This window comes from Verruconatronum alginivorum, from assembly GCF_056590205.1.
The window spans coordinates 346,029-807,401 of record NZ_JBWPVQ010000001.1; the positions used below are offsets into that span (position 1 = coordinate 346,029).

The following is a 461,373-nucleotide window of genomic DNA, read 5'->3' on the forward strand; positions in this document are numbered from 1 at the left end:
GGCAAATGTTTCCCGCGGGGGTGCTCCGTGATAAAACTCCCCAGGTCGTCCTGATGCTCTTTCAACAAGTCGACCACTTTGCTCAAACTCGCCGCCTTGGAATTTTTCACGCGGTCCCCGACCAAGCTCGCGGAGATATTGACGCTGTTCAAGACGTTGCCGACATTGTGCAGCACGTTGGTGGCGATCTCCGCCATCCCGCTCAACCGCGAGGCGTCGACCAACTGCCGGTGGATCGACTCCAACTCCCGCGTCCGGTCGGCGACCCGTTTTTCCAGATTATTCCGCGCCTCCTTCAGCGCGTTGTCCCGAAGCTGGATCTGATCCAACATCTCGTTGAAGCCGTCCATCAATTGCCCGAGTTCGTCCTCGCCGGTTTTCACCGCCCGCACCGAATAATCCTTCTCCTGGCCGACCCTCCGCACCACGCCGGCCAAATGTAAAATGGGCCGGGAAATCAATTGTTGCAAGTAACGCGACAACACAAACGCCAACCCGGCCGAGGCGAGAAAAACCAGCCCCCCGATCCCCAGGTAACGGGCCACCCGGGTCGCCAACAGATTCAAGTCCGACGCCACATAAATCATCCCGATCACTTCCCCGTGGTGGATGATCGGACCGAACAGTTCGAGCCGATTCTCGACGAACTCGTAACCGATCGCCCGCGACACCGGCGGCGGGGCATGGACGGCGTCTTCCCGGCGGTAGCGCGCGAAGAGTTGCCCGTCTCCGGTATAAACCGCCGCCGCCAGAATGTGCTCGTTGGCCCGCAAGGCCGACAACGTCTCCGCCGCTGACCGGGGATCATCGAAATCGATCGCCGCGGCGCAATTGCTGCCGACGATCTCGGCCAGGACGTCGATCTCCTTCACCAACGCCCCCCGGAACGAAATCATCTCATAGGCCACGAACGCGGCGCATGCCATCAACAGCGCGGCGCTGCTGGTCAACATCATGATCCAGGTCTGCTTGCTGCGGATTGAAATGTGTCTCAAGAAATGCATGACAAACCTCCTCCTATTCCTCGAAGTTCCCCGCCACCACTTCCGCCACCCGCAGGAGATGGGAACTCAATTGCAAGCTCGCCTCCCGGGCGGCGGGCAAGTTCACCTGCAAACGGACGTTTCCGTCGCGCAAAACGAAATTCACCATTCCCCCGGCACCCAGAAAACTTGACTGCTCCCCGACCGTCAGAATCGGCGATTGGCGGATACGCTCCAGCGTCTCCCCGATTCGGACCTGCGCCCCTTCTCTCATGAAGAGAATATGCACCCCTTCGAGGTCCGCCGCTCCCGAAATTTGCCGAACCATAACTGGTCGCCCCTGCACCCGTCTCCCCTGGGTCACTTTCCGCAACTCGTTCTCAATCCCCCCGCGCCCCGCGACCCCGATCACTAGAGGGGCTTCCGCTCCGGCGAACGCCCCTTCCGGCCACTCGACGTAACGGGTGAAATTGAACAGAAAGAGCGCTTTCACCTGGTCCTCCGTCAAGGCCGGATTCGCCTCGGCCCGCGGTCCTCCCGCGAACAGCAGCACGACGCCCAGACAAACGCCCATCCACCTCGGCCACGCCCTCCAGCCCGCCGGGCGGAAGACCGCGCCTTTCATCTTTGTTTGACTGATCCTTCCTCCAAATTTCATCCCGTCCGATCAAAATCTCCAAGTCAATTTGCCGTAGACGCTACGCGGAACTTCCGGCGTCAGGCGAGCTGCGAATTGCTGCGGTTGCTCCCGATGTTGGCTCTGCAAAAGGTTGTGCCCCGCGACCGCGATCTCCATCCCCGCGGTGGGCCGATACGCCACCCGGAGGTCGGCCGCCACATAGGATGGCACCATCACGATCTGGTCGATGTAGCGCAATTGGCCATCAATGCTCGTCCGACTCGATAGATCGTAGGAGGCGCGCAATCCGATCTGGTGGCGGGGCGCGCTCTTTTGACTCGGGATATCCCAGGAATGACGGACTTTTTCGACCAGATAGGCGAACGAAGGGGAAAGCCGGAACTGATCGGTGACCGCCCAGATCGCGAAGATTTCGCCGCCGTAGCTCCATCCGCTCATAGTGTTGGCCCACTCGAAATAAGCGGTGCCGAAAGGATTGCCCGGGGCATAGGTCCCGTCATCGACCCATATAAGGTCGCTGTAATGATTGTAAAAGGTGGCGACGTCGACGCTCAATCGCTCGGTCGGGCGGATCCGGTAACCGAGTTCGTAAGCCCACAACTTTTCCGCCGAAAGACTGCCGCTTCCGGTGAATGGAATGAACCAATTACCATCGGGATCCGGGAACGGCCACTCCGAGGTGAAGGTGATCAATTCTCCCGCTTCGATTTCGCTCGGCGTCCGGACCGCCCGGGCGACCGAAGCCCAGACCGTCTGGTTCTCCGTCGGCTTGAAGGCAGTCCTCAGGTTCGGCTGGAACTCGATCCCGGTGAACTCATTGTGCTCCACCTTCATCCCGGCCGCCACGGTCCATCGGTCGGGAATTGCCTGGAACTCGTTCTCGGCGAAGAGGCTGACAAGATTGCGCGTCGCCCGGTCGTTTTCCACCAAAATGCTCGGAGTCGGGTCCCCGATTTTCGTCTGAATGAAGCGGTAACCGCCGCCCCAGACCACCTCGTTTCGCTCACCGATCGGCAACCGGTGCTGGAACGAAAGGTCAATCACGTCAATGGTGTGGGCGATCCGATCGATGTCGACTTCGTCACGGTGCGCCCGGTCGTAATACGCTTGGAATTCGAGCTGCGATTCGTTGAGGAACTCCCGCGTCCAATTCCATAGCGTATACACGTTGTAGGCGTCCGAGAGTCCTTCGTCCAGATCGAGAAAAGTGCCGGCCACCTGCCAACTGGCATGGATGTCCTCGACCGGATGATGGTCGACTCGCATCCCTCCGTGCCACGCTTGCCAACCGTCTTCCGCCGAACGACGTTCCGCAAACGGATGATCCCTCTCGAATACGTAATGATCCTTCGAATAATAGGTTCCAAACACCCGGTACCAGGTGTTCTCATTGATCTCCCCTCCATGCCGCACCCCAGCCATCCCTTGGTGGACCACCCCGCCGCCGCCGTAAACCAGCGTCCCCTGGGTTTCCCGGGCGCTCCGGGTGATCACGTTGACCACGCCGTTGACCGCATCGGCCCCCCATAGGGTCGCCCCGGGACCGCGAATCACTTCGATCCGGTCGATATCTGCGAGCATAAATTGCTGAGCGTCCCAATAAACGCCCCCGAAGAGCGGACTATAAACCGACCGTCCATCGACCAAGACCAATAATTTGTTTGCCCAAATGTGATTGTGCCCCCGGGCCGTCACCGCCCAACGATTGGAATGGGCCGACGTGATGTTCATCCCCGGCACCATTCGAAGCGCGTCGGCCACCGTGGTCACGCCCGAGCGACGGATATCCTCATGGGTCAACACAAAGACCGCCGAAGCCGCGTCAAACAGGTCCTCCTCCTTCTTTGAGACCGAGGTGACCCGGATGTTCATCAACTCTTCCAAAGAAAGGTGCAAAAAGGAGTCGAGCGAATCACGGTCGGTCCGCGCCCACGCCGGTTGGGACCCCGATACGACCACCGCCCCGAGCATGATCGCGCTCGAAATGACGCCGACGGCATTCATCCCGCCCGGTTGTCCCATGTATCCATTCATGACCTTGATTGCCTTGCCTCGCCAAATGTTCCCCCCGATTATCCCCCGTCGGCCGATTTTTCCGGAGCCTCCCGCTCCACCGACATCAGGGGAAGGGATAACTCCGAGTCGCACGGCCCCAATAATTGCAAGCCTGAATAGTATCGGGGAAACCCTGATCCCGCCATAAGGAATTAGCCTCAATTTCCCAAACCAACCGCCCCCACCCCGAGCCCCGCAACACCGAAATCCTAACTAGAGCGTGTCCGAAAAGGTGATTGGCTATCGAAAATCGGCCAGGAAAACGGGAATATTAACCGTATTTAAGCTTGAAATACAAGCGGCCTCAAGCTGTTGTGGTTAAATGACTAAACCTAACCATAGTTCAACAACTGAGGCCAACGGCAATCCTGCACATTTCACGCCCTGTTTCAATAACTTTTATTACGCCGCGAGCACGGATTTCAGCGAGTTCTTGGCCGAAAGTGCCGATTTATTCGATTCGAGGCCCGATTTGGTGGTGAAAATCGAGGCCGATCTCGACCGGCACGGCTTGGAGAAAAAGAAGCTTCGGCGGGCCGACCGTCTTTTTCTCCAGAGCCAAAACGGTGCGTTGGCCGGGCTCGAAAACCTTCCCGAAAGTTTTCCGCCGCCACGCTTCGATGCCAAGGGCCGGAAACTGCCGGGTAAACTGGAGGTGCTCGAACAAGGGCGGCCACGAATGCCTGGCGCGGTAGCGGGGGTTTTGCTGTTGACGCGCGGCTATCACGGCTCCTGCACCAACAAGGAAGCGCTGGATTTCATGGGCGAGTCCAAAAGCCTGGAAGCTTTTCTGGTCGGACGCGGGCTGAGCCTGCCGGGGCGTTCGACCATGAGCGAGTTGCTCAATGCGATCAGCCTTGAAACGCGTGAGGCGATCCTTTCCGCCCAGTTAAACCGGGCCAGCCGGGAAGAGCTCGACAGCTTCGATCAGGTCCTGATCGATAGTACCGCGACCAAGGCCAATTCGTGCTGGCCGACCGATGCCAAGACCATCTTCGTCCTGGCCCGGCGCCTTTATGAGATCGGCCGCAAGTTCGAGCTTTTCGGTTTGGCAAATATCCGCCCGGGACGCATGGAGAGCTACCTCGAAGAGCTCTCGAAAAAGCCTTTTCAAATCAATCTTAACGCTAAGAAAAAGAAGAAGTTCCAGAAGTTTTGCCGGGAGTTCATTGAGTTGGCGGCCAAACTTCTTTGCCATGCGGATAACGAGTTCAAGCGCGTGGAGGCAAGCTGGAACGAACGACTCGACAACGGGCGGATCCTGCCCAGCTTGCGCCAACAGGCCAAAGCGCGTGTCGATCTGTTTGTCGAGAGTCTGCACCTCGCCACGAAGTCGCTCGAACAAATGCGCCAACGCATTTTCGAAGAAAAACCTTTCCTTCGACCGAGCGCGTCTTGAGCGTTCACGACCGCTCGGCGGCTTACATCCAAAAGGGAGGTCGCCAGCCGGTCATCGGCTACAAGCCGCAATTGGCCCGAAGCGCCAATGGATATGTCGTCGCGCTGAAGGTCGATTCAGGCAACACCTCCGATTCCTCCAACCTGGTGCCGATGGTGGAAAGAGCGATCGCCAACACTGGAGTCATACCGCACCTGACCAGCGTGGACGACGGCTATTCTTCGCGGGAGGGCCATGATCGGGTCAGGGAGTTGGGAGTGGAGATCGTCAGCATCAGTGGATCGAAGGGAAAGAAGCTCCTTGGCGAGGACTGGGACGGGGAGGAGTATCGCCTGGCCCGGGCCGGCCGTTCGGCCGTGGAGTCTTTAATGTTTTGCCTGAAGTATGGCTTCGACTTCGGCCAACTCAGCCGGACAGGCATTGCGGCAGCCCGCGAGGAATTTTTGGAGAAGTGCCTGGCCTACAATGCGTGTCGGACGATCCTGCTGCGAAAGCGAAAACGACGGTGCCAAGTCGCTTGAGCGAGGTCCCCCGTCATTCCAAACAAAGAACGTCGAAGACGGAGGATCGGTCCTACCGATCCTGCTCAATTTGGTTCCAAAACGACGATTCGGACCGTATTCACTGTTTGGTTACTGCCTTTGGGGGTGCCGGATTCCACCCATCCACCAAACATCCATCTTCAATCAAACAATCGCCGCTCGTAAAAACCCTTTTCGGATGGAATCTAACTATAGCCACGGGCGACACACCCCGGGTTTGGACAATCCCTGACCCGATCGGGTCAGGGATTGTCCGCAAGATGTCGCCCATTGCCCGCCCCCCCGGCGGGGAAAAGAAAAAGCGACCTCGCTCCCCGCGCCCGCCCCGACGCCTCTCCGAAACTCAATCGCTACCAAATCCCAACTCCGCATCCTCTCCGAGAACATCCAACAGCTCAGGGCGACGCCCCGGCCAGCCACGAGGGACGACATCCAACAACCTTGGGCAGCGCCCTGAGTGACACAGGGCAGCACTCTGGGTTTGGACAATCCCTGACCCGATCGGGTCAGGGATTGTCCGCAAGATGTCGCCCATTGCCCGCCCCCCCCCGGCGGGGAAAAGAAAAAGCGACCTCGCTCCCCGCGCCCGCCCCGACACCCCTCCGAAACTCGATCGCTACCAAATCCCAACTCCGCTGCCTCTCCTAGAACATCCAATAGCTCAGGGCGACGCCGCGGTCAGCCACGAGGGGCGACATCCAACAACCTCGGGCAGCGCCCTGAGTGACACAGGGCAGCACTCTGGGTTTGGACAATCCCTGACCCGATCGGGTCAAGGATTGTCCGCAAGATGTCGCCCATTGCCCGCCCCCCGGCGGGGAAAAGAAAAAGCGACCTCGCTCCCCGCGCCCGCCCCGACGCCTCTCCGAAACTCAATCGCTACCAAATCCCAACTCCGCTTCCTCTCCGAGAACATCCAACAGCTCAGGGCGACGCCCCGGCCAGCCACGAGGGACGACATCCAACAACCTTGGGCAGCGCCCTGAGTGACACAGGGCAGCACTCTGGGTTTGGACAATCCCTGACCCGATCGGGTCAGGGATTGTCCGCAAGATGTCGCCCATTGCCCGCCCCCCCGGCGGGGAAAAGAAAAAGCGACCTCGCTCCCCGCGCCCGCCCCGACGCCCCTCCGAAACTCGATCGCTACCAAATCCCAACTCCGCTGCCTCTCCTAGAACATCCAACAGCTCAGGGCGACGCCGCGGTCAGCCCCGAAGGGGCGAAATCCTACAGCCCAGGGCAACGCCCTGGGTTTAACCAGCACGAACAAACCAGAGCCCTGAAAGGGCGACATCCTATCCGCCCCCCACTCCGACTCCCCTCCAAAACGCTTCACTGCAAAATCTCAACTCCGAAACCCCGAAGGGGCGAAATCCTACAGCCCAGGGCAACGCCCTGGGTTTAACCAGCACGACAAACCAGAGCCCTGAAAGGGCGAAATCCTCTTCCCCGCGATGTCCCCACCCCTTTCCTCCCACCCCGTCCTCGACCTTCACCGGTCGATTCCTCCGATTTCTTTCTCGATTCCCCGAATCGATTCCGGAATTCTCCCTTCCATGGCCAACGAAGTGAAATTGACTCCGATGATGGAACAGTACGTGGAGGTGAAGCAAAAGCTCCCGCCCAACACCCTGCTGCTCTTCCGGCTAGGCGATTTCTACGAAATGTTCTACGAAGACGCCGAACTCGGCGCCTCCATCCTCGGCATCACCTTGACCAAACGAAACGACTACCCGATGGCCGGCATCCCCTACCACGCCGCCGAGGGTTACATCAACAAGGTCCTCGCCGCCGGCAAAAAGGTCGCCATCTGCGAACAGGTCGAAACCCCTCAGCCAGGCAAACTGGTCAAACGTTCCCTCACCCGGATCATCACCCCGGGGACCGCCATCGAACCCAACCAAATCGAGGCCCGCGAAAACCGCTACATCCTCGCCGTCGATCTCGCCGGCCCCGCCATCCGGGGCGCCTGGCTCGACCTCTCCACCGGCGAATTCACCGTCAGCGCTGAAGAGGCAATCGAAGACCTCCTCCCGGTCCTCGCCGCCATCGATCCGCAGGAGGTGGTAATCCCCGAGGAACAACTCGAACGGTGGCGCGCCGGACAGGACAAAATTCCCGCCATGGAGGAATTGCTCGCCTTCTTCCAAGGCCGCCTGGTGTCGGAACTCCCGTCCTTCCAATTCGAGCAACGGGCCGGCGCCAAAAGCGTCCTCGAAACCCTCGGCGTCCTCAACCTCGACGGCTTCGGCCTCGATTTGTCACATCCCGCCCTCGGCGTCGCCGGCGCCCTCGTCGCCTACGTCTCCGAAAACCTTTGCGCCCCGCCCGAAAACCTCCGGACCATCCGCCCCTACCAAAGCAAACGCAGCCTCCTGCTCGACCCGGCCACCCTCCGCAACCTCGAGATCCTCCAATCCGCCGCCAACGTCCGGACCGGCTCCCTCCTCGAAGCGATGGACGCCACAGTGACCGCCGCCGGCGCCCGCCTCCTCGAAAACTTCCTCGCCGCCCCGACCCTCGACCTTCCGGAAATCATCCGTCGCCGCGATTGCGTCGGCGCCTTCGTCGACAACCCCGTCGCCATCTCCCGCATCCAGGAAAAACTGAAATCGGTTCGCGACCTGGTCCGGATCCTCGGACGCCTCCAAAACCGCCTCCGCAACCCCCGGGAACTCGGAGCGATCCGTGAAACTCTCGCCCAACTGCCCGACATCCGCGCCTGCCTCACCGAGCTCGGCTCCTCCGCCGTCGAAACCGTCACCGCCCGCATCGGCGAATTCCCCGACCTCCACCGGCTCCTCACAAACGCTCTCCGTGACGAACTTCCCGCCCAACTCCTCGATGGCGGCTACATCCGTCCCGGTTACGACGAGGAACTCGACCGGATCCTTTCCCTCACCTCCGACAACAAGGTCTGGCTCGCCGAACTCGAACGGACCGAACAGGAGCGGACCGGCATCCGCACCCTCAAGGTTAAATTCAACAACGCTTTCGGTTATTTCATCGAAATCACCAAATCGAACCTCCACCTCGTCCCCGACAACTACATCCGCCGCCAGACCACCGTCAACGCCGAGCGTTACTACACCGAGGAACTCAAGGAAAAGGAGAAGGAGATCTTCCACGCCGAGGAAAACGCCAACGCCCGCGAACAACAACTGTTCGCCAAGCTCGTCGCCCAGGTCCTCGAACAAAGCGCCCCTCTCCGCGAGACCGCCGAAGCCCTCGCCGAACTCGACGTCTTCCTCGGCTGGGCCGCCTTGGCCCGCGAATGGGATTACTGCCGTCCGGTCCTCGACGACGGCCTCTGCCTCGAAATCATCGAAGGCCGCCATCCCGTAGTGGAAAAAACCATACGCCAGCAACACCTCGGTCTCGCCGGCAGTTTCTCCTTCGTCCCCAACAGCACCAACCTCGACTCCGAGTCCGCCCAGATCATGCTGATCACCGGCCCCAACATGGCCGGCAAATCGACTTACATCCGCCAGGTCGCCTTGATCACGTTGATGGCGCAGGTCGGTTCCTGGGCTCCCGCCAAATCATGCCGGATAGGCTTGGTCGACCGGATTTTCTCCCGGGTCGGCGCCAGCGACGAACTCGCCCGCGGCAACTCGACCTTCATGGTCGAAATGAACGAAACCGCCAACATCCTCAACAACGCCACCGAACGGAGCCTGATCATCCTCGACGAAATCGGCCGCGGCACCAGTACTACGACGGTCTCAGCATCGCCTGGGCCGTGGTGGAACACCTGCACGCCGACCCGGCCCAAGGTCCCCGCACCTTGTTTGCCACCCATTACCACGAGCTGACCCAACTCTCGAAATCCCTCCCCCGCCTGCAAAACCACTCAGTGGCGGTCAAGGAATGGAACGACGAAATCATCTTCGTCCGCCAAGTCGTCCCCGGCGCCGCCGACCGCAGTTACGGGATCCAGGTCGCCCGCCTCGCCGGGCTCCCCCAGCCGGTCATCGACCGCGCCAAGGAGATCCTCGAAAAACTCGAATCCGACGACACCAACGTCACTCTCACCTCTCCCGCCCCCCCGGCCCGTCCGCGCAAGAAAATCAAAGTCACCACCTCCGACGCCCAACTCGACCTCTTCGCCTAATGCCCCACCACAATGTGCCCACCCTTCCCCCTCCCCCATTAGTGTTTATTAGTGATTATCAGTGGTTCAACCCCCTCCGGACTCCACCCCCAACCACCGCCTAATCACCTCAAAATCTTCCGCGATTAGGCCATGTCCGGCTTCCAACCGGTGCAACTCAACCGTCGCGCCGCAGCTCTCCAGGTGGTCCCTCAACCGATCGCCATCCTCCGGAGAGATCAACGGATCCCGCCTCCCGGCCAACAAACAAACCACCTTCCCCGTCAAATCGACCGGACGGACGTCTCCGCTGACGAACATCGGGCGCAACAAAATCGCCCGTCCCAACGCGTCCGGCCGCAACAGCAAAAGACCCAGCGCGATGTTCGCCCCGTTCGAATACCCGAGTGCGGTGACTTCCCCGGGATCGAAGCCATGCTCCTTTCCCTTCGCCACCACGAAATCCGCCAACTCTTCCGTCCTCCGCTTCCAGTCTTCGACATCGAGGTTCCCTTCCCCAAAACGACGGAAAAACCGGGCATGTCCGTTCTCCGAAACCCGCCCCCGCGGACTCAACAACGCCCTTCCCGGAGCCAGTTCCGATCCCAATCCCAAGAGATCGTGCTCACTTCCCCCGGTCCCGTGCAACAACAACAGACACTCCGCTCCCGGCCCCGCCCCGGGACGGAAGACATACGAAAAACCATCTTTACCCGATTCCGCCATACTCCCTCCCAATCGCGCGTCTCGCCGCCGCCCCGCATTTCACTTCCACGGCACTGGCACCCCTTTTTCCTTGGCCACGGTTTCCAAACTCCGCTTATGCCAATCCCCGAGCGGAATTCCATCGCGGCGATACGCCTTCTCATGCTCCGCTTCGACATTACCCGGGAGATAAGCCCCTTCGGTGCCCGGGATCGGCACCAGTTTTCCCCGCACCTGCCGGCTGTACTCGTCAATCTCCCGCTTGAATTTCTCCGGCTCGATGAAGAGCGAAATCTTGCAGAGGAACATCATCGACCCCTGGTTGGCCGCCGCGTATTTTCGGTCCGACCGGGACGCGTCGACCGCCAATCCGCTCAGCAAACCGGCCCAGACCTGGCAAACCGTGCCAAATCCGACCGCTCGCAACGCCACCCCCGGCGCGAGTCCCGCGATCTGGTCCCGATATAACGGCGCCTTCCCCTGGAAATCGTGGGTCACCCCGCAATCAAATACCAATGGCGGCTCCTCCTTCCCCGGCGCACTGAACGACATCGGCGATGCCCCCGCCGCTTCATACGCCAGGTCGCCCGATTTCAAATTGAGCTGCACCCCGGACGTCATGAACGCCAGCAAATCGTGGCCGAGTGGCAACCGGGTGTAGATCCCGGCCGCCCCGATGTGACCGTGATTCCGCGTCACCATCGCCGCCATCCCATGCTCCCGCGCTTTATCAATCAGCGCCAAAGTTCCCTCGTGGGCCGGGAAGTAACCGAGTCCCCCATCCCCATCGATCAACAAACTGGTCGGAGTCTCGTTGACCCGCGTCACCCCAGCCCCCGGATTCAGTCCGCCCCGGTCGATCTCCCGGGTATAGCGCAACATCGAAACGCTGCCGTGGCTAAAAACCCCGCGCAGATCATTCTCGACCAGCAACCGGGCCAACAGCGCCGAACGCTCCCCCGGCAACCCGGCGCTGCGGGCGACTTTTTCGACCCAGTCTTGCAACCGGTCGGGAGAAACACGAAGAGCATCGGGCGGCGGCTGTTTCATACCTGAATTTGAACCATTTCCGTCCCCAATCGCAACCTCGCATCCAAGCTTTTCACTACAAACCGACCTCCTCCACCACCCGCCTGAACTCCCGGTCCGGCTCCGCCTCAATCCGAATCCGTTCCCAGGTGAAACCTTTCCCGAAATCGAGCCCCGTCGCGACCAAAAGCAAGCGGTGACACCGGAACCACTCCCGGAAAAACCGATTGTGCGCCCCGTCTCCATGCCGGGTGTCCCCGACGATCGGATGCCGCAAATGGGCCAGGTGACGCCGTAGCTGGTGCTTCCTCCCCGTCTCCGGCCGCAACCGAACCAACGAATACCGTCCCGTCGCATACCGGCCAACCGGCCCCTCGACCTCCGCCTTAGCCAACCGCCGAAAACGCGTCACCGCCTCCTGTTCCCCGGCCGGAGCCCGCCCGTCATAATGATCCTTCTCATAACGCAGCGGATAATCGATCACCCCCTCCTCCGGCGTCCATCCGCGGACAACCGCCAGATACTCCTTCGTCACGCTGCCGGCGGCGAACTCCGCTCCCGCCCGCCGAAGGGCTTCTTTGTTCAACGCGAAAAGCAAAATTCCCGCCGTCGGCTTGTCGAGCCGGTGGCAAGGAAAGACCTCGACCCCGAGTTGATCCCTTAATACTTGGACGCAAAAACGACTTTCCCCCGCATCCAACCGCGTCCGATGCACCAGCAACCCCGCCGGTTTGCACACCGCCACAAACTCATCATCCCGATAAAGGATCTCCAGTTCCATTCCCCCCGACGATCCCGAAAAGCCCCAACCGAAGCAACGCCGAAGAAACCTTTCCCCGTGAAACAGACATTCCTGTCTGTCCTCTCCCCCAGTTATTTCACTCGACGCCTCGGGCTGACAAACAGGCGATCCCCCTCATTCACTCATCCCTACCGGTCTTTCAGTGGTTCCTACCGCTCGTTCAGTCGTTCCTACCGGGCGCTCAGTCGTTCCTACCCCCCGAAGCCGCCCGTCGCCGAAAAGAGGCCCATCGCAACCGCCTGGCCCGGCACATCGAATCTTCCGGGAAGACTCGCTGCGTAGCGATGAAGCCACGCTTTCATCGGTTCTCCCGGGTGCGGAAGGTCGAACGAAAGCCATCCTCCAGCAACCGCCCGTTCACATCCGCGATGCCGGGAGCAACCTCCACGTAGTATTCAGAAAATGGTGACAAACTTTCTTCGGGCAAAAAGGTGAACCGGGTCTCCCGCAGCGACGCTTCCCAACGGCCGGGCACCGGATTTCCGGTCGCCGTCTCCCGCAGGACCAACGCCTCCGCCCCCACCGACTCAAGATCGATCGACCGGGCGAATCGAACCGTCACGGGCACGTTTACGGAGAGCCCGTGCAAGTCTTCCGGAAGATTCTCCTGATCGACATAAAAGCGGGGAGTCGTCCCGTCGAGCCCGACCTCTTCGGCTCCGTCCGCCGGCGTCACGGCCAACACTTTCAAACGATCGTCTCCTAACGGATCGAGGTGTTGATCGAAAAAACGTCTGACCAGCAGATTACGGTCTTGTCCTGTCGCCCGGTCGTGTCCGAAAGCGTAGGTATGGCCGAGTTCCTCCATCCAAATCGTCAGTTGATTCAAGTCGTATCCGTAGGCCCGGGCGACCTGGGCGGGGGTCGCGTTCCAGTAACCGAAATGGTCATATCTACCCGCCACAATGATCAATGGAACCAAATCCCGCGTGGTGTATTGAGTTCTCCGCACGCCCATACCCATGGAGGAGTAGGCCACTTGGATATCACTGGTGAAACCTTGCCATGGCTGCGGCTCCGGCGAACCGGGGGGAATCTTTCGAACTCACGGAATTCCGGCAGTTCCACGTGATTCGGATCGGCGAGGCGGATCACGGAATAAGCCGATTTTGAATGGCCGAGCGCTCCGATTTTCCCGTCGAGGTTAAACTCCCCCGCATGAGCCCGGAGAAACCGGATGGCGGCGGTTCCCGCCGAGAGACCGTTCCAGAAATCGAGGGTGAAATTGGTCACGTGACCGTAGTATCGGGTCCGAGCCGCCGGGTGGTAAATGTGATCGACCAGCGCCAGCGCGTAGCCGGAGGTCAGCCACCCGATCGGATACAACCACCGGTCCCCTGACCGGAAGGTTCCCGGCATCGGGCAGATCGTCGCAAAATGGGCGATCGTCGGCACGGGAGAATCCGGCATTCCCGACGGATAGACCAAATCGATGTAGAGATTGTAATCGAATGAATTGCCGGAGCGCCCCCGCATATCCTCCACCGATTCGACCGGTTCGGCCCCGAATCGCTCCACGATATCGTTGTTATAAACCTCCAGGATCCGGTCCATCGTCCCGTGAACCGCATGCTTTTCAATGTTCCAAAACGGGAGATTTCGTTTGAGTCGGTAGCCCGACGGCACCGCGTAAACCCGGCGGTCGTCGATTTGAATCTCTCCGTTGCTCGCCGCCGAAATAACCATCGGCAGGTTTCTTTGAAACGCGAGCAAGGACCGCTCCATATCCGGCGATCCGTTCGGCAGGTTGGCCCCGTCGAAATCGATCACCACGAGGCCGTCGCCGAGCAGATCTTCGAGGATCGCCTCGTCCGGATCGGTCCCGATTCGGGGAATCTTCAAATTCCGCCAATACACCGCGGCGGCCAGCGGTTCGAACCGATGGAATTCGCCCCTGACGCTTACCGTGAAGGGATACTTCCTTCCATCATGGGTCCAGGTTCCGCGGTGCCGGACCAAATCGGCCGTGATCTTCGGTGGCTCGGTGGCTTCGGGCACAAATCGAAACGTTTTGAAATCGAGAATCGGCTGACGGGCGCCCGGATAGGCGCGGATCCGCCCGCCGAATCCGAACCAGGCCCCATCCCGCGGGTGGGCGATCCGGGAGGCGCGGCTGAACCAGACCTGATCGCTCCCTTCCAACGCGGCTTCGATACTGAAAGTCAAGCCTCCCGCATCGTCGTAGGTCCCACTCAACAGGATCCGGGAATTGCCATCCGGCAGAGAGGGGGGCAGTGGAAGGGAAACCATCGGACGCTCCCCGCCGAATCCATCGGCGACCCGCAGGGTGAACACGCGGTTCGACTGGACCCGCAACTGGCCGTGGTAAAAACCGCCTTCGCCGTATTCGTGCTCCCCCATGTCCGGTGCGAGAGCAACGATCCCCAGGCGGTTCCAGTCCGAAACCCCGCTCATCGAGAACTCGAGACTGAGGGTAAAGTCTTTGCCCGGTTCCCAACCATATTCCCGCAAATCGACGACCGCGGCGGCTTCGGTGAAGTTCCCTTGATCTCCTTGCGGATGGTGGCGGTTCTCGAACCGAAGGGACTCTGCCTCAACGCGCCATTCGCCGTTGGTATTCGAGGTATTGCTCAGAAGGAAGCCTCCGTCGCCGTCACGACCGGGATCGGACCCGAACCGCCATTCCACCTCGGCAGCGGAGACCGCCGCAGCCGGGGGAATTAAAAGTGCGGACACCAGCAGGCAGGTGAGGATCGCTCGGTTCATGGCAGCATATCCCAAGGAAACCCGCGGCTCCATTCGCCGGAAAAAACGAGACTCGCCTACGTGCATCTCCTGCCCCGCGGCCTATGGGAATCGTCCCTTTTCAATGGCGAAGTCGTTGCGGGTGAGTTCATTCAATCCGCGGGCGTCCACGTGGCCATCGAGCCAGAGGAAATGAGTCTTACCGTTGGACCAGCGAAACCACCGGGGATTGTCGCCATAGGGATTTGGTGCCGATGAAGGAAAATTCCATTGGTAACCGTTCGCCATGAAAACCGTTCGGGAAGGTTCGTCCACCTGATCAAGGGCCAGCCCCGCCTCCGCCGAGGAATCCCCGGTGCCAAGGCCGAGGGCGACGTGATTCCAAAACGGCTGCCAGGAATTGGGGCCGTTGATCCAATACCACCAACGGATCGGTTCGCCGGAGGGATCGACGGTCGCCGCGCTCTGGAAATAGCCATCCCGACGAGCGTCGCTCCACGGAAGATCGGGATCGGCTCCGGGCCGGCGAAAAATGTCGTGCGATTCCACATACGGAAAAAGCACCTTGGGCCACCATCCTTGACCATAGGGCTGGGAAGGGAGCCGGTTGTCGTGTTCACTGGCAAAGACCAGCGCGGCCTGGCCGAGAGTCCGCAAGTTACTTTGGTCGGCCGCCCGATAGGCAGACTCCCTGACTTTGCCGACGACCGGAATCAGGATCGCGGCTAAGATGCCGATGATCGCGATCACAGTCAGGAGTTCGATCAGGGTGAAACCCTTTGCCGTTCCGCCCCATTTCACGAGCCCGTGTTTTCTTCCAAACCCATTAATAAACTTTGTTTTCATCGGTGGCGAGTTGTCTTAGGGTGAAACCGGATTGACGGCCAATCGAACGAAAATCCGATCTTCATCGGAGGCATGCACCTCGACGATCACTATTTCAGTTTCTCCATTCTGAATCACATCGATTTCCTCCAGGATCTGCGCGTCGGTGTCCCAGGTCTGAAGGTCCAACGAATATTGTGGAACGTAGGAAAGATCGGCGGCGCCAACCACCCGATAGAAGGTGAATTGTAATCCCCCGTTTTCCTTTTCCAGGGCGGGAAGCCGGTGGAGGCCGGAATCCCGCGGGCCGAGGCCGAACGCGTAGCGCAGGAAATTGGTCAGGCCGTCGCCGACCAGATCGACGTCGGCACCGCTGATTGTCTCATCCGCCAATTCCGCCTCGGTGAAGTGAAAATCCCTCCAGGCCGCGAAGGTGATGGCGGCCTCCGCTTCGACCAGGTTCAACGCCAGGATTCCGTTGTTGGTGGAGAGCGCGAAGACTTGGTCCTGATCAAAAACCACCTTTCCCCACCCGCCCGCGCTGGCAATGGTAAGAGTGAAGTCCACCACCGCGAGAGGCTGGTTTACGGTATCGGTGGAGAGGGTGTTGTAGTCATAGAGCATCACGCTCTTGGTCGCACCGCCTCCGCCTCGAAGGACCCCGGCCAGGAGTCCTCGCTCCAAATCGACGGCGATCGGGCCGATATCCTGCGGGAAAAACTCGGTCCCGATGGCCCGAACGATGGTCCCGCTCTCCTCGGTCAGATCATATTCGATCTCCAGCAGGCGGCCTTGCGAGCCGGTCGCGGTCTTGGCCAGGAAACGGTTCCCTTCGACAAACGCGACTTCGCGGGACAATTCTCCGGCGTCGGCGTCGGTGTAAACCCGGTTCGCCGTGAAGTTGGCTCCTCCGTCATTGGTGGTGAAGACCGCCGCCAGGGTTCCGCGGGAACTGAAGATCAACTCCGTGCTGTTGCCCGCACCCCGGATTCCCATCGTCTCGCCCCAATTCTGCCGGTTGCTCGAAACGGAATCGTTTCCACTCGGATCCCCCGAATACACGAGTTGCGGGTCCGCGTTTTCGTCCTGCCAGCGGTAGATCCGGAAATCGGTGTTGGCCGAGTTCGTCACGTAGTTGGCCGCATAAATGACCCCGTCGTCCGCCACGGCGATCTCGCTGAGAGCGAAACTTCCTCCTTCGACGTTCTCCACCGAAAGGGTGTTGATTCGCGCCCCGGTATGGCGGTTGAGGACCGGAATATCGATGATCGAATCAGTCACCCGGTGGACCACGAGGACGTTGCCGGTCACGGGATTGACCGCCAAACCGCGCTGGCGATTGCCGCTGTCGGTAAGGAAATCGACTGCGGCTTCGGACTCCAGCGAGTCGTAATAATAGAGGTGGAAATAATGGGGCTGATCATTGCCGGCCCGGAGCAACATGCCGAGGAATCCGCTCGCCGGATCATAGCCGATCGGTCCCCCGTCTTCTGGAATGAGTCCGGCGTCCGAGGAAAAGCTTCGGATCAACTGGCCGGTTCCGGTCGTCAGATCGCTCGATCTTCAACAGTGGCCGGTCCCCCGAGCCGGAACCATTCGACTTCGCGAGGAAACGGTTTCCTTCGTGGAAGGTAACGCCGCGCTCCATCAATCGGCCTTCCGCCAACAATGGCTCGTCAATCGATACCCGGTTGGCCGAGAAGTCCGTGCCGTTCCCTGTGGTAAACACCGCCGCCAATGTGCCGCCGGTGGTGGAAACAAGCTCGGTGTTCGCTCCGGCGCCGCGCGCGGCGAAGGTGAACCCCCACCGCCGGTGGTCCCCCACTGGATCCCCCTGACTCGGATCGCCCATGTAAGCGACGGTCGGATTCGCCTCCTCGTTCTCCCAGCGGTAAATTTTGAACGCATTGGCCGCACTGTTGGTCGTCCAGTTCGCCGCGTATATGACCCCGTCGTCCGCCGCCGCGATCAGGTTCAAATACCAGGTGCCGTCCATGATCCCGGCTACCGACAACTCCCCGGTCTTCTCGCCGGTATCGCCATCGAGAATGACGATCTCGATCTCGTTGTTGGCGATCCGGTTCACCAGGAGCACATTTCCCGTGACCGGGTTCACCGTCATACCACGCTGGTCGTTTCCTGAATCCGTCAGGAAATCGACCGTTACTTCGTCGTTGAGGGCGTCGTATTGATAGAGATGGAAATAGCGGGGCTGGTTGTTACCGGCCTCCAGGATCATACCCAGCAAACCGCTCGCGGGATCGTAGCCGATCGGCGCTCCCTCCCCCGGGATGAGTCCGAAATCGTCCGAAAACGAACGGACGAGCACTCCGGTTCCGGTCGCCAAATTGTATTCGATTTCCAATAACGGCCCTCCAGTGGTCTTCGCCAGAAAGCGGTTTCCTTCGTAAAAGGTCACTCCCTTCTCCATCGGATGACCGGACGCCAACAGCGGATCGTTGACCACGATCCGAGTACTGGAGAAATCGCTACCGTTCGATGTGGTGAAAACAGCAGCAAGGTTGCCGCGCGTCGTCGAAATCAATTCCGTGTTCGTCCCGGAACCGCGCGCCGCGAAAGTGATCCCCCAGCGCCGAAGATTGCTGTCCGAATTCCCCTGACTCGGGTCGCCCATGTAGGCGACGGTCGGATTCGCCTGCTCGTTCGCCCAGCGGTAGATTTTGAAGGCGGTTGAGGCGCTGTTCGAGGTCCAGTTGCAGGCGTAGATGGCGCCATCTTCCGCCGCGGCGATCAGGTTCAGATGAAAACTGCCATCCTGGATTCCCGAGACCGACAAATTGCCGATCATGGCCCCGGTGTCGCCGTCCAGGATCGGAATCTGGATGTTGTTGTTGGCGATTCGGTTGACCAGCAAAAGGTTGCCCGTGACCGGATTGACCGTCAGCCCGCGCTGCCGGTTGCCGGAGTCATTCAGAAAGGCGATCGACTCGTCATCGGCCGAGAGTTCCCAGAGCAAATCAAGCTGGCGATCCAATCCCTCGCCAATGATCTCAAACGCCAGGACACCATTGTTCGCCCCAGCCACGTAGACCCGGTTCCCATGGAAGGCCACCGCTCCCCACTCGCCCGCATTTTGGGCCGAAAACTCCCCCACGTCCAACGGTTCATTTCCATTCTGGCCGGGATTGAGTTCCCAAACCTTCTCCATGGTGGCGTTCTCCCCTTCTCCGACGATATCGAGCGCCATGATGCCGTTGTTGGTCCCCAGCACATAAGCCCGTCCGCCATGGAAAGCGACAGCTCCCCATGAGGCCAGATTACTGTTTTGAGTGGTAAATTCCGCGACGTCCACGGGATCGTTGACGACTTCATCGCTCGGCACCAGCTCCCAGGCGCGCTCCAGATCCCAGGAGGCCGACGCCGTAAAAGCGGCAACAAGGGTAAGGCTGGTCAAAAGGTAGTGTTGTTTCATGTTATTTCACGGGTTACTTACATTCAGCACACGCAGCGTTCCAGGTTCGAATTTTCTCTAAGATTAATCATGGCGTCTCTCCTCTCCTCGGCAATTGAACCCTTACTGACATTGTTCAGGAACGATCAGACCCTTGCAACGCACTCCGGTTCCCGCGGGCGGAAAACAGTCAGCCGTCCTTTTAATTCAAACCGAACGCCCCTGGCAGCCAGAGACTTATCCCAGGAAAGAAAGTTACCAGAGCCAGGACCACTACCATGGCCAGGAAATAGGGCAAAAGGGCCGGAATCATCCGGGCCATCCGCACCTCCGCGACCGAGGCACCGATAAAGAGGGTCGAGCCTACCGGAGGGCTACAAAGCCCGATCGCCAGATTCAAAACGATGATGATCCCGAAATGAACCGGATCGACGCCCGCCTCCATTGCCGCGGGCAAAAAGATCGGAGTGAAGATCAACAACGCCGGAGTCATGTCCATGAAGGTCCCCACCGCGATCAGGACCAGGTTGATCACGATCAACAGGACCAGCGGGTTCTCCGAAAGTTGCAGCAGCGCCCCGGCGACGGTCTGGGGCAATTCCTCATAGGCCATGACCCAAGCCATCGACAGGGAGGCCCCGACGATGAGCATCACGATCGACGAGGTCCGCGCCGCCGCCAACAAAATCCCCGGCAGTTCCCGGAAGGAAACCTCCCGATACACCAGAACGGTCAGGACAAAACTGTAAAACACCGCGATTCCCGCCGCCTCGGTCGCCGTGAAAAAACCGGCGATGATTCCACCGATCACCACGACCAGCAAAAACAGGCTCGGCAAGGCATGCAAAAAAGTGGTTCCGATCTCCCCCCACCGAACCGGCGGACCGGCGGCAAGACCCCGCCGCCGGGCACCCGCATAGGCCACGGCCATCAAGGCCGATCCGAGCAGCAAACCCGGCAGGTATCCGGCCACGAACAGCGCCCCGATCGATACCCCTCCCGCCGCCAGCGAATAAATGATCAATGGCGTGCTGGGCGGAATCAGCAGGCCGGTGGTCGCCGCGGTCACATTGGTCGCCGCGCAGAATCCTCGGTCGTATCCGTCCCGCGTCATCGGTCCCGTCATCACCCCGCCGATAGCCGCCGCCGAGGCGGCCGCACTCCCCGAGATCGATCCGAAGAGCATCGCGGACAAGATGTTCACGAAGGCCAAGCCACCCCGGACCGGCCCCAAAACCGCCTTCGCAAACGCGATCAGTCGCCGGGCCACCCCTCCCTGGCTCATGATTTGCCCCGCCAACACAAACAGCGGGATCGCCAACAACGCGAAGCTGTCCATCGCCGTCGCCATTTGCTGAGCCATCGTCGTGACCGAGGGGAAAAACGGTATGCTGAAGAGGAGGGTCAGCAACGAACTGAGGGCGATCGCGAACGCGATCGGCACCCCCGCCACCAACAACAAGCCGAAGGACAAGACCAGGACGATCGCCGGCAGCCATTCCATCATCTGGTTTCTCCTTCAAATAAGTCCATCACACCGCGGCATCCGCTCCGCCTTCTCCCCCTTTTTCTCCGGGCAAAGCCGAGCGCGGGTGGAGGAAATGGTAGAGAGTGTAAAAACATAAACAGCCTCCGCTCACCGGAATACAGAGATACACAAAGCCGAGCGCGATCCCGAGGTCGGGACTCCGCTGCCCCAACTGAAAACTGAGCCAGACCAGCGACCCGCCCCCGACAACCAGGATGAGCAACCCCGCCGCGAAGACCACCACATGAGTAAACCGGTCGGCGACCCGAAAGGCCGCCGGCTTCAATTGGCCGAGGCAATAATCCATCGCCAGGTGGTAGCGTTGTCCGATCCCGTAGGCCGCACCCAACGTCCCCAACCAGAGCAACTGATACCGGGCCAACTCGTCCGTGTAATCACTGGCGTCCCTCAGTATCAATCGTGTGAATACCTGCCACAGGATCGCCAGCGTCATCCCCCCAGCAAAACGACCAGCGCGAATTCGAGACAACGGTCGCAAATTCGTTTCACCCCGTTCACGGCTCCATCCTCCTCACCCGTTCGACGATTTTATACAGACCGGGATCCGTCTCGCGGGTCCGTTCATAAATCGATTCGACCCGATCCATGAACGGCCTCCGGTCAGGGGTGATGATCTCCACACCCGCCGCTTCCAATTCCGCGAACGCCTCCCTCACCGCATCCGCCCAGACTTCCCATTGATAGCGCTCCGCCACCGCCACCGCTTTCTCCAGCCACTCCCGTTCCCGGGGGCCGAGTCTCTGCCAGACCGGTTCGCTGATGATCAACATGTCGGGAATCGCGGTGTGTTCGTTGAGGAAAAATAACCGGTGATCTCATAATGGCGGGAGAGGAAATACGAGGGAGGATTGTTTTCCGCCGCATCGACCACGCCTTGCTGGAGAGCCGAATAAAGTTCCCCCCAGTTGACCGAGGCCGGCGACCCGCCGAGCGCCCGCACCATCGCCCGCGCCATCGGACTCGGGATCACCCGCACCCGCAGGCCGGCCAGATCGTCCGGATGCCGGATCGGCCGGTTCCGGGTGTAAAAACTTCGGCTGCCGGCGTCGAAATAAGCCAGCCCCCGCAACCGCTGATCCAACCCCGCCTCGAAAAGCCCCCGCCCGACCTCTCCGGACAATACCGCGATTCGATGGTCGTCATCGCGAAATATGTATGGAAAACCGAATACGCGCAGATCGCCGATGAAACTTTCCAGCACCGCGGCCGAGGCGACGGTCATGTCGAGACTCCCGATCTGGAGCAGCTCGATCGTCTCGCGAAGTCCGCCAAGTTGACCGTTGGGATAGATTTTCAACTGCATCTTCCCCCCGATTCCTCTTCCAATACCTGCCCCATCCGCTCGGCGGCCAGATGCACCGGATGGTTCCGGTCCAGCGGATGCGCCACCCGGAGAACCACGCGATCGCCGGGGCCGCGGCCGCAACCGGCAGACATTCCGAAAATCAGGAGACCCAGCCCCAGCAAAAGGGCCGTCGCCACGAACGAAACCTTCCCCTCCAGGCATCGGGATACCGGTCCGTTGCGGCTCGTCGACATCCCACGATTACAATCCGATGCTGGCGCCTCCGTCAACCGGCAAGACCACGCCGGTGACAAACCGGGCCGCCGGGGAACATAGATAGACCGCCGCGTGGCCAATGTCTTCCGGTCGACCGAAACCGCCGATCGGGGTCCGCTCGAGGATCCGTTTCTTCCGTTGCGGATCGCTTTCCAACGCACCTCGCAACATCTTCGACTCGATCCAGCCGGGGGCGATGGCGTTGACCCGGATGCCGCGACCGGAGTATTCCGCCGCCATCGCACGGACGAGCCCGACATATGCGCTCTTGGCCGCCGCATAAGCCGCCACCCGGGGCAAGCCGATCAGCGAGGCCATCGACGCGATCATGACAATATTGCCCGAGCCGCGTTCGAGCATGCCCGGAATCACCGCCCGGTTGAGGGCGTGCGCGGCGAACACATGGGTGTTCATCACCGCGAGAAACTCCTCGTCGGAGACTTCATCGGTCGGCTTTTTCAAATGGATCCCGGCGTTGTTGACCAAAATCGTCACCGGGACCTCTCCATCCCGCCCCGCTTGCTCCACCAACGAAGCGGCTTTCCCTGTCGCGGTAATGTCGTGGACGAGATATTGCGCCGCGTCGCCGATTTCCCGGACCGCATCCGCCAGCAATTCCTCGCGACGACCGACCAAGGTCACCCGCGCCCCGGCCGCCGCCATGCAACGGGCTATCCCGAGGCCGAGCCCACTCCCGCCCCCGGTGATCAACGCATGTTCATGGCGAAGCAAAAACGCGGGATTCGCCGCTTCCTCGACCGCCCCGGCGGGGAATCCGATCATTGAAACCGGTTTCATCCTTGCACCTCCTCCAGGGCCGATCGCATGTAGCCGAGGGCATAAGCCATTCCGGCATGCCACGGGGCGCCACATTTCATCGACGGGGTGTGATCCGGGATCAACACTCCGTCATACTCCGCCGAATGCAGGATGCGAAGAATCCGCTTCATGTCGATATCCCCTTCGTCGATAAAGACCTCCTCATAATCAGGTACTTTACCCCGGACGTTGCGGAAATGCACGTAGCCGATCGCCCCTTGGCGGGCATATTTCTCCGTCGCCTCATACACATCTCCCGTGGTCATTTCGGAAATACTTCCCAGGCAAAACTCCAGAGCGTTGGCCCGGCTCGGATAAAGATCGAGCAGACGCTGATACATCTCCGGCTGATACACCAGCCGGGGAGTCCCCCGCAGGGTCGGCATCGGCGGATCATCCGGGTGGGCGGCCAACCGAACCCCGCTCTCCTCCGCCACCGGGACCAACTCCCGCAGAAATCGTCCCACCCGCTCCCAAAGCTCCTCATGGGTCGGAATATCACTCTGCAACGTCCCGACAGGAGCGGAACTGTCATAGACCATGTTCCAAATCTGACCCGCCGGGATCGGAGTCTCCTCAGGACCGGCCGGCCCGCGGAACGCGACCGACTCCGCTCCCCCGCGCCCCCATGGCCCCACCACATGGCCCCACACCCCCGCCAACGAAAAATTATAGCCGATGATCGGAATCCCGGCTTCGCCCACCCGGCGGACCATCGTCTTCAGATTCTCCATCTGCTCGTCCCGGGCCGGTCCATCCAAAAGAATGTCGTGCCAATGGGCCGGATCAAAATTCTCGATCGCCTCCAGTTCCAACCCTTCCGCGTTGATCTCCTTCTTCAGGCCCCGCAATTCTTCCACACTCCAAAGATCGTCCGGACTCCGGTCGCTCGCCCCCCAACTGGTGACTTCATCCGTGCCCGTGAGTTGCCCTCCGGACATGTAGTCGACCAAGTGGGCCACGATGTGCGTGCATCCGCATTGGCGGGCAAACTGATAGTTCTCACGCCGCAACATCCGACGGTATAAACCGAGTCCAATTTTCATAAGCAACAATCGGAAACCAGCCTCTTCTCCTTTTAATTCTGATCCCGGGAAAAGCGTTGTGGACATTTCCCCATCCAGCAAACACGCTACTTCTGACATTGTTGAGTAAACGGTTTGAACCGTGCTCGCCAAATCACCGATCGCCCATGTCCGATTCCGTATCCATGACAGATATCGCCCGGAAGGCCGGGGTCTCGCGTTCCACCGTTTCGCTCGCCCTCCAGGGAAGTCCGGAACTTCCTCCCGCCACCCGCGAGCGCATCCAAAAGGTCGCCCACGATCTGGGATACCGGCGCAACCCTTACGTCACCGCCCTGATGCGGAGTCGCCGCCGCGGCAAACTGCCGGCCTCCCCACCCACCCTGGCTTTCGTGACGTTCTTTCCATCAAAACAAGGCTGGGCGGAGGCATTCCCCGGGATTCAAGGTTGTTTCGAAAGCGCCCGCGCCCAAGCGGAGTCGCGCGGGTTTCACCTGGAGGAAATCTGGGCGCCCTTGGAGAAGTTCACGCCGGTCCGCCTGGGGGAGATCTTACACCCGCGGCATCAACGGCGCCATTTTCTCCCCTTTCCCCGAACCGAGGCAAACCTACGACTGGCAATGGGAACGTTTCGTCGCGGTGGCGATCGGGCCGACCCTGGTCGACTCCCGCGTCCACCGGGTCCGCAGCAACCATTACGAAGCCTCGATCTCGATTATTCAGGAATGCCGGCGACTCGGCTACCAGCGGATCGGCCTCGCCATCAGCGAGAAATTGAATTCCCGCCTCGGTTATCGCTGGCTCGCCGCCTACCTCGCCGAGCACCACACGTCCAAACACACTTTTCCGCAACCGCTCCTCACCCATAATTGGGGCCAAAAAACGTTCCTCCGCTGGATCGAACAGGAGGCCCCCGACGTCGTCATGGTGAACCGCTTCGAGGAGCCGCTCGCCTGGCTCGAGGCCGGCGGATATCGGGTCCCGCGCGACATCGGTCTCGCCACCTTCGCCTGTCCCGCCATGGGGAGTCCGCTCGGGAATCTACGCCACCTGGGAGCAACAGGGCATTCGCGCCGCCAACCTTTTGATCGACAAGGTCACCTACAACGAACTTGGCCGCGTCGACTACCCCGATGTCTCGCTGGTCAATGGTCTTTGGAATCCGGGCAAAACGGTTCGCAAACAAGCGTGAATCATTCCATCCGCCGCAGTTCCATCGCATCGACATCCAGACCGGTGGCGTCGCCTACCGCGATGAGTCGAACCCGGTAGGTGCCCGGAAGCAGTCGGACCGTCGCCCCCGCTTCAGCCCACTCGCCTTCCGCCGTCGCCGCCGGCCGCAGCGGTCGATCGAGGATAATGCCCCCGATCGCCAACAAGAGCTCCAGTTCGCGCCCGCCGTTCAATCCGTAGCGGAAGACGAATTCGTGCTTCCCCTTCTCTTCGACTTCGACTTCCAGTTCAAGAAAACCACCCGGTTCCCCGTTGAAAGTCACATGCCCGGTGCCGGTATGCCCCGATCTCTCGTTCGACCATTCCGCCCCTTCGAACCGACCGTATTCCGCCTCATGAAACTCGGTCGGTTCCCACATGAAGCGTTTGACCGCCACGATCTGGTTGCCGACCCGCGGACGGGAATACTGGTTCTCTCGAATGTCATAGACCCAATTGGCGTATGCCACCATCGGCGCGTGCTCCATGAAGACATCGAAGAAGGGCCGGCTGAAGAACGACTGGTAAATCAAATGCATCCGATGGGCGAAAAAGAGTCTCCGCAACTGGGCCATCATTTCGGGACCGTCGTTCTCCTCGTCGATCAACTTGAACACTTCGTCCATCGCCAGTTGCAGTTCAGACCGGTATTTCCACTCGATCGGCAAAAGCTCCCGCACCGCTCCTTCGAGCGCCTCCCCCGCCTCCGATCCGGGCTCGTATTGAAACCGTCTCGAAACCCGCTCGATCTTGGCCGCGATCTCTTTCTCCAAATCCTCCTCGGTGTATTCGCGCTGCCAGCGACCATCATTGAAGCGGGAATAAATCCCGACCACCCCGCTGATCTCGACTTCCTCGGGCGGCCGTACGAAAAACCGGGCGATTTGCAGCGGTGAGATGTGCTCGACCACCGGACCGGCGTTATACCAGTTTTGGGCCCGCGAATAATCGAGGACCTTCATGTATCCAAAAAAGTCCGTCATCGCCTCTCTGGCGCGCTCCTCATCATTATTCCTCACGATTTCCGGAATCTCCTCGAACAGATCGCGCAACTGAAGCATCGCGTTTGGCAGAGTGATCCGCGCCCGCACCATGATATCCCACAGATACGGGAACTTCCGCTGCATTTCATCCATCCCGATCATTGGATCCTGCGCCCAATTCGTGTAACGGGTGCCCCGCTCCCGCAGCCAGCGCTCATAGAGCGGAAGCGGCGGCGGAAAAGCCAGGGTCGGATTCGGCGTCACCAGAGTATGAATACTTTCCGGCACCTTCTCCTCCAGGAATTTACCCGTCACCACCAGACGGGGCCCTTTACCAGTCCAATGCTCGCTCGCCGCAATGTGGGTGTGCTGGCCGAGTTCCAGGTCGTCATCGCCCCGGATCAAAAGTCCGCCGTTCGAATCAGGATCGTCCATCCATTGACGCACCAGGTCACCGGGCAATTCGAATTCCAACCAGGTCCCTTCATCGCCGTCGGCGATCCGGCTCGCCAGCGGTTTCGTGGAAAAATCGACCCCCGGAACCGCCAAACCCGGACCACCCGCCCAGGAAACTCCTTCCGCCAATTCGCTCCAAGTGGCGGCCTCCGGTTCGCGACTCGCCTCCGAGCTCCCTTCCTTCCACCCGGCGTTGGCGTCGCTGATCCGGTGCAAATGCAACGCGAGGGGCTGCATCTGGGTCAGATTCTTCGGAACGTAGAGCAAGACCTTGGCCGACTCGACATCCATCTTGGGAAGGCCGGCCAAATCAAAGCGCAGGAGGCTTTTCGTCCTGACAAAATCATACACGATCGCCGGTTTATGCCCCTACTTGCAAATACTGTCCGTCCCCATAATTCCACTTCCCCCAATAATCGCCGCGCCGCAGTTGGGTATCGTGGACCCTGGCCGGACCCGATACGATCAAGGTCTCCTCCTGGGGCGCGGCCCAGACGTTGAACTGGTGAATGCTCGCCCAGCTCGAACGTCCTCCCTCGATCCCTTCGATCGAAAGGCGGACGTAACGGGCCGGAACCCGGTCTACCTGGTCCACGATTATTTCCCGTTCCTCCCGGTTCCCCCGGCGATCAACGATCCGCTGGAAATCGACGCCGTCCCTGGATGCTTCGACGATGTATTGATACGGGCGCTTCCCTTCCGGCATTACCTCGATTTTCTCCAGGGTATGGACATCGCCGAGATCAACCTTCAGCCAGGCCGGTTTTCCCCAGGCGGATCCATCCTCGGAGATCTCTCGGGTCGGCACCCGCCAACGGGTTTGCGCATCACCGTCTACCGCGTGCTCCGGCACTCCTCCCCGGGCATGCCCGACCGCCGTGACCGGCTTTCCAAGGCTCACATGGATGTTGTCGCGAATGATTTCCTGGGCCTCTCCGGTATTCGAAAAGCAGAACAATCCCGCCAGGAGAGTCGATGTCAGAAGTCTTTTCATACGAGTTTTCAGCATTTAGAATAATGGTTCAAGGATCAGCCCGCCGAGCCGCAGGTCGCCGTTTCCAGTCGTCACCTTCAGCGTCGGGAGGCCCGCATCTTCCAGTTTCAGATCGAGCGCCAGCCGACGAACGTCGTCGGCTCCCTGGACGGCGGCAAACTCTTTCGAAGCGATCGGCCCGGTCCCGCCGTTGACCACCTCCAACGAGATCGCGGAGTCCATATCGCCAGGTACCAGAAGCGTGAGACGGTATTCGCCAGGTTGGAGGCTTCGCGTTCCGGCATGGGTCTCCCGGCTCATGATCGGCCCGAGTTGGATCGTCATTTCACCAGCCCCGATCAACCCGGTGCGAACGATCTCCGCCTCGACCGATCCGGCGTCGCCGTCTTGGTCGTCCGTTTGGTAAATTCCGTATCCGGTTTCCGTCTCCCCAAGCACTTCCCAAAGGTTCCGTTCCGTGTCGAAGTGAAAGGTGTAACGCCCGGGGTCTTGAGCGAGTTCCTCGTGAATGGTCGGACCAAAATTGTATCGAATCGGTTTCAATCCGACCATCTGCCCGAGCATCTCATAATGACTCAGCCACCGGGTGTTCATCGAAACGATCAATCCTTGCTCGCCCCGGGTCAGGGTTCCGTTTTGGGAAAATTCCGCGAACCGGGCGATCGCCTGCTCCGGACTGGTTTCCCGCAACGCCTCGCGGGCGGCGACGACGTCGCCCGCGTTGCGCAAGGCCTTGGCTTCACGGAAGCGATGCTCGTTCTCGAAAACCGCCAGAATATAATGCTCCATTCCCCGGAAATATTCGATCCATTCCTTTCCAGCAGGTGAAAGCGAATCGGTGTCAATCGCGTCGAGGAGTCTCAGCCGCCTTTCCTTCCCCCGCCGGACTTCGTCCAACTCCGCCAGCGTGTCGTCACCCGAGGCGGTGTGCATGAAACGGGAACTGGTTTCCCGGCCGATCCGGGGCATGCCAGACAGCCACGCCTCCAAATACCGCGTCAGCGCCTCCCCTTGGGCTTCTCCCGCCAGGTCCGTCCCCATTCGGGCGACCGCTTCGCCGAGCGGCTGGTTCCTCGATCCCTCCCAAAGCTGGTTGACGGTCGACTTGAAATAGAGGTCGAGCGGTTTGGTCATCCAATGGATCACCGCCAAGGTCCCGCCTTCGACACCCATGACCGTCAGCCGATCGTGCAGATTCGAAAACGGTTTATACGGAGGCCCGAAGTAATCGCCGTCATCGTGATGCGCCCAGGCGATCGGATACATGGGCCGGCCTCCCAGGATGGTCACTTCGGCGAAGGCCGACTGCAGGTCGGGCCATTCGAAGAAGGAATCGTCCCGGATCACGTCCCAATCGAGAGGCATCAAGGCGACACCTTCAGGCATGAACGCATGCATCAGCCGGGGGTTAATGAAATGGCCGCCCCGCCGCGGCAACACGTCCCGGCGTAACCAGGTCCCGAATACGATTTCGACATCCTCCCGTCCGAGCTCCTTAACCGCCCGCTGGTAGGCTTCGACGATCTTCGCCAATCCGAAAAGCCGCGGCGACCATGGGTGCATCGAGAGGTGCGGAAGTCCCGCCATCGTCCTCTCGTATTCCTCCCGCCAGACTTCCGGCAAGGTCTCCGGCGTCAAACGGGTCCAAGGTCCGTTCCTCTGCCCGGGGCGACACCAGGGTGCCAGGACGTTGATTTCCGGATACACCTCCAACAGGTTACGGATCTGCTCTTTGTAGAGCGAATATCCTTCCTCGCTGTCCGGAATCGGCAACCAATGGCCTTCCACCTGGAACCGGGCCTCTTCCGGGAGGAGGGTAACCAACTCCTGGGGATTGGCCGACTCCGTGTCCACGTCGATGGAGAAAAACACGCTCATTCCCCGCTCTCCCGCATAACGGAACGCTTTTGCCATCAACTCTTGGGCCGCCTCGGTTCGTTCCCGGTCCGTGCCGTTCACCGCCGCTTCGCTCCCGAACACCGGGTTTTCAAAAACTTCACCCCCACATGCGGCGCACGTCGTTGACGTGGTTCGTCGCCCAATCTCGACCGACCCGGGTGGAGGTGAGGTTGCCGACGGGGCGCTGGGTCCCCTGAAACTCGAATCCGATCATCGGGTTGTTGCCATACGCATGGACCATGATCCCGTTGTATCCCATTTTCTGAGACTGCCGAACCCACTCCTTCCATTGCTCGGCGTCCCACGAGGAACAACCGGAGAGAAAATTGTGCCAATTGAAGACTAGGCGCCGCTCCATCAGAGGGCGGTCACTAAAGTCCCAGCCTTCCCATCCAAATTCGGGACGCGGTTCCGCCGGAACCGCCGAGAAGTTGAGATAAGCCCCGTAACCGAGCCGATCCAACAGCCGGTGGACACCCTGCACCAAACCTCCCGCATCGGATCCGAGAATCACCCCGACTTGCCGGCCTTCGCTTTCGGCGGTTCCCACCACAAAGCTCTCCGGCCCTTCCGGCAAGCGCCCGCCATCGAAGGCGTTCCCCAATGCGGGCAACTCCCCCACCCCGAGGTGGATCACCGGGCCGTCCTCTTCGCCCGGACCCCCGGAGCCGACTTCGAAACGAAGGCCGGCGAAGAGTTTTTCCAGTCCTTCGGCCAATTCCTGCCCGGCGATCTCGACCGAGCGGGCGGCATCCGAAGGAAGCACGATCGTTCCGGACGAACCCGCAGGACGGTCGGCACTTTGAAGATCCGTTGAAAACATCATAATCGAGAGCGCAATGAGTGCGAATGAATGGAGACGGAAACGCATCGAATGCATGGTCGAATTCTTTAAGGATCGATTCAAATCAGCCCTAACTGGCATTGTTCAGAAAAAACACGGGAAAGAGTCCGTAATGTTGGGTCACGGATCGATTAATTCAACGTGCAGACGCACAAAAATCCGGCCGAAATCCGCCAGTTTGACTTCGATCAGGACCCGTTCCACCAAGCCTGCCTCCCGGACATCGATTTCCTCGAAGAATTCGTCCCCGTCGAACCAGGTTTGAAGATCGTAAGAATATTGGAGGCGATAAGACAGATCGGTCGCTGCGGGCGAGCGGGTGAAGGAATAGTGAAAACCGCCGTCGACGGATTCCAGAGAAGGGAGGCGGTCCCGTCCAGGCGTCCGTGCGCCAAGTCCGCTGGCATAACGCAAGAGGTTCGACATTCCATCCCCGACCAGGTCGACCCCGGGACCGCTGGTGGCGAGATCGTCGCGCTCGGCGGGGAAAAATTCGCCTGCCGCCAGGCGTCGAAATTTTGCGGCGAGGGGGTTCCCACCAAGTCCAAGGCCAGGATTCCGTTGTTGGTTGAGAGCGCGAAAAGGCGGTTCCGGTCGAAAACCACCTTTCCCCACGCCCCGGAACTGCTTGTTCTCAGGGAAAAGTCTTCGGTGTCGAGAGGGAGATTCACCCGGTTGCCGGAAAGACTGTCGTAACCGAAGAGTTGGACGGTTTTAACAATCCCTTCCCCTCCCCGGGTCACCCCCGCCAACAATCGTCGTTCCAGATCGACCGCGATCGGCCCGACCTCCTGCGGGAAAATCGACGGGTCGAAAGCCCGGACGATGGTCCCCGTTTCGGTCGCGAAATCATACTCGATCTCCAAGAGTCTGCCGAGGGCGCTGGTCGCGGTTTTCGCCAGGAACCGATTCCCCTCCCCAAAGGCAACTTCCCGGGAAAGCTCCCCGGCTTCCGCGTCGGTGAAGATCCGCCGAGCCTGCCAGGGCCCGCCAGGCTCCCCTGCGACAAAGATCGCGGCCAGGGTCCCCCGGGAACTGAAGATCAGCTCCGTTTGGCCGCCGCCCCCCGGATCCCCATGGTTTCCCCCCAGTTTTGCCGGTTGCTGGCGAAAAGATTCCCGCCGCTCGGATCTCCGGTATAGACCAGGACCGGATCGGCCTGCTCGTTTTCCCACCGGTAAAGGCGGAACGGCACGGTCGCCGAATTGCCGACGAAATTCGCCGCGAAGATTACGCCGTCCTCCGCGACCGCGATTTCACTCAACGCGAAATCCCCTCCCGCGATTCCCGCCACCGACAGAAAACCTCGCGCGGCGCCGGTGTCGCGGTTCAGGACCGGGATCACGATCTCGCTATTCGTCACCCGGTGGACCACCAGGAGGTTCCCGGTCACCGGATTGATCGCCAATCCGCGCTGCCGGTTTCCGTCGGTCAGAAATTCGGTGGTCGCTGCCTCCAATGATTGATAACGGTAAAGATGGAAATAGTGAGGCTCCCCGGCTCCCGCCCGCAAAACCATCCCCAACAAGCCCGTGCCCGGATCGTAGGCGATCGGGGATCCATCCTCGGGGACCAGCCCGAGATCGGAGGAAAAGATCCGTCGCACGTATCCCGATCCGGCCGGCGAATTGTATTCAATTTCCAACAACGGCCGGTCGCCGCTTCCGAATCCGCTCGATTTAGCCAAAAACCGATTTCCTTTCAGAAAAGTGACTCCCCGCTCCATCAACCGGTTTTGGCCCACCACCGGATCGTCGACGAGAATCCGCGAACTGGTGAATCCGGTCCCGTTCGCCGTGGTGAACAAGGCCGCGAGGTTCTCCCGGGTGGTCGCGATGAATTCGGTCCCGGTTCCCGAACCACGAACGGCAAAGGTCAGTCCAAACCGGCGATGGGCCGCATTCGAATCTCCTTCGCTCGGATCCCCGGCATAGGCCAGCGTCGGATTTGCCGCCTCATTCTCCCAGCGATACACCTTGAACGGTCGGACGGCGCTGTCGTCGGTCCAATTGCAGGCGTAAATCGCCCCATCGTCGGAGGCGGCGATCAGATTCAGATCCCAATTGCCGCCGCTTATTCCATCGACGGAGAGTTTGCCGATTTTCGCGCCAGTGCCGCCGCTGAGGATGACGATCTCGATCTCCTGATTGCCAATCCGGTTCACCATCAGAAGGTTTCCTGTCATCGGGTTGACCGTCATCCCGCGCTGCCGGTTGTCGGCTCCGGAAAGGAAATCGACCGATTCCGGATCGATCTCCCACCGGGGCCGCAGGATTGTGGCGCTCCCACTCCCGACCAAATCGAAGGCCATGATCCCGTTGTTGGTCCCCAACGCGAACACCCGATCCCCGTCAAACGCGACCGATCCCCAGGCGGCCAGATTGCTGTTCCGCCCCGGAAACTCCGCCGCCCCCAGGACTTCGGCGGCCACCGGACCGCCGACGACCAACTCCCACCGTTTTTCCAATCGCCAGGTCTCATCGACCGCGACGAGGTCCATCCCATCAATCAGGGTATCTCCCCCGCCATGCGCGCTAAGCCGAATCGTCGAGGTTCCAGCCCGCAAATCCACCGGCACGGTGGTCCAGGTCCAGGCGCCCGCGCTGGCCGGGGTCAAGGCGAGGGGATCATGCACAATCTCGCCGTCCACCGAGAGGCGCAGGGGATTCTGCGACCCGCCGGCAGCAACCGCGTGCCGAAGGGAGAGCCAATGATCGCCTCCCGTCTCGACCTCGACCGTCCATTCGATGTGGCGCGTTCCCGCCGTTCCGAAGCTCACGTATCCACTTCCTGAATATCCTGCGAGATCGTTCCCCCACTCCGCGCCCTGAAAACGCGCGAACTCCGCTTCATGATACGGACTCGGCCCCCAGAAATACCTCGCTGCGGCGTCGATCTGACTCCCCACCCGCTGGGGCGAATATTCGTTGGCCCGCAGATCATAGGCCCACTCCAGGAAATCGACCATCGGAGCGTGCTCCATGATCACGTCGAAAAAGGGCCGGCCAAAGAAGGACTGGTGCAGAAGGAACATCCGGTGATGGAAAAACATTCGCCGAATCGCGAACAACATCTCCAATCCATCCTCCTCCACCTCGATCAGCGCCGCGACTTCGTCCAACGCTTTCTTGAGTTCGGACCGGTGGAAATACTCCGTCGGCAACAGTTCCTCCACTGCGGCACGCACCGCCAGATAGGGCGGCGTCCCCGGTTGCAGGGAGAGCCGGTTCGCCATCCGATTCACTTTTCCTTCGATCGCCGCATCGATTTCAGCCTGGGTGTATTCCGTCTGCCACCGGCCGTCATCGACCTGGGAATAAATCCCCACAATCCCGGTTGCCGCGGTCTCCTCCGGGCTGCGGACGAAGAAGCGGGCGATCTGCAACGGATTCAAATGCTCCACCACCGGCCCCGCATTGTACCAGTTTTGCCCCCGCGCATAGTCAAGCACCTGCACGCGGGTGTGAAAATCGATCATCATGCTCCGAGCCGTCTCTTCATCCCCGGAGGCGACCACCGTCGGGATCGCCAGGAAGAGATCCCGGAGGGGAATCATCGCTTTCGGAACCGTCAACCGACCCCGGACCAAAATATCCCAGAGATACGGAAAAATCCGTTGGGTCTCGTCCAAACCGATTGTCGGTTCCTGCGCCCAAGCCACATAGCGGGTCCCCCTGCCGGCCAGCCAACGTTCATAAACCGGGCCGGCCGGCGGAAAAACGAATCTCGGGTTCCCCTCCGCGAGGGTATGGATGCCCTCCGGAACGATCCCCGGGACGAAGGTTCCGCGAATCACCAGACGGGGCCCGTTGCCGGTCCAATGTTCGCTCGCCGCGATGTGGGTGTGTTGACCGACCTCCAGATCGTCGTCGCTGCGGATCAGCAGTCCGGCGTTGGAGTCGGGGTCGTCCATCCATTGCTGCACCAACTCGGCGGGCAAGTCGAACTCCAACCACTCCCCTTGGTTTCCATCGCTGATCCGGATGGAAAACGGCTCCTCCCCAGAATCGATCCCGGACATCCCCAGGCCCGGAGCCCCGGCCCAGGGAATACCTTCGGCCCGCTCGTTCCAACTGGCCGCCGACGCCTCCACCTCCGCCTCCGAGGATCCCTCCCGCCACCCGGCGTTCGCCTCACTCACCGCATGCACCCGCAAGGGCAAGGACTGCATCTGATGGAGGTTGCGGGGCACATACAGCCTCAATTGCGCCGATTCCACCTCCATTCTCCGGAGACCGGACAGGTCGAACCGCACCAGGCTGACCGCCTCAACAAAATCATGCGCGATCGCCGGTTTGTGACCGACCTGCAGGTATTGGCCATTTCCGAAATTCCACCCGCCCCACCCATTGCCTTTCCGCAACTGAGTGTCCTGAACCCGTTCCGAATCCAAAACCGTGACCACCGCCACCCCACCGGCGGCGACCCGCGCCCATCCGAATATCAACGCGATCCCCGCCGCCAGCCAAACCGCCCGGCGGGAAAACCTATAACAGGAAAAAAAGTTCATGCCGCCCCCGGAACCGGTTCGCCATCCTCAAAATAAGTCTCCCCGGTCGTGGACCGACTGGCGACCCCGGTTTTGCTGACATTGTTGAACTCCCCGGGAATTTCCTTTCCAGACCGATCCGGTTGGTCCACTGGTAATGATCATGACCGAAGAACAAATGTTTTCCACGTTCCGGACGCTTCTTTACACGCCTGTCGTTGGCGATGTGCTGGATGAGCTGGGACGATACCACCAGTTCCTGCCGCGGGCGGTGCAACCGATACGCGAAAACATGAAACTGATCGGCCGGGCGATGCCGGTCCGCTTGTCCGACGTTTACGGTCCCCAAAAGCGACCGTTCGGCAAATTGACCGAGGCGCTCGACCAACTCGAACCCGACGAGGTCTACGTCGGCAGCCTTCCCTCCCATTCCTCGGCTTGCTGGGGAGAAATCCTCACGGCCACGGCCCGCGCCCGCCGCGCGGCGGGCGCGGTGGTGAACGCCCCCCACCGGGACACTCCCCAAGTGTTGGAACAAGACTGGCCGGTCTTCAGCACCGGCCGTTTCGCGCAGGATTCCAGGGTTCGCATGATCGTGGCCGACTATCGCACTCCGATCGAGATCGAGGGCACGGTCGTGCGCCCGGGCGACCTGATTTTCGGGGACCTCGACGGCGTCGTGGTGATTCCGAGGGAGATCGAACAAGAGGTGTTCGAGAAGGCCGTCAAAAAGGCCTCCGCCGAAAATCTGGTCCGCAAGGAGATTGAAAACGGCATGTCCTCCACCGCGGCCTTTGAAAAATACGGCGTTCTCTGACTGAAGAAACCCGCAAAGCGGGCTAACCCAAATCGAAGGCGGCGTCGAATCTTCGGGGAAGATTCGCTACGTAACGATGAAGCCACGCCTTCATCGACCTATCCGGCCGGGTCAAGTCACCTTCCGCAAGGTCTCCTGGAGGGAGCGGGCGGAGGTTTGGAGGCCGAGCTGTTCTTTGGGCCAGAGTTTGATCTCGACTTGGTCGATCACCCCGCGGCGGCCGATCACGGTCGGGACGCTCAAGCAAATGTTGCGGATGCCGTAGGCGCCTTGTTGCAACGAGGAAACCGGTTGAAGGCGGCGCTGGTCGAGGACGATCGCGTCGACGGTGTCGCGGATCGCCAGGGCGACCGCCCAGCCGGCGCCCCCTTTTTCTTGATCACTTCCGCCCCGCTGCCGCGGGTCCGGGCGAACACCTGGTTCTGAAAATTCGGGGTGAATTGCGGAAGGCCGTCGATCGGCAGGCCGTTGACCGAAGCATGCGACCAGATCGGCACCATCGAATCGCCGTGTTCGCCGAGGATCAAAGACTTCACTTGCGTCGCCGCCAGGTTGAGTTCTTCCGCGATGAATGAGGAGAAACGGGCGGTGTCGAGCTGCGTGCCGAGGCCGATCACTTGCTGCCACGGCAAACCGAGGCGTTGCACGGCGAGCTGGGTCAGGATGTCGACCGGGTTCGAAACCACGAACACGATCGCGTCGCGGCGCAGGCCGGCGGAGTGAATACTGTCGAGGATCTGATTGAACAACGCGACGTTGCGGTTGATCAAATCGAGGCGGGACTCGTCCGGTTTCCGGCGGAGGCCGGCGGTGATGATGAAAATGTCGCTGTCGGCCGCCCGGGCGTAGTCCCCGGCGTAAATCCGCTGGTCGGCGGAGAAGGAACTGCCGTGCAAGAGGTCGAGCGCTTCGCCTTCGGCCATGTCGACATTGGCGTCGAGCAATTGGATTTCGGATACAAGTCCTCCGCACTGGAGGGCGAACGCCGCGCACGAACCGACTCGTCCGCCGCCGCCTATGATGGTTGCCTTCATGCTGTTGCTGCTCCTTTCAATTCTTTCATGATCATATCGGTCACCGATTGGATGATCGCCTCGGCTTCGGGATCGGCGTTCGGCTGGGGTTGAGGACGCACATCCTCGGCCGGCAATTGGCAGCTCACTCCCGGACGCCATTCGTCGTTGTCACAGAGTTCGCACTCCTTCAAGCCGTGGCGGCGGTCGGGAATGTCGAGGGTCTTCTTGATCGACAACAGATCCTGCAACTGACCGCTGGAGAAGGTCTTCAACGGTTGGCCGAGCTGGGCCGCCACCAGGATGGTGCGGCAATAGGCCTCGACGATCTCCATTTTGAAATAGGCATCCTCAACGGTGTTGCTCCAAGCGACCACCCCGTGATTGGCCATCAAAATGGTGTTGTGATGGTTGGTCATGCTGGCGATCTTCGCCCCCAACTCCGGCGTGCCGGGAGTCATGTAGGGGGCGATCGGAACTTCGCCGATGAAGACCTCGATTTCCGGGATCATGCAGGTCGGCGGTTTCACCCCGGCGACCGCGAAGCCGGTGGAGGAAGGCGGATGGCAATGCACCACCGCCTTCGCCTTCGGCTGCGCCTTCATGATCTGCAAATGCATCAGGATCTCGCTGGTCCGTTTCTTGACCCCCGCTTTCTGGTTGCCTTCCAGGTCGACCAGGCAGATGTCCTCCGGTTTCATGAACCCTTTGGATACGAGGGTCGGCGTGCAAAGGACCAGGTTCTCACCGATCCGGTAGGAAATGTTGCCGCCGTTTCCGTCGACATATTCGCGCTGCCAAAGGCGTCGGCCGATGTCGCAAATCTCCTCCTTAATCTTCTGGCTCTCCGGCGAATTGAAAATACGCTCGATCTCGCTCCCGCCCGAGGCCGACGGAGCCGGAGCGGAAGAAACCGGACGGGCTGCCGGAGCGTGGTTCCGACCATCGGGGGAGACGTTCAACGTGGAAAGCAAGTCGCGGGCGGAGGGCGTGTAGAGGGCGTTGGCGGGAAGCGAACGGAGATCTTCTCCCCGGGCCCGCATCTCCTGGATTTCCTTTTCCGTGATAACTTTTCTCATGTGACAGGTGTGTAATGGATGTGATCGAGGATCGCGCCGTTGATCGCGTCGATCGGAATGGGTGGATTGAACGGCGACGCCGCTTCCCGGCCTTCGACAAAGCCGATCAGGTCGCCGGGCCCGGCGCCGAGGTCGTCGTAAACGACCGGGCTCGCTTCCGGACTCAAACCGGGATCGCCGGGTAGTTTTTGCAAAGTCTCACGGGTCATCGGGCTGACGATCAACCATCGCGCCCCCTTGATGCCGGGGATGGTCTGACTCAACGTCACCCGGCCGATCACGTGGCCGACCTTCATCGGGAACCTCCGTTCGACTTGGCGGCCAACTCGTCGATGTTGTCGACGATGGCGACGATCATGTGACGAGCCGGACTCATTGGATCTTTGACCGCGGTGCGGGCGGCTTGGCCGTCGGTCGAGACGATGACATGATCACCCCTCCCCGCCCCTTTCGGATCGATGGCGATCACCGGTCCGCCATTGCGCCCGCCGTCGGAATTGATCGGCTGGCACAACAGCAGTTTCCACCCGTCGTAGCTCTTGTGCTTGCGGGTGGAGGTGACACTGCCTTCGACGCGGGCAAGGATCATCGGTATCGAATCAGTATATACGAAGGTTTTCCACCATCACGCACCGGCGGGTGCGGGTGAAGGTCTTCGGATTGGTCACCCCTTCGCCGGTCGGCGTGGCGATCGAGTAACTCAGATAACCCTCGCCCCCCAAGCCGAGACCGGCCATCGAAGGGCCGTTCTTGACGAACAAGGTGGTGTCCATTTCCCGGGCCATCGCCGTCATGTGGTCGACGTTGCGGGTGTGGATGATCGAGGTGTGGCGGTAGTTGTGCTCCGCCTGCTTGGCGAGTCGGATCGCTTCGTCGATGTCGCGCACCCGCACGATCGGCAGGAACGGCATCATCTGCTCCTCCTGGACGAAAGCGTGGCGGGCGTCGGTTTCGGCGAACAAGAGCTCGGTCCCTTGTGGCACGTCGACACCGGCGCGCCGGGCCAACACCGCGGCGTCCTTACCGATCAGATCGCGATTTAAAGCCGGATGTCCGCAACCCGCCCCCTGCCCTTGCGGGAAGGAAAAGACCTCGCTGGTCAAGCGGTCGAGCTGCGATGAAGACAACCGGACCGCGCTGCGGCGTTCCATGGCGGCCATCAATTCATCGGCGACCCGATCGATCACGAAGACCTCTTTTTCGCCGATGCAGAGCAAATTGTTGTCGTAAGCGGCCCCCTTGATGATGCTTTCGGCGGCCTTCTCGATGTTGGCCGATTCGTCGACCACCACCGGCGGATTGCCGGGACCGGCGCAAATGGCCCGTTTGCCGGTGACCATGGCCGCTTTCACCACTCCCGGTCCGCCGGTGATGAGAAGCAGCCGGACGTGGTCGTTGGCGCAAAGGGCGGCGAACGATTCGAGGGTCGGCTTGCGAACGATGCAGACGAGGTTTTCGATGCCGGTCTGGCGGTAGATTTCCTCGTTGTAGGCGCGCACCGCCATGCCGGCGCATTGGTTGGCGCTCGGATGGGCGTTGAACACGACGGCATTGCCCGCGGCGACGACATTGATAATGTTGCCGCTGAGCGTCGGGATCGAATGGGTCGACGGGGTGACCGCGACGACCACGCCGAACGGCGTGTATTCTTCCAATGTGATCCCGGCATCGCCGCTCATCCCATAGGGATGGATGAACTCCACTCCGGGGACGAGTTTGATGATCTGCAATTTCTCGATTTTATGGTCGAGGCGGCCGATCTTCGTTTCCTCCAACTCCTGGCGTCCCCAGGATTCGGCGTTGGCAACGGCCATTTTCTTGACGATGTCGATCACCGTGCGACGGGCCGCCACTCCTTTTTGCTGGAGTTGGCGAAACGCGTCGTGGGCGGCGGCGCACGCCTCGTTCGGATCCTCGAAGACACCGAAACGCCGTCCGGAGGAGTATCCGCCCCCATGGCCGTTGCCACCATGGCAACGGCAGGAACCGCTCCCGTTGGCCGGATGCGGAGCCGCCGGAGTGGCCGAAGCGACCGATTGGCTTTGCGGCGCGGCCGGGGGACCCCCAAGGCGACCCATCACTTCCGCTACGATATTCCTGACTAAATCTTCATTCACTGCTCAAGCTCTCCTATTATTCTCCCGGACGACCGGTCACTCCTCCCGGGCGGAAAAGATCTGTTTTCCGAATACGTCGACCGTATCCACAATCCCGATAATCACCGCGTCGACCGGACAATCCTTCAGGTTCGCGGCGAGGCGGGCGGAACTGCCCTGGGAAAACATCACCATCTCCCCTTCGCCCGCGCCGACCACATCCACCGCCACGATCGTGTTCTGTCCCGGGCGAAGTTTGCCCGGGTCCTTGTCGTCCACCAACTGGGGACGAACCAGGAGAAGGCGGCGCCCGTTCATCGAGGCGTCCTTCTTGGTCGAAACGACCGAACCTTCAACTTTGGCGAGGAACATGAGGGATTATTTCGAACCCGCTTTGTTCGGGAGAACGGCGTTGACGTCGGTATGCGGGCGGGCGATCACGTGCACGCTCACCACTTCGCCGCCGACCGCCTTCGCGGCTTGCACGCCGGCATCGGTAGCCGCTTTGACGGCGGCCACATCGCCGACGACAACGGCGGTAACGAGGGCGTTGCCGACCTGTTTCATCGGACCGGCCAACTCGACGTTGGCGGCCTTGAGCATGGCGTCGGTCCCCTCAACGAGGGCGACCAGGCCGCGTGTTTCCAACATTCCAATTGCTTGCTGTGCCATAGATGGACTTTCTTGTTTGGTGGTTTTGATAGATTTGTTTGCTGTTTTAGCCATGGGAAATAATCAGCTCCGAGGTTGATTTCGCAAAAGCCGGTGCGCTTCACGCGCCACGACCAGTTCTTCGTTGGTGGGTATCACCAGGATTTTCACCGGCGAATCGGCCGCCCCGAGCGAGCCCTCGGCCGAACCGAGCGATTCGTTCGCCGAAGCGTCGACGCGAATCCCGAGTTGATCGAGTCCGCGGCAAACCGCCTCGCGCAACCAGGGATTGTTCTCGCCGATCCCGGCGGTGAAAACCAGCGCGTCGATCCCGTTCAATTCAAGGTGGAACGCGCCGATCCAGTGACGGATCTGGTGGACGTAAACGTCGATGGCGGCCTTGGCGTCCGCGTCCCCGGCATCGGCCTTCGCCTTGATGTCCCGGAGATCGGTGCAACCGCCCGACAACGCCTTCAAACCCGACTCCCGGCTGAGAAGACTTTCGGTCTCCTCAATGGAGAGTTTTTTCTCCCGCATCATGTGCAGGAGGGCAAACGGATCCAAGTCTCCGCTGCGATTGTTTTGCGGCAAGCCCGATTGCGGGCTCGTCCCGAAGCTGTTGCCGATCGCCACGCCGTCGAGCAAACCGGTGATGGAGGAACTGCCGCCGAGGTGACACGAAATCACCCGCAACGGTTTGGCGCCCGCATCCCGCGGCTGCAATCCAGTGTAGAGTTCGGTGGCCCGTTTCGCGATGTCCGGCCGTCCGAGCAACTCCGCCGAACGCTCCGCGATGAACTTGTGGCTGGCGCCGTGGAATCCGTGACGGACCACCCCGGCCTCCTTCCAGTCGCGCGGCACCGCGTATTGCCGGGCCCCTTCCGGGAGCCACTGATAAAACGCGGTTTCGAACAAGGCGATCATCGGAACCCCCGGCATCTGCCGGGAAAAGGCCCGAATCCCCTGGACGTAAGGCGGATTGTGGGCGGGAGCGATCCGGCTCCACGCCTCCATCGCTTCAAGAAGTTCGTCGTCGGCCACCACGCAACCGCTCCGGCCCTTCGCCATGATCGTCTTGAACGCCACGGCCGAAAGATCGCCCGGCTTTTCAACGAATCCGCCTTCCCGCAACGCGGCCAGGCATTCGTCGATCGCCGCCGAATAATCGGTGACCCGCTCGTAGCCGCCCCGCGTCACCATCTCCGCCTTGTCTCCGTCGAAACGGAACAAGCGGTATTTGAGCGAGGTCGAGCCGAGATTTGCGACCAGAATATTCATCGGGCTGTCGAAAGGGTGAACCGTCGAACTCTTAGCGAAACCGGCGGAATCAGGCGATGAAGGAACCGAGACCGGCCAAATCCTCGTGCGGACGCGGAATGACCTGGACGCTGATCACCTCTCCGATTTGCGACGCGGCGGCGGCGGCCGAATCAGTGGCCGCCTTGACCGCGGCGACGTCGCCCCGGAAAAAGGCGGTCACATAACCGCTGCCGACCTTTTCCCAACCGACCAACGTCACGTTGGCCGACTTGAGAGCGGCGTCGCTCGCTTCAACGAGGGTGGCGAACCCCTTCACCTCGATCATTCCCAGTGCTTGCTGTGCCATAACTGTAAATTCTTTCGTTTTTATATTCGTTTTCCCGATACCGGACTACTTCATGAAGGTATCGAGCAAGTCTTCGTGCGGGCGGGCGATCACGTGGGAACTGACCAGTTCCCCCACCCGCGCGGCGGCAGCAGCCCCCGCGTCCACGGCCGCTTTAATGCTGCCAACATCCCCGCGAGCGAGGACGGTGATCAGCCCGCCGCCGATTTGGACAGTGCGGACGATCGTCACGTTCGCGGCCTTCACCATGGCATCGCTGGCTTCAACGCTGCCAACGTATCCTTTGGTTTCCACCATTCCTAGTGCTTCACTCATTGTATCAAGCGGCCGTGCCGCATTTGTTGGTTATTCGTGCTTTTGCTAAGCTGTTGAGTTGTTGCTCGGGTCTTTTGAACGCCGCCAGTCTGACGGCGTCCGAAAAATTCGCATCGGTTCGTCGGTCTCTCGTTCAGGCTCGGACCAGTTCGCAGGGCGTATCCGGACGGATGTTACAGGCGTTTCCTTCGTCCGTGTCGATATGGACCTCGAGTTTCACTTTCGGATCCTCCCGGACGAGGACGTGGTCGAGGGTCAGGCCGCACGGTCCGCCGATCTTCAACTTCATGGAGCCGCCCCCTTCACCCCGTAAAAAGCGGCGTCGTCGGGGTGCATGTGAACATGGCGCATCGCCCGGATCACCCCGTGGGACATTTCCCAAAATCCCTTCGGCCCCATCAGCATGCAGCCTGGGGTGTCCTTGATGTCGCCGGAGATGCGGACCGGAATATCGAAACCGAGCGCGATGGCATCGGTGTAAGCGAGTTCGACCTGGTTGGCGTCGCGGCACGGCCCGAGGATCCGCAGATTCGAAATCACCCGACTGCGCGGCCCGATCAACGTAACGGTTTCCTTCGCCGCGTAATGCCCTTCCTGGTACAGATATTTGTGGACCTGCAATTGATACCCTTTGCCGAAAAGGGCGTCGACCGCCTCCTGGGTCAAATGGCAATGGCGGGCGCTCACGTTGACGATCAACGGATTCGGCGCCGTGGCCAACGACGGCAGCGGCTTCCCCAAGCGCCGATAAACCGCTTGGCGAACGTGGTGCTCGATGACGGCGCGGTGCGGCAATGGTTTGGATGATTGCATCATGGGCTGAATATCTACTGTCCGATTGAGGCGATTCTGGAAACGAACGTCAAGCGTTTTGAACAAAAAGATTGAAAATCTTCCAATATCTTCCATTCTTCGGTCGATTTCATTCACCCATGAGCTTTGAAGAATCCCACAACCGGCCACCGATGCGAACCTCCGCATGCATGATCCCTTCGTTCGAGAAAGCGCCGGTCGGTCTTCGGTGGCGACGGTTTCCAGGCCCCCGAAGGGGGACATCCAACCGCCCAGGGCAAGGCCCTGGGTTTCCGCCATCCGCGGAACGCGAGCCCTGAAGGGGCGACGTTCCGGGGGACCCGCCTGTTTCACCCTACCGTCATCGTTCGTGGATTGTGCGACGATGGCCGACGCCCATTTCACCCTTTCAGGGCTCTTCCTTTTTTCCATTTTTAACCCAGGGCGTTGCCCTGGGCTATAGAATTCCGCCCCTTCGGGGCTGGCGCGACGGCTGTGGCCTCCGACCGTTTCCAGACCCCCGAAGGGGGACATCCAACAGCCCAGGGCAACGCCCTGGGTTTCCGCCATCCACGGAACCCGAGCCCTGAAGGGGCGGCATTCCGGTGACCTCCAACCGTTTCCAGACCCCCGAAGGGGGGACATCCAACAACCCAGGGCAACGCCCTGGGATTCCGCCGTCCACGGACCGCGAGCCCTGAAGGGGCGGCATTCCGGTGGCCTCCAACCGTTTCCAGACCCCCGAAGGGGGACATCCAACAACCCAGGGCAACGCCCTGGGTTTCCGCCATCCACGGAACCCGAGCCCTGAAGGGACGGCATTCCGACGACCTCCGACCGTTTCCAGCCCCCCGAAGGGGGACATCCAACAGCCCAGGGCAACGCCCTGGGTTTCCGCCATTTACGGATCGCGAGCCCTGAAGGGGCGGCATTCCAGGGGCCCCGGCCTGGTTTGTTCGACCGCCATCAGCCGCAGATCACGCGACGATGGCCGCCGCCCATTTCACCCTTTCAGGGCTTTTCCTTTTCTTCCATTTTTAACCCAGGGCGTTGCCCTGGGCTATAGGATTCCGCCCCTTCGGGGCTGGCACGACCGGGTTGCCGTCATTGTTGCGAACCAACCGGACTTGAACCACGATAAACCGCCCCTTCGGGGCTGGCGCGACGGCTGTGGCCTCCGACCGTTTCCAGACCCCCGAAGGGGGACATTCAACAGCCCAGGGCAACGCCCTGGGTTTCCGCCATTTACGGATCGCGAGCCCTGAAGGGGCGGCATTCCGACGACCTCCAACCGTTTCCAAATCCCCGAAGGGGGATATCCAACAGCCTAGGGCAACGCCTTGGGTTTCCGCCTTCCACGGAACCCCGAGCCCTGAAGGGGCGGCATTCCGTTCTCACGGACGCCAAACTCACCAACCCATCGATTTATGCAAGCTGAAGAACGCCGCGCCCGAATCGTCGATTACCTTCGACAATCAGAATTCGCTTCCCTCGAAGAACTGGTCCGACAGGTCGGCGGTTCCATCTCCACCGTCCGCCGGGATCTCATCCGACTGGAGGCGGAAGGGGGAATCCGCCGAACCCATGGAGGAGCCCGGCTGAACGCGCCAAAGACGGAAGAGTTCGTCTTCACCATCCGCACGACCCAGGAAGTGGCGGAGAAAGAGCGGATGGGGCTCCTTTGCGCCGACCTGGTCGGTCCGCGGCAAAGCTTGGTGCTCGACGCCGGATCGACGGTCTTTCAGGTCGCCCGGCATCTGGAAACGAAAGAGCCGCAGATTTTCACCAACTCCCTGCCGGTCGCCAACCTCTTCGCCTCAAGCAGTCGGGTGGAAGTGATCCTTTCCGGCGGGGTCGTCTATCCGCGACTCGGGGTGCTGGTCGGTCCGCTGGCGGAGCGAGCCTTTCGAGAGGCGCACGTCGACCTGGCGATCATGAGCAGCAACGGAGTCACTGCCGACGGGATCTACAACTCACACGCCTTGTTGATCGATATCCAACGCGCGATGATCGCGGCCGCCCGGAAGGTCGTTTTTTGCCTCGACCACACCAAGTTCGGCCGCCGCTCCCTTTCGCGGCTTTGCGGCTTCGACGAAATCGACTGCATCATCACCGACGGAAAAGCCCCCCGGGATCTGCTGGACGAAATCCGGAGCCGTGGTGTCGAGGTGTTGATCGCTGGCGGATCCGACTGACACCGGAAAGTGGATTTTGAACCGCAGGTTTCGCAGGTATTCGCGAATGAAGAGTATTTAGAGGGTAACCGAAAAGGGTTGCGACCGTTCGCTTGGCGGAAACAGCGGGGACACACCCCACCATGCTCGCGCATGGTCCCCCCTCTCAAGAGGGGAATGGCTTACAAAAAGATCCCCTCTTGAGAGGGGGGACCGCTCGCTAGAGCGGTGGGGTGTGTTTCCAGGCCGGTCCGGTCGCTGCGAACCCTTTTCGGACGGGACCTATTTAGGAGGCCGAACGTATTCATGGAAAAAGCCGCCCGCGCTCCCGCGGGCGGCTTCACCCATTACACCCTCCGATTCATGGGAATCGGCCCTTCAGGGATCAGACTGATCCCCAAAATCTTTCCCAAGGTCGCTCAGACCAAAGCGGCCGGTTCCGGTTCGGACTGGAACTCGGGGAATCGGACCAGCTCGGAAACCTCGACCGGTTTTTTGGTTTTAAAACAGCGATTGGCCGCGATCCCGACCAAGATGCTGCGTGCACCGTCGAGGAAATTGGCGGCCCGGCCGAGTGGATCCGCTTCGCCGCCACGGAAAATATCGTTCAACAAACGGATGTCGCCGCCGCCATGGCCGCCTCCGGTTTGCACTTCAAAAGGAATCTCCCGAGCCTTTTCCCAATGCCGTTGCAACAGGATCATCGGACGCTTCATCCGATTCTCCAAGTCCTCCGCCTCACCCTCGAGGCTCGGATCGGTCGCCAACGCGTGCTGGCCGGCCATGTTGTGATCCGTTTTCGCACCGGCGACATAGGAACGCTCGACTACCTCGACTTCCAACCGCCCCTTGGTGCCGTTAAACATCACCCGGTAGCCTTCCCATGGACAATGGGCGTTCAAGGAATAGGTGAGAAATGCCGCATTGTCGTAGCGGACCATCACGCTCATGGTGTCCTCGATCGTGATGTTTTCACCGAACACATTATGGTCGCGGATGTAGCCATCGTGCTTTTCGGCGTCGAGGAACAGGGCCTTATGGATCGGATTCTCCGCCATATGGATCGCAAACGGATCTGATTTCGCTCCCGGCCAACCGTGGTAACGGGAAGGGAATTCGGTCAGCCCCCGCTTCTCGCCGTTGGCCCGCCCGTAAAAACCGAGTTTGCCCATCGCGAATACCGTTTCAGGCATGGCGCCAAGCCACCAATTGACGAGGTCGAAGTGATGGGTCGATTTATGCACCATCAGGCCGCCGGAGTTCTTCTTGTCCCGATGCCAACGGCGGAAATAGTCGGCCCCGTGACGAGTATCGAGCAACCACTCGAAATGGACCGAAAGAACGTCGCCGATTTCCCCCGATTGGAGAATTTCCTTCACCTTAGAGTTGCGCGGACTGTAGCGGTAGTTGAATGTCACTCGGAGATCGCGGCCGGTCCGTTCCACCGCGTCGACGATCGCCTGGCACTTCTCCGCATCGGTCGTCATCGGTTTTTCCGTGATGACGTCGCAACCGAGTTCCATCGCCCGGATGATGTAATGATGGTGAGTGCAATCGGTAGTGGTCACGATGACCGAATCAGGAGCGGTCTCCTCGATCATCCGCTCAAATTCATCGGCTCCGTAGGCCGGAAGCGGAGCGGCCAATCCGAAATCCTTTTGAGCAAGATTGTTGTAATAGGCGACCCGGGTCGGGTTGATGTCGCATAACGCCACCAATTCCCCCACATCGGCGTGGGTATCCAACAAGGCGTTAAAATACATTTTCGACCGGGTGCCCGTGCCCACGATGGCGTATTTCTTTTTCATGATTCTCAGTGATTCGTCTTTCATTTTACGGGGCGTAAACTCCCACCCCCCGTCTCCTCGTATTTCGCGTCAGGCCACCAACCAACAGGAAGGGAGCGAGACCGTCAAAATGCCATTGTTAAACCGTTGAACAGTTTCCTTCGCGCATCAGGCCAACGATCAGAGGTCGTTCGCGCCGATCGGTTGCGGAGCAATCACCAACACCCGAGGCCTTTTGCCCAGGACACTGAGCCCGAAAGAACCGCCACTGAACTGAAAGGTGTCACCTGTCACCACATCGCGCGCGTGCAACGTGCTCGGCAGCCCCAACTGCTGGTTCTGTAGGGTGAAAAAGGCCCACTCCTCCTGTTCACCGCTGTTGAAGGCGGTGAAAGCGATCTGCCCGTCGTCGTTGACATGGAACGAGGCGACGACGTTTTCCGCGGAAACCTGCAACACGTTGCCGTTTTCATAATACGGATGCCACGACCAGGGACTCTCCCAATTGAACCACCGGCTCGAAGCCCACATCCGCCAATCGATCCCCGCTTCCGGAGCGTAACTCGTCCCCCGGCTCCCAGGTGTCAGACGATGCGGATACATCTTGATCCGATTGCCATGGATCAACGAGACGCCCCAGGCGTGATTGCGTTCCACCGGATGATCCGGCCGCCACGCGTGTTCCACCGGAACCCCGAGTTGAGTCGGGTTGTATTTCGCCCGGTAGAAGTCAAGATTGTCGAAATATTCGAAAAGCGCTTCCTCGGCGGTATGATTGATGTGGGTGAACGACATGATTCCCAGAATCGGAGCCCAGCCGTCGTGACTGTAAATCAATCCCTCCGGCAGGATTTCGCCATTGAAGATCTTGTAGACCCGTTTAAACGCCTCCCGCCGCCCGAAGAAGTCGCGGGAGACCACCCGTTTCCCGGTGTCCGGATCGACGAATCCACAGCCATGCAACTCCTCGAAACACGGCTCCGCCCCCGACACGTGGTCGAGATAGATCCCCTCCATCCCGAGGTTCTCAATCATCCAAGCCGCTCCCCCGGCGAGATACTCGATGAATCCGCCGTAGGCGCATTCGGTGTCGCCGTCGAAGTCGAACCGAAACGGAACCCGGCGCATGGCTTCCCCATAATATGGATACATTTCCATATTGCGGTGCATTCCGTTGAAGCTGCCGTACCAGACCGGTCGGGTCCCTTTCGATTGCAACCAATCGTTGAAGTCGCGCCGCATATCCATCCCGCCGATTTCCCGGAACGGTTGGCCGAACGCGAAATCGGCGTTCCAATTGGCAAAGACATGATACCAGAGTTCGTCGCCCGCGATATCCAGGTAATAATCGACGAAGTGGTTCTCCTGCGCGATCCGGTCGGCCAGGGTCTCGGCGGTGAGGAAGCTCCCCGCGTTTTGACCGAAATAAAAGTCCTGTCCTTGCCGCCCGTAAGGACGCACCGGCCCGGCCATCAACCCCCATTGGTATTCGAGACGGGAGGGTTGGACAGGTTTATCAATCACCCGGAGGCGAAACATCGTGACTCCGGGCTCGTCGTCCGGCAATACCTCGATGCTGCGCGACCGGTCGACGATCGCCCAATGCTTCGCCGTCTCCGCAACCCATTGGAAACCGCGGCGCGGGGTGCCGAGCCAGACGGCGTGGTTGAATCCGATGGTGAATCCGTTGTCGATGAGACCGGCCCGGGGGATTCCTCCGGTCAGGACCGGGTCAACCGGTAAGTCGTTTCGATGATTCCGCTCGTCGTAATAAGCGTGCAGCGTGTAAAGCTCGGCGTGCTGATTCAACACCGGAAACTCCACCATCAGGGAATCGATTGTCCGTCCCGCGGCCTCCAGCGCGAAATCGATCAGGATAAAGCCGTCGAACTCGATCCGGGTCGTGGCTTCGACCGCGACCGGTCCGAGGAAACCGGAGAACTCATAGACCGCGTGCTCCGGATCGTTCGCTGCCAACGCCAAGGTTCCGGTCAACTCCGCTGGTTGTCCGTCGACCGCCGCCTTCAGACGCGGGGCACTGGCGAACAGCGGTTGTTGAGCGGCAGTCATCTGAGCCGGGAGAAACGCGTCGGGAGCGAAGGCGTAAGTTCGATCCCAGACGTGGACCTCCAAGGTATTTACCTCCACCGGTTCGAACGGCGCAGGCACAAACGAGGTAATCCCAGGGGGCTCGCTCACCCACGTCGGAATCGGTCGTCGCTGGTGGGAAACGATCCGCTCGATCGGGTTACCCGCCGTATCGAGAAAATGAACCACGACCTCGTAATCCCCTTCGCCGACCTGATCGCTCGGCACAACAATCCGTTCGCTGAGGACGCTGGCGGCGGTCTCCTTCGATTCCAACAGGCTTCCGTTTTGACGGACTTCGATCAGGAACCGGTCGGCTTGATCGCGGATGTCGCGATCATACGGATACACCCGGACGTCAAGCACGTCGCTGCTGAGAAAATACGGGGTGACGGTCACCGAGGCCCGCACCGGGCGCATCCGATAAAACCTGCGGTCAAGTCCGGCGGCGGCGGCATCATAGAAGACCGCCAAACCGAGCGCGTCGGAATCCGTCCGCAATTGATTGCCCAAACGCCACGAAGCCAAATCCTCCGACACCTCCAACTGGTAAGGGCGGTTCGGCATCCCGCGGAATCCCAGCGTCACCCCCCCCGATTCCGTGTCGACTCCGAGAGCTTCCAAAACCAACGGCGGCATTGGCGGTTGGGAAACCAGCAGGTCCGCTTCCGCCAGGATTCCGTTGGAATACCGGACATCGCCGATCACATGAAAGGCGTTATCCCGCCCAATTCGAAGAGAATGTCCACCCACCCGGTGATTGGTTCCGGTGAACCGGCTATCCAGGGAGACCCGCTGGTACTGCAATGGACCGTTGTCGGTGAGGTTTTTCAGATAGAAGTCGACGAATCGGTCGGCGGCATTCGGTCCGGTGCTCACCCCGATCGCCGCATAATAATCTTTGCCGGCTACGACCGAAAGGTTCGACTGAAGAACCGAATTGGCGGCGCCGCCATCCGGCGTGTAGATTCGGGCGGCTAAAACGCCGTTGCGCACCAATCCCCGCCCCATTTGAACCGAATGGGACATATCGAAAAAACGCCGCTCGCTGGTTCCGGCGACGGTCACCGGATTGAAAAAGACTTCGACGGTGAAACGGTCCCGATTGAAGGCGGGGGTCGGACCGGTCCGGATGTAACCGCCATCGATCCGGGTGTCGACCCCGAAGATGTTGTGCCCGCCGGTTTGCGGCATCGGGTCCGGGAACGCCGATCCAGGACCGGTCGCCGGTAGCGCGACCCGCTCGACCGTCCCATCGGAAACGAAGGACATCGGCACATTGCCAAGCTTATCCTCCCACCAATCCCCATCCGGCCGAGGATGCCCCTCGGTTCCCGTCCTTCCTTCCCAAGTCCAATGGTGAAGCGGTTGGGCGTGGCCGAAGATCGAGAAAAGCAGGAGCGCCGCCAGCGCCATCCCGAGCCGTGATGCGGATTCCCGCCGGATTTGATTTAAGAGCGTCATCTTGATGATTCGAAATCGGATATTGGACGGTTCTCCGGTCGAGGCCGCCCCAGCGAAGTTAACGTTTTGGGGCAGGGAGACGGTCCTATGTTGTCATCGATGAGTCAAACCGGTGACGAAGCGACCGCCAATTCCGAATTGGTCGAACGTTGACCACGGCTATTTCATCCGGGCATTTGTTGGGGTGCCGCCTTTCGGCGGTTCCCACTTGACTCAAAAACCGGCTAAAGCCGGGATTTGCTGCAACGGCCGCCGCCCGCCCCTACCGGGCGCCGCGCGGGCCTACGTTCAAGGGCCACCTGGTTTGGTCAATCTCCTCCGGGGCCATGATTAACACCCGGGGACGCTTGCCGAGAATGTCCAATTCGAACCGACCGTTCTCTACCACAATGGTTTCCCCGGTGACCACGTCGAGCGCGTGCATCGTCCGCGGCAAACCGAGTTGCCGGTTGTTCAGCGTGAAGCGAGCGGTCAACTCCCGCTCCTCGTTGTTGAATCCGACGAACGAAACTTGCCCGTCGTCGTTCACCCAGAACGACCCGACCACTTCGCCGTCCGCGGCCACCCGCAGAACCCCTTCGTTTTCATAATATGGATTCCACGACCACTCGGAGTCCCAGTTGAACCATTGGCTCGGCACCCACATCCGCCAATCGATCCCGCGGTCGGAAGCATAATTGGTGTGGCGTTGCGACGGGGTCGGCAACACCCGGTGGGGATACATCTTGATCCGATTGCCATGCACCATCGAGACGCCCCAAGCATGGTTGCGGTCGACCACATGGTCCTCCCGCCACGCCTTTTCCACCGGCACCCCATATTGACTGGCGTTATACTGCGCCCGATAAAAATCGAGGTTGTGGAAATTCTCCAACTGGGCGTCCTCCGCCGTGTGATTGATGTCGATGAAGGATATGATCCCGAGAATCGGAGCCCATCCGTCGTGACTGTAAACAATGCCGTTTTCCAACACTTCCCCATGGAAAATCTTATACAAGCGCTTGAAAAGCTCCCGCCGCCCAAAGATATCGCGGGTCACGATCCGCCGTCCGGTTTCCGGATCGACGAATCCACACCCGTGCAACTCCTCCTCGCAAAACTCGGCCCCATGGGTGCTGTCGAGATAAATGCCGTCCATACCGAGATTCTCAATCATCCAGACCGCTCCGCCCGACAGGTATTCGACATACCCGGCGTTGGTGCATTCCTTGTAACCTCCCCAGCTGAAGCGGGTCGGGATCCGCCGCATCGCTTCCCCATAAAACGGATACAAATCCATCGCCGGGTGAATCGCGTTCCAACCTGTATACCAAGTGGTCTTGAAACCTTGTTCGTGCATCCAATCATTGAATCCCCGCCGTTGCTCCATGCCGCCCAGGTCGCGATAAGGCTGACCGAAAATCTCCGAGTTCCAATTCGAGAAGACGTTATACCATTGGAGCCCGATTTCCTTGTAGGCGGCACCGAACCGTTCTTCCAACTCGATACGATGCTTCGGCTCGTTCCCGGCCACGTCCCGGAAGTTTCCGCCGGTTTGGCCGTAGTAAAATTGCTGCCCCCGACTTCCCAACTCCCGAAACGGTCCGGCCATCAAACCCCACTTGTATTCCAGACTTCCGGAGTCGACCGGCCTGTCGATCACCCGCAGGCGGAAAAGAGTCACCCCTTCCTCCGCGCCGGGCAAAACTTCAATGCTTTGCGAGCGGTCGCCGAACGCCCAATGCTCCGCGGTGTCGGCTACCCACTGAAAACCCCGGCGAGGGGTTCCGAGCCAGACCGCATGATTGAAACCAATCGTGAAGCCGTCGCCGATCAAACCGGCCTTCGAGATTCCACCACTCAGCGCCAGCATTTCGTCCATGTCCGGTCGGTGGTTCCGCTCGTCGTAATAGGCATGGAGCGTGTAAAGCTCGGTATGTTCCCGGTCGAATGGGAACTCCACGTGCAACTCATCGATCCGCCGTCCGTTCGGCTCGACCTTCAATTCGACGATGACGAAACCGTCGAACTCGATCCGGGTCTCCGCCTCCACCGGCACCCCTCCGAGGTCGCCGGCGAATCGATAACGGGCGTATTCCGGATCAGTCTCCACCAGCTCCAGTTCCCCGCGCAGCTCCGCCCGACGGCCGTCGACTTCGCCTACCAAACGCGGAGCCCCCGCGAACAGTCCTTCACCCGACGCCACCACTTGGGCCGGCAGGAAAGAATCACTCCGGAAGGTGTATTCCCGCAACAACACCCGCACTTCGTCCCCGTCGACTTCGACCGGCGTATACGGCGGCGGCACAAACCGGCTGACCCCACGCGGCTGCGTGATCCAGTCCGGGATCGGACGGCTCAACTCCCGCGAGAAATTCCCCAGCGATTCGCCGGCTCCGTCGAACACCGTCACCGCCAACTCGTAAGCTCCCTCCTCGATCCGGTTGCTCGGCACCACGATCCGCTGCCCGCGGCGGTCCGCCGGAACTTCTTTTGTTTCCAACGATTCCCCGCCCTGGGTGAGTTCCAAACGAAACCGGCGAGCCCCCTGCACCAACTCCTGCGAATGCAAATCGACCCGCACGTCGAGGACATCGCTACTCAAAAAGTATGGTGTCACCGACAACTGAATACGTGGATGGCGCTCCGCCAAAAAGATTCCCGACCCGAGCCGTTCGCCATCCTCCGCCGCGACATTCCACGCAACTACCAAAGCTCCGACCGGAACATCCTCGCTCAACAGCATCACTCCGGTCCGGCTGTCGGAGGCGACGGTCTTTTCCACCCGCTCCACTGCCAACGGCCGGAACATCCCGAGCACACTGCGGATTTGACGGTCGACGGTGGTGAAGGCGCCGACATCCCCGACCATCCCTTCTTCCCCCAATCCGGAATCGATGATCGAGTAGATGTTCTCCGCTTCAAGTCCTTCCCGCAGAGCGTAAATGCCGTACTCGATGGAAACCCGCTTTTCCCGGTCGGTGAGATTGATCAACTCTCCCTTCAACCCGGCCGAGCGTTCGCCGACTTCGCCGAGTTGATCGATCCGGAAAGCCGGCGCCTCCCCGGCGAAAATCAAACGCCCCATCCGGGAAAGGTCGGCCAAGTCATCACGGTCGCGCCACGACAAAAAGGCGTAGCGGTCGACCGGGAGTTTGTTGGCCCGGGCGAACCCGATTCCCCACTGCGCCCCATCCTCCGGGGGACCGTCCAACCCGAGGCTTTCAAACGAAACCCGTAACTCACCTTCCCAGCCGCCGGGAACTTCCCGAGTCGCATAACGCCAATCCCACTCCCGCGAGAAATCCCGGTGGACCCGCCCGCTCGCATCACGGTTCAACAAGAGGTCTCCGAAAGCCCCCGCCGCGTTCCCGCCAAACTGCACCGCTTCGCGACTCTCGCCCGTGATGTCCAAAAATATCTCCACCCCATCGTCGCGCCACGGCCCGCCGTTGACGATCCGCCCAGGCTCCCGATGGGTTATCCGCATCGGCCCCGGAGCCCGGTGAATCCGCCAACCGATATAAAGCGCCTCTTCAGTGTAACCGACAAATACATCGGTCGGGTCGGGGTAGCGTCGTCCGTTCTCCGAATTGATCAACGGGGGCAATTTCGCCGCGCCGATCCATTCGCGCGCGTCGAGTCGTCCATCCACCTCCGGCGACGCCACCAACCGCGGAGCTCCCACATGGGGGTAACGCTCCCAATCCGGCTCCCCGCCGGACAAACTTGAAATGGCAGAAAGAAGCGAAACCGGCAGAATCGCGGACAACAATCGGAAAGTCTTCCTGGAAAGGGTGATGTTCATCCCTCTAGAAACATCATCCCCCCTACCCCACGACAACCGGATTCTGCTCAACCGTTGAGCCCGGCGGCCTTCCAAGCTGAAATCCACACGGAACACAGAATAAAACTTCTTCGCCACTGGGAGGGATGGCAGGTCCGCCGTCGGCGTAGTCCTCAGTAAGGTCGGCTGGAAGCCAACCCTCCGATTTTGCCCTCCAGCCCGCATGAACGTTCCACAGTAGGAAGCAAAGGGAGGCAAAACATTAGCGATCACTCCTTTACCGCCATGATTTTGCCTCCAATGATTCTGTCAAAAAAATCCGTGCTTTCTTCACTTCCCTCTCCTTTGCTTCCTTCTGTAAAATCCTCCAGTTCCCCAGCCCGTTCCCCTTCAAAACTCCTCGACCGGCTCCGGCGCGAAGACCAGCACCCGGGGGCGCTTCCCGAGGATATCGAGGTCGAAACGTCCGCCCCGGATTTCAAACCGTTCGCGGGTCACCACGTCGAAGGCATACATCCGTTGCGGCAACCCGAGGGTCGCCAGATTCAACTCGAATCCGGCCGTCGCTTCTTCTTCCGTGTTATTGAATGCCACGAAGATGATCTGGTCGTTGGCGTTCGCATGGAACGAGGCCACGATTTCCCCGTCTGCGGCGACGCGCAACACGTCTCCATTTTCATAATACGGATACCAGGCCCAGTCGACCTCCCAATCGAACCATTGACTCGGAGCCCACATCCGCCAGGCGATCCCCCGTTCCGGAGCGTAGCTGTCGTCGTGCTCGAGCGCCCGGTGGGGGTAGAGCTTGATCCGGTTGCCGTGCAACATCGCCACCCCCCAGGCGTGATTCCGGTCGACGACATGATCCGACCGCCAGGCGTGCTCGACCGGGATACCGTATTGCGTCGCGTTATACTGAGCCCGGTAGAAATCAAGGTCGTGGTAATCCTCCAACTGCGCTCCTTCCGCCGTGTGGTTGAGGTCCGCGAAGGAGAGAATCCCCAGCACCGGAGCCCAGCCGTCGTGACTGTAAATGAAACCGTCCTCGACCACTTCTCCATGGAACATCTTGTGCAGGCGTTTGAACAACTCCCGGCGTCCGAAGAGATCCCGGGTCACCACCCGTTCCCCGGTCTTCGGGTCGACGAAACCGCACCCGTGCAACTCCTCCAAACAGAATTCCGCGCCCGAGGTGCTGTCGAGATAGACTCCGTCGACGCCGATGTTCTCCACCATCCACGCCGCCCCGCCGGTCAGATATTCGATGTAACCTCCCCGGGTGCATTCCTTGTAGCCGCCCCAACTGAACCGGGTCGGAATCCGCCGCATCGCTTCGCCGTAAAACGGGTGCATTTCCATCACCGTGTCCAACGCGTTCCATCCGGTGTACCAGACGCTCCGCAACCCTTTCTCGTGCAACCAATCGTTGAAACCGCGCCGCTGCTCGATCCGCTCGATCTCCCGGAACGGCTGCCCGAAGGCGAAGTCCCGGTTCCAATCGGCGTGCATGATGTACCACTCCGCCCCCAGAGCGAGATAGTTGTCCACGAACCGTTCCTCCGGCTTGATCCAGTCGATCGCGCGATCCCCTTCGACCCGACGCCAGACCGTCCCCGATTGACCGAAGTAAATGTCCTGGCCACCACGTCCGTAGGGTCTGACCGGGCTCGCGGCCAACCCCCATTTGTACCAGAGTCGGTCCGTCTCCACCGATTCGTCGATCACCCGCAACCGCAGGATCGTCACCCCTTCCTCCGCGTCGGGCAACACTTCGATGCTGCGCGACCGATCGGCGATCGCCCAATGCTCAGCGGTCTCCGTCAACCACTGGAATCCGCGGTGCGGCGTCCCGAGCCAGACCGCATGGTTGAACCCGATCGTAAATCCGTCGCCAATCAAACCGGCCCGGGAAATGCCGCCGCTGAGCAACAACATCTCGTCCGAATCCGGCCGGTGCGCCCGTTCGTCGTAATAGGCGTTCAAGGTGTAAAGTTCCGCCTGGCTCTTCTTCAACGGAAACTCCACCGCCAGGGAATCGACCACCCGGCCCGAAGCGTCGATGTCCAACTCGACCGTCATGAACCCGTCGTATTCGACCCGCGTCCGGGCCTCGACCGCAGCCCCGCCCAAATGTCCGGTGAATTTGAATACCGCGAATTCCTGGTCCGTCTCTTCCAACTCCAACTCCCCGCGCAACTCCACCGGTCTCCCGTCGATCTCGGCGACCAACCGCGGTGCGGCGGCGAAGATCGATTCTCCGGCGGAGACGATTTGGGACGGCAGAAATCCGGTCGGCTGGAATTGATAACTCCGGCCCCAGACCCGGACTTCCTTCTCCTTCACTTCCACCGGCTCGAACGGCTTCGGAACAAACGCGCTCCCCCCCCGGGGGTTGGCCACCCAATCCGGAATCGGACGGTTCAAGGCGACCGGCAGACGGCCGACCGATTCCCCCGCCGCGTCCAGAATTTCCACCCGCAACTGATACGCCCCTTCGCCGATCCCATCGCTCGGCACGACGACCCGCCGTCCCAACCGCCGGGCCGAAATTTCCTTCTCCTCAATCCGACTCCCGTCCTGATACAATTCCAAACGAATCCGATCGGCCCGACCCGCTAGTTCCTGGTTGTGGATTTCCACCCGCACATCGAGGACGTCGCTGCTCAAGAAATACGGAGTCACCACCACCCGGATCGGCGGATGGCGTTCGGCGGGCATCAACCCCGCTCCCAAAACTTCGCCTCCCTCGCCGGTCACTTTCCAGGCAATCAACAACGACCCGACCGGCGCGTCACCGGCAAGCAAATTCAGACCGGTCCGGCTCCCCGCCCCGACCGTCTTCGTCACCCGTTCGACCGCCAACGGCTCGAACCAGCCGAGGATGCTCCGGATCTGCGTCTCCGCCGTGGCGAACGACGCCACCTCTCCGGTCATCCCCTCTTCGCCGAGACCGGAATCGATCGTCGAAAAGATGTTCTCCACATCCATGCCCTCGCGCAACGCGTAGATGCCGTATTCGACCCGCACCGTCTTCTCCGTATCCGAAACTTGGATCAACTCTCCCATCAACCCGGCCGATCTCTCCGCCACCTCGCCGATTTCCAGAATCCGGAACGCCGGCGCATCCCCCGCGAAAACCAAGCGCGAGATCCGACTCAGATCAGCCATATCCCCCCGGTCGCGCCACGAGAGAAAGCCATAACGTTCGTGGGGAGTCCGGTCGGACCGCGCGAATCCGAACCCCCATTCTGCGCCCGTTTCCGGCGGACCTTCCAAGCCGAGACTGGCGAAGGGAATGCTCAATTCCCCTTCCCACCCCCCGGAAATTTCCCGCGCCGCGTAAGTCCAATCCCAACTCCGGCTCTGGTCGCGATGCACTCGCCCCCCTTCCCGGGTCATCAACAAATCGCCGTAAGCCCCCGCCGGATTTCCGCCAAACTGGACCGCCTCCCGCCCGCGTCCTTCGACGTCGATCAACAACTGCACCCCATCGTCCCCCCACGGACCTCCGTTCTCAATGTATCCCGCTTCGCGCCGCGCCATCCGCATCGCCACCGGCTGCCGGTGAACCCGCCAACCGACGAAAAGGGCCTCGTCGGTGTAACCGATGAAGACCTCCGTCTCGTCCGGATACCGTCGCCCGGTCTCGGTGTTAATAATCGGCGGCAGTTTCGCCGCCCCGAACCACTCCCTTGTATCCAACCGACCGTCAACATTCGGCGCCTCGACCAACCGCGGAGCCCCCGCCATCGGCAACCGCTCCCACGACGGTGCAAATTCTCCCAGCACAAACGAAGGCAAAACCAACACCCCGCAAACCAGGGCCCCTCGGGCGATTTTCCGTAACAAAAAAGAATACATACCTATGTCCTCGCAGGTCTGCGGGGATTTTCCAAACGAAAAAGCGTCAACGGTTGAGCATGGCGGCGTCTCCTATGCCACCCCATTTTTCTGGCGCCCTCAGCGGCCCGGGATCATCGAACCCGCTCTCGACGCGGGAAGCTTGACTCGGCGTCTTGGGCTCCCTGGCCGCTACGGTCGGGCGGCGGAGCCAACCCGACTACTGGGCCTTCAAAGTAGTGGGGTTGGCTTTGCCGCCCCATTTCCGGGCGTGCTCGAAAGCCCGGGATCATCCAACCCGCTCTCGACGCGGGAAGCTTGACTCGGCGTCTTGGGCTCCCTGGCCGCTACGGTCGGGCGGCGGAGCCAACCCGACTACGGGGCCTTCAAAGCAGTGGGGTTGGCTTTGCCGCCCCATTTCCGGGCGTGCTCGAAAGCCCGGGATCATCGAACCCGCTCTCGACGCGGGGAGCTGGACTCGGCGTCTTGGGCTCCCTGGCCGATGCGGTCGGGCGGCGGAGCCAACCCGACTACGGGGCCATTCAGGTTGTAGGACCAAATCGGAGGGTTGGCTTCCAGCCGACCTTCTTCTCAGACCGACGCCGACGGCGGACGGCAGGATGCCATCCCTCCCAGTGACAAGGAAGCTGACCGGGGTCTGCCCCCCTCTCGCGGGGCCCCGGCTACTCTCGCTCCTCCAAAAACAGCGTCAGCACGTCGCGGCGCATCCCGTCGGGCTCATGGAAACCGAGTTCATTGGGACGGCGGGGCAAGGACGAAATCCGAAGGTCGTCGACGGTGAGGCTCAAATCTCGATTGCTCCCCACCACCATCTCGAGGTCTTCGCTCGGCCGCAGGCCGAGGCGCCCGCCGCTCATCGGTTGGCGACTGCCGAACAATCTGCCGTTCACATACACCCAGATTTCCTGACCATCCCAACAGTAGGCGAGGTGGAAACGCTCCCCTTCCCGGAGCGAGGACAACACATCGTCAGTGCTCGGCCAAAGGTGCATCGAAACGAAACTCCGCTCCCCTTCGATATTGCCCCGCACCCATGGGCCGGCCCGATGGTCCCATTGGGGACGGTGGGCGTAACGCCAGACGACCTGGAAATAATTCTCCCCGTCCTGCTCGAAATTCACCAGATTCCGGGTCCACGTCTCTTGGTCGGTGGTCCGGTGGGGATCGAAATTCGCCACGACCCACATCTCGATCGTTCCCTGCCGAAAATCAATACTCCCCAAGGTCGGATAACTCCGCACTTCGGCTCCCGCCAATCCGGCGGCAAAGGATAACGATAGGCCCGCGAGGACCGCGACGGAAACGCAGATTCTTTTAACCATAACGCCAATAAGCCGATAGCACGACCTCTTCCGCCGCAACGCCGTTCTAGTCGATAGTTGACCGAAGAATCTTCCTCGTGACCCGGCCTCTACCAGTCAATGCGGGGACTGATCAGCAGATTCGAACGCGGAACAATCCCATCCGAGTAACGGACCTCGCCGATCGCGGAAAACGTGCCGACCGATCCGACCCGAAAGGCAACGTTTCCCCCGGCCCACAATCCGGTGAACATGTCGTCGATCGACACCCGGGTGTATCGCAGCGATCCTCCGTCGGTAAGATTTTTGAGATAAAAATCGACGAAACGATCCGTCGCATTTGCTCCCGTACTGACCGCGACCGCCACATAGTAATCCTTGCCGCTTTCCACCACCAACCCGGAATCCACCGGGGAAAACCCGGTCACGAAATCACCATTCGGATTGTATACGCGAACTCGCAATGTGCCGCCCGCGACGTAGCCGTTGGCTTGTTGTTTGCTGCCTTGCAGGGCGAAAAACCGGCTTTCAGTCGTGGGGTCCGGTATATTAAAAAACGTCTCCACCGTGAAACTGTTTCGGAAAAAGAGCGGTGTCAGAACCGTTCGCAGCCACCCTCCCGAAACGTCGAGTCCGTGAGTGTTGGAGTCGCCGGTTCTCGGGATCGGATTGGGAAACGTCGATCCGGGCCCGGCTTCAGGCAACAGATGCCGCCCGGGCGATCCGCTACCGACGACACCCATATGCAACCCGTTTCCGCTCTTGTCATGCCACCAAGTCCCGGAGCTGCCGGGAGTTCCGTCGCTCCCCTCCCAGGTCCAATGAAAAAGCGTCCGGGCGGCGTGCGCGGACTCCGCCCGCAAACGAAGGAAACCGCGTTCACCCTCGACCGGGGTCCGGGCGATTCGGGATTCGATTCCGTCGGTCACCCCGACCAACAAATCCTCAACATCGGTTTCGGTCCACGGCCCGGCGAGATCCGAGGCTCGTTCCGCGACTATGTCGACCATCTCCGCCGCGACGAGGGCCCGGGTGTAGGGAAGCACGAGCCAACTATCGATGACCTCCGGAGTCGGCCGGGGGGTCGCCACCCGCGGGTCGGTTCCGAAGGCGAATTCAAGGATGTTGGGAACACCGTCACCGTCCGGATCGGCCCGCGGCGCACCGTCGCTTTCCGGATCGAGTTGCCGGGCGTAAGCCCAATGGTGATACACCGTCCCCTCCGGCGCTGCCGCGATCTCGAAGATTCCACCGCCGCGCTCGATGACATGGTACCCGTGATCATATCCATCAAAGACCAACCGATTCCCAAGCTGCGTGACGAATTCGGTCGGATTGAATCCAAACAAAAGTTGATGGTCGCCCCCACCGGAAAACGAGCCGCTCCAATTGGAGATAACGATCACTCCTCCGTCGTCGACGAAGGCATCGCGGACCAACAGGGTCGCCGGACCGCCAGCGAAATCGATCGCTCCACCTCCTCCGAGCGACAACGATCCTATCTCGTCGGAGTGTCCGTTGAGTTGAAAAGTGCCTCCTGCCAATTCGACATCTACGCCGTCGGCGAACTGACCGGAATTTTCGAGAACCACCCTGCCGCCCGTTTCGATCCGGAGATCTCCCGCGACGGCGATCGCCCCGCCGGTTTTTCCCAACCGGAGCGCGCCCGATCCTCCCACCCGCATCCAACCGACGTGGGCGTTGGAGCGGTGGCCTCCGAGGATCAGATCGTTGGTTCCGCTTACCCGGACCGGTTGGTCGCCGACCAACGCCGCGTGTATCCAAATGTCGGTGCCGTTCTGCGGTTCGATCCGCGTCAACGGAGCGTCCAGGCGGAGCGTTCCCATTCCATCGGGATCGATCCAGGATGGCTCGGTCGAACCGGATCCGGCGATGGTCGTTTCGTTGTCCGGGTTGGCCCCGGTCAATCGCAACTCGCCGTCGGCCTCCATTCGGATCGTCCCCCCTCCCAACCGCAAGGTTTTGGCTCCGGTCGTTTGGAGGGTCGCTCCGATGTCGAGCACGCCCCCGAAGGAAATCCCCAACGCGGCAAGTCCACCGGCGCCACCGTCCAACAAGCCGTCGACCATGGTCCGGACCAGCGCATCGCTCCCGACGCCCCCAAGGCTCCACGAATCCGGTCCCACTTCGGTGACCGGTTCATACAGCAGGACGGTTCCTCGTTCGACCCGGAAAACGTTCGCGGTCTCCCCGACGGCATCGGGAGAGGTTCCACCGCCAAGGAATATTCCGGCGGCGGCCACCCACCAAACCGCCCCCGAGAGACCGGTGACATTACGCAACCAAATTCGAGTGTTCATGGTATCAATCGGCTGAGGATTCGCCGTTCTGTCCGACCACCACCGTTCCGGTGGCGTCGATTTTCACCGCATCGCGGTCCACGGCGGGCAGCGAGTTGCCTCGAACCACGATGCCGTCGCTTTCACCTTGAACGATTATTCCGTCGAGGAACTCACCGGTCAGGGTGTTGTTGACGACCAACCCGTCTTGGGAATCGCGCACCATGATTCCGGTCGGTTTCGTGCCGGAAGTCCCGCCGCCCACGCGAGTGAGCTGGACGACGTTACCGCTGACCACGAACTCCCGGGTGGTCTCGAGGTCGATGATCCGGTTTCCGCGCAATCCGTTGTGCTCCACGACCATGTGATTGTCTTGAATGACGACGCCGCGACTGGGGGCATTCGTCATCCGGGCCAACAATGCGTGATTGTTGTGGGGACTCGCCTGCAAACGGAACAGGATTTGGTTTCCCTTGCAAACCAAGTTCAAATTGTCGTCATGGGCCGGCTGACCGGTGCTCATGATATGAAAGGCGGACGGCAACGGAACCTCGCAGTGGACCCGGTTGTTCAAGAACTCGCAATCGTGCGAACCGTCGAACGGACGGAAGAGGGAGTTGAAGCTCATCACCCCGCCGGTGATATAGACGTCGCAATTCTCCACCCGACCGGAGCCGGTGTGATACGCGAACGCATCCTGCCCGCTCCCGCCTTCCAGCCGGAAGACCGAATCGCGGACGTATAGCTGGGACCGCAGGTAGTTCGCGTCCCGGGGCATTCCGTCGCCATGGACTTCCCAGAAAACATGCCGCCAAACCGGATTTTCGGCAACGATCTCCCCCTCGACGAACTCAATGTTCAAGCTATTGTAAGCGACCGAAAGAGGGCGATACCCGGAATCGGTCAGCCGGCAATTCCGCATCATTCCGTCGTTGGAATTCGAGAACATGATGCATTCCCCGCGAAACGCGGTGATTTGAATCTGCTCGCGCTCTTCCTTCGTCGGGGGATGATCCGACGGCATGCAGTTGATGAAACTGACGTCCTCCAACAAGGCGTCGTCGGCGCAATCCGCCAATACAACACAATGCCCGAATTCGAGCGTCGGACAGTTATTCCAATCCAAGGTGAAATGCTTCAGCCCCATGTTCACCGTCACTTCCTGACGAACGGTTGCCACCGCCTCCGTGGTGATCATGGTCCGCCGTTGCCTGATATTCGACGTCCGGGGATCCGGCTTGAACATGTCGAACAAAGTGTCGGCCTTCGCCTTCAAAATGGTTGCGTCCCGTCCCTGGCCGCGGAGGGTGAGGTTCGACGGCATCTTGATCGTTTGGGAGACAATGAAAACCCCGGCCGAGAAAACCACCTCCTCCAACTGGTTGGCTTTGGCATGGGCGATCGCGTCCAGGATCGCTTGGGTGTCGTCGGTGACGCCATCGCCGGTCGCCCCGAATTGGGCGACGTTGACACTGCTGGATGAAGGACCCGGGGCGGCCCGGACGGACCGAGGCGCGGTGACTCCGCAGGCGATCGCCGCGGCCGCCAAAGGGCCCTGCCGGAGAAAATTCCTCCGAGAGAGGCGCTCTCCCCCGGACGAAGAAGGTGGGTGAACAAAACCGGATTTCCGAAGAAACGACTGAATTTTCATAAATGGCAGGCGAGTCGTCCCGCGCTCGCAAAAAGAGGATCAAGGAAAACGAGATCCAGCATCAAGGACGCCTGTTCCGACGACAACCACAATGCCGTCAAACGTTGACCGCCTTAATCGACCGCTCAAAATCACCGTAGTCGGGTTGGCTTCGCCGCCCGACAGCAGCGGCGAAAACGACCGAACGACCAGGATATCCCGCGTCACGACCAGCTCGCATAGGTCCCCCCCGACTTTTCGGGCCGACCGGACAACGGGGCAGCGGAGCCAACCCCGCTACATGAAACCCCACGCCGGAACCCCGATTCCGCCAACCACGCTCCATTGGACGGCAAATATTCAAATATTTCTTGGCGCATCGATTCCGGAAAAACATAGAGCCGTCCGCGCGATCGCGGACGGCTCTTGAAAACAACAGATTGACCGTCGCTTGTCCCTATTCGTTCGAAACGACGCTCACCCGCAGGAAGCGCCGCGAGGATCCGGAGATGCTTTCCGAATCGAAATAGGTGACGGTTTCAATCCCGTCGGCGGTAGTGACCGCGTAATCGCCTTCGCCGGTCACCCAATCCACCAGGTCGGTCGAGACCTCGACTACGTAGTCGAGATCGTCGATTCCTTCCCGACGCTCGAAGGTGATTGTCAGGAATTCCTCGCCGCCGACCGTTTGGATCGACTCTTGGAGGTTAAGGACGTTCGGCTGCAGCGGATGAGTGTTGAAGGCGTATTCCAACAGATTCACCAACCCGTCACCATCCGGATCAGCCATTCGCCCGCTGATCGATTCATCGCCGTAATCTTCGCCGAACTTGGCCTGCGCCCAGGCGGCATACCCCGACAACGGTGGCTCGCCGGTGGCCGGTCCCCATGCGGCAACTCCGGTATCCGGACGTTCAAACCCGGAAGTCGCCACCACTTCGGAACGCACCCCGGTCGCGGTATTGTAGGAGAAGATTCTCCCGGCCCCGCTCTCGACATAGAAGAGCTGTCCGGCCTCGGTGAGGGAAATTCCCCGCCCCTGTCCGGAATCCGTGACAAGGAAGGTAATCTCGCCGGTCGCGATATCCCCACCGTTCGAACTATAGTCATACGCTCCCAACTGCGCTTCGAAACCTGTGAAATAAACGATTTGGTTCGCCGCATCCAGCGCCAGGCCGTAATGACGGAGATCGTGCACCTCCCCGTCGTGGACCCGCAAGTCGACCACGGTTTGGTGGGTTTGCGTGGCGATATCGGTCACCCATAGATAGGTGTCGATCGCGTTGACCGAAAGGATGCGATCATCTCCCAGTAGCACGAGGGCGGTGGTCCTGTCGCTCGGCGAGCCGAGCGAGGTGACGTTCCCTCCAGTCTCCAAGTCGGCCGAATACAACCCGTTGTCCCATTCGGAGAAATAGAGTTTTCCGTTCGCTTCATCGACGACGACGGATTGAGGGCGGAAGAGGCCGGTCACGCTCGCCGGACGCTCGACGAAAAGCCGCGCATCCTCTCCGCTACGGGTGGCGCGCCAGATCCCTCCCGGCCGGTCGGGATCGTCGGTGACGCCCAGATCGACCCAGTAAATGTAATCGGCGGTGATGGTGATGCCCATCGGCTTTCCGTTCATCACTTGATCGTCAACTCCCGTGCCGTCGAAGATGGCGCGGACATCCGAACCATCGAGGTTGGCGCCCACGATCCGGGCACTGGCCCCGGCGCCCCAGCTTCCCCAATAAAGATCGGCGCTAGCCGGCGGAAGAGGCTCAACATGCACGAACATCAACGACTCCGGACCGACGATCTCCTTGAAATAACGGACCGCCCCCATCACCGCGAACATGTCGCCCATTCCAATCGTCAGATGGGTTCCTTCCGCAGGCTGGTTCAAGCTGGTGAAACCGTCCCAGATGCCAACCCGTTGCTGTTGAACAGGGGTCATGTTGGTGAGATCCTGCAAATAAAAGTCAACGAACCGGTCTTCCGGATTAGGACCGGTGCTTATGCCGATCGCCGCGTAATAATCGATCCCGGCGGAAAGAGAGAAACCTGACTGGATGTTTGTTTCAGCGTTATCGAAGTCTCCGGCCGGCGTGTAAACGCGGGCCGCCAAATTTCCGTTTCGAATCACACCTTGGGCCACGTTTCCGGGACTGGGATGTCCCAGCAGCCGGAAGATTTGATAAGTGTCCGATGCCGGAACCTCGGAAAGGTGGAAGAAGGTCTCGATCATGAAACTGTCCCGATTGAACTCGTTCGAGCGATGGGTGCCGATCTGGCCGTTCGACAGATCGACGCCATGGGTGATCGGCTCCTCCGTCCCCGGGATCACGCTCGGAAACGCCGAACCCGGCCCGCTGGCGGGCAACTCGATGCGGCTCACCGTATCTCCGACACTCCGCATATCCATCAATCCGGTGTGCCTCCCGGACTTCTCGCGCCACCAGGTTCCATCGGTTCCCGGCGTGCCGTCCTCTCCACTCCAGGTCCAGTAGGCGTGGGGAGCTGGCGGCGGCGGAACATACGGATAGATAAGATCGAGCGGATCCAGGACGCCCGCCGAATAACGGACGTCGCCGATCGCGGGAAAGTTGTAGTTACGGCCGATTCTGAGCGACAATCCCGCACTGCCCGGTTCGGTTCGGGCGTGCAGACTGGTGCGGGAGTCATCCAGGCCCACCCGCTCATGTTGCAAAGGCCCGTCATTGGTGAGGTCCTTGAGATAGAAATCGACGAAACGGTCGGCCGAGTCCGGCCCGGTGCTGATGGCAAATGCGGCGTAATAATCGACGTTCGGGTCCACCGAAAGTGTCGAATCCACATTGGTGTTCGCATCGAAGCTGCCGTTCGGGGGGTAAACCCGGGCCGAGAGGATATTATTCCTGACCAACCCTTGCGCCTGGACGCTCGACTGGGACATATCAAACAACCGGGAAAGCTCCTCCGTCTGCACCGCATTGAAAAAGATCTCAAAGGTAAAACTGTTGCGGTGGAATTCTTCCGAGGCGCTGGTCCGGATGTGGCCCTCCAACGTATTCAACACGTGGGTATTCTCGGCCCCGGTCACCGGAGTCGGATTCGGGAAGGCCGATCCCGGACCACCCGGGACGATTTCGACTTGGACGGGAGTGTTGGGATTCGTTTCATCTCCGTCCCTACCCACAAGACTCATGTCCCGGTCACCCAACTTGTCGTGCCACCAGGTCCCCGATACATTCGGCACGCCCGGTTCGCCTTGCCACGTCCAATAATGAATGGGTTCAACGTAATCGACATCCTCCGTGATACGCACATGCGAGATCGCAACATGTTCGGTCCCCCCTGCAAAGGTTCCACTCTGCCCCAAACCGGCCCGGTCCGCGGTCCGCCCTCCACCGGAATCTCCGACGCCAATCGAGATCCATGGTGACTCGCTGTCGAGGCGATAGAAAATTTCGTATTCGTTGCGCGGTTGATTGAACTCCAACGCCAGCCAGAACGGTTCCGCGCGCGAATTGCTCGTGAACAACGTGTAAGCGGGAATATTCACCTGGGTTGAGCTGTTAATAAATGCTTCCCCTTGAATTTGAATCAGCGGATCGGCACTGGTTCCGTGGCGGGCTAAAACCATTTCCACCACATTTCCACCAGTGGATGTCAAAAAGCCGAAACGGACGCGCTCATTCGTGGTCTGCCCGGAAAAACTGAAACTGCGAACTTCGACCTCATAGCGCATTGGTTTGACCAAGGTGCCCACGACAAACGCCGAGCGATGCGTTCCGCTCGATTCCTGAATCCGATAGGCGCCGTCGCCGGTCGTCGCCGAAAGATGGCTCCCAGCCGTCCCCCAGGTCGCGGGAGCGAGGGACCCGGTGTTCAAGGTTTGCGCCAGGGGTGTCCCCTGGGCTTCGTCAAAATGCCATTCACCGAGAGGCGCGGCGGCGAGCGGGAGCGCCCAACTCAACGCCGCGGCCGCCATCGAGAGAGGGGCCAGAGTTAATAATTTGCGGATCTTCATAGTTTTCTGTGGAGGTTCGGGAAATTTATTCTCGTGAGGTCGGCCCATGGAGCCATTCCGGATAATCGGACTCCGCGATCATCTATAGCGCCGCACAATGGGTGATACGACGGAGCAAGAGCATTGGAAAATCGGGTGTCCAGCGCAAAGGATATTCAGTCAATTGTTGACCTGCGCCCCCGTCAGACACTTCCCCGAGTCGCTCCCGCATTCACAAGTCCTCGACTTGGATCGGGTTGGGAGACATCACCAGAATGCGCGGACGCTTGGCGTGAAAATCGAGGAAAAACATGCCGTTCTGAAACTGAAATGTCTCCTCGGTGACGACGTCGAGGGCATACAGCACCGACGGCAGGTCGAGTTGTTGGACATCGAGGTTGAACAGGGCTCCGGCGGCCTCCTCTCCGTTGTTAAAAGCAACAAACGATACTTGTTGCTGATCGTTGACATGGAACGAGGCCACAACTTCCGTCGCCGCATCGACCTGGAGCAAATGCCCGTTCTCGTAATACGGATGCCAGGCCCACGGACTGTCCCAGTTGAACCATTGCGCCGGAGCCCACATCCGGTAATCGATGCCGGCCTCTTCCGCGTAGGTCTTTCGCCGGGCGCTCTCCTGGATGCGCCAGGGATACATTTTGATCCGGTTTCCATGGACCATCGAGAGCCCCCAGAGATGATTCCGATCGACCACATGGGGGTTTCTCCACGAATGCTCCACCGGTAGACCGTATTGGACGCCATTGTATTGGGCCCGGTAACGGTCGAGATTGTTCAAATCTTCCTCCATCGCCCCTTCCGCGGTGTAATTGATGTCGGTGAACGACATGATTCCGAGATTCGGAGCCCACCCGTCGTGAGCGTAAACCAATCCTCCCGTCATCACTTCCCCATGAAAGATCTTATACAACCGTTTGAACAATTCGCGACGCGCGAAAATATCCCGGGTCACCACCCGCTGCCCGGTCTTGGGATCGACGAATCCGCAGCCATGCATTTCTTCGTAACATGGCTCCGGACCCGAGGTGCTGTCGGCGTAGATTCCGTCGGCGCCGATGTTCTGAATCATCCAGACGGTTCCGCCGGTCAAGTATTCGATATACCCGCCCCGGGCGCACTCCTTGTAGCCGTCGAAATCGAACCGGGTCGGGATCCGGCGCATGGCGACACCGTAATACGGAAACATCTCCAGGGCGGGATGAAGAGCGTTCCATCCGGAGTACCACGTGGTACGGAATCCTTCGGCCTGAAGCCAGTCGTTGAACTCGCTCCGGACATCCAGGCCCGGCGCCTCCCGGAACGGTTGGCCGAAGGCGTGGTCGGCGTTCCAGTTCGAATGAATGTTATACCATTGGGCTCCGATCTCCTGGTAGGCCTCCACGAACCGGCGTTCCATGTCGATCCGTTCCTGCGGATCGGTGGTTTGAAGATTGCGGAAATCCTCGCCGGTCTGCCCGTAATAAAAATCCTGGCCCCCGGTTCCATACGGCTTAACCGGGCTCGCCCCCAATCCCCATTGGTAAGTGAGCCGATCGGAGGCGATCGGTTTGTCGATCACCCGCAAACGGAAGAGCGTGACCCCCGGTTCTTCTCCCGGCAATACCTCGATGCTTTCCGCCCGGTCGTCGAACGACCAATGCTCGGCGGTCTCCGCGCACCACTGGAACCCCCGGCGACCGGTGCCGATCCAGACGGCGTGATTAAATCCGATGGTGAACCCATCCCCGATGCTTCCGGCCCGGGGAAGACCCCCGCTCAACGCCAAAACCGACGGAGGCAAAGGATCGACCGCGCGAGGCCGTTGAGCCCGTTCGTCGTAATAGGCGTTAACCGTGTAAAGCTCGGCATGGTTCTGATCGACCGGAAACTCGACCCGCAATGAATCGACCGTATGACCCGCCGAATCGAGGTCGAGATCGATCATGATGAATCCGTCGAACTCGATCCGGGTCGTCGCCGACACCGGGATCGGTCCCAAATGCCCGGCGAACTCGTAGATCACGTGCTCCGGATCGGTGTCGGCGAGCGCGAGCGTTCCGGTCAAGGCCACGGCCTGCCCGTTCACTGACGCCACCAACCGGGGCGGACTGGCGAAGAGAGCCTCCCCTTCCGCCACCATTTGCCTCGGGAGAAAATGATCCGATTCAAAGGTATAAACGCGGCCGATGATCGTCACTTCCCCGTCGTCTTCCTGGATCGGATCGAACGGGGGCGGCACGAAGGCGCTGACTCCCGGGGGATTGCTCACCCACCAGGGAATGGGACGGTTCAGGTCGAGCGAAATCCGGGAGAGTTCGCTGCCGTTCCCATCGAGGACCCGCGCCACCAATTCATAAGCCCCTTCCCCGATCTTGTGGCTCGGCAACACGATTCGCTGGCCGAACCGACTCGCGGAGACGTCCTTGGTCTCCACCATCGAGCCACCTTGATGGAGCTCCAAACGGAAAATATCGGCCGCCTCACGCAACGAGCCGGCGAAAAGATCGACCCGCACGTCGAGGGCGTCGGCGCTCAAATAATACGGAATCATCGTTACCGAGAGTTGCCCGCTGCTCATCCGGTAAAACCGCCGATTCAAGCCGCTGGCCTGCGAATCCGAGAAGTGGATCTTTCCTTCGGAGTCCGCGCTCCCCATCAAGTTCCCCTCGAAGCTCCAGGACACGAGATCATCCGAAACTGCCAATTGATAGAGCCGGTCGGGCATCGCGGTGTAGCTCAGAGTGAAATCCCCCGTCTCCGGGTCGAAACCTAGCGCGGTCAGACGAGGCGGAACCATCTCCGGCTCCGTCATCAGCAACTCCGCCTCCGTCAACACCCCGGCGGAATAACGCACGTCCCCGATGGCGTTGAATGCCTGGTCCCGCCCGATCCGCAACGAATGCCCTCCCGGCCGGTGGTTCAAGGAAGTGAATTCCAGACCGAGCGACGTGACCCGTTGATGTTGCAATGGACCTCCGGCGGTCAGATCCTGCAAATAGAAGTCGACGAACCCGTCCTCCGGATTCGGCCCAACGCTGACCGCGATCGCGGTGTAATAATCGCGATTCGCCACCAGCGTCAAATTCGACTCGATATTACTGAAGTCGTTTTGGAGATCCGACCGGTAGAGCCGCACGCCCAACCTACCGTTCCGAATCAGCCCCCGCGCCATTTGATTTCCGGTCGAGATATCGAAAAAACGTCGATTCGACGTCCCGGACACCGCGTTCGGATTGAAGAAGACCTCGACGGTGAAACTGTCCCGGTTGAACGACTCCGCGCTGTTGTCGGTGCGGATGAAACCGGAGTCGACCGAGGTGTCGATGCCGAAAATATTCGGATTTCCGGTCAGCGGGATCGGATCGGGAAACGCGGATCCGGGACCGCTCTGCGGAAGGAGGAGCCGATTGACTGTCCCATCCGAGGGGATGTTGCTCATGTCGAGGTTGCCGATCCGGTCCTTCTGCCAGTCCGCCCCTTCCCAGGTCCAATAGTGCATCGGCTGCGCCATCGCCGCCGCCGCCCAAAAACTCGCCACACCCGCCCAGGTCCACATTCGCATCGACGTCATATTCTGCTTCTTTCCAAGTAATTAAAGTTCAAATACAGAGCCACGCACGGAAATCATTGAAAGGGAATGCTGACTCGCTGATTCATCGTGGATCTTTCGTTGGGGCTCTAAAATGAAGGAAAAACGAACCTTGGCTCGACGCCATGTTTTGTTTTCCTCCGCAAATGGGAACGCAAAACAGGTCCCGAATAAATCTCCCTTTGCTCAATCGTTGACCCTTCTTTTTCGCCATACCTGGCCGCGTCGGTGACTGCCAAGGGTTTTCCATGAACCGTCCGACGTCCCTCATAAACGATTCTATCCCTCAAGGGTTCTCTGCCCGGAAAAAAAGTGGGCGGAACGACCGAAGTCGCTCCGCCTCAAACTCAACGCGCGGCCGAAACTATCGCGATTTGAGGGAAATGAACACTTTCCCCGCGATCTCGTTAATTCGCCTGCTGCCAAAAGGGACCGTGCCGATCCTTCGCCTCGATCTCCTCTCGGGAAAGACGTTCGACGTGGCCATCCAGGAACGCCGCGTTCACGCTTCCTCCATGCGCCCAAGTAAAATCCCTGCCAGGGTGAGTCAACGGCAGGTCGGGAGTCACGTAAAACTCATAAGCCCAACCATCCGAATTCGGATTCCCGGTATTGTAAGCGCCATCGATGAAGATAAGCAGCAAACTCGGAGAATGAGCCATGTCGACGTTCGACAAATTCGGGCGATTTTCGATTGGTTCCCAATCCCTCGTCGCACAAGCATTGATGTTGATCGAATAGGACCGGCGCCAAGCCTGTCTTCCGGGATGGGTCATGTGGGAATTCGGACAGGACAATATCGTTGGTTCCCTCGTCGGATCGGTTTCCGGAAGGCCCAGATATGGCGCAAGACCCCGATCCGGGTCATTGGAAGAGGGGCGGGAGGGCCACCGCAAATAATCGGGCGTCCTGCCATTGTGCTCCTCCGTGAACAAATGGTACGCGGTGCCGAGTTGGCGGAGATTCGCCACGCATCGCGCCGTGCGACTCGATTCCCGCACTCTTCCGACGACCGGGATAAGGATCGCGGCTAAAATGCCGATGATGGCGATCACCGTCAAAAGCTCGATCAAAGTGAATCCATGCCGGGCGACACGATCGTTGCCCGGGAAAGTGCCCGTCGATGAATGCTGGATTGCTGTTTTCATTGTAATTCTCCTAATGGGATTTGAAAGAGGGTGCTCGCTTCGATTACGTCTCTGGTTTCTGCTGCAAATGAACCAAGAAACTCCCTTAGTATAAACTCTTCTTTGCTCAATCGTTGACTTTATGCCCCCCTCCCGAATACTGCGCTTATGACCAATAGACCTCTGTCAGATGGCTGATTCCATGAAGGACGAAAACGGAAAAGTCACCATGAAAACCCTGGCGAAAGCGGCCGGCGTCTCTGTCTCCACCGTCTCCCTCGCTTTGCGCAACCACAACCGGATTCCCGAGGAAACCAAAAGGAAAATCCGCGAACTGGCCCACCAACTCAATTACAAACCCAACCCCAAGCTGTCCCGCTTCATGGCCTCATTGCGCGGGAGCGACAGCCAATTCATGGTCAACATCGGCCTGGTGACGCCGGAGGTGAACCTCGACCGCCCCGAACTCTCCCGGATTTTCCGCGGCGTCCACGACCGCTCCAAAGAATTGGGCTACGGCTTCGACGAGTTTCCGATCGTCGGCGGCGTCGGCACCGAGAAACGTTTGGAGCAGGTTCTTGCCACCCGGAATATGGATGGCGTGGTATTCTTTCCGATGCGGGCCGGGAGATCGTCACTCAACATCCGCCTCGCCGGCCTCTCCGCCGTCGCGATCGGATATTCCCTCGCCTCCCCCAATCTCCACCGGATCGCCTTCGACCACTACGGGGGCGTCACCCTCGCTTTCCAAAAACTGCAGGAGGCCGGCTATTCCCGGATAGGGCTCTGTACCCGCGGACGGACGAACCAAAGCTCACGAGACGCCTGGCTTCGCGGATGGTATGCCCACGCCTTCGAGAAAGAAATCGTCGACCCGCCCCGCCCCTTGATCAGTTCCACCCTCGACTTCCGCGAATTCGAAAACTGGATACTCGACCAACGCCCCGATGCCATCCTGGTCGACGGCGCCAACAACGCCCTCGAATGGCTCGAACGGATGAAAGTGAACGTCCCCGGGGAAATCGGCTACGCCTCCCTCCACCTCGCCCATCACTGGAGCGGAATCAGCGGCCTGAAACAAAACGATTATCTCCAAGGACGCATCGCGGTCGACGCTCTCGCCCAATCCATCTACCTCAACGAACAAGGCATCCCCGAACACCCCCGCACCATCATCATCAACGGCCGCTGGATCGACGGCGCCACGACGAGACCACCAGTCACGGAGGAGACGTGACCGCAAGGGGAGCCCGGACATTGCTACGCCATCTCCGCTTCGCTTCGTCCTGTCCGGTTGCGGTTCTTGAGTAGATAGAGGGTATCCGAAAGGTTTTCGGCCGTTCCCTGACTGTAACAGCGGGAAACATACACACCCCACCATGCTTGCGCATGCCCCCCCCTCTCAAGAGCAAAATTCCGGGCTGCGCCCGGGGAACAATATGGAATAAAACTTCCTCGCCACTGGGAGGGATGGCATCCTGCCGTCCGCCGTCGGCGTCGTTCCAGGGGAAGGTCGGCTGGAAGCCAACCCTCCGATTTGACCCTGCGACCCGCATGAACAGCAACGTTTCATAAGAGGGGAATGGCGTGAAAAAGTTCCCCTCTTGAGAGCGGTGGGGTGTGTAGCGGAGCCGATCCGTCGAACGCCAACCCTTTTCGGACGGGGTCTATATAAACAGGCAGGACGGAGCGAAGCGGATATGGCGTGGCAATCCCTGTTTCTCCTTAAGTCACCACTTTCGCCGATTCGAGTGCGTCAGAGGAAGGCGACGGGTGATCGGTCAAATCCGGGATCACCACTTCGCGGCCGGTCGCGCTCGATTCATACATGGCGTCGAGCATTTCCATCAGGTAGAGGGCTTGGGTGACGTTGTTGGTCGGCTCGCGGCCAGTCAGGACCGCCTGCGCGAAATCCTCCATTTGCTCGGCGAAGCCGTTCCCATCCGTGGCCTCCATCGGAATGTCCACCAAGGTCCCCGCCTGGTCTTCGAAAAGGGTCAATGGATTAACCCGCAAGGTCGCCTTCCGACCGAAAAGAACGGTCTTTAAGGAATCCCGCCGATTGGGGCCTATCTCTGGCACGTCGTCCGGCAGGTTCGCCGCCCAACAGACTTCCAAATGCATCACCGCGCCGTTGGCGAAACGAATGAAGGCGAAACCGGTGTCGTCGACGTCGAAGTGGACATCGGGCGGGACGAAATCCCGGAAGTTGGTGGAAACTTGCGCCGAAACGGTTGTCGGGCGCGGGCACCCCATCAGAAACCAGGCCGCATCCAACGCATGGATACCGATGTCGATCACAGCGCCGCCTCCGGCCTTGGCGCGATCAACGAACCATCCGCCGATCCCGATCGGAATGCCGCGGGAACGCAGCCAGTGGGTCCGGGCAAAATAGATCTGCCCCAGCCGCCCGCTCGAAATGGTCTCCCGGGCGACGGTCGTCCGTCCGTCGAAGCGCCTTTGACGGCCGAACGCATAAACCAATTGGCGCGCGTCCGCTTCGGTCCGGACCTCCCGCATCTGCTCCCGGTTCAACGTCGGCGGCTTTTCGCACAACACATGTTTTCCGTGCCGCAGGGCGGCCATGGTGGCGGGAAAATGAAGAAAGTTCGGCAGGCAGACGACGACCGCGTCGAGCTCGGGGTCGGCCAACATCTCCTCGTAATCGCCGAAGACCTTCACCCCCGGGTGCTTTTCGGCGTAGGCCGTCGTCCGTTCGGCGTTCGTGTCGGCGGCGGCATAAAGCCTTGCGTGGGCCGAAGCCAAAACCGCTTCCGTATGCCGTTGGCCGGGCCAGCCGAGTCCGATGATACCAATGTTTACCTGCTTCTTGCTGTTCATTATGTTTAATCGAGGATAGAAATCCGACAATTTGGCCGGGGTTGGTTGAATCGAGGGACGAGACTCATATACCCCCCCTCCACCTGCAAACGGTATTTGGTCAATCGTCGACTCCGAACGGCCGTTGCAGTAACCGCTGTCGGGCGGCAACTCCAACGCGACGACGGCGGCCTCGCGGAATCCACCCGACGACACACCCCACCGATCTCACACCGATCCCCTCTTGAGAGGGGGGGACCATGCGCCAGCATGGTGGGGTGTGTTCTTCCTCTTGAAAGGAAAAACCATACCGCCCCCGACAGTCGCGTGGGCAGTAGTGGGGTTGGCTCCGCCGCCCCATTTCCCACGATGCACGAAAACCCGGATCAACAACCCCGCCCTCGACGCAGGAAATCGCCGACATTCGGGTCGCCCATGGCCGCTGCGGTCGGGCGGCGAAGCCAACCCGACTACGGCGGGCCCCACAAGCCCCTCTCCTATCTGCGGCCATTCGCGCCCATCTGCGGTTCCCTATTCTTGTCGGGACCGTTTCCGCCGAATGACCACCAGAGTCAAAGCCACCCCTCCGAAAAGAAAGGCGACCGTGGCCGGTTCCGGGATGATCAGGAGGTCGTTCTGGGAGAGGATGCCATTGGAATAGCGGATGTCGCCGTAGGTTACGGGGTCGTTGGGGCCTGGCCGAAGGTAGAAGCCCAAATCGCCCTTATGCAGCGATGTGTATTGGCTGGCCAAACTCTTTCGAGTGTAAAGCAAATCTCCGCCGTTGGTCAGATCCTGAAGGTAAAAGTCCAGGAACCGGTCTTCTTCGTTTGCGCCGACGCTGACCGCTATGGCGGCGAAATAATCGATGCCTCCGGATACCGAAAATCCGGAGCTCTCGTGGGTGAAAGAAGTGCCATTGGATTCATACATCCGGGTGGATAACTCACCCTCACGAACGGTTAGGTGAAATTGATTCGCGACGCCTCGAATGCCGAACAATTCAATGAAATTGTCCGGGTTTTCAACATTGAAAAAGATTTCTACGGTAAAACTGTCACGGTTGAACGCGGTACTGCGGGGCGTGCTGGTAGCGCTGACAGGGTTATCGTTCTTCCGGATGCCATAGTCATTCACCCCACCCACAGCCGGGTCTGGATTGGGAATAGGATTGGGGAAAGCCGAGCCGAAACCGCTGGAAGGAAGTAACACCCGCGTCGGGGTGATGCCTGCCGTCATGTGTTGATTCCCGATCTTATCTTCAAGCCAGGTTTCGGTGCTTCCCTCCCAAGACCAATACGACAGTGGTTGGGCGAAAGCAGTTGTTCCGTATAAGAAACCGGTCACCACCACAAGTGGGACGGCCTTGGCAAAAGCACGAATCATGCGACGACAAGTTATCGTGGGGAATTTCATATTATCCTGTCTCCTTGGAGTTAGATTTCAGACCCGACAATTCGGCGGGGTCGTTGAATAGCGGCGGAAAGACTCAAAAACTCCACCTCAATCAGCAAAAGGAATTTGATCAATCGTTGACTGACAAGGAAAGCGGCTCCTATCTGCGGCCATCCGCGGCCATCTGCGGTTCCCTTTTTTGTCGGATGGGCGGGGCATAAAAAAAGACGCCGGAATGCGGGCCAATGGCCAGCGCCTCCGGCGTCTTTCACACACCCAGTTCGGTTCAAAGGCTCAGGCGGCAACCCGACCGGACCGTTTCCGCCGAATCACCACCAGCCCCAAAGCTATACTCCCGAATAGAAACGCCACCGTGGCCGGTTCCGGAATGATCATCAAATCACCCTGGGAGAGAACGCCGTCGGAGTAGCGGGTCGTGCCGAACACGGAGAAACCGCTATCCATCCCCAGCGTCAGATGCGGGGTGGATTTATTTAGTGAAGTAAACTCACTGCCGAGCATCACCCTCGCATATTGCAGTTCCCCCAAGTCATGCCCGTGGGTCGTTAAATCGAGAAAATAGAAATCAACGAACCGATCCGCAGCATTCTGGCCAGTACTGACGCCGACCGAGAGGTAATAATCACGACCAGCCACAACTTGAAATGGCGAAGCAACAACGTTTCTGTGGGCACCAGTTGGGCTAAAGACCCTCGCACCGACAAATCCATTATCTACTACACCATGCACCTGATTTCCTGGTTCACTTCCCAAGATTCGGAAGAATCGATCGGTGCCACCGGAAACCGTAGTAACATGGAGAAACGTTTCGACCGTAAAGCTGTCCCGATTCAATACAGTATGCGAATGATGACGGATATTTCCTGCTGAAAGGTCGATTCCATAAGTATGATTGGGAAAGGCTGATCCTGGCCCTGTCTGGGGAAGCGTTACCCGCGTCACAGTGCCTGAAACCTGTCGCATGTCCAAAGCTTGGGTAGATGGGCTATACGGTTCCTTTTGATGCCACCAGGTTGATCCGTCCTCGTAATTGTTGATCTCTCCATCCGTTCCCTCCCAATCCCAAGAAAGTAACGGTCCGGCAGACACTGGAGCAGTCCAGAGGGTTCCGGCCATTAACGCCAACAGGCCACCTTTCAGCATTTTTCCAATCGTAGGGGGTTTCATCATAAGGTCTTGTCTCCTTGGAGTTAGAGTTTTGAGACCCGTCCAACCGAAAGCCGGGTCGTTGAATAACGGCGACAAGCCTCAAAAACTCCAGCTCGATCAGCAAAGGGAATTTAGTCAATCGTTGACGAGCATCCCCCTTCCGGCCCGATTTTGACCTTCCCGGCCGCGTCCACCGTCGTCCGATCAGAACAAATCGTAGGCCTGATAGAGATGGATTGACGGGACGCCCTTCCGGCTTCTATTTTGAGGTTGGAGTTAAAACTGTCGGCCGAAAGGGTTCGGACGAGTGCTTGAGACAGCATGACCGGCTCCGGCGAATTCAACGAGGATCTCCTATTCATCCGTTGAATAAAACATCCCGGCATTGGGCCTGTCTTGGGTGATCCTTTCTTTTCCGTCTGTTCCGCGTATTTTATGGTCGAATCAACCTCCGCCGCTTCCCGGAATCCGCGCCGTTTTCCCCCACGACATCAACCGCTATCCGCCGGGGCCACTTCGCGGGTGGTTTTCGCCTGCACCCACCTTCCCTGGATGGTGATCGTCCGCGGCCATTTGGGGATCCCTCGCATATTCAGGTAAATTTCATTTGCCAACATATCGACGGCGGTCGATCCCATCACGTATTCGTTTTGATCGATTCCACTGATCTCCGGACGCTGCTCCTTCTGGTTCAGGTCGACGTATCCGACTTCGTCTGGCACGCCGATCCCCATCTTGGACAACCATTCGAGAATCTGCGTGCCATACCCGTCGGCCAGGATCGCATCGGGCCGTCTCGGCATGAACCACTTCTCGAATGCGGGAAAATCCAAGCTGGCGGAAATCAAGGGCGCGAAGCTTCGTCCCTTGTTCCGTCCAGTGGCCTGGAGCAGATGGCCGAGTTCCCAGGCGCGCCGCACCGAGTCGTTGGCCCGGGTCGACAGGCAAGTAGCGATCCGGCGGTAACCCCGTTTCCGGAGTTCCCGAAAGGCCAGGGAGATTCCGCTGAAGTGGTCGAAGGCGATCCGGTGGAGAGAGGGGCTGGTCAGGGTGTAACCCATCGCCACCGCCGCCAAGGAATCCCAATCGAGATCGAGCCTGGCGTGGGAATTGTGAAAGGAATAAACGATCACCCCGTCGACGTTCCTCGCCCGGAGAATTTCGTTCAACCGCGCTTCGCTGCCGATTCCTCCGGCCAACGGAAATTCTTCGAACGTGTATCCGAGTTGCGCGGCCCGTTCTTTGGCTCCGAGCAGAATCGGGGAAGCTTCACGCCGACGCGGATCGACGTGCGGGGTCACCAAACCGAGGCTGATCAAAATTTGACTCTGACTCCCCCGGACCGTCGTCATCAACTGGGCCAGTTTTGGGTTCGGCCGATAGCCCAATTCCTGCGCCGCCCGCTGGACCTTTTTCCGTGTCGAGGGGGGCAAACGGGAATCGTTTCGCAAAGCCAATGAAACGGTCGATAGCGAAACACCGGCCGCCCTCGCGACATCCCTCAACACCACGCGATCGCTCGTTTCCCGTCCCATAGAAATTCTCCGATTGAACGACAGCTTCAGAGTGCTATTTTTTTGAATCCCCCTAAAACAAATCGTCGGCTTGGTAGAGGTGGACGTTCCCCCAAATGCCGGATTCACCCGCCGAGGCGTGGGTCCGCACGACGAGCAGATTCTGACGGCCCCAGCGGATCTGAGCCGGATCGATTTCCACCGTGAACGACCGGTGCCACAACTCGCTGACCGGACGTTCTTCCGACTCCACCGTGTGCTCCCCGACCAGCTTGCCGTTGACGTAAACCCAAGCTTGCTCGTCGACTCCTTCGAAATGAACCTGCACGGTCTGGCCACGCCAGGAATCGGGAACCGTGAACACCGTCGCATACCAGCCGTGGCCGTGATAATTACCGATCTCCGTTTCGCTCAACCGGGCCGGAACCGGGACTGGCCTCCAAATCGAATCGTCGATCCGCAACTCGGGATCTTCTCCCATTCTGATTTGCAATCCTTTCTCGGTCGCGGAATCATCCGGAAAGTACCATTGTTCCTCCATTCCGACATCATCGGGGTCCTGGCGGAAATACCATTGGTCCCACGGATCCTCTTTCCGGCGTCCCCGGTCGACCGCCTTCTCCGTCAAATCGCCGAGGTCGGCGTCGAGGAGCGTGCCGATGTCGATCCGTCGGTTTTCAATCCGGGATGCGGCGATATAATCAGCAATGAACAGATGCTCATGGTCCCGCCGAAATCGGATCAACTCCTCCAACGCCGCCCGTGCCTTTTTCATCCGTTCCCCATCACCGGTCGGCAATGCCCCCTGCCGGTCCAAGGTTCCGATAAACCGTGCCGACAACCGGGCATGTTCCAGTCCCGCTTGGAGAAAGCGAATCCGCTCGGCGTATTCAGAGCGCGGATATTCCACCACCGTCGCCAAGGCTTCTTCCAAAAACTTCGCGGCCGGCTCAAACGATCTCGGAGGATACCGGTCGTTGGCGGTGGTGGGGTTGTTGTAACCGACTCCGCCCCGGGAGGCTTCATTGGCGGAATAGTTTTCCCAGTAGTCGAAGTAGCGCTCGACGAGGTCCGCCGCCGGACCAAAGGCCGAAAAATACTCCCGGCGCAACTCGCTGATATCCGCCGCCGGGTCGACCGCCAACCGCATGTGAATATAATACATCGGACCGCTCACCGCCCAGTGAGCCCAGAGGCTGTCGAAGTCGAACCCGACCATCCCGTTCTCGGCCGCGAATTGAAACATCTCTGCCGCCTGCCAGGTGCTCAGATGGGGCATGACGTATCCACCGAGCAGATAATTCGGCCGATAAGCCATCGTCACCCCGAGCCCGCTCCATTTCCGCCACTGCGCTTTATTCCAGGCATGGGCTTCGTCGCTCATCGGGTAATAGGTGATCGCCGGATTCCCCCACGGCACATATTCGCCATAAACATTGCTCAGATTCACCCGCTTCGCCGGAGCCGGTTTGTAGTTCCAATAGAGGAAGGTCGTCACCTGCACGTTCGGATTCCGCTTCACCGCCAAATCCCGGACCTCCTTCCAAAACCGGGCATACCGGTCGGAAACCAACGGCTGGTAACGGGCGAAGTCAGGCTGCTTCTGGGGGACATCCCACGACTCGCAGACGGGACATTGGCAAAACACCCGGTCGTCGACTTCGCCGAGACTGAGAACATCGCCGCCATCCCAAATCTCGTTCACCAAAAAGCGATGGAGATCCCGGTTCGAAACACACATCGCGACGTGACGCCGCTGCCGTGCGGAAGCGCCCGGAGGCGGACCGCGCTCGCCATCTTCCCGCATCATGAACCATTCCGGATGTTGGGCGCCGTAACGCTCCCACCAACCGGAAAAGAAATGCCCGACCTCTGGTTTTTGTTCGGTGAAACCAATCCGGTGCCGCGCCAGAAACGGATACAACGCATCCCCGTAGGCGCTCAACCCTTCGGGAGAAAACGCCAACCGGGCGGTTTCATCGTCGTAACCCCGGTTGATCGCATTGCTGATATGCCACGCCCGGTAACGACGGAACTGATACACGGGTTCGACCACTTCATTCAGCGGTCCGGCCACCACCAACCGCTCGGTCTTCGGCACCTCCATCCCGAGCTCTCCCGGCCAAAACCATTTCACCCCGACAAACCGCTCCAACACTTCATAAACACCGTAAAGCGCCCCCGCTTCAATCCGATCATACAACGTGTTCCTGCCTCCCCGACCAGACAGATCGAAACGCTGCCGCGGTTTCTCCTGGCCCGCAATGAACAGGTCACCGTCCAACGTGAGCAAATGAAAGGAATCGGCGGGCAACCCCTCCAAGTCGATCCCCGCCGTCCCGGCGGCCCGGGTCGCCCCGAGAAAAATGCGACCTCCGTCCCAGTCACCCGGCAAATTTGATTCAGTGACCACCTCGAGATCGACTCCCGTCGCCTTGGCGACATGGAGCGTCAACTCCTTCGCCGCGTAAGCCACCATCGCGCTCGGCACGTCGGCAGTCACCACCAACACCCCCGGAGCCCCCTCCTCCACCAGGACAACCTCTCCCGCGGTCGCCCGAATCTGCGCCGGTCCCTCCGAACACCCCGCCGCCAAAGCGAGCAAAACCGCCCCAAACAACCCAGCTATCGCCGTATTCAAAAAATCCTTTGCCGAATGAATCATCACACCATTACCCATAAAGACTGTTCCGGCTTGCACGGCGACCGATCACTCACGCACCCCGCCATTCTTGTCCATGGTCCCGCCCCTCGCGGAAACAGATCCCCTCTTGAGAGGGGGGGACCGCTCGCCAGAGCGGTGGGGTGTGTTCCGATTTATTGGATACAACCCCACTATCCAAACCGCTCCGACTATGAAATTCAAATAAAGCAAACGAAGGAAGCGAAGGAGACCGAACCTCCAAGGCGACGACGCCCCCTTCGCTTCCTCGTTTTTGCTATTCAACTCCTCTTCCGACGACGAAGAGCCAAAATACCCAGGACTCCCAATCCGGCGATCAAAGCATAAGTCGACGGCTCGGGGATAATTTCCAGCGTGGTGGCATTAGTCCCATAATGCAAAATGAATAAATAACCCTCGTAACCATCGAGAGTGCGAGCCGTTCCGTTTTCCCAGCCAGCAAAACCGATGTTCGTCTCTCCATCGATCGCACTAATGGCACTGTAACCCGAAAGAATCGTGTATTCTCCTAAGACCGGGGCACCCCCGAGGAAGTTAAGCTCCAAGTTGACCGTGCCAGTAAGTATGACTGCCGGAACCTTGTTTCTGTCCGTTGTATCTACTTGGGCAAACAGCAATTGGTCATGCTCATTCGGATTGAGAAGGTCCAAGTGAAGCGCTGATCCATTTTGGAAACTCAAATCGAAATTGGCAAACGTCAAGGCCCCGACCTCACCCACCCGGCCGGGATTAACAATGCCTCGATCACGGATGCTCTGAGTGAATAGGAGGTTGGATGTGTCCGTTTGCTGCACGCCAATCCGGCCGTTCCCAGTCAAGGTAGCGGTCGCTCCGTGGTCGCCTACGATCAGGACACTGGCACTCGTGTTACCTCTGGCAATCAAATCCCCATCCATTACGAGTGTACCGCCTTGCACCCTGGTAGCACTGTTGGTCCGTACCTGTAAGCCCGCGTCAACCGTCGTCGTACCGCCATAGTTCGTGCTGAGGCGTAAATTAGTCACCTCGTTATTCACTGCGATTCCGGCAACTCCGCCGGTGAACAACACATCGCCTGAACCGCCGATCTCGACCGTCATAGTGTGCGACCCCGAACGATGAAGTCGACCGTTGATGGTCAACAGATTAGCGGAATGGTTGGTGATGTAATTCGTTAGTCCGGATGAAGTAGCATTAAACCGCAACTCAGAGTGCGGGTTAATGGTGACCGCCCCGGCTCCAGCCTCAACTACGATGCTGGAAACGTTCTGAAACTCACCTCCCGCCGCAATGCTATAATCGACAGGCGTTCCACTCCCGCCAAACAGCATACTACTAACACTAAAATTCCCTGGTGCACTCAGATTGGCGGTTCCCACCCCGGACGCCGGAAAGACCGCTCCGAGCGATGCGCTCGGCACGCCATTTGACCAGTTGGCTGCATTCGCCAAATTGTCGGGATCGCCTTCTGCTCCACCGATCCAAGTCGTGCTGGCGGAAACATGCAAGGCGGAGGCGAGAAAGAGAGCGAACGCGGTCCCGGCGGCGCCGGAACGGCTCCCCGGAAGTCGGGAAGCGAGAGAGGAGCTGGATACGTTGGTTTTATGTTTCATGTTTTCGAGATAAAGTGCTTCTTGGTTTGCTAAAGGAGCCCGGACATTCCTGCCCGGGTGTGGACGGACAGGAATGTCCGTCCTCCTTTATGTCGATCACTCCTTCGGCTCGACCCGGAGCCGGAAGAAGCGACGCTCTTGTCCGGAGACCGGTTCGTCGTCGAAATAAGTGACCGTGTCGATTCCATTGTCCGTAGTGGTGACGAAATCTCCCGTTCCCGGAGTCCAATCGATCAGGTCGGTGGAGACGTCCACGTTGTATTCCATGTCGTCGATGTCCGACGGACGGCTGAACGTCACCGTCAGGTAATCGTTGCCGCCGACGGTTTGGATCGACTCGTTCAAATTGATCACCCCGGGGGTCAACGGATCGAGCCCCAAGGCGTATTCCAACAAGTTCGGAATGCCGTCGCCGTCCGGATCAGCGGTCGGACCACTGATCGCCGGATTCCCATAAGCGTCGGTGAACCGATCTTCCGCCCACGCGTCATACCCGGGAGAAACCGACGGAGGCCCGATCGGATCCCACGCGGCGACGCCGACATGGGGGCGTTCCCCTGATCCGGCGGTGAAGTTGACCGATTCCCGGACGTCGCTGACCGGATCGTAGGAGTAAATCGCGGTGTCATCCACGACATAAATGAGTTTCCCGGACCCGGTCCTGCTCAATCCGTAGGCTCGTGCGACCCCCGCTTCCTGGTCGACCAACATCGTCACAGTACCGGTCGTGATATCACCGTCATCAGTGCTGAAATCATAAACGGCCAACTGAAATTGCTCATACCCGGTGAAATAAAGTTTCTGTCCGGCGGCATCCAGGGCGAGTCCGTAATGATTGCTCGGTGCGACACTTCCATTTTCAACCGAAAGATCGGCGACAACGACGTGCGTCTTTTCCGCGATATTCGTCAGACGGAGGTTATCGTCGTTCTCATTGACAGATAGAAGGAAATTGTCACCGAAGGGAACCAGCCCGGTTGTTCCCGAAATCGGATTCCCTAGAGACTCGACCTCCCGGGTCGTCAGATCGACAGCGTAAAGACCGCTTATGTATTCCGAGAAGTAGAGCATGCCGTTCGATTCGTCGACCACGACGAACTGGGGGCGGAAGTTCTGGGTGCTCATCTCGGCAGGACGTCCGGCGAAAATCTCCGCGCCCGACCCATCGCGATTCGCCCGCCAAACCGCACCGGGCTGTGAAACATTCCCCTGCCCGAGATCGATCCAGTAAATGTGATCAGCGGTGACGGTGAGCCCGAGCACCTTGCCCTGCATGACCTCATCATTGGCTACCGTGCCGTCGAAAATCACCCGGGTGTCCGAACCGTCCAAGGCGGAACCCATGACGCGCGCCCCTGTCCCGTGATTTCTCCCCCCCCAATACAATACGGGATCCGGAGTCGGATCGGGATCCGGCAACGGCTCGTCGCCGGAAACCAGCACCGTCAACGTCGTCTCGTTCGTGCCGTAATGAATTTGGAAGACATAGTCCCCGATCGAAATTTCCGCGCCATTCGGCAATCCGGCGAAGACCCCATCGATCGCGTCATATCCGGACAAAATTGTGAACACCGAATCAACCGGGGCGAAGAAATCGGGCAGCAGATTCAACTCCAACTCCACGTCGCCCGACAAAACCAGTGTCGGCACCACGTTGTTGCTGGTGGTATCAATCTGAGCGAACAAAAGTTGGTCATGATCCTCGGCATTGAGTAGATCGAGAAGAAGTTTCGATCCGTTATTGAAGGCGACGTCGAAATTTACGAATTCCAACACGCCGGTTTCCCCGACCCGACCGGGTGCCACGACGCCTTGATTGTTGATGTTCACTGTCAAGGTGCTGTTCGTGGTCTCTGTCGGTTGTTGGCCGATTCGACCGTGGCCCGTCAAAACTGCTAAGGAGCCCTGCCCTCCAACAGTGAGAAAATTGTTATCCGTGCGAAACACTCCGTCCAAGGCGAACACTCCTCCGTAGATCCGCGCGATCAGACCTGGTCTCACATCCAAACCGGCATCCACCGTAAATTGACCGGACATGGTTGACGCGACCCTCAGCGTATGAATATCGGTGCTGACACCAATTCCGCTGTATCCTCCTGTGAGTAAAACATTTCCCGACCCGTCGAAAACCAAGGTGGTGGTGGCGTCCCCGGATCGCCGCAACTGGGCGTTTAGAGTCAACAAGTTATCGGAGTGATTGGTGACATAATTCGTTTGCCCCGATTTAAATCTCAACAATGCCCCAGGGCTGATGGTGTGAGCACCGGAACCCGCTTCGACGAGGATGCTCTGCACATTGTGAAACTGGGTCTGCCCTCCCGCCGTGATCGAATAACTCAGCGGTTCACCTTCGGACGTTCCGGGGAAAAGAAACGACTCGATATGGATGCTCGACCCACTGATCGCCGGATTCTGGACACCGGTCGCAGGGAAAATCGCTCCGACAGTTTCAGTCGGCAGACCGTCCGTCCAGTTGCCGGGTTCGGAGAGAACATTATTGACCGCTCCGGTCCAAGTGGTGGTGCTGGCGGCCATGGTGAGCGCCGAGGCGAGCCACGCGGCCGACAATGCGGCGAAGACGCGGGCACGTCGCCCCTCGCGGGCAGGGTGAGATGTAGCGAGAGTAATCATGATTTCCTTCGAATTGCTGGGTTTTAGTTCAGGGCTTTCCCTCTCAATAGGATTGATGACGAGTGAACCAAGACCCCGGACTCTCCACAAGAGATCCATCGCGTTAGCGTAACGAAACGGAAAAAGTCAATGACCCGGCTCGCGCACTCCGCACGTCCACCGCCGGCGGCTGAAGCGCGCCGCTCCGTCATCCGGCGAAAGCCGGGATGCTACCGGAACTTCGTGCTTTAGCCGAAGCACGTCGGCAAAAGCGATCCTCCCAACACTTCGCTCGGGCAACGTGACGGCGCCTGAAGCGCACCGCTCCGTCATCCGGCGAAAGCCGGGATGCTACCGGAGCTTCGTGCTTTAGCCGAAGACCGTCGGCAAAAGCGATCCTCCCAACACTTCGCTCGGGCAACGTGGCGGCGGCTGAAGCGCGCCGCTCCGTCATCCGGCGAAAGCCGGAATGCTACCGGAGCTTCGTCTCACTCAACCGGACGCAACAACGCCTCGGGCGATGGAGCCAATAGCGGCGGAATCCCGCGCAGGTCGATGTAAACGTCGCCGAAATGCATCCCGAGAGTCGAAGGACGGGAGATCCGGAGGATCCAAACTTCCCCGACACTCGGGGCCGGCCCGGGATACTCGATCGCCAATTGCTGCACCCCGGTCACGTTGTCACGGTGATAAACCACTTCGCCGGCCGGATTGATCAACTCGACTTGCACCCCTTCGTTCGATCCGTCGCCGGCGATCTCCACCGCGAATTCTTCCGTGTGGCGCGGCACCCAAAAATAATGATCGCCCGCCGGGGTTTTCAGGTTCACCCGCTCGTCGGCTATACCGATATTGACCCGGTGGGTGCTCTCAATCACCGACAACAGGTTTTGGTTCGGATTCGCCGTCACGAAATAAAGGCCCCCGGCGACCGCCGCGAACGTCACATCCGTGTCCGCTTGGAACGGGATTGAGGTCTGGTGCACCGTCGTCCCCGATTGATCAGTCACCCGAACGTTCAACGGTCCCGATTCGAAACTCGCGAGCTGGGCGAACCGCAACCGCATCGTCACACTCTCCCCCGCCGGGGCATAGACCGCGAACAACGCCTCCCGGTCCGCCCCGCGCGAGCGCACCCGCCCCCGGGTATAACCGTAGTCTGCCGGATTGCCCGCCATCACCGGTTCGAACTCAATCTCCGCCAAATTCAACCGCGGGAGATCGATCCACTCCGGGGTCGAAATCCATTCGGCCAGTTGCTGCGGCGTGAGATCTACATTAACGACCTCCCCGGGCGCCGGATTCAGAATCAGATTTCCCGTAACACCGGTCAGCGGCAATCCCCCCGCATGGTCGACGTATCCGAACGGTATCCGGTCGAGCGGATCCTGGATCAACAGGTTTTCGAAATGAACACCCCCGACAGGATCGGTGGCGCCGGGCGAGCTGTAAAACATCACCGGTCGCCGGTCGCCGAATGTCATCGCCGGTTCGATCACTTCGCAATCGATGAGCCGCAATTCCGGACTTTCCGCCGGTTTCTCAATCGCGATCCCACGTCCGGTGCTTCCTTCAAAACTGCACCCGATGATATCAATCCACCCTTCCAGCAAGCGGTCCGCCGCCGAATTCACCCGCACCCGCAGACCGTCGCGGTCTCCTTCCGACCGACAATTTTCCAACAAAATCGAAATCGGTTCGTCCAGGTCCGACACCCAGATCACGTATCCGGCCCCGGCGTTGTTCCGGGTCAGGCAGTTTCTCATCACAATGTCCTGAAGAAGATGATACGGCCGGAACGGCTCGAAATCAATCCCGGCCTGAGGCGGCGCTCCGCTGGTTTGCTCCAGAATCGTGTTCTCGATCAACAAGCCGCGCACACTGATCACGCTGATACCTTGACGATGATTGTCGCGGCAGATCACGTCCCGGATCACAATGTTTTCACAATAGCGGGGCATCGTCGTCCGGGTCGTCCCCTGGCTTCCGGCCACCCCGATGTAAATGCCGTCGCCCCCGCTCGCTTCCAGAATCAACCCGGAGATTTCGACATTCTTCGCACTGAAGAGCCCGATCAAATGCCGCCATTCGCTCGGGGCGTAAGGCGCGTTCTGGTAGTCGCTCTTGCGCATCCGCAGCGTCGAGCCCCCCCCTTCCAGCCGAAGGTTCTCCACCTCGACCGCCGCGAAAAGAAAATCGTGGATTCCGAGAAACCGTCCTTCGATCGCCTCGACCACCGTCCCTTCTTTAAACCGGATCGTCTGGTTGCCCGCCAAGCGGATCGTTTCCCGCATCATCCACGGGGTCCCCATGTCCGGCACGGTCAACTCCCGAGCCCCCGACTGGATCGCTGCCTGCAACGCATCCGTCGCATCGGCCGGGTCGAAGCCCCACCAAGCCGCATTGGCCCAATCGATTTCTCCCGACTCGACCCGCTGGACCATCGCCGGATTCGCCTCGTTGCCGTAACGTTCCCACTCCGACACGCGGTAAAACCGCCGCGCCCGTTCGGTTGCCCCGACATCGACCACAATCACGTCTTCGTCCATGTCGGTCGTCCGCTCGGTCAACAGGTTCCAATGTATCAAATCATCGGATACCTCAACCCGATAAGTCCGGTCCGCCAAACCGGCGAAACGCAGCTCAAAATCTTCCGTCTGTTCGGCGAACCCGAATTCGTCGATGCCGAACCTCCGCTCCGGCCCGGGGATCACCGTCAACGTCGTCGCCGACGGCCCGTAATCGACCCGGAAACGATACCCTTCGGCGAATCCGTCCAACGTCCGCTCCACCCCGTTTTCCCAACCGGCGAACCGCCCGGTCAGGTTACCGTAGCCCGAAAGGATGACATATTCTCCACCCGCCGGGCGACTGCCGAAAAAGCGGAGGTCGAGCTCCACCCCCGCCCCGCCGGTGGCGAGGGTCACCGAAGGGGTCGAGTTCACTTGCAGAAACTCGATGCGGTCATGATACCCGGGATTAAGCAGATCGAGTCGCACTGTCGAGCCGGCTTGAAAATCGACCAATTGATCGGCGAACCGCAGTGTTCCGACCGCACCCGACCGACCCGGATCGACGACTCCCCCGGAGTAGATGCGCACCGGCATCGCCGTCGCTCCCCGGCCGATCTCTCCCCGGCCGGTCAAAACCGCTTCCGCTCCTTCGCCCCCGACGTGGAAATAAAAGCCGGCCCCGGGATGCGAACCGTCCAACACCAACGTCCCTCCATGAACTTCGGTCCGGTTGTTTCGATTCACGCTCATCCCTTCCGCGACGATCACCCGCCCCCCCATCCCCGGAGCCAAGCGGAAGGTCGACACCTCGGCATGGACCACCGATCCATTGAACCCTCCCGTCAGGATGGTGTCTCCCGAGCCGTCGAACTCCAAGGTGAGACTGAACCCTCCGGTCCGATGCAACCGCCCGTCGAGGGTAAGCGGCCGATCCGAATCATTGACAATTCGTCCAGTCGCGCCGTCGCCCAAAAACCGAAAGTTGCTACCAACGTCGATCGTCACCTGCCCGGCCCCCGCCCCGACGTGAATGCCGGTCAAGGCCTGCAACTGGCGCTCGCCTCCCAAAACGATCGCGTAATCGAGCGGGATTCCCCCGTCCGTCCGGGCCGGGAACACCAACGAATGCACCGTCTGCGACGCGGTGACGCTGATCGCCGTTCGGCTCACCCCTTGGGCCGGGAAAACCGCGCCGGTGGCGGCGTCCGGCAATCCGTCCGACCAATTGCCCGGCACGGCGGAGTTCCAGACGTTGTCCACGGATCCGGTCCAGGTGGTGGCGGGGACATTTCCGTTAATGACATTTGCGGCGGCCAGGGAAACCGTCAGCACCGCTCCCGCGGAAAGGCCGACACCTCTTAAAAGATTGAAAAGGCTCATAAACTTAAAAAATGAAAATGGGGCTTTCCGCCGCAAAATACCATGGACCTCGGACGCGGGCAGTTGTTGCGGCGATTTCGACCCATTCAACGACGGAATAGCCACCCTCACAATTTCCAAAAATACGTTACCCTAACTAAAGAACCCTTGACGCTCCCCGGTCCCCCTCCGGATGATCATGCGAGTCCATTCGTGGTTAACCGTTTTTTCTTCCCGCCATGCCCGACCGCATCACCTTAAAAGACGTCGCCGATAAAGCCGGGGTTTCGATCATGACCGTTTCCCGGGCCTTGCGGAGGCACAAGGGGATCTCCGACGCCACCCGCGACCGGATCCGGCAACTGGCGGAAGAGATGGGCTACCGACCCGACCCGAAGGTTTCGGAATTGATGTCACGTCTGCGTTACCGTCGTCCCTCGGACCGGACCGAAACCCTCGCGATGATCTGGCCGCATTGGCAGACCCAAATTTCAACCGCCGTCGGCATCCAGACCCGCGCCGCCGAACTCGGTTTCCAAGTGGAAGACTTCCGAATCACCAGCAGCAATCCGGCCCGGCGGATCGACCGCGTCCTCTGGAACCGCGGCATCCGGGGAATCATCGTCGGCGTGGTTCCCCATCCGCACAGCGAACTCGATTTCCGCTGGGACCGTTACGCGGCGGTCGCCCTCGATTACACGCTGGAAAACCCTTACATCCACCGGGTCGCCACCAATCAATACCAGACCATGACCACCGTTCTGGACAAGCTCCGCGCCCTCGGTTACCGCCGGATCGGCTTGGCGATGGAGCGGCAGATGGACGATCGGGTCAACTACCTTTGGCGGGGAGGTTACCTCGCCTACCACTCCGTGCACCCGGAACTCGAACAACTGCCTTTCCACCTTCCGGACGAGTTCGCGAGTGCCCCGTTGCTCGAATGGATCAAGAAGCACCGCCCCGACTGCGTCTTGAGCGCGGGACGGGAAAACCGGGTCTTTGAACTCATGCACACAGCCGGGGTCAAGATCCCCGAAGAAATTGGCTACGCAAGTTTCGACATCAGCCCCGACAATCCGTTTTTCTCCGGCATGAACCAACGCCGCGTCGCTAAAGGGATCGCGGCCGTCGACATGCTGGTTGGGTTTCTCCACGGCGACGGGGTCGGTCTCAGCCAATTTCCTCGAATCCTCCAGATCCCATCCGTCTGGCAAACCGGCGAAACCACCTGCCCTCCGAAACAAACCACAGACAGGACGTAGCGAAGCAATGTCCGTGAAACAGGCATTCCTGCCTGTTCGGTGAAGCGTCCCGCCTCAGCCACATCCTCAGATCTCAGTTCACCCAGCGGCAGTAGTCTTCCCACAAATCTTCCCTTTGGGCGTAGTGGAACGACTGCACACTGCCGTTGCCGAACACGAAGTTGCCAGTCCCTTGGTTTCCATTGCCGCCGTGGCGGAAACGGGCGTCGTCCCGCAAACGAACCCGCGTGAAAAACGCGATCGAACGAACTTCCCCGACAATGGCATGGCTGCTCACATCTGACATGCTCAAGTTGCGCTGGGCGCCGCCGCCGGAGCGGTAACCAATGTCCTCGTTCATCGAGAAATCCGTCGCGAAAGTCCCTTCATTGACCGGATCGGCGGAGGGGCAGAAAAAGACGTGATTGAAATCCAAAACGCCATCGATTCTCGTCGGCGGCACATACCCCTCGTCGGGCAGCACTTGAGTCCAGTAATGCCGGTTGGTCCCAGGCGCCGAAGCCGGTTCCCGTTGGATCGGAATCAACCGGTCATCATGGTCATTCGCCCACAAGACCATCGCCGTGTGAATCTGCCGCAGGTTGCTCCGGCAAACGGAATCCCGGGCCGATTCCCGGACCCTTCCGATCACCGGAATGAGGATCGCCGCCAAAATACCGATGATGGCGATGACCGTGAGAAGTTCGATGAGGGTGAACCCTCGGACGTTTGAATGCAGGAAAGATTTCTTGGACATGACGGCTGGAATGCGGGGATTGGATTGTGCTTCGCGACCGAAATAAACTTTTGAAGCGTTTCAACCAGTAAGCACCACTCCCCCGGCATTCTCAACCTACAAGAAACGTTACCCTAACGCACCCCGGGGCCTCACTCGGTTTCCTCTTCGATCACCGGATTGGTTAATTTTCCGATCTTGTCGATCTCGACGGTAACCTCGTCCCCCGGCCGCAGCCACCTGGGTGGATTGGCCGCCATGCCGACCCCATGAGGGGTCCCGGTCATGATCACCGTGCCGGGCAAAAGCGTGGTGCTCCCGCTCAAGAACTCGATCAACGCCGGAACATCGAAAATCATGTCTCCGGTGTGCCAGTCCTGCACCACTTCGCCGTTCAACACGGTCCGGATTTTTAACGACCCCGGATCGGGGATCTCGTCCGGCGTTATCAAGCGCGGCCCGAGCGGACAAAACGTGTCGAAAGTTTTCCCCCGGCACCATTGCCCTCCGCCCATCTTCCGCTGCCAGTCGCGGGCGCTCACGTCGTTGCCGCAGGTGTAACCGAGGACGTATTCCAACGCCTCCTCCCGTCGGACGTTTTTGCAGGTCCGCCCGATGACCACCGCCAATTCACACTCGTAGTCGACTTCGCCGCTCCGCAACGACCGCGGCAACTCAATCGGTCCGCCCGGATCCTGCAACGTGTTCGCCCCTTTCATGAATACGACCGGAAAGTCCGGAACCGGGGCACCGCTTTCCTCGGCGTGACGCCGGTAATTCAACCCAATGCAAAAAATCGCCCGCGGAATGATCGGCGCCAACACCTTCGCCACCCTCGCGGGACGGTTGCTCACCGCGAAATCGCCGAAAATATCTCCGGCGATTCCCCGCGGCCCCCCTTCCACCTCGGCGGCATAGCCGATTTCCCCCTCATGGTTTCGATAACGGATAATCTTCATTTCCTCCGGTCTATTCGCCGCCACCCCGGGAGTCGATGCCAAACCGACTTCGCCCCGTCATGTTTTCGCAATTGCCGTCAGCTTCAGGCTTCGTAAGCTGGATTCAAAACATCGAATGCTCGCAATCGTCTACCTCGCCACCGTTTCGTTAATCATGGGGGTCATGGGCTTGGTGATTCTGTGGCGTCGAGTCACCCTCTTCACCCGGGGCGCGCGCGCCACCGGCACTTTCGTGCGCTGGGAAATTCGCGGCATCCGCCGCCAATTCTATTTTCCCGTCGTCGCATTCCAAGCCGACGACGGGAACCATTACGAATTCACCGGAGGGCCCGGCTACGGACGCCCCGTCAAGAAGACCACCTTTGAAGTGATTTACCCCTCGAACGCTCCGGAAAAAGCGATGATTCTCTCCTTACTGGCCTTCTGGGCCGCCCCGCCCGCCTTCTTCATCCTCGCCGCCGGCGCAGCGTTCGCCGCCCTCCAACAATCCCCTTGAACCGCCCTCCGGCGAGGCCCCGGGACGGGCCCCGCACCGCCTCATCCCAGGCGAATCGCCCCCAGCGACTCCGCGGCGGCTGCATATCCCGCCTTGCCGACCGTGTCGCGATGGCCTCGCAAACCCGGACCACCGGCCGCGACAAATCCCTGGCTCGCCCCCGAACGGTCCTTGGAGACCCAAAACGAGTAAAGTTCCCCGTTGTTCAGCAGAAAACGAAACCGGACCGCTTGCCCCGCCAACTCCCCCAAACTCCCGCCACCATTCCACCGGACTTCCTCCAAAGTGGAATCGGTGGAAACCGGCACGCAATTTCCCCGGTCGAAAGGCGCGATCACGTTTCCATCACGGTCGAGCACTTCAACCCGAAGGTCCCCCCGGCTTACGGCCGCGTTCACGAAGAGGTGTTCCCCCTCAAAGACCAGGGGACGGGTAATCAGCTCGCCGCCTTGACTCCCCGCGTCCATCGAGGCGAATCCATCCCGGCGGAGGACCGCGATGCCCGTGGAACCGTTGGCATACATCCCGTTCCAACCATGCTCGGGATGGAGGTTATTCTCATCGCCCCGGAAACCGCTGTAATAGAAATACAATTTGTCACCCACGACGAAACAGCCTCCGCCGACCGAGTGGATGTATGCGCGATCCCAGTCTTCCTTCTCCAGAGTCCCACCGATGAAGGCCTCGCGATGGGGCCGGTCCCAATGGAAACCATCCCGGCTGAAACCGAGCTGCAAGTCGGTCAACTTCGGGAACCCTCCTTCGGCGCAAGCGGCGTTCGACGGTCCGTAGTGGATCTGGAAAAGTCCAAGCATCAGACTTTCGTAACCGACGGCATCGACCTTATACAATTGGGTTCTTTCCCCGATCGGATAATCCGGACGATCCAGATCCTTTTCATCAGCACTCGTCCAGAAAACGGGCGCTTGTCCGGCCCAGGTGTCGTCCCGCGAAACCGCGTCGAGAAAGTTCGAGCTTTCCCAATAACCCCGGGTGCGCTCCCGGATTCCGTCCCGCCGATCGAACGTCCGCAAACTGAATACCCATTTCTTGCGAAACGGATTGTAAAAGAAGAGAGTGTTGTCGTTCGTGAACGACGTCCGTCCCCGGCAATCCCAATGGATGCCGTCTCCGGAGGTGAAAATCCAACCGCCGACATTCTGCAGCGCCCGCCCCATCTTCCCGGCCCGGGTAAAAAGGAACATTTTGAACCGTTCCCGCGGATTCTCCGCGTCATCATCCAGCCAAACCGTTGCCCCATCGCGCCGTTGGTCAAAGGCATCGGGGAGAAGACGGTTGGTCCCGGGCACGATTGGCAGGTTCGGACGCGTCCAATGGACCCCGTCCCGGCTCTCCGCATAGGCCGTGCCGTCGAACCAACCGGCCATGTACCACATTTTAAATTTTCCGTCGCGGGAATCGTAAAACGCCCCGTCGGTGAATGGACATGCCACCGGACAGAGATTGTTATTCATTTCCAACGGTGTTTGCGGGCGCAGCACGGGATTGCCCGCGTGAGGCACCGGCTGATGGAAGGTCCGGCGCAGATTCGTCCGTTCGATCAAAAAGTCGTCGACGAACAACTGCCGACCCACCTTCACCGGAATAACGTCGGGAACATTCTTCAAATAAGGCACGGAAACCACCCGACGACTGCGTGGATTCAAATTCCGCGGCGGCCACTCCGACGGCAAACGGATCCCATTGTAAAGCAGTTCCCCGGATCCATTCCCGGAAGCGGCTCCCACCGGATCACGCGGATTCGCCCGCAAGACCGAGCCCATCCGGCTCCCGACGGCCAACCCGGCCGCTCCGATCACGCCCGCTTTCAGAAATTCCCTCCGGTTCACATTCTCTTCTCTTTTCATACAACTCTTCGATTCGTATTTCCGCTTTGATTACACTTTAGAATTCCTTCCATGAGGACTGCCGGCGAACATGCCAACCATCACAAAAGGAGAAGCGCGCCGCCTCCCGACGCGCTCATCCCGCCAATACCGATCATCTTTCACGATTGACCCGGCATATCCCGGATCATCATCGGCGCTCCCGTTCCCCGGGGACCGGTGCCCCCCAGAACGGATCATATCGCGAAGTCGGGATCTCATCGAGACTGCTGATCGTGCCAATGTGACCATCGAGATAAGCCACATTGATCCGGCCATTGTGCTGAAACATCAATCCCAACGATCCTGGTCCGGAATACTGCAGGCGCAAACGCGGGTGCTCCGAGCGGAAGGATGGTTTGGATATGCCGTCCCCATTACTGATTCCGTCCATGAAAAACGCCGTTTGGGTCGGATTCATGTGCTGGATAATGTTGGTTGGGGCATGGCTGTGGACGTGGGCGGTTCCATCCATATACTCACGCGAGGTGTTCGCGAACGAGGGCGCGGTGTAGGTATTGATGGAATAGGTCCTCCCGTAATCACTCCCCGGATACGAAGCATCGTGATCCGCGCTCACCCCGGGATGCATTCCTTCGATGGCAATGTGGCTCGGGCAGGTATAGACCGTCATGCTCGGAGGCTGGGCCATCGCCAAGGTATAACCGAGATAAGGAGCCAACGAATCGCGCCGCTCGATTCCGTCCACCACGGGCGGAAGCCGCCATCCCCGGGAATCGAGCAGACGTCCGTTTTGCTCATCGATCATCATCAGCCCCGCCTGGGCGAGTTGCCTGAGATTGCTCGCGCACGTCGCAGTGCGAGCGGACTCCCGGACCTGCCCCACGACAGGAATCAATATCGCCGCCAAGATCGCAATGATCGCGATCACCGTTAAGAGTTCAATCAAGGTGAACCCGCATGCACCGCCCGCCCTGGGGCGCTCCGAACGATTTCTGCCAAACTGTTGTGTATTCATTGTTTTATTCTCCTCTCCCGTTATTCGTTACCAGCGGACAACTCGACTGACAGCCGAATAAAACGCTTATCCAGCTGAGAAATCGGCGTCCGATCCCGGACCCATAAAAGCGACTCTGTCTCTTCGATCACCGCGATAAATTCGGCTCCCGCCTCCCATTGTACCAAGTCTACGGATACTTGCACAATAAACGTGGCTTCCACCGCCTCTGGATTCTTTGGTATCTCCAGCGAAAGGTAGCGTTCCGAATCCTGCTCGTAAAGACGGGCCTCGGGCATCGCCGACACGGTTGCCACAGTCGGATCCAATCCCAAGGCGTACTTGATGGCATTTGAAATCCCATCACCGCTCGGGTTGGCCTCCGGTCCTTCCTGGCCCGGCGGCAGGTCAAAACCGGCCGCCCAGGCGGAATAGGTCAAACCAGTGGATTCCCCGACCGCCTCCAGGGTCACCGCGCCGGCGGTTTCTCCGTAAGCGATTTGGAAATCCACCCCGCCGACTTCGACAATGGCCCCGTCCGGAAGTCCGGCGAATTGCCCGCTCAGGGTTCCGCCGTAAGCGATCAGCGTGACCGTTTGCCCAGCGACCGGCGTCCATCCGTCGGCCAGGCTCAGCTCCAGGGAGACTTCATTGCCCAGGGAAACATTCCCCGCGATGTCGAGGCTGGGCGAAACACCGGCTCCAAGAACCAGATTCACCACGGCGCCGCTCGCCTCCGAAAAACCGAGCTCAGCGGCTTTCACTTGTCCGCCATCGATCGACAGGACGCCCATTTCCCAGACGAAAAGCTCGCCTCCCAGATCGACCAGCGCTCCCGAGTTTACCTCCAAAAGGCCTTGGCCACCCGGACCGCCGATGGTTTCCTCATCGACCTCTTCCAGTGGAGCACCGCCCACGTGAACACCGAGTTCCGTTCCGGCGAAGCGCGAGCCTTCACCAGTGACGATGATGATCCCTTCGCTTCCGGGTGCCTCGCCAATCCGGTAACGGCTCGAACCCGTAATGGTGAGTTCACTACCTTCTTCGATCAGGATCGATCCAAAGGCGTCCTGGTTTCCGCCGAGGTCGGTGTCACGTCCTTCCCCGCCCGCACGGCCGATGATTGAATTCCAAGTCGATCCGCCACGCATGATGATCCGACCGGTCGTCGAGGCCGCCGGTCCGAGATGCAAGATCTCACCACTGGTCATCTGGCCGCCGTTTTCCAGGACCAGAGTGGAGTTCCCCGGTTGGGTAACCCCAAGCCGCACCCATCCGCCAACATCGGCAGTCGCATTATTGATGGTCAAAGTCGAAATCCCATCCCGGCCGGCCCGAAGGTCCTTTCCGATCCCCAAGAAAGCGCCATCTTTCACCATGGTGTAAACACCCGGAGCGTCCAGGACCCAACCCGCGAAGAAATCTCCGGCGGCTTCAAGGCTGCTCCCTTCACCTTCGATCAACAGGGTCGAGTTCGCCATTTGCCGCAAATCGCCTCCCACGGTCACCGTGCTGCCATTGATCACCTCCATGCTGCCTTCGGTGGTCTTGACTTCACTGACCACCAGATTTTGCCCAACCGAGAAGGTGGATCCGTCAACTACCAGGCTGGAACCGCCAGTGGTGGTGATTCCAAGTCGGACATGTCGCGCCACCTCCACGGCGGCGTTCTCCACCCGCCATGCGGAAAGCCCGTCCCGTCCGGCCCGCACGTCGTTTCCGACTCGCATAAAGGCTCCGTCCTTGATCACGGTCGTTGCCGCGGGCTCAGCGGCACTCTCCCATCCGGCGAAGAAATCGTTGTCCGTTTCAATGATCGTCCCCGCCCCCGAGGCGACCAGTTCTGAATTCACCCGTTGTTGAAGGGCGCCTGTCGAACTGATTCTCGACCCGCCATCCATCGACAACGTCGCCTGACTTCCGACAATCCGGCTCAGGGTGAATTGACCGGTCTCAATGACCGCCCCATTCGTCAACGTGATATCCATTGATCCCGCACCCGCCGCCAACCATAAACGATCCGGCGCTTGCAGCGTTCCGCCGTCGACCAACAGGGTGGAGTGTCCCGCCCAACCGGCATGCAACCGGTGACGGCCGTTGATCTTTCCACCCTCGGTCACCGAAAAGTCTCCCCCATCGGCAAGAGCCAGATCGAGTTGCCAGGCGTCAAGGAGAGAGTCGGTCCCGGTCACCACCAATTCGGTCTGGGACCCGGCGCGGCGGTTAAAGGCCAACAGGTCAAAATCCGCCAATGCTCCGTCTTCGATCCGCAACGAGGCAAAACCGTCGCGGCCAAATACGTTTCCATCGGTTTGATTAAACGCGTCGTTCATCCAACTGGTGCTGCTTCCCCGCACGATGACTCGTCCAACGGATCCCGCGGCTCCACCGACATGAACCGCTCCGGTTCGCAAGTGCCCGCCTCCTTCCACAATCAGTTCGGCATCGTCTCCTTCAAAGGGAGCCACGGTCAACCCCGTGAGATATTGCGCGGGATTGTTTCCCGTCGAACCTTCGTCTTGAAGTGTGTAGCGGTTTCCCGCCAGGTTCAGCCTCACTTTATCCGAATTCAAAATCATCCGGTAATTGGTCACCCATTGGGAAAAATCGACCGTGTAAGGCTCGGCGGCGCCAAGGTTGAACACCGCCTCGTCCAACGAAGTCGGCACGCCGGAGGGATTCCAATTCCCCCCAAGGTGAAAACTTCCGCCACTGGAGTTGATCCATTCTTTGGTCACACCGTTCAAGGGAGCCGAGCCGATGCCGGCCAGGCCTACCGTCATCCCGAGGCACATAATGGGCCTCCACAGCCCCACGGACGAAATCCGGCGAAGCATCGGGAGAGATTGTTTACGTCTGATGGTTTTTTGCGTCATGTTTGGTCAGGTTGAGTGTTTTTTGGGTTCGTAAATCGATGGATCATTCGAAACGACGGCAATAATCGGAAAGCAGGTCCCCTTTTCCTTTCCTCCGAATCTTCACGGACGAAGGACCATCGGCAACCTCTGTCGCCTGGTATGATACCAGCCATATTCCGCCGTCGTTCATTTCCGCTCCACCCCAATCCGATAAAATCGTTTCGCGCCACCGATCGATGAGTCCGTGAATGTGGCCAATTGGTCCGCAGCATACCAAACCGGACCATGGATCCGCTCCCAGCCACCCGCGGTTAAACGATCCCTGCTGAAGACCGAATACCACCGGCCCGAAACCGCATCCCACCGAAGCGTGATTCCCTCCACGCCCAGATCGATCTCCCGCACCTTCAGCCGCGAAGACGGATCCCTCGGATCCGTTCCGGCGATATATTCCTCCCGGGCGGTAAATCCTTTCCCGAGAAGGTCCATCATCTCCGCTTGGTCAAACGCTTCCGGGGACGCCCCGGCTTCCACCAGCCCATTTTCAACGAGCCACCAATGTGGCGTTCCGCCGGCCGCCCGCTCGATTCGGCCAACGTCATCCACCGCGCCCCGGAATCCGGGACCGCCTCCGGCCAGATAGCCCTGACTCGAACCCGCCTCATCCGGACTGACCCAGAACGCGTAAAGACTTCCGTTCGTCAGGTAAAAGCGAAACTTGACCGGTCTGTTCGCCAAGGGTGCCAAATCCTCTTGATCGTTCCATTCAACTCGAATCCGGGTACTATCGGCCGAGACCGCCTTCGATTCTTCCACCCCGAACCCATCGATCGGAACGCCGTTTTCATCCAAGACTTCCACCCGCAACTCTCCCTCGGGATTGTCAATGTTCACGAACAGATACCGGCCCTCAAAGATCACCGGCCGGGTGGTCAACGTTCCAGTCGTTTCCCCGGCGTCCATTGAGGCGAAACCATCCCGCCGCAAAATGGCCAGACCTGTCGCCCCGTTCGCGTAAGCCCCTCCGGTATAGCGCGGTGTTCGATTCACCAGGGTGGTGTCTCCAGCAAAACCGGTGTAATAAAACCACAGCTCGTCTTCCATCACCAGGCAGAGCGCCGCATTCGAATGCAGATATCCCCGGTCCCACGACCCTTCCGTCCGGGAGGCCGCGATGAAGGGAGTCCGATCGTCCGGCCGCGACCAATGAAATCCATCACGACTGAAACCTATATGAATCTCCGTGATCTTCGGAATGCCGGTCTCATTGATCACCGTATTGGAAGGCCCGAGATGAACGGTAAAGGCGCCGAGCATCAACGATTCGTAGGCAACCGCGTCAAAGTTATAGAGTTGAGGACGGTCCCCGATTTCCGGATCCGCCTGATCGAGGTTGTCCACCCGTAACCAATGAACCCGGTTCTGCGGCGCGATCGCTCCCAGGATTAAATCGTCGGTTTCCACGTAATCGCGACTTCTGCGATCCCAGCTAGATCGAATGCTATACACCCACTTCCGCCGAAATGGATTGTAAAAGATCGTCGACCGGTCTCCCATCTCGAAGGTCTCTATCGGCTCTCCCCAATGAATTCCGTCCGCCGAGGTATAGACTTCTCCGCGCTGCGCCGGCCGGGTGTAGAGCAACATATTGAACCGCTCGGTCGGATCGATCGCATCATGATTCAAAATCACCGCCGACGAATCCCGGGTCACTCCGTCCCGGTTCGGAAGGACCCGATTGGTCCCCGGCACCACGTCAAGATCGGGGCGTTCCCAGTTCAACCCATCCGGACTCACGGCGTAAGCGGTTCCATCGAAATAGGCCGCCTGATACCACATTTTGAATACGTTGCTTTTGGGGTCATACCATACCCCATCACTGAAGGGGGCCGCCATCGGCACGAAATCACCGATCCCTAGTTCCCCTTCGGTCTCCGGATAAAAGATCGGATTGTCGGGGTGTTTCACGGCCTGATGAAAAGTCCGCGTGAGGTTGGTCGCTTCAACCAGAAAGTTGTCGACAAACAATTGACGCCCGACGTTGATCGGGATAACCGCAGGCGGGACGTCCAAGTACGGCACCGGCAATGGATTCAGGCTCGCATCATCCGCCATATAGGTCGGCGGCCATTCCCCGGGGAGAACGATTCCGTTGTATAATTCTTCCTCGGTCGCCGGCCCCAGATCCACCATCAACACCGTGTATCCAGCCCAGGAACCGCTTCCCGCCCCCACCGTCCAATCGTTCAACCTCAACCGCCCGTCGATCACCATAGCGATATTTTCGAACGACAAGCCGCCTTGAGCCGCGACCACGACATGAGTCCCTTGTATTCCGCTGAGTTCGTCAACATCTCCTTCCAGCTCCGGCACAAGCCCGACTCGAATGGTGATATCTTTTAACACCGCGCTTCCGGCCGTCACCACCGGTTCGATACCGCCGGCTTCCTCAAACAAAAACTCCAAACTCGCTTCGGATCCCGTCCACTCCAGCCCGCCAGGCCCCAGCGCGATCCCTCCCCCGTTCGCCCATCTGCCGATCACCGTCAGCTCCGCCGATCCCACGTTCCGGACCACGCCGCTCGCCGTGGTTAAGGATCCGCCCGAAAGAATCGTTTTCCCGCGAAGATCAATGCGACCGGTGTGGTTCCAAGTCCCTCCTTCCAGACGGATCTCGCCAGCCGAATAGCTGGCGCCACTTGTCAAGAGCTGACCGGACCGGATTATCAGGCTCGAATCGTCCATCACCTGGAGTGGGTTTCTTGCTACGGCATTGGCCTGATTTCTTCCCACGATCCCGCCTTCGAGTAACAATAGTCCCCCATCGACGGTCACCGGAGACGCGAGGCGTCCCCCCAATGCCAACCGCACCGTGCCACCGTCCCGCACCGACAACCCATCCAGCCCAGGAACGACTCCGGTGATATGGGCCACGCTTTCCGCTCCCATCACTCCGGCCCGGACCTCCGACGGCACGCCCGCCGGAAACCAGTTGGATTCAACACTCCAGTCTCCGACGCCGCCCACCCAAGTCGTATCCACTTCTTCCGGTATCGCCCGAATTCGGATTTCCAAAACCTCGTATCCACTCCAAGCACCGCTTCCATCGATTACCGCGAAGTCAGCCGTCAACCCCCGGGCCTCCATCGCGGGGCCGAGTTCCAAGGCCACGCCGTCGAGTTCAATTTCGTCGAGTGCGGCTATCAACGGATGGTTCCCCATGAAGGTCGCCGACTCGATTGCCGGGGAAACACCTTCCGACAGATCGATTCGGATTGCGACATTCGAAAACGTCACACCGCCCGATGTCCTGATGGGTTCGATACGTCCTTCTTCATTCAGGAGTACCTCAAACATCGACCCAGGGTGCGTCAGAGCCAACCCTCCGGCACCGAGATGGATGCTTTGCCCTTCCCCCCATTGGCCCTTCACCGTAAGCGTCGCGGGCGCGACGTCCCGCATCACCCCGGAACCTGTCACCAGGGTGCCTCCATCCATCGCAAAATTTCCACTCAAATCGATCCGATTCGTATGATTCCAAGTGCCGCCACGAATCGACATCCGGCCAGCGATCGCCGCGACTCCATTCGTCAAGAGATTCCCGTTAATCAACCTCAACGCGGAGTCGGCTCCAACCCGCAAAACATTTCGCTCGACTTCATTGGCCTGGTTGCGGCCCAATACGCCGCCAACGATCCAGACCGCCCCCCCCTCGATCTCCACCGGAGCGGCCATCCGCCCCCCTCCATGGAGGCTGACAACCGCCCCATCTTCCACGTGCAATCGCCCCAAAGTCGCCGCAGGCCCGGTGATTCTCGCCCGGCGACCCTCGCCCCGGACTAGTGCGGAATCCGCCGCCGGAATTTCCCCCCCCGACCAATTCGCGGCATCGGCCCAATTGCCATCCCCTCCCGTCCAGTAAACGGGCAGTTTCGCGATCTCAACTTGCCACAGATTATAACCACTCCACTCACCGGTTCCGCTGGCCAGGCCGACGTTGCCCAGCTCGATACCACTTTCCCCCACCAGGTTGACACCGGCCACTTCGAGGCTTCCCTTCGACGCAAAAAGAGTCTGAAAGCCCAACAAAGCTCCGGGGTCGAATTCCGGTCCAAGCCCTTTCGCCAATCCGATCCGGATCGTCCCGCTTTCCACCGAAACCGGTCCCGTGGCGGCAACCGGATCGACCGACGAAAATGTATCAAACCTAAACTCCATGATCGTCTCCGCATGACTGATCCGGAAACCACCCGCCCCCAGCGCGATGGATTTCCCATCCTCCCGACTTCCCTCGATGCGGATCCGGGACGGACCCACGTCCCGCAACTGGGAATTGCCAGTCTGAAGCACCCCGCCACGCACCGCCAACGTTCCCCCCAGATCGATCCGACCGGAATGATTCCATGTCCCTCCCGCGACATTCACTTCGCCCTCCACCAGACTGATCCCGCTGGTCAAAAGGAATCCCGAGTATAAATCCACGCTGGACCGCGGCATAACCTGAAGTGGATTTCGCGCCACCGAATCCGCTTGATTTCGACCAAGCGATCCTCCGTCGATCAGAAGCCGACCACCGTCGACCGTAACCATCGAAGCAATACGCCCGCCTTCTTCGACAGCCACGACCGCATCCGCCTCTACCGAAAGACCGAGAAGCCCGGGAGCCGGATGTTGGATCCGGGCCACCTGTCCTTCGCCGGTCACGATCGCCGATTGACCGGACGGCACGCCGCCGGAATCCCAGTTGTCCCCAATCATCCAATCGCCATCGTCGCCGATCCAGGTCACCGAGGTTCCCCACGAGACAGCCGCGCCCGCGACCAACAGGCCGGGGGCGATGGATATGAGTCGACGGAGGAGATGGGTCATAACTGTTCGTTTCCCTTCAGTTTATTTCCGATTCCATCTGCGCCATCCCACGCAACCGGCCATCGCCAGCGAGAGGAATAACGCAACCGTCGCCGGTTCCGGAATCACCGTGACCTGCAGAAGTTCGTAACCTTCCCAGGCTCCTTGCCCGGCCACCACGCCCCAGTCGCTGACCGCGAGCCCTTCAGCCAAAAACGATCCGCCGAGAGTCAGGCCATAATCGGCAAGATCGATTCCCCCCAACGCCGCAACCAGGATATGGGTTCCGTGCAGATTGGTGAGGTCATAACCCGGATCGATCGTCGCAGACAAGTCGAGTCGGGCAAATCCATTGCGCAACAAAGCCTCGCCGCTCGTGACGATCGTCTCGATACCGCCACTCTCGTTGAAGAGCGCCTCCAGCACCGAATTGGAGTTGGTCAACTGAAAGCCGCCCCCGCCAAACGTAAGGTTGCCACCGCCCCACGTCCCCTCAACAGTGACGGTCGCGGCCCCCACATCGCGAAAGGGCGAGTTGGACGTGACGAGACTTCCCCCGCTGAAATGAAAGGTGCCGCTGAGATCGAACCGGCTGGTATGGTTCCAGGAACCGCCGCTCATGAAGACGCTTCCGGCCAAGCTGTTGATCCCGCTGGTCAGCACCGATCCCGAGACGATCGTCATGGTTGAATCACCATCGATGTTGATCAAATTTCTGGAGACACTATTGGCCTGATTTCGCCCGAGCGTTCCACCGTCGATGACCAGATGCCCTCCTTCGACCGTCACGGGCACGGCGATCCGGCCTCCGGTTTCGATGGAAACCGATCCTTCGTTCTGAATCAGGAGGCCGGTTATATTCGGCACCGCGTCGAGGATCCGGGCAACACTTCCTTCATTGCCGACGGTTACGGCCACTCCACTGGGAACAGCATTCCCCGCCCAGTTTTGACCGACATTCCAATTGCCGTCTCCCCCGCCCCAAGTGCCGGCATGGGCAGCTCCGGCACCGCTTCCGATCAAGGCAAGAGCCATCACCAGGGAACGGACCTCCATCCGCTCCCGCTTCATTTCGGGTATCTCTCTATTTGTTGGTTTCATGATATTATTCGGGTTTCAACTGATTCGTTCATTTCGCAGGTGAAGTCATTGAGGGCTCGCCGCAAGCACAGTTAGAGCGATTTCCTGGTTTCGGGTTCCATAATCGATCCGGAAGGCATAATCGCCCGCGTGAATCGTTTCGCCGTCTGCCAGGCCATTGATCTTTCCCCTCAAAGCGCCACCGTAGGCGATCAGGGGGATCACTTCTCCCGGCCGGGCGTGGAAACCGTCGGCCAATTCCACGCCGAGGGTCGCCGCGTTCCCGAATGTCACGTTCCCATCGACCCGGAGGGGAGGCTCCCGGTCCGGCCCTAAAACCACTTCCAATCGCGGACTTCCAGCGCCGCCAAACTTCAATTCACCGGCGCGGGCGGTACCTCCTGCCATTTGCAGCAGCCCGTCGCCGGATACGGTCAAGGCGCTGCCAACGGTCGCCGCGGAATTTCCCGCCAAACGCATCTTCGCAGGCCCACGTTGCCCGATCAAAAGATCACGGGCAACCGTCAGTTGCGTCTCCCGGCCATCAAGCTCCAGTTCCCCGAAGCCACGATGCCCGAGAACAACCCGACCGGCATTTACCACCGCTCCGTTCAGGAGTCGTATCTCCGCGCGGGTGGAGTCGCCGTCCGATCCGCCAAGCATTCCCCCGACATTCAAGTGACCTCCGTCCACCGTCAGGATCGAAACGTCCCCGTTTTGTCCATCCCACGAAATCCGCAGATCCTGGATCACCTCCAAAGTCGCGCCGTCGGTGATCAGCAGGCTGCCCGGGGCGTTGCGTCCGACCCGGGGCCGGGTTCCGTCGACCGTGACGATTGTATCCGGACCGTGGATTTCCAAACTTGCCGGACCATCCCGGCCGACGTCGAACCGGTTGCCAACATCGACTCTCGCACCGTCGCGGACCGCCAGCTTCGCGGGGTTCTCTCCGTTTCCGGAAAGCTGCAACGTCAAGCCGATGGTCAATTCAGTCGAACGAAGCGCGAGCTCGCCGGCGACATCCACTCCCCGGTCGACGCTGATCCGCCCCCCTTCGAACAGAAGACGACCCATCCCCTCCGCTCCGGGAGCGACCTGAAGGCCTTCGGTCAATGTATAGTGTCGTTGTCCCAAGTCGAGAATGACGTCGCTTCCCCGCACAACGGTCCGGTAGTTTTCGGCATCATCCGCGAAAGAAATCCGATAGGGCTGGTCGACCCCGAGGCTGAATATCGCGTCGTCTCCCGGTCCCGGCACGCCGCCTTGCCAGTTTTCCGATTGGGCAAACAGGCCGCCATCCGTGTTGCTCCATTCTTTCTGAAAAGCGAACAAATGGTCCTGGGAATCTTGAAAAATCTCGATGGGAATGATGGCAACTTCGGCATCCTCCTTGTTCGAGGAATAGATGACATAAAGGTTGCCTTCATGCTCGATCGCTTTCGGATACGACCATTGGGGCGATTTGGCCGCTCCGGCGAAGCGCAGCGGATGGGGCTCGCCGCGACTGATCCTCCAGATCCGGCTGAAATAGTCTTCACCGGGCGCACTCACGGCAATCGTCAGAGCCAGTCGCCGATTGTCGCCCGGGGCGGGCGGAGTGCCGGTGATCAGATAACGCTGCCCAGTGCTCAACTTCCCGGCAAAGGGTTTTACCGCGATCATCGGGAGGTTCGAGCGTTCCGCGAACGACCAGGTTTGCCCGTAATCCTCGCTCACCGAAACGAGCGCCATGGTATCTTCCGAATTCCGCATCACCGCCGTTATCCGGTTCTCCTCCACGATCAGCGAAACCAACGGCCAGCGCAGCCCCTCCTGATGGGGAATCTGAGTGAGGGTCCAGGAAGTCAGGTCGTCCCCGTCACTGATCGCGATCCGGTTTTCGCCATGCGCCATTCCAGCCAGGATCCAGTTCCCATTGCCCAACCGACGCACCTTGTCCGTTGCCACAAAGTCCTCGAGGATGACTCCGTGACGGACCCACCGGTCTTGCTCTTCGTCCAAATAAAAAGCTTCAAGAAACGGATCGCGGAATTCCCATGCGTCCCACGTCCGGGTCGTGAACGCCCAAAGGCGCCCTTCATGGGACAGAAAGCTGCAATACTCCCACCGTTCGTCCCCCACGATCTTCGGGGCGATCGTTTCCAGGGCCGACCACGTTCTGCCCCCATCTTCGGAACGTCTGCTATTGATTCGTCCGTCCGGGGCCGCTTCGTCCCGCACCCCGTGAACCCAGCCAGTGAACAGGACTCCATTATGGAAAGCGATTCCCGCTTCGTGGAGAAACTGCAGTCCGCCGCGCTCGGCCCGGTGCACCCGACTGTATTCACCATATGGAACAGGGGGGATCGATTCCAAGCTCGGAGGAAAGGGGACTGCCGGATCCCACAGGTTCACCGGTCCATCGCCGTGCGCAACCGCAAATCCTGCTTGCAGGCATCCCGCTGCCAAAAGGGTGGAAAGAAATTGTTTCGATGTTAGTCGTCCAATGCTCATAGTAATTCTTCTGTTCTTCGCTTCGATCAGGCGGGCTCAACCCCCGGCAACCTGAATCAGTCGAGCTCGATTTTCAGGCGCATAAACTGTTGTTCCAAATCCGCGATCCGATGATTGCTCTTTACCCGGAGGCGTGTATCCGTTTCCTCGATAATCGTCACCGACGCCGATCCGCTCCTCCATCCGCTCAAGTCATCCGAAACTTCGACCTGAAATTCGGCTTCGCTCGCCACCGGATTGCGCGGAATATCCAAGACGAGGTAAGCATCCTCGCCGAGCGTTTCAATGACCGCCCCGGGAAAACGCTCAACCTCCACCTTTCCTGGATCCAGGCCCAAGGCGTACTTGACCGCGTTCGAAATCCCATCGCCCGCCGGATTCGCTTCCGGGCTCCACTGGTCCTCCGGCAACCCGAAGCGCGAAACCCAGTCCGTGAAAGCGACATCGGCCCGGAGAACGATCAGCGCGACTTCCTCGCCCTCGTAATGGATCTCGAATTCATAACCACCGGCCTCGAGGACATGCCCGTCCGGCAACCCGGAAAAGAATCCATCGACCCCGGCGCCGGACTGGATCAAGGGAAGCCGGGTTCCCGGCAAGGCGATAAAGTTGCCGCTCCAGTCCACGTGAAGATCGACTCCTGCCGCGATGGTGACTCCGGCGTCCGACTTGATCACCGAGCCGGGACTTTCTCCCAGGATCGTGACGAGCGATGCGCCCGGGCTGAAAAAAATGTCCCCAGCCTCGATCGTTCCTCCCGCGAGCCGGATTTCTGCCGGGGCGTTGTTTCCCACCTGCAGCGTCCCCGCCAAAGTCAAGGTCGTCCCCTCGCCAAGCAATTCCAGTCGGGCATCTCCCTGATGTCCCAGGATGGCCCCGGCGACCGCGGCGGACGAGCCGTTCCGCATGCTGATCTCCGCACGGGTCGCGGAATGATCTCCCGCGATCAAATTCCCCTCCACTGTCAAAACAGCGGCATCCATCGTCAAAGTTGAGAGATCGCCTGCCGAACCATTCCAGGCAATCCGCAGATCACCCCCAACATTAACCGCGGCGCCGTCGGAAATCGATGCCATCCCCGGCGCGTTTCGGCCGATCCGGGAATTCACTCCGCCCACAGTCAATGTGGTTCCGGGACCCGTCACCTCCAGCTCACCCGGCCCTTCGCGGCCGATGTCAAACCGGTTACTGATCGTCGCCGACGCACCCGAGGAAAAACGCGCCTTCCCAATCGTCGTCGGCCCGTCCCCTACGTGAAATCCGCCTCCCACTGTCAGTTGAGCGTCATCCACCCAAAGCGACGACACCTCTCCATTCGCCCCTCCCCAGGAAATCCGCAGATCGTCGGTGACGGTCAAGCTAGCCCCTTCCCTGACAATCAGGACTCCCGGTGCGTTCCGCCCAACCCGGGGCCGGGTCCCTTCCACGGTGACTTCCGTTCCTTGTCCCGTAAGCTCCAGGAAACCAGGTCCATCCCGGCCGACGTCGAACCGGTTTTGAATCATCGCGGACGCATCGCCCCGAAATTGTCCGGTCGCCTGCCTTCCTTCTTCTCCGGACAACTGCAGGGTTCCGTCCAACAGCAAGGTGCCATCCTCGAAACGAATGTCGCCCGACACAGCCAGGTTTCCTTCAACCCGAGTCGATCCTCCGTGAACCTCCAGGCTACCAGAGGAATTCAACCCGGAAGTCACCGACAGATCCTCACGAACAGTCAGTTCATTTTCGCCAAGCTGAAAGACGACATGATCGTTCCCGATGAGAGTTCCTCGATTTTCGGCACTGGATTGAAAAAGGACGGTATACCGTTCCAGCTGTCCCAAATCAAACCACGCCTCCTGGTCAACAGCCGGGACGCCTCCTTGCCAATTGGAATTCTCCTGATAAATCCCCCCGGCGGGATTGCTCCAGTGACGGCGGGTTCCGTCCATCTCGATCTCTTCGAATGCCTCCAGCGGAATGACCGCCATCTCGGCATCTTCCTTGTTGACTGAATAAATCACATACAAATTCCCGTCATGCTCCACTGCCTGCGGGTAGGACCATTGCCGTCCTTTCGCGTGTCCTGGATGCCGCAAATGATGGGGAGTTCCGCGGGAGATCCTCCAGATTCGGCTGAGTTGCTTCTCCCCTGGCCGACTCAACGCGATGGTCAGGGCTTGCCGAGATTCACTCCGCATGTCTCGCGGCGTGCTGGAAATCACATACCGCTCGCCAGTGCTAAGCATGCCCGCAAACGGTCTCGCGGGCGACATCGGGAAGTTGCTCATTCGCGCTTCCTCCCACGTTTCCCCGTAGTCGTAACTTCGAGAGACCAGGGCAAAAGAAGCTTGGGAGTTCCGCATGATCGCCCAGATTTCATTGTCCTCGATGATCAAGGAGATCAGTGGAAACCTGAGTTCCGGATCATGGGGGATGTTCCTGATCCGCCACTGGGTGAGATCGTCGCCATCGCTGATCGCGATCTGGTTGCTTGCGACTCCCCCCGCGAGAATGTGGTTGCCGTTTTCCATCCGGCGTATCCGGTCGGTCGCCGTCCAACCGGGCTCGGCGAGCACCACCCCTTCCTCAATCCAAACGTGGTCGCGTGGGTGAAAATAATAAGCGACCATTTGATGGCTGTTCCGCTTGGATCCGAAGGCCCACATCCTTCCCTGATGTGAGAAGAACGTGCAGAAACCCAAGCGGTCGATTCCTTCGATCTCCGGACCGATCACCTCCGTCGGCGTCCACGTCCGACCTCCATCCGTAGACCGCCTGCCCGTTATCATTTGTTCCGGCGACCCCTCATCTTCGAGAGCGTGCGCCCATCCGGCGAACAACATGTTTTCGTGAAAGCCAAGCCCGGCCTGATGGAGATATTGCCATTCGCCCGCGACCGCCCAATGAACCGAACTATACCGCACATATGGCAAGACCGGAATTTCCTCATACCCGTATGGAAACGGGATCGCGGGATCCCACAGCTCCACCAACTCGTCGGCGGATGCCGCGCATACGGAGCAGAGAATCATCGACAACAAACAGGTCGGGCGACGAAAACACATTCAAAGCACCAGGTCCTTCCAGTTCAACGGAACCGGCTCATGTTGCCCCAGAACACATCGTGATCGTTGGTCGGCAACTCGGCCCTCCCCCGCGATTCCACGTGCCCATCAAGAAACGCCACGTTGATCTTTCCGTTGTGCTGAAAGATCAATCCGGTGCTGCCAGGACCCGTGTACTCGCTTCTCCAATACGAATCGGTCGGGGCGGACGAAGGATACGACCCGCCCTGCCCATCGCTCACTCCATCCATGAAGAACGCCATCCGACTGGGCGCGGAAATCTCGCTAAACAGCTGAGCATGCCCCGAATAGACTTGAGGGGTCGCCCCGGCCGAGGTCGTCAAAGTGGCACATGCGAACCGGTTGACGGCATACTGCTGTCCGTAATCTTTCCAAACCCCTTCCAGCCCGACATGAGTCGGACAACTCATCACCGTTTCGGAGGGAGGCTGCGCCATTTCCGAAGTAAGCCCGAGATACGGGGCTAGAGAGTCGTTCCGGAGCGCGCTGCCACTGGGATCGGTATCCGGACGGGTGCCTGAAAAGGCTTGATCCGGCGGAAGCCTCCAGCCCCACTGATCCAACATCCGCTCCTCATTATCCATAATCCAAGCAAGTCCGGCCTGACTAAGGGTCCTCAAGTTGCTCACGCATTGCGCCGAGCGTGCCGACTCCCTCACACTGCCAACGACTGGAATCAAGATCGCCGCCAGGATCCCAATGATCGCAATGACCGTCAACAACTCGATCAGTGTGAAGCCGCGACACTCAATGTTTTCCGCGGTTGATTTGATAGGTTTGTTTATTCTCATCAGTTATATCTCCCTTTGTTACCTCCAATTTGTCGGCTCAGTCCTGGATTCCGATTTCCACCCGGAAACGCATGAAACGCTTCGACAGATCCGACAGCGCTGTGCGGTCACGGGCATGCAAAAGCGTATCCGTTTCTTCGATCACCAGCACTGATTCATCGCCGTCCTCCCAATTGATCAGGTCAGACGACACTTCCATAGTGAAGACGGCTTCGACGGCATCCTGATTTTTGGCAATTTGAATCTCCAGGTATTGTTCCCCCCCATCGACTTCCAATTTCGCCACAGGCACTTCCCCGACCGAGGAAACGGTCGGATCCAATCCGAGTGCATACTTGATCGCATTCGGAATTCCGTCACCACTGGGGTTCGCGTCGAAAGCCTGGTCGGCCGCGGGCAGTTCAAATCCCGCGATCCAGGCGCCGTAGGTAAGCCCGGTGGTCTCTCCCTGCACGGTTAACGCGACCTCTGATCCTTGGTAGCTGATGCTGAAATCGACGTCATCCACCGTAAGAACGGCTCCCTCAGCGAGGCCCGCGAATGTCCCTGTCACTTCACCTCCGGCACTCGCCACGACGAACTTTTGGCCCGCAGTGAAAGTCGCCGTTTCATTGACCGCCAACTCCAACCGTGCGTTCGAACCGAGAGTGAAGTCGCCGGACATGTCCAAGAATGGGCCACTTGCGGCATCAAGGACCAGGCTCAGGAGAGCCGAGTCTTCCCCGACGCCGTCCGCGAAGCGGATCGAACTCGCCCGAATCGTTCCGTCTTCGACATGAAGGGTGCCGGTCCGCCACACGACGACTTCACCGCCGATATCGACCTCGCCTCCAGCCAGGACATCCAACCGGCCGGTTCCTCCGACCCCTCCGGTGAATTCTCCTCCGCCTTCGCCATCATCGACCCAGACTTCACGGGATCCCCCGATGAACAGGCCGAGGGCGGAACCTTCGAGCCGGCTCCCGCTTCCAGTCAACACCAGCGTTCCTTCCGAACCGGAATTGGTGGCGATATTCAAATCGTTCTCGTCTTGCCCGGCCAGCACCGCACCGTCACTCACGGTCATGACCGCCTCGCCGTTCGTGCCGATTCGCATGGAGCCCGCCGATAAGGTCGTGCCCGCTCCGGTGAGGTCGAACGTGGTCGCTCCATGATTACCGATGTTGAGACCCCCGGCGGTGACCGTCGCACCGTTCTCCACATAAATCTCGGCCACCACCGATCCGCTGTCAGCCGCCGCGAGATATCCCTCCACATCCAGCACCGCATTGTCGACCGTCAGAATGGAGGTCTCTCCCGCATCCCCGAGCCAGGCCACCCGCAAGTCGCCCGCGACGTTGACCGTCGCACCATCCGAAAACAATGCTGTTCCGGCCTTGTTTCGTCCGATTCGTGAGTTCACGCCACCCACCGTCAAGAGTGTGTTGGCGCCACTCACTTCCAAACTTCCGACTCCCTCACGTCCGATATCGAACCGGTTGCCGACATCGATTTGGGCGCCATTCGTAAAGGTTGCTTCCCCGATCGTCGTGGGGCCGTCGGAAACATGCAATCCGCCGTCGATGTTCAAATTACCGCCATCGACCAGCAGCGTGGATCTGTCTCCCGGCGCACCCTCCCACGAGATGCGAAGGTCGCTCCCCAGGACGTTCATCGTAGCTCCGTCGGCGATCACCGCATCGCCGGGCGCACTGCGGCCAATCCGAGGGCGAGTGCCCGAGACATTCAAAACCGTTCCCGGATCCCGAAGCTCGAGGTAACCTGAACCGGTTCGTCCGATATCGAAGCGGTTACTGATCGTCGCCATGGCCCCGTTCCGAAAGATCGCCTCTCCGTGCGCGTTGGCACCATCCGAAAGATGAAGTCCGCCCTGGACCACCAGATGCCCGCCATCGACCGTCAGCCTGGAATCCTCTTCCAAAGCGATCCGCAAATCACTGACCACGCTCAAAGTCGCCCCATCAGAAATCAACGCGGTTCCCGGTCCCATATTACCAATCCGGGGGCGAACCCCCGCCGCCGAGAGCGTCGTCCCCTCTCCCTTCACCTCAAGATGGCCGGCACCGATCCGCCCCACGTCGAAACGGTTCTCCAGGATCATGGAACCGCCTTCAACCACCAGGCTCGCAACGTCGTCTTCCTGATGGGCCAAGAACAAATCCTGCCGAAGGGTGTAGGTATTTCCATTCAACTGAAAAAGGACGTTGTCGGTGCCCAGCAGAAGCATATACGTCTCGGCCGCACCGGCGAAGGTGACCGGATAAGCTTCCTCGGCCCCGATGTCGAATACCGCGTCTTCGTAAAACTCCGGCGCGCCGTTCAACCAATTCGATCCGTCATGGAAACTTCCTCCAGCCGGATTGTTCCAAAACTTCCAAAAGGCATCGTCGGCGGTGCCCGCACTCGCCGCCGCCAAAAAGCCCGCCGCCAACAGGGGACGGCTCCAGCGTTGAATGATCTTAGACATAGATGAGGTACATGGTTTCATAATTGCATCCTTTGGATTAGAGTAGGCGTCCGTCTCCGAACGTCGTGGTGGCAATATATTCAGTGTGTTCAATGGAATTTCCCTCTCAACAGAAACATCTTGGTATGATACCAGTTGCTCTTCATGCCTCACGGTGACTGCAGGAGATCGACCGGTATGATTGTCACCTTGGCATCCTCCTTGTTCAGGCTGTAAGCCACATAAAGATTTCCCTCGTGCTCCACAACGGCCGGATAAGATCGTGAATGCCACGGGCCTTTGCGCATTCCTTCCGGATATCGCGCGGCGGGCGGAAATCCCGGCGCAACCGTGTAGACCCGGCTCATCACCCGCTCGCCCGGTTCGCTGACCGCGATGGCCAGCATCTGCCGGGGATATGGATAAAAGTCGGGGTTATGTACGTTGAACACGAGATAGGTCTGACCCGTAGACAGCTTTCCGACATGCGGCTTTGAAATGCTCATCGGGAAGTTGCTTTCCACCGCGTTCGACCAGCTCTCTCCATAATCGCGACTCACCGTCACAACCGCCCGGTAATCCCGCCAGGGATAATTGCCGACCGCCGATGCCCAAAAGTGTTGATTCCGGTACACGGCCACAATCTTCTTCCCTCCGTCGTATACGACCGGTCCTCCCTCGGTTCCTTGCAGGGCTTCATGGAAAACCATCGGCCCGGAGGGAAGATCCCAGGTCGAAAAATCGCTGCCCCGGCTAATCGCACAGCCGGTCGTAAACCAACCGCCCATGATCCAGTTGCCGTTGTCCATCGGAATCGCTCCGCTCAACGGAAAAAACTTCCGGTCCGTGACCGGTCCCCGCTGTTCCCATTCGTCGGTCCGTTCGTTCAATACCAACCCCCGCATGCGCAGGATCGGAGGATCGTCGGGATAGAGCGTGCTAAAGGCCCAAAGTTGCCCCCCGTTCGAAGCGAGGCCCGAAAATTCCAGAAATTGCCCCCCAAGGTCCAACGTCTCCTGCTGGTTCTTGTTCCGGATCAGAGGCACTTCCTCCCCCGCTTCCCATTCGGTCGTGGTGATGGTCGCGGTCGGCGTCCAGGTGAGCCCGCCGTCGGTCGACTTCGAAAACCGGATGAGGGCATCCGTATCGAGTTCGCCAAGTGTAGTATTTTTCCAGGCCGCATAAAGCTCGCCCTTATGCACGGCCAGGGACATTTGGTGCAGAAACTGATCGACCCCCTGGCTCGCCCGATGAATCTCAACCTGGTGCACCCCGGGTCCTTTGTCTCCGATATAAGGGATGTCGCCCGAAGCCGGAAACGGTATCCGGGAATCCCAGAGTTCATACGGCTTGATCGGAAACACGAGAACCCCGTAGTCGCCCAGCAAAAGCCGCTCATTCGTTCGCATAACCCGGGTGTAGGCATCGAATTCCACTCCCGGCTTCTCCGCAATCAAGTTAAACGAATCCATCTCGATGCGCTTGAATCCGGCCGCCGTCAATTCACCCACCAAACTTCCGGGATGTCCCGCGACGGGCGTGAGAACATAGAAAAGGCCGGCACTGTGCGCCACCACATCGATCTCGCCAATCTCAGACCGGTAGAAGTCGTGTCCTTCGAACGCCCTTACGCGGGTCGCCGTATAATCGCGGTCGGTGAACAACTTGACGCCTTCCCGCAGGATATCCCTTTCGCCTCCCCGCAGCTCGACCCGCGCCACTGGATATTCCGGAGGCGGCGAATCAATGCCATACGACATCGGGAGCGGGGATACAAAATCTCCGTCATCGTCCCCTCCCGCCCGGGCAACACGCAAATTCATGAAACGAGCCGGAGCGTCACTCATCGGCACAACATCGCGGTAAACAAACCGCTCCCGGCCATCCTCCTCGTAGTCAACCCGCACCGGAATTCCCCGTTCCGTCCAGTCAAACAGATCCGGAGAGGCCAGGACATCGTATTGAATATCCGGAAGGGTCGAGGGACGCGCGTAACTGAACGTGAGATAGGTTTCTTCGTGAAAATCCTCCCGGCCAACAATACCCAATTCCTCTCCCGCCGCGCTTTGCCACGGATCCATTCCCAATGCATACTTGACCAAATTGGATACACCGTCGCCGGCGGGATTCCCATGGGTCCCGCTCATCTCCGGTTCTCCCAGTTCCCGCTGATCGAAGTGATAGGCCCGCCACTGATCGAATCCACCCAGAGGATTCAAGTGACGGGTAACACTTTGCCAATTCGTCCCGATCCGGAATTCGTCGAATTGAACATCATTGTTCGATCCGAACAAGCGGACCCTCAACCGGTCAAGCCCGCCGGTCGCCACTCGGGAATTCGTGGTGACCGCCGTCCATTCCGTCGGCTCTTCCGGACCGACCTGATCCACACCCACCACGTAGGCTTTCAGATAATACTCCCGGTCATTGTCCGGATGCGTCACCATTTTCGAGACCAGAAAGATGGTTTCGCCCACTGGCGACAGACCGGTTTGCGTGGTGTGCAAACTTCCCCCAAGTCCGCTGGCGGCCCCGATTTGATATTGTCCGCTGGTTCCCGTAACAACCCGCCATCCCTGGTTCGCCGCCGTTCCCCCTGCTTCGGCGGTTGTCGATTCCAGATCGATCGAAAGACCCGATGTCGAGTTTCCCCGGCGCAGGAGGAAACTCATGTAATAGGTCGACTCCCGGCCATCTTCCAGAGTGAATCCCAACGGACGATACGCGTTTCGGGCTCCCCCCCCGGCCACGTGCAATCGATCTCCCGCCGCGGAAAACCCGGTCCCCGCAGGAAAAACCAGGCTTTCGCCGTCGGCGCCAAGCGTCCACTCGGCGCTCCACGGTTCAGTCCATCCCTGCCCTCCCGCCAATCCGCCGAGATCGGTCCGGCCGTCGTAATCAAATCCTTCATACGCGATCGGATCGCTTCCTCCGTTCCCCGAGGCCGGGGCGGTCACGCTCTCCCAGGTCGTCCCGAACCGGAGTTCGTCGATTTCGGCGTCAATATCGGTTCCAAACACCCTCAAACGGAACGTATCCATCCCTCCGGTGGTAAAGGTTCCGCTCTCTCCCCCCACGGTCCAGGTCACCGGCCCTTCCGAACCGACGGCGTCCACTCCAGCCACATAAACCTGCAAATCATAACGCCGGGCATTGTCCACCGTGCTTTTCATCCGGCCAACCAGGAAGATCGTCTCCCCGACCGGCGCCAACCCGTCAGGACTCCGGAAGCTGGCGCCGAATCCAGCGGTGGGACCAATCTGGAGATAGCCCGGCGATCCGACAATCATCCGCCAAGCCATACCCTGGGCGGACTGAAGATCGAACGACACACCGCCAGAGCTGGTGTGCCTCCGGAACAATACACTAAAATAAATCGACGACGCCTGGTCATCCTGAATCACAAACGGCAATGGCCTGAAAATATCCTGGGCTGCCTCGACGACTACATGCAAACGCCCCCCAACTCCGGTCAGATCGCTTCCAGCCGGGTAATTCAGACTGGATCCGTCTTGGGTGACGAACCAGCGTTCCCGCCAGGCCCCTCCCCAGCCTGTCCCGCCACCCGCGCCCAGCAGACCAACCCGGTCTTCGTAATCAAATCCTTCATACGATTTAATTCTCCCGTCGGCGGAGCCGCATCCCGCGACCATCCAGGTTAATAGACCGATGAAAACTGGCGTCGTTCGATTCATGTCTTAAAAGGAATTCTTCCGGATCAGGGTCGAGCGCCGGAACGCCACCAACCCGAGGATCATCAACCCCGCGACCAGGGCAGACGTTTTTGGCTCTGGAATGACCCCGATTATTCCATCCGAATATAAGAAATCGGTCGTCCATTCGAGACCGTCCGCCAACGCGGGGAGTTGAGTGGAGCCAAACTCACCGAGGATAGTGCCCCCGGCGTTGAACAATTGAAACTGATCCCCAAATCCGGGCGTGTATCCATTTGAAAAATACACTTCCAGCGCCGCGCCTCCGAGGTCGATGTCCCCGGCGATTTCCAACAGGGAATCCAGTCCACCGTCCAATCCCGCAAGGAAAACCGCTCCCGGCTCCGCGGCGAAATGCAACGCTCCCGCGAATACCGTCGCCCCGCTCACCCGCAGTTCTCCGGTTTCCCACACTTGCAGCATTCCCCCGATGTTCACCGTGCCGCCAGTCGAAACTTCCAGGATTCCCTCCGCCCCGGCACCACCATTCTCCGGCGAATTTCCCCCCACATAGACATTGCTTCCGGCTCCGCTCAACGACGCTCCATCCGAAATGCTGACACTTCCAGCCGCATTGTTGCCAATGACTACATCTTCGCTGAGGCTAAACACCGTATTGAGGCCAGTCATTTCAAGTGAACCGGCTCCCGCCTGCCCCATGATCAGACTTCCCGCTGTCACCTGGGCCCCATTCGAAAACCCGATCTCAGCAATCGTATTCGCACCGTCACCCCCGACAATCGCCCCAGTGACGGTCAGCGTCGCGTCATCCACGGTCAACGTGGAGGTTTCTCCCACGGATCCATTCCATGCCACTCTCAAGTCGCCAGCCACATCGACGAGAGCGCCTTCCGCGAATATCGCTGTTCCAGCGGCACTCCGTCCAATCCTGGAATTGACGCCTCCGACCGTCAGAGTCGTGCCTTCTCCCCGCACCTCCAGGGAACCGACTCCCTCCCGGCCGACGTCAAAGCGATTGTCCACCACCACTTGGGCTCCGTTGACGAAACTCGCTTCGCCGACCGTCGCCGCTCCGTCCGAAATGTGCAATCCGCCGGAAATGTTGAGCTGACCTCCATCGACAGTGAGAGTTGAGACATCGGCAGGTTCGCTGTCCCATCCGATCCTCAGGTCGCTGGTCACGTTCATGGTGGCCCCATCGGAAATCAGCGCGGCCCCGGCCGCATCCCGGCCGATGCGGGGACGAACTCCCGCGACATTCATTATCGTATCCTCCCCTCGCAAATGTAGAAAGCCCTCACCTTGCCGCCCGATGTCGAACCGGTTTTGGATGTCAAAGATGCCTCCCTCCACGATCAGGTATCCAACGTCGCCGTTACTTCGACCGACGTGAAGATCGTTGGTCAACGTATAGGTCCGCCCCCCCAGTTGAAACAACACGCTGTCATTGCCGATCCATGCGTTCTGGGTAATCACATCGCTGGTGAACTGCACCGCGTAGGGAACAACCTCTCCCATGTTGAAATACGCGGCATCCCCGGCTCCCGGAGGTCCGGCGGGCGACCAGTTCCCGGAATCGTGAAAACTGCCGCCATCCTGGTTTATCCAGGTCTCGGTGGCTGCCGAAACCGGCAGAGCCCAGATCCCTCCGGCTACCAAGGCCACACCCCAGCAAGCCGTATTCATGCGTTTCGGAGTCGATTTGTGAAGAGCTGCCGCGAGTCGAGTCATGTTATTCATGGGTTGTCATTCTTTCGTTTTGGTTGGGTTAAATACATGCGTGGATGAGCCTGAGTCGCTCTTTCGCTTTCGCATCGACGCGCCGGGAGACGTCGTCCGCCGAATCACTCCGGGCAAGGCCTTTGGTCATCACCAGTCCACCGAACACCAGAAGCCCTAAAACTCCGAGCAGCAGCGGAAACGCCATCGGCCCGATGATTTCATCGCCCATGTTCACAAAGGCGTCACTCGTCAAAACCTCTCCGAAGGCGGCGTCGAGTTGGGCCAGCGTCGCTGAAAACTCGTCCGGCCCTTCGAATGCCCAGTTGAATCCGGCCTGGTCCATGAACTTGCGGAATTCGCTCCCGTTTACCACCCGGTCCAATGCGGCAATCAATGCCTCCGCCCGCTCTTCCGGCACACCGGCCGGCATCGCCACTCCCCGCCAGGTGCCGAGAGAAATGTCCACCCCTTGCTCCTTCATCGTGGGAACATCCGGGAACTGGCTCAATCGCTCGTCCGCCATCACTCCCAAACAACGGATTTCGCCAGCTTGCAACAACGAGCGGGCTTCCGGGAGACTGCAACTGACTAGCGCCAGGCCACCGGCCATCAGCTCCTGCAACGACGGGGTTGACCCTTCGATCGAAATCCAGCGGACCGCGTCGACTCCCGCCCCGATTTCATTGAGCCATCCCGCCATCGCCACATGCCAGATCCCTCCGAGCGCCGTCCCGGATCCCCGCAACTCCCCCGGGTTGCGCCGGATGTACTCGCTCAAATCCTCCAACGTCTTCCACGGAGAGTCCTTCCGGACAAATATCGCGCCGGGATCGCGGTTGATCAGACCGGCGAGTTGATAGTTCTGATAGGTGATCGGTGTCAGATCCCGCCAATGCAGCATGTTCAACTCCGCGGTGATCAAAGTGATGGTGTATCCATCCGGGCGGGCCAGGGCTCCCCGGGTATGCCCGGTCACGCCCGAGGCACCGGTCGCGTTGACGACGTTCACGGGAACCCCGAGTTCCGCTTCCAAACCGACCGCCACCTGCCTGGCAACCCTGTCGGTTCCGCCGCCCGCCGCCCAGGGGCAGATCAAAACAATCGGCTGATCCGGGTATCCGGAATCACCGCCGCACCCGGAAAACAAAAGCGCCACCACCCCCGCCAGGAGCACCATCCCATACCGCAATCTCTTTCGCCAGTATTCCATATTCATCACGTACCAGTTCGCCTGACTTCGTTGGTCGCCTGGCCGTATTTCCGGATGCTATCGCCATCGACGAATCGGGGGGGTATCAAAATATGCAGAGGAGCCTCCGGTATCCCCCGCTCGTTTCGCATCAATTGGTTGGCCACGAGATCCACCGCCGCCGCCGCCAACCATTCACGGTGATGATTGATTCCGGCGAATCCACTCATGCCAGTCGCCCAATCATGGATCACATAACCGATGTCATCCGGAATTCGCATTCCCAACCGCTGTTCGATCCAATCCGGAACATAGCGGTCGAAGGAAATAATCACATCCGGACAATGCTCCTTCACCCAACGGCAAAAGACGTCCGCCGACTGCGCGACCTCGCTGGTCGGCAGGACAAGCGGGGGCGGAAGCCGGTTGCCCGACGCCTTAAGGCGCATCTCATTGTAATGGAGGACCGCGCCGGAATAGGTGAAATCCGACCGGCAATCGATCCAGTTGGAGATCGCCAATCCAATCCGCCGGTAACCCCGCGCGGTCAACTCGCTCATCGTATCCATAATGCCTTGCATCATGTTTGCCGTCACCCGATGAAGTCGGGGAGAAGCGAGCGCGAAACCGAATATCGCGGAGCTGAATGAAGAAAAATCAAATTGGCCGATCGCGCTGTTCACCGACTGGGGCGACGCGATGATTCCTTCAATGCCGCGCGCCTTCAACACCGAGCGAAGCCGCTGCGGAGACAGGCCGCCGGGGCCGATGAAAAAGTCTTCAGCCACGTACCCATGGTCGATCGCCCGTTTCTTGATTAAATCGGAAGATACGAACCGATAGACCGGATCCCGCAAGGCCGCGTCCTGTTGGGCGTCCCGCAGTATTCCCAAGGTGGCCCGGACCCCCTGCTTCTTCTTCGACCGAACGATCGACATCAACCGCGAAAGATTCGGATCGGGCCGATAACCGAGCTCTTCCACCGCCGTCAGTACCCGCCTCCGCATCGTGTCGGAAACGTCCGGCGAATTCCGCAAAACCCGCGAAACCGACATCGGCGAAACGCCGGCCTTTTGAGCGACGGTCGCGAGACAGGGTTCCGTGGGTGAAGTCCGTTTCATAGTAGCAATGATTCGGGGCGGGCCTTGCAAACAATATCAAATAAACCTTCCCCACTGGGAGGGATGGCATCCTGCCGTCCGCCACCGGCATCAGCCCCAGAAGAGGTTCGGCTGGAAGACTCTCTGATTTCGCCCCGTAACGCGGATAGACAGTGAAGGTTCATAAGAAGCGTAGCGGTCACCTCTCACTCATCGGCCAACGCTGGATCGGTCCCGGCCACGTTGGCCGAGGTGGTCCTGGTCGTCGCGACTTCCGCGAGGGGGTCTTCCTCTTGAACCGGACGACGCTTCCACCAGTTCGCCAGCATCGATCCGGAAATGTTCATCCAAGTTCCGAATACGTTCGGAGGCAGGGCCGCTACATGGCTCTTGAGGACGTCGATCGCCAAGCCGGTCGCCATTCCTCCGTTTTGCATTCCAACCTCGAAAGCGACGGTGCGGCAGGTCCGCTCATCCATCTTGTTGGCGACGACGGGATAAATGTTGAGTTTAAAACCGACATATCCGACCACGTATCCCAAGCCCCGGGCGCCCCAATACCCGAAGAGATACCCGGCCGCGTTGTGGATCACGGCCGCCAAAACGAGCAACATCCCCACCGCCAGGAGAACTTCCCGCGTCTGCGCCGTAATGACTGCCAGGATACAACAGATGGCAGTCATGGACACCAGGGGCAACGCCCGGTCCATCCAATTCTCAGACCGGTTCAACCGAACGTTGACAATCCATTTCAGCAGAGCAACTAGACCGATCAAACTCGCCCCGAGGGCGACTCCCGTCTTCAAAGGAACGAATGCACCGAGTCCGTCTCCAGGCATCGAAAGACCGATGAAAGCCACCCCCGCGGACGCTCCGATGATGGTCCACAGGACCCCGGTATTTCGGGCCCACGTCTTCTTGCTGTAAAGAATCGCGTTGGCGACGAGTCCCGCCACGACCGGAACGATGATAATGTTGAAGATCGAAATCATCATCAGAAATGCATTGATTTCCAAAAATTGTCCGGCAAACCGGGCCATAATAAAGGGGGTCATTACCGGGGCAAGAAAGGTGGAAACACAGGTCATGGTGACCGACAACGCCACCCGGCCGCCGGCCAGATAGGCCATCAGATTGGAGGCGACTCCTCCCGAACAGGCACCGATTAAAATGATCCCCGCAGCAATCTCGCCATCGAATCCGAATGACAGCACCACCACCAAACCGACCAACGGCATCACGGCGAACTGCAGAAAGGCCCCGATCAAAACCGGCCAGGGAAAAAGCGCGACCCGGGCGAAGTCCCGGAGATTCAACGTCGTCCCCATTCCGAACATGATGATTTGCGTCAGCGGAACGATCAATAACGTCAAACTCAGCCCACCCCAGCTTTGAAACAGTCCCGGATAAAAGAGGGCCGTCGCCACGAAGACCAAAACCGAGGCGGTAAAGGTGAAACTGCGAAGAGTCGGATGACCGAAGAACGCCAGAGCCATCGACAAAAGAGCGAGCACGGCGGACGGAGCGGCGAAGGAGGGAAGTCCGAAAAGCGCGAACGAAATCGCCAGCAGGGCGAAAATCGGACCGGTGAAACGGGCGCCGCGGGTAAGGGCAGTCAAAAATTGATTGAAATGAACCATGTTTGTTTAGCGGTTTTTTAGAAAATCCCGTCGGTTCCCTCGTGGACGCTTTATCCCGGCGTCCCGTCCCATTCGAGTCTGCCGCGGCTCGAATTGTCGATTCGGACAGCCTATTGACCAGGAGTGAAGCGGAGCCGCCTTATCGTTTGGATGGGATTTGCGAAAAAGGGCCGTCGACAAGGAAAACAAGGAAATTTCGTGAGTGTTATAACAGTTATAACGCCACAAATTCTGGAAGGGCAAGAAGATTTTTCAGGGTTTTTCCGAGGCGGTTCTCCGGCTCACCCATTCGGACGCACGGGGGCAACATCCGGCCCGGGGCTCTACTCCCCGCTTCCGGAATCGCTTATCGCTTCCCGCCGCCGGGCCGCCGACGTCATGAAGGAAGAGGGTTGCGGGATCGGCTTGCGCTTCCACCAATTCGCCAAAATCGAGCCCGAGACATTCATCCAGGTTCCGAAAACATTTGGAGGAAGGGCGGCCACATGGCTCTGCAACACGTCAATGGCAAGACCGGTCGCCATCCCTCCATTCTGCATCCCGACCTCAAACGCGACCGTCCGGCAGGCTTTTTCATCCATCCGGTTCCGCACGCTCGGATAGACTTTCAGCATATATCCGCCGTATCCGAGGATATATCCAAGTCCTTTCGCTCCCCAATACCCGAGCAGATACCCGACAGCGTTATGGATCATCAACGCTACCACCAGCAACAATCCGACCGCCAGGAGTACTTCCCGGGTCTGGGCTGTGATGATCGCCAGGATACAACAAATCGCCGTCATCGAAACAAGCGGCAGCGCCCGTCCCATCCAGTTGTCCGGCCCGGAGAACCGGACGTTCACCACCCACTTCAACAACGCGACCATCCCGATCAAAAACGCCCCCAGCGCCGCACCGGTCTTCAAGGGCAGGAAAGCCCCCCACCCGGTTTCCGGGATCCAGAGAGTGACGGCGGCCACCGCGAAGCTCGCCCCCAGGATCGACAGCAATGCCCGGGTGTTCCTCGCCCACCGCTCCGGACTGTATAGAATGGCGTTGGCAACCAGGCCGGCGACCACCGGAACCAGGATAACATTCAGAATCGAGACCATCATCTGCAAGACGTCGATCTCGATAAACCGCCCCGCAAACCGCGCCATAAGAAATGGGGTCATCACCGGGGCCAGAAAAGTCGACACACAGGTCGTCGTCACCGACAACGCCACCCGGCCCCCGGCCAGATATGTCATCAGGTTGGAGGCCACCCCCCCGGAACATACCCCGATCAAAATGATGCCCGCCGCCAACTCACCCTCAAATCCAAACGCGAGAACCAGGGAAAGGCCGACGATCGGCATCACCCCGAACTGCAGAAAAACCCCGATCAGAACCGGCCACGGGAAAAGCGCCACCCGGGCGAAATCACGGAGATTCAGGGTCGAGCCCATCCCAAACATGATGATCTGGGTGAGCGGCACGATCAGCAATGTCAGGTCAAAACCACCCCAGGTGCCAAAGAGCCCCGGGTAAAACAAGGCAGTGCCGGCGACCACCAGCACCCAGGCGGTAAACGAAAAACTGCGGAGTTTCGGATGGCGGAAAAACGCGAGGGCCATCGCGATCAACGCCAAGACCACCCACGGTCCGCCTTGGGATTCACGCCCCGCCAGCAGCAATACGCCACCGGTCAATCCGGCGAGAGGTGCCACATAACAGGCGGCACGGGTCAGGTAACCAAAAGCTTCGCGAAGAATAGGCATCAAGATAAGGGTGTTAAATCACTATTCCAGTTGGCTCGCAATCAATACTTCCCTCCTCCACGCCCGGTCTTCGGATATCGGCCGGCACCATCATGCTGGTGAAGTGGCGTCTGGTATGGCGCGAGGCATTGTCCGGGTCAAGGCCGAATGCCCGTCGCGCCGGTCCCCCAATAATCCCCATAAGGCGGCCCCGGGAGAGACGCGGTCCCGGAATTTCTTCCTGAAATCCGTAAAAATCAGGGTTCGAGGAGGCTCGGCGGAACCCTTCTCATTTCGCATTGAGTGATAACCACTTCAGGGAAAACCGCTTGTCCGGAAAAAAACCTGTGCCCGCAATTCAATGAATCGCTTGTCCACCGAAACGCTTGCCCAAGAGTCGGTTTTCCCTTTCGTTAGGTCGATCCGATTTCCAGGCGTCCATTTTAAAGAGTCCCCTATGCACAAATACGATCCGTTCACTTTGGCGCCGAATTCCAATCAGCCAAAGACTGCGCCCGACCAGGCCTATTGGACGATTTACCAGAAAATTCTCGCCGGGGAACTGGCCGCGGGAGAAAAACTCAGCCTCCGGAAAATGGCTTCGATGTCCAAGGTCAGTGTGATTCCGGTGATCGAAGCACTCCGGCGCCTGGAAAAGGATGGCCTGGTCGAGTCCCGGCCCCAATGGGGACATTTCGTCGCCATCCCTTCCCTCGACGCCATCCGCAGTCACTTCGCGTTGCGCGAAGCCGTCGAGTGTCAAGTCGCCCGGCTCCTCAGTGAGGGAATCGATGAAACCCAGGCCGATCACCTGCGGGACCTTGCCAAGGAACTCGACTGGGCGAAACAGGAAGCGAGACCCGAATCCGAGGTCGACCAGCTTCATTTCAACCTGCACATGACCATGGCCGAATTCACCGGCATGCAATCACTGGTCGATGCCTTGCGCCAGGTGAACTTGTTTTTTCTTCTCCTCAAAGTGACCTCCTACAAGCGCCCCCCCGATCTGCCGCCGGTTTTCCACGAATCCCTGATCGATAAAGTCCTTTCCCGAAATCCGGACAAAGCCGAAGCCGCCATGCGAGCCCACGTCCAAAACGGATACCGCCGGATCGTCGCTTCCTGCCAGCCCGCCCTCGAAGGCGGCAACCCCGGTTGAAAAGGACCGCCTCCCAACCCCCCCCGTCGCCCCGCTCTCCCCCCTCTTCATTCACCGCGACAAAAAAACTAACACCTGTTATTTTTTCTGTCGCGGCAGCGGATGGGGGTCTGATCACCAGGGCTATTTCATCTGGCCGATAAACCTCCCACGGTGGAGCATCTGCCCTGTTGGAGTTCCGCCTTCAGCCGGTCCCCGCCTCGATCTAAAAACCGGCTGAAGCCGGAACTCCAACAAGGCGGCCAGATGAATAGTCCTGGCCTGATTACTTTTGCACCAGTTCCTGGAACCGGATCGCCCCTTCATCGCCGTCGGGCAAGGCGTCCGGCTCCATCATCCAACCGGGCAAATGACCGCTGAACGGGATGTGCGGAGCACGGGCCGAAGTCATGATCCCGAGTTGCGAATAATATTTGCGGCCGGTCCTCATCGGTCCTTCAACCGCGCCGAAGATCATATACCAATGCCCTGCGTGCTGGACAAACGTGCCGTCGAAATGGACCGGAAGATATGCCAGGATTGACCAATCGGGCCAGTCGCCCGGATTGCGCCAGATCCGTTCGGCATCCGCCGTCCTGGTCGCCAGGCCCTGGAAACTGCTGCCGTTCACCCGGATCTCATCCGACGGTCCCCGCGGGCGCCGGTAATGGTTCGGACGGGATGCCCCGATCCAGGTAATGGCGCCGGCGTGATAAAGGATTGTGCTTGGATTGTCCAAATGCGGGTGGACACCATACGGTCCATCCCAATTGAACAGATCGGTCGACTTGAACACCGGTTGCCCCATCGCCTCGGAGCGGGATCTCCCGACCATGATCCAACGGTCGGATTCTCCCAGCCGCACGACCGACATTTCGTGGGTGCCGAGCGGCAGCCCGGTGATCACCGTCTTCCGCGACCAAGTCTTGCCGTTGTCCACGGTGTAAACCGCATCCAACTTCGCCTCTTCGCTCCAGGGGGCGTGTCCGCCCGAATAACAAAACAGGATGTAACCGTCGGTGTCATGTCCGCCGACCGACGCGGGAAATTCGCTGAACGTAAAACTCGGATGGGTGGCCTCCCCTACGTCGAGAATCTGCTTTTCCCAGCTTTCGCCTCCATCATCTGAATACATGAAAACAGGGGCGATCCATTTTCGCCCCGGAAAACTGTTTCGAACCGCGAAGAGTCCGATGCGCCCATTGCCCATCAAGCGGACCCGCAGGTCGCTGGCGTTAGCCGGTGCGTCGGGGCCTTCATCATAGAGGGTGCGGACATTTTGGATGGTCTGCCCGGCGGTCCGGGATTCGCCCATCTTAATCACCGCCCCCTGATCGCTGGTGCCATGAATGTTTCCTTCGCGCCAGAAAAAGAGCCATTTGTCTTTCAAAATAACCATGCCACTTCCCCGGCTGCGATGCTTCCGGTGATCGGTGATCAGCGCCAAACGCGGTTCCGGCCAAAACGGATGCGCCTCCGGAAGGGACTCTCCCAAAGGAGAGAGCTTCGATTCGCCGGCCTGGGAAGCGGCGCCATTGACGACGCTCCCTCCCGCCACATAACCGGCCATGCCGGCAAGAGCCGTCTTCTGAAGAAAACCTCTTCGAGTCATCCAATTCGTCCTTTCCTGTTCCATCGTGAGTCGAAATTCCGCCGGGGTCCGGCGCAGACGGAAATCATTCTATTCCAGACTGAACGAGCCGAATATAGGAAAAAAATGCTTTAGGTAGCACTTCTGTGCGGCAATAAAGGCACCCGGTAACTTTACTCGGAAAGAGTGACTGCCAACCGCATGAATCTCCGGTCAAATTCCGCCGCCGACCTGGCATCACGCACCCGCAAACGACCGGGGCTATCCTCCAGGATCACCACGTTTTCCGGGCCGCTCATCCATTCCACAAGATCGCTCGAAACCTCGACCGCCAGGAACACATCCACTGCCGCGGGGTTCCGGGTGATGTCAAACGACAAGCGTCCGTGCTCGTCAAGTGTCCGAACCCATACGCGCGAAAGCGCCTCCTGTTGCGGAATCGATGGATCCAGCCCGAGGGCGTATTTCATCGCATTTGCCAGGCCATCTCCCCCCGGAGCGGCCCCCGGATGCCGCTCCAGTTCCCCGAGATCGTATCCAGCAATCCATTCGGCGTAGGTGACACCGGAGATCACGGACACGACTGTCGCCGAGACGCTTCCCGACAGATACGACATCTCAAACCAATAGCGCCCAATCCGGATTTTCTCCCCTTCATGAAGCCCGGCGAAATGTCCCAACAGGGTCCCACCATAATCCAGGAGCAAAAATCGATCACCGGCCGCGGCGGAAAAGTCTTCCGGCAACGACACCGTCAATTTCGCGCCTTGGCCGAGCGCCACATCTCCATTCACCCGGATCGGTGCGGAGCCATCCGGTTCCAGCCCCACGCGGATTTCCGCTCCTTCCACGGCCGAGATGCCGAGGAAACCTGCCTCCAATCTGCCACCGGCGATCCAAAGACGCCCCGTCTCCCAGAGAAAGAGTTCCCTCCCGGTCACCACGCTCCCCCCGTTTCGCACCGCCAGGTGTCCCTCGCCTCCGCTCGATCCGGGAACGACCTCCACGGCGCCCGGACCAGCGTAGCGGTAGCTCGGCGGATTCCCTCCGACAGCGATGCTTAACTCATCTCCGCGCAAAATAGAACCGGGACCGTCAACCAGAACCGTGCCTTGGGAATGACCGGCCCATCCCATTCTCAGTGTCGCGGCTCCGTCCACCACGACCCGGCTCCCCTCCTCAATCCGCAACCATCCGGTGGCGCCGGGACCACCGCCCGCTTCCGGTTTTGGAGTTTCGGGTTGGAACAACAGCAATTCACTTCCGCCCCTCAACCGCATTTCCCCGGCCGACGTATCCACATGAGCGATACGAATCGACGAGACCGCCAATCGGCTGTCGCTCAGTTCCAGAATCCCTTCTTCTCCTTCGACGGATCCGGCCGTTACCGACTCGGCTTCCGCCTTCGCACCGGTCAGGCGCAGGCTTCCTCGCGATACGTCGAGTCGTCCGGAGATTTCCAGCGACGAGCCGGCCAGGTTGAGGGTCAACCGGTCGTGCAAGACGTGAAGTCCGCGGACCCGGATGTCGCCTTCACTTTCGACAAGGTATGGCGAGATCGACTCCAGACGGAACACCGCCACATCCTTCAGGTCCGGCACTATCAACGGTCTCCAATTGGCCGGCTGTTGAACAATGCCACCATCCCGATTCGCCCAACGGATTTCCGTTCCGATTCCGAAGAGGCCGCCGGTTAACACCGCAAGCGACGACAGGACCGCGGCCGGGATCGTCTTCACCGCCCGCTACGCGTTTTCATTGAAGATGATTCCCTGCCCGAACACCTGGTTGAAGTTCGCCAGGTTGGTGTCCTGGACCGCCGGAGTCCCGTGAGTGGTGCGAGTTCCGGTGGCGGCGATGATTCCGCCGTCCCGGACCTCCAACCCGCGTCCTCCGGCCCCGGATACATCTGCATCGCGCGCCCGCACCGAAGCGCCGCGATGAGAGCGGATGCCATGCCCGCCGCAATCTCTGGCGTCGACGCTCGCCGCATCGATTTGACTGGCGCCGTTGGCCCAGACCCCATCTTCCGCCGCCCCCGAGCAATCGGCGGAATCACAGGTGATCGAGCCCGTGTGGGAACAATAGACGTTGATGTGTTTGGAACCGGAGAGGATCGCCGACCGGGCGCCGATCATCGCCGAAACCGCGCAGTGGAGGTTAAAGCGTCCCGCCCCGGTGGCCTCGGCTTCCCTCATTTCCAGCATTCCGGCGTGATCGCATAGAACGCAATCGCGCCCGGCGTTTCTCACCCCGCACTTCGGTTCGATGTAGCCGATCGAGTTGCGGACAAAATAACCGTTGCGCCCTCGGTCGCGCATGTCGATCAAACAGGCCAGGGTCGGCATGTGGCATCGTCGGCCATTAATCAGATCGCCCTCGAAATCGTCGCTCACCTCGACCACCGTATCCTCGGATTCGATACGGAAATGGGCAAAATGGCCGTCCTGGATCAACAACCCGGCGGTGAGCCGGTGCCCGGATTGGATCCGCAGGAGGATTCGTTTTCCCTGAACCGGAAACCAGCGTGACTCGCGGTCGATGGCCTCCTGCAATGTCGGGTAATCTTCGGGGATTCTCACTACCCGGTCATCCACCAGCAAACGGGGCACCTGAATCGCGTCCGGCGAAACCGAGACTCCTCCCGCCTTCGCGACGGCCGCGCCGCCGGCGAAGAATACACCACCCATGACGCCCTTCTTCACGAAGTCGCGTCGGTTGAATCCAGTTTCGTTATCCATCCTTCTTGCCTCCGAAACGAAACGACCGGCAAACAAACTTGCGCCGGCCTTCGTTGCCGTCGCTCAGCGCTCCCTAGTCACCTGCTGTCCCCAAAAAACGTCGGTCGAGCGGCTGTTCTGCAATTGCTCCCGCGACCGCCGGTCGACGTGGCCATCCAAAAACACGACGTTGATCGATCCGTTGTGCTGCCAGATCATCCCGGTCGATCCGGGTCCGGTGTAAACCGAATTCCAATGGGAATGCTCCGGATGATGCGCCGGCCACGAACCGCCGTTGCCGTCGCTGATTCCATCCATGAAAAACGCCATCTGACTCGGTGCCGAAATCTCCGTGAACCGCTGCGGATGCCCGGCAAGGACCGAAGCGCCTCTGAGGAAATCCTCCGCCGTGTGGGCAACCGTGGCACAGGCGAAGGAGTTGACGGCGTATTGCTGGCCGAAATCTTTGCGAACCCCTTCCATGGAGGTGTGTGTCGGGCAACTGTAGACCGTCTCGGTCGCCGGTTGAGCATCTTCATTGGTCAACCCGACGTAGGGAGCGAGGGAATCGGGACGCGGCGTTCCGCCTTGCACCGGGCGAGCCCGCCATCCTCCCACGTCGAGCATCCGTTCGTCGTGGTCCATGATCCAGGCCAAGCCGGCCTGGCCAAGCGTCCGGAGGTTCGCGGCGCATTTCGCGGTGCGAGCCGACTCGCGAACCGTGCCGACCACCGGGATCAGGATAGCCGCGAGAATCCCGATGATGGCGATCACCGTCAACAACTCGATGAGAGTAAAACCAGCCGGACGGCTCGCTTTCATGCTGTCACATTTACCCCGAATCATTATGCAATCCCTGCCTTTCTTTGGCGTTCAATCAACTAATTTCAATTAACCGATCCGACGCCTCTACTATCTCTGATTGCCCCATCTCCTGCAATAGCACCTATTTGCGATCAGCAGGACTTTTGTGCTTTCATGACGGTTTCGAGGCGCCGTTTCGGCAGATAACTTATTTATTCGAGCTCGATCCGAACTCGAATGAAGCGGGAGCCGGCGTCTTCCAAGGCGGTTTTGTCCCGCGCGATCAAAATCGAATCATCTTCCTCCACGACGGCGACGGCCTCTTCTCCATCCTCCCAGACGGCCAGGTCGCCGGAGACTTCCACGGTATACGAGACATTGACCGCATCCGGATTCTTGATCACTTCAAGCGTCAGGTATTGTTTCCCGTCGAACTCCTCCACCGACATTTCGGGCAGCTCAGCCCGGCTCGATTGGGTCGGATCCATGCCGAGAGCGTATTTGATGGCGTTCGCGATTCCGTCTCCGCTCGGGTTCGCTTCAGGCCCCTCCTGTCCTTCCGGCAGATCGAAGCCGGCGATCCAATCGGAGAAGCTGACGCCGGCCGGACCACTCGTTTCGGTAAGGGTGACGGCGCCGCCGGCATAACTGATTTGAAAAAGGCGCCCACCGAGTTCGATGGTGGCGCCTTCCGGCAAACCGGCGAAATGTCCGCTCCGGGAACCTCCGTAAGTCGCCAGGGTGAAGGTCTCCCCCTGGCCCGGCTCATAGCCGGAGGCGAGCGCCAGGTTGAGCCGCGTCGTCTCTCCCAGGACCAGGTTTCCGGCAACTTCAACCGTGGAGTTCGCCGATCCGCCGACCACCGTGGCCAAAGTCGGAGCGAGATCGAGCGTCTCCGTCTCGTAGCCCCAAACCGGCAGACTGTATTTTCCGGCCAGATAATGCTCGACGGCTTCGATCTCCTCGTCGCTCAACTGGCGATTGAACATGATGAACTCGGCGATGTTTCCGTCGAAGGGGTCCGATGACTGGTTATTGTGGATCCCCAGCTGCAAGGCGCCCATCCGGCGGTCTCCCGCGGCTCCCTGTCCCATCGGAGCAAGGCCGAGGGTTCTGGCGTACCAGTGGCTGTTGGTATCATTGAAAAGGATTTCGTGAATATTCCAGCCGGAATCGGAGAAGCCGCCACCAATCCCGGATCCGGCATGGAGCTCGCCGCCACTGGCGGTCAACCGCAGGGTTTGGCGATCGCCACCAGCCGGACCACGATCGAACACGCGGTCTCCTCCGGACGGACGGTTGGCCTGGAACACGATGAAGATATGGTTCGGTTGCTCGATTTCCGGGCTGAAGCGCGAGGGCATATACAGGTGATCATTGACACCGTCGAATCGGATCGCCGGCTTACCATTGAGGCCGTCCGCCACATAAAGCGGCCGGTTCGCTTCGTTGGGCTGGGAGATGTGGTGTCCCAATCCGCTCAGGTCGGTCCATTCAGCGACCGGGTCTCCGTCGGTCAACTCCAGGGCGTCGGCGGCCAACCAGACGGTCAGTCCATCGGTCACCGGCAATTCTTCCGCCGGATCCTCCGGGTGGACCGCACCCTCGGTCGGCCCGGTGACTTCGACCTGCCGGGAGACATTCGAGAAACCGAGTTCCCCGACCTGAAGCTGACCTCCGTTCAGAGTCAGCGTGCCGGTTTCCCAGATGAACAATTCGTTGCTGAGGCCGAGGAAACCGCCATCGGTGACCACCAGATCGCCGAGTCCGCCCGCGCCGGTGTAGTCGACTTCTCCGGTGCCCGGCACAGCCAGCGGCAGCGCATATTTTCCCGCCAGGTAATTCTCGACAGCTTCGACTTCCTCGTCGCTGAGGGCGCGGTCGAAAATAATCATCTCGGCCACGTCGCCCCGGAAAAATTCGCTCGTTCCGTTCGCGTGCGAACCGAGGATCAAGCTCCCCATGCTGTTGCTCCCAATATTCCCGGCGTCGAGCGCAAAGGAGGCGACCGTCTTACCCCCCACCCGGCTCTCACCCTGGTTGAACAGGACCTCGAACAAGTGCCACTTCTCCCAGTCGGTCACCGTTCCGTTGAGATTCAACCCGGCGAAGGCGTTGAGCCGATCTCCAAAAGTCCGGACCGTCTGACGGCCGCCACCCACGCTGGACGGGCGATCGAACACCCGGCCGCCGCTCGGGTCGTCGGCAAAGAGCACGAGAAAAACGTGGTTCGCTTGCGCAAGCTGCGGACTGAACGCGCCGGTCAACAGGTGGTGGCCGTCACCGTCGAACCGGACCACCGGCTTTCCATTGACGCCGTCGGCCACAAAGGTCGGCCGGGCGTCCGCATTGGGCTGGGAAAGATGATACCCGTTGTTGCTGAGATCGCTCCATTGACTCACCGGATCGCCATCCTGGAGACCGTCAATCTCATCCGCGGCAAACCAAAGCGCCAAACCGGACGTCACCGGCAGTTCGGCCGGAGTTTCCTGCGGCACCTCGAAATCGCCGGTGCCGGGAATCGGATGAGCCACCTTCCGCGACCCGCCGACGAACATATCGGTCGCTCCTTCCAACCGGGAATTCGCACCGGTCACGGTCAGGCTGCCCACAGCTGTTTCCACGGCCCCAATTTGAAAGGATCCAGTCTCAGAGAGGGTCAAATGGCTTCCGCTTTCGATAGACATCGATCCGGTCGACCCGGTGCTGCTCCCCAGATTGGACGCCGCCAGCTGGGAAGTCCAAACCGATCCGTTGCGCAGAATCACACTGCCGCTGGAATAATTGGCATGGCCGATGTTTTCAAGAAAGTGACTGGTCATCGTCGAGTTGTTCAACGTCAGCACCGCCGATCCTCCGCTCAACGGCTCCAGGGAACGGTGGCCCAAACGAACCAGGCCGCCGACTTCCACGCTCGCATCGGTGACCAGCACCTCTTCATGGCCGGCGCCGCCCGGACGGAAGGTATTGGCAACTTTCAGCGCCGCCCCGCCTTCGACGATCACCACCGCGTCGCCGAGCCAGGAGCCGTTCCAGTCGCCTCCTTCGGTTTCTCCGGTCAATTCGAAAATCGTCCCGTCGCCGGTCACCGTCAGCTCCGTCAGGTTGTTCGCGTTGTTGGAGGTCGCCAGATTCCGGTGGGTGATCACATGGCTCCCGTCCCCGACGAGCACTCGGGTCACGTGCTGGAGGTTGGCATCGCCGGCCCCGGCGAAACGAATGTCATCCGTCGCGGTCAGCTTTGTACCCAAAATCTTGACATCGGCGTCGCGGAGCACCTCAAAGCGAAACACGTCGACAACACTGTCGCGAAGCTCGATGTTCGCGTAGGAGGTGTTGTTCATCGGCCCCCGGAACAGACCGGTCACATCCATGGTCGCGTTCTCCAGGATAAAGGTCCCCTCACTTCCGCTCCCGTGGCCGACCTGGAAATTCTGGTCGACCATCAAGGTTCCGTTTTTCACTTCCAAATGGCCTTTCGCGCCGCCGATGGCGCCGACCAGGCCATTGAAGACCTGAAATTCGTTCCCGTCGAGATTAATGCTCACCTTGTCCGTTTCGACAATTAAATCCCAGATGATGGCAAACTGATTGAGCGTCACCTGGTAGGGCGCTTCCTGGCCGAGGCCGAAGATCGCGTCTTCATCGTGACTGGGTGCCCCGAACGGACTCCAGTTGCCGTTATCGAAAAAGGATCCGCCTGCCGGATTGATCCATTCCCGGTAAAACGCATGGCCAGGAGCCGCCAGCGCGACGAGGACGAACAGGGTGAGTAATCCTGCCGTAAAACGGGAAATCAGTGTGCGGGAGTTGGGTGGTGAGAGAGGTCTCTTCATATCTGTCTCCTTATGTTGGTTTGGGCGAAACGAGGCTGTCCTCCAAGAGAGTGATCCCGGATTGCGGCCGCTGAGAGGTCTTCTCGGCCGGTCTCGGAACGGGCCGATTATACGTCACCCGAATTTCACCGCCAATAGGAGAAAATTGCTATAGCTAGCACTTTCGTGCTAACCAGACTTCAGTTCCCATGAGAATCGGGAATGGCCGGAAAGTTCAGACTTCAGCGGCCGGATTGCAATGTTTTTTCACCGTTCCCCTGAAAACCGATTTGCGGCACTAATTCCTTTTCCCCGGCGACCGCCCGAAAGGAAAAGTTCCACGCCCCGCGGTCCCAACTGGGTTCTTGCGGACCGTTCCGCAACCAGATCGTCAATTGATTCTCCCCTTCGTCCAAATCGACCTCAATCGTCCGGCCACGAAAATAGAGCTGCTCGCCCAGATCGACCGGCTTCCGGTCGTTGACTTGGATCCGGAGATGATCGCTCCACCCGAGGGTCAGACGAGCCGGTCCGGCCTCCGGCACGAACAGGCTGCTGCGCGCCACCGCCACGCCTTCCAAAGTGGGGGAGTTGCGGTTGCTCGCCTCCGGCCGGTAAACGTGGTTGAAATCCACGAACCCGCGCACCGCCCCGAATGGTTGCCAACGCGCCCCGTGGAACTCGTCTCCTTCCCGGATAGGTGCCCCATTCACCCGCAAGTCATCAAAGTTCTGGTCGAAGGGCCCGGCTGTCAGCCACCGTCCGGTGTCGGGCAACGGCAGATCATATTCTCCTCGAAGGATCTCCGCTCCGGCCTGCCGTTTCTCATACGGAGGCATTTCAAAATAGGGACGCACCGGTTTCGCCGAATACCAATACACCATGGTCGAAACATCATGAGCCCGCGCCCCGAATCGCATATGGATCGAACGCTGGAAATTCGTTCGCTCGTTCACCAGAAAACGATAAGCGACAAGTTTTTGCTTCGATCCGTCCTCCGCCTTTTGCACGTAAAACGGCATATCCGAAAAGATTGAACTTTGAGGAACATAATCTCCCCCGGAAAAAGAGGTGCCAAAGGTATCCTCCCCGCCGATACCACGCAGAAAGGCGGGATGCTCCCCGTCACCATCGATGTAAATATTGTCCGCACCGGCGTGACTCCAACGCATGCCGTCCCTCCCGTGCCGGCTTTGCAACATATCGACCGCGTAGACGAACCCGATCAATCGCCCGGGTCCGTCCGCGTCCAGCATGAAAAAGTCATCCTCGTAATCCCGCACCGGCGATTCCCTCCTCCAGCGGGCCGCGAATCGCATCGGTTCATCCAACTTACGGCCGGGATACTCCTCCCAGTCGATCGTGTAATACAAATTGTGCCGGTGCTCCCCGCTGCCGGTCACCTCGAAACGCGCCGACTTCGCGAACGGCATCGGAAAATAGACGCTCATACCGTTCTTGGGTTTGATCGAAATAAACGGGGTGTTGATCCGCATCGCCCGGTCAATCGGGAACTCGGTCCGCTCGTGATCATGGGGATAGGTGGTGCTGGTCAGATTGTGCATTCCCCCGAAAAACTCTCCCAACGGTGCTTCGACGTAAGGCGTCTCTTCCCCGTCGAAATAAATCCGAAGAACCACTTCCCGTCCGACTTCCCGCCCGGTTATCCAAAACCGCCGGACGCTTCCCGGTCCTTCCAGTTCCGCCAATAACTCGGGTTGGTCGCCCTCGAAATAAAAATGACGGCTCACCCGGCGCGGCACCGGATTGTCCGGGAGATTCAGCCCCCAGTCGAACGGATCAAATCCGGCGACCGACCTCGCCGGACGCGCTTCCCCAGACCCTCCGCCCAAAAAGAACGTGCCCGCTACCGCGATGGATAACGTCACACACGAAATCAAACTTTTCTTCAGTAGCATTCGTTCTTCCATAAACCTGATTTTTTGGAATTGCCCTATCCCGATGCGCCGCGTCAGACAGCGAATGCGTCGGCCCGCGGCATTTCGCCCCCCGAGACACTCGCCAACGGCCACGCCGATCACCGAACGATGGTGTCACGCCGGGCTTTCCGAACGGCTCCGCCCCGGCTCCGTTCGGCGGCGGTGATCGCGTCCGCGTAGTGGGGAAGCCATTCGCGGTGGGCCAGGAGCATCTCGTCGGTCATGGCGGCGATCTCGTTTGGATCACAAACGGCGCCGGTCAACGGATCCATCATCATCGCCTGCCGCAGCAACTGGGCATCGCCCTGGATCGCAGCCTCCACCGCGAGACGTTGGACATGGATGCTCGCGGAGCATACGGCGGCACACCCGAGGGGCAACTCCCCCACGCGTGAGATGTTGATGCCGTTGCGGTCCACATACCCCGGAACTTCCACCACCGCGTCTCCGGGGAGATTCGCGATCGCCCCGTCGTTGACCACATTAAAATGGCCCCGGTAGCAACGTCCGGTTTCGAGGCCTTCGAGAATATAGGACCCGTGCTCGACGCTTCGCTCTCCTGGAACGAAACGGGCCACCGCCTGCTTCTCTCCGTTCCGGCCTCCCGAATCGAAGGACCCCCGGCTCTCCCGGCAAATCCGCAAGTAACCTCCCGTCTCTCCGTAACTCCACTTGCGCGGGTCGATCCATCGGCAAATCTCATCCGGACGTTTCCGGTACCATGGCACATACTCACTCAAATGCCCGTTCGACTCCGTACTGAAATAGCCGAACCGGCGCAACATATCGATCCGCACCTTTTCGGTTTCGCGATAAAGCGGATGGCGCTCCAGCAACTCGAGAAGCTTCTCCCGCATCTCCTCTCCTTCCCGCTTCACCGACAAAAACCACGTCTGGTGGTTGATCCCCGCCGCCGTCACATCCAGGGACGAAACCGGAACCCCCAGCAGGTCGGCCAGGAGTCGCTGGGTCGCCTGGACTCCATGACACAACCCGACGGTGAACACCTTCCCATATTGGTTGGCGGCCCAGGTCAACATCGCCATCGGGTTCGCGTAATTGAGGAAGAGACATCCCGGTTCGGCCACTTCGCGAATATCCCGGCAAAACTCAAGGATGGCGGGAATTCCCCGTTGCGCATAAAAGATCCCGCCCGGCCCCAGTGTGTCGCCGACACATTGATGCACTCCGTATTTCCGCGGAATTTCGATGTCCTGTTCGAAGAGTTCCAACCCCCCGATCCGCACCATGGAGAAAACATACCGGGCTCCGGCCAACGCTCTCCTTCGGTCCGTCGTGGCGACGATCCGGGTGGAAAGTCCGTTGGCCACGATGTCACGCCGGCAGAGTTCGGTGACCCGCTCGAGGTTTTCACGGTGGATGTCGGTGAAGGCCAATTCGATTCCGGCAAACTCCGGCACGCAGAGTAGATCCCGCACCAGTTTGCGCGTGAAACCGATACTCCCCGCTCCGATGAAAGCTACCTTGAACCGCCGCTTTTCCGTCATTTCATTTTTCCCATTCGCCTCTCTTCAGCAGCCCCGACCAGACTAAGAAAACAACCTGGATTTAATTTTATCCGGCACGTTTCAAAAAGAAAAGCCGATTCCCCCGGTCGATGCCGCTCCCGAATATTAAGCCTAGCTGTGGCAACTTCGAGCGTCCATAGGATTAATATGCTATGCATAGGATTATCGTGCTCGCCCCCTGCAAATCACCAGATCGATCGCAATCGCCAAAGCTCGGCGACCTCCACCGTCACCGCCCCTCCCTCGCAGTAAATGTCCAGCATCGCCTCTCCACCGGAACGGTAGACACAGGCGGTCAACGCGACACCGTTCAGAAAACCTTCCGCCACCGATCCGTCGAAGAATAAGCGAAAATGAAGCCGCTCCCCCTCCGGACGGTAAAGGGGCGCCGTCGCCCCGTTCACCGCCAGGCGATTTTCGATCACATCGTAAGCGATGTTCAAAACAATCTCACTCCCCGCCATCAACCGGATCCCCGTCTGTTGGACCTCCGGCCCGGGTGACGCGATCTCAACCGCAAGCTCCCAGGCCCGGCCTTCGCCTCCAGAAAGCTTCGCCGGCTTTTCCGGTTCCACCCGGACTTTTTCCACCCTTCGCGACTCCTCCCGCAATCCCGCCAATTCCGGCGCCGGTCGTTGGTACAAACGGCCCCGGACCAGGCTGATTTCCCGCGGGATCGAAATAGCGCGCTCCCACCGGAGCGCTCCCCGGGCCGGCGATACCGGCCTCTTGTGATGAACATGTCCCCACATCAGGCGCCGCTGAGTTCCTCCCGCCCCCCGGTCGTCCACCAACCGGGGATTGAATGCGAACGCGCTTCCGCGGTCGACGTATTCCGGCTCGGCATGGTCGGGAATGAAGAGCATCTTCTCCCGGTCGTAATGCCCCACCCAATACGGTCCGCCCGGACGGCTCACCATCAACAGATGCTTTCCACCGATCTCGATCAGGGATACCACCAGCCACCAGTCCGAATAATGAATCGACGGGGCGATGTTCCGGCGAAACGTCCAGTGGCGGAGGTCGCCCGAGGTCCATAAAGACGCGACTCCCCGTTCCCCGTCAGTACCGCCGCTCAGGAGTTTCCAGCCGTCGTTTTCCTTCCAGACTTGGGTGTCCCACAAAACCGGTCCATTCGGATTCGGCCGGTCGAAGTCTCTCAACACCCGCGTTTTTTCGCCCCAATGAATCCAATCATCGCTGCGGGCGAGCATTCCGTTGGTCACCGTCTCCGACCGGGGCCTCTTGTCGACTTCGACACCGGGATAAAGGGCATACGGTTTGCCGTCGTCTCCCATGAATACACTTCCCGAGAAAGTCCCACCGGCATCATGCGCCGTGTCCGGCCAGAGAGCCACCGGCCAATCCTCCCAATGGATTAGATCTTCGCTCACCAGATGGCCCCAGCAGTGGCGATGAATTCCCTGCTCCCACGATTCGACCCGTTCCTCGGCCGACCGCCGATCCTTCCGGAAGTCGGCCAGGGTCTGGATGAAAAACAGATGATACCTTCCATCGTGATAAATCGGGTTTGGATCGTTGATCATCCCCATCGGAGGAGCGATGTGATACACCGGATAGTAAGGATCCTTCGCCGCCATCCACTTCCGTTGCTCCCTCGCCGCTTCAGCGTACTCCGCCGGATCTCTCGTCCGGAAAACGCTGAAGAATCGGAGCGCTGTAAGTGGAAGATCATTTCCCCACGCCGTTCTCCACTTGGTATCACCCGAAGATTTCTCCCAGTTCATTCGCCGGATACGGGAGCCGCGGGGAGGAGAACCTCTCCTGTTTCAGTGGTGACGCGTAGCGAGAAAATCCACGACCCGCGGGTAAAACTCGGCTGCCTCCGGCTTCGGTCCCGGGCATTGCGCAACAACAATACCACGTCGTTCTCCCCTGCCCGCAACGGCACTTCCAGCCGTCGGCCTTCCAGAAACAGATTATACCCGAGATCGACCGGTTCCTGGCCGTTGACCTGCAAGATCATCTCGTCGTCCCACGCCACCAGGAATTCCGCCGTCGTTTCTTCAGGTGCCGTGATGGTGGCCCGCGCTACCGCGCTGCCTTCCAGGGTCCAGAGGCTGACGTGGGCCGGTTTCCCCCGATAGACGTGGTTGAAATCGACGAAGTTCCGGATCGCCGAATATCGCTGCCACGGCCGTCCATTGAATTCCTCCTCGAAATCAATCGCTCCCTCCGGCAACTCCGAGAAGTCACGGTCGAATGGACCGGCGATCCACCATTCTCCAGTGTCGGGCAACGGCCGGTCATATTCGCCCCGCCGCACTTCCGTTCCCAGCCCCCTCTGCTCCGGCGGTGGCATGTCGAAAAATGGTCTCACCGGGCTTGCCGCATACCAGTAGACCATCGCCTGGTAATCGTGCTCCCGGGCGCCAAACCGAAGGTGCAGCGATCGTTCGAAGGTGATCGAATCGTTGACAAAAAACCGGTAGCCGACCAGCCGCTGACGCTCGGATCCTCCCCGGGTATCCCGCGTCTCCTCATGCGCCTGGATGTAATACGGTTTGTCGGCCCACATCGAGGTCTGGGTCTCGAATAGCAATCCGTATTCCCCTCCTGAATACGAGGTTCCAAAGGTGTCTTCTCCCCCGACCCCCCTCAGGTAGGAGGGATAATCTCCTTCGCCGTCGATGTAAACACTGTCGCCCCCGGCGTGGCTCCACCGGTGAGTGAACCGGCTCTCCAGCATGTCGACTCCGAGAAAGTAGCCGATCAAGCGGCCGGGGCCTTCGGCGTCGAGCATCAAGAATTCATCGGACCAATCCTTCACCGGGGCTTCCCGGCGCCACCGGGCGCTGAAGCGCATCGGCTCTTCCAACTCCTGGCCGACATATTGATGCCAGTCGATCATGTAATGCAGGTTCACTTCTTCACGGTCTCCCTTCATTCCGCCCTGCCGGATCACTTCGATCCGGGCCGATTCGGCAAACGGCATCGGCAGATAACAGGTCATGCCGTTTTTCTCCTTGATCGAGAAAAACGGAGTGTCGACCCGATACACGTCCCGCGGCCCGCCAGTCAGGTGCATCACCCCGAAAAAGGTCGTCAGCGGCGCTTCCACATAGGGAATCTCCTCGCCGTCGAAGTAGATCCGAAGAATCACTTCTTCCGGATTCTGGACCGTGATCCAAAACCGTCGAATGCAGCCGGGCCCTTTTAACTCCGCCAGCACTTCCGGCTCCGGTCCGCCGAAGAAGAAGTGCCGGCTGATCCGCCGCGACACCGCCCGCTCCGGGAGATTCAAGCCCCAGTCAAACGGATCGAACCGCGCCGGCGACGCACCCGGAGCCGCCTGCGCTTCACCCGGACCAGGGCCGTCCGGCACCAAACAGACCAATCCCACCGCCAACGCCGCGAGGATGCCGCGCTTCTTACTGCTTCCTTTTCGTCTTTCCATGTTCGCTCGCAAAAATTCAGCCTCACCGATCCGTCACAACCAGCCGGTCTCCCGGAGAGCCTCGCCGATTTCCGAGGTCCACCATCCGCCCCCCCGCCGGTCGACCCGGCCAAAGAGCAGTCCGTCCGCCCCGCCGGCCCGGGCGCCGACCAGGTCTTCCTTCAGTTGTTGGTAGGTTTGCTCCCAGTCGGTGGCTTGCTGATAATTCGAGGCCGACACTCCCGCGTAAACCGCCACCTTCCCTCCGCCCCCTTCGCGCGCCCGCCGGACTTCCGCCTCGATCCAGTCGCCGCCGAGGCGGTTGTTCAACAGTTCCTCCCAACTGTCGCCGGAAAACGGAATTCCATAAGCCGCCGACAACAGCTTCACCACCTGGTCGATGTTCAAATCCCCGAACATTGTCGCCCCGGCCACCACGGCGCTGTATAAAAACCGGTTGCCGCCCGGACTGCTGAACACCGCTGGCCGAACGAAGTCATTGAACTCCGAATACACCGAATAATCTTCTTCTCCCCAGACAAAATGGTCGAAGAGGGTCGACGGGGTGTGGGTTCCCACGTTCGCTTCGGGACGAATCGACTTGATGATCCGGTACATTTCCCGCTGAAGATGCGTCCGCTGGTCGATCCACATCTGATTCCATCCCAGCATGTCGGGATAATGCATCGCCAGCCGCATGAAACTGACGAAGAAGCCGTCCACCGGACGGTCAGCCCGCATCGCTTCCAGCGAATCCGGCAATCCGCGCACATGGTTCAACCCGCCTTTCCGCTCCGGCCCGAACAGTTCCAGCATTTTCCGGTAGCCGGTCCGCGCCTTTTCCGGGTCGAGCCCCCGCCGCGCGCCGTCTTTCCGGCAGTATTCACAGAAACAATACGGTGTCCATCCGCGCAATTGCCACTGGGCGATCGGACCGCCGGTGTCGAGCCCGAAGAAGGAGCCTTGCAACGGGTAATTCTCAAACACATCCCGGACCGCCGCGAAGAAGTGCGCCTGGTAATCGGGATTTCCATAGCACATCATCGGCCCCGGCTTTCCGTTCATATCCACCGAGCGGGCGCTCGGCCAGTTTTCAATGACCGTCTCGCCGCGGTCCGAAAGGTGGGTCAGGACGTTGAAGGGCCAGAAGAATCCGTAAACCTGCACCCCCCGCTTTTCCGCTTCCTGACAAATCAGGCCGAGAAAATCCTCCGATCCGAGGCCGTCCCAATAGTTCATCTTGAGCGTGGTCCCGGTGTAATACTCCGGATTCGGGGGCCAGGCCACGATGTAGGGTCGCTTGTAGGCGTAGACGGGCGGCGTGATGTACTGCGCGCCCATCGCTTCGACATGGTCGAAGACTTCCGTCAGATTCCCATCCTTCCGGGTCGGATTCCACGCCGGAAGATATTCACTGCCGATAAAAGGTTTCAGGCCCATCCAATCCTCCGCAATCCTTCGCCGATCCCACGCATCCGGGGCCGGTCGTCCATCGCCACCGACCCGAACAGGAATCCGTCCGTTCCGGCTTCGGCCGCCGCTTCAATCTCCTCGGCGATCCGCTCCGGACCGGTCAAGGTGGCGCTCCAGGCTTCGGGTCCGCCGTAGTAGGAAGCGGAAATCCCGGCGAACACCTTGGCCGTTCCTTCCAAACGGGCTTTCACCATTTCCACTTCCCGGCGAACGTAGGCAGTGCTGAACGGCTGCCCGAAGATTTCATCGACCGATCCTTCATTTTTGTACCCGCACATATCATACAAAATGTCCGTCATTTCCTCGAGGCCTAGGTCGCCGAAAAAGGTCTGGCAGAGGGTCATCGATTCTTCGATGAACCGGCTGCCGGAGGGTTGGGTGAAGACCGTCGGCCGGACGTAATCGGAAAACTCCGCCAACTCCCGGACGTCTTCCGCCGCCCGCATCAACGGCGAGAAGGATCGTCCCCGATGCCAGAGGTGCGCCCCGGTGAGCGCGTCCGGCCGGATCGATTTAGCGATCCGGTTCATCCCGCGCTGCAACTCCATCTGGTGCTCGAACCACATCCGGTCCCAGGCCAGGATCTCCGGGTAACGGAACATCAGCCGCATGAAACCGACAAGGAATCCGTCCACCGGTCGCTCCGCCCGGGGGAAACTTCCTTCCGCCATCGAAGCGTTGATCCGGCGCGACCCGCCGCGACCGCCAGGAATTTCCCATTGCTCCCAGAGTTTCCGGTAGCCTTCCCGGGCCCGCTCCGGATCGATTCCGCGCTCGCGGCCGGAGCGCAGGCAATGGTCGCAAAAGCAGTGCGGCCGCCAATATTGCTTTTGCATCATGAACAACGGTCCGCCCCGCTCGGACCCGAACTTGGCCCCCGCGATCGGATATCTCTCAAACAGGTTGCGGACCATTCCAAAGAAATGGGCTTTGTAGTCCGGGTGATTGAAGCAAACCGTCCGGCCCACCGCCCCGCGGTCGTCCCGCAGAAGCACCTGCTCCGCATTCACAATCGTCCGGGGTCGCTCTTTGCTCGGAAACAGAATCACATGCGTCCTCATGTCGCGCCGCCCGGCCTCTTCGCAAACCCGGTCGAGCACATCGAACGGCAATGCCTGGGAGGGAGCTTCGGATTGCGCGCCCGGATCCATCTTCAAGGCGGTGTCGCGGTAATAAGCGGGATCAGGACGAAAATAAAAATTTTCCGGACGGTTGTAGGCATACACCCGGAGGAAGACCTGATCGCAACGCATCTCCTCCCGAATAAAATCGAGCACCCCGCCGATGTCCCAGTTCTGGGGACTCCGGCGGAGAAAGGGAGCTTCCAGGTAGACGCCTCGAAATTGAGTCGCGCTTCCCGCGGACACCGCCGCTCGCCCGTCTCCGGCGAGCGCCGCCCACGCCGGACCCGTCGCCAGGGCCGCGGCCGCAAGAGTGCTCTTTTTGACAAAATCCCGCCGGCTCCAGCGGGGATCCAGGGGTTGTTTATCACTCATGTTATCGGTTCGTTGGAATTCATCCGTTCGGCGCCGAATCCATGGGCCCGGCCCTGCGGCAGGCATCGAAGACGGTCGTTCCAAAGCGGTTGCGAATCGTCCGCTCGATCCTCCCACTTTTTCCCCGGCTGAAAAATAGAAAGATCGTGCTATCGATAGCACTTTCGTGCGGCTGGTCTTTGCCCCCGACTCAGGCACCGGATGACCGCCGCACGATTGTGCTATTGATAGCACGTAATTCCTCTTTCTCTTCCTTACGGAGCCGATTAAAAAGGGCGCTGTGATTTACAACCAAGGACTAAATCTCGATCTTCCTTCTCGCGCCGTCCCCGATCGCGTGAGCATCGCCGGGAAGAATGGCCGGCTCGATCCGTTCGAAAAGCGGACTTTCGCCCTCCTCGACGGCCCCGGCTGCATCCAGCATATCTGGGTGACGATGACCCGCCAGGACACTTCGAACCGGAAATGCCTGTTCCGGATTTATTTCGACGACAGCGAAGTGCCGCAGGTGGAAGCGCCGGTGGGTGACTTTTTCGGGGTGATGCATGGCAAGGCCTGGTATCCGGTCAACACCCCGTTTCTCTCCGTGATGGCCGAAAGCGGTTACAACTGCTATTTCCCCATGCCGTTCGCCCGTTCGGCCCGGGTCGAATTCGAAGGCGGCGACGAGCCGCACAAAATTTACCTGATCGTCGACTGGCACCGCTACCCGGGGCAACAACTGCGCGAGGAGGCCCGCTTCTGCGCCCGCTGGAGGCGGGAAATGCCGGCTCCCAAATACGGCAAGGATTTCCTGATGGCCGACATCAAGGGATCCGGTCACCTGGCCGGCTTCACCTACGGGGTCCGGTTGATGGACGACACCGACCGCTGGAGTCACGGAGGCGCCGACAATCTTTACATCGACGGCGAGACCTCGGAACCGGTTTACCTGCGGGGAATCGGCGGCGAAGATACCTTTGGCACTTCCTACGGCGGAGCGCTCCACCCCGCCCGGACCCATCTTTACTCGGCCATGCCCTACTACGTCCATGAGGATGTCGGCCAGGCCCGCCCGGCCCAGCGGGTAGTCGGCTACCGATTCTTCGATCAGGATTTCATTCCGTTCGAAAAGTCCCTCCACCTCCGCTTCGGTTGCATGGCCAACGATATTTGCAGCACGACCTACTGGTATCAAAAGGAGCCTATCCGGCCGTTCTGGAAAATGCCGTCCTGCGACCTTCGACTCCCGGGAGCGGAATTGAACGCGAAGGATTGCGACCTGCCTTTGAGCGATTCCGGCGACTGGTGGCTCTGCGGCCCGTTTCCCGCCCAGGAAGGAGCGGTGGCGGCCGAAGAGGAAAACTTCGATCCGGAACAAACCTTCCAGGTCGAACACGAGGAAGGCTCCCCGTGGCTTTCGCCCCGTTCCCGGGAAGCCGGACGCGACCAGGCTCGCTGGCATCGCGCCCCGGCCGTCCATGGTTTCGTCGATTTCAACCATTACATCCGGCCTATCTCCAAGGGGGTGGCGCTCACCCATCCCGGGATCGCCGTCGCCCGTTGCGTCATCGAATCCCCCGCAGAAACCGATGCCCGGTTGCAAATCTCCTGGGATGACCGACTCTATCTTCGCGTGAACGAGGAGGAACCGCTTTTCCTCGGCGATCAACCGGCGTTCCGCACCAACACCGTTCCGGTGAAACTGAAGAAAGGGGAAAACCGGATTCTCTTGAAACTGACCAACGAAGCGGGTTCCAATCACGGCGGCTGGGCTTTCTGTTTCCAATGCGTCACCGCTGACGGAACGAAGCTTCTGCCCAAAGCATGAATCGCGGCCCGTCAGCCTCTCTTCGACCATTGACCGCCCGGGATCCGCTCTTCCATCCATGACCAGGAGCAACCTCCAGTGAAATTGGTGTTCGGCATCAGCTTCGGCGCGCTTTTGATCGCGAGCGTCCTGATCTACGCCTTTCTGCCCGACACGGCTTCGCCGGTCCCGGTCCTCTACTGGAACACCGATTCCAACCCCGCCCGCCAGGAGCAAGTCGATCTCTTCCACCAATGGCTGGAGGACGAAGGACATCCACCGTTCCAACTGCGGATGGATACCGCCAACCGGAACATTTCCAAAATGATCATCCAGGGGGTCTCCGGAGTGGCGAGCGATATCATGGATATCAACCGGATGCGCTACTTCCACAGCATCGGGCTGCTGCATGACGTTACCGGCGCCGCCTTGCACCTCGGCTTCGATCCGTCGCAAACCTCCGCCACGATCGAATCCGACATCGTTCTCGACGGCCGCCAATACATGTACCCGTGCATCATCAATTCGCTCTTGTATTGGGTAAATAAGGACGCTTTTGAGAAACACGGTTTGCCGGTTCCGCCCCGCGACTGGGATTTCGAAACCTTCGAGGAAATGGGAAAACGCTTCGTCGAGGCGGCCAACACCCCCGGCCAGCGCCAAACCCACTTTTTCGCCAACCGGATCGATTCGACCACGATGCGCCGCAGCCTCGGTCTCGACGTGTTCAACGAAACCTTGACCGCCTCGATCCTCGATGATCCGCGAAACGTCGAGGTGCTCGAACGTCTCCATCGCTGGACCCATGTCTACCGGATCCTTCCGACTTCGGCCGACCTCGCCTCCTTCGCCACCGAGGCCGGCTGGGGCGGCATGAGTTTCCAGTTGTTCTTCGAAGGCAACTTCGCCCTGGTCTGGTCGGGACGTCACGCGGTGATGCGGTTCCGTCAGCTCGGCAGCCTCAACCTTTCCGCCAGCAATCCTCCGCACGGCGGTTTCCCCAACAATCCGACCAGCGTCCGGGGGGCCGGGGTTTACGCCGGGTCGCCCGACAAGGACCTCGCCGCCTACTTCCTGGCCTACCTGACCAGCGAGCCGTACAACATGCAAATCGTCCGGTCGGGGGACGGCCTGCCGCCCAACATGAAATATACCCGCACCGAGGAGTTCCTTCGCCCTCCCGATTTCCCCAACGAATGGGGAGCCCACGAAGTCTTCGCCGAGGCGGTCGAACAGATCGCGATACCCGAAAGCTACAGTCCCTACGTGGTCGACATGGTCGCCCGCCGCGCGGTCGAATCGGCGGAGGAGGGTTTTCGCTCCGGGATTTTCACCGCCGAAGCCGCCGCCGCCGAAATGGCGGCTCGCATCAATCGCGAGATCGAACGGACCTTACGCGAAATGCCCGCCCTCCGCGCCGGATTCGAGGAACGCCTCGAACGCCAGGCCCGCATCGATGATCTCCGCGCCCGGGGCGAACCGGTGCCGTTGGAGTGGATCGAAAATCCATTTTACCAGCGCTACTACGTCGCCATGGGATGGGCCGCGCAACCCGAGTCTTGATCGATGGAAACCGCCGCCAAACCAGTCACCTCGTCCCAAAGCCGGAAGGTCCGCAAGATCGCCACCGGCCTCGCGTTTCTGACTCCCAGCCTGGCCGGTTTTCTGATTTTCACCCTGGTTCCGCTGATCCTGAGCCTGGTGCTGGCGTTCAGCAACTGGGACTTGCGGCTCCACAACATGTTCAAGGATGAACCGATCCGCTTCATCGGCCTGGAGGGGTTCCGCGATCTTCTCACTTCCCGCGATTTCTGGCGCTATTTCGGCAACACCTTGTTTTTCATGATGGGAATCCCGGTCGCCATCGCCGGCAACCTGTTCCTCGCCCTCCTCCTTTCGCGTGACCTGTCCGGCGGGAACCGGCGGGTCTACCTCGCCTTGCTTTCCACCGCCATCCTGGTCACTTGCATCGTCCTCCTCACCTTGCTCGGCTCGAAAACGACCGGCATCGTCGCGCTGATGTCGGTCCTCGCCTGCGCCATGCTCCTGCTCGGCATCGTCGGCGGCACCACGGTCTACCGGACTTTGCTGTTTCTTCCCGCCTTCACCTCGGGAGTCGCCACCTACATCCTTTGGACCAAGCTTTACAGTCCCCACACCGGCCCGATCAACAACCTGCTGGCCCCGTTCACCGATGCCACCACCAACCTGGTCAACGGCATTCCGGCCTCCCTCACCCAGTCCGGCATGTGGGTCTGCTTTCTCCTGCTCCTGATGGTCTCCGCCCTCGCCCTGCGCAAGCTTCGTTCCCTCTGGAACGATGGCTATATCGGATTCGCCCCGGTGGCCCTCGGAGCGGCGATCCTCGCCGGTCCGATCATCGCACTGCAATTCTGGTCCCCGGAACCGTTTGCCGCCCGCCTGGCCCTCCTCCTCTTCGCCGGACTGATCGTCCGGGAAGCCCTCCTCTGGCGGAAGGGTCCCGATTTCACCGCTCCCTCCGACGCCGGCATCGGAACCGCACTCCTCTTCAGTTTGGCCACCATGGCGGCCGCGTTCATCCTCCTCGGCATCGGCATCGTCTTCTTCAATCTTCCCGCCATGGCCGCCGACGGGATCACCCCCCCGAACTGGCTGACCGATTACCACTGGGCCAAGCCGGCAATCCTCATCATGGCCCTCTGGGCGGCGATCGGCTCCCAGACCATGCTTCTCTACATCGCGGGTCTTTCCAATATCCCACCCGACCTGTACGAAGCGGCGAAAATCGACGGGGCCGGCTCGATGCAAACCTTCTGGCACATCACCTGGCCCCAACTGGCCCCGGTCACCTTCTTCGTCGGAATCATGGCGATCATCTCCGGACTGCAAGGCGGTTTCGAAATGGCGTTTGCCATGACCCAGGGCGGACCCGCCGGATCCACCACCACCTTGAGTTACTTCATCTACCAGGAAGGCTTCGATACCGGACGGCTCGGCTACGCCGCCGCCACCGCCTGGATCCTCTTCGCCTTCGTCTTCATCGTCACCCTTTTCAACTGGAGGTTCGGAAATCGCTATGTCAACGACTGAACCCGCGATCCGCCAACGCCCCCGCGGCCCCCGCCCGGTCGACAATGGCGGGACGGCCCGACGAGAAAACGGTCTCCATCGCTCCGACGGCGGCAGGGTGGTCAAACTCTTCTTCTCCACCGGCGCCCTGCACGCCGGACTGGTCGCCCTCAGTTTCACCATGGTGCTGCCGTTCGTCTGGATGGTGCTGACCAGTCTCAAAACGCTGGCGGAAGTCGACGCCCAGGGCTGGATGCCCCGCGAGGCCCAATGGTCGAACTACCTGCTGGTCTTCCAACAAATCCCGTTCGCCCGCTTCTACATCAACAGTCTTTTCGTCACCTCCTGGATCACATTCCTCACCGTTTTCAGCAGCGCTTTGGCCGCGTTCAGCTTCTCCCGTTTGCAATGGCCGGGACGTGACAAAGTGTTCTTCCTTTACCTCGCCACCATGATGCTGCCGTTCCTGATCACCATGGTCCCGACCTACCAGATCATGATCGGTCTCCGGTTGGTGGATACGTTTCCCGGACTGATCCTTCCGGCCGCCTTCAGCGCGTTCGGGACCTTTCTGCTCCGGCAATTCATGCTCACCATCCCCGCCAGTCTCGACGAAGCCGCCGAAATCGATGGCGCCAGCAAATGGTATGTCTTCTGGGAAATCATCCTTCCACTGGCGCGCCCGGGACTGATCACCCTCACCATCTTCACCTTCATCAGTAATTACCAAACCCTTTTCTGGCCGCTGGTGATGCTGCGCAGCGTGGAAAAATACACCTTGCCGCTCGGCCTGCTCTACTTCGAGTCGACCCAGGGACAGGAAACCCATCTCCTGATGGCGGCCGTGACGATGTCGGTGGCGCCGATGATCATCCTGTTCATCCTCCTCCAGAAACAACTGGTCCGGGGCATCCAGCTCGGAGGAGTGAAAGGATGAACCGCCGAGAACCGGAACAATCCCGGCGGCAGGACGTCGAACCGAAGCCGGCCCTCGCCTTCGTTTTCCATCTCTCCCTCTCTTCTCCTCCGTCATGCTCGACCTGATCAGCAACTTGAACGAATTCCGGAAGATCGTCGCCGTTCCCACCCGCGACGTTCCCCTGAATTCGCTGCTCATCAGCTGCGGTTACAAAACCGAAACCCGTTCCAGCTACGATTGGGACGGATCCAAACGCGGCAAAGGGAGCTTCTGCCTCTTCCAATACACCCTCGCCGGCGAAGGGCGGCTTACCTTCCGGGGCAAGACCCGCAAAATCCTCCCGGGGCAGGCAATGGTCCTCTATTTCCCCCACAAACACCGCTACTGGCTTCCGCCGGAAGCGAAGGAATGGAAGTTCATCTATGTCTGCCTTTACGGCTCCGAAATCATGCGAATCTGGCGGTATGTCCAAAAGAAGGCCGGACCAGTCCTCGACCTCTCCCCGCACGCCGCGTCGGTCTGTTCCGCCGCCGAAATCTGCCAGGCCGCCCAGGGCAACCACCTGACTCTTCCGTCGGAATCCTCCTCCCACGCCTACCAGCTCGCGATGGCGTTGATCTCCGACATCGACGCATCCACCAGGAAGAAGGATTCCGAAGCCGACTTCCAGGAAGTGAAAGCCTTTTGCCAGGCCAACCTCCACCGCCAGATCGGCGTGGAGGAGATGGCGGCCCATTCCGGTTACAGCCGCTACCATTTCACCCGTCTGTTTCGCGAGGCCGAAGGAATTTCCCCCGGCCAATACCTGCTGCACCTGCGCCTCAGACTCGCGCTCCGGATGCTCACGGAGTGCACCATTTCCGTCAAGGAAGCCGCCCTGTCGTGCGGATTCAGTGACGTCAATTACTTCTGCCGCGCCTTCCGCAAGGCTTTCGGCCTGACCCCCGGCAGTTGCCGCAACGCCGAATTCATGAAACACGCCGGTCGGTTGGCTTCACCCGAAAAGCGCAAGCCCGGATCGACCTCATAAATCGGGACCGGTCCGTCCGTCCGACGCCAACAGCGGAACCGCCCGGTCCCACAGCGGCCGAAGATCGACGACGGTGCCTCGCTCCATCGCGGAATCGATCGCCTGCGCGACGACCAGCGAGCGGACCCCTTCGGCGATGCCCGCCGCCGGCTGCGTTTCGCCCCGCATGCATCGGAGAAGGTCGCGGCAAAGGAACTCGTCTCCCCCGGCGTGCCCACTCCCTTCGATCGGTTGAAACTCCTCGATGGCTTCATCCCATCCGATTCGCTTCAATTCCATCTTCCCGGTGTAGGCGTCGAAACGGAGCGAACCATCCGTCCCGAGAATGTAAAACCGGCGTTCGGGAAGGCCCGCCAGGCATTGGGTATGAAACGTGGCCCGTATCCCGGAACCGAACTCAAGAATCGCAACCTGATGGTCCACGATATCTTTGTCGTCGGTGAACGGATTCACCCGGCCGGAATCCGGCCAGGCCTGGAATGCCACCTTCCCGGAAGGATCCGGCCCCACCCGCTCCAGGGCGGTCCGGTTTTCGGAAGTAAAGAAGCTCCTCCCTCCAAAACTGGCAACCCGGACCGGACGATCTTCCGTCAACCAAAGCGCCAGATCGAGATCGTGACAGCACTTTTCCAGCAAGTGAGAACCGGCGTTTCGAGTGTGACGCCGCCAGTTGCCGTGGATGTAACCGCCGTGATTGAAACGCAAGGTTTCGTTGAATTCAAAGGAGAGAATGCGCCCGATTTTCCCTTCCTCGATGAACCGTTTGGCCATCTGATACAACGGGGAATAGCGGAGGACCAGCCCAAGCGCAAAGGTGCGTCCGCTCTTCACCCAGGCGGCGTGCATCCCTTCCGCTTCGTCGAGGGAGAGGGCCAACGGTTTCTCGCAGAAGACATGCTTGCCGGCCTCCAACGCGAGAATCGCCTGTTCCGCGTGAAAGCGATTCCACGAACCGATAAAAACCCAATCGACGTCGTCCCGTTCGCAAAGCTCGCGAACACCGGAACATACTTCAGGCTCGGCGCCGGTCCGTTCCCGCAGACCGCGGATCGAATCTTCGTCCGGATCGAAAACAGCGGTGATCGGCAGATCCGGCTCAACCTTGCGCATCCGGGCCAAAATGCCGGCGACCCGCTGACCGCAACCGACGACGCCGATTCGTTGGCCACATTGGTCGACGGCGGAAGAAACGGAAGGAGAAAGAGAGGAAGTGGGCAAGCTCATAGATGGTCAAGAAGACTACCCGAGAAATCAGATTTCCGGAATGGCCAAACTGGTGTTTTTCATGTTAATTTCGATTTAATGAATCATCAAAACGGGCATCACCTTAACGCCTTGCTACAATCGATCCCGGAACCCAAACAATTTTTCACCGGGTTGCGCCGGTCGACGGAGGAATTGCCCGACAACATGCTGGCGTTCGTCCGCGGGGGCGGCCGCCCCTTGGCGCACGGGAGAAACTCGGGGTTTCACCAGCGCTGGGTATTGATTCTGGCACTACGAGGGTCCGCCACAGTCGAACGGGAAGGAGCGAAATTGCGGCTTTCGACCGGTTCGGCCGTATTGATCCCTCCCTTACACCTCCATGGTTACCGGGAGGTGTCGGCCGGCCTGACCTGGCTGTATATCACGTTCGACTGGGCTGGACACAGTCCTTTGTCGGAGGAATGGGCGGGAATCAGAAAGATCGATCGAGCCACCCGAGCTATGTTGAAGGAGCTATTGGCCGAATGGCATCCGCCCCAAGGCGGGACCGACGGCTCTCTGGTGGCAGCCCGCCTCCTGCACCTGTTACGTCGCTTGTTCCCGCCGTTTCCGGGCGAGACCGGAGATCCGAAAGCGGGAGCCACCCTCATTGCCCGGATCCAGGCAGCCAGGCGGCGCGACGGCACGAACGGCCCGACGGAGATCGCCCGGGAACTCGGGATGAGCGAAAGTCATCTTCGCTTTTGTTTCCGCCGGGACACCGGATTGAGCCTCGGCCGCTTCCTGCGCGAATCCCGCCTCCGCGAAGCGAGCACCTGGTTGCGCCAGGAAGGCTTGAGCGTAAAAGCCGCCGCCGAACGGGCCGGCTACGCCGATCCCTTCACCTTCAGCCGCGCCTTCACCCGCACCCTCGGAAAACCACCCTCCGCCTTCCGGACCGGACATCGCCGCGAAGGTACCGGTTGAGACGCAGGGCATTCATCATACCGGGTCGAGCGCCTCGTGCGGTCGAGAACTGGGTGCGCGGGAAAAAACCAGTGCCGCATCCGCTCGCACCCTAAGAGAACTCATTGACCTCGCGCCACGCCCTTGGGGTGCTCGGACATGTCCGAGCTTTCCGTCCAGGCGACATGTCGCCGAACCCCCGTCATTGAAACCATTATCGAGCAGTTGACGTTCCGCGACACCGTGGAACCCGGTGCGCTCTACGAGCCCCCCCTTCAGCGACCGAGGCCCAGATGGCCTCGTCGCCAATAAAGAGAACGTCATCTTTGGTCGGTGCCAAAATGGGGACGGACCGGCAGATCTCGATAATCCGCCAAATGTTACGGTGTTCGGCCTGACCACTTGTGTCCGGCTTGCGCAGCACGAGCCAAGGAAAGGCAAAGCCCAGCCCCGTGGAAATCTTTATGAGGTGAGCCTTACCCAAGGTGGCGTTGGCACATTCCCCTGCACCATAAAAAAACTCTCCAAGAAGTGGTTCGCGCCACTCGTTTGCACCGTCGTTGGATCGAAGGGAAACGAATCCTTGTATTCGATATTGGCGGGCGACTGATGATGGTGGATCAGCGCGGCCTCCACTCTGAGGCGATTAGTCGATGTGACCGGCGCTGTGGAGAAGCAAACTTCCTGGCTCGGCAGGAGATAAGTGCGCCAAACCTCCCAGCCCTCATGGCTTGCGATGCGGTCGCGAACATTGCCGGCCTCTCCGATATAGATCAGACGATCCAGCACAATCGAATTGGTGAGCAGGTTGTTGGTGCAGGTATAGGCGCAATAGACGCCGGAGTGATCGGGCATGCCGGAAACGTTCGGCTCCCGCCAATAACCATTGAAGATGATTTGATACGTTTGATGGGCCATGGCCGTTATCCTTTCTATGGTTTGAGCTGTTTGAGAAACGCGATGACGTTACCGCCAGCAAAGTCATCTTGGTTTAGACGGTTCTTGATCCACAGATCGACGATTCGTTGTTCACGGTCGTTTAGGTTGCCTCCGCCGCCGCCTCGATATTGGCACTGCGGCGTCGAAAGCAAGAGGTTCACAGGCGGGTCATCAATCCGCACCTGAACGCAGACTCCATCTCCCGCGGCACGCCGCCGGTTGACCTCCTGATTGATCCACGGTTCTCTGGCGTCGCTGAACGCCTTACTTACTTCTCCGATTGTGATTGTGATCATGATACTTCTGTCCTTTCCAGATTGCGTTCGTCCCTCACCGTCTCCGCCGGGCATAACATCTCCTCGATGAGATCGAGCGGGTTCGCGCTGTCTCCACGCGCACGGAATCGGTGGCAGATGGGGCAATCGCTGGATGGCGAGGGCTGGATTACGCGGACAGTGCCGCGCATCGCGTCATAACTGAGCCACGCGTGGGGTGGCCGCTCCTTCGCGAAACCGGTGACCAGGTGGAGAAACTCGTTCACCGCCAGGTTGGCAACGACGCCGTTAAATGAAATGACGGCCGGGGCCGGAATCGAGGCTCCCGTCACGTAATTCCGCTCCTCATCTTCCCGCCTCTCTCGCGCGATATCGCCGGCGGTGACATGGTTCATGCAGAACAGGCATGGGCCGTCTGGCAAAACCACATTCACCCGGCCGGTGACGTTACGGATGGATTCGCCATCGAGAGCCTCGATCTCTGTGGCGGTGTCGATTAGCGGGAGAAGGTGCTGACTGGCAAAAACGCTGAGAATGGCCCGGCTGGTGAAATTATCGCAGCAGCAAAAAATCACGTCCATGCCTTTCAGAGTCTGAAGCACGCTTTCAGTTTCGACGCCGAGAGGCAGCGCAAGGATCTTTGCGTCTCCGGCGATCCGCTCGCCGAGGCGACGCATGAGTTCCACCTTCGGCTTGCCCACATCCTCGGGAAAAGTCCCCACTACACGGGAAAGGTTCGTTTCTTCCAGCGAATCGTGATCGACGAGAACGATGTCCCGCACCCCCAGGTGGAGGAGTTGTTGGAAAACATGAGATCCGATTCCGCCGAGGCCGACAATCCCGACTCGCATCTTCTGAAGCTGACGCTGGCCTCTCTCCCCCAGGGCGAGAATTTGGCGATGATACTCATTGCCGAAAGGAGCGCCTTCGCCGTTTCCCTCGATGGAGGCGCTTGGTTTCATCCAGCGTTGATTTCGACCGACGATTTGGATTCTCGCCAGATGGGCTCTGCCCCCCTCGGGCATCTCGATCACGCTATCGAAGCAGTCATGCCCAAACACGACCGCGCCGTGCGGCAGTCCGGGCACACGAGCGGCTGCGGTCTGAAGCGATCCGGGGATTTTGTCGTGATCGATTGCGGAGAACCGAACCGTTCCCCGGGAAAAAGGATGCGTATGGACGTCGAAGGTACACCACCGTTTATCGCGGGCCCGCTTCAACACCCCGCTGAGAAAATGCGGGGCGAATTCGATCAAGGTCGGTGATTGGGTCGTCACGCAATCGGGCGTGGCTGGAATCACAGCCCGAACCGGAAAGACGAGGCGGTCACCCAGATCGATCCTGCCTGTCAAAAGGTAAGCTCCCTGCTCCACGGCATTTCCCGGCGGAAAAAGATGCCGCATCAAGGTCTCGTAGTCAGCAGAGGAAATCCGAAGCTCATGCTTAATTTTGTTCATAGAACCTCCTCTGCACATGCTTGAGAAAGCGCCAAAGATTCTCACGAGACGGGTCCCACGGCTTCTGCGAATAACAGAAGGTGACCCAACTCTGGCCGTCCATGGTTGTGGGGCTCGCGCCGTGAGGCTGTTTCTGCGTCTCCCGATGCCTGATGTCCGGCGACACGAAGAACTTCGGCGCGCCCTGAGGAAAGTTGGACGGTACAAGCAGCAGGACAGACGATACGCCGGGCTCCCAGCGCGGATCCAGCGGCACGTCCTCAACGACCACGGCGATATTGCCATCGTTTTTCTTACTGGCGACCACCTTCGGAAAATCCTGGCGCAACCGCTCCAGGTCCTGCTGTACCCGCTCCGGAAGGGCTTCATCTCCCCGAATGGCCCTTGCCAGATCATAAAACTTGAAGCCAGAGCGCAGTTCCACGACCTCATCGTCCTTGATTTGCCGGTCAGAACTCGGTCCCGGCTGCTCCAGGAACAGATGATTGCCGCTCGGCACGCTGCCCAGCTTCTTGATTTCGGCGCCAGTCATCGAAGGACTGGGCGCGAAATGCTGTTGATCGTTGATGAAGATCACGATTCGTCCCGAATTGCGACCCTGCTCGTTTTTCTCTTTGTTGTTTTCTTCGATCATAAAAGTTTTTGTGTTAGTCCTTGCCCACTTGGTTTGGGCTCTTTATCTCTAATCCCGAAATCGTGACAGGTTCCCTCTTCAGTGATGGAAGACAACGAAAACGTACTGATTGATAATATCTTACCTGAGGATGCCGACGATGAACTGCTCTTGCTGCAGATTTACGAGGCTGAGCAGGATCCAAGACAGGCTGGGGCGGCCTTGAAAGCATTGCATGAGCGCCATGCCGGGTTTCTGGAAGCAGTGTGCGAGAAGTATGGATGGAAGCATTCAGCGAAGTCTGCGGTTGACTTCGTCAATGAAACCTTCGCAACAGTTTGGCTAAAGAAGCCAGGCTTCCGCCCCCCGTCTTCTAGTTCACCCGATGCACGGCGCAGGGCCATAAGAAATTTCCTTTGCGGAATTTGCCGCAACCTTTACCTGAGGTATCTTTCAACGGTGAGTTCAATCGAAGGTATTTCGTTGGACACATATCTGGACAACTTCGGGGATAGTCTACCGGCTGTCACGATTGAACGATTAGATAGCGATGGACCAAGACCTACACCGCCTGCTCGGACCGCTCTTGCACAATATTTTGACTCTCTTTCAGAGGACAACCGGTTCATCCTGACTTTTTCTGCATCCTACATCGACTTGAATACCGGGCGATGCAACATGCCGCACGAGAAGGCAACCCAACTCGCGTCAGCCGTCGGCTTGGAGCTAGCCACGGTCCGACAGCGTCGAAAAAGAATGATCGACAAAATGAAAGGGATCTTGGCTGATTTGCCTGAGGAACCACTGAAGTAATATGAGCCGTAAACACCGAAACATTGCTGAATCCGACGTGGAACGAGCCGTATACCACACCTTAAGGGATGAGGGACTTCTTCCTCCCGAATCCGAAGAAGAGATTGCTGCCTTGGAGGAAGAGTTTGGCCTTTTTCCCCACTCCACATCAACGTCGGCGGATGTCTTCCAGTTGATCAAAGAAGGGACAATTGAACCGACGTTGACTCCCAATCCCCTAAAGTCGCAGATTGAAGAATCACTCGCTCAAGCGGCACGTGGGGGCTCTGAGATTCCCCAAGAAATTCGCGATTTAATGAGAAAGGATCGCGACGAGGCGGAGAGTCAACGGAGCAGTTAACAATGGGGCTTGAACTTCGCCACCAGCGACGGAAGTATCTTTCGGAACTCGGAGAGAGCGTCGCGGAGGAGTATTCTCCAGGGGCGGGGCGAGTCAATCTTACGCGGATAGCCCTGCGGAACGATTTAACCTGGTCCTACAATGAATATGGTAAGGGTTTTGACGGGTTACTGGAGTGTAGGGGTGGGAGGTTTCACATTTTCTGCAACCTTCGAGGTGGAGGCCCGGATAGCGGCCGGGCTCGATTTACCTTTGCTCATGAGTTGGGGCATTTTTTTATTCCTGAACACCGGGCCGCACTTTTGATGGGTCATGCGCCGTCACATCCATCGTTTTGTGCAGCTCCAAGACCCGAATATTATGTGGAATTGGAGGCTGATTTTTTTGCTGCAAGGATGCTGATGCCGGAAGATCGGCTGCGTCAGGCACTCACCTCGTGCGATAGAGATCTTAACACAATTCGTTCTGTCGCCAACACTTTTGGTGCTTCTTTAGAGGCTACGGTTCGACGAGTAGTCGGAATGCCTGATACTTTCGCCGCTATGATCTCTTTTCGGTCGGGAGGAACGACTTGGTACCGGATATCTCCACAATTTCAACAAAGAAGTATGCGACGAATTCGGGTGAAACGTCCGGATTCCCACCGCGGTTCAGCTACTGCTGTGGTAAATGAAAGCGATACCACCGGAGTTCAAATTCAGGAGTGCATGACTTCAGCCTCACATTGGTTTAGTAACGTGCATCCAGGATCAGAGAAAGACATTATTCTGCGGGAACAGGCCTTGAAAACTCAGTTTTATACACTGACGCTCCTGACGGTCCCCACGACCGGAGTTCGAGAAGTCCTCACTGTTGAGGCTGCGGACTGGTAATGCTGAGGGCATTTGCCAATCCTCCGTCGGGAGAAGCATAAATCACCGTCCGCCGTGTTGCTAATTCCAGCACCAGACGGGTGCGTTCCTCAGCGGTTTCTTTGGTGGGGCGGCGAATGGTGGCGGGGAAGGGGCTGAGGATGAGGAACTCGTCGCGGCGGTATTTTTGTATCCAGTCTTTTGGGATCGAGAAGGGGTCCACGCCCCGGGCGGGGCAGATGACGACGGGTTGGGGGCCGCGGAGGAAGATGCGGAGGCATTCTTTTTCGACGGGGGTGTGAAAGCCGCTGATCACGGCGCGGTTTTCGGCGCGCCAGGTTTGGGCGAGGTCCATTGCCTCGACGATTTTCGACCCGGGGCAGGCGGTTGAGCAAAGGAGCGCGTCAAGCGGGAGGGCGAGCAAGTCGGCGTTGCCGTGCGCCCAGAGGGTGCGGCCGTCGTAGTTAATTTGTTGGGGGACGCGCAGGATCATCTATCCTTTAGCGGTTGTTTCACGTGAGGTTCGGCTTTGCGATTTGAGCGGTTGTCAGGATTGCATCCAGTTTATCGTTCACTTCAGGAGGCACGTCTTTCTTCTCCATCAGCTTTACCAATTGGGAGTAAGAATTCTTACGGAGGCAGAGCGGGACGCCGAGGCGGCGGGAGAAATTGCGAAAGAGCGGGTCTAAGAAATCGTCCGTCGCCTTGCTGTCGTTCGACCATGGCGAGGGTTTGCCCAAGCTCTCCAAAGCGGATTCCAGCTTTTCGATCTCTTCGGCCATAACGGCAGCATTGCCTTGATTCGGCTGATCGAAGAGCGGCCCTAGACCAAATGAAAACTGCGTCGCATACTTCAGCAGGACCTCGCGCGTGCAAAGATAGTTCTCGATTTCGCGCCGTTCCCAAGTGATCTCCTTGAGGGGCGGATATGCGTTGGGCAACTCGCGGTCGAGCCGATCGAAGAGCGCGAGCCCGACCAGGTCGGACTTGGCTTCACGCAGCCCGGAAAAATGATCCCGCGCTTTTTGCGGAAGGTTTGTCCCGACGTAGTGGATGAATGGTGTGGCGAGCACCTCTCGGGCAGGGTGTTCGAGCATTTCAGCGAACGCGATAAGGATGGGGAGATCCGTGGAGTCTTCCAAGTAAAGAACCCATCCCTTTTGTTCGGCCTGATAATATTCGTCAAAGCCGATGTCGCGTAAGGCCTTTATGAGTTGCGACGGTTTCCCCGCTGTCAGTTCATGCGGCTTGCCCACAAAGGCCACGACCGTGTCCCGCCCGGCGGCCTCGTTTAGGACGATCTCGGAATGGCTTGCGGCAATGATTTGGGAACCCTGCGCCCGGGCCTGCTCGACGAGGCTGTTGTAAATCTGCCGCTGCCGAAGAATTTCCAGGTGCGCGTCCGGTTCGTCGAGCAGGAGAACTGATCCAGGGTTGGCGTTGACGTAGGCAAGCAGTAGGAGCGTTTGTTGGGCGCCGCGACCGGACGAGGAAATATCGAGAACCTTTCCGCGCTCCTCGTAGCTGAGTCGGATCTCACCGCGCTGCGGCAGGTATTCGGGATCGCGGAGACGGATGTGGAAGAAACTCTCCATCAGCTGGCATATCGACTCCCAGACTTCCAGTTGGGTGCTGAAGGTCGTGTGGCACAGATTCCTTAGCACCTGCGCGGTCTGTCCTTCCCCCAAAAGCACATCAATGCGGCCCGGTTCGATCTTTGGTTCAATGGCGGCAAGGCCGGACATTGGAGGGAGAAAGCAGAACCTTGGCCCTCCGCCTTCCAGCGCCTCCGGCACATCCATGAACTTCGCGTCCTGAACCTTCACCTGCTCGAAGCCCGGCAGCCGGAGCGGTCGACATATCAGCGCCTCCTCCGAGGTGTAGTCGAACTCGAACCCGCACTTCCAGGAAACACCCGAAGTCTCTCCTTCCACCAGCACGTCCACGCGGATATTCTGCGTCTTTCGATCACGGGTTTGCCGGACGTGAAGATCATTCCAAAGCAGGTTCGCGGCGGGAACGGGAAGGGAGATGAGATCGCGCCGGTTGATCGTGACGCCAGGGCGTTTTTCGGGCGAAGCCTTTCCGCCACGGTGATCCAGCCACTCGCGCAGACCGATCTCCCAAAGCGCCAGTGCCTGCAACGCTGTGGTCTTGCCCGAATTATTGGGCCCGATAAAAACGACCGCCTGTCCGAGAGGAATCTCGACGTCCTTTAGTCGCTTAAAATTACGGATGACAATTTTGTTTAACATCGTGTGTGGCTGGCCTAATCCCAGTCGGACTTAAGGTGCAATTAGGCCTTGCTTCACCGAACGTCATCTCCATCACTCGCCCTCGCCATTGTCGCCAGCGCCGCCCAGGCCCATGCGGTATTTGATGTCGTAGTTGATGATGAAGTCCAGCTCTTCCTCTGTGAAGCCGTAGTGTTCGGCGAGGACGGTGTCGATTTGGTCGATGATGCTTTTCGACTTGTCCGGATAAAATTCCTGATACTCCACTCTTCCCGACGCCTGATAGACATAGACCCTTCTCTGGGAATTTTTCTGCAAATCCTCCATCAGGAGCGAGAACGGCCTTTCGAAGGCCGGCACGCTGTCATCTGCCAGGTCACCGCAAGGAAATCTCTCGATCTCATCGCCGGTAACATTCCGACAATTTCCCTGCGTGGAGAACCAAAAGTAAAAAAGCGTACTGTTGAGAATGGCTCCAATCCGACGAATCACAGCTGGACGATCTGCTGTCAGATCCTTAAGGTGATCGGTTGATCGGCTCTTATGCGCAGATTTGAAATAGGGCTCAAAGTCCATGGAGCGAATCCAAAAAACTGGGCTCCTGTGATAATTAATCTTGGCTGAGCCCTTGGGACGAAGAAAAGATCCGACCCCCGGATGCTTCTTCGTTGTTTTCTTCAGGAGCTCGTGCGCGAGACTACTGCCGACTTTTGCAAATTGGAGCGAACCAGTCGAAAAGCCGTTTCGGTGGTACGTAATTTTCACCGGAAAAAGGATAGACCGTTCAATGGCACTCCATCTAAGATAATCCGTTGAAAAAATCTCCGCGTCTCGGCCGGGCCGGCCCAGAATAATCGTTAGCCTGTATTTAACACCATCAAATAGGACGCTCGGATGTGCGTCCCCGCTAAAGAAGGAAAGATGCAAGGTAGAAAAGTTTTTTAGAAGTAGATCCTGATATCCCGCCATACGGGCGGTTGAAAACCCGCTTAATGGCACGATGACCCCGAATCTCCCCGCCGATATGTTTACACACCTCTCGACGCAATTGGCGTAGAGATTTCCACAAGAAGCCGTGGTATAGCCAAGCACCTTGTAATTCGCAACTTTGGACGTTTCAACATACGGCGGGTTCCCAATGACCACATCGAAGCCCCCGCTGTTCAAAATGCCGTAGAACTCGACGAACCAGTGGAATGGGTGATGGTTTTTTCGCCACTGTTCGAAGCACTTCTGGTTTTTCAAATTTCGTTTGTCATAATCCCCGGCGAGGAAACGATCGAGTTGATCGCGGAGGTTGGTCAGCCGCTCAGTTAATTTCGCCTTAGCGGTCCGGAATTCAGCGGCATCCATCCCGCAGTCGTCTTGCATATCCTGAAACAGCCGGAACTGGGCGTCGAGAAGGTCGGCCTGCTCTTCGATGCGGCGGTAGTCGTCGAGGGAATGTTCGATGCCGCCGAGGAGGAGTTGGGAGGCTTTGCCGCCGCCCTGATGCTCAGTGAAGGCTCGCCGGACCTCGTCGCGGTTGGCGTAGCCGACGAGTGTATTGCCGGCGCGGATATTGAAGTCGATGTCGGGTAGCGGTTCTACCTCCTGGCCGGGCTGGAGCTGGGCCGCGAGTTTGAGGAAGAGGCGGAGTTTGCAGATCTCGACCGCTTCTTCCATGATGTCCACGCCATAGAGATTGTGGACGATGATCGATTTGAAGACCCAATAATCTTCGTTCGGATGGCGCGCCACCTGGTCCAGGATGGCGGTGAATTCCTTTTTGTAGTTCGGATGCTTTTCGCCTTTGGTTTCCCAATCATCGAGGAGCGCGCGCATGCGGTCGAGGCATCCGCGGTAGAGAGGTTCGAGGATGTTGAGGGCTGCGAAGAGAAAGGCGCCCGAGCCGCAGGTCGGGTCCAGGACGCTGACTTTGCGGATCGCTTTGAAGAGAGCGGAGAGGAGATCGGGGCCGGCGTCGGCGATGACGTCCTCGGCGAATTGCCGGATGTTGAGGTTGAGGGTGATCAAGTCGTTGACAGTGCGGACCTCCCCTTCGCGCAGTTTACGACGCAGTTCATGGCATCGCTGGTGCCGGGCGATGGTTTCGCGCCAGATTTCTGTCGGAAGCCCGCGTGAAGCCGGGGCCGGCGTGTTCCAATCTTTGCGTGCCTCCAGCGTTTGGATTGGGCGGGCGGAAGTAACCGTTTCTTTCAGGGTCGGCACGTCGAGGCCGACCGCGACGTTATCGGGGAGTGAGGAGCGCCATTCCTTTTCGTCTTCTCCGGCGCCGTGAAGGACGGCGGGGTAAATGTAGCGGTCGGGGTCGTCGCGGAGAAGGTCCCAGGCGGAGTCGGCAAGCTTCTTGCCGACGGCGTCGAAGAGGAACGGGATGATGCAGTTTTTGGAGATGTAGTCGGTGATGTCCTCCTTGGTGTAGTAGGCGCCCATCTCCTTTTGGTTGGTGTATTTCTCGAAGACGTAACCGAGGATCTCGGGGTTGATTTCCTCGTTCTTCGCGATGGGGCGGTCATCGAGGTGCCAGTCGTATTGATCGAGAAAAGTGAATACACGCTCGAAAGCTTCGTCGGGAATGTGGAGATCGGGGTGGTCCCGTTCGATGCGGTGTTCTTCGAAGATGCCGCCGTTGAGGTAAGGGACGTCGCCGATCAAGGCGACGAGATCCTTTTCGCGCTGGTCCTCTGGCTGGCCAAGTCCTTCGTGGAAGAGGCGGCGGAGGAAGGAGCGGTAGAAGGAGTGAAACTGGTCTTTCCCCTCGTTTTCGCGGACATAGTTGAGGCGTTCGCTGAGGTAATTTTGCTCGCCGTTGAGGAAGCCCTGCCGCTGGAGGAAGTAGCAGAACATGAGCCGGTTCAGCATCAGGGAGGTGTACCAGTCGAGAAGATCGCTTCCGGCGAGGTTTTGGACAAAGCCGCGGAAGGCGTCTTTTTCCCGCTTGAAACGGTCGTAGAAGCGGCGGGTGACACGATCGCGGTCGAGGGAATCGCGGAGCCGGTGGACGACACCGGTGACGTCGAGGGCTTCTTCTTCGTCCAGAGTAAATGCGATGGACCGGATTTTCTGGAGGAGAAGCGTGTTGGGTTTGTCTTTCTCCCAGCGGAGCTCGCGGTGGCGGACCGGCTCGCCGGGCAGGCGGGAGGTCCAGAGCCAGACTTGGCGGGTCTTGGCGGCGTCGGTGAAGATGAGGAGGTGTTCGGCCGCGAGAGGGGTGACGGCTTTTTCGAGGGCCTTGCGCTGATCGGAGGGAGGGATTTGGCCGTTTCGATCGGGCGGGACGAGGAGCACCTTGACGCCGCGTTTCTCGGCGACGGTGTCGAGGGTGATGAAGCCGGTCTTGGTGGGGACGCGGAGTTTTCCGTCACTAACCGCAGGCCAATCCCAGCCCAGAGTTACGTCGGTGAAGAGGCCAGAGAAGTCGAAGGCTTCTAGGTAGCGCTGGATCTCTTCGTTTTGCTGGGCGATGGTGGACATTAGCTATTGATTTTAGAAACTCGGTGAGTATTGTCTTCAGTGGCGACCGGAGTGGGCCGGACCTTTACCGACCCCGTGATTTATCCCCGGCCGCCCCCTTTTTTTGCTCGGCAGACCACCATTGAAGGAGGTCTTGAAGGGATTCTTGCCCGCGATAAACCAGCGGTTCAATGAGAGAAATTCCGGAGCGGTCGTGCTCTCGGATGGCAAAACCGGTCTTGTCCTCCTCCTTCCTCCGCGCCGTGTAGGCGAAGAGGTCCGCCAACTGCAGGAGGCGGCTTTTGTGCGATTCGATAAAAAAGCCTTTTTCGATTATCTGGGTAAGGCCGAGCAATCCGGGCGCAAGCCGAAGTGCGCGAACCGATTTTTCCACATCGCGAGCCACTTCTTTGTTCTCGTCCGAGATCAGAATACCGTTCGGCTTCTCCGGAAGGGTTTTTAGATACTCATTTACCACGCGGGCTACGAGGAGGAAGGCTATAACGTGGGGATTGATCAGAATGCCGGCGCCAAATGTGCTTTGACACCATTGGTGGAAGCGCTTTTTCGGAATAGCTCGGTAGATAAAACGAAGCTGGTGCTGGGCGGCCAGTTTGAAACAGGCGTCCCGGCAAGCGAGACGTTCGGCTATGGAAACGCTTCGGAGCGGATTGGGTTGTCGGGGGTTGCTTAGATCGGCGCCATGTAGTTCCAAATCTTCGGCCGGAATTTGAGGGAAGGATTTGGCGACGATTTGTTCGAGGCCGCTTTCGATCTCCCGCCAGGAGGTTTCGGGAACGACGAGTGCCCCGAGCAGAAAAATTGGTTGGGCGGGATCGGATAGATTGGTGCCCGTATTGCCGGATTCGTCGCAGTAGATCAAATGCATGATTAACCTTTCTGCACCAGTCCCATCGAGCAGAGGATTCGCGGTTGCTTGAGTTCGCTGTCATGCACGCCGGTAACCACAAGGCGCTCATCGCGGTGGAGCGTCGTCACGAGTTGGGCCAGATCGTCGTCCGAGATGCCGGAGCGGAGTTGGCGGTTGAGTTTGTCCACGGCTTCGGTCGTGAGGGGGTTATCGAAAATGGCCTGAATCGCGGCTCGGACTTCATCGGTCAGGAAAAGGTCCCCTTCCCTGTGGCGGAGAAAGTCCTGCAGTCGCTCGTAGGTGCGATAACGGGCGCCGCGCCGATTTCCCAGCTGCCCAGCTTGGGCGTCGCGTCGCTCTTCCTGGATGATTTTGGTCGCGGTGGCGACCAACTCGTGGTGATCCGCACGTCGCGGCAGGGCCTGCGTCTCCACGTTGCAGGCAGCGGCACGAAGGATGCGGACAGGCGACTCGGAGACGGAACGTTTGGTCTCGTCGATCCATAGAAGCGCGTCGTGGTCCTGGGCGGTCCGGATGTAGGTGAGGACGCCCGGGGGCGTGAAAGCCGGCCGCTCGGGATCGGGCGAGTGTGGCTTGGTAGCGAATACCACGTCGGGCAAGGCTTCGATAGCTTTGCGAAGAGCCGCGTCATCTTTGGTGGCCTTTGACCAGATTTCAAACGCTTCGGAGGTAAGGTCCACCTCGTCATCTTCGGGTTCATCAAGAATCCCGGATTTTTCGTTATAGAGGTGGCGAAAAGCCTCTTCGTCGCTGGCCGTCTGGGCTTCAAAAAAAGACTCATCCGAACCGACGACCTCCTCGTTCTGCTTCAAGCGATCGATGAGGCGACGTCGGAGGTTGATAATTTGCTCTACGCCCTCGGCCGGCAGGAATGAGTAGCAATGGATGACGTCAGCCTTTTGGCCAATACGATCCACGCGACCGGCGCGTTGGATCAGCCGAATAATCGCCCAGGGCAAATCATAATTGATGACACGCGAGGAGTCCTGGAGGTTCTGGCCTTCGGAAAGAACATCGGTAGCGAGGAGGACGCGCGTTTGCGAGCCGGGGGGAAATTCCTGCAGTTTCTCATTGGACTCGGGAGAGAACCGCCATGCCTGTTTGGCGGGGTTCTCAGAATCGCCGGTCACGCAGTCCACCCCTTTCACGCCAGCAGTCTCAAGGGCTTCAAGCAGGTATCGGGCCGTGTCCGCGAACTGGGTAAAGAGAAGAAATTTTTCGCCCGCGAGTCCCTGCAGCAGACGGATGAGCGCCTGAAGTTTGAAATCTTTGACCGGAGGAATCTCTCCGGCCTCGTTCAGGATCTGGTGTAAGGCGCGGGCGTCCCGACGGAGATCGGCAAGAAGCGTCTTCTTGAATACATCGGTGCGAAGCCAGCGATAGCGCCGCATTTGGTGATTGGCAATAAACTGGTAAAGACGCGCGGCCTCCTTGCGGTAATGTTTCTCCTCCCATTCGTGAGTGGGGGGGAGTTTATCCTCCTTTTGTTCCAGCGGCAGTTCGTTTTCGGAGGTATCCCTCATTCGGGTGTCGAGGAGCGAGGCATCCTGTTGGCCAATGGGAAGGGGCATCTGGTTCTCCAGGGCGTGAATGAAAATCTCATTTCGCAGGATGTGCCGGTGGATGGAGAGGAGGAAGGCGCGGGCGGAGCTTTCGAGGCGCTTGAAAAGATTGGTGCGGCAGAAGCCTTTCAGACGGCGTCCGGCCCGGGAGAGGTCGTCGAGGAGCTTTTCGTCCGCCGCACTGAGGTCTTTGGGAAGCACATCTTTGAGATAAAGGCTCAAGCCGTAGCGCGGGAGATCCAAGTCGTCGATCGCATCGACGATTTCCGTTCGAAACAGCCGGGCGCAGGCATCGTCCGGATCCTGAGGATCTGAGCGGAATTTTACCGTGTGGGGTTCGCGGGACGGGAAGTAAATCCGGAACCCGTCCGGCAAGGTCAGATAGGGCCTGCCATCGCGATCGTCGATTTCAGCGTAATTTTGCAGGATAAAACTGCGGGTGCGCCGAACGAGAAAAAGGCGCATGATCTCGCGCCAATCGTCGGCAAAGTAGCTTTGCTCGAATGCTGCCAGGGAGGTCAAAGGAGTATTGGGATTTTTCAGACTGAACTCGGATTCGCTGATCTCCTTCAGCAGGGACTCAGGGCGGATTCCGATGTCGTGTTGCTCGTTTAAAAAGAGGCGTAACTGACTGGATAAATCGAGGTAAGTCTTGTTGTAGGGGGTCGCGGAAAGCAGGACCACTTTGGCATCATTCCGCTCCACGTATTCGCGAATGGCCTGATAAGTTTTCCCCTCCCGGTTTCGGAAATTATGCGACTCATCAAGGATGACCAGGCGGTAACGCGGGAGACCGGAAAGATCGCGCTGCGCACGGCTCTGAGAAAGGACTTTCGGAGCGCGAAGTCGGTAACGATGGGCATAATCTTCCCACATGGGCACCAGGTTCTTCGGACAAAGGATCAGCGTCTCAAGCATCTGGTCGTCACCCATGACGCGAGCGATCGCGGAAGCAACACGGGTTTTCCCCAAGCCGACGACGTCCCCTACGAGGACTCCTCCGCGCTTGTTGAGATGGCGACAAGCGATCTGAACAGCCTTTCGCTGAAACTCCAGGAGATCATGCGCGACATCATGGGGAATGCGAAATTCCTTGATACCGTCGCGGGCGTCCTGTGAAAGGTGCCAAGCCATTTTCAGGTAGATATGAAACGGCGGCAGCAGGCGTTCGGAGGCCCAACTTTCCTCGATGACATCGATCAGTTCCTGGGTAATGTCGAGGCAACGCTGGTCGGCCCAGCGGTCATTGAACCACTTGACGAGTTTTTCGGCTGCGTCCCGCTCCAGCACATCGACGTTGAGTTCACCCTGCCCCTTCAATCCGGACATGGTCAGGTTGCTGCTTCCGAGATAGCCGATGACGGGATTGAAGGTGTCCTGGCGGTGAGCCAGGTAAAGCTTCGCGTGCAGGGTGTGGCGGAGGAAGAGCTTCACCGTGAGTTTTCCTTCGCGCAACTGCCGGGCGAGGCGGCGAAGGGCGGCTTCATCCGTGGCACTGGGAACACCGATGGTGAGCTGCTTGCGGAATTCGAGAGCGGCGCTTCGCTTGAGCCTGGCGACAGTTTTGTTGTCGAGTCGCTCCTCGGCAACATCGGGAGAAAAAAGTTTGGGCAGGTCCTCATGGGGCAGACGCTGCATTCCGACAAGGAGGCGACAGGGAGGGGTGCCGTTCTCGCCATGCCACGTTTCGACAACGTCATCAATGTAGCGCCAGCCCCGAAGATTGAAATACCCGACACAAAAGTCTCCGCGGCGAGCCAACTTCAGGGCGTCCCGAAGCCCGTTCTGAGCGTCGTTTTCGAGAAAACCGGTTTCAATGTTGTCGAAGATTGTGGGCATTACGGATAGGAACAGGACTCCACGGGATTTCGTGGTAAAACGGCCTGTTGGGCAAGCAAAAGCGCAGGTTTAACCGCAAAAGTGCCTGATTTGAAGGAACGAGCGTCGGAGGCCATTGGGGCGCCATCGGTGGGGCGAAGTCCTGAATGATACGAGGGGGTCAGGGCCAGCATGCCAGAATTGACAAATGAGGGAATCCGTCAGGATCAGCCAAGAGCAATCGGACGTCAACGGCGTAATGGCCGCCCCTTCCTTCTTTCCCTTATTTCAGCGACCGGTAGAAATCGAGGTAGTTCGCCCGAAAGCGTGCCACCGAGAAATGTTTTCGCGCCGCTTCGGCGATTGTCCGGCGATGCTCTGGAGTGAAGGGGCCGGAGGGGTCGAGGACCTGGAGGATCAGATCACGCAAAAGCGACTTGTCCCCGGTGGCGGCATCATAGGCGAGACCAACTTCTCGACCGAGGATTTCCTGGAACTCCCGAATGTTCGGCGGATATCCGATCAGCGGCAACCCCATGCAGAGCGCCTCGATGTAGGTGAGCGCCATTCCTTCCGCCCGGCTCGGCATCAGGTAAAGGCCCGCGCCAGCCATGATCTCGGCGTTCCGGGCATGCGGCACCCGCCCGTGGAAGACCACGTCCAGCCGGTGCTCCTTCGCATAAGCCCGATGACTCTCCAGCATCTCCCCTTCCCCGATCACATGCAGGCGGAAACGGCGCAATCCCTCAAATGCCGCCATCGTTTCCAAAATCGTCCCAAGCCCCTTCCTCGGCGTATCCAAAACTCCGATAAAAACGATGTCGGTGCTGACTTGCGGATCGAGCCTTCCGCAATATTCCGGGGCGGCGAAATAATGAATCACCCTCGACTTACCCGCCAGCGACGGATCCTTCGCGATCGCCTGCTCCCGCTGAAAATGACTGACGAAAACAACCTGGTCATACTCCGCCAAAAAGGGACTCGGCACCGCCGAGTGATTGGTGAGGACCAGCGGTTTTCGATACCCGGCTTCCCGCAACAGCCGCGGCGCGTCGGACGAACTCTGATGGTTGTGAACGAGGTCGAAATCGACCTCCCGCACCGCGTGAGCCACCGCCTGCCATTCCTCGCCGATCAGGAACGCGTTCGCACCGGCAACGGCCTCGAACGGGCGCCGCCATCCGCCTTCCCGGAAGAGCGCCCGGAAAACTCCGCGGGTCAGACGGCGGCCGGACGGCATGAAGGCGGTCGGCAACAATTCGAATCGAATCCTCTCTCCGTCAGCCAAAAACGGCATCCGCTTGAACAGGAGTTCGCTGACCACTTTCTTCCCGCTCCACGGCAACGGCAACACGTAGATTTCATGTCCCGCCTCCACCGCCGCGATTCCGATCTCAGTCGCCGCCTTGTCCTTCCCCCCGGCCACGGGATGAAGCCGGTAACCTTTCAAAAACGGCTGGATACTCAGGATCTTCACCGAAATGTGTCCCCCGCGACGGATACGACCGGCCCGATCTTCCATGGCCCATTCGCCCCATTCAAATCGCGACAGTCCGCCTCACAATGTCCCTTCCACATGGCCCTGCCACCATCACCTTAAATCGCCGCAGGCACAAGGAAAAGTTCCGGTTCCCGCTAGTAGACGTCGCACGAAGCCTGCGGATTCGCCGACGGTCATTCGAGCGAGCCGTCCGGCCGATCCTTCACCATTCACATCCTCGGGTTCAGGCGGCGAATCGACCGGCCTCCGAGGACAGCCGCAAGCATCGCCAAGCCTGCCAGCAGACCGTATACTTTCGGCTCGGGTATCGGGGTGAACTCCAGAACCATGTCGTTGCCGGATAGCCCAACCTCAAAGCTCCCCCCTCCGAGGTCATTGGAGAATTCACTGAGATCCAGCAGGACCTGACCCGGATCAAAACCAAAAATCATCCCTTGCGCCGAAGCGATCGTCCAACTGTAACTTTGTCCGGAATCAAACAGGCTGACCTCGCCAGCTTCGTTGGCCGCGGTCAAAGAAACGACCTGCAAGACCCACATTCCGTCGGCCGGAAGATGAAAATCACCTTCGATGTTCAACCAATCCCATCCGGGATCGCCTCCTTTGGCACCGTACGGATCGTTGATTTCCCAACGGTAAACCGCACCCTCGCTGAAAACGAGGTCGTCAGAAAATGTCAGGGTGCCAGGACTGGCGCCGGGAGAAAGCAGGGCGCCCGAATCCAGGGTGGTTCGGCCACCAATGCGTCCGTTCCCCGCCAGAATGGCTCCGTCGCGAACCACCACTTCTCCCGTCCCGGTGCCGCTGCCGGAAACATTCGCCACCCGAAGACGTCCGTTCACGACTTCAACGCCGCCGGCGAAGGTGTTCTCGCCCGACAACACCAACGTTCCCTGCCCTTCGTGACGGAGGGCTCCGGCCCCGGATATTTCCCCGGAGAATTGAAGTTCGCCGTCGCCGCTTGAGATCACCGTGCCACCCAATGCCATATCGCTCGACAACAGGAGGGGTCCTCCGGTCGAGGTGGACAGCCGGTCGCCTTCCACAAGATTGAGTTGCCCGGACGGTGTCACGGTCATCCGCAGGCCCCAACTTTCGAGCTGTCCCACGCCTCCGCCTGAGAGGTCGGCCGCATAGAGCCACCAGTTGCCACTGGCCGCCGTCCCGGCAAATGAATCCAGCATCGCCGTTCGCGCGTCGAGATCGGTGACCTGGTCGGGGTTCGCGACCCGGCCGTCCGGTTGCCAGATCCCCGTGAGTGGACCCACGGGGGCGCCTCCGAGTTCCGCCCTGTAAAGATGGATGTCACCGGCGACCGCGGCATCGTCGAAGCGAACCTGAAACCCATTGTCCGCATAACCAAAGGGACTGGCTGCGGTTCGGCCGACCCGGTTGAGCAACGCCGCATAACCTCCATGCTCATGGGCCACGGATACAAAATAATCGCCGTTGTAGGCCGGGCCGTTGGCACCCCTTATCGTCAGGTCAATCTGAAGGTGATTGATGATCGCCTGACCGATGTCAACCGCCTGGACGTTCAAGAGCTCCCCTTCATCCGGTATCAGAAGATCGAGCCCCGAAAAATGACGCTCCACCACCAGGGCGCCGTCCAGGGCGACCGGAGCCAGGAGTGCCGCCAGAATGAGCCGCGATCCGCGGCAGGTCGTTTTCAAGAGGGAAACAGGTGTGTTGGCAGATGGTTTCATGACTGATCGGTCGGCTGATTATTGACGGACGGCCCGATAGAATCGCTGACTGGATTGCGCGCCTTCGTAGTCGAGAAACTGATACAGACCCGGGCTGATCTCGGTCGCCTCCCCGAGTGGAACCCAGGGTTCGCCGAGAGTCTCGACCTGTTGAATCTCGTAGGTTTGTCCGGGAAATCCGACGATCCGAAGTCGCCACGCTTCTTCCTGCGCATCGTATTCCAGGCTCAGAATCGCCCGCGACGGCCCTTCATAACCAGTCGCCAATTCCACTGTCACCGTTCCTTCGGCAGTCCGGTCGCGAGCATCCCGGATGACATAAGTAAAGGTATCCGTCGCATCGTTACCGTCCGGAGGCAGATAAAAGACCCATCCTTCCTCCAGGTAGACACTTCCGCCGTTGGCGCTGACACCGGAAACGGTCTCCAGCGAGAGTTCTCCTCCATCGGAGGCCAGATCATTCGCCAGCAAGCTTTCCACCGGAATCTTAACCGGCTTTCCCGCCATCCGTTCCACCGTGTCAGGGCCGGCAAAGGGGGTCACTTCCACCAGTATCGGATCCAGATCCATCGTATCTTCGCCCCAGGTAACCCTGAGATGATAGACCCCTTCCATATGCACCCCGGCTCCGGACAGGCTCAGCCGATTGCCGGTGGCCCCCTCGATCGCGACGCCATCCTTAAACCACTGCAGCTCCATCCCAACCGGACCATCGAGTTCGACCTCCAGCACCAGCCCCGCGGTCAATGGGAGCGACTGCTCCAGGGCCGGCATCGATTCCACCACCGGGACATCCGGCGCAGGCGGAGCTTCCGTGAGAGTCACCCACCCGTCCGCGTAAGAGATTCTCAAATACGTTTCGCCCAGTTTCACCCTGCCCCATTCCGGCAAGTCCGCGAAATGGCCGCTGATCGAACCGCCGTAGCTGAGGATTCGGAACTGCTCTCTTTCGGAGGGACTGAAACCATCGGCGAATTCGACTGCCAGGCGCGGCGCGTTGTCGAGGAAAACATTCCCCGCGATTTGGATCGCCGCTTCCTCACTGGAATCGCCGAGAACGATTTTGATTTCCGGAGTTTCATCGAGAAGTTGGGTGACATTTCGCCAGACCGGCAGACCGTATTTTCCGGCAAGGTAATCTTCCACGGCGATCCGTTCTTCGTCGTTCAACGCCCGATCGAAAACAAGGACCTCGGCGATGTCCCCTTGAAAGAAGTCCCGGTCCTGACGGAAATCCGCCCCGAGTTGCAGGCTTTCCATAGTGCGGGTTCCGGTGTTTCCCTCGCCCATCGCAACCGTCGAAAGCGTCCGGGCGTACCAGTGACTGCTGACTCCGTCGAAGAGGAGGTCGTGGATATTCCATCCGTTATTGTTGAAACCGCCGCCGATGCCGCTCCCCGCGTGCATCTGACCACCCCCGCTCGTCAGGCGAAGCGTCTGCCGGTCCGACCCCGCCGGCGCTTTGTCGAATACCCGGCCTCCGTTGGTTGGAGCCGGCGATTGAAAGACCACAAAGATCTGATTGGGCTGGCCAACAGCCGAATCAAAGGCCTGGGACATATAAAGGTGATCGTTGCTTCCATCGAACCGGACCACCGGCTTCCCGCCGATCACATCCGCGACATAGGTCGGACGGGCGGCGGCCAGCGGTTGCGCCAGGTGATGGCCGTTTCCGCTGGCGTCCTCCCATAACGCCACCGGGTCGCCGTGGTCGAGGCCCAGGAGATCCGCGGCAAGCCAAACGGCCAACCCGTCCGTCACCGGCATCGTCTCCGGAGCATCGACCGGCACCTGGTGGGTGAGCGTTTCTTCTTCATACTGCCTCGGCTCCGCGAATCCGAGCGATCCCGCCAAAACAGTGCCGCCATCGAGACGAAGGCTGCCGGGATACCAGATGTGAAGATCGCCTCCGGCTTCGACCCGGCCACCGTCCGTCACCTCCAAAATCCCGCTGCCACCCGCCGCGGTCCGCCCGCCTCCCACAAAAATATCCATCACCTCGCCATCCAGCAGCGAGTTCTCCCCCGTCACCGTCACGGTCCCTTCCGACCCCGGCGCCGAACCGATTCTCAATCCAATATCGACCCCGCTCCCGGAGTTGCCGGCCAGTACCGAAAAACGGCTTCCTTCTTCAATCCTGACTTCACCAGTCGCTCCGACACTGTTCCCGATTCGCGTATCCACACCGTCGCCGTCGATCGTCGAAGTCCAGACCGATCCGCCCCGGAGAAGAACGCTTCCGGACGAAAATTCCGCATCGCCCGCCGAGAGAAACAAACCACTGGTCATCGTGGCACTATCGAGTATCAGGGACCCGCTTCCGCCTGTGAGTTCGAACCTGTGCCCGAACAATACACGTCCGCCGACCTCCACGCTTGCTCCGGTCACCGTGATGGTTTCCGATCCGGCGCCGCCCGGCCGAAAATCACGCCCGACTTTCACCAGCGCTCCATCCTTGATCACCGTAACGGCGTCTCCCTCCCAGGCACCGTTCCAATCGCCTCCCCCGGCGTTTCCGGTGATCTCGAAGACCGTGCCCGGCCCGGAGATGGTCAGTTCAGTCAAATTGTTCGCATTGTTCGATGAGGCGAAATTCCGATGGGTGGTCACATGGGATCCGTCGGTGACCAACATCCGCACAACATGCTGCAGAGCGGGATTCCCGGAATTGGCCAACCGGATATCCTGATCGTGACTCGTCAAGGTGGTTCCGCGGATCTCGACGTCCGCGTCGCGGAGAATCTCCATGCGCCCGACATCGACAATACTGTTCCGCAACTCGATGCGGGCATAACTGGTATTGTTCATCGGCCCCCGAAACATGCTGCCGACATTCAGAGTCCCGTTTTCAAAAATGAACGTCGCGTCGCTGCCGCTCCCTTGTCCTACCTGAAGATTCTGGCCAACCGAAACCTCTCCATCTCTCAACTTCAAAAAACCGGTTCCCCCTGTGCCGTTCGCCACATACAAATCGCCCGCCTCCAGCTTCCGTCCACCCAAATCGAATTCGACCCGATCCGTGAAGATATTCATCAGCCCCGCCAAACCATCGGCGTGCAATGTCACAAGATAAGGCTCCGCTTCACCCAAATCAAAACGGATTTCGTCGGCAGGACCCGGTTCCCCTGGCGGACTCCAATACTCGCCTTCATGGAAACTCCCTCCCTCGGACTGAATCCACTCTTTGATGTTCCCCTGAATCAGTGCTGGCGCAACGGCAGACGTCGCAAATACAAGCAGCCATGCCGCCTGAAAGATCGATCGATGGTGGAGAATAGGGTGTTTCATAGGTTTTCAGGCTGGCAAAACGGGACAAAGGGATCGAGAAACGCCAACGCGAAGAATCGTCCGCGCACCCACCGCTTCCGACCGTGTCGCCATTTATAGGATACGATTTTCACTCGAATCCCCGCAATAGGACAAAGATGCTAGTTGTAGCAATTTTGTGCGCGAACCCACCGAGGTCGATTCGTACCCACATTTAAATTACTCCTGAAAAATAATCCCCGCGCCGGCCAGTTGGTTGGCCGCTTGCGACAGGGTTCCGGTGGCGCCGGTGGCGTTGATGATTCCCCCCTGGGCGACCCGGATATCCACCCCGCCGCCCCGCGTTCCCGTCGCATCCACGTTCCGGGCATTTATCGTCGCAGCGGAACCCGCGCGAATCCCATGCACCCCGCACCCTCGCGCAATCACTCCCAGCGCGTCGATCCGGGAGGCGTCTTCCGCGAAAACCCCCACCTCGCCCGCGCCGCTCACGTCGCAATCCCGGGCCTCAATCGACGAACAGTGCCGGGCGCTCAACCCATGACGGCCGCAGTTCGTCAAATTGGTTGTCCGGACATGGACCGTGCCGCCGTCGCCAACCCGCACCCCGTCGCGCCCACAATTCGAGGCGTCGACCGCGGTCGCGTCGATCGTCGAAGCGTGGATCGCGTTGATGCCATCCTGAGCCGCATTCCGACAGATGCTACCGGCGATAGTTCCCTTCGCCCCATGATAAAAGCCGACGTTGGTTCCGGCCGAGTTGTGATCGAAATCGCCGGTAGCCCCGGAGAAATTCGAAGTTCCTCCGGTCCGGGCCGAACACATGGAGCCGTGGCTGATATGCAAATTATGGCGCCCGCACCCGGTGGCTTCTCCCCCGTTGATCCAGATCGTCGATCCATGCCCGGCATCGATGCCGTCCTCCTCGGCCCGCCGGATCCCCGCGCCATTTCGAACCAGCCCATGGGAGGTAAACAATCGGTAGCCGCGCCGCCCCTTTCCTTCCATGTCGACCAGGCAATCCAAGACCGGAGCCCGGCAAAAATGGAGATCGAATAATGCGGTCACCCGGCCGGTCGGCGTGGTCTCGAACACGATTCCCGAATCGAGGTAAACCACCGGGTCTTCCGAACGAATCCAGAAATGGGAATAGTCGCCTCCCATGATCGCAAGGTTCCGCACCAGCTTGTGTCCGCTCTGGATCAGAAGAATGATTTTCACCCCCTGGCTCACCGCCCACTTGCTCTCCTCGTTGACCGCATCCTGCAGCGTATCATAATCATCGGGAATCCGGACCGTTCGGGTCTGCGTCAAGAGTTTGACCGCCCGTTCACCATTCGCCGTGCTGGCCCGGAGCTGCGAAGCGCCGCCCACTCCGGCGGCCAGCCCGGCCGCGGCCAAGAGGCCGCCTTTCATAAATTCGCGTCGCGGGAAGTGGTCGTTTCTCATGCTTTCAATATAGCTTGGTTTCAGATTAGGATTTTCCTGGTGAAGCGTCCTGAGGGTAGCCTCCGCCCCCCTGAGCGTCGATAGGAAAAAGGTGCTACTAATAGCACTATTGTGCCATGGCCTTGCTTTTACCCCTGCCTTGACTCAAGCTTCTCATCAATTAACCGCCGGACGCAATGTATCAAAGTTTTGAATTCGTAGCGATCACGCCGTTGAGGATCCGGCCAGAACCACCGCGAATACAAAAATGATGATTCCCAGGAAGAATGGCGCGAATCGTTCCGATTCCCGGGCCGAATACCCGGCGGACATCCGGCCGCCGGCTGCCACGTTGCTCGGCGCCCTCCTGCTCGCCCTCCTCCCGCAACCCTCCGGCGCCGGCTACGAGGAGTGGACCATCGCCAACCAGCTCCCCCCGGAGCGGGCCGCTCCGCATCAGGACGGCATCGGAAGCGGAATCCCCAACCTTCTTCGTTACGCCCTCGGTCCCGCGGGACAATCGGCGTTGCCGCAAACCGACGAGGATACCGGACAAACCTTCTTCGGCCTGACGATCGACCGGAATCCCCAGGCGTGGGATGTCGATTTCCACATCGAGGTATCCGACAATCTCGTTGATTGGCGCCGGAACGACGAACAAATCGCTATCATCACCGATCATGTCTCGGCCCTCACCGTGCGGGACCTTCAACCCATGAATCAATTGCAAACCCGGTTTATGCGTCTCGCCGTCGAATTGATCGACCGAGAAGATCAGATCCTGTTCGAGTCCGATGGGGCCTCCTATATCCGCAGCGTTGGCTGGAGCCCCAACGGCCGCTCGCTTTACACCGGCGAACGCACCAGCAACCTCCTGAAGAAATGGGATGCCGTCACAGGCGCCTTCCTCTGGCAGGCATCGAACCACAGCGGACAGGTGCTCGACCTGGCCACCTCCAAACAAGGCGTGGTCGTCGCCGCCAGCGGCGCGGGCGTCCACAACCTGACCGTCTACGACGAGGCCGGGGACTTGGTCCGCCGGATGATCGGGCATCACGACAATGTTACCAACATCGCCCTCTCTCCGGACGATCGCCTGGCCGTATCCACCGATCGGAGCGGCTCGGTAATCATCTGGCGAATGGAGGATGGCTCCATCTTCTCCACCCTCGATGGCGGCCAAAAACATGGGGTGTATAATCCGGTGGCCTGGTCCCCGGATAACGACTTTTTTGCCCTCGCCCACCGGTCGCCGGGCGGTGACTACTCGATCCAGATTCGCGATTGGCGGCGGTTGACCTTGATCGACAACCTCCCGGCGCCTTCGCTGATTCGCGACCTGGCATGGTCTCCCAACGGCGAATTTCTCGCCGCCGTCGATGGCAACGGTGAGATCACCGTCCGGCCCACTTCCAACCTGTCGGAACCCCGCCGGATCAAGCCGGCCCATGGACCCGGGCATGGGATGGTGGCGCTCGCCTGGTCTCCCGACAGCCGCTTTCTCGCGACCGCCGGAGCCGATGACCGGATCCGGGTCTGGACTCTCCACGCCGGGGGAAATCACATTTACCAGGCCCAGGCCATCCAAGTCCCCAGCCAGCTGGAATCGCTCGCCTGGTCTCCATGCGGCGGATTTCTGGCAGCGGGTGCCCGCGAGCAACAAACCTTTGGCCTGATCGGAATACTCAAGATGCCTCCGCTTCTCCGCCAACTCGGCCCCGCCGCCGACCTCCCCCCCGCCCACCCGTTCCATCCAAGGCCGCAACTGACGCTGGTCACCGAACGCGACATGCACCGCAGCCGGGGCAGTGGCCTCGTCATCCTCGAAGACCGCTGGCTTTTCTTTTGGAGAGAGGGTGACATCCACAACGCGATCGACCCCGCCTCCGTCGTAAAGATGGCCGAATCCTGTGATGGCGGCCGAACCCTGGAAAACGTCCGCACTATTTACGTGGAAGCCGACGGCATGACCGGCACCGATATCCGGGCCCGCCTCATGGGCAACGGCCGGATCGGACTCTTTGGATCGAGACGCGACGCCGACGACAACGGCCGCGTTCACCACGCGTTTTTTATGTATTCAGATGATGGTGGCCTCACTTGGATTTCCCAAGTGCTCGACCATCTTCCCATCATGTCTCCCAGCTTCACCTTTTCCGAGTTTCCCGCCTCGGTCGGGGGCCACGATTCCGACGGCTACATCCTGTTCTGCCATGGAGGCGGCTCGATTCACGCGGCCTACACCGTCGACAACGGCGCCACCTGGCAAAGTCAGGCCTTGTTTCCCTCAAGTTTCGCCTGGGGATCCGCCGGAGAAGTCTCCGTAGTGCGGCTCGGCGAAAGCGACCGGTGGATCATGACCTCCCGCTCGACCGGTGAAAATCCGATCTACAAATCGACCGACCTTTTCAATTGGGAAGGACCGTTCCGGACCGGGAAATTCATCGGAAACAATCCGAGTGCCAGTGTCTATCACGACGGTCATATCACCTGGATCGCGGCGTCACGGCCCTATCATTACGAAGACGATTCCGAACGGGCGATTCCGGTGAACGGGCAGATCTTCAAAGGGCTCGTCACCACCACCCTGAGCGCGGAAAGCCTTTGGCGAAATCCCGGACGATCCTGGCCCGACTGGGAAGTCCTCGCCTATCTCCCGGTTCACTTCGATGGCACCTTCGTCTCCCACAACGGCTCCTGGCACATGCTCTTCGGCGCGATCGAAGGTCCCATGGAAATCGGCCGGAAACGCTACTCCCAGCTAGGGGTCATGTCCGCCACTGGCGACTAAACCCGAAACACAGTCGTTCATTCTCGCGGAGAGAAATAGTTCGAGACCAACGAGGGGTTGACTGAACCGCTCCTGTCGGAGTTCTTCTAATGGATGAGCGTTGGCAGACAAAATAAGGGTCGTAGATTAGGTTTCCACCCGCTCGACTTCGCGTCGTCGCTCGGGATGCTCACCTATGCGACCAGCGCGACAGTCACCCCGATTTGTTTGATCATCATCGCACGGGAACTCTCGCTCTCCTTGGTAGCCGGCGGCGGGATCGAAGTGGTCCGAGGGACCTTGCTCCTCGTCGCCTTAGTCGGAAGTGGATTCGCGGCGGCTCGTTGGGGAAAACCGGTCTCGCTCGGGGTCAGTTGCCTCGTGCTCGGAGTTGGAATGTTGGTCTATAGCGTGGCGCCAGTCTACGGAACCATTCTGCTGGGCGTGGCCTTGCTGGGATTGGGCGGCGGAATTCTCGAAGGGCTGCTTAATCCGTTGGTCTCCGATCTCCATCCCGACGACTCCGGCCGTTTCCTAAACATCGTCAACGGTTTCTGGTCGGTCGGTGTCTTGCTGACGATGCTCATCTCCGGAGAACTGCTAAGCCGGGACATCTCCTGGCGATGGATCATCGGATTTCTCGGAGGGGTTTCGACCTTGTCAGGCATTTTCTTCCTCGCCCTGCAAAACAGCGCTCCCGCAACAGGACGCTTCGCCGCCGCCGAGGTTTTCGCTCACAAGTTGACCTTGATCCGCATGCCCAAGTTCTGGCTCTTCATGGCAATGATGTTCGTAGCGGGAGCGGCAGAAGGCGCACTCACTTTCTGGAGCGCCAGCTTCATTCAACTCCACCACGACACCCTCCCCCGCGCCGGGGGTGTCGGAGCGGCTTTGTTCGCGGCGGGAATGGTGGCTGGACGGTTCGGCAGCGGAGTTTGGGTCCGCCAACACAGTTTGCCCCGGCTGATTTTGGTCTGCGCCGTCGCGGGAACGGCGATCACCGCGCTGATTCCGTTCGCTCCCAATCTACCCATTCTTTTCTCCACCCTCTTCCTGGCCGGACTCTCGGTCGCCTGCTTCTGGCCGAGCATCCAGTCTTACGCGGGAGACCGTCTCCCGGTCGACAAAACGTCCCTGTTCATCCTTCTCTCCTGCGCCGGAATTCCCGGCTTCGCTTACGCATCGTGGATCATCGGCTTCATCGGCGACCGGGTCGGCCTCGCCGCGGGCCTGCTGGTGGTCCCGGCATCCTTCGCCGCGCTGGCGATCCTGCTCCGGATCGAAAGAAACAACAAGTAACCCGCTTTCGCCGGATGATCTCCCCGCCCGGCCTACCCGGCCCCAACGCCCATCATCGGCTGAAAAGCCGATGCTACCCAGCTTCCCAGTAGCATCCCGGCTTTCGCCGGATGATCTCCCCGCCACGGCCTACCCGGCCCTCCACGCCCATCATCGGCTGAAAAGCCGATGCTACCCAGCTTCCCGGTAGCATCCCGGCTTTCGCCGGATGATTCTTCGACGAAAATCACTTCTGCCCGTAATACGCCCCGGGACCGTGCTTGCGGAAGAAATGCTTATCCAACAACGGTCCCGAAACCGGGCCAGCCGCCGAGTTGATTTGCATCGCCTGCAACGCCATTTGCGCCACGATCTCGAGCGCCTGGGCCGTCTCGACCGCCTTCACACCAGATGGACCCCAGACAAACGGCCCGTGATTGCGGACCAACACCGCGGGGACCTTCATCGGATCGAGATCCCGAAACCGCTCCACGATGACGTTGCCGGTTTCCCACTCGTATTCTCCTTCGATCTCCTCCCGGGTCATTGCCCGGGTCACCGGAACCGCCCCGTGAAAATAGTCGGCATGGGTCGTCCCCAGGCACGGGATTTCCCGTCCGGCCTGGGCAAACGAGACCGCGAAACGCGAATGGGTGTGGACCACCGAACGAATCCCGGAAAAGGCCCGGAATAAACATCGGTGCGTCGGCGTGTCCGACGACGGCCGCAACGTCCCTTCGACCACTTTGCCGTCCAAATCAAGCACCACCAGATCGTCCGGCTTCAACTCATCGTAAGCCACGCCGCTCGGCTTGATCGCAAACACCCCCGCCTCCGGATCGTAGACGCTGACGTTCCCAAAGGTCAAATCGACCAACCCGGTCGTCGGCAACCGCCGGTTCGCCTCCCAACATTCGTCACGAATTTCCTGATACTTCGTCATAGCAGACCCCCACCGATCAGACCGACCCCAATCCGGGGGCCAGGTGGTAATACAATTCATTCCACCGCAACTCCCGTTTGATCGAACCGATGCTGCTTCCGGCGCCGATGTGGAAATACTCCAAACCAGCCATTTCCGCGAAGTCTTCCAAATAACGCGCGTCGATCGCCAGGCTGAACCCGGTGTGATGAGCCCCGCCGGCCAGAATCCACCCCCCGGCAGAGGTGGCGAAATCGGGTTTCGGCGACCACAACGCCCGGGCCACCGGCAGCTTCGGCATCGGATGATCGGGCTTCACCACCTCCACGTCGTTCACCACCAGGCGGAACCGGTTGCCGAGATCGACCAGCGAGGCGTTCACCGCCGGTCCGATCGCGGAATCGAACACCAACCGGGCCGGATCGGCCTTCCCGCCGATGCCGAGCGAATGCACCTCCAGCGACGGTTTTCCTTCCGCGATGCTCGGACAAATTTCCAGCATATGGGCTCCGAGGACTTTCTCCCCCGCCGGGTCGAGATGATAAGTGTAATCCTCCATGAAGGAGGTGCCGCCCGCAAGGCCGTCGGCCATCACTTTCATCGCCCGCAACAGAGCCGCGTGCTTCCAATCTCCCTCCGCGCCGAACCCGTAACCGTCGGCCATCAGCCGCTGCACCGCGAGTCCCGGGAGTTGCTTCAACCCGTGGAGATCCTCGAACGTGGTGGTGAATCCCTTGAATCCGCCTTCCTCCAGAAAAGCGCGCAGACCGAGCTCGATCCGGGCCGCCTCGCGCACCGAGGCATGGCGCTCGCCTCCCTTTTGCAGCGACGACTCCATCCGGTAAAGCCCGGCGTATTCCTCGACCAACCGGTCGACTTCCGCGTCGAAAACGGCATTCACCTTCGCCACCAGGTCGCCGACTCCGTACCCGTTTACCGAATACCCAAACGCGATTTCGGCGGAAACCTTGTCGCCTTCGGTGACGGAGACATAGCGCATGTTGTCGCCGAACCGGGCGAACTTCGCCCCCTGCCAATCATGCCAGGCCCGGGCGGCGCGTATCCAGATTCCCAATTGCTTTTGAGTCGCTTCCGCCTCCCAGTGACCAACCACCACTTTCCGGTCGATCCGCATCCGGCTGTTGATGAAACCGAACTCCCGGTCCCCATGGGCCGCCTGGTTCAGATTCATGAAATCCATGTCGATATCCGCCCATGGAAGATCGCGGTTGAACTGGGTGTGGAGATGGGCCAGCGGCTTGCGAAGCGCCTTCAACCCGCCGATCCACATCTTCGCCGGCGAAAACGTGTGCATCCAGGCGATCAATCCGGCGCAGTTCGCCGATGCGTTCGCCTCCGCGACGATGCCCCGAATCGACTCGGGTCCGGTCAACACCGGCTGGTAAACGATCTTCACCGGCACGGCGGAGGAAGCATTCAATCCTTCGACCATTTTCCGCGCGTTCTCGCCGACTTGGCGGATCGCCTCGTCGCCGTAGAGATGCTGACTCCCGGTGAGGAACCAGATTTCGAGATCTTGTTTCAATTCTTTCATCAATTCCGTCTTTCTTTGATTTCCAAAAGCTTCTTCATCACCGCCCCGAGATCGGCCGACTTGGTCACCCCGCCAAAGGCGTCATGCACCGAGCGGTAAAGCGCGAAGAGCTCGTCATACACCGCCTGGTTCTCCGAGACCGGCGCATACGAAACGCCTGGTTTGATTCCGGCCATCGCCTGTTGGGCTGATTGGAAATCGGCATGCCCCCCTTTCTCCGGCCCCGCCAACACCGCGGCGGCGATCGCCGATCCGAGGGCGCAAGCCTGGGAGGAACGGGCCACTTGCATGGTCCGCCCAGTGACGTCGGCGTAGATCTGCATCAACAACGGATTCTTCTCGGCGATCCCCCCGGCGCAGACCACCCGATCGATCCGGATGCCGTGCTCCGCGATCCGTTCGATGATCATCCGGGCGCCAAACGCCGTCGCTTCGATCAACGCCCGGTAAATCTCCGCCTGGCTGGTGTGAAGCGTTTGCCCGAGCAGCAGACCGGTCAGGCGCTGGTCGACCAGGACCGTCCGGTTGCCGTTGTTCCAATCGAGCGCCAACAATCCCGACTCCCCCGGACGAAGCCGCTTGGCCTCCTCGGTCAGTTCCACATGCAACTGGTCGTCGCCGCGGCAGACCCTCTCGACCCACCATTTGAAAATGTCGCCGACCGCCGACTGCCCCGCCTCGACTCCGTAAAAACCGGGAAGGATCGCTCCCTTGACGATACCGCAAATCCCCGGCACCACCGGAATGTCGCCGCTCGCCGGCAAGACCGCCGTGTCGCAGGTGGAGGTGCCGATAACCTTGACCAACACCCCCTCCTCGATCCCGCAACCGATCGATCCGTAATGGACGTCGAACTCCCCGATCGTCACCGGGATCCCCGCCGGCAGCCCAAGCTTCCCCGCCCATTCCTCGCACAACTCACCGGCGGATTCCGCCGCGTCATGTGCTTTCTCATACAAGCGGTCCCGCAACTCCGCCAGTTTCGGATCGAGCTTCGTCAAAAATGCCTTGTCCGGAAGCCCACCCCAATCGTCGGCGTAAAGGGCCTTGTGTCCCGCCGCGCAGACGCCCCGCTTCACCCCCTTCGGATCGCGCACCCCGGCGAGGACGGCGGGAACCCAATCCGAGAACTCGACCCATGATTCCGCCGCGTCGAAAACTTCGGGCGCCGTCCGCAGGCAATGCCAGACCTTGCTCCAAAACCATTCGGAAGAATAGGTATTCCCGCACCGTTCGACATATTGGGGACGAATCTCCCGGGCCAGTTCGGTGATCTTGGCCGCTTCGGCGTGACTCGTATGATCTTTCCAAAGCCAGCATTGGGCGGCCAGGTTGTCTTTGAACTTATCCTGAAAGGCCAACGGCCGGTTCTCCCGGTCGACCGGGATCGGACTCGATCCGGTGGTGTCGACCCCGACGCCGATGATCTCATCGGGTCTGAAGGAAGGCCGCGACTTCCCCGCTTCCTCCAACGCCACCCGGACACTTTTTTCCAGACCGAAAAGATAATCGGCCGGATTCTGCCGGGCCAGGTTGGAATCCCGGCGATCCAGGAGAATCCCCTGATCCCCGCTCGGATAACCGACCACCCCGGTCCCGATCTCTGTCCCATCCGCGCAATCGACGATCAAAGCCCGCACGGAGTTCGTCCCATAATCAATCCCCAAGACATAAGAAGCCATGCTGCCGGATTGTGGAAGATCCCGGACGAATTGCAATCAACATTCTAACGTTAGGATGGGAGTTGACAACAAAGGTCAATCCTCGAGCTTTCCTAACGTTAGAAAAAGTTTGCTTTTCCGGCGATTTTTCGTCCGGATCATGGGGTTGAATCATCCTCTTGAGATGATTAACCTGACAATTCGCCGCCCTTTCGAGCGACACCGAACCATTCACTCACATGCCTAAGTCCGAAGCCTTTCCTGAAGTTAAAAAAATCGCCTATGAGGGCCCGAAATCGCGGAATCCTCTGGCGTTTAAATATTACAATCCCGACGAAATCGTCGAGGGGAAGTCAATGAAGGATCACCTCCGCTTTTCGGTGGTCTATTGGCACACCTTCCGAGGGAGCCTATCCGATCCGTTCGGCGCCGGCACGGCGGTCCGTCCCTGGGACGACGGCTCCGATTCCCTCGACAACGCCCGCAACCGCGCCCGGGTCGCCTTCGAATTCATCGAGAAACTCGGCGCCCCGTATTATTGTTTCCATGACCGCGACGTCGCCCCCGAAGGGGCCAACCTGCGCGAGTCCAACGCCAATTTCGACGCCGTCGCCGAGGTGTTGAAGGAGGAACAGGACCGGACCGGGATCCGCCTCCTCTGGGGAACCGCCTGCCTCTTCGCCCACCCCCGCTATGTCCACGGGGCCGCGACCAGTTGCAACGCCGACGTCTTCGCCTACGCCGCCGCCCAGGTCAAACAAGCGATGGATGTCACCCACCGGCTCGGCGGGGAAGCCTACCTCTTCTGGGGCGGACGCGAGGGCTACGCCACCCTGCTCAACACCCAGATGAAGCGCGAGCTCGACCACCTCGCCCGACTGTTGCACATGGCGGTCGACTACAAAAAAGCGATCGGATTCAAGGGACCGTTCTACATCGAACCGAAACCGAAGGAACCGACCACCCACCAATACGATTCCGACGCGGCCGCCTGTCTCAATTTCCTTCGCGAATACGGCCTGCTCGAGCATTTCAAGCTCAACATCGAAACCAATCACGCCACCCTCGCCGGTCACACCATGCAGCACGAGCTGGAGACCGCGATCGGAGCCGGGGCGCTCGGCACCATCGACGCCAACACCGGCGACCTCCTCCTCGGCTGGGACACCGACCAGTTCGCCACCGACCTTTACCTGACCACCCAGATCATGCTGGCGGTTCTGAAGGGCGGAGGATTCACCACCGGGGGGCTGAATTTCGACGCCAAGGTCCGGCGGGAAAGTTTCGAACCGATCGACCTGTTCCACGCCCACATCGGCAGCATGGACGCGTTCGCCCGCGGGTTGAAGATCGCCGCCGCGATTCGGGCCGATGGCCGATTGGAGGCTTTCGTCAAGGAACGCTACGCCTCCTGGGACACCGGCATCGGCCAAAAGATCGAGCAAGGCGCCGTCGGCCTCGCCGACCTCGAACGCTACATGCTCGAAAAAGGCGACATCACTCCGAACAAAAGCGGCCGCCAGGAAATGCTGGAAAACCTGATCAACGAGTTCATCTAAGGAACCGCGCGGGCGGTGCCGGTCTCATTTCCCCCGGCACTCTCCCGAGTGGGGGGACAAAGCCGGTCCGTCCGCACCGGAACCTCGGCCATTGACTTCCGGTCCGGCGATTTGAGAATCTCCGCTCATGCTCGACTTGCCGCAGCGCTCCTCGCTCGTCCTGGCGACCGTCGCCTCGGTCCGAAAAGGTATTCAAGAAGGTTTGTGGCAGGAAACACTCCCCGGCGAACGCAGTCTTTGCGAACATCTCCAGGTCAGTCGTTCCACCCTTCGGAGCGCCCTCGCCATCCTGGTCCAGGAAGGCAGCATCTCCGCCGACGCCCGGAAGAAGCGACGGATCCTCGATGCTTTCGCGGGAACCAATCCGCAGGTTTCCCGCGATTTGGTCGCCATCGTCGCCAACGAACAGGTTCAGTTGATGGCTCCAATGGTGATTTTCTACATCAACGAACTCCGCCGCAATCTTCAGAAGATCGGACGCCGGCTCGAAATCTTCACCGACCTCCGGCTCGGCCAGCGGAAACCCGACCGCAAACTCAACGAGTTCCTCCGCAATCCCCAGGTAGCCTGCTGGGTCCTGATCTCCCCCGCCACCGAAGTGCAACGCTTCTTCGCCGACCGGAGCCTCCCCACCGTGATCGTCGGGCCGGCCGCCGAAGAGATCCGCATTCCATCGATCAGCATCGACTACCAGGCGGTCTGCCGGCACGCGGTCGGCGTTTTTTCCGCCCAGGGACATCGCCGAATCGCCCTGGTGATTCCGGACGCTCACATCGCGGGAAACACCGCCAGCGAAAGAGGCTTCCGCGAAGGCATTGAGCTGAGTTCGCGGTCCGGAGCCGAAGGGGTCATTTTGCGCCATGATTCCACCCGGGAAGGAATCTGCCGCAAACTCGATTCCCACCTGCAAACGGTCCGTCCCGTGACCGGCTTCCTGGTCTGCCGCTCTTTGCACGCCCTGACCGTCACCAGCCACCTCCTCTCCCGCGGCATTTCCATTCCCCGGGATGTATCCGTGATCTCACGCGACAGCGAATCCTACATCGACTACTTCTCGCCCGAAATCACCCGTTACCACTACGGTCGCCGTTACTTCGCCAAGCGTCTTTCACGCCTGGTGATGAGACTCGCCGCCGACGGCCCCCTACCCCCCCGGCATACCCTGATTCTTCCCGAACTCATTCCGGGGGGCACCTTGGCGTCGATTGCTCCGTCACCACCGATTTGATACATTCTTTCACTTCTTCCCAGTCCCGTCCGCGGCGCTCACCCGCGGCCAACTCCGCTCCGGCAAACGTCTCCGGAGGGGTTCGATCACCCGCAGGGCGTTTTCCCGCAAGACCTTCACCTTGTCCTCCAGGGGCAACCGGGAAAAGAGGACCCATCCGAGTTGAGGTCTCGGGTCACGCATCGGTAGATCGCTGCCGTAAAGCACCCGGTCGGCTCCGGCGCCCGCGGCAAGATAATCGATGATTCCGCCGGGAACCGCGGTGTGGGTGATTTCCGCATAAATGTTCCGGTGACGGCGAATCGCCTCAATGGCAAGATCAGCCGCCCGGTAATCCTTTCCGCAATGGGCCACCACCCAACGCATCCGGGGAAAACGTTCAGCCAACGCCTCCACTTCCTGGAAGTCCCCCCGCACCCGATGGAGCAAACCATACAGTTCATGACAATTGCCGTATTCCCAGACCACGTCGTATTTGGGATCGTGATACTCTACGCCGAACCGGACATACGGCTTCAAGCCGACAAACCGGCCATCGGAAAAGACCTCCGGCACACGCGACTCCAACTCCCGTTGACTCAAATGAACCGGATCGAAGGTCGCCAATCCCCAATATCCCGGCGGCCCGGCATCGAGTGCCTCTTTGACGCAGACGTTGCCTCCGAGCGAGTCGCAACTGACCGGTCCCAGCCAGCTCATAAAGCCTCCGCCTGCGCAACCGAGCCGCTGGAGCAATGAGAAAACCCCCTTCGGCCCCCCATTTTCCATCCGGTGCGATTCCCCGGCCCCGTTCATTCCTTCGTGAAGAATGTGCATATGCATGTCGATGAAACCGCCCGGTACAGGCTTTCCTTCTCGCGCGGCACGCATGCAGGCGTCTTCCTCCCGGTTCTCATACGCCTCCTCCGGTCCCCGCCCTTTCAACAACCGAATCAGATTCCCCCCGGCCATCGCTTTCGCCGACTCGGCCGAGACTTCCGCGTAATCGAAGAAACAACGGGCCGCCCCCGCCGACATCGCGGGTGCCCCGGAGCCGAACAGGATCTGGTCGACACACCCTTCGCGTTCGAACATTTCCACTCCGTAGTGAATCTGGAACGCCTCCAGAGTGATATGGAAATTCCGGCTCCGGCGGAGCAATGGAATCACTTCCCGCTGCTCCATCCAATCGCATCCGGTCACGATCAGGGGGTGGTTTGGAAAGCGTTCCAGCCATTCCTCGATCTCCCCAAAGTCGCCGAACTCCCCCCGGGGAACCAGGACCGGGATCCCTTTGTCCTCGAGCCACTCCAGGAGCGCCCGGGAATAATCCGCCTGCCACCGCCAGCCGTTGGTCTTCGGATGCAGAGAGACGGCCCGGACGTCATGGTCCCCCATCATGACTTCCAACTCCCCCACTCCCGGCACCTCCCCGGAGGCACCCGGCATCAGGTTCCAAACCGGAAACAAGCGCTCCTCACCTTGGAGCTCCCGGCTTAACCGCCGGTTCCCGTACATCGGGTCGTAATACACAGAAAGGGTCGATTGCACCAACGCTCCCGAGATCGAGCAATGATCCATCTCGCGCTGCAGATGCTCGAGCGACCAGGGCAGGGCCGCATGCTTCTTGGCCCGGGGCCCGATCTTCGCAAACGCATCGAAATAAACCGGCAATTGTTTCATGTTGGTCTCAGATTAATTTGAGTGAATTCCGAAAGAACCGAGCCATCACTTTTCCACCGGCACGACGATCCCTCGCATGATGATGTTTTGTGCAAGCAAGAATATAACCAGTGTCGGAATACTGGCCACCAAAACAGATGCCATCACCGCCCCCATCGAAGCGGTCCGTTGCCATTGATAAATCCAGACGTTGATGATCCACATATCGGGATCGGGAGCGACTACCAGGGCGTATAGAAACATCAAATACGCACTGTTGAACGCCTGCAAAGCGACCACGGCGAGAATCGGTTTGCTGAGAGACATCGTAATCTGGAAAAAAATCCGCAACTCCGACGCTCCGTCGATCGTGGCCGCCTCATAAAGCTCCCGGGGCAACGAGTCGAAGAAGCCTTTCAATAGAAAAATCAGGTATCCATTCGCGATCGTGGGAAGCACCAGCGCGGCAAATGTATTCAAAAGTTCCAGGTTCCGCAGAATAATGAAGGTCGGGATCAGGGTGATGATGGGGGGAAACGCCATCGTCGCCATCAGGAACAACAAAATCTTATAAGTCCCTGGGAGCCGGAATCGCGACATCGCGTAGGCGGCCAACGGATTGATCAAAAGCGCCGACACGACCGCCAGCGAACACATGATGACCGTATTCACAAAGACCCGCCCCTGCACAAACAACTCATCGAAGACATTGATGAAATTTCGGACAGCGTAGCGCGCCCGCAAGGAACCCCGATGGGCTTCCACATATTCCCATTCCAGTCCGGCCATCGGAATGGAGACTTCTTCGAAACCGCGCCAGGCCGTCCCATGGACCTGATTCAATTTCCCGATTTCGCCATAACGGTTCTCCAGCCACTCCCCCCAGGCGAATTCCGGTCCGGTCAATTGATACTCCTCCGGGGGACGGCCTTGAAGGAATTCACTATAATCGATGCGCCGCGCCCCTCCGAGCCACTCTCCCCGGGGGAGCGGAATCCGATCGAACGCGGAATAATCCGTGTTCCAGGCCCGGTTCAAGCTCTCAATCGTCTGGTAACGGTGGCGAAGGAAGACTTCATAATCCGCCTCGACTTCGGCGGGCAGGATGACAAAGGAGGAATTCAGGCTCTCCCGGACGAAGCTGATCCAACTCTCCCGGAAGCGACCGGACCCTTGTGCCGGAAGAGTGGCGGGAATCCGGAGATCGGATACACGCGCCAGTTCCAATCCGAATTCCCGGTTTAGAATCGCCGGGGCCGTCCGGCCATAGACCGGGTAGACGATCGTCTCGAGAAAGTGTCCCGAGAGGGACACCAGTTGCCGCTCGGCAGGCTCCGCCGCTTCCGCGAATGTTCGGTATGCCTCGAACAACGGTCCGTCCGGAATATTGTAACGCTGGCCGAGCCATTGCGGGGGCGGAATCAACAACGTGTTCCAGCCATCGATCGGGGCTCCCATGTCGCGTCCCAATGCATTGAGATCGCCACCGTATTCCCGGGCGAGGTGACGCCGGATCGACCGGAGGTTTTCCGGGACCGTCCGGACCCCATGAGTTCCGCCAAGCACCTGCCAGTGCTCCGGGATTTCCGCCCCGATGAATTCCCGCAGGTCGGCCGCGGCAGCCGGGTTTTCTTCCGGTTTTTGAATCTCCCGGAAACTGAAGACATCGGTGCGGTGGGCCCGGTTGACCGCGGCTCCATCCTGGTTGTATTTTGTTTCCAGATACTTCTGGTACAAAACGTCGGCCCGGTAAAGAAACGCTGGAATCAAATCGAGATCGGCCTGATCGAGCTCACTTCTCAAGGCGCCCGAGAGCATCAGGGCGAAGGGATAAATCATGGTCAGCCCACCGACGGAAAGCAGTGCGAAAATGGCCCCGATGAGAAGCTTTCCCCGCAATGTCCGACGCTGTAATTGTGAGATGATCGGCATGGTGGTTCAGCCTCCCGCCCGGAACTCGGCCCGCGACAACATCTTCAGTTGCCAGGCCGTGAACCCGATCAACAACAACCCAAGGATCCAGGCCATCGCCGTGCCGATGCCAAACCGCAGATCCATAAACGTCCGGAATAGAATCTCCAGCGAAAGAATCGTGGTGGCGTCGTTCGGCCCCCCATCGGTCAGGGCGAGGATGTATTCGGCGCCCCCCCGGAAGGCCGCCACCACCGCCGCGACAAACTGAATGACGATGATGAATTTCAATCTCGGCAGAACGATATAAAATATCTTGTGCCAGTTGCCCGCCCCGTCGATTTCAGCAGCCTCGTAAAGTTCTTCGGGCACCGTCTTCAAGGCCGCCAAATAGATGATGCAGGCGGGTCCCGAAGCCGCCCAGATCACTGGAATGACCACACAGAGCATCGCCCACGCGGGATCGTGGATCCATCCGAGCGGCTCGTTCCGGAATCGGCCGACCGCCGACCCGATCAAGGTCATAACCCCCTCTTCAGATCCCAGGCGGATCAGCGGGATCACGGAAAGAATCGCCAAGGTCGAGCCGGCAAGGTAAAAGGTTCCTTTCAACAGCGCCGGCATCTCCTCCACCTTTCGCGGTAGTCTCAGGAGCAATACGATGAGCGAGACCCACAGGACCGCCCCGAAGAGCCGCACCGCCGTCGCCGAAAACGGATCCAACCGGTTCAACGCCAGGAGCAACTGGTTCAAGGCTCCGGATTCGCCCGGGTCATAAAACTGCTTCCACAAGAACATCACCACGATTCCACTGATAACCGCCGGAAGATAAAAGATGGTGCGGTAAACGTATTTCGCGGTGTTGGTCGGTATTTCCTGCAAAAGGATCGCCAGCAGGATCGGCGGCCAGAATCCGAATCCGATCATCAAGGCGACGAAATAAAACGTTCGCCCGAGCGCCGCCCAGAACCGCTCGTCGAACAGGACAGTGGCGAAATTGTCGACTCCGACCCAAACGGTGTCGCGCACCAGTTGATAATCCGCCACGGCGATCGCCAATCCGCCCCCCAGCGGGAGGTATTGCCAAAGAACGATCAGCAGCAAGGCGGGAAACAGCAACACGTAACCCGGAAGACGGGCCCGCCCCGGTCCACCGACGGGCGGTCCGGCAGCCAGCGAGAAGAAGCGCCAGACATGCCAAAGTCCCCCGGCGAAACCGGCGGCGATGACGGCCATCACGAAGCCCGCCACCACCCGTTGCAGGCGCCGTTGCGCCGGTTCCACGTGCCCGAGGACTTTCCGGTTCACCTCTTCCGCCGATTCTTCCAGGACCGCCTGGATGGCCGCGAGCGCCTCCTCCTTTTCCATCCGTTCGATCGGCAATTCCAACGCCCGGTAAATCGGCCGGGCCAGGTAGCGGTAGATGTTCTGGGTGTTGCGGCCATACGGCTCCGGGACGCCCGCGGCCATCGCCGCTTCGAAGGTTTCCTTCCAGCCTTCCGGGACTTGGGCCAGCAAGTCGTGATAACCGAACCGCTCCAGGAGGTCCGGGTTCACAAATTGTCCGTATCCGTTCCCGACATACACCTGGGTCCGGATCCGCTGCGCTTCCTCGCCGGTCAGGAACCAGAGATACCGCATCACCGCCAGCTGCTGCTCGGGTGTCGAATCACTGAAGACTCCGAGCATCCACGCATTGACCTCTCCCGCCGCAATTCCCCGGGGCGACTCGGGCATCGGGGCGATTCCGACCAGTTGGGGGTTGATGGTGGCGATCATCTCCTCGTCAAGGTAGGCGAAATACATTCCGACCCGGCCCCGCTCCCACTCCAGTAAATCGAAATTCCGGCTGGCGGCGTTTCGCAGGGTTCTTCCATTCCGCTCCCACGGCTCATGCATCAGACGCCAGACGAAATGGAAGGCCTCCGCCGCCTCCCGGGTCGCATAACCGGCCCGCCACTCCCCGTTTTCCTGACGGATGATCTCGACGCCATTCGACGCGAGGAAACTGAAAAGAACGGAAGCGGAATAGGCCAGCATTAGCCCGGTCCGTCCCTCGTCCGGCTCTCGGAGTGCCCGGGCGTATTCCAAAAGTTCATCCCAGGTCCGCGGGGGGCGTTCCGGATCGAGACCGGCCTGACTGAACAGATCCTTCCGGTAAAGCAGCGCCCTCACCAGGCTGGTGTGGGGCAAGGCCCAAACATGCTTTTCATCGGAATCGACCGCGTAATTCGGCCGATAGATGACCGGCCAGGCCGGGGCGGGTACACGGCTTCTCAGAAGGTCGAGCGCTTCGGCGATTTCCAGCTCGCCGGGATCATTCGTCCACCTCCCCTGCGAATTGACGCGCCGCACCGACGGGTCGTCGCTCAACACCCGCGCCAGGAGGATCTCCATCGGTTCCAAGAAACCCCGCTCGATGTAGGTCGAGGATTGGCGGAAATTGACCGAAATGGCGTGCGGTCCCACCCCGGCGGCAATCGCCATCAACACCCCTCCATCTCCGGCCGCCGTCCCCATCGCCGGCATGGAGAAGGTTTCGATTTGATACTGGGGATATTCGTTGTAAAACGCCCGCAGAACCGCCCGGGCAGCGACGGCAGTCACGCTCGAGTCGCTCGGGTGCGGCAATCCTTGCGCCCGAAACGCTACGGCGGGTTCCTCCGGGGGCGAATCGGCGGCGGCCAAGTGTGCCATTCCCAGCCAAACCAGCATCGCCATCAAAGCAGCCAATCGAATCAAACTGGGAACCGGAATCACTCCCATTCGTAGCGAAAAATATTCGTTCCCCACTTCAGGCTCGCGGGTTCGGCGCCGGGTTGGTTGATTGACATCTTCCTGGTGCGGGAGCGCCCGCAATCCTCGATGCCCGCCCAGCAATAGGGATGGAGGAAGTAATTGCCGTCGATCCGGACGTCGGACGGCCAATCCCGGTCGTGCGCCCGGCCGCCACTCAGCCGGACCCATCCGGTCTGGACCACGCCAAGATTGAGCGAAGGACTGGTGTAGAGGAGCATGTTGTTCCGCACGTCGACGTTCCGGGTCTGCTCATAGGCGAACTTCAAGGGATTTCCGCTCGCGTTCATCAGGAGGTTCTGTTCGACCGTCAAATTCGCGGCGCGGCCGACGTAGAGCACGTGCATGTTTTCGATCAAGAGCGGGTCGTTTCCGTTGTAGAAGTGCCCATGGACCTCTTTGAAAATGTTGTTGCGCAGGATGACGTTGCGCGAGTTGCGGATCTGAACAGTTCCCCCGACGAAGAACGGATGCCAGTCGCGGGGGCGCAATGCGCTTATGTCTTCGGCATTCGGATACACTCCCGGATTCCGGGCAGATTCAAGCGGCAGGGTGTTTTCCCCGTCGATCGAAACCGTTTCTCCCGGAAAAAAGTAGGTTCCCTGCTCGTGGATCAGATTGTTGCGGAACACCAGCCCCTCCCCGTCCCGCCCTTCGTACCCGTAGGTGTAGAGGACCTCTCCCTGCCACCTGCGGAAGGCCAGATTTTCAATGACAACCTGCCGGGTGCTCGGCGACGAAACGCCGATCGCCCGGGAGGGGGCCTCATCGCTCATGTATCCTCCCGGACCGATGGTCGCCATTTCAGTATTGCCATAGGTCGACAGGAGCAGCGGTTTGTCGATATCCCAGAGGAAGGCGAATTGGCCCCGGGGATGGTTGCGTTCATCCATCACTTGGTTTCGCATGGTCCGGCGGGGAGTAAAAGTGTCGCCTCCCTTCAGAAGGATCCGGATTGCACTGGCCTCGCCCGCTTGGTCCGCCAATTCCTTCGCCCGCCACAAGGTTGCGACCGGACGGGCATGGGTGCCGTCCATCTCATCGTTGCCTTCCGACGAGGAGACATAAATCGTTCGGGTCCCCGGCGCGGCCTCGGCCTGCCGGTCCAGGGGCACCACCAGACGCTGGAGCTGCAATCCGATGTGGGTTATCCCATCGCCTCCGGCGAGCCCACTGAGCGTCGCCACCCCGATACCCGTGAGGTAATAGCCATTCGGCACTTCCCGGTAGGCGACCGGCCCCAGGCTCTGGGTTTGATACGGTTCCTTGCGGGAATCTCCGATGCGCACCCGCTCTCCCAGGGTCACTCCCCCGGGGAGTTTCGCCGCCTCCAGCGTCAGATGCTGGAGATTGCGTCCCGCCGCGGCCGCTTCGATTCCGACCACGACATACCCCCGCGGCACCTCATGGAACACCTGCCGCTGTTTCAAGCGCGTCTTCCCCACCTCCAGGCGATGTCCCAGCTCCGCTCCGTTCAGCGGCCGAACGATCAGTGCCAGGTGATTGACCGGGGAGGTCTCCGACCCCATGCTTACCCCCACCACCGCGTAGCCGGGAGCCCCGCGGCTCAAGGTGTCCAGGGGTTGGGACTCCGTTTCAGAGAATCCGAACCGAAAGATCTTTTCCTGCTCGTTGATGTCCATAAACGCCACGGCTGATTCCTCGCCCCACGAAACACCCACTCCGGCGAGGAACGCCAAAGTCAAAGATCGCCAGATTTTCATACTCATCCTTTTCATCCACCTCCCGCTTCCCCCAACAACCGCTGGGCGTTCCCCCCGAAGATTCTACTCCTGGCCTCGTCGGGCAATTGCAAACCCGCCAGAAAATCGAGAAGTTCGCCTCCGTATTGATCCCGCCCGAATAAAAGCCGGGAGGCAAACCGAATCAAAAAGCTCTTGGCATGATCCGGGTCCCGCCGCAAGGCGTTCAACCCGGAAAAGGCCGAAAGATCGCCATAAAGATTCGGATACGTCTCGAACATCCGGTAGAGCCGCCCCCCCTCGACCACAGGTCCCTCTCCTTGCTTCGCCCGTTCCCGCGAAGCATCCCCGCTGATTTCTCTCCAAAACCCGGGAGCGTGGCCAACGAAGATGGTGTCGGGACAAGCCCGCATGGCCCGTTCCAAATTGTCAACCGTTCCTCCGTACCATTGTTTTTGATACACTTGCTTCCCTTCCATGTCGGGCAGGAACGGCGGACCGAGGTGCAGCACCACCGGCATCCTCAATTCGCCGGCGGCACGAAAAAGTTCCACCGATCGCGGATCGTCGATCAGAATCTGAAATTTCCATTCCCCGCAGATCCGGACCCGATGCATCGCCGCCGCCGCGCGCAACAGATCCGGAGCGTTGCCATACAGGGGGTGCGGACAATATCCGACTTCGAAACGCGCCGGAAAACGGTCCCTCGCCCGGAGAAGATCGTTCAACCGGATGCCGGGATGCGTCCCGTCGGGCCGTATCCGGGCCGGATTCAGGTAAGGATGATACGAGGGATCATCCTCAGGCGGAGCGATCTCCCAAGTCAGCAACCAGGCTCGATCGATGCCGTAGCGGTCCATATCCGCCACCAATCCGGCATCGTCCCGACTCCACCAGAAAACGTGCTGATGGGCGTCGACCACCCCTCCGTCTCCTGTCCCTGCCATGCCTAGTCGGCCAAATCCAGGATCAGGCGGAAAAAGAGACGGTCCAGATCGTCACAGGAGGTCATGCTCCGGACCACCACCCGCTCCCCCTCCCCGGCGGAAGTCACCGAATGGACCTCGATCTCTCCGTCGGCACTGCGCCAATCGACCAGGTCACTGGAAACTTCGATCCGATATTCGAGATCGGTCGCCTCAATACGACTGTAGGCAAAGGCCGGGCGACATTCCCCCGCGACGGATACGGTATCACCCATCGGAAGGAGTTCCCGCTCGGGGAAAGCGGCGCTCATGCCAAAAGCGTAACGGGCCAGGTTGGTGATACCAAAACCACCAGGATCGGCTTGAGGCCCGCTGACCTCTGGATCCCCCCAATCGCCCGGATCGAAATTCGCCTCCCGCCATGCGGCGAAGGTGAGACCGGGCACATCCATTTTCACTTCCCGCACGATGCCGAGTCCGAAAAACTCGTCCGCCACGGAGGAAATGTTCATTCGGCCAAAAACCAATTCGACATCGGTGATTGTAGCTGCGCTGGCGGCGGTCAAAACCGGCTGTTGATTGCTTCCGAAATAAAAGGAAAGGGTGCCCTCCTCCCGCTCGATCCGGACAAACGCATCGCCCGCGACATCCGCGTTCGAGACGGAATAAGGATAACTGTAACCGCCCGTCTTGGACGTGACGTTGACCCCCGCGACCAATCTTCCAAACGAATCGGTCGCACCCGAATAAACCCGGTCTTCGAGTCCGGCTTCCGCCACGGTGTTTCCCTCGGCGTCGAGCAATCGGATCAGAATTCTGGGTACAGCTTTTCGATTTTCGGTCAAGATGTCGCCCGGTGCGCGCATGTCCCAGCCGAAATCATAGGTGAGCGAAAAATCCCCGGAGACCGGCCGGATCGGCCGGGTGAATCGAACGTCGGGAACGAAGTTTCCGCTTGCGGTGGTGTCGATCGCGTAAACCTCCAGTTGACCGTCCTGAACGGCATAGGTGGCGCCGATCAACGCCAAAGGATGGGCGGTCGAAAACCATTGGGGACCCGCCCGGTCGGAGTGATTGAAGAGACTGTTCCGGTCAAATGTTTCGTTCAAGCCGGGGCCGGGCGCGGGAGGCGGAGTCGCCGGGCCCGAGGGCGGATGCGGCGTCTCGGGCGCGAACTCGAGCGTTGACACTTCCTCCATGTAAGCCGTCGCATGCACCATCTGCAGCGGGGCCGCCGTGTTCCAATTGGCCAGGAGCCAGGGATGATATAGGTCGATCAGGTCCGGATCGAGGAAGGCGAGATGCATCCAACGGTGGGCCTGGTCCGACTGGCTAAGGTCGCCGGTCCCGTCGACGTAAAGAGAAAATCCGGAACCTTCCTGGGCAGTATGTTGAAGGGTGGCGATCAGACGGTCCATGTCGTCCTCCGTGAAGAAGATTCCGGCGCGAAACGCGTGGAAGGCGAAATCGACGCTGATCGCCCCGTGCGAAAGGTCCTCCATCCGGTTCGGGAAATAGGTGGAATAACTCCAGGTGAAGCGGTTCGAAGGGGTGTTCATCCGATTGCGCCAGAACCTTGCCAGGCGTTCGGCCTTTTCGCGAAACCGTTCCTCGCCGGTGGCGAGCCAAAGGGCGACGTAGGTCCGCCCGGCGGTGTGCATCATATTATAGGGCAACGGATCGTTCACTCGAGCCGGATCCGGAAGTCCGCGGAAATGCCCTTCCCCCGTTCCGGGACCGTTATACCAGTCCTCCGCTTCAAAGCCTTCCATCACCTCGATCGCCTCGGCGACGGCCCAGTCGGCGAAGTATCCGAAATCTTCGCGCAGACCCGGATCCTGGTTGATCAGATAAGCCGCCCGCACGACAGGAAACAGGAAATTGCCCGCATGGACCAACCAGGCATGGTGTTGGCCATCGGAATACGCCGTGCTGGTCCAGGCCGGCATGAATTTGCCGCGGACCTCATCCATGAGGCCAAGCCGATCGGCCCGGTTGGCGAAAATCTTCTCGGCGTGAATCTTGATCATCCCGAGGTATTGGACATCGCCGGTCGCCTCGAATTTCGCCAGGTAGGCCATCAGGATGTTTCCAGCGCCCCAACCGACCGCATTGCTCAAGGGATTGTCGGCGAAACTGTTCATGTCGTAACGCCGGTTGATCAGGTCGAAAAGCTCGGCATACGTCGGCGGAGGGCCTTCGGCTCCGGTGATGCTGACTTGGTTGACCCGGGCCTCGCCGAAGAAAGCGTCCGGGGCCCCGTTGAGGTGCCGCTGCCCGAAAACCATTTCGACCGAGGCGATCTGGCGATCATCCTCGCCAGTGAAAACCGGAGTCTCCGAAGCTCCGCGGTAAATCGAAATGGCACCATCGACCCGGACCAGCCTGAAAACCGATGCGCCGATATGGTCCGGATTTGTCTCCCGATACGTGTATAAGAAGCCCGCCGCTTTTGACGGAAGCGCGGTATCCGCGACAAAATCCCCAAATGGGCCGGTGGAGCCTGAATAGACACGATCTTCCAATCCGGCTTCCACCACCGTGGCTCCGGTCGCGTCGAGAAGCCGGATCAGGATGCGAGGCATCGCTTTGCGGTGTTCCACAATATTATCGCTGCCGGGGCGCCGCATGTCCCACTCGAAGTCGAAAGTCGCGTCGAAATCGCTCAGACCGCCCGCGGTTCGCCTCAGGATGAAATCGGCGGTGTGACCCCCACTCGCAGTCGAAACCACATCCTCGATCACCAACTGCCCGCCCGATACCGAGTAAGTGGCGTTGACGTAACTGATCGAGTAATTGTCGGCGTTCGCGTAGTGAACGCTCCAGGCCGGATCCAGGGAGCCGGAAGCAAAGCTGTCGGTGAACCCCGATGCCTGCGCCAGGCAAGGAGAGACGAGAAGGAACACTAAAAACAAGGAGGACTTAAAGCGGGTCATAGTTTTGAATGGGTGGGTGGGAGAGGATTTTAGAACCGGGAGACGCCGTTGTAATCGTCCCCCCAGAAGGCATCCATCGGATCGATCCCGACCCGATTCATCCGTTCCCAATTGGCACTCTGAACGTGTCCATCGGCGAACAGGATGTTCACTTGATCGCTATGCCAGAAATTGAAACCGAGGGAGGAAGGAGGATGACTCCGATTCATCTGGTCCAACGCGCGCCAATCCGAGTGCCGGGCCACCGACCGCCCCCAGAAATCAATCATCATCATGTTACGGGTCGGAGTATCGAGGCGACTGCTTGCCGGAGTGTTATCGGCCCAGGTCAGCATATTGGAAATCGCGTAATTGATGTGTTCTCCCTGCCCGACCGGACACCCCGACTGCTGGGCGAAAATGCGTTGGGTCGGATCGATCGGGTCGATGTCCATATAGGGCTGCAGAGTCTGAACCCAGGCATTGGCCCAACTGTTCTCCGCCCGGGGGTCGGAACGATGTCCCACTGGAAAGCGATCATGATGGTCATTCGTGTAAAGAGCGATGGCGACACCGAACTGCCGGAGATTACTCTGGCAAGTGGAACTGCGGGCCGCATCGCGAACCCGGCCGACTACCGGAATCAGGATAGCGGCAAGAATGCCGATGATCGCAATAACCGTCAGGAGTTCGATAAGGGTAAAGCCTCTGCGATTACGGGTGTTTCTCATATGCTGTTTCTAAAGCCCATCGGTCGAGCGGGTTTACACGGTCACCGGCAAAAGATTGTCCGCCTGCAACGCCACCTTCCGAAAGGCTGCGGCGTATTGCTCGACGGCTTCCGGCCAATCGTGCTTGAACCACGGAATTCCGAAAACCCGATCCAGGAACCCCTCCGCGACCGGAAGATCCCCTTTTTGTTCCCGAAGATCACGATCGGCGAAAGCGATTCGGGTCGGCTTGCCATCGCGATAGACATCAGCCCGATGGAGGAGCGGATGGGTGTGCAACGGGAAGTTCCCGGATCGATGCGAGGAGCCGGTTTCCGCGTTCACCGCTTCGATAAAACGTTCTACCGGCAGACCGTTAAGTTCTTCGGGGCGGTAAATGCCGAGGGGATTGTACCACCCTCCCATGGTCGATCCGGAATTTTCCGGAGGCCGATGCGCTCGGATTCCCGGCACCCCTTCGAGTAAATCCCAAAACCGATTCATCGCCCGCTGGATCTCCTTGATCCGCGCCGGATAATACTTCAACTGGACCCGGCCCATCGCGGAGCAGGTTTGATTGATCCGGCCTTTGATACCGCCGAGCGGCAAAGCGGAGATGAACCCCTCGGGGGCCGCGACCTCTTTCAGTCCCGGCAACGTCAGATCCGTCAAGCAACGCTCGTAATGAGCGAAAGCCAGCGCACGCTCGTAAATTTCCCGGTCGTTCGTGCAAAGCATTCCCCCTTCACCGATGGCAAAGCTCTTGCCGCCCATCATGGAAAGTCCCGCGACATCGCCGATCGAACCGACCATTTTCCCTTTGTACAATGTTCCATGGGCGTGCGATACATCCTCGATCACCTTCACACCGTGGCGTCGCGCGATCGTCATGATCGCATCCATGTCGCACGGATAACCGCTGTAATGGACCACTACGATCGCTTTGGTGCGGCTCGTGATCCGGCGTTCGACATCATTCGGATCGATGCAGAGGGTTTCCGGGTCGATGTCGGCAAAGACCGGCGTCCCGCCCAGCGAAAAAACCTGCAACGCGCTCGCCCAATAGGTGATGCTCGGCACAATCATCTCGTCTCCCCGGCCGATCTTGCAACCGAACATCGCCGAGAGCAGGGAAGCCGTCCCGTTGCAATGGGCCAGGGCGTATTTCGTTCCCTGGAAAGCGGCGTACTCGGCCTCGAATTGACGGCTGATGTCGATCTTCGACATCGTTCCGGCCCGGATGACGTCGATCACCGCCCGCTCATCCTCTTCCGTGACGATCGGCCAATGGAACAATTTCTTTGAATGCTCCTTCACGGCGCGCGGGCCGCCGAAGAGCGCGAGTCTTTCCTGTTCAGGTTTCACCATGTTTCTTGAAATAACGTTTCAGGGGAGCGGACGGTTTTCGTTTCCTTTAGCGACGATCTGCGCTCCACCGGCGGCGACCCCAGAAAACCAGCCCTCCGATCACCGCCAGATAAGCGATTGCCGCCGGCTCCGGAATCACGGAAACCTCGTTGACCCAGGCCTGGCCGAAAAACTCATCGTTAATCGAGTTGAAATTGCGGCGTCCGAAAACCAATTCGACGTATTCGATCGAGGCCAGGCTGAATCCGGTCGCCACGGCGGTTTCGCCACCGTCCCGGAAAATGAAAACATTGCCGCCGTCACGCACCACATTGAAAACAGCGCCGCCGATGATGGCGCTGTTGGCGGCAGTGTAAGAATACGGCCCCTGCCCGGCGACGTGCGAAACACCGAAACCGGCCACAACGTTTCCAGTCGAACCCCCGCCGGAATACCCCTGGTCCTCGAAACCGACCTCGATCGCGATGTTCCCGGCGCCATCCATGAATCGCAACAGAATGCGCGGGACCGCTTTCCGGTTCTCGACCAAGGTATTGTCCACCGAACTGGTCATGTTCCATCCAAAGTCGAAGGTCGCCTGAAAATCGGCCAGCGAATCGACAGAGCGCCGCAGAATGAAGTCGGCGGTGTGATTTCCACTCCCGGTCGGCACGACATCATTCACCACCAGCTGACCTCCGGTGACTTCATAATCGTAATTCACCGCCGTTGCGGAATAAGTCGCACCCACTGCCGTCTCCTCCGACCATGCGGGATTGAGTGAACTTCCTGCGAATGGATCCGTCCACTGGGCGGTCAACGTGGCGACCGAAAACATAAGAATCGAAACCGGTGAGAGGAGATTGACGGGATTTTTCATATACTTGGGCTAAAAGGTTGTAACCGGGAAATGAACGCCTCTCCAAGTGCAGATGAAAGGCCGAAAACCACTATCGCATGGGGCACACGCCCCTTCGAATGCAAATATCTGGTCCGTTCAGAATACCAGATTTTCCCGTCAATTATTGCCCAGTCACCCTGCGGAAATAGATTGAAGTGCATGGGAACGGATTGTCGGGTTGCCAAGCCGCGATTGCCACCGGTGGCCGAGAAGGTGTGCAAAAACGCGGCGCGATTTGTATAGAAGGCCCCATCCGGGCTGCGCCCTGGGAATAACATCGAATGAACCTTGGTTTCCGAGGCGGAGCTTTCGGGCGCGCGGAAGGTCTCCGGCCGACGAATGATTGCCAGGCGCGCGGCCGTCGCCGACCATCCCGAAAGCGGTGCGAGGACGCACCGCACTCCAGAGCGCTTCGCGCGAAAACCGGATCGCCTCCCAACTCGCATGAACAGTGAAGTTTCATCGACGCGCAGTGAGCCATAACGAATGATAAAAAAACGGCCTGATTTCCGACCAATCCCTTGGAAACCCCCGATACAGTTTGTTCCGCCTCGCATTTCCCCTGCCAGACAGCAAGCATCGTGCCACCTTCTTGCACTGGCAACATCTGCCCATTCTCGCCCAACGTCCCGCCCCACCCTTGATCTCGATTTTCCCCCCAAAAAATGCGGAGCATCGTTCAAACGATAAGAAGATCAAAGCCCATGCGAATGCTATCCTCGCCGAGACGCAAGGCCGGGGTTCTCTTGCGGTCCGGTTTAATCCGCCATTCAATTAGTCGAAAGAACATCCACCAACCCACCATGCGCAGGGACCTTCGAAAACGTCATTCAAAAAAAATCCGGCCACCGCACGAGGTCTTTAAACAGATCCATCGCGGCAACCGGATCTTCGTCGCCACCGGCTGCGCCGAACCGCAGTTTTTGGTCAAATCTTTGGTCGATTATGTCCAGTCCTACCCGAAGGCGATCTTCGACGCGGAGATCTTCCACATCTGGACCCTCGGGCTCGCGCCCTACACCGACCTCAAATTCAAGGACACTTTCCGCCACAATTCGTTCTTCGTCAGCGACGGTTCCCGCAAGGCGGTCAACGAGGGGCTCGCCGATTACACTCCGGTTTTTCTTTCCAATGTCCCGAGACTTTTCCGGGACGGCTTGATCCCGATCGACGTCGCCTTGATCCAGGTCTCGTCGCCCGACGAACATGGTTTCGTCAGCCTCGGAGTCAGTCTCGACATCGTCCGCTCGGCCGTCGATTGCGCGAAACTGGTCATCGCCCAAATCAACGACCGGATGCCACGGGTGCATGGCGAGAGTTTCATCCACCTCGACCGGATCGACTTCATCATCCCGCACAACGAGCCGTTGCTCGAAGTGAAACCGGAACCGGCCGATCCGGTGATGTCACAGATCGGCGAATACGTTTCCCGGCTTGTCCAGGATGGCGACACGTTGCAGGTCGGCTACGGGGGAATTCCAAATTCGATCCTCGCCCGCCTCAAGGGGAAGAAGCATCTCGGCATCCATACCGAACTGCTCGGCGACGGGTTGGTCAGCCTAATGAAAAAGGGAGTGGTCGACAACAGCCGGAAGACGGTCAATCCGGGCAAGACGGTAACTTCCTTCTGCATGGGAACCCGGTCGACCTACCGCTACATCGACGATAATCCGGGCATCGAATTCCGGCCGATCGATTACACCAACAATCCATTGCTGATCGCCCGCCAGGACAACATGACCGCGATCAACACCGCCCTCGAAATCGATCTCACCGGCCAATCGACCGCCGAGTCGATCACCTCGGATTTTTTCAGCGGCGTCGGCGGCCAGGCCGATTTCATGCGGGGCGCCATGTTGGCCCGGGGCGGTAAATCGATCCTCGCCCTTCCCTCCACCGCCGGGGAAAACGCCGAGGTTTCCCGGATCGTCCCGCTCTTGCCGGCCGGGGCGGGGGTCACGTTGCACCGGGGCGACATCCACTATGTCGTCACCGAATACGGGATCGCGTATCTGCATGGCAAAAACGTCCGCGAACGGGCGATGGCCTTGATCTCGATCGCCCATCCGAAGTTCCGCTCCAAACTGATCAAGGAGGCGAAGAAGCATCGATTGATTTACAGCGACCAAGCCTTCATCCCCGGACGGAAGGGGGAATATCCGTCGGAGTTGGAACGCTACCGCCATCTCCCGGCCTTTGACCAACCGGTCCTGCTCCGTCCGGTCCGGATCAGCGACGAGCCATTGTTGAAGGATTTCTTTTATTCGCTCTCCGACCGCAGTCTTTACCGCCGGTTTCTTTCGGTCCGCACCGACATGCCGCACGACCGGTTGCAACAGTTCACGGTGATCGACTACAGCCAGGAAATGGTGATCCTCGCGACCACCGGCACGGAACGGCGGGAACGGATTCTCGGCATCGGGCAATACGCCATCGACGCTCCTGCGCACATGGCGGAGGTCGCCTTCGTGGTCCGCGACGACCTGCACAACAAAGGCCTCGGCCGCGCCCTCCTCGGGTATCTGACGGAGCTCGGCAAGCGGGCCGGTCTCCACGGTTTCACCGCCGACGTCCTCGCAGAAAACCGGGCGATGCTCTACCTCTTCGAGAACATGGGCTTTGACATCAAGACCCAAACCGAAGACGACGTCTGCGAATTGACGATGATCTTCCGCAAGAGCACCCACCAACGCGTTCTTCGGTAGATCCCCGGAACATCCCTCCCTCCCCCGCCCGCCCAACGGAACCCGCTTCTGCTCCGCGACATTCCCTGATCCGATCGGGTCAGGGATTGTCGCGTGAATCTGACCGTCGTTCGTCGCAAGCCGGGGGGATCTTTCGGCGTTTTTGCCTTCGCCATCTTCATCGTCCTGCGCCCGGCATGCCAATCGGTCTCCTTCCCAGCTGCGAATCGACGATGATCTTCCGCAAGAGCACCCACCAGCGCGTTCTTCGGTAGTCCTCCGGAACATCCCTAGTCCCCCCCAACGGAACCCGCTTCTGGTCCGCGACAATCCCTGATCCGATCGGGTCAGAGATTGTCGCTGAATTTTACCGCCGTTCGTCGCAAGCCGGGGGCGGATCTTTCGGCGTCTTTGCTTTGGCCATCTTCATCGTCCTGCGCCCGGCATGCCAATCGGTCTCCTTCCCAGCTGCGAATCGACCATGATCTTCCGCAAGTGCACCCACCAGCGCGTTCTTCGGTAGACCCCCGGAACATCCCTAGTCCCCCCCCAACGGAACCCGCCTCTGCTCCGCGACAATCCCTGATCCGATCGGGTCAGGGATTGTCGCTGAATTTTACCGCCGTTCGTCGCAAGCCGGAGGGCGGATCTTTCGGCGTCTTTGCTTTAGCAATCTTCATCGTCCGCGCCCGGCATGCCAATCGGTCTCCTTCCCAGCTGCGAATCGACCATGATCTTCCCAAGAGCACCCACCAGCGCGTTCTTCGCCGAGGAACGGGTTGGAGCCCGCATTCATGCGGTCTTCAGCGTTGTGAGGAGACCGGCTTTCAAGGGTTGCCTTTGGCCTTTTTTCGCTTTGCCATTTCCATTACAATGTCAAACGCCAACCAGGCACGGCGTCATGAGAATCTCCTTACCATTTTCGTTCCTCGCCTTTTCCTTCTTCGCGCTCGTCTTTCTCTTGCCCCGCGCGGAGGTATCCGGTAATCCCGAGACCATCCTTTCCGACGACACAGATTTGCCCGAGGAAACCGACGCGCCGGTCCGCTGGCTGTTCGAACCGGATCCGGTCGCTGACTCCCCCTACCGGGTCGCGATCGGCGACACGGAGTTCCCGCTCTACCCGGCCGGACACCTGCATCCGGCCTACTACGCACGCTTTCAAGTGAAGAAATCGTTCACTTTCGAGATCGACGTCGATCTGCCGGACAACACCCGGATCGTCCTCCTGCCAACCCGTTACCAGGACGACCTCTCCATCGACGAAGGCCGCCTTTCCCTCCGGATCGACGGCCCGGGACAACGGGTCCTCATGATGGACCCCGTCGACGGCGACCGCCATTCCCCGCTCATCCTGCTCGCCGAAGCCGACCGCGATTGGGGGCCGGAGATCGAGGGTCGCGAGGTTTTCGACGTCTCGCCCTTGGCCGACCACCCTTCCGGCGACGCGGTCACCGAGGAACTCCAAGCGGTGCTCAATGCCTGCTCGGCCCGCGACGACGGGGGCTTGGTGATTTTCGGACCAGGCACTTACCGGACGTCCCCGCTGATGGTCGGGAGCAACACCGAGATCTTCCTCGCCCCCGGGGCTTTAGTTTACGCCGACACCTCCGACTGGCCCGACCGTTGGGGAGCCGTATTCAGATTCTGGAACGCCGAGAACAGCGGCCTCTCCGGTCCGGGCGTGATCGACGGCCGCGGCCACCTGATCCGGGGGGCCGGCCACGAACGTTCCGGTCGGGTCGTTCACTTTCGCCATGGGAAGCGCCTCTTCGCCCGCGACGTCATGATGCGCGACGCCGCCGGATGGGTCTTCCACGTGATCCATTGCGACGACATCGAAATCGATGGGATCCGGATCGTCGCCGATTGGGGAGTGCCGAACACCGACGGAATCGATCCCGATCACGCGCGCGACGTCCGCATTTCGAACGTCTTCGTTTACTCCGGCGACGACGCGATCGTGGTGAAAGCGACCAGCCCCGCCCACACCGCGCGCCCGAGCACGAGAATCGTCGTCCGCGACTCCGTAGTGATGAGCCTCAAGACCGCCTTGAAAATCGGCACCGAAAGCCGACGCGACATCCGCGACATCCTTTTCGAAAACATCGACGTGATCCACTCCTCGCGTGGCATCGGCCTCTGGATGCGCGACGGCCACGCTTTCTCCAACATCGTCTTCCGCGACATCCGGATGGACCTTCACGAATTCGAGGGCGAATCGATGAGCGGCGAACCGTTTCGGATCACCATCCGCGATCGGACGGGCACGGGCTCGATCCAAAACGTCGTCATCGAGAACGTCGAAGTCACGGCTCCCTATCGGGCCATCATCAGCGGTTGGGACGACGGCTGGATCGAAGATCTGGTCCTGCGCGCCATCCATTGGACCGTCCGGCCGGCCCGGATCAAAACGAGTCCCCTTCGCCCCGGCGCCCCCGACGGAGCCCGTCCGGAAGACCTGCATCGGGTGATCCAGGTGAGAGGACGCCCACTGTGGACGGTCAACCGGACCCGCGACTTGCTGCTGGAGAACGTCACCATCGATTGGACCGCCGCCCCCGACTCATGGGATCGTTTCCTCGACCGGCAGGAGACCAGCGACCTTCGATTCGAAAACCTCCGCCACATCGCCTATCCGTTCGACCAATGAGGCGGAGTCCGCGTCATTGGGCTTGCCCCGGGCGGACGGCCGGACGAAGGTTGGTTTCGCGTCCATCGATCCTATGTCCCGCCCGACCAAACGGCCCTCCGGCCTCGAAAAAGTAAGCCAAAAGGAAATCGCCGGCCGACTCGGCATGCACCAGTCGACCGTCTCCTACATCTTGGCCGGAAAACGCCTCGACCGCTACAGCGAGGAAACCAAGCGAAAGGTCCGCGAGCTCGCGGCGCAATTGGAATACCGCCCGAGCCGGAGCGCCAGATTGCTGCGGGGGGAAGGCAGCCGGATGATCGGGGTCCTCGAATTCGACACCCGCAGCGCGATGGCCCGGCGCTCCCTCCGGGGCGTCTGCGATCAGATCGCCAAGCGCGGTTACACCCCCCTCACGCTCGACGCCAACTGGTTCACCTTCGGCTCCGAATCGGTCTGCGACATCCTCTTCGAACAACGGGTCGAAGGGGTGGTCCTCGTCGGTTTCGGCGACGATTTTGCCCGGAAGGAACTCGTCCGCCTCCGCGAATCGGGCATTCCGCTGGCGGTTTGCATGGGATTGAAAGTCCCCGGCGTCTTCCAAGTCGATGTCGACCGTCGGGCCGCCTTCGCGGAGTTGACCCGCCTCGCCCTCGCCGACGGCGCCCGCCACCCGTGCTTCCTCGGACGAACCGTCACCACCCTGCGCCAAGTCGAAAAAACCGCTTGGGACGAGGCCAGCGGAGGGTTCAAAACCGCCGCCGTCGCCGCCGGAATCGCGCGACCAGTGATCCACATGTTAACCGGTCCCACCGAACGTCCCACCGATTTCCCCGCTTCCGGGCGCCTCGGGATGGAAGCCCTGATGAGCCGGAAACAACCGCCCGACGCGGTCATCTGTTACAACGACCTGATGGCGATCGGGGCCATGGGAATCTGTCAAAAACTCGGCCACCGGGTTCCCGAAGACGTCGGCATCTACGGCTTCGGGGAAGAGGAAATCAGCAGCCACCTCTATCCCTCGCTGACCACGATGAAGGTCCGCGAAGACCTCTTAGCGGAACAAGTCGTCTCCCATCTCTTCGAAGCGATCGAAACCAACACCCCCCTCCCCGACCGCCAACTCGTCGTCGGCGACGCCTGGGAAATCCTCCCCCGCGCCTCCTCCTGCGTCGGCCAACCGGCTTGAACGAATTAGTGTCCATTCGTGTTCATTAGTGGTTAAAATCCCGGTTCCGAAGCCGGAATCCCGCTTCACCAGAAATCCTCTTGACTCGACCCCGTGGACATACGAATGTTCTATACATACGAATGTTCACGCTTTTTCGGAAAAACGGCTTATGAGTTTAAAAGGAAGTTGCGCCATCATCGGTTACGGGGAAACGGAGTTCGCCAAGGGCAAGAACTCCGCCGGACGGTCGAATTACGGGGAACAGTGCGGAGCCGCGATCCGGGCCATCGCCGACGCCGGGATCCATAAGGACGAGATCGACGGCTTGATCGCGATCACGCCGATGGACCAACCTTCGAGTTGGTCGAGTGATTTCGCGGAATACCTGCAGTTGAAACCGAAGTTTCTCGACAGCATGTATTTCGGGGGAGGTTCCGGGACCGCCGCGGTCCTCTACTCCGCCGCCGCGATCCAGGCAGGACTGTGCAAGACCGTCCTGCTGGTCGGCGGCTCGCTGATGGATCCGTCACAAAGTTTCGAATACGGTTTGGAAAACACAGTTCCGTTCGAACGCGACTTCGACACGGTCTTCGGCCCGATGTTGGACAACGCCGCCTACGCCTTGATCAAGCAGCGTTACAAACACGAGTTCAACGCCCGCGAAGAGGAGTTCGCCAAGATCGTGGTGAACGCCCGCTTCCATGCCTCCCAATTCCCCAACGCCTTGCTTAAAGACCGGTTGACGATCCAGCAGGTGTTGGAGAGCCGGATGATCTGCAACCCGACCCGGATTTTCGAAATCGTGATGCCTTGCACCGGCGCGAGCGCCTTGATCCTCACATCCGCCAACCGGGCCAAGGACGCCAGGCAACGTCCGGTTTATCTGCTCGGCGGCGGCCAGAGCATCGACCGGGGCATGTGGACCCCCGCCTACGGGCGGGATCGCTCGCTAACGACCTCCCCGATCAAGGCCGCCGCCAAAGATGCGTTCGAGATGTCGGGGTTGACGGTCCGCGACATGGATTTCGCCCAACTCTACGATTGCTACACGATCACCCTGATGATCGCCCTCGAAGACATCGGCCTCTGCGCCAAGGGCGAGGGAGCCGACTACGTGGCCAACACCGACCTCACTTTCCGCGGCGAAATGCCGGTCAACACCGACGGGGGCCAACTCGGCCGGGGCCAACCTTACGGGGCCTGTCACTTCATGCACACCATCGAGGCCGCCCGCCAGTTGATGGGCCGGGCCGACAATCTGCAGGTCGAAGGCGCCCGCTTCGGCGTCGTCAACGGAAACGGCGGCGCGATGTCCAACGAATGCACGCTGATCTTCGGCAACGAAATCCCTTGATCCAACTTACCAAACCGAGATTCGACCATGTCCGAACCATCCACTTACAAGAAACCGTTGCCCCAGATTCTTCCCGAGACCGCCGGATTCTGGGAAGCCGCCAAACGCCATGAATTGGCCATCCAACAGTGCGTCTCCTGCGGCGAGAAGATTTTCTTCCCCCGCCTCGTCTGCCCCCACTGTTTCTCTTCCGACACGAAATGGACGTCGGCCAGCGGACGGGGCGAGGTTTACACCTTCACCATCATCCATCGGCCCCTCTACGACAGTTTCGCGGAGGACGTGCCCTACGTTTACGCCATCATCGAACTCGAAGAAGGGGTCCGGATGATTTCCAACGTGATCAACATCCCGCCCGAGAAGGTCAAAATCGGCCTGAAGGTCAAGGCGATCTTCGACGACGTAACTCCCGAGATCAGTCTGCCGAAATTCGAACCGGCCTGATCTCCTCCCCCGCAACCGACTCGACAATCAACTTCACAATAATCAGATCATGGATACACTCACCAAAGACTCCGAGGCCTTGTTCCTCGAGAACATGCACTATTTCCTGAACCCGCGGGCGGTCGCGATCATCGGCGTCTCCCGCAACCCCGATAGTTTCGGCTACCCGCTGGTCGAGGTGGCCCAACGCTACGGCTACGCGGGCAAACTCTACCTGATCAACCCGAACGCCGACAGAATCCTCGGGCTCAAATGCTACCCGAGCTTGCTCGACGTCCCGGACGAAGTCGACACCGCCTTGATCATGGTGCCGAAGAAACTGGCCACCTCCGCGATCGAGGATTGCATCGAAAAAGGGGTCAAGGGAATCGTGATCATCACCGCCGGTTTCGCCGAGCACGGCGAGGAAGGAAAACAACACCAGGACGAACTGGTCGCGAAAGCCACCGCCAAAGGGATTCGTATCATCGGACCCAATACGCTCGGTTTCTACAGCGCCCGCTCCGACCTCGATTTGATGATGTCGGGCTTCATCAGCCGGGGCCACACCGCCCTGGTCACCCAGAGCGGAAACCTCACCATGTCGCTCACCTTCCCCGGGGGCGAGCGCGGCCTCGGCTTCGATTACGTGGTCGACCTCGGCAACCAGGCCGATCTCCAGGCCCACGACTTGATCCGCTACTTCCGGAGCGACTCCGGGACCAACGCCATCGCGGTCCACATCGAGGGACTCCGCGAGGGACGGAAATTCCTCCAGGAAGTCCGCCAAACCGTCCCGGTAAAGCCGGTGGTGGTTTTCAAAAGCGGTCGCACCGAGACCGGAGCCCGGGTGGTTTCGAGCCACACCGCCTCGATCGCCGGCAACGATGAAACCTACAAGGCCGCCTTCGCCCAGTCGGGCGCGATCCAGGTCGAGAGTTTCGCCGAGTTCAACTCCGTCCTTCTCGCCTTCAAACAAAAGAAGGAGGCCAAGGGCAACCGGGTCTGCATCATTTCCGAAGGTGGCGGCGACTGCGCGGTGACCAGCGACGCCTGCGTGCAAAAGGGACTGGTCGTTCCCGAGCTTTCGGCGACGAGCCAGGAAAAGCTGAGTAAATTCGTTCCCCGCAATGGATCGGTCCTCAACCCGATCGATTTGGCCGGCTGGGAAAACGTCGTCGAAGCGACCGAGATCGCGATGGAGGACGACTCGATCGACGGCGTGATCATCGTCGGCGGTTTCGCCGGTTTCTACTACATCAGTCCGCGCGACTACGACAAGGAGGAGAAACATGTCGCCCGGATGTGCGAGCTTCTCGCCCGCACCACGAAGCCGGTCTTGATCTACTCCTATTTCGGCTACCGCGAGGGCGTTTTCCTGGAGCAACTGCGCAAAAACAACATCCCCGTTTTCCTCGATCACCACGACGCGGTCAACGCAATGGCCGCCTTGGTCCGCTACAACGAGGTCAAGCAACGGATGAGCGGCCGCGATTTCGTCGCCGCCCTGCCTCCCGCCGAACCGGCGGCCGAGAGCGGTTCTCCCACCGGCGCTCCCGACAGCTTGCTGGAACCGGAAGCGAAGCTCCTCTTGAAAAACTACGACCTCCCCTTCCCCGAGGAGAAGCTGGTGAAAACTCCCGAGGAGGCCGCCGCCTTCGCCGACTCGATCGCCTATCCCGTCGTGGCGAAGATCGTATCCAAGGATATTCTACACAAATCCGACGCCGGTTGCGTGAAACTAAACCTCGCCGACGCGAACGCCGTGAAGCACGCGTGCGAAACCATTCTCACGAACGCCAAAACCTACGACGCCGACGCCGACATCGCCGGGTTGCTCGTCACCAAGATGAACACCGAGGCGGGCGTGGAAGTGATCATCGGAGGATTGAACGATCCGATCTTCGGGCCGTCGATCATGTTCGGCATCGGCGGCATCTTCGTCGAGGTGTTGAAGGATGTCTCCTTCCGCATTTGCCCGATCGACGAAACCGACGCCGACGAAATGATCCGGGAGATCAAAGGATACCCGCTCTTGACCGGCGCCCGCGGGGCAGCCCACGCGGACCTCGACGCGATCAAACAGGCGTTGATGAACGTCTCCCGACTCTTGATCGAAAACCCTCACATCGCCGAAGTCGACCTGAACCCCGTCAAAGTCCATCCCAAGGGACTCTCCGTCCTGGACGCCCGGATGATCAAGGCTGCCGGCAAATAACCCACGACAATAAGACGCATGAAAACTATCGGACTTTACGGAAAAAAGAATCTCACCATCGAAGCCCGGGAAATGGAGCTCGAGGCTCCGGGCTTCAACGACGTCATCATCAAAATCCATGCCTGCGGGGTCTGCGGCACCGATCTCAACTTCCTCAAACAATGGGAGGATGATCCGATGCCGCTCGGCCACGAACTTTCGGCCGAAGTGGTCGAAATCGGTCAAGGCGTCACCACTCTCAAACCGGGCGACTCCGTGGTGGTGGAAGACTGCACCATGTGCGGCGTCTGCAAAGATTGCAAAGGGGGACGGTCGGACCTTTGCCAGAACATGTTCACCCTCGACGGACAGTCGGGGATGGGACAATACATGCGCCTCCGCTACAACAGCCTGGTCCCGTTCAAAGATATCGACTACAAAGAAGCGTGCTTGGCGGAGCCGCTCGCCGTCTGCATGAATTCGGTGATCAGCTCGGATATTCCGCTCAACGGCTCCGTCGCCGTGCTCGGCTGCGGACCGCTGGGATTGATGACCGCGAAGGTCGCGAAACTCAACGGAGCCGGTTTCGTCGCGATTTCCGAGAACGACGCCAGCAGCGTCCGCGGCAAGGCCCGCGTCGAGCTCGCCTACCGCATGGGGGTCGACCGGGTCATCGATACCGCGACCGAAGACATCGAGGAGGTCATCAAAAAGGAGGCTCCCGGCGGCGTTGATCGCGTCATCGTCAGTTCCCCTCCCGAGAGCATCTACGACGCGCTGAAGATCATTCGCTACGGAGGCATCATCACCTTCTTCGGACTCCACTTCGGCGGACGAAACAAGATCGAAGTCGACGTGAACGATCTCGTTTTCCGCAAGATCACCTTGCGCCCGTTCTTCGCCGAACCGGCGGTGAACTTCAGTCTCTCGCTCGACCTGATCAAGAAGGGCCTTGTCCCGGTGAAGGATCTCGTCACGCACACTTTCCTGCACGGTGAAGCCAAAGAATTTCTCGGGAAGATCATCGACGGAACGGAGCCGGTCGTCAAAGCGGTGATGCTGCCCAACGGCTGAACCCTCTATCGTATCCAATATGCGAATCGACAATCACACCCACGTCGGGTTCGACCCCCTGTTCTACTACCAGGGCTGGTCTCCGTATGCGCTTCCCTTGTCCCATTTGATCCTGGAAAGCGAAAACACAGGTATCGACATTCTGATTACCTTTCCATTTGTCTCCTACACCGCGCTCGATTTGGAGGCCCTCAAGCAGAAGAAGATCGAGCTTCCCGCCGCGTCCGGGTCGGTACCCTACGCCTTCGAAAACTGGCGGCTGTGCGAGGAGTTGCGGACGAGTCCGCCGGAATGGCGAGAAAAGGTCTGGCCGTTCATTATCACCGACCCGGCCCGCAAGCCGCAGGAACAAGTCGCCGAGTGGGGCAAATTGCCGAAGGATTATCGATTCCGCGGAATCAAGATCCAAGGAACGATTATCCAATCCAAAATCCTATCCCTGCTCGACGTCGGCTCCTGCATCCTGGACTACGCCGAAGAACACAACCTCCCCCTCCTGATCCATTCCAGCATCCGCAAGGAAGACGAGTGGTCGCAATGCGCCGACATCATCCGGGTGGCGGAAGCGCGGCCGGGAGTCCGTTTCGTGTTGGCCCATTCCTGTCGATTCCACCTGCCGAGCCTGCAACGGGTCGCGGAACTCGACAACGCCTGGTTCGACATCTCCGCCTTCGTGATCCACTGCCAATGCGCCGCCCAAAACCATCCGGCGGTCGCGGTTCCCGAAGAACGGTTCCAAACCGACTACACCTCTCCCGAAACCGTCCTCCGCGATCTTGCCGAAGCGTATCCGAACAAACTCATCTGGGGAACCGACTCACCGTTTCATTCGATTCAATACGAACACGTCCGAATGACCAGTTCCTACCGCCGCGAAGTCGCCTGCCTCGACGCCCTCCCGAAGGACGTCCAGGAACGCGTCAGCTATAAGAACACGATGGCCTGGCTCGGGACGGAAGGTCAACGTAGGGGATAGCAAACAGCTCCCGAATTCCGAATACCACATACTTGTGGTATCGAATCCGCCCTTGAATCCTCTATGGTTTTTGCTCGGTGCCACTCGACGCCGATCACTGTTCAGGATGCGCTCAGAAATTACTCTGTCTCCTTCCGATTAATAAAAGACCCCCACCTGAATCTCCTGAAGGTTGAACGCAAATGGATTTCCATACATAGGATTCCGCCGGATAATCACATCATTGAATTCATTGTCCTTTAGTGGAAATCGACTTGGGATAGGTATGGAAAAATAGTGCGTTGGAGAAGGCCAAGGCGCCGGATTCTTCGGATCGCCGACCGCAATCAGGTCGGCCGGGCCAGATTGGTCGATGGGACCGTTCCATAACGACGTTCCATTCACAATAATTTCAAGACTCAGCTTTTCCGAATCGAATTCCGGTGATCCGCGCAATCCCAAACGAAAGTACCAATCACCTTCCGTTTCTCCTTGAAGGCGGTCAGTCACATACAAACGAGAATAGTGGCGAGCATCTTCCTGTTCGAACATGCCCCCGTCCCACGAATTCGTCCACACCGTACCATCTGCACGAAACTCCGCAGGCAATCGTTTCACATACTCCAATCTCCCTTCGTAGGGTCTGGCGTGAACCGGCGTCACCGCAAAAATCTTGTTAACTCGACTGGTATCCGCATCTCGACGCAAGCTCCCAGCCAACGATTCAAGCCTTCGTGCACCCGTGGCGTTCGCGACTAGTCCGGCGAAGTTATATAGTTCCACGCCATCGACACCCATACTGAAATATCCCCGGGCGGCACCCAGTATCTGAGCATCCTCTGCCACGACTCCAAGCCTGTAACTTGACAGGGTTTTAAAATCCTCCGGAAATGTCCATCCACGAGGCTTGCGGGCGGATAATCCTGCGAAAACCGCGACTCCTTCGTCCGTAATGTCGTTCGGCTTCGCCAAGGCAATCCATGGTCGAATATCCATATCATGGGGCACGGTCATGATGTTAGATGGAACAATATAGTGAACGTTTCGTTCGCGGATCTGCTCCGCCACATCCAGTCCTTGGAGACGACCGACTTCATCATCCCACGGAACCCGAATTCCAAAATATAGAGGGTTCGCGTCCTTTGACAGAGCGCCGATTTTTTCTCTCACCTCCCGCAGAAATGAAGTTACGATATGAATATTCGACGCACCGTCTCCAAAAGGAAACAGGGCCACTGACCGGTTAAACTCTATCTCAAATCCATCAATCGTATCCTTGTATCGATCGAGAGCCTCAAAAATGATCGCACGGCGATGGGATCGGACCGACGGATTGGAGAAATTCATCAATGTATCGAAGCGTTGATATCCTGGCACCGGAGATTTTCCATCATGTTTTATCGCGATCGCATCTTCCAAGAAGGAACCAAACTCACGTTGCAGGTAAAATTCATCAGTGAGCGGATAATTGGCCGGATCCACGGTAAAATGCGTATCGGCGATTCGATAGGAAATGATAAATCTCATTCCTCTTTCCCTCGCTCTTTCTGCAGCTACTCTGACTGGGTCAACATCAGCCTCAAACATTCTCCGCGCGGTCCAGGCACGGCCTCGCAGGTCCTTATATTTCGCCCAGACCTCGTCCGGAAGCGCCCAATCGCTATCATCAATCCGCCAATCCCGAGAACTTCCCACTTCGGACGGCCAATTCAAAACGTCCGTGCCAAGCCCCATTTTCAGGGTCTCAAATCCCGCGTCAGCGATTGTATCGACCTCCCGAATGATTATTGCTACCGCCTCTGCCGGGGGAAGCCCATAGTTCGGTCCATCATCCAAAGGCCCCGGGGGAAACAAGCGGTCGCCGTCGGAATGCAAGGTTACTCCGAATTCTGAAACAGGGACAGGATGCTGCCCCTTGCCTTCCTGGAAGCCGGTGGAAGCAAATCTCGGCGAGGAACTTTCACGAGCAGAATCCATCCTGGAATTGACCCCGCTCGAAACGACCGTCAGACCATCGACCGGCATGTAGAACCGGTTGACAGCCAGCGACAACACAAGGGCCAAAACAATTGCGATGATCCCAAATGGTAATAACTTCATCTCTTACTCTTTGCGTTCATCAAGCAGGCTCGTTGAGCTGGGCGAGAAGGCATCCTTCGCCTATTGGTTTCGCCGAACACGCAGGCGAATAAAGCGACGATCCGACCCATCTTCATCCTCATCTTCGCACACAGTAACAAGCATGCGTCCATTTTCCTCTACGACTTCCACTGTCTCGCCCCCTTCCTGCCATTCCTCCAGGTCCTTCGACAGCTCGACAAAAACGTCGACATCCTCCGCCGGTCGCTGCACGAAGGAGAGACAAAGGCGTCCTTGCACATAGTCTCCATACGGCAACAGGTCAGGGTGCGAAGTATACGCATTCTCCAGAGGGGAAATGCCGAAAACATACTTCAAGAGGTTGGATATTCCATCGCCGGCCGGGCTCGCGTGCTCGCCGCTCATGGTTTCATCAGCCAGTTCCGCGGAACTGAAATTCACCTTTCTCCAAGCTTCGAATGATTCGATTTCGGGAGAGGGATCCACGGTGATCGTTACCGCACCGATCCAGTGTGCATCCTGGTTGGTCCATGGCTGGGGTGGTGTGACATCGAACACACAAAGGAAAACGCCCTCGCCAATCGGAGCGACGGCTGTGTAGCCGCTCGTTAAAAACGACCCATAGGGAACTTCCTCGGTCCAACTCCGTCCGCCATCAAAACTGGCCTTTGCCGCATGTCCCCACCGAGGGTAGGCGAGACCGCCATAACTCAAAAAAAGAATGCCTCCACTTTGTTCAAGACGGGGTTGCACCCCGCGCGCCTGCTGCATAGGAACGGCTCGGCTCCAGGTTTCCCCGGCATCCTCGGAATAGGCGATAATCAATGGGGCGTTAGGCGGGCCCATTCCGAAGAACCTGTCTGCCGGTAGATCGAGGACGTTGGGGTAGATTCCATCGCCGCTGACCGTGTAATTGAGGTCTCGAAAGACCTCCTGTGGGGGTCCGACCCGATCAGGGGTCAGGCGGCCGTCGTCGAGGGTCGTTCGCATTACGGAGACCAAATGCCCGTTCCCAAGATCCGCCAGTGTCGGTTCTACCGGCCCATGCAGCGGCCATCCGGAGTCGAAGAGCCGGCCATCGGGATCGTCGATCGTATCAAGTGCAGCGACTTGGGAAAGGTATTCCCAATTCACGCCGCCATCCACCGAGCGGCTAAGGACAGTCCGGAAGGGGCGCTTTGTGCCCTCGCGATATTGACTTTGCATGACCGCCAGCAGCGTTCCATCGGCCAGCTGACGAATCTGCCAGAAATAATGGTTCAAATCGGCATCAAAATCTTCGGGAGCAAGGTACAACCGGCCATCCGTCATCGCCGCCCCAAAACTCCCCCCCAGGTCGGTCGAGATCCAACGCGTGGTTCGATACCAGCCCGGCTCATCCTCAAGATTCACTGCATTGTGATGCATTCGCAAAACACGTCCATCGTTCAATTCCACCGTATTCAACAAAGCGAAGCTGCTCGTGTGACGCCGCCACCATTCCCCGCCGTCGAACGAACGAAGGGTTTGAAATCCATCGCGTTGCCCGGACAGGAGGATGGATCCGTCCGAGAAATAGGCCATAAGGGGTGAGCGGGCTCCTCGAATCAACACGCGCGTCTCTCCAACGGTAATCTTCGCCTGCTGCCGCAGATAGTCGCGGTCGGGCGTGAAAGAGAAACCAGGCTCGCGAACGACGCCGTCGTCCGGCGGCGGGCCTGCGGACGATGGTGCCACGGCTCCGCCATCGTAGACACGCAAGGAAGCGAGATACCAGTCGGCCGCGACCGACCCGGATATATCCCCGAACCAAATGCGTCCTCGGTCGAGGTCCCGGCCCGTTACCGGCGAGGAAAGATCTACTTTTTCCCCGTTGATATAGAGTGTGATCGCGTCACCCTTCACCGTGATCGTATAGGTGTTCATACCTTCCGGAACGAGGATTTCCTGACTGGAAGAGATGCCGGTCAAACGTACGATTTTCTGACCTGCGGCGTTTACCCCCAAACCAAACAGGTACCAGCGGGCGATTCCTGAAGCCTTCTCGTCGAAGCTTACCTGGGCCGCGGAAACATTGCCTGCCGTGGTGGCGGCGGAAAGCCTGGCCCTCATCTCGATGGTATAGCCTTTCACAGAATCGAGTTCCACCAACCCCATGATCGGAAGTCCCAGGTAGTAGGAGCCCGAAGCCCCATCGATTGAATTCATTCGCAACCCGTCGGCCGTCAGTTCGACCAGACCCGGCTCGGCGTGCCGGGTAAATGCCGCGCTGCTTCCGTCGCTGAAAAGGATCGCGTCGGGGTCGTCCGGCAGGACCGATCCTGTATAGCTGAGGCTCCATTGAAACGTCTCCTCATACTGCACCGCCAAAGCAGGAAGCGCCACGATACCCAGGCCGAGAACAAGGCTGAGCAAAAACCGGGGGCCTCTCATAATCCCGTACCCCGGTAGTGAATGCCGTCTCTCATGATCTGCCATAACCTGTTTTGATATCCGATTCGCAACTCAACGTCCGTCAGCAGGACCTCGCCTTCTCCGCCTGCAACCGTCAGTTGATTCACACCATGCCGAATCCATCCGGCATCCGGAACTTCCACATGAAGGTATCCCTCCGCCGCGTCTGCCTGTCTCGGCGGCACACCGGGATTCGGTCCCGCGAAGAACAGGTGGCCGTCCACTTCTCCCTCGAACAATCTCTTCCCATTCAGGTGGATCGCCAACTGCGACAGTTCCTCCAGACCTCGAATACCAAAACGGAAAACAATGGTCTCCAGGGGGAAAGGAGCATGGGCAAGGTTCTCCCCGACTAGGAGGCTCAACTCGGCGGGAACACCCGGCGCTAAAGTCACTGGCAATTGCTTCCGGTATTGATACGAATCTTCGTGGTCGAGAAAATAAGCCTTGGTGATGACAAAAACCTTTGTTTCTCCAGTCAATGCCGCAGGATGTGAGAGGTCCCGAAGCTTCCGGTAAAACTGATCCCAATACGGCCGTCGCGCATCGTCTCCGTGATGATAGTTGAAAAGGTAGAATCCATCCGCCCCGGCATTTCGCATATTCGCCACGGCTCCGCGCAACTCCTCGGGCGTCACATCCCGGCCCGGCGAAGCTTTGTATTCATCTTCAGGATTCTTATCCGGAAACGGGACCCGCCAGCTTGTGCGCGGATAAAGGGACGGATAAACCTGCACGGAATACGGCTGCGACACCTCGACGAATTCGGCGACCGGAAGACAGTATGCCAGCGTCATCAACTGCGCAGGCGAAATAAGATCGACGAGACCTCGTCTCGCCCACTCTTCGATTTCGAGTCCTGACCAGCGGCAATTTCGAAGCGAGGGGGGGACTCGAACGAACAAGTATAGGTCCTCTCCCCGCCGGGCCGCCAGGTCGTCGAGGCGAGCGCGAACTTCCGCGACGAGTCCAGTCATCAGCGGGGCACGCTCCTCCGCTTTGCCAGCCGGGAAAAAGAGCTGGAAGCGGTTGAAATCGAGTTCGATCCCGTCAATGAAATCGCCGTAGCGATCCAGGATCTCAGCGATCACGGCCAACCGGTATTCACGAACCTCTTCATGTGAATAATCGAGGAGATTCTCATAACCCTCTCGACCGCGGATCGGCGACTTGCCAATCGTCAGTCTCTCATGATTTTTCATCCAAAACTCTCCGGTCAATGGATAATCGAATGGGTCGAACACAAAATGGCCGTCGTTCATCCGCAAACTCGGCAAAAAACGGAGCCCCAGTTCCTTCGCTGTCTCGCCAGCCACGCGCACCGGATCCATTCCCGCCTCAAGGCAAGCTTGCGCATTCATCATCCGCGCCCTCCAAAGCGGATGCTCCGCCTCAAGCTTCGTCTCGCGCCAACCCCACACACTTGCGACCTTTGTCGGATAAACAAGAATATCCGAACCGGCACCGACCGAGTAGACAAAGGTTCCAATTGAAGTTCCGGCGAGCGCCTCGACGCTGGCACGGATATATCTGGCCGCCTCATCCGGGTCCGGACTTATAAAGGAGAGGTCGGCGTCATCGTTCAAGATCACCCCGAAATCGGGCGGCGTCGATCGAGCTTCATTTTTTCCGGCGCTCAGTTCTGCCCCAGCGAGAACGAATACTCCCAGCATGATCCAGGTGCGCCACCCATCCGGCTTGGAAGAGCGTTTTACCCAGGGTTCAGTCGTTGTTTTCGTGTTTTCTAATGCCATCATTTCAATTGTCTGCAGGTGATCGAATCCGCGGGGCGGAGCGAACCATTCATTTGCGTCAAAACGCTTGCCCCAAAGGAGGCCGGCCCTTTGGGGCTGAAGATTTTTCGATTGCCGTGGGTTGCACCCCATCCCCCGATCAAAGGGCAACTGGAGGGAGAACCTTCATGGACAGCGACCGCACTTTCCGCCTCACATATTCGGGTCCCACAACTCCCTGGGAATCGGCTCTTGAACGAAGGCAACGTGCCCGTCCAGGAATAGCAGGTTCACGGTATTGTTATCCGCACTGTGCAGCCGTTTGTAATTCGCTCTCAAATCAGCTCGCTCATTCGTGCTCATTCCCCATTCGACGGTTCCCTGCACAAAAAGAGGCATCGCGCCCGGACCGACGTAGACGACGTCCAGCACGCCGATTGTTTGCGAGGGATTGGGAATCGTGTTGTAAGCACGGTCATAGATAAATCCTGCCGCACCTGTCCCCGTCGAAATCCGATAAGATCTCTCGTGCGTCATTGGATCCGTCGGGTCTGACGGGCAACGGAAAACATCGCGGTCTTCTATGTAGGGCCAGATATGAAAGATGTAGTTCTCACTGCTTCCACCCTGCGCTCGGGGAAAGAACCTTTCGTCGTGGTCCGCGAGGTAAAGGTGTATTGCCAGCCCGATCTGGCGAAGATTGCTGGTGCAGGAAGAGCGACGAGCACCTTCGCGCACCGTACCGACCACCGGAATCAGGATCGCCGCCAAGATCCCGATGATGGCGATCACCGTCAGTAATTCGATCAGTGTGAAACCGTCTCTGCGAAAAACATCGACCTTTCTATCGCGCAACATATCTCATTCCTTTCAATCAAAGATAAGGACCAATCCACCCTGCGCCCGCTGTGCCTTCACGCGCGCAAACCGTTGCGTACCGGCATCCACCGGCACAGTGTCCAGCAAGGACACAACCACTCGATCACCGTCGGGCTCCGTATTGATTCCGGCGTCCACTGGAGTCCAGTCGCCAAGATTCTCCGATACCTCCAGCGAAAGTTTCAGATCCTCAGCCGCCGCCAGGCGAGAGATACTCACCGCCATAAAATCCCCGTCAATCGATACCCTCGGCGAACCCTCCCGCGAAGGTTCAAAGGGATCGAGGTTCAGCGCGTACTTGAAAATGTTTGGCACACCATCACCCGCCGGAACTGCGGCCGGACCGCTTACGCTGTTGTCGGATAGCTGCTCGACTGTGAAGAAGTCGCTCTGCCATTGCGCATAAAAACCGGAAGGAGGTGCTTCAAAACGGTATTGCACTGGATTACCGCCGACAAAGACGATCTCCAGATCCTCCTCCACCCCGTCCACGTCGCCCAACAAACGGATCACTCGCACTTCACCTCCCCCGTCGGGCGCGACCAGTTCACTCACATCAATCTCGATCGACCCGCCCAACCGAAAGGTTTCGTTTACCACCAACGTGTCGAACTGGCCTTCCGAGATATCGCCTAACTTCAGGTGCGTCGCCAGATTCGTGTTATCCCAAAGTCCGGAATGGTCAATTTGGCCGTAATCGGAGTCCGTACCTATGGTGACCGTTGCACCGGAAGCACCGGAAACGTCACCAATGATCGTTCCACTGCCTTCAAGATGGCCATTGCCGGAAAGAACGACGCCCTGCGCAAACCGATGTTCTCCACCGTTTAACATTCGATAAATGGCAGCCTCATGGCCTCCATCTCCCACTTGAAGAGGAGATGCCATGTCGAAGGACGAATCCCCGAGACTGAGCAATCCCGAGTTAAATTCGACGATCGATGTCAACGTTCCTCCCGAATCCGTGTTTGCCAGCAAGAAGGCCGCCTCGACAATTCCCTCCTCAATCAGAAGAGTCCCCCGCCGGACATCGATACCTCGTTCCACCGAAAAGACCCCTCCGCCGGAAACCTCGACCAGATTATTGATACTCGCCGGACCGAACCCAAGGGTCACATCCATCGCATTCACCGTCACCGCCCCCCCATCCTGGATGAGAAGCTTGCTCGCGGAACCGCTTCCGCCGACCCGAAAAAGGCCTCCCGTCGAAGTCCAATGGCTGCCTTCGCCGGAAACCGTCACCTGATTGCGATCACTGCCTGCACCGTTACCAATCAGACCACCGCCACTGGTAACGGTACCTCCGTCCAGGACGAAGAGTTCGTTGTCGACCTTGGCATTTCCAGCACCGATTCGAATAGGCAGGGCCACCGAAAGCAGGGAGCCGGCTCCCGTGACGGTGGAGCTGTTCCCATCGCCCTGATCGCCCAAATGAGCATCCGAAGCGGCGATTAGCTGTCCTCCGTCGCGAATGATGAGCGTATTGTCATTGGCCCCCGCGAGCGCTCCCATTCGAATTCTCAGAGCAACACGCATGATCGAATCCGGCCCCGCCACTTCTAGAATATTGTCCGTCGATGCCGTGCCAAGAAAGAGCTGGTTCCCAATGTCCAGCTCTCCACTGGCGAGAATCAAGTGTCCCAAGTCAGGCGCCCCGGTCCCGACGCGCCCGAACGATGTTGTCTTTAAAACGGAATCGCCGAAATCGAACGTGATCGGGCCGGTCGTGAGGTTCACCCGAAACTCGGCGATTTCTACATCCTCTTCCAGCGTGATGGTCTGCTCGGGCAAACTGTTGGCGAAAATCACCAGGTCCCCGGAGGTTGGAACAAGACCTTCTTCCGGCCCCTGCCAATTGTCCGGATCGGTAAACTCACCCCCCTCCTCGCCAATCCAGTTGAAAGTGGCGGCGTCCGCCAACGATGAAAGGGTGAGTCCGCCGGCGACCAGCCCGGCCAATACATGGAGTCTGATAGTTTTGGTTTTCATAATGAGAATCTAAGAAATGAAAGAAAGTCAGGTGTGATATGGCCAGTATCTCGGCTCAAACTTCCAAGCGCAAAGCATTCCAACTGGCAAATGAATATCACCAGCCAGACGATTTCCCGCTGGACGAAAAAGGTCCCCGTCTGCTGGCTAATGAAGCTTACCTGTTCCCGTTCGTTGCATAACCTTTGGAATCGCACCAGCCTGTAGCCGAAAACTCAAATCATGCCTCAGACCTCCCAGCCGATCACGAATCTCGTTACGAGCGTAATTTACCGCAATCCCAAGCCGCACGTTTTCAGTCGCCACGCTTATTTCCCTTCGATTGTGGCCCTCTCGAATGAGGATCTGCTGGCGGTATACACCGTTGGGGAGGCCTTCGAAGCGGCAAATCTCCACACCCGTTTTGCGCGCTCCATCGACGGCGGAAATACCTGGACGGAGCAAGGCAGCATCCCGGCGGGGAAAGATGATTCACGGTTGACCAGCAATACGGCTCGACTCGCATTAACCTCAGCGTCACCGAATGAACTGATCGTCAATCTGGTCCGCCATGATCGAACGCTCCACCCCCAGGAGGGGCTGACCAACCCGGAAAACCTTGGGTTCGTCCCGACTGAACTCCTTCTCACACGTTCGAGCGACCGAGGAAAGACCTGGAGTGAACCCACCCTGATCGAACCACCCCTGGCAGGCCCGGCTTTCGAGATGTGCGCACCGGTCACTCCCTTGAGCGACGGCTGTTGGCTGTGGCCGACGAGTACCTGGCGGGGATGGGATGGTGCGCTGCCAAACGGAAACCGGATGGTCGCTTTCGTCTCCTCCGATGAAGGAAAATCCTGGCCGCATTTCCTGGACGTCATGCACAGTCCCGACGACTCCCTCGCCTTCTGGGAATCCAAGATCGTCGAGTTGCCGGACGGACGCCTGTTGGCCGTGGCCTGGCGCCATGATATAGCAGCGAACCGGGATCTGCCGAACTCGTATGCAATCAGCACCGACAGGGGGGAAACGTGGTCCGAGCCGATGTCCACGGGGCTTCACGGACAAACGTTGACCCCCCTTTTACTTTCGGACGGCCGCTTGCTTTGCGTCTATCGCCGCCTCGATCAACCGGGCCTGTGGGCGCAGTTTGTCTCACTCGAGGAAAATCATTGGATCAATCTGGCATCCCAACCACTGTGGGGCCACCAACAGGCGCCCGAAACCGGTCCTCGTCCAACGATGGTGGACCAGTTTCGCACACTGAAATTCGGAGCGCCGTCCGTCATCGAACTGCCAAACCGGCAGTGCTTCGTCGCGTTCTGGTGCCATGAGGAATGCCAGAGCATCATCCGCTGCTTTCGCTTCTCCGTGGCGGGGACGACCTGATCCCCTCGAAGCGCCCCGCAATTAGTCCCGCTTCAAGGTGTAAATGGTTAAGCCTTTAAGGTCCTTTGCCTGCCGGGGGAAAACCAGACTTACGGTATAACCCGTGACTACGCAGGAAAGAACGCCGAGCGCGGCGAAAAGGTAAAAGTTCACATCAGTAGTCAGGCTGACCGTCAATGGAACCGCTGCTCCGACAAGTGCCCCAATAAGTGCCCCGGCGCCCGTGGTCCGACGAGTGAAGATCGCGAGGGCGAAGATACCGGCAAGCCCCCCGCCCAGCAAACCCATGAGAGTGACGAAGGCGTTGAAGATGAGCGTGACTTCGACAGTGGCAAGGGTCAAGGCGCTGCCGGTGCCGAAAACTCCCACCACGACAGTGACCACACGGGCCGTCTGTAGATTTTTCCGGTCCGGAATGTTTGGCCGCAATCGTCGTTGAAAATCATGAACCCAAGCAGTGGCGATACTATTCATGCTACTGTCGAGAGAGGACATCGCGGCTGCAAATACCCCCGCGATGACGAGACCGGAAACACCGGCAGGAAGCTGTTGAACAATAAACCACGGCAGGATTTCGTCACTCCTTCCAGCAGTCAGCATCTGGGGATTCAGTTTGTAGAACACGTAAAGAGCGGTTCCGAGAAAGAAGAAGAGCAAACCGGCTGGAATGCTGATCAAGCCATTGACCCAAATGCTTTTCGCTGCCTGTTTTTCATCGGGGGTGGTCAGATAACGCTGCACCACGGTCTGGTCCGCGGTATATGGCACGAGATTGATAAAAAAGTTTCCCACGATGACAACCCACGCGCCCATGACCGCGACATCGAGCGTCCAGTCGAACGTGTGAAACTTGCCATCGGCCGCGCCAAGGGTCACGATCCCGGAAATTCCCCCCGCTTCCAGACTCACGACAACCAGACAGGCAACGGCACCGCTTATCAGCACAATCACCTGGAGCACGTCCGTCCAAATGACGGCTTCGATCCCCCCGACAACAGTGTAGGCCGTGGCGAGCACCCCCATCGTAAGGATACAAAGATACAAATCGAGCCCGGTAACGGCGGAGAGCACGACGGAGGGCAGATAAAGAACAATGCCGATTCGTCCGAGCTGAGTGAGGATGAAAGTCAGGCTGCTGAAAAGACGAACGGCAAGATTGAAACGGTATTCAAGATATTCGTAGGCTGTTGAAACCCCCAACCTGCGAAAGAAAGGCAGGTAATAATAAACGACCAGCGGAACAATGGCCAGGATCATGAAGGTGCCAAGCAATTGGACCCAATCCGTGGCGAAGGCAACCGCGGGAATCGCGACGAATGAGATCGCACTCAACTGCGTGCCAAAGATGCTCAACCCCACCGCCCACCACGGAACGCGCCGGCCAGCCAGAAAGAAGTCTTCCGTCGACCGCATCCGCCTCCAAAAGCAGAGGCCCAGAATCATAACCGCACAAAGGTAAACAGCCAGCGAACACCAGTCGAGGAAACCGAACTCACTGGACGGACGGGAGGGCGAAGCACCATAGACCGCCGAAGATCGCAAGCCCGGGACTGTTTCCCCGCCAACCAGGACGAACCGGTCGCCCCACCGCGCGACCGGGGCAGTGATGCGTGAGGAATCAGGAGGCATTTCGCCACGTTCAGTCCACGTTTCAGTGAAGGTATGGAATGCGAGGATTGTCCGCGAAACCGCTGGAGGCGGAGGTCGATCCGCCTCCAGCAGGTTTGTCGCAGTGCCTCCCAGCACCAGCAGGTGCGCGGCGCCAAGCGGGATTGCGGGAGAAGGGGCCGCGGCGACGGGGACCGGCAGATCAGGCAGGCGGCTCCAGGAGCCACCTCCTCCCCGCCGGCCAGGATCAAACCTGTAGGCGTCAGTCAGGTACTGCATCCGCAGACGATCCTCTTCCCCGTCCTCCATCTGCCGTATGCCACTGATCAGAAAAAACGCGTCATCCTGCGCACCGGAAACAGCGAGGTGGCGCGCACCGCCGGGCCACGACTCCAGTTGAATCCACTCGCGCCTCTTCCCCGAAGAGAGATCTAACGCCAGAAAGATCGATTGCGACACGCCTGACGCAGTGTCAGTGAGACCGCCGGCGATATAGATGGTCCTCCCAACGATCGCGCCACTCATATATGCAAGCGGCAACGGCAACGACGGTAACCAATCAACTTCGATTCGCCCTTCCCTCCACCGTAAAGCAAATACATCGTCATAGAACCCGGCTTCACTCCCGCCACCGATGCAAATCAACGTATTGTCGTCGCTAACGGAAACTCCATAAGCGAGTGCACGCGGCAGGCGCTCTTTCGCGAGATACCATTCGGCCGCACCGGACTCAAGAATATAAATCCTGTCGGACCAAACCCCCGGACCATTTTCCCCAGGGGGGGCAAAGGGAAGGTTGGCGGCGCCTCCCGCAGCAATCAATGCACCATGACTTTCCCCCGCGAACATTCCACTGTAGCCAGCTGTCCCGGGAAGCGGTGGCAGTTCTTTCCACTCAAGGAGTGGCTGGCCCTGGTGAACCGGGCCGGCGAAAACGCCGCTCACCAGCGCAATGCCGAGAAAAGCATAACACGCTCTGACGAAAGCTTTCACCCTGAATGCAATCAATGGAAATTCTGGCACGATTCTCCCGGCATACTGCCACGCTCCGGTCACGAAGTTGAACCAAAAAACAGTTCCGTTGATTCGAAGACTATGCACTGAAACAGGTTCAACCAGTCGAATAAACTGGTAAAGAAACCTCACAACCAATCAAATAACAGGTGATTTAAGTTTAGCAGTTTGAACCGGTTGAGCCCCCCCCAAAAAAAAGAAGAATTACATTCAAGTGCCATGAAATGAAGGAACCAACAATCAAGTGTGTATCCGTTGAATTGATATGAAACCTTTACCTCTTCTATTGTTCGCCGCATGGCTGAAGCTGGGCATCCTCGTCTGGACTCCGCTTTCGGGAAGTCCTTCGCGCGTCCTGCCGGACTTCGGCCTTATGCTCAATGACGACGGGGATTTTTCCTTCATCGCGGATGATCCGGAGGAATCAATTCAGCTGGTTCAAGCATCCGTGGACGCCCTGATGGGAACGCCCGTCAGGACGCTCCTTTATTCGATCGGTGCCGGATCCGACGTTCTCTATTATCCGACGGACGTTGCCAGTGTGTGGGGTTGGCGAGAGACAAAACTTACCCGCATGGACTCGGATGGGGAAAGTGAAGAAACGACCTGGGGTGTTCGTACGCGGCGGATCGTTGCCGGTATGAGGGCGAACATCGATCCCATCCGGGTCGCGGGGGAGCGGGCACGGGAAAACGGTCTCTATTTTCTTCCCTCCTACCGGATGAACGACGATCACTTTATTTTCGACCCTTTCGAATACCCGCTAACCGGCCGGTTCTGGATCGATAACCATGAAAAACTGACTATCCGCGACTCACCTATTGAATCAGAGAGAGCGTATGGAAATCTGCTTAATTTTACGCACGACAAGGTACGCGAATACCGCCTTGGAGTGATACGCGAAACAATCGAGCGTTACGAGGACATTATCGACGGCATTCAGCTCGACTTCAACCGCCTCCAGGTTCTATTCCCAAAGGGGAAAGCGGAGGAACGAGCTCACTTGGTCACAGAATTGATGCGGGAGGTTCGGATCCTGCTGGACGAAGCAGGCGCACGGCAGGGCCGAGACCTGGCCCTGATGGCGCGCGTGCCGCCTTCGCCACGGAATTGCCGCTGGGCCGGCCTGGATATTGAGACTTGGGTGGAGGAGGAATTGGTCGATGTCTTGCTCCCGGCTCAATTGATGACCCTCGCGCATGACATGCCCGTCGATGCGTTTGTGGAAATCTCAAGGAGAGGTAACACCAGAGTTTACCCCTCTCTCTACCCCCGAACCTCCTGGCACTTCCCTTTTTCCGCGACGCCTTCCCCGGAAGATTTTACCGCCCCGGCGATTCGTCACGTATCGCCGGAACTGGTGCGCGGGGCCGCGGCGACCTACTGGGAGATGGGCGCCTCGGGCTTCGAGCTTTTCAATTATCATCACGAAGACCGAGGCAGGCGGCCGTTCTCGGATCGGGTGTATCGAATCATGCGGGACTTGGCCCATCCCAGGAGCCTGAACGGCGCAGACCAGATCTATGCGATTACCCCTGCCTATTACCTTGATCACGAGGACAGCTATCAATACAGAAAACAAATTCCGGTGCGCTTGATAGCAGGTAACGAGATCCGCTTGACACTTCTCACGGGCCAGGCAGGAGCAAACAAACCATCTCCACGCGACGCCTTCCTTCGCATCGGGTTCAGAGATGCGAACCGCCAGAGTTCATTGCAGGTGCGGTTGAACGGCGAACCCCTCCACGATGGAAAACTATCGGGACTTTTCGAAGTGATTGGCTCCGTTCCGGCGACGGCACCAGAAGCCTATTTTCAATTGCCCATCCAGGATTTCCATCTGAGGCGGCAAGGACCGAATGAACTCTCTCTTGCCCTGGGCGCGGGAGACGCGAAACCGATCGAGGTAATGGAAGTCTGGTTGGCGATCATCTATGATCGGCATTACCTGGACAAACTTATCACTCCGCCCGGAGATCCAGCAGATTAATTCAGTCTAAGCGGGGTGGCATTTCCCGGCAGCAGGAACTCCTTCTCTTCACACACCAACGCCTCGAACCCATGGAGGCACTCTTCAGTCAAAGGATACCCCAAGTGATTCTTCCAGCCGCCGAAGACCCCGAGCTCAACCATCAGGCGTTTCAACCCACTCAGCCAGCAGGTCAGGTCCTTGCCGCCGTAAACCGTGTAAAGCATCGCCACCACCTTGGCCTCCAGTCGCCGGGCTTCCTCCTTCTCGCCGCCCGCCCACAGGTCGAGAATCTGGTTTACCAGATAACCGGTAAAAATCGTTCCCCCGAACATCACCCCGTCGTAGCCGGCCTCCATGTATTCGAGGATCGAAAACTCGTACCCGTTGGTCAGATGGAGCTCACCTTTCGCCTCCCGGACTCGCAAGGCCGCATCCCGTCTCGCCGGGTCCATCGAACTGTCTTTCACCAGCACTACGTTCGGCAGAGCGTAAATATCTTCCAGCACTTCGACCGGAACCACCACCGCCCCGTTGTTGCCGCAGTCGTAAATCCCGACCGGCAACGGGCTCTTCTCCACCGCCTCCCGGTAAAGCTCGAACATTCGCCGCGCCGTCGCGTTCATCATGAACCGCGGCGGAGCGATAATCGCCAGATCCGCCCCGTCCTGCCGGGCTTTCTCCATGTTGTCGAGGATCCGCGCCGCCGAATTGTCCGTGACCTGGACCGCGATCAACAGCTCGCCATTCGCCTCCCGGCGGACGCAACGCACCAGGTTCCGCAGATCGCGCTCCGGCATCCAGGGACCTTCACCGCAGGTTCCCCCGAGGAAAAGGCCGTCGCAGCCGAGCTGACGGTGATGCGCGACCAACCGCTCCACGGACGGAACGTCGAGCCCCAAATCATCATCAAACGGGGTCGGAGTCGCCGACCAGACCCGGCTGGTCCGCAACCGCTCGGCAAAGGTTTTCGTAAGCAGATTCGTAGACATCTTCCCTTACCATAACCACCCCCGCCCGAAACCGGAGACGATTCAACTGGCGAACAAAGTGGTCCAGTTTTGAATTGCCGGTTTCAAGACGTCTGGTTTAACTCCCGCCTCATGGACGACCTCAACGACTACCACCCGCTCCGCATCCCTTCCAAACGTTCCTTGATCGTCGAAACCGTCGATATCCTCCGCACCTCGATCGAGGAGCAACGCTGGCAAACCTTCCTTCCCGGAGAACGTTACCTCTGCAGCCTCTTCCGCATCAGCCGCCCGACCCTGCGCAAATCCCTCAACATCCTCGCCGCCGACGGCTTGATCGAGGTCGCCCACGGCAAACGGACCCGAATCCTCCAGACTTCGGTCGCCCATGGCCGAAGCCACATCCACCGGGTCAATGTCCTCACTCCGCTTCCCCGCGATCAATTCTCCCCGATCACCAACCAATATTGCAGCGAACTGCTCAACCTGCTCCGCCCGACCGGCCGCGACTTATTCAACCTCCACGACCAGCGCCTCGCCAGCAAACGTCCCTTCAAGGCGTTGGAGCATTACGTCAACCAGTATCCCGACTCCGCCTGGCTCTTGTTCTGGAGTTCCTACAGCGTGCAGAAATGGTTCCAACAACAAAAGTTGCCGGCGCTGGTCGTCGGCTCCTGTTACCCGGACCTCCGACTGCCGTCGATCGATCAGGACCAGCGCGCCACCTGTCGCCACGCCGCCGGACATCTGCTCGCCCATGGCCACCGTCACCTCGCCCTGGTGGTCCACCAGAGCGAACGGGCCGGCGACAAGGCGAGCGAAGAGGGGTTCCTCGAAGCGATCCAAGCCCACCGGGGATCCGAGGCGACCGGTATCCTGATCAAACACGACGGATCCGTGGAAGGGTTGAAACGGCGAATCGCCCAGATGCTCAAACTCCGCCACCGCCCGACGGGCCTGGTCGTCTGTACCGGACGCGCCCTCCTCGGCGCTCTGCCTCCACTCTATCAAGGAGGACTGCGCATCCCGGAAGATATCTCGGTGATTTGCCGCGACGACGAAGGTTTCCTCGATTTCCTCGGCATCGCGATCAGCCGCTACGTGATCAAAAACCAAACCTTCACCGGCAAGCTCGGCCGCCTGACTCTCCAATTGGTCGAACAAGGCGACCTCCTTCCCGACACCCACCTGGTCACTCCTCAGTTCCACCCCGGCGAATCCGTCGCCGCCCCTCCGCCGATCTAAGTGCAGTCCGGCCTCTCGTAGTCGGGTTGGCTCCGCCGCCCGACCAACACACGGAGACGGGACGCCTCCGCCACATGGTTCTTAACGAAACCCGCCCCCGTTGGCGCCCATCCAGACCGAACCGATTCGATAAAAGCCGCGCTCGTATGCCGCCCCCTCCACCGGCGTCCGTAGCGTCATTCCGGATACGTCTCCTACCCTCCACTCCTCATCCAAATCTCCGGGAAATTGGCCGGCAATGGTCCAGCCTTCTCCGTCGAAGCCGAACGAATAACTTTCCCACTCCCGCAAATCCTGGGTCGTCTGCAAATCGTAACGGATCGCCGAATCGGCCCGGGCCGTGAACCCGAACTCCATTCGACGGTCTCCCTCCGTCCCGGTGACTTCCAATCGCTTCTTCGGTCGAGCCTCCGGCTTCCATGGATCGAGGTCGAAGGCGTAACGAAAGAAGTTGGTCGTTCCGTCCCCGTGATAACTGTCATGCAACCGCGTGCCGAACCCGCCGTAAGCTTCGCCGAATATTTCCCTGGCCCATCCGGCGTATCCGTCTCCCCACAACTCGCCGGGATGAAGCAGGGCTCCGTGATAAAACCGGACATCGTCGATCCAGCCGTCAAAGCCTGAACTCATTGGGGTGGAAGGACGGCGCGCCAGGAATACCCCCCGGTCCGAGTTGGTGAAATCGAGGTTGTTCGTCGACCGATGGACCCGCTTTCCATCGAGATAAATCCGAAAGTTGTTCTCCTGCTCCGAACCGCGGACCAACGCCACATGATGCCATTGGCCAGCCTCTACCTTCGGCGCCAACACCTGAGCGCCGCGACCGTGCTGCCAAAAAACCAATCGCGGACCGCCATGCTCCGCCAAATAGGCCGGATCGCCCTCCAAATGAACGTTCCAGCGTCCGACCTGATCGCCCCCGGAATTGCTCGAAAGGATGTGATCCTGATTTCCTTCCCACCGGTTGAAGGAATTCATTTTAAACCAGAAACCGATCGTGAACGGTTTCAATCCGGGAGATATTTCGCCCAAAATCGCCCGGTCGTAACGGCCCCCGAAACGAATCGACTTTCCCGTCCAGGAGCGCGCCCCGGGTTCCTCGAAGCGGACCAGATCCCTTTCCCCCAGCGGCGCCACTATCTCTGCCCAACCATTCGGATCGGCCGTATCATACAGCGGCATCCAATCTCCCGCCCAATCCGCCACATCGTCCATTCGCCAATGATGCGCCAGCACGTGTTCGATGATGTCGAACATCGCCGGTTCAAACTCGCAAACCCCGACCGAATTCTCCGCCACCGGATAATACTCGCCGACATCTTCCGGTCCGAACGATGCGATGCGCAACAGACTCGTTTTCCCTTCCACCGTGATCGTGAATCTTCCGCCGGTCACGATCTCCTCGTCCTCTCCTCCCTCGCTCCGCCGGAACCATCTCCAGCTCTCGACATCCGAGGCCCGAGCCAGAATCGTCACATCCCGACCCGCCTCCAGCCAACGAGGGCGGGGGGCCAGCTCCGGATAAGGCGGATAGGGGCCACGGAAATTCTCGATCCGGTGGAACGTCATGAAATTCGCGTCGTGATGATCCTGGGCACCTCCCATCCCGTCATCATGAGCGGTCCGCGACACCGCGATGATATCCTCCCCATCGAAGTGCCAATCCAGGTATTGAAATCCGTGATACTCGACATCCGGATGATAAAGAATCAACGAATGGATCGTCCACCCCCGCAGATCGTTTGAGGACATCAGCGTCACCGAATTACGGGTACGAGCCGCGTCACCTCCTTCATGTTCCGGCAGAATCCCGTTCGAGAGAGTCCAATAACGCCCGCCTTCCGGATCGGGCCGGATGACAAATTTCTTCGAGCCTCCGGGGAAATAGACGAAGTCCTCCGCCGGATCGAAGGTCGCTGTCGTTCCATCTTCCGATATCCGAATGATGGCCGCCCGCTCCGGGGTCCGCCGGTAATTCACCCGCGGAATATTGACAATTCGTCCTTCGGGATCGACCACCACGTTTCCCTCAAGCCACCCGGCGAAGGCTCCGTCAAGATAGGTCGGATCGTGGCCGAGCCGGTTGGTCGAGGTCCAATTGGATGCCTTCAACAGGTCCGCCTCCTCGGGTGCCGACATCACAAACGCCCGAAACCACGGCCCCCAGTTGGTCCCGCCCTCGCCATCTTCCATGGTCCGCCAAATCCTCCCGTTATGAACAACCACCGGCATCGGCGCGGTGTGATACTGGTGCTCCGGCAGTAGAATTCCGCTGTATTCATCGACCGGATTCGTCCAGGTCCGGCCGTGGTCATCGGACCTCCGGATCACCACTTGCCCGTATCCACCGGTCGTTCCCATCAAGTAAAGGGCGCCGTTATGCCAAAACAGGTTCGACCAATATTGGTCATCGACCGTGGTGATCGGCCGCCACGACCGTCCCCGGTCCAACGACTCGAAAAGCGCGGTCTGGCGGGCGCCGACGCTTCCCCGTCCGAACCAGTCATGGCTGGCGATGTAATTCCCATTGGGCAACACCGCGAGGCTCGGCGATCCGAGGTAGCGACCGCTCGACTTCGGCCGGTGGTTCACCACGATCCCCGGGATCGCGAACGGCTTCGTCGTGAAGGACCAGACCGGTCCTTCCAATGTGCCATTCGCCAGCGCCACCCGCCAAAAATAGGTCCGGCCCTCCTCCAAATCCCCGGGCGTCCAAACCAACGGCTCCCCGGGCGGAATCGTCGCGACCGGCGCCAACGTCTCCTCCGTCTCCCCGAAAAACACGTCAAATGCTTCCAACGCTTCGGCGTTTTCGTTCACCAGCCAGGACAAGGGCGACTCAACAGGTTCGACAAAGGTGGCACCGTCTCCCGGGATCGGTTCCCAGACCATACCGGCCGCCAGGAAGGACACTTCCCGGGGCGACAGGGCGTTGTCGTAACAACGGAGATCGTCGAAGGAGGCCGTCATTCCGCCCCGTCCCCCTCCCGGCCCGCGGCCGAGGTGAAAACCGGCCGTGGAATCGACTTCGAACCGGTGTTGATTCGTCCCCGACCAAATCTGACTCCCGTCGAGATAGATCCGGAAGTTCTCCCCGGATTCATCCGTCCGCACCAAAGCCAGATGATGCCAAACACCAGATGTCACAGATTCTTGAATACTCACGCGGTCCGGCAAAGTCGCTCCACCTCCTCCCCACCCACGGTGGGCGAAGGCCAATTCAAACCGTTCGGCGCCGGTGGTTCCCGCCAATTGCACACTCCATCCCGCCGGGGTCGCGGTGGCACCCAAATCGGATCCCGCCAGGGTTACCACACCTTGCGGATCTTCATCCGCCCGAAACCAAAACGCCAAGGTGAACGGGCGATTTCCCAAGTGACGTTCTTCGGTCAAGGCTGTTTCAACCCGTTCGAGGGCGGTCCTGATCCGAATCGCCGTTCCGGAACCCGGAACCGCCCCCGGAATTCCCAGGGCCGATTCGGTTGGCTCTTCACTGAACAGTCGGGCAGCCACGCCCCCCGGCAGGTCGTTCTGCAACGGAGCCCGGTTGGCGGTGAAATGGAGCTCTGTTTCATCGAAGCGCCAATGCTCGACCAGACCCGGTTCGTTCCTGGCGTAGTTTGAAACCCGCACCTCACCGATCCAGCCCTCGAAGGGAAACCGCTCGCGGTTGGCCCGCCCGATGAACCAGTTTCGGTTTTGGCCGACGAACAAATCCGCGACCGCACTCGCCACGATTTCACCATCCAGCCAGAGAGACCAATGGTTCCCCTGACGAATGACTTCGGCGAGATGCCATGCGCCGTCATCAACCCGCCCCGGAGAGGTCAATTGCAACCCGCCGTGATGCCACCAACGCAACCGACCGTCGGTCACGCCAAGGTTACAGCGGCCATCCTGGGAATCGTTGTTAGAAAACAGATGGCCTTGATCGTCGTGTGGACCGTTCGTCCTGAACCAGACCGCCAAGGTGAAATCACCATTAACCGGAATCACCCTCGCCGTGTTCGTATCCACACCATGGATTCCACCGGAAAAATCGTAAGCGAGATCCCCGGAAGACGGTTCTGGCCCCGGCTGCCCGACCGCCGGATTGCCCACCGCCGTGCCATGCGAATTGCCGGTGGCATCGACCACCGGACCTGGCTCCGTTTCATTCAATCGCCAGTGCCCCACCAAACGCCGGGCCGGCAAGGTAGTTTCCGTCCCTGCCTCCGCCGATATCGCCTCCCCTTGCGATCCGAGCGCGCCAGCAGCGGCCGACAACGAGTTCAGCGGGGAGAAAGCGATCCCGCTTCCCCCGACGAAGAGCACCAACAAACCCAACAGCAAAACAACACGATCGAAAATTTTCATATGGAGCGGGAGGAGTGTGAGATTGGGCCCAGGAACTGTTCGGCCAACTTTCATTCTCTGGTGCTGCAACGTTTGCGCAAGCCTTAAGTTGTAACCCTGGTTCTCAAGCGTGTAAGCAGGAGTGATGGGATCACCGTCGTGTCATTGCGAAGAGGCTCCGCCGACGAAGCAATCCACGAAACAGCGACCCGCGCCCCCTTTCCCGGAACGTGGATTGCCGCGTCAGTCGTTCCTCCTTCCTCGCAATGACAGACGGTTGGCTGTTTTCCCACCACGTTCAATCGCGCCGTGTTCTCAACCATGATCCCGAAGTCGTCGCGAAGATGCGGACTCAGATTGGAGTTCATGCCCGCATTCATGCGGTCCGGGGAGGACCGTTCCGACGGCGGAAGCCAGAACGTCATCCCTCCCAGTGGTTATTCCCGGCGTTCACCTTCCCGTGACCAGAGAGATCGGACAATCGCAATCACCATCGCGGCCATCATCCCGTAAATCACGATACGTCCCGCCCAACGGGCGACATTCGCCCAATCGGTCAGTAACATCCCAAGCGCGACCGTCGCCGCAACGACCATTCCAAAGACAGTCCATCGGGTCAAACGCCCCTGCCGCCGGATTTCCTCGATCAATCGTTCCGAATCGTTCGTCATCCGAAAGATTCCACATCACCTCGGCCAAAGAATCGACACGAATCTCTCGGCGAGGAGACGGCGACCAGTTCGGACGCGTGGTTTTCCAAAGGGAAAAATCTCCGAAAAGAACTTGCTTCCTCCCGGATTTCCCCGTTCTTTGGATCTTTTCCGGTCGTCGGGCCGTGGCGCAGCCTGGTAGCGCGCTTGCATGGGGTGCAAGAGGTCGAGAGTTCGAATCTCTCCGGCCCGACCATTCGGAAGAACCATTCCCAACCCGCCATGGTTAGCGGGAACATCCGACTTCGGACACCGCTTACCGCGCCCACCCCTTCCCCCTTCAATTCACCCCGACTGCATTTGTTCTGATCCGCAGGCGTTTGCCGCCGAGTGCAATTCGCGCGGAGTCTCCGGCAATAGATGCAGAGAGCCGGATCCCGATCAACGGTTACCCTAGGAGCCTAAAATCCATCCGACTATTCGATCGCAATGCGCCACCTCAACCCGTGAACTCGCGTTCCTTCCTTTATCAGATCAATCTAGCCTTCACCATTGCCACCGCTCTTCTTTTAGTGGTGTCGATCGTCTCGTATCGCAGCACCCTGACCCTTCTCGAATTGATGGAGGAACGGAAAGCTTCCAGCCGACTCGCCAAGAGTTACGAGGAGGTCGTGTCCGCGCTCAAAGACGCGGAAACCAGCGAGCGGGGATTTGTCCTGACTGGTCGCGAGGAGACCCTCGCGCCGTTTTCAACGGCCAAGCTGAACGTGCCGACGGAACTGCGGAAGATTTTCGCTTCCCCGGCGTTGACCGCCGAAATGAACCACGATTCGCAACGACTCGCGCGATTGATTGAGGAGAAATTCGCCGAGATCGAGCAGGTCGTCCACCTCCGCCGGTCAGCCGGATTCGAGGCGGCGGTGCAAGCCATTCAGGTCGGCCCGGGAGAGCTCCTGATGGTCCAAATCCGCGACTTGACCACCCTATTAGAGGAAAAAGGCGAAGAGGCCTTTCGAACCAGGGACGAGATCGTGCAAAACTCCAGAGCCCGAACCCTTGGGATGATTGGCGGGAGCAGTGCCTTGGCGATTCTGCTGGTCGCCGGGGCGGCGGCGGCGGTCAACCGCGATACGGTTCGCCGGCAACGGATCGAGGATGAACTCCGGCTCAGCGAATCGCGTTTCCGCTGCCTCACGGATTCCAACCTGATCGGCGTAGCGACTTGCGATGACCAGGGCGTGATCGATTATGCCAACGACCGGTTCCTGCAAGTGATCGGTTCGGATCGAACCGAACTGGATGGAGGTAACTGCTCCTGGAGTCAGCAGGTGGATGGCGGCCAAGAGTCGCCCATGGCCCGGGTCGCGAGGGCCGAGCCCGAGGAAATCCAGTATTCACGAAAGGATGGACGAAAAGTTTGGCTTTTGGCCGGAGCGGCCAAGCTGGAGAAAAGTGGAGCCTACATTCTCTTCGTCCACGATATCACCGCCCGGAAGGAAGCGGCGGCAGCGCTGCAACGGGAACGCCAAGCCGCGCTCGATTCCGCGGCGGAAGCGAGGATCGCCCGCGACGAAGCCGAAACCGCCCGGCGCCTGGTCTCCGCGAAGGCGGAGGAACTGGAGCGGTCCAACAAGGATCTGGAGCAATTCGCTTATGTCGCCTCCCACGACTTGCAGGAACCCCTTCGGGCGGTGGCGGGCTGCACCCAGATCTTGCGTAACCGATATCGGGAACAACTCGATGAGAAAGCCCTTGAGTTGATCGGTCATGCGGTGGATGGCGCCGAGCGGATGCAGCGGCTCATCGCGGATCTGTTGGCCTACTCCCGCGTCGGAACCCGCGGTGGCCAAATGCGAAACTGCAGCATGGAAGAGGTCATGGAGAGAGCACTGGTCAATCTGCGGGCGACCATCGAGGAAAGCGGAGCACAGGTCACGTATGAACCGCTCCCCCAGGTTTTCGGCGACCCGGTGCAGCTCACGCAGGTGCTGCAAAATATCGTCGGAAACGGACTGAAATACCGCGGGGAAGCTCCCCCTCGCATCCACGTCTCCGCGATGCTCCAGGAGGACCACTGGCGGTTGAGCGTCCGCGACAATGGGATCGGCATCGCCCCCGAATATTTCGAACGAATCTTCGGCATTTTCCAGCGGTTGCACACCCGCCGTGAATACAGCGGAACCGGCATCGGCCTCGCCATTTGCCAAAAGATCATTCTTCGCCACGGAGGTCGAATCTGGGTTGAATCAGCTCCCGGCGGCGGCTCGACGTTCCACTTCACCATTCCCGCCGAAAACTCCCGTCACTCATCATGACCGAACATCCATCAGCCATACGTCCAATTGAGATTCTTTTGGTCGAAGATAGCCCGACCGACCGCCTGTTGACCATCGAGGCCTTACAGGAGGCCAAACTCCTCAACAGTTTGCACGTCGTCGAAGACGGAGTCAGCGCCCTGGCGTTTCTTCGTCGAACAGCCGAGTTCAACGACAAGCCGCGTCCGGATCTCATCCTCCTCGACTTGAATCTGCCGAAAAAAGATGGAAGGGAGGTTCTCGCGGAAATCAAAGCCGACCCCGACCTCAAGCGTATCCCGGTGGTGGTGTTGACCACTTCCCAGGCGGAGGAGGATATCCTGAACGCATACGGATTGCACGCCAACTGCTACGTTGTAAAACCGGTGGATTTTGACCGATTCAGCGAAGTGGTCCGGGCGGTCCAGGGGTTTTGGTTCGCCGTCGTCGCCTTGCCACCCAACGGAGGAGCTTCCCATGAAGCGGACTAATCTCGACATCCTGCTGGTCGAAGACAGCCCTTCCGACCGGCTGATCACCACCGAAATCTTTCACAACACCGGTCTTCCCGCCACCCTTCATGCGGTGGAAGACGGGATCGAGGCCCTCGACTTCCTGCGGCGTCAGGGAAGGTACAGTGAAGCGCCCCGACCGCACATCGTCATCCTCGACTTGAACCTTCCCCGCAAAGACGGACGCGATGTCTTGCGGGAGATCCGGGGAGATCAGGACCTGTCGCTCCTACCGGTTATTGTTTTTACTTCGTCGGACCGAGACGAGGACGTGGCCGAGGCCTATCGCTACCACGCGAATTGTTTCATCCGGAAGTCGGCCGATGGTATCGAACTGACGGAGACGTTAAAACGACTGAAGACCTTTTGGAGCGACGAGGTGATCTACCCCTCCCACCCGGTGCCAAAGCCAATCGTTCAACGACGGTCGGTCGCCCCCGGAGAGCCGAAACGGATTAAAATCCTGTTGGTGGAAGACAGTCCGGTGGATGCGTTTCTGGTCGACGACGCATTGAGAGACGGGCCTAACCAGTATGAACTGAAACATGCGGATCGCCTGGAAGATGCCTTGCGTCACTTGGGAACAAACGACTTCGACCTGATTTTCACGGACCTCGGACTACCCGACAGCCAGGGCCTGGAAACATTCGAACGACTTTTCGCCCAGGCCGGGGGAATTCCACTGGTTGTCCTCACCGGCCTGGACGATGAGGAGATCGGCCTCCAAGCCATCAAGGCGGGCGCCCGCGAATATCTCTTAAAAAAAGAGGTGAACGCGGCTTCGGTCCGCCGGACAATCCGCTATGTCATGGAGCGGGATGCCTTGGAAAAAGAACTCTTCCTTTCGCAGAAACGGGAAGCGATCGGACGGCTCGCGGGAGGCATCGCCCACGATTTCAATAATCTTCTCACCGTAGTCGACGGACATGCCATGCTGCTGATGGAACCCTCCCTCCCGCCCGGGGTGTTGGGATCGGCCCGCGAGATCCACCGCGCGGCGACCCGGGCGGCCGAGTTGACGCGTCAACTTCTGACCTTCAGCCGGCGCCAGGTGATCAAGTTGCAAGCGGTCGATCTGAACTCCCTGATTCGCCAGACGGTCAACATGCTGCGGCGGGTCCTGCGGGAGGATATCGAAGTGGAACTGCGTTTGGCGCCCGACTTGCCTCCAACCTTGGCGGACGGCGGCATGATCGAGCAGGTGATTGTGAACCTGGCCGTCAATTCGCGTGATGCCATGCCCGATGGCGGAAAGTTCACGCTCGAAACCTTCCTTTCCGCAGGATCCAACCAACGCCAGGCGCCTGAAGGTTTCGTCGGTCTGCGGATCACCGACACCGGATGCGGAATTCCCGAAGAACATTTGCCGCTGATCTTCGATCCGTTTTTCACCACCAAGGATATTGGGGAAGGCACCGGCCTGGGATTGGCCACCGTCAGCGGTATTGTGGAACAACACCGGGGCCAAATCAAGGTCCACAGCCGCCCGAATTGCGGCACCATCTTCGAGATTTTTCTGCCGACCGCGCCACCGTCGGGACCCGCTCCGGAGCCGCGGATGCAGCTAAGAAAAGGCCTGATCCGAGGAACCGGCACGGTCCTGCTCGTGGAGGACGAGTCAGCCGTGAGGGAATTGTTCAAGGCCGCCCTCCAAAAAATGGGTTACATCGTCCACTCCGCCGCAAACGGGCGAGCGGCCGCCGAACTCTGGTCGAAGGAGCGGGACGCGATTGACCTTCTGATCACGGATGTGGTGATGCCGTCGGGAACTTCCGGCATCACCCTCGCGCGGGTCTTCCAAGCCGAGAAGCCCAATCTGGCCGTTCTCTTCATGAGCGGATATTCACAAGAACTCCTCGCGGGGGGCCTCGATTTGCGCGTGGGCGAGAACTTTCTCCCGAAGCCGTTTTCGCTGGAGGCATTGGGACGCGCGGTCGAAAAACAGCTCGGTTCGGAGAACCTCACTCAATTGAACTGATCCGACTCCGCCCACCGGGCTGGAACGGGCTGGAACGGATAAACCCAGACTCCGCAATTGGAATAGTCGCGAAAAAGCACAAAATACGCAAAAAGCATGGAATTGCCCATGAGAAGGCGAAGATAAACCAGTCACCGGTTAGGTAACTCGGCCCTCCCGCTTCAGTTCCTTTTCTTGCGCCTTTTGTGCCTTCTCGCGGCTATATACTGCTGTTTTAAAGCTAAATGAAGATTCAATTCGCCGCGGTTTCTGCCAGGTCGGGAACGGACGGATCGGGAGCGAGCGTGACGTGACGGGCTCCGAGTCCGGCGTAATCAGAGGGGGCGCACGTGAGGACGATCACCTGCAATCCGCGATTCGCGGCCAGATCGAGCATTCGCTGGAGGGTTTTCACCCGTTCCGAGTCGGAATAGGCGAAGGCGTCGTCGAACACCACCGGCAAACAACCGCCGTGGTCCCCCGCCAGCACTTCCGCCATCGCGAGGCGGACCGCCGCCGCGACTTGCTCCCGGGCGCCGCCGCTCAAACTGTCGAATGCCACCGCCCCCGCCCCGTGCCCCGGCCGGATTAATTGCATCCCCGTGAAAGCGCCATCCCCCAGAGTCACCGCCGCCCGAGCCCCGGGTCCGAACAGGCATTGCAAGTAACCGGAGATTCTCTCGACCAGCGGAGCGGTGAAATGGTCCGCCATCGCTTGCTGCTCCTCGGTGAACAGTGTATCCAACAAACGGATCGCTTCCGCCTTCACCCGCACACCTTCCAGCCGTTGCCGGGCCGATTCAACCCGGGCTTCGGCGAGCGTCCAATCCCCTTGCGGATCCTCGCCGCCATCCGACCGGAGCTCCACCTTCGCCTCGGCTTGACGGATCTTCGCCTCCTCCAATCTCCGATTGGCTTCCTCCCAGGCCCGGTGCAACCGCACCCGGTCCCCTTGCAACAGCTCCGGCTGCAACTCGGCCAGGGCGGCCCGGGTTTCCGCCAATTCCCGTTCAGCGACCCTCCGCGCCGCATCCGCTTCGGCCAACGCTTTCGCCCGGATCTCGTCATTTCCATGATTTTCCAGCAAGAGCCGGTGTTGCGCTTCGAACCCGCGGAGGGCGGCGGTCTCCGTTTCGAGGGATTGCCCGATGCGGGTCCGCTCCTGCTCGGCCTCTTTCAACGCCTTCTGCGCGGAGTCGCGGGCGCTGCGGCACTCGGCCTCCATTCGCTCGGCCAAACGGAGGGCTTCTTCTTCATCGCCGAGATGAGACCGGGCCGTCGCGTGATCGGCGGGTTCCGTCACCTCCCGGATCCGTTCCCGTCTCCGTTCGACGTCGGCCCGGACCATCGCCTCCTCCTGGCGGGCGGCGGCGAGCTGGGCGGGGAGTTTTTTCGCCTCCATTTCTTCCAAAATCCGTTCCTCTTGTCCGATCCGGTTTTGCAAATCGGTTCGGCGGGCGACCGTTTCCGCCGCCGCCGCGACGTCTTCGACTCCGATAGCGTCGAGCGAACTTTGGAGTTTCCGTCCCGCCTCGGCGGCGGCGCTCCGGGCCTCGGCCAGGCGCTCCCCTCCTCCGGGTCGGATCCGCAACCGGACCGAGTCCCCGATGGCGATCTCGGTGGTTTCGGTAACGGTTTCACTTTCCCCGATCCCCAAATTCGCCGCGCCGACCCGCACCGTTTGATCGGTGGCGAGCACCTCGATCCCGGCGGCCATCGCCCGCAAAGCCGCCGTCGCCTGTTGAGCCTCGCTCTCAAGGGCTTGCAATTTCTTCAATTTCCGCCCGTCGATTTCGGGCAATGCGGCCACATCCTTGCGAAGCCGGGCCAACCCTTCCCCCCGGGACTGGATCTGGGCAAGTTTCGCCGCGAGTTGATCGACGGTCGTCTTTCGCTCGATCCATTGCAGGAAGGCCGCCGCCAGATCACGGCGCAAACGAGCGGTCCGGGTCTCCTCGCCGGCGGCGAGGTAGGTCCGTTCGGCCTGTTCCGCCGTTTCCCGGGCGGTGCCGACGGTCGTTTCGGCCCGGGCGAGTTCCGTGTTCTTCGGAGCGAGGGAGGTTTCGCACGCGGCGATCTTCGCGCGCAATTCAGCGATTTGATCGTCGGCCTTTTTCAGTCCGCGGTATTTGTCGGCCGCGCCGGAGGCTTCGACCTGTTGAGCCCGTTCGACGTTGCCTAATTTCTCGACGCGAGCCAACTTCGCCTTCACGGCGGCCCGGTCGGCTTCCAACGAACGAAGGTCCTCAGTCGCGCCGGCGATAATCCCCGCCGCCTGCTCGAATGCGGCTACGGCTTGGCGCAGGCGTTCCACCCGCTCGCGGGCCCGGTCACGGACCGCTTCCGCTTCCCCCAGGGCGGCTTGCGCCTTTTCGAGATCGGACCCCTTTTTCGGTTGGGCTTTCTGTCCGAAAATCCCGCCGGAAAGTTGAGCAAATTCGGCGGCGACCCGGCTATCGCACTCCGATTGCATCGCTGCCGCACCCCCGGTTTCCTGCAGGCGCTGGAGCAAAGTCGCGTGTTCGCTGCCGGCGTGGGCGCACGGATCCTCGCCGCTCTTCCCCTGCCAGACCCATAGGTGAGCCCATTGCTGGGCGAGTTTGTTGGCCGCGCCTTGACCTCCGACCAACGAATCAAGACCCAACAACGCCGCCAACCGCTCTTCTCCGTCATCGCCGGTCCACGTCTCCCCTCCCGCCTCGGTCAATTTCGTGACCCCGGTTTGCCCGCCGCTGAAACGCTTGCTCAGGTGGTAATCCCGTCCGCCCGCGTGAAACGCCACCTCGACCTCCGGATGACCGGAAACTCCCGGCAGATTGGAGACCATGGCCTTTTGCACTTCGCCTCCGGCCTTGCTCCGGAGAAACAAAGCCCGATGGATCGCCTCGATCAAGGTGCTCTTGCCGGTCTCGTTCGGACCGCCGACGACGTTGCGCGCCCGATCGAATTGCACGGAAATTTGCCGGTGGACCCGGTAGTTTCGGACGACTGCGGAGATCAGATGCATGGCGAAAATCGATTCAAATGGGCGGCGATGGGATCACGTCCGGGCCACGGCGGCGTGCAACTCCCGCAAGGCTATGGCGGCGACAGCGGCTTCGTCGGCGGGCCCGGCGGCGCGTTCGACCAGGCGGGCCGCGACCCGGGCGATCAGCGGATCGCTTTGGCGCCGGGTCAACGCGTCGATCTCCTCCGCCGTCGGAGCGATGGTGGTTTCGTCGGTCAACTTGACCCGCAACAATCGCGCCCGAAGGGATTCGACCAACCGCTCCAACCGGGCGGAGTCGGTGATGCCGACCGCTCCCGACAAATGAAGTTGCACCAGATCTTCGTTGGCCCGCTGACCGAGAAGTTCCGTCAATTGCTCTTCCAGAGAGACGATGCCGGAGTCCCCGGCGAAATCGAACGCCAGCGCGTTCCAGCGAAATCGGGCGGTTTTCACCGGGAGGACCTGCGGCGGTTGTCCGCGTTCGACCTCCACCACGAGCACTTTACCGGGGTCGTTTTCCTCCCCTTTCGGAAAGCGATCGAGTTCGGGGGTGCCGGAATACCAGGCCTTCGGACCAACCCGCTTGGCCCCGTGCCAATCCCCGAGGGCGAGGTAATCGTATTCCGCCTCCGGCAAGCGCCCGAGGTCGAGCTGATTGGCGGCATGGCCGTCGAAATCCTCCTCATCGCCCGAGCGGGCGCCAAAAGCCTGAACGCTGCCATGGGCGAGAATGATCCGAGGTTTCCCTCCTTCGATCCGACGCCACCGATCCGCCGAACGAAGCCAGGTGGTGGTGTCGACGCTCTCCGCCCTCCGGGTCAACGGACAAGGAAAAAGGATCGCCTGGTCGGTCTCAAACGGTTCGGGCGTGAGGAGAATGGTGAGGTTCGGAGCGAGCGCTGCCCGCTCCCGTTGGAAGAACTCCTGCTCCCACAAACTCCCCGGGCCTCCGTGGTCGTGGTTGCCCGGGATAACGATGACCGGGATCGCCAATTGCCCAATCGCACTGCACGCCGCCGAAACCGTCGATTTCCCGGCGCTGGAGGAATCGAATAAATCGCCCGCCACCAGGATGAAAGCGGCCCCATGCTCGCGCGCCGTCACCCCGATCCGTTTGATGACTTCGATCCGTTCCTGCTGAAGCAGCACCCGTTTGTCGACGTCGTCCACCCGAGCGAACGGTTTGCCAAGTTGCCAATCTGCCGTGTGTAAAAATTTCATCCCAAAATCCTCGCCGACGCTCGCGAGCAAAACCACTCACCGGGGAGCCCAACGGATAGCGGACCAAAACGCAAGCACGGGGAAAACGCCCGCGAAGCCGAGCCATTAACCCGGGATCCAGACGGCAAAGAAAGGTCTCGAAATCTCCCCTCCCAGGTTGCAGTCTCGCCCGGTGAACACGACCTTCGCACCACGTTTTTGAATAAGATATGGCCTCCCCGATCATTGTTTGGTTTCGCCGGGATCTCCGGTTGCAGGATAACACGGCTTGGACCGAAGCGGTCCAGAGCCGTCGACCGGTCCTGCCCGTCTACATCCACGCGCCCGAGGAGGAAGGCGAGTCCGCTCCGGGAGGCGCCTCAAAGTGGTGGCTTCACTTCGCCTTGGAAGACCTCGCCGCCCAACTCGACCGGATCGGAACCCCTTTGACGATCCGAACCGGGCGGGCGACCACCGCCCTCGACGAACTCGTCCGCTCTAGCGGGGCAGGCGCGGTGTATTGGAATCATTGCTACACCCCATCCCTGGACCGACGGGATGTGCGGGTGGCGCGCGACCTCCGGAAATCCGGCGTGGAAACGAAAGGATTCAACAGCTCGTTGTTGTTCGATCCCGGCGAGATCCGCACCGCCTCCGGGGATGCCTATCGGGTATTCGGACCGTTCGCCCGGGCGGTCGCGGGACGCGGCCAAACCAAACCGGTTGCCGAACCTCCGATCCGGGAGATCGCGGGAGTCGTAGCAATCCCCTCCGCAACCTTGGCCGATCTCGCCTTGCTTTCCGGCGACGGCGACAAACCCTCGCTCGCGGAGCATTGGCACCCGACCCGGCGAGCGGGCCTTCAGCGATTGGATGATTTCCTCGAAAAGGGGTTGTCCGACTACCATCGCTCGCGGGATTTCCCCGCCCGACCGGGAACCTCCCGGCTTTCTCCCTACCTTCACTTCGGCCAAATCGGCGTCCGCGAATTGATCCATCGAGTCCTGCAGGAAAGAGCGGGAGGCGGCTCGGAGGTTTTCAAAAAAGAGGTCCTCTGGCGCGAGTTCGCCTACCATGTCCTCCACCATTTCCCGCACACCTGCAACGAGCCGTTCAAACCGGCGTTCGCGGAATTTCCGTGGCGGAAATCATTCGCCCTCCAGGCTTGGCGAGAAGGACGAACCGGTTATCCGATGGTCGACGCCGGCATGCGCGAAATTTTGCAGACGGGCTGGATCCATAACCGAAGCCGGATGATGGTCGCCTCGTTCCTGACGAAACATCTTCTCGTTCCCTGGCAGGAGGGCGCCCGCTGGTTCCGCGATCAATTGGTCGACGCCGACGTGGCGAACAACACGATGGGGTGGCAATGGGTCGCCGGTTGCGGAGTCGACGCGGCTCCCTTTTTCCGAATCTTCAACCCGGTGACCCAAGGAGAAAAGTTCGATCCGGACGGTGCCTACGTCCGGCGCTTCGTCCCTGAACTAAGCCGTCTACCCGCCCGCTTCATCCACCGCCCCTGGACGGCCTCCCCGGCAACGCTCCAGGCGGCCGACGTCGAATTGGGCAAGAACTATCCCCATCCGATCGTCGACCACCGGGTCGCCCGCGACCAGGCGTTGCACGCCTTCGAGTCCATTTCCCGCCGCCGTTAAGGCAACGGCCCGAATTCCATCTCGTCGACCCAAAGGAGTTGGTCAGGCTCTCCTCCGGCTGACATTTGAATCCAGATTTCGGTGTATCCGGGAGACATTTCGATTTCGAGACGATATTCCCGCCATTCTTCGGACGGATGGATCCGGATGCTTCCGCCCGTTCCACGTTGGCCGCTCACCCGCACCCGCGCATGCGTCGCGTCCCCTTTCGCATAAAATCGAAGGAGATAGCGCCCTTCGGTGCCCAAGCGCATCGGTTGACTGCGGAGGGCGATCAGATTGCGGGGACGGAAGAACTTGAGCGCCGATTCCCCGGCGACCGACTCCTCCTGGCTCCATTCCGGCCAACCGGGTTCCGCCGGATCCGGGTCATTCGCCACCGGCCGGGTCGGGGCGACCGTCCACCCGCGCGGCGGATAATCCGGGATCCCTTCCTCGAAGTTTCCGTTGCGCAACAGATTCGCGAACCCGCCGTCAAAGCCGTCGGCCAAGACCGCCTCGAAACGGGGCGTTTCGTCCCCCGGCGCGAATCGGAAGAAGAGCTCCGACTTTTCCCGCCAAACTCCTTCAACCTTCTCTCCGCCGTGGGCGCTTTGCACCGGATCCCACCTGTCCTGGATCAACAGTTCGGCGGCCGCGCCCGTCGCCGTCAGGCGATACCGGCCCGGCTCCCGCGGAGCGCCTTCCGCATACGCCACCCAATCGCCGGTTTCCGCGACCGCGACCCGCATCGGCAAAATGTAACTCCCGGATGCGTCCGTCACGTGCAACTCGACATCGGCGGGAGTGGCCAACAATGCCGGTTCGGGGTCGATCCAGAACACCCCTTCCCCTCCCGGCCATGGCAACGACAACTCGCCGTCGGCCCAGTCGAACGGCACCGACTTCCCGTTCGCCACGGCGTTCGGCTCCGCCAGCCAAACCATCTCCGGCCGGTCGCCGACATACAACCGGATCTGTTGCAAATCCTTGCCGATGATCGAAAATCGACCGCGCGCCGCCGCGATCCCGAGGGCGGCCGCCACATCCGCGTCTTGTTCCAATTGCACCAACCTCCGACCGTCGGCGGTCAAAGCGGAGCCCGCCGCGATCATCCACCGGCGGACGTCGCCGGCCTCGTCACGGGCCACCGCCGTCGCCATCGCGTCGCTCCGGATCCGTTCCCCGGCGATCTCCGTGGGTTGGCGGAGATGCCGGCGGAACAACACCGTTTCCTCCATTCCTTCGGTGGCATAGACGAGGCCCACCGTCGTCTCGTTTTCCACGAGGCGCTGTTCCCGGATGGTGTCACCATCGGTCGCCGAATAGGTATTCATCAGCGCGAGGAAACGCGGCTCCGTTTCCTTTTCGGTCGTCGTCACCCGAATGTTCCACGCTTCCGGAAACACTTTGGTGTAGCGGGACCACGCCCGCGTCAAAAAGGGGATTTTCCGCTCGTTCGATTGTTCATAGGAAAGTCCTTCCGGCAACAGGTGCCGCACCCGGAGGCGGCGGTCCTGTTGGGCGACGGTCATGGTCCGGTTCCTTTCCTCCAGCTCCGCTTCCTGGAATGTATTCAACAACCAAGTGAACTCGCTCGGTTCGTCCGCCAGCAATTCGTCGTAAACCACGTAGAATCCGGGACGGACAAACAGCACCGCCCGCTCGAACCGGTCCAACGGTTCTTCGTAAGCCCGGGAAGCGTCGCCGAGGAAGAGGGTGTAGTCCGGCGAGTGAAAGAAGCCGGAGATTTCACCTTTCGCGTCGATGCTGCGGGTCGGTTGCCCTCGGCCGTTCACCAGAATCGTATTGTGGGTATGGGTCGATTGACTCCACCGAACGTGGTAGTCGTCGCCGGAGAACGTGTAATAGCTCGGATCGGCGGCGAGGATCTCCCCGCGGGAATGAATCACGAAGTTGTTTTGATCCGCATGGGCATGGCTGTGTCCGCCCCATTGGCTGCTCCGGAAGAAGATCCGGTCGCTGGAATGATCGTAGAAACGGTCGAACGCCGTCAGTTGGCCCGTCTCCGGAAACTGGGCCGCCTGCGGAATGTCGATCGGCGGTTTCGCTTCCAGATCGGTCTGCGAGAGATACTGGAACGGGATGTGATGCGGATCGGCGAACACGGTATCCGACCACCACTGGAGATACGGATCGGTGTTCATCGAGGCCATCAGGTTGGTGATGTAGGCGTCGGCCGAGTTTCCCCATGGCCAGATCAGACTGTAAACGTCGCCGCCATGGTGGAACCAGTAATTGAGCGACTGACAATACAGCCAAAACTGCCCGGAATTCCGAATATGAGGCTGCTGGAAAAGATCGAGCCCTGCCGCCGTCCGCATCGCGACCAATCCTTCCAGAATCCAGCGGAACTTATGCGCGTAAGTCTGCCCTTCGAAATACCCCCCGTCCTCGCTGGTCCAGGCAATCCGGTTGACATACTGCCGAACCAGATAATCGGTCCATTCGTCGAAACTGTCCCGATGGGTCGCCACCGCCAGCGTCGTCGTCAGCAAGGCATGCATGCACTGCTGGGGATGGGAGCTCTGATACGTAAGGTGAATTCCAATACGGTCCCGCAGCCATTGATAGGCCGCCTCGCCGTGATACTCGATGAAATCAAGCACCTGCTCCCTCTCCGCTTCATCCAGATGCCCGTGGATGCGATCAAAGGTCAACGCCATCGCCTTCAAGGCGACTTCGACTCCGCCGTAGACCACCGTGTCGTGTTGGGCGCGGTCCTCCAAATGGTAATCGATCCGGGCGTCCGACAGAAACAAGAGCCACTCCCGGGCGGATTCGGCATACCGGCCGTCACCGGAAATCAAATACGCAAACGAAAGCGTGTCGGCCCGGCCGGCGTCTGAGGCTAGGTCGGTAGTGACGTAGTCGGGCGACCATTTCCAGAGCGGACCTTCGGGCCAGAAGACCTGACGGCGGACATCCTCCCCTTCCCGCCAGCGTCCTTCCATCCCAGGCGTCGGGCCTTCCGGCAGCCGCACCCGCATATCCGTCAGATTTCCCGGACGCTCCGGCGTGCGTCCGAGCGCTTGGTCGGCCCGCCATTCGACTTCCCCCCAAGCTTCGGCGGCGGGACCATGCCTGCGCTCCCGGAAGGCGTTCAATTCACTTGGGTTGGTGAAGATCCGGGGATGCCCGGGCATCGACTCTAAAATCTCGCGCGTCGGCGGCACGGGAAACTCCAGCGCGCCCGACTCCACCCGAAAGCTTCGCGCGGGAGACGGTTTGGAAACTTCCCCGTCGGCGGACACCACGAAATACCGCCAATGCCATTCCCCTTCATCCAAAACCTTCGAATGATTGTAAAACGGCAGGTCGATCCCTTCCACCCGTACCCCGACTTCTCCGAACTCCGGATCGGATGACATTTCCAGAATATATTCCGCCGCCCGAGCGTCGACCCGCCAGATCATTGGCGGGGGATTCATCGACACCGCCTCGCCATCGAGCGGAGTGAGCGGAGGATGGGTCGCCGGCTGCGGACGAGTGTCAACGTCGAACGCCCATCCGGCGAGAGGAAGAAGGAGGAGGAAAGTCAGGGAGATTTTTTTCATCATATAAAAGGATTGTCGATAGGTTCAGGGCCAGGGAACAAAATGGAATGAAACTCCGCTCCCCCCCCAACTCGTATCGAGTAGTGGGGTTGGCTTTGCCGCCCCACCGTTGGGTGTCCGAAACGAGGAAGCCATTCGATCCCCACGGCGACGCGCGGAATCGAACATTCGCCTAACCGTCGCCAGCCGCCGCTGTCGGGCGCCGGAGCCAACCCGACTACGGAATGAAACCTCCCCGCCACTGGGAGGGATGGCATCCTGCCGTCCCCCGTCGGCGTGCAACCCGCAGGACAACAAAAATCTGAAATCGCGTAGTGGGGTTGGCTTTGCCGCCCCACCGTTGGGTGTCCGAAACGCGGCAGCCATTCGATCCCCTCGGCGACGCGCGGAATCGAACATTCGCCCAACCGTCTCCAGCCGCCGCTGTCGGGCGGCGGAGCCAACCCGACTACAGAAGGAAATCTTTCCGCCACTGGGAGGGATGGCATCCTGCCGTCCCCCGCCGGCGTGCAACCCACAGGAAACCAGAAGTTCTCTATCGCGTAGTGGGGTTGGCTTTGCCGCCCCATCGTTGGGTGTCCGAAATGCGGCAGCCATTCGATCCCCTCGGCGACGCGCGCAATCGAACGTTCGCCCAACCGTCTCCAGCCGCCGCTGTCGGGCGGCGGAGCCAACCCGACTACAGAAGGAAATCTTTCCGCCACTGGGAGGGATGGCATCCTGCCGTCCCCCGCCGGCGTGCAACCCACAGGAAACCAGAAGTTCTCTATCGCGTAGTGGGGTTGGCTTTGCCGCCCCATCGTTGGGTGTCCGAAATGCGGCAGCCATTCGATCCCCTCGGCGACGCGCGTAATCGAACATTCGCCCAACCGTCTCCAGCCGCCGCTGTCGGGCGGCGGAGCCAACCCGACTACAGAAGAATACCTCCCCGCTACTGGGAGGGATGGCATCCTGCCGTCCCCCGTCGGCGTGCGACCCGCAGGACAACAGAAATCCGAAATCGCGTAGTGGGGTTAGCTTTGCCGCCCCACCGTTGGGTGTCCCAAACGCGGAAGCCATTCGATCCCCTCGGCGAAGCGCGGAATCGAACATTCGCCCAACCGTCGCCAGCCGCCGCTGTCGGGCGGCGGAGCCAACCCGACTACGGAAGAATACCTCCCCGCTACTGGGAGGGATGGCATCCTGCCGTCCCCCGTCGGCGTGCAACCCGCAGGACAACAAAAATCCGAAATCGCGTAGTGGGGTTGGCTTTGCCGCCCCACCGTTGGGTGTCCGAAACGCGGCAGCCATTCGATCCCCTCGGGGACGCGCGCAATCGAACGTTCGCCCAACCGTCTCCAGCCGCCGCTGTCGGGCGGCGGAGCCAACCCGACTACAGAAGGAAATCTTTCTGCCACTGGGAGGGATGGCATCCTGCCGTCCCCCGTCGGCGTGCAACCCGCAGGACAACAAAAATCCGAAATCGCGTAGTGGGGTTGGCTTTGCCGCCCCACCGTTGGGTGTCCAAAACGCGGCAGCCATTCGATCCCCTCGGAAACGCGCGGAATCGAACATTCGCCCAACCGTCTCCAGCCGCCGCTGTCGGGAGGCGGAGCCACCCCGACTACAGAAGAATACCTCCCCGCTACTGGGAGGGATGGCATCCTGCCGTCCCCCGTCGGCGTCAGGCTCAGAAGAAGATCGGCGAAAAGCCAGCCCTCCGATTTGGCCCTGCAACCCGCATAAACAATGAAGTTTCATCGAATGGATCGTCAACAGATTCACGGCTGGGATACGATTTCCCCGATTTCAATGTCGTCCCACCAGATGTCGGTGCTGAAGGTGCGGAGCCCGAACTTCCCCGGAGGATGCGGATGGTCGTCCCGGACATCGTGGATCAGCTCGCCATCGAGATAATACCGGAGGCGTCCGTCGACATAAGTCAGGGTGACTTCATACTCCTCGCCGACCTCCGAGCGTCGGGGGGATTCGCTCACCATCTCAAATCCGGGGTTGCGCCGCACCCGGCTGTGCCCGGGTCGGCTTCCACCGGTGAGAGTAACGATGTAGTTGGGAATTTCATGATACTCCGAATATGCTCCGCTCCGACCGAATCGCAGCGGCGACCCATCCAACTCGCGCGCGTGCAAAATGAGGTTCACATTCGCGGCATTCTCTTCCTGGGGACCGACCACGCCCGCCCGCAGGCGAATGAACACATTCCGAGGCAACTCCTCCCGTATCCAAACGGTTGCCACACTTGCCTCCGGACCATCCTGGCGGCGGATCCACAACCGTCCATCGGAGACTTCGACTTGGCTGTTTCCTTCGACCGCCCAACGCGTCGTCCACGTTTCGTCGTCGAAGCTTTCGCGAAAAATCGGTCGCACGTCATACCGGTCTTCCACGTCGGCGAAGACCGCGACCGACAGAAGGGTCGCGGAGAAGGTCAGTGCGACCCAAACCGAAGCCCCGAATGTATCCAAAATCCTCACGTTCGAATCCTGTTACGTTCCGATCCGCAAGACCCGGTTTCCTTCTTCCATCAGACGCACCACCGCCAAGGCTTCTTCTCCGGGCGCGGCGTTCCGTTCTCCTTTTAGAAACGGAATGATATGCTCCAACAACGATGCGTAATAGGGGCGGTCCCGCTCCCGATCGACTTGGAACGGGACGCTCCGTCCCGCAAAGTGAACCGTGCCGCCGAACTGGTTGTTGCCGCTGCGATTCCCCCGGAACGTCCCGAGACGCCCGTCTTTCCAGCGCACCGCCATCACATCATGGGTTTCGGTGTGCAATCCCGTGACCTCTGCGAAATCGGGTCCCAGGGCGGCGATCAGCATTTCGGCGCAATGCACCCCATACCAGAAAAGTCCCGGCATCTCCGGCACCAGAGCCATCGGTCCATACACGTCGATCCCGGTCATTTCCCCGGCGCCTTCCGTTTCCAACGCCCGGCGAAACGCCACCGCGAAGCGGAGACTGGAGCAACTCATCAACGGCACCTCCGACGCGCGGGCCAAAGCGACGATTTCCTCCGCCTCTTTGACCGACACCGCCAATGGCTTGTCGATGAAGACCGGCTTCTTCCACGAGACGATTTTGCGGAACTGCTCCAGATGAAGCCGCCCGTCGACCGATTCCAACAGGATCCCGTCGCAACCTTCGCCGACTTCTTCGATCGCATCGACGATCCGCACCCCATAGGTCCCTCGCATCTCCCGGGTGAAGCCGTCGACGCGGTCCATGCTCATGGGAAACCCGGGCGTGCCTCCCGGAAACGCGGTCACCACCCGCGCTCCCGGAACGTGATGCTCCGCCGACTCGTCGTGGAGCAGGCGGGTGAACGCCGTCGCATGGGATGTATCAAGTCCGATAATACCGATTTTTATCATAAGATCAGATTTTGTCTGGCCCCAACACCGCCCCGCCGAGTCCGACATGTTTGCCGACTTCAAAACGATGCTTCCCGTCCTGCGGTTCGAACAAGTCCCGGAATTCCGGCAACCATGGTTCGTTGGCCGCCGGGGTGTATTGCGGGGAGTTGATCTCGACTCCGTTGATCATCGGCAGATGCGCCCCGAAGAGGAAGGCGTGGATCGCCGAATAGCCGGGATTGGTCAAGTCCTGCAACGCGAGCGACATCCGGTTCTCCACCGCCCACGCCGCGGAGGTCAGGGCGAAACTGTGCCCTTTGCAGGTCTTCAACGCGAGACCACCCCACCGTTGTTCCAAGGCCAACGGCAGAAGCTCGATCGAGGTCAGCCCTTCATCGAGCAAGACCGGCCTGGAAACGCCGCTCCAGTTTTGCGGGTCTCCTTCGATGTCGCGCGAGGTCGGTTGTTCCAGATAGGCGAGCGCTTCGAACGCCGCCGGATTGATCCTTTCCAATCGCTCCAAATAATCGTTCACTGCCCCGGCATCCGGATTCCCTTCGTTGCTGTCGATGGAGAGAACCGGCTTTTCCACCCCGGCCTGACGGAGAAATTCATAAATCTCGGAGGTTCGCCGGGCGTCTTCCTGATTGTCGGCCCCGAGGGTCTTGATCTTGATGCAACGAAACCCGCTCCGCCGCACCGCGGGCAATAGCGTCGTTTCCAAGTCATCCCTCGCCCCGACGATCCACCAGGCATCCAATTCGTCCACCGGTTCCCGCAGGGCCGACCGAATCGCCGCCGCCGCGCTTTCCCCTTTGAAATACCGGTCCGCGCTCGGCAGCGCGACCGGTTCGTCGTAAAACGCAAAGGCACTCTTGTTCAGCGCGTTCCCGGCCGCGTCATGGATTGCGGCATCGAAGATACTGGCGCAGACACATTGGGCCAACAGCGGCATCCCGGCCTCGCCGGACATTTCCCCCAAGGCATGATGCAACCGCAGGCCAAGTTCCAACGGATGGGCGGACTCGCCCCCGCAGTGCTTCCCCAAATCTTCCGCCAGACGGACGCAAAGGCTCCGCATCGCAACATCCTTGGCGCTTCGGTCGGGACGGGCTCCCGGCCAGGCCCAGAGGTCGCTCAGGTAAATCGAACCATGACCGATCCCGTCGCGCCCCCCGACCTCGACGCGGACGGTCGCCCGGGCTTCGGTCGCTTTCGTGATCAAGCCGGAGCTCAATTGCAGCGGCTTCAAAAATGGTTGTTCGATGAACTCCACCGAGGCTTCCCGAATCCTCACTTTGGACAAAACGGCGGCGGTGGCGGGACTCATGATCGATCCCTCCCGGTTTGCCTGGGTTGCCCGCGTGAGATAAAATGGAGTTCGGTGGCTGACACAGTTGTATTCAAAAGCATAAGACGTTCAAGCAAGAGGGTATCGGAGACCGATCCTCTCCCAACCCTCTCTCCGGGACAAACCGAAAATTGATACGTGAAAGGAAAACTGTGTATCTTTTCCACTCTTCGCGATTTCAATGGATCGGCTGATTGGGTTTTATTGCTCAGTTGATAAAACAAAGAAACTGGTCTGTTTTTTGACCCACCGGCAAATCCACGCTTTTCACCGCGCGAAAAATATCCGCATACTCTTCTTCGACTGGAAAAGACCACCTTCGATTTTCACCTTTTTCTATGAAACCGCCGCTTCCCGAACGCCTCGCCACCGCCTTGTTGATCGAGTTGGCGACCGGCAATTACCGGGAGCGGGGGCGGTTTCTTTCCCGCCGGGATATCATCCACCAATGGAAGGTTTCCTCCCTGACCGCCTCCCGCAGCTTGGAGACTCTTCACGACTGGGGACTCCTCCGTCCGGCCCAGAGGAGCGGCCATTACCTTCGGGAAGGATTCCGCCAACGGGCGATGGTCCGCTTGCGGTCCGCCCCCGCCTCTCCGTTGCGGGCTTCCCGCGATTGGGGACACAAAGCCCGCCATATCCTTCACGAATCGGTCCCTTTAAAACGGATCGCCGTGATTATCCTCTCGAACGACGTCAATCCCGACCAGGCCCGGCGGTCCGTCGAATTGCTCGACCACATCGCCGCCCTCACTTTCAGTCAATCCGCCAAAGCGATTTTCACCGCCGCGACCGACAAGAAGGTCGCCGTCGACTTTCATCTCGACGACGGCCGGGAGCAAACCCGTCGCCATCTCATGACGGAGATCCGGGAATCTTCCGTCCAAGGGGTAATCATTCTCAAGCGAATCCTCACCGCCAGTGCCACTCCCCTCGCCCGTGACTTGATCAAACTGGGACTGCCGGTCGTCACCGCTTTCGACGATTGCGAAGGGATCCGGATGTGGTCGGTCAACTTCAACAACGTCGCCATCGGCCACACCGCCGCCAAGGCTTTGATCGACGCCGGACACACCCGCATCGGAGTCGCGTTGCCCGCCCGGACCGAAAACCCGTTTTACTTCCAAGACCGCCTCCTTGGTTGCGAGCTCGCGGCAAGGGAAAACCTTTCCGAAAAGATCGAGATCGTCCCGATCACCGTGCGGGACCATCCGGACGGCGTCGACAAACAGGCCAGAAATCACTTCTCGCCGACGAACCCCGAGCGGATCACCGGTCTCTTCTCAACGTCAGTGCCTCTGCTCCCGGTTTTGTATCCGATTCTTCAACACTTTCGCCTGGTCATTCCGCGCGACCTGTCGGCGATCGTTTGTTCAACCACTCCTGACATCCCACCTTTCTCTCTGCCGTTTGACACGATCAGGCTTGATTTCGAACGGATCGGAGAAGAAGCCTTCCGAATTTTGGAAGCGGTCTACGAAGGAGATCCGCACGAGAAAACCCATTTGATCGATTCTTCACTCGAAACCCGCGGCAGCGTCGCCCAACCTTTTCACATCTCATCCCGCTTATGGTCGAAACCAATCGTCTGATCGAATTCATCGTCATCGCCCTCTATCTCTGTTTCCTCCTGGGAATCGGAGTCGCGTTCAAAAACTTCAATTCGAACATCAGCGATTATTTTCGCAGCGGTGCCCGTGGGACGTGGTGGCTGGTCGGTTCCAGCGCTTTCATGGCGGGTATCAGCGCCTACACTTTCACCGGGGCCTCCGGGGTCGCGTTCACCGCCGGCTGGAGCGTGGCGATCATTTACATCGGCAACACCCTCGGCTTTATCCTCGCGTTTCTTTTCTTCGCTCCATGGTTCCGGCAGCTCCGCGCCATCACCGCCCCCGAGGTCATTCGCATGCGCTATGGCCCTTTTACCCAGCAATTTTACGCTGCCTTCGGCGTGATGACTTCGCTGCTGGGAGGAGGACTCCAACTCTGGGCGATGGCGATTTTCACCTCGGCCGTGTTCGGCTTCGAGATTTGGATGGTGATCGTGGTCGTCGGAAGCGTGGTGATCTTCTACTCGACCACCGGAGGGAGTTGGGCGGTCATGGCGACCGACTTCGTCCAAAGCTTGATCATGATTCCTCTGACCGTGCTGATCGCCATCCTCTGCCTGATCGAGGTCGGCTGGTTCTCCGGTTTTTCCGCCTTGATCACGGAAAAGGGGCTCTCCCAAGAGTTCAAATTGATCAACGCCCCGGGAGACTTTTCGGTCGGGCAATTCACCATGATCTGGGCGGCCGCGATGATTTTCAATCAAGCCATTCTGAGCAACACTTTGATTTCCGCCCAACGTTACTTCTCCGTCAAAGACGGCCGCGACGCCCGCAAAGCCGCCCTGCTCGGCGGCACCATGATGGGACTCGGGTCGATCTTCTGGTTCATCCCCCCGATGGTCGCCCGGTTGCTCTACGAACCGGAGGTGATGGCGATGGGGGCCGGTCTCAACAACCCTTCGGAAGCCGCCTTCGCCGCCGCCAGCATCATGGTCCTTCCCCTCGGCATGACCGGCCTCATCGTGGTTGCCATGTTCTCGGCCACCATGAGTTCGATTGACAGCGGCTTGAATCGCAACGCCGCGATCTTCGTCCGCGACATCTATCCGGCCCTCTGTCGACTGTTCGGTCTCCGACTCTTGAGCGAATACGGCCAATTGATCCTCGGGCGGATCTTCTCCCTATTCTTCGGAGGTTTGATCATCAGCATCGCCCTCTATTTCGCCCAATTAGGCGGACGCGGAATGTTCGACGTCATGCTGAACATCGGCGCCATGCTCGGAGTGCCTCTCTCCATTCCGATGGTCCTCGGCATATTCATCAAACGGGTGCCCGGTTGGTCGGCGATCGTTTCCGTGATCTGCGGGCTCCTCCCGGCCTTGGTTGCCTCCATCGTCGGTGCCGAATGGAATTTCCAAACCAAAGTGATCGCCAACCTGTCCGGCGGCGCGACCGCCTACCTTCTGACCATCCCGTTCTGGCGGGGTGCCTCCGCTGACTACCGGCAACAGGTGCGGGACTTCTTCGAGCGGATGTATCGGCCGGTCGATTTCGAAAAGGAGATCGGTCAAGCAAGCGATTTGCGCCAATTGACTCTCATCGGAACCTTCACCGCCGCGGTGGGAGCTTTCATTCTCCTGTTGCTCTTACTGCCGAACCCATGGCAAGGCCGCCTCTCGATCGTCCTCGTCGCCACCACCGTTATCGCCATCGGCGGACTGATGTTCGTCGTCGGCCGACGCGGCACCCGGAATTCGAAGGATCCCGCCGCCGCTCCGCAAAGCAGCGACGAGCCAACGATCAAAAGGTGATCTCCCAGATCTCTCCGTTTTCCAGGACCGCCCGAATTTGATCCGACCGACCGCCCGGCAAAAGCCCCCCAAAGGGACCGTCGCCCACGGGCGCGCGGCCGACGATTTCGCCTCCGTCGACCAACCAAAGTTTGCCATCCGACGTCGCCGCCACGAGCCGCTCCGAGTCGATAGGAAAAATGTGGTCAACCCGTTCGCTCAAACGAATCCGCCAGAGTTCGTCACCGGATATCGAATACGCGTATAGCGAAAAACTGCCGGTCCCGGCATAAAGCACGCTTTCGTCTCCGGCTTCAACCAACTCCAACGCCCGGATAGCCCCGGGAAGGCGGGTATGCCAGGAATCCCGCCGCTCGTCCGAAATGATTTCCAGCCAACCGTCGGCGGCTCCGGCGACGACAAGGGCCGGACGGTCCGGTCCGACGACCAGACTCCTCACTCGAACCCAGTTCCAGCCGACCGATCGTGAGTTGAATTCAAGGCGTCCGTTCCGCTCCACCTGGACTTCCCGCCACTCCATGCCGACAACCGCTTCGTCCCGTCCGTCGCCGGTCAGGTCGGCCGCCGTCACGTGGTTCACCCCGCGATGATAGCCGGGCATTTGTTGAACGATTTCTCCGGATTGATCCAACCGATACAATTCCAGATAGGCGCTGCCGGCCAGGAGCTCGATGTCGCCGGTTCCGGACCGGGCCGGAGCCATGGAGGTGACTCCCACCCAACTTTCCGGGCTCCGGGTCGGGGGCGGGAGCTGACGAACCCAGACTTCGTCACCATCCAGCGAATACGCCCGGACGGCGTAATCGGTTCCCCCCACGACCAGGCGATCCTCCCATTGCGGCAAAAAGACCAGATCATTGATCGTGGATTCCGTCGCGGAATCCCACTGGAGTTCTCCGGCATCATCGAAAACTTGCACTTTCCCGCTTTCCCCGCCGACAGCGATGATCCCATCGACCAACTCCCGGACCACTCGAACTCCCGGGTCGGCCTCCCCAATCTTCGTCGCCTGGAGTTCACGAACTTCGTCATGGACCGGTTCAACGGAGAAATCGCCCGAAACCGTCGGACTCCCCCGGAGCGCGTCGAATGAGCGGACCCACCGTTCGGCGAAATCCGTCTTCAGGTCTCCGTCGTTCGAATCGGCCTCTCCATCGATCCATCGGACTTCTCCGGAGGCTACGTCGATTTCCACGGAGAGGTTCCCTTCTCCACGCAACTCAGAATCACCAACGCGAAGGTGTCGCAATCCCGCTAACTGAATCGTCTCCTCATGGAGAATGAACGCCCCGGCATCGATGATTATTCCTTCCGATTCGATCCCATCGGTTCCCGCCAATTCCACCGCTCCATCTTCCCAATCGATCCGGACGAGACCGTTTTCAAGGAGGCCGACTCTCGCCTCCGGCACTCGTTCGTCCGGACTCGCCACCATCAAATTGACGAACCGATCCCGGTCGCCGCTGCTCCTGGGACCGCTCCGGATCTGACGAAGTTTAACCACATTCGGTTCGGCATCGTCCTGAAAGAACGGGTAACTCCCCCACATGTTGGCCGCATGCTGTCGACGGTTTTCCGCCCGCATGGTCGTTCCTTCGCCATTGAGGAGGGCGAATGCTCTTTCCTTTTGCCTGACAATGATTCCGTCCTCCCGAAGTTCGCCTTCCCCCAGCAGATGCCAATAGTTTTGCGTCACGTAGTCGCCGGATTCCTGATACAAAACGTCATCAACGACGAGAAAGTAGCGTCCCTTCCCCCAGAAAATCGTCCGGTCCCAGTCCGCCCCGGCATAACCGTGATTGCTGGTCCGGGTCATTGCCGCGGCGGGAAGATCCGCCAGCAACTCCAACCCGGCCAAATACGGCTTCTTCGCCGCTTCCCCGTCTCGGGCGATCACCAGTCCGTTTTGAAAATTCTCGGATTTCTCTATATAGCTCCGGTCGGCCACCCAGATTCGTCCGCGGTCGACCAGCGAATTGATGGTGTTCCCATCGGAGTGCTCGTGGATCGCGCCGTTGACGCCATTGAGCATCATGTATTGGTCTTCTTCGTCCCATCCTTCCCGCCAAACCAACTTGAAGAAGCTTTTGTCGAATTCCACGTTGAGATCCCCCGCCCGGGGGTGATTACGATAATACATCCGGGAGTGCGGATTGAGGATGTCGTCATAGTAGGCTTCGTCCAATGGAAAGGCCTCGACCGTGGCGGGTCCGTCGGGAAGCTCCCCCTCCATCGCGGTGGTGAACATGAACCGCGGACTCAACAGATCGCGGGTGCTGAGACCGACCCGATTGTCCTTCACCTTCTCCAGAACTCCGATGAAAAAGGGATCGCCGCTGAAATGCGCGGCCGCCCGAAGCAGGGCCGAATGCCCCCAGTACAACGCGCTGGCGTGACCGAAGGGGAAGTTGTCCCCGACCGACGTGTTGTTTCCCAAACTGTCCACGAACATCGTTTGCAACCGCGCCATTCGCACTGCCTCCTCTTTCAGCCGCTCATCTCCGGAGGCGACACCGTAGCGGAAAAAGATCAGGGGAACGTGCAGGAAATAATCGATGGCGTCGTCTTTCCCCATCAGCGACCCCGCCCGCTCGAACATGGTCTCGACCAGTTCCTCCCACCGCGCTTGCTCCGGCAATTCCTCGTAATGGGTCGAGAAATAATCCAGTCCTTGATAAATCCCGAAAGCGGAAAACATATACTTGTTGCGCCGGAGATTGGCCAACACCCCCCGCTCGTAATTCTGGGCGAACGCGGCGACATAGGTCTCGTTCATGTCCCACTCGATCAGCGTCCGGTAGCAATCCGCGATCGCCGCCCGTTGCGATTCATCAAACAACGGCGACGGCTCCAACAATCGCCACAAGGGATGCAGATACGGACTCCATCCGTGGAGCCTTCCGGGTGGCATCTCTCCCAACCCGTTCACCACCTCCGCAAAAGCGGGCAACAGCCGGGCAAGTCCTTCGCCCAGCGCTTCACTCCCGGAAAAAGCATACGATTCCCCGATTTCCTGGATGTCGCGGATCGCCGTCAACAACGCCCCTTCCGCGACATTGCTGCGCCGAAGCGCCTCAAGGTGATCCTCCACCCGGCCGAGAGCCCGTTCCGCCACTCTCCCGGGATTCTCTTTCCGGTCGGAGTCGATGAAATACGGCAACCGCTCGCTCCCCGGCTCGAGCCGGGCCAGGATCGCTTCGACCGCCTCTTCCGCCCCGGACCGGTCGACGCATCCGGCGACCACCACGTTTCGTCCAAGCCCGAACGGGTCGGCCACAACATGGACCAGATAGGAACCTGGACCGAAGTGACCGTCGACCGCCGTCAGTTGTTTCCCATACAAAACATCGATCCACGGATTCGTTCCAAGGCTTCCGAACAGGATCAGGTTGAGCTCCCAAATCCTATCACCCTTTTCCCTCGCCTCGTCCGGATCGACCACCCGGATTTCGATGCCGATCCGCTCCCGAATCGCATCGGCTAACTGGTTCGCCTGGGCCCGGAATTCCTCAGGTGCGACCATCACCGCGCCGTCCAACCGGGTCTCCGGAAAGAGAGTCCGTTCGCCCAATCGCGCGTAGTTCTGTCTAAGTCCTTCCTCCGGGATACCAGCGGCGTTCCCCCCGGTGCAGGCACCCAATCCAAAGATGAGCGCGGCGAGAGCGATCCTCGTTATTCCTTTGCCAAATCCTTTCTCCATAGTCGTCGCATCTGTATTCAATTAACGGATTCAATCCAGCGGGTCCATTCGGCACCGAAGTTCTCGGCCCATTCGAAGGGCCGGAAAAAGTCCTGCAGAAAGAATTCGGCACCTCGTTCTTCCGGCACTTTCATGATTCCTTCGGTGCGAAACGCCACCCAACAGCCGAGTAATGCCGGGACCAGCGCGCGCCGTTCGCTTGAGTCCAATGGATTGACCGCATGGTAAGCCTGCACGAATTCCGCCATCGCCCGACCGTCAAATTCCGGGCAAGCGGTCAATTCCCAAATGCTGCCGCTATCGATCCGACGGGTGCGACGGGCTCCGAAAAAGATGATTCCTTCCGCGATGTCACGAACCCGGGTATCCCTCCACGCCCAGTCGAAGTCGAAGACCCCGGCCACTTCCCCATCCGGACGATACAGGAGATTGCAGGCGTTGTAATCACCGTGAATCACCGTCACCGGCAACTTCCGGTAAAGGTCGGCATAACTTTCTCTCCACCGGCGTACCCGTTCCACTGCCAAGGCGAGATCTTTCCGCCGTTCCGAGACACCGTATTGATCGGACAAATACTCCACCACTTTGACCAGAACGTCCGGATCGTCGAAGCGTCCTCCGACTGGCATCGCCACCGGATAATGCCCGAATTGAGGCAGCGTCGGCTCGCAAGGGGCCTCATAATCCGCCGCCAAGGCGTGCAACTTCGCCAACGCCGCGGCGGCCCGGGGACGCACCCGGTCTTGGATCTCCGGTTCCAGCGGACCGCCTTCCACCCAGGGATAAAGCTCGTAGGCCGATCCTTCAATTCCCACAAACGACTCCCCCTCCGCGGTCTCCACCGGGGGAAACGCGCAAAAGCCTCGCTCCGCCAGATGCCGTCGCAACCCATGGTCATAACGAATCCGCTGCGGCGTCGCCGTCCGCCCCCCGCGTTTGCGCATGAAAAACGTTCCCTCCGCCGCGGTCACCCGCCAGGCTTTCCCGGCTGTGCCACCGGCTGAATCCAAACGCGCGTCCTGTAAACAAAAGGCCTCGAGAGCGCGCTCAACTTCACCCACGTCCCGCGACGCCGGGGAAATGCCACCACTCGATCGCTTCATTTTCAGGACCGTCTCCGGCGAAGCATGACCAGCAACAAAGCCCCTGTAGCCGCAAGGAAGCCGGTCGTAGACGGTTCGGGAATTACAAAAGCACCTTCTCGAACGACAAAGTCATCAATATAGGCAAGCTGACGCCCACTACCGACCGTGTTAAACTGAAAGCCTGTAATTAACCCCGACTGGTTGTTGCTCACTTGCCATGCGGCCCTCGCAAGTACACCATTTATCCAGACGTCAGCATGATTGGTCTCCAGTGATATATTGTCACCGTAAACCAATGTCTCTCCGCTGTTGTTAACCACAAAATCAAAACGCACCAATGTGTCTTGGCCAAAATCGGTTCGATAGGCCGGTTCGGAAACGCCTAATGCACCCCGGCCCATTTGAAAACGCTGCACAGAATTCGCTCCCAAAATGCTTCCGGAATAGACCCATAAATCGACCCAATCGTTGTAGACACTTGCAGGTTCGTAAAAATTGAAACTGAAGGTGGCCACTCCCACGTTCATTACGTTGTTGGCCTGCAAGGACAGCGGTGGGGTCCCGGTGGTATCCTTGTGCCATCGCAAAACGTTATGAGATGTCCCATTCTGAAAATAATCGCCGGCATCAGCGACGATATCAAGTGCCCCCAAACCACCATTCTGCGAGTCGCGCACCCATGTCCATGGGGGATTCTCGGGACGCGGAGCCATATTAAATTGATCCTGAAACAGGATGTTAGAGGCAAATAATTCCGTCGGAAGGATCGAGAATCCGAGAAGGAGGCCGCTAATCTGAATGGTGAGTTTTGTTTTCATATGTTATTTGAGTAGAAATCCCTAAAAGGCCCGCCCTATTCCTCCCTGACTCGCAGGCGCATAAACATTTTCTCCGCAGCCGGATCCGCGGGTTCAACGGAAACAAGATGGTAATTCGTATAATGAGCCACGCGGGTCACCGATGTGTATCCTTCTCCCCAATACCATTCTTGAAGATCCGGCGATATTTCGACGGTAACCGCAGCCCCGGAAATGTCGGCGGCACGACGGTAGATAAATTCCGGCTGCCCATCCGTGAGACGCATTTCGGGAAGATAGGACGAAATCGGCGTGTCCGGGGATATCCCCAGAACGAAGCGGAGGATGTTGGGAACGCTGTCCGGACCACGGGCGGCCCAGGCGCCGATGGTCGTGGGGTCCGCCCAGTCCGCCGGATTAAAATGTTCGCTTCTCCAGGATTCCCATCCGCTCCGCATCCATTCCGGTCCGACGTCGCCAGGAGTTAACGGAGGCGTCCTCACCGGCAATTCCGAAATCTCCACCGCCCCGATGTCGGTGTCCCCGCTCCTCAGACGTCCGAGGATGTCGTGTTCCACCCAGGAGAAATCTCCTTCAGCTCCCCCTATCGCCGGGCTCCCCGGGCCGGGCAGGAAGAGTCCGGCAAATCCTTCTTCAAACATCGGATTCGCCTGAGTGACGCCCGGCGTCTGCGGAATGCCCACCGACGCCCCAAACACGAGATTGGCGGTCCAGGTCACACTGACCGGTTGGTCGCGCATTTCAATGATCGGGCCGACGGTGGCGGTAAATATATTGTTGGCCATTACGAGATTCTCCGGAGGCAGCGTCAGGTCGGAGCGTTCCGCGCCGAGGCCGATAATGACCGGTCGTTCGCAGTCAACGAAGGTGTTGAAGGCCACCACCGCGTCCTTAACCTGAAAATATTCGTGCAACTCGGAATCCGGTTTCCCATTCATGATACCAAGCGGCGGAGAAAAGCCCCGACCGGTCAACCCATGGAAGTAATTGTTGATCACCACCTGCCCCTCATTGATGATCCGCACGCCGCCAGTACCCGGCTTGAAACCTCCGAAGAAATAATTTCCTTCGACCAAGTTCCGATGGCCATGCCGAAGGGTCAGGGCTCCCGCGCTGCGGATGAAGGTATTGTGACGAAAGATGTTTTCGCACGATTTATTGCTGACGATTTCCCCTTCGCCATCACATTCGAAGAAGAGATTGTGCTCGACCACTGTCCGTGAATTTTGCAGCGACGTACCACTGTCGCCGATACGAATCATTTCTCCCCCATTCATTCCGAGCGGGGGTCTCGGACCGAAGAAATTATGATCGATCCGATGGTAATTCGGTTCGCCATCGAGCCAAACCGTGATCGCCTGGCCCACGTGGTCCATTCCGTCGAATCGACAATGATCGACCCGATTCCGCCGCCCGAACAACGAGACCCATTTGTAATTGTTGGTCCGATCGGGGGAGTTGTAACGAACAAACCCGGTATTGGTCAGCCGGGAATCCCGGGCGTGCCCCATCGCGGAAGTTCGAAACTCGACCACGGATCCGCTCGTCAGCCACCCGTCGGTGAAGAGCAAGCCATCGACGACCAAATGACTTCCCCCGATCCGCAACCGCGACTGACCGCAGAGGATTACTTGGCCCGGAGTTTCCGCCCGCAGTGTGATCGGCCGCTCCTCGCTTCCATGGCCTTCAAAGGTGATGGTGACGTTTCGCCATTCCCCGTTCGCCATGATTAAGGTGTCGCCGGGTTGGGCGTGGTCTCTCATCACCGCGACGATCTCCGATGGCGAAGAAACGTGGAATTCGTCCCCGATGTAGGGGGGTGGAATCGGACGATTCGGCACCGCGCCGGAGAAAACGGTGAAGTCGTCGAACAACACCAAAGGGGTATTGTTGGTCGCCTTCGCCAACTCGATTCCAGTGATTCCTCCTTTGCGCTCATGGTCCCGCGCTAATCCGGCCGCCGCAAGTTCTCCGTTCAGCCACAGGTCGAAGGTCCCGGGTGGCAACATTCCTTCCCGTCCGTCATACGACACCGGATCTTCACTGTTGTTGATAACAGCATCAACCCGCAGGACGTCATCGTAGGCGTAAGGGATTCCGGCGAATTGCCCCCGGCCGAGCAAGAAGCGTTGAGCCCGGTTTTCCGTGGCACGGGGTCCGACGTAAAGGAATAGACTGATCCAATCGCGCTGACCCTCCAGATCCGGTTCGATCATCAGAAACGAGAGTGTGATCACCTCGGCGGCCTCACCGCCCGGAAGGCCTCCCATCGACCGGAGCGCCAATGGTCCCGCGGTGGTTTCTCCCCGGAACTCGAGGTATTGGTTGGCTCCGGCTTTCGAGAAGGGATCTCCGTAGCCCCACACCAAAGCCGAGATCCCTTCCCCACCGCCGGATATTTCGGTCCACGGAAGTCCGGGAACCGTTCCCGGCGTGTGGCTTTCGAATGTATCCACAAAGAGGACGTCCCCGGCCTTTACCGGAATGCTGACCACTAAGCTTGCCAGCAGGAATCCCAGGCCGACAACGACACCCCGGACGCGGCCGCAACCGCGGGAAGCAATGGATTTTCGAATGCTCACGGGGTCTTCACGATGTCGAGGCGAATGAACCGGCGCACTTCTCCGTCGAGTGGAGTCAGGTCGCGCACCGTCACGGAGAGATTCCCATCGTCGGTGGGATCTTCATCAAGGACTTCGGTATAAGTTTCCCCGGTCCCGTCGCCATTGTAATTCCAAGTGACCAGGTCTTCTGAAACTTGTATCCGAAATTTAAGGTCGATGGCAGCGGGATTCCGCTGGTAGGTCATCGTAAGAAACGACTCTTCTCCGGCCACGGTCACCGACGGGGTCGGCAAACCTTCAACCGACGCTTCGCGCGGATTCCGGCCAAGCGCGTATTCCAACAAATTGACCACTCCGTCGCCGTCAGGATCGGCAAAATCCCCGCTGATCTCCGGATTGTCCAGTTCGCCCGCGAAATGTAGCTCCCGCCAGGCCTGATACCCTTCAGCTTCGTCGGCTTCCCCGGTCACATAAGGGACGTTGCGGACGATGAAGTTGTCGAAATAGACCAACGGCGTATTCGCCGTGCCGTTTTGCAATTGGAAGCTTCGGATGGCGCCGAGGTTACTGTTGTTGGTGGTCAACCCCGCCACCACCAATTCCCCGTCGATCCAGATATCCGCTGTACCCGATGGAACCGTCTGGGATCCGTCCCGGTAGGTCACCGGGGAGCTTGACGCGTTGGCGATGATGTCGACCTGCATCGTTCGGTCGTATCCATAATTATAGCCTCCGATAGCCCCGCGGCCGAAAATGATGCGATGGGTCATATTGCCCGCGACGACGGTGCCGTTGTAAAGGAATAGGCTGAGCAAGTCCTTGTGTCCGTCGACATCCGGTTCATGAAGGCGGAAGCTGAACGTCGCGACTTCCGGCGCGATCGCCGGGGAGAACACTTCGGCCGCGCGCAATGCCATCGCATCGACCGTTCCGTCGCCTTTGTATTCAATGATCTGATTCGAAATATCTTCACCGAACAGTTCACCGACATCCCGTCTCACCCGCACGGTTCCGCGGCCGGCTCCGTCGACCACGTGCGTCCAGGGACGTCCGGGAGCGGCATTCTCAGCGTGGAATACGAAATCGTCATGAAACAGGATCGGAGATCCGCTCGGCTCTCGCACATACGGTTCGTCCCTAACTTCGAAGGCGTCGAACCAGGCATAGATCCGGTCGTTGGTGCTCGCGTTCAATTCGAAACTGACGATCGGGCCGCGCAAGTTATTATCCCGCTGAAACCCCGCCGATGCCAGCACGCCGTCCAGCCAAATGTCGACTCGTCCCGGTTGCAGGGTTTGCGTCCCGTCGCGGTAGGTGATCGGGTCTTGTCCGTTGTTGACCACGATGTCTGCTCGCACCACCGAGCCAGCCAGGTAACTCGCATTGGCGATATTGCCACGGCCAATAAGGATGCGCTGAGCCCGGGTGTTGGTGTCCCTCTCATCAGCGTAAAGATAAAGGCTGACCCAGTCCCCGAAGCCGGTGGCCCCGGATTCCACAAAGTCGAAGGAGAAGGTCATCACTTCCGACGCGGTCGCTTCGTCGAATACTTCGAGTGCCTGCAGAGCCATCGATCCGGCGTTGCCGTCTTTTCGAAATTCCAAAATGGAATTTGCGGTTCCCCGACCAAAACGGTTTCCGGTATCCGCGATCACCTGTAAGGTCCCGATCCCTTCGCCATACCAGGCAGCCGTCCACAACGGCATACCGGGAGCGTCCCCGGGATAATATTGGTCGAAATGGTCCTGGAAGATCAACGAGGGATCGTCATTCGCGTGCACGGCGCTCGGCACGTGGACCGAGAATGCCGCGATCAAGGATAGGAGAGGGAGTCTGTTTTTCATGGCTTTCGTTAACTGGGTGATGGTTGTGGTTAAGGTGAAATGGGTGTTCACGGCGACACGTGATCGGACTTGAACCAGGAGGGACCGACCTCGCCGGGATCGACGAGCGGATAGACCGGCGACGGAGGCGATGCGGTGGAAGCGCCGCTAACCGCGAGGCCTGCGCCGCCGTCGATTCCCGGCTCGACGCCGACTACCCGGTTTTCCGTCCACTTCAGACCGACCGGGGGGGCACGCACTTCGAACAGCGGCCCCTCGCCGCCATGGAAGACGTTTCCGGAAAAATGAATATTCTGGGGCGGCACGCTCAACGCCGGTCGCTCCGACCCCAATCCGAGAACGACCGGCCTCCGGCACTCGACGAAAACGTTGTTCTTGATGAGGGAGTCGCGCGCGGGGAAGTATTCATGGATTTCCCCTTCGACCTGCCCGCTCATGATGCCGAGCGGGGGCGTCCAACCCGCCCCGGCCAAACGTTCGAAATAGTTCGCCTCGACCCGATGTCCCGCGTTGATGATTCGGACTCCACCAGTCCCGGCCCCGCCGTTCCCGAGAAACGCGTTCCCATAGACGACGCAACGATCGCCATGGCGAAGCGTCAGGGCGCCGCGCGAGTCCACGATGGTGTTGTGACGGTAAACGTTCTCGTTCGATTTATTGGAAAGGATTTCTCCGTGGCCGCTGCAGTTCTCAAAATAATTATACTCCACCAGCGTCCGGGAATCATGCATCGAGCTGAACGAGTGACCGATCATGATGATCGCACCGCCCGACCTCCGGGAATCGGGATCACGATGGATGCGGGGACCGAAATGATTCCGGTCGATCCGGTGGTAGTTCGGCTCGTCCGACACCATCAGCGTAATCATGCGCCCGGCGTGGTCCTGACCGGAAAATCGGTTGTGATCGATCCGGTTTTCCCGTCCGAAGAGGTTGATCCAATGGTAACTGGTGAATGGATCCGCGGGGTTGTAATCGGTGATTGCCGAATTCGTCAAGCGGCAGTTCGTCGCTTCTCCGAACGCCGACGTCCTAAACTGGATCACCGCCCCGGCCTTCAAATTTCCGTCGCGGAAATGCAGTCCGTCAACCACCAAGTGACTCCCGCCGATCGACAGACGGGACCCGCCGGTGAGCAAAACCTTCCCCGGTTCCTCCGCCCTCAAGGTAATCGGCCGCCCCGGCTCCCCTTTTCCTTCGAAAACCAGCTCGGCGTCCTTCCATTCGCCGTTCGCCATCACCAGCACGTCCCCCGGCCGGGCATCGTTGCGCATGACCCGACGAATCTCCGCCGGGGTCTCCACCTGGAAGATGCGCCCTTCTTCTCCAAACCGAATCTCCGCCCCGGCGGTCTTCCACTTCTCCTCCCAGGGAGCAAGTTCCGAGAGTTCGATGGGAGCGCCGGGATCTTTGGCCGCCACGGACACCGTGGCGGCGAGAACGAGAAGTACGGCCGGAAGCCAACCGCATTGAAATTGCGAATACATAAGAAATAGAGAGGGCCGCCCGGCTCCGAAGAACCGAGACCGCAAAGAGAGATGTTTAACGAACGGAAACGTCCCCGCCCCAAAACGCCCCGGAGGTCCGAGCGGTGTATTCTGGGACGTTCGAATAAGACACCCGTTCCACATGACCGTCGAAGAAGAGGAAATTCGCCGCCTCGTTGTGGGGAATCAACCCGTGCGCCGTATGGTAATGCCCGCCGTGTCCCCGCCAGTTCGCCCCTTCGTAAATCAGCACCGTCGCGGATGGGATATCGAGCCCCTCCAATGGCATCGGGTTCCGTTCCGCATATGCTGTTCCCTGATTATAAAACACAAAGTTCGGCAGGTAGTTCATCGCATACGAAAACAACTGGGGCGAACTCGCCCCGGGGGTCAACATCGTCTGGATATCCCCGTTCCGAACGGTCGGGCAGTGAAAGATGTTTGTGACCTGGCTATCGATCCGCTCGTAATTCTCACCGACACGCAACGTGCTGCGGTCATAACCGACGTATTCCCAGATCGTCCGTTGCCAGTATCCGAGGAGTACCCCGTTGCTGTCCTCGTTGCGCGCCGACGGAATGACGCCATTCTCGGAAGCGTAAAGCAGGAGACCGGCGCCGACCTGCCTCAGGTTTGATGTGCACGAAGCCGCCCGGGCACTCTCCCGGACCGCTCCGACCACCGGAATCAGGATTGCGGCCAGGATCCCAATGATGGCGATGACGGTGAGCAGTTCAATGAGGGTAAAGGCGCGGACTTTCAGGGAGATAGATGATTCTTGAACAGTAGACATAATTAGTACCTTTCAATGTTATAAGTTGCAGCGCTTCTTATGGTTTTTATTAAGCCTTCTTTTTCGCGCCATTCCAATCCAAATCCAACCGCCCCGATCTCAAAACTGTGTATCTTTTTTGCGGGAATCCTTTTCGTCGGCCCGGTCAACCGATCGTCGCCAGATCGTCGACCCGCACGGGAAATCGCTGGGGTCGGCCCGCGCAATAAAGTTCCACCTCGTCGGCGACCATCGTTCCCATCCTCAACCGGTTTTGCACCACCGCTCCGGCCACGTGCGGAGTCAAAAGAACGTTGGGCAACCTCCGAAAAGGATGATTCAAGGGACACGGTTCCACCTGGGTCACATCGATGCAGGCGATGAATCTGCCTTTTTCGAGTTCCTGAATAAACTCCACGTCATTGATGAGATCGGCCCGGGCGGTATTGACAAACATTCCTCCGTCACGCAACAGCGCGAAATGCGATCCGCGCAACATTCCGCGGGTCTCCTCCGTGCTGGGCGCATTCAAGGAGACCACCAGACACCGGGAGAAAAGTTCCTCCAACGTATCGACTTTCTCAACACCCAACTCCTCCGCCCGGGCTGTCGGCAAATAGGGATCGTAAACCAAAACGTCACAGGTGAAATTCTTGAGCAATCCGATCAACAAACGTCCGACATGGCCGACGCCGATGATTCCGATTTTCTGTGCGTAAATTTCGGATACGCCGCCGAAACAAGCCGGCACCTGGTCCCGCCAATAGCCATTGCGGGTCTGCTGCGCCAACCAATGGACCCGCTTCGTGCCGGTCAAAATCTGCCCCAGACAAAACTCCGCCACCCCATAGGCGATCGCCGCGGCGGCGCTCGTCACCTGAACGCCCCGCGTCCAGATCGCGTCGCTGACGATCGGCTTCACCGTGCCGGCCCCATGGCAAAGGAGTTTCAACGCGGGAGCCAGAGACATCACCTCTTCCTCGACCCGGCAACTTCCCCAGGAGGTGACCAGAATCTCCGCGTCCGCGATGCTTTCCCGCAGAAACTCCGGCGTCACCCGCTCCGGAAGCTCCCGGTTGATGATGTCGCACGTCTCCATGATCCGGCGGACATCCCGGTCGGCGAACACCGTTGGGAACAACTCTTTTCTCACTGCCATCAGTAACTTCTTTTTCATCGGTGGAAAAAATTTGGGGGTTGTGGATTGCTTCGAATAAAATACCTTGCGATGGTCCGTCTCAACTGGAATCGTTCCGGTGCCAGAAACAAACTGTGTATCTTTTTGTCCTCCCATGAGACCTTTCCTGAACCAACAATTGACCCAGTCTCTTCTTGTCGAAGTCGCCAGCGGTTATTACGCGGATGATGGTAAATTCCTCTCCAACCGGAAGATCTGCAACCTGTGGAAAGTCTCGGAAACCACCGCCAAGGTCAGTCTCGCGAAACTGGTCTCCGAAGGCATTCTTCATGTGCGACCGAGAAGCGGATACCGCGTCACCGCCGGCGCGCAGAAACGGGCGCTCCTGCTCCTTCACAAAGGCTCCGCCCCGCACCTCCCCCCGCCCGCTACGTGGGATTCGATCCGTTACAAACTCCGCAATCCCGGACAGCCGGGCCGCCGCCGAATCGCGCTCGTCATCGACGGGGCGGAGACCCCCCGGAGCCAACCCCTCTTCCAGGTTCCGCCGTTGGTCTCGTCCGCCTTGGTCTGCACCCGCGCCTTCTTCGAAACCGCCGTCCAACACGACTCCGAAGTGATCTATTATCTCAACAACGGCCAAGCCCAGATCCAGCGCGAAATCACCGCCTCCCTCCTGCAACAGCGCCCCGACGGCGTGGCCATTTTCCGCCGGACCTATGTCGCCGACCACTCCCCGATGACCATCCCTCTCATCGCGGCCAACATCCCGGTCGTCTCGGTTTTCGACAACTGCAAAGAAACCAAGGCCATCTCCATCAACATCAACAACGTCGGAACCGGCTACGATGCGGCCCGGTTGCTCCTCGCGAAAGGACACCGCCGGTTGGCCTTCCTCGGGCGCTCGATTGAAAGCGACATCATCCGTGAACGTCTCCAAGGATTCGAAATGGCCATGGATGAATCCGGTTTGACCGGTTTGGATCTGAAAGTCCTCCCGTTGTCCGCGCTCAAAACCCTGACCCGCCGCGAACTCGCCGACGTGAAGAAGGCGCTCACGGGGCCCGACCGCGTGACGGCGTTGTTTTCTCCCTACGTCGGCAACATGGTGGCACTCCAACCGATCCTGACCGCCCTCCGCCTCCGCGTCCCCGCCGACCTATCGGTCATCGCCTGCGGTTGCCCCTCTCTCCTTCCGGCCAAGACGTTCCCCTACGATCTGATGGACCTCGATTTCACCTCCATCGGCCGCCGCGCCTTCCAACGCCTCTGGACGATCATCGAAGGCAACCCCGTCAGCCGCGGCGAACTCATCGACCCCCCCCACCTCAAACGCGGCACCGTGAAAAAGATTCGGCAACGAGTCTGACATCCGGAACTCTTTCCCCCGATCCCAGCTATGATGAAACATCTTTTAACCTTCGTCGTTTTAATCGCCTCCACAAGTTTCGCCACCTCCCAACAACGCTTTCCTATCGCTGAGAATCTGCCTCCCAAGGAACTCAGAGCCAGCTTTTCGGCTGGGGCGGGCTTGGGAGTGGATAACGACAGTGTCTTTGACAACCGAATCGGGCAGTCATTCTCGCCAACGCAGACTGGGCGTCTTGCAGAGGTGTCGTGGATCGTAGAAGTCTTGGAGGAGTCCGAGTTCGCTCCATTAAAGGTCGCCCTTCACTCTATGAAGAATGGGCTTCCCGGCCGCATGATTGCTGCTTCGTTCATCGATCAATCAAGTTTGACTGATGGCGGGAAAGGCTCCCCCCGACCACAACCTCAAGAGTTCACAGCTACCGCGACATTCGCGGATCCGCCGCTGTTACTTGGCTGGAGAACTTACTGCTTTATTTTATCAAGCGAAAAGCCCAACGCAAATTACCGTATTTCAGGGACTTGGGAGAACAACGGAGGCTATGACTTCGGCACTGCATATGCCTTTACAAAGCAAAATGAGTTCACTGTTGTGCCGAACCTCGATTACTATTTTCGCGCCGTTGCCATCACCGTAAATCCATTACCTTACCTAGTGGGGATAGCTGTTTTTCTGCTGGTTGTCGGGTTCTGTATTGGTTATCGCGTCAGTCGATACCGGAAGGATTTTAATGGTTTCGGTTAGTTCCCCTTGGGGGATTGTTCCCGCGACCACCGTCGGACGGTTTGCCGGTTGTGCGGGGCCTGTTGAGCGGGCGTGGATTACTTCCATAGCTAGACCCCGTCCGAAAAGGGTTTGCAGCGACCGGACCGGCCCGGAAACACACCCCACCGCTCTAGCGAGCGGTCCGCCCCTCTCAAGAGGGGATCTTTTTGTAAGCAATTCCCCTCTTGAGAGGGGGGGACCATGCGCGAGCATGGCCGTCGTCGCGCTGGCGCGCTTTGCCGCGCCGCGGATGGGGTGTGTCACCGCTGTTTCAGCCAAGCAGAACGCCCGAAACCCTTTTCGGATACCCTCTAGCTATAGTGCGAGCGGGACAATTACCAGATTGGGTGGTCAAAGATCATTCGAAAACTCCCGTTTGAGAAATTCCACCGTCTCCGGGTGGCGGAGTTTGCAGACGATGTTTTGGTTGGCGAAGACGCCGAGGAAGGTTTTGGCCTGTTCGCGGGGGAAGGTTTTCTTCCAGTCGACGGCTACGACCCAGTCAGCGAGATCGGTATCATCCGCATCGTGAAGAATGCGCGGCTCCTTCAGGGGAAGGTCGGCCAACTTCTTCCCCGTCGCCGGGTCCACAAAGTCTTTGGCCATCACCGCGGCGCGGGTGACTTCGCCGAAGCCGACGTAGCCGAGGCCTTTCATGTAGGCGAAGACCTGATCGCCTGGCTCCAGCTTCTGGATCGACCGGGCGTATTTTGGGCCGTAGCCAGCGGCGAGGAAACCGTATTGCCGGCAGTCGTCCCAGTTGCGGTGATCCGACTCGCCCACGTTCACGAAGTAGAAGCCGGTCCACGGCGCCTGCTTCCGCGACACCGCCTTTTCCTGAACCTCCTCGGGGTCTCGCAGCCAGGCGCGGCCGAGGAATTCCTGGCCGTCGGTTTCGAAGAAGGTGAAGAATATGGCGTTGATCGGGACGTCGTGTTCCTCGGCGAGATAACCGACGATCCGCTCCGACGATTCATCGAGCGCCGAGGCCAGGATGATTAACTGGTGGCTCTGGTTGACCTGATCGGGCAAGCTGCCACCGAATTGCTCGGCGTAGGCCTCGCCCAAGGATTTGGCGCAATATTTCCGGGAGAGGTCGTCGAGATCTTCGAAGGTCAGCTTTCGGACGAAGGAGCCATAACCGAGAATCTGCGCGATCACCTCCCGGGGAGTCTTGTCCCTTTTCAGTTCGAGGACGACCAGGTTGCCATCCTGATCGAGCGCGAGCAGATCGATGAAGCCTTTGCTGTGCGTCATCACCTGCTGGCCGACGATCAGCAGATCCATCCCGAGCAAACTTGGATCACGCCGCACCCACTCTTCGAGCCGGGATTCTTTGTCGAGCTTCGACTTGGGCACTTCCTTCAGACCGCCGTCGGCGACCTGCCAGAGTTTCATGCTGAATGACATCGTTTCTTACTCCTTACCCAGCCATAAAATCCCGAAGACGATTGCCCCGAGCACCAGGCCGGCTTTGATCTGATCCGCCTTAATCTGCTCGGTCACTTGCTGAAACAGGCTCTTCATCGCCTCCGGATCCGTGCCGTCGACGGCTTGACGGTCCTTGATCCAATCGGGGAGCTCCTCTACCGGCACGCCGATCCGGACCGGAACGAAACTCTTTTTCAGGACCAATGCCGCCCCAATCTCGTGCATAACGGCGCTCGATGCGCAGGAGTTGGGAATTGCCAAAAACAGGACCCATTTGGATTGTTCCAGCTTCTCAAGGATCGTCTTTTTCCAGTCGTCGCTCGGTTTTAGGGAAAGCTCCGCCAGAAAGGAGGACAATCCGACAAGCTGAGCGCTGGAATGGATGGCACGGGCGAGGGCACTGTCTTTGGCGGAATAACTGATGAAAACGTCGGGCATTCGGTCGAATAATTGGGTTCTCGATCATTTCTACTGGCGTCCCCACCTGCTTCAACTACAAATGCTTCCCCGCCCTTCTAACCTCCCTCCATAAACCAGGCGATCGCCTTCTTCCCAAAGGATTGACCTTGCTTGCTGCCGGGGCAAGAACAGTTGGCATGCCTTCGCCGACTTCCAGTCCCAATGTCCCTGTTTCCGCGAAAGCGCCAGCTCCTGTGGCGGCGCCGCTGGTTCGTCCGCTCCATGCGCAAGGCGATGGCGATCAGATGCGGAACATTGAGAAGCTGGAGGCGGATCTCTGGGAGACGGCGGACAATCTCCGCGCCAACTCCAAGCTGACTTCGTCGGAATATTGCATGCCGGTGCTGGGGATTATCTTCCTGCGCCATGCCACCAATCGCTACAACGCCGCCCTCCGCCAGATCGAGGAGGATCAGCGCTCGGGAAAAATGCCGCCGCGCCCGATCGTGAAGGGCGATTTTCTGAAACGGCGGGCGCTTATGTTGCCGGAAAAGGCCCGCTACGACCGCCTGCTGAAACTGCCCGAGGGAACCCACCTCGGCAAGGCATTGATGGAGGCGATGAAGGCGATCGAGGACGACTTCGAGCCGCTCGCGAATCAGCTCCCGAAGGATTACGAAAAATTCGACAACGACCTTCTCGAGGACGTGCTGAGGACTTTCGACAGCGAGACGCTGCGCAATGCCAGCGGCGATGTCTTCGGGCGCATTTATGAATACTTCCTGATGAAGTTCGCCATGCAGGGGGCGCAGGACAATGGCGAATTTTTTACCCCGCCCTCGCTGGTGCAGACCATCGTCAATGTCATCGAGCCTGAACACGGAGTAGTGTTCGATCCGGCCTGCGGGTCCGGCGGGATGTTTGTTCAGACGAGCCACTTTATCGAAGGCCATGGGCTGGACACCGGCCATCGGGTCACTTTCTACGGGCAGGAGAAGACGGCGACCACCATTCGCCTGGCGAAGATGAATCTCGCGGTCCATGGCCTGGAGGGCGATATCCGGGAGGCCAATACGTTTTACGAGGATGTTCACCGCCTGCCGGAGAACCATTCGCTTTGGGGCAACTGCGATTTCGTCATGGCCAATCCGCCCTTCAACGTGGACATGGTCGATTCAGAAAAGGTGAAGACCGACCGCCGCCTCCCGTTCGGTCTGCCCGGGGTGAACAAGGACAAGAAGGTCCCGAACGGCAACTATCTCTGGATCTCCTATTTCCACAGTTACCTCGGGCCGAAGGGCCGCGCCGGTTTCGTGATGTCGTCGCAGGCCTCCAGCGCCGGCAACAAGGAGGCTGAGGTGCGCCGCAAGATCGTGGAGACGGGCGACGTGGACGTGATGGTCTCGATCCGCTCAAACTTCTTCTACACACGCACAGTCCCTTGCGAACTCTGGCACTTCGACAAAGGAAAGCCAAAGGAACGCCGCGACCAGGTGTTGATGTTGGATGCACGGAACATCTACCGGAAGGTCACCCGTAAGATTTACGATTTCACCCCGGAGCAACTGCAGAACCTCACCGCCATCGTCTGGCTTTACCGGGGGCAGTCGGATCGCTTTCTCGAACTGGTCAAGAGCTACTTGGATCGAACGATCGCCGAGGCAGGGGCGATCGCGGGGTATACGGAAGTATTTCGGGACGCTTACAAGGCGCTGGAGGCAGCCACGGCCCCCGTCTGGCAATCGCTGTCGAAGGAGAGTCCGTTGCGGAGTCTCCTGAAGGAACGCGATGAGGCGGCCGCCCTTTGCTTTCGCTCGCTGGAGGAATGGGAGGGACGCATTGTGCGGGAATGGCAGGAGGAGTGCGATCCGGAGTTCCAAAAACTCAAGGACCGGCTTGATGCGCTGGATCCTCTGGCCGGCGCCTGCCGGGATCTGGTGAAGGATCTGGATCTGGTGGTGAAGCTGTCCTCGCGCCTGGTCGATGCCGCCGGGAAAGAGGAGGAGGTTCGCTCTCACGAATCCTGGAACGGCCGGGCGATCGCGAAGCTGGAGAAGGAGCTGGATGCCGCCCGCAAGGAAGCGGTGGAGCAACTCAAGCGCACCGCCTACTTCGAGCGGCAGGCCCACTGGCTCCTTTCCCGTTTCCCGGAAGGAAAGTTTGCGGACGTCCCCGGCCTCTGTCGGATCGTCAGTCGCGCCGACATCGAAGCCGCCGACTGGAGTCTGACGCCCGGCCGCTACGTCGGCGTGGCGCCAGTCGAGGTGGACGAGGATTTCGACTTTGAGCAAACCATCCGCGACATCCACGTCGAGCTGGCGGATCTGAATGCGGAGGCTGCTGAGTTGGCCGCAAGAATTCAGAAGAACTTTGAGGGATTGGGGGCATGAGCTGGAAAAGCTACCGCCTTGGCGACCTCCTTACCCTAAAGCGCGGCCATGATCTTCCAAATGACCGGAGAATTGATGGCGAAATCCCGGTAGTTTCTTCATCGGGAGTCACCGGTTTTCATAATGAGGCGAAGGCAGCTCCCCCGGGCGTGGTCACAGGAAGGTACGGTACGCTCGGGGAGGTCTTTTACATCGAACAGCCGTATTGGCCTCTCAACACAGCTCTGTATGTCGTCGATTTCAAGACCACCGATCCCAAATTCGCAGCCTATTTTCTGAAGAACGTTTTACGTGATTATCGGAGCGACAAGGCAGCTGTTCCTGGCGTCGACCGAAACGTGCTTCACGACCTACCCGTCACGGCTCCTGATACGACAACCCAGAAAGCAATCACTGATATCCTCTCCGCCTACGACGACCTGATCGAGAACAATCGGCGGCGAATAGAGTTGCTGGAGGAGGCGTCGCGGCAGCTTTGCCGGGAATGGTTTGTCCGCCTCCGCTTCCCCGGCCACGAGCATGTCCAGATAGTTGACGGAGTTCCAGAGGGATGGGAGCGAAAGCAAGTCGGCGAAATCGCCGAGATTAACTCCGCCTCGGTCAAGCGAGGATATGAGGGGGAAATCGAATACGTGGACATCGCTTCGGTCCTTCCGGGAGAAATCACCGGAACCACGAAGATGGATTTTTCGGAAGCTCCAAGTCGGGCCAGACGGATCGTTCGCCACGGAGACATCATTTGGTCCTGCGTGCGTCCCAATCGCCGTTCGCACGCGGTCATCTGGAACCCGCCCGAAAATCTCATCGTGTCGACGGGCTTTGCTGTCCTAACACCGCGTGGCGCGCCCACCTGCTTCCTTTACTTTGCCACAACGACGGATGCGTTCGTCGGCTACCTTGAAAATCATGCCAAGGGCGCCGCATATCCCGCCGTAGTCGCAGCCGATTTCGAACGGGCCGAGATTCTCGTTCCGACTCAAAATTTACTAACCCTATTCGCGGAGACGAGCGACCCCGCCTTTTCTCAGATTCACAACCTGCGCACGCAGAATCAAAAGCTCCGTGCTGCCCGGGACCTTCTCCTCCCGAAGCTGATGAGCGGCGAAATCGAGGTATAATGAATGAATGCGGACGGTGCCCCATCCCCTGGCGATCTTGCAAAACGCGCTCGCGAGCAACTGGCGGAAGCCGAAAGAAAGTTCATCGATGAGCTGAAGGGGGTCGATGCGCGGGCGGTGTTTGCAAGTTATGCTCTCTCCCGGATGGCTGCCGTGCATTCCGGGAACGGGAGCAAGTCGGCGCGGCCGGCGCCAGCGGCGATCGAGTTAGCCGCATGGCTTTTGTTTCCGCATTTTGATCGGGCAGGTTCGGAGGATGCCGATGGCATCGACCGGGTCATCAAGGTCATCGAGGAATACCAAAGCGCATTCTCCTTCGCGGAAATATTCGCGGGTGAGGGCGATTATGATTTGCTGGGGGCTCATCTCCGGATGGTTACCGGAAACGTGCGCGGCTCGGCCTATCCGGTTCAAGTGCAGAGGAGGATTACCGGAGCTTTTGCGGGGCTGGAGGAGATGTTTCGATCAAGAGTCGGCATCGGGCCGCTCCGGACGCTGGAGATCGCGATGGCGATCATCGATCGGACAGAAGAGAACATAAACGCCATGAAAGCCCGCTGGCACGGTCTCTGCGATGAAATGCGGCGGCTGCTCGGTGGGAAAACAGAACCGGACAACCGTGAGGAAGCACAAAGGGTCCGAGGCGCGATGGATGACTGTCTCGCCGAAATGGGAGGGGCCTGGATTCCCGACAGAACGCAAGTGGCGCAGCGCGTCCCGGATCTTGAGCAAGCCGAGTGGAACGCCCTGCACGGGGCGATTGGATTGAGTCCAGGCAATTTGGCATCGGTCGCGAAGGTGGTGGATTTGCAGGACCGTCCGCTCTATTTCACCGATCCTGAACGCGCATTTTCTCTTCAGGGAACGACCGTGCTCGACGCCATTTTCTCCTATTTCGATGATGTTGCGCGAAGTGATGCCAGCTTGGTGAATCGATATGTTGACGGCGCTTCCGCCTGGATGGAAACCGTGATCGCGAACCAGATGCGACGGCTGTTTCCCGCGAGCAGCATTCTCCAGAGCGCCTGTTTCAGGGATCCGAACAAACCAGGCGGAGAAACGGAGGCGGACGTCGTGGTTCATTGGGGGCCGTTCCTGGTCATCCTGGAGGCCAAAAACAATCGAGTCGCCAAATCGGCGGTGCGCGGTGGAGCGAAAGGCCTGAAAAACGTCCTGTCGAAGAACATTCAGGACGCGTTCTATCAGGCCCGGCGTGTGTTGCGGGTGCTCGAAGAGGACGGAAAAATTACCTTCAAGGAGAAGCGTAGCGGGCGACAGTTGACCGTCTCGCGGGAGAGCCTGCGGAGAGTGATGCCAATTTCGGTAACTCTCCAGCATCTGTTCGGAATCACCACTCAACTGGCGGTCACGCAGCAACTCGGTCTTTTCAAGGGGAACGCCTTTCCATGGTCCGTCTCCCTCGACGATCTCGACGTGATCACGCGCTTCGCGGAAAACCCGGATATTTTCCTGTATTATATCGAGCGCCGGACGGCCCACCAGGGCCTCGGCGTGCGCTTAAGCGGCGACGAACTGGACATCTTCGGCCAGTATCTCGACAACCGCCTTCACCCCTCGGTTTACGAGGGGCGTAAAGAGATTGCTGAACATCAGGGTGGCCCATCAATGATCACCTTCACGGGGGGCGAGGAAAAGTTCGAAGACTTTTTCTCGGCCGAGTGGTATGGCGAGGCGACGCCCGACACGATGCCGGTTATGGATCTCCCGGAACCGATCCGCGAGATACTCGAAGAACTGCGGCGCCGCCCGGATGATGACGCCCGCTACATTGCCTTTGCGCTTCTGAGCCTGAGTAACAATGCCCTGCTGCGGTTGGCAAACTCCGTGAAACGCCTCCGTCAGGGAGCAGGGCCGACTTACGAGATCAACCGAACGACGATCCGGGAAGACGACGTCGTGGTGAATGTAATGGTTCACCGCTCACTGACCCCGGGGGAGTTTTTCAAGAACGTCACCGTCCGGACCCGGATCGAGCATTACCGCGCACGGGCAAAATCGACGGTTACTTTCGGGATCGACCTACGGAAATCCGGGCCGTTTGAGATCGCCCAATGGCTGGAGGGCGAGTGGGAATACGAAGATGTGATGGAGGAGCTTTTAAAGAACGATACCGGACAAAGCCGGATTGTCTCTCTGCCCCCGGGGACGCCGAAACCTGGCAGAAACGATCGGTGCCCTTGCGGGAGCGGGAAGAAATTCAAGAAGTGCTGCATGGAGCATGTTCAATTTCGAAGGGAGGGAGAATGACGGACATGGATTACCCGATCATGCAGATCCACCCCGACTGGGTATTGGAGTCCGAACAGATGGGCTCCAAGACGAAGTTTTGGTTTCGCGACCCACGCGACCCCGAGAAACGGGACTGGCTGTTCAAGTTTCCGACATCTGGCACCGGCCAGCATTGGGCGGAAAAGATCGCTTACGAGGTTGCGTGCTCAATGAAGATCGTCGCTCCACGGGTGGAGCTGGCGGAGTTCGAGGGACAGGGAGGCTCCGGGACCTTGAGTTTCACCAAGGTTCTTGCCGGAGACACCTTCGAACGTTACGAACTTTTTCACGGCAACCAAATTCTGGCGGGGATGGATGCGACTTATGATCGAGACCGAAAGGGGCGTCATCCGATGCATACCGTGCAGCGGATGTTCCAAAGCATGGGAATTTTTCAGTCCAAGGAATATGCGGAAAGTTGCCGTCTGAAATTAGCGGAATACCTGGTGTTTGATGCTCTGATCGGAAATGTGGACCGCCATCACGAGAACTGGGGCATTCTGCGCAAGCAACTGAAAGATGGCACCTACCGCGGGCGGTTGGCACCGACGTTCGACCATGCGTCCTCGCTCGGGCGAGAGCTGCGGGATGAAGGAGGCAAACAGAGCCGCCAACGTTACCTCGATGAGCTGGGAGTTGGCAAATACGTCAGCCGCGCCTCTGGAGCGGTGTTTGTGGACGAGACTTCCAAACGGGGTCCCCCGCCCTTGGAGTTGGTGGAATGGTGTCTTGAACAGGATCCTTTGCGCCACTATTTTCAAACTGCCCTGAGAAAGCTGGAGAACCTCGATCCCGCCGTGATGGAGCGGATTGTCGCACGAATCCCGCGAAGTTGGATGAGCGACTTGTCAAGGCGCTTTGTTGTCGATCTCTTCCATTTTAATCTCCATTCTTTAAGAGCATATGCCCACTAATCCGACAAAAACTGTTTTTCTTGCCTGGCAGGATGCCCGAAGCCGCCGGTGGTTTCCGGTGGGACGTTTGGATGCCAGCCCTGAGCGTCACTATGCCTTTGCCTACACAAAGGGGGCGCGGGAGGCGCAACACAGCAGTGGATTTGCCCCTTTGTATGACTTTCCGGATTTTGACCGGCGCTACACGTCCGATAGCCTCTTCCCTTTGTTCAAGAATCGCGTCATGACTCCTCAGCGCCGCGACTTTCAGGATTACCTTAAGCTACTTGCTATCGAGGAGAGCGATCCTGACCCCTTGGACATTTTGTCGGTCGATGGCGGTTACCGGGCGACCGACAGCTTTCAGGTGTTTCCAAAAATTGAAAAAAAGGAGAACGGAGCTTTCCGCTGTCGCTTTTTTCTGCACGGCTGGCGTCACACGAATGAGTCAGCGCAAGGGCGTCTGGCGGGATTGCAAGCGGATGAGCCTCTTTACGTCACTATTGAACTGACGAATCCGGAAACAGGGTTCGCCGTGCAAATTCAGTCTGAGGACTACCACATGATCGGCTGGGCTCCCCGTTATTTGGTGAACGACCTGGTTCACGCCATCGCCTACGCGCCTGGCGACTATGCGGCGCAGGTGGTTAGGATCAATCCCGTCCCCGCTCCATCGAAGCAGCGCGTGTTGATCGAATTGAGCGGCCACTGGCCAAAGGAACACGAACCCATGTCCACGGAGGAATTTCAGCCGCTGGCGGAATAGGCGCTGTCAATCGAAGCTGGTCCGCTATGAACTCATCCGACAAGTCCGCCGCCCCGCGAAAGGACTTCCGATACGAGGTGCTGGAGAATGGGCTTCGCATCCTCAACGATCCTTATCCGCCGTATGGTCGGCCTGTCCCCTTTGATGGGTCTCGCGAGGAACTGGGTCTGGAGGGGTTCATTGAGCAAGGGACGAAGGTCTGGGCTGATGTGCCTGATGCGGCCGAGTGGGTTCGCAGGCTCCGCGGCGGCTGATCATGGCCTACACCGACATCAACAGCGAAGACCGGCTGGTTCAGAAGACATTTGCCGATCACCTCGAAACGGTGCTCGGGTGGGAAAGTGTTTACGCCTGGAATCAGGAGACCTTCGGTCCAGCCGGAACCTTGGGTCGGAGCGATACGAAGGATGTGGTGCTTACTCGTGATCTCCGCGCCGCCATTGAACGGCTGAATCCTGATCTGCCGGAACCCGCGGTGAATGAGGCCGTGCAGACGATGACGCGGCACGATTTTTCCAGGGGACTGCTCCAGCAAAATCAGGAGTTCTATCACTACATTCGCGACGGGGTGCCGGTGAGCTATCGCGACACGTCAGGAGACCTTCGGCACGGGCGAGCCAAGGTGGTGGACTTTTCCAACGGCATCGGCCCGGACGGCAAAGCGAACAACCGTTTCATCGCGGTGCGCGAACTAAAGATCACCGGACCTCGCACGCCGAATTACAACCGCCGCGCGGACCTGATCTGCTTCGTCAATGGATTGCCGCTGGTGTTCGTTGAACTAAAGGCGGTTTACAAGAACATCCGCGCCGGATTCGACGGAAATTTGCGAGACTATCTCGACGAAAATGTCATCGCTCACGCTTTCCACCATAACGCCTTCCTCATCGTCAGCAATGGCCATCGCGCTCGATATGGTTCAATCACGAGCAGTTGGGAGCACTTCCACGAATGGAAGAGACTGAATGAATCGGAAAAGGGAAGTGTCGACGCGGAGGTGCTGCTTAATGGCATGCTGGCTCACGACCGGTTGCTGGATCTCGTCGAAAACTTCGTGCTTTTTGACGGCAGCAAGCCTGGAGCAATTCGAAAAATCGTGGCGAGAAATCACCAGGTGCTGGGAGTCAACAATGGTGTGGCAGCCGTCACGCGGCAAGAGGAGTTGAAAAACGCATTCCCACCGGAGAAGCGCCTCTCCTACCGCGTGGTAGAGCTTCCCCCTGAGGAAGCGGTAGATAGGGACTTGGCGCCGATGGTTTCGGCGCTGGATGAACGAAAGGAAAAGAGCGCCTTACAGGTGGTGGAGCCCGCGCACCCTGATCTGGGGAAGCTCGGCGTGTTCTGGCACACTCAGGGGAGCGGAAAATCCTATTCCATGGCATTCTTCGCGGAAAAGGTGCGGCGGAAGGTTTCGTCGAAGTTCACCTTTCTTCTGATGACCGACAGAAACGATCTCGACAGCCAGATTTATCGCACATTTGTGGGGTGCGACGTGGCAGATGAGAGGACGCCGCGTGCCACGTCCGGGGAGGTTTTAAAGGGGCTCCTGAAAGAAAATCATCGTTTTATTTTCAGTCTGATCCACAAGTTCAACCAGGACGTGGATCCGAATGAGCCTTACAGCAGGCGCGACGACATCATCGTCATTTCGGACGAAGCGCACCGGACCCAAGCCGGCAAGCTGGCCCGAAACATGCGGCTGGCGCTTCCCAATGCCTCGTTCATCGGTTTCACCGGGACACCGCTCTTCAAGAACGACCATCTGACCAAACGGATTTTTGGAAGCTATGTTTCAAGGTATGACTTCAAACGATCCGAAGAGGATGGCTCCACTGTAAAGCTGGTCTACGAAAACCGAGGGGAAAAACTGCGGGTCACCCGGCTGGATCTGAACGACCGGATCGCGGAGGCCATTGCCAAAGCGGAGCTCGATCCGGATAAGGAGGCTCTCCTGGAGAAGTTACTCGGCCAGGATTATGAAGTCATCACGGCCCCGGAGAGATTGGACAAAATCGCTGACGATTTCGTGGAGCACTGTGCGGCGCGGTGGGAATCGGGCAAGTCTCTGCTCGTCTGCATCGACAAAATCACCTGCGCCAAGATGTATCAGCGGATTATTCCGCGATGGAGGGAGAAGATCGCGCTGGCGAGAGCCATGATCAGACAGCACGAGCAAGAGCTTCCGGCCGTCGAGGATGAGGCGGATCGGGAGCGGGTGGAAAAGGAACTCACATGGCTCCGGGGCCAGGTCCGATGGCTCGAAGAGACGATAGTCGAGATCATCATCAGTGAAGGACAAAATGAGGTAGTGGGTTTCGGAAAGATCGGATTCGACGTGATTCCGCATCGAGCACGCATGAAGCAGGGATTTGAGGTGGAAAACACCCGCGTGGATGTGGAAACGGCGTTCAAGAATCCGGATCACCCCTTTCGGGTCGCTATCGTCTGCGCAATGTGGCTGACCGGTTTTGACGTGGAGTCGCTGTCAACGCTCTACATCGACAAACCGATGAAGGCGCACACCCTCATGCAGGCAATCGCGCGGGCAAACCGTGTTTATCCGGGAAAGGATTTTGGGCTGATCGTTGACTATAACGGAATGCTGAAAAGTCTGCGCGAGGCGCTGGCACAATACGCGCTCGGCGATGAAGGAGAATCTGGAGGAGACGAGGAAATCGTGGCCCCAATTGAAGAGCGAGTTCAGGCATTGGAGGCCGCGCTTGAGGAAACAGAGAAGCACCTGCGGGGATTGGGATTCGACCCGAACAGGCTGAAGGGAGCAGAAGGATTCACGAAGATCCAGGCGCTCGCGGACGGAGTGGAAGCAGTCTATACCTCCGATGAGGCGAAGCGGCGTTTCGAAATACTCGCCCGTCAGGTTTTCATTCGGTTCAAGGCCCTCATCATGGAGCCCTCCGCCGCAGCTTACGGGGAGCGTCATGACAATCTGGAGGCCATTTACAAGAAGCTATTAGAAAGGAGGGACACCGCCGATGTTTCGGAGCTCCTCGAAGAGCTGAGGGAAATCGTGAACGAGGCCATCCGTGCGCAACCTGAGGAGGAAGTCAAAGAGGAGCGCTTTTACGATCTAAGTGGAATCGACCTGGAAAAGCTAAGGGATGAATTCGCCAGGAAGGTCCGCCGAAAAGCGACGGTTTTGGCGGATATTCGCGAGATTGTCGAAAAGAAGCTGGTTCAGATGCTTGGCCGGAATCCTCAGCGGATGGACTATTACAAGCGGTATTCCGAAATCGTGGCCGACTATAACCGGGAGAAGGACCGCGTCAGCGTGGAAGAGACATTTGCCAGGCTGATTGACCTGATGAAAGGGTTGGACGCGGAACAACGGCGGGCTGCAGAGGAGGGCCTCAGCGAGGACGAGTTGGCGATCTTCGACCTCTTGAAGAAAGAGAATCTGTCCAAAGCTGAACGGGAGCGGGTCAAGCAGGCCAGCCAGAATCTCCTTGAAGCAATTCAAGAGGCCGTCGCTCCCTTGGAAGGATGGACAGAAAAGGAGCAGACCCGGGCCGAGGTTGAAGTTCTTATTTTGGACCGAATTTTCGAGGTGCTTCCAGAACCGCCCTTCACTGGCGAAGAGAAGCAGATGGTCGCCTCACGAATCTACCAACACGTCTGGCATCAAAGCGCCGGCGGCCGGTTCGCTGCGGCGACCGTGGCATGAAGCGGCTTTGATGATGCCGAACGGCGCATCCTCGCTCAGAATCGGTGGCGCTTATTCACCTGTTCAATTAGCTCCCAAAGCTGCCTCCAGCCATCTGACGCGCTCCTCCGTGGCGGCGGCTGTGATGTTGAAACCTCGCTCCCGGCGCCGCTCGGCTCCTTCAATCGTGAAGCAGTCTCGAACTTCCGCGAAGCTCTCGCCCAGGCTTGCGAGAAGCCATTGCTCAAAGTCGACCTCTCCAAAAAATTGAGGAAAACCGCGGTGGGGCGAAAGCAGGCAACTGCGCTGGGGAAAGCCATCGAGAAGCTCGGCCAGCCCTCGATCAAAGGTCAGGAAGTAAGGAACCAGGAAGGCGCCATCATGGCCCGTGACGCTTACGAAGTCGCGCCGCATGGTGAAATGAAGGAGGTCCCATGCGACATTCTCGGCGTTTTGGAGGAGTTTCCTGCCCTTACTCGTAAGCTTGCTAAGCGGTCGAAACTGGCCGCCATGTTCAAAGAATTTTCCGGCAGCCCAAATGATGTTGTGAAACATCGAACTGATCTCCCGATCCATGAAGGAGATAAATTCGACCAATTTTCTCCGGGCCGAGCGCCGGTCGGGATACCGTTGTTCAAGCCATGCCATCTGCAGGGCCATCAGGTAGAAGAGCCGGTGTTGCTCCCTGATTTTACTGAACCCGCCGCGTTTCAACTGCTGATCCCAGCCAGCCAGGAGATCCTGGGCCTTCCGGAGGATGTCGTTTTCGGAGATCTGAGGGACGATCTCGCCGGTCTGCGCAAAATGTGCCTGGTCGCAGGCTCCGAAGCGTTCGGATGCGACAACCGTTCGCCAGATGCACTCAAGGTCGATAGCTTCCCCGTCCCCCAAACGGGCGGCCCTCTCCATGAGGTAGGGACCGAGGTCCCAATTAAAGCGCCTCCCCGCGAGCTGCCGGGCGGCCGACCGAAAGGCTTCGACGATCGTTCGGTCGCGCCCCTCGACCATGGCGCGGAGGTATTCGGCGGCGTTGATATCGAAACCGATGGTGTAGTCCATGGGGAGATCAACCCTCTGCTCCGGCCCGAACATGGCGGCAAGAATTTCATGACTCACAAACCAAAGACTCGAATGGCGGAAAATGGAGCGGAGAAATCCGCGATCCGCCAAGTCCAAGCGGGCTGGCCAACGCATCCCACCTTCGGCGTCGTCTATGGAAAGAACGAAGAGGTGGTTCTCAAGCACTTCAGGATGGTCGATCCAGATTTGCACCGACTCGTCCCGCGTCCGGGCTTGGCTGAGGCGCGTCAGGATCTCGGCCGGGAGGAAACTTGTGATGCTCATAAACCCCATCTGAAAGAGCTATGACCACTGATCGAGAGTGACAATCAAAACAGCCGTGATCCAGAATCCGTCCGATGCAATGATGCTGGCCACATTCCGAATGAGGGGTTAACTTACGAGACGCTCATCCACGGATGACGGTAGATCGAACTGTGGAGCCGGTTTTTCTGCTTGCTGACCTGCCCGGGCGTAATTCCCGTTCGTGGTGATTTGCGGTCAGGCTTCGCCTGAAGGCTACGCCGGGACGGGCTTCGTCCGCTGACGCTGAACGAAAACTGGTGGAGGTGGCGGGAGTCGAACCCGCGTCCCCTATGACTTCACGCAAAGCTTCTACATGTTTATCGTCTTTTTTAATCTCGCCCGGAGCACGCGAAGACGCACGCTCGCTCCAAGGCCAGTATCCAATTGTGAAGTACGGCCCGGGCATCGGAAACCCAACCCGGGCTATACCTGCTGTCGTCGCCCCCTCTGCCTAGCAGGCGTTGGCAGGGAGACGTGGCTGTGTTTAATTAAGCAGCCAGAGGCATTTCTTCAGTGTTGCCATTTGTTTTTTTGATGGAAGATTTACGAGGCCAACCATCATCCTCGACATGCCACCTTGCACTCCACCATAAGGTCGAATCCGTAACACCCCCCAAGAAGAAAAGGATGAATTTTGAATGATGAATTATGAGGGAGAATTTCCTGATGATTCGGTCATTCGCGGATGAGATCCGGAGGAGCGCCGGTTAAAGCGCTCAAAGAACAGGAGGATACATATCGTCCCGGTTCGGGGGTTTTGCAAGCGAACAATGCGTTTTTATTCAGCACGGTCGGCTTCGGCTAAAACAGCCCGCCAGCGCTCGATTTCGATCTGCACCTGGGTCGGACCGGGCATGCCGGTCCCCAAGCGCTTCGACATCGCTCGGTCCAAATCGAAGACGTCGACCCAGTCTTCTTCGATCAGATCGCAGAAGCCATGGACTTCCCGGTAATCCAATTGGTCGATCGGCGTCTTCTTTTCTTCCGCCAGTTTCACAAGTTCGCCCACCACGTGATGGGCCTTGCGGAACGGAACCCCTTTCATCACCAGATAATCAGCGAGATCGGTCGCGAGGAGGAGCGGGTCGGAAACGGCTTTCGCGCAGGCGGGTTCGTTCGGCTGAAGCCCGGATAGGGTTTGGGCCAGAACTTGCAATGAGAGCTGGGTTTGATCGAAACTGTCGAAGACCGGCGGCTTGTCTTCCTGCAGATCGCGGTTGTAGGTGAACGGCAGCCCTTTCACCAACATGCAAAGCGTCTGGTGATTCCCGTGGAGGCGGGCCGCTTTCCCGCGGAGGAGCTCCATTGAATCGGGGTTCTTCTTTTGCGGCATCAAACTCGAGCCGGTGCAGAAGGCGTCCGGCAGATCGACGAAACGGAATTCCTGGCTGCTCCAGAGAATCATGTCCTCGGCGACCCGGGAAAAATGGAGTCCGCACATCGCGCACGCGGAGGCGAATTCGATGAAGAGATCGCGGTCGCTGACGGCGTCCATCCCGTTGTGGGTAACCTGGGGTTTGCCGTCGGCATCGACGAAGCCGAGGTATTCCGCGACGAATTCCCGGTCGACCGGGAGAGTGCTGCCGGCGATGGCGCCGGATCCGAGGGGACAGTAGTTGGCATTGGCCGCCACTTGTTGGAAGCGCCGGAGATCGCGTCCGAACATTTCCGCGTAGGCGAGAAATTGATGGGCCATCGAAACCGGCTGGGCTCGTTGCAAGTGGGTGTAGCCGGGGATGTAGATCCGATCGGTCCGCTGGGCGAGTTCGACCAAGACCCGAAGCACTCCGAGCAATTCCTTTTCCAGATCGCGGCAGGCGGTTTTAAAGAAGAGGCGCATGTCGGTGGCGATCTGGTCGTTCCGACTACGGGCGGTGTGCAATTTCGCCGCCGCCGGGACCGCCCGGTGGAGCGTTTGCTCGATGTTCATGTGAACGTCCTCCAGCGAGGTTTCCCACGAAATCCCGCCGGACTCCACCATGTCGCCGACCACCTTCAACCCCCGGTGGATGTCTTCCATCTCGGCCTTGGTCAACACCCCGATCCGGTGCAACATCGCCGAGTGGGCTCGGTTGACGAGAATGTCGAACGGGGCCAGCCTCCGGTCAAACGACACCGACTCGCTGAATCGCAGCATCAAGTCCGCCGGTCCTTCCGAAAATCTTCCTCCCCAAGTCGCTTGCTTGTCATTGGCCATAGCGATAAACAATTGCCCGGAATCCGCTTTCGGGCAATTGGAAAAGTCTCGCATGCTGCGATCAATTTCGAACCGGTGAAAGCGCCGTCCAAAACACTGGAAAAGGATGAATGAAGCCGCACCGCGACGCACGAAGCCAAACTCCATCCAGTCGCTCCAACCGCTGCGGTCGGGCGGCAAAGCCAACCCGACTACGCCAATGATGCTCGGAAGGCTGACGCCGGTTACAGCCGACATGCTGCGCGGCGGCGGAAAAACGTGAAACAGACATTCTGTCTGTCCCTCACCGGCAGGAATGCCGGTGTCACAATCCCCTACCCGTGGACGATCTCCGTGCCGACGCCTTTGTCGGTGAAGATTTCCAGCAGCAGACTGTGCGGCATCCGGCCGTCGATGAAGTGGACCCGGTGGACCCCTTCCTGCAGGGCGCGGATGGCGCCGTTCATCTTCGGCAACATCCCGCGGTCGATCACCTTGGTCTTCTTCAGGCCGTCGACTTCGTTGATTTTCACCGTCGAAATCAACGAGGCTTGATCCGCCGGGTCGGCCAAGAGGCCGGGCACGTCGCTCATGAAAACCAGACGCCGGGCGCGCAAGGCGCTGGCCACCCGGGCGGCGGCGAGGTCGGCGTTGATGTTGTAGGCTTTGCCATCGAGGCCTTCCGCCACCGGGGAGATGATCGGGGTCGCCCCTTCTTTCAAAGCCTTCTTGATCAGCTTCACCTTCACTTCCGAAATCTCGCCGACAAGGCCGAGGTCGACCTTGTTGCCGTCGTCGTCCCGCTCCAATTTGTTGCAGGCGAGAATGGTGTTGCCGAACATCCCGACCGGGTTGCCGCCATGGTCGCGGATCATTTGGCAGATGTCGCCGTTGACCTCCTTGTTGAGGGTCTGCTTGACCACCGCCATCGTTTCCTCGTCGGTGACCCGCAGGCCGTTGTCGAAAACCGGCTTCAATCCGGCCCGTTCCATCGAGCGCGAGATCGCCTTGCCGCCGCCGTGGACGACGACGACGTTGATCCCGACCGCCGCCAGGAAGACGATGTCGACCGCCACCCGGGCGCGGACTTCCGGATCGGGATCGTCCATGAAGCTGCCGCCATACTTCACCACGAAGGTGGAGCCGCGGAAGTTTTGGATATAAGGCAGGGCTTCGAGCAACACCTGCGCCTTCGCGATCGAATCGCGGAAGAGTTGATCCTCACTCGCTTTTGTTAAAACGGACATAGCTTTCGGTCAGGTCGGTGGCGAGAAGGCGGAAGGTTCCTTCCCCGCCGGGGACGTTGAGTCTGATTGTAATGGAAAACCGGTTACATTGGACGATCTCTTTCCATTTCGCCCGGTTTTGGTGGACGGGTTCCCCGGCCATCACCGCCGGGGTTTCACCGTAAAGAATATCGAATTGCCGCCCGTCGAACCGGGCGCCGGAGTAACCGGCCGCGTCCGCCAAACGTCCCCAATTCGGGTCGTTTCCGTACCACGAGGATTTCACCAACAGGGAATTGCCGATCGCCCGGGCGACTTTTTCGGCGTCTTCCTCCGTCGCCGCCCCTTCGACGAAAACCTCCACCACTTTGCTGATTTTTTCCCCGTCGGAAACAATCTTCTCGGCCAGAAAATCGCAGACTTTCCAGACCGCTTTGCGGAAAAGTTCGCCGGCCGCCCCGCTTCCCTCCCCGGCGGCGACCCCGGAGGCTCCGTTGGCCAGGAGGAGGACGGTGTCGTTGGTGCTCATGTCGCCGTCGACGGTGATCCGGTTGAAAGTCAACCGCACCGCTTCGGCCAAAATCTTTTGGAGCTCCTCCCGGCCAACGTCGGCGTCGGTGGCGAGGAAGGCGAGCATGGTCGCCATGTTCGGCTGGATCATCCCGGCTCCTTTGGCGATGCCGGAAACGGTCACTTCCCGATCGCCCGCCCGGAAACGGACCGTGATCGATTTCGGCCGGGTGTCGGAAGTCAGAATTGCCTGCGCGGCGCGGTTGCCCTGCTCCGGCGAGGTGCCTCGGTCGGCCACCGCCGCCCGAATGCCGTCGGAAAGCTTTTCCATCGGCAAACGTTCGCCGATCCGGCCGGTGGAACAAACGAAAATCGTCTCAGCCGCCGCTCCCAGCGCCTCGCCCGCGATCTTCGCCATCTCCCGGGCGTCGGCCATGCCGCCATCCCCGGTGCAGGCGTTCGCGTTGCCGCTGTTGGCGACGATTCCGTGCGCCGCCCCGCCGCGTTCGAGAATCTCCTGACATTGGAGAACCGGCGCGGCTTTGACCGCATTGATCGTGAAGACTCCCGCCGCCGCGCACGGGCGTTCCGAATGGATCACCGCGACGTCGAGTCGCTGAGCGTCCCCTTTGTTGCGGATATCGCAGGCGGCACCGCCCGCGGTAAATCCGGGCACATCACTGATCCCGGGCGAATTTTCGCTGATCGACAAATCGTCCATACGCCAACCTTCGGTCCGCCCGGTCACATCAACCCCGATGTCTCGGGGAATCCGTGCCAGAGGTTCATGATCTGGACCGCCTGTCCGGCGGCCCCCTTCATCAAATTGTCTTCGGCGGAGGTGATGACGTAGTTTCCGGTCCGCTCGTCGAAGACCGCCGAAATATCGATTCGATTGGTGCCGACCACCAATTGACTGTCGGGAGTCTGCCCGGAGGGCAAGAGGTAGACGAACGGCGATTCCCCGTAAACATCCCGCCAAGCCGCGTAAAGTTCGTCGATTCCCCCTTCCCCGGCCGGAGCGATGATCGTGGAAACGATCCCCCTCCGCATCGGCGCGAGGTGCGGAGTGAATTGCACCACCACGGTTTCGCCCGCCGCACCGGAGAGTTGTTCCTCGATCTCCGACAGGTGGCGGTGCCGCGGCACGCCATAGGCCCGGGCGCTTTCCGCCCGTTCGCAAAAGAGATACTCCTCCGATACTTTTTTGCCGGCCCCGCTGACCCCGCTGTAGGAGGCGATCACGATTCCGCGTGAGGCGACGACCTTTTTCCGGAGAAGCGGGAGAAGCGGAACCAAAATGCTGGTCGGGTAACACCCGGGAGCGGCGATCAGCGACGCCTCCTTCCAGTCCGATCCGGCCAACTCAGGCAAAACATACGGGGAGCGCGCCATCAATTCGGGATCGGGATGGGGCTTGCCGTAATACGCCTCGTAAACCTCCGGCGAGGTGAGCCGGAAATCGGCGCTGAGATCGATCACCTTCTTCCCCGCGTCGACCAACGGACGCGCGAACTCCGCCGCCACTCCGTGCGGCAGAGCCAGAAAGAAAAGATCGATACCGGGATCGGCGGCCAACCGGGCCGGGTCCGAATCGGTGAAACGGAGGGCGGGGGCTTTGTTGCGGAGGGAAGGCATCACCTCCTCCGCCGGTTTTCCGGCATGTTGCCGGGAGGTCACACACGCCAGATCCACGTCAGGATGCCGGACGAGCAAATGAACCAACAGCTCGCCCGAGTATCCGGATGCGCCGACGATACCGACCGCCAATTTGGGCTTTCCCGAAGAATGCGCCATTTGCGGGCAACCGCCTGTTTCGTCTCCCAAAGCCGGGAGAGAATTAACGCTTGGAGAATTGGAAGCGCTTGCGGGCGCCAGGACGACCCGGCTTTTTGCGCTCCCGTTCCCGCGGATCGCGGGTCAAATGTCCGCCCTGCTTCAACGTCACCCGGAGTTCCGGGTTGTACTGCAGGAGGGCGCGGGCGATGCCATGCGCAACGGCGGTGGCTTGCGAATGCAGCCCGCTGCCGGCGACGGAGGCCCGGAAATGAAGCCCGTCACCCAATTCGGCGGTCGCGAACGGCGCCATGGCTTCGTTGACCATCATCTCGGTGGAAAAGTATTCGGCGAGTTCCCGTCCGTTGACGGTCGAGGTGCCCGCCCCTTCGGCGAGACGCACGCGGGCGACCGCGGTTTTCCGGCGGCCGGTGCCCAAAAATTCGTTGGTGGTGCTTTGGCTCATAGATTACAGAGAGATGGAAGTCGGTTCCTGCGCGGCATGGGGATGCTCGGAGCCGCCATAGACCTTCAGCTTCTTCAGCATCTGGCGGGAAAGGCGGTTCCGCGGCAACATGCCTTTGACGGCGTGCTCGATGATAAATTCAGGACGCTTTTCACGCATCTCCGGAACCGAACGGTAGCTCTCGCCCCCGACATAACCGGAGTAGAACATGTAGTTCTTCTGCTCCTCCTTCTTGCCGGTCAATTGAACTTTGTCCGCGTTGATCACCACGACGAAATCGCCGGTGTCGACGTGCGGCGTGTAGGTGGGCTTGTGACGGCCCCGCAGAATGTTGGCGATCTTCACTGACAGGCGCCCCAGCACCTGCCCGGAAGCGTCGATAACAAACCACTTCGGCTCGACCGTCTCTTTCTTGGCTAAGAAGGTTTTCATCAATCGAAAAAGGGACAAACCTAGATTCCAGTCGAGGCTTGTCAATCTCTTTGGCAGAGTTTTTTTGCGGAGTTTACAAAGAAGAACCGCGGCGAAGGGAATCCCCTGCGCCGCGGCCATGGAATTGACGGTGATTCAATCAGCCCGCCTTAGAACGCGGCGGAATATCCGAGGGTCCAGAACAGGTTCTTGCCCCGTTCGCCCGGTCCGAAGGTCAGCTTTTCAGCGGTCGCGTAATGGATCCCGGCAGTCAAAGCCGAGAATTCGCTCAGCGCAAAAGGAAGCTCGATCGAACCGCCATAGTAATGGAAGCTTTCCGCATCGGATCCGCTTCCCACTCCTTGGATGCCCCCCAGGATGGTGAAGTCGAGCGACGCAGGAACCCCGAGAGCTTCCAAGCTATGGGAATAGGTCAACGAGCCTTCGCCGACGTGGGTCTCGAGATCCACGTCATAGAAGTAATAGGCCCCCGCGGTTAACGCTGGCACCTGGGGAATATCGAACAACGCGCCAAGATAGAACTCGTGCGTCCGTTGCTCCCCTTGATTCGGATAATGATAGACGGTCAGACCGAGATCGAACTCGATTCCTTCCAGGCCGGGAATCGCCAACGCAACCCCACCATAATAATTGATTTCCGTCGGGTCGACGTCAGTGGGCAGATTTGCCCAGATGCCTGCGTAAAAATCGCCAAGTCCGAACTCCACGTTCGGCTGAAACGATTCATCGGCGAGCTTGACCCCCCGGAAGACATAATCGGAGGCGAAGGTGATGTCACTGCTGACACTGAATTCCTGTGGCAGGACCGCTCCGGCCCAGGAAAGAGGAAGCGCGCAAGAAGCGAGCGAGAGGATGATTTTCTTCATGTTTGTTTTGTTTGCAGTTTGTTTTCTGTCTACGAGTCGGCCGAAGACCGACTCGCGCCTCCCCCTAGAGCAAGTCTCGGGCCAAAACCGAGAAATGGAAATTTTTTATCAGGGAAAACCTTAGGGATTAAGCAGCATCAAACCGACCGCGAATCCGTAGACGACCAAACCGGCGCTCAACAGCATCCCGCCAATGCGATAACGCTTGGTCCGAAGGTCCCGCCGCTCCACCGCCAGGGCCAACGCCTCGACCGGCTCGCCTTCCAACTGCGAAGTGATCCAACGCAGCCCCATCACCCCGACGTAGATCCAGACGGCGCTCGCCACGACCACTCCGACCCCCGCGACCACCAGGATTTGCGCCAATGGTCCAGTACCCGCGATAATCCGTCCGGAGAAACCGGTAACAGTAATCACCACCCCAGCCAAACTGAGCAAAACCTGAGACCGGGTATGTAAAGTGTTCAGTTGGCGTTCCACCAACTCCATCGCCCGCAACACGTCGCCCCCGCTGAGAGCCAAGATTTTTCCCGCTTCCTTGTCCGGAGTCATCGCCATCTTGTTCGCCAAAACCCCAAGCATGCGAGCCGCGGGCGAACCGTCAATCCAACGGTTTCCTCGCCAACCAGAAGCGGCACGGGTCCGAGAGTTCCTCCACCTGTTCCTCCTCTTCCGCAAGATCCGAACGAAGCCACGTCTGCGCGGCGGTCCAACCGGTCACCTCCAAATCCTCCTCAATCTCCGGACAATCCGGGACATGGACGAAGACCATTCCATGCGGACCTTCCTCGTGAATATCCCCGAACTCCATCCCAGTCGCCAAAGGACGATTCGCCTCGTCCCGCCAAAAATCGCGGTATTCGTCCATCTCCCGGTCGTGGGTAGTGAAGATGAAAAGGCCGCCCGGGCGAAGGATCCGCATGACCTCCCGAAGCGCCTGGCGACGACGATGTCGTCCCGGAATTTGCATCAGCCCGCCAAATCCAAAGATCACCGCGTCGAATTCATTTTCTGGATACGCGAGTCCTGTAGCATCTCCCGTCGTGAATTTGATTCCGCGTCCGGTCCCGGCCGCATGCTCCCGGGCGACCCGGATCATTCCTTCCGACAAATCGAGTCCCTCCACTTTGCGGAACCCGCGGTCCCACAAACCGAACGCCACCCGCCCCGCCCCGCAGCCGAGATCGAGTATCCGGTCGGTTTGCTTTAGGAGTTGCTCAATCAAAACCTCCTCCGATTTCCAGAGCCCCATCCGCCCCAGCGCTTCCCGGTAATGCCCCACGAACTCCGGCGCATCACAAATTCGCCGCACATCCTCCGTCGTCAACCGATGCTTCTCCTGCTCCTTTTTCATGAATTCCCACACCTAACCGCGCTTGCTTGGCCAAGCAAGCCTCCGCCCGCACTGAATAGCACTCCCGTCTCCGCCATTGGCATGAGAATCGTCTGACCGACAAAGAAAACTCTCCTTCCCGTCTTCGCCTCATCCACCATTCCACCCTTCTCCAGCCCCCAACTGTTCCAGCCCCCAACACCCCTCATCACGACAATCCCTGACTCGATCGCGTCAGGGATTATCGCCGAGAGTTCGGGTTTCCCCTTCGACCTCTCAATCCCCACCGCATGCAGGACGACAATCCATGATGCGATCGAGTCCCAGAATGTCGTTGGAGGTCACCGCAGAAACCCACACCATTTCCCCCTAGCGTCAAATCGCCTTTCGCTTTCTCACCCCACCCGCGCCTTTCTCATCACGACAAATCCTGACGCGATCGCGTCAGGATTTGTCGCCGGGGTATCGGATGCGATCAGGTCAGAGGATTGTCGGCGAAAAGACGAAACGGAGATCGCGCTGATAGAGCCTACTTCCTTTCCAACTCGCTGTAGGGTCAAACTGCCGAAGCTAATCCATGACTCAACCAGACAAAACCAACGATTGACAAAAAACCAACCGGGCGGTTTGTTTCACTCAAATCTCCCCACTGCCCCTTCAATGAAAGCTAAAACAGAAGAATTCCTCTATTTCCTTCTTTGGACCACCGATTCGTTGCTGCGCCCAACTTGGCGGAACCTCGATCAATCCTTCGAGTCCTGGGCCTACTCCAATGGCTTGCTCCGCCAAATCCAGCGTTTGGAGGCCCGGCAATTGCTGGAGCAACGGGGCGAACGTCTCGATCACCGATTAGTCCGACTCACGGAACTCGGACGCCTCCACGTCCTTGGCGGATGTGATCCCGTGGAACGCTGGAGACGCCCGTGGGATGGCAAGTGGCGGATGATCTTGTTCGATGTCCCGGAAGATGAATCCATCCTTCGCCAAAAACTTCGTCGGTTTCTGCGGGAGAACTCCTTCGGATGCCTTCAACGGAGCGTTTGGGTGACCCCCGATGACCTCACTCCTCTGCGGAAGAAGATTTTTCCGCGCGACGACCAGTCCAGAACGTTCCTTTGTATGGAGGGAATCCCCTGCGGCGGTGAATCGGACCGGGCAATCGTGCGGTCGGCTTGGAATTTCCGCGACATCGAGGCCCTCTACAAACAACACGAATCCGTTTTGAGTCGATTTCCAACGCGACAAACGAGCGAAAACGACCCTACCTACGCCGACCGCCTAAGGGCTTGGGGCCACCAGGAACGCATGGCATGGACTCGGATTCTTGAGACCGACCCTTTTCTTCCGACTCCCCTTCTGCCGCGCAGTTATCCCGGCAAACAGGCTTGGAAACGCCGGATTAAAACTCTCCGAGAGGCAGGTCTCGTCCTCCAGCAACTGCTGATCAATGACGCCGAAACCACCGCCTTCCCCTGTCCGGACCTTTCCCCACCCGTCTCCTCATCCGCATAACTCTTCCCCCATCAGCTCAATCCCGTCCCTCTCGGACAATCCTTGACCCGATCGGATCAAGGATTGTCCGGAAATCGTTTCAAACCGGCCAGAGGGGCATTCCGCTGGAAACCTTCGCCATGCGACTTCTTCAACCGACTTTTGCAACCGATTATTAAAGCCGACTTTTTGCCGTTTCCTTAAGCCATCTCTTTGAGCCTGCGTAGACCACCGCCTTCCCAAGTCCAGACCTTTTCCCACCCGCCTCCTCATCCGCGTAACTTGTCCCATCCACCGACTCAATCCCGACTCCCGGACAATCCTTGACCCGATCGGATCAGGGATTGTCCGGAAATCGTTTCGGGCCGGCTGACGGGCATCCGCTGGAAACCTTCGCATGCGACTTCTTCAACCGACTTTTAAACCGATTATTAATGTTGTCTTTTTGCCGTCTCCTTAGTCTTTCCTTAAGCCCTTGTCTCAACCTGCATGAGCCGTCCGTAGGCGCGCGGATCAACGAGGTTCCTGTCACTGAAAAAAACGTTTTACGCTCTTCCGGGTTGGGTCCAAGCTGGGGGGATGAGCGAAGAAATTTTTGCTTCACGGACCAGCAAGGAAGAAGTGGAACTCGGGAACGTTTTCCGGCCGAAATTCGATGCGGACGGACTGATCCCGTGCATCACCACCGATGCGAACAGCGGGGAGATTCTGATGTTCGCTTTCATGAACGCGGAATCACTGCGACTGACGATCCAAACCCGCAAGGCCAGTTATTGGAGCCGCTCGCGAAACAAGCTCTGGGTCAAAGGCGAAGAGTCCGGTCTCGTCCAGAAGGTGAAGGACATTTACGTCGATTGCGACCAGGACGTCATCATGATCAAGGTCGAAGTCACCGGCGAAGGTTGCTGCCACAACGGCTACCGCTCCTGCTTCTACCGCAAAGTAGCGGATCCCGAAACGTTCGCCCTGGAGTTGGCGATCAAGGAAAAGTCCTTCGATCCAAACAAGGTGTACAACAAATAAGCGACGCTCCGGCAGGCCTTCCGTCCCACGTCGCCCGCTAACCGTCGTTTCCGGTCGATCCGACTTCGTCCTTCGCGGGAGGATTCAGATAACCGCGGAAGCGATGGTAACTGTAACCGACCACCAGGAGCACCAACCCGATAACGCCGAAGGCGGCGATCCGGTAAAAGGTGGAGTGGATATCGACCAGGAATACCCTCGGCAAACACAGGGCCAATCCGATTAGCCCGACCACCCGCATCGGTCGTATCCGCCAAACCAGTCCGCTCGCGAAAACCGATATGGCAGTGATTCCCCAAAAAACAGTAACATACGGCTGAAGCGGTCCAGTTCGGGTCCAGAAAAGCAAAAACAGGCTTCCGACGGCCAGAACAGCGAACGCCCACTGCAATCCTTCCCGAAGCGACGTCCGATCCACGATCGACCGCTCATTGCAGAGAATCCCACAGACGATCGTCAAGACGCCGAGCGAAAGCGCCCAACCGACGTCGCCGGAACGCTCCGGCCCGAGCGATACCAGAAAGGCGATATGCCCCACAACGATTATAAAGAACGCGGATGCGACCGCCGCGCGCCATCCCGGCCAGTGCGCGAGCAGTAAAACCGCCACCCCGGCGCTCCCACAGGCCGCCATCAGGTGCGGCAAATCGAATTCACGGACCAAAAGGTAGACTACCAAGACTGTGGCCCCGCTCGCCCCGATCCATCTCGAAACAGTTGGTGACGGAAAAACTCCCGCCAGTCCATCGACCCGTTGCCATGAATCTCGCAACGAGACCGTTGCGAAGGCCACCAGAGCAGCCGCCCACAGCATCCAATCCATTCCCCCGGACAACATCACCCCCCAACCTTGAAATCCCGCTTTCACCGCCACCACGAACACCAAGGCCACCGGCATTAACGCCAGGTCCGGCAAGAAATCGAATCGTCGCCATCCGGCCAGAAACAACAGGATCAACCCGACTCCCGCCGCGACCAACAGATTCGTTTCCAGAGAAACGCTTCCCGCCAGCAACATCTGCAACGATATCAGCCAAACACCATGCAGCGCCGCCGTCAAAACCAGCCCCCACGGTTCAGGCAACCGCCCCCGCCCCCGCAGATACTGCGCCGCTGCCGCCGCCGCCAAGGCCGTTCCCACGCATGTCCCTCCACTGAGCCCAAAACCGGGTTCCCCGACGAACCCGGGAATCATCCCCCAGAAGGTCCACTGCGCAAACCCAAAAGGAAGGGCGACCCCCGCCAAGACCGCCCAATGCCGGGTCGCCGCCAAACCCGCGGCCAAAAGGATTGCCGCGAAAATGGCTCCGACCGGGAAATATCCGGGCGCGAATCCGGCCCACGCCGCAGCCACCGCGACCCCTCCCAGCACAAGCGAGTAGAGCACGTTCAGCTCCACCCGCCCGGGCGGAGAGACGGTTTCCACCCGAACCGGTTCACCTCCCGGAATCGGCAATCGCGCGAACCATTTTCCTTGCAAGCCGACCAATACTCCGGAGATCACCAGATACGTGCCGGCGGCCAACCCCCACCAGGAGGCGAAGGCTCCGCGTTCCACCAACAGGCCGCTTTGGGCTGTATCATAGAAAAAGAGTCCGGCCGAAGCGAACCACAGAATTCCCATCGCCGCCTCGCCAGTCCACAGGCGGGTCCGCCGGGTCACCGCCAGCACCACGAGACCTTGCACTCCCAGCGCCACCCAACGGGTGCGGGCTCCGAGAATTTCGATCAAACCGAGCGCCAGAAAACCGGTTCCGGCCGCGAACCAAACGTGTCCCATTTCATCGGTTCGATCCTGCCTCCAATACAACCAGGCTCCGCCGAGAAAGATAGCGGCGAACAAAAAATAGAACGGCGCGACCAACTCCGGAAAATAACGAACCGCCGCCCACAAACCGAGCCCGGCCGCCCCCGCCGCATTGCAGGCTTGCAGAAGCCGCCGCATCGGCGCCGCCGGAGCCCATCCTTGCTTCAACCCGACATAATCGAGGGCCGCATGAAGCAGGAAAAGGCCAACCGGAAACGCAAACGTCTGACCAATTGTTTCCGGAGGCGTCTCGGACCACCCGAAGAGAACGATCGTCCCGTAAATGACATAGGCTGCCGGGAGGCTGCAAGCCAACGGCTGTATCCATGACTTGGACACCCAGAGTCCCGCTCCCGCCACGGACAGGAAAAAGGCGGCGACCAGACTGATGTCATGCAATTGCTCGACGAACGAGAAGAAGCAGGTCACGAATCCGAACAGGATCGCCATGGTGGCGAGTCCGCTCCGATTCTTCCAAAAGCTGGCCCATCCGAGCCCCATCACCGTCAGACCTTGCACCCCCGTCGCGAGGAGCGGATGATCGATCACCTTCACCGCCGGTATGGCGTAGGCGGCGAAACCGGTGAAAAAGATCAGGGCTAATCCGCCCCCAAAGACCACCGAACCAAATTTCGGCTGACGTCGTTCCAGCCAATGTCCGGCGGCGGTCACGGCGAGGGCGATCCCCGCCAACTGCGCGAGCCGCACCCAAGGCGGCGTGCCGTGGGCGATGTAAACACCGAAAAAGACCACCCCGATCACCGCCAGAAGGGCTCCGATTCGGGTAGCCCACCAGGCACCGAGTTGCACTTCAAAACTGCCCTCCCCTTCGGGGGGCCACAGGTTCCAAGCCCGCAATTTTGTCCGCCAATCGAAAGCCGCGGCGGCAGAAGAAGGAACCGGAAGAGGCAGCTCCGGCGGACGGACCACCGGTTCGTGTGGTGCCATCGGCGGCCAGACCGGTTCTTCCATCGGTGGGTTCTCAAGCTCGGTTTCCGCCGCGGGCTCCAACTCCGTTTCGGGCTCGATCTCGGTAAAGGGATGGCCTTCCAGTCGGGCCCTCAGAGCCTCGACCTGACGTTCCAAGTCGGCCACCCGTTCGGTGAGCCGGTTGATTCGATCATCCATGTCGTTTCAGGGGTATCGGGAGGTCCGTCTCCACCCGCCGGCGGAAAATTAATCGGCCGGATCTGAAGGATCTTCCCGGCGAGGACCGGACGAAAAGCCGCGTTCGCTCTTCGCGGCGAACGCGCGGAATGCCGCGATCTCGGGGCTGTCGCTCTCCGGGTGGCCGGACAACTTAGCCAAGGCTTGCGTCCGGTTCATTCCGTCGCGGTAAAACGCTTTGTAGGCGAACTTGATCCGGGCGATCTGATCCTCGGAATAGCCGGCGCGTTGCAACCCGATGATGTTCATCCCCCGGATCAGGGCGGGATGGCCGTCGCAAATCAAGAACGGCGGAACGTCTTTTTCCACTTTCGAACATCCCCCGATCATCGCCCGGGTTCCGATCCGGCAAAACTGGTGGACACCCGACATGCCGCCGATGATGACGTGATCTTCCACCCAAACGTGTCCGGCGAGGGTCGCGTTGTTGCTCATGATCACTCCGTCGCCGATTTGGCAGTCATGGGCGACGTGGGAATAAGCGAGAAAATAACTCCGGTCACCGATGGTGGTGAACTCGCCGTCGTTGGTGGCGGCGTGGACGGTGCAGAATTCGCGGAAAACGTTTCCTTTGCCGGCGCGAACCCCCGGGCGACCGCCGCGGTATTTCAAGTCCTGGCTCCGCAGGCCGACGCAGGCGTAGGGAAACACCTCACATCCGTCGCCGAGTTCGGTGAAACCGTCGACCGTGGCGTGATGATGCAACTTGCAATTAGCTCCCAAGACCACTTCCGCCCCGACAAACGCATACGCCCCGATCACCGTTCCCGGACCGATCCGAGCTCCCTTCTCCACCACGGCGGTCGGGTGGATGTCCGGTCCTTGGTCCGGTCGGGTCTCGTCCTGGGGAGTCAGCATCACGGCGTCTTTCATAACTCGTTCTGTATCAACTGGCGTCAGCAGGTTCGACCATGGTGAACATGAGTTCGGCGGTCGACACCACTTGATCATTCACTTTGCAGGTCGCCTCGGCACTGGCGATCTTTTTGCCGCGGCGTTTGAGGATTTTGACGTAGATCACCAACTGGTCGCCCGGCTCGACCGGCTTACGGAACTTCACTTTGTCGGCGCTCATGAAGTAGGCCACCTTTGCTGTGTCACCGGTCTGCCGGAGCACGAGAATCCCGGCCGCCTGAGCCATCGCTTCCAGCTGGAGGACACCGGGCATGACCGGTTTCCCCGGGAAATGGCCTTGGAAAAACGGCTCGTTGATGGTGACGTTTTTCAAGGCGACCAGTTCGTCGTCGCTGATGATTTCGACGACGCGGTCGACCATTACGAACGGGTAGCGGTGCGGGATGGTTTCGAGGATCTGTCCGATATCGAGACTGCTTTCGGTCGGTTTGATCGTGGTGAGCCGCACCGGTGGTTTCGGCTTTTCGCCCGCCTGCTGGGTTTTCAGGAGGTCGGCCAGGGCGCGGGTGAGTTCGGAGTTGATGGCGTGGCCTGGCCGCATCGCGATGATGTGAGCCTTGATCGGCAATCCGAGGAGGAAAATGTCCCCGACGATGTCGAGGATCTTGTGCCGGACGAACTCATCTTTGTAACGGAGCGGCTCCTTCGAAAGAATCTTGTCCCCCTTGAGGACAACGGCGTTTTCGAGGCTGCCCCCCCGGATCTTGCCCAACTTCAGGAGTTCCTCGATCTCTTCGTAAACCGTAAACGTCCGGGCGGAGGAAAGCTCCTTCTCGTAGGTCTCCGGATCGATTTCCAAGGAGAGATGCTGGGTGTGGATCCCCCGGTCGTCGGCCGAAGTGCAGGAGACCTTGAACGTATCGCACGGCAGAGCGACGATCGAGGAATTGCCGCGAATGATCGAAACCGGCGACTCGACTTTGAAATAGACCCGGTCTTTTTCCTGCTCGACCGGACCGGCCTGCTTGATCAGGTCGACGAAAGCGCGGGCCGACCCATCCATGATCGGCGGCTCGCTCGCGTCCATTTCGATCACGATGTTGTCGATCCCGAGGCCGTGAAGAGCACTGAGGACGTGTTCGACGGTGTGGATCTTGGTGTAACCCGAGGAGATGGTGGTGCTGCGGACCAACTCGGAAACGAAATCGACCCGGGAACGGATCTCCGGTTTCCCGTAGAGATCCATTCGCCGGAAAATCACGCCGGTGTCTACCGCCGCGGGCTTGAGGGTGAGATGCACATCGTCGCCGGTGTGCAACGCCTTCCCTTTGATGGTGGCCTCGCGTGAGATGGTCCTCTGTTTCATAGCGTCGGGATGGATGTCATCAACCCTTCCGCATCCGGCTTTCGCGGACGGTGGAAGGAGCGCCCTGGGCGGCGTAGCGGGCCCGCAGACGAAGTCCTTGCAAACGGATGAATCCGCTGGCGTCGTTCTGGTTGTAGCTGCTGGCGACGCCTTCCATCGAGGCGATGTCGGGATCATACATCGACAACGGCGACTTCCGCCCGCAGGTGATGATGTTCCCCTTGTAAAGCTTCAAGCGGACGGTGCCGGTGACGGTCTTCTGGCTCTCGTCGACGAGGGCCTGGAGCGCCTCCCGTTCCGGCGCGTACCAGAATCCGTAATAAACCAATTCAGCGTATTTCGGGATCAGCGAATCGCGGAGATGCATCAGTTCGCGGTCCATCGTCAGGCTCTCGAGCTGGCGGTGGGCGTGCATCAGGATGGTGCCGCCCGGGGTCTCGTAAACTCCCCGGCTTTTCATGCCGACAAATCGGTTTTCAACCATATCGACCCGGCCGACCCCGTGTTTGCCGCCGAGCTTGTTGAGTTTTTTCATCACTCCGGCCGGGCTGAGACGCTCGCCGTCGACCGCCACGCAATCGCCCGATTCGAACTCCAGCTCGACGTATTCGGCTTGGTCGGGGGCGTCTTCCGGGGAGACCGACAGTTTGAACATGCCCTTGTTTTCCTCGGTGGTCGGATCGAACCACGGGTCTTCCAGGATACCGGCTTCGTAGGAGATGTGGAGAAGATTCCGGTCCATCGAATACGGCTTCTTGGCGCTCGCCTCGACATTGATCCCGTTTTCCCGGCAATAATCGATCATCTCTTTCCGGCCCGGGAATTTTTCGCGGAAGTTGTCGAGACGCCACGGGGAAATGATCTGGAGATCGGGGGCGAGAGCGGCGTAGGTGAGTTCGAAACGGCATTGGTCGTTTCCTTTGCCCGTGGCGCCATGGGAGACGGTGGTGGCGTTTTCCTTGCGGGCGACGTCGATTTGCGCCTTGGCGATCAGCGGACGGGCGATCGAGGTGCCGAGAAAATATTGGCCCTCGTAAATCGCGTTGGCCCGAATCATCGGGTAAATGAAGTCCGAGGCGAACTCCTCGACCAAGTCGAGGGTGTAATGGCTGACCGCTCCCGTTTGCTTCGCTTTTTCCGGCAACCCGTCGAGTTCTTCCTCCTGACCGATGTCGGCCGCGAACGTGACGACTTCCGCGTTATAGGTTTCCTTGATCCAGCTGACAATGACGGAGGTATCGAGACCTCCGGAATAAGCGAGTACGACTTTCATAATGTTGTTGCCCCCTTCATGCGACAAAATCGCCCGGGATTGCGAGCCTTTTTCCGGAAAACGGCGCGATCCGCCGACCTCACCGATGCGAACGGCCGAGCACGGATAGAATCGCCTTTTGGACGTGGAGGCGGTTCTCCGCCTGATCCCACACGACCGAGGCCGGGCCTTCGATCACGCTTTCGGTGACTTCGTTTCCAATGTAGGCCGGGAGGCAATGCATGAAGATCGCCCCCGGTTTGGCCTTCGCCATCAACTCCGAGTTGACTTGGTAGGGCAGCATCTGGATCACCCGGTCCTGGGCCTCTTCTTCCTTGCCCATGCTCACCCAGACATCGGTGTAAACAGCGTCGGCATCGCGCACCGCTTCTTCGGGATCGTAGGTGAACTCGAAATTTTCGGCCAAACCCTCATCGGCCAGGAGTTGGCGGATCTCCGGTCCCGGCTCATAGCCTTTCGGACCGCTCAGCGAGAGCTTCATCCCAAACAACGCCGCCCCCAGAATCCAGGAATTGCTCACGTTGCAGGCGGTGTCCCCGAGAAAGGTGATCTTGCGCCCCTTCAACGAACCGAGTAGATCGTCGCCGGTCGTCCATTTTTCCGCCAAGGTGAAGGCGTCGGTGTAGATCTGGCACGGATGCAGAAAATCGGTCAACGCGTTCACGATTGGAATCGTGCCATGCTCCGCCAGGCCGACCACGTCCTGATGGTCATAGGTCCGCACGATCAAACCATGGACGTAACGGGAAAGGACCCGCGCCGTATCATTGACGGACTCGCCCCGCCCGAGCTGGATGTCGTTCTTGTTGAGATAAAGCGACGATCCACCCTGCTCCCGAATGGCGACTTCGAAGGAAACGCGGGTTCGGGTGCTCGATTTCGAAAAGATCAGCGCCCAAGTCTGACGGTCGAGGGTCGGCGGGGTGTGACGCATCCGGTTAGCCTTCACCGCCCGGGCCAGAGAAAAAATCTCGGCCACCTCATGTGTCTTGAAATCGGTTTCCTTTAAAAAGTGCTTCATGACTTGGCGCCGTGTCGCGGAGTCGATCCCCCGAGCCTCTCCATCCTATCCACGGAACAAACTCGACCGATCAATACCCCGGATCAGGGATTGAAAAAAAACGGGCATTGAATCATCCGCCCGATCGGTGCGCAACCGTTTTTTTCCGAATTTTCGGACCGGCTCAGGGCCGCCCCCGGTCAACCGCCGTCCGGACGGTTGAGCCGGGAAAGGGCACTGCGGAATATCCGAACCGACTTCTCGATATCGGCTGGATCGACCAAGAGGGAGGGAAGGAATCGAACCACGTTGCCTCCGGCCGAAGCGGCCAACAACCCCATCTCCCGCATCGCGGCCAGAACGGGAGCCGGATCGGCGGTCAACTGGACCCCGATCATGTAACCGCGGCCCCGCACTTCGACGATCCGCTCGGGCATGGAGGCGGCGAGCCGCCGCAATGATTCCATCCAGCGCGGACTATTCGCCCGGACCTGCTCCAACGCCTCTTCCCGCTCGATCACGGTCAACGTCGCCAAACCGGCCGCGCAAGCCAACGGTGAGCCACCGAAGGTGGTGCCGTGCGATCCCGGAGGCAGCAGATGGACCCGATCTTCGCGCACCCACATCGCCCCGATCGGGAATCCGCCCCCCAATCCTTTCGCCATCGCGATGGCGTCGGGAACGATCCCGGCCTGTTGAAACGCGAAATAATCGCCGGTTCGGCCGATCCCGCACTGGACTTCGTCCAACAAGAGCAAGAGACCGTGCCGATCGCACAACTCGCGCAGACCTTGCAAAAACTCCGGGGTGGCCGAGTGAATGCCCCCCTCTCCCTGGACCGGTTCAACCGCGATCGCCGCGGTTTCTTCATCGATCAACCGCTCGAAACTTTCCAAGTCATTGAACTCCGCATGGGAAAAACCGGGGACGAACGGCGAGAATCCAGTCCGGATTTTTTCCTGGTTGGTGGCGCTCATGCCGCCAAACGATCGCCCGTGAAAGGAGTTCCGCGACGTGATGATCTTATACCGCTTCCCTTCCTCGCCGGTCCGGTCGAATCCGTGTCTGCGCCCCAACTTGAACAACGCCTCGTTCGCCTCGAGACCACTGTTGCAAAAAAAGACTTTGCCCGGTCCGGCCTTCTGCACCAACACCCCGGCCAAACGCCCCTGGATCTCATTGCGGAAAAGGTTGCTGGTATGGACCAGCGTTGCCGCCTGCTCGGCCACCTGCCGCACCCAAAACGGATGGGCATGCCCGATGCAATTGACCGCGATGCCGCCGCAAAAATCGAGGTATTCGCGGCCGGCGTCGTCCCAGACACGATCCCCCTGCCCTTGGACCAAGGTCAGCGGCGCCTTGGGATAATTCCCGAGGACGAACTTGTCGTACAATTCTTCCGGACTTTCAGCGATCATGGATCAGATCGAACCCCCTTGGGCGTTCGCGATTTATGGTTGGCGAGAATGAAGGACTATCTCCTCCTTATCGGCTCAGAGATAAACGCCCTTTCGACGGGACGACAAACAAGAAAAGAAGCGGTTCGACGTTCGCGAACCGCTTCCGGCAAAGGATCCCCGGCGGACCCCGAGGTTGAAAACGTTTTAATTCCTGGAGTCGGAAAGAACGCGGGCCAGGTCCAAAATCAAATCCCGCACCGGAGCGTCGACCGAGCGCCGGGCCAACACGTCCAAACTGCGCCGAACATCCTCCGGACAATCGGGAGCGATCGGCGGACGGTCCTCTTGCACCAGAACGGTTTGCGGAACTACCTCAACCATGGATTGCATTTCCCTCGGGACCTGGTCCAACAACCATCCGCGAACGAGATTGGGACGAACCGTTTCGGGGAAAGCCCCGGCGATCCGGCGCAAAATCCGCGGTCCGACCGGAACCGACCCGCGAACATAACTGCTCATGCTGGTGCGGTGAATTCCAGTGGCGCCAATGAGATCCTGTTGGGACATGGACAAATCCTCCATGGCCCGCTCTAAAGCGGCCGAAAAATAACTCATGAGGGCAAGTTAAGAAACTTTTAACAATCGGCAACTTTTTTCTTGCACCCCGACACTCAATCCTGAAAGTTCCAGAACTTATCAAAAATGGACATTCAACCGAACCATTCCAAAGCGATCGCCACGATCGCCCCGAACCGCGGAAACACCTTCCGCGGTCCATCGCCCCGGGTGGTCGTCGAGCAGGATTCGGGGGTGAGCGAATGACCGCCCTTTCCGCCATTTCACCGTTTTCCCCGGCTGAAGAATGTCCCGAGCCGGCCGCGCCGATCCAAGTCATCTGCGTCTACTGTCCGGACCTGCCACTGCGCGAGGCCGCTTTCCGGCAAAAACACCCCGGCACGATTTTTTCCCACGGATGCTGCCCGGACTGCTTCCGCCGCCTGAAACAACAACTTTCCGCCATCGCAGGAAACGACCTTCCCCGGGGCGCCGGCTCCATCGATTACCCCCGCTCCCCTTGAGGCAGCGGATGGAGCAGCCATAATGCCCGGGGTGGCCTGCCGGGAAATGGGTAACCGTTCAGATGGGTGGCGGTTCCCCATTTCCCGGGCCCCCAGGCGAAACGCGAGGCCGCCCGGATCTATCTATGCGCTTTGGAGTGCCGGGGCGTTCCCGGGCCGCTTCAATTGGATTACGCAGCCTCCCGGTCCTCCTCCGTAGGGACGTCCCTTTCCTCTTTGTGGCCGCATTCTTCCGCGAGCCGCCGCACCTCCCGCTCCAGCACCCGGGCGATCCGTTGATGCATCTCCCCTTCCTCATCGTCCAGACGACCGGCTTCCTCTTTCAATTTCCCCGCCTCGATCGGCTTACCGAAATAGACATCGATTTCGCCGCCTTTCGGTAATTTCCGTCCCAACGGCATCGCTTCCCTCGTCCCACGGATAAACACCGGCACGATCGACGGTTCGTGATGGGCCACGATTAAACCGATCCCCGGCTGGAACGACTGTAAATTGCCGTCGGTCGAAATCCTCCCTTCAGGAAACCAGACCAACCGATGCCCTCGCTTCATCACCAAGGCTCCGACGGCGAGACTCGACAAGGGACCTCGTTTCGGATCGATCGGCACCACTTGGAACAAGCGGCTCACCCAGCGCCGGAACGCGCCGCGAAAGAGTATCTCCGCGTTCCCCGCCCAAAAATAGCGCTTGAACCGACCATGGCCCAACGCACAGGTTATCGCCGGCGCATCGAAAAAACTGATGTGGTTCGGCACCAGAATATACGGCCCTTTCTCCGGCAGGTTTTCCAATCCATGCCCCCGGAACCGACAGCCCAACAAGGTCGCCGCCGCCCGGGAAACTCCGTAAACCATCGAAGTCACCGCCGACATTCCCGCCCCCAATGGCGTCGCCCAGCGTTTGTCGGAGTCATTCAAAACTTCCTCCGGTTCCTCGATCGGACGTTTTCCTTCGGCCAATTCCTCCTTCTCCGAGTTCGCGGCCGCCTCCAGCAGATCGCGCACGGTCTCCACCCGCTCGATCAGATCCTCCGTGATCGGCACGCCGGTCCGCTCCTGGGCGGACAACGACAATTCGACCCACTCCAACGAATCGATGCCGAGATCGAGTTCCAAACTGGCATCCGGCGTCAACTGTCGATCCGCGTAACGCTTAGCCAACAAATTCCACAGCTTCCTCGCCTGCGGATTCTCCAGGAGCACCCGGTCGTCGCTCCCCAGCTGTTCGATCGGGACTGGACCAGTCTTCCGGTCACCCCCGCTTTCTCCTTTCTTCGCGGCTTCGTATTGTTCCGCCAACCGGTGGCGCTTAATTTTCCCCAACCGGGTTTTCGGCAGAGGCTCCCGAACCACTTCAATGTTCGACAGGCGCTTGTAACTCGCCAGCGACGCCGCCCGCTGTTCGAGAGCCTTCTTGACGATGCGCGGGGCCTCTTCCCGCCCATGCTCCCGCAACACCGCCCGATCCGGCACCGCCAGGGCGACGAGTTTTCCCCGTTCCTCCAAGACGCCGACCTCGGCCACTTCCTCCGCCGCGCTCAGCGTCGTTTCGATCGATTCCGGGTCGATGTTTTCTCCCCCTTCAAGCACGATCATCGCGGAGGCGCGTCCGCCGAGATAAAGGTAACCATCCTGGTCCAGGTAACCGAGGTCCCCCGTCCGGAACCAGCCCTCTTGAATCGATTCTTCGGTCTTTTCCGGCAGATTATGGTAACCGGAAAAGACGTTAGGGCCCCGCGCCAACACTTCCCCGCGCTCATGGTCACGTTTTCCAGCCTCCTGGGCCTCCCGTTCCGCTTCCGGCAGAGCATCAGGATCGATCTTGAGTTCCACTCCTTCAATCGGCTTGCCCACCGTGGAAAAATCTCCCTCCCCCGGACGCTTCAAGGTCAAAAGCGGAGAAGTTTCCGTCAACCCGTATCCAACCGCGATCGGCCAGCCGAACGCCTCCAAATTCTCGGCCAATTCCGGGTCGAGCGGCGATCCCCCCGACGCCAACATGCGGATTTTCGCCCCCATTTTTCGCCGGATCGGACTGAATAGAAAACGACCGGCGGGCACCCCGATCCGCCGGGAAACCCGGGCGAGCGCGATTGCTCCCGAAAAGAGCCCGGCCGCCCACCGGCCCGCACCACCGACCTTCCCCCGGATCCCTTCGAATAACGCCCGGTAAAGCCGGGGCACTCCGAGAATGACCGACCCTTCTCCCTGATTCAACGCCCGCACCAGCGCCTCACCGGTCAATGAGTGAGGCAACAGAATCGTCACTCCCAGCGCCAGCGGGGTGAACAAACCGATCACCAGTGGATACACATGATGCATCGGCAGCGGCAACAACATCCGGTCGCCATCTTTCACCAAGCCGGTCTTGGCTACTGCCTGGATCTGAAACACCACATTGCGATGAGAAAGCGGCACCCCTTTCGGCGGTCCGGTCGTCCCGGAAGTGTAAAACAACACCGCCCGCTCCTCCTCGCCGACCTCAGCCGCCGGCACCGGGTCGTGACGGCAGAGGTCAGCCCATCCGTCGACCTCGTCAACCTCCCCTTCCCTCCCTTCGTGGTCGTCATCCCGCGCGCCAAGCACGAAAACCTTCAACCCGCGGTCTCCGGCGATCTCCTTCAGGCGCCGCGCCACCCGGTCCGAAGCGAAAACCCGTTTCGCATCGCAGTCCGCCAGCACCCGCTCCAGATCCTCGTCCGACATTTGGGTATCGATCGGCGCCAAAACCGCCCCGATGCGCAGAATCGCCAGAGCCGTAACAAACCACTCCGGAGACGGCTCGGCAATCACCGCGACATGTTCCCCCTTTTCGACTCCGAGCGCCCGAAGTCCTCCTGTCATCCCGGCCGCCTCCCGGGCCAATCGTTCGAACGGCCACTCCTCTTTATCTTTTCGGGTGAAACGGATCACGGCGGGCCGGTCCCCGAACTCCTGAAGCCGGTCAGCCAGCGCCGACAATGACTTCCAATCTGCAAAGTCGCGCGTTGCCATGCCTTTACTTTATTCGATCCCGCCGCCCGCGCAAATCGACGGTCCCGAAACGGAATTGACGCGGGTGGCCCCGCCAGCCGACATCCGCCGCCTACTCTACTTAACCAACCGGAGACAAAGGGGGTAGCGATAAGCCACCCCTTCGTTCGATTTGATCGTCGCCACGATCACCAAAATCAGGTGAATGACCGCGATTACCGGCAGTAAAACGAAACCGACCACCGCAAAAACCAGAATGCCCGCGACGACGGCGGCCAAGGTCATGGTGATCTGGAAATTAATCGCCTCCTTGCCTTGGTCATCCAGAAACGGCATTTCGTTTCTCTTGATCAACCAAATGATCAACGGCCCCAAAATGAAACCGATCGGAAAAGCGACATAGCCGAGCAAAGCGGAGAGATGGGCAAACGTCGCCCAAAGACGTTCGTTCTGCGGAACGCCGTCCGGCGAAAGGGCTGGTGCTCGTTGATCGTCCATGGTCCTCCTCAAAAATCGGCCGCACGGAAAAGTTGTCAATCCGGGAAGCGACGGGAACCGCAGATCCGCAGATCACACCGCAGGTAAAAATTAACCGCAGATTTCGCGGATATACGCAGATGCAGGAAGGAGATGTCCGCGAAACCGATTATTCGGGCGTCGTGCCAGCGGGATTCGAACCCGATAGTAGTTTTCCTAATACTGCATCGCGATTATGTTAAGATGCATTTATCAGCATCTTAGAAATCATAAGCCGTGTAAGTAGATGAACATAAAAGCAGTGCAATTCCTCTTTTCTGGCAAATAATTGGCAAATCTTAGCGACCTAGGCTCATAGTTCCGGATGCGATCTCCCCGATGGTCATAGTCACACTCCAGTCGTTCTTTCGGATCCGGGTAGACAGTCCCGGTAATTTGCAATTTGATGCCTGACCCCGCCGCGACCGTGACCCCGCCGCGACCGGGACGATTACTCTTGTCTCGGCAATGGTAATTTAATGACAAGCCCCGGCCATTTACTGACCGGTTCCTTTGATCAACCGCCCAAAGCCCTTAGATGGATTTCTCAATAGGATCGCCATTATGACAAAGGCGAGAGTCCATATTCCAAAAGCAAACGCTGACCAACGAGGAAAGAAACCCTGTCGCAGTTGGTGCCGAAGGTTCCCATACATTTGAAGATCCTCATGCATTTCAATTGTTGAAAAAGTGTCGGTAATTCGCCTTGGCGGCCTTGGCGGCAACGTTCCATCCCTCGCACGAACTAAAAACTCAAAGATTCTCGTGATCTCTGGCTGAATTTGATCTTCCTTGATTGCGAACAACTCCGCCAGGACGTTCTCGGAAAGAATTCCAACTTCTCCGTTCAAAGAATATTCCATAGTAATCAAATCCAAGGTCCCGGTTGCCTTCGAACTCCTTTCTGGCGATCGGAAATCATCCTCGATACTGATATTCAAGCGCCTGTAGCGAAAACTCTCGGGTGGATTCCATCCCCATTTTAACGGCGACTGTCCCCATGCACGAAAGCTGATCATGCCGCTTCTACCGTCGTATTCTTTAACCGAAACAAAATCGGCATTTACTACTCCGTAATAATCCCACATATCCTGTAACCGGTGAGGCCGATTAAATACCAGAAACAAAAGGCCAAATACCATTCCTAATAGGTAAATTAGAATAAGTTTTTTCCACCTCATACTTTATGATATCATGCTAGGACGAATCAGCCAATTAACGAAAGTGCATTCAAAAACTGGCATCAGAATGATCGCCAAGATTTTTACCATCAACCCGACACAGCCCTTCCCGCGGACCTCGCCGCATGCTAAGTGTCACACTACTTCCGGCACTACGTTCCATATCTTGTATTATTAACCTGAACACAACGATGTTCAACCCGCTGCCTTCAAGGCGATCCGCCAGATCAGATTGGAAATTCGCATTTCTGGCAAAATCCATCGAGGTCTTAGGTCTAAACATCCGGAAGTCACCATCTCTTTGCGGAGTTCTCCCTATTAACGTCGTTGTTTCGTGTAGGAAGACTCGTCCCATTTGAAACGAATTTATACCACTGGGGTTCAAATTATCTGTATTAAACCAGATATGCTCTGAGTGGGTGTTCGGTACCACCCATGCGTCGGCATCTCGTTTGCCCGGCAGCACGAATAGTTTTCGAGCTGATCTAAGAGCGGCCAGAGCCTCGATTTGGGTATCACGCATATACATAACGGCTCGACGATAAGTGTTTCGTCCTCTTCCTGGACAATACAGACTGTCAATCTGGTCCAGATAAGTGTCCATAATAATTTTTAAGTCCTCCGCAATTATTATCGCCTTACTTTGCGCATTGACAATACGCTGCATAGCGGTTGGTGACCAAGTAAATGATGTGTCCGTTTGTCTTCGCAGGTTCGCGTTGGTGAAATGAATCTGCCACAACCCTAGATAGTCACCGGAATTAATGGCGTCATTTTGAGAGAAACCGAGGAGGCTGATTCCACCATCCTCTTCAATCGGATCCCTATTCAGGAACCGGCCAGTTGCCGGATCAACGTATCGGTAACCATAATAGACGATACTGGTTTCTGCATCAGTATATTTGGTGCTGAACCCGAACGGCAATTCCTTCGCCACGCCGGTTTGAACGATCGGATCGCCAAACGGCGAGTAATCGAGGCGGCCGGCAACCGCGAGGGTCGCGGTGTTCACCCACGCGACCACATTTCCATTGGCGTCCGTGCTTGCCGCGAATGTCTGCGTCGGCGTTTGCGTCCAGAGCAAACCGCCGACTCCCCCAACGCCTTGCATGGAGCCGCTTATGTCCGGCCCCCAAACATGTCTACGGATTACGGCGTTGCCGTTCAGGGCATCGCGTTCCTCGACGAGGTTCCAGCCGTCGTAAATGAACCGGAGGTCTTTGACGGGCTCCCAGTCGTTGGCTACCCATTCCTTCACCAATTTCCGGATGCGGCGCCCCTGGTAATCATAAGCGAATTCGAGACGCTGTTTGAGGTCGGGGATGGCAGTTGCGACGTTTGTGCGTGTTTCCATGGCCTTCAACCGGTTCTCGCCATCCCAGAAGTAATTCCAGCGGCCGTCGGATTCGAGGTTTCCATCCAAATCGTGAACGAAGGTTTCCGGGTCCTCCGCTTTAAAGGCCCAGCGGGTTTCGTCCACGAGTTGGTTGTCGATTTCGGCTTCCACGATGATTGGACTATGCACCGGGCCGGGGCTGTTGTCCATCGTTACCTCCCGGTGGAAATCCCGGTCGGTTCGCTGGGTGGGTTGACCGTTCACGGTCACTGTGGCAGCCGGGAGGGCTTCGCCGAGGACGTCGATATAGGCGGGGACCGTGCGCTGCTCGTACTGGTTTAGCAAACTTGGAGTGTAGGTGGCGGTCCGGCTGTTGCGGGTGGCGGTTTCCCGATTGCCGATGCCGTCGAAGGTGTAGCCGAAGCTGTAGCCGGGGAGGATGGCGGATTGGGGATCGGTGGAGAGGCGTTTATGGGCGGACGTCACTTGCCCGAGATTGTCATATCCGTAATGCCAGGCGCGGCCGTCTTCGTGTTCGATGATGGTGCGCTGGTTGGCGGCGTTGTGCGTGTAATCGCGTCGAACCACCGGCGCGCCATCCACGATGGTTTTCATCCACTCGACGCGGACAAGTTTGTCGACGGATCGTTCGTGGCGGAGGCGGAGCGTGCCGACGCGGCGGATGTCGACGCTTTCCAGGATCCCCGTGCCGGACTCGTAGCCGAGATCGGCGCGATGATGGGCTTCGGAAATGCGGTTGAGGCGACCGGCGGCATCGAACAGGTAGCCGGCGCCGTAGCCCGCATCCGTCGCGAGATAACGGAGGCGATGCTGCGGGTCGTATTCCCGGTCGATGCTCACCCCTCCCAGGAGACCGCTGCCGGTGTAATCTTCGTATTCGAGAAAACCGGCGGTAGTGTAACCGCGGGTGAGCAGTCCGGCGGCGTCTTCGGTGGTCTTGAGGCGTCCCAGACGGTCATAGGTATGCGTGACGGACGGTGTGCCATCCGTGTAGACGGTGGTCCAAAGGTCACCCGCCTCATTGTAAGTGTAGGTGGTGACGAGCGGCTGGTTGTCCACTTCCCGCGCCCAGGTGCGGGTTTTCAGCCGTCCCGAGGGCCAGTAGGTGTATTCGGGGCCTTTGTTGTCGTTGTAGCGTTTGTTCTCCAGCCAGCCGCGCTGGGGATGATAATTCCAAGTGGTAAGGGCAGCCTGGGAGGGGTAGGCTCGCCAGGTGGTCATCGTCTGTTTGCGTCCCTGCAAATCGTAGGTGTAGGCCACGCGGTAAGTGCGGTCGCCCCAGGTTTTCTTGAGCTGACCGTTCGGCCAATATTCAAAATGGGTCTCGGCGAGGTCAGCATGGACGATCTTGTTTTGCCGGCCCATCGAATCGTAACCGTATTCGGTTGTCTGCGACGATTGCCCATCAGCCGGGGGCGGGGTCGTCACCTTCCAGAGGCGGTCGGCCGCATCGTATTGGAAAGTGGTTCGGCCATTGCGGTGGTCGTCGGCAAACTCCAGGCGGCCAAGCGAATCATATTCGTACTCGGTTTCATGGAGAAGAGTGCCGTCCCCGCCGTGACGGGCCTCGCGATGAAGTCGACCGCCGTGGTATTCCGTGATCGAATACGATCCGTCGGGGCGGGTGCTGTGGACGGTGCGGACGGGGGAGGATCCGGAGAAATCGCGGGTCGTGGTGACGCTGCTGGTGGCTCCGCCGCGGACCTCCCAACTGCGAAGCCCGCTGGTGGTGGTTTCGTGCCGGGAAATTTCCACGGGTTTGTCGACGTTATCTTCGGTCCACGCCTCCTCGATGGTGACGATGATGTCTTCGCCCCGGGTGTTGGCGGGGTGGCTCGTCGAAAGCACTCTGCGGGTGGTGCGGCGGATGCGGTCTTCGCCGTCAAAGGAAATACCGGTGGCTCCGTCGATCGCCACGGCGGTGATCTCCAGTTCGCCGAGACCGTTGTAGGCGAAACGCCGGGTGACTCCGTCGGCGTCGCGATAGGCGACGAGTTGTCCAAGCTGGTTGAACTCCCAGGTTTCGTCGGCGCCGGAGGGATACGGATATTCGCGGCGAACGGTCCGGCCGAGCATATCGGTGTAGGTTTTCACCCATTCGGCGGTGGCATGGGGACCGGGCTTGAGGAAAATCTCCCGGGTCCAGCGTTCGCCGTCGGTGGTGGTTCCATATTCGTATTGGCGATGGGCGGCGGCGGTGCCTTCGACTTTGAAAAGGGTTCCGTCCGGATAGCTCAGCTCGATCCGGGTCCCGCCGTCGGGGTATTCCACGGTCCGTTTCCAAAGGCCGGTCGCGGAGTCGATCTCTTCGGTGTGATCGGTGGTTTCCCCGGCGATGTCCTTCGACCAAACCAAATCTCCCGCGAGGTCGAAGTGGTTTTCCTGGAGGAGAGTGGCCGGGGAACCGAGGCGGGTCACGGTGCGGCGACGTCCGTTTCCGTCGAGGCCGTATGCTTCGGTGATGCCGTTGCGAGTGGTTTGGACCGTGCGTCCGAGGGCGTCCGGGGTGTGCGTCGTGACCGTGCCGTCCCGGGCGGTGTGGGTGGCGATTTGGCCGAAGTCGCCGTAAGTGAAGATTTCCGATGTGCCGTCGAGCGGATAGGAGACGATCAGCGGACGGCCGAAATCGTCGCTGGAATCGACCTGGCGGACGGAAAGGGTCACGCTGTTGTCGAATTCCGTGAGACCGAGAAGCCGTAACACTTCGGCGGCGAGGCTCCGCTTCTCGACGGCCGAAAGTTCACTCGCTTCCCAGGCGCCATCAAGCAATTGGTCGAGATCGGCGAAGAGCGCTTCGTGGAGATCGTCGAGTTGATCGAGGAGAATCGCGATGTGCTCGGGACTGGCGACCCCGATGAGGCTGTCGATCAGCGCTTGAAGTTCCTGGATCTCGGGATTTTCCTCGGCCAAGCTGGTCTTCGATTTATCGGCGAGCATTTGTCCGGTCCGGTCGAAAACGCGGAAAAGGATTTCGCCTTCTGGATCGCGCCCGATGTGGACGATATTGTCCCCGCTCAGCGGAAGGCCTTCCGGTGAAGTCGGAATGAATCCGCCACCGGGATCCTCCACGAGGGTCGTCAACTTGAGGTCGAATTCCCGGAAATCGCGTTCGATTTCGGAGACGGTGTTTCCGGCGGAATCGACGGTGGTGACGGTGACCGTGCCGGAGGCGATGGCATCGACCAGTTCGCCATCCCCGGCCGGCTCTCCTCGGGCGATGGTGGTGACGAGGGCGCCATTGACGGAGACGTAGGAATAGAGGGTGACGGTGCCGTTCGAATGAAATACCCGGCGAGGTTTCCCTTTCCACGGCCCCGTCGCATAGGTGTGGGTGGTTGTGATAAGATTGGCCGGATGGTTCTCGTTGTCCAATTCCCAGCCCGGCGTGCCGACCCGGATATTGGAAACGCTGGTCATACGATAAGGCGGCTGATACGGCATGCCGGGCAAATAATTGGGATTCGGCTCCTCGAAACCATTCCCCCACTCGACTCGATAGCGCCGCGAGACCTCATGATTCTTGATCTTTACAACCGTGCTTTGAATCCGTTCCCGGACACCATCGCCATTCACATCCTCTTCCCAATAGGCGATTTGTTCGACCTTATGGTAGGATTCGGTTCCGGCGTCGGCGAGGAGGGAGCCCTCCCACGAAGAAATCGTTTTGGTCCGCCTGCCGAGAGGATCATAATCGTAAACTTCCCAATATCCGTTGGAATCGGATCGGGATTTCAGTTTGCCCACGCGCCATCCGTCGGCTGGATCGACGTAATAATCCCAAGTGGTCGTGAGGTTACGGCCTCCGGGATCGCGCACCTCTTCGACCCGTTCCTCGCCCCAGCCAAACGTCCGGAAGGTTTCGGAAATTTTGCTGATTTCGCCGAAAACATTGTCGCTGACAATGGTCGTGACGATCCGGTCCGGTCCGGACGAGTCGGTTTCCCGTGAAACAGTGTGCAACCCGTTTCCAGTAGCCAACGTCCACTTGTCAGCCGCATCGTCATGGGTGAAATGACGGGTCACCGGCGTTCCCACCATCTGACGCATCCTGATTTGGGTCGTGGTCGCCGGATTCGGATTGTCGACGCGCCAGATTGAAAATGCATCGTCAATCGGATCGACCTCGGAGGCCAGTTCGTAAAGGCCGGAAGCCGGGTTGAAATTCCCGATGTCCGTGGGATGATAGAAACGGATCTCATAAAAATCGATATCATCCGAAACCGTGTATTCGGTCACGATATCGGCGAACGCCTGGGGAGCGAAGACCTGCCGCAGCGCACCATCGGAATCGTAAACGACGTCGATTTCCGACTGACCGGCCAAGCCGTAGGTCAAAACACCCGGGCCATAACTTTCCGCGGTGACTTCCTGCTGGTAAAAACGGATTGCGCCCGCGGACCGACCGTTCTCGTATCCGCCCATGAAAACCGACCAACTCGCGCTCGAATTATGACCGCCATCGTCACTACCCGGCGTACGGCTGCGCTCAAGCAAGCGCGCCACCGCTTTGATTTGCCCGGCACTGGTCACCCCAGTCGGCAATTCCTTGACCAGGATATACGGCTGGGACACGTCATCAACCGTAACGACGTCCTGCCGTTCTTTCAAATCCATCGGGCTTTCAGTCCCATTACCGTCGAAATAGGTGAACGTTACCTCATAATCGCCAACTGGGCAAAAATCGAAAGCCGCACTAAAACCGCTCAATATAACGGTCTTTGTTCCATTCTCTTCAGGCTCGGATAGGTCATAGACCGAAGTCTCTACTTGCCCAGGACCATATCCATGATAGACAAACGGAGGCATTGGCGTAAATACCGGATCCCCCCCTCCCTCAGGCTGAAACCGTTCAACCCAGGTCAGCGTGGTTATTCCACTGGGATCTGGGTCAAACATCCACTTATACTTCACCCGACGAAAGCTAAATGTTGATTCATTAGAAGGGAGCATTCTAAAGGAGTTTCCCGAGTCACCCTGTCCTATTACAGTCTTGGAGCTATCAAATCCGGCAAAAGGAGGAAGTATTTTCAATGCCGTTTCAATCAGCCGATTAGTCGTAAATTCGTCCTCTAATGTTTCGAAGATTGTCCCCATTAACTTATAGCCGTTGAGGCATTCATAAGTTCCTGTTAATTCTGCTTGATCTGACTTATAGTATATAATAAAATGATTCGGCGCCCAAGCGAGCATTAAATTGATGCTACTGAACTCCGCATTACTTACAGGAAACGATCCGCTTCCACTTTCCGTAGTCCAAGAATGTCGAGTGACAAGGGAATTATCAGAATCATACTGTGCTGTTCCATCGGAGCTTATGGTGTACTTCAAGCTACCGTCCCACATGTGATAGCCTTCGTGATCAAGGCAATCCCAAAAACCACCATAAGCAAAATCATTTTTCCCGTGAAAAACTTTCTCGAGAAAATATTTATTTCGTTCAAATTCGATTGGGTTGTATTGGATAAACCCTCCTTTTTCAGTGGATACCTCTACAGAATCAGCTATTAATGTTGCTTCTCCCCCCACTGTGATCTTACCTTTGAAAACCAAATTTCCGCAGGGGGATTCCCCCATCAAATTATGCCCAAATAAACACAATAGTATAAGAATTAATCTTAATGGCATTTTATCGAGCATACAAGAATCATAATGAGATGGTTTTATTGATAATCCGTAACGAAATTGAAAATGGGTTATCTCAAATTACGGCGAATGCACGATCAGTCCAGCAGCGTTTGCCGCCGCCGGATCCTGGCCGCCTTCAAGCGACAGCTGCCAGAGCTCCCAATAAGTGAGCGCGCTGCCCTCGGGGGAAAGACCGGTGTAGTCGCCGAACGGATCAAGGCCGTTCTCCAGTTTCCAGCCGCTGGGGATGCCGTCGCCGCCGAAGACCGAGAGGTAGGGATCGGGGGCGAACAGGTCGGTGAAACGGAGACGGAAGAATCCCCGGCCGGGATCTCCGGCGAGGTGGAACCCCCAGATGATTTCGTCGTCGGAGCCTTGCTCGATCAACGGCACGTAAATCCAACCGGAGGCCAGATCGGGGCTGAATTGGACGAAGTAGGTGTGATCGAGTGCGCCCTGCCAAGAGAGGTGGAACGCGTCGGTGCCGCGATCATGCACGATCGCCAGCCCCTCATCCGCAGGGACGCTTGAAGTGGCAAGAAGCCCACTGGATAGTACAACACCCGTGGTCGCTAGAGCGAAACGGCCGGAGGGAGCGAAACGGTCGAGAAGAGTTCTTTTCATGGTGGGGAGAATTTTTACTCGGGGTTTTCGGAATGGATCCGGCTTCGGATTGGGAAGAAGTTAACCACGGTCTCTCGGAGAGCTGGCGGGTGGGCTTGACGATAACGTTCATGCGCCGCCCTGAGAGTTTCCGCCCGCTGAGCTCGCGCTTCGAAATTCGCTTCATTCTGAACGTAGTGGACATGAAGAGCGTCAATCGCCTCCAGAAGATCGGGAGAGACCTCCGTTTCAGATTTGGAGAAAACGACATATTCGGGGAACGAGGAGGAAAAGATCGTGGAGTCCGGACGGTTTGTCTCGTTGGTTGAGTCCGACTCGACCTTCGTTACGAAGCTGAAATACGAAAAATAAAAGTCCCCTGCTCGCAGGCTTTCGATGGGGGGCAAATAGGTAAATGCCACATTGCTGAGGACTGTGACGCCATCGCTCAACGGCGCCACCTGAATTTTGGTCATTTCATCATCCCAAACCGTTACGAAGAGGGTGAGGTTCATTGATTTTCGCTCCGGATCAAGAAGAGGAATATCTTCCGTCGTTAGCTCCGTCGCTCCGGTCTCTTCCGCGGCGGTCGACGTCTTTCTGGCTGGTTGCGCAACTTGTCGGAAGAGAGTTTGGTGTCCCGCGTGATCAAATGTCCATTCCTGGACTGCTGGCGCCTCCAGGAGTTCGTTCCGCCTATCCGCTTCCCGTTCAGCCTGGGCAGTTATCTCCGCTTCGACGATGGCGTCCGCCTCCGTACTCGACAGGGCAAAAGCAGAATCAGCGGACACGAACAACGCAATCGCTCCCGCGAAAATCGTGGGGATCAAGGAAGCAGCTTTTTTCTTTCTCATTAGATTTTCCTCCGGTTCAAGGGTTTCCGTGAGTAGAACGATGTTGTCAACGGTTTTCTTAAATACCGCATTTGTGTGTGAATATCACACACATCTAGTGAGGTTTCGTGCTCCAATGTCAAGCGTGTGAATTGCGCACGTGAATGAAAAAAACGCTTCAAGGGCCGGCACGTAATTTAATTGGGGGACGAATTCGCCGGGCTCGGTTGGCCTGCAAGCCCTCGGTTTCCCAGCAGGACTTGGCTGGTCGCTTGGCCGCGCGTGGCTTGACCATCGATCGGTCCGCCATTTCCCGGATCGAAAACCAGGAACGTTACGTCATGGACTACGAAATTGCCGCTATCGCTAAAAGCCTCAAAGTCACCGTAGCTTGGCTGTTCGGCGAAAAGTGATGAACTTCCCGCCCATCAGGAGCCCTGCGACGCTCGTCTCGATCGGGCCCCTTAGTAATTGAGTAACTGAATGGCTTCCACCCGTCCAAAATGGTCCGTATTGTCGGTCACGAGAGGAAACCCGCAGTCGAGGGAGGCGGCGGCGATCCAGAGATCGTTGGCCCCGATCATCAGACCAGCCGCTCGAAGACTTCGGGTGATTCGCGCATAATGATCCGCGACGGAACGTGTGACTGGAAGAATCTCAAACGACTCCACAACAGATACAAACGCAGGATCTTCACGGTTTTCAAAGCCCTCCGCATACTCTCCGTAGGCTATAATCGAAAGATAGGCAGCCTTCTCGCGGTGGCTTTCGAGAAACCTGTGCGCTTTCCCCAATTTGCCGGCCTTTCGTTCCCGCTGAAAATCAATCAGAAACGTGGTGTCAAAAATCAACGATTCCATTTGTCCGCGGGCGGCCGGTCGTTTCTCTGGGCTTCGATAAGCCTTTCCAACGTGGCATCCGAAACCGCTCCGGAGGCACGGGCGAGCAGATCGCCGCACCGCTTCGGTCCATCGTCCCATTTGGCTCGCTTGATCACCTTGGAAAACGATTCGCCCCGATGTCGGCGCGCCCGAACAAGAGCCCGGTAAGCCTCTTCATCCACCGACAGTGTTTTTGTGCCCATACACAGATCAATACACAGGAAACAGGCTTCGTCAATTCGAAGCTCCGGATTTCGACCGGTCGAAACTCCCCAGGCCTCCGCGCAAAGACTACAGGTCGGGAATGGCGCGCTGTCATCGCTACAAAGCAGGATCCGGCTAGGCCCCGAGAGGACAGAATATTCCGTGCCTTCCGGGTATTCCGTGGTCCCTCTCCCCGGATGACCAGCTTACGGTCGAATCATCGTTATTCACGGCTCCCTCCCTGTCCACTTGACCCTTTCATCCGTTTCCTGTTGAGTGTGAATATGATTCCCATGCGCGCCGATTCTGCTGCTGATCGACATCTTCATGTCGCCGGAATCCTGCGCCAATGAACGGATCCGATGCGCGCGATTCCGCCCGCCCCGAATCCCTCCGCCCGTTCCGGATGGGGCTGGCGTTTGGATTTTTCAACGCGATCACCTGGCAGATCGCCCTCGGCACGCCGTTGGTCCTGTTGGCCGAATCGCTGGGCGCCACCGCCTTCCAGGTCGGGCTGATCTACTCGTTCCTTTTCCTCCTTGCTCCGATTCAGGTGTTGGCGACCGCCCTTCTTCCCAAGTTCGGTTACCGGCGTCTGATGCTTTTCGGATGGGGGGCCCGCTCGATCTCGCTGTTGATCCCGATCTACCTCGCCTGGCTCCGGCCCGCGGAACCGGCCGATTGGCATGTCAACCTCCTCATCGGCAGCATCTTCTTTTTCGCCTTGCTCCGTTCGATCGGCGGGTGCGCCTTCCTGCCGTGGATGTATTCAATTCTTCCCGACAAATTGCGCGGCCGGTATTTCGCCAACGACCAGATTTTCTCCGGCGTCGCGGGGGTGACGACCCTCATCGCCTGCTCCCTCCTTTTCTATTGGTTGCCCCTGCACGACGCCTTCGTGTTGCAATACTCCCTGGCTTTGGCCGGGGCGTTGCTCGCTTGGTACGCGCTCAAAAAGATCCCGGAGGGACCGCTCCCCGATCCGGTTGACTTAAAAGGATTGTTCAAAGAGGCCCCCCGTCTCTGTTTCCGGAGAAGCCGCTACCGCCACTTCCTTTGGTTGAGTGTGCTTTTCGCCGTCACTTCGGCCCCGATCGTTCCTTTCTCGATTTACTACCTGCGCGTGGAAGCCGGTTTGAGCGCCGCCGAGATCATTATTTTCACCACCATGCAATACCTCGGGGCGATCGCCGGATCCCTTTACGTCCGCAACATCATTGACCGAAGCGGACCCCGGGTCTTTTTCCGCGCGTCCAGTGCCCTTTACATCGCGGTGGCAGCTTCCTGGTGGGGTTTCCTCCATTGGGAGGTTTCGTGGATCGTCCCTCTGCTACTCGTTTACTTCACCCTCGGGATGGCGGCGGCGGGATGGATGTCGGCCAACCTGAATTACCTTCCCCGGCTCACCAGCGAGCGGGACCGCCCGGTCCGGATTTCCGTCCATGGAGCGATCACCAGTTTCCTCGGTGGTCTGTCTCCGATCTTTTGGGGACTGTTTCTCCGAGGTGAAGGCGAGACGCCGACCATGAACACGGGGAATTTCGAGCTGTTGTTTTTGTTCGTCACCCTTTCCCATCTTCTCCTCCTCTGGCACGTCCGCTACCTGAGGGCGGCCAAAACCGACGCCGAACCGCTCCTGCTGGCCGGCGCGCTGGGACGTCCGGTCCGCTCCCTCGCCTCGCTTGCCACCTTGGCGACGAACTGGAAAAAACAACGCTGAGTTACTCCTCGTACCACGGCAGGCGGAGTTTGGCGCTATGCTCCAACTCCGCGATCACCTGGGCGGCGAACAAGATGATCACCGCCGCCACTTCCATGCTGATCAACAAAATCACCATCGTCGCCAACGATCCATAAACCACACCGACCAATGAGAGATTGGTGAAAAACCATCCGAGCAAGAGCCGCACCCCCTCCCAAAGCACGGTCGCCGTGACCCCGCCGATCAACGCCCGGCGAAACCGAATCCTGCTCGTCGGCATCACACTGTAAAGAGCGGTGAACAGCAGGACCAATCCTCCGAGGGCCAGCAGATGGACCACCATCCGCGTCACCTCATCCAACGCGATCTCCCGGCCGAACCACCCGACCTCCTTGAACGGGATCGCATGCACCGCCGCTGAGACAAGGGTGATCAACAACACCGCCACCCCGATCACCCCGATGAACAGGTAGGGCAACACCGCCGACACCCAAAACTTCCGCGGCGCCTTGTGTTGCGGTCGGTGAAAGATGACCCCCATGGCGGTTTCCAGGATTCGGAACGCGATCGAACTGAAGAAGACCATCGCCAGGAAACCGATCACGCCGACCAATTCCCGGTTGTCGGGAAACGCTTGCAACACCCCTTCGAGGATGACGTCCATTCCCGGGACGATGATTGCCAGTTCCGGAAAGATGATTTCGTAAATCAACTCGTCGGTGAAAAACTGGGCGAATACCATCACGATCACCAGACAAAGCGGAATAACCGACAACATCGTATTGTAGGCGACCGCGCTCGCGAGCAGCACCCCGTTGTTGTAATAGAAATGCCGGACCACCCGTAGCGCGAACTTCGCCACCCGGCCGGCGGTGGTCGTCGGTTGCATCAACCACGCGACGATCCGGTCGCGCCGGTTCTCCTCCCGTTTCATTCCCTTCACCAGCCGGGACGCTGAAGTTCGCCGAGCGTCGTCACTCCCTGTTTCACTTTCTCCACGCCGTCGTGCAAGATCGGATCGACCCCTCCGCGCCTAAGCTCGCCGCGCAGCTGCGACTCGTCGGCGTGCCGCAAAACCAGCTGCTTGAAATGTTCCTCCAGATGCCAGACCTCGAACAATCCCGTCCGCCCATGAAAACCGGTGTATTGACATTCCTCACACTCCCCGGCAACCCACACCGTCTCCGGCACTTCCAACCCGGCCGACTCCAGCCACGCCTTTTCGGCGTTCGACACCGTGCCCTCTTTCCGGCACGCGGGACAAAGCTTCCGCACCAAACGTTGTGCCACCACCACTTCCAAGGCGGTCGCAATCTCGTAATCCTTCAAATGAAGATTCCGCAGAGTGGTGATCGCCCCGGCTGCGTCACGGCTATGCAGCGTGCTGAGCACGGTCTTTCCGCTGGCCGCCACGTCGAGCGCCGCCTGGGCGGACGGCACGTCCCGGACTTCGCCGACCAGGAGGAAATCGGGATCGAGGCGGAGCATCGCTTTCACGCCTTCCCCGAACGTCAGTCCGCGCCGGTCGTTCACTTGCATTTGGGTGATGCCGTTGACCCGGTATTCGACCGGATCCTCGATCGTGACCACGCTTTGATTAAAGATCTTCAGCTCATGCAACAAGGCATACAGCGTGGTGGTCTTGCCGCTGCCAGTGGCTCCGACCACCAGGAACATTCCGGATACGTTTTTCAACCACTTTTCGATCGTCGCGTATTGCTCCTTACGCAGACCAAGGTCGCTCAAGTTGAGTTCCAGTTGCTGGGCCTGCAATAACCGGATCGCCAGCTTCTCCCCTCCGATGCAAGGCACCCCGGCCACCCGAAGATGCAACTCGCTTTCATCGTGATAGTAACTGGCCCGACCATCCGCCGGACGGCTCAACGGGATCGGATCGATCTGCGCCATCGCTTTCAAATGCCCAATCAACCGGCCGCCCACCTCCCTCGGCAAAAGGGCCGAATCGTGCAGGACCCCGTCGATCCGTAACCGCACACAGAGGTGGCCGTCCTCGGGCTCCAGGTGAATGTCGGTCGCCCGTTGCCGCATCGCGTCGTCGATCAGGCAGTCGGTCAAGTCCGACATCGCGGCACCGCTCTCCGGGTCGAGCTGGGGGATTCGATCCATCAGCTCCGATTCCCAACGTTGCACGGACGGAGCGAAGTGAGGTTGCAATTGACGGAAACGATTCGGCGCCTGTTCGGTTTTCATAGAGAGAGTGGTGGTTGGGTGTGATTGTTTAAAAACGGCTCTGGCGGTTGATTTTACCCGGCCGATTTCCCTCCGGCAACTCCTTTCGATCTCCGCGGAAAACGGAAGGCTACGTTATCGGGAGCCGACCGAATTCCGACGATGTAATCAGAAGTGGTGGGATCACCGTCGTGTCATTGCGAGGAGGCTCCGCCGACGAAGCAATCCACGAAACAGCGACCCGCGCCCCTTTCCCGGAACGTGGATTGCCGCGTCAGTCGTTCCTCCTTCCTCGCAATGACAGACGGTTGTCTGTTCTTACCACCACTTTCAATCGCGCCCAATTCCGGCATTCCGGCTCGTCATCCAATAAGCGGTTTACTTCCGCAACGGCGTTTGCTATCGTCGAAACTCTTCCGTGAAATCGGAAGGAATATTCATAACCAACCAGAATCGGAACCATTAACAGGAGACAGAATCAATGAGCGTACGCACAGCGGAATCGCGATGGGAAGGAACCCTCAAGGAAGGCAAAGGAAAAATGAAATTCGGAAGCGGAGCCTTCGAAGGCCCCTATACCTTTGCTTCCCGTTTTGAAGAAGCCGACGGCACCAACCCCGAGGAATTGATCGGAGCGGCCCATTCCGGATGCTTCTCGATGTTCCTTTCGGCCGTGCTCTCGAAAGACGGTTACAAACCGACCTCGGTGACCACCAAAGCCAAAGTCCATTTGGGACAAGTCGACGGAGCGCCGAAGATCACCAAGATCGAACTCGATTGCGAAGCGGAGGTCCCGGGCCTCGAAAAGAGCGTCTTCGATGAAAAAGCCGAGTTGTCGAAAAAGCAATGTCCCGTGTCGAAGGCCTTGGCCGGCACCGAGATCGTGCTAAACGCCCGGCTGAAATCGTAGGCGCCGCGTCGGCCCCCGCTCGCGCCCGACCTCCGATTCGACCGGAGCGGGCGCGCGGGTTTTTCGTGGAGGCGGCGCTTTTCAAACCGCCCGCCTCCATTTATTTTAATTTTGGAATCCCCCGGAACCCCCCGTTGCCAAAAACCAATGAAGAGATTGATCGTTGTTTCGAACCGGCTCCCGTTCACCTTGGAGCAGGATGAACGTGGAAAATGGGGCGCAAAACCCTCCTCCGGCGGACTCGTCACCGGGCTGACCCCGGTCCTTCAGGAAATCGGAGGGCTTTGGATCGGCTGGTCCGGCACCACCACGCCGGTCCGCGAAGTCAAAAACGCCCTCGCCCGGGCCAGTAAAAACACCGGCTATCAAGTCGTGCCGATCGAACTCTCCGAAACCGAACGTGACCAGTTCTACTACGGGTATTCCAACGAAGTCGTTTGGCCTCTGTTCCACGACCTCCAAGGCCTCTGCAATTTCGACCCCGACTATTGGGCCGCCTACCGGAAGGTGAACGAGCGGTTCGCCGACGCGGTTCAAGCCCATACCGGCGAAGGGGATTTCGTCTGGATTCACGACTACCAACTGATCTGCGTGGCCGAAATCCTCCGCAAGAAAAAGTATCCCCACCAACTCGCCTTTTTCCTCCACATCCCGTTCCCCTCGCTCGATATTTTCACGAAGCTCCCGGAACACGGGGAAATGCTGCACGCCCTCCTCCAATACGACCTCCTCGGGTTCCAGACCGCCCGCGACCTCCGCAACTTCCTCCAATGCGCCCGCCGCCTCAGCGGCTTGACCGTCGAAAGCCGCGGCGCCCTCCGGGTAATCCACTGGAAGGGCCGCGAAATCACCCTCGGCGCCTTTCCGATCGGGATCGACGCCAAGGATTTCTCCGAAACCGCCGCCCTCGAAGACGTCGCCCGCCGGGCCTGGAATATCCACGCCGGTTTCCCCGACCGCCAGCTGATTCTCGGAGTCGACCGTCTCGATTACACCAAGGGAATCCCCGACCGCCTGAAAGCGTTTCGCGACGCCCTCGAACGTTATCCGGAACTCCACCAGCGAGTGACGTTCATCCAGGTCGTCGTGCCAAGCCGGACCCATATCCCCAAATACCACGCCCTCAAAACCGAGATCGACCGCCTGGTCGGCGAGATCAACGGCGATTTCTCCTCCGGCAACTGGGTGCCGATCCATTACGTCTTCCGGAGCCTCGATTTCCTCGAACTGCTCGCCTATTACCGCACCGCCGAGATCGCCCTCATTACCCCGCACAAAGACGGGATGAACCTCGTCGCCAAAGAATATTGCGCCTGCAGTTTGGAAGAAAATTCCGTCTTGATTCTCAGCCAGTTCGCCGGAGCCGCCGACCAACTCAAAAAAGGAGCCCTGCTGGTCAATCCTTACGACGTCAAACACACCGCCGACGCGATTCATAAGGCCTTCAACATGAAACAAAAAGATCGGCAAGCCCGGATGAAACGACTTCGGGCCAACGTCCAAAAAGAGGATATCTTCTGGTGGGTTAAATCGTTCTTCCAAGCCCTCCCACCGACTGACGAGGCATCGTGATTCGACCCGGCAGTCCGATGACACTGCCCGATCTCGATCCGCTTGCTTTAACGTTATTTTAACATCTTGCCAACGGGGCGCGATTCGTATGGACTCGCGCCTCATGAGCGAGAATTCCCCTCCAGAAGAAAAGTCGATCCAACCCCATGACGGCCATTCCCGGAAGCATTCCGATTCCCACCGCAAACACCACCATCACCACCACCACAAGAATCCGGTTCGCCGGGGTCGGTGGACCGTCGTCGCAATCATCACTCTCACCCTCGGATACACCGCGTCGATCCTCGGACTAGCCATCGCCGGACATTCCCACCCGCTCACCGCCACCTGGGGTTACGCCACCCGCCTCACGATCTACGGACTCTTCGCCGCCGTCACCTTGCTTTGTCTTTTCCTGCTTTACCGCGGCAGTCTCTCCGTAAAACACCTGCTCGGATTCGTCGGCACCATCATCGCCTTCGCCTTCGCGGTGATGATTTCCTTAAACGTCCTGACGGCTCCCATCACCTATTGGACCGCCCTCGACGCGGTCGGCTTCGCCGTCGCCACGTTCGTCGCTTGGAACTGCTGCTTTTCCCCCAGCATCCCGAAGTTTCTCAATTACCAGCAAGACCACCACTGAGATCTCCCCTCCTCCCCCGCGCCGGAGCATGGCGGGCGGTCCGGTTTTCGCGCGAAGCGCTTTTGGAGTGCTGGTGCGTCCCCGCACCGCTTTCGAAATGGTCGACGATGGCCGCACGCTCCACACTTATTCGCCCACCGAAGCCCTTCCGCACGCACCAAAGCTCCGCGGGGACGCGGAGCACTCCAAAGAGGCTCCGCCTCGAAAACCAATGCCATTCCATCCTATTCACGGGCAAAGCCCGATGCTGCGCGTTCGAAAAACACCCGTCCCCCGGAAACCCGCTTGCATTTTCCGGTCGTTGGTGCGAGTGTGCCCGCCGTTGGTGAGCCATCGGCCCTTTTTCCTTCCGGGAAAAACCCGAACCCGCTCGGCCCCTCGGGCGTCTTTTCGATGAGAGACTGTTCAAGGCATTCTCAAATTCATCGAGCCATCCGTCTATCCGCCTGTTTTGCGGACAAGACCTAAAAAGACACCCGGAGCGTCCCTACGGCGCCCCGATCCTTCGTATATGACATCCGTATCCTTGTTTTCCGAACTGAATCTGGCCCAGCCGATTCAGCGCGCCATCGTTGAAAAAAACTACCGGCAACCGTCGCCGATCCAAGCCCGGGCAATTCCGCACTTGCTTGAAGGACGCGACTTGATCGGTTGCGCCCAAACCGGCACCGGCAAAACCGCCGCCTTCGCTCTCCCGATCCTCGATCGTCTCGCCGCCTCGCCGGCACCGCGAACCCGGGGCCGCCCGCGCGCCCTGATCCTGACCCCCACCCGGGAGTTGGCCGCCCAAATCGGCGACAACTTCGCCGCCTACGGCAAATACCTCGACCTCCGTCACACCGTCATTTTCGGCGGCGTCGGTCAAAACCCGCAGGTCCGCGCCCTACAAAACGGAGTCGACATCGTCGTCGCCACCCCCGGCCGCCTCCTCGACCTGCTTCAACAGGGACACATCACCTTTTCCGGTGTCGAAATCTTCGTCCTCGACGAAGCCGACCGGATGCTCGACATGGGCTTCGCCCCCGACGTGAAACGGGTAATCGCCAAGCTCCCGCCAAAGCGCCAGTCCCTGCTCTTCTCGGCCACCATGCCGGGACCGATCCTGGAGATCGCCAACAAACTTCTCACCGATCCGGTGAAAGTGGAGGTGACCCCCGTCTCTTCCACCGCCGAGCGGATCGACCAACACGTCTGCCACGTCGACAAGCGCAACAAAAACAAGTTGCTCGTCCACACCATCGGCTCCCACGGCAAGGGCTTGGTGCTCGTCTTCTCCCGCACCAAGCATGGCTCCAACAAGCTGGTCAAACACCTCGACGTGAATGGCATCCGCTCCGCCGCGATCCATGGCAACAAATCGCAAACCGCCCGCGAACGCGCCCTCGAACAATTCCGGGCCGGAAACATCCGGGTCCTCGTCGCCACCGACATCGCCGCCCGCGGCATCGACGTCAAAGGGATTTCCCTGGTCATCAACTACGACATCCCGAACGAACCCGAGTCCTACGTCCACCGCATCGGCCGCACCGCCCGCGCCGGGGCCGATGGCAAGGCGATCGCCTTCTGCGAACCGGAGGAACGCGCCTACCTCCGCGATATCGAAAAGCTGATCCGCACCGACGTCCCGGTCCTCGCCGACCACCCCTATGCGATCGAAGCCGGTGCCGCGCCCGTCCGGAGCGGTGGCCGCCGCCCGGCGAAAGTCACGCCGAAAACCGTCATGCCCGGACGCGGCCCCCGCCGTCCCCGACCGAATGGCAACGGCGACCGCCCAAACCAAGTCCGGTCCGCCTCGGCCTCCAACTCGGGCGAGCGCACCGCCGCCTCCGATCAAACCGCTCCCAACTCCCGTCGTCGCAGCAACCGGTCCCGGCGGGGACCGGCCTCCCCGTCGAACGGTTCCCCGGCGCCACGTCCCTCCGAAGCCAGCGCCAAACCGGCGAAGTCCGGCTTCTGGGGCCGTTTCGGTTTCTGATCGAAAACCGTCAGGTCGATCGCTTTTTTCCGCCGAACCGCCCCCTGCCAGGGGCGGTCCGGTCGGGCCCGAAATATTTCTCGCTCCGATAACGCAACCATACCCGCAGCACCTGCGGCACCTTTTCCTTTTCCTCGGGGGTGAGCGTTTCGTAAAGCGCCATCGCCTTCTCCCGCTCGCCCCGGCAGGCGGCATTGTTGTGCGCATCCCAATAACTGCGCGCCAACCGGATCCGGCGGCAGACTTCCTTGACCAGCGCCCCGCCCACCAACGGCTTCGCATTCTTCTTTTTCTTCGCCGGCATCCTACCCGCCACCTTACCAGAGCTCCCCGGCACCACTCAACCCAACGCGGCCGCCATGCATAGAAAAAGCGCGCTCCCGAATCCGGAAGCGCGCTCTGTATCATCTACTCTCCTCCACGTCCCACGGCTCGTCCGCGGTCAAAACGAGAACACCAGGCCCACTCGGACCCCGATCCCGCTATCGACCACGTCAAAACCGCCAATCTCATCGTAGTCCGTGTACTCGACCGATGCCGTCACTCCCCATCCGTCCGCCGGCAACCAGTAAACTCCCCTGGCGCCGACCGACCAGAAGTCATCCACCGCGCTATCGAAAGCAAAGGCATACCGGAAATACGGCATCAGCGACATTTGGCCGACCCCGAACTCCGCGCCCGCTTCCACCGGCGCGTAAATGCTGTCCACCGCGTCGAAATCGCGCCAACCGAAGCCGGCACCGACAAACGGGGTGAACCCCTGCTTGGGGAGCATGTAGCCGCGCACGGTCCCGTGCACGTCCCACAAATTGCTGTCGAAGATGTCGACGTAATCGCCTCTCACCCGGAAATCGACGCCGAATGGAGACTGCGGCTGCATCGGGACCGCCGCATTCATTTCCGCCCCGACGCCCCATCCATCATCCGATTCACCGTTGTCAAGGCGCTCCCAGCCCCCATCGACACCGAAATACGGCTGCCCGAGAAACCCTTGTCCACTTGCTCCCGCGACAACCAAACTGGTCCCTGCCAAGGCCAGCAACATGGTCTTGATTGTTTTCATCATTCTTCTCCTCCTGCGAGTTGATTGTTTTCATTTCGCGCGATCCCGGCCGCTCCAATCCGGCTCCGGGACCTTAAGAAAGTTCATCGCTCGTGCAATACGAACCTAGTCCCCGCTCCGATGGAAATCAACGAAACCGGCCCCCCAAAGACGGCGTACCACTCCCGCTCAGATACCCCTGTCCTCCCTACTAAAAAACTGTATTAGGAAAGATGATTCCGCCCCTTCCTTACCCTTCCATGTTTGGGCAACTTCCTTAGTCTCCCACTCTCCCTCTCCTTTGAATTCAGGGATTCCCCAACAATCGGCATTGAGTTTTCCGTCAACCCCCAAACAATCCGCTATATGGTTCTAACTGACGCTTCCTCGTTCCGCTACATTTTGCGCTACGGCATTGATCCCGAACGGGATGCCGACACCCGGATCGCCGAGTTGGTCGAACTCTGCCGATCCGCCCGAATCGAGGAGGTTATGCTGCTGATCGCCGCCGAGGAACTGAGCGATGGCCATCTCACCGACCCCGAACTGGAGGCATATTGCCGGATGGGCCGCCGACTACGCGAACAACTCTCCCTTCACGGAATCGACTTGAGCCTCAACCCATGGACCACCCTCTATCAAGTGCCGCGGGGCCGCGCTCTGAAACCGGGACAATCCTTCCGGCCGATGGTCGGCGAAACCGGCATCGCCAGCTCGATCGTCGCCTGCCCGCTTTGCCCGGAATGGCAAAACTGGCTCGGTCGAACCTTCGCCCGGCTCGCGGCGGAATTGCGCCCGGTCGCGATCTGGGTCGAAGACGATTGGCGCCTCCACAACCACGGCGCCGAACTCGGTTGGGGCGGCTGCTTCTGCGACGCCCACCTCACCCGCTTTTCCCAAATGGTCGGCGAGGAGGTTTCCCGAGATGATCTCCTCGACGCGATTCTCCGGCCGGGCGACCCTCATCCGTGGCGCCGCCTCTGGTTCGATCTCTCCCGCGAATCCCTCCTCGAACCTATGCGAGTCGTTCGCCAAATGGTCGAAACCGCCCATCCCGCAACCCGTTTGGCGCTCATGAGTTCGCGCCCCGACCAACATTCCGCCGAAGGCCGCGACTGGCCCGCCATGCAAGAAGCGCTCGGCAACGACCCCGTTTTCCTCATTCGCCCGCACATGGAGCCCTACACCGAAGAGCGAGCCCTGCGGACCACCCCTTCCGTCACCCGCCAAACCATCGCCTGCCTTTCAGGTCCGGTCGGTATTTACCCGGAACTCGAAAACTCCCCCCGCTGCGGGATCTACTCGAAGAGCGGCCGCTACACTGTCTGGCAAATGCTCGAAGCCGCCGCCTTCGGAAGCCCCGGAATCACGATCAACCATTACGACAACATGGGCAACGGCACCGCCCTCGACCCTGACTTCGGCCAACACCTCGCCGCCGTCAAACCGGTCCTCAACGCCCTCGCCGCCCTCCATCTCGACGACCGATCCGCCGACGGTGCCCAAGTCCTCGTCTCCACCACGATCGCCGATCACCTCCGCCTCCCCGAACCTCCCGCCGGCGTCCGCCGCCAAAAAATCAACGGCGAAGCGCTTTCCCTCCAGATGCAACAAAATCCTTCCGGCGGCGGCAGCGGCGGATTCGAAGGAAGCATGCAAAGCCTCGTCCATCCCTCCCCCGTATGGGCCGAAACCTGCGCCATCCTGGGCATCGCCCACCGGATCACCACCCGGATCGAACCGGATCGAGGCCCGATCTTCGTCAACGGACAGACCCTCCGGGCTTTTCCAGACGCCGACATCGAACGCCTCCTCGGCGGTTTCGTGATCCTCGACGCCGTCGCTGTCGAGGTTCTCCGCGAACGCGGATTTGGGGATGCCATCAGCGTTCGCCAACTCCGGTGGCGCTCCCTCGCGGCCGATGGTTACAGTTACGAAACGATCCTCGCCGACGATCCCGCCGCCCACGGCGTCGCCGATCCTCGCGTCTGCGCCCAGCGCAACTCCAGCCGCCTTCTTGAAATCGAACCCGCTCCGGACTCGGGGATCCTCACCCGTATCCACAAAGCCGATCACACTCCGCTTTGGCCGGGAGCCATCCTCTCTCCCACCCCCCAAGGGGGCAAGGTTCTCTCCCTGGCCTATCCCCTCGATGGCGGCGCCCAATTCTTCATGTCGTTTTTCACTCGATTCCGCCGAATCTTTTTCCAAAACCTCCTGCTCGAAAACCCGACTGGCGCGGCACTCCTCATGGGCCCCGACGGCACCCGGGTCTACCGTTCTCAAACCACCCGGGGAACATTCTTCGCGGTGCTGAACGCCACGCTCGACTCGATCGCCGGCTTCACCCTTCGCCCCAACGCAAACGAGCATTGCAATGGACAGTGGCTTCATCTCGATTCCTCCGGCGAATGGCTCCCGGTCCAACCCGTCGTCCAACCCGGCCGTATACAATTCGACACCACCATCGAACCTCTTAAAGGAGCTTTCTTCCTGCACAGCAACAGCTCCAAATAAGTCGCCGCTGGTTGAGCCGAGGGGAACGAAGCCTACCCTGGGAATGATCCCTCGGTGCGACTCACGGTTCCCGAATCAACTTCCCAAACACATCAACCGCCGCCTCAACGCTGGCCAGGTCGATCCATTCGTCGGCCGTATGGGCTTGGGCAATCGATCCGGGACCAAAAACCACCGACGGAATCCCCGCATCGGCGAAGAAACCGGCATTGGTCGCGTAACGGGCGGTCTCGCCCCGATCTTCACTTCCACGGAAAATGGGCGCGAGCTTCCGGCGAAAATCACTTTCCGGCGCCAGCCTAAATGGCAAATACAGCTGGGTTCGTTCACGTCCAAGGCGGCTTCCCGGACGACGCCCGCCCACCTCCTCGGCAACACGGTCCACCAGACTCTCCACTTCCGCAACCGCCACTCCGGGCGGCACGCGGATATCAACCTCCAGCGTCGCCAAATCCGGAATACGATTCACCTGGTCACCCCCGCGCATCGTCCCGACACTAATGGTCAACCCATCCGGATCATTCGGAATCGCCGCCTCCATTTCATGAATCCAATCCGCCAAGGCATGGATCGCATTGACTCCATTCTCCGGATACGCGCTGTGGCCCGCCAATCCGCGCACATCCACCCGATAACGCACCGCTCCTTTGTGGGCCACGATCGGCCGCAACCCCGTCGGTTCGCCCACGACAATCCCATTACAGCGGAACCCGCTTTCCACTAAACTTCGGGCTCCCAAACCTCCCAACTCCTCATCGACGGTCGAAACAAAATACCACGTCGCGGGCGGCTTCCCGTGCTTTTCCAAATGCCCCAACAGGGCGCAAAGCATCGCCGCCATCGGCCCTTTGGTGTCGCAGGCTCCCCGCCCCCAAAGACGTCCGTCGCGAACCTCCCCGCCAAATGGGTCGATCGTCATTCCCTCGACTCCCACCGTGTCACTATGCGCTTCCAACGCATAACTCCGACCTCCTTCTTTCCCGTCGAATCGTGCGACCAGATTCCCCCGGTCCGGAGCAACTTCACTCAATTCGATCGAATCCGCCCACGGATCGAGCAACTCGGCAAGAAAAGTGATCAACCCGCCTTCACCGCCCCCGCCGGCCCCAGGGTTAACGCTCGGGATGCGGACCAGCGTTTGGAGAAGATGTTCAGGGTTGGGTGCTTTCATTCCTCGGATGCTTGTTTCCCGGCATGAATTTACCAGACTCAAACTTCAACCCGGTCGGTGTCTTCGCCAAGCCCGCCTCCGAGGTTTCCTTCAAGGCCCGCGGCATGCGGCGCCCGATGTCCCGCATCGCGATCACCACGTCGTCGAGCGGAACCACGCATCGAGCCCCAGCCATGGCCATCACCGCCGCTTCGAAACTGTGGATCGCGAACATTCCGTTTCGACTCACGCAAGGGACCTCGACGTATCCACCGATTGGATCACAAACCAGACCAAGCGTATTCATCAGCGCGAATGCCCCGGCGTTGGCGGCCTGCTCCGGTGTGCCTCCCATCGCTTCGACAATCGCCGCCGCCGCCATACAGGAGGCGCTTCCGACTTCGGCCTGACACCCTCCCCGGGCACCGGAAAATGTCGCCTGGGTTCCGATGATGATGCCGATCCCGGCGGCGGTGAAGAGCGCCTCGGCCGCCCGCTCCTCGGGCAACCCCTCCTCTTCTTCAAGACTCAACAGACAAGCCGGCACGATCCCGGCCGATCCCGCCGTCGGAGTGGCGACGATTCGTCCGAATTGCGCGTTACACTCCAACACAGCGAACCCATAAGCGATCGTCCGGGCGAAACGAGCCCCGAACAACGGTTTCTCCGACTGCGAATAGGCCAACAACTTAGCCGCGTCGCCCCCCGACAATCCGCTTGGAGATATCCCCTTCAAGGCCAGCCCCTTCCGGATGCTCTCGCGCATTTTCGCGTAATACTCCCGCATCCGATCGAGCAACTCCTGCTCGGAACTCCCTCCTTCGGCCGCTTCCAGTTTGAGGGCCACCCGCCAGATCGGCAATCCGTGACCTCGGCAAAGCTCCAGGAGCTCCCCGGCGGTTTTGTAGTTGTACGATTCCCCTTCCTCTCCCATGGTTTCCTTTAACTCACCTTAGCTTCTCAAAATGCCGCACCCGCCGGGTGGCGGACAACCGGGCGAGGAGATTCAAACAATCGTCCGGCAATGGCGCGTCGACTTCCAGCACGGTCAACGCCTCGGCCCCACGCCCTTTGCGACTGGTCCGGATCGTGGCGATGTTCGCCTCCACGCAAGCCAAGAGGGCGGTGACTTTCGCCAAATATCCCGAACTGTCCCGATGCCAAAGGACCAACGTTTCGCACTCCCCGGAAAACGAGGTCGCGAAGCCGTCGACGTCGCGGATCTTGATCATCCCTCCGCCGACCGAACTTCCAAGGACCGAACATTTCCCATCCGCCGTCTCTCCCTCCAAGGTCAACCGCGCGCTGTTCGGATGAACGTCTTCCCCCAGATCGGTCTCCTCGAACTCCACCCCCATTCCCGCCTTTCCGGCGAGGTCCAACGCATCCTTCAATCGCTCGTCATCCGGAGCGAATCCCAAAAGCCCCGCCACCAACGCCCGGTCGGTCGCGTGTCCCTTCCCCGTCGCCGCGAACGATCCATGCAACTCCACCCGCACCCGCTTCGGCTCTTCCCCCAACAATAACCGCGCGATCAACCCGATCCGCACCGCCCCGGCCGTATGACTACTCGAAGGACCAATCATCGCCGGACCTATCACATCGAAAACCGAGACCATAATAAAACCCCCGATTCATTAACCACGAATGGACACGAATAAACACTAATAAGATAGAATGATCCCTCTCTATCTGCGGCCATCTTCGGCCATCTGTACCCATCTGCGGTTAACTTTCCTCCTCGTTCAGCCACCGATTCAAATTACCCCTCACAAACTCATCGTCAACCAGCCACGGATAGGCCGCCGTCACCCGATCCAGTTCCTCCGCCTGTCCCGGCGATAGCTGTTCTTTTGGATTCAAACAGTGAGTCGTCAACAGCAGCCCCTGTCGCCGGAGCACTTCATGGATTCCCGGCAAAACCCCGGCGAATCCGTTCGCCGCATCGAAGACCGCGGCGTTGGCATCGGTCCAGGCCGCGTTGCGGGTCAACCAATCGATCGGCAAACTTCCCGCCTCCCGCACGACCTTGATTTCCTCCAACAACTCTACCGCCCGCTTGGTCCAAACTCCAAATTGGCCCAACAATCCCCCGACGATAAACCGGCGCTTTCCGTCGATCTCCCACGGGGTCAGCAAGTCGACCGCGATGTTGTCGTCATTCCCGGTGTAAAGCGCGATATCCTCGCGCCCGGCCTCCATCACCGCCCGGACCACGTCGAATGTCTGGTAGCGGTTGAACGGAGCCATTTTGACCGCCACGACATTTTGAATACGGGCAAACTCCCGCCAGAAGGAATACGGCAACACCCGGCCACCGACCGCGGGCTGCAAATAGAAGCCGACCACGGGGATCTCCTCCGCCACCGCCCGGCAATGTTCGAGCAATTCCTTGACACTCGAATTCTTCAACGCGGCCAGGCTCAACAGTCCGGCATGATACCCGAGCCGAGTCGCCGTCTTCGCCTCCGCCAACGCCTGGGTAGTCGGACCGCAGATCCCGGCGATCTTCACCACTGGGCGCTTTCCTTTAACCCACTTGTCCATCTCCGCGGAGGCGAATTCCAACAACGGCTCGAACAGGCCGTGCGCCGGATCCCGGATCTCGAATTGGGTGGAGTGAACCCCCACCGCCACTCCGCCCACCCCGGCGTCGAGGTAATAACGCAATACCGCCCGCTGATACTTCTTCGACCAACTCCGTTGCTCGTCCAATGCCAAAGGGAGGGCGGGAATCGCCAACCCCTTCAGCAGTTCCGTTCTGAGGTTAAAATTTTCCATCACGTTTTTCAAATCCGGTCGGTTTATTCAAAGTCGGCAACGCGGCCAGTTGCCAGGCGGCGATCCACTGCATCATCGTCGAGTAGTCGGTCTCGGGCTTCCCGAACAACCGGTGGGAACGCGAAGCGTCGCTGATCCACGCCGTCGGTTCCTCCTCTCCGACGATCTTCGGCGCGCGCCCCAAGAGGCGGCCCAACTGCGCCGCGATATCCCGGACCCGCAGCGTTTCCGGACCGGTGATGTTGATCACGAACGGCGGATTCTCCGCAAGCTCATGAGCGAGAATCGTCTGCGCCACCGCATCCCGCTGCCAAATCAAATTGACATGCCCCATGGTGACGTCGACCGGTTCCCCGGCCAAAACTTTCCGGGCGATGTCGATCGGCACTCCGTAGCGGAACTCGACCGAATAATTCAGACGGATCAATGCCACGCGGGTCTTCCCGTCCCCCGCCTGCTTCACGAACGCTTGCTCCCGACCGAGGCAGGATTGCGCGTATTCACCAATCGGATTCGTCGGTGAGTCTTCGTTCGATCCGCGGCTCTCCACCGGCTCGAACGAATAAACGCAGCCGGTCGAAAAGGCGGTGATCGCGCACCCCGCGAAACGCCGGGCCACCCGGGCGGGCATCTCCTCGTTCATCAACCGCAACAAATTCGGACGGTCGGAGGTCCCGAATTTCGCACCGGCCATGAAAATGATGTTCGGCACCGTTTCCAATCCGGCTAGTTGCGCCTCATCACAAAGGTCGCACGGCACGGTCCGGATCCCCTTTGACTCAAACTCATCGCGACTCCCGGCCTTACTGAACCGGGAAACGGCAATCACCCGGCGGGGGTCTTTCCGCGCGTCGAGCGCCCGGCGCAACATCAGGCAAAGATGCAACCCCATTTTCCCCGCCGCCCCCAGGACCATAAACTCCCCTTTCATTCGCCCCACCGCCGCGACCACCGCTTCCGGCGGCGCGCTCAAAAATCCATCGACCTCTTCCGGAGCACACGGAAGGACCGGATCTACTGCCTTCGAACCACTCATAAACTATTTCCCAAAAATTCCCCATTCACCGCGATCCGGAAGCCTGACCTATCCCTTGACAAACTTCCGGAAAACGTCGTTAAGTAAACAATCGGTTACAAATATGAGCTCGCCTGTCAAGTCCCTCCAGTCCCGCAATCCGGAAAAAACCCGCGCCCGCCTTTTGCGGGCCGGAATCAAATTGTTTTCCGAGAAGGGTTACCATGGCGTGTCGGTCAGCATGATCGTGAACCGGGCCGGGGTGACCAAACGGATGCTGTATCATTATTATGGAAACAAAGAGGGTTTGTATCTGGCGGTCCTGCGCGACGTTTTCGCCCGGTTGGAGAAACTCGAACTGGCCGCCCTTGATGAATCGCTCACCTTGAAGGAGGCGGTTCGGCTCGTGCTTCACCAGTATTTCGAGTTCCTCCACGACGAACCGGAATTCGTCAGCCTGCTGATGTGGGAAAACCTCGATCGCGGCCGTTTCCTCTCCGCCCATCCGAACCTGTTGACGAAGACCCCCGCCCTCCAGCGATTGGGCGTCTTGCTGAAGCGGTACCGCAAAAACGGCGAACTTTCCTACGCCGTCGATCCCCAACACCTCCTGGTCCTCCTGTCGGCAATCGGCTTCATTTACCACTCCAATCGCCACACCATTCCCCACACGATCGGACTCGACATCGCCCAGGAGTCCGTCCGCCGCCACGGCCTGCACCAAGCCGAAAAAATCGTCCTCGAAGGCCTCCTCGCCCGCTGACTTCGCCGCCCACGGCAAGACATGAAGGCGGAAGCCGGTATTGCGACGCCTCTCTCGTAGTGGGGTTGGCTCCGCCGCCCCACCTCGGACGTCCGGAATCTCGGCAACCCGCGCGAGCCATCCGAGACGCACGATATCGAACGCCCCCCCGGTTCTTCCTCGGCCGCTGCGGTCGGGCGGCAAAGCCAACCCGACTACGACAGGCAGTCGCCCAATGCCGGAGCTTCGTGCTTCAGCCGAAGACCATCGGCGACGGGGAGCGTCCCCACACTCAACCCGACCAACGACGGCGGCTGATGCGCGGCTGAAGCGTGACTGAAGCGCGCCGCTCCTTCATCCGATCCTACGGCAACCCGGGCGCCCCGCCCACCCAGTGCGTCTTTTGTCGATCATCCGTCTCCTTTTGCTCCTCCCCTTTCCCCCTTCTTGACCCGGGTCAATTTTTGCTTTCCGTTCGATTGCCGGTCGGCCGTCGGGCCGGTTCCATTCCTGGCAAGCAATCCACGTTATTTATGAGCACCGAATCTTCGCCCTCCGCCAACGGCGCCTCCGCGCGTCCTCCTCTCCCTTTTCACCGGCGTTTTCCGGATGCCAACGGCATGTTCGGCGAATTCGGCGGCGCCTACATCCCCGATGCCTTGGTCGAGCAAATGAGCAAGATCAACGAGGCCTACCAGCGCATCAGCCGGTCGCACGACTTCATTTCGGAGCTCCGCCGAATCCGTAAACATTACCAGGGCCGCCCGACTCCCGTATACTACGCCCGAAACCTCAGCGACGAGATCGGCGGCGGTCGCATCTATCTCAAACGCGAGGACCTGAACCATTCCGGCGCCCACAAACTCAACCATTGCATGGGCGAGGGATTGCTCGCCAAACATCTCGGCAAGAAGAAGCTGATCGCCGAAACCGGGGCCGGACAACACGGAGTCGCTCTCGCCACCGCCGCCGCCTATTTCCGGCTCGAATGCGAGATCCACATGGGCGAGGTCGATATCGCCAAAGAACATCCAAACGTCACTCGGATGAAACTACTCGGGGCCAAGGTGGTTCCGGTGAGACGCGGGGCCAAAACCCTCAAGGAAGCCGTCGACTCCGCGTTCGAGGCGTATCTCGAAGACCCGGAGAACTGTCTTTACGCGATCGGTTCGGTGGTCGGCCCCCATCCCTTCCCCCAGATGGTGCGCGACTTCCAGCGGGTGGTCGGCATTGAAGCCCGCGAACAATTCCTCGAAATGACCGGTGAGCTCCCGGAAAGTCTGGTAGCCTGCGTCGGTGGCGGCAGCAACGCCATGGGCCTTTTCTCTGCCTTCGTGGAAGATCCGTGCGACCTGTTCGCCGTCGAACCGCTCGGACGCGGCAAAGCCGAGGGAGATCACGCCGCCTCCCTGATGTATGGTTCGCCCGGGGTCCTGCACGGTTTCCGCTCGATGCTCCTGCAAACACCCTCCGGGGAACCGGCGGCGGTTTACTCGGTGGCGAGCGGACTCGATTATCCATCGGTCGGCCCGGAACACGCCTTTTTAAAGACCAATGGCCGTCTGCAAAATGGCGTCGCCGACGATCGCGAAGCCTTGGACGCCTTTTACAAACTCTCCCGGCTGGAAGGAATCATTCCGGCCCTGGAAAGCGCCCATGCCGTCGCGTTCGCCATGAAACTCGCCAGAGAACGTCCCCACCAGACCATCCTCGTCAATCTCAGTGGCCGGGGGGACAAAGACATCGATTTCATCGCCGAAACCTACGGCTACGGCGACTGAAGAGCCCGCCATGTGACACGGACATTCCTGTCTGTTCCCTCTGGAAAGAGACAGGCAGAAATGCCTGTTTCACGGACGAGCCTCCCGATTCACTGTGGCTTCATCGGCCGGAATTCGGCGAACTCGCCTGGGGACGGTTCTCCGAGAATCGCCCGCCCATCCCGTTCGACCCACGCATGCGCCTCCAGCCTTCCCGCCCGCTTCCGGGCCCCGAAACGGATCTCGCAGGACATCCCCCGCCGCGCCAAGAGAATCTTGGTAGTCAAGGCCTGGGTCAAACAGGTGCCCACCGGCACCAGACGAGCGGCACGCCTCACGGTCCGGGTCACCAATTCCCCGTCGCACTCAACGACGATTTTCCGCGGCTTCCTGCACACCGAAGCCACCCACCGGTCCACTCTTTGAAAAGGAAGGGACCAGAGCGCGAGCCGGACAATCCAAAGGTAAAAAACGGCCTCGCGAAACGTCCGTCTTTCTACCGGAGTCAAGCCCAGCCATTTACGCAACGGACGCATCGCAGGTCTTCACCAACCGGACTTTCCGCAACTCGCCGAGAAGCGCGATCAAATCCCGTTCCGCTTCCTCCCGCGACACGTCGAATTCCTCGAGCATCGCATCCAGGAGATCACTGACTTGAACCACCCCTTGCAGGCGCTCCCACAAAAACGCCCCGGTCTCGTTCAAACCGTAATAAACACCGTCGGCCAGACGCAAGATGGCAGATTCCCCGCCCAACTCACAAGTCAACTGATCTTCGGTTGCCGCGACCCGGCTCTCCAATGTGATTTGCGTATCCAAATTCATGATTTCCCTTGGTGAAAGTCTTCTCCCGCTTGTCTCCGGGACAGTTCACGATCATGCCGCAAAAGCTCCGGCATGTCAAGACAACCGAAATCCGCAGATCGGTGCAAAAGAACCGAATCTTCCATTCTCTTCTTCCGGATTTTCCGTGTATTCCGTGTTTTCCGTGGTCCCTCCATTCTTCTACAGCAGACTTTCCCTTGTGGTCTTCCAGCCTGGTCTTGACGCTCCCCTTCGCTCGCCGTATCATTGCGGATCGCTATGCTTGACGCCGCAAAGAAATGCTGGAGCCTTCTTCCCAACCGATACCGTTGGGCGGTTGTCGGATTGTTTATCATGATGAACCTCACCGCCTTGGCCCAATTGGCGATGGTCGGTTCCATTCTTCCATTCCTTCAAGCGATCGCCAATCCGGACGCCTTTGTCGAGGGACGATTCTTTGCCATCGCATCTGAGCGGATCGGCCCTATCGACGGTTCGACCTGGATCGTCGTCCTTGGTCTCACGGTGGTGGCCGCCGTCGGCTTGGCCAACATTCTCTCCGCCACCCATTCGATCCTGGTTGCCCGGTTCGCCGCCCGCCTCGATTGTTATCTTTCGACGCTGCTATTACGGAGCTACTTGCACCGATCCTACTTGTATTTTCTCGACCGCAACAGCTCGGAGTTTCTGCGCAACATTTTCTCCGAAGTCTATTTGGTCACGGGAGGTTTCCTCCGGACCACCATGAACGCCCTCGCCCTCCTCCTCACGATCGGGGGACTCGGCGGACTGCTGATCCTGGTGAACCCCTGGGTCGCCCTTGGAACCGGTTTCTTTTTCGCCATCAGCTACACGGGGATTTATTTCGCGTTGCGAACACGGTTGAAACAAGCCGGCCGAAACCGAGCCGCCGCCGACGACCTACGCTACAAAGCGGTTTGCGAGGCGTTCGGCACCATCAAGGAGTTGAAAGTCCTTCGCCGGGAGAACCACTTCGTCCAAGCCTTCGCGAAGCCGTCGGAGCGTTATTTTCATTATGAGGAACGGGCTCAACTCTACTCGTCGTTGCCGAAGAATCTGGTGGAGATGATCGCCTTCGCCGGCATGGTTCTGGTGGCCCTGCTGATCCTTCGGCAACATCAGGAGATTGGCGCCGCCCTCCCGGTGCTCGGCCTGTTCGCGGTAGCCGGTTACCGTTTGATGCCCGCTATCCAAGGGTTCTACCGCTGCTGCAGTCAATTGCGGTACTACCGGGAGAGCGTCGACCGAGTCTTCCGCGAGTGCGAAGCCTTGCTGCCGGAATCGCCCGCGCCCGAAGCGAAGCCGCCGGAAAACTCCCGCCTTCCGTTGCGGGAGAAAATCGAACTCGCCGGCGTCAGCTTCACTTACCCGAACGGTTCACGGCAAGCGGTCGGAAACGTAAACCTCACCATTCCCGCCCGGGCCCGGATCGGTTTTTGCGGTCGGTCGGGATCGGGAAAAACCACTCTCGGGGACATCATCCTCGGCCTCCTCCAACCGCAGGCCGGGACCGTCCGGGTCGATGGGATTGCCATCACCGAAGAAAATCGAGCGGCCTGGCAACGAAATTGTGGATACGTTCCCCAGCAGATTTTTCTCACCGACGACACCATCCGCCACAATATCGCCTTTGGAATTCCGCCGGAGGAAATCGACGACGAAGCGGTGCGCAACGCCGCCCGGCTGGCCAACATCGCCGACTTCATTGAAGCTGAATTACCCGATGGATACGACAGCCGGGTCGGCGAAGATGGCATCCGATTGAGTGGCGGACAACGACAACGGATCGGCATCGCCCGGGCGCTCTACCACGATCCGGAAGTGATCCTCCTCGACGAAGCGACCAGCTCCCTCGACGCCGAAACCGAACGGGCGATCGTCGAGGCGGTCCAATCCCTTTCGGGACGGAAAACCATCCTTATGATCGCTCATCGGCTTTCGACGATCCGGCAATCCGACATTGTCGTTTTCGTCGACAACGGTTCAGTCACCGCCACCGGTCGGTTTGACGACCTGTTGGCGACGAACCCCCGGTTTCACGAACTGGCGGCGGTCTGATCCGCCTCCGATTACAGCCGCGGCGATGAATCCCGGGCGATGAATCCTCGTCCGGCCCGGACCAAATGGGCGATCCGGATTCGAACCGCGCGAAACGGTTTTACCAAATAATACAACCACGGTATCCGGCAAGTCATGACCGCGATGTCTCCTTTGCCAGGACTGAATGTCGTGACGCTCCACCGCCGAAGTTTCTGCCGCCAGGTCGCCGTCAACTTCCGTTGGAAACGCTCCTGCACCTCCAACGAATCGTCCCGCTTCTCCAGCCGCGCCATGACGATTTCCCCCAGTTCGATCACCACTGGATTCTGCTCTGCGCGCCGCAAAATCCCCGGGGCAACGGCGACCCCGAACAATGCCCGAACCAAATGAAGGCCGAGAAGAAGCGAGGTGGCCGCCCCGCGGCGTTCGGCCAAGGCCCAAAGTCGAGACTCGTCGATCTCTTCCATGCGTCCCGCCAATTCCGCCACACCCACCAACCATTCGAGCCGGGACCAGGCGTGTTTGCCTCCGTGCTGGCACAGGTAAAGTAGATTCTCTTCGTCGTTCAAAAGTGTCATTTGCCGACCGCCGATCCGATGAGATACCGCGCTGTCGAACAACTCTTCCGGCGTGGCGAGAAACGGCATCTTCTTGGGGGCGAGGTCGAAATGCAATTCAACCGACATATCCCGTGTTTCGTCTTCCAGGGCGAAATGGTAGTGAAAGCGGCGAATCGCCAATTCCTGAGACTCGCTGGCAAGCAGACCAACGCGGTTCAAGACCACTCCGTACCCAAACGACCGCAACACATCGAGTGCGGCCGAAACATCCCGGGGTCTCACCAGGAGGTCGAGGTCCCCCGCCGGTCGCAACGCCAGATTTCCGTAAACAGAAGCGGCGAGGGCGGGCCCTTTGAGCGGGATCATTCCAACCCCGGCCGACTCCAACCGCTCGGTCAACCGAACCAATTCCCCGGTCAGTTCCATCATCCGAAGCTGATTCTCCCCGCAAGCATCCGCGAGCGTTCCGGTGACTTCCTCCGGAATGTCGGCAAACCGATGCCGTCCGAAATGCCGCTGGACCAATGGATGCACCCGGTGAAAAAAGACCAATTTCAAAAACTGGTCCCAATCGATCCGGCCAGAGACAATAGCGCGAACCTCGTCCACCTGTTCCTCATTCATGCGGAGGCGACTGAGCAACACCAACAGCTTCACCTCGAGCCGCGGACTACTATCCGCCACCCCGGTTTCGAATCTGACCTTCCGAACATCTTTCCCAGCCGCGCACAACATGCCTCCATTATGAAGGCGAGCCGCCGTTCGGTCAACTCGTAAGCCCGTGGCACGGGCATTCCTGTCTGTGGAGAAACAGGTAACAATGCCTGTCTTACAGTCCCGTAGCTGAACATTTTCAGGCTGAAATTCGGCATTGACGCCAATCCCGCTTTCCGATTACGTCTCCAAGACCTGATGACAGGTAACCTACAAACTGTATTCAAACTAAGCTATGAAAACTAAGACTGCGTTTATGCTTGGACTCCTCGCGTTGGGAGTCATGAACACTTCGGCGAACGCCCAAGGATTGCTGGGGGCCCGCTATGCCGGAGCCGAAGGCGGTTATTTGCGTTTCAGCGGCGGAGGCGTCACCTCCGATGGCTGGGGTGCCGGGGTGGGCTTCAACATGCCCCTCACCGAGGACGAACGCTACGGCTTCGACTTCATGGGAAGCGCCGGCTACCTGCGCCTCTCCACGAGCGACGATTTGCTTCCGAGCGACCCGACCACGCATAGCTACGGTCTCGCCGGTGTTCTTCGCGGATACGCCTTCATCGACCCGCGCTTTGTACCATTTGCCGACGTAGGTCTCGCCTGGTCGCGCTCCCGGGCTCGATTCGAGGGACAAACCTTTACCGCCAGCGGCTACGGTTTACCGGTTTCGGTCGGCGTCGAATTCATCTTCGATGCATTCTCCCTCGCTCCGTATTTTGAATACCAGTTCGGCATCAGCAGCGATGTCGATGACAGCTGGTCGCTCGGCGCGCGGGCTGCCTATTGGGTGAACCCGAGCTGGGGTCTTACCTTTGATCCGGCTTACACTCGCTTCGAAGGAGGCTTCGACGGGTATTCGCTCTTCGCCGGCGTCATCTTCGCCTTCTGATCGGGGTCGATAGTCTCAGAATCTCTCAGGCGCGCCTCCCTTCCGGGAGCGCGCCTTTTTTTCATCCAGTCTGCGGACGGACTCAGCAAGTCAATGCCCGCGCCCCGATCGCTTCCCGAATGGCTTCCTCCACCTCTGCGGCACAGCTGAAATTCCGAGGCCGGGTCAAGACCTTGACGGGCACCCGTTGAGCCAACTCACCGCATTGCCGGAATTGCAGCGCCAAGGGTTTATATTGAAAATTGTGGATTCCATAGGTCTGCTGAATAAGTTCCCCCACCGCCTCGCTCTTAGACAGCGGATCGATCCGGACTTCGTCTCCATCCTGCAAAACAAATAGCGTATGGAGAGGCGAAGGACCTGTCGCCGATTCGTTTGCGGCGGGAGTGAATCCATCCTTGGTGGCGTCGGGATAAAGAGTGCCGAGTCGGGAGAAATCTCCCTTAGCGGCCGAAACCGCGTCTTCCCACAATTTGATAATGGAAAACCCGGGGTAAGCCAACGGCTCACCTTCGTCGCCCTTCCCTAGCAATAAAAGATCGTCGCAAAGAAAGCGGACATCATCGCCCACCAATTGCGCAACCAAAGTCGATTTCCCGGCTCCGCAATGACCCATGAAGCCGATTGCCTTTCCGTCGATGGAAACGGCGCTGGCATGCAGCGACAAATCGCCCCGCTGATGAAACAAGGCGGCGAAACAAGGAATGATCAAGCCCCGCCACTCGGTCCGGGCGGCTACGGCCGCCGATGGCCGGAGCAGGATCTCTCTGCCTTCCGAAACCTTGGCTTTGCCGAGGCCGACGTAATCCAGGACGGCCTCGTCGGGCGCGCTCCAATACCATTCGGTTTCGGTCGGCTCCTCGGCCTGTTCCAACGGCGGACCCAGCTTCAAAGCCAGGTCCGCCGTCGGAGAGGTTCCTTCCGCAAGGGGAAGTTCTATATCCGAGGTGACCCCCAAACCCGCGAGGGTGTAAGTCCGCATGGCGGATGACCTTACGTCAGGAAACCTTCGAGTTGTTATGGCCGCCGCCACCTCCGCCGCCACCTCCGCCCCATTTCTTTCCCCAGCTTCCGCCGCGGCGGAGATGATGGGTAAGGTCCGCGACGGAACCATGGTTGGAGAGTTTGGGAGCCAGGTAAGGCCGAGCCTGTTTCTTGTCGCTAGTTTTTTTCATTTCGGTCATGAGTATTCGTTTGTTCTACTGCCAGTTTCTCGCGCTCTCACGGAACACGAATTACGCCGGTAGAATACCACCCTGCAAAGGCGGGACCAATCGGGTCCATGCGGAAACGACCATAGGGGGATCTTCCGCAGGGATCGGGGAAGGCCTTAATCATTCCCGGTGGTGAAGTGGTTTTCCCCTTCATATTTGGTTCATCCTCATCCATAATCCCCACCCATGATCTTTTGTATTGATATCGGCAATACGCACACCCACTTTGGAATCGTTGACTCCCTCCAGGCCCGGGAAATGGGTGAAATCCCCACTGGCAACCTCGACGATCCGCATGGCTCCTTGGCTGAGGCAGTGAAGCAATTCGTCGACCAGTCGAAGAGCGAAGCGATCGCATTCTGTTCGGTGGTTCCGGCCGCCACGCCCCGTTTGCGTGATCTTCTGGTGGCACTCGGGATCGCCCGACCGCCTTTTCAGCTCACCCACCAAGTCCGCCTCAGCATGAAGATCAGCTACCCCCGCCCCCACGAGATCGGCCAGGACCGCCTCGCCAACGCGGTCGCAGCCACCGTTCTTTATCCGCTCCCCTGCATCGTCATCGATATGGGGACGGCCGTCACCTTCGACATCGTCACCGCTTCCGGAGGTTACGAAGGGGGCGTGATCGCTCCGGGTCTGCGAATCATGACCCAGTATCTCCATCAGCAAACCGCCCTCCTCCCCGACCTCGGCGACGACCTCGACATCCAGGGCGCCATCGGCAAGACCACCCGCGACGCCATGAGAATAGGCTGCGTGATCGGCTTCGGCGGAATGATTCAATCCCTCCTCGACGCCGTCACCGGCGAACTCGCCTCCCGGGGAGAACCTCCCCCGACCCTCCTCGCCACCGGCGGCACCACCCGTTTTCTCCGAAATTCCCTCCGACAGAAACTGATATCCGCTCCCTCCATCACCCTCCATGGTCTCGCCCGAGCGTATGAAGAGAATTGCGTGATCGAGTGACACAGACATTCCTGTCTGTGCGCCCACTCCCGCGGGAACGACAGGCAGGAATGCCTGTGTCACGTTCGCCCCAATCGGTTACTTCTTACGGAAGATCAAAATGCCCCACTGGAGATGGCCGTCACCCCCGGCCCGGATCCAATGGCGGAGACCTTTTTTCATCCGGTCGACGTATTCCTGGCCGGAGGATTCCACCGCATCCGCTTCGCGACGTTCAATCTCCTCCAGAACCCGGCCGTAATGTTTCGGCAGATTTTCGGAGAGATCGATGAAGTCGACTTTCTCCAGTCCGAACTCTTCGGCCGCTTGCTCGTAAAAGGGAACCGTCCCCATCGACTCCAGGTGGATCCGTTCCAAAACCGGCTTCAACGCCTCTTCCGGCGCCCCTTCCCGCTGCATCGGGTCCGTGAACACAAAGATTCCGCCGGGCTTCATCACCCGGGCCGCTTCCCGAATCACCGAGCGGCGATCCCCACTGTGGAGAAAGGAATCTTGAGACCAGACCACGTCGAACAATCCGTCGTCAAAGGGAATGGCCTCAAAGTTTCCATCGTGAACGTCGACCAGCGGCTCGAAACCTTTCGCCGCGTTGATCTCCCGGTTGCGCTGGTTTTGCACTTCGGAGAGATTGAGACAAGAGACCCGGCACCCGAATTTACCGGCCAGGTAGCGGGCCGCCCCGCCGTATCCGGCGCCGAGATCGAGCACGTGATCCCCCTCTCCCAGCGGGGGAAGGCATTCCGCGAGCCGCTCCACCGTCCGGCGGCTGGCAGCGGATATTTCCTCTCCCTCTTTCTCATAAAGGCCAATATGAATGTCCTCGCCGCCCCAGATGGTGGCGTAGAACCGATCGGCCGGCGTGCTGTTGTAATAATCACGGGTGGTGTTGACCCGCTGGGAATAGCCCCCTTTCGCCTCGCTCAACGGATCCGGCTCGCGGTAGCTTTTTTCCGCCACGTGGACAATGAAATCCGGATCCTCGTCGCGATAGGTTTCCTGGAAATCGCCGTAAGTGGTGTCGGCCTGAAATCCGACCTCCTTCATCAACCGCGTGACGTAGTCCTTTTTTAATGGATACATATTGAGGTGAAAAACGGACTTGTCCGGAAACTCGTAACGGAAACGGGCCAGTCCCGAATCAATATGCTCCGGATAGGCGACCACGTTTTCCCCGCAATAATAGTAGGTATGCTTCGTCTTGAAACCGCTGGTCAGCATCGCGTCGTAGTTCCGCTGGTCGAGGATGAGGATCCCATCGTGCCGCAACACCGCATAGAATTCCGCCAACGCTTTTCTCCGATCATGCTCCGAAAAGAGATGGGTAAACGAATTCCCCAGGCAAATGACCGCGTCGAACTTGCCGTGGATGTCCCGGTTGAGCCACCGCCAGTCGGCTTGGACGGTCCGCAGAATGTGCCCATGTTTCCGCCCGTTGGCGAACGCCTTAGCCAACATCTCGGGACTCCCGTCCGCGCTGACCACTTCAAATCCCGCCTTCAACAAGCGGACCGAATGAAAACCGGTGCCGCAGGCGACATCGAGCACCCGCTGGGCGCCGCGTTCCTTGAGGACGTCGATGAAAAAGCTGCCTTCGCTGGCCGCCCGGGCTTCCCAGTCGATCAGCTCGTCCCACTTTTCCACGAATTGGTGAATGTATTCCGCTTGATATTGACCGGTGTCGCGCACGGCCAGCGGATCGTCTCCGTAACTTTGTTTCGCTTGATTCATAACAATGGAAGCGAAAGCGCAAGAAGCACTCCCGTGTGGTCCGGAAACCCGATGACGGGCCCAGGGTTGATCTGGGCAAAGAGAAGGACCAATCTCTTTCCCACGGTTCTGATGCAAGGGTTCTATCCAATGCCAAAGAACCCCCGCCGGGTCAAGGGATGATCCCCCGCGCCCCCCCGAACCCGCTCCCTGAGCCGATCCAGACCCCAAGAAAATTTTCTATCCACGGAATTTCCCGGAACTTTGGTTCGGTTATTTCTCGCTCATGACGATCTCTCCCTTCCACTCCGGAGGCAGGGAGACATGCTCCAACTCCTCGATCCGGTGGAGATAAAACCGCGCAGGTCCGTCCTCCGGTCGCTCTTTCAATTGCTCGCGAAACAATTGCGCCGCCGTCGCCCATCTTCGTTCCCGGAACGCCGCCACCCCCCGTTGAAAAAGACCTTCCTCGGTCGAGCCCGCGCCTTCAACTCGGTCGCCGATCAGCTCGATCACTTCGACCGGCCGTCCCATTCCTTTGAATACAAATTTCCCGACGCTCCGGGTGACGAATATCCCTTCGACTTCCGCCGCAATCTCACCCGTCATCAACAAATCCGTTCCGAGGAACTTGTTCAATCCCTCCAAACGCGACGCCAAATTCACCGCATCCCCGATCGCGGTGTAATCGAACCGGACGGAACTCCCGAAGTTCCCCACCGCGGCCACTCCGGCATGCAGTCCGACGCGGGTTCGCAATGCCGGCCAATCCGGATTATTCCGCTCAAAATCCCCCAACTGCCTGCGCAACAACAGAGCCGCCCGGCAGGCCCGTTCATGATGGTCCTCCTGCGCTTCCGGGGCGTTCCAAATCGCGAAAATCGCATCGCCGATCAACTTGACCACGGTCCCGTCCATCCGATGAATACTGGCGATCGAGGCTTCGAAATACCGGTTCAACAAGTCGGCCAGTTCATTCGGCGCCATTTTTTCGGCGATTTCCGAGAAGCCCGCGATGTCGCTGAAGAGAATACTGATTGTCCGCTGCTCCGCCCCGGGCCTGAGCAAATCCGGATCCCGCATCACCACCTTCGCCCGGGCGGGCGACAAATGCATCGACAAGGTTCGTATCATCATCTGCCTCGCCACGTATTCGCGCACCGAATTGTAAACCACCGCCCATCCAAGTGTTCCCCCGACCTGGCCAACCAGAATCAACCAAACAAACCAATAGTCGTGCCACCAGAAAACCGCCCACCCCCCGAACACCACCGCCACCGCCATACTTACCGCTAACCCGGTCGCGGCCAACGGGCGGCAACTCGCCAGGAGCCACCCGACCGCCATTCCAAAGGCGACCACCAACCAGAACTCAAACCACCCGGGCATCCGCCGCAAGTCTTCCCCGCGCACCAGATTCAGAAATGAGGTCGCGTGAATTTCCACCCCCGGCGCGAAAACAGGGGGCGCCACCCTTCCGCTTCTCGCCGCCGCCACCCGTTGCCCGAAGGAGCGGTAGGGGGTGGCGAATTCATCCATACCCGCGCCCGTGAACCCACTGGTCGGCTTGGCCCCGACAAATACGATCCGATCCCGGAAGAATCCGGGCGGAACCCCATCCTCCCAAAGCGCTTGGTGAAAACTGACTCCCGGGATCGTCCCCGGCGGGCCATAGTACCGCATCCAGCGTCCCCTCCGTCCGGCCTCCGAAGGAGCCCGTCCCACCCAATCGGCCGCCGCCCAGGAGAGACTCGGAATATCCTCCGACGATTCGTGCCAATGTCGCCGCACCGCCCGCCCATCGTCGATCGCCAGTTGCACCAACCCCCACCCCGCCGCCGCCCGTCGAAACGGATCAAAGGGAACCAGCAACTGTTCCACCACCGCCCCGCCATGCTCGTGCCGGATCGCCTCGCCGGCCAGAATGACTCCACCATGCTCCCGGATCGCCGCAGCCAACGCCGCATCCGCCGCCGGATCCGGTCCTTCCCCCAAAAACACGATATCAAAGACCACCGCCGCCGATCCCTCCGCCGTCAATCGCCTCAACAGCTCCGCATGCAACGCCCGGTCCCACGGACGGTCATACGGTTGTCCCAACTCCAAATGCGACGGCTCGTCCAAATACACGATCACCGCATCGTCCGGCACCTGATCACCCCGGATCAGGAAATTGAACGGCAAGTCGTAACTCCAGTTCGACAGGAAACCGAACGGCAACCACAGCAAGACCACCCCGAGTCCCGCCCCGATCAATCCCCCCGCTAATCCTCCGTTCGGCATCCTCTTCATCTACGATTATTGGCGCCCATCCGCGGTTCAAAAATTCACTTTCAAACTCAACAGCAGCGTCCTCTCCCGCGGGAGTTCGGCATGCAGATTCAACGGATTCAACCGGTAATCGGTATCGCCTACGTTCAAGACTCCCGCGCGCACCTCGGCATGGCGCCCCGGAAAGCGGTATCCGGCGTAGACGTTGCCCTGCCAAAACGCGTCGCCCGGACGTTCGGGGTCATACCCACGATTGCCTTGCCTCCACCACAGCGCCTCGCCTTGGGTGAAGAATCCACCGGGATGCTGCCAAAGGAGGAACAGGTCGACTTGATGCAAAGTCGACTCGGTCTCCCCCGTCGGCGTCGGCCATTGCTCCGCCGGAATGTCCAGGATCCGGGTCTCCAACTCCGCCCGGCTCAACCGGTAACGGGCTCCGGCCGCCAGCTGTTCCCCGATCAATTGGTTCACCGCCACCGCCAGGGATCGTTCGCGGAAATCAAGCCGCTGGGCAGTCGAAGATGGAGCCGCCGGCGGTGGAAAGGTGAAATCGAACGTCCCGAACCGACGCTCCCCCTCGGACTCCCAGAGTTCCGCCTCCACCACGAAGTAAGTGTTGATGGCAAGTCGCTGGTCGAGTCCGATTCCATACGTGGTGAAATCCGTCCCCGCGACCACGCCTGCCACCGACTCGGGGATCATGCTGCGAAACGCCTGGGTGAATCCGGCCACCTGGGCCGGCTCCAATCGAACGCTCCCGTCGTAAAACAATCCGCCGATCGAGCGGGTGTAAGCCCCCCGGACCGCCGTCCCGTCGAACGGCGTCCAGACCACCCCTGCTTTCGGATGCCACCGCTCCCGGGTGTGGTCACCGTCGCTGAGCGGAGTTAAATCCGTGTTCAATGGATACCGCACCCGGTCGTAAGACGCTCCCGCGATCAATTGGACCGGTTCCGCGATCTGCCAGAAATGATACCCGTAGGCCGAGACTCGCCGGAGATCCGCTTCCGCCTGGTAAGTGGTCACCGGCGGTCCTTGCCCGAAAAACGTGGCATGGGAAGGCGAGGCCGGCCGGGGCGAAAAGGATTCGCTTTCGATCGTGCCGGTTTGGAGACGACCGCCGACGATGAACGTGTGGTCCGCCTGACGAAGGATCTGCTGGGCCTCCAGGGAGTAACCGGTGAAGTCACTTTTGAATTGATGCGCTGTTTGATGAAGCTCCACTCGATTAATACTTCCGTCCTGGTTCCGCACGACGGTGAAAGCATCCAGCTGCCCGTCGGTTAAAGTAAAAGAGTGATTGAGCAACCCCGCCAGAACGAGCGTATGGCTCCCAGGATGCCAGGCACGATGGTAACCGGCGAAGAGATTCGGCTCCTGGACTTCCTCGAAACGAAAAGTTGGATTCGCCTCGGCCGGATCGTAATACTGGTTCAAATCGCCGCCCCGGAATTTCCGATACATTCCTTGCAAGTAGATGCTGTCCCGAGGGGTCAGTTGATGTTTGAATTGTGCCGACAACGCAAGATCCTCCAGATCCTGGTTCGGACGATCGCCGTTCTGGGAGTCGTGTCTCCCATCGACCGCATATTCGCTGTCGCCGACGACCCCGAATTGGGAAATCCGGTGCAACCAATCCCCGCCGCTGCGATACTCCGTCTCCGCCATCAGCCCCAACCGGTTTCCCTCAAACATGCGCGTATACTCCTGTTGCGAAACGTTCTGCGAGAGGGTCCCCGCCCCGACCGGCGCCAGCAAACTGGCCAACAGCCATTCGCTCGCCCAGGGCGTTTCGTATCGAAGATTCGCATACCGACGGTCCCGCAAGGCGTCGTAACTGTTCGCCAGAAAAAGATGCGCCGAGTAATTGGTGTAATCGTGATGCACCGCGCGCGACGCTTCCCGAACACTGTAGTCCGTCATACCGGCATCCCGGTAAATCGCGGCCAAATTGGCCCCCCGCACCGCCCGGTCCTGGTCGAGCAGAAGGCGTGACCGGAAAATCCGGCGATTGTCGTTCAATTCCTGCGAGGTTTCCAGCTCCCGGATCGCCCGGTTCACCCGATGATGCCGGTGATTGAATATGGCCGAATAGAGCCACGGGGTCGGGTCGGCCGGATCGAGTTCCATCGCAAGGGCCCACTCATGCTCCGCCCGGTCCGGCTCCCTTGCGTGCTCATACGCTTTGCCCAAATAACTCCGGAGCAACGACCGTTGCGGTTCCAGGGCGGCGGCCGTCTGCAGATCATGCAGGCCTTCGCCGACCCGGCGGTCGCGGATCCGCAACAATCCCCTCCCCAGCCAGGCGTTGCCGAGCGCCCCGTCGAGGACGATCGCTTCTTCGAATCGCGCGTAGGCCGCTCCATGACGGTTCTCCGCGCTCAAGATGAATCCTTGCAGCGCCACCGCCTGGGCGTTCCGCGGAGCACGTTCGATCCCGTTTCCCAGCGCCGTCCCGGCCGCGCGCGATCGCCCGAAACTGAACTCCATCTCCGCCGCCCGCGCCCAGGCGAACCCGAACCGCGGCGACACTTCCACCGCCCGCCACGCCATCTCCCGCGCCTCTTCCAACCTGCCTTGCGACTGGGCAAAATAAGAGCCGGCCATCCATTCGGTCGCCCACTCCCGGGGCGTCTCCCGCTCCCAGGGACGCTGCTTCACCGCCGCCACCATCTCCCGCAACGCGTCTGCCAATCGCCCTTCCCGGCCCTCCAGGCCGTCGATCTCCGCCAAACCACGCTCCGCCGCCTCGACCTGCCCCGCCGCCAACAGGACCGCCGCCCGGTAGACCCGCTCGGCATCGGTCGCCGGTTGACGGTCCGCCGGATAACGTTCCAGCGCCGCCAGCAAGTCCCCTTCCCGGTAGGCCGCCAAACTCGCCTCCAATGCCTCGACGACCTCTTCCTCCAGATCCAATTCGTCGGGATCGAGCACCGCCGGGTAATACAGGGTCCATTGAATGATCTGGACCGCGTCGATCACCGCCGTCCTCCGCGGCGCCTCCCCCGGCTCCACCGTCGCCTGCTCCCCGCCGGTCAGAACCACCACGCCGAATTCGTTCCCGATTTCGACCTCACCTTCCAACAAGGTAAGCACCGTTCCCCCGTCCGGACCGACCGCCAGGTGGAACTCGGTCCCCCGGATCGCCCCCGAGGCGGTCGGCGTGCTGAACCGGGTCGTCTCCCGCTCGCGATGGAAGAAATAGGCGGCCCCGGCCCGCAGATCGAGCGCCGAGGTTGCGGCGCCATCGGGATCAGGCCGAATGGTCAGCGTGGTCAATTCGTTGATCCGCAACACGCTGGCGTTCGACAACCGAACCGCCGCCCGACTCCGTTCTCCGGTCCGCAGGCGGTCCCCGGTCCCCAGAGTCTGATCCACCACCGCCGGCCGCCAGTCGCCGGGGGCCGTCTCCAAGGCCGCCTCGACTTGACCCGAAGCCGTCAACAAACGCGCCGCCGCCGGATCAGCCGACGCCCAGGCGACCGAACCCATTGAAACGATAAACAACACGCCGGAGAGAATTCTTTTCATGACAAATGCTGCGGAGAAAGGGACATCGGTTGCCGCAAATCATATCTACACCTTCTCCGCCACAGGAAAAGCTTCTTCTACGAGGCGCTGCACGATTCAGGGCTCTTTCATCTGGCCGATTTGTTGGAGTTCCGCCTTCAGCCGGTCCCCACCTCGATCTGAAAATCGGCTGAAGCCGGATACTTCAACAGGGCAGACGCTCCACCGCGGGAAGTTCATCGGCCAGATCACTAGCGTCCAGTTAAAAGTCCTTGAATACCAGTTGGTTCGAAATATCATTCGCGGGTTTTCCGTTATTATAGTTTGCAAATAGCTGATTCATAGGGGTCTTCTGAAATACGTTGACGCTCAAGATTTGTAGAATTCGGCTGAGACTTTCATCGAGTCCATGGACCTTATTGAGACAGGCCACCATGAGGTAGACGCACGTGGCGATCCATATCTGGGTGCGCACCGCGTTGTCACTGGTTCCGTAGAATGCTTTTATTCGAAGATTCTGCTTGATCCATTTGAAGAAGAGTTCGATCCGCCAGCGGCTCTTGTAAATCGCGGCGATGGTTAACGCAGGCAACGTTAAATTGTTTGTAAGGAATGTCAGGCGCTTGTTTGTTTCGGTATCGAAATAAGAAATACGGCGAAGGCGGTCAGGGTAATCCCGTTTTCCCTTTTTCGTCCGCAAGACGATCACTTGATCGCATCTGAGACCAGTGGATTTATCAACCTGCCGAGATTCACACACGGTGAATCGGGTATTGGATTTACTGCGAATAACGAAGAATGCACCAGCCAGATGGATACGGAAAAGGCGGGCGAAATCCAGGTAGGCACGATCAAAAACATAGATGCTTCCCTCCTCAAATGCCATGCGATCGAGAAAGTTGACGTCATGAATTGATCCATCGGTAATGCTGATGAACACAGGGATCGAGCCGGCAAGATCGATCTGGGTATGCAGCTTGATCGCCGCCTTCGTTCTTCTGAACTTCGCCCACGGGAAAATAGAAAGGCACAGGTCGATAGTCGAGGCGTCAACCGCGTAAACCATCTCATCCATCTCCAAGCCGTTCGGCTCGTTGACGTAAAGGCGGCGCGCCTTACGAATGAGAATTTGGCCGAGCGCTTCATAAATTCGCCAATCCCGAAACTCGTTCGCGTAAGCAATGTTGGTTCGGGTGATGTTGCCCCGAATTCCCATGGCGTAGAGATGTTGACTGTTACGTAAACAAGCTTCGATATCACGCAATCCTTCGCGAAATGTGATCTGCGCAAATGCCATTGCCAGGAATTGGTCACGTGCGCTCATTCCCCGACTCTGGCGAGGCATCGGGTAGAGAGCAACGCAACGCTCAAACTGCTCGCGGTGCAGCGTATCCATTACTTGGGTGAAAATGAGACGGCCTTCGTTCATGAGGCCAGTCTCAATAAGCCCGCCCCGAACACCAGACCAAGCTTCAAATGCGTCACAACAAACTCACCTCTTTAGATCATGAAAATCCGTTACTTACAAATCCGAGGTGGCCCCTTAGCTGGACGCTAGTGCGGCCAGATGAATAGCCCTGCTGACGGTTTCATCGCTCCGGGATGGCCTAAACGAAGTCCTGCGAAGGCCGGGAGCCCCCCCGGAAATGACGGCTCCAGGTCATATCAACCCGCCGCTCTTTAACCTTGTCACTCCCCCGGTTCCTTCCCGAGAATTCGCCGCGACATGAACAGACGAACTTCCTCCTTGTCCCGGGCCGGCCAACGTTTGACCGAAAAAGTCCTCCAATTTCGCCGCCAGCCTCGAGCCGGATCCAACGGCAACAAAACCCGCTCCCCGGAATCTTCGGACAAACAAAGGAAAAGCACCCCGTCCGAACCGGAAATCGCACTCCCTTCCGCCCACGACTGGCGCACCACCGATGAACAGGAGATCGCCAAACGCCGCGCCCGGGCGATGGAAGAGCTTCCGCAGGTCGTCAATCTCGACGAACGCCACCCGATATTCAGCAATTTCGCCGTTCATTCGAAAAGCGGGATGACCTACCAGGTCGAGATCCGCGACATTGCCAACCGTCGCTTCGCCTCCTCGAGTCCCGATTTCCGCATCAACGGGCTCGGCACCTGCAAACACACCGAGGCCGTCCTCCTGCACCTCGAAAGCCGCTTCCCCGAACTTTACCACGACGCGATCGAACACGGCTCCGACCGGATCGACATCGTTCCAGGCGACGGCGACCGCCTCCGGGTCGAAGGCGACCGTTCCCGCCTGCCGCCGTCCGTCGAACCGCTCTTCGACGAAAGCGGCATTCTCGTCCCGGACATTTCCCCGGACGACGCTCTCGCCAAACTCCGCTCGAACCGCTCTCCGCGCCTGCGCATCTCCCAGGAGATCGAGGCCTGGCTCCAGGGTCTCCGTCTTGAGGAGGAACGCGTCGTCCTGCGCCGCGAATACGAATGCAAAGTTCAATCCGGCGAATTCCCACCCCACGAAACCCGGTTGCCGCTTTTCCCCTATCAGCGGGAAGGGATGCTCCATCTCGCCTTCCGCCAGCGGGCGATGGTCGCCGACGAAATGGGTCTCGGCAAAACGGTCCAGGCCATCGCCGCCGCGGCCTTGCTCCACCGCCTCGGCAAAGCCAACCGGGTCCTCGTCGTCACACCCGCCTCGCTGAAAACCGAGTGGGAAGAACAGATCCAAAAATTCACCGGCTTCGATCTCCAGATCGTATTCGGAAACCGGACACAACGGGTTCACGCCTACGCCACTCCTTCCTTCTTCAACCTGGTCAATTACGAACAGGTCCGCACTGACGCCCTCGATATCAACGAACGAATGCGCCCGGACATCGTCATCCTTGATGAAGCCCAGCGAATCAAGAACTGGAGTTCCAAAACCGCCCGCGCCGTCAAACGCCTCCAAAGTCCCTACGCCTTCGTCCTGACCGGCACGCCGATCGAAAACCGGATCGACGAACTCTATTCGATCCTCGATTTCCTCGACCCGTCCATCCTCGGCCCGCTCTTCCGCTTCAACCGCGAATTCTACCAGCTCGATGAACGGGGACGGCCTTCCGGCTACCAAAATCTCGACCGTCTCCGCCAACGGGTCGCCCCGATCATCCTCCGCCGGCGCAAGGCGGAGGTCGAAACCGAACTTCCCGACCGGACCGACCGCAACTACTTCGTGCCGATGAGCAAACCCCAGTCGGAGCTCCACGAGGAATTCAAAACCACCGTCGGCCGCCTGATGCTCCAGTCGAAGCGCCGGCCGCTCACCCAAAAGGAACAGGAGATCCTGATGATGACGCTGGCCAAAATGCGGATGGTCTGCGACACCCCCTACATCCTGGACCGGGATGACCGGACTTGCCCGAAACTCAAGGAACTCGAAAAAATCTTCGACGACTTCCTCGCGGAACCCGACGTGAAGATCATCGTATTCTCCGAGTGGGTACGGATGCTGGAACTCGTCCGCGATTTTCTCCGGCAGAAGAAAATCGGTTTTGCCTGGCACACCGGCAGCGTGCCGCAACAAAAACGCCGGGCGGAAATTCGCGCTTTCAAGAGCGATCCCGCCTGCCGGATCTTTCTGTGCTCCGAATCGGGCGGAGTCGGACTGAATCTGCAAAACGCCAGCGTCGTCATCAACTGCGACCTTCCCTGGAACCCCGCCAAACTCGAACAGCGAATCGCCCGTGCCTGGCGCAAGCAACAGACCCGTCCGGTGACGGTGATCAACCTGATCTCGGAAGGCACCATCGAACATGGAATGCTCGGGACCCTCGCCGCCAAACAGGGACTCGCCGACGGCGTGCTCGACGGGGTCGGCGACCTCTCCCAGGTCTCCCTCCGGCGCGGAGGTCAAACCTTCCTCAAACGCCTCGAACAAGCTCTCATGCCGGCTTCCCGGAAAACCGGTCAACCGACTGCCGCCGCCCCGGTCACCGACCTCCCATTGGCCCTCGCCCGTCGCCTCGCCGCCGAACTCGGGACGACCCTCGCTGGCTGCGAGGAACGTTTTCCGGTCGAAGGCGACGGTAGCACTTTGCTGGTGGTGGTCGACCGGGACCCCGACTCCCTCGCCCCCCGGGTGCGGGGAATCGCGGAAGAACTGCTTCGCTCCACCGCCGGAACTCCCGACCTGGGGATCGAAATCATCGACCGTTCCACTCTTGAAACCTTGAAACGTCTCGAAGCGGCCGGATTGGTGAAATCGACCGTTCGGGCCTCCCGCTCCCTGGATATGAACCGCACCGAGCAACCCTCCCCGCTGTCACCGGAAGAACAGGCCCGGATAAAGGAATTCCGGGAGCAAGCGGCCCGCAAGCGGAAGATGGCCGATCTGTTGCGTCAGGGAGGATTCGACGCCGAAGCATTGCCCGCTCTGCGGGAAGCGGTCTGCCTCGCCGCCAAAGCTCTCGCCGCGGAAGCACGCCTTCCGGAACCCCGCGACCTGGACGAAGCGATTGGTCCGCGCTTTGCTCTCCTTTTCGGCGACGGCATCGCCTCCCTCCGGGTCGCGCTTCTCGATGGAACGGAAATGATTCGGGCTCTCGAAATCCTCGCTGAAATCCTCCAGCGAAACGAAAGCCACGTTTGAACGCCCGCCGGAAGCCGCGGGACAGATTCAGCCTCTTTGACCTTCTGCTACAACGTTTACGTCTCTCCGGAAAAGGGATTGTTTTCCCAACCGGAAAATGCGAAGATCCAAAGCACGTGTGGAATCCTCTCCAAAGCGCCCTCCGGCTCCTTTTACTCGCAGGATGTTCCTGGGGGATCCTTTGCCTGTTCCCGGCATCCGCTTCCGCCTTGCTCCCCATCCTCACCCCACCGAAACTGGAAATCGTTGAGCAACCGCTGGATCGTTTAAACGTTCCGCTCGGAGACGAAGCCACTTTTTCCGTCTCGGCCACCGGCTCCAACCTCCGCTACCAATGGTATCGAAACGGGCTGCCGATTTTCGGAGCGACTGAACCGACCTATACCGTCCGCCGGGTCGGATTGACCAACGTCGGCTTCTACACCGTGCAGGTCAGCAGCGGTCTTCTTTCCCACACCAGCGAAACCGTCCGCCTCACCCTCGGGACCGTAGGCAATGTGGTGGAAGCCGTTGGCAACGAGCTTTTCAAGGACCGCTTCGTCCTCCAACCTCTCGCCTCCGGCCTGGTCCGGTCCGATAATTCAGCCGCCGGGCGCGAACCGGGCGAACCGGTCCACGCCGGGAAACGGGGCGGCCGCTCCATCTGGTTTGAATGGAGTCCCCCGCAGGGAGCAGCCGGGATCGTCACTTTCACCACGGCGCTCAGCGAATTCGACACGTTACTCGCCATCTACACCGGCGAAGGCCTGGCCACCCTCCAGGAGGTGGCCTCCAATGAAGACGAGAGCGGCCGTATTCTGACCAGCCGGGTCCACTTCAACGTGTCGCAAGGTGAAACGTATTACATCGCGGTGGACGGTTTCGGCGGTGCCGGCGGGGAAGTGATGCTCGGGTGGGAGTTCGAACCGACTTCGGATCGCTTGCCGGTGGTGGTTGCCATGTCTCCGAGCGAAACGGTCGGCCTCGGAGACGAGCTGGTTCTGGAGTTTCAGGCCGACTTCGCCGAAGCCGAATGGTTCCACAATGGCGAACCGCTCGGCATTCAGGGAAACCGCCTGGTGATTCAGAAAATGGGCCCCGAACATGTCGGTTTCTACCGGGCTCGATTGGCCAACCAATCCGGACGGGTGACGTTCACCCCCGAAGCCCGAATCCAAATCAACGTCCAACAAGACGGATCGGTCGACCGGGAGGCCGCCAGTTTCAAAAAGTTCCTGGAGGCCGCCGACCGGATGCTGGGAATCCTTCCTGACGACGGGATCCGAACCGCCTCCGTCCCCGCCTCCCAAAACCCGTCATCCGTCCGGTCGTCCGAAAGCCCAACCCACGATCGAACCAACCCTCCCGAATCGGAATCCGAGCCGATCACTCCTTCCAGCTTCACTCGTGGCTACTCCAGCAGCCACATCTTCAGCACCCACGGTTCTTCAAAAGAACACAACGAACCCCATCATTGCGGTGAAACCGGCGGCGCCTCGGAGTGGTTCGCCTTCCAGGCCCCGGAAAGCGGAACGCTGCAAATCAACACCCAGGGAAGCAATTTCCAAACCATCCTCGCCGTATACACCGGCCCGGGAACTTACGACACGTTGCACGAGGAGGGATGCGACCTGGGACCTCCCCCCAATCACTCGAAGGTCCTGGTTCCCGCCAAAAAGAACGATATTTTTTGGATCGCTGTCGACGGCGTCGGAGGCGCGACCGGCACCGTCACTCTCGAAATCAACCTCGGCGATCCGGTCAACATCGTTACCCCGCCCGCCAGCCAGTCAGTCGCATCCGGCTCGCCGGTCACTTTTTCCGTTTCGGCCACCGGGACCCCTGATCTCGAATACGCCTGGTTCTTCAACGGCGCCAAAATCCCCGGCGCCACTGGCTCCTCCCACACCATCGCCAACGCGACTTCCGGTCATGCGGGAGCCTACACGGTTTCCGTCACCAACCGGATCAACTCGGTTACCTCGGCCCCGGCCCATTTGTCGATCCTCTCCCCTCCGTCGATCACGTCCCATCCCGCCCACCAAACCATCAACGCCGGCGGTTCCGCCACCTTCTCCGTCGCCGCCACCGGTTCGACCCCGCTCAACTACCAATGGAAACGCAACGGATCGAACATCGGCGGGGCCACCGGCACCAGTCACACCATCAATCCGGTCAACGCCTCGCATGCCGGCAACTATACGGTCACCGTCTCCAACTCCGCCGGGTCGGTCACCAGCTCCGTCGCTACCCTCACCGTCAATCTCCCTCCGACCATCACTTCCCACCCCGCCGGCCAAATTGTCCACGCCGGGGATCCGGTCACGTTTTCCGTCTCCGCCTCCGGCGACGCCCCACTCAGTTACCAATGGTTCCACGACGGCAAGATCGTCGACGGGGCAATCGACTCGAGCTTTTCGATCGATTCCGCCACCCTGGATCACGCCGGCGAATACTCGGTCACCGTCTCCAACCCGTTTGATTCAACTTCCAGCACCCCCGCCACCTTATCTGTTCAAGCCGCCCCGACCATCACCGCCCACCCGGCCAGCCGGACCGTCTCTCCCGGTGCCCCCATAACCCTGTCGGTGATCGCCACAGGATACCCAGATCTTGAATACAAATGGTTTCGTGACGGAGTCGAACTCCCCGGCGAGACCTCGCCTTACCTCGAATTCACCGCCTTCGCCGCCGACAACGAAGGAAACTACCACGCCCGGGTCAGCAACACCCTGGGATTTCTTGAAAGCGTCACTGCGGTCCTCGCCCTCGACACTCCGGCCCGGATCAGCTTCTTCGGCTGGGAAGGCGACGATTTTCGTTTGAAATTCATCGGCCCGGCGGAAACCGAATATTCCATCGAAGCCTCCGCCGACCTCATCGAATGGACCCCCCTCTGGACCGGATTTACCGTCTCCGGCTTCCTCGATCACACCGAACCCGACGCCGCCACCCACCCCCGCCGCTTTTACCGGGTCGTCGAGGCAGAGGACTAACGACACGCCTTCACTCCGTGCTGAGGCCGGGGAACAACATCGAATGTTTCGAGGCGGAGCCTCTTTGGAGTGCTCCGCGTCCCCGCGGAGCTTTCGAGCACGCGGGAGAGCTTCGGCCGTCGAATGAGTGTCGAGCGCACGGCCATCGCGACAAATCCGAAAGCGGCGCGGGGACGCCCCGCACTCCAAAGCGCTTCGCGCGAAAACCGAATCACCCTCCGGCCGCGCATAAAGAGTAAAGTTTTGTAGAAGCAACATCCGGACTGCGCCCAGGGCTCCATTTGCTCTGACCTTGAAAGTTGGAAGTTGAACGTTCTTGCGACCTCCATCATCCTCCCCACCACGAATGAAAAAAGCCGAGATCACCTGGTCGATCATGCATCCGACGCCATTGGATGTTGAATACATGAGGGCGCTCGTCCGCCACGCCCGCCGCTACCGGGTCGACAGCTTCGAACTTTGCGGCACCTGCCACGGCGATCTCGGCGGGATGGAGGGGCTCGTTCATTACGATGGCTACGCCGGCGTCGCCGATCCCCGCGACAAGGAGGCCATCGACCGAAACCTCGATCAAATGCGCGAGATCCTCGCCCTCGCCCACTCCATCGATTGCCCGCTCCTCTACTGGCACCGCGAGGTCATGATTCCCCGCTCCCTCGCCGAATCCCTTCCCGGACTGCTCGACGAAGACCAGGAATTCGACTTGCTCGGAGAAACCTACGCGGACCTGATCCGCTACAAGATCGACCAAACCTTCCGCAATCTCCCGGAACTCGACGGCCTGGTCCTCACCTTGACCGAGTCCGATTTCTCGGTCATCCACAACTCCCGCCCCGACCGTTACCCGCCACCCCAAGTCGTCGCCCATCTGGTCTCGCTTTTCACCGAAGCGTTGCAAGCACGGGGCAAACGCTTCGTCCTTCGCTCGTTCGGCTCCATCGCCCAGGATTACCACGACATCCTCGCGGGTGCCGCCGAAGCCGCGCGCTTCCATCCCGGATTCGAAATCGAAACCAAGATCACCCCCTACGATTTCGTCCCGTTTCTTCCCGTGAATCCCTGGCTTCGCGCGATCGACGGCGCCACCTTCTCCGTTGAATGTGACTGCGTCGGCGAGTTTTTAGGAGCCGGCAACCTTCCCGCCGCCAACGTGGGCCGGATCGTCGATTACGTCCGAACGGCCAGCGATCTCGGAGTCGACCGTTTCGCCCTCCGGCTCGATCGTCTCAACACTTCCATTTTCGATACCTCCTACGAAATCAACCTCCGGGCCTACCACCGAGCCATCGACGACCCCGAGATCACCGCCGCCGAACTGCTGCAACAATGGTGCGAAGAACACGCGCCCGGTCACGGAGACGAACTCCGGAAGCTGATCGAAACCGGCATGCGAGTGGTCGAAAAAATTAACTTCATTTTCGGGAACGTTATCTTCCACACTTTCCCCCTCCATCCGGCGCTCAAATGGATCAAGGCCGGTGGGATTTTCGCCTTGTTCAAAGAACACGTTCCTCTCGCCCACCAGGACGGTATCTGGTCAATTTTCGCCGACCGCGACTCCCCCGTCAGCCGCGAGGAAATCCTCGCCGAAAAACGCGAAGCGACCGCCGTGGCCGCAGGAATGCTCCAAGCGATTGAAGAGCTCCGGCCCGCCCTCGTTCCCGATTTCCACCGCCGATTTCTCCGGGAAACGCAAACCGCCCTCGCGGTGAGCCGCCTCTACGAATTCTTTTGCCGGGCGATCTGCGCCTATTTTGATGGCATGGAAAACGACGATGCCGACGGCCGCACCCTCGATGCCGCCATGGCCGAAATCCGGAAGGAAATGACCGACTTCCTTCCTTTGGCCGAACTCGATCAACTCGCTCCCTCCTCCGAACGCGCGACCGACGCTTACCACGGCCTTCACGAACCGGGTGAACCGAATCTCGCCGGCAACTACGTCCGCCCGATCTGGCAGATGATCCTCGCCCTTCGCGAGGAATACGCCATCGAATGGCGAAACCGCCAGGCGATACTCGCCACATCGAATACGGTCGACGCCATCATCTTCGGCGCCCCCACCGACGAGTGGCGCATCCGCCGCTATATGCACGCCAGTCACGTCGTAGTCCGGAACGACCGCTTTTTCCGCGAAGTCGGCAACACCGTATTCCCGAACGGGTTCCTCGAATTCGAATTGCGCCGCCCCGCCGGAAAACCGGCGAAACTCTTGCTCGAAACCTACCCGAACCCCAAGGCGGGATTGCGGGTCGAGATCGACAACGGTCTCCTGACAGTCTTCCCCTGCTCCACCGGGTCGATCGAAATCCCCCTCGCCGCGAACGAAGCCGCAACCGTCCGCCTCCGCCTCACCAAGTCCGGCGCGGCCTTCCCCCTCCTCCATTCCGCCGCCATCCGCCCTCTTTTGTCGGAGTCAGAAAGTGGGTGAGGCGTCCCGCCTCATCGCGTCGATTTCGCCCAGCATAAGGAGCCGGAGGGACCAGCCACCGCAGCATCGAGGTTTCACTCGATGACCCCGTCTGGTCCGCCGGACTCGATGCACCGCCCGGAGCCGGGACGGCCCCGCCACTTTGGCATATACGCCAACGGCGTTTGCGCAGCACGGAGCCGGGACGGCCCACGCCACTTTGTCCATATACGCCAACGGCGTTTCGTCCTCCAGCCCAGAGTTGCCGCGCGAATGCGGGGCTACCCTGGGTATCGGTCGCGAGACGATCTACCTCGAAGAGGTTGCGCCCCGGCCCCCATGCGTTGACTGCCCCCCCCCTCCTTCTCAATTCGACCGCAACAGATTGCTCAGCAGATGGGCCGCATAGGTGGGGTTCTGCGTACCAAATATCTCATGGCCTCCGCCATAAGTGAATCTGGAACTCGTCAAATAAATCACCCCCGCGCCGACCTCAGCACGCAATAGCCAGGGAACATTAGTCCCATTGGTCATTTGGACTTCCGCCAGGCTTTGCCAAGTCGCGGCCTCCGGGATATAACCCGACACCGGGGTCCGCGCCCGCTCGAATATCGGCGTCAAATCATGCTCAGCATCCAACCACCGACCTTGCCGAAGATTGCGCGTCCTGCGTTGCGGCTCCGCCCCCCAGCCACTCCAGCGCACCGGCAGTCCGATCGACCTGAGCCACGGATGCAAAGGACCGGTGTTGCCTCGGGCCGATATCATCACCTTTCCTCCCGCCATCAGGTACGGTTTCAGGTAATCGTCCAGGACCGTCCGGGATAGTTCCAACTCCTCGCCGCCATGATACTGCAAGACGATGAGGTCGGGTTTGTTCAGAATCGCCCGGATCAGTCCCTCTTCGTCGTTGATGATCCGGGTGGCCCTCACCCGCGCATCTTCCTGCACGTAGGCGAACAGCGCGTTACGCGTTTCGTCGTGCTCGTAGAGGATCAGAGTGAAATCCTCCGGCACCTCCTCCACAAAATGCAAAACCCCCAAACTTTCGACGTTGTGATAGGCCGCGTCCGGCCAGCCGCTGTGCAGACGATCCCGCACGGGACGGGTCCGCTTGATTGACATCCGCCAAGTCCCTCCCTCAACAAGGCCTCCGAACTCCGCGATCGGCAGACGAATTTTCGCCTGCCAGTCGCCATTCTCCACCGTCACCACCGCATCCCACTTGGGATCCCAGCCGGTGTCCATGTTCATCCCTCCCAGCGAAATCGCATCGTAACGCGCCCCCAGCGTATTGACCGCAAGGTGCATGTAACGGTTGGTCCCGGCCAGCTCATCGTTCACGATAAACAACTCGAGCGAATCGTCGGCCCAAACGTTGCTGTCGTGTTCATGATAATTCGCCACGAGTCCCCCCGGATAACTGTCATAACAATGAGCCCGGATATAAACATACTCATTATCGCGAATAAGAGCGACCCGCGTCTGGTCGTTCGCCCGATCCCCGTTCCGCTCGACAAACTCTCCCATCACCCAGGCACGTTCGGCCCACTCCGTCTCCGAGGGCCAACCCCGGGATTTCGCGCGAGGGATATAACCGACATTACGCTGCCCCATCCCGGCCTGCTGACGGTAAAATTCCCGCCAAACGTCGAGCATCTCTTCTTCGACCGCGATCTGCTGCAGGATCCGATCACGGCGGGCGCTCTCAGACTCCGAAGCCGCAAACTCCCGGGCTTGGGCAAACAACTCATCCGCCCGGCGAAACACTTCCTCCGAGAGAAAACTCCCTGCGCCCGATGCGGTCGGATGGGTGAAATACGCGATGGCCTGCTCCGCCGATGTCCACGCTTCCTCCAACAGCCAGTAATAATCGATCATCGGCCGTGCCGCCGGACCATAAATGTGACGGCCCCAATCTTCCACGATATCCTGGGGGGATACCTCGCGGTCCCACATCGCACGGGCCGACGCATAGACGTTCATCCGATTGGTATGCCAACGTTGATTCTTCGGCTCGGCCGACGGCGGATTGTTGTAGCAAAAAATCTCCGACATGTAACCGACCATCCCGTGATCACTCATCCAGTGCATCCCATCCACGATGAAAGAGACCATCGGAACAATCACCGGATCGGCGTAAATAATGTATTCGTAACCCCGCAAACCGATCGCCGACCCCAGGTCCTTCCAGGCGAGCATCTCCGCTTCCGGGATGGCGTTCGTGGGATCGCCGCTCCCCAACGATCTCCGGTAGTTGGCGTTATAAAGGCAATAGCCATTGTAAACGTAATCGGCCACCGCCGTCGGAACATCGCGGTAGGCCATGTAAGCATACCCGTAATACTCCCCGTTGTAGGCCATCTCCCGGAGCTGTTCGATCACGATCTGAGAGAACATCTGCCAACGCGTGGAAACGTCCGGGGCCATCTCAACGCACTCCGCGCATTCACAGAAATTACTTTGGTCGGCCGGATTGAAATGAATGCCGTCCAGCCCCGGAGTATCGTCCCACCACGAGGCGATTTTTTCCGCGATAATCTTTTGCACCTCCTCGTTTGACCAACAGAGGTGAGAAGTCTTCCGCGGGTGGAACTGTCGCTGCCCCCCGAATTTGGCGAGATATTCCGGGTGTTCTTCGAGCATTTCCCTCGAGAGCACCACATTGTGACCGATCACCCGCACCCGGAATCCTTTCTCCTTGCGTTTTTGCATGATCGCCGGGTCCAAACCGGGCCGGGTATTCACGCTGTTCATACGGTTTCGCGCCATCCAGACATCCGTATCTTCATCATAACCCATGCGCGGGGCGGTAATCACCAAAGTCCGAACCGGCAGGGAGGGAGTGTGGAGGTAGTCCAGATCGCTCACCACCCATTCATCCAACCGGGGAATAAACTCCCCGCTTTCACTTGGCCAAAACCATCGGGCACCGATCTCATTTTCGCAAAAGGCGTAAACCGCGAACAAAGCCGCCTGCTCTCCCATGCCGAGGAGATAAATCACCTCGTCCACTTGCACGAGACGGACCGACTCCGCCTCCAGATTCTCCCCGGAAACACCCGCCGCAGCCAGGGCCTCGCCGGATTTTTCGAGATTGGCGATCACGATGCTGCCGGGGGCAAACCCTCCGCCGTTCGAATGGTCAATCGGCAACGTAACTCCGGTGCTCAACAAAACAACTCGCTGAAGCTCCCGCGCCGCGTAGACCAACACATCCGAATCCTCCCCTGCCACCACGATTCGCGCGCGCGATTCCCCATTCTCCACCACGGGAAATCCGCCACCGAGTGCCGCTAGTGGCATGAATAACAATACGTAAAACAAACTTCTTATCATGATCTTCTTTTTAATCTTCTTTATCCGGGATGCGACCAACAGCCTGCCCTGTGGACTCGCACATGGCAGGGCCACGCGGGGCTTCTTTCAACCGCGACGCCGACGGGAGAACACCGTCCCCGCGAGTGCCAGCAGGCCGAGAATGCTCGCCACCGTCGCCGGCTCGGGAATAAGCGATAGGGATTCGACGTAGACAGTTTGACGATCAAAACCACCCTCGTTAAGCAATTGCACCGCGTGAATTCCATTCGGTCCGCTCAACGCCCCGGACCAGAATGCGATATCGGGGACGGTGAGGGATATGGGATTGTTGTCTTTATCAAGTCCACTGATGGTCAACGCCGTGCTCTTTTCGATGAAATCGAAGGTCAGATCGATAGTATAAAAATGTCCAAACATGATGTCGCCCTTGGCGAATCCGGACAAACTCACCCGGTTGGCGGAATTCCGAATCCCAGAGGTGCCTGTCCCCGTATTGCTATAATACCAGCCGTTACCATTTGAATATCCAATCTCCAACGGAGTGGTCCCAGCATCGTTACCGCTGGCGTTGAATGCGAGGCGGAAGGGCAACGCGACACTCGTGGAGGTGGGATTTGGATCGATCGCGATCTTCGCCTGAAAATGGACGATTGGACCAGCCACCGAAGGAATTCCGGTTCTCTCAATGTAAGTCCACCGCTGATTGGTGCCACCCTCAGCATTCGTCGACAAGATCCTCAGCACTTGGTTTCCGCTGCCGAACGGATCCGTGATGATGCTGGCATCGTTGTTGTTGTCAGAGTTGATCCGAACCGCCTCCCAGCTTTGCTGCCCGACGACGGTTTGATTAACGGTAAACTGCGAAGAGTCACTGAAGTCGGCGGTCCAATTGGCGGCCGCGAACGGAGAGAGAGATAACATAGCGACCGCGATGGTCGTAGAATATTTGAGGGTGCTTTTCATGGATTTCATACCTTTGGTATTTGGTTTTCGTCGGAGGTTAATTAAGGAAATTGCTGCCACCAATCACTCACCGCCCGTCAGGACTCGGTAGAATTGCTTCTGTTTATTTTCAAATGGAAAGAAATAGCGTCGTTTCTGATTATCCGCGCGGAAGAAGCTTCCTTCGTTTATCCATTCGGCAAGTGTTTCCGTAGTTTGAATTTGATAGTATCCGCTCGATATCCGGGGAATCACCAACTGGATGCCCGGCTCATGCGTGATGGCACCCGATACCGTATTCAACCCCAATGGACCTTGAGCCACGACGACGTTGCCCACATAAAGCCCCATGGTATCACCCCGGCCGTTCTTGACCCGAATGTCGGTCACAGCAGAGGAGGGATATCGAAAAACCAATCCAGTCGCCGAATACGCGAGGGGGGATCCATCGGCCCGAACCCCGTTTACCTGGATGGAGAAGGTGTTGGTATCGGTATTCACCAAAAGGGTGAAACTGTAGGTCGACCCCGGTTTCACTTCGGAGGTCGGCAGAATGGTGATTCGTTGACGATTCGATTCATAGAAAAGCCCCATTCCATCACCCGGAGAAAACCCGAAGATCGTTGCCGCTGTCTCCCATGGATTGATCTGGATCCCCACGAAGTTCGTGGTGTTTCCTCTCCACTCAAAGGCGAGGTCCGCGCTCACATGAACCAGTCCCGATGCTGGACGGTCAAGGGATCGGACCACCCGCGTCCGGCGGTGGCCGATGTGCAACGTGCTGGTCGAAGTCAGATACAGGGCATTCCCGCTCCCTCCATCCCAGTGCCGGACAAGTCGGGCGTCCATGGGATCGTCGCTCTGAAGCGTCCAGACATGCCAACCATCGACACCAATCACGCTTTCATTGATCGTATTGCGGTAGTTGTGCCCCGGATTGAATCCGGTTCGATACCCGGCAGGAGGAGGAGGTTGATTGATCCGCAAATCGACATTCGACGTCACCGGATCGATCGAGGTCGAGACGCCGGAAGGATTGTTGACTGTCAAATCCCCCCAGACGTGTACGAGTTTGACTTGAACGTCACCTTGGTTCTCCACGCGGAGAAAGGGGCGGGACCGATTGTCGTTCAATACTAAATTCACAAACTCCACGCCGCCTTGGTTGAGGAGATCGCCCTCCCGCATCTGGAACCATATCGGATGCCGTTCAAAGGAGCGGGTGCCGATCGAAACATTCGTGAAGGTGCAATTGACAAAGCGGGTGAAGATACCGGAAGCCGGGTTTTCCCGAAAATTGATCGCGGGACCGCCCATATTTTCGCCATGGAGGTTCACCACTTCGATCCAGCCCGGCACCGGAGCGTCTCCGCCCGGCCCGAGATAGGAGTAGGCTCCCAGCCCGCCGTTCCTCGCGATGCAGTTTTCCAACCGAATGCTCACAGGTTGCGAGTCGCCGTCCAGCTTTCCGAGATGAACGAAAAAGGCGTCCCCCGCATTATTCTCGCTGATGATGTTTCGGAGCACAACCCCCACGATCCAGCCGTGCGGACTACTGGTCTCGATATTCACTCCGGCCTGGGGCGCGGTGCCGGCGGTATTCCTGAACACACTGTCCTCGACCAGGAGATTCTTGGCGCTGGTGATGCTCATGCCTTGCCGGTGATTGTTGTCGGCGATCACGTCGCGAATGACGATATCCTGGCAATAAGGAAGGTTGTCGCCATATACCGGATACCCCGGCCGGGTCCAATTGCCCGAACCGATATAAATCCCATCACCTCCGCTGTCACGCAGGGTAAACCCTTCCACCACGACATTGGTCACGCCGTAAAGAGCCAGCGTATGTCGCCATTCTCCGGGTTCATACCCGCCGCCCTGGTAATCGGATTTGCGCATCCGCAGGGTGGCGCCGTAACCCGACAAAACAATGTTTTCGCGGTCACGGGCCGAGATCAAAACATCGGCGACCCCTTGGAATGAATTTTGCTTGGCGGTAACAATCACACCGGGTTCGAAAAAGATCTCTTGATTGCTCGCGAGGAAGATGGGCTCCACGATCCAATCGCTCCCCATGTAGGGAACAATCACCCGGTCGGCACCGGAATCGATCGCCGCTTGCAACGCCGCCGTGGAGTCGTTCTCGTCGAACCCGAAAGTGGACGCGTCGACCTCGACGAAACCCCGGAGAACCGGAGCGGCGAGGATCAAAACGGCGAGCGTCAAACCCAAATGTATCCGTTCTTTAATCATAGAGGGATCCTGTCCCCGCGGGGCAGTTGTCCCGCGGGGTCGATTAGCCGAAGTTGGCCGGCTTGTATTCGGTTTCTTGTTACTGCTACCGGTGCCGCTTAATTGCCGGTCAATACCCGGAAGAACTGCCTCGATTGATCCTGGGTCGAGAAGAACCGTCTCACGTCATCTCCGTCGCCGGCGATCATACCACCGGCATCGCCCCAGGAAACCAAATCGGTGGAGGTGGTGATCTGGTAAAACCGGTCGTTATCCGTGGGAAACACCAACTCGACCGCGGCAAAGTTCCCCGCACCAGGTGCCGGAGTCTCCGTCACCAGCGGCCCCGGACCGACGATCAGATTGTCGATCCACATTTGATGGGCGCCTCCTCCGCCGCCTTGTCCGATCTTGAAGCGGATATCCTTGATTTCCGTTATGTCCGGAGTCTCTTCCGTTTCCCTGCGGAAGATCCTGTTATCCGCCGAGTAGGATAAAGGGGAACCGTCGGCCCGGAGCCCGTCGATCCGAATCGAAAACGTTTGGGTCGAGGTGTCCAGAAGCAGTGAAACATGATAGGGCGATTGTCTTTTCACCTCAGCCGGTGGCAACACGACGACCGGCAGGCCATCGTCCAAATAAAAGAGCCCATAGTTAACATCGCTGGCGAAAGCGACCACCGTGGGAAACTCCTCCCACGGATTCACCTGCATGCCCATCCAACTCACCCTTTCAGCACCCCAATCAAAGGCGAGGTCCACGTTCACATGCACAAGGTCATCTTGCGGAGGAGCGAACGCCCGGACGACCCGGGTCCGGCGGTTGTTCGCGTTCCCGGTGCTGGTCGATTCCATGAAAAGCACCTGGCCGTCGCCTCCGTCCAAGGCCGGCACGATGCGCGCGTCCAGAGGATTTTCACTGTGGAGCGTCCAGACTTCCCAGCCATCCACTCCAATAATGGTCTGTCCAATTTGATATCCCGAATCGTGCCCTGGTTCAAAACCGGTTGCGTAATCGGCGGAGAGCGGGGCGGCCAACAGGAGGAACAGAGAGGCGGAGAGTCCGGTTGCGCCGAGATTCTCAAAAGCGGTTGTCGTCTTCATTCTTAGGATCTTTCTGTCTTGGGATTTGAGAGGTGACTATTCTTGGGTGGTGAGGACCCGGTATTGAACAGCCGAACCGGATTGGGAGGATGTGTAACGGCGGATGTTCGTGCCGTCGCCCACCATGATCCCCCCGACGTTGGCCCAGCTTTGGCCCCCATCTGTGGATCGCTGGACCTGATAGGCCCGGCCGAGTTCGGTCGGCACCCTCAGTTCATCCGCTTTCTCCAAGCGCACCCCCGCAACCAAGGTGTTGAAGTAAGCGGAGGGGTCTGAAATCACCTGGTATTGAATGTAGTCCATGAAAAGACGGGACACGCCCCCTTCATGCTGCCGATAATAGACCTCCATCGGAGCGGATGTGGCCCAGGCGTTGGCCCGCGTCACCGGATCTCCGGTTCCATCGTTCCAGACATACGGTTGAAACTGGGATTCTCCAAACGGCTTCACATAGACCGCCGCGACCCGGTCGCCTCCACGATTGTCGAAGATGAACCGGATCGTGTTCCAATTGTCCTCGCCGGTCGTGGTCGTGGTCGGAGCGATGGGAAGAACCGTTTGGAAGGAATCCCCCGGGTGGAGTCTGGCAGAGAACGGTAAGCCCGTCCCGACCGACCCGCTGCCGGGTCTCCCCAACTCAACCAAATTGACACCGTCACCGTTGCTCAGGAACAGCTGCGGCATGTTGCGCCAGCGCCCGGCGACGTCCATATCCACGACCAACATGCTGCCGACCTCCGGCAATGGGATACGATGGGCGGGATTAAGACTGACACCACTGCTGCCGCCCACCCGAAGAAATGTCTGACCGCCACTCTCCGTAATCGTTACATTGGCCCCAATGAGCGTCCATTTCGACAACCCATCCGTGAAATTGTCGATGAGAATCGGTTCATCCATCTCATCCATCAGCGGGTCGAAGACAGCCAATGCGGAGGAGGGGGAACCGAATAAGAAGAGGCCCGCGGCGGCCGCAATCAGGCAGCGGGTACGGAGGGAGGGTCGTTTAAGAGGATCGGGAATAGGCTGTTTCATGATTGAAGTAGGATGGAAGGATTATTTTTTATGGGTTGGTATCACTTGTAATCGTGACATGCGTTGAAAGTATAGGTGGGAGGCTACAGCCGGGCTGTGGTAACGAATAAGAGTCGGACACGTATGATACTCACAACCCCGGAATGAGTACCTCCTCCCCGCGCGGGCTCAGGGCCGGAAGATTGCCTTGTTGTCCTTATGCAATTCGGCGATCAGGTCGTCCGCCGTGAAGTGCTCCACATGGCCATCGACGAAAAGATAATGCCCTCCTTCTCTGTGGCGGCGGGCAAGATTCCCGCCGCCGAGGGCATTATAAATATAGACCCACCGGAAGAAATCCCCCCGGTCAGGCGAATCGCCGATAATGATGGTTCCGGATGGATTCATTACATTCGCCAGACGCATGTAATGACCGGAGCTTTCACCAGGATTGTGGTTATTGGAATCGACCGGCCATTGGCCGAATCCCAGGTAATTCCAGCCATATCCGACCGCCCGCGAGTTCGGCTCGTGAGGCTCCCGGGCAGGACACAGCTGCCAATCAGGACGGTCCGGATCCGAGGGATCCGTCACCCTGTCCCCCATGTAAGGCTCCAGAACATTGAACCAATGGATCCGCGGCGAATCCGAGACAATCGCGGAAGGCACCAGGTGACCGTGCTCCGCTTCGTAGGCATAGAGACCGCTCCCTATACCGCGAAGATTGCTGATGCACTTCGCCGAACGGGCGTTGTCGCGAACCCGCCCGACGACGGGAATGAGTATGGCCGCCAGGATACCAATGATCGCAATGACAGTCAGGAGCTCGATGAGGGTAAACGCTTTGGATGGATGTTTCATGGTGCGGATGATATGGAATTGAAGGGTTTAAGGTGTTCGGGGAAAGGGTTTCAGGGCGCGGGGTGCGCGACACACAGGGACTGTCCCTACGGAATCATGGTTGGATCTCGGGAATCGAAAGCGGTCCATTTTGTTTTTTCACGGATGTTTCCTCCAACGAGTTAACGGTTGGGATCACAGGGATCGATGCCACCGAATCCCGCTCCATCAATCGGGGGGAAATCATGATGGCACGACACGAACGCGAGGGCGTCTCCATCCTTTTCCTCAACAAGTCGAAGGCGACTTCAGCGATCTCCTCCAGCGGCTGGGAGATGGAGGTCAGGGCCGGGGTAATGTATTGACAGGCCTCCACGTCATCGATTCCGACGAAACTCAGCTCCTTCGGAATGGCCACCCCCATCGATTGAAAATATTTTATTAGCAACAACGCACGATGGTCGCCGACGACGATCGCCGTCGGCCGTTTCTTTCCCATCTCGCGCCAAAGGCCGTAAACCGCCTCGGTCGCCATCGTCGTCCCGTCTTCCTCCCACTGATTGAACTCCGTGTAAGCGTAGAGTCCCCGGTCGGCGACGAACTCGTCATAAGTCCTTTGCCGGACTTTCCACAAACCATCCCGGCGGGGGGTCAACGGCAGATAGGCGATTTGCCGGTGCCCCCGGGAGTACAAATGCTCCATCGCCAAATGAATTATTTCCTCCTGGTTCGCGGTGACCGTGTCGATATCGTACCCGTACAAGCGATTGAGCTCCACAATGGGCATCTGGCCCCGGATCCACCGAAACAACTCTTCATCGCGGCCATGCCAAATGACCCCTCCCACACCCGAGGATCGGAGCCACTTCTTCATGTCGGTATCCGGATCGCACGGCTTCACCAAAAGAAAAAAGCCATGACCCGACGCATACCTCACCAGGCTGTCCAGGATCCGCTGGTAAAACCGTTCATACGAAGCGAAAATCCATTCTTCGCGGTGACCGCCCCGACGGACCGGATTGCAGATGAAGGCAATGATTTTCCCATCCCGGCGGCCAAGCGAAGACATCCGCCCGTAGTCGAGCTCATCCGCCGCGGCCAAAACCCGCTGCCGGGTCTCTTCCGAAACCGTGATGGCCGACGAGTCGTTTAAGACCACCGAAACCACCGCTTGGGAAACCCCGGCTTTTTTCGCAACATCCGCCTGACTGGCCTTCGTCCGCTTCATGTGTAATAATTTATTTCCTAATTATTATTCCCGGTCAAGGCTTTTTTCCCGCCTCCCGTTCGATTTTCCAATGAAAAGACCGCCGGGCCCGATTTCCACACCAAAAAGCAGCGAGACGCTGGTGCTACGTCTCACCGCACGGAGCCGGGACGGCCCCGCCTCAGTGCGTGGGTTTCGGGGAGGGACCAGCTCCGTCTGGTCCGCGGCGAGCGGCGAGGCTGGGTGCTCCGCACGGAGCCGGGACGACCCCGCCACTTTGGAACTTATACGCCAACGGCGTTTCGTCCTTCAGCCCAGGGTTGCCGCGCGAATGCGGGGCTACCCTGGGTCCCGGTCGCGAGACGATCTACCTCGAAGAGGTTGCGCCCTGGCCCTCGTGCGATGCCGGATCGGACGGGGGCGGAACCGCGTTGCGGTTCGTGGCCTCGGGTATCGGCTCCCAGGGTAGGCCTCGTTTCCCTCGACTCAACCCTGGGCTGGAGGGCGTAAGCCCGTTGGGCTATGGGATTTCTCTGGTTCTGCCGTAAGATCCGAAAGCACCAAAGTGGGTGAGGCGTCCCGCCTCAGTGCGTGGGTTTCGCCGGACGGACCAGCCACCGAAGCATCGAGTTTTCACTCGATGGCCCGTCTGGTCCGCTGAGCCTTTTACACCGCACGGAGCCGGGACGGCCCCGCCACTTTGGGTTAATACGCCAACGGCGTTTCGTCCTTCATCCCAGGGTTGCCACGCGAATGCGGGGCTACCCTGGGTCTCGGTCGCGAGACGATCTACCTCGAAGAGGTTGCGCCCCGGCCCCCGTGCGATGCCGGATCGGACGGGGGCGGAACCGCGTTGCGGTTCGTGGCCTCGGGTATCGGCTCCCAGGGTAGGCCTCGTTTCCCTCGACTCAACCCTGGGCTGGAGGGCGTAAGCCCGTTGGGCTATGGGATTTCTCTGGTTCTGCCGTAAGATCCGAAAGCACCAAAGTGGGTGAGGCGTCCCGCCTCAGTGCGTGGGTTTCGCCGGACGGACCAGCCACCGTAGATAACATGAGGGCGACAAGTGGGAAAGAATTCTCCAACATGTCGCCCGATATGAATAACCAATCGAAAAATAACTTCTCCAAATTGATTAACGGAATCGTCTCGTCCAATGGGCAGGAGGTCAAGCTCGGGATCGATCTTCATGCCCGCGATGGCGTGGCTTGCCTACAGGTGGACGGCAGCTTGCCGCAACGCCCGTTGCGCTTGAAGCACGAGGAACTGGTTCGCCTCGTTGGCAAGTTAGTGGCCGCCGACCTGAAGGTTTATGCCTGTTATGAGGCTGGTCCTTGCGGCTATGGATTATACCGCCAGCTCACCGAATTGGGAGCCACCGTTTTCGTGGTTGCCCCGGTGAGCCTGGCGGGCGGACGCAACCAAAAGACGGATAACCTTGATGCGCGGGGGCTGGTCGACCAACTCGACCGCTATTTGCGAGGCAACAAGAAGGCCTTCACGGTCATTCGTGTGCCAAGCCAGGAGGAAGAACAGGCGCGGGCGAGATCACGTCTGCGCGATCAGATCAAGAAGAGCCGGAGTGGATGGGAGGCACGTGGTCGAAGCGCGTTGCTGGCGCAGGGATTCCACGTGAAAGGCCGTTGGTGGGGGCCGCGCAAATGGAAGGATCTCTGTCTCGAATTACCCGAGTATCTGGTCCAGCAACTTGAGGTAATGCGTGAGATTCTGCTGAAGCTCGACGAGAAGGAAAGGGCCATCAAAAAGGAACTGGTCGAGGAGGTTAAACAGCCTCTGCCGGTCGGAATCGGAGCCCTGACCTGGGTGATGCTCCTGCGGGAGATCTGCGACTGGGGACGGTTTAAGAACCGGCGTCAAGTGGCCGGCTTCGTCGGATTATGTGCCGGGGTTCACCAAAGCGGAGGATCCTCCCGGGATCTGAGTATAAACAAGCACGGCAATCCGCGAATACGCGCCCTGTTAATCGAAGCGGTCTGGCGCATGGTGCGATGGCAACCCGATTACCCGCCCGTGCGCGAGTTGGTCGAGAAGCTTGTCAGCGGCCGGTCTCGGCGCAAGATCGCGGTCGCGGCCGCCCGCAAGCTCGCCATCGATCTGTGGCGGTTGGCCACCGGTCAAACCACGCCTGAGAAGCTCGGCCTGAGGATGCCCGAGGTTGCAGTCGGCTGAGGGCAACCAACTTCCCTTTTTGTTCTTTGATCTTTTTGCCTGAAGCGAACCCGATTTCGGAGTGGAGCGCGCACGTTTCGATGCTTGGACTTTCATCCGTTCCTGTAGATTGTGCCGCTTGCTCCGTCCCTCTTTTCCTCCGGCCTCGCCGGGGGTCGCATAAATTATAATGCGCTGCCTCTAAGGCACGCGCGGATAGCAGTTTGTCCCCCCGGCCAGTTCGAGGGGACCGGGGACGAGAGACATTCCTTTCCGGGGGCAACTCCAAAGGCCAAAAGATTGGGGCTCATTGCCGCCCCCAAACCCCCGCTAGGGGAACTAAGGTAAGAAAGCAGATCTTAAGAATGTCCTAAGAAAAATAAATCAAACAACGGTTTCATTTTCCGCTTGTCACGAAACCCTCATAGCAGCATCGAGTTTTCACTCGATGACCCCGTCTGGTCCGCCGGGCTTGGTGCACCGCACGGAGCCGGGACGGCCCCGCCACTTTGGGGCTTATACGCCAACGGCGTTTCGTCCTCCAGTCCAGGGTTGCCGCGCGAATGCGGGGCTACCCTGGGTATCGGTCGCGAGACGATCTACCTCGAAGAGGTTACGCCCCGGCCCCCGTGCGAGCGTGGTTCGTCTGGGGGCGGAACCGCGTTGCGGTTCGTGGCCTCGGGTATCGGCTCCCAGGGTAGGCCTCGTTTCCCTCGGCTCAACCCTGGGCTGGAGGGCGTAAGCCCGTTGGGCTATGGGACTCTCTGGTTCTGCCGTAAGATCCGAAAGCACCAAAGTGGGTGAGGCGTCCCGCCTCAGTGCGTGGGTTTCGCCGGACGGACCAGCCACCGTAGCATCGAGTTTTCACTCGATGACCCCGTCTGGTCCGCCGGGCTTGGTGCACCGCACGGAGCCGGGACGGCCCCGCCACTTTGGGGCTTATACGCCAACGGCGTTTCGTCCTTCAGCCCAGGGTTGCCACGCGAATGCGGGGCTACCCTGGGTATCGGTCGCGAGACGATCTACCTCGAAGAGGTTGCGCCCCGGCCCCCGTGCGAGCGTGGTTCGGACGGGGGCGGAACCGCGTTGCGGTTCGTGGCCTCGGGTATCGGCTCCCAGGGTAGGCCTCGTTTCCCTCGACTCAACCCTGGGCTGGAGGGCGTAAGCCCGTTGGGCTATGGGATTTCTCTGGTTCTGCCGTAAGATCCGAAAGCACCAAAGTGGGTGAGGCGTCCCGCTTCAGTGCGTGGGTTTCGCCGGACGGACCAGCCACCGTAGCATCGAGTTTTCACTCGATGGCCCGTCTGGTCCGCTGAGCCTTTTACACCGCACGGAGCCGGGACGGCCCCGCCACTTTGGGTTAATACGCCAACGGCGTTTCGTCCTCCAGCCCAGGGTTGCCGCGCGCATGCGGGGCTACCCTGGGTCTCGGTCGCAAGACGATCTACCTCGAAGAGGTTGCGCCCCGGCCCCCGTGCGAGCGTGGTTCGTATGGGGGCGGAACCGCGTTGCGGTTCGTGGCCTCGGGTATCGGCTCCCAGGGTAGGCCTCGTTTCCCTCGGCTCAACCCTGGGCTGGAGGGCGTAAGCCCGTTGGGTTAATGAGACCTTCGGGTTCTGCCGTAAAATCCGAAGGCCCCAAAGGGGGTGAGACGCCCGCCTCAGCGTGTGGGTTTAGCCTGCGGAGCCCAAGAGAACCGCACGGAACCGGGACGGCCCCGCCACTTTATGGAGCGATCCCCGGCAAAACTCTTTAAACAACGCTGGACCCGTGAGTTGCCGTGGGTTATGCTGAGGGCTTTTCATGGGGAATTTCCAATCGAAGGGGAACTTTCCCGCTCCATAGGTTACCCTCTCAGGGACAACGCTCGCTTATGATTCAAGAAGAAGGTTTGGAAATCATCGAAAAGGTCCGCGACGCCCGCGGACGGGTCTTCTCCGAGATCCGCAAGGTCATCGTCGGACAGGAGACCGTGATAGAGGAGATCATCATTTCCCTCCTGGCCCAGGGACACTGCCTGCTCATGGGCGTGCCGGGCCTCGGGAAGACGTTGCTCGTCAAATCGATCGCCGATCTTTTCTCCTTGAGCTTCAAACGGATCCAGTTCACCCCCGATTTGATGCCGGCCGACGTGGTCGGCACCGAGGTCATCGAGGAGGACCCGGCCACCGGCAAACGCCACTTCCGTTACGTCAAGGGCCCCATCTTCGCCAACATCGTTCTGGCCGACGAAATCAACCGCACCCCTCCCAAAACCCAGTCGGCCCTTCTCGAGGCGATGGGCGAGGGACACGTCACCGCCGCCGGGATCACCCACGACCTCGAACCGCCCTTTTTCGTCCTCGCCACCCAGAACCCGATCGAACTCGAGGGGACTTACCCGCTGCCGGAGGCCCAGCTCGACCGTTTCCTCCTGAATCCGGTCATGACCTACCTTTCCCAGGCCGACGAGGAAAAGATGGTCGCCGCCACCACCGCCCCGGTCCGGGCCCGTCCCGATGCGATTTTCAAACGCGACGAGGTCATCGAATTGCAAAAAATGGTCCGCGAAGTCCCGGTCTCCGAAAACGTCATCCGCTACGCCGTCCGCCTGGTCGGCGCCACCCGCCCCGACAGCGCCTCCGCTCCGGCCCGGGTCCGCGAGATGATCAAATGGGGGGCCGGCTCCCGCGCTTCCCAGGCGTTGATCCTCGCCGGAAAGGCCCGCGCCCTCCTCGAAGGCCGTTTCAACGTCGCCTGCGAGGATGTCCGCGCCCTCGCCCCGTCGGTCCTGCGCCACCGGGTGCTGACCAATTTCCATGCCGAGGCCGAAGGCATCCGCTCCTCCGACGTGATCCGGGAACTCCTCGAAGAAATTCCCGAATGATGAAAAATCCGGCGGCCGAGCTTTTGTCGCCGGCCACTCTGGCCCGGATCGACAATTATTCCCTCCTCGCGAAGACCGCCGTGGAGGGTTTCCTCGCGGGTCTCCACCGCAGCCTTTCCCACGGCACCGGCGGAGAGTTTCTCCAATACCGCAACTACACCCCCGGCGACGACCTCAAATACGTCGACTGGAAGGTTTTCTCCCGGCAAAACAAATTCCACACCAAGGTCTTCCAGGAGGAAACCAACATGAACCTCTCGCTGGTCCTCGACGCCAGCGCCTCCCTCGCCTACATTGGCGGCCGCGCGGAATGCACCAAATGGCGCTACGCCGCCATGGTCGCCGCCTCCCTCGCCTACATGGCCTCCCGCCAGGGGGACAACGTCGGTCTTTTCATCTACAACGACTCGGTGGTCCAGGCGATCGATCCGTCCCGCTCCCACGGGCAATTGCAACGGATCTTCGGCAGCCTCGCCCGGCAACGTCCCGAGGGTTCCGCCGACCACCCCCGCGCCTGGAATTACCTGACCAACCACTTCCGCAGCCGCGGCCTCATCGTGTTCCTGTCCGACTTCCTCGACGCCGGCGAAACTCTCCCGCCTCTCCTGAAGCGTCTCCGCTTCGCCCACCACGATTGCCTTGCCATCCAGGTGCTCGACCAGGACGAAATCGACCTGCCGTTCGACCGCTCCACCGAGTTCATCGACGCCGAGAGCGGGGGCCGCATCGACACCTATCCCGACAGCATCCGCGCCGACTACGTCCGCTCCATGGGAACATTCCTCTCCAACCTCTCCCAATCGATGACCCGTTCCCAGGTCGACTTCCTCCGCCTGGTCACCTCCGAACCGCTCGCCCACACCCTCGCCACCTATCTCCACAAACGCGACTCCCTCCGCTAACCCCACCCTCATAATTCCTAATTCATAATTCTCTTCCATGTTGTCCTTCGCTAATCCGGTTTTTCTTTGGGGCCTCCTCGGTCTGGCCGCGCCGGTGTTGATCCACCTGATCAACCGCGACCTCTTCCGTCCGCTGGTTTTCCCTTCGATCCGGTTCATTCTGCGGGGCAAACTCCCGGTGGAGCGCAAACGCCGCCTCCGCGATCTCCTCCTGCTCGCCCTCCGGATGCTGCTTTTCGCCGCCATCGTCACCGCCCTCGCCCGCCCCCAATGGCAGCCCGACGCCGCGGCGGCCGCCGCCGATCCCGGCGAATCCCGGGGCGAACTGGTCATCCTCCTCGACGCCTCCGCCAGCATGTCGGGCTGGAACTCCTGGGACGACGCCGTCGCCCAGGCCCGGGAATTGCTCGCCCAACATTCCGCCAATCCGGTCGGCCTGGTGATTTCCGGGGCCGGTCCCCTCCTGGTCGAGCCGCTCACCCGCGACCACGCCCGTCTCCGCAACCATCTCACCGAAGCCGCCCCGCAACTCGCGGCCGGCAACCACCGCGAAAGCCTCCGCCAGGCGCTCCGGCTGTTCAGCGGCGAGGGCGCTCCGAGACTCGCCATCCTTTCCGATTTCCAGGAATCCGACTGGTCCCCGTCGGCCCTCCCCCAAGCCGGCCCCGCCGTCGAAATCGACTGGGTCCGGGTCGGACCCGACTTCCGCGAAAACGCCGCCATCCTCAACGCCCGCGCCCTGCCGCTCGCCGACGGCCGCCGCCAGGTCGTCGCCGAGGTCCGCAATTTCGGTCGCGAGGCCGCCGAACGAACCGTCACTCTCCGGGCCGGCGACGAAACCGTTTCCCGCGAAATCCGCCTCGATCCGGGCGCCTCCCAATCGGTTTCCTTTGTCCTCGAAGAACCGTCGGCCTCCCACGCCGAGGTCCGGCTCGATCCCGACGCCTACCCGGCCGACGACCGGTTTTTCCTCTGGCTCAACCGCCCGCCCCCGATCCGCGCCCTCGCCGTCTTCCCGGCCAACGACGAGCCGGAGAAGGCGGAGGAGTTGTTCTTCCTTTCCCGGGCCTTGACCACCCGCACCGAAACCCAATGGCTCCATTTCTCCGTCAACGTGGTGCCGCCGGGCGAGGTCACCGAGAGCGCCCTCCGGGATGTCGAAGCGGTTTTTCTGCTCGGCGCCGCGCCCTACTTGCGCTCCGGGGATTGGTCCCGGCTCCGCGACCACGTCGAGAACGGCGGCCGTCTTCTGGTCACTCCGGGCAAAGCTCCCGCGCGCCAGACCACGTTGCTGGCCGACCAGGGGCTGATCGATCTCGGCTTCGAGGGCGTCGCCGGTCTCGACCGCCGCCAGTCCCGGCCGCACAGCATCGATTGGGTCCTCCCCGACAGTCCGATCGATTTGCTTTTCCGCGACGACGCCGCCCGCGGGTTGTCCCATGTATCCATTTATCAATACGTCCGCCTGGCCCCCCGGGATGAAAACAGCCGGGTCCTCCTCCGCACCAGCCGCGAGGATCCGCTGCTGATCGAGCGTCCGGTCGGATCGGGGATCGTAATGGCGACCGCGGTTCCGTTTCAGACTTCCTGGACCGATCTTCCGGTCACCACCGCGTTCCTCCCGATCATCCGGGAATTGGTCGCCGGCGACCTGCCACCCGATCATGGGATCGTCCATCTCGAAACCGGCCCGGGCCTGACCCCGGTCGCCGCCCGGTTGAATCTTCCGGCCGACGCCCCGGCCCTCGACAATCTCGATCCGTTGCGCCCCGGCATTTCCGTGGTCGGCGGAATCCCGGTGGTCCTCAACGCGCCCCGCAGCGAATCGGTGCCCCGGACCGCCAACCTGACCGATCTCCAAACCGCGGTCACCGGCGGACCCGCCACCGCCGCTACCGGGACCGGCGCCGCTGATGGCCCGCGTCCGATTTCTTTGTGGCCGTGGCTGGCGATCGCCGCACTTTTGATTTTCATTCTCGAAATGCCGTTGGCCGCCCGCGTCCGCCGCCTCCGGCAACAACAACCGGCGACCCGCCCGGAGGCCACTCCGGAAAGCGCCGTCCGATCGACATGAACCCGACTTTAAGCGACAGACTCCGCCGCACCCGCCGCGTTTTGCAAAAACGCCGCTGGCTCGCCCTCGTCCTGCACGGCGGCCTGGCGGCGACCGTTCTCCTGCTCTTCCTCGCCGCGCTCAACCGCTGGCAACCGATGCAGGAGCAGAACGCCTTCTTCCTCCTCCTCATCGTGGCCGTCGCCTTCGCCGGTTATCTCGGCTGGATTTCGTTCCGCATCTGGCGCCGTCCGGTCCCGCTCCCCGAACTGGCCGCCCAAGTGGAGGAGAAACATCCGGAGTGGATGGACGGACTGATCTGCGCCACCGAGCAGGAACAAAAACCACCCGAATCCCGCCGTCCTTTGGAGGAAGCGTTGATCACCCACATGCGGAAGGAGACCGCCGAGGTCGACTTCGAAGCCGTCCTGGTGCCGAACCGCTGGCAAACCAAACCGCTCCTCGCCGCCCTCGTCGCGCTGCTGCTCCTGGCCGGATTGCTGATGCTCAGCTCCTTCGCCCAAAAGGGGGCTTACCATCTCGCCTACCTCCTCGGCGCCGACGTCGCCGGGATCACCGTCAACCCGGGCGACGGCGAGACTCCGGTCCGGACCGATCTCCGGGTGACCGCCGACATCCTCCGCTGGGAAAACGAACCGACCATCGAATACATCGACGAAACCGGTCGTCACCGCTTCCCGATGCACCAGGGGGAATCGAACCACAGTTTCACCTTCTACGATATCATCGACGACATCCGCTACCGGATCGTCACGCCTTCTCTAAAAACCCCTTGGTATCATATTTCCTCCTACATTCCGCCGACCATCGACCGAACCCGGGTCCGGGTAATCCCGCCGGCCTACACCGGTCTGCCGAAGGAGGAGTTCGACAACCTCCGCGGCTTCACCGCCATCGAGGGGAGCCGGATCGAGTGGGAGCTCAAATCCCCCACCGCCGCCTCCGCCGCCCTCCGCCGGGAATCCGGCGAAACGGTAATGGAGTCGGGCGAGGATGGTCTTCATTCGCTCACTCTCCGCCTGCGCGAAACCTTCACCGCCCGTTTCATCGTCCGCGATAAAGAGGACCGATCCGCCCGGACCCCCGAGTTCACCATCAAAAGCCAACCCGACCAGCCGCCGACCATCGACGTCACCCGTCCCGGTCGCGACACCACCGCCGAGCCGGAAGCGAGCGTCGACCTGACCGCCATCGCCGCCGACGATTTCGGACTCACCCACGTGGCTCTGCATGTCTCCGTTTCGGGCCAACGCAAACCGCCCGTCCGTCTTTTCAGCGCCGCGACCGACGACGAGGAGGCCCCCCGGATCACCGAGCGGACCGTCCGCTCCACCCTCGACCTCGCCGCCCTCGAAGCCCAGGAGGGGGATGTCGTCGTTTACTTTTTCACCGCCACCGACAACCGCGAACCGGAGTCCCAACAAACCCGCTCCGAGGTCTTTTTCATCGAGGTCCGCGAAGAGGCCGAGCCCGAGGAGATGGAGGGCGAACCGATGGAGCTCGAAGAGATCGACCTCCAGGCCTTGATCGTTGAACTGAAGCGCCTGATCCGCCTCAGCTGGCAACTCACCGGCCAGCAGGACGAACAACTCCGCCGCGAGATCGCCGCCGGCCTGGAGGAGGTCCGGCTCGAAACCGCCGGGGTCCAGCGGGCCATCGTCGAACAACTCGGCGAGGAAAACGCCGCTCCCCTGGTTGCCTTGACCAACCGTGCCATGCAACGGATGGAACTCGCCAGCCAACTGATCGACCAACGCCGGATCAACGACGCGATCCCTCCCCAGGAAATGGCGCTCGCCGATCTCGTCACCATTCAAAACGCCTTGATGCGCAACCAAACCAGCTCCGAAGAATCCGAGGATGGTTCCTCCGGCGACAGCCGCGGCCCGCAGCAGGAGGAAATGGACGCCGACGAGTTCGTCGAGCAAATGCAACAGCTGATGGCCGACGTGCAACGCCTCTCCGACGACCAGGCCGCCCAAAACAGCGCGATGCGCCGGATGGCTTCCCGCGGCCTTTCCGCCGAACAACAAGCCGAGTATCAACAACGTCAGGACGCGATTCGCGATCGGACCGATTCCATCAATCAGCAACTGAGCCAACTCCGCGGCGCCGAAGGTGCCCGCCGCGATCTCGCCGCCGCTTCCTCCTCCATGGAGAGCGCCTCTTCCCGGATCGAGGCCAACCAACCCGACCCGGCCGCCCGCGACGGCGACCGCGCCCGCTCCTCCCTGCTCTCGGCCCTCGAAAACCTGGAAGATTTCATGGGAGAGATGACCGGCAATCAGGTCGCGGACCTCGCCCGTCAGGCCGACCAGTTGGCCCGCCAACAGGGTGAAGCCGCCGGCGGCAGCCGTGGTCTCGCCGCCAGCGACTCCCCGTCCGCCGAAGAGGCCGCCGCCTTGCGCGAACAGCAGCAGGCGATGCAACAGCAGTTGCAGTCGCTCCTCTCCGCCATGGACGACACCGCCAACCAGCTCCGCGATTCCCACCCCGAAGCTTCCCGCGCCGTCGCCGCCGCCAGCCAGCAGATGCGCGACGAAAACGTCGCCGGGGAAATGGGCCGGGCCGGAAACGCCTTGCTCTACCGCCGCTACGACCGCGCCGCCGACATCCAGGAGAACGTCGCCGAAAACCTCGGCGGCCTCGCCGAATCACTCGACGCCTCCGCCAACCTGATGCCCGCGATGTCGCGCCAGCAAATGCAGCAACTCCTCGCCCAACTCCAGCAGGCCCAGCAGGAGGTGATGGGTATGACCGGACAATCGGCCGACGCCATCGGCGAGCGATTGGAACAGATCACCTCCCGGATGGGCGACCGGGTCGGACGGGCGGGCCAGGCCCTGCGCGACCAAACCCTGCAGGAGCTGAGCGGCCAATTGGGGGGCAGCCTCCAGGATGGCCGCCAACCGAATATTTTCCGGACCAGCGAACTCTTGCGCGCCGCCTCCCGGACCCTTGAACAACAAATGTTCGCCCAGGAAATCGACCGCCGCGCCCGCCTCCAACGCCAAGTCTCCGAACCCCCCGAACGCTACCGCGGCCTGGTCGAAGAATATTTCAAAGACCTAAGCGAAACACCATAAACCCAATCTCAGACTTCTTTAACCACTAATAAACACTAATGGACACTAATACGGACCTGCAGAGATTACGCATCTTGATTAGTGGTTATTAGTGCTTATTAGTGGTTAACCCGCTTCTCTTTTCGGAATGATCGCATTCGACACACCGATTCCATTTTCCTGGATCGCCCTCGGCGGGTTGCTGGCGGTCGGCGTCCTGACCTGGGTCTCCCTCCGCCTCCGCGGCCTGGTGCGGCCCAGTTACCTGTGGGGTCTCGCCGGACTCCGCCTCTGGGCGTTCGCCGCGATCCTCCTGATGTTGACCAATCCCTACCGTCTCGAACGGGAGCCGGATTCCTCCGGTTTTCGGGTAGCGGTTCTGGTCGACATGTCAGGAAGTATGGATACGCCCGACATCGACGGCGGCGACCGGACCCGCTTCGACCTCGCCCGCGATTGGCTCCAAATGACCGGCGAATCTCCGATCCGGACCTTGCGCGACCGGGACTACCGGATCGACGTCTCCACTTTCGCCGAAGAGAGCGTTCCGTTCACCGGCGGCACCCCCGTCCTTCTTCCCGGCGGCACCGCCCTCGGCTCGGTCTTGCAACAGGAGCTGACCGACGGCGGTCGCCGCGCCGACCTCGGCGCGGTCCTCCTGATCAGCGACGGCGGCTCCAACGTCGGCCCCTCCCCGATCGAAGCCGCCCGCCAATTCCGCTCGCGCGGCATCCCGGTTTCAACCGTCGGCATCGGCTCGCGCACTCCCCCCGGCACCGTGCGGGCCGCCTTCAGTCAACCCCGCTTCCAAGGCGAACGGGGCGAGCCGATGGACCTCCGGGTCAACGTCAGCAACACCCGCGACTCGGCCCAGGATATCCGGCTGGAGTTGCACCATGGTGATGAGATTGTGAATACGATGGACCTCACCCTCCCGGCCCGTTCCCAGGAGGAGGCGGTTTTCTCCGTGACCCCGCTCCGGCCCGGCGGTCAAGCGTTCCGCCTGGTCGCCCGCCCCCGGGATGGACCCGAGCAAATCGACATGGCGGCGGTCGACGTCAGCGAACCCGACCAGTTCCGCATCCTCTACCTCGGCAGCCGGCCGTCCATCGAATACCGCTTTCTCCAACAGGCGGTCGAGGGGGCCGAGCAAATCGGTCTCGAAGCGATCATCCGGACCGGTCCCGAAACGTTGTTCCAACTTCTCACCGGAGAACAGGAACGGACCGCGCCCCGCGACGCGTTTCCGTCGGAGGGAAGTTTCTTCAACGCCTACGACGCGATCATCCTCGATCCGCGACTGCTGACCGAGATGCAAGAAGCGCTCCCGGCCCTGCGCAATTTCGTCGCCAATCGGGGCGGCGGCCTCCTCCTCACCGGTCCGGTCGGCGAAGTCCCCGGCGACTTCGCCGCGTTGCTGCCGGTGGTCCGTCTCGAAGAGGACCTGCCGTTTTCCCGCCGCGAACTCTCGATTTCGACCGCGCCGATTTTCAACGAGATCGCCGGGGGAGCGCTTTTCAACCGCCCACCCATTTTCCTTCCGGAAGAACTTCCGGCGGCGGTCGCCACCGAATGGAAACGGGGCGCCCGCCCGATCCTGCGCCCGGCCACCGGCGACGGCGCGCTGATGGCGGTCCAGGCTTTTGGCGCCGGACGTGTCGGCTGGATCGGCAGCGACGCCACCTGGCGTTGGCGGATGGCGACCGGCACCGGAGTGGAGCAACACCGGCTGTTCTGGAACCACACCCTGGTCTGGCTCGCCTCCACCGGCAAACCCCGCCTTTCCACTCCGGTGCAAGGCAACCGCGTTCCGCTCGCCGCTGACCTCAACGCCGGGATCGAAGTGATGGGATCCGATTTCCGTCCCGCCCAGGAAGCCGAAGTCCAAGCAACCGTCACTCTGCCCGGCGGCGAAACCCGCCAGATCCGTTTGCAACCCTCCTTCCGTCAACCTGGACGGTTCGAAACCGATTTCCGCCCGGAGGAAGCGGGCGAATACCGTATCCGTTACCAGGTCCGCTTCCCCGAAGGAGAAGAGCTGACCCACGACGCCTTTTTCATCGCCGCCCATCACGACCGCGAACGCGAAGACACCGCCTACCGCGAAGATCTGCTCCGCGACATCGCCCGCCTCACCGGCGGCGAATTCTATCACCACACCGAGGTCCGCAACCTCCGGGAACTTCCGCTCGCGGAAGGCGTGCCGACCCGCGAAACCCGCCGTCACCTCGCCGGAAATCCGTTCTTCCTTCTCCTCCTGGCCCTGCCTCTCTTCGGAGAATGGTACCTGCGCCGCCGCCTCGGCCTGAAATGAATATGCATCCACAGTTTCAGGGCTCAACGGGCACCACCATGAGGATACAACCAAAATGTCGCCCTTTCAGGGCTGGCGTTTCAGCTGGACGATCAACCCAGGGCGTTGCCCTGGGCTGTAGAATGACACCCCTTCGGGGCTACAATCCACCCACGGTATCCGCCCGGATCCCGCAAAGGCTTCAAACAACCTATCTGGCTACGACTCCTCTGGTGCTTCCGGTCGGCTTCCACAACGTCTCCAACAATTCCCCATTAGTGTTTATTAGTGTTCATTAGTGGTTAAAAATCCCATGTTCAAAAGCCGCATCCATTTCCACATCCATCTCTTCATCGGAACCACCCTCTTGGCCGGAGTCCCGCTCGCGCTGACCGCCGACGAGAGGGCCAACGAATTCCCCCGGATCGAAATCACTCCCCCACCAGGGGTCACTCCTGGCGGACTTCCGGGCGAACCGATTCCTCCCGCCCAGATGGAGGAAGAACCGCCCATGCCGGAGGATCCGTATTGGCGCGAAACCGTCGAGCGGGCCGTCGAACAATTCCAATCGGAGAATCCCGAGGTCCGGCGCTCCGCCGTGATGCTGCTCGGCAAATATCCGGTCGAACCGGCCCGCCGGGTCGTCGGCAAAGCCCTCGAAGATCCCGCCGCGAGCGTCCGCCAGGCCGCCTTGGTCTCGTTGCTCGAAGAACCGGGACAGGTCAATCCGGCGTTCGCCGAACCGATGATTCGTTTGGTCGGCGACCCCGATGTATCCATTCGCCGGATCGCCTCCAACTCGATCCGAATGCTCGCCCACACCGTTCCGTTCACGGTCCAGGCCGGAGGGCGCATGGAACGGCGGTTTTCCCAGGCGAGCACCCGGATCCTCCAGCAGGCGTTCCGGGACGAAGACGTCTCCGTCCGGCGCAACATGGTGACCAATTTCCCCTTCCTCCAGATCGACCTTCCCGAAGAAACCGTGGTCGCCCTTCTACACGATCCGGACCAGGAAGTCGCGGTCCACGCCTTGCGCTGGGGCTTGAATCTGCTCCAACCCGACACCCTTTCCCGCGAAGCATCGGCAATGGCGGAACACGAGAGCGACATTTTCCGCCTCGAACTCGCCCGCGCCCTGCAAACCCGCCGCACTCCCGCCGTGCTGCAAACTTTGGAGAAACTCGCCGAAGACTCTCACCCGCCGGTGGCGATCGAAGCGATGCTGGCCATTTTCAATCAAAATCCATCGGCCAGCCTCTACGAGCGGATGCTCCGCCTCTACCGCTCCTCCGGCGGAAGGACCAACGCCGGACAACGCTTGATCTTCGCCGCCCAAACTCTCGGCGACGACGGCAAACCGTTCCTCCGGGAATGGATGAAGGAAAACGATCCCGCCCTCCGCCAGCAAGCCGTGCAGATCTTCCTCAGCCGCTGGGGACAGGAGGTCGAGACCGAGCAATTGACCGCCCTCCTGCAAGATCCGGTGCAAGGCGTCCGCCAGCAGGCGATGCGGACCTTTTCCCAACATCAACGCCAGATCTCCGACGATCTCCTGGCGAAGATGGTTTCCAGCCGTCACGCCGACGTCCGCCAAGGCACTGCCGCGCTCGCCTCCCGCTTGCCCGCCGCCCAAGCCGAGGAACTTCTCCTCGACCTCCTTCTCGACGAGGTCCGCGAAGTCCGGGTCGCCGCCCTGCAACAGATCGCCATGCGCCGCATCGACGGTTGGGAGGAAATCATGGGCATCACCCTCAACACCGAAGATCCCGTCACCCAACGAGTCGCCCTCGATTGGCTGATGCGCACTCCCACCCCCCGCTCCCTTGAAGAACTCCGCGCCTACCGCGACGCCAACCCCGGCTCCCCCCTCCGCGCGCAAATCGAAAATCACCTTCAACAGCATTAAACCACGAATGGACACGAATGAACACGAATTGAAATAGTCAGAGAACCCACTCCGGATTAGAAATTAGTGTCTATTAGTGTTTATTAGTGGTTAACCATTCCGTCATGATCGCCTTCCGCTTCATCACCCTCCTCCTGATCGCCCTCCTGGCCCACGCCGCCCTGCATGCCGCCGGCGAGCCGCGGATCGTCCAGCTCGTCCAGGGAAATCCGCTGCAACGGAACAATCCGACGGCCCTGCCGACGTTGATCGAGCACATCAACGAGACCACCAGCATCCGGCTCCACCCCGATCCGCTCTTCATCGACTCGTTCGAAGACGAGCGGATTTTCCTGCATCCGCTGATGTATGTGAATTTCGGTGACATCCAGAACTGGAACCTATCCGGCCGCGCCCGGGAGAACCTGAAGAACTTCCTCGACCGGGGCGGCTTCCTCTATATCGACGCCGGGATCACCTCCGAATTTCTCCGAGGGGACGCCCAACACGGCCAACGCCACAGCTTCGCCGACTGGGAAATCCATCCGACCCTGCAGGAACTCTTCCGCTCCCTTTACCCTGACCGCTCCTTCGAGCGCGTCCCCCGCTCCCACGGACTCTTCCGCGCGTTTTACAGCGGCTTGCCTTCCCCCGAGGATCTGCCGGAAAGCCTGGTCGATTACGTGGTGAACGAAAAATGGCCGCAAGGGACGTATTCGTTCCTTCAATTGAAAATCGAAGGCCGGATCGCGGTCCTGGCCTCGCCGATCGTATCCATGGGATGGGGACGCAACCACCTCGGAGCCTGGTCGAACCCGATCGCCTTTCGGGTGCGCGAAAGCGGCGAAGGGTTGGAAGACCAACTCCGCGACGCCGCCTACCGGGGCGAACGCTTCCAGGCCGTCCGCGAAGACGGCCGCACCGACATCATTTACTCCCAGGAACCGGCCCGTCCGAGCTGGGTCGAAGAGCCCGACGGCACCTGGCGCATCTTCCGTTATTACCACAGCCGCGAAATCAGCGACTTCGCCCACGAGTTCTACACCCAACTCGGCGTCAACATCTTCGTCCACGCCCTGACCCATTGATCCCCGACACCACTATCCAAATCGGAGGGTTGGCTTCCAGCCGACCTCTTCTGACTCCGACGGCGGACGGCAGGATGCCATCCCTCCCAGTGGCCTTTAGTTGGGTCTTTTCATCGGGCGAAACCGGTATGGAATGGTCCTCAGGGCCCGCAACGGAATCGAGAGCGCCGGGGCCAACCATCCCAGAATCTTCCTGCGGCCGATCGTTCCGCCGTGCGCGCGCAGCAGGGAGGCGATCTCGGTTCGTCCGAACATCGTCGCAAACAACAGCGGCGTCGCCCCGCCGCCGTTGTCGGCGTTCCGGTCGGCGCCGGCTTCGAGGAGAAGCCGGGCGATCGCGGTGTGACCCTTGAACGCGACACCGCCGAGGGGGGTCTGTCCCCGATCGTTTCGCCGGTCGACCTCCGCTCCTTTGTCCACCAACATCCGGGACGTTTCGAGCTGTCCGTTGTAGGCCGCCAGCATCAGCAGGGTGTTCCCCTTGTGATCGGCCAAGTTGATCGGCAACCCTGCGTCGATCATCGGCGCGAGTTCGGCCGTCTCGCCCTGGCGGGCGAAGTCGAGAGCAAGCTGTTGCAGTTCGGCGTAACGATTCTCTTCTTCCAAAGTGACGGAGTGGTCCATGATGATTTTGCGTTGTTGGGTTGGATTTGGTGCGGCGGAGAATTGCGAGAAGAATGAAACACACCCCACCATGCTTGCGCATGGTCCCCCCCTCAAGAGGGGAACGTCCTGTAAGCTGTTCCCCTCTTGAGAGGGGGGGACCGCTCGCCAGAGCGGTGGGGTGTGTTCCCTCTCCCATTCCCTACACAACGGCGACCGGCGGTTCGGCCGGGTCCAACCCGAGGGCCCGCGCCACGCCCGCGCCATAGGCGGGATCGGCTTTCGTGAAGTGTTCGAGCTGACGGCGTATGATTGTTTCGGGTACGCCTTGCATCGCCCCGGCGATATTTTTGAAGAGACGCTCCTTCTCATCCTGCGGCAACAAACGGAAAAGATTCCCGGCCTGAGTGTAGTCGTCGTTGCCTTCGCGGTGGTCGTAACGATCGGCGTCACCGGAGATCTTCAGCGGGGGCTCGTTGAAACGTTCCTCCTGCGCCGGACCGTTGAAGCTGTTCGGCTCGTAATAGGCGTCGGTTCCCTTCGGGCTATCGAAACGCATCGGACCGTCCATGTGATAATGGTTGACCGGCGATTTCGGTTGGTTGACCGGGAGCATCTCATAGTGGGTGCCGACCCGATAACGGTGGGCGTCGGCGTAGGAGAAGATCCGCGCCTGAAGCATCTTGTCCGGCGAAAATCCGATGCCCGGGACGATGTTGGAGGGACTGAACGAGGATTGCTCGACCTCGGCGAAATAGTTTTCCGGGTTGCGATTGAGTTCCAGAATGCCGACTTCGATCAGCGGATAATCGCCATGCGGCCAGACCTTGGTCAAATCGAATGGATTGATGCGGTAGTTTTCCGCCTCCTCCTCCGGCATCACCTGGACCATCATCCGCCACTTCGGGAAATCTCCGTTCTCGATCGACTCGTAGAGATCGCGCTGGGTGCTTTCGCGGTCGTCGGCGATGATCCGGGCCGCCTCTTCATTGCCCAGGCACTCGATCCCTTGCATCGTCTTGAAGTGAAACTTCACCCAGAAACGTTGGTTCTCCGCGTTCAGGAAACTGTAGGTGTGGCTGCCGTAACCATTGACGTGGCGGTAGCTCTTCGGGAGACCGCGGTCGGAAAACAGGATGGTCACCTGGTGGAGACTCTCCGGACTGAGCGACCAAAAATCCCACATCGCCGTCGGACTGCGCATATTGGTGCGAGGGTGGCGTTTCTGGGTGTGAATGAAGTCCGGAAACTTCAGCGGATCGCGGACGAAGAAAACCGGCGTGTTGTTGCCGACGAGGTCCCAGTTGCCTTCATCGGTGTAGAACTTGATCGCGAACCCGCGGACGTCACGCTCGGCGTCGGCCGCGCCGCGCTCGCCGGCCACCGTAGAGAAACGGAGAAACAGATCGGTCTTCTTCCCGACTTCGGAAAAAACGCCGGCCCGGCTGTATTTCGTGATGTCGTTGGTGATCGTCAGCGTCCCATAGGCACCAGAACCCTTGGCGTGGACGACCCGCTCGGGAATGCGCTCCCGGTTCTGGTGCGCCAGCTTTTCAATCAGTTGGTAGTCCTGGAGGAGAAGCGGGCCGCGGTTGCCGGCGGTCAGCGAATTTTGGTTGTCGGCCACCGGATTGCCGGCGGTCGTGGTCAGGATGGGTCGTTTCTGGCTCATATCGGAGGCCATGATAACAAGGTTGTTGTATTTCCAGAAATACTTGTTAACTCTATTGTCCATAGACACAAGCTATGGAAATTCATCAGCTCCGATACTTTCTGGAAGTGGCCAATACCGGCCGGTTCACCCGGGCGGCCGAAAAATGTTTCGTCACCCAACCGACGCTGAGTCATCAAATCGGAAAGCTGGAAAAGGAACTCGGCCAGCCGTTGTTCCGGCGCAACCGGAAGCGGGCCGAGTTGACTCCATTCGGCGAGTCGTTTTATCCGCGCGCGCTCCGGATCGTAGGCGAGATCCGGGCGCTGGAGGAGGAGGCGCGGTCGCTCGGGGGAATCCTGCAGGGGGACCTGAGAATCGGCGCGATTCCGACCATCGCCCCCTATCTGCTGCCCCGCATGGTGGGTGGCTTCGTCAAGAGACATACCGGCGTCCGCCTATCCGTCTCCGAAGACGTCACCCAAAATCTCCTGGCGCAATTGCGAGGAGGCGAACTCGACCTCGCGCTGGTGAGTCCACCTTTGAACGAGGAAGGGCTGGCGGTGTTGGAACTGGAGGACGACGAACTGCTCGTGACCCTGCCAACGGGGCATCCCTTGGCGGATGAAAAGCGGGTCCACCTTGGCACGGCCGCCACCTACCCGATGGTTCTGATGAAGGAGGCGCACTGCCTGAGCAGCCAGGCCCTGCAGGTCTGCAAACAAGCCGGGGCGGATCCCAAACTGACGATCCGTAGTTCCCAACTCGATACGGTGCAGGCGTTGGTGGAGATGGGACTCGGGATCTCCTTCACCCCGGCCATGGCCCTTCCCTATTTGAACGGATACAAAGTCACCCACCGCTCCATCCAGCCGAAGCCGGTCTTCCGCAAAATCGCCCTCGTCTGGCGGACGAAACTCGTTCCCACCCGCGTGATGCAAGCTTTCATCGACGAGGTGGAAGGCACGGGCCGATCCGCCCAATTCCCAACGAATCGAGCGTTGCGGATTCAATCGTCGCCGGATTGAAAGACGAGGCCTTGGCCGACGACGCGGGTGGCTCCTTCGACGAGTTCGAGCCGGATAGGCCTTTTGCCGGAAAGCTCTCCGATGGTGTCCGCGAGGATCGGTGAATGGGTGGTGACCCAAAGCTGGGAATCCCGCGCGGCGTCGGCAATGAGACGTCCCAATGGCGCCAGGAGATCCGGGTGAAGACTGGTCTCGGGTTCGTTCAACGCCAAGAGACTCGCCGGGCGCGGACTGAGGAGGGCCGCAGCAAGACAAAGGTAGCGAAGCGTGCCATCCGAAAACTCCGGGGCTTGCAATGGACGGTGCAGGCCCGGCATGTGCAACAGGAGACGAAATCGCGTGCCGTCGGTCGCCACTTCAATGCGGGCTCCAAACGCCTCGGCGACCGTCGCCCGGAGATCGGTCCCCTTTTCACTTTCGAGAATGGTCTGGATGGTCGCGGCAAGGTCGGCTCCGTCATGATTGAGGACAGGTGTCCAAACTCCCGCTTGCGGTTGACGAAGCGGCGACTCCGGATCACTCCGAAAGTGATGGTAGAAGCGCCATCGAGCGATTTCCGCGCGGAGAAGCGAAAGTTCGGGATAAAGGTGCGGTTCCCGAATTTGCGAGAGCACCGACTCATTAGCATCGAGTTCGCCCGAGTAAGGAACCCGTCGGCCTTCCCGATCCCGAACCCAACAGCCCGTTCGGTCGCGTTGAAAAAAGGTGGTCGACGGACGACGCTCCCGGCCGTGCCAAACATACTCCTCTTTCACCTCGGGATCTTGATCGAACATCGTCGTCCGAGGCGTGGGAAGGCCGCAACGCAACTCATACGAGAAGGTATCGGTGATCGCGGAAATCGTCATGCGGACCGGTTCCTTCTTGCTCGCCTTTCGCCGAGGACCGGCCCAGAGAACCGACCCCATACCTCCCTCCGCCGCGATCATTGGACCGAGTCCCCCGTTGGCCGCTCGAGAAATCAAATACAACGCATTGTAAAGATTGCTCTTCCCGCAGCCGTTCGGTCCCGTCAAAACGTTGACACGCCCGAGGCCGAGACGAAGGTCGCGCAAGGAGCGGTAACCGGCGATGCGAAGCTCTTCGATGGTCATTGGGGTAAGCCCCCTTGGCGTCAGTCTGTTTCGTCCGGCGATCCGGAATTGAGCCAGGCCTGCGCGGTGAGCTCGTCGAGTTCCCGGTTGTAGGCGGCGCTATCCCACTCGGTCCGGGTGGTCTGGTGTTCGTAAAGGCGACCGGAAAGGACCGTAGCTATGGCATGGATGGCCTCATGACGGGTGAGCCCTTCGCGGAGGAGACGTCCCAGAGCGTCTTTGGCAGTAGTTCCGTCTCCCACCGCGAGTTGGTTTTCCACGACACAGTGCATAACGGCGTGAATCTCGGGATTCGGCAGCTCGATTTTGGCCTTCTTATGATATGCCTCCACAAGAAGAATTCGCTCCTCTTCTTCAATCTTCAGCCATTCCTCGGGATCGACGGGTTTGTCCGGATCGTATGCATTCATTCAAGGCATCTTACCACGGACCGGACGGCGGTCAAAAAGGTTTTGACGGGTGCTTACCTCTTGCCAGCGGCCGTACCGGCGGAAATCATACGAGCCATGGCTGAATCGAATCCGTTTATGCAGGCCGCCCTGGAAGAGGCGCGGAAGGGTCGTTCCGAAGGGGGAATCCCCATCGGCTCGGTCCTCGTTTTGGATGGGAAGGTCATTGGACGCGGCCACAACCGGCGGGTACAGGATGGAAGCGTCATCCATCACGGGGAAATGAATTGCCTCGAAAACGCCGGACGGTTGCCGGCCTCGGTTTACCGGCGCTGCACCCTTTACACGACCCTCTCCCCTTGTCCGATGTGCAGCGGAGCGATCCTCCTTTATGGGATCCCCAAAGTCGTCGTCGGAGAAAACCAAACCTTCGTCGGTGCCGAGGAATACCTGCGCACCCACGGCGTGGAAGTCACCCTCCTAGACGACCCGGATTGCGTCGAGCTCATGCAAGAGTTCATCGCCGCTGAGCCGGAACTTTGGAACGAGGACATCGGCGAATGAAGCGCGCCGTGAGCTGGAGCTTCGTGCTTTAGCCGAAGACCGTCGGCCGCAGGGAACGCCCCCTAGATCACGCGACGTCCCTCCCCGCGACTGAAGCGCGCCGCTCCTTTATTCCAGTTCGGCTAGAAAGCCGTCCGGGACCTCGGCGACATAAAGGTGGGGGACACCGGTGGCGTTCGAATTGAAAACCACCCACCGGCAATCGGGACTGAAATACGGGTGGGCGTGACAATATTGGGCGCCACCGAAACTCGTGCCGGAATCACACAGGACCCGGTGCCGTCCCGTCGCGACCGAACCGGCCACCAGTTTCCCTTCCGAGGTGTCGGCCACGAAAAAGCGGCCGTCCCGCGAGGCGTTCGGATGAGCGAACCGATGCCCCCGCGCCACCACGGTGTGCGATTTCTCCCCGGAGCCAATCGACACCAGATTGCCTTCCTCGATGTTTCGCTTTCGCCGAACCAGGATCTCCTCCTCCGAAGCCCCGCCGCCGATTTCCGACAGGGTCGCCAGCACCCGCCCGGTCATCCCGATGAAACATTGATGCCCCTGGCAATTCACTTCGGTGAAAGGCGGACCGATCGCGAGTTCCTCCAATTGGCCGGAGGCAATGTCCAATAAGCCGAGTCCGATGCGGCTAGATCGCAGATGTGTCGACACGCCAGGGTCGCCGTTCGACTGCAATTCATTGATCTGCACCAGAACGCGGCGTCCGTCGCGGGGATCCACCTGCACATGCGCGTTGGAAATATTCGTGCCTTTGTAAAGGGTCGCAATCTCGCCCGTCGCCAACTCGACCCGGACGATCGCCCACCCATTCCCCGACTCGGTGTTGATGATGTATCCGGCCCGGTCCGGGGTGACCGACCCCAGGCCCTTGGGTCGAAATTTGGCGGGAAGTTTCCGTTCGATTCGCTCGAGACTCTCCGCGTCCATCTGCACCAGGGTCAGACCCTCGTCATCCGCGCGGTAATAATAAAAGGTTGTTTGATCGGGTGAGATCGCCGCTCCGCCCACGCTCGGGAGTCGCTCGTCGATCATCTCCAAGCGTTTGTTTTCCAAGTTCGCCCGCCAAAGCTCGCTTGGCCGACCGGGTGCCATTTGGCGCAGAAAAAAGAGGTATTTACTGGCGGCGTCCATGTAGGGAACTTCGCAGTAAATGTTCATGTTGACGCAAGGAAAGGAAGTCAGGCGGGTGACCCGCGCGCCCGACCCGATGTCGTCAGGAAGCTGATACGCTTCCCGGGTTATGATCGAAGTGCTCATGCCGCTATTATCATCTGAATGACAATGACCCGACAAGCCGGTTTGCCGCTCCGGGGATTCAACGGAGGATAAATCCGCGATACGCGGCGGGATTCCTTCCTCCCGCCAAACCAGGCGAGAGCTGCATCCAATACTGGTGGCGCCCCTCTTCACCTCCCTGGAAGACCACCGCATTGAAATTAAAAACCGCCCCCGGCTCGATGGTCAACCGCTCCAGGGGAAGCCGCACCTCGTAGATCGTACGTCCCGCGGCTTCGTCACGGACGACTTCATAACCAGCCTCATCGAGAAGAGCGGTTTCGGGCCCGTACCATTGATGGCTTCGCACCCCGTCGGAGGTCAGGGCAAAGCCGATGACAAAAAAATCGTCGTTGGTCGCGACCGAACGTCGTGGAGCGAACGCCAACTGGAGGCTGTCGCCATCCCAGATCTCATCCCCTTCTTGATCGTTATGATGTTGCGGGTCGCGAACCGACACCCGGATAAAAATGTAATCCTTCCCGTCCCATCCGAGACGGACTTCACCGCTGAGATCCTCGGGACCTCGCCACCGATTGCGCGCCGCAACCGGATGAACATCCTCTTCCGAATCCAACGACAGCGCCGAAGTCCCGTTCCAGCTGAAACGTCCGTCGGACGATCCCCTTTCAGGGGAGACCCGAGCCACTTCGACCAAATCCCCGAAATCGATCTCTTCCACGATCTCGACCGGCCGCTCCAACCTCTTCCCTCCATCTCCTTCCGAATCGGATTCGATCACCGCGCGGAACCGGTTCCGTCCATCGAGCGCGTCGGCCAGCTTGAAGGCCAAAACTTTTTCCTCCGCGTCGACCACGGACCGCTGGCTCCCGACCTCCTGATCATTGATCCACAAAGTCGCGGCAACCGGAATTGATTGATTCGGGTAACTGCTCCGGATCCGCAGTCGCACCTGGTCCGCCGCATTTGCCTCGATTCCAGCGGTCAACGCCTCGGGATAGACTTCAAAAATCGACCGAATGATCTCCCCAACGAGGTCGGTGACCATGATCGATGCAATACTCGTCGGCAAGGTTGCGGTAATTTCGATCACGAATCCGTAGCGGTCCCGAGTGGATGTGGCCGTCAGCATGGGCCGACCCGTTTGATCGACATAGGGGCGCCGCATCAAGTATTTGGAGGGCGTCTCCTCGGTGGTTTGCTGAAGGAGATAACGGCCGTCGATTCGGCTGTTCAGATTCTCCACCCAATGCATCGACTTAAGGAAATTCTCCGGACGAGTCCCTTCCCGGAGAATGGTCAACGGATTCCACGTCGCATTGGGATTTCCATGGAAGTCCAACACGAAGAACAATCGGTCGGCGTTTTCGTCGATGATTCGTTTGTAAACGATCGTTTCCGGTTCCGAGAAGGGTCCGTGATATCCCTTCCACCGGGAGTGGGTTTCGTCGTATCCTTCGATATCCTGCCCGCTCTCCTCCCAGCTTTGGTCCCCCTGGCGGTTGAGGTCGACGTGGTTGGCGTTTTGCCGTCGGTAATTGTCGTAGCCCCACGGATTCAATACCGGGATGATCTTGAATGCGACTTCGCCGAGATCAATCACGTCGGCATAATCGCCCTCCGCCAGTCGGCGGGCGAAGGTCAGCAACCCGTAAGCCGGTTCCCACTCATGCCCATGGGCGGCCCCATAAAAGAAATACAAGGGAGCGTCCGCGGCACCCGCGTTGAGACTGTACAAGACGTAGCCGTCGCCCGAAGCCACCCCCTCCTCCTCCAAAGTGATTTCGGGATAGGTATCCGCGATCTTCTTCATCATTTCAATGATCTCCGCATAACTGACCTTTTCCGGATACCATTCGCCATAGCGTACCGGATTCGTCAGGACGTTGGTCATGAAAAGGTATTTGTAAAATGACCCGTCGGTCTTGATCGCCGATTCCGCGTTCCAATAATTGCGCACATTCGGCTCGGCGACGGAGAACATGTCCAACCCATACACCCTCCCATTTCCGACCGGTTTCGCCGCGAAACTCACGCCTCCATCCGTCCGGGCCAAGGCCACGATTCCTTTCGCATCCGCTGCCTCGCCGTCCGCCACTACATACAGATTCCCGTCGCGATCCCGCCGCGGAAACTGGTCCCCCGTTCGAAAACCGGCGGTGGCCTCCAGGCACTTTTCGACCACGTGGCCACCTTCGGCTTCCACCTTCTCCACGGAGACTCCCGCCCATTCACCGAAATTCCGTATATCCATGAAGACCGGATTTCCCCGCGCCGCGAATTCCGTCAATGCTCCGGCCAAATCACCGGAAACCGAGGATCCTTCGAACAACACCAATGCCCCCGAACTCTTCTGCAATGCCCCGGTCGGTTCTTCCGCATTTCCGAGAATCAAGTGTTCGCCCAAAAGGGTCTTCACGCTGTCGAAAGTCGGAGCACCTTCCTCCAAATCCGTGAAAACCGCCACCGCAAGGTCCCCGGCGGAATCGACGCGTCCCGTATGCACCTTCAAGTCCAAGGTATCGAAATACGCTCGACCTTCTCCCCGGTAAATGTCGAAAAAGGGACGAAATGCGGTCGCGCCCGCCGGAGCGGGTGCCAGAAGGCGGCGAAAGGTCCAGTCACTGTCCCCCTCGACGGCCGGAGAGCGGACATTGCCGACCCGATTCCCTTCCCCGTCGAGAAAGAGAACCCGCAACATCGCGCCGTTGGAGGCACCCTCCAACCCGGCTCGTATCCATCCGGTGAATTCAACAATATCGCCTTCCTTTACCGGGAACATCGCTCCCCGGACGGTGGTGAACTTCGACTCGTCGTTTTCGATGACGAAGCTCCACATTCCGGAATGCGCGGCCTCTTCGGTCCGATAAGCCCTGGCGACGTCTTCGTTGCCATACGGCCACGCCCAGACGTCGCGCTTCACTTCTTCCTCGAAATTCGGATTCGACAGCGCCACCTCCGATTCGGCCAAACAAACGGCCGACAAGAGAACGAAGGTAAGCACAGGGATAATTTTCTTCATAATGATACCCTATCAATTTCACCCGATCACCGCTTACAGATCGTCCGCGTAATCGAGATGGACCGGTCGCCAAATCCCGGACCGTTCGCCCGAAGCCGCTCGGATACGAACGACCAACAGGTTTTCCGCGCCATACCGCGCGTTATTCGGGTTAACCTCGACGGTGAACGACCGGTTCCGGAGTTCGTTCGCCTTGGCACCCGTCGATTCGATGGTCCGCTCTCCCACCTCGGTTCCGTTGAGATAAACCCAAGCCTCGTCGCCGACCCCCTCGAACTGAAGAAGAACGGTTTCGCCCCGCCAGTTCTCCGGGATGGGAAACACCGTGGCATACCAACCGTAACCTACGTGCGATCCAATCTCCGTCTCCTCCAACGGAGCGGGGACCTTCACCGGCGCCCATGCCGGATCGTCGATCCGATAGCCCCCTCCCTCCGTCATGCGAACCCGGATACCGTTTTCGCGACCTCCCGTGGTGGCGGTAAACCAACGCTCAGCTTCTCCCGCGTTGCCTGGATCCTTGCGGAAATACCATTCGCCCCATGGGGAGTCCCCGGGAGCCCCCGCAGAGGCGACGGAAGCGGCGGACCAATCTCCGTCGAACAACCGATCGAAATCGATCCGGCGATTCTCCACCGTCGAAGCCGCGATATAATCGGCGATATAAAGGTGTTCGTGCTGACGCCGGAAACGGATCAACTCAGCCAAGGCTTTTCTCGCGGCTTCAAGCCTCTCGGGATCGGACGGAACCGCCCCCTGCCTCCCGAGCGTTCCGATGAACTCCGCCGAGAGGCGGGCGTGCTGGAGTCCGGCGATCAGGAACGCAACCCGTTCCGCATAAACGGAGTCGGCCTCCCGGCGGGCCTGACGCAAAGCCCGTTGCAGGAGCGCCTCCGCCGGTTCGAAGGCCTGGGCCGGATACCGCTCGTGGGCGGTGGTGGGATTATTCCATCCGACTCCGCCGCGCGGCGCCTCGGTGCGGGAGTATTCCTCCCAATAATCAAAATACTCCTCGACCAACCCTGCCGCCGGACCGAACGCCGAGAAATATTCGTTCCGCAATTCGCCGAGGTCACGCTCCGGATCGACCGCCAGCCGCATGTGAATGTAATACATCGGCCCACTCACCGCCCAATGTCCCCAAAGACTGTCGTAATCAAAGCCCGCCATGTTATGCCGCGCGGCGAACTGGAACATATCCCCCGCCTGCCACGTGCTCAGATGCGGCATCACATATCCGCCCAAGAGATAATTCGGCCGGTAGCCGATCTTGACTCCCCGCTCGCTCCAACCGAGCCACTGCGCCTTGTTCCACTCGTGCGCCTCTTCTTCCATCGGGTAATAGGTGATGGCGGTGTTGCCCCATGGCACGAACTCACCGTAAACATTTTCCAACGAGAAGTCCGAGACCGGCGCCGGCAAGTAGTTCCAATAAAGAAACGTGGTCACCATCACGTCCGGATTCCGCTTCGCCGCGAGATCCCGCACGGTCTTCCAAAACCGGGCGTAGCGGTCGGAGACCAACGGTTCATAACGCGCGAAGTCCGGTTGATCGGCGGGCACGTCCCACGCCTCGCAATCCGGGCATTGGCAAAAGACCCTCCGGTCGACTTCTCCGAGGCGAATGAAGTCCCCGCCATCCCAGTCCTCTTCCACGAGATACCGATGTAAGTCGGGATTGGATACGCACATCGCCACGTGCCGGGTCGATCCTCCCGGTTCCGGCCCGCGCTCCCCGTCTTCCCGCATCATGAACCACTCCGGGTGTTTCTCGCCATAACGCTCCCACCAGCCGGAAAAGTAATGGCCTACATTCGGCTTTTCCTTCGTATATCCGAGCCGGTGCCGGACAAGATAGGCATACAGATCGTCGGCGTAGGACTTCAAGCCGTCCGGGGTAAACGCCAATCGCTCGATATCGGGATCGTAGGCATTCATGTGACGATCGATGTGCCAGACCCGGTAGCGCCGGAACTGGATCGCCGGTTCGATAATTTCGTCGAGGGCGTCACGGATCACCAGCGATTCCGCCGATGGCACCACCGTACCCAGATCGCCCGGCCACAACCAACGGACTCCGACGTAACGTTCCAACAGTTCGTAGGCGCCGTAAAGTGTCCCGCGATGTCCTCCCGCGTCCCGTGAAACTCCGGCAAGGTTCAGCTTGGAGCTGTCATGACCGGATAAATACAAATCCCGACCGTGGGTCCGCAACGCGAAGGCGTCCGGCGGCAGCGCCGATCCGTCGATGCCACGGGCGGAGGCCGCCCGAGTCGGGCCGACGAAAATCCGGCTTCCGTCCCAACCTCGCCTCGCTTCGGCTTCGCCGACGATATCCAGGGTCACCCCGGTCGCCTTTGCAATGTGGCGCGCCAACTCCTCCGCTGCATAGGCCGCCACCGGATGCGGCTCATCGGGGACAACCAGTAGGGCACGAGCAATCCTGTTTTCCACCAGAGTCACTTCGCCCCCCGCTTCGCCCGCTTCCGCGCAACCCACAAGCATCCCCAGGCAGAGTGCCAGGGCACCCAGCCTCTTCCATCTTCTCCGTATTTCCACTGTCGTTGTCTTTCGCCTGATCGGAGGTTATTCCGCCATCCGGTAGAAGCGGCGCGAGACACCTTCGGCTTGGGTATCGGAATAAACGATTTCCCCATTCGCGTCGGCGACCGGTTCGGCGATCGAGGTCCAAGTCACAAGATCATCCGACACTTCCAGATTATAAGTTCGGTTCGGAGCACCGGTGGCGGTCAAGGTAAAGGCACCGGTCGTCGCGTCGTAGTCGAAACCGGTCAACACCAGAGGCAACGAATCCGGATCCGGAATCACGGTCAGGATCGTTTGGTTCGGACCATAATCGATCCGGAAAAGGTTGGCTTCACCGTAGCCGTCCAGGGTCCGTTCGACCCCGTCTTCCCAGCCGACGAACTCCCCGGTAATGCTTTCATAACCCGAAAGAATGACGTATTCCCCTCCGGCCAAACGGTCGCTGAGAAAGTTCAACTCCAAGGTCACTCCCAGGCTGGTGTCATCCAGGATAACGGCCGGGACCTTGTTTTCGCTTCCGCTGTCCACCTGCGCGAAGGTCAATTTGTCATGATTGTTTGGATTCGCCAGGTCGAGGTGAAGGGCGGCGCCGTTGCGGAATCTCAAATTAAAATTGACGAACTCCATGGTCCCGGTCTCTCCGACCCGGCCGGGATTCACGATTCCTAAGTTCCGGATTTCCGGGATAAAGGTCCGGTTGGCCCCCGGCGCCTGCACTCCGAGAGTCCCGTTGCCGGTCAAGACGGCAGCGGCCTCCTGCCCCCCGACAGTCAAATAACTCCCCCAGGCCCGAAGGTTTCCGTCGAGCACCAACGTGCCGCCATAGACGTTCGTCATCAGATTGGGGCTGATGATTAAACCCGAATCGATCGTCACTTCCCCGGTCAGGTCGGGCGCGAGCAGGAATTCCCGAATATTTTGGCTAACGGCGACACCGGCGAATCCACCGGTGAACAACACATCACCCGGACCATTCAGCCGCACGGTCACATTGCCGCTCCCCTCCCGATTCACCTGTCCGTCGATGGTCAACAGTCGGGACGATTGATTGATGATGTCGGAGGTCCTTCCACCCATGATTGTGAGGAGGGAACCAGGAGACAAGGTGACCGCGCCGGCCCCCTCGTTCACGAAGATCCCCTCCTGAATGTATTGGATCCGGCTCTCGCCCGCCAAGGTAATCGCGTAGTCGAGCGGTTCCCCTTCGGTCGTTCCTTCGAAAGTCAGAGACCGGGCATCGAAACTCCCGGCCCGGGACAAATCGGTATGTTCGACCCCGGTCGCGGGAAACACCGCGCCGACGGTTTCCCCGGGCAAACCGCCCGACCAATTGGCCTCGTTGGCGAGATCGCCATCCTCCGACCCCAGCCAAGTGGAGGTGGTCGCCCCGACGGACAAGACGGATGCGCATAAAATGGCGCCGATGCTTCCCGTCACGGGCAGGGACAAGAAGGAGGGTTTCAAGGAGAGAGCGTGTCGATTCATCATGTTCATGTTTGTTTGGGTGGAGGTTCAGGTTTCGGCGTCACGGATGGTCCGCCGGGAAGGATTCTCCCGGACAAGCGACCTCGGCCAAGGTGGATCTTCGGCCCTTACCGACCGTCTTTCCGCGACAACGGTAAGCCGCGCCTGGTGACTCACGGCTGCCAGGCCTGCTGCCAGAACGGATCGTTCCTCAGACCATTCAGGTCGTCCATTTCGGCGCGTGTGATCCGTTCCACATGGCCATCAAGAAAGACTGCGTTGACGCCGTCGTTATGCTGAAACAGGTAGTCCCAATTCGCGTTTCCCAAATGAGTGTCAGCGATGACCGCGCGAATGAAATCGCCACTGCGGGTCGTCCGCATCGCGCCGTCGATAAACATCATCAACAGACTCGGGTCCTGCGCCTGATCGACATGCTTTAGAAAATATTGACCATTGTAGTAGGCGGTGTCCGAACCTCCGGCACTGCGGGCGGCGTGGCGGTTCACCGAATAATTCCGGTTCCAGCGGCGGATCGCCGGGTTGGATCGCTCGGCCGACGGACAGGTCATGACAGTGGGACCGGCCGGTGCCGGATCATTCACCCAGGTCAAGTCCAAGTAAGGCCAGAGCCCATCCTCCTCGCTCTCCTCCCAAAATTCCGAATCGATCGGCCGTCCGCCATGGTCAGCGGCGTAGAGATGGTAGGCGGTCGACAGCTCCCGCAGGTTGGTCGCGCATTTCGCGGCGTTGGCACTCTCTCGCACCGAACCAACCACCGGAATCAAAATGGCGGCCAGAATGCCGATGATCGCGATGACGGTCAGTAGTTCGATCAAGGTGAAACCCGCGCCAGCACGGGTGCTTAAACGATTCGAGTGCGGTGCGGATACGAGGGGAGACTGTTCGAGGGCGGATGGTTTCATTTTGATTTCTCCGTTTAGAGTTCGGGCGACAACCGATGATTAAAACCAGTGAATGGAGATTACCTCTCTTCCTCAACTCCATTTTTATGTTAACCTAACAGAAAGCGCTTGCTCTCTTTTCGATCCACCGCATGCTCGGATATTTCCGAATTTCTCCTCCTCTTTCCCGCAAACATCCTCATGCCCGCCCGAATCACTTTGAAAGACGTCGCCGAGCGCGCCGGAGTTTCCATCATGACCGTCTCCCGCGCTCTGCGGAATCAACGGGTGCTCGCGGCCGACACCCGCGAACGGATCCAAAAACTGGCCCTGGAAATGGGTTACCGTCCCGACCCGAAGGTCTCGGAATTGATGGCGCGCCTGCGAAACAGGCGTCCGGACGAACGTTGCGAAACGCTTGCCATGATTTGGCCCGACTACTCTCCGATCCACGAAGATCCCGTGGCCGAAGGCATCCGCCGACGAGCGGACGAACTCGGCTTCAAGCTAGAAGATGTCCGCCTTTCCAGCAAGCGACCCGATACCCGCCAAATCGACCGGATGCTGTGGAACCGGGGAATTCGGGGAATCATCATCGCCATGGTGCGTCCCCCGCACGAGACTCTCGACTTCCGCTGGGACCGATATGCCGCCGTAGCCGTCGACTACACCCTCGAACATTCGACCATCCACCGCGTCGCCACCGATCATTATCAAACCATGACCGTGGCGCTGGCGGAACTCGATCGCCTGGGCTACCGCCGGATCGGGCTCGCGATGGAGAGACAAATGGACGAACGGGTGAATTACCTTTGGCGGAGCGGCTACCTCGGCTACCACTCGGTCCATTCCAATCTTACCCCGCTTCCCATTCATGTTCCGGAACGATTCAACCGCGCCGGATTGGCCGACTGGATCACAGAAACCTGCCCGGACTGCATTCTGAGTGCCGGACAAGCCAATCAGGTCTACGACCTGTTGATCGAATCCGGATACCGCCTCCCGAACGAACTCGGATACGCCAGCTTTGATCTCTATTCCCACCCCGAATCGGACCGTTTCCGCCCGAAGCTCTCCGGCATGGTCCAACCCCGCCTGACCAAAGGAAAAGCGGCCGTCGATCTCGTGGTAAACGTCCTCCACGGCAACGGAACCGGCTTCGACGATACCCCCCGCACCCTGATCATCCCCTCTGCCTGGCAAGCCGGCGAAACCACCTGCCCCTCCTCCCCGTAGCGATGAAGCCACGCCTTCATCGACCTTCCTTCGGGAGACGCCTTCCCCGACCCGTCAAATCTTCCGGGAAGATTCGCTACATCTCCCCGTAGCGATGAAGCAACGCCTCCTCCTTCACATCATCCTACTCCAGCTCCACCTCAACCCGACCGAAGGCGCGAGTCGCGTCCCAGCCCGGCTCCACCGTGACCCGGTACAATCCTTCTGTAATTACTTTCCGATCCCAAACCGAAATGTAGGGCTCGTCCGAATACCATTCGACAAGATCCTCCGAAATCAGAAACCGGTAACGGATATCGGTGCGATCCGTCCGCTCCTCATAGACAAATCGCATTTGGTTCCCGGCACGCTCCATCTTCGCAAAATCCCCGGCGCTGACCGCCTCCCACGCCCCAAAACCGAAGGCGTATTTCAAAAGATTCGGCACCCGGTCCCCGGCGGGCGCGGCGAGAGTTCCACTGATTGAGGGTTGAGAGCGCTCCGTTACGGAAAAATTTTGGTCGCGCCACTTGGCGAATGAAACACCCACATAATGAGCATCAACTTCGAGGTCCGTCAGCCAACTGCTGATGTGACTCCGAATTCCGGAATTGTTTCGCTGATGCAAGTGAACATAGAACTCGGTGACTCCCTGCAACTCCTCGTATCCACTCAGGTCGGCGCTGTAAGTCTGACTACTGGAAACAGGCGTGCCTTGATAGACCGGCGTCTCCCCGTCCAACGATACATCCAGCCAGAACGAGCCTCCGTGATGCGGCCGAATCCCTCCGGTCAAACGCACGATGATCGAATCCAAGGGAATCTCACTCGCGAACTGCTGGACCACCGTGGCCGCCACCGCGCTCCCGCTCCGACCGCGCATGGAAAGAGCGGGCCCCGGCTCCAGCGCCTGCGGATTCAACACCCACCCCCACGTCGGCCATTCCCCTTTTCTCAAATCCTGGTGGTAACGAACGCCTCCCCGCAATGGCAGATAATACTCGGGCGAGAGCTCGATCCAGCGGCTCTCGATCCCCTCCACCCGGCCGGTTCGAAACGACGGTGATACGACCGATGCGTCAATTTCCAATCGACTCAGACTGCTGGCGATGTGGCTCCGCACCCCCGAGTTGTTCCTCAATCCGAGGTGCACGTAAAACTCCTGGATGCCTTGAAATTCAACGAGTCCACTCAGATCCGCCACGTAAGTCTGACTCTCCGTGCAAGTCGCCCCCTGGTAGATAAGATTCTCTCCATCCAAAGAAATGCCCAATGAAAACGATCCGCCGAATCCCTGCCGAACCGATCCGGTCAAACGGACGACGATGTCCTGCATCGCATCACGGCTGGTAAATTTCTGCACCACCGTCGCGGCGACGATAAAACCGGATCGTCCCCGCAACGCGAGCGCCGGGCCGGGCTCGAGGTGTTGTTCGCCGGTAATTTTGCCCAATGACCTCCATTGTCCCGCCCCCAAATCCTGCGCATAGCGTATTCCCTGGCTGACGGCATCATAATATCCAGGACTCAGTTCGACAAAAGGATCCGTCGTCTCCTCCTGTTCTCCCGTCAACCGGCCGCCGTTCAGCACCACATCGGTATCTACAATAATGATACGGGTCCGTAATTCACGTCCAACTTCACTCAAAGCATACACCGCCAGCCCCTCTCCGGTTTCGACGGGGTTCAGTTCGACCCAATCCCGATCGCTTCCGGCGCGGGAGGTTTCGACCCGCAACGAGTGGGCGTTTCCCACGAACGACAATTCCAAAGCAAGATCACCTACCGGAAGGAGTGACCAAAAATGATAATCGAGGGCAACCTCCCCGCTGTTCTTGAGTTGCAAGGCGCCTTCTTCCAGACGCAGGTTCCGAAACCCGAATACAGTGGCCCGATCAATTCCGCTCCAGGACAGGTCGATTGCCCCCGACCCATCTCCGGCCAACTCGATCGGATTTCCCCAAAAGAGATCGCCCGCCTCAAAACTTCCGTGGAGAGCGCTGCGTCGCTGAAACTCAAGGGAACTGAAGACAAAATTTCTCAAGCCGACCGTCCCTAGCCGGTCCGCCGCATACCATTGCCTCACCTGGTCCAACAATCCGTCCCCGGTCCGATACGAGACGGGAAGATCGAAACGCCAAGCGAGCATCACGGTTTCACGCAGCCTTTCCACGCTCCATTCTCCGGATACATCCAGCGCGATTCCCACCAGCTTCCCGCTCCTGAGAAATGCTTCCAATATCCTTTCGGAGGCGCTGTAGTCGCCGCCGTCGAACAACCACCAATAGCCCGCGGTCCCTTCTTCGACCGTTTTCCCGGCGGTCACAAGAAAGAGCGGCGTTTCCGCCTTTTCCCCTACCTTGTTTCGCATCGCGGAAAACACCTGCCCCCAATCTTCGCGGCCGTCGTCGGCGACCGTGATGGCGGAGATCAGCGAAAGGTCAGTTCGCTCTACCCAGTCATTGAAACGGACCAGGTAGTTCTGGCTTGTCCCCTCCATCGAGAAATGGACGACGACCAGTTTGGAAGCGTCACCCGCCTCCCGGAAGCGAGCGTTGCTGTTGGCGTCGAGATTCCCCCGCGTATGGTAGAGGGATCCGTCACCGAACCCCTCACCAAAATGGAATCCTCCATTGCCGAAGTCACCCTCCCAACTCCCGGCGAGGCATGAAACACCTACCAGAAGCCCAGCAAAAACCGAGGAAAGAAACCGATTCACAAATACCATCCGACTTTACTCCAAACGTGGAGCGACGGTCGCCTCCACTGTCACGCTTCTGATCTGAGAGGCGTAGAGGGTCTCGGTGCCGGAAAGGGCCTGCAATTCGACGTTGACCCACAAGGGCGCCTCACTGAAGGCTTCGTCGTCCACCCCATTGCGTGTCACGGTATGCCGCACATTGCGCTCGTCGAAGGCGACTGGTTCGGACCAAATTTCCCCGTCCTCCGAGGTCGAGATCATGACCTTCCCACCGCGAGCAGGCGTCGCATCAAACCTCAATTTGACGGCCACATCGGCCACGGGTACCTTGGGCTCTATTTGAAAGATCACCGGCACGCGAACCACTCGTCCGGGAACTCCCCGCACCGCCCACTCGGGCCGGTTCAAATATTGCGCCGACTCATCCAGCGCCAAGGTAAGCCCGAGGTAATCCTGTCGTCCGGACAGGGACACCGGGTGGGTTCCGGGATCGGCAGCGAGTTCATGGAGAACCACGTCGCCCACCATTCGCCTCCGTCCGTGATCATCCAGGGTGAAGTGCAGCCCGGATTCATTGTCCAACGAAGCATGCGCCCAATCGAATTTCTTCTCATCGAGCGACCGGAATCCGATCAGGGCATCGGGAATGCGCTTGGTGGTCTCCGCCAAGACCTCGATGTAACGGTACCAGTCACGGACCTTTGGGCTTTTGGCGTGCCATCCCCAGCGGATCGGTTCGACGACTTCCCCATCTTCAATGACCCGGCTCTGCACGATGAAGTGGGCCACCGGAATATCGTAGGCCCGGCAGATTTCCAGTTGGTCCTTGAACACCTGCTTTCCCTCTTCCCAAGTATCCCCGCCGCTGTATCTCAACCAGTCCGGCGAGGACCAGACGATGTGGATCAACGGTTTTCCAGTCTCCAATGCCCGCACCACCTTTTGCTCGAATTCCTCGCGCGGTCGACCATACAGGTCCATCACCCAACCGTCGGCCGGCAAGGCAACCCACCCGCTCTCCGCACGGGCGTTCGGCACTTCCATCGGCGTCCACCATTGATAAATCATCAATTCCGGCCACCGCTCCTTGCTCCAATGATAGAGCTCGGTCAATGCCTCGATGTTGCCTCCCCAATACACATTCTCCTCATCCAGAGTGATGCCATACAACCATTCCGGCTTGACCGTTTCCAAGGTATTGATCAAAGTCTCCTTCGCCTCGTCGACATTGATTCTCGGATGAATTCCCCCCGGAAACTTCACCCGCAGAATCACCTTTTTCCCGTGAGCCGCCAACCTGCGGAGATTGGCCACTTCGCTTTCATCCGGATTATTCGTCTGGACTATATAAAACGACCACGGCGCTTCCTTGGCGGCCCGTTCCGGCGTCAAAAGGCTCTTGATTCCCTCCGACTCAGGCGGACGCCCATGCCAGAATGTGGCACGGGTATACACCCCGGAATCCCGATACGTGAGTGGAGACCGATCCACCTTAATTTCCCCGAAATCGTCCGCATGCATCGCACCCGCAATGCATGTAATCAAACCGAGAGTGATGTTTCTTGCTAGCTTCATCATAAATATTCATGGATTGATACCCGTGTTTTCATTCGGCCAAATTTGCGTTAATTTCAATGGAATCGATCCGACTGCTGATATTGCCGCGAATTCCCGAACTATTCCGCTGCTGCACGTGCACATAAAACGTGCTGACTCCCTGCAAGCCGGAAACGTCACTTAAGTCCGCCTCATAGATCTGGCTCTCAGTCAGAGGATCCGTTTGGTAAATTAAATTTGTGCCATCCAGGGAAACACCGAGGAGCACCGAGGCGCCGTGAGAGGGACGGATATAACAATTCAGCCGAACGAACAAATCTTTCAGCGGCTGCGTGCTGGTGTATCTCCCGGCAACGGTCGAAGTAACGGCGGAGCCGTCCTTTCCTCGCATCGCCAGATCGGGTCCCGGTTCCAAAGCTTCCGCATTGATGAACGTGGAAAAGGCCCGCCATTGTCCGCTCCTGAAATTCTGGGTATAACGGATCCCACGTCTCCATCCGTGAAAGAAAGATGGGTACAACGGCACCGCCGCCCCAGGTATGACCGCGACCTTCCCCTGCAAACTCATCTCGCCGATCTCAACGTCGGGCCCGAGCAATGTTAGACGAACCCGCAGTTCCTGGGCCGATCCGCTGATCCCAAACGTCAATTCTCCGTCGGCATTCGACTGGGGCGACAATTCCACCCAATCCATCTCCCGGCCCGCCCGGGAATGTTCCACCTTGAGGCTTCCGGCATCGCCGACGGTCTGAATCCGGAAGACTCCATTCTGAAACGGGAACAGCGACCAGAACTGATAGTCGATGGATACGGGTTTCTCCGCCAGGTTCCGCATGGTTCCGTTCGAAATCCGCAAACTCCGAAGACCGAAAACAGTGGATCGATCAAGGCCGTTCCAGGCGAAAGCCACGTGTCCGTCATAATCACCGCCGATCTCGATCGGGTCGCCCCAGAGGAAATCCCCTGCCCTCAAAAGCCACGGCGGGCCGCTCCGTCGCTGAAACTCCAGCGCGCTGAACGCGAAATTCCGGTGGGGCACATACACGAGGCGACCGGCGCTGTTCCAACCATTGAAACTGCCCGATTGATGATCCGCGAGAAAATAGTTCACCGGCATGTCAAATTCCTGGGCGACCATCACCTGCTCCCGGGCCGCGTTGAGGTCGCTGTATCCCGACCCATCGATCGTCATTCCCAGAGGCTTTCCGGTCGCGAGGTATTCCCTGGCTTTGTCCCGGAACTCAGAATAACCGCGGCCGTAAAAATCATACCAGAATCCGTCCGCTTTCCCCGCCGGCCCCAACGGCATCGAATACCAGGAATAGACCGGTACATCGCTCCTCGCCTTCACGAAATCATAAAGCTGGTCCAGATCGGCGACGGCATTGTGGGGTTGCTCTTCGCCGAAATGCAGGACGTCGATCAATGAAAGATCGTGCCGGTCGAGCCAACCTTCGAGGGCATCGAAAGACTGACTGCCGGTCGGGTATCCTTGCAGCTGGATCACCACGAACTTTCCTTCGGCCCGGTATACCGGCAATTGTTCGCTGAGGTCCGACCCCAGGCCGACCCGACGGTGCGCCAGGTTTCCGTATCCGGCGCTCACATACACTCCGCCATCGCGAAACGACCCTTCCCGGCGTTCCCCGGACGGAGCCTCGGCCGAAGCCACTCCGGTCCACATGAGGGCAGCCGCCAGCCCTGGCATTAACATTCCAAATTTCATAAGATTCGTTTTTGATAGCGCACCTCCGAAAAGGTGCCACCGATGTCCTATTCTTCCCGCCCCCGGGAGAACTGACGACTCTGGCACGGCTCCCGCCTACGGATGTGGATCCGGATTTCCCGCCGCCCGCTCGAGGCGGTAGTAGGACGACCGATAGGGGCCCGGTGCGCTTTCACGATCCATTGCTCCAATGGCGTTCCAATCTTCCTCCGCCATGCGAATGCCTCGGACATGGCCGTCGGCGAAGACAGCGTTAATCCAACCGATCTCCCGGAGGATCTCGAAATGCTGGGGTCGCGAAAAATCGACCGAGAAGGTGATCGTCAGGCTCGGGTTATCGAGTTGATGCAGGCCAAATGGGATGTACCCGGTGACCGTCGTCCAGACACTCCCCGTAAACCCCCTCCCGGAAAACATCCGGGCGGAATATCCGGCCCGCCACGAACTCCTTGAATCGGGAAGCAGCGGGGAGAATAAGTGATCGTTGGCGATAATGGGGGTATCGTCATGCATGAAATACCGGGCGGCTCCAAAGGGACCATTGCCGACCGAATCATAATAGATATAACCCATTCCCTTGTAGCTGACAAAGCTGCCGTTATTATCATTCTCGAACGCCATCATGGCAGAGCCGATCTCCCGGAGATTGCTGACGCATTTAGCGTTTTTCGCCGATTGGCGGGCCCGGCCGACGACCGGGATCAAAATCGCCGCCAAAATTCCTATAATCGCGATCACCGTAAGCAACTCGATCAAAGTAAATCCCGCCCCGCCGACCCGAGGTTTACCGCGCCTCCCGCAATGCCGTTGACTGTTGCCGCTCATCTGTTTCATGGGAATCCTTTTGGTTAAGCTGGGAATAAGAATCAAAAAATCACGCGATGACATGCCGGGAACCGCGTCACGACCGCCGGCGAAGAATCAACAACCCTCCGACACCAAGGGCAAGGATCAATCCGACATGAGCCGGTTCCGGAATGGCCACGAGGCCACTCACCATCACATCCTCCGCCCACGGCATGTATTGTCCGCTGCCGCTCGTAGAGTTCATCTCAATCCGCAACCACATCTCAGTCAGCGGAACGTTGAACCCGTCCTGGGCTGTCATATCCAAAAACATCGCATAGGAGCCGTTTATACTGCCATCCACGGAACTGTAAAAATATGTTTCACCATCCAGGGAAAGCCCAATTCGAGCTTGGGTTCCGTGGTTGTTGAGCGACCCGGAACCAGTACCGGTTGCGATCGGGTCCTGGAAAAAGAAACACTCCGGCGCCACGATCTTGGTATCGAGGGTCCGAGTGCCGGTCCCGGCGGCGAAACGGACCCTCGCCGCGAGGTCGTCGTTGTTGCTATCGGAGAGTCCGCCGAAAATCGGCACAAACTCCAAATTGTTCGTATCATTGATCGCCCACTCATCTCGCTGCCCTTGAGTGCCAAAGTCGTTCAAGTGAATGAAAACCCGATCCCCCACTTGTCCCGGATTGATCGTAGCCTGAAAACTCAAATCCCCGACCGCGGACCTACGATTAAGTGGAGGAACGCTGCCAGACCGGTTTTCCACCTGAGCCTGGATCCAGACATGGGAAAGTCCCATGAAGGCCGGATCGGACCCGGTGGATACGCTGCGAAACACATCCACGGGATTCGTGTCAACTCTCGCTGCGACTTGGTAATCATCGAAGTTCACCCCATCATGGGAAAGCCGGAGAAATGCGTTTGTGGAGTTCGATATGCTCCCCGAGAGCAAGGCCGAAAGCTCCGGGCTGCTCAACGTATGCCAAGTCGGGGCGAAGACCGCCCGAGTAGCAGTGCGCCGATTAAAGGATCCACTATTCCTCAGGGCGAAAATAGTTCCGCCCGACGAAGCCATGTAGGATAGGTCCACAATCGAATCCCACCCCAAACCGTCAATTTTCTCCGCGTTGTCGAAATTATTATTATACTCCAACAATTGCGCCGACATGGACGGCATCGCGGACAATACGAGGGCAGTTAATATTCCTACGGTTTTTTTTATGTTATGCATGGAAGGGTTTGTTGAGGATGTAAATTCGCCCAGTATGAATCACATGGTTGGCGACTGTTTCCGTGGTGGAAGAATAATTGATTACAGGTAAGACGCTAGCACCGCCGCCAGAGGCGAGTCAACGGGACCGAAGGCCGAAACCTGCCCCAAACCTAACACAAACGCGCATCGAACTTCCTCCCCGGACGCGAGCCGCTTCCACCACAATATCCCGCCCGGCCTCCTAAGAGGCCCCTAACGCGCTTGATCAGCATTTCAACACCGCCATCCACCCCGAAGGAATTCGGCTTTCCCAACACAAAGCTCTCACAATCCTCGGGGTAATCGTAACAACATCACGCATTGACAAATGACTCTCCCCCGCCCTACTTTCCGCTCATGCTCAGGTATTTCAGTGCGGGTAAGTGGAACTTCGTCACACACCCAAACCCGATGTCCCGTCGCCTGAATTGGGAGTTTTTCGCCATTTTGGAAGGAAGGTGCGCCCCCCAGTTCTCCAACACCCCACCCGCCAAACTGCAATCCACCACCCTTTGGCTGCTCGCTCCCCAAGAAGAATATTGCTGGATCGGCGAGGACAAGACTTCCTACCGGGTCGCCTTCCACTTTCCGTGGATTCCCGACGTGATTGCCAAGCGAATGCAAGGTAAAGCCTTATGGTCGGTCGAATTAACCGCGCCGGAACGTGAGGCGATCAAAGATATGGCGGAGGAAATCCGTCCGTTTTACCACCATCCCGACGAAAGCTACGAATTGCGCCTCTCCAAGCTCCTCGCGGAGCTCTCCCTCATTCTCCTTTCCAGGGTCAAGGGCGATTTGGCGGCGGAGAACCCGTTGCACTTGGGAAAGATACACCGGATCGAACAGGCGGAATCCTACTACCGGGACAATCTCGCCAAAAACCCCTCCCTTGATGAAATCGCCCGGCATGTGAAGGTTTCCCCCAGTCAACTGCGGAGGACGTTTCACCAGGTCCGGCAAAAATCCCCTCGGGAGGTTTTCCGCGATATCCGACTCCACGAAGCCTGTCGGCTACTCATCCAAACCAATCGTACGGTGGACGTAATCGCCGCAGAGACCAATTTCGGCAGCACGGTCGATTTTCACCGGACGTTTAAAGAGAAATTCGGGATCACCCCCCACAAATGGAGGATCGAAATCGCCAGGGCGACCGGAGAACAGCCTGGCCGAATGAAAGGTGGCGACGCCCCCAACGCCCATCTGATTCGCTCCTGGGACTGGAAAACCGAGCAAGAGTCCTGATCAGGCTCCGCATCAATTCGATCCGAACTCTTCCTCGACCTTGACCCGCAGGAAATACCGTGGATTCTCGTCGATTCGAACTTCGCTCACCAGAAGAATACGATCACGCTCTCCGCCGAACGGTTCGACGACCTCGCTGGTGAAGGAAATTCCTTCCCAAACCACAAGACCGGAAGAGGCCTCAAGGGAAACCGTCGCCCCCGGGACATCCCACACCTCGACTCCGAGATAACGGCGCTCAATCCCCTCCTCAACCCGTTCCACAACGACCGCCCGCGGCTCAAGAACGGGCGGCGGAACTCCGGGCTCCCCCGGCGCCTCGACGATCAGTCCGCTCACCCGGACATCCTGGAATCGCGGAAGAAAACTGCCGCTCCCGCTCGACGACCTCATTTCCACCCGAACCCAAAGTTCATTCAGCGGCTCCGCGAAGCCCGGCTCATCCGTCATATCCACCAACATCGCGTAGGTGCCGTTGATTGCCTCATTGACTTCGCTGTAAACAAACTCCTCGCCGTCCAGCGACAAGCCGATCCGGGTCCACGTCCCATGATTCGACCAAGAACCGTATCCCAATCCCGTGGCGATCGGATCCTGAAAACGATAACCCTCGGGTGCGTCGATCTTTGCATCAAAGGTATAAATCCCCGTTCCCGATCCGAGGCGAACGCGGGCGGCGAGATTGTCGTTATCCATATCCGAATATCCGCCGACGATACTCTCAAACAACAGACTATCGGTGCTGTTGATCGTCCACTCGTTTCGCTGATCTTCCGTCCCAAAATCATTGAGATGGATAAAAACTCGCTCTCCGGCCAACGCCGGACTCACCGTCGCGTGCATCTCCAGATCTCCAACGGCGGACTTTCGGTTCTGGGGAGGTACGGAGCCGGAACGATTCTCCAGCTGCGATTGAATCCAGACGTGGGTAAGTCCTGCAAAATCCGGATCGCCGTCGGTCGAAACACTACGGAAGGCGTCAACCGGATTATCGTTGAGCCCGACCGCCACTCCATAAGGTCCGGGATCCTGGGGATCGGAAGGAAAACTTCCATCATAGGAAAGCCGCAGGAACGATTTGGTCGCGTTTGACACACTCCCCGACAGGAGAGCGGAAAGCTCCGGAGCATTCAACGTATGCCAAACAGGAGCATACACCGCCCGGGTCCCGATCCGGCGATTGAAGCTCCCATCATTTCGCAATGCGTAAACCCCATGCGTGGACGGTTGATACGCCAATTGCAAGGTCGAATCCCAGACCATTGCATCGATCTTCGCCGGGGTGTCGAAGTTGTTTTCGTAAAGAAGTGTCTCTGCGGATAACGATGCCGCGAATAAACATAGGAAAGCGTTCAGTAAAACTGCGTTTTGCAAAGGGTGTTTCATGATTGATTTTTTCAAGCGTTGAGGGGAATGGCCAATTAAACGGCCCTACTTCGCTACAAAGGCTAGCAATCCCCCGAGAAGCGAGTCAACCGGCAGGTGGGCAGAAACCCATCCCAAACCTAACATCAACGCGCATCACGGAGGCGTTCGATTCGGTCGCGGAGACCGGAAACCCCGACCTTGATCTCACCACGATACCAATCTTTCCATTTTCCGCGTTCGCCTTCCCGGAAACCGTCCTCGATGCCCCCCAATGCGTCCATCGCGCCCACGTAATCGGGCGGTTCCGCAAGAAGCCCGGCCGCCGCCCGATAAAGCCCCCGCAAGATGATCGCCTGCCCCACCAGGTTGAACCGCACGAAATCGCGCAGCCGGGCCTCAATTCCCGCTTCGCTGGCTCGAACCGCTTCTAGAAGCTCGCCCAACCGTTCCGCCGCCGCCACGATCTTCGCCCGAGTTTCCTGTCTTCCTTCAATCAGTTCCTCGACCAGAAATCCGTCGATTGGAAACGCGCCGGCGTGGTGACGGATCAGGCGGTCGATGAAATAACGGAGCCCGCCATCATAAAGACGCCATTCCGGCCGGAGTTGCGGGATACACTCCAAAAATTCCGCGTAGAACGGTGCGAGCTCCGGCCCCGCCCACCGGCGAAGGAATCCCTCCTGATCCATCCTCTCCCGCCGCCAGACCTGTTCCGTCCAGGCCGCGATTCCCATTGTGTGTTCCCGGACATTGGCCACATTGAGAATGGCGTAAGCGGTGTCCCCTTTGGCGGCCACCGATCTGACGATCCGAAACAACTTTTCCGGGGGCGGCCCCTGGACGAGATGGGGCCCGAGTGGCCAGACCGCAATGTGGTAATAAAACCCCCGCTGTTTCCCTGCTTCCCGCGGCAACATGTCGAAATCCTGCTGCATCTCCTGGGTCATCGAATGGTCGGCAAAAACACAAATTACCCCATCCGGCACCCGCAGTTTACCCGTCGCGATCAGTTCCGCCCCTTCCAGCCACAAGGTCAATGTGGCGGGCGGATTCTCACGACTGTCGACACTCCGGATGATCGCCATCTGGTCGTTCAACGCATCCGCGATGAACTTCCCGGCATGTTCCCGCGCCTCCGGGTCGTGGCTCCAAAGCGCCCGGTCGCCCCTGCCCCGCAAACCGACCTGCCAAATCAGCGCATCACCGGCCACCTCCGCCCACTTCGCGGCATAGGCTCGCCAACAGGTCCGCATTTCCTCCGGATTCTCGCGATAACTGAAGGCGGGCGCTCCCCCACGCCGACTCCACCAGGTCTCAAAGGCGAAATGAGCGACCCCGAGCGGTTCGACATGATGTTGACTGACATACAATCCGCGTCGAACCGCCGCCCGGATCATGTCCTCCTCCGGCTCATTCATTATATCCGTGAATGAAGCGGGAATCACCAAATTGGCGCGTGAGCGCAGCGCCGCTTCGTAAACCATCTCCATCGTTACCGGGGGCACCACCGGCGTATAGTATTGCAGCAGACGGTATTCATAATTGTCCGCCTCTTCACTCGGTGGATTGGCGAGAGTTGCCTCCCGCGATGGCCAATCCAAAAACCGCTCCCCCGCAGGCGACTTCCATCCGCCAAGCAGATCCTCGTCATTGATGAACCATCCCCGGAAACGAAATGCCAGAGCACCGGATTCGATGCATTGCGGCTCCGGGTCGAACTTGGCAAGCCGAGGAGGCTCAATGTCTTTCCAGAACCACAGCGCATCTACGCCAAGAAACCGATGCGAAACCTCATAGATCCCGAAAATGGCTCCGAGCGTATCTCCGCCTTCGATACGAATTCGACGGTCAACAGTGACCTCCAGACGGAAGGTTTCTTCGGAAAGACTTCCGGAACGCTCGACCTCCAGCGTCCAGTTCCCACCCGCCGTCTGATGTCCCGACGACCCGCGAAGAACCACCCCAAAGTCACGGCGAAGATCATGGAGGGCCGCCGCCACCGATTCGTTGTCGAAGCGGTTGATCACCTCGATCCAATCCGGCCAACCCGTACAAATGTCGTCCATTAAACCATGTCCTTCCTATCGTTCGCTTCCTTCCTCTTCTTCTGTTCAGAAGTCCAGCGGATGGCCGACGTCAAAAATAACCGCCTTGCTCGGTGATCTCGTCGACGGTCTTTCCTTCCGCGACCCAGCCGAAGATCTTCTTTTCATTCGACCGGATCTCCTCGGCCCGCTCCAAAACCTCGACGGCGATGTCGCGGGGGACGATCACCACGCCGTCGATGTCGCCGAGAACGACGTCGCCGGGGCGGATCACCGCGTCGCCGATTTTGATCGGAATTTGATAATGGGTAATGAGACACCGGCCAAGAGATCCGTTTGGCGTGCGATACTTATAAAACACCGGAAAGTCATGCTCCAGGATCTGATGGGTGTCGCGGATGCCTCCGTCGATCACCGCTCCACGCACCCCAAGCCCGCGGGCGGTCGCGGTCATGACCCCGCCCCAAAGCGTCGCCTTTTCATCATTGGAGGTGTCCCAAACGATCATCGCATCAGGAGTCAGCTCCGACAGCATCTTGGTCCGGTAGGTCATTTCCCCGGTGATCTTGACATTGGGGGAGCTCTTCACCGTGAAGGCGAGACCCGCCACCGTCCGCTCCGGCCGCAATGGCATGATATGCCCGGGCAAAGCTTGGTCGAGGAGAGCATGCTCACGCAACACGTCACAAATCGCGCCGGTGTAAAGCGCTTCGTAACGGCTTAGCAACTCCTTCACGGGAATCGAAAATTCGCTCGTCGAGATGGTTTCGCGGGCGGCGATCAGTTTTTCCAAATTCATCATGCCCACTTCCTTCTTGTAGGCTTCGATGTCGGCGTTTAGGTCTTTCTTGTTCATCGTCATGTTTGGTTTCCTTTTTTTTGCGGATGATTTCACCGCCATTCAGCGGTAGGAAATTTGGTGGGCATCGAGAATGCCTTTCATATACCCAACGGCAAAAAGGCGTCCGAGCAGAGCGTATCCATGGGGCAAATCTTCCTCCCCACTGAGCGACGGCACGTGATCCACCCGGATCGGTCCACGAAAACCGAGCGCGTGATAGTGCCGGAGCATCTCAGCCATATCCGTCGGTCCGTTGTCGTGAAAGGTCTCAGTGAAATCGTCGCGCGTTCCTTCCACGTCACGGAAATGCACGAATTCGATTCGGTCGGCGAAGCGCTCCGCGGTGGCGAACAGGTCTTCTCCCATGGCACGGAAATTCGCCTGGCAATAGGTGATGCCGTGACTCGGCGAATCGCTCAACGACATCGCCCGAACAAAGGAGTCAGCCGAGGTAAAAATACGTCCGACTCCCCGCAATGGAGAAACCGGAGGATCATCCGGATGCAGCCCCATCTTAACCCCGGCCTCTTCCGCCACCGGCAGAACCCGTTCAATGAAATAGGCGTAATTTCGCCAAAGCTTCTCTTCCGTGACCCGCTCCGCGTCCGGCACCAACGGAGCCTCCACATCGGCAAGCCGAAACCGGTTGGTGATTGCCCCTCCCCGGGTCGCCACCCGGGTGTCGGTCCGGAACCACCCGATCGTCGCCATGAAATTGTAACACAACAACGGAATCTCGAGTTCACCCATGTTCCGCAGCATCTTCTGATACCGCTCGATATCAGCGTCGCGCCCCGGCAGTCCGAGCTTGATCCGCTGCATGTCGAAGGCGTCCCCCTCCAGTCCGTAGAGGGTCAACCCGCCCTCCCGGAACCGGTCCCGGATCGTGCGTAAAGCATCGAGATCGTCCGGCGCGGGAAGACCGGTCAACTCGGACGCGCATTTGCAGATGGCGTGGGTGATCCCCGCCTGTTTGGCGAAGGCCCAGGAGCGGTCCGGTTTGGCGGGTAGAAATTCAGTCAGTATCATCTGAATACACCAATCTTCGGTCAGGTTCCCGGACAGGCGAGGAAACCACCGTCGACCGGAACGGTGATTCCCGTTACGAACGAGGCGGCGTTGTCGTCGATCAACCAGTTCAGGCAACCGAGCAACTCCTCCGGTCTGCCGAAACGACCGGCCGGAGTGTGACGCAATACCTGCTCCCCGCGCGCGCTCAGGCTGCCATCCTCGTTGTAAAGAAGTTTGCGATTTCGATCATTGATGAAGAACCCCGGAGCGATGGCGTTCACCCGGATGCCGGCCGGAGCCAGATAGGCGGCGAGCCATTGGGTGTAGTTGACGATCGCCGCCTTGGCCGCCGCATAGGGAGCGACCTTGGAAAGGGGACGGAAACTGGTCATCGAGGCGAAATTGATGATCGATCCCCCGCCGTTCTCGGCCATCGCCCGCCCGAACACCTGAGACGGGATCGCCGCCCCGGCGAGGTTTAAATCGACCTCCTGTTTGAAGATCTCCAGATCGCAATTGAAAAAACCGTTCACTCCCGGCGCCTCCTCCAACTCCCGCGGGGTAAACGCCACCTGGGTCATGGTCGAGCCGTTCAATTTACCTCCGGCCCCATTGATTAAGACGGAACACGGACCGACGTCCTCCAGCACGCGCGCACCTGCTCCTTTCACCGACTCGATGTCGGTGACGTCGGCCGCGAGCGGACAGGCGATGCCTCCCTCGTTTTCGATCGCATCCGCCACGCCTTCCAACTTAGACAACGTCCGGCCGATCAAAACGACCTTCATCCCTTGCCGAGCGAGATCCCGGGCCATGACCGAACAAAGCGTCCCGCCCGCTCCGGTGACCACCGCCACTTTTCCTTTCTTCGTAAAACTCGTCATAACTTCGTCGATACATCCCCCAAGAGCTCCTTGGCGTTTCGATAACAGAGAGCTTCAATCAAATCCCCCGCCGCGGGCTCCCCCGGATCGAACCTTCCGGACTCCGCCCACTCCCCGAGCAGATTACACAAAACCCGCCTAAAGTAATCGTGACGCACGCTCGACAGAAACGAGCGGGAATCGGTGTTCATTCCGACGAAGGTGCCCAGCGCCCCATGATTCGCGACCGCCCGCAACTGCCGGGCGATACCGTCACTGGAATCATTGAACCACCAAGCCGGTCCGAGTTGGACCTTTCCCGGCACTCCCTCTTCGACGAAACAGCCGCACACGCTCGCGACCGCTTCATAGTCATTCGGGTTGGCCGGATAGAGGATCGTGGAGGGCAAACCCGGACCCACCTCCATTGCGTCGAGCAGCGCCACCAAGGTTTCGATGTCGAGCGATGCACCGATGCAGGCGAACCCGCCGGGGGCGCCGACCTTTCCGGCCAGGGATCGACTGGTCGTCCGCATCGGACCCGCATGGATCTGCATCGTCCACCCGCGCCTCCGATATTCCCCGGCCAGCCAGAGCAAAATGAACGTGCGTAACTTCGCGACGTCATCGACCGACAGGGACCCGCCAGTCAGTCGCTTCTTGAAGAGGGCTTCCGCCTCGGCTTCCCCGCAGGGAGCGTAAAAAAGCTTATCGATCCCATGGTCCGACAAAACGCAACCGGCCCCCGCGAAGTCGTCCATCCGGCTTCGCAAGACCGCCAAAAAATCGCCGAGAGCCCCGATCGTCGATCCCGCGAACTCGCCCGCCGTTCGGATCCAATCCGTGTAGCCGGAGGAATCGACCGCCAACGCCTCATCCGCCCGCAACGACGGCGACATCACCGGCTTCAATCCGTCCCGTCGCGCCCGTAAATGGGCGTCCAGCGAATCGAACCATCGGTCCGAGGTGACAAATGTTTCCACTCCCGCCTTCCGCAGAATCGCCTGGGGGCGGAAATCGTCCTCGGCCAGTCGGGCATTGCACTGCTCTCGTATCCATTTCGCGGATGCGGACGTCAATATTTCCTCGATTTCGAAGAACTGTTTCAATTCGAGCCGCGCCCAATCCGCCAAGGGATCTCCCACCAACGCCGGCAACGTCGAGGCCCAGGCGTCAAACCGTTCATCGGGAGACGCCTCCCCGGTGATCAGCCGTTCCGCGACTCCAACCATCCGCATCGCCCGCCACTTGTATGGGTCCGCGGATATCCAAAGTTCCGTGATGTCGGCAAACGGTTCATTTCGAACGAAGTCGCCCGGAGAAAGATGCGTATGGAAGTCGACGAGGGGAAGACCCGCCGCGTGATTCCGATACAGCATTTTAGCCGGGTCGGAATTCAACAACAGAGATTCAACGGAGTTCCACATCATCAATGCCGAATTTTCCTCTTGCCCCTCTGCATGGGTCAATCAAATCTGAACTAATCTTTTTCAAATATGAATTCACGGGCTCAAATTGATTCGAGTGCGGACAATTCCGCCCACCGCATCCCTGCGGTGGAAAAGACGATCCGAATCCTTCGGCTCCTCGCGGAGGAAGGACCGGGATTGCCGTCGAAATACATCGCGGTCCGGGTCGGGGCGAGCCCCTCGACCTGTTATCGGATCCTTAAGACCTTAGAGGCGGCCGGTTGGGTCGCCACCGACGGAAATAACGGGTACGAGGTCGGCTCGGGGTTGCTCCCGGTTACCGAGCCGCTCGCCGACCTCCGCCGCATCGTCCGGGCCGCCCGACCGCTGCTCGAAGATCTGGCCCGCGAATTGGGAATCACCACCAAGCTTTGCGCTCGTCAAGGCGCCGACCAGGTAACGGTGGCCGTCGGCTCGCCGGAGGTTTCGATCGGAATCCTCACTCCGATCGGCATTCCTTACCCGGTAGTGGAAGCCGCTTCGGGCGCCGCTCTCCTGGCTCACTTGGAACCGGCGACATTGGAAACACTCATCACGAAAACCCCGCCCGCCCATTGGCGGCGACACTCGCCCGAAGCCTTGCGGGAACGAGTCGCCCAATGTCGTGCGCGCGGCTGGTGCGAGAACATCGGCACCCACCCCCAGGGGATCGACGCCATCGCCTGCCCGGTCGATCACCCGATCGAACGCTTCAGCCTCTGCTTTATCGGCTTTCGCGGAGACTTCGGCAAAACCGCTCTCCCGAAGTTGCGCGACAAACTGCTCGCCGCCCGGGAAAGACTGAATTCCCTGCAGGATCAAATCTGACCGCAACGGGCGATTTTGAAGACCCTCTTTGCGATCTTTGCGGCCTTTGCGGTTAATCCTTTTCTTCAGCGAGGCTACGAATGGTCTTTCCGTCGACCCAGGAGCCGTCGATCAAAACGGTTTTCGGATGCGACGGAATCCCCCGTTCATTGGAAAGGATCTGGGCCACCGCCAAGTCGACCATGGCCCGGCCTTGCTGGTGGCTTTCCTGGTTGATTCCGCCGATTTCTCCGTAAGGCGGGAACAGGTAAAGATTCGCGTAACCGACATCCTCCGGAATCTTCAGGTCCATTCGCCGAAGCCACTCAAACGCATTCGTGTATCGCAACCCTTCCACCAAAACCACTTCGGGTTTATGCTTCCAAAACCAATCCCGAAACGCCTCCTCGGTGACCGGATGCGCGATCAACGCCGGGATCGAGGAGGCACCCGAGGCCTTTGTATTCACAAAATAAGACGCCTGCCAAAGGTGGTTGACCCGCTCATCCTGCGATTCGTCGAGCACCAGACCGATCCGCCGGTATCCCTTCTTCCTCAAGCTCAAGAGGGCCAACGCCATGCTTTGGTAATGATTGTTCCCCACCCGATGCAACCGGGGAGACTGCAACGAGTAGCTTACGGTCACCGCGGAATATTTCGCCCAGGATAAATCCTCCAAGGGCCGGGGTATGTCGAGGGCATGGACTATTACCCCCCGAATGGACCGAGCGCTGAAAACCGAATTGAGCCGTTGCTCGCTGTAGCCGCCCCGCTCCTCGTCGAGCGGAAACTCCTCCACCTCGTAACCAAATTCAGCCGCCCGCTCGCGAATCCCGGTCACGATCTCCGATTTCCATCGCGTCTTGCTCGGATACGGGGTAACCAAGGCCAACACTTCCCCGGACGAACGTGGCTTGCCCCGCCGGAGATGGGCTTGCAACTCCGCGAGCTTCGGATCCGCCCGGTAACCGAGTTGGTCCGCAACCGCCCGGATCTTCGACCGGGTCGTTTCCGGAACCCGCGGATGCCCCCGCAACGCCCAGGAAACCGTGGCCGTGGAGTAGCCGGATGCGTCGGCAATGGCACGAAGATTCGGAGCCCGGTCTCTTTTCACGCTCCCAATCAACCACAAATTTCCGCCGACTGATAGTCTATTTCTATTCCGTCCCCGCTCGCGGACCTCCGGCGCGAATCCGCAAAAACGCTTGGTCGGTTTCGATTTCCAGGAAACGGTCGATCGTCTCCCACGGATGCCAATACGAGAGGTCGTCGGAGACTTCGATCGTAAACTCCAATTCAAATCCCTCTTCCGCCCGCCGGAGCATGACCCCGCCCAGATTGAGGTCCAGAATTGAGTTCGGCGTGAACAGATCGAAATCCCCCGGGCGCGCCAACACCGAGGCGACCCCGTCGTCGTAGCGGTCTTCTATTCCGAAGCGGGCCGGGGATCCGCCGACAATCTGGACCAGAGCCGAATGATCAGTCCGGGGATGGAATCCGGCTTCGAGTAGTTCGCTGTCGAATAGGCCGTCGCCCGAGGTGTCGGGGAAAGTCCCGAAATCGATCCGCCGGTTCTCGATGGCGGACGCCGAAATGAAGTCGGCGATGTATAAGTGCTCGTTCGCTCGGCGAAACGCGGCCAACTCCACCAACGCGGCAATCGCCACGTCGAACGCTTCCGTTCCCATCTCGGGGAGCGAGGCCCCAGCATCCAGGGCTGCGACAAACCGGGCCGACAGCCGGGCATGCTCAAGTCCGGCCTGCAAGAATCCGATCCGTTTCGCGTATTCGGGCCGGGGATCTTCCAACGCCAGCGCCAGCGCCGCCTCCAAAATGTTCGCTCCCGGTGTGAAAGCACTGGGCGGATACAAATTCGCGGCGCTGAGCGGACTGCTCCATGGAACCCCGCCCAACGGAGCATCGGAAAGTGAATACGCTTCCCAGTAATCGAAATATTCCACCACCAGGTCGGCGGCGGGACCAAAAGCGGAAAAATACTCGGCGCGGAGGTCGGCGATCTCACGCTCGGGATCGACCGATAACCGCATGAGAATGTAATACATCGGCCCTTTCACCGACCAATGCGACCAGAGGCTGTCGAAATCGAACCCGACCATCCCGTTGCGGGCGGCGAATTGGAACATGTCGCCGGCCTGCCAGGTGCTGAGGTGCGGCATCACATACCCGCCCAACAAATGATTGGGACGGTAGGACATCGTCATTCCGAGATCGTGCCACCGTTTCCATTGATCCTTCACCCATTCGTGCGCCGCCTCCTGCATCGGGTAATAGGTGATGTTCCGGTTCCCCCAAGGGACGAACGATCCGTATAGGTTATTGAGGGGCTCGTTCGATACCGGGGCTGGCAGGTAATTCCAATAGAGAAACGTCGTGACCAATACGTCCGGATTCCGTTCGACCGCCAAATCGCGGATCGTCCGCCAGAAACGGGCGTAACGGTCGGAAACCAGCGGCACGTAGTTGGCGAAGGCAGGCTGCTCCGTCGGTTCGTCCCACGAGACGCAAACCTCGCATTGGCAGAACACGCGGCGATCGACTTCGCCAACCCGGAGAACATCGCCGCCATCCCAGACTTCATCGACGAGATAGGAATGTAATTCGGGATTGGATACGCACATCGGGACATGGGTGGTCGATTCACCGGGCTCGGGGCCGCGCTGCCCGTCGGCGCGCATCATGAACCACTCTGGGTGCTCGGCCCCATACTTTTCCCACCATCCCGCGAAATAGTGGCCAACTTGCGGACTTGGCTCGGTGTAACCGATCCGATGACGAACAAGGTAGGTGTGCAAATCCGCCGCATAGGCCTTCAACCCTTCCTCGGAAAACGCCAAACGCTTGATTTCCGGGGCATACGAAACGAGCGCTCCGTCCACGCTCGGAGATCCAGCCGACTGTCCGGTGCGAAAGCGGCGGAAACGGATCGCCGGTTCGTTGATTTCGTCCAGATTATCCCGGATCACCACCCGTTCCATGGTCGGCACCACCGTGCCAAGTTCCCCCGGCCACAACCATTTCACTCCGATGTAACGCTCCAGGATTTCGTACACTCCGTAGAGCGTGCTCCGATGGACGATCATCGGATTCCCCAAGCTCCCGGAGGAATCGAATACCCCGACCTTCGGATCCTCCCGCCCGACGATGTAAAGGTCGCGGCCATCCGTCAACAGGTGAAAGGCGTCCGCCGGTAAATTTTGAACGTCAATTCCCCGCGCGGCGGCGGCCTGTGTATCCCCAAGAAAAATACGGCCGATCCATTCGCTGTCCGGAGCCTCCGACTCTTTTACGATCTCCAAGGTGACGCCGGTCGCCTGGAAAACATGCGACGCCATTTCTTCCGCCGCGTAAGCGGCGACCGGAGTCGGCTGATCGGCGGTCACCAACACCACCCCGGGTGCCTGATTCTCCACCAGGATCACTCCTTCTGGCCCGTCGACGGTCAACGTGGTCTCACCGGGACCATAATCGATCCTAAAGGTGTAAGCTTCGTCAAAGCCATCGAGCGTGCGCTCGACGCCATCTTGCCATCCGGCGAACTCACCCGACAGACTTTGATAGCCGGACAGGATCGAATAGACTCCGGGACTTGGATTTCCGCCCGGGAAATTCAGGTCCAACGCGACTCCGCTTCCCGTCCCGGAGAGAATGACCGACGGCACCCGGTTCCGGCTCGTCGTATCCACTTTGGCGAAAACCAGGCGGTCATGGACGTCCGGGTTCAACAGATCCAATCGAACCGCGGAGCCGCTGCGAAACTCGACGTCGAAGTTGACGAAGTGCAACGCTCCGACCTCGCCCACCCGACCCGGGGCGACGACTCCCCCTTCGAGAACCGCCACGTCGAGCGTATTGTTGGCGCTCGCCGTCGGCTGGCGGCCGACTTCCCCGCGACCGGCCAGGACCGCGGGCGCGCCGGCGCCGCCGACCCGGAGAATACTATTGTGCGCCGCCAAATAGCCGTCGAGGGCCAAGGTGCCTCCATGGACATACGTCGCAAGATTCGTCCGGACAGCGAGCCCGGCGTCCACCGTCAGTTGGCCGGTCATGCCGGAGGTCAATTCGACGCTCCGGATATTCTGATTGATCGCCACTCCGTCCGTGGTGGGGCCGCTGATGATGGTGTTCCCGGAACCACCGAAATTGAGCAGAACATGGCCGGTTCCGGTCTCCGCGTTGAGCTGGGTCCGAAGGGTCAACGGCCGTCCCGAATCATTGATGACGGTTCGGATTCCGGGAACCGAATCAGCGCCGACGAAGCGTATCCAAAATCCCAATGTCGCATCGATGGTGTGAGCTCCCGATCCCGCCTCCACCACGATATCCCGCAACTCCCGAATCTGCCCCGACACCATGAACGTGTAGTCGAGCGGAGTTCCTTCAACCGTGCCTGGAAAGTGCAAGGCGCCCGTGGTCAAAGAGCCGGATAAATTAACCCGATTAACCCCGGTCGCCGGGAATATCGCCGCCACTCCGGCGTCGGGAACCCCAGAGGTCCAATTGCTCGAGATCGATGGGTTATTGCCGCTCGCTCCGGTCCACGTCGTGGTCGAGCCGATCGCGACAGGCATCCCGGCAACAATCCCAAGCACCGCCGTCAGCCCGATTGCTCCGGTTCGAGCAAATATCTTTGCGTTAATTTTCATCAAAACCTCCGCGCGGATCCCGGGCAACGGCGAGGGCGCTGAACCCTTATTTTCTCCGCCGGAGCCCGATTGCTAGGAGCGCGACGACCCCGCCGATCAACGCGTAAGTTTTCGGCTCCGGAATCACCGTCAGCACCGTCTGGTGAGCTCCGTAATACAGAGAGAACGAATAGCCGTCGAATCCGTCCAATGTTCTCTCAACTTCATGATCCCATCCGACGAACCGTCCGGTCAGGGCGTCATAACCGGACAAAATCGTGTAATTTCCCAGCACCGGTGCTCCGCCGAGGAAATTCAAAGCGAGTTCCACCCCATCACCGGTCGTCACGAGATCGACCGCCGGAAGCTTCAGATTCGATCCACCACCGCTCCTCCCGGACAGGTCTTCCCGGGCGAACAGCAATTGGTCATGGTCGTTGGGAGAAAGCAGGTCGACATGGATGGTCGATCCCGCCCTGAAGCTGACGTCGGAGTTGAGAAACTGCAATGCCCCCGTCTCCCCGATCCGTCCGGCGGATACGACGGCCCCGTCATACATGTTGATCGAAAGCTGGGCGTTCGAGGTCGCGGAAGGCTGAACCCCGATTCGTCCATTTCCGGTAAGGACGGCCGATGCCCCTTCTCCGGCGACCCTCAGCTCCGAATTTTGGGCGACGATGTCCCCGTCCATCGCCAAGGTCCCGCCATAGACGTAGGTGGAAACATTCGAACGAACCAACAAACCGCTCCCGATCGTCAATGTTCCCGACATCGTCGGATCCAACTGGACTCTCCGGATGTTCTGATTCACCGCCGTGTTTTGATGAATCGTTCCCGCGATGATGGTGTCGCCCGATCCGTCGAAATGAATGTTGACATGCCCTTGGTCGGAGAAACCGTTCAGCTGGGTCGTAAGTGTCAAAAGATTGGCGGAGTTGTTCGTGATGTAACGGTCGCCCGGCGCGACATTCATACCGGAAAACCGAATCTGATAACCGGTGGTCGCATCGATGGTGTGGGCTCCCGAACCGGCCAGGACATCGATTCGATCCGTGACGTTGAGGGTCCCGGGGACGGTCCAGTGATAATTGAGCGGCGTCCCCTCGGTGGTCCCCGCAAACGTGAGACTCCGGGCAGTGGCATTTCCCTGCAAAGTGACGCGAGTGGCATCCGTGGCGGAAAGAATCACGTCCGTCGCACTCGTCGGCACTCCAGCGGTCCAATTGAGCGGTTCGCCGACCAGACTATTGGTCGCACCGGTCCACTGGGTGGAGGAAGCCTCCGCCATCGAAACGATCGCAATCGGAAACACCGCCGTGGCACAGGCGACCCAGGCGGAAGGCGTAAAACAGAAGGAGCGCAGAGAGGTTTTAATCATAGCGTGTGTCGTTGGTGTTTTGGTTGGAAACGGCGAAAGAGGGCGACGTCCCCACGGCAAAGCGAGAGGTTGTGCGAAAAGCAAGGATCGCCCACCGCATGTTCATTCATGTTTGGAATCGAACATGACCGACCCTATTCCACCCGCAGCGAAACCGACAACAGCTTTGGATGTTAACGGTTAACAGAGGGAGCGCGATGGTTCAATCGTAACGTGATCGGCCAAAGCTTCGGAAGCGTCCCATGGGGCCAAACCGACCCGTATTCTTCCTCCAAGAAGGGAGATGTTCCGGTTACGCTCCTACTCCTCGACGACGAGAGGCGCGGAGTGCTTGCATTGGACGACGGCCAATACTTACAACAACGCCGCCGGAAGGCTGTTGTTCACCGGGACGAGGGTTTCAAACGGGGGCAAGGATTCGCCCCGCTGATGCAATGCGTCGGAAAGCATTTCGCGGAAGGGTGTGAGGTCCTCCGAACCAGACCGGTCTTCCGTTTCCTCCGGGTCCTCGAAGAGATGGAATAATTGCTCTTCGTTGGTGCTCCGCCAGAAAATGTATTTCCATGGCCCGGTGATGATCGAATAATGAGGAAATCGATTCCCGCATTCTTCAAACAACCTGTCGCGCTTCGGGATTTGTTTTCCCCGCACCGCGCCTGCCAGGGAGTCGCCATCAAGGCCGGGCGGAATCGGAACGCCGGCAAGGTCCAAAAGGGTCGGCATAATGTCTTCCCAGCAAACCAGATCGTCCACCGTGCCCGATTGCAGCTCGACGTTTCGTCCCGAAAGGAAAAAGGGAACATGGGCGGAGCCTTCGAACGGGAGGCCTTTTCGAAACAGATGATGATCTCCGAGCATCTCGCCATGGTCGGAACTGAAGAGGATCCAGAGGGGCTCCTCGCCGCGCGGATGTCCATATTCGAAAATCCGATCGAGCACGTAGGCGATGCAGTCGTCGATGTGGTTGATCAAGGCGTAGTAACCCGCTTTCGCTTCCCGTATTTCCTCCGGATCAAACGGCCCCGTTGGCGATCTGGGCGAAAGACCCGGAGCCGCCTCTCCGCGATTCGCCCAGGACCCGATCACCGGCGGTGAGAGGCGCTCGAACCGGCGCATGTATTTATTCAAATAATCCCGCGGCGGAGTGAAAGGCGGATGGGGATGGGTGAACGATAGATGCAAAAACCACGGGCAGGCCGGGTCCCGGCGCTCCGTGATGAATGCGACCGCTTCCTGGGCCAACCACGTATTGTGGTGATAGGCCTCATCGAGTGGAAAGGGACGCGCGAGACGCCCGTTGCTATCAATCCCGTGGAAATTGGGATGATGGTGAATCCCCTGGGAGCGGAGCCATTTCGCGTAATCGTTTTGGCTTTGCAGCGGGGAATCGGGACGGTAATTGGGCGTTTCACTCAAGACCATATGATCGAAACCAAAACGTTTCCGCTGGGGATGGAGATGCAGTTTCCCCACCAATTGGGTCTGCCAGCCATGCCGGCCCAAAACCCCCGGAAGCGTATGGGCCGGATTGAATTCCAAACCGTCCCGGTAGGCCCTCAGGCCGTGGGTCGTGGGACTTTGGCCGCTGATCAACGTCCGCCGGGCCGGAATACAGATCGGACAGGTCACATAAGCCCGACTGAAATTCACCCCGGTTCGGGCCAGCGAATCAAGGTTGGGCGTATTCAGAATTTTATTACCATTGATCCCCAGGGCGTCGAAACGCTGCTGATCCGTAGTGATCAATAAAATGTTGGGACGGGTCCTTTCAGGCATAAAGGCGGCGGTTACAAATGCTTGGGTCTTGCTCCGGATCATGAAGAAACGGCAGAACCAACGCAACTCAAACTCCCGCCCGCCGCGACATTCTCTCCAGGATTACAGTCGAGTTTAGCCGGAACTTGTGTCGAGATAGGACCGCCTAAAGGCGGGACTCCAACAAATCGACCCAGCGGAGTTCACTTCCGCCGATCGCGATAGGCTTTCGGCGTCGTTCCCTGCTTCCGGCGAAACCAATGGGTGAGATGGGATGGGGACGAGAAACCGTGTTCGTAGGCGAGCCGTTTCAGAGGAGATTCTCCTCCGGAGAGTTCGTCCCGGATCGCTTGCAGACGGTGTTGTTCGATTTGCTCGAAGGCGGTTTTTCCCGTCGCCTTGATCATCAAGCGGTCCAGTTGGGCGGTGCTCAATCCCACTTGCCGGGCAAGTCCGGCCACCCGCAACGGTTTGCCGATCCGGCGCTCGCCGATGATTCGCAATGCGTGCTGGACCCGGCGGTCGGGCGTGACCGGCACCTCCCGAACCACCCCGCTCCGTTCCAGGGTTTCGCCCAACGTCACCAGGAAATTGCGGAATTCGTTTTGGACGGTCAGAAATCCCGTCATGGTCAAGGGCGCGTCCATCGGAAGATATTCCGTTTCCATCTCCGTCCCGGCCCGGCGGTGAAGACGTTCTGCCGCTCCTTTCACCGCGGGAAAATCCGCTCCCGCGAAAACCAGCGGCAACCCCCCGTCATACACCGCTTCCCCGGTTGCCCGCTGAAAACGAAATCCGACCGACAACACTTCCGTTCCCGGACCAATCCGCTGCCGCCGCCGCCCCTGGCGGGTCACCAGCCATTCTCCTCGTCCGGCCCGAGCCCCCGCGCTTTCCGCCCCCTCCACCTCAACCCAACCGTCGACCACATACAAAGCGCTTTGGAAATCAAACGAAGCCGCCCCCGACATCTCTTCCCCCAGCTTCTTCCGATACACCCATAGAAATTGAAACCGCAGCGAAAGCCACTCCCGCAATGCCATGCCGTCCGCTCCCTGTCCCTTTTCCGACATGATAAAATTATGCAATTTATTTTGATCTTCCTGCAAGCCTTCGCCATGGCAAAGGGCGCTCGCGTGAACTACTGTTTTCCACCATGAACGAGAATCTTCATCGCATCGAACACACCGCGGATGTTTGCGTGGTCGGAGGAGGCATGGCCGGCTTGATCGCCGCCGTCGCCGCGGCCCGGCGGGGAAGCCGGGTCGTGCTGATTCACGATCGACCCGTTCTCGGCGGCAATGCCTCCTCCGAGGTGCGGATGTGGATCTGCGGAGCCCACGGCCAGGACCGTAAGGAAACCGGCCTGCTTGAGGAAATCCAGCTGCTCAATCTCTCCCGCAATCCGTCCGGCTTGTATTCGGTCTGGGACTCCGTTCTCTTCGAGTACGCCTTGATGACTCCCGGTTTGACGACGCTGCTGAATTGCACCGTCAATGACGCGACCGTCGAGGATGGACATCTCACCCAGGTCCAGGCCTGGCAGTTGACCACCCAAACCTGGCACACCGTCAACGCCAGGTTCTTCGTCGATTCGTCCGGCGATTCCATTCTGGCTCCTCTTTCGGGGGCCGAAACCAGCTCCGGCCGGGAATCGCGTGCCGCTTTCGACGAGCCGATCGCGCCATTGAAAGCGGACGACCGGACGATGGGGAACACCCTCCTGATTCAACTCGAAGAAACTCCTTCTCCCCAGTTCTTCACCCCGCCGAACTGGGCGTATCATTTCGGCGACGACTCCAATCTCCCCGCCCGTGTCGGACAGGGATTCGGCCACAATTTCTGGTGGCTCGAACTGGGGGGTCTCCAAGACACCATCCATGAAGCCGAAGAAATCCGGACCGATCTCCTCAAGATCGCCTGGGGCGTCTGGGATTACATGAAAAATCGCGGCCCGCAAGCCGACCGCCTCCGCAATTGGCGGATGCGCTGGCTCGGCGCCCTCCCCGGCAAACGGGAAAACCGCCGCTACGCCGGTCCGCACATCCTGACCCAACACGATCTCGAACGCGGAGGGAACTTCGACGACGTGGTCGCCTACGGCGGTTGGTCGATGGACGACCATCACCCGGCCGGCCTGCTGTATCCGGGAAAGGCCACCATCTTTCATCCGGCGCCCACCCCGTATGGGATCCCGCTCCGCTCCCTCTATTCCCGCAATATCCCCAATCTTTTCTGCGCCGGACGCAACATCTCGGTCACCCACGCAGCCCTTTCTTCCACCCGGGTAATGGGCACCACCAGCGTGATCGGACAGGCGGTCGGGACCGCCGCGGCTCTTTGCGTCCGCGAATCGTGCCTTCCCCGCGACCTCGTCGGCGGACGCCTCCGGCGCTTGCAACAGCAACTCATCGAAGACGATTGCTGGCTCCCCGGCCAGACCCTCGCCCGCAACGAACTGATGCGTGAAGCCCGTTTCTCCAACGAAGCAAACGCCTCGCTCCTCGCCGACGGCTGGGAACGCGATTGGGAAGGGGCCAACCATGCCGTCGAACTCGCCCCCGACGAATCGATCTCATTTTCGTGGGAAACCCTCCGTCGCCCCGGTAGTCTCCGCCTGGTCTTCGACAGCGACATGAACGACTTCAAACGGATGCCATGTCGTTACCGGGTCAACGAATCTCCGCTCGGTCTGCCGAAACAACTCGTCCGCGACTATCTCGTCGAAGGCCTTACCGAAAGCGGCAATTGGGAACCGCTGCACGAGCAAACGGATAATTTCCGCCGCCTCCAAATCATCCGGATCGAAAAACCGTTGCAAGCGATCCGCTTCACCGGGCGCCGTTCCTGGGGCGACGGCCCGATCCGGCTCTTCGCTTTCGACGCCCATCCCGATGTATTGCCCGCCACCGAATCGCCGCCTCCCGGGGCATCCTGGGCCGAAATGATCGCCTCCCAAGATCCCGCCGACCTGGCCCCTCCCGACCACGGGCTCGAAGAGTGCGCCGCAGGCTCAGGCCGCGTCGGAGCGTAGGCGCGCAAAAACATTCACCTTCGCTTCTGCGCGTCGGGTTTCACTCCCGCAAGGATAAGAGGAGTGGAATTTGCGTGGATGGCAGCGACGGTGCGAAGAAACCGCCGTTGCCTCCGCGTCGGCGAAACCGAAAGTCCTGCGAATCTTCCCCGAAAATTCGACCGCAGCCATCGAAACTCCCTTCCGACCGAATCGATGAAGGCGCGGCTTCATCGCTACGAAACTCGCTCCCAGTTCCGGCGACTACATCGTCGGCGACGATGACGATGTGGTTTATGTCCCGCGGGAACATTGGGACGAAATTTTGGATCGCGCCCACCAGATTTGGAAAAAGGAAAAACGGATCGCCGAAGGCCTGAAACAAGCCTCTCCCTCACCGAAGCGGCCAAGGCGCCCGGGTTTGACAAAAGCGTTCTCCGGGAGCTTCGTGCTTTAGCCGAAGACCATCGGCCACGGGGAACGTCCCAAAACCCTGAACGTCCAACATCGGCGGCTGAAGCGCGCCGCTCCCCTTTCCAGAGCGCAAGCAGGCCAAATCTGCCCCTCAATATCCTTCGTTCAATGAAAATCGTGCGAGGTCGCTTCGGGCATGCCGGTTTCGTGAAGGGCTTCCACCCGTTCGGCTTTGATCGATATCACTCCTTCCTGGTTTTGCAGGATGCCGCGGATTTTCAAAAACGGTTCCTGGGAAATCAACAGGCGTTGCTTCTCGAACAGATCCGGAGTGACGATGGCGTTGGCGATTCCGGTTTCGTCTTCCAGGCTGATGAACACGAACCCTTTCGCCGTACCCGGACGTTGGCGACAAATCACACTTCCCGCGATGGTCACCCGTCGCCCGTTCCGCGCGTGCTCCAAATCCATCGCCCGGCAAACCCCCGCCAGCCCCGCCCGCATCCTCCGCATCGGATGCGACCCCGTGGTCAACCCCGTCCCCCCGTAATCCGCCCGCAACCGCTCCAAATGATCCATCGCCTCCAACGGACAGGTCGACTTCGTCGAGTTCAAAGTTTCAGGTTCAAGGTTCAAGGTTTCTTCTTCCCAACCTTGAACTTGGAACAACGAACCTTGAACTTCTTTTTCCTCCACCCACCAAAGCGCTTCCCGCCGGTGGGCCGCCAAGCCGTTCAAAGCGCCGATCGAGGCAAGGGTCCGGCGTTCGGTTTGGTTGAATTCGGTCCGCTCCCGGAAATCCTCCACCGACCTGAACAACCGGGTTCGCCGCGCCTCCAGCATCGCCCGCGCCGGTCCCGCCCGCAATCCCCGGACCATCCGCAAGCCCAACCGGATCGCCTCGTCGCTTTCGACCGCGCAATCCCAGTCCGACACCATCACGCAAACCGGTTTCACCCGCAGGCCCCGCCGCCGCGCATCCTGGACCAGGGTGGCCGGCGAATAGAATCCCATCGGCTGATTGTTCAACAGGGCCGCGTAATATTCCGCCGTCCGATGGACCTTCAGCCAGGCGCTGGCATAGGTGATCAACGCGAAACTGATCGCGTGCGATTCCGGAAATCCATACAACGCGAACGATCCGATCGAGGCGACGATTTCCTCGATCGTCGAGACCGCCACCCCGCGTTCCCGCATCGCCGCCCGCAATTGCCCCATCACCCGTTCCATCCGTTCCCGCGACCGGCGGAAACTCATCGCCCGGCGCAATTCCTCCGCCTCCGATCCGCTGAAGTCAGCCATCACCATCGCCATCTTCAACACCTGCTCCTGGAACAACGGCACCCCCAGCGTCCGCTCCAACACCGGTTTCAACGCTTCGTGCATGTAATCGACCGGCGCCTTCCCCGCCCGCCGCGCCAGGTAGGGATGCACCATCTTTCCCTGGATCGGCCCGGGACGGATCAACGCGACTTCGATCACCAGGTCGTAAAAGGTTTTCGGCTTCATCCGCGGCAGCGTCGCCATCTGCGCCCGGCTCTCGATCTGGAACACCCCGACCGTGTCCGCCGCCCGCATCATCACGAAGGTCTCCGGATCGTCGGTCGGCAATTGGGCCAGATCGACGCCGCGTCCCCGCTCCCCGGTAACCGTCAGGGTATCCTGCAACACCGCCATCATGCCGAGTCCCAGCAAATCCACTTTCACAATACCGAGATCCTCGCAATCCTCCTTGTCCCATTGCGCCACCACCCGCCCGGGCATCGAGGCGTTCTCCAATGGAACCAACGTATCGAGTTTCCCCTGACAAACGATCATGCCGCCGGAGTGCTGTCCCAGATGCCGGGGAAGCCCGTAGATCGCCTGGTAAAGCGCGGCCAGCGCCGGAGCCCGCGGATGGCTCGCCGGAATCCCGGCCTGGGTCATCTGGGTTGGCAAATCGAGGGTGTGCCGGTAATCGCCATGGGCGAAGAGCCGGGAAAACCGGTCGATCGTTTCCTGGGGAAAATTCAACACCTTCCCCAACTCCCGGATCGCGCTACGGCCTTTGTAGGTAATGACGTTCGCGGTCATCGCCGCGCCATGTTTGCCGTAACGTCCGTAAACTTCCTGGATCACCCGTTCCCGGCGGTCGCCGCTCGGCAGATCGAGGTCGATGTCCGGCCACCCTTTTCGCCCTTCGCTCAGGAATCGTTCGAACAAAAGATTCCCCCCGACCGGATCGACCGCGGTGATCCCGAGACTGTAACAAACCGCGCTGTTCGCCGCGCTCCCCCGTCCCTGGACCATGATGTTTTGCTCCCGGCAGAAATTGACGATGTCCCAGACAATCAGGAAATAGCCGCTGAATCCGAGTTTCGCGATCAAAGCCAACTCATGTTCCAACTGCGCCTTCACTTTCGGTCCCAACCGGCTTCCGTAACGGTTCCGCGCCCCGGCCCAGGTCGCCTCCCGCAACACGCTTTCCATCGTCTCCCCTTCCCTCACCGGATACGCCGGAAAATCGTAACCGAGATTTTCAAGAGTAAAATCGAGCCGCTCCGCCAACTCCCCGGTGTTGCGGACCGCCTCCGGCAGATCGGCGAACAAGCGCTCCATCGCCTCGCCGCTTTTCAAATGGCGTTCCCCGTTCCAACTCAACAACAACCCGGCCGCATCGAGATGGGTTTTGTGTCGCAAACAGGTGAATACATCCAATACCGCCCGGCCCCGGGGAGTGGCGTGACAAACTCCGTTGGTGGCCAACAACGGCAAGCCGCTCGAACGAGCCAGATCGACCAACATCCGTCCGGTCCGGTCTTCCCCCCGCACCAGGTGACGCTGCACCTCCACATACAAACGGTCGCGACCGAAAATCTTCCGCAACCGCCCCACGACTTCTTCCACCTCTCCCTTTCCGCCACCCTCCCAACTCCGGCGCACGGGACCTTCCGCATCGCCGGTCAAGGCGATCAACCCTTCCGCGAACTCCCCGACCTCCTTCCAAGTGATCCGGCTCTCGCCTTTCGGGGCCCGCAGTTTAGATTGGGTGATCATTCGGCAGAGGTTGCGGTAACCTTCCCGCGTCTCCACCAGCACCGGCAACACCGACCCGTCCTCCAGAGTCAATTCGCTCCCGATGATCGGACGAATCCCCTGCTCCCGCGCCGCCGCGTAGAACCGAGGCGCCCCGTAAACTCCGTCCCGGTCACAAACCGCTATCGCCGGCATCCCCAGCCTGGCCGCCTCCGCCGCCAACTGCTCCGGATTCGAAGCCCCCCGCAAAAAACTAAAGGCACTCCGACTATGAAGTTCGACATACATAAAAACTACCCCCAGTCCCCTTCCCTCAACTCCCCAATCCAAAATCCCCAATCCAAAATCCAAAATCCAAAATTCTCCCTCATCCGTATTCCCCTTCCAAATACCAATCCTTCTTTTCCCGGACCAACCGGTAATGCCCGCCGTCGGCGCATTCGATGTCCCACTCTTCCCGAGCCCAGCGGCGGGGTTCCCACCAGTTCCCGGAAAGCCGCCAGGGTCCCCGGACGTTTTGTATCCGAAGACTGAATTCATTGCTCTCGACCTGGACCGGCCGTCCCTCCGCCATCCAGACCCGGACCGCCACCGGCGGACGGTAGCGGCGCATCGGCAGAATCTCCCGGACCGGGGCGGTCGTCTCCGTCCGCGAACCGATGTCGGCGAGCGGTTCCATGCGGAAGGCATCGGGACGATGAGTCGGCTCCAGCCGGGGCGAACCGACGTTGCCGGACCCGACCACCGCCACCAACCGGGCCAATGTATCGGAAAACGAATACGGATCCTTCACCGCCGCCTCGAATAAGTCGTGTTGTTTGGAAACCGGTTTGCAGGGAGTCATCCGGAGATGGATTTTGACGATCGGATGTTCGGTGCGGACTCCCTCCAAATGAGTGTGCAACATCCGGAAAAGCAGCTCTGGATTGCGGGTCGGCTCCGGCAACCGGAAGCTCCGTTCGTACACCGACCGGTCGGCGAGCCCGAGTTCCAGCCCGACCTCCTCCGCCACCTGGTGCACCGCGCCCAACCGCAGACTCAACCGGTCGATAAACCGGCGCAAAATGAACAACAACGGCTCCAACGTTTCCATCTCCTGCTCCAATTCGATCCCTTGCTCGAACTCCTCCGGAAGCGTGGCCAGCCGCAAAACCCGTTCCTCCCGTCCCGCCGCCCGGTCCCAGAGCGCGCTCCCTTCGCTCCCCAACCGCCGGGCGATTTCCTGACGCGGCAACGCCGAGAAAGCCCCCAATGTTTTCACCCCCCATTTGTCCAGAACCTCGGCGATCGCGGGCGGAGGTTCCGCGACCGATACCGGCAACTCCGCCAAAAACGATTTTTCATCCTCCACCTCCAACACCGGGTCGGCCCGGCGGGCGGCGAACCAGGCCAGCAACGGGTTGCGCCCGATCCCGATCCGCGCCTCCAGTCCGAGCGATTGCAACGACCGGTGAATGGCGAGCGCGGATTGCCCCAACGAGGAGCCAATCCCCCGCAAATCGACCGTGCAAAGACCGTCGCCGGTCTCCTCCACCCGGGGCGACCAGGCGAACGCGGCCGTCAGCAACGCCTCCCGCGCCGCTTTCTCCATCTCGACCGACCGGGTTTTCAGGACCGCCTCCGGACACCTGGCCAGCACTTGCGGCGCGGTCATCCCCGGTCTCGCCCCCGCCGCGAGGGCGGAATCGCCCAACTCCACCGCCACCGCCTTCCGTCCGACTTCCTCCATCACAACCACCGCCGAACCATCCCCCGGCGACCGCTCCATGGACACCACCGCCTGCCACCGAAACCGCTCCAACCAAACCGCCCCAAACTTCCCTTCCTTCATCATTCATAATTCCTCATTCATAATTCTCTTCTAGTCGTCGCGCTGCTGACCATCGGACGGGCGCCGAGGACCACGAGGATGCCGCCGGTTTTTTCGACTGCCCGTTGCAGGCGGTACCAGACGCTGACCGGTTGCTTGCGGAGTTCGCCGGACAGATTGCCCCGGAGGTCGAGCAACACCAGAGAGATGTTGCCGTCCCGGACCAGCAGATCGGTCGCCTGCAGCGCCGCTTTCGCCTCGCGGCAACGGATCCAGAGCAGGTAGGGAAGCAATTCCTCCGCCTCCGATTGCGGGTCGAATCCGTCGCTGCCATCGACCAGCCCGAGGTATTGATGGGTTCTCCGCGCCGTTTCCAGCAAGGCATGCACGACCCATTGTCCCCCGCAACTCGGTCGGGAAGCCACCACCTCGCTCACCGCCCCTCGCGGCAGGCCCCCGTCGACCCCGTCGTCCAACGGAGGAAACCCGGTCGCCAACACCTCATCCCGGGCCCGCCTTTCCGGAAACCGCTCGGCGAGGACTCCCCGCAACTCCGCCAACTTCTTCCGCGCGGCCGCAGCCGACCCGTGACGCCCGAACGCGGGCACCACCGGCGGAAAAGTCGTTCGCCTTTGCGCGGATTCCATCCCCTTACATGTGAACAAAATTTCACTCCTGTCAAAGACTGGAATGCCCCGCTACCCTCAACTCCCTGATCCCCAAAGAAATTTATTTTCCCGGATGAAGCCTTACATGTCGTCATGCTTGTCTCAAAGAAAACCACACTTGCACCCACCCATGGAATTCCAGATAAGGTTGGTGAATGATCACCCGCTTCAGAGTCAACGGCTTCAAAAATCTACGAGACGTGGATTTACACTTGAGCGAGTTCACATGCATAGCCGGCCCAAATGGAAGCGGGAAATCGAACCTCTTTGATGCTATTCAGTTTCTAAGCCTCACAGCATCAAGAACCATCCTTGAGGCCGCGCTTGCGATCCGGGGAGACGGGGGCAAAGCCACCAGCCCCGACCATATCTTCCCGCTTGGAGGAAAAAAAGGGAAACGGAGAATTGATTTTTATGTGGAGATGATCGTACCCGCGAAGGCGCGCGACGATCTAAACCAAGAGGCGACGGCAACTTTTACGTTTTTGACTTACGAACTCTCGATTGCCGAGGGAACCCTGGCCCGGACGAATCTGCCCTTGGAAATCGTCAAAGAACAACTCGGCTACCACCCTTGGACAAACGCGAACAAGCTGATTCATTTTAAGAATTCGCCCGCGTGGCGATCCAGCTTGAAACAGCAGCGTAGGGCGGGCGGAACCCGTGATTATTTCATCTCCACTTTCGACAAAGGAGAGGATCGGGTAATCGGTCGCCATCAGGACGGAGGGAGCGGTGGAAAACCGTTTCCCGCGCTCGCGAGAAGCCTCCCCCGGACCGTGCTTTCCACTGCCAATGCGTCGGAGTCGCCGACCGCGCTTTGCGCCAAAAGAGAGATGGAATCCTGGCGTTTCCTCGCTCTGGAATCTTCCAGCCTCCGGGCTCCCGACAATTTCAACGAGCCTCCATCTATCGATGTGCATGGTCGTCACATGCCTGCGACCCTGCACCGTTTGATTGAATCCCAAAGCGGGGGCGGAGAAGTGACTGCTCGTTTGGCGGGAAGGCTTACCGAGTTGGTGGAAAACGTTAAGAGTCTTCACCTGGACGAAGATACTGTCCGGGAAGCTTATTCCATTGTTGTCCAGGACCGCTCCGGAAACAGTATCCCCGCCCGCGGCCTGTCCGACGGAACCCTTCGGTTTCTGGCTCTGGCGATTCTTGAAGAAGACCCTGCCCTGACCGGGGTGATTTGCCTGGAGGAACCAGAAAACGGTATTCATCCGAAACGCATACCCGCCATGATCGCGCTGCTTCGCGACATCGCTGTCGATCCCGCTGAACCCTGCGGAGACGACAACCCTCTGCGGCAAGTAATTATCAACACCCACTCTCCGTTGGTGGTATCCGAAGTGCCGGATGACAGCTTAGTGATCGTTGTGGATCGCTCACGGCAGTTTGAGGAAAGACTTGTGCAATTGCCCACTTTTGTCGGGCTCCCCCAGACATGGAGAGAAAAGCTTACCGGCAATGCGATTCCCCGTGGACTGCTTTTGCCTTACCTCAACCCAATCAATCGAAATGGAAAAACCCAGCGCAACCTGGGACGCGTAGCGGATCGCGAAGATCTTCAGATGCTGTTGCCTCAGATCACCGATACTCCGGAATGAAGTTTTTTCACTTTACCCTACTTGCCGACGGAACCTCCGATCGAGTTCTCGTTGTCCTCCTGAGGTGGATGCTTTCTCAACATCATCGGGATTGCGAATGGATTGGCCAAACCGCGGATGTGCATAATCTTCCCAAGCCACCCAAAGGTTTGAGAAATCGGATTCAAGCCGCCCTCGAGTTTTTCCCGTCCGACGTTCTCTTTGTCCACCGTGACGCGGAGAAGGAGGATCCTGAGAACAGGCGACTCGAGATTTCAACGGCTCTTTCCGAAATCGAACGGAATGGGGCGCCGCAACATGTGCCAGTCGTCCCTGTCCGCATGACCGAAGCTTGGCTATTGATATCAGAGTCTGCGATACGGGGCGCATCCGGCAATCCGAATGGAAAAACACCTCTTGCACTGCCCCCCATCCACAGGATCGAAAGCCTTCCTGACCCCAAGGAGAATCTCAAGCAACTTCTCATCGCTGCCAGCGAACTGAAGGGGAGAAGACTTAAGAAGTTTCATTTCCCCGAGCACCGCACGCGTGTTCCCGATTTTATTGAAGACTGGAGCACTCTTCTGCAACTCCCTTCCGCATCCAGACTCTACAACGATATTGGACAATTGGATTTTTCACAGAGACGCCCCCACGATGGCGGCTGATGGCTAAAGCGCACCGCTCCGTCATCCGGCGAAAGCCGGGATGCTACCAGGAGCTTGCGCCTGGAGGGGGTTGCGGTTTTAATGGTGCGATGTCCGATGAAACTGCCTCGTTGCCGGCGGTGGCGGTGGATGTGGCCATCGACCATGCGGCACGCGTCAACTTCGCCTTCCAGCAAAACGCGATTCCCGTCATCCGCCGGATCGAGATCCGGAACAATGGGGCGCACGATCTTCACGACGTCGTTTGCCGGTTCACCCCCAGTCCCGAATGGGCGCGGGTCTTTTCAGAACGGATCGCCTTGATCCCGGCCGGAAGCGATTTCATCCTCACCGACGTGCCGGTCGAGTTGGACTTGAATTACCTGGCCGCCCTTTCCGACCGGGTCCGCGGGGAACTCATGATCGAGGTGACCGCTTCCGATCATCCCACCACCAGCGACAGCAACGACAACGACGCTCCCGCGACCGTTTTTTCCAAGTCATTGCCGATCGATGTCTATGCCTTCGACGAATGGACCGGCCTGGTCAGCCTCCCCGAGATTTTGGCCGCGTTCGTCACTCCCAACGTCTCGGCGGTGGAATCGATCCTGGGCCGGGCCGCCGCCATTTTGGGCGAGGCCACCGGGTCGAGCGCCTTGGATGGGTATCAGACGAAGAGCAAAAAACGGGTATACCAGATCCTCGACGCCATCTTCCAGGCGGTGCGCGAACAGGGGATCCGTTACTGCAATCCCCCGGCGAGCTTCGAGAAGTCCGGTCAGCGAGTCCGCTTCTGCGCCCAGATCCTGCACTCCAAACTCGCCACCTGCCTCGATCTTTGCCTGCTCTTCTCCTCCCTCCTGGAACAGGCCGGGCTCCGTCCGTTGATTCTTATGCACGAGGGCCACGCCTACGTCGGCTGCTGGCTGATCCCGGAGTCGCTTCCGGAACCGGCCTCGGACGATCTCCAGAGCATCCGGAAACGGACCGAACTCGACGAGATCCTGGTGTTCGAAACGACTTTGGCCTGCGAGGGAAACCGGTCCGACTTCGACGCGGCGGTCGCGGCGGCCGGCAAACATCTCCGCCAGGATGCGATTTTCCAGGAAGCGATCGATCTCTTCCGTTCCCGCGCCTCCGGCATCCGCCCTTTGCCGTTGAAACGGGCCGAGGAAGAAGGGATGGAGACCTTGGACTTCAGAGCTGTTCCCCCTAGTAGCGATAAAGCCACGCCTTCATCGACCCGGGAGGAACGGGTATTCGCCGAGGAGATCGATTTCTCCGGTCAACCGGCCGCCCCCGAGGGACGGATCGGGCATTGGAAACAACAGTTGCTCGACCTCACCTTGCGGAACCGTCTCCTCAATTTCCGCGAAACCAAACAAACCATTCCGTTGGTTTGCCCCGATCCGGAGCACCTGGAGGACCAGTTGGCCCTCGACCAGGCGTTTCAACTGAAGGAACAAAGCAAACTGATGGCCGGACTCGATCCGCGCAGCCTAGCGTTGCAGGAAAAACAGTTCGCCGACGACCCGTTGATGACCCATCTCACCGAGGAGTTGCGGGCCAAACGTTTGCGTAGTTCCCTCACCGATACGGAACTCGGACGGCGGTTGCTGGAGCTCTTCCGGCGGACCCGGATGGAAATGGAGGAGAGCGGGGTCAACACCCTTTACCTCGCCCTCGGTTTCCTGGAATGGAAGGAGGCCCGGGAGAGCGACAAGACCCATCTCGCCCCGATCCTGCTGGTGCCGGTGAAACTGGAGCGGAAATCGGTCCAGCAAGGATTCGCGCTCAAACGTTACGACGAGGATCCGATGATCAACGTCACGTTGCTGGAGTTGCTGAAGCGGGATTTCGAACTGGAGATCCCCGGGGTCAATCCTCCGCCCGATGGCGAGCAGGGAGTCGACGTCGCCCGGGTTTTCCGGGCGTTTCAACAGGCGGTCAAGGACCTGCCGGGGTGGGAGGTCCGCCGCGACGTCTGGCTGGCGCAGTTTTCCTTCAACAAGTTTCTTCTCTGGAAGGACCTCCACGACCGGGTCGCGATGCTCACCCGCAATTCCGTGGTCGATCATCTGGTCAACAAGGCCGGACAGCCGTTCATCGACGGCGTCGAGGGGATTCCCGAGGAGGAGCTCGACGACAAGGTCCCCTACGACGAGGTCTTTTGCCCGGTCAGCGCCGATTCCTCCCAGCTCGCCTCGATCCTGGCGGCTTCGCGGGGCAAAAACCTGGTGCTCCACGGTCCCCCCGGCACCGGAAAATCGCAGACGATCACCAACTTGATCGCCCACTCCCTCGCCCTCGGCAAACGGGTCTTGTTCGTCGCCGAAAAACGGGCGGCGCTCGAGGTGGTTCACCGGCGGTTGAGCCAGATCGGCCTCGCCCCGTTTTGCCTCGAACTTCATTCCAACAAGGCCGGAAAGATGGACGTGCTCCGGCAGTTCGGCGACGCCCTGGACTTCGGTTCGCAACAATCCCCGGCGGAATGGGAGCACCTCGCGGCGAAACTGGAAACGGCCCGGTCCGAACTAAATGGATACGTCCGGGAACTCCACCGGCGTTACCCGAACGGGATGAGCGCCTTCCACGGCTACTCGTGGCTGATCGCCCGCCAGAATGGTCCCGGCCTCCCGGCTGAATTGGAGCCTTTGCGGATCGACGGCATCGAATCGCACTCCCGGGAACATTTCGAAAACCTCCAGCAGCTCTGCGACGACTTGCAACTTCGGGGGGCCGCCTCCCGGCTGAGCGACGCCGCGAAGGATGCCTTGAAACCGGTGCGCGCCTCCTCCTGGACCCCGGACTGGGAGGACCAGGCGGTCGCCGCCGCCCGGGAAGCCGACGACCGGGCCGCCGCGGCCGACGAAGCGTTGGCCGGAGTCCAGGAAACCCTCGGCGGCGATTTCGTCTCCGCCCCCGGCCCGGTCCTGGAAGCGGTCGCCGGACTTTGCCGACTCCTCACCGGCGCCCCGGCCCTCCCGGCGGAGTTCGTCGCGGCCGGCGATTGGCAGGCGTTCCGCGCCCAGCTCGAAGCCTGGATCGCCACCGGACGAAATCGCGACGCGGCCCGCGAAAAGCTCGGGGAGTTCGATCTCGAAAAAGTGCTCGCGCTCGATCTCCCGGAATTGGAGCGGAAACATTCCACCCTCGCCTCGAACCCGGGCGTCTGGTCCCGCATCCGAATTTGGTTCCTGCTGAAACCGGTCCGGACCGCCCGACGCCCCGGCACTCCCAAATGGACGATCGACGGGGCGCCGGAGTTTTTCGCCACCGCCGAGGAGTTGGCCCACAATCACCGACTCGTCACCGAAGCCCGCGAACCGGCCGTCGTCCGCCTCGGCGATCACTGGGCCGGAGGCGAAGCCGACTGGAAACGGCTCGAACAGATCCGCGACTTCGGAGACGAGTTGCACGACCTGATCGGCCGGATCGCCGGGGAAAGCGTCGAACGGTTGATCGAACTCCGGACCCGGGTCGGACAACTCCTCGCCACCGCTCCCGATATGCTCGCGACCGGGAAACCGGTGGCGGCGAAGTTCGTTCGGTTCTCCGACACCTGGACCGCCCTCCGCGCCGCGGAACAAACCTTCCGGGAACGACTCCGGATCGACGAAACGGTGCCGTTGCCCGTCGCCGGACACCTCCCGGCCTTGCGGGAATTGACCCGCCGGATCCAGAGCCACCGAGCCGACCTGCAGAACTGGTGCCGCTGGCAACAATCGGTGCAACAGGCCGAAGCCGCCCAACTCGATCCATTGTTGCGCGCGGTCGATTCCGGCCTCCTGCCGTTGGCCCGGCTGCGGGAAGCCTTCGAACAAAATTACCGCGAAAACTTCATTCGCCGTCTCCTGACCCTTTCCGAAACCCTCCGCGAATTCTGGGGCGACGAGCAGGAAAAGCGAATCGAGGCGTTCAACGACCTCGATGACCGCTTCATCCGCCTCACCGCCCAAACCGTGGTCGCCCGGCTCTCCGCCGAACTCCCCCGCGCCCGCAGCGAGGAATGTCCGCGCAATACCGAGCTCGGCATCCTGCAGCGCGAACGAGCCAAGAAAGCCCGCCACAAACCGGTGCGCAAACTTTTGCAGGAGATCCCGAGCATCGCCCCGAAATTGAAGCCATGTTTCCTGATGAGTCCCCTCTCAGTCGCCCAATATCTCGACGCGGGCCAGGACCATTTCGACCTCGTTGTATTCGATGAAGCATCACAAATCCCGGTCTGGGACGCGGTCGGGGCGATCGCCCGGGGAAAACAACTGGTGATCGTCGGCGACCCCAAGCAGCTCCCCCCGACCAACTTCTTCGGCCGGGTCGACACCGACGACGAAGCGATCGACGACGGGTCCATCGTCGACCTCGAAAGCATCCTCGACGAATGCCTCGGCTCCGGCCTGCCGGTTTACTACCTTCGCTGGCACTACCGGAGCCGCCGCGAGGGCTTGATCGCTTTCAGCAACCGGCACTACTACGAGAACCAGCTCCACACGTTTCCCGCTCCCCATGCCGAAGCGGGGGTCCGGCTGGAACCGGTTCCGGACGGCTTCTACGACAAAGGGAAGAGCCGGACCAACCTCGCCGAAGCCGAAGCGATCCGGTCCGAAGTGGTCCGCCGCCTCACCGATCCGGAGCTTTCCCGTCAATCGATCGGCATCGTCACCTTCAGCCAGGCCCAGCAGACTTTGGTCATGGACAAACTCGACGAAGCCCGCCGCGACCATCCGGAGATCGAGGGCCACTTCGGCGACGACGTGGAGGAACCGGTTTTCGTGAAAAACCTGGAGAACGTCCAGGGGGACGAACGCGACGTGATTCTCTTTTCCGTTTGCTACGGCCCCGACGAAACCGGACGGGTCTCGATGAACTTCGGTCCGCTGAATCGGAACGGCGGCGAACGCCGTCTCAACGTCGCCATTACCCGGGCCAAACACGAGATCGTCGTCTTCTCGACGTTGCGCTCCGAACAAATCGATCTCGCCCGCACCCGGGCCCGAGGAGTCGAACATCTCAAAGCCTATCTCGAATACGCCGAACGCGGTCCCCGCGCCCTCGCCGCCGCCATCGAATCGGCAGAGGTCGACGAATTCGACTCCGTCTTCGAATCGCAGGTCGCGGACTTCCTCCGCGCCCGCGGCTTCGAGGTGCAGACCCAAATTGGTTGTTCCGGCTACCGGATCGATCTGGCGGTCGTCGCCCCCGACGCGCCCGGCCGCTACCTGCTGGGAATCGAATGCGACGGCGCCAGTTACCACCGGGCCTCCACCGCCCGCGACCGCGACCGCCTCCGGCAAGCGGTCCTCGAAGGACTCGGCTGGCGGATCCACCGCATCTGGTCGACCGACTGGTGGCGGGATCGCGAGAAAGCCGAGGAACGCCTGCTCGCCGCCGTGGAAGAGGCCGCGGAGAATTCGACGGCGATTACGACTGATCCGGAGGGGACGAACGAACCGCCACCGCCGCCAACCTATCCGGAAAGCTCCGGCCAGGATTTGGAAGTCCAGGAAACGCCGGTCGAGCCTTCAGAATCCCGCGCGGTCCCGTATCCGACGGTGACGTTCCAAGCGCAATCCCCCCAGGAACTCTTTTACGAGCCGAAAGGGAGCCGCGCCATCCAGCGTCAGATCGAACGGATCATTGAAGCGGAAGGCCCGATCACCGAAACCCTCCTGCAACGCCGCATCCGCGCCGAGTGGGGGTTCAACCGCTCCGGCCCGCGTATCCGCGAGATCATTCGCAACCTGCTCCCGCCGGAAGGCTTGAGTGACGGCGTCTTTTGGCCCAAAGCGATCTCGCCGGATGATTTCCGTATTTACCGAACCCCTACAAACGAATCAGTTAGCGTCCGGAAAATCGAAGAGATCCCGGCCGCGGAGATCCGAAACGCCTTCCTCGACATCCTCGAACGGTATCTCAGCTACCCCCGCACCGACCTCCTCCGCGAAGTCGCGAAATGTTTCGGCATCTCCCGTCTCACCGCCAACGTCACCCTCCCCTTGGAAGCCGCCCTCGATTCCCTGATCGCCCAAAACCTCCTCCTCGCCGAGAACGGTTCCGTCAAACTCCGCTGAAAAGAATGTGGCGGGGCCGTCCCGGCTCCGGACAGAGCCTCAGGTTCGCCGTGCCCAAACCGACACACGGAGGCGGGACGCCTCCGCCACCTTGGCTTGCCTTTCGTAATTTTCCTTCAATCCACTCCCAACATTTCTTTCCACTCCTCCTCTTTGAACCCGGCCCGACCCGTCGACGAGGTGACGAGAAACGGACGTTTCACCAGGTTGCCGTTTTCGGCCAGGAGCGCGATTGCCTCGTCGACGGACATCCCCGGGAGGCGTTCTTTCATGTTAAGTGCTCGGTAATCCTGTCCGGACGTATTGAAGAGCCGACGCAAATCCCCGTCGTAAAACACCAACACCCGCCGCAATTCTTCCGGGTCAGGTGGAGTTTCCCGGATCGGTCTCTCCTCGAATCCAATTCCCCGCTCCCGCAACCAGACTCCCGCCTTGCGGCACGTCGAACAGTTCTTATAAGAATAAAGCTTCACCTGCGTCACTTCCCGATTCATAACAAGATTCCATTATTCACTCCCCCCCCTTGCGTTCACCCAAATTCCATTCAGGTTAAGCTGTCCAGCATCGTCTATCGTCAATCTCCGATCGCCTATCAATTTTCCCTATGCCCGACCATCCTCCGATCCTCGTCGTGGAAGACAATGACGACGATGCTTTTCTGCTTAAACGCGCCGGAAAAAAAACCGGGCTGGAAAACCTTTATTTCGTCAGCGACGGACAACAAGCGATTGATTACCTCAACGGCAACGGATCGTTCGGCAACCGAACCGAATTTCCCCGGCCCGCCCTGATGTTTCTCGACTTGAAGCTTCCTTTCAAATCCGGCTTCGAAGTCCTGGAATGGATCCGTCAGCAACCTTCGCTCGAAAGCCTGGTGGTGATTGTATTGACGTCGTCGAAAGAGGAAAAAGACATCCTTCGCGCCGCTCGTCTCGGCGCCAATTCCTATCTCGCCAAACCGGCGGCACTCCAGGATCTCAGCAACCTCCTCGCCGCCGCCCGCGATTACTGGTTCGGCCAACACCAGTTTCCTCCCCACCGCCAGTAAGCCCCGAGTCTCGTTTTGTTAAAAAAACAGGCAGGAATGCCTGTTCCACCCCTACAGCGCCACCGGCGGCCACGCGACCACGTCGAGCGAATCCGCGAAATGCGCCAGCGGGGGTTCATCGGGAAGGGCCAATCCGGCCGCCGCGACCATCGTGTTCACTTCGATTTCAGCCTCGGCCGGTCGCAATGGCCAAGGCAAATGATGCACCTCGACCCGGAACAACTTTCCATCCCGGCGCGCGCTGAATAAACAATACCGCTCAGTCAACCACCGCTCCAGACTCCCCGGCTCGTAAGCCGTCACCGGTCCGGTCGGACCGTATCTCGCCCGGAACTCCGCCGACGGCGCCCCCCGGTGGTCGCGACAACTGGCGTAAACCACTTCCTCCCCTTCATTTACCAGGCTCATCTTCGCGTCGAAATACGGCAGGAACGCCCCGATCCGTGCCGCCGAAACCGCCAGTCGACTCGCCGCATCCAAACTCATGAACCAAACCCCCGCCCGGTCCTTTCCCCGCACATAGGTCCGGACGTTCAACTCGGGAAAATTCGTCGCGGTCGGGATGCCCGGAAACAGACGGGCATGGACGTTTTCCATCCGAAACGGCACCACCCCGATCCAGGCCTGTCCATCGAACGTGTCGAGCTCCAATCCCGCCGGAATCAACGGCCGTAGCGCCTCCGGAGAGATCGCCCAATGGAGGAAAGCCAAATGCGCCCACCGCATGTGAAGAACCCACGGCCCCCGGGGCAAAGGCCAGGGACGGTGGTCGGTCTGGCGAAGAATGTTCATGCCAAATCCACGCGATCTCCTCCCTCGCCTTCCCGACGCGTCACTTCTTCCGGCGCGCCAATTCACCCAACATCTTGCTGATCTGTTCCGGCGACAAGACATAGGTCGCCGCGTTGAGCTTGATCGCTTCGTGCGGCATTCCGTTGACGATGCAACTTTCCGCGTTTTGGGCGATCGTGACCCCCCCCCGCTCTTTCATCAGTTTCATCGAATCGGCTCCGTCGCGCCCCATGCCGGTCAATAATATCCCGACCGCCGCCGGACCATACGACTCGGCCAACGAGCGAAACAAACGCGAGACCGAGGGACATGGCTCGTGATCCGTCACCGGGGCCTCGTCAGTCAACACGATCCGTCCGTCCGGAGTGACCCCCATCTGGCACGATTCCGGGGCCACATAAACCTGGCCGGCTTTCATTTCCTCCCCGTCGACGCCCAAAGTCACCGTCCGTCCAGTGGCCGATCGCAGCCAGTCCGCGTATCCTCCCAAAAATCCCTGGCTCATATGCTGGACCAAAACCAATGGATAGGGAAACTCCGGAGGAAGCCCGCTTAATATCGTTTTAACCGCCGCCGGACCACCCGTCGAGGCGCCGATGCCGACGATTCCCAGACCGGACGAAACACCCACCGGCGGGGAACTTTCCACTTCCTTCCGCTCCTTTTCCTTCGGCTTCGGCCAGCGCCGGATCACCCGGACCTCGGCCATCGCCTTCACCGTGTTTCGTAACTCCCGGACCGCATCCTCGAAATCGGCATGGCCGAACCCCGGGGGACGAGGCACCACCGCCACCGCCCCGGCTTCGAACGCCCGAAAGGTCGCCCGTTGCTCGGCCAACGAAAGCCCGCTGACGATCACCACCGGGACCGGAGCCGTTTCCATGATCCGGCGGGTCGCCTCGAAGCCGTTCATCCGGGGCATCTCGATGTCCATCGTCACCACGTCCGGGCGTTCCCGTTGGACATATTCGACGGCCTCCACGCCGTCCTTCACCACCGCCACCACTTCGATTTTGGGATCCTCGGTCAAAATCCCTTCCAGAAAACCGCACACCGTCGGGGAATCATCCGCAATTAGAACCTTAATCATTGCGCAACAGATCCTTTACCGTATCCAAAAGATCGCTTTGGTCAAAATTCGACTTCACAACATAAGCATCGGCGCCCGCCTCCATCCCCCGCTCCTTGTCCTCCCGGGACGCGAGCGCGGTCAAAATAATCACCGGGAGATCGCGCAAATTTTCATCATTTCGTATTTCACGGGTTAACTCGAACCCGTCCAAATGCGGCATTTCCACGTCAGTCAACACCAAGTCAAACTTTCCCTTTCTCACCAAGTCAAGCCCATCCAATCCATCCCGGGCCGTCCCCACCCGGTAACCGCTTCCCTCCAGAATATTTTTCAACAGGCTTCGCGCGGTCATCGAATCCTCGACCACCAGAATCCGCTTCGACCGATCTTCGCGCCGTCGCACCGGCGCCGCCACCCGGGCCGGAGCCGCCCCGCCGCCCCCGGCGACCGTCCGCCCGACGTCGGCCACATGAATCACCGGCACCACCCGCCCGGAATCTCCGATCGAAGCGCCCGCGATATGACGCACCCGCCGCAACTGGGGTCCCAGACTTCTCATGACCGCCTCCCGTTCCTCAACCAATTCATCCACCTCCAAAGCAAACTCCATTCCCCGCTCCTTCACCGTCACATACGCGACGTAGTCCCGCTCCTCCGCCTTCTCGCCGACAAGGCCCAAAACATCGGCCAAACGAAACAACGGCAACGTCACCGGTCCGCTCCGAATCGTCGCCTTCCCTTCGACGTATTTGATTTCGCTCCGCTTCACCCGCCCGGCGTGACGCATTTTTCCGCTCGGTAATAGGAAAGCCCGTCCCCCGCACCGCAACTCCACCGCCCGGAAGCGCGCCAACGACATCGGCAACACCACCCGAAAGGCGGTCCCTTTCCCCGGCTCCGACGAAACCGACACATAACCGCCCAACCGTTCCGCCGTTTCCTTGACGATCGCCAACCCGAGCCCGCGTCCCGAAGTTTCGGATACATAGGTCCGGGTCGAAAAATTCGCTTCGAACATAAAGTCGAACAACCGCGAAGACGGCAACGTGGCGGCTTGATCCGCTCCCGCCAGCCCCGCCGCGACCACCCGTTCCCGCAGGTCGGCCACGTCAATGCCGCGGCCGTCGTCCGCCACGAGCACCTCGACGGTCCCGTCTCCCAAAGGTGTAATGGAAAAACGGATCGTTCCTTCCGCCGGTTTCCCCTCCCGTTCCCGGTCCGCTTCCACTTCCAAACTGTGGTCGACCGCGTTCCGCAACAAATGGATGAACGGGTTCTTCATCGCCTCCAGGATGCGGCGGTCGATTTCAACGTCGGCCCCTTCCACTTTCAGCCTGGCTTTTTTCGGCGGCAAGGCCTGGCGGGCGGTTTCCGCGACGAAGACGGCGAATTTCTCCGATTCCCGGGAAAACGGCACCATCAACAATTCCTTGGTCTCATCCAACAGGCGATCAACGTTCGCCTCGAATCGGCCGTGGGTCGCGGTCCGCGCTTGGATCAACTCCCGAATCTCGTCGCCCAATTGTTCGAAAAATTCCCGGTTCCAATCCAGGAAACCGTAAAGTCGCTGCATTGTCTCCCTGATTTCGACAGGCAAATCCAACAAATTAGCCTCCCCCGCCAAATGCCGGACGAATCCGGAATCGACCTGCGCTTTGCCCCATTCGTTACGCCATTCCGTGAGCCGGGCGCGCAAGGCCGCCGTCCGTTTCACGTTGCGCGCACCATCCTCGCGCAAGCCGTGCATCTCTTCCGCCCGGTAAAGAATCGCGTCCAACCGATCGACCGGGGTCCGAACCGTCTCCTGCCGCGAGGGAGCCAGACTCGCCGCCCGCGAAACGGTCAACTTCGCGGAAGGCTCTGCCAGAGGCGGTGGCGACCCTGCCGGCGGAGTGGGTGCTGTCGGCGCAGGTGAAACAGGTTCCCCCTCCTCCGTCGGCTGCGGGTCCCCTCCGTCCAATCGATCAAGCAATCGGACGACGTCGGCTTCCCCGACCGGTTCCCCGCCTTCGCCGCCTCCATGCCACCGGGTCAGCAGCGCGACGGCTTCCCGCAAGAGCCCCGCCAATTCCGGCGACAAAGCGGTCTCCCCTTTCAACACCCGCGACACGATGGTTTCGCATCGGTGGCAGACGGAATCGACCTCCCGTTCGTTCACCGCCCGGGCGGCCCCTTTCAAGCTATGGAAATCCCGGTAGATTTTTTTCAGGATCGCTTCCCGCTCCGGTTCCCCCAGCTCCTCCTCCAACGCCCAGAGGCCGGCCGCCATCGTTTCCAGGTATTCCGCCGCCTCGATCCGATAGGTGGCGAGCAACCGTTTCTGGAATTCCGGATCCATCGATTCTTATGGCAGACAGGGCGACGCGGGCGCGGCAAGAACTACAACTTATAACGGTCGACCATCTCCCGCAAACGGCCCCCCAGATCGTGCAAGGCCCGGGCGCTTTCTTCCGCCTGCTTCGTTCCGGCCGCGTTTTGATGACTCGCCTGGGTGATGTTTTCCATCGCCGTCGCGACTTGCTCCATTCCGATCAACTGCTCGTTGCTCGAGGCCGCGATCTGCATCGCCGCCTGCGCCGCTTCGCCGATGCTTTCCGTGATCTCGCGGATCGCGTCGCCCGCCGAGCGCGAACGGCTGACCCCCGCCTCGACCACTTTGTGACCGCGCTCCGTCGCCATGACCGTCGCATTGGCGTTCTGCTGGATTTCCCCGAGGATGGAACGCACCTGGGAGGTCGCCTGCTTCGATTGCACCGCGAGGTTCTTCATTTCCCGCGCCACCACCGAAAAACCTTTGCCGCTTTCCCCGGCCTTCGCCGCTTCGATCGCGGCGTTCACCGCCAGAAGATTCGATTGCTCGGAAAGATCGTTGACGGTGAGAATGATGTCACCGATTGCCTGACTGTGCTCATGGAGACGGGCGATGCTTCCGCCGATATTTTCCATGTGCTCGCGGATCACATCCATGTCCTGGATCGCAGCCTCCACCTCCCGGCGTCCATTCCGGGAGACGCGGGCGGCGGTTTGCGAAACCTCCGACACGGTGCGGGCCTTTTCACTGACGAGGTTCGCCGTCTGCCGCGCTTCGTCGAGCGTCGCGGTCGTTTCGTTGACCGAAGCCGCCGTCTCCGAAACGCCGGTGGCGATCTGACTGGTCGCGGCGAGGATTTCACTCGACGTGGAGGCCAACACATTGACTCCTTCCCGGATCTCCTGATTCACCCGGCGCAAGGCCCGGACCATCGAGCGGAACGACCGCGAAAGGTCCCCGAGATCGTCGCTGCGCCGCGTCTCGG

The 461,373-nt window shown here is 59.5% G+C and carries 295 protein-coding genes, 1 tRNA gene, 1 other RNA gene and 6 pseudogenes (2 of these 303 running past the window's edge); 88 read left to right on the forward strand and 215 right to left on the reverse strand.

All coding sequences use genetic code 11. From position 1 onward, the window contains the following. The 3 genes in view from ACWUI2_RS01180 to ACWUI2_RS01190 are tightly spaced (at most 42 nt apart) and all read right to left on the reverse strand, a layout consistent with a single transcriptional unit that may run on beyond the window. Positions 1-1,004, reverse strand: the 5' portion of a protein-coding gene (locus ACWUI2_RS01180) for a sensor histidine kinase, YfiR-like protein-associated (RefSeq protein ID WP_486981035.1). Its footprint begins 613 nt before the window's first position; 1,004 of the gene's 1,617 nt are visible here — the first part of the coding sequence; it begins with the start codon at positions 1,002-1,004; its stop codon lies beyond the left edge, outside the window. A 13-nt stretch (positions 1,005-1,017) separates the two neighbouring features. After that, the gene (locus ACWUI2_RS01185; protein ID WP_486981036.1) at positions 1,018-1,608 is read right to left on the reverse strand and encodes a TOL_0243 family YfiR-like periplasmic protein; all 591 of its coding nucleotides are present in this window, start codon (positions 1,606-1,608) and stop codon (positions 1,018-1,020) included. 42 nt (positions 1,609-1,650) lie between these two features. Further along, positions 1,651-3,657 carry a TonB-dependent receptor plug domain-containing protein gene (locus tag ACWUI2_RS01190; protein ID WP_486981037.1) on the reverse strand — a complete coding sequence of 669 codons (2,007 nt, stop codon included), beginning with the start codon at positions 3,655-3,657 and terminating at the stop codon, positions 1,651-1,653. Between the two features lie 343 nt (positions 3,658-4,000). Between ACWUI2_RS01190 and ACWUI2_RS01195 the strand changes: the two genes are divergently transcribed. The 3 genes and pseudogenes from ACWUI2_RS01195 (at position 4,001) to mutS (ending at position 9,733) form a co-directional block, all read left to right on the forward strand. After that, positions 4,001-5,077, forward strand: a complete 1,077-nt coding sequence (locus ACWUI2_RS01195; protein ID WP_486981038.1) for a hypothetical protein — start codon at positions 4,001-4,003, stop codon at positions 5,075-5,077. Continuing rightward, on the forward strand, positions 5,074-5,598 hold the full coding sequence (locus tag ACWUI2_RS01200) for a transposase (RefSeq protein ID WP_486981039.1): 525 nt from the start codon (positions 5,074-5,076) through the stop codon (positions 5,596-5,598). The genes ACWUI2_RS01195 and ACWUI2_RS01200 overlap by 4 nt, the downstream gene beginning before the upstream one ends. Positions 5,599-7,205: 1,607 nt before the next feature. Then, a pseudogene (mutS, locus tag ACWUI2_RS01205) lies at positions 7,206-9,733 on the forward strand (DNA mismatch repair protein MutS). 66 nt (positions 9,734-9,799) lie between these two features. Here mutS and ACWUI2_RS01210 read toward each other — a convergent pair. The 14 genes and pseudogenes from ACWUI2_RS01210 to ACWUI2_RS01275 form a co-directional block, all read right to left on the reverse strand. Continuing rightward, the gene (locus ACWUI2_RS01210; protein ID WP_486981040.1) at positions 9,800-10,438 is read right to left on the reverse strand and encodes an alpha/beta hydrolase; all 639 of its coding nucleotides are present in this window, start codon (positions 10,436-10,438) and stop codon (positions 9,800-9,802) included. A 39-nt stretch (positions 10,439-10,477) separates the two neighbouring features. Next, a complete protein-coding gene (locus tag ACWUI2_RS01215; RefSeq protein WP_486981041.1) occupies positions 10,478-11,467 on the reverse strand; it encodes an Ldh family oxidoreductase in 990 nt (329 codons plus the stop codon). 55 nt (positions 11,468-11,522) lie between these two features. Continuing rightward, positions 11,523-12,227: a pseudouridine synthase gene (locus ACWUI2_RS01220; protein WP_486981042.1), complete on the reverse strand. Its 705-nt coding sequence runs from the start codon at positions 12,225-12,227 to the stop codon at positions 11,523-11,525. Positions 12,228-12,546: 319 nt separating this feature from the next. After that, positions 12,547-13,152 carry an Ig-like domain-containing domain gene (locus ACWUI2_RS01225; RefSeq protein WP_486981043.1) on the reverse strand — a complete coding sequence of 202 codons (606 nt, stop codon included), beginning with the start codon at positions 13,150-13,152 and terminating at the stop codon, positions 12,547-12,549. A gap of 5 nt (positions 13,153-13,157) precedes the next feature. Next, the gene (locus tag ACWUI2_RS01230; protein WP_486981044.1) at positions 13,158-14,975 is read right to left on the reverse strand and encodes a hypothetical protein; all 1,818 of its coding nucleotides are present in this window, start codon (positions 14,973-14,975) and stop codon (positions 13,158-13,160) included. A gap of 81 nt (positions 14,976-15,056) precedes the next feature. Next, positions 15,057-15,800 carry a type II secretion system protein gene (locus ACWUI2_RS01235; RefSeq protein WP_486981045.1) on the reverse strand — a complete coding sequence of 248 codons (744 nt, stop codon included), beginning with the start codon at positions 15,798-15,800 and terminating at the stop codon, positions 15,057-15,059. 15 nt (positions 15,801-15,815) lie between these two features. Continuing rightward, positions 15,816-17,309 carry a hypothetical protein gene (locus tag ACWUI2_RS01240; protein WP_486981046.1) on the reverse strand — a complete coding sequence of 498 codons (1,494 nt, stop codon included), beginning with the start codon at positions 17,307-17,309 and terminating at the stop codon, positions 15,816-15,818. Then, positions 17,245-19,212, reverse strand: a complete 1,968-nt coding sequence (locus tag ACWUI2_RS01245) for an NHL repeat-containing protein (protein ID WP_486981047.1) — start codon at positions 19,210-19,212, stop codon at positions 17,245-17,247. Before ACWUI2_RS01245 ends, ACWUI2_RS01240 begins: the two co-directional genes overlap by 65 nt. 181 nt (positions 19,213-19,393) lie before the next feature. Further along, positions 19,394-20,695, reverse strand: a complete 1,302-nt coding sequence (locus ACWUI2_RS01250; protein WP_486985028.1) for a TRAP transporter large permease — start codon at positions 20,693-20,695, stop codon at positions 19,394-19,396. Positions 20,696-20,723: 28 nt separating this feature from the next. Next, positions 20,724-21,173 carry a TRAP transporter small permease gene (locus tag ACWUI2_RS01255; RefSeq protein ID WP_486981048.1) on the reverse strand — a complete coding sequence of 150 codons (450 nt, stop codon included), beginning with the start codon at positions 21,171-21,173 and terminating at the stop codon, positions 20,724-20,726. Positions 21,174-21,234: 61 nt separating this feature from the next. Next, positions 21,235-22,043 (reverse strand): annotated as a pseudogene (locus ACWUI2_RS01260) (TRAP transporter substrate-binding protein). Beyond that, complete coding sequence (locus ACWUI2_RS01265; RefSeq protein ID WP_486981049.1) at positions 22,034-22,279, reverse strand: hypothetical protein; 246 nt, start codon at positions 22,277-22,279, stop codon at positions 22,034-22,036. The pseudogene ACWUI2_RS01260 and the gene ACWUI2_RS01265 overlap by 10 nt, the downstream one beginning before the upstream one ends. 7 nt (positions 22,280-22,286) lie before the next feature. Continuing rightward, positions 22,287-23,099, reverse strand: coding sequence for an SDR family NAD(P)-dependent oxidoreductase (locus ACWUI2_RS01270; protein ID WP_486981050.1), 813 nt, complete (start codon positions 23,097-23,099; stop codon positions 22,287-22,289). Further along, positions 23,096-24,166, reverse strand: coding sequence for a mannonate dehydratase (locus ACWUI2_RS01275; RefSeq protein ID WP_486981051.1), 1,071 nt, complete (start codon positions 24,164-24,166; stop codon positions 23,096-23,098). Before ACWUI2_RS01275 ends, ACWUI2_RS01270 begins: the two co-directional genes overlap by 4 nt. A 164-nt stretch (positions 24,167-24,330) precedes the next feature. Between ACWUI2_RS01275 and ACWUI2_RS01280 the strand changes: the two are divergent. Both ACWUI2_RS01280 and ACWUI2_RS01285 read left to right on the forward strand, forming a co-directional pair. Next, positions 24,331-24,453: pseudogene (locus ACWUI2_RS01280) on the forward strand (helix-turn-helix domain-containing protein); the annotation flags it as partial. A 331-nt stretch (positions 24,454-24,784) separates the two neighbouring features. Beyond that, complete coding sequence (locus ACWUI2_RS01285) at positions 24,785-25,417, forward strand: type 1 periplasmic-binding domain-containing protein (RefSeq protein ID WP_486985088.1); 633 nt, start codon at positions 24,785-24,787, stop codon at positions 25,415-25,417. Here the strand turns inward: ACWUI2_RS01285 and ACWUI2_RS01290 are convergent. The 6 genes from ACWUI2_RS01290 to ACWUI2_RS01315 form a co-directional block, all read right to left on the reverse strand. After that, on the reverse strand, positions 25,339-27,147 hold the full coding sequence (locus tag ACWUI2_RS01290) for a DNRLRE domain-containing protein (RefSeq protein WP_486981052.1): 1,809 nt from the start codon (positions 27,145-27,147) through the stop codon (positions 25,339-25,341). The genes ACWUI2_RS01285 and ACWUI2_RS01290 overlap by 79 nt on opposite strands. Before the next feature lie 10 nt (positions 27,148-27,157). Continuing rightward, the gene (locus ACWUI2_RS01295; RefSeq protein WP_486981053.1) at positions 27,158-27,790 is read right to left on the reverse strand and encodes a discoidin domain-containing protein; all 633 of its coding nucleotides are present in this window, start codon (positions 27,788-27,790) and stop codon (positions 27,158-27,160) included. A 15-nt stretch (positions 27,791-27,805) separates the two neighbouring features. Then, complete coding sequence (locus tag ACWUI2_RS01300) at positions 27,806-29,770, reverse strand: hypothetical protein (RefSeq protein WP_486981054.1); 1,965 nt, start codon at positions 29,768-29,770, stop codon at positions 27,806-27,808. 16 nt (positions 29,771-29,786) lie between these two features. Continuing rightward, a complete protein-coding gene (locus tag ACWUI2_RS01305) occupies positions 29,787-30,515 on the reverse strand; it encodes a hypothetical protein (RefSeq protein ID WP_486981055.1) in 729 nt (242 codons plus the stop codon). Between the two features lie 138 nt (positions 30,516-30,653). Then, complete coding sequence (locus ACWUI2_RS01310) at positions 30,654-30,959, reverse strand: hypothetical protein (RefSeq protein ID WP_486981056.1); 306 nt, start codon at positions 30,957-30,959, stop codon at positions 30,654-30,656. Positions 30,960-31,575: 616 nt separating this feature from the next. Beyond that, on the reverse strand, positions 31,576-35,043 hold the full coding sequence (locus tag ACWUI2_RS01315) for a DNRLRE domain-containing protein (protein WP_486981057.1): 3,468 nt from the start codon (positions 35,041-35,043) through the stop codon (positions 31,576-31,578). A gap of 142 nt (positions 35,044-35,185) precedes the next feature. Here ACWUI2_RS01315 and ACWUI2_RS01320 point away from each other — a divergent pair, with 142 nt between their 5' ends. After that, on the forward strand, positions 35,186-35,839 hold the full coding sequence (locus tag ACWUI2_RS01320; RefSeq protein ID WP_486981058.1) for an RraA family protein: 654 nt from the start codon (positions 35,186-35,188) through the stop codon (positions 35,837-35,839). A 111-nt stretch (positions 35,840-35,950) separates the two neighbouring features. On the opposite strand, the pseudogene ACWUI2_RS01325 reads toward ACWUI2_RS01320, so the two are convergent. From ACWUI2_RS01325 to pduL, 11 genes and pseudogenes are all read right to left on the reverse strand, one after another. Continuing rightward, positions 35,951-36,873, reverse strand: a pseudogene (locus ACWUI2_RS01325) (lactate/malate dehydrogenase family protein). Beyond that, complete coding sequence (locus tag ACWUI2_RS01330; RefSeq protein ID WP_486981059.1) at positions 36,870-37,931, reverse strand: class II aldolase/adducin family protein; 1,062 nt, start codon at positions 37,929-37,931, stop codon at positions 36,870-36,872. Before ACWUI2_RS01330 ends, ACWUI2_RS01325 begins: the two are co-directional and overlap by 4 nt. After that, positions 37,928-38,227, reverse strand: coding sequence for a EutN/CcmL family microcompartment protein (locus ACWUI2_RS01335; RefSeq protein ID WP_486981060.1), 300 nt, complete (start codon positions 38,225-38,227; stop codon positions 37,928-37,930). The genes ACWUI2_RS01330 and ACWUI2_RS01335 overlap by 4 nt, the downstream gene beginning before the upstream one ends. Next, positions 38,224-38,520, reverse strand: a complete 297-nt coding sequence (locus ACWUI2_RS01340; RefSeq protein ID WP_486981061.1) for a EutN/CcmL family microcompartment protein — start codon at positions 38,518-38,520, stop codon at positions 38,224-38,226. The genes ACWUI2_RS01335 and ACWUI2_RS01340 overlap by 4 nt, the downstream gene beginning before the upstream one ends. A gap of 10 nt (positions 38,521-38,530) precedes the next feature. Then, entirely contained in the window at positions 38,531-40,009 is a 1,479-nt protein-coding gene (locus ACWUI2_RS01345) for an aldehyde dehydrogenase family protein (protein ID WP_486985029.1), read from the reverse strand. Between the two features lie 75 nt (positions 40,010-40,084). Beyond that, positions 40,085-40,399: a EutN/CcmL family microcompartment protein gene (locus ACWUI2_RS01350; RefSeq protein WP_486981062.1), complete on the reverse strand. Its 315-nt coding sequence runs from the start codon at positions 40,397-40,399 to the stop codon at positions 40,085-40,087. 6 nt (positions 40,400-40,405) lie between these two features. Further along, complete coding sequence (locus ACWUI2_RS01355; protein WP_486981063.1) at positions 40,406-40,699, reverse strand: BMC domain-containing protein; 294 nt, start codon at positions 40,697-40,699, stop codon at positions 40,406-40,408. A gap of 63 nt (positions 40,700-40,762) precedes the next feature. After that, the gene (locus tag ACWUI2_RS01360; protein WP_486981064.1) at positions 40,763-41,956 is read right to left on the reverse strand and encodes an acetate/propionate family kinase; all 1,194 of its coding nucleotides are present in this window, start codon (positions 41,954-41,956) and stop codon (positions 40,763-40,765) included. Between the two features lie 49 nt (positions 41,957-42,005). After that, the gene (locus ACWUI2_RS01365; protein ID WP_486981065.1) at positions 42,006-42,284 is read right to left on the reverse strand and encodes a BMC domain-containing protein; all 279 of its coding nucleotides are present in this window, start codon (positions 42,282-42,284) and stop codon (positions 42,006-42,008) included. Between the two features lie 45 nt (positions 42,285-42,329). Continuing rightward, complete coding sequence (locus tag ACWUI2_RS01370; protein ID WP_486981066.1) at positions 42,330-42,599, reverse strand: BMC domain-containing protein; 270 nt, start codon at positions 42,597-42,599, stop codon at positions 42,330-42,332. Between the two features lie 133 nt (positions 42,600-42,732). Beyond that, positions 42,733-43,412: pseudogene (gene pduL, locus ACWUI2_RS01375) on the reverse strand (phosphate propanoyltransferase). Positions 43,413-44,818: 1,406 nt separating this feature from the next. On the opposite strand from pduL, the gene ACWUI2_RS01380 reads away from it, so the two are divergent. Next, complete coding sequence (locus tag ACWUI2_RS01380; RefSeq protein WP_486981067.1) at positions 44,819-45,586, forward strand: DeoR/GlpR family DNA-binding transcription regulator; 768 nt, start codon at positions 44,819-44,821, stop codon at positions 45,584-45,586. 398 nt (positions 45,587-45,984) lie between these two features. On the opposite strand, the gene ACWUI2_RS01385 is transcribed toward ACWUI2_RS01380, so the two are convergent. The 10 genes from ACWUI2_RS01385 to ACWUI2_RS01430 form a co-directional block, all read right to left on the reverse strand. Continuing rightward, positions 45,985-47,376, reverse strand: coding sequence for a Gfo/Idh/MocA family protein (locus ACWUI2_RS01385; RefSeq protein WP_486985030.1), 1,392 nt, complete (start codon positions 47,374-47,376; stop codon positions 45,985-45,987). A 156-nt stretch (positions 47,377-47,532) separates the two neighbouring features. Then, positions 47,533-50,904 (reverse strand): hypothetical protein, encoded by a 3,372-nt coding sequence (locus ACWUI2_RS01390; protein WP_486981068.1) that lies wholly within the window; start codon positions 50,902-50,904, stop codon positions 47,533-47,535. Positions 50,905-51,166: 262 nt separating this feature from the next. After that, positions 51,167-54,691, reverse strand: coding sequence for a DOMON domain-containing protein (locus ACWUI2_RS01395; RefSeq protein WP_486981069.1), 3,525 nt, complete (start codon positions 54,689-54,691; stop codon positions 51,167-51,169). 369 nt (positions 54,692-55,060) lie between these two features. Beyond that, a complete protein-coding gene (locus tag ACWUI2_RS01400) occupies positions 55,061-58,519 on the reverse strand; it encodes a glycoside hydrolase domain-containing protein (RefSeq protein ID WP_486981070.1) in 3,459 nt (1,152 codons plus the stop codon). A gap of 674 nt (positions 58,520-59,193) precedes the next feature. After that, entirely contained in the window at positions 59,194-59,853 is a 660-nt protein-coding gene (locus ACWUI2_RS01405) for a hypothetical protein (RefSeq protein ID WP_486981071.1), read from the reverse strand. 89 nt (positions 59,854-59,942) lie between these two features. Next, positions 59,943-62,153, reverse strand: coding sequence for a hypothetical protein (locus ACWUI2_RS01410; protein WP_486981072.1), 2,211 nt, complete (start codon positions 62,151-62,153; stop codon positions 59,943-59,945). A 4-nt stretch (positions 62,154-62,157) separates the two neighbouring features. Further along, on the reverse strand, positions 62,158-63,681 hold the full coding sequence (locus ACWUI2_RS01415; RefSeq protein WP_486981073.1) for a glycosyl hydrolase family 28-related protein: 1,524 nt from the start codon (positions 63,679-63,681) through the stop codon (positions 62,158-62,160). Positions 63,682-64,219: 538 nt separating this feature from the next. After that, the gene (locus ACWUI2_RS01420) at positions 64,220-67,756 is read right to left on the reverse strand and encodes an NHL repeat-containing protein (protein ID WP_486981074.1); all 3,537 of its coding nucleotides are present in this window, start codon (positions 67,754-67,756) and stop codon (positions 64,220-64,222) included. A gap of 211 nt (positions 67,757-67,967) precedes the next feature. Continuing rightward, positions 67,968-71,306 carry a hypothetical protein gene (locus ACWUI2_RS01425; RefSeq protein ID WP_486981075.1) on the reverse strand — a complete coding sequence of 1,113 codons (3,339 nt, stop codon included), beginning with the start codon at positions 71,304-71,306 and terminating at the stop codon, positions 67,968-67,970. Between the two features lie 425 nt (positions 71,307-71,731). Next, complete coding sequence (locus tag ACWUI2_RS01430; protein WP_486981076.1) at positions 71,732-72,472, reverse strand: prepilin-type N-terminal cleavage/methylation domain-containing protein; 741 nt, start codon at positions 72,470-72,472, stop codon at positions 71,732-71,734. Between the two features lie 181 nt (positions 72,473-72,653). Here ACWUI2_RS01430 and ACWUI2_RS01435 point away from each other — a divergent pair, with 181 nt between their 5' ends. Continuing rightward, positions 72,654-73,688, forward strand: a complete 1,035-nt coding sequence (locus ACWUI2_RS01435; RefSeq protein WP_486981077.1) for a LacI family DNA-binding transcriptional regulator — start codon at positions 72,654-72,656, stop codon at positions 73,686-73,688. Between the two features lie 488 nt (positions 73,689-74,176). On the opposite strand, the gene ACWUI2_RS01440 is transcribed toward ACWUI2_RS01435, so the two are convergent. The 8 genes from ACWUI2_RS01440 to ACWUI2_RS01475 form a co-directional block, all read right to left on the reverse strand. Further along, the gene (locus ACWUI2_RS01440) at positions 74,177-75,292 is read right to left on the reverse strand and encodes a Gfo/Idh/MocA family protein (RefSeq protein WP_486981078.1); all 1,116 of its coding nucleotides are present in this window, start codon (positions 75,290-75,292) and stop codon (positions 74,177-74,179) included. Positions 75,293-75,802: 510 nt separating this feature from the next. Continuing rightward, complete coding sequence (locus tag ACWUI2_RS01445; protein ID WP_486981079.1) at positions 75,803-76,657, reverse strand: hypothetical protein; 855 nt, start codon at positions 76,655-76,657, stop codon at positions 75,803-75,805. Between the two features lie 303 nt (positions 76,658-76,960). Beyond that, the gene (locus ACWUI2_RS01450) at positions 76,961-77,857 is read right to left on the reverse strand and encodes a PEP-CTERM sorting domain-containing protein (RefSeq protein WP_486981080.1); all 897 of its coding nucleotides are present in this window, start codon (positions 77,855-77,857) and stop codon (positions 76,961-76,963) included. Positions 77,858-78,327: 470 nt separating this feature from the next. Next, positions 78,328-79,371 (reverse strand): LacI family DNA-binding transcriptional regulator, encoded by a 1,044-nt coding sequence (locus tag ACWUI2_RS01455; RefSeq protein ID WP_486981081.1) that lies wholly within the window; start codon positions 79,369-79,371, stop codon positions 78,328-78,330. A 52-nt stretch (positions 79,372-79,423) separates the two neighbouring features. Further along, positions 79,424-82,015 (reverse strand): DUF4838 domain-containing protein, encoded by a 2,592-nt coding sequence (locus tag ACWUI2_RS01460; RefSeq protein WP_486981082.1) that lies wholly within the window; start codon positions 82,013-82,015, stop codon positions 79,424-79,426. 278 nt (positions 82,016-82,293) lie between these two features. Next, positions 82,294-83,625 (reverse strand): PEP-CTERM sorting domain-containing protein, encoded by a 1,332-nt coding sequence (locus ACWUI2_RS01465; protein ID WP_486981083.1) that lies wholly within the window; start codon positions 83,623-83,625, stop codon positions 82,294-82,296. Positions 83,626-83,721: 96 nt separating this feature from the next. After that, a complete protein-coding gene (locus tag ACWUI2_RS01470) occupies positions 83,722-86,256 on the reverse strand; it encodes a hypothetical protein (RefSeq protein ID WP_486981084.1) in 2,535 nt (844 codons plus the stop codon). A 467-nt stretch (positions 86,257-86,723) separates the two neighbouring features. Then, positions 86,724-90,128: a glycoside hydrolase family protein gene (locus ACWUI2_RS01475; RefSeq protein WP_486981085.1), complete on the reverse strand. Its 3,405-nt coding sequence runs from the start codon at positions 90,126-90,128 to the stop codon at positions 86,724-86,726. A gap of 218 nt (positions 90,129-90,346) precedes the next feature. Here ACWUI2_RS01475 and ACWUI2_RS01480 point away from each other — a divergent pair, with 218 nt between their 5' ends. Then, complete coding sequence (locus tag ACWUI2_RS01480; protein WP_486981086.1) at positions 90,347-91,369, forward strand: LacI family DNA-binding transcriptional regulator; 1,023 nt, start codon at positions 90,347-90,349, stop codon at positions 91,367-91,369. Positions 91,370-91,442: 73 nt separating this feature from the next. Here ACWUI2_RS01480 and ACWUI2_RS01485 read toward each other — a convergent pair whose 3' ends face one another. Together ACWUI2_RS01485 and ACWUI2_RS01490 are read right to left on the reverse strand one after the other, a co-directional pair. Beyond that, entirely contained in the window at positions 91,443-92,105 is a 663-nt protein-coding gene (locus tag ACWUI2_RS01485) for a type II secretion system protein (protein ID WP_486981087.1), read from the reverse strand. 131 nt (positions 92,106-92,236) lie between these two features. Continuing rightward, on the reverse strand, positions 92,237-93,043 hold the full coding sequence (locus ACWUI2_RS01490; protein WP_486981088.1) for a fumarylacetoacetate hydrolase family protein: 807 nt from the start codon (positions 93,041-93,043) through the stop codon (positions 92,237-92,239). Positions 93,044-93,158: 115 nt separating this feature from the next. Between ACWUI2_RS01490 and ACWUI2_RS01495 the strand changes: the two genes are divergently transcribed. After that, positions 93,159-93,539: a DUF3592 domain-containing protein gene (locus tag ACWUI2_RS01495; protein WP_486981089.1), complete on the forward strand. Its 381-nt coding sequence runs from the start codon at positions 93,159-93,161 to the stop codon at positions 93,537-93,539. A gap of 41 nt (positions 93,540-93,580) precedes the next feature. On the opposite strand, the gene ACWUI2_RS01500 is transcribed toward ACWUI2_RS01495, so the two are convergent. The 15 genes from ACWUI2_RS01500 to ACWUI2_RS01570 form a co-directional block, all read right to left on the reverse strand. After that, complete coding sequence (locus ACWUI2_RS01500) at positions 93,581-95,407, reverse strand: glycosyl hydrolase family 32 (protein WP_486981090.1); 1,827 nt, start codon at positions 95,405-95,407, stop codon at positions 93,581-93,583. A gap of 169 nt (positions 95,408-95,576) precedes the next feature. After that, the gene (locus ACWUI2_RS01505; protein WP_486981091.1) at positions 95,577-96,404 is read right to left on the reverse strand and encodes a type II secretion system protein; all 828 of its coding nucleotides are present in this window, start codon (positions 96,402-96,404) and stop codon (positions 95,577-95,579) included. Positions 96,405-96,424: 20 nt separating this feature from the next. Then, positions 96,425-99,166, reverse strand: coding sequence for an autotransporter outer membrane beta-barrel domain-containing protein (locus tag ACWUI2_RS01510; RefSeq protein ID WP_486981092.1), 2,742 nt, complete (start codon positions 99,164-99,166; stop codon positions 96,425-96,427). Between the two features lie 261 nt (positions 99,167-99,427). Further along, the gene (locus tag ACWUI2_RS01515; protein WP_486981093.1) at positions 99,428-104,110 is read right to left on the reverse strand and encodes a hypothetical protein; all 4,683 of its coding nucleotides are present in this window, start codon (positions 104,108-104,110) and stop codon (positions 99,428-99,430) included. Between the two features lie 21 nt (positions 104,111-104,131). Continuing rightward, positions 104,132-105,190, reverse strand: coding sequence for a PEP-CTERM sorting domain-containing protein (locus ACWUI2_RS01520; RefSeq protein WP_486981094.1), 1,059 nt, complete (start codon positions 105,188-105,190; stop codon positions 104,132-104,134). Positions 105,191-105,235: 45 nt separating this feature from the next. Further along, entirely contained in the window at positions 105,236-107,662 is a 2,427-nt protein-coding gene (locus ACWUI2_RS01525) for an exo-alpha-sialidase (protein WP_486981095.1), read from the reverse strand. 56 nt (positions 107,663-107,718) lie between these two features. Next, positions 107,719-110,676, reverse strand: coding sequence for an exo-alpha-sialidase (locus ACWUI2_RS01530; RefSeq protein ID WP_486981096.1), 2,958 nt, complete (start codon positions 110,674-110,676; stop codon positions 107,719-107,721). 56 nt (positions 110,677-110,732) lie between these two features. After that, positions 110,733-111,521, reverse strand: a complete 789-nt coding sequence (locus tag ACWUI2_RS01535; protein WP_486981097.1) for a prepilin-type N-terminal cleavage/methylation domain-containing protein — start codon at positions 111,519-111,521, stop codon at positions 110,733-110,735. Positions 111,522-111,558: 37 nt separating this feature from the next. Beyond that, entirely contained in the window at positions 111,559-113,988 is a 2,430-nt protein-coding gene (locus tag ACWUI2_RS01540; RefSeq protein ID WP_486981098.1) for an autotransporter outer membrane beta-barrel domain-containing protein, read from the reverse strand. 149 nt (positions 113,989-114,137) lie between these two features. Continuing rightward, positions 114,138-117,662: an exo-alpha-sialidase gene (locus ACWUI2_RS01545; RefSeq protein WP_486981099.1), complete on the reverse strand. Its 3,525-nt coding sequence runs from the start codon at positions 117,660-117,662 to the stop codon at positions 114,138-114,140. A 3-nt stretch (positions 117,663-117,665) separates the two neighbouring features. Continuing rightward, positions 117,666-119,372, reverse strand: coding sequence for a hypothetical protein (locus ACWUI2_RS01550; RefSeq protein ID WP_486981100.1), 1,707 nt, complete (start codon positions 119,370-119,372; stop codon positions 117,666-117,668). Between the two features lie 37 nt (positions 119,373-119,409). Next, positions 119,410-120,579: a tripartite tricarboxylate transporter substrate binding protein gene (locus ACWUI2_RS01555; protein WP_486981101.1), complete on the reverse strand. Its 1,170-nt coding sequence runs from the start codon at positions 120,577-120,579 to the stop codon at positions 119,410-119,412. Then, complete coding sequence (locus ACWUI2_RS01560; RefSeq protein ID WP_486981102.1) at positions 120,579-121,673, reverse strand: LacI family DNA-binding transcriptional regulator; 1,095 nt, start codon at positions 121,671-121,673, stop codon at positions 120,579-120,581. Before ACWUI2_RS01560 ends, ACWUI2_RS01555 begins: the two co-directional genes overlap by 1 nt. 185 nt (positions 121,674-121,858) lie before the next feature. Further along, positions 121,859-123,292 (reverse strand): bile acid:sodium symporter family protein, encoded by a 1,434-nt coding sequence (locus tag ACWUI2_RS01565; protein WP_486981103.1) that lies wholly within the window; start codon positions 123,290-123,292, stop codon positions 121,859-121,861. 323 nt (positions 123,293-123,615) lie between these two features. Continuing rightward, complete coding sequence (locus ACWUI2_RS01570; protein WP_486981104.1) at positions 123,616-125,034, reverse strand: bile acid:sodium symporter family protein; 1,419 nt, start codon at positions 125,032-125,034, stop codon at positions 123,616-123,618. A gap of 436 nt (positions 125,035-125,470) precedes the next feature. On the opposite strand from ACWUI2_RS01570, the gene ACWUI2_RS01575 reads away from it, so the two are divergent. Beyond that, positions 125,471-126,172 carry a GntR family transcriptional regulator gene (locus tag ACWUI2_RS01575; RefSeq protein ID WP_486981105.1) on the forward strand — a complete coding sequence of 234 codons (702 nt, stop codon included), beginning with the start codon at positions 125,471-125,473 and terminating at the stop codon, positions 126,170-126,172. A 265-nt stretch (positions 126,173-126,437) separates the two neighbouring features. On the opposite strand, the gene ACWUI2_RS01580 is transcribed toward ACWUI2_RS01575, so the two are convergent. The 11 genes from ACWUI2_RS01580 to ACWUI2_RS01630 form a co-directional block, all read right to left on the reverse strand. Beyond that, on the reverse strand, positions 126,438-127,763 hold the full coding sequence (locus ACWUI2_RS01580; protein ID WP_486981106.1) for a sialidase family protein: 1,326 nt from the start codon (positions 127,761-127,763) through the stop codon (positions 126,438-126,440). 152 nt (positions 127,764-127,915) lie between these two features. Then, positions 127,916-129,481, reverse strand: a complete 1,566-nt coding sequence (locus ACWUI2_RS01585) for a hypothetical protein (RefSeq protein ID WP_486981107.1) — start codon at positions 129,479-129,481, stop codon at positions 127,916-127,918. Between the two features lie 6 nt (positions 129,482-129,487). Then, positions 129,488-130,483 carry a hypothetical protein gene (locus tag ACWUI2_RS01590; RefSeq protein WP_486981108.1) on the reverse strand — a complete coding sequence of 332 codons (996 nt, stop codon included), beginning with the start codon at positions 130,481-130,483 and terminating at the stop codon, positions 129,488-129,490. A gap of 63 nt (positions 130,484-130,546) precedes the next feature. Continuing rightward, positions 130,547-131,284: a type II secretion system protein gene (locus ACWUI2_RS01595; RefSeq protein WP_486981109.1), complete on the reverse strand. Its 738-nt coding sequence runs from the start codon at positions 131,282-131,284 to the stop codon at positions 130,547-130,549. Positions 131,285-131,478: 194 nt separating this feature from the next. After that, on the reverse strand, positions 131,479-135,102 hold the full coding sequence (locus tag ACWUI2_RS01600) for a hypothetical protein (protein WP_486981110.1): 3,624 nt from the start codon (positions 135,100-135,102) through the stop codon (positions 131,479-131,481). Between the two features lie 221 nt (positions 135,103-135,323). Continuing rightward, positions 135,324-137,000, reverse strand: coding sequence for a DUF2961 domain-containing protein (locus tag ACWUI2_RS01605; protein ID WP_486981111.1), 1,677 nt, complete (start codon positions 136,998-137,000; stop codon positions 135,324-135,326). Between the two features lie 119 nt (positions 137,001-137,119). Beyond that, on the reverse strand, positions 137,120-138,529 hold the full coding sequence (melA, locus tag ACWUI2_RS01610; RefSeq protein ID WP_486981112.1) for an alpha-galactosidase: 1,410 nt from the start codon (positions 138,527-138,529) through the stop codon (positions 137,120-137,122). A 206-nt stretch (positions 138,530-138,735) separates the two neighbouring features. Beyond that, complete coding sequence (locus ACWUI2_RS01615) at positions 138,736-140,151, reverse strand: glycoside hydrolase family 32 protein (RefSeq protein WP_486981113.1); 1,416 nt, start codon at positions 140,149-140,151, stop codon at positions 138,736-138,738. A gap of 143 nt (positions 140,152-140,294) precedes the next feature. Next, on the reverse strand, positions 140,295-141,968 hold the full coding sequence (locus tag ACWUI2_RS01620; RefSeq protein WP_486981114.1) for a DUF2961 domain-containing protein: 1,674 nt from the start codon (positions 141,966-141,968) through the stop codon (positions 140,295-140,297). A gap of 33 nt (positions 141,969-142,001) precedes the next feature. Beyond that, entirely contained in the window at positions 142,002-143,387 is a 1,386-nt protein-coding gene (locus ACWUI2_RS01625) for a hypothetical protein (protein ID WP_486981115.1), read from the reverse strand. Continuing rightward, positions 143,378-144,916: a twin-arginine translocation signal domain-containing protein gene (locus ACWUI2_RS01630; protein WP_486981116.1), complete on the reverse strand. Its 1,539-nt coding sequence runs from the start codon at positions 144,914-144,916 to the stop codon at positions 143,378-143,380. The genes ACWUI2_RS01625 and ACWUI2_RS01630 overlap by 10 nt, the downstream gene beginning before the upstream one ends. A 280-nt stretch (positions 144,917-145,196) precedes the next feature. Here ACWUI2_RS01630 and ACWUI2_RS01635 point away from each other — a divergent pair, with 280 nt between their 5' ends. The 5 genes from ACWUI2_RS01635 to ACWUI2_RS01655 all read left to right on the forward strand — a co-directional run bounded on the left by ACWUI2_RS01635 (position 145,197) and on the right by ACWUI2_RS01655 (position 151,705). Continuing rightward, a complete protein-coding gene (locus ACWUI2_RS01635) occupies positions 145,197-146,726 on the forward strand; it encodes a glycoside hydrolase family 172 protein (protein ID WP_486981117.1) in 1,530 nt (509 codons plus the stop codon). A 78-nt stretch (positions 146,727-146,804) separates the two neighbouring features. Next, complete coding sequence (locus tag ACWUI2_RS01640; RefSeq protein WP_486981118.1) at positions 146,805-148,268, forward strand: ABC transporter substrate-binding protein; 1,464 nt, start codon at positions 146,805-146,807, stop codon at positions 148,266-148,268. Positions 148,269-148,271: 3 nt separating this feature from the next. After that, entirely contained in the window at positions 148,272-149,777 is a 1,506-nt protein-coding gene (locus tag ACWUI2_RS01645) for a carbohydrate ABC transporter permease (RefSeq protein ID WP_486981119.1), read from the forward strand. Further along, positions 149,764-150,693, forward strand: coding sequence for a carbohydrate ABC transporter permease (locus ACWUI2_RS01650; protein WP_486981120.1), 930 nt, complete (start codon positions 149,764-149,766; stop codon positions 150,691-150,693). Before ACWUI2_RS01645 ends, ACWUI2_RS01650 begins: the two co-directional genes overlap by 14 nt. 94 nt (positions 150,694-150,787) lie before the next feature. Next, entirely contained in the window at positions 150,788-151,705 is a 918-nt protein-coding gene (locus ACWUI2_RS01655) for an AraC family transcriptional regulator (RefSeq protein WP_486981121.1), read from the forward strand. Here the strand turns inward: ACWUI2_RS01655 and ACWUI2_RS01660 are convergent. After that, on the reverse strand, positions 151,700-152,929 hold the full coding sequence (locus ACWUI2_RS01660) for a Gfo/Idh/MocA family protein (RefSeq protein ID WP_486981122.1): 1,230 nt from the start codon (positions 152,927-152,929) through the stop codon (positions 151,700-151,702). The two genes, ACWUI2_RS01655 and ACWUI2_RS01660, sit on opposite strands and share 6 nt — an antisense overlap. Before the next feature lie 78 nt (positions 152,930-153,007). Between ACWUI2_RS01660 and ACWUI2_RS01665 the strand changes: the two genes are divergently transcribed. Next, a complete protein-coding gene (locus tag ACWUI2_RS01665) occupies positions 153,008-153,877 on the forward strand; it encodes a helix-turn-helix transcriptional regulator (protein WP_486981123.1) in 870 nt (289 codons plus the stop codon). 441 nt (positions 153,878-154,318) lie between these two features. Here ACWUI2_RS01665 and ACWUI2_RS01670 read toward each other — a convergent pair whose 3' ends face one another. From ACWUI2_RS01670 to ACWUI2_RS01685, 4 genes are read right to left on the reverse strand one after another with little or no spacing between them, the layout of a single operon-like run. Continuing rightward, entirely contained in the window at positions 154,319-154,774 is a 456-nt protein-coding gene (locus tag ACWUI2_RS01670) for a GIY-YIG nuclease family protein (protein ID WP_486981124.1), read from the reverse strand. Positions 154,775-154,788: 14 nt separating this feature from the next. Beyond that, the gene (locus tag ACWUI2_RS01675) at positions 154,789-155,091 is read right to left on the reverse strand and encodes a hypothetical protein (RefSeq protein ID WP_486981125.1); all 303 of its coding nucleotides are present in this window, start codon (positions 155,089-155,091) and stop codon (positions 154,789-154,791) included. Continuing rightward, positions 155,088-156,527: a HesA/MoeB/ThiF family protein gene (locus ACWUI2_RS01680; RefSeq protein ID WP_486981126.1), complete on the reverse strand. Its 1,440-nt coding sequence runs from the start codon at positions 156,525-156,527 to the stop codon at positions 155,088-155,090. Before ACWUI2_RS01680 ends, ACWUI2_RS01675 begins: the two co-directional genes overlap by 4 nt. Beyond that, complete coding sequence (locus tag ACWUI2_RS01685; protein ID WP_486981127.1) at positions 156,514-157,161, reverse strand: multiubiquitin domain-containing protein; 648 nt, start codon at positions 157,159-157,161, stop codon at positions 156,514-156,516. Before ACWUI2_RS01685 ends, ACWUI2_RS01680 begins: the two co-directional genes overlap by 14 nt. An 84-nt stretch (positions 157,162-157,245) precedes the next feature. Between ACWUI2_RS01685 and ACWUI2_RS01690 the strand changes: the two genes are divergently transcribed. The 3 genes and pseudogenes from ACWUI2_RS01690 to ACWUI2_RS01700 all read left to right on the forward strand — a co-directional run. Continuing rightward, entirely contained in the window at positions 157,246-157,953 is a 708-nt protein-coding gene (locus ACWUI2_RS01690; protein ID WP_486981128.1) for an RNA polymerase sigma factor, read from the forward strand. Position 157,954: 1 nt separating this feature from the next. Beyond that, entirely contained in the window at positions 157,955-158,293 is a 339-nt protein-coding gene (locus tag ACWUI2_RS01695; protein ID WP_486981129.1) for a hypothetical protein, read from the forward strand. A gap of 2 nt (positions 158,294-158,295) precedes the next feature. After that, positions 158,296-158,796, forward strand: a pseudogene (locus ACWUI2_RS01700) (ImmA/IrrE family metallo-endopeptidase); the annotation flags it as partial. Positions 158,797-159,139: 343 nt separating this feature from the next. On the opposite strand, the gene ACWUI2_RS01705 reads toward ACWUI2_RS01700, so the two are convergent. The 3 genes from ACWUI2_RS01705 to ACWUI2_RS01715 form a co-directional block, all read right to left on the reverse strand. Then, entirely contained in the window at positions 159,140-159,637 is a 498-nt protein-coding gene (locus ACWUI2_RS01705) for a hypothetical protein (RefSeq protein ID WP_486981130.1), read from the reverse strand. 19 nt (positions 159,638-159,656) lie between these two features. Next, entirely contained in the window at positions 159,657-161,399 is a 1,743-nt protein-coding gene (locus ACWUI2_RS01710; RefSeq protein ID WP_486981131.1) for an ATP-dependent nuclease, read from the reverse strand. A gap of 72 nt (positions 161,400-161,471) precedes the next feature. After that, positions 161,472-163,814, reverse strand: a complete 2,343-nt coding sequence (locus ACWUI2_RS01715; protein WP_486981132.1) for an Eco57I restriction-modification methylase domain-containing protein — start codon at positions 163,812-163,814, stop codon at positions 161,472-161,474. Positions 163,815-163,820: 6 nt separating this feature from the next. Between ACWUI2_RS01715 and ACWUI2_RS01720 the strand changes: the two genes are divergently transcribed. Beyond that, positions 163,821-164,813, forward strand: coding sequence for a hypothetical protein (locus ACWUI2_RS01720; protein ID WP_486981133.1), 993 nt, complete (start codon positions 163,821-163,823; stop codon positions 164,811-164,813). 106 nt (positions 164,814-164,919) lie between these two features. On the opposite strand, the gene ACWUI2_RS01725 is transcribed toward ACWUI2_RS01720, so the two are convergent. The 6 genes from ACWUI2_RS01725 to ACWUI2_RS01750 all read right to left on the reverse strand — a co-directional run bounded on the left by ACWUI2_RS01725 (position 164,920) and on the right by ACWUI2_RS01750 (position 177,029). Further along, complete coding sequence (locus ACWUI2_RS01725) at positions 164,920-165,723, reverse strand: DUF3800 domain-containing protein (RefSeq protein WP_486981134.1); 804 nt, start codon at positions 165,721-165,723, stop codon at positions 164,920-164,922. A 2-nt stretch (positions 165,724-165,725) separates the two neighbouring features. Further along, positions 165,726-169,127, reverse strand: coding sequence for a helicase-related protein (locus ACWUI2_RS01730; protein ID WP_486981135.1), 3,402 nt, complete (start codon positions 169,125-169,127; stop codon positions 165,726-165,728). 262 nt (positions 169,128-169,389) lie between these two features. Beyond that, on the reverse strand, positions 169,390-170,628 hold the full coding sequence (locus ACWUI2_RS01735; RefSeq protein WP_486981136.1) for a glycosyltransferase family 4 protein: 1,239 nt from the start codon (positions 170,626-170,628) through the stop codon (positions 169,390-169,392). Positions 170,629-170,816: 188 nt separating this feature from the next. Then, positions 170,817-172,313, reverse strand: a complete 1,497-nt coding sequence (locus ACWUI2_RS01740; protein ID WP_486981137.1) for a hypothetical protein — start codon at positions 172,311-172,313, stop codon at positions 170,817-170,819. A gap of 18 nt (positions 172,314-172,331) precedes the next feature. Continuing rightward, positions 172,332-175,601 carry an Ig-like domain-containing protein gene (locus ACWUI2_RS01745; protein WP_486981138.1) on the reverse strand — a complete coding sequence of 1,090 codons (3,270 nt, stop codon included), beginning with the start codon at positions 175,599-175,601 and terminating at the stop codon, positions 172,332-172,334. A 198-nt stretch (positions 175,602-175,799) separates the two neighbouring features. Beyond that, positions 175,800-177,029 carry a right-handed parallel beta-helix repeat-containing protein gene (locus tag ACWUI2_RS01750; RefSeq protein WP_486981139.1) on the reverse strand — a complete coding sequence of 410 codons (1,230 nt, stop codon included), beginning with the start codon at positions 177,027-177,029 and terminating at the stop codon, positions 175,800-175,802. Between the two features lie 247 nt (positions 177,030-177,276). On the opposite strand from ACWUI2_RS01750, the gene ACWUI2_RS01755 reads away from it, so the two are divergent. Then, a complete protein-coding gene (locus ACWUI2_RS01755) occupies positions 177,277-179,799 on the forward strand; it encodes a WD40 domain-containing protein (RefSeq protein ID WP_486981140.1) in 2,523 nt (840 codons plus the stop codon). A 165-nt stretch (positions 179,800-179,964) separates the two neighbouring features. Continuing rightward, entirely contained in the window at positions 179,965-181,077 is a 1,113-nt protein-coding gene (locus ACWUI2_RS01760) for an MFS transporter (RefSeq protein ID WP_486981141.1), read from the forward strand. A gap of 226 nt (positions 181,078-181,303) precedes the next feature. On the opposite strand, the gene araD is transcribed toward ACWUI2_RS01760, so the two are convergent. The 3 genes from araD to ACWUI2_RS01775 are packed head-to-tail and all read right to left on the reverse strand — an operon-like array spanning position 181,304 to position 185,215. After that, complete coding sequence (gene araD, locus ACWUI2_RS01765; protein ID WP_486981142.1) at positions 181,304-181,999, reverse strand: L-ribulose-5-phosphate 4-epimerase AraD; 696 nt, start codon at positions 181,997-181,999, stop codon at positions 181,304-181,306. A 16-nt stretch (positions 182,000-182,015) separates the two neighbouring features. Further along, complete coding sequence (gene araA, locus ACWUI2_RS01770) at positions 182,016-183,533, reverse strand: L-arabinose isomerase (RefSeq protein ID WP_486981143.1); 1,518 nt, start codon at positions 183,531-183,533, stop codon at positions 182,016-182,018. Beyond that, positions 183,533-185,215, reverse strand: a complete 1,683-nt coding sequence (locus ACWUI2_RS01775; RefSeq protein WP_486981144.1) for a ribulokinase — start codon at positions 185,213-185,215, stop codon at positions 183,533-183,535. The genes araA and ACWUI2_RS01775 overlap by 1 nt, the downstream gene beginning before the upstream one ends. Positions 185,216-185,433: 218 nt before the next feature. Between ACWUI2_RS01775 and xylA the strand changes: the two genes are divergently transcribed. Beyond that, positions 185,434-186,753, forward strand: a complete 1,320-nt coding sequence (xylA, locus tag ACWUI2_RS01780) for a xylose isomerase (protein WP_486981145.1) — start codon at positions 185,434-185,436, stop codon at positions 186,751-186,753. 127 nt (positions 186,754-186,880) lie between these two features. Beyond that, on the forward strand, positions 186,881-187,981 hold the full coding sequence (locus tag ACWUI2_RS01785) for a substrate-binding domain-containing protein (RefSeq protein ID WP_486981146.1): 1,101 nt from the start codon (positions 186,881-186,883) through the stop codon (positions 187,979-187,981). A 9-nt stretch (positions 187,982-187,990) separates the two neighbouring features. Here ACWUI2_RS01785 and ACWUI2_RS01790 read toward each other — a convergent pair whose 3' ends face one another. The 9 genes from ACWUI2_RS01790 to ACWUI2_RS01830 are packed head-to-tail and all read right to left on the reverse strand — an operon-like array spanning position 187,991 to position 202,810. Continuing rightward, positions 187,991-189,643, reverse strand: a complete 1,653-nt coding sequence (locus tag ACWUI2_RS01790) for an amidohydrolase family protein (RefSeq protein ID WP_486981147.1) — start codon at positions 189,641-189,643, stop codon at positions 187,991-187,993. Between the two features lie 45 nt (positions 189,644-189,688). Further along, the gene (locus ACWUI2_RS01795) at positions 189,689-191,554 is read right to left on the reverse strand and encodes a carbohydrate ABC transporter permease (protein ID WP_486981148.1); all 1,866 of its coding nucleotides are present in this window, start codon (positions 191,552-191,554) and stop codon (positions 189,689-189,691) included. Positions 191,555-191,560: 6 nt separating this feature from the next. Beyond that, a complete protein-coding gene (locus ACWUI2_RS01800; RefSeq protein ID WP_486981149.1) occupies positions 191,561-194,299 on the reverse strand; it encodes an extracellular solute-binding protein in 2,739 nt (912 codons plus the stop codon). Continuing rightward, positions 194,290-196,053: a hypothetical protein gene (locus ACWUI2_RS01805; protein WP_486981150.1), complete on the reverse strand. Its 1,764-nt coding sequence runs from the start codon at positions 196,051-196,053 to the stop codon at positions 194,290-194,292. Before ACWUI2_RS01805 ends, ACWUI2_RS01800 begins: the two co-directional genes overlap by 10 nt. An 11-nt stretch (positions 196,054-196,064) precedes the next feature. Beyond that, positions 196,065-196,979: an amidohydrolase family protein gene (locus tag ACWUI2_RS01810; RefSeq protein ID WP_486981151.1), complete on the reverse strand. Its 915-nt coding sequence runs from the start codon at positions 196,977-196,979 to the stop codon at positions 196,065-196,067. 2 nt (positions 196,980-196,981) lie between these two features. Next, positions 196,982-199,894, reverse strand: a complete 2,913-nt coding sequence (locus tag ACWUI2_RS01815; protein ID WP_486981152.1) for a hypothetical protein — start codon at positions 199,892-199,894, stop codon at positions 196,982-196,984. A 29-nt stretch (positions 199,895-199,923) separates the two neighbouring features. After that, positions 199,924-200,604, reverse strand: a complete 681-nt coding sequence (locus tag ACWUI2_RS01820; RefSeq protein WP_486981153.1) for a prepilin-type N-terminal cleavage/methylation domain-containing protein — start codon at positions 200,602-200,604, stop codon at positions 199,924-199,926. Between the two features lie 33 nt (positions 200,605-200,637). Continuing rightward, complete coding sequence (locus ACWUI2_RS01825; protein ID WP_486981154.1) at positions 200,638-201,951, reverse strand: DegT/DnrJ/EryC1/StrS family aminotransferase; 1,314 nt, start codon at positions 201,949-201,951, stop codon at positions 200,638-200,640. A 46-nt stretch (positions 201,952-201,997) separates the two neighbouring features. After that, the gene (locus tag ACWUI2_RS01830; protein WP_486981155.1) at positions 201,998-202,810 is read right to left on the reverse strand and encodes a hypothetical protein; all 813 of its coding nucleotides are present in this window, start codon (positions 202,808-202,810) and stop codon (positions 201,998-202,000) included. 824 nt (positions 202,811-203,634) lie between these two features. Here ACWUI2_RS01830 and ACWUI2_RS01835 point away from each other — a divergent pair. The 8 genes from ACWUI2_RS01835 to ACWUI2_RS01870 all read left to right on the forward strand — a co-directional run bounded on the left by ACWUI2_RS01835 (position 203,635) and on the right by ACWUI2_RS01870 (position 215,342). Further along, a complete protein-coding gene (locus ACWUI2_RS01835) occupies positions 203,635-205,536 on the forward strand; it encodes a GNAT family N-acetyltransferase (protein ID WP_486981156.1) in 1,902 nt (633 codons plus the stop codon). A gap of 880 nt (positions 205,537-206,416) precedes the next feature. Continuing rightward, entirely contained in the window at positions 206,417-208,168 is a 1,752-nt protein-coding gene (locus ACWUI2_RS01840; RefSeq protein WP_486981157.1) for a glycoside hydrolase family 28 protein, read from the forward strand. A 73-nt stretch (positions 208,169-208,241) separates the two neighbouring features. Continuing rightward, positions 208,242-209,336, forward strand: a complete 1,095-nt coding sequence (locus tag ACWUI2_RS01845) for a LacI family DNA-binding transcriptional regulator (protein ID WP_486981158.1) — start codon at positions 208,242-208,244, stop codon at positions 209,334-209,336. A gap of 151 nt (positions 209,337-209,487) precedes the next feature. Then, positions 209,488-210,672, forward strand: coding sequence for a thiolase family protein (locus ACWUI2_RS01850; RefSeq protein WP_486981159.1), 1,185 nt, complete (start codon positions 209,488-209,490; stop codon positions 210,670-210,672). Positions 210,673-210,699: 27 nt separating this feature from the next. After that, a complete protein-coding gene (locus tag ACWUI2_RS01855) occupies positions 210,700-211,116 on the forward strand; it encodes a Zn-ribbon domain-containing OB-fold protein (RefSeq protein ID WP_486981160.1) in 417 nt (138 codons plus the stop codon). A 49-nt stretch (positions 211,117-211,165) separates the two neighbouring features. Beyond that, the gene (locus ACWUI2_RS01860; protein WP_486981161.1) at positions 211,166-213,313 is read left to right on the forward strand and encodes an acetate--CoA ligase family protein; all 2,148 of its coding nucleotides are present in this window, start codon (positions 211,166-211,168) and stop codon (positions 213,311-213,313) included. Positions 213,314-213,331: 18 nt separating this feature from the next. Then, positions 213,332-214,366: a zinc-dependent alcohol dehydrogenase gene (locus tag ACWUI2_RS01865; protein WP_486981162.1), complete on the forward strand. Its 1,035-nt coding sequence runs from the start codon at positions 213,332-213,334 to the stop codon at positions 214,364-214,366. A gap of 19 nt (positions 214,367-214,385) precedes the next feature. Further along, positions 214,386-215,342 carry an amidohydrolase family protein gene (locus tag ACWUI2_RS01870; protein ID WP_486981163.1) on the forward strand — a complete coding sequence of 319 codons (957 nt, stop codon included), beginning with the start codon at positions 214,386-214,388 and terminating at the stop codon, positions 215,340-215,342. A 138-nt stretch (positions 215,343-215,480) separates the two neighbouring features. On the opposite strand, the gene ACWUI2_RS01875 is transcribed toward ACWUI2_RS01870, so the two are convergent. The 5 genes from ACWUI2_RS01875 to ACWUI2_RS01895 all read right to left on the reverse strand — a co-directional run bounded on the left by ACWUI2_RS01875 (position 215,481) and on the right by ACWUI2_RS01895 (position 224,455). After that, on the reverse strand, positions 215,481-217,421 hold the full coding sequence (locus ACWUI2_RS01875; protein WP_486981164.1) for a hypothetical protein: 1,941 nt from the start codon (positions 217,419-217,421) through the stop codon (positions 215,481-215,483). Between the two features lie 60 nt (positions 217,422-217,481). After that, positions 217,482-219,785 carry a sialidase family protein gene (locus tag ACWUI2_RS01880; RefSeq protein ID WP_486981165.1) on the reverse strand — a complete coding sequence of 768 codons (2,304 nt, stop codon included), beginning with the start codon at positions 219,783-219,785 and terminating at the stop codon, positions 217,482-217,484. 44 nt (positions 219,786-219,829) lie between these two features. Beyond that, positions 219,830-221,446, reverse strand: coding sequence for a hypothetical protein (locus ACWUI2_RS01885; RefSeq protein ID WP_486981166.1), 1,617 nt, complete (start codon positions 221,444-221,446; stop codon positions 219,830-219,832). A gap of 354 nt (positions 221,447-221,800) precedes the next feature. Continuing rightward, positions 221,801-222,445 (reverse strand): DUF1559 family PulG-like putative transporter, encoded by a 645-nt coding sequence (locus ACWUI2_RS01890; RefSeq protein WP_486981167.1) that lies wholly within the window; start codon positions 222,443-222,445, stop codon positions 221,801-221,803. Positions 222,446-222,457: 12 nt separating this feature from the next. Continuing rightward, entirely contained in the window at positions 222,458-224,455 is a 1,998-nt protein-coding gene (locus tag ACWUI2_RS01895; protein ID WP_486981168.1) for a hypothetical protein, read from the reverse strand. Positions 224,456-224,493: 38 nt separating this feature from the next. Here ACWUI2_RS01895 and ACWUI2_RS01900 point away from each other — a divergent pair, with 38 nt between their 5' ends. Both ACWUI2_RS01900 and ACWUI2_RS01905 read left to right on the forward strand, forming a co-directional pair. Beyond that, a complete protein-coding gene (locus ACWUI2_RS01900) occupies positions 224,494-224,637 on the forward strand; it encodes a hypothetical protein (protein WP_486981169.1) in 144 nt (47 codons plus the stop codon). A gap of 40 nt (positions 224,638-224,677) precedes the next feature. Beyond that, entirely contained in the window at positions 224,678-225,823 is a 1,146-nt protein-coding gene (locus ACWUI2_RS01905) for a sialidase family protein (RefSeq protein WP_486981170.1), read from the forward strand. 21 nt (positions 225,824-225,844) lie between these two features. On the opposite strand, the gene ACWUI2_RS01910 is transcribed toward ACWUI2_RS01905, so the two are convergent. Further along, positions 225,845-228,577 (reverse strand): sodium:solute symporter family transporter, encoded by a 2,733-nt coding sequence (locus ACWUI2_RS01910; RefSeq protein ID WP_486981171.1) that lies wholly within the window; start codon positions 228,575-228,577, stop codon positions 225,845-225,847. 133 nt (positions 228,578-228,710) lie between these two features. Here ACWUI2_RS01910 and ACWUI2_RS01915 point away from each other — a divergent pair, with 133 nt between their 5' ends. Then, entirely contained in the window at positions 228,711-230,435 is a 1,725-nt protein-coding gene (locus tag ACWUI2_RS01915; protein ID WP_486981172.1) for a hypothetical protein, read from the forward strand. Here ACWUI2_RS01915 and ACWUI2_RS01920 read toward each other — a convergent pair. Further along, the gene (locus tag ACWUI2_RS01920) at positions 230,432-231,406 is read right to left on the reverse strand and encodes a dihydrodipicolinate synthase family protein (RefSeq protein WP_486981173.1); all 975 of its coding nucleotides are present in this window, start codon (positions 231,404-231,406) and stop codon (positions 230,432-230,434) included. The genes ACWUI2_RS01915 and ACWUI2_RS01920 overlap by 4 nt on opposite strands. 111 nt (positions 231,407-231,517) lie before the next feature. Here ACWUI2_RS01920 and ACWUI2_RS01925 point away from each other — a divergent pair, with 111 nt between their 5' ends. Further along, complete coding sequence (locus ACWUI2_RS01925) at positions 231,518-232,630, forward strand: substrate-binding domain-containing protein (protein ID WP_486981174.1); 1,113 nt, start codon at positions 231,518-231,520, stop codon at positions 232,628-232,630. An 81-nt stretch (positions 232,631-232,711) separates the two neighbouring features. Here ACWUI2_RS01925 and ACWUI2_RS01930 read toward each other — a convergent pair whose 3' ends face one another. Next, positions 232,712-236,986, reverse strand: coding sequence for a LamG-like jellyroll fold domain-containing protein (locus tag ACWUI2_RS01930; protein WP_486981175.1), 4,275 nt, complete (start codon positions 236,984-236,986; stop codon positions 232,712-232,714). A 416-nt stretch (positions 236,987-237,402) separates the two neighbouring features. Beyond that, positions 237,403-237,636 carry a hypothetical protein gene (locus ACWUI2_RS01935; protein WP_486981176.1) on the reverse strand — a complete coding sequence of 78 codons (234 nt, stop codon included), beginning with the start codon at positions 237,634-237,636 and terminating at the stop codon, positions 237,403-237,405. A gap of 158 nt (positions 237,637-237,794) precedes the next feature. Between ACWUI2_RS01935 and ACWUI2_RS01940 the strand changes: the two genes are divergently transcribed. The 4 genes from ACWUI2_RS01940 to ACWUI2_RS01955 all read left to right on the forward strand — a co-directional run bounded on the left by ACWUI2_RS01940 (position 237,795) and on the right by ACWUI2_RS01955 (position 242,399). Next, positions 237,795-237,871 (forward strand) — tRNA-Pro (locus ACWUI2_RS01940). Between the two features lie 250 nt (positions 237,872-238,121). Next, on the forward strand, positions 238,122-239,930 hold the full coding sequence (locus ACWUI2_RS01945; RefSeq protein ID WP_486981177.1) for a sensor histidine kinase: 1,809 nt from the start codon (positions 238,122-238,124) through the stop codon (positions 239,928-239,930). After that, positions 239,927-240,400, forward strand: coding sequence for a response regulator (locus tag ACWUI2_RS01950; protein WP_486981178.1), 474 nt, complete (start codon positions 239,927-239,929; stop codon positions 240,398-240,400). The genes ACWUI2_RS01945 and ACWUI2_RS01950 overlap by 4 nt, the downstream gene beginning before the upstream one ends. After that, entirely contained in the window at positions 240,387-242,399 is a 2,013-nt protein-coding gene (locus ACWUI2_RS01955; protein WP_486981179.1) for a response regulator, read from the forward strand. The genes ACWUI2_RS01950 and ACWUI2_RS01955 overlap by 14 nt, the downstream gene beginning before the upstream one ends. A gap of 232 nt (positions 242,400-242,631) precedes the next feature. Here the strand turns inward: ACWUI2_RS01955 and ACWUI2_RS01960 are convergent, their stop codons facing one another. Together ACWUI2_RS01960 and ACWUI2_RS01965 are read right to left on the reverse strand one after the other, a co-directional pair. Next, positions 242,632-245,385, reverse strand: a complete 2,754-nt coding sequence (locus ACWUI2_RS01960) for an AAA family ATPase (protein ID WP_486981180.1) — start codon at positions 245,383-245,385, stop codon at positions 242,632-242,634. Positions 245,386-245,418: 33 nt separating this feature from the next. Then, a complete protein-coding gene (locus ACWUI2_RS01965; RefSeq protein ID WP_486981181.1) occupies positions 245,419-246,588 on the reverse strand; it encodes a metallophosphoesterase family protein in 1,170 nt (389 codons plus the stop codon). A 209-nt stretch (positions 246,589-246,797) separates the two neighbouring features. Here ACWUI2_RS01965 and ACWUI2_RS01970 point away from each other — a divergent pair, with 209 nt between their 5' ends. Then, a complete protein-coding gene (locus ACWUI2_RS01970; protein ID WP_486981182.1) occupies positions 246,798-248,222 on the forward strand; it encodes a cryptochrome/photolyase family protein in 1,425 nt (474 codons plus the stop codon). On the opposite strand, the gene ACWUI2_RS01975 is transcribed toward ACWUI2_RS01970, so the two are convergent. From ACWUI2_RS01975 to ACWUI2_RS01990, 4 genes are all read right to left on the reverse strand, one after another. Continuing rightward, positions 248,219-251,782 carry a DUF4962 domain-containing protein gene (locus tag ACWUI2_RS01975; RefSeq protein WP_486981183.1) on the reverse strand — a complete coding sequence of 1,188 codons (3,564 nt, stop codon included), beginning with the start codon at positions 251,780-251,782 and terminating at the stop codon, positions 248,219-248,221. The two genes, ACWUI2_RS01970 and ACWUI2_RS01975, sit on opposite strands and share 4 nt — an antisense overlap. 1,757 nt (positions 251,783-253,539) lie before the next feature. Continuing rightward, the gene (locus ACWUI2_RS01980; protein WP_486981184.1) at positions 253,540-254,253 is read right to left on the reverse strand and encodes a DUF6250 domain-containing protein; all 714 of its coding nucleotides are present in this window, start codon (positions 254,251-254,253) and stop codon (positions 253,540-253,542) included. Positions 254,254-254,265: 12 nt separating this feature from the next. Continuing rightward, the gene (locus tag ACWUI2_RS01985; protein WP_486981185.1) at positions 254,266-255,153 is read right to left on the reverse strand and encodes a Gfo/Idh/MocA family protein; all 888 of its coding nucleotides are present in this window, start codon (positions 255,151-255,153) and stop codon (positions 254,266-254,268) included. A 4-nt stretch (positions 255,154-255,157) separates the two neighbouring features. Further along, positions 255,158-256,465, reverse strand: a complete 1,308-nt coding sequence (locus ACWUI2_RS01990; protein ID WP_486981186.1) for a hypothetical protein — start codon at positions 256,463-256,465, stop codon at positions 255,158-255,160. A 359-nt stretch (positions 256,466-256,824) separates the two neighbouring features. Here ACWUI2_RS01990 and ACWUI2_RS01995 point away from each other — a divergent pair, with 359 nt between their 5' ends. Continuing rightward, a complete protein-coding gene (locus ACWUI2_RS01995) occupies positions 256,825-258,078 on the forward strand; it encodes a substrate-binding domain-containing protein (RefSeq protein WP_486981187.1) in 1,254 nt (417 codons plus the stop codon). After that, complete coding sequence (locus tag ACWUI2_RS02000) at positions 258,057-259,847, forward strand: sodium:solute symporter family transporter (RefSeq protein WP_486981188.1); 1,791 nt, start codon at positions 258,057-258,059, stop codon at positions 259,845-259,847. Before ACWUI2_RS01995 ends, ACWUI2_RS02000 begins: the two co-directional genes overlap by 22 nt. Here ACWUI2_RS02000 and ACWUI2_RS02005 read toward each other — a convergent pair. From ACWUI2_RS02005 to ACWUI2_RS02040, 8 genes are all read right to left on the reverse strand, one after another. After that, positions 259,837-263,547 carry an outer membrane protein assembly factor BamB family protein gene (locus ACWUI2_RS02005; protein WP_486981189.1) on the reverse strand — a complete coding sequence of 1,237 codons (3,711 nt, stop codon included), beginning with the start codon at positions 263,545-263,547 and terminating at the stop codon, positions 259,837-259,839. The two genes, ACWUI2_RS02000 and ACWUI2_RS02005, sit on opposite strands and share 11 nt — an antisense overlap. Positions 263,548-263,564: 17 nt before the next feature. Next, entirely contained in the window at positions 263,565-264,557 is a 993-nt protein-coding gene (locus ACWUI2_RS02010) for a phosphotransferase enzyme family protein (RefSeq protein WP_486981190.1), read from the reverse strand. Positions 264,558-264,652: 95 nt separating this feature from the next. After that, positions 264,653-265,450, reverse strand: a complete 798-nt coding sequence (locus tag ACWUI2_RS02015) for a PEP-CTERM sorting domain-containing protein (RefSeq protein WP_486981191.1) — start codon at positions 265,448-265,450, stop codon at positions 264,653-264,655. A 35-nt stretch (positions 265,451-265,485) separates the two neighbouring features. Continuing rightward, complete coding sequence (locus tag ACWUI2_RS02020; RefSeq protein ID WP_486981192.1) at positions 265,486-268,032, reverse strand: polysaccharide lyase 6 family protein; 2,547 nt, start codon at positions 268,030-268,032, stop codon at positions 265,486-265,488. Continuing rightward, on the reverse strand, positions 268,029-269,858 hold the full coding sequence (locus tag ACWUI2_RS02025; RefSeq protein WP_486981193.1) for a hypothetical protein: 1,830 nt from the start codon (positions 269,856-269,858) through the stop codon (positions 268,029-268,031). Before ACWUI2_RS02025 ends, ACWUI2_RS02020 begins: the two co-directional genes overlap by 4 nt. 47 nt (positions 269,859-269,905) lie before the next feature. Then, a complete protein-coding gene (locus tag ACWUI2_RS02030) occupies positions 269,906-271,345 on the reverse strand; it encodes a polysaccharide lyase 6 family protein (RefSeq protein WP_486981194.1) in 1,440 nt (479 codons plus the stop codon). Between the two features lie 55 nt (positions 271,346-271,400). Continuing rightward, positions 271,401-272,138: a DUF1559 family PulG-like putative transporter gene (locus ACWUI2_RS02035; protein WP_486981195.1), complete on the reverse strand. Its 738-nt coding sequence runs from the start codon at positions 272,136-272,138 to the stop codon at positions 271,401-271,403. A 145-nt stretch (positions 272,139-272,283) separates the two neighbouring features. Continuing rightward, complete coding sequence (locus ACWUI2_RS02040; RefSeq protein ID WP_486981196.1) at positions 272,284-273,294, reverse strand: hydroxyacid dehydrogenase; 1,011 nt, start codon at positions 273,292-273,294, stop codon at positions 272,284-272,286. Between the two features lie 115 nt (positions 273,295-273,409). On the opposite strand from ACWUI2_RS02040, the gene ACWUI2_RS02045 reads away from it, so the two are divergent. Both ACWUI2_RS02045 and ACWUI2_RS02050 read left to right on the forward strand, forming a co-directional pair. Further along, positions 273,410-274,624, forward strand: coding sequence for a substrate-binding domain-containing protein (locus ACWUI2_RS02045; RefSeq protein WP_486981197.1), 1,215 nt, complete (start codon positions 273,410-273,412; stop codon positions 274,622-274,624). A gap of 30 nt (positions 274,625-274,654) precedes the next feature. Next, on the forward strand, positions 274,655-275,368 hold the full coding sequence (locus ACWUI2_RS02050; RefSeq protein WP_486981198.1) for a hypothetical protein: 714 nt from the start codon (positions 274,655-274,657) through the stop codon (positions 275,366-275,368). Positions 275,369-275,740: 372 nt separating this feature from the next. On the opposite strand, the gene ACWUI2_RS02055 is transcribed toward ACWUI2_RS02050, so the two are convergent. Beyond that, positions 275,741-276,799, reverse strand: coding sequence for an endonuclease NucS domain-containing protein (locus ACWUI2_RS02055; protein WP_486981199.1), 1,059 nt, complete (start codon positions 276,797-276,799; stop codon positions 275,741-275,743). A 6-nt stretch (positions 276,800-276,805) separates the two neighbouring features. After that, positions 276,806-277,258, reverse strand: a complete 453-nt coding sequence (locus tag ACWUI2_RS02060; RefSeq protein ID WP_486981200.1) for a toll/interleukin-1 receptor domain-containing protein — start codon at positions 277,256-277,258, stop codon at positions 276,806-276,808. 266 nt (positions 277,259-277,524) lie between these two features. Here ACWUI2_RS02060 and ACWUI2_RS02065 point away from each other — a divergent pair, with 266 nt between their 5' ends. The 7 genes from ACWUI2_RS02065 to ACWUI2_RS02095 are packed head-to-tail and all read left to right on the forward strand — an operon-like array spanning position 277,525 to position 288,357. Further along, on the forward strand, positions 277,525-279,609 hold the full coding sequence (locus tag ACWUI2_RS02065; protein ID WP_486985031.1) for a type I restriction-modification system subunit M: 2,085 nt from the start codon (positions 277,525-277,527) through the stop codon (positions 279,607-279,609). Beyond that, complete coding sequence (locus ACWUI2_RS02070; RefSeq protein WP_486981201.1) at positions 279,606-280,727, forward strand: restriction endonuclease subunit S; 1,122 nt, start codon at positions 279,606-279,608, stop codon at positions 280,725-280,727. The genes ACWUI2_RS02065 and ACWUI2_RS02070 overlap by 4 nt, the downstream gene beginning before the upstream one ends. A 3-nt stretch (positions 280,728-280,730) precedes the next feature. Continuing rightward, positions 280,731-282,995, forward strand: coding sequence for a YecA family protein (locus ACWUI2_RS02075; RefSeq protein WP_486981202.1), 2,265 nt, complete (start codon positions 280,731-280,733; stop codon positions 282,993-282,995). 5 nt (positions 282,996-283,000) lie between these two features. Then, positions 283,001-283,930 (forward strand): HipA domain-containing protein, encoded by a 930-nt coding sequence (locus ACWUI2_RS02080; protein ID WP_486981203.1) that lies wholly within the window; start codon positions 283,001-283,003, stop codon positions 283,928-283,930. Next, positions 283,920-284,675, forward strand: a complete 756-nt coding sequence (locus ACWUI2_RS02085; RefSeq protein WP_486981204.1) for a DNA-binding protein — start codon at positions 283,920-283,922, stop codon at positions 284,673-284,675. Before ACWUI2_RS02080 ends, ACWUI2_RS02085 begins: the two co-directional genes overlap by 11 nt. Before the next feature lie 26 nt (positions 284,676-284,701). Continuing rightward, positions 284,702-284,929, forward strand: coding sequence for a hypothetical protein (locus ACWUI2_RS02090; RefSeq protein WP_486981205.1), 228 nt, complete (start codon positions 284,702-284,704; stop codon positions 284,927-284,929). A gap of 2 nt (positions 284,930-284,931) precedes the next feature. Beyond that, positions 284,932-288,357 (forward strand): type I restriction endonuclease subunit R, encoded by a 3,426-nt coding sequence (locus ACWUI2_RS02095; RefSeq protein ID WP_486981206.1) that lies wholly within the window; start codon positions 284,932-284,934, stop codon positions 288,355-288,357. 63 nt (positions 288,358-288,420) lie between these two features. On the opposite strand, the gene ACWUI2_RS02100 is transcribed toward ACWUI2_RS02095, so the two are convergent. From ACWUI2_RS02100 to ACWUI2_RS02150, 11 genes are all read right to left on the reverse strand, one after another. Continuing rightward, positions 288,421-289,680, reverse strand: a complete 1,260-nt coding sequence (locus ACWUI2_RS02100) for a hypothetical protein (RefSeq protein ID WP_486981207.1) — start codon at positions 289,678-289,680, stop codon at positions 288,421-288,423. A gap of 276 nt (positions 289,681-289,956) precedes the next feature. Beyond that, positions 289,957-290,315, reverse strand: a transfer-messenger RNA (tmRNA) gene (gene ssrA / locus ACWUI2_RS02105). A 164-nt stretch (positions 290,316-290,479) separates the two neighbouring features. Then, positions 290,480-291,898, reverse strand: a complete 1,419-nt coding sequence (gene argH / locus ACWUI2_RS02110; RefSeq protein ID WP_486981208.1) for an argininosuccinate lyase — start codon at positions 291,896-291,898, stop codon at positions 290,480-290,482. A 314-nt stretch (positions 291,899-292,212) separates the two neighbouring features. Continuing rightward, positions 292,213-293,124 (reverse strand): acetylglutamate kinase, encoded by a 912-nt coding sequence (argB, locus tag ACWUI2_RS02115; RefSeq protein ID WP_486981209.1) that lies wholly within the window; start codon positions 293,122-293,124, stop codon positions 292,213-292,215. Beyond that, positions 293,099-294,334: a bifunctional glutamate N-acetyltransferase/amino-acid acetyltransferase ArgJ gene (gene argJ / locus ACWUI2_RS02120; protein WP_486981210.1), complete on the reverse strand. Its 1,236-nt coding sequence runs from the start codon at positions 294,332-294,334 to the stop codon at positions 293,099-293,101. Before argJ ends, argB begins: the two co-directional genes overlap by 26 nt. 23 nt (positions 294,335-294,357) lie before the next feature. Next, a complete protein-coding gene (gene argC / locus ACWUI2_RS02125; RefSeq protein WP_486981211.1) occupies positions 294,358-295,410 on the reverse strand; it encodes an N-acetyl-gamma-glutamyl-phosphate reductase in 1,053 nt (350 codons plus the stop codon). Between the two features lie 43 nt (positions 295,411-295,453). After that, entirely contained in the window at positions 295,454-295,855 is a 402-nt protein-coding gene (rpsI, locus tag ACWUI2_RS02130; RefSeq protein WP_486981212.1) for a 30S ribosomal protein S9, read from the reverse strand. Positions 295,856-295,858: 3 nt separating this feature from the next. Continuing rightward, positions 295,859-296,287, reverse strand: coding sequence for a 50S ribosomal protein L13 (rplM, locus tag ACWUI2_RS02135; RefSeq protein ID WP_486981213.1), 429 nt, complete (start codon positions 296,285-296,287; stop codon positions 295,859-295,861). 149 nt (positions 296,288-296,436) lie between these two features. Next, positions 296,437-297,153 carry a TorF family putative porin gene (locus ACWUI2_RS02140; RefSeq protein ID WP_486981214.1) on the reverse strand — a complete coding sequence of 239 codons (717 nt, stop codon included), beginning with the start codon at positions 297,151-297,153 and terminating at the stop codon, positions 296,437-296,439. A gap of 120 nt (positions 297,154-297,273) precedes the next feature. Next, complete coding sequence (locus tag ACWUI2_RS02145) at positions 297,274-297,705, reverse strand: hypothetical protein (RefSeq protein WP_486981215.1); 432 nt, start codon at positions 297,703-297,705, stop codon at positions 297,274-297,276. Between the two features lie 49 nt (positions 297,706-297,754). After that, entirely contained in the window at positions 297,755-298,507 is a 753-nt protein-coding gene (locus tag ACWUI2_RS02150; RefSeq protein WP_486981216.1) for a class I SAM-dependent methyltransferase, read from the reverse strand. A gap of 639 nt (positions 298,508-299,146) precedes the next feature. On the opposite strand from ACWUI2_RS02150, the gene ACWUI2_RS02155 reads away from it, so the two are divergent. Together ACWUI2_RS02155 and hisI are read left to right on the forward strand one after the other, a co-directional pair. Further along, positions 299,147-299,998, forward strand: a complete 852-nt coding sequence (locus ACWUI2_RS02155; RefSeq protein ID WP_486981217.1) for a PaaX family transcriptional regulator C-terminal domain-containing protein — start codon at positions 299,147-299,149, stop codon at positions 299,996-299,998. Positions 299,999-300,556: 558 nt separating this feature from the next. Next, the gene (hisI, locus tag ACWUI2_RS02160; RefSeq protein WP_486981218.1) at positions 300,557-301,000 is read left to right on the forward strand and encodes a phosphoribosyl-AMP cyclohydrolase; all 444 of its coding nucleotides are present in this window, start codon (positions 300,557-300,559) and stop codon (positions 300,998-301,000) included. A 37-nt stretch (positions 301,001-301,037) separates the two neighbouring features. Here hisI and ACWUI2_RS02165 read toward each other — a convergent pair whose 3' ends face one another. The 13 genes from ACWUI2_RS02165 to ACWUI2_RS02225 form a co-directional block, all read right to left on the reverse strand. Then, positions 301,038-303,935, reverse strand: coding sequence for a DUF2339 domain-containing protein (locus tag ACWUI2_RS02165; protein WP_486981219.1), 2,898 nt, complete (start codon positions 303,933-303,935; stop codon positions 301,038-301,040). Between the two features lie 48 nt (positions 303,936-303,983). After that, entirely contained in the window at positions 303,984-304,847 is an 864-nt protein-coding gene (gene lpxA, locus ACWUI2_RS02170; RefSeq protein ID WP_486981220.1) for an acyl-ACP--UDP-N-acetylglucosamine O-acyltransferase, read from the reverse strand. 13 nt (positions 304,848-304,860) lie between these two features. Continuing rightward, positions 304,861-306,195 (reverse strand): bifunctional UDP-3-O-[3-hydroxymyristoyl] N-acetylglucosamine deacetylase/3-hydroxyacyl-ACP dehydratase, encoded by a 1,335-nt coding sequence (locus ACWUI2_RS02175; RefSeq protein ID WP_486981221.1) that lies wholly within the window; start codon positions 306,193-306,195, stop codon positions 304,861-304,863. A 19-nt stretch (positions 306,196-306,214) separates the two neighbouring features. Continuing rightward, a complete protein-coding gene (locus tag ACWUI2_RS02180; protein ID WP_486981222.1) occupies positions 306,215-307,468 on the reverse strand; it encodes an argininosuccinate synthase in 1,254 nt (417 codons plus the stop codon). A gap of 79 nt (positions 307,469-307,547) precedes the next feature. Beyond that, positions 307,548-308,489 (reverse strand): ornithine carbamoyltransferase, encoded by a 942-nt coding sequence (argF, locus tag ACWUI2_RS02185; protein ID WP_486981223.1) that lies wholly within the window; start codon positions 308,487-308,489, stop codon positions 307,548-307,550. A gap of 179 nt (positions 308,490-308,668) precedes the next feature. Further along, positions 308,669-309,886, reverse strand: a complete 1,218-nt coding sequence (locus tag ACWUI2_RS02190) for an aspartate aminotransferase family protein (protein WP_486981224.1) — start codon at positions 309,884-309,886, stop codon at positions 308,669-308,671. 186 nt (positions 309,887-310,072) lie between these two features. Next, the gene (locus ACWUI2_RS02195) at positions 310,073-310,483 is read right to left on the reverse strand and encodes a helix-turn-helix domain-containing protein (protein WP_486981225.1); all 411 of its coding nucleotides are present in this window, start codon (positions 310,481-310,483) and stop codon (positions 310,073-310,075) included. Positions 310,484-311,117: 634 nt separating this feature from the next. Next, complete coding sequence (locus tag ACWUI2_RS02200; protein WP_486981227.1) at positions 311,118-313,940, reverse strand: AMP-binding protein; 2,823 nt, start codon at positions 313,938-313,940, stop codon at positions 311,118-311,120. Positions 313,941-314,036: 96 nt separating this feature from the next. Then, on the reverse strand, positions 314,037-314,417 hold the full coding sequence (locus ACWUI2_RS02205; protein WP_486981229.1) for a DUF4870 domain-containing protein: 381 nt from the start codon (positions 314,415-314,417) through the stop codon (positions 314,037-314,039). Between the two features lie 515 nt (positions 314,418-314,932). Beyond that, entirely contained in the window at positions 314,933-315,523 is a 591-nt protein-coding gene (locus tag ACWUI2_RS02210; protein WP_486981230.1) for a hypothetical protein, read from the reverse strand. 142 nt (positions 315,524-315,665) lie between these two features. Next, positions 315,666-321,587: an RHS repeat domain-containing protein gene (locus tag ACWUI2_RS02215; RefSeq protein WP_486981231.1), complete on the reverse strand. Its 5,922-nt coding sequence runs from the start codon at positions 321,585-321,587 to the stop codon at positions 315,666-315,668. A gap of 1,089 nt (positions 321,588-322,676) precedes the next feature. Then, on the reverse strand, positions 322,677-323,222 hold the full coding sequence (locus tag ACWUI2_RS02220; protein WP_486981232.1) for a hypothetical protein: 546 nt from the start codon (positions 323,220-323,222) through the stop codon (positions 322,677-322,679). Between the two features lie 14 nt (positions 323,223-323,236). Then, positions 323,237-323,716, reverse strand: a complete 480-nt coding sequence (locus ACWUI2_RS02225; protein ID WP_486981233.1) for a hypothetical protein — start codon at positions 323,714-323,716, stop codon at positions 323,237-323,239. 482 nt (positions 323,717-324,198) lie between these two features. Here ACWUI2_RS02225 and ACWUI2_RS02230 point away from each other — a divergent pair, with 482 nt between their 5' ends. After that, positions 324,199-324,447 (forward strand): helix-turn-helix domain-containing protein, encoded by a 249-nt coding sequence (locus tag ACWUI2_RS02230; protein ID WP_486981234.1) that lies wholly within the window; start codon positions 324,199-324,201, stop codon positions 324,445-324,447. A gap of 51 nt (positions 324,448-324,498) precedes the next feature. On the opposite strand, the gene ACWUI2_RS02235 is transcribed toward ACWUI2_RS02230, so the two are convergent. Together ACWUI2_RS02235 and ACWUI2_RS02240 are read right to left on the reverse strand one after the other, a co-directional pair. After that, positions 324,499-324,894, reverse strand: a complete 396-nt coding sequence (locus ACWUI2_RS02235) for a type II toxin-antitoxin system VapC family toxin (protein ID WP_486981235.1) — start codon at positions 324,892-324,894, stop codon at positions 324,499-324,501. Further along, the gene (locus ACWUI2_RS02240) at positions 324,882-325,118 is read right to left on the reverse strand and encodes an antitoxin VapB family protein (RefSeq protein WP_486981236.1); all 237 of its coding nucleotides are present in this window, start codon (positions 325,116-325,118) and stop codon (positions 324,882-324,884) included. The genes ACWUI2_RS02235 and ACWUI2_RS02240 overlap by 13 nt, the downstream gene beginning before the upstream one ends. Before the next feature lie 350 nt (positions 325,119-325,468). On the opposite strand from ACWUI2_RS02240, the gene ACWUI2_RS02245 reads away from it, so the two are divergent. After that, a complete protein-coding gene (locus ACWUI2_RS02245) occupies positions 325,469-326,839 on the forward strand; it encodes an MFS transporter (protein WP_486981237.1) in 1,371 nt (456 codons plus the stop codon). A 1-nt stretch (position 326,840) separates the two neighbouring features. Here ACWUI2_RS02245 and ACWUI2_RS02250 read toward each other — a convergent pair whose 3' ends face one another. After that, a complete protein-coding gene (locus ACWUI2_RS02250) occupies positions 326,841-327,755 on the reverse strand; it encodes a YihY/virulence factor BrkB family protein (protein ID WP_486981238.1) in 915 nt (304 codons plus the stop codon). 5 nt (positions 327,756-327,760) lie between these two features. Then, positions 327,761-329,032, reverse strand: a complete 1,272-nt coding sequence (locus ACWUI2_RS02255) for a GspE/PulE family protein (protein ID WP_486981239.1) — start codon at positions 329,030-329,032, stop codon at positions 327,761-327,763. A gap of 460 nt (positions 329,033-329,492) precedes the next feature. On the opposite strand from ACWUI2_RS02255, the gene ACWUI2_RS02260 reads away from it, so the two are divergent. The 4 genes from ACWUI2_RS02260 (at position 329,493) to ACWUI2_RS02275 (ending at position 334,090) form a co-directional block, all read left to right on the forward strand. Then, on the forward strand, positions 329,493-329,921 hold the full coding sequence (locus ACWUI2_RS02260; RefSeq protein WP_486981240.1) for an OsmC family protein: 429 nt from the start codon (positions 329,493-329,495) through the stop codon (positions 329,919-329,921). 147 nt (positions 329,922-330,068) lie between these two features. After that, positions 330,069-331,493, forward strand: a complete 1,425-nt coding sequence (locus ACWUI2_RS02265) for an alpha,alpha-trehalose-phosphate synthase (UDP-forming) (protein WP_486981241.1) — start codon at positions 330,069-330,071, stop codon at positions 331,491-331,493. Between the two features lie 103 nt (positions 331,494-331,596). Continuing rightward, complete coding sequence (locus ACWUI2_RS02270; protein ID WP_486981242.1) at positions 331,597-332,115, forward strand: hypothetical protein; 519 nt, start codon at positions 331,597-331,599, stop codon at positions 332,113-332,115. A 511-nt stretch (positions 332,116-332,626) separates the two neighbouring features. Then, positions 332,627-334,090 carry a DEAD/DEAH box helicase gene (locus tag ACWUI2_RS02275; protein ID WP_486981243.1) on the forward strand — a complete coding sequence of 488 codons (1,464 nt, stop codon included), beginning with the start codon at positions 332,627-332,629 and terminating at the stop codon, positions 334,088-334,090. Positions 334,091-334,100: 10 nt separating this feature from the next. Here ACWUI2_RS02275 and ACWUI2_RS02280 read toward each other — a convergent pair whose 3' ends face one another. Further along, positions 334,101-334,394: a Precorrin-3B methylase gene (locus tag ACWUI2_RS02280; protein WP_486981244.1), complete on the reverse strand. Its 294-nt coding sequence runs from the start codon at positions 334,392-334,394 to the stop codon at positions 334,101-334,103. Between the two features lie 138 nt (positions 334,395-334,532). Then, positions 334,533-335,156, reverse strand: coding sequence for a hypothetical protein (locus ACWUI2_RS02285; RefSeq protein ID WP_486981245.1), 624 nt, complete (start codon positions 335,154-335,156; stop codon positions 334,533-334,535). Positions 335,157-335,498: 342 nt separating this feature from the next. On the opposite strand from ACWUI2_RS02285, the gene ACWUI2_RS02290 reads away from it, so the two are divergent. Next, complete coding sequence (locus tag ACWUI2_RS02290) at positions 335,499-337,649, forward strand: hypothetical protein (protein WP_486981246.1); 2,151 nt, start codon at positions 335,499-335,501, stop codon at positions 337,647-337,649. Between the two features lie 61 nt (positions 337,650-337,710). On the opposite strand, the gene ACWUI2_RS02295 is transcribed toward ACWUI2_RS02290, so the two are convergent. The 5 genes from ACWUI2_RS02295 to ACWUI2_RS02315 form a co-directional block, all read right to left on the reverse strand. Then, on the reverse strand, positions 337,711-338,820 hold the full coding sequence (locus ACWUI2_RS02295) for a M20 family metallopeptidase (protein ID WP_486981247.1): 1,110 nt from the start codon (positions 338,818-338,820) through the stop codon (positions 337,711-337,713). Next, positions 338,801-339,733: an L-serine ammonia-lyase, iron-sulfur-dependent, subunit alpha gene (gene sdaAA / locus ACWUI2_RS02300; RefSeq protein WP_486981248.1), complete on the reverse strand. Its 933-nt coding sequence runs from the start codon at positions 339,731-339,733 to the stop codon at positions 338,801-338,803. The genes ACWUI2_RS02295 and sdaAA overlap by 20 nt, the downstream gene beginning before the upstream one ends. 13 nt (positions 339,734-339,746) lie before the next feature. Then, the gene (sdaAB, locus tag ACWUI2_RS02305) at positions 339,747-340,418 is read right to left on the reverse strand and encodes an L-serine ammonia-lyase, iron-sulfur-dependent subunit beta (protein WP_486981249.1); all 672 of its coding nucleotides are present in this window, start codon (positions 340,416-340,418) and stop codon (positions 339,747-339,749) included. Positions 340,419-340,527: 109 nt separating this feature from the next. Further along, positions 340,528-341,580, reverse strand: coding sequence for a dihydrodipicolinate synthase family protein (locus ACWUI2_RS02310; protein WP_486981250.1), 1,053 nt, complete (start codon positions 341,578-341,580; stop codon positions 340,528-340,530). Beyond that, positions 341,567-342,616: an NAD-dependent epimerase/dehydratase family protein gene (locus tag ACWUI2_RS02315; RefSeq protein ID WP_486981251.1), complete on the reverse strand. Its 1,050-nt coding sequence runs from the start codon at positions 342,614-342,616 to the stop codon at positions 341,567-341,569. The genes ACWUI2_RS02310 and ACWUI2_RS02315 overlap by 14 nt, the downstream gene beginning before the upstream one ends. Positions 342,617-342,719: 103 nt before the next feature. On the opposite strand from ACWUI2_RS02315, the gene ACWUI2_RS02320 reads away from it, so the two are divergent. Beyond that, positions 342,720-343,358 carry a TetR/AcrR family transcriptional regulator gene (locus ACWUI2_RS02320; protein WP_486981252.1) on the forward strand — a complete coding sequence of 213 codons (639 nt, stop codon included), beginning with the start codon at positions 342,720-342,722 and terminating at the stop codon, positions 343,356-343,358. A gap of 512 nt (positions 343,359-343,870) precedes the next feature. Further along, positions 343,871-345,118 (forward strand): tryptophan synthase subunit beta, encoded by a 1,248-nt coding sequence (trpB, locus tag ACWUI2_RS02325; RefSeq protein ID WP_486981253.1) that lies wholly within the window; start codon positions 343,871-343,873, stop codon positions 345,116-345,118. A gap of 89 nt (positions 345,119-345,207) precedes the next feature. On the opposite strand, the gene ACWUI2_RS02330 is transcribed toward trpB, so the two are convergent. Beyond that, positions 345,208-345,633, reverse strand: a complete 426-nt coding sequence (locus ACWUI2_RS02330; RefSeq protein WP_486981254.1) for a lasso peptide biosynthesis B2 protein — start codon at positions 345,631-345,633, stop codon at positions 345,208-345,210. After that, entirely contained in the window at positions 345,617-345,922 is a 306-nt protein-coding gene (locus ACWUI2_RS02335) for a PqqD family protein (RefSeq protein ID WP_486981255.1), read from the reverse strand. The genes ACWUI2_RS02330 and ACWUI2_RS02335 overlap by 17 nt, the downstream gene beginning before the upstream one ends. A gap of 333 nt (positions 345,923-346,255) precedes the next feature. Between ACWUI2_RS02335 and ACWUI2_RS02340 the strand changes: the two genes are divergently transcribed. Then, positions 346,256-347,980 (forward strand): ABC transporter ATP-binding protein, encoded by a 1,725-nt coding sequence (locus ACWUI2_RS02340; protein WP_486981256.1) that lies wholly within the window; start codon positions 346,256-346,258, stop codon positions 347,978-347,980. 11 nt (positions 347,981-347,991) lie between these two features. Here ACWUI2_RS02340 and ACWUI2_RS02345 read toward each other — a convergent pair whose 3' ends face one another. Continuing rightward, entirely contained in the window at positions 347,992-349,206 is a 1,215-nt protein-coding gene (locus ACWUI2_RS02345; protein ID WP_486981257.1) for a nucleotidyltransferase domain-containing protein, read from the reverse strand. A 265-nt stretch (positions 349,207-349,471) separates the two neighbouring features. Between ACWUI2_RS02345 and ACWUI2_RS02350 the strand changes: the two genes are divergently transcribed. Further along, the gene (locus tag ACWUI2_RS02350; RefSeq protein ID WP_486981258.1) at positions 349,472-350,122 is read left to right on the forward strand and encodes an outer membrane beta-barrel protein; all 651 of its coding nucleotides are present in this window, start codon (positions 349,472-349,474) and stop codon (positions 350,120-350,122) included. A gap of 82 nt (positions 350,123-350,204) precedes the next feature. Here the strand turns inward: ACWUI2_RS02350 and ACWUI2_RS02355 are convergent, their stop codons facing one another. Together ACWUI2_RS02355 and ACWUI2_RS02360 are read right to left on the reverse strand one after the other, a co-directional pair. After that, positions 350,205-351,104, reverse strand: a complete 900-nt coding sequence (locus ACWUI2_RS02355; protein WP_486981259.1) for a hypothetical protein — start codon at positions 351,102-351,104, stop codon at positions 350,205-350,207. A gap of 16 nt (positions 351,105-351,120) precedes the next feature. After that, on the reverse strand, positions 351,121-351,297 hold the full coding sequence (locus ACWUI2_RS02360; RefSeq protein ID WP_486981260.1) for a lasso RiPP family leader peptide-containing protein: 177 nt from the start codon (positions 351,295-351,297) through the stop codon (positions 351,121-351,123). Between the two features lie 225 nt (positions 351,298-351,522). On the opposite strand from ACWUI2_RS02360, the gene ACWUI2_RS02365 reads away from it, so the two are divergent. After that, entirely contained in the window at positions 351,523-352,302 is a 780-nt protein-coding gene (locus ACWUI2_RS02365; RefSeq protein ID WP_486981261.1) for a type III pantothenate kinase, read from the forward strand. A gap of 78 nt (positions 352,303-352,380) precedes the next feature. On the opposite strand, the gene ACWUI2_RS02370 is transcribed toward ACWUI2_RS02365, so the two are convergent. From ACWUI2_RS02370 to ACWUI2_RS02385, 4 genes are all read right to left on the reverse strand, one after another. Beyond that, a complete protein-coding gene (locus ACWUI2_RS02370; protein ID WP_486981262.1) occupies positions 352,381-354,030 on the reverse strand; it encodes a glycine/sarcosine N-methyltransferase in 1,650 nt (549 codons plus the stop codon). 252 nt (positions 354,031-354,282) lie between these two features. Beyond that, positions 354,283-356,292 carry a CHASE2 domain-containing protein gene (locus ACWUI2_RS02375; RefSeq protein ID WP_486981263.1) on the reverse strand — a complete coding sequence of 670 codons (2,010 nt, stop codon included), beginning with the start codon at positions 356,290-356,292 and terminating at the stop codon, positions 354,283-354,285. Positions 356,293-356,328: 36 nt separating this feature from the next. Further along, the gene (locus ACWUI2_RS02380) at positions 356,329-359,811 is read right to left on the reverse strand and encodes a TonB-dependent receptor domain-containing protein (protein WP_486981264.1); all 3,483 of its coding nucleotides are present in this window, start codon (positions 359,809-359,811) and stop codon (positions 356,329-356,331) included. A gap of 241 nt (positions 359,812-360,052) precedes the next feature. After that, positions 360,053-361,219 (reverse strand): IS4 family transposase, encoded by a 1,167-nt coding sequence (locus ACWUI2_RS02385; protein ID WP_486981265.1) that lies wholly within the window; start codon positions 361,217-361,219, stop codon positions 360,053-360,055. A 297-nt stretch (positions 361,220-361,516) separates the two neighbouring features. On the opposite strand from ACWUI2_RS02385, the gene ACWUI2_RS02390 reads away from it, so the two are divergent. The 3 genes from ACWUI2_RS02390 (at position 361,517) to ACWUI2_RS02400 (ending at position 369,799) form a co-directional block, all read left to right on the forward strand. Next, a complete protein-coding gene (locus tag ACWUI2_RS02390) occupies positions 361,517-364,393 on the forward strand; it encodes a DEAD/DEAH box helicase (RefSeq protein WP_486981266.1) in 2,877 nt (958 codons plus the stop codon). A gap of 209 nt (positions 364,394-364,602) precedes the next feature. Beyond that, positions 364,603-367,368 carry an immunoglobulin domain-containing protein gene (locus ACWUI2_RS02395; protein ID WP_486981267.1) on the forward strand — a complete coding sequence of 922 codons (2,766 nt, stop codon included), beginning with the start codon at positions 364,603-364,605 and terminating at the stop codon, positions 367,366-367,368. Positions 367,369-367,714: 346 nt separating this feature from the next. Then, positions 367,715-369,799, forward strand: coding sequence for a hypothetical protein (locus ACWUI2_RS02400; RefSeq protein ID WP_486981268.1), 2,085 nt, complete (start codon positions 367,715-367,717; stop codon positions 369,797-369,799). Between the two features lie 345 nt (positions 369,800-370,144). Here ACWUI2_RS02400 and ACWUI2_RS02405 read toward each other — a convergent pair whose 3' ends face one another. The 7 genes from ACWUI2_RS02405 to ACWUI2_RS02435 form a co-directional block, all read right to left on the reverse strand. Continuing rightward, entirely contained in the window at positions 370,145-373,084 is a 2,940-nt protein-coding gene (locus tag ACWUI2_RS02405) for a DUF4838 domain-containing protein (RefSeq protein WP_486981269.1), read from the reverse strand. A gap of 120 nt (positions 373,085-373,204) precedes the next feature. Further along, positions 373,205-374,020, reverse strand: a complete 816-nt coding sequence (locus ACWUI2_RS02410; RefSeq protein WP_486981270.1) for a PEP-CTERM sorting domain-containing protein — start codon at positions 374,018-374,020, stop codon at positions 373,205-373,207. Positions 374,021-374,125: 105 nt separating this feature from the next. Further along, on the reverse strand, positions 374,126-376,294 hold the full coding sequence (locus ACWUI2_RS02415) for a glycoside hydrolase family protein (protein ID WP_486981271.1): 2,169 nt from the start codon (positions 376,292-376,294) through the stop codon (positions 374,126-374,128). 98 nt (positions 376,295-376,392) lie between these two features. After that, positions 376,393-377,376 carry a hypothetical protein gene (locus ACWUI2_RS02420; RefSeq protein WP_486981272.1) on the reverse strand — a complete coding sequence of 328 codons (984 nt, stop codon included), beginning with the start codon at positions 377,374-377,376 and terminating at the stop codon, positions 376,393-376,395. Between the two features lie 36 nt (positions 377,377-377,412). Next, positions 377,413-378,411: a hypothetical protein gene (locus tag ACWUI2_RS02425; protein WP_486981273.1), complete on the reverse strand. Its 999-nt coding sequence runs from the start codon at positions 378,409-378,411 to the stop codon at positions 377,413-377,415. A gap of 168 nt (positions 378,412-378,579) precedes the next feature. Next, entirely contained in the window at positions 378,580-379,251 is a 672-nt protein-coding gene (locus ACWUI2_RS02430) for a type II secretion system protein (RefSeq protein ID WP_486981274.1), read from the reverse strand. A gap of 94 nt (positions 379,252-379,345) precedes the next feature. Further along, entirely contained in the window at positions 379,346-380,458 is a 1,113-nt protein-coding gene (locus ACWUI2_RS02435; protein WP_486981275.1) for a LacI family DNA-binding transcriptional regulator, read from the reverse strand. A 1,029-nt stretch (positions 380,459-381,487) separates the two neighbouring features. Here ACWUI2_RS02435 and ACWUI2_RS02440 point away from each other — a divergent pair. The 8 genes from ACWUI2_RS02440 (at position 381,488) to ACWUI2_RS02475 (ending at position 396,776) form a co-directional block, all read left to right on the forward strand. Beyond that, a complete protein-coding gene (locus ACWUI2_RS02440) occupies positions 381,488-382,624 on the forward strand; it encodes an IS110 family RNA-guided transposase (RefSeq protein WP_486981276.1) in 1,137 nt (378 codons plus the stop codon). A 1,852-nt stretch (positions 382,625-384,476) separates the two neighbouring features. After that, positions 384,477-385,469 carry an AAA family ATPase gene (locus tag ACWUI2_RS02445; RefSeq protein WP_486981277.1) on the forward strand — a complete coding sequence of 331 codons (993 nt, stop codon included), beginning with the start codon at positions 384,477-384,479 and terminating at the stop codon, positions 385,467-385,469. Then, positions 385,466-386,371, forward strand: coding sequence for a DUF58 domain-containing protein (locus tag ACWUI2_RS02450; protein WP_486981278.1), 906 nt, complete (start codon positions 385,466-385,468; stop codon positions 386,369-386,371). Before ACWUI2_RS02445 ends, ACWUI2_RS02450 begins: the two co-directional genes overlap by 4 nt. Positions 386,372-386,408: 37 nt before the next feature. Continuing rightward, positions 386,409-388,445 (forward strand): vWA domain-containing protein, encoded by a 2,037-nt coding sequence (locus ACWUI2_RS02455; RefSeq protein ID WP_486981279.1) that lies wholly within the window; start codon positions 386,409-386,411, stop codon positions 388,443-388,445. Beyond that, positions 388,442-391,531: a coiled-coil domain-containing protein gene (locus tag ACWUI2_RS02460; RefSeq protein ID WP_486981280.1), complete on the forward strand. Its 3,090-nt coding sequence runs from the start codon at positions 388,442-388,444 to the stop codon at positions 391,529-391,531. Before ACWUI2_RS02455 ends, ACWUI2_RS02460 begins: the two co-directional genes overlap by 4 nt. A 127-nt stretch (positions 391,532-391,658) precedes the next feature. Continuing rightward, complete coding sequence (locus tag ACWUI2_RS02465) at positions 391,659-393,824, forward strand: hypothetical protein (RefSeq protein WP_486981281.1); 2,166 nt, start codon at positions 391,659-391,661, stop codon at positions 393,822-393,824. Positions 393,825-394,116: 292 nt separating this feature from the next. Further along, positions 394,117-395,709, forward strand: a complete 1,593-nt coding sequence (locus ACWUI2_RS02470; protein ID WP_486981282.1) for a HEAT repeat domain-containing protein — start codon at positions 394,117-394,119, stop codon at positions 395,707-395,709. Between the two features lie 104 nt (positions 395,710-395,813). Then, a complete protein-coding gene (locus ACWUI2_RS02475) occupies positions 395,814-396,776 on the forward strand; it encodes a DUF4159 domain-containing protein (RefSeq protein ID WP_486981283.1) in 963 nt (320 codons plus the stop codon). Between the two features lie 96 nt (positions 396,777-396,872). Here the strand turns inward: ACWUI2_RS02475 and ACWUI2_RS02480 are convergent, their stop codons facing one another. Both ACWUI2_RS02480 and ACWUI2_RS02485 read right to left on the reverse strand, forming a co-directional pair. Continuing rightward, a complete protein-coding gene (locus ACWUI2_RS02480; protein ID WP_486981284.1) occupies positions 396,873-397,400 on the reverse strand; it encodes an ankyrin repeat domain-containing protein in 528 nt (175 codons plus the stop codon). A gap of 181 nt (positions 397,401-397,581) precedes the next feature. Beyond that, positions 397,582-399,063 carry a catalase gene (locus tag ACWUI2_RS02485; RefSeq protein WP_486985032.1) on the reverse strand — a complete coding sequence of 494 codons (1,482 nt, stop codon included), beginning with the start codon at positions 399,061-399,063 and terminating at the stop codon, positions 397,582-397,584. A gap of 62 nt (positions 399,064-399,125) precedes the next feature. On the opposite strand from ACWUI2_RS02485, the gene ACWUI2_RS02490 reads away from it, so the two are divergent. Then, complete coding sequence (locus ACWUI2_RS02490; RefSeq protein WP_486981285.1) at positions 399,126-400,058, forward strand: LysR family transcriptional regulator; 933 nt, start codon at positions 399,126-399,128, stop codon at positions 400,056-400,058. Here ACWUI2_RS02490 and ACWUI2_RS02495 read toward each other — a convergent pair. Next, entirely contained in the window at positions 400,040-401,152 is a 1,113-nt protein-coding gene (locus ACWUI2_RS02495; protein ID WP_486981286.1) for an AAA family ATPase, read from the reverse strand. The two genes, ACWUI2_RS02490 and ACWUI2_RS02495, sit on opposite strands and share 19 nt — an antisense overlap. Before the next feature lie 20 nt (positions 401,153-401,172). Beyond that, a complete protein-coding gene (locus ACWUI2_RS02500; RefSeq protein ID WP_486981287.1) occupies positions 401,173-401,562 on the reverse strand; it encodes a DUF1841 family protein in 390 nt (129 codons plus the stop codon). A 96-nt stretch (positions 401,563-401,658) separates the two neighbouring features. Here ACWUI2_RS02500 and ACWUI2_RS02505 point away from each other — a divergent pair, with 96 nt between their 5' ends. After that, on the forward strand, positions 401,659-402,105 hold the full coding sequence (locus tag ACWUI2_RS02505) for a nucleoside deaminase (RefSeq protein ID WP_486981288.1): 447 nt from the start codon (positions 401,659-401,661) through the stop codon (positions 402,103-402,105). A 108-nt stretch (positions 402,106-402,213) separates the two neighbouring features. On the opposite strand, the gene ACWUI2_RS02510 is transcribed toward ACWUI2_RS02505, so the two are convergent. From ACWUI2_RS02510 to ACWUI2_RS02530, 5 genes are all read right to left on the reverse strand, one after another. Then, positions 402,214-403,371: a hypothetical protein gene (locus ACWUI2_RS02510; protein WP_486981289.1), complete on the reverse strand. Its 1,158-nt coding sequence runs from the start codon at positions 403,369-403,371 to the stop codon at positions 402,214-402,216. A 58-nt stretch (positions 403,372-403,429) separates the two neighbouring features. Next, positions 403,430-406,372 carry a M14 family zinc carboxypeptidase gene (locus ACWUI2_RS02515; RefSeq protein WP_486981290.1) on the reverse strand — a complete coding sequence of 981 codons (2,943 nt, stop codon included), beginning with the start codon at positions 406,370-406,372 and terminating at the stop codon, positions 403,430-403,432. A gap of 33 nt (positions 406,373-406,405) precedes the next feature. Then, positions 406,406-408,877: a DUF4838 domain-containing protein gene (locus tag ACWUI2_RS02520; RefSeq protein ID WP_486981291.1), complete on the reverse strand. Its 2,472-nt coding sequence runs from the start codon at positions 408,875-408,877 to the stop codon at positions 406,406-406,408. Positions 408,878-408,958: 81 nt separating this feature from the next. Continuing rightward, complete coding sequence (locus tag ACWUI2_RS02525) at positions 408,959-410,407, reverse strand: hypothetical protein (protein ID WP_486981292.1); 1,449 nt, start codon at positions 410,405-410,407, stop codon at positions 408,959-408,961. 149 nt (positions 410,408-410,556) lie between these two features. Continuing rightward, on the reverse strand, positions 410,557-411,309 hold the full coding sequence (locus ACWUI2_RS02530) for a type II secretion system protein (protein WP_486981293.1): 753 nt from the start codon (positions 411,307-411,309) through the stop codon (positions 410,557-410,559). A gap of 180 nt (positions 411,310-411,489) precedes the next feature. On the opposite strand from ACWUI2_RS02530, the gene ACWUI2_RS02535 reads away from it, so the two are divergent. After that, entirely contained in the window at positions 411,490-412,524 is a 1,035-nt protein-coding gene (locus ACWUI2_RS02535) for a LacI family DNA-binding transcriptional regulator (protein WP_486981294.1), read from the forward strand. Positions 412,525-412,648: 124 nt separating this feature from the next. On the opposite strand, the gene ACWUI2_RS02540 is transcribed toward ACWUI2_RS02535, so the two are convergent. From ACWUI2_RS02540 to ACWUI2_RS02560, 5 genes are all read right to left on the reverse strand, one after another. Next, positions 412,649-415,222, reverse strand: a complete 2,574-nt coding sequence (locus ACWUI2_RS02540) for a hypothetical protein (RefSeq protein WP_486981295.1) — start codon at positions 415,220-415,222, stop codon at positions 412,649-412,651. 15 nt (positions 415,223-415,237) lie between these two features. Next, positions 415,238-416,782, reverse strand: a complete 1,545-nt coding sequence (locus ACWUI2_RS02545; protein ID WP_486981296.1) for a hypothetical protein — start codon at positions 416,780-416,782, stop codon at positions 415,238-415,240. A gap of 28 nt (positions 416,783-416,810) precedes the next feature. After that, on the reverse strand, positions 416,811-418,475 hold the full coding sequence (locus tag ACWUI2_RS02550; protein ID WP_486981297.1) for a hypothetical protein: 1,665 nt from the start codon (positions 418,473-418,475) through the stop codon (positions 416,811-416,813). A gap of 108 nt (positions 418,476-418,583) precedes the next feature. Then, complete coding sequence (locus tag ACWUI2_RS02555; RefSeq protein ID WP_486985033.1) at positions 418,584-419,312, reverse strand: type II secretion system protein; 729 nt, start codon at positions 419,310-419,312, stop codon at positions 418,584-418,586. Between the two features lie 76 nt (positions 419,313-419,388). Then, the gene (locus tag ACWUI2_RS02560; protein ID WP_486981298.1) at positions 419,389-420,453 is read right to left on the reverse strand and encodes a PEP-CTERM sorting domain-containing protein; all 1,065 of its coding nucleotides are present in this window, start codon (positions 420,451-420,453) and stop codon (positions 419,389-419,391) included. A gap of 495 nt (positions 420,454-420,948) precedes the next feature. On the opposite strand from ACWUI2_RS02560, the gene ACWUI2_RS02565 reads away from it, so the two are divergent. Next, entirely contained in the window at positions 420,949-421,779 is an 831-nt protein-coding gene (locus ACWUI2_RS02565) for a helix-turn-helix transcriptional regulator (RefSeq protein ID WP_486981299.1), read from the forward strand. A 12-nt stretch (positions 421,780-421,791) separates the two neighbouring features. Here the strand turns inward: ACWUI2_RS02565 and ACWUI2_RS02570 are convergent, their stop codons facing one another. The 6 genes from ACWUI2_RS02570 to uxaC all read right to left on the reverse strand — a co-directional run bounded on the left by ACWUI2_RS02570 (position 421,792) and on the right by uxaC (position 429,337). Beyond that, positions 421,792-423,165 carry a hypothetical protein gene (locus tag ACWUI2_RS02570; protein ID WP_486981300.1) on the reverse strand — a complete coding sequence of 458 codons (1,374 nt, stop codon included), beginning with the start codon at positions 423,163-423,165 and terminating at the stop codon, positions 421,792-421,794. Between the two features lie 125 nt (positions 423,166-423,290). Further along, the gene (locus tag ACWUI2_RS02575) at positions 423,291-425,213 is read right to left on the reverse strand and encodes a glycosyl hydrolase 115 family protein (protein ID WP_486981301.1); all 1,923 of its coding nucleotides are present in this window, start codon (positions 425,211-425,213) and stop codon (positions 423,291-423,293) included. Positions 425,214-425,283: 70 nt separating this feature from the next. Further along, the gene (locus ACWUI2_RS02580; RefSeq protein WP_486981302.1) at positions 425,284-426,048 is read right to left on the reverse strand and encodes an RraA family protein; all 765 of its coding nucleotides are present in this window, start codon (positions 426,046-426,048) and stop codon (positions 425,284-425,286) included. A 45-nt stretch (positions 426,049-426,093) separates the two neighbouring features. Beyond that, positions 426,094-427,062, reverse strand: coding sequence for a mannonate dehydratase (locus tag ACWUI2_RS02585; protein WP_486981303.1), 969 nt, complete (start codon positions 427,060-427,062; stop codon positions 426,094-426,096). A gap of 20 nt (positions 427,063-427,082) precedes the next feature. Continuing rightward, on the reverse strand, positions 427,083-427,928 hold the full coding sequence (locus ACWUI2_RS02590) for an SDR family NAD(P)-dependent oxidoreductase (RefSeq protein WP_486981304.1): 846 nt from the start codon (positions 427,926-427,928) through the stop codon (positions 427,083-427,085). Further along, entirely contained in the window at positions 427,925-429,337 is a 1,413-nt protein-coding gene (gene uxaC / locus ACWUI2_RS02595) for a glucuronate isomerase (RefSeq protein WP_486981305.1), read from the reverse strand. Before uxaC ends, ACWUI2_RS02590 begins: the two co-directional genes overlap by 4 nt. Positions 429,338-429,403: 66 nt before the next feature. Here uxaC and ACWUI2_RS02600 point away from each other — a divergent pair, with 66 nt between their 5' ends. Then, positions 429,404-430,183, forward strand: coding sequence for an IclR family transcriptional regulator (locus ACWUI2_RS02600; RefSeq protein WP_486981306.1), 780 nt, complete (start codon positions 429,404-429,406; stop codon positions 430,181-430,183). A gap of 52 nt (positions 430,184-430,235) precedes the next feature. On the opposite strand, the gene ACWUI2_RS02605 is transcribed toward ACWUI2_RS02600, so the two are convergent. The 5 genes from ACWUI2_RS02605 to ACWUI2_RS02625 all read right to left on the reverse strand — a co-directional run bounded on the left by ACWUI2_RS02605 (position 430,236) and on the right by ACWUI2_RS02625 (position 439,011). Beyond that, positions 430,236-431,276, reverse strand: coding sequence for a LacI family DNA-binding transcriptional regulator (locus tag ACWUI2_RS02605; RefSeq protein ID WP_486981307.1), 1,041 nt, complete (start codon positions 431,274-431,276; stop codon positions 430,236-430,238). 43 nt (positions 431,277-431,319) lie between these two features. Beyond that, on the reverse strand, positions 431,320-434,826 hold the full coding sequence (locus tag ACWUI2_RS02610; protein ID WP_486981308.1) for a DUF4838 domain-containing protein: 3,507 nt from the start codon (positions 434,824-434,826) through the stop codon (positions 431,320-431,322). A 46-nt stretch (positions 434,827-434,872) separates the two neighbouring features. Then, on the reverse strand, positions 434,873-436,183 hold the full coding sequence (locus tag ACWUI2_RS02615) for a hypothetical protein (protein WP_486981309.1): 1,311 nt from the start codon (positions 436,181-436,183) through the stop codon (positions 434,873-434,875). Between the two features lie 354 nt (positions 436,184-436,537). Beyond that, complete coding sequence (locus ACWUI2_RS02620; protein ID WP_486981310.1) at positions 436,538-437,959, reverse strand: sulfatase-like hydrolase/transferase; 1,422 nt, start codon at positions 437,957-437,959, stop codon at positions 436,538-436,540. Between the two features lie 182 nt (positions 437,960-438,141). Then, on the reverse strand, positions 438,142-439,011 hold the full coding sequence (locus tag ACWUI2_RS02625; RefSeq protein ID WP_486981311.1) for a helix-turn-helix domain-containing protein: 870 nt from the start codon (positions 439,009-439,011) through the stop codon (positions 438,142-438,144). A gap of 83 nt (positions 439,012-439,094) precedes the next feature. Here ACWUI2_RS02625 and ACWUI2_RS02630 point away from each other — a divergent pair, with 83 nt between their 5' ends. Further along, the gene (locus ACWUI2_RS02630; RefSeq protein WP_486981312.1) at positions 439,095-440,972 is read left to right on the forward strand and encodes an FAD-dependent oxidoreductase; all 1,878 of its coding nucleotides are present in this window, start codon (positions 439,095-439,097) and stop codon (positions 440,970-440,972) included. A gap of 558 nt (positions 440,973-441,530) precedes the next feature. On the opposite strand, the gene ACWUI2_RS02635 is transcribed toward ACWUI2_RS02630, so the two are convergent. The 3 genes from ACWUI2_RS02635 to ACWUI2_RS02645 form a co-directional block, all read right to left on the reverse strand. After that, positions 441,531-444,668, reverse strand: coding sequence for a DNA polymerase III subunit alpha (locus ACWUI2_RS02635; protein ID WP_486981313.1), 3,138 nt, complete (start codon positions 444,666-444,668; stop codon positions 441,531-441,533). Positions 444,669-444,747: 79 nt separating this feature from the next. Further along, positions 444,748-446,214: a DNA polymerase Y family protein gene (locus ACWUI2_RS02640; protein ID WP_486981314.1), complete on the reverse strand. Its 1,467-nt coding sequence runs from the start codon at positions 446,212-446,214 to the stop codon at positions 444,748-444,750. 14 nt (positions 446,215-446,228) lie between these two features. Then, the gene (locus ACWUI2_RS02645) at positions 446,229-446,837 is read right to left on the reverse strand and encodes a hypothetical protein (RefSeq protein WP_486981315.1); all 609 of its coding nucleotides are present in this window, start codon (positions 446,835-446,837) and stop codon (positions 446,229-446,231) included. A gap of 176 nt (positions 446,838-447,013) precedes the next feature. Here ACWUI2_RS02645 and ACWUI2_RS02650 point away from each other — a divergent pair, with 176 nt between their 5' ends. From ACWUI2_RS02650 to proA, 3 genes are all read left to right on the forward strand, one after another. After that, the gene (locus tag ACWUI2_RS02650; protein WP_486981316.1) at positions 447,014-448,468 is read left to right on the forward strand and encodes an AAA family ATPase; all 1,455 of its coding nucleotides are present in this window, start codon (positions 447,014-447,016) and stop codon (positions 448,466-448,468) included. Continuing rightward, entirely contained in the window at positions 448,465-449,115 is a 651-nt protein-coding gene (locus ACWUI2_RS02655) for a hypothetical protein (RefSeq protein WP_486981317.1), read from the forward strand. Before ACWUI2_RS02650 ends, ACWUI2_RS02655 begins: the two co-directional genes overlap by 4 nt. A gap of 89 nt (positions 449,116-449,204) precedes the next feature. Next, the gene (gene proA / locus ACWUI2_RS02660; RefSeq protein WP_486981318.1) at positions 449,205-455,165 is read left to right on the forward strand and encodes an anti-phage protein ProA; all 5,961 of its coding nucleotides are present in this window, start codon (positions 449,205-449,207) and stop codon (positions 455,163-455,165) included. Positions 455,166-455,281: 116 nt separating this feature from the next. Here proA and ACWUI2_RS02665 read toward each other — a convergent pair whose 3' ends face one another. Then, positions 455,282-455,659 (reverse strand): Spx/MgsR family RNA polymerase-binding regulatory protein, encoded by a 378-nt coding sequence (locus ACWUI2_RS02665; RefSeq protein WP_486981319.1) that lies wholly within the window; start codon positions 455,657-455,659, stop codon positions 455,282-455,284. 110 nt (positions 455,660-455,769) lie between these two features. Here ACWUI2_RS02665 and ACWUI2_RS02670 point away from each other — a divergent pair, with 110 nt between their 5' ends. After that, the gene (locus tag ACWUI2_RS02670) at positions 455,770-456,213 is read left to right on the forward strand and encodes a response regulator (protein ID WP_486981320.1); all 444 of its coding nucleotides are present in this window, start codon (positions 455,770-455,772) and stop codon (positions 456,211-456,213) included. Positions 456,214-456,264: 51 nt separating this feature from the next. On the opposite strand, the gene ACWUI2_RS02675 is transcribed toward ACWUI2_RS02670, so the two are convergent. The 4 genes in view from ACWUI2_RS02675 to ACWUI2_RS02690 are tightly spaced (at most 41 nt apart) and all read right to left on the reverse strand, a layout consistent with a single transcriptional unit that may run on beyond the window. Then, positions 456,265-457,005, reverse strand: a complete 741-nt coding sequence (locus tag ACWUI2_RS02675; RefSeq protein WP_486981321.1) for a YqjF family protein — start codon at positions 457,003-457,005, stop codon at positions 456,265-456,267. A gap of 40 nt (positions 457,006-457,045) precedes the next feature. Beyond that, the gene (gene cheB, locus ACWUI2_RS02680) at positions 457,046-458,095 is read right to left on the reverse strand and encodes a chemotaxis-specific protein-glutamate methyltransferase CheB (protein ID WP_486981322.1); all 1,050 of its coding nucleotides are present in this window, start codon (positions 458,093-458,095) and stop codon (positions 457,046-457,048) included. Continuing rightward, complete coding sequence (locus ACWUI2_RS02685) at positions 458,088-460,415, reverse strand: hybrid sensor histidine kinase/response regulator (protein ID WP_486981323.1); 2,328 nt, start codon at positions 460,413-460,415, stop codon at positions 458,088-458,090. Before ACWUI2_RS02685 ends, cheB begins: the two co-directional genes overlap by 8 nt. 41 nt (positions 460,416-460,456) lie before the next feature. Further along, positions 460,457-461,373: the 3' portion of a methyl-accepting chemotaxis protein gene (locus ACWUI2_RS02690; protein WP_486981324.1), read on the reverse strand. It continues 724 nt past the right edge of the window; the window shows 917 of its 1,641 coding nt (coding positions 725-1,641); the start codon falls outside the window, past its right edge — the gene reads right to left on this strand; its stop codon occupies positions 460,457-460,459.

Excerpts from the sequence above, each read along its gene's own strand:
- ACWUI2_RS02450 (WP_486981278.1), top strand. The coding sequence starts at position 385,466 with ATGATGAAAAATCCGGCGGCCGAGCTTTTGTCGCCGGCCACTCTGGCC.
- ACWUI2_RS01430 (WP_486981076.1), bottom strand. The coding sequence starts at position 72,472 with ATGAAAACAGCAATCCAGCATTCATCGACGGGCACTTTCCCGGGCAAC.
- ACWUI2_RS01830 (WP_486981155.1), bottom strand. The coding sequence starts at position 202,810 with ATGAAAAATCCCGTCAATCTCCTCTCACCGGTTTCGATTCTTATGTTT.
- ACWUI2_RS01185 (WP_486981036.1), bottom strand. The coding sequence starts at position 1,608 with ATGAAAGGCGCGGTCTTCCGCCCGGCGGGCTGGAGGGCGTGGCCGAGG.
- ACWUI2_RS01330 (WP_486981059.1), bottom strand. The coding sequence starts at position 37,931 with ATGAGAAAAGTTATCACGGAAAAGGAAATCCAGGAGATGCGGGCCCGG.
- ACWUI2_RS01935 (WP_486981176.1), bottom strand. The coding sequence starts at position 237,636 with ATGACGAACGATTCGGAACGATTGATCGAGGAAATCCGGCGGCAGGGG.
- ACWUI2_RS02280 (WP_486981244.1), bottom strand. The coding sequence starts at position 334,394 with ATGCCGGCGAAGAAAAAGAAGAATGCGAAGCCGTTGGTGGGCGGGGCG.
- ACWUI2_RS01525 (WP_486981095.1), bottom strand. The coding sequence starts at position 107,662 with ATGAGCATTGGACGACTAACATCGAAACAATTTCTTTCCACCCTTTTG.
- ACWUI2_RS01790 (WP_486981147.1), bottom strand. The coding sequence starts at position 189,643 with ATGAAACAATTGCCGGTTTATTTCGATGCGTTTGCGAAGATCGGGCCC.
- ACWUI2_RS01930 (WP_486981175.1), bottom strand. The coding sequence starts at position 236,986 with ATGAAAATTTTCGATCGTGTTGTTTTGCTGTTGGGTTTGTTGGTGCTC.
- ACWUI2_RS01865 (WP_486981162.1), top strand. The coding sequence starts at position 213,332 with ATGAAAACTATCGGACTTTACGGAAAAAAGAATCTCACCATCGAAGCC.
- ACWUI2_RS01560 (WP_486981102.1), bottom strand. The coding sequence starts at position 121,673 with ATGAAACGGACTTCACCCACGGAACCCTGTCTCGCGACCGTCGCTCAA.
- ACWUI2_RS01745 (WP_486981138.1), bottom strand. The coding sequence starts at position 175,601 with ATGAAACACCCTATTCTCCACCATCGATCGATCTTTCAGGCGGCATGG.
- ACWUI2_RS01540 (WP_486981098.1), bottom strand. The coding sequence starts at position 113,988 with ATGTCTAAGATCATTCAACGCTGGAGCCGTCCCCTGTTGGCGGCGGGC.
- ACWUI2_RS01690 (WP_486981128.1), top strand. The coding sequence starts at position 157,246 with ATGGAAGACAACGAAAACGTACTGATTGATAATATCTTACCTGAGGAT.
- ACWUI2_RS01380 (WP_486981067.1), top strand. The coding sequence starts at position 44,819 with ATGCAAGCTGAAGAACGCCGCGCCCGAATCGTCGATTACCTTCGACAA.
- ACWUI2_RS01590 (WP_486981108.1), bottom strand. The coding sequence starts at position 130,483 with ATGGATAACGAAACTGGATTCAACCGACGCGACTTCGTGAAGAAGGGC.
- ACWUI2_RS01295 (WP_486981053.1), bottom strand. The coding sequence starts at position 27,790 with ATGAAAAGACTTCTGACATCGACTCTCCTGGCGGGATTGTTCTGCTTT.
- ACWUI2_RS02500 (WP_486981287.1), bottom strand. The coding sequence starts at position 401,562 with ATGAATGCATACGATCCGGACAAACCCGTCGATCCCGAGGAATGGCTG.
- ACWUI2_RS02145 (WP_486981215.1), bottom strand. The coding sequence starts at position 297,705 with ATGACTCCGGACAAGGAAGCGGGAAAAATCTTGGCTCTCAGCGGGGGC.
- ACWUI2_RS02550 (WP_486981297.1), bottom strand. The coding sequence starts at position 418,475 with ATGTTAATGCCAGGGCTGGCGGCTGCCCTCATGTGGACCGGAGTGGCT.
- ACWUI2_RS01520 (WP_486981094.1), bottom strand. The coding sequence starts at position 105,190 with ATGAAACCAACAAATAGAGAGATACCCGAAATGAAGCGGGAGCGGATG.
- ACWUI2_RS01580 (WP_486981106.1), bottom strand. The coding sequence starts at position 127,763 with ATGACTCGAAGAGGTTTTCTTCAGAAGACGGCTCTTGCCGGCATGGCC.
- ACWUI2_RS01820 (WP_486981153.1), bottom strand. The coding sequence starts at position 200,604 with ATGAGAAACACCCGTAATCGCAGAGGCTTTACCCTTATCGAACTCCTG.
- ACWUI2_RS02000 (WP_486981188.1), top strand. The coding sequence starts at position 258,057 with ATGGTCGAAACCAATCGTCTGATCGAATTCATCGTCATCGCCCTCTAT.
- ACWUI2_RS01395 (WP_486981069.1), bottom strand. The coding sequence starts at position 54,691 with ATGAACATCACCCTTTCCAGGAAGACTTTCCGATTGTTGTCCGCGATT.
- ACWUI2_RS01390 (WP_486981068.1), bottom strand. The coding sequence starts at position 50,904 with ATGACGCTCTTAAATCAAATCCGGCGGGAATCCGCATCACGGCTCGGG.
- ACWUI2_RS02360 (WP_486981260.1), bottom strand. The coding sequence starts at position 351,297 with ATGAAAAAAACTAGCGACAAGAAACAGGCTCGGCCTTACCTGGCTCCC.
- ACWUI2_RS01495 (WP_486981089.1), top strand. The coding sequence starts at position 93,159 with ATGCTCGCAATCGTCTACCTCGCCACCGTTTCGTTAATCATGGGGGTC.
- ACWUI2_RS02180 (WP_486981222.1), bottom strand. The coding sequence starts at position 307,468 with ATGAAAGTCGTACTCGCTTATTCCGGAGGTCTCGATACCTCCGTCATT.
- ACWUI2_RS02275 (WP_486981243.1), top strand. The coding sequence starts at position 332,627 with ATGACATCCGTATCCTTGTTTTCCGAACTGAATCTGGCCCAGCCGATT.
- ACWUI2_RS01990 (WP_486981186.1), bottom strand. The coding sequence starts at position 256,465 with ATGAGTCCCGCCACCGCCGCCGTTTTGTCCAAAGTGAGGATTCGGGAA.
- ACWUI2_RS02365 (WP_486981261.1), top strand. The coding sequence starts at position 351,523 with ATGATCTTTTGTATTGATATCGGCAATACGCACACCCACTTTGGAATC.
- ACWUI2_RS01645 (WP_486981119.1), top strand. The coding sequence starts at position 148,272 with ATGGAAACCGCCGCCAAACCAGTCACCTCGTCCCAAAGCCGGAAGGTC.
- ACWUI2_RS01965 (WP_486981181.1), bottom strand. The coding sequence starts at position 246,588 with ATGAAATTTTTACACACGGCAGATTGGCAACTTGGCAAACCGTTCGCT.
- ACWUI2_RS02335 (WP_486981255.1), bottom strand. The coding sequence starts at position 345,922 with ATGAATTTGGATACGCAAATCACATTGGAGAGCCGGGTCGCGGCAACC.
- ACWUI2_RS01850 (WP_486981159.1), top strand. The coding sequence starts at position 209,488 with ATGAGTTTAAAAGGAAGTTGCGCCATCATCGGTTACGGGGAAACGGAG.
- ACWUI2_RS02505 (WP_486981288.1), top strand. The coding sequence starts at position 401,659 with ATGGCTGAATCGAATCCGTTTATGCAGGCCGCCCTGGAAGAGGCGCGG.
- ACWUI2_RS01970 (WP_486981182.1), top strand. The coding sequence starts at position 246,798 with ATGGCCTCCCCGATCATTGTTTGGTTTCGCCGGGATCTCCGGTTGCAG.
- ACWUI2_RS01215 (WP_486981041.1), bottom strand. The coding sequence starts at position 11,467 with ATGAAACAGCCGCCGCCCGATGCTCTTCGTGTTTCTCCCGACCGGTTG.
- ACWUI2_RS02620 (WP_486981310.1), bottom strand. The coding sequence starts at position 437,959 with ATGCCTGAAAGGACCCGTCCCAACATTTTATTGATCACTACGGATCAG.
- ACWUI2_RS02050 (WP_486981198.1), top strand. The coding sequence starts at position 274,655 with ATGATGAAACATCTTTTAACCTTCGTCGTTTTAATCGCCTCCACAAGT.
- ACWUI2_RS01975 (WP_486981183.1), bottom strand. The coding sequence starts at position 251,782 with ATGATGAAAAAAATCTCCCTGACTTTCCTCCTCCTTCTTCCTCTCGCC.
- cheB (WP_486981322.1), bottom strand. The coding sequence starts at position 458,095 with ATGATTAAGGTTCTAATTGCGGATGATTCCCCGACGGTGTGCGGTTTT.
- ACWUI2_RS01825 (WP_486981154.1), bottom strand. The coding sequence starts at position 201,951 with ATGGTGAAACCTGAACAGGAAAGACTCGCGCTCTTCGGCGGCCCGCGC.
- ACWUI2_RS02195 (WP_486981225.1), bottom strand. The coding sequence starts at position 310,483 with ATGAGTTATTTTTCGGCCGCTTTAGAGCGGGCCATGGAGGATTTGTCC.
- ACWUI2_RS01805 (WP_486981150.1), bottom strand. The coding sequence starts at position 196,053 with ATGAAAATCTGGCGATCTTTGACTTTGGCGTTCCTCGCCGGAGTGGGT.
- ACWUI2_RS02385 (WP_486981265.1), bottom strand. The coding sequence starts at position 361,219 with ATGAACGAAGGCCGTCTCATTTTCACCCAAGTAATGGATACGCTGCAC.
- ACWUI2_RS01775 (WP_486981144.1), bottom strand. The coding sequence starts at position 185,215 with ATGGCTTCTTATGTCTTGGGGATTGATTATGGGACGAACTCCGTGCGG.
- ACWUI2_RS02065 (WP_486985031.1), top strand. The coding sequence starts at position 277,525 with ATGCGGAACATTGAGAAGCTGGAGGCGGATCTCTGGGAGACGGCGGAC.
- ACWUI2_RS01785 (WP_486981146.1), top strand. The coding sequence starts at position 186,881 with ATGCTCGACTTGCCGCAGCGCTCCTCGCTCGTCCTGGCGACCGTCGCC.
- ACWUI2_RS02210 (WP_486981230.1), bottom strand. The coding sequence starts at position 315,523 with ATGTGGGATTATTACGGAGTAGTAAATGCCGATTTTGTTTCGGTTAAA.
- rplM (WP_486981213.1), bottom strand. The coding sequence starts at position 296,287 with ATGAAAACCTTCTTAGCCAAGAAAGAGACGGTCGAGCCGAAGTGGTTT.
- ACWUI2_RS01575 (WP_486981105.1), top strand. The coding sequence starts at position 125,471 with ATGCACAAATACGATCCGTTCACTTTGGCGCCGAATTCCAATCAGCCA.
- ACWUI2_RS02315 (WP_486981251.1), bottom strand. The coding sequence starts at position 342,616 with ATGAGTGGTTCGAAGGCAGTAGATCCGGTCCTTCCGTGTGCTCCGGAA.
- ACWUI2_RS02250 (WP_486981238.1), bottom strand. The coding sequence starts at position 327,755 with ATGAAACGGGAGGAGAACCGGCGCGACCGGATCGTCGCGTGGTTGATG.
- ACWUI2_RS02215 (WP_486981231.1), bottom strand. The coding sequence starts at position 321,587 with ATGGATTTGAAAGAACGGCAGGACGTCGTTACGGTTGATGACGTGTCC.
- ACWUI2_RS02040 (WP_486981196.1), bottom strand. The coding sequence starts at position 273,294 with ATGAAAAAGAAGTTACTGATGGCAGTGAGAAAAGAGTTGTTCCCAACG.
- ACWUI2_RS01190 (WP_486981037.1), bottom strand. The coding sequence starts at position 3,657 with ATGAATGGATACATGGGACAACCGGGCGGGATGAATGCCGTCGGCGTC.
- ACWUI2_RS02245 (WP_486981237.1), top strand. The coding sequence starts at position 325,469 with ATGAACGGATCCGATGCGCGCGATTCCGCCCGCCCCGAATCCCTCCGC.
- ACWUI2_RS01195 (WP_486981038.1), top strand. The coding sequence starts at position 4,001 with ATGACTAAACCTAACCATAGTTCAACAACTGAGGCCAACGGCAATCCT.
- ACWUI2_RS02520 (WP_486981291.1), bottom strand. The coding sequence starts at position 408,877 with ATGCTTGTGGGTTGCGCGGAAGCGGGCGAAGCGGGGGGCGAAGTGACT.
- ACWUI2_RS01760 (WP_486981141.1), top strand. The coding sequence starts at position 179,965 with ATGCTCACCTATGCGACCAGCGCGACAGTCACCCCGATTTGTTTGATC.
- argF (WP_486981223.1), bottom strand. The coding sequence starts at position 308,489 with ATGAAGCACTTTTTAAAGGAAACCGATTTCAAGACACATGAGGTGGCC.
- ACWUI2_RS02260 (WP_486981240.1), top strand. The coding sequence starts at position 329,493 with ATGAGCGTACGCACAGCGGAATCGCGATGGGAAGGAACCCTCAAGGAA.
- ACWUI2_RS02645 (WP_486981315.1), bottom strand. The coding sequence starts at position 446,837 with ATGGAATCCGCGCAAAGGCGAACGACTTTTCCGCCGGTGGTGCCCGCG.
- ACWUI2_RS02350 (WP_486981258.1), top strand. The coding sequence starts at position 349,472 with ATGAAAACTAAGACTGCGTTTATGCTTGGACTCCTCGCGTTGGGAGTC.
- ACWUI2_RS01425 (WP_486981075.1), bottom strand. The coding sequence starts at position 71,306 with ATGACGTCGATGCGAATGTGGACCTGGGCGGGTGTGGCGAGTTTTTGG.
- ACWUI2_RS01600 (WP_486981110.1), bottom strand. The coding sequence starts at position 135,102 with ATGAAGAGACCTCTCTCACCACCCAACTCCCGCACACTGATTTCCCGT.
- ACWUI2_RS02060 (WP_486981200.1), bottom strand. The coding sequence starts at position 277,258 with ATGCCCGACGTTTTCATCAGTTATTCCGCCAAAGACAGTGCCCTCGCC.
- ACWUI2_RS02470 (WP_486981282.1), top strand. The coding sequence starts at position 394,117 with ATGTTCAAAAGCCGCATCCATTTCCACATCCATCTCTTCATCGGAACC.
- ACWUI2_RS01535 (WP_486981097.1), bottom strand. The coding sequence starts at position 111,521 with ATGAGAATAAACAAACCTATCAAATCAACCGCGGAAAACATTGAGTGT.
- ACWUI2_RS02100 (WP_486981207.1), bottom strand. The coding sequence starts at position 289,680 with ATGAGCATCACAAGTTTCCTCCCGGCCGAGATCCTGACGCGCCTCAGC.
- ACWUI2_RS01360 (WP_486981064.1), bottom strand. The coding sequence starts at position 41,956 with ATGAATATTCTGGTCGCAAATCTCGGCTCGACCTCGCTCAAATACCGC.
- ACWUI2_RS02090 (WP_486981205.1), top strand. The coding sequence starts at position 284,702 with ATGAACTCATCCGACAAGTCCGCCGCCCCGCGAAAGGACTTCCGATAC.
- ACWUI2_RS02615 (WP_486981309.1), bottom strand. The coding sequence starts at position 436,183 with ATGATTAAAACCTCTCTGCGCTCCTTCTGTTTTACGCCTTCCGCCTGG.
- ACWUI2_RS01410 (WP_486981072.1), bottom strand. The coding sequence starts at position 62,153 with ATGAACACTCGAATTTGGTTGCGTAATGTCACCGGTCTCTCGGGGGCG.
- ACWUI2_RS02255 (WP_486981239.1), bottom strand. The coding sequence starts at position 329,032 with ATGAAAACCGAACAGGCGCCGAATCGTTTCCGTCAATTGCAACCTCAC.
- ACWUI2_RS02080 (WP_486981203.1), top strand. The coding sequence starts at position 283,001 with ATGGATTACCCGATCATGCAGATCCACCCCGACTGGGTATTGGAGTCC.
- ACWUI2_RS02015 (WP_486981191.1), bottom strand. The coding sequence starts at position 265,450 with ATGAAAACAAAACTCACCATTCAGATTAGCGGCCTCCTTCTCGGATTC.
- ACWUI2_RS02445 (WP_486981277.1), top strand. The coding sequence starts at position 384,477 with ATGATTCAAGAAGAAGGTTTGGAAATCATCGAAAAGGTCCGCGACGCC.
- araD (WP_486981142.1), bottom strand. The coding sequence starts at position 181,999 with ATGACGAAGTATCAGGAAATTCGTGACGAATGTTGGGAGGCGAACCGG.
- ACWUI2_RS01995 (WP_486981187.1), top strand. The coding sequence starts at position 256,825 with ATGAAACCGCCGCTTCCCGAACGCCTCGCCACCGCCTTGTTGATCGAG.
- ACWUI2_RS02655 (WP_486981317.1), top strand. The coding sequence starts at position 448,465 with ATGAAGTTTTTTCACTTTACCCTACTTGCCGACGGAACCTCCGATCGA.
- ACWUI2_RS02220 (WP_486981232.1), bottom strand. The coding sequence starts at position 323,222 with ATGAAAAGAACTCTTCTCGACCGTTTCGCTCCCTCCGGCCGTTTCGCT.
- ACWUI2_RS02475 (WP_486981283.1), top strand. The coding sequence starts at position 395,814 with ATGATCGCCTTCCGCTTCATCACCCTCCTCCTGATCGCCCTCCTGGCC.
- ACWUI2_RS02570 (WP_486981300.1), bottom strand. The coding sequence starts at position 423,165 with ATGAAACACCCTTTGCAAAACGCAGTTTTACTGAACGCTTTCCTATGT.
- ACWUI2_RS02425 (WP_486981273.1), bottom strand. The coding sequence starts at position 378,411 with ATGAAACAGCCTATTCCCGATCCTCTTAAACGACCCTCCCTCCGTACC.
- ACWUI2_RS02205 (WP_486981229.1), bottom strand. The coding sequence starts at position 314,417 with ATGGACGATCAACGAGCACCAGCCCTTTCGCCGGACGGCGTTCCGCAG.
- ACWUI2_RS02405 (WP_486981269.1), bottom strand. The coding sequence starts at position 373,084 with ATGCCACTAGCGGCACTCGGTGGCGGATTTCCCGTGGTGGAGAATGGG.
- ACWUI2_RS01890 (WP_486981167.1), bottom strand. The coding sequence starts at position 222,445 with ATGTTGCGCGATAGAAAGGTCGATGTTTTTCGCAGAGACGGTTTCACA.
- ACWUI2_RS02590 (WP_486981304.1), bottom strand. The coding sequence starts at position 427,928 with ATGACGAGTTTTACGAAGAAAGGAAAAGTGGCGGTGGTCACCGGAGCG.
- ACWUI2_RS02045 (WP_486981197.1), top strand. The coding sequence starts at position 273,410 with ATGAGACCTTTCCTGAACCAACAATTGACCCAGTCTCTTCTTGTCGAA.
- xylA (WP_486981145.1), top strand. The coding sequence starts at position 185,434 with ATGCCTAAGTCCGAAGCCTTTCCTGAAGTTAAAAAAATCGCCTATGAG.
- argB (WP_486981209.1), bottom strand. The coding sequence starts at position 293,124 with ATGTCCGTTTTAACAAAAGCGAGTGAGGATCAACTCTTCCGCGATTCG.
- ACWUI2_RS02085 (WP_486981204.1), top strand. The coding sequence starts at position 283,920 with ATGCCCACTAATCCGACAAAAACTGTTTTTCTTGCCTGGCAGGATGCC.
- ACWUI2_RS02200 (WP_486981227.1), bottom strand. The coding sequence starts at position 313,940 with ATGGCAACGCGCGACTTTGCAGATTGGAAGTCATTGTCGGCGCTGGCT.
- ACWUI2_RS02535 (WP_486981294.1), top strand. The coding sequence starts at position 411,490 with ATGCCCGCCCGAATCACTTTGAAAGACGTCGCCGAGCGCGCCGGAGTT.
- ACWUI2_RS02285 (WP_486981245.1), bottom strand. The coding sequence starts at position 335,156 with ATGATGAAAACAATCAAGACCATGTTGCTGGCCTTGGCAGGGACCAGT.
- ACWUI2_RS02650 (WP_486981316.1), top strand. The coding sequence starts at position 447,014 with ATGATCACCCGCTTCAGAGTCAACGGCTTCAAAAATCTACGAGACGTG.
- rpsI (WP_486981212.1), bottom strand. The coding sequence starts at position 295,855 with ATGAGCCAAAGCACCACCAACGAATTTTTGGGCACCGGCCGCCGGAAA.
- ACWUI2_RS02625 (WP_486981311.1), bottom strand. The coding sequence starts at position 439,011 with ATGTCGGAAAAGGGACAGGGAGCGGACGGCATGGCATTGCGGGAGTGG.
- ACWUI2_RS01605 (WP_486981111.1), bottom strand. The coding sequence starts at position 137,000 with ATGCTACTGAAGAAAAGTTTGATTTCGTGTGTGACGTTATCCATCGCG.
- ACWUI2_RS02035 (WP_486981195.1), bottom strand. The coding sequence starts at position 272,138 with ATGTCTACTGTTCAAGAATCATCTATCTCCCTGAAAGTCCGCGCCTTT.
- ACWUI2_RS01500 (WP_486981090.1), bottom strand. The coding sequence starts at position 95,407 with ATGAAAAGAGAAGAGAATGTGAACCGGAGGGAATTTCTGAAAGCGGGC.
- ACWUI2_RS01660 (WP_486981122.1), bottom strand. The coding sequence starts at position 152,929 with ATGAGCTTGCCCACTTCCTCTCTTTCTCCTTCCGTTTCTTCCGCCGTC.
- ACWUI2_RS01515 (WP_486981093.1), bottom strand. The coding sequence starts at position 104,110 with ATGACCCATCTCCTCCGTCGACTCATATCCATCGCCCCCGGCCTGTTG.
- ACWUI2_RS01840 (WP_486981157.1), top strand. The coding sequence starts at position 206,417 with ATGAGAATCTCCTTACCATTTTCGTTCCTCGCCTTTTCCTTCTTCGCG.
- ACWUI2_RS02560 (WP_486981298.1), bottom strand. The coding sequence starts at position 420,453 with ATGTCGGCGCAATTGTTGGAGTATAATAATAATTTCGACAACGCGGAG.
- ACWUI2_RS02140 (WP_486981214.1), bottom strand. The coding sequence starts at position 297,153 with ATGAAGAAAATCATCCTCTCGCTCGCTTCTTGCGCGCTTCCTCTTTCC.
- proA (WP_486981318.1), top strand. The coding sequence starts at position 449,205 with ATGTCCGATGAAACTGCCTCGTTGCCGGCGGTGGCGGTGGATGTGGCC.
- ACWUI2_RS02640 (WP_486981314.1), bottom strand. The coding sequence starts at position 446,214 with ATGATGAAGGAAGGGAAGTTTGGGGCGGTTTGGTTGGAGCGGTTTCGG.
- ACWUI2_RS01305 (WP_486981055.1), bottom strand. The coding sequence starts at position 30,515 with ATGATGTTTTCAACGGATCTTCAAAGTGCCGACCGTCCTGCGGGTTCG.
- ACWUI2_RS02545 (WP_486981296.1), bottom strand. The coding sequence starts at position 416,782 with ATGATGAAGCTAGCAAGAAACATCACTCTCGGTTTGATTACATGCATT.
- ACWUI2_RS01845 (WP_486981158.1), top strand. The coding sequence starts at position 208,242 with ATGTCCCGCCCGACCAAACGGCCCTCCGGCCTCGAAAAAGTAAGCCAA.
- ACWUI2_RS01405 (WP_486981071.1), bottom strand. The coding sequence starts at position 59,853 with ATGGTTAAAAGAATCTGCGTTTCCGTCGCGGTCCTCGCGGGCCTATCG.
- ACWUI2_RS01960 (WP_486981180.1), bottom strand. The coding sequence starts at position 245,385 with ATGCATCTGATCTCCGCAGTCGTCCGAAACTACCGGGTCCACCGGCAA.
- ACWUI2_RS01315 (WP_486981057.1), bottom strand. The coding sequence starts at position 35,043 with ATGAACTTTTTTTCCTGTTATAGGTTTTCCCGCCGGGCGGTTTGGCTG.
- ACWUI2_RS01735 (WP_486981136.1), bottom strand. The coding sequence starts at position 170,628 with ATGGAAGATCGGGCCGGTCGTATCCGTCGCGGGGGACACATTTCGGTG.
- ACWUI2_RS01670 (WP_486981124.1), bottom strand. The coding sequence starts at position 154,774 with ATGGCCCATCAAACGTATCAAATCATCTTCAATGGTTATTGGCGGGAG.
- ACWUI2_RS02155 (WP_486981217.1), top strand. The coding sequence starts at position 299,147 with ATGAAAGCTAAAACAGAAGAATTCCTCTATTTCCTTCTTTGGACCACC.
- ACWUI2_RS02165 (WP_486981219.1), bottom strand. The coding sequence starts at position 303,935 with ATGGATGATCGAATCAACCGGCTCACCGAACGGGTGGCCGACTTGGAA.
- ACWUI2_RS02025 (WP_486981193.1), bottom strand. The coding sequence starts at position 269,858 with ATGAAAAACAGACTCCCTCTCCTATCCTTGATCGCGGCATTCTCGGTC.
- ACWUI2_RS01230 (WP_486981044.1), bottom strand. The coding sequence starts at position 14,975 with ATGAACCGAGCGATCCTCACCTGCCTGCTGGTGTCCGCACTTTTAATT.
- trpB (WP_486981253.1), top strand. The coding sequence starts at position 343,871 with ATGAGCACCGAATCTTCGCCCTCCGCCAACGGCGCCTCCGCGCGTCCT.
- ACWUI2_RS02320 (WP_486981252.1), top strand. The coding sequence starts at position 342,720 with ATGAGCTCGCCTGTCAAGTCCCTCCAGTCCCGCAATCCGGAAAAAACC.
- ACWUI2_RS01710 (WP_486981131.1), bottom strand. The coding sequence starts at position 161,399 with ATGTTAAACAAAATTGTCATCCGTAATTTTAAGCGACTAAAGGACGTC.
- ACWUI2_RS02415 (WP_486981271.1), bottom strand. The coding sequence starts at position 376,294 with ATGATTAAAGAACGGATACATTTGGGTTTGACGCTCGCCGTTTTGATC.
- ACWUI2_RS01270 (WP_486981050.1), bottom strand. The coding sequence starts at position 23,099 with ATGAAACCGGTTTCAATGATCGGATTCCCCGCCGGGGCGGTCGAGGAA.
- ACWUI2_RS02265 (WP_486981241.1), top strand. The coding sequence starts at position 330,069 with ATGAAGAGATTGATCGTTGTTTCGAACCGGCTCCCGTTCACCTTGGAG.
- ACWUI2_RS02675 (WP_486981321.1), bottom strand. The coding sequence starts at position 457,005 with ATGAACATTCTTCGCCAGACCGACCACCGTCCCTGGCCTTTGCCCCGG.
- ACWUI2_RS02610 (WP_486981308.1), bottom strand. The coding sequence starts at position 434,826 with ATGAAAATTAACGCAAAGATATTTGCTCGAACCGGAGCAATCGGGCTG.
- ACWUI2_RS01245 (WP_486981047.1), bottom strand. The coding sequence starts at position 19,212 with ATGAAACAACACTACCTTTTGACCAGCCTTACCCTTGTTGCCGCTTTT.
- ACWUI2_RS01725 (WP_486981134.1), bottom strand. The coding sequence starts at position 165,723 with ATGCATTTGATCTACTGCGACGAATCCGGCAATACGGGCACCAATCTA.
- ACWUI2_RS02290 (WP_486981246.1), top strand. The coding sequence starts at position 335,499 with ATGGTTCTAACTGACGCTTCCTCGTTCCGCTACATTTTGCGCTACGGC.
- ACWUI2_RS02580 (WP_486981302.1), bottom strand. The coding sequence starts at position 426,048 with ATGAACAAGAAAGACCTAAACGCCGACATCGAAGCCTACAAGAAGGAA.
- ACWUI2_RS01565 (WP_486981103.1), bottom strand. The coding sequence starts at position 123,292 with ATGGTTCATTTCAATCAATTTTTGACTGCCCTTACCCGCGGCGCCCGT.
- ACWUI2_RS01950 (WP_486981178.1), top strand. The coding sequence starts at position 239,927 with ATGACCGAACATCCATCAGCCATACGTCCAATTGAGATTCTTTTGGTC.
- ACWUI2_RS01275 (WP_486981051.1), bottom strand. The coding sequence starts at position 24,166 with ATGAAAATTGGACTCGGTTTATACCGTCGGATGTTGCGGCGTGAGAAC.
- ACWUI2_RS02400 (WP_486981268.1), top strand. The coding sequence starts at position 367,715 with ATGAAAAAAGCCGAGATCACCTGGTCGATCATGCATCCGACGCCATTG.
- ACWUI2_RS01335 (WP_486981060.1), bottom strand. The coding sequence starts at position 38,227 with ATGAAGGTCGGCCACGTGATCGGCCGGGTGACGTTGAGTCAGACCATC.
- ACWUI2_RS01855 (WP_486981160.1), top strand. The coding sequence starts at position 210,700 with ATGTCCGAACCATCCACTTACAAGAAACCGTTGCCCCAGATTCTTCCC.
- ACWUI2_RS01450 (WP_486981080.1), bottom strand. The coding sequence starts at position 77,857 with ATGATGAAACCCCCTACGATTGGAAAAATGCTGAAAGGTGGCCTGTTG.
- ACWUI2_RS02055 (WP_486981199.1), bottom strand. The coding sequence starts at position 276,799 with ATGTCATTCAGCATGAAACTCTGGCAGGTCGCCGACGGCGGTCTGAAG.
- ACWUI2_RS02575 (WP_486981301.1), bottom strand. The coding sequence starts at position 425,213 with ATGGACGACATTTGTACGGGTTGGCCGGATTGGATCGAGGTGATCAAC.
- ACWUI2_RS01875 (WP_486981164.1), bottom strand. The coding sequence starts at position 217,421 with ATGAAGTTATTACCATTTGGGATCATCGCAATTGTTTTGGCCCTTGTG.
- araA (WP_486981143.1), bottom strand. The coding sequence starts at position 183,533 with ATGAAAGAATTGAAACAAGATCTCGAAATCTGGTTCCTCACCGGGAGT.
- ACWUI2_RS02235 (WP_486981235.1), bottom strand. The coding sequence starts at position 324,894 with ATGGAATCGTTGATTTTTGACACCACGTTTCTGATTGATTTTCAGCGG.
- ACWUI2_RS01615 (WP_486981113.1), bottom strand. The coding sequence starts at position 140,151 with ATGGCGGCGAAGGATCCTTACTATCCGGTGTATCACATCGCTCCTCCG.
- ACWUI2_RS01650 (WP_486981120.1), top strand. The coding sequence starts at position 149,764 with ATGTCAACGACTGAACCCGCGATCCGCCAACGCCCCCGCGGCCCCCGC.
- ACWUI2_RS01860 (WP_486981161.1), top strand. The coding sequence starts at position 211,166 with ATGGATACACTCACCAAAGACTCCGAGGCCTTGTTCCTCGAGAACATG.
- ACWUI2_RS02070 (WP_486981201.1), top strand. The coding sequence starts at position 279,606 with ATGAGCTGGAAAAGCTACCGCCTTGGCGACCTCCTTACCCTAAAGCGC.
- ACWUI2_RS01925 (WP_486981174.1), top strand. The coding sequence starts at position 231,518 with ATGGACGACCTCAACGACTACCACCCGCTCCGCATCCCTTCCAAACGT.
- ACWUI2_RS01870 (WP_486981163.1), top strand. The coding sequence starts at position 214,386 with ATGCGAATCGACAATCACACCCACGTCGGGTTCGACCCCCTGTTCTAC.
- ACWUI2_RS01800 (WP_486981149.1), bottom strand. The coding sequence starts at position 194,299 with ATGGGAGTGATTCCGGTTCCCAGTTTGATTCGATTGGCTGCTTTGATG.
- ACWUI2_RS02270 (WP_486981242.1), top strand. The coding sequence starts at position 331,597 with ATGAGCGAGAATTCCCCTCCAGAAGAAAAGTCGATCCAACCCCATGAC.
- ACWUI2_RS01320 (WP_486981058.1), top strand. The coding sequence starts at position 35,186 with ATGACCGAAGAACAAATGTTTTCCACGTTCCGGACGCTTCTTTACACG.
- ACWUI2_RS02410 (WP_486981270.1), bottom strand. The coding sequence starts at position 374,020 with ATGTTATCTCTCTCTCCGTTCGCGGCCGCCAATTGGACCGCCGACTTC.
- ACWUI2_RS01695 (WP_486981129.1), top strand. The coding sequence starts at position 157,955 with ATGAGCCGTAAACACCGAAACATTGCTGAATCCGACGTGGAACGAGCC.
- ACWUI2_RS02310 (WP_486981250.1), bottom strand. The coding sequence starts at position 341,580 with ATGGAAAATTTTAACCTCAGAACGGAACTGCTGAAGGGGTTGGCGATT.
- ACWUI2_RS01595 (WP_486981109.1), bottom strand. The coding sequence starts at position 131,284 with ATGAAAGCGAGCCGTCCGGCTGGTTTTACTCTCATCGAGTTGTTGACG.
- ACWUI2_RS01475 (WP_486981085.1), bottom strand. The coding sequence starts at position 90,128 with ATGAGCCTTTTCAATCTTTTAAGAGGTGTCGGCCTTTCCGCGGGAGCG.
- ACWUI2_RS01555 (WP_486981101.1), bottom strand. The coding sequence starts at position 120,579 with ATGAATATGGAATACTGGCGAAAGAGATTGCGGTATGGGATGGTGCTC.
- ACWUI2_RS01460 (WP_486981082.1), bottom strand. The coding sequence starts at position 82,015 with ATGATTCATTCGGCAAAGGATTTTTTGAATACGGCGATAGCTGGGTTG.
- ACWUI2_RS02485 (WP_486985032.1), bottom strand. The coding sequence starts at position 399,063 with ATGGCCTCCGATATGAGCCAGAAACGACCCATCCTGACCACGACCGCC.
- ACWUI2_RS01675 (WP_486981125.1), bottom strand. The coding sequence starts at position 155,091 with ATGATCACAATCACAATCGGAGAAGTAAGTAAGGCGTTCAGCGACGCC.
- ACWUI2_RS01490 (WP_486981088.1), bottom strand. The coding sequence starts at position 93,043 with ATGAAGATTATCCGTTATCGAAACCATGAGGGGGAAATCGGCTATGCC.
- ACWUI2_RS02565 (WP_486981299.1), top strand. The coding sequence starts at position 420,949 with ATGTCCCGTCGCCTGAATTGGGAGTTTTTCGCCATTTTGGAAGGAAGG.
- ACWUI2_RS02600 (WP_486981306.1), top strand. The coding sequence starts at position 429,404 with ATGAATTCACGGGCTCAAATTGATTCGAGTGCGGACAATTCCGCCCAC.
- ACWUI2_RS01665 (WP_486981123.1), top strand. The coding sequence starts at position 153,008 with ATGAATCATCAAAACGGGCATCACCTTAACGCCTTGCTACAATCGATC.
- ACWUI2_RS02240 (WP_486981236.1), bottom strand. The coding sequence starts at position 325,118 with ATGGGCACAAAAACACTGTCGGTGGATGAAGAGGCTTACCGGGCTCTT.
- ACWUI2_RS01625 (WP_486981115.1), bottom strand. The coding sequence starts at position 143,387 with ATGGGCCTGAAACCTTTTATCGGCAGTGAATATCTTCCGGCGTGGAAT.
- ACWUI2_RS02495 (WP_486981286.1), bottom strand. The coding sequence starts at position 401,152 with ATGACCATCGAAGAGCTTCGCATCGCCGGTTACCGCTCCTTGCGCGAC.
- ACWUI2_RS01715 (WP_486981132.1), bottom strand. The coding sequence starts at position 163,814 with ATGGGCGCCTACTACACCAAGGAGGACATCACCGACTACATCTCCAAA.
- ACWUI2_RS01815 (WP_486981152.1), bottom strand. The coding sequence starts at position 199,894 with ATGACCCGCTTTAAGTCCTCCTTGTTTTTAGTGTTCCTTCTCGTCTCT.
- ACWUI2_RS02380 (WP_486981264.1), bottom strand. The coding sequence starts at position 359,811 with ATGAAAAGAATTCTCTCCGGCGTGTTGTTTATCGTTTCAATGGGTTCG.
- ACWUI2_RS01810 (WP_486981151.1), bottom strand. The coding sequence starts at position 196,979 with ATGGCAGGGACAGGAGACGGAGGGGTGGTCGACGCCCATCAGCACGTT.
- ACWUI2_RS01620 (WP_486981114.1), bottom strand. The coding sequence starts at position 141,968 with ATGGAAAGACGAAAAGGAAGCAGTAAGAAGCGCGGCATCCTCGCGGCG.
- ACWUI2_RS01445 (WP_486981079.1), bottom strand. The coding sequence starts at position 76,657 with ATGATTCGTGCTTTTGCCAAGGCCGTCCCACTTGTGGTGGTGACCGGT.
- ACWUI2_RS02555 (WP_486985033.1), bottom strand. The coding sequence starts at position 419,312 with ATGAGCGGCAACAGTCAACGGCATTGCGGGAGGCGCGGTAAACCTCGG.
- ACWUI2_RS01685 (WP_486981127.1), bottom strand. The coding sequence starts at position 157,161 with ATGATCGAAGAAAACAACAAAGAGAAAAACGAGCAGGGTCGCAATTCG.
- ACWUI2_RS01345 (WP_486985029.1), bottom strand. The coding sequence starts at position 40,009 with ATGGGTCGCCTTGGGGGTCCCCCGGCCGCGCCGCAAAGCCAATCGGTC.
- ACWUI2_RS02460 (WP_486981280.1), top strand. The coding sequence starts at position 388,442 with ATGAACCCGACTTTAAGCGACAGACTCCGCCGCACCCGCCGCGTTTTG.
- ACWUI2_RS02685 (WP_486981323.1), bottom strand. The coding sequence starts at position 460,415 with ATGGATCCGGAATTCCAGAAACGGTTGCTCGCCACCTATCGGATCGAG.
- ACWUI2_RS01755 (WP_486981140.1), top strand. The coding sequence starts at position 177,277 with ATGATGATTCCCAGGAAGAATGGCGCGAATCGTTCCGATTCCCGGGCC.
- ACWUI2_RS01480 (WP_486981086.1), top strand. The coding sequence starts at position 90,347 with ATGCCCGACCGCATCACCTTAAAAGACGTCGCCGATAAAGCCGGGGTT.
- ACWUI2_RS01630 (WP_486981116.1), bottom strand. The coding sequence starts at position 144,916 with ATGAGTGATAAACAACCCCTGGATCCCCGCTGGAGCCGGCGGGATTTT.
- ACWUI2_RS01210 (WP_486981040.1), bottom strand. The coding sequence starts at position 10,438 with ATGGCGGAATCGGGTAAAGATGGTTTTTCGTATGTCTTCCGTCCCGGG.
- ACWUI2_RS01510 (WP_486981092.1), bottom strand. The coding sequence starts at position 99,166 with ATGACGGTAGGCCTGGCCGGCATCGGCTCGGCTCCCTTGAACGGTGTG.
- ACWUI2_RS02340 (WP_486981256.1), top strand. The coding sequence starts at position 346,256 with ATGATGAACCTCACCGCCTTGGCCCAATTGGCGATGGTCGGTTCCATT.
- ACWUI2_RS01355 (WP_486981063.1), bottom strand. The coding sequence starts at position 40,699 with ATGGCACAGCAAGCAATTGGAATGTTGGAAACACGCGGCCTGGTCGCC.
- ACWUI2_RS02420 (WP_486981272.1), bottom strand. The coding sequence starts at position 377,376 with ATGAAGACGACAACCGCTTTTGAGAATCTCGGCGCAACCGGACTCTCC.
- ACWUI2_RS01900 (WP_486981169.1), top strand. The coding sequence starts at position 224,494 with ATGGCCAGTATCTCGGCTCAAACTTCCAAGCGCAAAGCATTCCAACTG.
- ACWUI2_RS02230 (WP_486981234.1), top strand. The coding sequence starts at position 324,199 with ATGAAAAAAACGCTTCAAGGGCCGGCACGTAATTTAATTGGGGGACGA.
- ACWUI2_RS01365 (WP_486981065.1), bottom strand. The coding sequence starts at position 42,284 with ATGGCACAGCAAGCACTGGGAATGATCGAGGTGAAGGGGTTCGCCACC.
- ACWUI2_RS01545 (WP_486981099.1), bottom strand. The coding sequence starts at position 117,662 with ATGAATCGAACGACGCCAGTTTTCATCGGTCTATTAACCTGGATGGTC.
- ACWUI2_RS02430 (WP_486981274.1), bottom strand. The coding sequence starts at position 379,251 with ATGAAACATCCATCCAAAGCGTTTACCCTCATCGAGCTCCTGACTGTC.
- ACWUI2_RS01435 (WP_486981077.1), top strand. The coding sequence starts at position 72,654 with ATGAAGGACGAAAACGGAAAAGTCACCATGAAAACCCTGGCGAAAGCG.
- ACWUI2_RS02095 (WP_486981206.1), top strand. The coding sequence starts at position 284,932 with ATGGCCTACACCGACATCAACAGCGAAGACCGGCTGGTTCAGAAGACA.
- ACWUI2_RS02355 (WP_486981259.1), bottom strand. The coding sequence starts at position 351,104 with ATGCGGACTTACACCCTCGCGGGTTTGGGGGTCACCTCGGATATAGAA.
- ACWUI2_RS02225 (WP_486981233.1), bottom strand. The coding sequence starts at position 323,716 with ATGAACCTCACCCTCTTCGTAACGGTTTGGGATGATGAAATGACCAAA.
- ACWUI2_RS01795 (WP_486981148.1), bottom strand. The coding sequence starts at position 191,554 with ATGCCGATCATCTCACAATTACAGCGTCGGACATTGCGGGGAAAGCTT.
- ACWUI2_RS02630 (WP_486981312.1), top strand. The coding sequence starts at position 439,095 with ATGAACGAGAATCTTCATCGCATCGAACACACCGCGGATGTTTGCGTG.
- ACWUI2_RS02585 (WP_486981303.1), bottom strand. The coding sequence starts at position 427,062 with ATGATACTGACTGAATTTCTACCCGCCAAACCGGACCGCTCCTGGGCC.
- ACWUI2_RS02075 (WP_486981202.1), top strand. The coding sequence starts at position 280,731 with ATGAATGCGGACGGTGCCCCATCCCCTGGCGATCTTGCAAAACGCGCT.
- ACWUI2_RS01420 (WP_486981074.1), bottom strand. The coding sequence starts at position 67,756 with ATGAAGATCCGCAAATTATTAACTCTGGCCCCTCTCTCGATGGCGGCC.
- ACWUI2_RS02150 (WP_486981216.1), bottom strand. The coding sequence starts at position 298,507 with ATGAAAAAGGAGCAGGAGAAGCATCGGTTGACGACGGAGGATGTGCGG.
- ACWUI2_RS01730 (WP_486981135.1), bottom strand. The coding sequence starts at position 169,127 with ATGCCCACAATCTTCGACAACATTGAAACCGGTTTTCTCGAAAACGAC.
- lpxA (WP_486981220.1), bottom strand. The coding sequence starts at position 304,847 with ATGAAAGACGCCGTGATGCTGACTCCCCAGGACGAGACCCGACCGGAC.
- ACWUI2_RS01350 (WP_486981062.1), bottom strand. The coding sequence starts at position 40,399 with ATGTTCCTCGCCAAAGTTGAAGGTTCGGTCGTTTCGACCAAGAAGGAC.
- ACWUI2_RS02515 (WP_486981290.1), bottom strand. The coding sequence starts at position 406,372 with ATGAAGAAAATTATCCCTGTGCTTACCTTCGTTCTCTTGTCGGCCGTT.
- ACWUI2_RS02490 (WP_486981285.1), top strand. The coding sequence starts at position 399,126 with ATGGAAATTCATCAGCTCCGATACTTTCTGGAAGTGGCCAATACCGGC.
- ACWUI2_RS01680 (WP_486981126.1), bottom strand. The coding sequence starts at position 156,527 with ATGAACAAAATTAAGCATGAGCTTCGGATTTCCTCTGCTGACTACGAG.
- ACWUI2_RS01655 (WP_486981121.1), top strand. The coding sequence starts at position 150,788 with ATGCTCGACCTGATCAGCAACTTGAACGAATTCCGGAAGATCGTCGCC.
- ACWUI2_RS01895 (WP_486981168.1), bottom strand. The coding sequence starts at position 224,455 with ATGAAAACCAAAACTATCAGACTCCATGTATTGGCCGGGCTGGTCGCC.
- ACWUI2_RS01470 (WP_486981084.1), bottom strand. The coding sequence starts at position 86,256 with ATGATTACTCTCGCTACATCTCACCCTGCCCGCGAGGGGCGACGTGCC.
- ACWUI2_RS01740 (WP_486981137.1), bottom strand. The coding sequence starts at position 172,313 with ATGAAACCATCTGCCAACACACCTGTTTCCCTCTTGAAAACGACCTGC.
- ACWUI2_RS02295 (WP_486981247.1), bottom strand. The coding sequence starts at position 338,820 with ATGAAAGCACCCAACCCTGAACATCTTCTCCAAACGCTGGTCCGCATC.
- ACWUI2_RS01370 (WP_486981066.1), bottom strand. The coding sequence starts at position 42,599 with ATGAGTGAAGCACTAGGAATGGTGGAAACCAAAGGATACGTTGGCAGC.
- ACWUI2_RS01310 (WP_486981056.1), bottom strand. The coding sequence starts at position 30,959 with ATGTCGAACCTCTTGCGTTATGCCAGCGGACTTGGCGCACGGACGCCT.
- ACWUI2_RS02465 (WP_486981281.1), top strand. The coding sequence starts at position 391,659 with ATGATCGCATTCGACACACCGATTCCATTTTCCTGGATCGCCCTCGGC.
- ACWUI2_RS01985 (WP_486981185.1), bottom strand. The coding sequence starts at position 255,153 with ATGATAAAAATCGGTATTATCGGACTTGATACATCCCATGCGACGGCG.
- ACWUI2_RS02330 (WP_486981254.1), bottom strand. The coding sequence starts at position 345,633 with ATGCGTCCGTTGCGTAAATGGCTGGGCTTGACTCCGGTAGAAAGACGG.
- ACWUI2_RS02030 (WP_486981194.1), bottom strand. The coding sequence starts at position 271,345 with ATGTATTCGCAATTTCAATGCGGTTGGCTTCCGGCCGTACTTCTCGTT.
- ACWUI2_RS02455 (WP_486981279.1), top strand. The coding sequence starts at position 386,409 with ATGTTGTCCTTCGCTAATCCGGTTTTTCTTTGGGGCCTCCTCGGTCTG.
- ACWUI2_RS02440 (WP_486981276.1), top strand. The coding sequence starts at position 381,488 with ATGAGGGCGACAAGTGGGAAAGAATTCTCCAACATGTCGCCCGATATG.
- ACWUI2_RS02375 (WP_486981263.1), bottom strand. The coding sequence starts at position 356,292 with ATGCCGAACGGAGGATTAGCGGGGGGATTGATCGGGGCGGGACTCGGG.
- ACWUI2_RS01920 (WP_486981173.1), bottom strand. The coding sequence starts at position 231,406 with ATGTCTACGAATCTGCTTACGAAAACCTTTGCCGAGCGGTTGCGGACC.
- ACWUI2_RS02665 (WP_486981319.1), bottom strand. The coding sequence starts at position 455,659 with ATGAATCGGGAAGTGACGCAGGTGAAGCTTTATTCTTATAAGAACTGT.
- ACWUI2_RS01835 (WP_486981156.1), top strand. The coding sequence starts at position 203,635 with ATGCGCAGGGACCTTCGAAAACGTCATTCAAAAAAAATCCGGCCACCG.
- ACWUI2_RS01455 (WP_486981081.1), bottom strand. The coding sequence starts at position 79,371 with ATGGGACGGGAAACGAGCGATCGCGTGGTGTTGAGGGATGTCGCGAGG.
- ACWUI2_RS01505 (WP_486981091.1), bottom strand. The coding sequence starts at position 96,404 with ATGAATACACAACAGTTTGGCAGAAATCGTTCGGAGCGCCCCAGGGCG.
- ACWUI2_RS01465 (WP_486981083.1), bottom strand. The coding sequence starts at position 83,625 with ATGAAACATAAAACCAACGTATCCAGCTCCTCTCTCGCTTCCCGACTT.
- melA (WP_486981112.1), bottom strand. The coding sequence starts at position 138,529 with ATGACGGAAAAGCGGCGGTTCAAGGTAGCTTTCATCGGAGCGGGGAGT.
- ACWUI2_RS01340 (WP_486981061.1), bottom strand. The coding sequence starts at position 38,520 with ATGATCCTTGCCCGCGTCGAAGGCAGTGTCACCTCCACCCGCAAGCAC.
- ACWUI2_RS01265 (WP_486981049.1), bottom strand. The coding sequence starts at position 22,279 with ATGTCGACGAGCCGCAACGGACCGGTATCCCGATGCCTGGAGGGGAAG.
- ACWUI2_RS01955 (WP_486981179.1), top strand. The coding sequence starts at position 240,387 with ATGAAGCGGACTAATCTCGACATCCTGCTGGTCGAAGACAGCCCTTCC.
- ACWUI2_RS01255 (WP_486981048.1), bottom strand. The coding sequence starts at position 21,173 with ATGACGCTGGCGATCCTGTGGCAGGTATTCACACGATTGATACTGAGG.
- sdaAA (WP_486981248.1), bottom strand. The coding sequence starts at position 339,733 with ATGGGAGAGGAAGGGGAATCGTACAACTACAAAACCGCCGGGGAGCTC.
- ACWUI2_RS02530 (WP_486981293.1), bottom strand. The coding sequence starts at position 411,309 with ATGAAACCATCCGCCCTCGAACAGTCTCCCCTCGTATCCGCACCGCAC.
- ACWUI2_RS01485 (WP_486981087.1), bottom strand. The coding sequence starts at position 92,105 with ATGTCCAAGAAATCTTTCCTGCATTCAAACGTCCGAGGGTTCACCCTC.
- ACWUI2_RS01235 (WP_486981045.1), bottom strand. The coding sequence starts at position 15,800 with ATGAAAACAAAGTTTATTAATGGGTTTGGAAGAAAACACGGGCTCGTG.
- ACWUI2_RS02635 (WP_486981313.1), bottom strand. The coding sequence starts at position 444,668 with ATGTATGTCGAACTTCATAGTCGGAGTGCCTTTAGTTTTTTGCGGGGG.
- ACWUI2_RS02190 (WP_486981224.1), bottom strand. The coding sequence starts at position 309,886 with ATGATCGCTGAAAGTCCGGAAGAATTGTACGACAAGTTCGTCCTCGGG.
- ACWUI2_RS02525 (WP_486981292.1), bottom strand. The coding sequence starts at position 410,407 with ATGATGAATCGACACGCTCTCTCCTTGAAACCCTCCTTCTTGTCCCTG.
- ACWUI2_RS01750 (WP_486981139.1), bottom strand. The coding sequence starts at position 177,029 with ATGAGAAACGACCACTTCCCGCGACGCGAATTTATGAAAGGCGGCCTC.
- ACWUI2_RS02435 (WP_486981275.1), bottom strand. The coding sequence starts at position 380,458 with ATGAAGCGGACGAAGGCCAGTCAGGCGGATGTTGCGAAAAAAGCCGGG.
- ACWUI2_RS02175 (WP_486981221.1), bottom strand. The coding sequence starts at position 306,195 with ATGAAACAGAGGACCATCTCACGCGAGGCCACCATCAAAGGGAAGGCG.
- sdaAB (WP_486981249.1), bottom strand. The coding sequence starts at position 340,418 with ATGGTCTCGGTTTTCGATGTGATAGGTCCGGCGATGATTGGTCCTTCG.
- ACWUI2_RS02480 (WP_486981284.1), bottom strand. The coding sequence starts at position 397,400 with ATGGACCACTCCGTCACTTTGGAAGAAGAGAATCGTTACGCCGAACTG.
- ACWUI2_RS02005 (WP_486981189.1), bottom strand. The coding sequence starts at position 263,547 with ATGGAGAAAGGATTTGGCAAAGGAATAACGAGGATCGCTCTCGCCGCG.
- argC (WP_486981211.1), bottom strand. The coding sequence starts at position 295,410 with ATGGCGCATTCTTCGGGAAAGCCCAAATTGGCGGTCGGTATCGTCGGC.
- ACWUI2_RS01905 (WP_486981170.1), top strand. The coding sequence starts at position 224,678 with ATGCCTCAGACCTCCCAGCCGATCACGAATCTCGTTACGAGCGTAATT.
- ACWUI2_RS02390 (WP_486981266.1), top strand. The coding sequence starts at position 361,517 with ATGAACAGACGAACTTCCTCCTTGTCCCGGGCCGGCCAACGTTTGACC.
- ACWUI2_RS01220 (WP_486981042.1), bottom strand. The coding sequence starts at position 12,227 with ATGGAACTGGAGATCCTTTATCGGGATGATGAGTTTGTGGCGGTGTGC.
- ACWUI2_RS02370 (WP_486981262.1), bottom strand. The coding sequence starts at position 354,030 with ATGAATCAAGCGAAACAAAGTTACGGAGACGATCCGCTGGCCGTGCGC.
- ACWUI2_RS02670 (WP_486981320.1), top strand. The coding sequence starts at position 455,770 with ATGCCCGACCATCCTCCGATCCTCGTCGTGGAAGACAATGACGACGAT.
- hisI (WP_486981218.1), top strand. The coding sequence starts at position 300,557 with ATGAGCGAAGAAATTTTTGCTTCACGGACCAGCAAGGAAGAAGTGGAA.
- ACWUI2_RS01550 (WP_486981100.1), bottom strand. The coding sequence starts at position 119,372 with ATGACTCGACTCGCGGCAGCTCTTCACAAATCGACTCCGAAACGCATG.
- ACWUI2_RS01250 (WP_486985028.1), bottom strand. The coding sequence starts at position 20,695 with ATGGAATGGCTGCCGGCGATCGTCCTGGTCTTGTCCTTCGGCTTGTTG.
- argH (WP_486981208.1), bottom strand. The coding sequence starts at position 291,898 with ATGGCCAATGACAAGCAAGCGACTTGGGGAGGAAGATTTTCGGAAGGA.
- ACWUI2_RS01705 (WP_486981130.1), bottom strand. The coding sequence starts at position 159,637 with ATGATCCTGCGCGTCCCCCAACAAATTAACTACGACGGCCGCACCCTC.
- uxaC (WP_486981305.1), bottom strand. The coding sequence starts at position 429,337 with ATGATGTGGAACTCCGTTGAATCTCTGTTGTTGAATTCCGACCCGGCT.
- ACWUI2_RS01530 (WP_486981096.1), bottom strand. The coding sequence starts at position 110,676 with ATGATTCTCTGCTCCGTATGCGCGGCATCCGCCGACGAGTTGGTGGAG.
- argJ (WP_486981210.1), bottom strand. The coding sequence starts at position 294,334 with ATGGACGATTTGTCGATCAGCGAAAATTCGCCCGGGATCAGTGATGTG.
- ACWUI2_RS01915 (WP_486981172.1), top strand. The coding sequence starts at position 228,711 with ATGAAACCTTTACCTCTTCTATTGTTCGCCGCATGGCTGAAGCTGGGC.
- ACWUI2_RS01570 (WP_486981104.1), bottom strand. The coding sequence starts at position 125,034 with ATGCCTATTCTTCGCGAAGCTTTTGGTTACCTGACCCGTGCCGCCTGT.
- ACWUI2_RS01440 (WP_486981078.1), bottom strand. The coding sequence starts at position 75,292 with ATGAACAGCAAGAAGCAGGTAAACATTGGTATCATCGGACTCGGCTGG.
- ACWUI2_RS02510 (WP_486981289.1), bottom strand. The coding sequence starts at position 403,371 with ATGAGCACTTCGATCATAACCCGGGAAGCGTATCAGCTTCCTGACGAC.